Source organism: Erythrobacter oryzae (assembly GCF_030271515.1).
Taxonomy (GTDB): Bacteria; Pseudomonadota; Alphaproteobacteria; order Sphingomonadales; family Sphingomonadaceae; genus Erythrobacter; species Erythrobacter oryzae.
Genome location: NZ_JASCXI010000004.1, coordinates 274,797 through 669,175, shown reverse-complemented (window position 1 = coordinate 669,175; position 394,379 = coordinate 274,797). Strand labels below are relative to the sequence as shown.

Annotated in this window: 358 protein-coding genes, 7 tRNA genes, 3 rRNA genes, 1 other RNA gene and 1 pseudogene (1 of these 370 only partly in view); 190 read left to right on the top strand and 180 right to left on the bottom strand. The window is 67.8% G+C overall.

All coding sequences use genetic code 11. The features are described 5' to 3' along the window. Positions 1-134: pseudogene (locus PFX90_RS17145) on the top strand (single-stranded DNA-binding protein); the annotation flags it as partial. A gap of 24 nt (positions 135-158) precedes the next feature. On the opposite strand, the gene PFX90_RS15765 reads toward PFX90_RS17145, so the two are convergent. Genes PFX90_RS15765 through PFX90_RS15755 form a run of 3 tightly spaced genes read right to left on the bottom strand, consistent with a single transcriptional unit; the run spans position 159 to position 1,933 of the window. Beyond that, positions 159-839, bottom strand: coding sequence for a DUF2490 domain-containing protein (locus tag PFX90_RS15765; protein WP_285713588.1), 681 nt, complete (start codon positions 837-839; stop codon positions 159-161). Between the two features lie 36 nt (positions 840-875). Then, entirely contained in the window at positions 876-1,409 is a 534-nt protein-coding gene (locus PFX90_RS15760) for a YceD family protein (protein WP_285713587.1), read from the bottom strand. Continuing rightward, complete coding sequence (locus PFX90_RS15755) at positions 1,406-1,933, bottom strand: ubiquinol-cytochrome C chaperone family protein (protein WP_285713586.1); 528 nt, start codon at positions 1,931-1,933, stop codon at positions 1,406-1,408. Before PFX90_RS15755 ends, PFX90_RS15760 begins: the two co-directional genes overlap by 4 nt. A gap of 251 nt (positions 1,934-2,184) precedes the next feature. On the opposite strand from PFX90_RS15755, the gene PFX90_RS15750 reads away from it, so the two are divergent. The 6 genes from PFX90_RS15750 to PFX90_RS15725 all read left to right on the top strand — a co-directional run bounded on the left by PFX90_RS15750 (position 2,185) and on the right by PFX90_RS15725 (position 6,752). After that, positions 2,185-2,658, top strand: coding sequence for an outer membrane protein assembly factor BamE (locus tag PFX90_RS15750; RefSeq protein WP_285713584.1), 474 nt, complete (start codon positions 2,185-2,187; stop codon positions 2,656-2,658). A gap of 36 nt (positions 2,659-2,694) precedes the next feature. Next, a complete protein-coding gene (gene hslV, locus PFX90_RS15745) occupies positions 2,695-3,252 on the top strand; it encodes an ATP-dependent protease subunit HslV (RefSeq protein ID WP_285713583.1) in 558 nt (185 codons plus the stop codon). A gap of 83 nt (positions 3,253-3,335) precedes the next feature. Beyond that, a complete protein-coding gene (locus tag PFX90_RS15740; protein WP_285713582.1) occupies positions 3,336-4,400 on the top strand; it encodes an acyltransferase family protein in 1,065 nt (354 codons plus the stop codon). Further along, on the top strand, positions 4,397-5,716 hold the full coding sequence (gene hslU / locus PFX90_RS15735; RefSeq protein WP_285713580.1) for an ATP-dependent protease ATPase subunit HslU: 1,320 nt from the start codon (positions 4,397-4,399) through the stop codon (positions 5,714-5,716). Before PFX90_RS15740 ends, hslU begins: the two co-directional genes overlap by 4 nt. Beyond that, entirely contained in the window at positions 5,716-6,108 is a 393-nt protein-coding gene (locus PFX90_RS15730; protein ID WP_285713579.1) for an ACT domain-containing protein, read from the top strand. The genes hslU and PFX90_RS15730 overlap by 1 nt, the downstream gene beginning before the upstream one ends. A gap of 146 nt (positions 6,109-6,254) precedes the next feature. Further along, a complete protein-coding gene (locus PFX90_RS15725; RefSeq protein ID WP_285713577.1) occupies positions 6,255-6,752 on the top strand; it encodes a hypothetical protein in 498 nt (165 codons plus the stop codon). Positions 6,753-7,122: 370 nt separating this feature from the next. On the opposite strand, the gene PFX90_RS15720 is transcribed toward PFX90_RS15725, so the two are convergent. Then, positions 7,123-9,075 (bottom strand): S9 family peptidase, encoded by a 1,953-nt coding sequence (locus PFX90_RS15720; RefSeq protein ID WP_285713576.1) that lies wholly within the window; start codon positions 9,073-9,075, stop codon positions 7,123-7,125. 171 nt (positions 9,076-9,246) lie between these two features. Between PFX90_RS15720 and PFX90_RS15715 the strand changes: the two genes are divergently transcribed. Beyond that, positions 9,247-9,642: a GFA family protein gene (locus tag PFX90_RS15715; protein ID WP_285713575.1), complete on the top strand. Its 396-nt coding sequence runs from the start codon at positions 9,247-9,249 to the stop codon at positions 9,640-9,642. Between the two features lie 5 nt (positions 9,643-9,647). On the opposite strand, the gene PFX90_RS15710 is transcribed toward PFX90_RS15715, so the two are convergent. Both PFX90_RS15710 and PFX90_RS15705 read right to left on the bottom strand, forming a co-directional pair. Beyond that, complete coding sequence (locus tag PFX90_RS15710; RefSeq protein WP_285713574.1) at positions 9,648-11,495, bottom strand: ABCB family ABC transporter ATP-binding protein/permease; 1,848 nt, start codon at positions 11,493-11,495, stop codon at positions 9,648-9,650. Between the two features lie 45 nt (positions 11,496-11,540). After that, positions 11,541-12,533, bottom strand: a complete 993-nt coding sequence (locus PFX90_RS15705) for a retroviral-like aspartic protease family protein (protein ID WP_285713573.1) — start codon at positions 12,531-12,533, stop codon at positions 11,541-11,543. A gap of 729 nt (positions 12,534-13,262) precedes the next feature. Here PFX90_RS15705 and PFX90_RS15700 point away from each other — a divergent pair. From PFX90_RS15700 to PFX90_RS15670, 7 genes are all read left to right on the top strand, one after another. After that, positions 13,263-14,747: ribosomal RNA gene (locus PFX90_RS15700) — 16S ribosomal RNA — on the top strand. Between the two features lie 193 nt (positions 14,748-14,940). After that, positions 14,941-15,017, top strand: a tRNA-Ile gene (locus PFX90_RS15695). Between the two features lie 10 nt (positions 15,018-15,027). After that, positions 15,028-15,103, top strand: a tRNA-Ala gene (locus PFX90_RS15690). Between the two features lie 274 nt (positions 15,104-15,377). Next, a 23S ribosomal RNA gene (locus PFX90_RS15685) occupies positions 15,378-18,165 on the top strand. Between the two features lie 132 nt (positions 18,166-18,297). Then, positions 18,298-18,412 (top strand): 5S ribosomal RNA (rrf, locus tag PFX90_RS15680). Together the 16S, 23S and 5S rRNA genes with 3 tRNA genes alongside form the textbook arrangement of a ribosomal RNA operon. A 110-nt stretch (positions 18,413-18,522) precedes the next feature. After that, positions 18,523-18,599 (top strand) — tRNA-Met (locus PFX90_RS15675). A 582-nt stretch (positions 18,600-19,181) separates the two neighbouring features. Further along, positions 19,182-19,991, top strand: coding sequence for an alpha/beta fold hydrolase (locus PFX90_RS15670; RefSeq protein ID WP_285713572.1), 810 nt, complete (start codon positions 19,182-19,184; stop codon positions 19,989-19,991). Positions 19,992-20,047: 56 nt separating this feature from the next. Here the strand turns inward: PFX90_RS15670 and PFX90_RS15665 are convergent, their stop codons facing one another. The 9 genes from PFX90_RS15665 to PFX90_RS15625 all read right to left on the bottom strand — a co-directional run bounded on the left by PFX90_RS15665 (position 20,048) and on the right by PFX90_RS15625 (position 32,173). After that, positions 20,048-21,910, bottom strand: a complete 1,863-nt coding sequence (locus PFX90_RS15665; protein WP_285713571.1) for a methyl-accepting chemotaxis protein — start codon at positions 21,908-21,910, stop codon at positions 20,048-20,050. An 86-nt stretch (positions 21,911-21,996) separates the two neighbouring features. After that, on the bottom strand, positions 21,997-23,760 hold the full coding sequence (locus PFX90_RS15660; protein ID WP_285713569.1) for a methyl-accepting chemotaxis protein: 1,764 nt from the start codon (positions 23,758-23,760) through the stop codon (positions 21,997-21,999). Then, positions 23,757-25,277 (bottom strand): putative bifunctional diguanylate cyclase/phosphodiesterase, encoded by a 1,521-nt coding sequence (locus tag PFX90_RS15655; protein ID WP_285713567.1) that lies wholly within the window; start codon positions 25,275-25,277, stop codon positions 23,757-23,759. Before PFX90_RS15655 ends, PFX90_RS15660 begins: the two co-directional genes overlap by 4 nt. A 118-nt stretch (positions 25,278-25,395) precedes the next feature. After that, the gene (locus PFX90_RS15650; protein ID WP_285713566.1) at positions 25,396-26,250 is read right to left on the bottom strand and encodes a CheR family methyltransferase; all 855 of its coding nucleotides are present in this window, start codon (positions 26,248-26,250) and stop codon (positions 25,396-25,398) included. Between the two features lie 7 nt (positions 26,251-26,257). Further along, positions 26,258-27,346 (bottom strand): chemotaxis-specific protein-glutamate methyltransferase CheB, encoded by a 1,089-nt coding sequence (gene cheB / locus PFX90_RS15645; protein ID WP_285713565.1) that lies wholly within the window; start codon positions 27,344-27,346, stop codon positions 26,258-26,260. Between the two features lie 77 nt (positions 27,347-27,423). Then, positions 27,424-27,789 carry a response regulator gene (locus PFX90_RS15640; RefSeq protein ID WP_073973303.1) on the bottom strand — a complete coding sequence of 122 codons (366 nt, stop codon included), beginning with the start codon at positions 27,787-27,789 and terminating at the stop codon, positions 27,424-27,426. A 100-nt stretch (positions 27,790-27,889) separates the two neighbouring features. Then, positions 27,890-28,330 carry a chemotaxis protein CheW gene (locus tag PFX90_RS15635; RefSeq protein WP_285713564.1) on the bottom strand — a complete coding sequence of 147 codons (441 nt, stop codon included), beginning with the start codon at positions 28,328-28,330 and terminating at the stop codon, positions 27,890-27,892. After that, a complete protein-coding gene (locus PFX90_RS15630; RefSeq protein ID WP_285713562.1) occupies positions 28,327-30,735 on the bottom strand; it encodes a chemotaxis protein CheA in 2,409 nt (802 codons plus the stop codon). Before PFX90_RS15630 ends, PFX90_RS15635 begins: the two co-directional genes overlap by 4 nt. Positions 30,736-30,799: 64 nt before the next feature. Further along, entirely contained in the window at positions 30,800-32,173 is a 1,374-nt protein-coding gene (locus tag PFX90_RS15625; protein WP_285713561.1) for an MATE family efflux transporter, read from the bottom strand. Between the two features lie 97 nt (positions 32,174-32,270). On the opposite strand from PFX90_RS15625, the gene PFX90_RS15620 reads away from it, so the two are divergent. From PFX90_RS15620 to PFX90_RS15610, 3 genes are all read left to right on the top strand, one after another. After that, positions 32,271-33,035, top strand: a complete 765-nt coding sequence (locus PFX90_RS15620; protein WP_285713560.1) for a class II aldolase/adducin family protein — start codon at positions 32,271-32,273, stop codon at positions 33,033-33,035. 188 nt (positions 33,036-33,223) lie between these two features. Further along, positions 33,224-33,775, top strand: coding sequence for a (2Fe-2S)-binding protein (locus PFX90_RS15615; RefSeq protein ID WP_285713559.1), 552 nt, complete (start codon positions 33,224-33,226; stop codon positions 33,773-33,775). 10 nt (positions 33,776-33,785) lie between these two features. After that, on the top strand, positions 33,786-34,130 hold the full coding sequence (locus tag PFX90_RS15610) for an arsenate reductase family protein (protein WP_285713611.1): 345 nt from the start codon (positions 33,786-33,788) through the stop codon (positions 34,128-34,130). Here the strand turns inward: PFX90_RS15610 and PFX90_RS15605 are convergent. Next, positions 34,127-35,503 (bottom strand): MFS transporter, encoded by a 1,377-nt coding sequence (locus tag PFX90_RS15605; protein WP_285713558.1) that lies wholly within the window; start codon positions 35,501-35,503, stop codon positions 34,127-34,129. The genes PFX90_RS15610 and PFX90_RS15605 overlap by 4 nt on opposite strands. Before the next feature lie 19 nt (positions 35,504-35,522). Continuing rightward, entirely contained in the window at positions 35,523-36,368 is an 846-nt protein-coding gene (locus PFX90_RS15600) for a DUF7847 domain-containing protein (protein WP_285713557.1), read from the bottom strand. A gap of 72 nt (positions 36,369-36,440) precedes the next feature. Here PFX90_RS15600 and lipB point away from each other — a divergent pair, with 72 nt between their 5' ends. Beyond that, positions 36,441-37,130 (top strand): lipoyl(octanoyl) transferase LipB, encoded by a 690-nt coding sequence (lipB, locus tag PFX90_RS15595; protein ID WP_285713556.1) that lies wholly within the window; start codon positions 36,441-36,443, stop codon positions 37,128-37,130. After that, positions 37,127-37,432: a hypothetical protein gene (locus PFX90_RS15590; protein ID WP_285713555.1), complete on the top strand. Its 306-nt coding sequence runs from the start codon at positions 37,127-37,129 to the stop codon at positions 37,430-37,432. The genes lipB and PFX90_RS15590 overlap by 4 nt, the downstream gene beginning before the upstream one ends. 184 nt (positions 37,433-37,616) lie before the next feature. Here PFX90_RS15590 and PFX90_RS15585 read toward each other — a convergent pair whose 3' ends face one another. After that, complete coding sequence (locus PFX90_RS15585) at positions 37,617-38,729, bottom strand: alkene reductase (RefSeq protein WP_285713554.1); 1,113 nt, start codon at positions 38,727-38,729, stop codon at positions 37,617-37,619. A 70-nt stretch (positions 38,730-38,799) separates the two neighbouring features. On the opposite strand from PFX90_RS15585, the gene PFX90_RS15580 reads away from it, so the two are divergent. Beyond that, positions 38,800-39,699, top strand: coding sequence for a DMT family transporter (locus PFX90_RS15580; protein ID WP_285713552.1), 900 nt, complete (start codon positions 38,800-38,802; stop codon positions 39,697-39,699). On the opposite strand, the gene PFX90_RS15575 is transcribed toward PFX90_RS15580, so the two are convergent. The 5 genes from PFX90_RS15575 to PFX90_RS15555 form a co-directional block, all read right to left on the bottom strand. Then, the gene (locus tag PFX90_RS15575) at positions 39,696-40,049 is read right to left on the bottom strand and encodes a hypothetical protein (protein ID WP_285713551.1); all 354 of its coding nucleotides are present in this window, start codon (positions 40,047-40,049) and stop codon (positions 39,696-39,698) included. The genes PFX90_RS15580 and PFX90_RS15575 overlap by 4 nt on opposite strands. Positions 40,050-40,053: 4 nt before the next feature. Next, entirely contained in the window at positions 40,054-41,055 is a 1,002-nt protein-coding gene (gene nadA, locus PFX90_RS15570) for a quinolinate synthase NadA (protein ID WP_285713548.1), read from the bottom strand. A 70-nt stretch (positions 41,056-41,125) separates the two neighbouring features. Further along, the gene (locus PFX90_RS15565; protein WP_285713546.1) at positions 41,126-41,899 is read right to left on the bottom strand and encodes a hypothetical protein; all 774 of its coding nucleotides are present in this window, start codon (positions 41,897-41,899) and stop codon (positions 41,126-41,128) included. Between the two features lie 69 nt (positions 41,900-41,968). Next, a complete protein-coding gene (locus PFX90_RS15560; RefSeq protein WP_285713545.1) occupies positions 41,969-42,793 on the bottom strand; it encodes a hypothetical protein in 825 nt (274 codons plus the stop codon). After that, on the bottom strand, positions 42,793-43,680 hold the full coding sequence (locus tag PFX90_RS15555) for an MBL fold metallo-hydrolase (RefSeq protein ID WP_285713544.1): 888 nt from the start codon (positions 43,678-43,680) through the stop codon (positions 42,793-42,795). The genes PFX90_RS15560 and PFX90_RS15555 overlap by 1 nt, the downstream gene beginning before the upstream one ends. A gap of 185 nt (positions 43,681-43,865) precedes the next feature. Here PFX90_RS15555 and glpK point away from each other — a divergent pair, with 185 nt between their 5' ends. Next, positions 43,866-45,338: a glycerol kinase GlpK gene (gene glpK / locus PFX90_RS15550; protein ID WP_285713543.1), complete on the top strand. Its 1,473-nt coding sequence runs from the start codon at positions 43,866-43,868 to the stop codon at positions 45,336-45,338. A gap of 151 nt (positions 45,339-45,489) precedes the next feature. Here the strand turns inward: glpK and PFX90_RS15545 are convergent, their stop codons facing one another. Continuing rightward, positions 45,490-45,951, bottom strand: a complete 462-nt coding sequence (locus tag PFX90_RS15545; RefSeq protein ID WP_285713541.1) for a DUF1465 family protein — start codon at positions 45,949-45,951, stop codon at positions 45,490-45,492. A 271-nt stretch (positions 45,952-46,222) separates the two neighbouring features. After that, entirely contained in the window at positions 46,223-46,432 is a 210-nt protein-coding gene (locus PFX90_RS15540) for a DUF465 domain-containing protein (RefSeq protein WP_285713540.1), read from the bottom strand. Between the two features lie 254 nt (positions 46,433-46,686). On the opposite strand from PFX90_RS15540, the gene PFX90_RS15535 reads away from it, so the two are divergent. From PFX90_RS15535 to tilS, 5 genes are all read left to right on the top strand, one after another. Next, positions 46,687-46,854 carry a DUF465 domain-containing protein gene (locus PFX90_RS15535; RefSeq protein WP_285713538.1) on the top strand — a complete coding sequence of 56 codons (168 nt, stop codon included), beginning with the start codon at positions 46,687-46,689 and terminating at the stop codon, positions 46,852-46,854. Positions 46,855-46,927: 73 nt separating this feature from the next. Then, positions 46,928-49,198, top strand: a complete 2,271-nt coding sequence (ptsP, locus tag PFX90_RS15530; RefSeq protein WP_285713536.1) for a phosphoenolpyruvate--protein phosphotransferase — start codon at positions 46,928-46,930, stop codon at positions 49,196-49,198. A gap of 150 nt (positions 49,199-49,348) precedes the next feature. After that, positions 49,349-50,341 (top strand): helix-turn-helix domain-containing protein, encoded by a 993-nt coding sequence (locus PFX90_RS15525; RefSeq protein ID WP_285713534.1) that lies wholly within the window; start codon positions 49,349-49,351, stop codon positions 50,339-50,341. Positions 50,342-50,467: 126 nt separating this feature from the next. Further along, positions 50,468-51,505, top strand: coding sequence for a tetratricopeptide repeat protein (locus PFX90_RS15520; RefSeq protein ID WP_285713533.1), 1,038 nt, complete (start codon positions 50,468-50,470; stop codon positions 51,503-51,505). After that, the gene (gene tilS / locus PFX90_RS15515; protein ID WP_285713532.1) at positions 51,496-52,500 is read left to right on the top strand and encodes a tRNA lysidine(34) synthetase TilS; all 1,005 of its coding nucleotides are present in this window, start codon (positions 51,496-51,498) and stop codon (positions 52,498-52,500) included. The genes PFX90_RS15520 and tilS overlap by 10 nt, the downstream gene beginning before the upstream one ends. Positions 52,501-52,638: 138 nt before the next feature. Here the strand turns inward: tilS and PFX90_RS15510 are convergent, their stop codons facing one another. After that, positions 52,639-53,538, bottom strand: coding sequence for a L,D-transpeptidase family protein (locus PFX90_RS15510; RefSeq protein WP_285713529.1), 900 nt, complete (start codon positions 53,536-53,538; stop codon positions 52,639-52,641). Between the two features lie 302 nt (positions 53,539-53,840). Between PFX90_RS15510 and PFX90_RS15505 the strand changes: the two genes are divergently transcribed. After that, entirely contained in the window at positions 53,841-55,394 is a 1,554-nt protein-coding gene (locus PFX90_RS15505) for a tetratricopeptide repeat protein (RefSeq protein ID WP_285713527.1), read from the top strand. Positions 55,395-55,452: 58 nt separating this feature from the next. Here the strand turns inward: PFX90_RS15505 and rimO are convergent, their stop codons facing one another. Both rimO and PFX90_RS15495 read right to left on the bottom strand, forming a co-directional pair. Beyond that, positions 55,453-56,826 (bottom strand): 30S ribosomal protein S12 methylthiotransferase RimO, encoded by a 1,374-nt coding sequence (rimO, locus tag PFX90_RS15500; protein ID WP_285713526.1) that lies wholly within the window; start codon positions 56,824-56,826, stop codon positions 55,453-55,455. 48 nt (positions 56,827-56,874) lie between these two features. Next, the gene (locus tag PFX90_RS15495; protein WP_285713525.1) at positions 56,875-57,246 is read right to left on the bottom strand and encodes a hypothetical protein; all 372 of its coding nucleotides are present in this window, start codon (positions 57,244-57,246) and stop codon (positions 56,875-56,877) included. A gap of 126 nt (positions 57,247-57,372) precedes the next feature. Here PFX90_RS15495 and PFX90_RS15490 point away from each other — a divergent pair, with 126 nt between their 5' ends. From PFX90_RS15490 to PFX90_RS15480, 3 genes are read left to right on the top strand one after another with little or no spacing between them, the layout of a single operon-like run. Then, complete coding sequence (locus PFX90_RS15490; RefSeq protein WP_285713524.1) at positions 57,373-57,612, top strand: DUF6356 family protein; 240 nt, start codon at positions 57,373-57,375, stop codon at positions 57,610-57,612. 47 nt (positions 57,613-57,659) lie between these two features. Continuing rightward, the gene (locus tag PFX90_RS15485) at positions 57,660-58,181 is read left to right on the top strand and encodes a hypothetical protein (protein ID WP_285713523.1); all 522 of its coding nucleotides are present in this window, start codon (positions 57,660-57,662) and stop codon (positions 58,179-58,181) included. Beyond that, entirely contained in the window at positions 58,178-58,579 is a 402-nt protein-coding gene (locus PFX90_RS15480) for a DUF1761 domain-containing protein (RefSeq protein ID WP_285713522.1), read from the top strand. Before PFX90_RS15485 ends, PFX90_RS15480 begins: the two co-directional genes overlap by 4 nt. Here the strand turns inward: PFX90_RS15480 and PFX90_RS15475 are convergent. The 3 genes from PFX90_RS15475 to serS are packed head-to-tail and all read right to left on the bottom strand — an operon-like array spanning position 58,569 to position 61,698. Continuing rightward, complete coding sequence (locus PFX90_RS15475) at positions 58,569-59,651, bottom strand: potassium channel family protein (RefSeq protein WP_285713520.1); 1,083 nt, start codon at positions 59,649-59,651, stop codon at positions 58,569-58,571. The two genes, PFX90_RS15480 and PFX90_RS15475, sit on opposite strands and share 11 nt — an antisense overlap. Then, the gene (gene surE, locus PFX90_RS15470) at positions 59,651-60,415 is read right to left on the bottom strand and encodes a 5'/3'-nucleotidase SurE (RefSeq protein WP_285713519.1); all 765 of its coding nucleotides are present in this window, start codon (positions 60,413-60,415) and stop codon (positions 59,651-59,653) included. The genes PFX90_RS15475 and surE overlap by 1 nt, the downstream gene beginning before the upstream one ends. After that, complete coding sequence (gene serS, locus PFX90_RS15465; protein WP_285713518.1) at positions 60,415-61,698, bottom strand: serine--tRNA ligase; 1,284 nt, start codon at positions 61,696-61,698, stop codon at positions 60,415-60,417. Before serS ends, surE begins: the two co-directional genes overlap by 1 nt. Positions 61,699-61,824: 126 nt before the next feature. Here serS and PFX90_RS15460 point away from each other — a divergent pair, with 126 nt between their 5' ends. Next, positions 61,825-62,064, top strand: a complete 240-nt coding sequence (locus tag PFX90_RS15460; protein ID WP_285713517.1) for a hypothetical protein — start codon at positions 61,825-61,827, stop codon at positions 62,062-62,064. A gap of 61 nt (positions 62,065-62,125) precedes the next feature. On the opposite strand, the gene PFX90_RS15455 is transcribed toward PFX90_RS15460, so the two are convergent. After that, entirely contained in the window at positions 62,126-64,456 is a 2,331-nt protein-coding gene (locus PFX90_RS15455) for a TonB-dependent receptor (RefSeq protein WP_285713515.1), read from the bottom strand. A gap of 122 nt (positions 64,457-64,578) precedes the next feature. Between PFX90_RS15455 and PFX90_RS15450 the strand changes: the two genes are divergently transcribed. Beyond that, entirely contained in the window at positions 64,579-65,223 is a 645-nt protein-coding gene (locus PFX90_RS15450) for a TetR/AcrR family transcriptional regulator (protein WP_285713513.1), read from the top strand. 139 nt (positions 65,224-65,362) lie between these two features. Beyond that, on the top strand, positions 65,363-66,040 hold the full coding sequence (locus tag PFX90_RS15445; RefSeq protein WP_285713512.1) for a Fe2+-dependent dioxygenase: 678 nt from the start codon (positions 65,363-65,365) through the stop codon (positions 66,038-66,040). Here the strand turns inward: PFX90_RS15445 and PFX90_RS15440 are convergent. From PFX90_RS15440 to sppA, 4 genes are all read right to left on the bottom strand, one after another. Beyond that, the gene (locus tag PFX90_RS15440) at positions 66,014-66,748 is read right to left on the bottom strand and encodes a hypothetical protein (RefSeq protein WP_285713511.1); all 735 of its coding nucleotides are present in this window, start codon (positions 66,746-66,748) and stop codon (positions 66,014-66,016) included. The two genes, PFX90_RS15445 and PFX90_RS15440, sit on opposite strands and share 27 nt — an antisense overlap. A 44-nt stretch (positions 66,749-66,792) precedes the next feature. Next, the gene (locus PFX90_RS15435) at positions 66,793-69,417 is read right to left on the bottom strand and encodes a M14 family metallopeptidase (RefSeq protein ID WP_285713510.1); all 2,625 of its coding nucleotides are present in this window, start codon (positions 69,415-69,417) and stop codon (positions 66,793-66,795) included. Positions 69,418-69,567: 150 nt separating this feature from the next. Then, a tRNA-Val gene (locus PFX90_RS15430) sits at positions 69,568-69,642 on the bottom strand. Positions 69,643-69,730: 88 nt separating this feature from the next. Beyond that, positions 69,731-71,635: a signal peptide peptidase SppA gene (gene sppA, locus PFX90_RS15425; protein WP_285713509.1), complete on the bottom strand. Its 1,905-nt coding sequence runs from the start codon at positions 71,633-71,635 to the stop codon at positions 69,731-69,733. A gap of 118 nt (positions 71,636-71,753) precedes the next feature. On the opposite strand from sppA, the gene PFX90_RS15420 reads away from it, so the two are divergent. Together PFX90_RS15420 and PFX90_RS15415 are read left to right on the top strand one after the other, a co-directional pair. Next, a complete protein-coding gene (locus tag PFX90_RS15420; RefSeq protein ID WP_285713508.1) occupies positions 71,754-72,770 on the top strand; it encodes an aspartate carbamoyltransferase catalytic subunit in 1,017 nt (338 codons plus the stop codon). Then, positions 72,767-74,008, top strand: a complete 1,242-nt coding sequence (locus PFX90_RS15415) for a dihydroorotase (RefSeq protein ID WP_285713507.1) — start codon at positions 72,767-72,769, stop codon at positions 74,006-74,008. Before PFX90_RS15420 ends, PFX90_RS15415 begins: the two co-directional genes overlap by 4 nt. A 65-nt stretch (positions 74,009-74,073) precedes the next feature. Here PFX90_RS15415 and PFX90_RS15410 read toward each other — a convergent pair whose 3' ends face one another. Genes PFX90_RS15410 through PFX90_RS15400 form a run of 3 tightly spaced genes read right to left on the bottom strand, consistent with a single transcriptional unit; the run spans position 74,074 to position 77,000 of the window. Beyond that, on the bottom strand, positions 74,074-75,495 hold the full coding sequence (locus PFX90_RS15410; protein ID WP_285713506.1) for an SPOR domain-containing protein: 1,422 nt from the start codon (positions 75,493-75,495) through the stop codon (positions 74,074-74,076). Positions 75,496-75,554: 59 nt separating this feature from the next. Next, entirely contained in the window at positions 75,555-76,259 is a 705-nt protein-coding gene (locus tag PFX90_RS15405; protein ID WP_285713504.1) for a type II toxin-antitoxin system HicB family antitoxin, read from the bottom strand. An 18-nt stretch (positions 76,260-76,277) separates the two neighbouring features. Then, complete coding sequence (locus tag PFX90_RS15400; protein ID WP_285713503.1) at positions 76,278-77,000, bottom strand: ParA family protein; 723 nt, start codon at positions 76,998-77,000, stop codon at positions 76,278-76,280. Positions 77,001-77,274: 274 nt separating this feature from the next. Between PFX90_RS15400 and PFX90_RS15395 the strand changes: the two genes are divergently transcribed. Together PFX90_RS15395 and PFX90_RS15390 are read left to right on the top strand one after the other, a co-directional pair. Further along, entirely contained in the window at positions 77,275-78,333 is a 1,059-nt protein-coding gene (locus PFX90_RS15395) for an SPOR domain-containing protein (protein WP_285713502.1), read from the top strand. Positions 78,334-78,430: 97 nt separating this feature from the next. Further along, entirely contained in the window at positions 78,431-79,720 is a 1,290-nt protein-coding gene (locus PFX90_RS15390; protein WP_285713501.1) for a DUF418 domain-containing protein, read from the top strand. On the opposite strand, the gene PFX90_RS15385 is transcribed toward PFX90_RS15390, so the two are convergent. Continuing rightward, positions 79,690-80,460, bottom strand: a complete 771-nt coding sequence (locus tag PFX90_RS15385; protein WP_285713500.1) for a hypothetical protein — start codon at positions 80,458-80,460, stop codon at positions 79,690-79,692. The two genes, PFX90_RS15390 and PFX90_RS15385, sit on opposite strands and share 31 nt — an antisense overlap. A 135-nt stretch (positions 80,461-80,595) precedes the next feature. On the opposite strand from PFX90_RS15385, the gene PFX90_RS15380 reads away from it, so the two are divergent. Further along, the gene (locus PFX90_RS15380; protein ID WP_285713499.1) at positions 80,596-80,796 is read left to right on the top strand and encodes a (2Fe-2S)-binding protein; all 201 of its coding nucleotides are present in this window, start codon (positions 80,596-80,598) and stop codon (positions 80,794-80,796) included. Positions 80,797-80,935: 139 nt separating this feature from the next. Next, positions 80,936-81,418, top strand: coding sequence for a bacterioferritin (gene bfr, locus PFX90_RS15375; RefSeq protein ID WP_285713497.1), 483 nt, complete (start codon positions 80,936-80,938; stop codon positions 81,416-81,418). A gap of 67 nt (positions 81,419-81,485) precedes the next feature. On the opposite strand, the gene PFX90_RS15370 is transcribed toward bfr, so the two are convergent. From PFX90_RS15370 to PFX90_RS15360, 3 genes are read right to left on the bottom strand one after another with little or no spacing between them, the layout of a single operon-like run. Further along, positions 81,486-81,977: a DUF2721 domain-containing protein gene (locus PFX90_RS15370; protein ID WP_336426499.1), complete on the bottom strand. Its 492-nt coding sequence runs from the start codon at positions 81,975-81,977 to the stop codon at positions 81,486-81,488. A gap of 3 nt (positions 81,978-81,980) precedes the next feature. Beyond that, positions 81,981-83,393, bottom strand: a complete 1,413-nt coding sequence (gene der / locus PFX90_RS15365; RefSeq protein ID WP_285713496.1) for a ribosome biogenesis GTPase Der — start codon at positions 83,391-83,393, stop codon at positions 81,981-81,983. A gap of 51 nt (positions 83,394-83,444) precedes the next feature. After that, complete coding sequence (locus PFX90_RS15360; RefSeq protein WP_285713495.1) at positions 83,445-83,765, bottom strand: DUF3297 family protein; 321 nt, start codon at positions 83,763-83,765, stop codon at positions 83,445-83,447. Positions 83,766-83,896: 131 nt separating this feature from the next. Here PFX90_RS15360 and PFX90_RS15355 point away from each other — a divergent pair. Together PFX90_RS15355 and tig are read left to right on the top strand one after the other, a co-directional pair. After that, positions 83,897-83,981: transfer RNA gene (locus PFX90_RS15355), tRNA-Leu, on the top strand. Positions 83,982-84,043: 62 nt separating this feature from the next. Beyond that, a complete protein-coding gene (gene tig, locus PFX90_RS15350; protein ID WP_285713494.1) occupies positions 84,044-85,645 on the top strand; it encodes a trigger factor in 1,602 nt (533 codons plus the stop codon). Positions 85,646-85,890: 245 nt separating this feature from the next. On the opposite strand, the gene PFX90_RS15345 is transcribed toward tig, so the two are convergent. Next, positions 85,891-87,396, bottom strand: a complete 1,506-nt coding sequence (locus PFX90_RS15345; RefSeq protein ID WP_285713493.1) for an amidase — start codon at positions 87,394-87,396, stop codon at positions 85,891-85,893. Between the two features lie 149 nt (positions 87,397-87,545). Here PFX90_RS15345 and clpP point away from each other — a divergent pair, with 149 nt between their 5' ends. Together clpP and clpX are read left to right on the top strand one after the other, a co-directional pair. Then, the gene (gene clpP, locus PFX90_RS15340; RefSeq protein WP_285713491.1) at positions 87,546-88,250 is read left to right on the top strand and encodes an ATP-dependent Clp endopeptidase proteolytic subunit ClpP; all 705 of its coding nucleotides are present in this window, start codon (positions 87,546-87,548) and stop codon (positions 88,248-88,250) included. 197 nt (positions 88,251-88,447) lie between these two features. Further along, complete coding sequence (gene clpX / locus PFX90_RS15335; RefSeq protein ID WP_285713489.1) at positions 88,448-89,716, top strand: ATP-dependent Clp protease ATP-binding subunit ClpX; 1,269 nt, start codon at positions 88,448-88,450, stop codon at positions 89,714-89,716. Positions 89,717-89,795: 79 nt separating this feature from the next. Here clpX and PFX90_RS15330 read toward each other — a convergent pair whose 3' ends face one another. The 7 genes from PFX90_RS15330 to mtgA all read right to left on the bottom strand — a co-directional run bounded on the left by PFX90_RS15330 (position 89,796) and on the right by mtgA (position 95,005). After that, a complete protein-coding gene (locus PFX90_RS15330) occupies positions 89,796-90,200 on the bottom strand; it encodes an endonuclease domain-containing protein (RefSeq protein ID WP_285713488.1) in 405 nt (134 codons plus the stop codon). A gap of 228 nt (positions 90,201-90,428) precedes the next feature. Next, entirely contained in the window at positions 90,429-90,986 is a 558-nt protein-coding gene (locus tag PFX90_RS15325) for a fasciclin domain-containing protein (RefSeq protein WP_285713486.1), read from the bottom strand. A gap of 132 nt (positions 90,987-91,118) precedes the next feature. After that, positions 91,119-91,898 carry an anti-sigma factor gene (locus PFX90_RS15320; protein WP_285713485.1) on the bottom strand — a complete coding sequence of 260 codons (780 nt, stop codon included), beginning with the start codon at positions 91,896-91,898 and terminating at the stop codon, positions 91,119-91,121. Continuing rightward, entirely contained in the window at positions 91,895-92,482 is a 588-nt protein-coding gene (locus PFX90_RS15315; RefSeq protein WP_285713484.1) for a sigma-70 family RNA polymerase sigma factor, read from the bottom strand. Before PFX90_RS15315 ends, PFX90_RS15320 begins: the two co-directional genes overlap by 4 nt. Then, positions 92,482-93,444, bottom strand: a complete 963-nt coding sequence (locus tag PFX90_RS15310; protein WP_285713482.1) for a cation diffusion facilitator family transporter — start codon at positions 93,442-93,444, stop codon at positions 92,482-92,484. Before PFX90_RS15310 ends, PFX90_RS15315 begins: the two co-directional genes overlap by 1 nt. A gap of 57 nt (positions 93,445-93,501) precedes the next feature. Then, a complete protein-coding gene (locus PFX90_RS15305; protein WP_285713480.1) occupies positions 93,502-94,260 on the bottom strand; it encodes a hypothetical protein in 759 nt (252 codons plus the stop codon). A gap of 73 nt (positions 94,261-94,333) precedes the next feature. Beyond that, complete coding sequence (gene mtgA, locus PFX90_RS15300) at positions 94,334-95,005, bottom strand: monofunctional biosynthetic peptidoglycan transglycosylase (RefSeq protein ID WP_285713478.1); 672 nt, start codon at positions 95,003-95,005, stop codon at positions 94,334-94,336. 105 nt (positions 95,006-95,110) lie between these two features. On the opposite strand from mtgA, the gene PFX90_RS15295 reads away from it, so the two are divergent. Beyond that, the gene (locus PFX90_RS15295; RefSeq protein ID WP_285713477.1) at positions 95,111-96,442 is read left to right on the top strand and encodes an amidohydrolase; all 1,332 of its coding nucleotides are present in this window, start codon (positions 95,111-95,113) and stop codon (positions 96,440-96,442) included. A 73-nt stretch (positions 96,443-96,515) separates the two neighbouring features. On the opposite strand, the gene rpoH is transcribed toward PFX90_RS15295, so the two are convergent. Beyond that, positions 96,516-97,397, bottom strand: coding sequence for an RNA polymerase sigma factor RpoH (gene rpoH / locus PFX90_RS15290; RefSeq protein ID WP_285713609.1), 882 nt, complete (start codon positions 97,395-97,397; stop codon positions 96,516-96,518). 138 nt (positions 97,398-97,535) lie between these two features. Further along, complete coding sequence (locus PFX90_RS15285; RefSeq protein WP_285713474.1) at positions 97,536-98,489, bottom strand: RluA family pseudouridine synthase; 954 nt, start codon at positions 98,487-98,489, stop codon at positions 97,536-97,538. 28 nt (positions 98,490-98,517) lie between these two features. On the opposite strand from PFX90_RS15285, the gene PFX90_RS15280 reads away from it, so the two are divergent. The 5 genes from PFX90_RS15280 (at position 98,518) to PFX90_RS15260 (ending at position 102,639) form a co-directional block, all read left to right on the top strand. Then, positions 98,518-98,901, top strand: coding sequence for a M67 family metallopeptidase (locus tag PFX90_RS15280; RefSeq protein WP_419180109.1), 384 nt, complete (start codon positions 98,518-98,520; stop codon positions 98,899-98,901). Positions 98,902-98,911: 10 nt separating this feature from the next. After that, positions 98,912-99,565, top strand: coding sequence for a histidine phosphotransferase family protein (locus PFX90_RS15275; RefSeq protein ID WP_285713471.1), 654 nt, complete (start codon positions 98,912-98,914; stop codon positions 99,563-99,565). Positions 99,566-99,586: 21 nt separating this feature from the next. Beyond that, positions 99,587-100,300 (top strand): N-acetylmuramoyl-L-alanine amidase, encoded by a 714-nt coding sequence (locus PFX90_RS15270; RefSeq protein ID WP_285713470.1) that lies wholly within the window; start codon positions 99,587-99,589, stop codon positions 100,298-100,300. Between the two features lie 33 nt (positions 100,301-100,333). After that, positions 100,334-100,747: RNase P RNA component class A (gene rnpB, locus PFX90_RS15265), an RNA gene on the top strand. A gap of 341 nt (positions 100,748-101,088) precedes the next feature. Then, positions 101,089-102,639 (top strand): hypothetical protein, encoded by a 1,551-nt coding sequence (locus tag PFX90_RS15260; protein WP_285713469.1) that lies wholly within the window; start codon positions 101,089-101,091, stop codon positions 102,637-102,639. Between the two features lie 154 nt (positions 102,640-102,793). Here PFX90_RS15260 and PFX90_RS15255 read toward each other — a convergent pair whose 3' ends face one another. The 3 genes from PFX90_RS15255 to PFX90_RS15245 all read right to left on the bottom strand — a co-directional run bounded on the left by PFX90_RS15255 (position 102,794) and on the right by PFX90_RS15245 (position 105,889). Beyond that, positions 102,794-104,104, bottom strand: coding sequence for a UDP-glucose dehydrogenase family protein (locus tag PFX90_RS15255; RefSeq protein WP_285713468.1), 1,311 nt, complete (start codon positions 104,102-104,104; stop codon positions 102,794-102,796). Positions 104,105-104,167: 63 nt separating this feature from the next. After that, positions 104,168-104,974 carry a metallophosphoesterase family protein gene (locus PFX90_RS15250; protein ID WP_285713467.1) on the bottom strand — a complete coding sequence of 269 codons (807 nt, stop codon included), beginning with the start codon at positions 104,972-104,974 and terminating at the stop codon, positions 104,168-104,170. A 174-nt stretch (positions 104,975-105,148) separates the two neighbouring features. Then, positions 105,149-105,889 carry an SIMPL domain-containing protein gene (locus PFX90_RS15245; protein WP_419180108.1) on the bottom strand — a complete coding sequence of 247 codons (741 nt, stop codon included), beginning with the start codon at positions 105,887-105,889 and terminating at the stop codon, positions 105,149-105,151. A gap of 292 nt (positions 105,890-106,181) precedes the next feature. On the opposite strand from PFX90_RS15245, the gene PFX90_RS15240 reads away from it, so the two are divergent. The 6 genes from PFX90_RS15240 to PFX90_RS15215 all read left to right on the top strand — a co-directional run bounded on the left by PFX90_RS15240 (position 106,182) and on the right by PFX90_RS15215 (position 113,190). Next, a complete protein-coding gene (locus tag PFX90_RS15240) occupies positions 106,182-106,619 on the top strand; it encodes a VOC family protein (RefSeq protein WP_285713466.1) in 438 nt (145 codons plus the stop codon). A 123-nt stretch (positions 106,620-106,742) separates the two neighbouring features. Then, complete coding sequence (locus PFX90_RS15235; protein WP_285713465.1) at positions 106,743-108,176, top strand: glycosyl transferase family protein; 1,434 nt, start codon at positions 106,743-106,745, stop codon at positions 108,174-108,176. After that, entirely contained in the window at positions 108,173-109,411 is a 1,239-nt protein-coding gene (locus PFX90_RS15230; RefSeq protein WP_285713463.1) for a hypothetical protein, read from the top strand. The genes PFX90_RS15235 and PFX90_RS15230 overlap by 4 nt, the downstream gene beginning before the upstream one ends. A 282-nt stretch (positions 109,412-109,693) precedes the next feature. Then, positions 109,694-110,608 (top strand): sulfite exporter TauE/SafE family protein, encoded by a 915-nt coding sequence (locus PFX90_RS15225; RefSeq protein WP_285713461.1) that lies wholly within the window; start codon positions 109,694-109,696, stop codon positions 110,606-110,608. Further along, positions 110,605-111,396 carry a TIGR02186 family protein gene (locus PFX90_RS15220; RefSeq protein WP_419180107.1) on the top strand — a complete coding sequence of 264 codons (792 nt, stop codon included), beginning with the start codon at positions 110,605-110,607 and terminating at the stop codon, positions 111,394-111,396. The genes PFX90_RS15225 and PFX90_RS15220 overlap by 4 nt, the downstream gene beginning before the upstream one ends. A gap of 96 nt (positions 111,397-111,492) precedes the next feature. Next, positions 111,493-113,190, top strand: coding sequence for an ATP-binding protein (locus PFX90_RS15215; RefSeq protein WP_285713460.1), 1,698 nt, complete (start codon positions 111,493-111,495; stop codon positions 113,188-113,190). Between the two features lie 124 nt (positions 113,191-113,314). Here the strand turns inward: PFX90_RS15215 and PFX90_RS15210 are convergent, their stop codons facing one another. The 4 genes from PFX90_RS15210 to PFX90_RS15195 are packed head-to-tail and all read right to left on the bottom strand — an operon-like array spanning position 113,315 to position 118,417. Further along, positions 113,315-114,085, bottom strand: coding sequence for a hypothetical protein (locus tag PFX90_RS15210; RefSeq protein ID WP_285713457.1), 771 nt, complete (start codon positions 114,083-114,085; stop codon positions 113,315-113,317). 35 nt (positions 114,086-114,120) lie between these two features. Then, positions 114,121-114,855, bottom strand: a complete 735-nt coding sequence (locus tag PFX90_RS15205; RefSeq protein ID WP_285713456.1) for a 7-carboxy-7-deazaguanine synthase QueE — start codon at positions 114,853-114,855, stop codon at positions 114,121-114,123. Beyond that, positions 114,852-115,679 carry a hypothetical protein gene (locus PFX90_RS15200; protein WP_285713455.1) on the bottom strand — a complete coding sequence of 276 codons (828 nt, stop codon included), beginning with the start codon at positions 115,677-115,679 and terminating at the stop codon, positions 114,852-114,854. The genes PFX90_RS15205 and PFX90_RS15200 overlap by 4 nt, the downstream gene beginning before the upstream one ends. Before the next feature lie 5 nt (positions 115,680-115,684). After that, positions 115,685-118,417 carry a valine--tRNA ligase gene (locus tag PFX90_RS15195; RefSeq protein WP_285713454.1) on the bottom strand — a complete coding sequence of 911 codons (2,733 nt, stop codon included), beginning with the start codon at positions 118,415-118,417 and terminating at the stop codon, positions 115,685-115,687. A 124-nt stretch (positions 118,418-118,541) separates the two neighbouring features. Between PFX90_RS15195 and PFX90_RS15190 the strand changes: the two genes are divergently transcribed. The 4 genes from PFX90_RS15190 to PFX90_RS15175 are packed head-to-tail and all read left to right on the top strand — an operon-like array spanning position 118,542 to position 122,079. Then, a complete protein-coding gene (locus PFX90_RS15190) occupies positions 118,542-119,654 on the top strand; it encodes an ABC transporter permease (RefSeq protein WP_285713453.1) in 1,113 nt (370 codons plus the stop codon). Next, on the top strand, positions 119,654-120,463 hold the full coding sequence (locus tag PFX90_RS15185) for an ABC transporter ATP-binding protein (RefSeq protein ID WP_285713452.1): 810 nt from the start codon (positions 119,654-119,656) through the stop codon (positions 120,461-120,463). The genes PFX90_RS15190 and PFX90_RS15185 overlap by 1 nt, the downstream gene beginning before the upstream one ends. 50 nt (positions 120,464-120,513) lie before the next feature. Next, positions 120,514-121,464, top strand: coding sequence for an MlaD family protein (locus PFX90_RS15180; protein ID WP_285713451.1), 951 nt, complete (start codon positions 120,514-120,516; stop codon positions 121,462-121,464). A gap of 15 nt (positions 121,465-121,479) precedes the next feature. Further along, a complete protein-coding gene (locus PFX90_RS15175) occupies positions 121,480-122,079 on the top strand; it encodes an ABC-type transport auxiliary lipoprotein family protein (protein ID WP_285713450.1) in 600 nt (199 codons plus the stop codon). A gap of 344 nt (positions 122,080-122,423) precedes the next feature. Here the strand turns inward: PFX90_RS15175 and PFX90_RS15170 are convergent, their stop codons facing one another. From PFX90_RS15170 to crcB, 6 genes are read right to left on the bottom strand one after another with little or no spacing between them, the layout of a single operon-like run. After that, the gene (locus PFX90_RS15170) at positions 122,424-123,131 is read right to left on the bottom strand and encodes an ATP12 family chaperone protein (protein ID WP_285713449.1); all 708 of its coding nucleotides are present in this window, start codon (positions 123,129-123,131) and stop codon (positions 122,424-122,426) included. Further along, positions 123,128-123,367 carry a hypothetical protein gene (locus tag PFX90_RS15165; RefSeq protein WP_285713448.1) on the bottom strand — a complete coding sequence of 80 codons (240 nt, stop codon included), beginning with the start codon at positions 123,365-123,367 and terminating at the stop codon, positions 123,128-123,130. Before PFX90_RS15165 ends, PFX90_RS15170 begins: the two co-directional genes overlap by 4 nt. After that, complete coding sequence (locus PFX90_RS15160; RefSeq protein WP_285713446.1) at positions 123,364-124,026, bottom strand: HAD-IA family hydrolase; 663 nt, start codon at positions 124,024-124,026, stop codon at positions 123,364-123,366. The genes PFX90_RS15165 and PFX90_RS15160 overlap by 4 nt, the downstream gene beginning before the upstream one ends. Continuing rightward, complete coding sequence (locus PFX90_RS15155) at positions 124,023-124,622, bottom strand: FMN-binding negative transcriptional regulator (protein WP_285713444.1); 600 nt, start codon at positions 124,620-124,622, stop codon at positions 124,023-124,025. Before PFX90_RS15155 ends, PFX90_RS15160 begins: the two co-directional genes overlap by 4 nt. After that, the gene (locus tag PFX90_RS15150) at positions 124,622-125,827 is read right to left on the bottom strand and encodes an RluA family pseudouridine synthase (protein WP_285713443.1); all 1,206 of its coding nucleotides are present in this window, start codon (positions 125,825-125,827) and stop codon (positions 124,622-124,624) included. Before PFX90_RS15150 ends, PFX90_RS15155 begins: the two co-directional genes overlap by 1 nt. Further along, entirely contained in the window at positions 125,824-126,240 is a 417-nt protein-coding gene (gene crcB, locus PFX90_RS15145; RefSeq protein WP_285713442.1) for a fluoride efflux transporter CrcB, read from the bottom strand. The genes PFX90_RS15150 and crcB overlap by 4 nt, the downstream gene beginning before the upstream one ends. A gap of 219 nt (positions 126,241-126,459) precedes the next feature. Between crcB and rpsU the strand changes: the two genes are divergently transcribed. The 13 genes from rpsU to PFX90_RS15080 all read left to right on the top strand — a co-directional run bounded on the left by rpsU (position 126,460) and on the right by PFX90_RS15080 (position 136,220). Beyond that, a complete protein-coding gene (rpsU, locus tag PFX90_RS15140; RefSeq protein ID WP_017664771.1) occupies positions 126,460-126,666 on the top strand; it encodes a 30S ribosomal protein S21 in 207 nt (68 codons plus the stop codon). Positions 126,667-126,791: 125 nt separating this feature from the next. After that, complete coding sequence (locus PFX90_RS15135; protein WP_285713441.1) at positions 126,792-127,418, top strand: FKBP-type peptidyl-prolyl cis-trans isomerase; 627 nt, start codon at positions 126,792-126,794, stop codon at positions 127,416-127,418. A 14-nt stretch (positions 127,419-127,432) separates the two neighbouring features. Continuing rightward, a complete protein-coding gene (gene gatC / locus PFX90_RS15130; RefSeq protein ID WP_285713440.1) occupies positions 127,433-127,735 on the top strand; it encodes an Asp-tRNA(Asn)/Glu-tRNA(Gln) amidotransferase subunit GatC in 303 nt (100 codons plus the stop codon). Positions 127,736-127,886: 151 nt separating this feature from the next. Beyond that, complete coding sequence (gene gatA / locus PFX90_RS15125) at positions 127,887-129,368, top strand: Asp-tRNA(Asn)/Glu-tRNA(Gln) amidotransferase subunit GatA (RefSeq protein ID WP_285713439.1); 1,482 nt, start codon at positions 127,887-127,889, stop codon at positions 129,366-129,368. A 1-nt stretch (position 129,369) separates the two neighbouring features. Continuing rightward, complete coding sequence (locus PFX90_RS15120) at positions 129,370-129,897, top strand: DUF1877 family protein (protein ID WP_285713438.1); 528 nt, start codon at positions 129,370-129,372, stop codon at positions 129,895-129,897. Then, positions 129,897-130,058, top strand: a complete 162-nt coding sequence (locus PFX90_RS15115; protein WP_285713437.1) for a glutamyl-tRNA amidotransferase — start codon at positions 129,897-129,899, stop codon at positions 130,056-130,058. The genes PFX90_RS15120 and PFX90_RS15115 overlap by 1 nt, the downstream gene beginning before the upstream one ends. After that, complete coding sequence (gene gatB, locus PFX90_RS15110; RefSeq protein ID WP_285713436.1) at positions 130,055-131,551, top strand: Asp-tRNA(Asn)/Glu-tRNA(Gln) amidotransferase subunit GatB; 1,497 nt, start codon at positions 130,055-130,057, stop codon at positions 131,549-131,551. The genes PFX90_RS15115 and gatB overlap by 4 nt, the downstream gene beginning before the upstream one ends. A gap of 1 nt (position 131,552) precedes the next feature. Beyond that, positions 131,553-132,245 carry a hypothetical protein gene (locus tag PFX90_RS15105; RefSeq protein ID WP_285713435.1) on the top strand — a complete coding sequence of 231 codons (693 nt, stop codon included), beginning with the start codon at positions 131,553-131,555 and terminating at the stop codon, positions 132,243-132,245. A 4-nt stretch (positions 132,246-132,249) separates the two neighbouring features. Continuing rightward, positions 132,250-133,002, top strand: a complete 753-nt coding sequence (locus tag PFX90_RS15100) for an alpha/beta fold hydrolase (protein WP_285713434.1) — start codon at positions 132,250-132,252, stop codon at positions 133,000-133,002. Then, positions 132,999-133,454, top strand: coding sequence for a tRNA (cytidine(34)-2'-O)-methyltransferase (locus PFX90_RS15095; RefSeq protein ID WP_285713433.1), 456 nt, complete (start codon positions 132,999-133,001; stop codon positions 133,452-133,454). Before PFX90_RS15100 ends, PFX90_RS15095 begins: the two co-directional genes overlap by 4 nt. Before the next feature lie 119 nt (positions 133,455-133,573). Beyond that, a complete protein-coding gene (locus tag PFX90_RS15090) occupies positions 133,574-134,380 on the top strand; it encodes a hypothetical protein (protein ID WP_285713432.1) in 807 nt (268 codons plus the stop codon). Then, on the top strand, positions 134,377-135,624 hold the full coding sequence (locus tag PFX90_RS15085) for a M48 family metallopeptidase (RefSeq protein ID WP_285713431.1): 1,248 nt from the start codon (positions 134,377-134,379) through the stop codon (positions 135,622-135,624). Before PFX90_RS15090 ends, PFX90_RS15085 begins: the two co-directional genes overlap by 4 nt. Then, positions 135,624-136,220 (top strand): DcrB/PsbP domain-containing protein, encoded by a 597-nt coding sequence (locus tag PFX90_RS15080; protein WP_285713430.1) that lies wholly within the window; start codon positions 135,624-135,626, stop codon positions 136,218-136,220. Before PFX90_RS15085 ends, PFX90_RS15080 begins: the two co-directional genes overlap by 1 nt. Positions 136,221-136,239: 19 nt before the next feature. On the opposite strand, the gene PFX90_RS15075 is transcribed toward PFX90_RS15080, so the two are convergent. The 3 genes from PFX90_RS15075 to PFX90_RS15065 are packed head-to-tail and all read right to left on the bottom strand — an operon-like array spanning position 136,240 to position 140,464. After that, entirely contained in the window at positions 136,240-137,709 is a 1,470-nt protein-coding gene (locus tag PFX90_RS15075) for a TolC family protein (RefSeq protein WP_285713429.1), read from the bottom strand. 5 nt (positions 137,710-137,714) lie between these two features. Next, positions 137,715-138,746, bottom strand: coding sequence for an HlyD family secretion protein (locus PFX90_RS15070; protein WP_285713428.1), 1,032 nt, complete (start codon positions 138,744-138,746; stop codon positions 137,715-137,717). 2 nt (positions 138,747-138,748) lie between these two features. Then, on the bottom strand, positions 138,749-140,464 hold the full coding sequence (locus PFX90_RS15065) for an ABC transporter transmembrane domain-containing protein (RefSeq protein WP_285713427.1): 1,716 nt from the start codon (positions 140,462-140,464) through the stop codon (positions 138,749-138,751). 265 nt (positions 140,465-140,729) lie between these two features. Between PFX90_RS15065 and PFX90_RS15060 the strand changes: the two genes are divergently transcribed. The 4 genes from PFX90_RS15060 to PFX90_RS15045 are packed head-to-tail and all read left to right on the top strand — an operon-like array spanning position 140,730 to position 145,975. After that, on the top strand, positions 140,730-141,875 hold the full coding sequence (locus PFX90_RS15060; protein WP_285713426.1) for an FAD-dependent oxidoreductase: 1,146 nt from the start codon (positions 140,730-140,732) through the stop codon (positions 141,873-141,875). Between the two features lie 46 nt (positions 141,876-141,921). Further along, positions 141,922-144,063, top strand: a complete 2,142-nt coding sequence (locus tag PFX90_RS15055) for an FAD-dependent oxidoreductase (RefSeq protein WP_285713425.1) — start codon at positions 141,922-141,924, stop codon at positions 144,061-144,063. A gap of 6 nt (positions 144,064-144,069) precedes the next feature. Then, complete coding sequence (locus PFX90_RS15050) at positions 144,070-145,359, top strand: NupC/NupG family nucleoside CNT transporter (protein ID WP_285713424.1); 1,290 nt, start codon at positions 144,070-144,072, stop codon at positions 145,357-145,359. A gap of 10 nt (positions 145,360-145,369) precedes the next feature. Beyond that, complete coding sequence (locus tag PFX90_RS15045; RefSeq protein WP_285713423.1) at positions 145,370-145,975, top strand: CDP-alcohol phosphatidyltransferase family protein; 606 nt, start codon at positions 145,370-145,372, stop codon at positions 145,973-145,975. Here the strand turns inward: PFX90_RS15045 and PFX90_RS15040 are convergent. Beyond that, positions 145,972-146,808, bottom strand: coding sequence for a DUF1499 domain-containing protein (locus PFX90_RS15040; RefSeq protein ID WP_285713421.1), 837 nt, complete (start codon positions 146,806-146,808; stop codon positions 145,972-145,974). The genes PFX90_RS15045 and PFX90_RS15040 overlap by 4 nt on opposite strands. Before the next feature lie 217 nt (positions 146,809-147,025). On the opposite strand from PFX90_RS15040, the gene PFX90_RS15035 reads away from it, so the two are divergent. Continuing rightward, positions 147,026-147,532: a c-type cytochrome gene (locus tag PFX90_RS15035; RefSeq protein WP_285713420.1), complete on the top strand. Its 507-nt coding sequence runs from the start codon at positions 147,026-147,028 to the stop codon at positions 147,530-147,532. A gap of 178 nt (positions 147,533-147,710) precedes the next feature. Here PFX90_RS15035 and PFX90_RS15030 read toward each other — a convergent pair whose 3' ends face one another. Together PFX90_RS15030 and PFX90_RS15025 are read right to left on the bottom strand one after the other, a co-directional pair. Continuing rightward, a complete protein-coding gene (locus tag PFX90_RS15030; protein ID WP_285713419.1) occupies positions 147,711-149,234 on the bottom strand; it encodes a tryptophan halogenase family protein in 1,524 nt (507 codons plus the stop codon). 26 nt (positions 149,235-149,260) lie between these two features. Further along, positions 149,261-149,944, bottom strand: coding sequence for a DUF6445 family protein (locus PFX90_RS15025; RefSeq protein ID WP_285713606.1), 684 nt, complete (start codon positions 149,942-149,944; stop codon positions 149,261-149,263). 423 nt (positions 149,945-150,367) lie between these two features. Here PFX90_RS15025 and PFX90_RS15020 point away from each other — a divergent pair, with 423 nt between their 5' ends. Continuing rightward, complete coding sequence (locus PFX90_RS15020) at positions 150,368-153,175, top strand: TonB-dependent receptor (protein WP_285713418.1); 2,808 nt, start codon at positions 150,368-150,370, stop codon at positions 153,173-153,175. 263 nt (positions 153,176-153,438) lie between these two features. Here the strand turns inward: PFX90_RS15020 and PFX90_RS15015 are convergent, their stop codons facing one another. The 4 genes from PFX90_RS15015 to PFX90_RS15000 are packed head-to-tail and all read right to left on the bottom strand — an operon-like array spanning position 153,439 to position 159,496. Beyond that, on the bottom strand, positions 153,439-154,959 hold the full coding sequence (locus tag PFX90_RS15015; protein ID WP_285713417.1) for a tryptophan halogenase family protein: 1,521 nt from the start codon (positions 154,957-154,959) through the stop codon (positions 153,439-153,441). Next, entirely contained in the window at positions 154,956-155,981 is a 1,026-nt protein-coding gene (locus tag PFX90_RS15010) for a LacI family DNA-binding transcriptional regulator (RefSeq protein ID WP_285713416.1), read from the bottom strand. Before PFX90_RS15010 ends, PFX90_RS15015 begins: the two co-directional genes overlap by 4 nt. Before the next feature lie 9 nt (positions 155,982-155,990). Beyond that, positions 155,991-157,643, bottom strand: coding sequence for an alpha-amylase family glycosyl hydrolase (locus PFX90_RS15005; protein ID WP_285713415.1), 1,653 nt, complete (start codon positions 157,641-157,643; stop codon positions 155,991-155,993). Beyond that, positions 157,643-159,496, bottom strand: coding sequence for an alpha-amylase family glycosyl hydrolase (locus tag PFX90_RS15000; protein ID WP_285713414.1), 1,854 nt, complete (start codon positions 159,494-159,496; stop codon positions 157,643-157,645). The genes PFX90_RS15005 and PFX90_RS15000 overlap by 1 nt, the downstream gene beginning before the upstream one ends. Before the next feature lie 304 nt (positions 159,497-159,800). Between PFX90_RS15000 and PFX90_RS14995 the strand changes: the two genes are divergently transcribed. The 3 genes from PFX90_RS14995 to PFX90_RS14985 are packed head-to-tail and all read left to right on the top strand — an operon-like array spanning position 159,801 to position 164,873. Then, a complete protein-coding gene (locus tag PFX90_RS14995; RefSeq protein ID WP_285713412.1) occupies positions 159,801-161,393 on the top strand; it encodes an MFS transporter in 1,593 nt (530 codons plus the stop codon). Next, a complete protein-coding gene (locus tag PFX90_RS14990) occupies positions 161,393-162,760 on the top strand; it encodes an alpha-amylase family glycosyl hydrolase (RefSeq protein WP_285713410.1) in 1,368 nt (455 codons plus the stop codon). Before PFX90_RS14995 ends, PFX90_RS14990 begins: the two co-directional genes overlap by 1 nt. A 37-nt stretch (positions 162,761-162,797) precedes the next feature. Continuing rightward, positions 162,798-164,873, top strand: coding sequence for a glycoside hydrolase family 97 protein (locus PFX90_RS14985; protein ID WP_285713408.1), 2,076 nt, complete (start codon positions 162,798-162,800; stop codon positions 164,871-164,873). Between the two features lie 59 nt (positions 164,874-164,932). Here the strand turns inward: PFX90_RS14985 and PFX90_RS14980 are convergent, their stop codons facing one another. The 15 genes from PFX90_RS14980 to bchF form a co-directional block, all read right to left on the bottom strand. Beyond that, positions 164,933-166,594 carry a DUF885 family protein gene (locus PFX90_RS14980; RefSeq protein ID WP_285713406.1) on the bottom strand — a complete coding sequence of 554 codons (1,662 nt, stop codon included), beginning with the start codon at positions 166,592-166,594 and terminating at the stop codon, positions 164,933-164,935. A 203-nt stretch (positions 166,595-166,797) separates the two neighbouring features. Next, a complete protein-coding gene (gene hemA, locus PFX90_RS14975) occupies positions 166,798-168,018 on the bottom strand; it encodes a 5-aminolevulinate synthase (protein WP_285713605.1) in 1,221 nt (406 codons plus the stop codon). A gap of 31 nt (positions 168,019-168,049) precedes the next feature. Then, positions 168,050-168,844 (bottom strand): putative photosynthetic complex assembly protein PuhE, encoded by a 795-nt coding sequence (gene puhE, locus PFX90_RS14970; RefSeq protein ID WP_285713404.1) that lies wholly within the window; start codon positions 168,842-168,844, stop codon positions 168,050-168,052. Next, on the bottom strand, positions 168,838-169,899 hold the full coding sequence (gene acsF, locus PFX90_RS14965; protein ID WP_285713402.1) for a magnesium-protoporphyrin IX monomethyl ester (oxidative) cyclase: 1,062 nt from the start codon (positions 169,897-169,899) through the stop codon (positions 168,838-168,840). Before acsF ends, puhE begins: the two co-directional genes overlap by 7 nt. Continuing rightward, positions 169,896-170,198 (bottom strand): hypothetical protein, encoded by a 303-nt coding sequence (locus tag PFX90_RS14960; protein WP_285713400.1) that lies wholly within the window; start codon positions 170,196-170,198, stop codon positions 169,896-169,898. Before PFX90_RS14960 ends, acsF begins: the two co-directional genes overlap by 4 nt. Further along, the gene (gene puhC, locus PFX90_RS14955; RefSeq protein ID WP_285713397.1) at positions 170,198-170,686 is read right to left on the bottom strand and encodes a photosynthetic complex assembly protein PuhC; all 489 of its coding nucleotides are present in this window, start codon (positions 170,684-170,686) and stop codon (positions 170,198-170,200) included. The genes PFX90_RS14960 and puhC overlap by 1 nt, the downstream gene beginning before the upstream one ends. Continuing rightward, entirely contained in the window at positions 170,683-171,456 is a 774-nt protein-coding gene (puhB, locus tag PFX90_RS14950) for a photosynthetic complex putative assembly protein PuhB (protein WP_285713396.1), read from the bottom strand. Before puhB ends, puhC begins: the two co-directional genes overlap by 4 nt. Continuing rightward, complete coding sequence (gene puhA, locus PFX90_RS14945) at positions 171,447-172,256, bottom strand: photosynthetic reaction center subunit H (RefSeq protein WP_285713393.1); 810 nt, start codon at positions 172,254-172,256, stop codon at positions 171,447-171,449. Before puhA ends, puhB begins: the two co-directional genes overlap by 10 nt. Before the next feature lie 78 nt (positions 172,257-172,334). Beyond that, on the bottom strand, positions 172,335-173,780 hold the full coding sequence (locus PFX90_RS14940; RefSeq protein ID WP_285713392.1) for a BCD family MFS transporter: 1,446 nt from the start codon (positions 173,778-173,780) through the stop codon (positions 172,335-172,337). Then, positions 173,777-174,481: a magnesium protoporphyrin IX methyltransferase gene (gene bchM, locus PFX90_RS14935; RefSeq protein WP_285713389.1), complete on the bottom strand. Its 705-nt coding sequence runs from the start codon at positions 174,479-174,481 to the stop codon at positions 173,777-173,779. Before bchM ends, PFX90_RS14940 begins: the two co-directional genes overlap by 4 nt. Then, positions 174,481-175,377: a ferredoxin:protochlorophyllide reductase (ATP-dependent) iron-sulfur ATP-binding protein gene (gene bchL, locus PFX90_RS14930; RefSeq protein WP_285713387.1), complete on the bottom strand. Its 897-nt coding sequence runs from the start codon at positions 175,375-175,377 to the stop codon at positions 174,481-174,483. The genes bchM and bchL overlap by 1 nt, the downstream gene beginning before the upstream one ends. Positions 175,378-175,394: 17 nt before the next feature. Next, positions 175,395-179,036, bottom strand: a complete 3,642-nt coding sequence (locus PFX90_RS14925; RefSeq protein WP_285713385.1) for a magnesium chelatase subunit H — start codon at positions 179,034-179,036, stop codon at positions 175,395-175,397. Next, positions 179,026-180,600, bottom strand: a complete 1,575-nt coding sequence (gene bchB / locus PFX90_RS14920) for a ferredoxin:protochlorophyllide reductase (ATP-dependent) subunit B (RefSeq protein WP_285713382.1) — start codon at positions 180,598-180,600, stop codon at positions 179,026-179,028. The genes PFX90_RS14925 and bchB overlap by 11 nt, the downstream gene beginning before the upstream one ends. Positions 180,601-180,604: 4 nt before the next feature. Then, a complete protein-coding gene (locus PFX90_RS14915) occupies positions 180,605-181,909 on the bottom strand; it encodes a ferredoxin:protochlorophyllide reductase (ATP-dependent) subunit N (protein WP_285713380.1) in 1,305 nt (434 codons plus the stop codon). Then, positions 181,906-182,454 (bottom strand): 2-vinyl bacteriochlorophyllide hydratase, encoded by a 549-nt coding sequence (bchF, locus tag PFX90_RS14910; RefSeq protein ID WP_285713378.1) that lies wholly within the window; start codon positions 182,452-182,454, stop codon positions 181,906-181,908. Before bchF ends, PFX90_RS14915 begins: the two co-directional genes overlap by 4 nt. A gap of 242 nt (positions 182,455-182,696) precedes the next feature. Between bchF and PFX90_RS14905 the strand changes: the two genes are divergently transcribed. The 7 genes from PFX90_RS14905 to PFX90_RS14875 all read left to right on the top strand — a co-directional run bounded on the left by PFX90_RS14905 (position 182,697) and on the right by PFX90_RS14875 (position 189,559). Beyond that, complete coding sequence (locus tag PFX90_RS14905; RefSeq protein WP_285713376.1) at positions 182,697-183,581, top strand: cobalamin B12-binding domain-containing protein; 885 nt, start codon at positions 182,697-182,699, stop codon at positions 183,579-183,581. Between the two features lie 12 nt (positions 183,582-183,593). Beyond that, complete coding sequence (gene ppsR, locus PFX90_RS14900; RefSeq protein WP_285713374.1) at positions 183,594-185,015, top strand: transcriptional regulator PpsR; 1,422 nt, start codon at positions 183,594-183,596, stop codon at positions 185,013-185,015. Between the two features lie 235 nt (positions 185,016-185,250). Beyond that, on the top strand, positions 185,251-186,177 hold the full coding sequence (chlG, locus tag PFX90_RS14895) for a chlorophyll synthase ChlG (RefSeq protein ID WP_285713372.1): 927 nt from the start codon (positions 185,251-185,253) through the stop codon (positions 186,175-186,177). Continuing rightward, positions 186,177-187,535, top strand: coding sequence for a BCD family MFS transporter (locus tag PFX90_RS14890; protein ID WP_285713371.1), 1,359 nt, complete (start codon positions 186,177-186,179; stop codon positions 187,533-187,535). The genes chlG and PFX90_RS14890 overlap by 1 nt, the downstream gene beginning before the upstream one ends. Beyond that, positions 187,532-188,725, top strand: a complete 1,194-nt coding sequence (locus PFX90_RS14885) for a geranylgeranyl diphosphate reductase (RefSeq protein WP_285713370.1) — start codon at positions 187,532-187,534, stop codon at positions 188,723-188,725. The genes PFX90_RS14890 and PFX90_RS14885 overlap by 4 nt, the downstream gene beginning before the upstream one ends. 49 nt (positions 188,726-188,774) lie before the next feature. Further along, complete coding sequence (locus PFX90_RS14880; protein ID WP_285713369.1) at positions 188,775-189,278, top strand: TspO/MBR family protein; 504 nt, start codon at positions 188,775-188,777, stop codon at positions 189,276-189,278. 26 nt (positions 189,279-189,304) lie between these two features. Next, positions 189,305-189,559, top strand: coding sequence for a hypothetical protein (locus PFX90_RS14875; RefSeq protein ID WP_285713367.1), 255 nt, complete (start codon positions 189,305-189,307; stop codon positions 189,557-189,559). Positions 189,560-189,680: 121 nt separating this feature from the next. Here PFX90_RS14875 and pufM read toward each other — a convergent pair whose 3' ends face one another. From pufM to PFX90_RS14830, 9 genes are all read right to left on the bottom strand, one after another. Further along, on the bottom strand, positions 189,681-190,652 hold the full coding sequence (gene pufM / locus PFX90_RS14870; RefSeq protein WP_285713366.1) for a photosynthetic reaction center subunit M: 972 nt from the start codon (positions 190,650-190,652) through the stop codon (positions 189,681-189,683). Between the two features lie 14 nt (positions 190,653-190,666). Next, positions 190,667-191,491, bottom strand: a complete 825-nt coding sequence (gene pufL, locus PFX90_RS14865; protein ID WP_285713364.1) for a photosynthetic reaction center subunit L — start codon at positions 191,489-191,491, stop codon at positions 190,667-190,669. 96 nt (positions 191,492-191,587) lie between these two features. After that, positions 191,588-191,776, bottom strand: a complete 189-nt coding sequence (gene pufA / locus PFX90_RS14860) for a light-harvesting antenna LH1, alpha subunit (RefSeq protein ID WP_017664715.1) — start codon at positions 191,774-191,776, stop codon at positions 191,588-191,590. A 97-nt stretch (positions 191,777-191,873) separates the two neighbouring features. Then, a complete protein-coding gene (gene pufB / locus PFX90_RS14855) occupies positions 191,874-192,020 on the bottom strand; it encodes a light-harvesting antenna LH1, beta subunit (protein WP_285713363.1) in 147 nt (48 codons plus the stop codon). 177 nt (positions 192,021-192,197) lie between these two features. Continuing rightward, complete coding sequence (gene bchZ, locus PFX90_RS14850; RefSeq protein WP_285713362.1) at positions 192,198-193,643, bottom strand: chlorophyllide a reductase subunit Z; 1,446 nt, start codon at positions 193,641-193,643, stop codon at positions 192,198-192,200. After that, a complete protein-coding gene (gene bchY / locus PFX90_RS14845; protein ID WP_285713361.1) occupies positions 193,640-195,169 on the bottom strand; it encodes a chlorophyllide a reductase subunit Y in 1,530 nt (509 codons plus the stop codon). The genes bchZ and bchY overlap by 4 nt, the downstream gene beginning before the upstream one ends. Then, positions 195,166-196,161: a chlorophyllide a reductase iron protein subunit X gene (locus tag PFX90_RS14840; RefSeq protein WP_419180106.1), complete on the bottom strand. Its 996-nt coding sequence runs from the start codon at positions 196,159-196,161 to the stop codon at positions 195,166-195,168. Before PFX90_RS14840 ends, bchY begins: the two co-directional genes overlap by 4 nt. After that, positions 196,155-197,102 (bottom strand): chlorophyll synthesis pathway protein BchC, encoded by a 948-nt coding sequence (gene bchC / locus PFX90_RS14835; protein WP_285713357.1) that lies wholly within the window; start codon positions 197,100-197,102, stop codon positions 196,155-196,157. Before bchC ends, PFX90_RS14840 begins: the two co-directional genes overlap by 7 nt. 127 nt (positions 197,103-197,229) lie before the next feature. Beyond that, positions 197,230-198,354: a methyltransferase gene (locus PFX90_RS14830; RefSeq protein ID WP_285713355.1), complete on the bottom strand. Its 1,125-nt coding sequence runs from the start codon at positions 198,352-198,354 to the stop codon at positions 197,230-197,232. A gap of 96 nt (positions 198,355-198,450) precedes the next feature. On the opposite strand from PFX90_RS14830, the gene crtD reads away from it, so the two are divergent. Together crtD and PFX90_RS14820 are read left to right on the top strand one after the other, a co-directional pair. Beyond that, a complete protein-coding gene (crtD, locus tag PFX90_RS14825) occupies positions 198,451-200,016 on the top strand; it encodes a 1-hydroxycarotenoid 3,4-desaturase CrtD (protein ID WP_285713354.1) in 1,566 nt (521 codons plus the stop codon). A 119-nt stretch (positions 200,017-200,135) separates the two neighbouring features. After that, positions 200,136-200,855 carry a hydroxyneurosporene dehydrogenase gene (locus tag PFX90_RS14820; RefSeq protein ID WP_285713352.1) on the top strand — a complete coding sequence of 240 codons (720 nt, stop codon included), beginning with the start codon at positions 200,136-200,138 and terminating at the stop codon, positions 200,853-200,855. Between the two features lie 318 nt (positions 200,856-201,173). On the opposite strand, the gene PFX90_RS14815 is transcribed toward PFX90_RS14820, so the two are convergent. From PFX90_RS14815 to PFX90_RS14785, 7 genes are all read right to left on the bottom strand, one after another. Then, a complete protein-coding gene (locus PFX90_RS14815) occupies positions 201,174-202,007 on the bottom strand; it encodes a 23S rRNA (adenine(2030)-N(6))-methyltransferase RlmJ (RefSeq protein ID WP_285713351.1) in 834 nt (277 codons plus the stop codon). Beyond that, entirely contained in the window at positions 202,004-202,552 is a 549-nt protein-coding gene (locus PFX90_RS14810) for a pseudouridine synthase (RefSeq protein ID WP_285713350.1), read from the bottom strand. Before PFX90_RS14810 ends, PFX90_RS14815 begins: the two co-directional genes overlap by 4 nt. A 39-nt stretch (positions 202,553-202,591) precedes the next feature. Next, positions 202,592-202,747, bottom strand: a complete 156-nt coding sequence (locus PFX90_RS14805; RefSeq protein WP_285713349.1) for a hypothetical protein — start codon at positions 202,745-202,747, stop codon at positions 202,592-202,594. Further along, complete coding sequence (bchO, locus tag PFX90_RS14800; RefSeq protein WP_285713348.1) at positions 202,744-203,634, bottom strand: alpha/beta fold hydrolase BchO; 891 nt, start codon at positions 203,632-203,634, stop codon at positions 202,744-202,746. The genes PFX90_RS14805 and bchO overlap by 4 nt, the downstream gene beginning before the upstream one ends. Next, positions 203,631-205,331, bottom strand: a complete 1,701-nt coding sequence (locus PFX90_RS14795; protein ID WP_285713347.1) for a magnesium chelatase subunit D — start codon at positions 205,329-205,331, stop codon at positions 203,631-203,633. The genes bchO and PFX90_RS14795 overlap by 4 nt, the downstream gene beginning before the upstream one ends. After that, positions 205,328-206,329 (bottom strand): magnesium chelatase ATPase subunit I, encoded by a 1,002-nt coding sequence (bchI, locus tag PFX90_RS14790; protein WP_285713346.1) that lies wholly within the window; start codon positions 206,327-206,329, stop codon positions 205,328-205,330. Before bchI ends, PFX90_RS14795 begins: the two co-directional genes overlap by 4 nt. A gap of 69 nt (positions 206,330-206,398) precedes the next feature. Next, entirely contained in the window at positions 206,399-208,087 is a 1,689-nt protein-coding gene (locus PFX90_RS14785) for an ABC transporter permease (protein ID WP_285713345.1), read from the bottom strand. Between the two features lie 41 nt (positions 208,088-208,128). On the opposite strand from PFX90_RS14785, the gene PFX90_RS14780 reads away from it, so the two are divergent. The 7 genes from PFX90_RS14780 to PFX90_RS14750 all read left to right on the top strand — a co-directional run bounded on the left by PFX90_RS14780 (position 208,129) and on the right by PFX90_RS14750 (position 214,718). Continuing rightward, positions 208,129-209,109 carry an ABC transporter ATP-binding protein gene (locus PFX90_RS14780; protein WP_285713344.1) on the top strand — a complete coding sequence of 327 codons (981 nt, stop codon included), beginning with the start codon at positions 208,129-208,131 and terminating at the stop codon, positions 209,107-209,109. A 70-nt stretch (positions 209,110-209,179) separates the two neighbouring features. Then, positions 209,180-210,226 carry a Fe(3+) ABC transporter substrate-binding protein gene (locus PFX90_RS14775; RefSeq protein WP_285713343.1) on the top strand — a complete coding sequence of 349 codons (1,047 nt, stop codon included), beginning with the start codon at positions 209,180-209,182 and terminating at the stop codon, positions 210,224-210,226. A gap of 144 nt (positions 210,227-210,370) precedes the next feature. Beyond that, on the top strand, positions 210,371-211,186 hold the full coding sequence (locus PFX90_RS14770; RefSeq protein WP_285713341.1) for a ferredoxin--NADP reductase: 816 nt from the start codon (positions 210,371-210,373) through the stop codon (positions 211,184-211,186). A 39-nt stretch (positions 211,187-211,225) separates the two neighbouring features. Next, positions 211,226-211,960, top strand: a complete 735-nt coding sequence (locus PFX90_RS14765) for a hypothetical protein (RefSeq protein ID WP_285713339.1) — start codon at positions 211,226-211,228, stop codon at positions 211,958-211,960. Positions 211,961-212,051: 91 nt separating this feature from the next. Next, a complete protein-coding gene (locus PFX90_RS14760) occupies positions 212,052-213,194 on the top strand; it encodes an acyl-CoA dehydrogenase family protein (RefSeq protein ID WP_285713338.1) in 1,143 nt (380 codons plus the stop codon). A 1-nt stretch (position 213,195) separates the two neighbouring features. Then, complete coding sequence (locus PFX90_RS14755; protein ID WP_285713337.1) at positions 213,196-213,936, top strand: SDR family NAD(P)-dependent oxidoreductase; 741 nt, start codon at positions 213,196-213,198, stop codon at positions 213,934-213,936. 107 nt (positions 213,937-214,043) lie between these two features. After that, positions 214,044-214,718, top strand: a complete 675-nt coding sequence (locus PFX90_RS14750) for a response regulator transcription factor (RefSeq protein WP_285713336.1) — start codon at positions 214,044-214,046, stop codon at positions 214,716-214,718. Between the two features lie 139 nt (positions 214,719-214,857). Here PFX90_RS14750 and PFX90_RS14745 read toward each other — a convergent pair whose 3' ends face one another. Both PFX90_RS14745 and PFX90_RS14740 read right to left on the bottom strand, forming a co-directional pair. Next, complete coding sequence (locus PFX90_RS14745) at positions 214,858-217,596, bottom strand: TonB-dependent receptor domain-containing protein (protein WP_285713335.1); 2,739 nt, start codon at positions 217,594-217,596, stop codon at positions 214,858-214,860. Between the two features lie 132 nt (positions 217,597-217,728). Next, complete coding sequence (locus PFX90_RS14740) at positions 217,729-219,288, bottom strand: hypothetical protein (RefSeq protein ID WP_285713334.1); 1,560 nt, start codon at positions 219,286-219,288, stop codon at positions 217,729-217,731. Between the two features lie 310 nt (positions 219,289-219,598). Here PFX90_RS14740 and PFX90_RS14735 point away from each other — a divergent pair, with 310 nt between their 5' ends. From PFX90_RS14735 to PFX90_RS14685, 11 genes are all read left to right on the top strand, one after another. Then, positions 219,599-220,021: a tetratricopeptide repeat protein gene (locus tag PFX90_RS14735; RefSeq protein WP_285713333.1), complete on the top strand. Its 423-nt coding sequence runs from the start codon at positions 219,599-219,601 to the stop codon at positions 220,019-220,021. A 178-nt stretch (positions 220,022-220,199) separates the two neighbouring features. Then, positions 220,200-220,826: a lytic transglycosylase domain-containing protein gene (locus tag PFX90_RS14730; RefSeq protein ID WP_285713332.1), complete on the top strand. Its 627-nt coding sequence runs from the start codon at positions 220,200-220,202 to the stop codon at positions 220,824-220,826. 40 nt (positions 220,827-220,866) lie between these two features. Next, positions 220,867-221,178, top strand: coding sequence for a TrbC/VirB2 family type IV secretion system protein (locus PFX90_RS14725; RefSeq protein ID WP_285713329.1), 312 nt, complete (start codon positions 220,867-220,869; stop codon positions 221,176-221,178). Continuing rightward, the gene (locus PFX90_RS14720) at positions 221,178-221,489 is read left to right on the top strand and encodes a VirB3 family type IV secretion system protein (RefSeq protein WP_285713328.1); all 312 of its coding nucleotides are present in this window, start codon (positions 221,178-221,180) and stop codon (positions 221,487-221,489) included. The genes PFX90_RS14725 and PFX90_RS14720 overlap by 1 nt, the downstream gene beginning before the upstream one ends. Continuing rightward, positions 221,479-223,905: a VirB4 family type IV secretion/conjugal transfer ATPase gene (locus tag PFX90_RS14715; protein WP_285713327.1), complete on the top strand. Its 2,427-nt coding sequence runs from the start codon at positions 221,479-221,481 to the stop codon at positions 223,903-223,905. Before PFX90_RS14720 ends, PFX90_RS14715 begins: the two co-directional genes overlap by 11 nt. Further along, positions 223,902-225,104 (top strand): type IV secretion system protein, encoded by a 1,203-nt coding sequence (locus tag PFX90_RS14710; RefSeq protein ID WP_285713325.1) that lies wholly within the window; start codon positions 223,902-223,904, stop codon positions 225,102-225,104. The genes PFX90_RS14715 and PFX90_RS14710 overlap by 4 nt, the downstream gene beginning before the upstream one ends. Next, entirely contained in the window at positions 225,101-225,907 is an 807-nt protein-coding gene (locus PFX90_RS14705) for a TrbG/VirB9 family P-type conjugative transfer protein (protein WP_285713324.1), read from the top strand. Before PFX90_RS14710 ends, PFX90_RS14705 begins: the two co-directional genes overlap by 4 nt. A gap of 28 nt (positions 225,908-225,935) precedes the next feature. Next, positions 225,936-227,084, top strand: a complete 1,149-nt coding sequence (locus tag PFX90_RS14700) for a TrbI/VirB10 family protein (protein WP_285713323.1) — start codon at positions 225,936-225,938, stop codon at positions 227,082-227,084. 5 nt (positions 227,085-227,089) lie between these two features. After that, a complete protein-coding gene (virB11, locus tag PFX90_RS14695; protein ID WP_285713322.1) occupies positions 227,090-228,097 on the top strand; it encodes a P-type DNA transfer ATPase VirB11 in 1,008 nt (335 codons plus the stop codon). A gap of 233 nt (positions 228,098-228,330) precedes the next feature. Next, the gene (locus PFX90_RS14690) at positions 228,331-230,475 is read left to right on the top strand and encodes an RNA degradosome polyphosphate kinase (protein ID WP_285713604.1); all 2,145 of its coding nucleotides are present in this window, start codon (positions 228,331-228,333) and stop codon (positions 230,473-230,475) included. Then, positions 230,472-232,013, top strand: a complete 1,542-nt coding sequence (locus PFX90_RS14685; protein WP_285713321.1) for a Ppx/GppA family phosphatase — start codon at positions 230,472-230,474, stop codon at positions 232,011-232,013. The genes PFX90_RS14690 and PFX90_RS14685 overlap by 4 nt, the downstream gene beginning before the upstream one ends. Positions 232,014-232,151: 138 nt before the next feature. Here the strand turns inward: PFX90_RS14685 and PFX90_RS14680 are convergent, their stop codons facing one another. Further along, positions 232,152-233,042 carry a queuosine precursor transporter gene (locus PFX90_RS14680; protein WP_285713319.1) on the bottom strand — a complete coding sequence of 297 codons (891 nt, stop codon included), beginning with the start codon at positions 233,040-233,042 and terminating at the stop codon, positions 232,152-232,154. 61 nt (positions 233,043-233,103) lie between these two features. Here PFX90_RS14680 and PFX90_RS14675 point away from each other — a divergent pair. Together PFX90_RS14675 and PFX90_RS14670 are read left to right on the top strand one after the other, a co-directional pair. Next, positions 233,104-233,180 (top strand) — tRNA-Arg (locus PFX90_RS14675). Positions 233,181-233,199: 19 nt separating this feature from the next. Next, positions 233,200-233,988, top strand: a complete 789-nt coding sequence (locus PFX90_RS14670) for a bestrophin-like domain (protein ID WP_285713318.1) — start codon at positions 233,200-233,202, stop codon at positions 233,986-233,988. Here PFX90_RS14670 and PFX90_RS14665 read toward each other — a convergent pair. Both PFX90_RS14665 and PFX90_RS14660 read right to left on the bottom strand, forming a co-directional pair. Beyond that, complete coding sequence (locus PFX90_RS14665) at positions 233,985-235,181, bottom strand: Gfo/Idh/MocA family protein (RefSeq protein WP_285713317.1); 1,197 nt, start codon at positions 235,179-235,181, stop codon at positions 233,985-233,987. The two genes, PFX90_RS14670 and PFX90_RS14665, sit on opposite strands and share 4 nt — an antisense overlap. Positions 235,182-235,202: 21 nt before the next feature. Continuing rightward, positions 235,203-236,768, bottom strand: a complete 1,566-nt coding sequence (locus PFX90_RS14660; protein WP_285713603.1) for an aldehyde dehydrogenase (NADP(+)) — start codon at positions 236,766-236,768, stop codon at positions 235,203-235,205. Positions 236,769-236,919: 151 nt separating this feature from the next. On the opposite strand from PFX90_RS14660, the gene PFX90_RS14655 reads away from it, so the two are divergent. The 3 genes from PFX90_RS14655 to PFX90_RS14645 are packed head-to-tail and all read left to right on the top strand — an operon-like array spanning position 236,920 to position 241,314. After that, positions 236,920-238,293 (top strand): sugar porter family MFS transporter, encoded by a 1,374-nt coding sequence (locus PFX90_RS14655; RefSeq protein ID WP_285713316.1) that lies wholly within the window; start codon positions 236,920-236,922, stop codon positions 238,291-238,293. Positions 238,294-238,318: 25 nt separating this feature from the next. Then, positions 238,319-239,842: a tryptophan halogenase family protein gene (locus PFX90_RS14650; RefSeq protein ID WP_336426497.1), complete on the top strand. Its 1,524-nt coding sequence runs from the start codon at positions 238,319-238,321 to the stop codon at positions 239,840-239,842. Then, on the top strand, positions 239,839-241,314 hold the full coding sequence (locus PFX90_RS14645; RefSeq protein ID WP_285713314.1) for a tryptophan 7-halogenase: 1,476 nt from the start codon (positions 239,839-239,841) through the stop codon (positions 241,312-241,314). Before PFX90_RS14650 ends, PFX90_RS14645 begins: the two co-directional genes overlap by 4 nt. On the opposite strand, the gene PFX90_RS14640 is transcribed toward PFX90_RS14645, so the two are convergent. From PFX90_RS14640 to PFX90_RS14630, 3 genes are read right to left on the bottom strand one after another with little or no spacing between them, the layout of a single operon-like run. After that, on the bottom strand, positions 241,292-242,308 hold the full coding sequence (locus PFX90_RS14640; protein ID WP_285713313.1) for a cupin-like domain-containing protein: 1,017 nt from the start codon (positions 242,306-242,308) through the stop codon (positions 241,292-241,294). The genes PFX90_RS14645 and PFX90_RS14640 overlap by 23 nt on opposite strands. Then, on the bottom strand, positions 242,305-243,840 hold the full coding sequence (locus tag PFX90_RS14635; protein ID WP_285713312.1) for a tryptophan halogenase family protein: 1,536 nt from the start codon (positions 243,838-243,840) through the stop codon (positions 242,305-242,307). Before PFX90_RS14635 ends, PFX90_RS14640 begins: the two co-directional genes overlap by 4 nt. Then, complete coding sequence (locus tag PFX90_RS14630) at positions 243,837-245,396, bottom strand: tryptophan halogenase family protein (protein WP_285713311.1); 1,560 nt, start codon at positions 245,394-245,396, stop codon at positions 243,837-243,839. Before PFX90_RS14630 ends, PFX90_RS14635 begins: the two co-directional genes overlap by 4 nt. Positions 245,397-245,563: 167 nt before the next feature. Between PFX90_RS14630 and PFX90_RS14625 the strand changes: the two genes are divergently transcribed. Then, positions 245,564-248,950, top strand: a complete 3,387-nt coding sequence (locus tag PFX90_RS14625) for a TonB-dependent receptor (protein WP_285713310.1) — start codon at positions 245,564-245,566, stop codon at positions 248,948-248,950. Positions 248,951-249,113: 163 nt separating this feature from the next. Here PFX90_RS14625 and PFX90_RS14620 read toward each other — a convergent pair whose 3' ends face one another. Both PFX90_RS14620 and PFX90_RS14615 read right to left on the bottom strand, forming a co-directional pair. Further along, complete coding sequence (locus PFX90_RS14620; RefSeq protein ID WP_285713309.1) at positions 249,114-250,325, bottom strand: endo-1,4-beta-xylanase; 1,212 nt, start codon at positions 250,323-250,325, stop codon at positions 249,114-249,116. After that, positions 250,322-252,742 carry a glycoside hydrolase family 3 N-terminal domain-containing protein gene (locus PFX90_RS14615; protein ID WP_419180105.1) on the bottom strand — a complete coding sequence of 807 codons (2,421 nt, stop codon included), beginning with the start codon at positions 252,740-252,742 and terminating at the stop codon, positions 250,322-250,324. The genes PFX90_RS14620 and PFX90_RS14615 overlap by 4 nt, the downstream gene beginning before the upstream one ends. A 97-nt stretch (positions 252,743-252,839) precedes the next feature. On the opposite strand from PFX90_RS14615, the gene PFX90_RS14610 reads away from it, so the two are divergent. From PFX90_RS14610 to PFX90_RS14595, 4 genes are read left to right on the top strand one after another with little or no spacing between them, the layout of a single operon-like run. After that, on the top strand, positions 252,840-254,903 hold the full coding sequence (locus PFX90_RS14610; protein WP_285713308.1) for an alpha-glucuronidase family glycosyl hydrolase: 2,064 nt from the start codon (positions 252,840-252,842) through the stop codon (positions 254,901-254,903). Between the two features lie 55 nt (positions 254,904-254,958). Beyond that, positions 254,959-256,083, top strand: coding sequence for a LacI family DNA-binding transcriptional regulator (locus PFX90_RS14605; RefSeq protein ID WP_285713307.1), 1,125 nt, complete (start codon positions 254,959-254,961; stop codon positions 256,081-256,083). After that, positions 256,080-257,864: an IlvD/Edd family dehydratase gene (locus PFX90_RS14600; RefSeq protein ID WP_285713306.1), complete on the top strand. Its 1,785-nt coding sequence runs from the start codon at positions 256,080-256,082 to the stop codon at positions 257,862-257,864. Before PFX90_RS14605 ends, PFX90_RS14600 begins: the two co-directional genes overlap by 4 nt. Positions 257,865-257,875: 11 nt before the next feature. Beyond that, positions 257,876-258,853 carry a glycoside hydrolase family 43 protein gene (locus PFX90_RS14595; RefSeq protein WP_285713305.1) on the top strand — a complete coding sequence of 326 codons (978 nt, stop codon included), beginning with the start codon at positions 257,876-257,878 and terminating at the stop codon, positions 258,851-258,853. On the opposite strand, the gene PFX90_RS14590 is transcribed toward PFX90_RS14595, so the two are convergent. The 5 genes from PFX90_RS14590 to PFX90_RS14570 form a co-directional block, all read right to left on the bottom strand. Then, the gene (locus PFX90_RS14590) at positions 258,850-260,175 is read right to left on the bottom strand and encodes a glycoside hydrolase 5 family protein (protein WP_285713304.1); all 1,326 of its coding nucleotides are present in this window, start codon (positions 260,173-260,175) and stop codon (positions 258,850-258,852) included. The genes PFX90_RS14595 and PFX90_RS14590 overlap by 4 nt on opposite strands. Then, complete coding sequence (locus PFX90_RS14585; protein WP_285713303.1) at positions 260,172-262,088, bottom strand: sialate O-acetylesterase; 1,917 nt, start codon at positions 262,086-262,088, stop codon at positions 260,172-260,174. Before PFX90_RS14585 ends, PFX90_RS14590 begins: the two co-directional genes overlap by 4 nt. Continuing rightward, positions 262,085-262,969: an SMP-30/gluconolactonase/LRE family protein gene (locus tag PFX90_RS14580; RefSeq protein WP_285713302.1), complete on the bottom strand. Its 885-nt coding sequence runs from the start codon at positions 262,967-262,969 to the stop codon at positions 262,085-262,087. Before PFX90_RS14580 ends, PFX90_RS14585 begins: the two co-directional genes overlap by 4 nt. Then, complete coding sequence (xylB, locus tag PFX90_RS14575; RefSeq protein WP_285713599.1) at positions 262,960-263,718, bottom strand: D-xylose 1-dehydrogenase; 759 nt, start codon at positions 263,716-263,718, stop codon at positions 262,960-262,962. Before xylB ends, PFX90_RS14580 begins: the two co-directional genes overlap by 10 nt. A 96-nt stretch (positions 263,719-263,814) precedes the next feature. Then, a complete protein-coding gene (locus PFX90_RS14570; RefSeq protein WP_285713301.1) occupies positions 263,815-264,939 on the bottom strand; it encodes a fumarylacetoacetate hydrolase family protein in 1,125 nt (374 codons plus the stop codon). A gap of 95 nt (positions 264,940-265,034) precedes the next feature. On the opposite strand from PFX90_RS14570, the gene PFX90_RS14565 reads away from it, so the two are divergent. Continuing rightward, the gene (locus PFX90_RS14565; RefSeq protein ID WP_285713300.1) at positions 265,035-266,681 is read left to right on the top strand and encodes a glycoside hydrolase family 43 protein; all 1,647 of its coding nucleotides are present in this window, start codon (positions 265,035-265,037) and stop codon (positions 266,679-266,681) included. On the opposite strand, the gene PFX90_RS14560 is transcribed toward PFX90_RS14565, so the two are convergent. The 11 genes from PFX90_RS14560 to leuC all read right to left on the bottom strand — a co-directional run bounded on the left by PFX90_RS14560 (position 266,678) and on the right by leuC (position 278,189). Further along, on the bottom strand, positions 266,678-268,828 hold the full coding sequence (locus tag PFX90_RS14560; protein WP_285713299.1) for a glycoside hydrolase family 5 protein: 2,151 nt from the start codon (positions 268,826-268,828) through the stop codon (positions 266,678-266,680). The genes PFX90_RS14565 and PFX90_RS14560 overlap by 4 nt on opposite strands. Before the next feature lie 55 nt (positions 268,829-268,883). Beyond that, complete coding sequence (locus PFX90_RS14555) at positions 268,884-271,400, bottom strand: glycoside hydrolase family 3 protein (protein WP_285713298.1); 2,517 nt, start codon at positions 271,398-271,400, stop codon at positions 268,884-268,886. 252 nt (positions 271,401-271,652) lie between these two features. Further along, on the bottom strand, positions 271,653-272,435 hold the full coding sequence (locus PFX90_RS14550) for an NUDIX hydrolase (RefSeq protein ID WP_285713297.1): 783 nt from the start codon (positions 272,433-272,435) through the stop codon (positions 271,653-271,655). Between the two features lie 538 nt (positions 272,436-272,973). After that, the gene (gene grxD / locus PFX90_RS14545; RefSeq protein WP_285713296.1) at positions 272,974-273,300 is read right to left on the bottom strand and encodes a Grx4 family monothiol glutaredoxin; all 327 of its coding nucleotides are present in this window, start codon (positions 273,298-273,300) and stop codon (positions 272,974-272,976) included. Between the two features lie 38 nt (positions 273,301-273,338). Continuing rightward, positions 273,339-273,572 (bottom strand): BolA family transcriptional regulator, encoded by a 234-nt coding sequence (locus PFX90_RS14540; protein ID WP_285713295.1) that lies wholly within the window; start codon positions 273,570-273,572, stop codon positions 273,339-273,341. A 4-nt stretch (positions 273,573-273,576) separates the two neighbouring features. Then, on the bottom strand, positions 273,577-273,900 hold the full coding sequence (locus tag PFX90_RS14535; protein ID WP_285713294.1) for a DUF1476 domain-containing protein: 324 nt from the start codon (positions 273,898-273,900) through the stop codon (positions 273,577-273,579). An 89-nt stretch (positions 273,901-273,989) separates the two neighbouring features. Beyond that, entirely contained in the window at positions 273,990-274,988 is a 999-nt protein-coding gene (locus PFX90_RS14530) for an NADPH:quinone oxidoreductase family protein (RefSeq protein ID WP_285713293.1), read from the bottom strand. 25 nt (positions 274,989-275,013) lie between these two features. Beyond that, positions 275,014-275,616, bottom strand: coding sequence for a 3-isopropylmalate dehydratase small subunit (gene leuD, locus PFX90_RS14525; protein WP_285713292.1), 603 nt, complete (start codon positions 275,614-275,616; stop codon positions 275,014-275,016). 12 nt (positions 275,617-275,628) lie between these two features. Continuing rightward, positions 275,629-275,805: an LPXTG cell wall anchor domain-containing protein gene (locus PFX90_RS14520; RefSeq protein WP_285713291.1), complete on the bottom strand. Its 177-nt coding sequence runs from the start codon at positions 275,803-275,805 to the stop codon at positions 275,629-275,631. A gap of 99 nt (positions 275,806-275,904) precedes the next feature. Beyond that, positions 275,905-276,747, bottom strand: coding sequence for an N-acyl homoserine lactonase family protein (locus PFX90_RS14515; protein WP_285713290.1), 843 nt, complete (start codon positions 276,745-276,747; stop codon positions 275,905-275,907). Beyond that, positions 276,744-278,189, bottom strand: coding sequence for a 3-isopropylmalate dehydratase large subunit (leuC, locus tag PFX90_RS14510; protein WP_285713289.1), 1,446 nt, complete (start codon positions 278,187-278,189; stop codon positions 276,744-276,746). Before leuC ends, PFX90_RS14515 begins: the two co-directional genes overlap by 4 nt. Before the next feature lie 143 nt (positions 278,190-278,332). Between leuC and PFX90_RS14505 the strand changes: the two genes are divergently transcribed. Further along, positions 278,333-278,746 carry an acyl-CoA thioesterase gene (locus PFX90_RS14505; RefSeq protein ID WP_285713288.1) on the top strand — a complete coding sequence of 138 codons (414 nt, stop codon included), beginning with the start codon at positions 278,333-278,335 and terminating at the stop codon, positions 278,744-278,746. Positions 278,747-278,766: 20 nt separating this feature from the next. Here PFX90_RS14505 and PFX90_RS14500 read toward each other — a convergent pair whose 3' ends face one another. Next, on the bottom strand, positions 278,767-280,104 hold the full coding sequence (locus tag PFX90_RS14500) for a sigma-54-dependent transcriptional regulator (protein ID WP_285713287.1): 1,338 nt from the start codon (positions 280,102-280,104) through the stop codon (positions 278,767-278,769). Beyond that, positions 280,101-281,714, bottom strand: coding sequence for an ATP-binding protein (locus PFX90_RS14495; RefSeq protein WP_285713286.1), 1,614 nt, complete (start codon positions 281,712-281,714; stop codon positions 280,101-280,103). Before PFX90_RS14495 ends, PFX90_RS14500 begins: the two co-directional genes overlap by 4 nt. Before the next feature lie 300 nt (positions 281,715-282,014). Here PFX90_RS14495 and PFX90_RS14490 point away from each other — a divergent pair, with 300 nt between their 5' ends. The 6 genes from PFX90_RS14490 to PFX90_RS14465 all read left to right on the top strand — a co-directional run bounded on the left by PFX90_RS14490 (position 282,015) and on the right by PFX90_RS14465 (position 290,026). Then, positions 282,015-283,400 (top strand): dicarboxylate/amino acid:cation symporter, encoded by a 1,386-nt coding sequence (locus tag PFX90_RS14490; RefSeq protein WP_285713285.1) that lies wholly within the window; start codon positions 282,015-282,017, stop codon positions 283,398-283,400. Further along, positions 283,397-284,338 (top strand): alpha/beta hydrolase, encoded by a 942-nt coding sequence (locus PFX90_RS14485; protein WP_285713284.1) that lies wholly within the window; start codon positions 283,397-283,399, stop codon positions 284,336-284,338. Before PFX90_RS14490 ends, PFX90_RS14485 begins: the two co-directional genes overlap by 4 nt. Positions 284,339-284,340: 2 nt before the next feature. Beyond that, positions 284,341-287,391 carry a TonB-dependent receptor domain-containing protein gene (locus tag PFX90_RS14480; RefSeq protein ID WP_285713283.1) on the top strand — a complete coding sequence of 1,017 codons (3,051 nt, stop codon included), beginning with the start codon at positions 284,341-284,343 and terminating at the stop codon, positions 287,389-287,391. Between the two features lie 104 nt (positions 287,392-287,495). Then, entirely contained in the window at positions 287,496-288,602 is a 1,107-nt protein-coding gene (locus PFX90_RS14475; RefSeq protein ID WP_285713282.1) for a M14 family metallopeptidase, read from the top strand. A gap of 111 nt (positions 288,603-288,713) precedes the next feature. Further along, complete coding sequence (locus PFX90_RS14470) at positions 288,714-289,499, top strand: fatty acid desaturase (RefSeq protein ID WP_285713281.1); 786 nt, start codon at positions 288,714-288,716, stop codon at positions 289,497-289,499. Beyond that, positions 289,496-290,026 (top strand): sterol desaturase family protein, encoded by a 531-nt coding sequence (locus PFX90_RS14465; protein ID WP_285713280.1) that lies wholly within the window; start codon positions 289,496-289,498, stop codon positions 290,024-290,026. The genes PFX90_RS14470 and PFX90_RS14465 overlap by 4 nt, the downstream gene beginning before the upstream one ends. Here the strand turns inward: PFX90_RS14465 and PFX90_RS14460 are convergent. From PFX90_RS14460 to PFX90_RS14395, 14 genes are all read right to left on the bottom strand, one after another. Continuing rightward, a complete protein-coding gene (locus tag PFX90_RS14460) occupies positions 290,023-290,400 on the bottom strand; it encodes a VOC family protein (protein ID WP_285713279.1) in 378 nt (125 codons plus the stop codon). The two genes, PFX90_RS14465 and PFX90_RS14460, sit on opposite strands and share 4 nt — an antisense overlap. 84 nt (positions 290,401-290,484) lie before the next feature. Next, entirely contained in the window at positions 290,485-290,895 is a 411-nt protein-coding gene (locus PFX90_RS14455) for a SufE family protein (RefSeq protein ID WP_285713278.1), read from the bottom strand. A 44-nt stretch (positions 290,896-290,939) separates the two neighbouring features. Further along, positions 290,940-291,116: a hypothetical protein gene (locus PFX90_RS14450; protein WP_285713277.1), complete on the bottom strand. Its 177-nt coding sequence runs from the start codon at positions 291,114-291,116 to the stop codon at positions 290,940-290,942. Next, positions 291,113-291,364, bottom strand: coding sequence for a hypothetical protein (locus tag PFX90_RS14445; RefSeq protein WP_285713276.1), 252 nt, complete (start codon positions 291,362-291,364; stop codon positions 291,113-291,115). The genes PFX90_RS14450 and PFX90_RS14445 overlap by 4 nt, the downstream gene beginning before the upstream one ends. Beyond that, complete coding sequence (locus tag PFX90_RS14440; RefSeq protein WP_285713275.1) at positions 291,361-291,675, bottom strand: hypothetical protein; 315 nt, start codon at positions 291,673-291,675, stop codon at positions 291,361-291,363. The genes PFX90_RS14445 and PFX90_RS14440 overlap by 4 nt, the downstream gene beginning before the upstream one ends. Next, on the bottom strand, positions 291,675-291,974 hold the full coding sequence (locus PFX90_RS14435; protein WP_285713274.1) for a hypothetical protein: 300 nt from the start codon (positions 291,972-291,974) through the stop codon (positions 291,675-291,677). Before PFX90_RS14435 ends, PFX90_RS14440 begins: the two co-directional genes overlap by 1 nt. Beyond that, positions 291,974-292,246, bottom strand: a complete 273-nt coding sequence (locus PFX90_RS14430) for a hypothetical protein (RefSeq protein ID WP_285713273.1) — start codon at positions 292,244-292,246, stop codon at positions 291,974-291,976. The genes PFX90_RS14435 and PFX90_RS14430 overlap by 1 nt, the downstream gene beginning before the upstream one ends. Further along, on the bottom strand, positions 292,246-292,608 hold the full coding sequence (locus PFX90_RS14425) for a hypothetical protein (protein ID WP_285713272.1): 363 nt from the start codon (positions 292,606-292,608) through the stop codon (positions 292,246-292,248). The genes PFX90_RS14430 and PFX90_RS14425 overlap by 1 nt, the downstream gene beginning before the upstream one ends. Next, the gene (locus PFX90_RS14420) at positions 292,608-292,919 is read right to left on the bottom strand and encodes a hypothetical protein (RefSeq protein WP_285713271.1); all 312 of its coding nucleotides are present in this window, start codon (positions 292,917-292,919) and stop codon (positions 292,608-292,610) included. Before PFX90_RS14420 ends, PFX90_RS14425 begins: the two co-directional genes overlap by 1 nt. After that, entirely contained in the window at positions 292,919-293,233 is a 315-nt protein-coding gene (locus tag PFX90_RS14415; protein ID WP_285713270.1) for a hypothetical protein, read from the bottom strand. Before PFX90_RS14415 ends, PFX90_RS14420 begins: the two co-directional genes overlap by 1 nt. 30 nt (positions 293,234-293,263) lie before the next feature. After that, positions 293,264-293,638 (bottom strand): envelope stress response membrane protein PspC, encoded by a 375-nt coding sequence (gene pspC / locus PFX90_RS14410; RefSeq protein WP_285713269.1) that lies wholly within the window; start codon positions 293,636-293,638, stop codon positions 293,264-293,266. Then, positions 293,635-293,943, bottom strand: coding sequence for an envelope stress response membrane protein PspB (gene pspB, locus PFX90_RS14405; RefSeq protein ID WP_285713268.1), 309 nt, complete (start codon positions 293,941-293,943; stop codon positions 293,635-293,637). Before pspB ends, pspC begins: the two co-directional genes overlap by 4 nt. Before the next feature lie 3 nt (positions 293,944-293,946). Further along, on the bottom strand, positions 293,947-294,771 hold the full coding sequence (pspA, locus tag PFX90_RS14400; RefSeq protein WP_419180112.1) for a phage shock protein PspA: 825 nt from the start codon (positions 294,769-294,771) through the stop codon (positions 293,947-293,949). Positions 294,772-294,919: 148 nt separating this feature from the next. Then, positions 294,920-295,093, bottom strand: a complete 174-nt coding sequence (locus tag PFX90_RS14395; protein WP_285713267.1) for a hypothetical protein — start codon at positions 295,091-295,093, stop codon at positions 294,920-294,922. Between the two features lie 158 nt (positions 295,094-295,251). Here PFX90_RS14395 and pspF point away from each other — a divergent pair, with 158 nt between their 5' ends. From pspF to rbfA, 10 genes are all read left to right on the top strand, one after another. Next, a complete protein-coding gene (pspF, locus tag PFX90_RS14390; protein ID WP_285713266.1) occupies positions 295,252-296,301 on the top strand; it encodes a phage shock protein operon transcriptional activator in 1,050 nt (349 codons plus the stop codon). A 346-nt stretch (positions 296,302-296,647) separates the two neighbouring features. Then, entirely contained in the window at positions 296,648-297,055 is a 408-nt protein-coding gene (locus PFX90_RS14385) for a PilZ domain-containing protein (protein ID WP_285713265.1), read from the top strand. A gap of 86 nt (positions 297,056-297,141) precedes the next feature. Beyond that, positions 297,142-297,549, top strand: a complete 408-nt coding sequence (locus PFX90_RS14380; RefSeq protein WP_285713264.1) for a PilZ domain-containing protein — start codon at positions 297,142-297,144, stop codon at positions 297,547-297,549. 143 nt (positions 297,550-297,692) lie between these two features. After that, on the top strand, positions 297,693-298,256 hold the full coding sequence (gene rimP, locus PFX90_RS14375; RefSeq protein WP_285713263.1) for a ribosome maturation protein RimP: 564 nt from the start codon (positions 297,693-297,695) through the stop codon (positions 298,254-298,256). After that, entirely contained in the window at positions 298,253-299,884 is a 1,632-nt protein-coding gene (nusA, locus tag PFX90_RS14370; protein WP_285713597.1) for a transcription termination factor NusA, read from the top strand. Before rimP ends, nusA begins: the two co-directional genes overlap by 4 nt. After that, a complete protein-coding gene (locus PFX90_RS14365; protein WP_285713262.1) occupies positions 299,865-300,644 on the top strand; it encodes a DUF448 domain-containing protein in 780 nt (259 codons plus the stop codon). Before nusA ends, PFX90_RS14365 begins: the two co-directional genes overlap by 20 nt. A 9-nt stretch (positions 300,645-300,653) precedes the next feature. Continuing rightward, positions 300,654-303,206, top strand: a complete 2,553-nt coding sequence (gene infB, locus PFX90_RS14360; RefSeq protein WP_285713261.1) for a translation initiation factor IF-2 — start codon at positions 300,654-300,656, stop codon at positions 303,204-303,206. A gap of 21 nt (positions 303,207-303,227) precedes the next feature. Further along, positions 303,228-303,671, top strand: coding sequence for a PaaI family thioesterase (locus tag PFX90_RS14355; protein WP_285713260.1), 444 nt, complete (start codon positions 303,228-303,230; stop codon positions 303,669-303,671). Continuing rightward, entirely contained in the window at positions 303,671-304,228 is a 558-nt protein-coding gene (locus PFX90_RS14350) for a DUF1697 domain-containing protein (protein ID WP_285713259.1), read from the top strand. The genes PFX90_RS14355 and PFX90_RS14350 overlap by 1 nt, the downstream gene beginning before the upstream one ends. A gap of 4 nt (positions 304,229-304,232) precedes the next feature. Further along, on the top strand, positions 304,233-304,637 hold the full coding sequence (gene rbfA / locus PFX90_RS14345; protein ID WP_285713258.1) for a 30S ribosome-binding factor RbfA: 405 nt from the start codon (positions 304,233-304,235) through the stop codon (positions 304,635-304,637). On the opposite strand, the gene PFX90_RS14340 is transcribed toward rbfA, so the two are convergent. After that, positions 304,634-305,218 carry a YceI family protein gene (locus PFX90_RS14340; protein ID WP_285713257.1) on the bottom strand — a complete coding sequence of 195 codons (585 nt, stop codon included), beginning with the start codon at positions 305,216-305,218 and terminating at the stop codon, positions 304,634-304,636. The two genes, rbfA and PFX90_RS14340, sit on opposite strands and share 4 nt — an antisense overlap. Before the next feature lie 80 nt (positions 305,219-305,298). Here PFX90_RS14340 and PFX90_RS14335 point away from each other — a divergent pair, with 80 nt between their 5' ends. From PFX90_RS14335 to PFX90_RS14315, 5 genes are all read left to right on the top strand, one after another. After that, positions 305,299-305,874: a thymidine kinase gene (locus PFX90_RS14335; protein WP_285713256.1), complete on the top strand. Its 576-nt coding sequence runs from the start codon at positions 305,299-305,301 to the stop codon at positions 305,872-305,874. Next, a complete protein-coding gene (gene truB / locus PFX90_RS14330; protein ID WP_285713255.1) occupies positions 305,871-306,791 on the top strand; it encodes a tRNA pseudouridine(55) synthase TruB in 921 nt (306 codons plus the stop codon). Before PFX90_RS14335 ends, truB begins: the two co-directional genes overlap by 4 nt. Before the next feature lie 12 nt (positions 306,792-306,803). Continuing rightward, entirely contained in the window at positions 306,804-307,073 is a 270-nt protein-coding gene (rpsO, locus tag PFX90_RS14325) for a 30S ribosomal protein S15 (protein WP_017666453.1), read from the top strand. Between the two features lie 177 nt (positions 307,074-307,250). Next, positions 307,251-309,542, top strand: a complete 2,292-nt coding sequence (gene pnp, locus PFX90_RS14320) for a polyribonucleotide nucleotidyltransferase (RefSeq protein WP_285713254.1) — start codon at positions 307,251-307,253, stop codon at positions 309,540-309,542. A gap of 72 nt (positions 309,543-309,614) precedes the next feature. Continuing rightward, entirely contained in the window at positions 309,615-310,295 is a 681-nt protein-coding gene (locus PFX90_RS14315) for a spermidine synthase (protein ID WP_285713253.1), read from the top strand. On the opposite strand, the gene PFX90_RS14310 is transcribed toward PFX90_RS14315, so the two are convergent. Further along, positions 310,283-311,239, bottom strand: coding sequence for a DUF481 domain-containing protein (locus PFX90_RS14310; protein WP_285713252.1), 957 nt, complete (start codon positions 311,237-311,239; stop codon positions 310,283-310,285). The two genes, PFX90_RS14315 and PFX90_RS14310, sit on opposite strands and share 13 nt — an antisense overlap. 273 nt (positions 311,240-311,512) lie before the next feature. Then, positions 311,513-312,220: a GcrA family cell cycle regulator gene (locus PFX90_RS14305; protein ID WP_285713251.1), complete on the bottom strand. Its 708-nt coding sequence runs from the start codon at positions 312,218-312,220 to the stop codon at positions 311,513-311,515. A gap of 76 nt (positions 312,221-312,296) precedes the next feature. Between PFX90_RS14305 and PFX90_RS14300 the strand changes: the two genes are divergently transcribed. Next, the gene (locus tag PFX90_RS14300) at positions 312,297-313,199 is read left to right on the top strand and encodes an ABC transporter permease (protein WP_285713250.1); all 903 of its coding nucleotides are present in this window, start codon (positions 312,297-312,299) and stop codon (positions 313,197-313,199) included. Here the strand turns inward: PFX90_RS14300 and PFX90_RS14295 are convergent. Beyond that, complete coding sequence (locus PFX90_RS14295; RefSeq protein WP_285713249.1) at positions 313,189-313,812, bottom strand: hypothetical protein; 624 nt, start codon at positions 313,810-313,812, stop codon at positions 313,189-313,191. The two genes, PFX90_RS14300 and PFX90_RS14295, sit on opposite strands and share 11 nt — an antisense overlap. Before the next feature lie 27 nt (positions 313,813-313,839). After that, the gene (gene hspQ / locus PFX90_RS14290; RefSeq protein ID WP_285713248.1) at positions 313,840-314,220 is read right to left on the bottom strand and encodes a heat shock protein HspQ; all 381 of its coding nucleotides are present in this window, start codon (positions 314,218-314,220) and stop codon (positions 313,840-313,842) included. Between the two features lie 181 nt (positions 314,221-314,401). Between hspQ and PFX90_RS14285 the strand changes: the two genes are divergently transcribed. Further along, positions 314,402-314,491, top strand: a tRNA-Ser gene (locus tag PFX90_RS14285). Positions 314,492-314,665: 174 nt separating this feature from the next. On the opposite strand, the gene PFX90_RS14280 is transcribed toward PFX90_RS14285, so the two are convergent. Then, on the bottom strand, positions 314,666-315,856 hold the full coding sequence (locus PFX90_RS14280) for an OprO/OprP family phosphate-selective porin (RefSeq protein ID WP_285713247.1): 1,191 nt from the start codon (positions 315,854-315,856) through the stop codon (positions 314,666-314,668). Between the two features lie 176 nt (positions 315,857-316,032). On the opposite strand from PFX90_RS14280, the gene PFX90_RS14275 reads away from it, so the two are divergent. Genes PFX90_RS14275 through PFX90_RS14260 form a run of 4 tightly spaced genes read left to right on the top strand, consistent with a single transcriptional unit; the run spans position 316,033 to position 320,073 of the window. Continuing rightward, complete coding sequence (locus tag PFX90_RS14275; RefSeq protein WP_285713246.1) at positions 316,033-317,121, top strand: DUF1611 domain-containing protein; 1,089 nt, start codon at positions 316,033-316,035, stop codon at positions 317,119-317,121. After that, entirely contained in the window at positions 317,118-318,155 is a 1,038-nt protein-coding gene (locus PFX90_RS14270; protein WP_285713245.1) for a hypothetical protein, read from the top strand. The genes PFX90_RS14275 and PFX90_RS14270 overlap by 4 nt, the downstream gene beginning before the upstream one ends. Then, the gene (locus PFX90_RS14265) at positions 318,155-318,949 is read left to right on the top strand and encodes an alpha/beta hydrolase (RefSeq protein WP_285713244.1); all 795 of its coding nucleotides are present in this window, start codon (positions 318,155-318,157) and stop codon (positions 318,947-318,949) included. The genes PFX90_RS14270 and PFX90_RS14265 overlap by 1 nt, the downstream gene beginning before the upstream one ends. Before the next feature lie 53 nt (positions 318,950-319,002). Next, complete coding sequence (locus tag PFX90_RS14260; protein WP_285713243.1) at positions 319,003-320,073, top strand: porin; 1,071 nt, start codon at positions 319,003-319,005, stop codon at positions 320,071-320,073. A gap of 28 nt (positions 320,074-320,101) precedes the next feature. On the opposite strand, the gene PFX90_RS14255 is transcribed toward PFX90_RS14260, so the two are convergent. After that, complete coding sequence (locus PFX90_RS14255) at positions 320,102-320,896, bottom strand: anti-sigma factor (protein ID WP_285713242.1); 795 nt, start codon at positions 320,894-320,896, stop codon at positions 320,102-320,104. After that, positions 320,893-321,417 (bottom strand): RNA polymerase sigma factor, encoded by a 525-nt coding sequence (locus tag PFX90_RS14250; RefSeq protein WP_285713241.1) that lies wholly within the window; start codon positions 321,415-321,417, stop codon positions 320,893-320,895. The genes PFX90_RS14255 and PFX90_RS14250 overlap by 4 nt, the downstream gene beginning before the upstream one ends. A 152-nt stretch (positions 321,418-321,569) precedes the next feature. On the opposite strand from PFX90_RS14250, the gene PFX90_RS14245 reads away from it, so the two are divergent. Continuing rightward, a complete protein-coding gene (locus PFX90_RS14245; protein WP_285713240.1) occupies positions 321,570-323,261 on the top strand; it encodes a S8 family serine peptidase in 1,692 nt (563 codons plus the stop codon). Continuing rightward, positions 323,258-323,920, top strand: a complete 663-nt coding sequence (locus tag PFX90_RS14240) for a hypothetical protein (RefSeq protein WP_285713239.1) — start codon at positions 323,258-323,260, stop codon at positions 323,918-323,920. Before PFX90_RS14245 ends, PFX90_RS14240 begins: the two co-directional genes overlap by 4 nt. Here the strand turns inward: PFX90_RS14240 and PFX90_RS14235 are convergent. The 5 genes from PFX90_RS14235 to PFX90_RS14215 all read right to left on the bottom strand — a co-directional run bounded on the left by PFX90_RS14235 (position 323,865) and on the right by PFX90_RS14215 (position 328,810). Next, positions 323,865-324,470, bottom strand: a complete 606-nt coding sequence (locus PFX90_RS14235; RefSeq protein ID WP_285713238.1) for an aspartyl/asparaginyl beta-hydroxylase domain-containing protein — start codon at positions 324,468-324,470, stop codon at positions 323,865-323,867. The genes PFX90_RS14240 and PFX90_RS14235 overlap by 56 nt on opposite strands. Positions 324,471-324,605: 135 nt before the next feature. Beyond that, positions 324,606-325,577 carry an oxidoreductase gene (locus PFX90_RS14230; protein ID WP_285713237.1) on the bottom strand — a complete coding sequence of 324 codons (972 nt, stop codon included), beginning with the start codon at positions 325,575-325,577 and terminating at the stop codon, positions 324,606-324,608. Positions 325,578-325,652: 75 nt separating this feature from the next. After that, positions 325,653-326,573: an SDR family NAD(P)-dependent oxidoreductase gene (locus PFX90_RS14225; RefSeq protein ID WP_285713236.1), complete on the bottom strand. Its 921-nt coding sequence runs from the start codon at positions 326,571-326,573 to the stop codon at positions 325,653-325,655. A gap of 13 nt (positions 326,574-326,586) precedes the next feature. Continuing rightward, the gene (locus PFX90_RS14220) at positions 326,587-327,597 is read right to left on the bottom strand and encodes an NAD-dependent epimerase/dehydratase family protein (RefSeq protein ID WP_285713235.1); all 1,011 of its coding nucleotides are present in this window, start codon (positions 327,595-327,597) and stop codon (positions 326,587-326,589) included. 7 nt (positions 327,598-327,604) lie between these two features. Beyond that, on the bottom strand, positions 327,605-328,810 hold the full coding sequence (locus PFX90_RS14215) for an acetyl-CoA C-acyltransferase (RefSeq protein ID WP_285713234.1): 1,206 nt from the start codon (positions 328,808-328,810) through the stop codon (positions 327,605-327,607). Between the two features lie 106 nt (positions 328,811-328,916). On the opposite strand from PFX90_RS14215, the gene PFX90_RS14210 reads away from it, so the two are divergent. The 6 genes from PFX90_RS14210 (at position 328,917) to PFX90_RS14185 (ending at position 335,658) form a co-directional block, all read left to right on the top strand. Beyond that, entirely contained in the window at positions 328,917-329,558 is a 642-nt protein-coding gene (locus tag PFX90_RS14210) for a TetR/AcrR family transcriptional regulator (protein WP_285713233.1), read from the top strand. 82 nt (positions 329,559-329,640) lie between these two features. Beyond that, entirely contained in the window at positions 329,641-331,251 is a 1,611-nt protein-coding gene (locus PFX90_RS14205) for a class I adenylate-forming enzyme family protein (RefSeq protein WP_285713232.1), read from the top strand. Next, the gene (locus tag PFX90_RS14200) at positions 331,248-332,033 is read left to right on the top strand and encodes an enoyl-CoA hydratase/isomerase family protein (protein WP_285713231.1); all 786 of its coding nucleotides are present in this window, start codon (positions 331,248-331,250) and stop codon (positions 332,031-332,033) included. The genes PFX90_RS14205 and PFX90_RS14200 overlap by 4 nt, the downstream gene beginning before the upstream one ends. A 115-nt stretch (positions 332,034-332,148) precedes the next feature. Further along, on the top strand, positions 332,149-334,311 hold the full coding sequence (locus PFX90_RS14195) for a TonB-dependent receptor (RefSeq protein ID WP_285713230.1): 2,163 nt from the start codon (positions 332,149-332,151) through the stop codon (positions 334,309-334,311). Positions 334,312-334,408: 97 nt separating this feature from the next. Continuing rightward, positions 334,409-334,864 (top strand): MaoC family dehydratase, encoded by a 456-nt coding sequence (locus PFX90_RS14190; RefSeq protein ID WP_285713229.1) that lies wholly within the window; start codon positions 334,409-334,411, stop codon positions 334,862-334,864. Then, a complete protein-coding gene (locus PFX90_RS14185) occupies positions 334,864-335,658 on the top strand; it encodes an alpha/beta fold hydrolase (protein WP_285713228.1) in 795 nt (264 codons plus the stop codon). The genes PFX90_RS14190 and PFX90_RS14185 overlap by 1 nt, the downstream gene beginning before the upstream one ends. A 31-nt stretch (positions 335,659-335,689) precedes the next feature. Here PFX90_RS14185 and PFX90_RS14180 read toward each other — a convergent pair whose 3' ends face one another. From PFX90_RS14180 to PFX90_RS14160, 5 genes are all read right to left on the bottom strand, one after another. Then, positions 335,690-336,571: an alpha/beta fold hydrolase gene (locus PFX90_RS14180; RefSeq protein WP_285713227.1), complete on the bottom strand. Its 882-nt coding sequence runs from the start codon at positions 336,569-336,571 to the stop codon at positions 335,690-335,692. Next, positions 336,568-337,584, bottom strand: coding sequence for a zinc-binding dehydrogenase (locus PFX90_RS14175; RefSeq protein WP_285713226.1), 1,017 nt, complete (start codon positions 337,582-337,584; stop codon positions 336,568-336,570). Before PFX90_RS14175 ends, PFX90_RS14180 begins: the two co-directional genes overlap by 4 nt. Before the next feature lie 18 nt (positions 337,585-337,602). Beyond that, on the bottom strand, positions 337,603-338,148 hold the full coding sequence (locus PFX90_RS14170; protein WP_285713225.1) for a 2,4'-dihydroxyacetophenone dioxygenase family protein: 546 nt from the start codon (positions 338,146-338,148) through the stop codon (positions 337,603-337,605). A 16-nt stretch (positions 338,149-338,164) separates the two neighbouring features. Beyond that, the gene (locus tag PFX90_RS14165) at positions 338,165-338,989 is read right to left on the bottom strand and encodes a metal-dependent hydrolase (protein ID WP_285713224.1); all 825 of its coding nucleotides are present in this window, start codon (positions 338,987-338,989) and stop codon (positions 338,165-338,167) included. A 137-nt stretch (positions 338,990-339,126) separates the two neighbouring features. Then, on the bottom strand, positions 339,127-339,987 hold the full coding sequence (locus tag PFX90_RS14160) for a LytTR family DNA-binding domain-containing protein (RefSeq protein WP_285713222.1): 861 nt from the start codon (positions 339,985-339,987) through the stop codon (positions 339,127-339,129). Between the two features lie 116 nt (positions 339,988-340,103). Here PFX90_RS14160 and PFX90_RS14155 point away from each other — a divergent pair, with 116 nt between their 5' ends. Beyond that, on the top strand, positions 340,104-340,583 hold the full coding sequence (locus PFX90_RS14155; protein WP_285713221.1) for a DUF2141 domain-containing protein: 480 nt from the start codon (positions 340,104-340,106) through the stop codon (positions 340,581-340,583). Between the two features lie 13 nt (positions 340,584-340,596). Then, positions 340,597-342,021: a carotenoid oxygenase family protein gene (locus PFX90_RS14150; RefSeq protein WP_285713220.1), complete on the top strand. Its 1,425-nt coding sequence runs from the start codon at positions 340,597-340,599 to the stop codon at positions 342,019-342,021. A 28-nt stretch (positions 342,022-342,049) separates the two neighbouring features. On the opposite strand, the gene malQ is transcribed toward PFX90_RS14150, so the two are convergent. Beyond that, positions 342,050-344,035, bottom strand: coding sequence for a 4-alpha-glucanotransferase (gene malQ / locus PFX90_RS14145; RefSeq protein ID WP_285713219.1), 1,986 nt, complete (start codon positions 344,033-344,035; stop codon positions 342,050-342,052). A gap of 160 nt (positions 344,036-344,195) precedes the next feature. Between malQ and PFX90_RS14140 the strand changes: the two genes are divergently transcribed. From PFX90_RS14140 to PFX90_RS14110, 7 genes are all read left to right on the top strand, one after another. After that, positions 344,196-346,679 carry a glycogen/starch/alpha-glucan phosphorylase gene (locus tag PFX90_RS14140; protein ID WP_419180104.1) on the top strand — a complete coding sequence of 828 codons (2,484 nt, stop codon included), beginning with the start codon at positions 344,196-344,198 and terminating at the stop codon, positions 346,677-346,679. Then, on the top strand, positions 346,676-348,838 hold the full coding sequence (gene glgB, locus PFX90_RS14135; RefSeq protein WP_285713217.1) for a 1,4-alpha-glucan branching protein GlgB: 2,163 nt from the start codon (positions 346,676-346,678) through the stop codon (positions 348,836-348,838). Before PFX90_RS14140 ends, glgB begins: the two co-directional genes overlap by 4 nt. Before the next feature lie 35 nt (positions 348,839-348,873). Further along, positions 348,874-350,139: a glucose-1-phosphate adenylyltransferase gene (gene glgC, locus PFX90_RS14130; protein WP_285713215.1), complete on the top strand. Its 1,266-nt coding sequence runs from the start codon at positions 348,874-348,876 to the stop codon at positions 350,137-350,139. After that, positions 350,136-351,593 (top strand): glycogen synthase GlgA, encoded by a 1,458-nt coding sequence (glgA, locus tag PFX90_RS14125; protein WP_285713214.1) that lies wholly within the window; start codon positions 350,136-350,138, stop codon positions 351,591-351,593. Before glgC ends, glgA begins: the two co-directional genes overlap by 4 nt. After that, on the top strand, positions 351,590-353,221 hold the full coding sequence (locus tag PFX90_RS14120) for an alpha-D-glucose phosphate-specific phosphoglucomutase (RefSeq protein ID WP_285713212.1): 1,632 nt from the start codon (positions 351,590-351,592) through the stop codon (positions 353,219-353,221). The genes glgA and PFX90_RS14120 overlap by 4 nt, the downstream gene beginning before the upstream one ends. Next, positions 353,218-355,002 (top strand): glycogen debranching protein GlgX, encoded by a 1,785-nt coding sequence (gene glgX, locus PFX90_RS14115; RefSeq protein ID WP_285713211.1) that lies wholly within the window; start codon positions 353,218-353,220, stop codon positions 355,000-355,002. Before PFX90_RS14120 ends, glgX begins: the two co-directional genes overlap by 4 nt. A gap of 89 nt (positions 355,003-355,091) precedes the next feature. Beyond that, the gene (locus PFX90_RS14110; protein ID WP_285713210.1) at positions 355,092-357,290 is read left to right on the top strand and encodes a TonB-dependent receptor family protein; all 2,199 of its coding nucleotides are present in this window, start codon (positions 355,092-355,094) and stop codon (positions 357,288-357,290) included. 19 nt (positions 357,291-357,309) lie between these two features. Here PFX90_RS14110 and PFX90_RS14105 read toward each other — a convergent pair whose 3' ends face one another. From PFX90_RS14105 to PFX90_RS14070, 8 genes are all read right to left on the bottom strand, one after another. Continuing rightward, the gene (locus PFX90_RS14105; RefSeq protein WP_285713209.1) at positions 357,310-357,423 is read right to left on the bottom strand and encodes an enoyl-CoA hydratase; all 114 of its coding nucleotides are present in this window, start codon (positions 357,421-357,423) and stop codon (positions 357,310-357,312) included. 32 nt (positions 357,424-357,455) lie between these two features. Further along, positions 357,456-357,569, bottom strand: a complete 114-nt coding sequence (locus tag PFX90_RS14100) for an enoyl-CoA hydratase (RefSeq protein ID WP_285713208.1) — start codon at positions 357,567-357,569, stop codon at positions 357,456-357,458. A gap of 233 nt (positions 357,570-357,802) precedes the next feature. Beyond that, positions 357,803-358,438 carry an isochorismatase family protein gene (locus tag PFX90_RS14095; protein WP_285713207.1) on the bottom strand — a complete coding sequence of 212 codons (636 nt, stop codon included), beginning with the start codon at positions 358,436-358,438 and terminating at the stop codon, positions 357,803-357,805. Further along, positions 358,438-359,622, bottom strand: coding sequence for a CaiB/BaiF CoA transferase family protein (locus PFX90_RS14090; RefSeq protein ID WP_285713206.1), 1,185 nt, complete (start codon positions 359,620-359,622; stop codon positions 358,438-358,440). Before PFX90_RS14090 ends, PFX90_RS14095 begins: the two co-directional genes overlap by 1 nt. Then, positions 359,619-361,508, bottom strand: a complete 1,890-nt coding sequence (locus PFX90_RS14085; protein WP_285713205.1) for a hydantoinase B/oxoprolinase family protein — start codon at positions 361,506-361,508, stop codon at positions 359,619-359,621. The genes PFX90_RS14090 and PFX90_RS14085 overlap by 4 nt, the downstream gene beginning before the upstream one ends. Positions 361,509-361,512: 4 nt before the next feature. Further along, positions 361,513-363,570, bottom strand: a complete 2,058-nt coding sequence (locus PFX90_RS14080) for a hydantoinase/oxoprolinase family protein (RefSeq protein ID WP_285713204.1) — start codon at positions 363,568-363,570, stop codon at positions 361,513-361,515. Positions 363,571-363,582: 12 nt separating this feature from the next. Continuing rightward, complete coding sequence (locus PFX90_RS14075) at positions 363,583-364,491, bottom strand: hydroxymethylglutaryl-CoA lyase (RefSeq protein ID WP_285713202.1); 909 nt, start codon at positions 364,489-364,491, stop codon at positions 363,583-363,585. Between the two features lie 119 nt (positions 364,492-364,610). Further along, positions 364,611-365,294: a GntR family transcriptional regulator gene (locus PFX90_RS14070; protein WP_285713200.1), complete on the bottom strand. Its 684-nt coding sequence runs from the start codon at positions 365,292-365,294 to the stop codon at positions 364,611-364,613. Between the two features lie 198 nt (positions 365,295-365,492). Between PFX90_RS14070 and PFX90_RS14065 the strand changes: the two genes are divergently transcribed. Genes PFX90_RS14065 through PFX90_RS14050 form a run of 4 tightly spaced genes read left to right on the top strand, consistent with a single transcriptional unit; the run spans position 365,493 to position 369,655 of the window. Next, complete coding sequence (locus PFX90_RS14065; RefSeq protein ID WP_285713198.1) at positions 365,493-366,236, top strand: aspartate/glutamate racemase family protein; 744 nt, start codon at positions 365,493-365,495, stop codon at positions 366,234-366,236. Further along, positions 366,236-366,667 carry a nuclear transport factor 2 family protein gene (locus tag PFX90_RS14060; protein ID WP_285713197.1) on the top strand — a complete coding sequence of 144 codons (432 nt, stop codon included), beginning with the start codon at positions 366,236-366,238 and terminating at the stop codon, positions 366,665-366,667. The genes PFX90_RS14065 and PFX90_RS14060 overlap by 1 nt, the downstream gene beginning before the upstream one ends. Then, positions 366,667-367,077: a nuclear transport factor 2 family protein gene (locus PFX90_RS14055; protein ID WP_285713196.1), complete on the top strand. Its 411-nt coding sequence runs from the start codon at positions 366,667-366,669 to the stop codon at positions 367,075-367,077. The genes PFX90_RS14060 and PFX90_RS14055 overlap by 1 nt, the downstream gene beginning before the upstream one ends. Positions 367,078-367,120: 43 nt before the next feature. Next, on the top strand, positions 367,121-369,655 hold the full coding sequence (locus PFX90_RS14050; protein WP_285713195.1) for a TonB-dependent receptor: 2,535 nt from the start codon (positions 367,121-367,123) through the stop codon (positions 369,653-369,655). An 87-nt stretch (positions 369,656-369,742) separates the two neighbouring features. On the opposite strand, the gene PFX90_RS14045 is transcribed toward PFX90_RS14050, so the two are convergent. Then, complete coding sequence (locus tag PFX90_RS14045; RefSeq protein WP_285713194.1) at positions 369,743-370,708, bottom strand: Vgb family protein; 966 nt, start codon at positions 370,706-370,708, stop codon at positions 369,743-369,745. A 182-nt stretch (positions 370,709-370,890) separates the two neighbouring features. Between PFX90_RS14045 and PFX90_RS14040 the strand changes: the two genes are divergently transcribed. From PFX90_RS14040 to PFX90_RS13985, 12 genes are all read left to right on the top strand, one after another. Then, positions 370,891-371,979 (top strand): putative urea ABC transporter substrate-binding protein, encoded by a 1,089-nt coding sequence (locus PFX90_RS14040; RefSeq protein ID WP_285713193.1) that lies wholly within the window; start codon positions 370,891-370,893, stop codon positions 371,977-371,979. A 4-nt stretch (positions 371,980-371,983) separates the two neighbouring features. Next, a complete protein-coding gene (locus PFX90_RS14035; RefSeq protein ID WP_285713192.1) occupies positions 371,984-372,799 on the top strand; it encodes an ABC transporter permease in 816 nt (271 codons plus the stop codon). 3 nt (positions 372,800-372,802) lie between these two features. Next, on the top strand, positions 372,803-373,600 hold the full coding sequence (locus PFX90_RS14030; protein ID WP_285713191.1) for an ABC transporter ATP-binding protein: 798 nt from the start codon (positions 372,803-372,805) through the stop codon (positions 373,598-373,600). A gap of 12 nt (positions 373,601-373,612) precedes the next feature. Further along, positions 373,613-374,089, top strand: a complete 477-nt coding sequence (locus PFX90_RS14025) for a CopG family ribbon-helix-helix protein (RefSeq protein WP_285713190.1) — start codon at positions 373,613-373,615, stop codon at positions 374,087-374,089. Then, a complete protein-coding gene (locus PFX90_RS14020) occupies positions 374,086-374,907 on the top strand; it encodes an urea amidolyase associated protein UAAP1 (RefSeq protein ID WP_285713189.1) in 822 nt (273 codons plus the stop codon). Before PFX90_RS14025 ends, PFX90_RS14020 begins: the two co-directional genes overlap by 4 nt. Before the next feature lie 22 nt (positions 374,908-374,929). Beyond that, positions 374,930-375,568 carry an urea amidolyase associated protein UAAP2 gene (locus PFX90_RS14015; RefSeq protein WP_285713188.1) on the top strand — a complete coding sequence of 213 codons (639 nt, stop codon included), beginning with the start codon at positions 374,930-374,932 and terminating at the stop codon, positions 375,566-375,568. Beyond that, complete coding sequence (gene uca, locus PFX90_RS14010; RefSeq protein ID WP_285713187.1) at positions 375,565-379,107, top strand: urea carboxylase; 3,543 nt, start codon at positions 375,565-375,567, stop codon at positions 379,105-379,107. Before PFX90_RS14015 ends, uca begins: the two co-directional genes overlap by 4 nt. Next, the gene (gene atzF, locus PFX90_RS14005; RefSeq protein WP_285713186.1) at positions 379,104-380,873 is read left to right on the top strand and encodes an allophanate hydrolase; all 1,770 of its coding nucleotides are present in this window, start codon (positions 379,104-379,106) and stop codon (positions 380,871-380,873) included. The genes uca and atzF overlap by 4 nt, the downstream gene beginning before the upstream one ends. A gap of 4 nt (positions 380,874-380,877) precedes the next feature. Beyond that, positions 380,878-382,353, top strand: coding sequence for an ATP-binding response regulator (locus PFX90_RS14000; protein WP_285713185.1), 1,476 nt, complete (start codon positions 380,878-380,880; stop codon positions 382,351-382,353). Then, positions 382,343-383,254, top strand: a complete 912-nt coding sequence (locus PFX90_RS13995) for a response regulator (protein ID WP_285713183.1) — start codon at positions 382,343-382,345, stop codon at positions 383,252-383,254. The genes PFX90_RS14000 and PFX90_RS13995 overlap by 11 nt, the downstream gene beginning before the upstream one ends. 135 nt (positions 383,255-383,389) lie before the next feature. After that, positions 383,390-384,394: a sterol desaturase family protein gene (locus PFX90_RS13990; protein ID WP_285713182.1), complete on the top strand. Its 1,005-nt coding sequence runs from the start codon at positions 383,390-383,392 to the stop codon at positions 384,392-384,394. Positions 384,395-384,432: 38 nt separating this feature from the next. Beyond that, the gene (locus PFX90_RS13985) at positions 384,433-385,074 is read left to right on the top strand and encodes a hypothetical protein (RefSeq protein ID WP_285713180.1); all 642 of its coding nucleotides are present in this window, start codon (positions 384,433-384,435) and stop codon (positions 385,072-385,074) included. Here the strand turns inward: PFX90_RS13985 and PFX90_RS13980 are convergent. Then, the gene (locus PFX90_RS13980; RefSeq protein WP_285713179.1) at positions 385,071-385,421 is read right to left on the bottom strand and encodes an ArsR/SmtB family transcription factor; all 351 of its coding nucleotides are present in this window, start codon (positions 385,419-385,421) and stop codon (positions 385,071-385,073) included. The two genes, PFX90_RS13985 and PFX90_RS13980, sit on opposite strands and share 4 nt — an antisense overlap. Beyond that, positions 385,418-386,050 (bottom strand): peroxiredoxin, encoded by a 633-nt coding sequence (locus PFX90_RS13975; protein ID WP_285713178.1) that lies wholly within the window; start codon positions 386,048-386,050, stop codon positions 385,418-385,420. The genes PFX90_RS13980 and PFX90_RS13975 overlap by 4 nt, the downstream gene beginning before the upstream one ends. Before the next feature lie 75 nt (positions 386,051-386,125). On the opposite strand from PFX90_RS13975, the gene PFX90_RS13970 reads away from it, so the two are divergent. The 9 genes from PFX90_RS13970 to PFX90_RS13930 all read left to right on the top strand — a co-directional run bounded on the left by PFX90_RS13970 (position 386,126) and on the right by PFX90_RS13930 (position 393,009). Then, positions 386,126-387,058, top strand: coding sequence for an MBL fold metallo-hydrolase (locus PFX90_RS13970; RefSeq protein ID WP_285713176.1), 933 nt, complete (start codon positions 386,126-386,128; stop codon positions 387,056-387,058). Beyond that, positions 387,055-387,504, top strand: a complete 450-nt coding sequence (locus tag PFX90_RS13965; RefSeq protein WP_285713175.1) for a YeeE/YedE family protein — start codon at positions 387,055-387,057, stop codon at positions 387,502-387,504. The genes PFX90_RS13970 and PFX90_RS13965 overlap by 4 nt, the downstream gene beginning before the upstream one ends. Then, on the top strand, positions 387,501-387,923 hold the full coding sequence (locus PFX90_RS13960) for a DUF6691 family protein (protein ID WP_285713174.1): 423 nt from the start codon (positions 387,501-387,503) through the stop codon (positions 387,921-387,923). The genes PFX90_RS13965 and PFX90_RS13960 overlap by 4 nt, the downstream gene beginning before the upstream one ends. Further along, the gene (locus PFX90_RS13955) at positions 387,920-388,702 is read left to right on the top strand and encodes a sulfite exporter TauE/SafE family protein (RefSeq protein ID WP_285713173.1); all 783 of its coding nucleotides are present in this window, start codon (positions 387,920-387,922) and stop codon (positions 388,700-388,702) included. Before PFX90_RS13960 ends, PFX90_RS13955 begins: the two co-directional genes overlap by 4 nt. A 133-nt stretch (positions 388,703-388,835) precedes the next feature. Further along, complete coding sequence (locus tag PFX90_RS13950) at positions 388,836-390,299, top strand: cytochrome ubiquinol oxidase subunit I (protein WP_285713172.1); 1,464 nt, start codon at positions 388,836-388,838, stop codon at positions 390,297-390,299. Beyond that, positions 390,299-391,294: a cytochrome d ubiquinol oxidase subunit II gene (cydB, locus tag PFX90_RS13945; RefSeq protein WP_285713171.1), complete on the top strand. Its 996-nt coding sequence runs from the start codon at positions 390,299-390,301 to the stop codon at positions 391,292-391,294. Before PFX90_RS13950 ends, cydB begins: the two co-directional genes overlap by 1 nt. Continuing rightward, positions 391,294-391,428 carry a DUF2474 domain-containing protein gene (locus tag PFX90_RS13940; protein WP_285713169.1) on the top strand — a complete coding sequence of 45 codons (135 nt, stop codon included), beginning with the start codon at positions 391,294-391,296 and terminating at the stop codon, positions 391,426-391,428. The genes cydB and PFX90_RS13940 overlap by 1 nt, the downstream gene beginning before the upstream one ends. Beyond that, positions 391,425-391,772: a thiol-disulfide oxidoreductase DCC family protein gene (locus PFX90_RS13935; RefSeq protein ID WP_285713167.1), complete on the top strand. Its 348-nt coding sequence runs from the start codon at positions 391,425-391,427 to the stop codon at positions 391,770-391,772. The genes PFX90_RS13940 and PFX90_RS13935 overlap by 4 nt, the downstream gene beginning before the upstream one ends. 70 nt (positions 391,773-391,842) lie before the next feature. After that, entirely contained in the window at positions 391,843-393,009 is a 1,167-nt protein-coding gene (locus tag PFX90_RS13930) for an alpha-hydroxy-acid oxidizing protein (protein ID WP_285713166.1), read from the top strand. Positions 393,010-393,296: 287 nt separating this feature from the next. Here the strand turns inward: PFX90_RS13930 and PFX90_RS13925 are convergent, their stop codons facing one another. After that, a protein-coding gene (locus tag PFX90_RS13925; RefSeq protein ID WP_285713165.1) for an NAD-dependent succinate-semialdehyde dehydrogenase crosses the window boundary here: on the bottom strand, positions 393,297-394,379 show its 3' portion. Its footprint extends 369 nt past the window's final position; 1,083 of the gene's 1,452 nt are visible here — the last part of the coding sequence; its start codon lies beyond the right edge, outside the window; it ends in the stop codon at positions 393,297-393,299.

The window sequence follows — 394,379 nt, the reverse complement described above, 5'->3', positions numbered from 1 at the left end:
ACGGCGGCGGCGGTGGCGGCGGCTGGGATCAGGGCGGCGGCGGCGGCTCGTCGGGCGGCGGCGGCGGCTTCGGCGGCGGCGGGGCTCCGGCGGGCGGCGGCTACGACGATCTCGACGATGATATTCCGTTCTGAGGGCAGGCTTCGAGGCCCTGCGCCTCAGAAGGTCACGAACAGGTTCAGGTTCGCCGTGTGGTCGATCCGGTCCGGCCCGTCGCGCCACACGCGCTGGTTGAGGTAGCCCGGCACCACCTCGACCCCTTTCGCCAGCGGGAACGAGACCCCGACGAAATTGCGCCACACCGACAGCCCCCCGCGCTGCACCGGGCCTGCGTCCAGTTCGACGAAAGGCTCGGTATAGGCGACGATCCTGTTGTCCTTGCTCACCGGCACCCTCAGCTGCACGAATTGCCGCAACCGCCACGCCGTGCCCTCGCGCTCCTCGAAGGTGCGCTGTTCGAGCCGGGTGCGGCTGTCGAGCGTCGTCCCGCCGCTGGTGGCCAGCAGCCGGATGTTAAGCTCCTGATAGAAGCGGTGTTCGTTGAACTTCGCCGGGCCGACCGGATCGGTCAGCACATAGGCATAGCCCGCGCCGATATTGACCCCCTTGCTGATCCGGTAGCCGACCAGCGAGCGCAGCAGCAACTGCCCGAGCCGCTCGGCGTCATTGGTCAGGCGCTCCTGCGCCTCGAGCCGGACGTAAATGTCCTCGCTCGCGTTCACCGTCGCGAACTGGCCCAGCCAGACATTGCCGTCCTCCTCCGCCGCGTCGAGCGGGCTGGGGATCAGCACCAGGCTGAAGAGGGGCAGGAAGCGTAAGGCGGACATGGCAATAGTCATGCACCCCTCCGGCTTAACGGCGCGGCGGTGCGGCCCTCAGGACTTCTTCAGACCGGCGAGCAGATCGGCGAGCGGCCCCAATTGCTCACCCTCCTGCACGATCCCCGCCGCCTTGCGCGCGGCATCGGCATTCGGCCCTTCGGCATAGGGGTCGATGGCGAGGCCGAGGGTCTGCGCCACCGCCTCGCCGAGGTCGAACATCTCGCCCGAATATCCGATCTCGTCGCAATCATCGGCTTCGAGTTCGATCTCCTCCGCCTCGGTGGCAGGGCGCTGGCCCTCGTCGACGAAGCGCAGGTCGATGGGTTCATCGATGGCAACGGGAAAATCCTCGCCGCTGATCGCGCAGGGCTGCTGGATGGTGGCAGTCAAACGTCCAGTCGCACGGATCGCGCGCGGGCGCTGTTCGAGCGCGACCTCGGCCCGCAAGGCCTCGACCGCGCCGAGGCCGAAGCGTAGCGCCAGCGCGGCGCGTTCCTCGGCGCTCGCCTCGATCACCACCGGGCCGCCGGCCAGCGGACGGGTCTTGATCATCCGGCTGAGTTCGGAAAGGGGCGGTGCGCCGCTCACCAGATCGCGCTCGCTTTCAGCATTTCCGCGTCCGAGAAGCGCCCAAGCCGCTCGAAAAGCTTCATCAGTCGCTCGGCCACGGCGCGCGCGCTCGCGGCCTCGTCAGCGCCTTCGGCAAAGGTCACGTTGCGCGCGATTGCGGCGGTGAGCTTCTCCAGATCGCCCGCATTGAGCGCGCTGCGATAGGTCCCGAGCCGCCCGCCGAGCACGCTCATCAGCTTGCCGATGCGCTTGCCGACCACGACGTCGTTGACGCCGAATTCGCGCAATTGCCCGTCCATGTCCTCGACGAACAGCTCGGCGAGCAGCGCGCTTTCGGCACGCAGGTCCGAGGCCTCGATGCGCACCATCACCGCGCTGAGCACCGCGCAGATCATGTCGAAGCGCCCCGCGATGGAGTCCGCCACGCCGCAATCGGTGTAGTAGACCGAATCGCGCGCCAGCTCGATCACGCGGTGCCACAGCGGGCGCACGCCCTCGCGCGGGTCCGGGGCGGTGCCGAGCAGGCGGGAGAGGAAGGACATTTTTTCTGGCAGCCTTTCACGGGTGGCAGGGGTGGCGAGCAAGTCACGCCGACCCCAATCGCTTACGCTAACGCACGAGCGGCGGATGCGTTCAAGCCGCATTCAAGCGCGCCCGCCCACGGGTTTCCCATATGGTGCGTTGCATGCCGACGCCTAGCCCCTTAAAGCACCTCGCGCGAGGGAAAAGCCGCCCCGCGCGGCACGAGACGGAAACGGACGAGATTTTGGCGCAGACGATGAAAACAGGCGGCATGAACAAGGCCCGCACCGCGGCGGCGGTGTTGCTGGCGGCGGCGCTGCTGCCGGGCTGCACCTCGATCCGCGAATCGCGCGGCTATATCGAGGATCCGACGCTGACCTCGCTGATCCAGCCCAAGATCGACAACCGCCAGTCGGTCGAAGGCACGCTGGGCCGCCCGACCTTCACCAGCCAGTTCGGCACGCCGACGTGGTATTACGTCTCGAGCATCACCGGCCAGCGCCCCTTCAACCGCCCGCGCATCCGCGACCATTCGGTGCTGGCGGTGACCTTCGATGCCAATGGCCGGGTGAGCGAAGTGAAGCGCAGCGGGGTGGATCAGGTGGTCTATCTCGATCCCGAAGGCGACAAGACCCCGGTGCTGGGCCGCGAGCGCAGCTTCCTCGAGGATCTGTTCGGCAATATCGGCCAGGTCGGTTCGACCGGCCTGCCGGGCGGTGCGGGCGGCGGGCCCAACGGGCAGTAACTTGAACCCCTGCTCGCCTGCTCCATATTGGCAGGCATGAGCAACGATTCCAGCGCCCACGGCCTCGTGCAATGGCACGGCACCACCATCATCGGCGTCCGCCGCAATGGCACCACGGTCATCGCCGGTGACGGGCAGGTGTCGATGGGCAACACCGTGATGAAGCCCAACGCCAGAAAAGTGCGGCGCATCGGCGATGGTAGCGTGATCGCGGGCTTTGCCGGCGCGACCGCGGATGCCTTCACTTTGTTCGAGCGGCTCGAGAAGAAGCTCGAGCAGTATTCCGGCCAGCTGATGCGCGCGAGCGTGGAGCTCGCCAAGGACTGGCGCACCGACAAGTATCTGCGCAATCTCGAGGCGCTGATGATCGTCGCCGACAAGGACACGCTGCTGGTGCTGACCGGCAATGGCGACGTGCTCGAGCCCATCGGCGATATCGCCGCGATCGGATCGGGCGGCAACTTCGCGCTCGCCGCGGCGCGGGCGCTGGCGGACTACGAGGCGGACGCCGAGACGATTGCCCGCAAGGCGATGGCGGTCGCGGCCGAGATCTGCGTCTTCACCAACGGCAATTTGACGGTCGAGACGGTTTAGCCCTATCCGCCCCGGGTGCGCGAAGCGAGCAGGGGGGCGTAACCATCCTTGAGGCGAACACCGCTGCGGACGGCAAGATCGCCGTGATTCAGCTGCTGCGCGCGGCCGCCGCGCTGACGGTGGCGGCGGTGCATCTGGCCTTTGCCTTTGCCGATCATCTCGGCGCAGGCTTGCGGATAGGGTCGGCCTCGCGCGGCGAATTGCCCGGGCAGATCGCGGTGATGGTGTTCTTCGTCATCTCGGGCTTCGTGATGGTGGTCTCCTCGCGCGGCCTGTTCGCCCGGCCGTGGGCGCGCCGGGTGTTCTGGACGCGGCGGGTGGTGCGGATCATGCCGCCCTACTGGATCGCGACCGGGCTGCTCGCACTCCTGTTCCTGACGCTCTATCCCCGGCCGATCGACGGCTGGCGCTTCGCCCAATCGCTGCTGCTCATCCCCTATTGGCCGCCGGACGGGTCGATCCGGCCGCTGCCGTTCCTGTGGGTCGGCTGGACGCTGTTCTACGAGATGATGTTCTACGCGCTGTTCGGCCTCTTCGTCGCATGGCGGCGCGAGGCGGCGGTTGCGGGGACCCTTGCGGTGCTCGGCGCGCTGGCGCTGGCGGGTCTGCGGGTCCCGCCGGAGAACGCGGTGATCTATGCTGCAACCCGCCCGATCACCCTCGTCTTCGGTGCCGGGATGGTGCTGGCGCTGTGGCGCGAGAGCGGCGCGCGCGCGCCCGGCTGGCTGCGGTGGGCGGCGCTGGCGGGATTGGCGGCGGCGCTGTGGCTGGTGCCTGCGCCGGACGATGCGGCGACGATGAGCTTCGACTATCTCGCCTGGGCCGCGCTCCCGGCGCTGCTGATCGCCTTTGCCGCCCTGTCCGGCCCGCTCGCCCTGCCCGGCGCGGGGCTGATCAACCGCGCGGGCGATGCCAGCTACGCGGTCTATCTGCTCCACGTGCCCCTCGCGTGGTTCTGGCTGTGGTTCTGGGGCCGCCTGCCGTTCTTCGATGCCGGGCCCTGGGACTATTGGTTGAGCGCCACGGCCGCGACCTGCGGGCTCGGCTGGGTGTTCTTCCGCTGGATCGAGCGGCCCATGACGCTGGCCTTGAACCGCCGGTTCGCCGCGCCACATAACGGCGAGGCAATTCGCAGAAAGACCCCATGACCACCTCTTCCCCCGCGACCCAGTCCCTCACCCCCAAGGCGATCGTCGCCGCGCTCGACGAGCACATCATCGGCCAGGCCGAGGCCAAGCGCGCGGTTGCGGTGGCGCTGCGCAACCGCTGGCGGCGGCAGCGGCTCGGCGCGGATCTGCGCGACGAGGTCACGCCCAAGAACATCCTGATGATCGGGCCGACGGGCTGCGGCAAGACCGAGATCAGCCGCCGCCTCGCCAAGCTCGCCGAAGCCCCCTTCATCAAGGTCGAGGCGACCAAGTTCACCGAAGTCGGCTATGTCGGCCGCGATGTCGAACAGATCGCCCGTGACCTCGTCGAGGAGGCGATCCGGCTCGAGAAGGAACGCCGCCGCGAGAAGGTGCGCGAGGCGGCCTCTACCGCCGCGATGGACCGGCTGCTCAACGCGCTGGTGGGCGATAACGCCTCCGAGGCCACCCGCGAGAGCTTCCGCCAGCGCATCGTCCAGAATGCGATGAACGATGTCGAGGTCGAGATCGAGGTGAGGGACACCCCCGCCGCGCCCTTCGACATAGGCAACATGGGCGGGCAGATCGGGATGATCGACCTCTCGGACATGATGGGCAAGGCGCTGGGCCGCAAGAACACCCGCCGCCAGAAGCTGCGCGTGCCCGATGCCTGGGACAGGCTGGTCGACGAGGAGGCCGACAAGCGCCTCGACCAGGACGATGTCGCGCGCGCCGCGCTCCAGAATGCCGAGACCAACGGGATCGTGTTTCTCGACGAGATCGACAAGATCGCGGTCAGCGACGTGCGCGGCGGATCGGTGTCGCGCGAGGGCGTGCAGCGCGACCTGCTGCCTCTGATCGAGGGCACCACGGTCGCCACCAAGTATGGCCCGATGAAGACCGACCACGTGCTGTTCATCGCGAGCGGCGCCTTCCATGTCGCCAAGCCTTCGGACATGCTGCCCGAATTGCAGGGCCGCCTCCCCATCCGCGTCGAGCTGCGCGCGCTGACCGAGGCGGACTTCGTGCGCATCCTCTCCGAAACCCGCGCCAATCTCGTCGCGCAATACACCGCGCTGCTGGCGACCGAGCAGGTGACGCTCGACTTCGCCGAGGACGCGATCCCTGCCATCGCTGCCATCGCCGCGAAGGTGAACGCCACGGTCGAGAACATCGGCGCACGGCGCTTGCAGACGGTGATGGAGCGGCTGCTGGAAGAGATCAGCTTCGAGGCCGAGGATCACGTGGGCGAGACGATCACCATCGATGCGGCCTACGTGGAGGCGCGGCTCGCGGGGCTGGCGGGCAACACCGACCTTTCGAAGTATATCCTGTAATGACGGGCGGCCCGGTCGGCGACCTTGCGGGGATGCTGGCGGGGATGGCCCCGGCGCTCGACGCGCGGCGCTGGGCCTTTGCTCTGGTGGACGGCGCTGCTCCGGATGAGGCCTTCGCGATCGTCCGCGAGGACGAGGGCACGACCGCGATCCTGCCCGACCCCGCCGGGGACTTCGCGCGCATCACCCTGACGGTCCACTCCGCACTGGACGGCGTGGGGCTGACGGCGGCGGTCGCGGGCGTGCTCGCCGAGCGGGGGATTGCCTGCAATGTCGTCGCGGGCTTCCATCACGATCACCTCTTCGTGCCCTTTGAGCGGGCAGAGGAGGCCGTGCGAGCGCTTGCAGCGCTGAGCACGGGCGCGGCCGCTGGCGAGGGCCCCTCGGCCTGACGGCCCTCGGGGTCCGGGACGTGGCCGCTGGCGGGGGCTTGGGTTCAAGCAGGGATCGCGGAGCGTAATTGTCCCGCTTTCATATCGACTTAACCTCCTGCGGCTTAAGTCCCGCCAGAGGCAGATTTCGATAACGGCACAGAGACATGGCCCAGGCAAACCATCCCGGCGCGTCCGCACTCCTCGTGGTGCATTATTCGCGCCGGGCACTGGCATTACTGCTCACGTTCGGCGCGGCACTTGTGGCCTTGGGCTGCTTCCTGTTCTCCGTCGGGGAACTATCCGCTTTTGCGCTCGTCCTGGCGGGTCTGATCGTTTTGGCGCACGCGGTGCGATATCTCGTTGCGACGCGGCTGGTGACGATCCTGCCGACGGGCCTGATCTATCACGGTTTTGTGAAGTCGTTCCGCGCGGACTGGAGCCAGATATCCAAGGTCGGCGCGGGGCAGGGCGAGGAAGTCGCCGACAGCTTCACCTTCCACGCGACCGGCCCGTTCGGGGTGTTCGGCGAGTTCGCGATCAACGAGTTGCTGATCCGCGGGCCGAAAGGCGAGCTGGCGGCAATTGCCGAAGCGCTAGAGCGGGCGCAGCGCGGCGCGCACCCGACGTCGCAATTCGGCAAGCGGCGTCCGCTTTCGTTCTGATTGCTGACCTCCGGCTTTCTCACACAAAGCCACAAAGACACAAAGAGGGCGCGCCAGGCCGCAGGCCAAGCCCTTCTTCCTTGTGGCTTTGTGCCTTTGTGTGAACCTCCCCGCGGCTTTGCCGCGTAACCTTCTCCGCGGCCTCCTTTCCTCCGTGTTATCTGCGCGAACCCGAAAAGCAGGACCCCGGGGCAGGCGGGCGCGCATGTTGGACAAATACCGCTTTCCTACTCGCCCAGCGCCTGACAGCGTGCCTGCATGAGCCAGCAACCCGCCCGTAATGCGCCTTGTGCCGCCGCCAGCGGGGCGGGGTGTTTTTGGGTTCCGGACAGTGTCTCATGTGTCTCCAACACGAAGGCCGGAGACGCGGTCACTCGCCCAGGAGGTAGCGCTTCCAGAACACCAGCTGCGCAAGGAAGGCGTAGTCGGCATTGGCCTTCTTGCGGAAGCCGTGGCCTTCGTCGGCGGCGATCAGGTGCCATGCCTCGCCGCCGTTCTTGCGGATCGCGGCGACCATCTGGTCGGCCTCGGACTTGGGCACGCGCGGGTCGTTGGCGCCGGTGATGACGAACATCGGCTTGGTGATCTCGCCGACGCGGGTCAGCGGGCTGATCTCGGTCAGCTTGGCGCGCTGGGCAGGGATGCGTTCGTCGCCATACTCCACCCGGCGTAGGTCCTGGCGGTAGGGGTTGGTGTTCTCGAGGAAGGAGACGAAGTTGCTGATCGCGACGATGCAGGTGGTGGCGGTGAGCTTGTCCTTGAGCTGGACGGCGGCGGCATAGCACATGTAGCCGCCGTATGAGCCGCCGGTGAGGCCGATCTTGGCAGGGTCCACGGCGGGGTCGGCGCGCACGGCGTCGATCAGGGCGGCCATGTCCCTGACCGAGTCCTCGCGCTTGAAGGGGCCGTTGTCCAAGCTGACGAAGCGCTTGCCGTAGCCGGTCGAGCCGCGGACGTTGGGGAAGAAGATGCCGACGCCGAGCTCGTTGAGGTAATAGTTGTCAGAGCCCATGAAGCCCGCGGTGCTCTGGCCTTCCGGCCCGCCGTGGACGTCGACGATCAGCGGGCGCTTGCCCGGGAACTTGGCGGGGTCGGGGAGGTAGAGGAGGCCCGAGACTTCGAGCCCGTCGAAGCTCTTCGTCTTGACGATGCGGGGTTCGACATTGACCGAAGGGTCGAGCCCGCCGGTCTCGGACTGGGTCCAGCGGGTGAGCTGCATGGTCTTGGGGTCGAGGCTCCAGACGTCCGAGGCGCTCTTGGCGCTGGAGAAGGAGAAGCCGATCTCCCCCCAGGGTGCGAACCTGAGGCCGCCGATCTGGCCCGCGGGGAGCGCGTCGACGCGGGTAACCTTGCCGGTCGCCACATCGAGCAGCCGCATCCGGTCGGAGCCGGCCTCGTTGACCTCGTAGACGATGGTCTTGCCGTCGTCCGAGATGGCGAAGCCGTCGACGTCCCAGGCCTCGGTGGTGACGGGAGTGAAGGCGCCGGTGGCGGGGTCGAGCCGGCCGAGGCGCTGGAAGTCGGAATCGCGGTCGGTGGTGACCCACAAGGTGCCGTCGGGGGCGACGTCGAGGCCGGAATAGCTGACCTTGGCCTTGGAATCGCCGATCGGGGTCATGGTGCCGGTGGCAAGGTCGAGGCGGTAGATGTCGACGTCCTCGACCGAGCGGTAGTCGGCGACGTAGGCGGCGGCGTTGTCATTGGAGAAAGCCGCGATCGCCCAGCCGCCGCCCTTGCTCTCCCACACAATGCGGGAGGAGGCGGGGTCGCGGGGGTCCATGACGTAGAGGTCGGCGTCGATCCCGTTGCGGCGGGTGGAGCTGAAGCCGATCAGGCTGCCGTCATTGCTCCAGGCGTTGATCTCGTTGCGGCTCCTGCCGTCGGTCAGCAGGGTGAGGCGGCCGTCCTTGAGGGTGTGGAGCTGGAAGTACTCGTCGCCCCCGCGGTCCTTGGAGACGACGATGACGTCGCCCCGCACCGGAGCGTAGGAGCCGCGCACGGTCTCGGCCTCGAAACTGATCTGGGTGCGCGCGCCCATCGGCATGGCGACGCGGTGGAGCTGGCTGACGTTGGCGAAGCGGGTGGTGATGAGGACGGCGCGGGTCTTGGGGTCCCACCCGGCAAAGCCCGCGCCGCGCGCTTCGAGATAGGGGCGCACGTCGGCGGCCAATGCCTGCGGGATCGGCGGCATCTCCTCGGCGGTGAGCGCGGCGGGGAGGGGGACGGCGGGGGCCGGGGAGGGGGCGGGTGGGGCCGCCTCCTGCGCGGCGAGCGGCATGGCGGCGGCGGCGAGCAGCGCGCCCAAAGACAAAGAACGAAGCATCCGGTGGTCCCCTTGCGATGACGGTTCCCGCGCGGCCCCCGCGCAGGTGGCGAAAGCCCGGCGAGGGGCCATTGCCTGAAAGAAGCGGCGAGCCTAGCCTCCCCGATACGCCAAGCCAAGCGGGCCGGATGACCACCTTGGCGGTGCCGATGACAAGAAAGGAGCCAGCCCATGCCCACCGGTCGCTGCCATTGCGGGGCCTGCGCCTATTCCTTCGACGACGCGCCGACCCGCGCCTCGGTGTGCCACTGCGCGGACTGCCGCCGCTGCGCCGGTGCGCAAGGCGTGGCGTGGCTGGCGGTGCCGAGCGGGGCCTTCCGGCTGGCCCAAGGGGAGCCCGCGATCTACCGCTCCTCGCCCGGCACCGAGCGCCACTTCTGCGGTGCTTGCGGCTCGGGGCTCTTCTATATCAACGAGGAGGTGCTGCCCGGCATCGTCGACATCCAGATCGGCACGCTCGACGATCCCGATGCCTTCCCGCCCGCCGCCTTGATCCAGATGGCCGACGCGCCCGCGTGGGTGGAGACGCTCCACACGCTGCCGAAGTTCGACCGCTTCCCCGGCTGAGCGGGTTACTCCGCTGCCTCGGCCGTCAGATCGTCCTCGCGCCGCTCGCTCGCCTGGCGGTTCCACATCTCGGCATAGAGCCCGCCGTGCGCGATCAGGGCCGCGTGGTCGCCGCTCTCGACCAGCCGGCCGTGATCGAGGACGAGGATGCTGTCAGCGTCGGCAATGGTCGAGAGCCGGTGCGCGATGGCAATGGTGGTGCGGCCCTTGGCGATGCGCCTGAGGGTGCCAAGAATCTCCTGTTCGGTGCGCGTGTCCAAAGCGCTGGTCGCCTCGTCGAGCAGCAGGATCGGCGGGTTCTTGACCAGCGTGCGGGCGATGGCGACGCGCTGCTTCTCCCCGCCCGACAGCTTCAGGCCCCGCTCGCCCACCATCGTCTCGAACCGGTCGGGCAGGCGGTCGATCAGCGGGGTGAGCGCGGCATCACGTGCGGCCTGCTCGACCAGCGCCATGTCAGCGCCTTCGGCTCCATAGGCGATATTATAGGCGAGGTTCTCGTTGAATAGCACCGAATCCTGCGGAACGATGCCGATGGCGGCGCGCAGCGAGGTCTGCGTGACCTGCGTGATGTCCTCGCCGCCCACCAGCACCCGGCCCGAAAGCGGATCGTAGAAGCGGAACAAGAGCCGCCCGATGGTGCTCTTGCCCGCGCCCGAGGGGCCGACGATCGCGGTGGTGCTCCCGGCGGGCACTTCGAAGGATAGGCCATTGAGGATCGTGCGCCCCGGATCATAGCCGAAGGTCACGTTGTCGAACACCACCGTGGGGCGCTGGACGATCAGCGCGGGTGCGCCGGGCTTGTCCTTCACTTCGATATCGGTGTCGATCAGGCGGAACATCTCGGCCATGTCGATCAGGCCCTGACGGATGGTGCGATAGACCCACCCCAACACGTCCAAGGGACGGAACAGCTGGATCAGATAGGTATTGACCAGCACCAGATCGCCCACGGTCAGCTGGCCCCGGCTCCAGCCCCACACCGTATAGGCCATCGCGCCCGCCACCAGCGCATTGGTGATCGCGCCCTGCGCCATGTTGAGCAGGCCCACCGAGTTTTCCGACTTGATCGCCGCCTCGGCATAGGCGCGGGCGGCGTGGCTGTAGCGCGCCTCCTCGCGCGCTTCGGCGCCGAAATACTTCACCGTCTCATAATTCAGCAGCGAATCCACCGCGCGGTGCAGCGCCTTGCCGTCGAGATCGTTCATCTCGCGCCGCAGCTTGGTGCGCCATTCGGTGATCGCGCGCGTCACCCAGACATAGGCGACCACAGTGAGGGCCGTCGCCGCGACCAGCTCGATCCCGAAATTGAGGTAGAAGATCACCCCCACCGCGATCAGTTCGATGATGGTCGGCGCGATGTTGAACAACAGGAAATAGAGCATCTGGTCGATGCTCTTGGTCCCGCGCTCGATGATCTTGGTGACCTCGCCGGTGCGGCGGGCGAGGTGGAACCGGAGCGAGAGGCGGTGGAGGCGCTGGAACACATCCTCGGCCAGATGCAGCGTCGCGACCTGCCCGACCCGCTCGAAGGCGATGTTGCGGAAATTGTCGAAGGCGACCGAAGTGAAGCGCCCCAGCGCATAGGCCGCCACCAGCGCCAGCGCGACCGTCACGCCCTCGCGCGCCGTCCCGCTCATGGCATCGACCGCGCCCTTGTAGGCGAAGGGCAGCGCCAGCGTGACCGCCTTGGCGGCCAGCACCAGCGCCATCGCGATGACGATGCGGGTGCGCAGGCCCGGATTGTCCTTCGGCCAGAGATAGGGAAGGAAGCGCTTCAGCGTCGGCCAGCTCTCCGCATCGCGCGCGCGAGTCTTCTTATGGGGATCGGCGGCAGAGGCGGTTTCGGGTGGCATGGCCCCCAAGTGGGCGTCGCGGGGCGATCCCGCAAGGCGCGGCAGCTAGAACCGTGCGCGGTAGCTTTCGCCGCGCTGCGCTGCACGCAGGGCGCGCGCGATGTCGGCGGGGACATCGAAGGCGATCCGCTTGCGCCCGAAATCGATCGCCACGCGGTCGAACAGCGAGAGGTGCTGCATCCCGATCGAGAGCACCGGCTCCTCGTGGAAGCCGAGCGCCTCGAAGGCCGGGGCATCGGCGAAGGTCAGCGGCACATCGGTGAGCGAGAGACCCTCGATGGTGAGGCTGCGCACCACGGCAAGTTCGCCCATGATCTCTACCCCGTTGACGTCGGTGGTCACAACATCCTGCGCGCGGCGGGCGCGGATCTTCTCGCGCAGCGCGAGGTTGCCGAGGCTCGCCTGCGCGCCGGTATCGATGATGACCGTGGCGCGCACGCCCTCGACCAGCGCATCGGTGATCAGCAGCTGGCCGAGCCGGCTGCGCGCGCGCACGATGATCTCGAACCCGCCGCGGCCTTCCTTCTCGCGCGCGTCCTCGACGCTGATGGTGGCCTTGCGGAAATCGAGGAGCACGCGGAAGTCCTGGAGCGCGTCGAGGCCGATGATCCCGTCCGCCCCCACGTGCGCGCGCTCGAGCACCGGGGCGGCGAAGTTGGTGTAGCTGTTCGCGCCGAACTCGATGCGCCCGACATTGGCGAGCTCGACCTGGCGGCGGCTGGCCATGCCGACGAGGGTGGCGGTGCCGGCGGGGGAGAGCCCGGCGATGTCGCGGATCTCGCGGGTGATCGCGGTCGCCTGGCTGCCGGTGTCGATCATGAAGGCAAACGGCCCGGTGCCCTCGACCGTGACGGGGAGAGTGAGGCGGCGGTAGCGTTCCTCTTCCAGTGCGAGCGTCTCGGCGGCGGGATCGACGATACCGGCGGTGGCGCCGTTCGGGGCAGGCGCGGGGGGAGTTGGCGGCAACTCGGGGCTTGCCGCGGCGGGGGCAGCGAGGCTCGCCAGCGCGAGGGCGGCAAGGGTGCGTGGCGCTTTCATGGCTTCTCCCGTGCGGCAGGAAGATGGCGATCCTGTCCGCAGGCGCGATCCTACCATTCTTCGGGAACGGGCCCAAGGCGGCGTTGATTCGGGGAATCGCGAGATTCGAAAGGGGCCGGTCAGGGTGAATCGCGGAATGGCGGGTGGTCGGCGGGGTGAAAGGGGGGCGGAAGGGGTGATTCAGGCCCCGATTCACCCGGATTCGGCCGTCAGAAGGGGGCCATTTACCCCATCCGGAGGGCCGAAATGGGGGCGAATGTAGGCAAAAAATGGCGGAATTCTGCGGTTCTTGCGCCCCTGTGAAATAAAATTGCAAAAAGGCGTTGACCGAATCAGGAAGCGCTCATAGATGGGCTCCACCGACGCGGCGCTGACGGCTTCCACCGCCACCGCAACAACGCTTCGGTCGCCAACAAATTCGGATAGCCGGTCCCCCGGTGTAAATCGGGGAACCAAGCGCTGTCCGCTATTACTGTCTGGCGGCTCTTTGACATCGTTGGTTTTTGATGAAGGGACATGTGGGCGACGGCGCCCGGTCCGGGGACCTCAAGGCTCCGGTAACCGGTTAACTCAAGCCGATCGCCACATCCGATCGCGGGCTCCACGCCTGCCCGGATGGCAAGCATGTTCATTCGTATCCATTACGTTTGACAGTGCAGGTATCGGCTCCTTGCAGCTCATGCCAGTCTGGCGGATGGGGTTTTCCCCATGCCTGATTGGTGTGTGACACAACTTGAGAGTTTGATCCTGGCTCAGAACGAACGCTGGCGGCATGCCTAACACATGCAAGTCGAACGAGACCTTCGGGTCTAGTGGCGCACGGGTGCGTAACGCGTGGGAACCTGCCCTTAGGTTCGGAATAACTCAGAGAAATTTGAGCTAATACCGGATAATGTCTTCGGACCAAAGATTTATCGCCTTTGGATGGGCCCGCGTTGGATTAGCTAGTTGGTGGGGTAAAGGCCTACCAAGGCGACGATCCATAGCTGGTCTGAGAGGATGATCAGCCACACTGGGACTGAGACACGGCCCAGACTCCTACGGGAGGCAGCAGTGGGGAATATTGGACAATGGGCGAAAGCCTGATCCAGCAATGCCGCGTGAGTGATGAAGGCCTTAGGGTTGTAAAGCTCTTTTACCCGAGATGATAATGACAGTATCGGGAGAATAAGCTCCGGCTAACTCCGTGCCAGCAGCCGCGGTAATACGGAGGGAGCTAGCGTTGTTCGGAATTACTGGGCGTAAAGCGCACGTAGGCGGCTTTTTAAGTCAGGGGTGAAATCCCGGGGCTCAACCCCGGAACTGCCCTTGAAACTGGGAAGCTAGAATCTTGGAGAGGCGAGTGGAATTCCGAGTGTAGAGGTGAAATTCGTAGATATTCGGAAGAACACCAGTGGCGAAGGCGACTCGCTGGACAAGTATTGACGCTGAGGTGCGAAAGCGTGGGGAGCAAACAGGATTAGATACCCTGGTAGTCCACGCCGTAAACGATGATAACTAGCTGTCCGGGTTCATGGAACTTGGGTGGCGCAGCTAACGCATTAAGTTATCCGCCTGGGGAGTACGGTCGCAAGATTAAAACTCAAAGGAATTGACGGGGGCCTGCACAAGCGGTGGAGCATGTGGTTTAATTCGAAGCAACGCGCAGAACCTTACCAGCCTTTGACATCCTAGGACGACTTCTGGAGACAGATTTCTTCCCTTCGGGGACCTAGTGACAGGTGCTGCATGGCTGTCGTCAGCTCGTGTCGTGAGATGTTGGGTTAAGTCCCGCAACGAGCGCAACCCTCGTCCTTAGTTGCCATCATTAAGTTGGGCACTTTAAGGAAACTGCCGGTGATAAGCCGGAGGAAGGTGGGGATGACGTCAAGTCCTCATGGCCCTTACAGGCTGGGCTACACACGTGCTACAATGGCATCTACAGTGGGCAGCTATTCCGCAAGGATGCGCTAATCTCCAAAAGATGTCTCAGTTCGGATTGTCCTCTGCAACTCGAGGGCATGAAGGCGGAATCGCTAGTAATCGCGGATCAGCATGCCGCGGTGAATACGTTCCCAGGCCTTGTACACACCGCCCGTCACACCATGGGAGTTGGATTCACCCGAAGGCAGTGCGCTAACCGCAAGGAGGCAGCTGACCACGGTGGGTTCAGCGACTGGGGTGAAGTCGTAACAAGGTAGCCGTAGGGGAACCTGCGGCTGGATCACCTCCTTTCTAAGGATACTTGCGAAAGCGCCTGAGCTAGGCTCGGGAAGTGCTTCGCGGTCTTCCAAAGAACATTGCCGTCGTCCTCATGTCCTTTCATCAATCGGAATACAGCGCGCCACTGGTGCGTTGTGTGCCTTCGCCGGCTCACGCCCTCGCGGCAGCCTGTTCCTTCGGGGATGGCGGCCGGTCGCAGTGGAGTGGGCCTGTAGCTCAGTTGGTTAGAGCGCACCCCTGATAAGGGTGAGGTCAGAGGTTCAAATCCTCTCAGGCCCACCATTGTCTGCGCGGGGCCTTAGCTCAGCTGGGAGAGCGGTTGCTTTGCAAGCATCAGGTCATCGGTTCGATCCCGATAGGCTCCACCAGGCACTTCAAAATTCCGATGGATGAAACGAAACCAGATCCTGCTTCGGCAGGTCAGGCGATCGTGCTGATTAGTCAGCGTCGCCGTTCTTTGACATTGTGAATGGGTTTTTAAATCGATGCCGTGGCGCATGGATTGTAACGGACAGGGTTCGCCCTGTGCCGACGATCGTGCATCACAAATCAATCAAATTGATTATCTGGCTGAGATAATTCTCCCACCATCTTCAAGCGCTCGGGCTTTTATGCAGGCCTGACGTTGATGGTGTGGATTCTCAAGCGTGAGGTAAGAGCATTTGGTGGATGCCTTGGCATGTACAGGCGATGAAGGACGTGGCACGCTGCGATAAGCGTCGGGGAGTTGTGAGCAAACTTTGATCCGGCGATTTCCGAATGGGGAAACCCACCTTCACCATTTCTTCCAGTTGGCTTTCGGGCCAGCCGGGCGAGGTGGATAAGGTATCACCGAGCTGAATATATAGGCTTGGTGAAGCGAACCCGGGGAACTGAAACATCTCAGTACCCGGAGGAAAAGACATCAACAGAGATTCCCGTAGTAGTGGCGAGCGAACCGGGACCAGGCCAGTGCCTTCTTTTCAACTAGCAGAACACTCTGGAAAGTGTGACCATAGCGGGTGACAGTCCCGTATGCGAAAGTGATGAAGAAGGACTTGAGTAGGGCGGGACACGTGAAATCCTGTCTGAACATAGGGGGACCACCCTCTAAGCCTAAATACTCGTACATGACCGATAGCGAACACAGTACCGTGAGGGAAAGGTGAAAAGCACCCCGATTAGGGGAGTGAAACAGTACCTGAAACCGGATGCTTACAAGCAGTTGGAGCCCCATAGGGGGTGACAGCGTACCTCTTGCATAATGGGTCAGTGACTTAATCTAGCATGCGAGCTTAAGCCGTTAGGTGTAGGCGAAGCGAAAGCGAGTCTGAATAGGGCGACTGAGTATGTTGGATTAGACCCGAAACCCGGCGATCTAGGCATGAGCAGATTGAAGGTGCGGTAACACGCACTGGAGGATCGAACCGTTGCATGTTGAAAAATGCTCGGATGACTTGTGTTTAGGGGTGAAAGGCCAATCAAGCCGGGAAATAGCTGGTTCTCCGCGAAATCTATTGAGGTAGAGCGTCAGATGTATGCCGATGGGGGTAGAGCACTGGATGGGCTAGGGCTGCGCGAGCGGTACCAAACCTAACCAAACTCCGAATACCATCGAGTCTTGTCTGGCAGACAGACGGCGGGTGCTAAGGTCCGTCGTCAAAAGGGAAACAGCCCTAACCTACAGCTAAGGTCCCCAAGTCATATCTAAGTGGGAAAGCATGTGGGAATCCCAAAACAACCAGGAGGTTGGCTTAGAAGCAGCCATCCTTTAAAGAAAGCGTAACAGCTCACTGGTCTAAATAAGGGTTCCTGCGGCGAAGATGTAACGGGGCTAAAGATATGCACCGAAGCTTAGGGTTGCAGTTTACTGCAGCGGTAGCGGAGCGTTCCGTAAGCGAGTGAAGGAGAAGGGTAACCGACTCTGGACGTATCGGAAGTGCGAATGCTGACATGAGTAGCGACTAACAGGGTGAGATACCCTGTCGCCGAAAGACCAAGGGTTCCTACGCAATGCTAATCAGCGTAGGGTGAGCCGGCCCCTAAGACGAGCCCGAAGGGGGTAGTCGATGGGAACCACGTTAATATTCGTGGGCCTGGTGGTGTGTGACGGATCTCGTAAATTGTTCGACCTTATTGGATTGGTCGGGCGGTGAAGAGGTTCCAGGAAATAGCCCCACCGTATAGACCGTACCCGAAACCGACACAGGTGGTCAGGTAGAGTATACCAAGGCGCTTGAGAGAAGTATCCTGAAGGAACTCGGCAAATTGCCTCCGTACCTTCGGAAGAAGGAGGCCCCATCTTAAGGCAACTTTTGGTGGGGGGCACAGGCCAGGGGGTAGCGACTGTTTATCAAAAACACAGGACTCTGCTAAGTCGGCTTCAAGACGACGTATAGGGTCTGACGCCTGCCCGGTGCTCGAAGGTTAAGAGGAGGAGTGCAAGCTCCGAATTGAAGCCCGAGTAAACGGCGGCCGTAACTATAACGGTCCTAAGGTAGCGAAATTCCTTGTCGGGTAAGTTCCGACCTGCACGAATGGCGTAACGACTTCCCCACTGTCTCCAGGATATGCTCAGCGAAATTGAATTCTCCGTGAAGATGCGGAGTACCCGCGGTTAGACGGAAAGACCCCGTGCACCTTTACTGCAGCTTCAGAGTGGCATTAGGAAAGAGTTGTGTAGCATAGGTGGGAGGCTTTGAAGTGACGGCGCCAGCTGTCATGGAGCCATAGGTGAAATACCACCCTGCTGTTTTCTGATGTCTAACCACGCACCGTTATCCGGTGTTGGGACCCTCTGTGGCGGGTAGTTTGACTGGGGCGGTCGCCTCCTAAAGAGTAACGGAGGCGCGCGATGGTAGGCTCAGGACGGTTGGAAACCGTCTGTTAGAGTGCAATGGCATAAGCCTGCCTGACTGCGAGACTGACGAGTCGAGCAGAGACGAAAGTCGGTCATAGTGATCCGGTGGTCCCTCGTGGAAGGGCCATCGCTCAACGGATAAAAGGTACGCCGGGGATAACAGGCTGATGATTCCCAAGAGCTCATATCGACGGAATCGTTTGGCACCTCGATGTCGGCTCATCACATCCTGGGGCTGGAGCAGGTCCCAAGGGTTTGGCTGTTCGCCAATTAAAGTGGTACGTGAGCTGGGTTCAGAACGTCGCGAGACAGTTTGGTCCCTATCTGCCGTGGGCGTCGATACTTGAAAGGAGTTGCCCCTAGTACGAGAGGACCGGGGTGAACGTACCTCTGGTGTACCTGTCATTCTGCCAAGAGTGCCGCAGGGTAGCTATGTACGGACGGGATAACCGCTGAAAGCATCTAAGCGGGAAGCCTCCCTTGAGATTAGGTATCTTTGAACCGTGATAGACCATCACGTTGATAGGCCGGGTGTGGAAGTGCAGTAATGTATGGAGCTAACCGGTCCTAATAGTTCATATCGCGCTTGAGAGTCTGCACTATCAACGTCAGCCCTGCCTCGGCAGTGCGCGTTGGTGGAGAATGCTCCAGCCAGATACGCCCTTAATCACTCATACCCATGAGTGTGCATCGATTTAAAACCCGCATCCACTGGTCCCATTGCTTGGTGGCCATAGCGTCTGTGACCCACCCGATCCCATCTCGAACTCGGCCGTGAAACCAGACAGCGCCGATGGTACTAACGCTCAAGCGTTGGAAGAGTAGGTCGTCGCCAGGCATTGCGACCAGTGGGAGCGGGGTTGACCCATTCACAAGTCAACAGGGCTGACCCGCAAGGGCGGCCCTTTTGGCGTCTTTGAGGCCTTCGGCCTCTCGACGCTTCGGTATCGCGGGATGGAGCAGCCCGGTAGCTCGTCAGGCTCATAACCTGAAGGTCGTTGGTTCAAATCCAACTCCCGCAACCACCGTTTGAAACCCACCACAGATCAACGCAAACTACGCCCGCAGCCTCGCTGCCGGGCGCAATCGGCGTCTGGTTTGCCAGCGTGAGGGTCACGATGGAAGGCGCCGCCTCCCTCCCCATCAGCCGGATCAACAACGCTTTCCCCAATGCCTCACGCGTCGACCGTGAACGACCGCACATGAAGATCAGGCGTGCCCGCCTCTCATTGCTATAGGCTCGCGAGCGAACGCGTCGCCCGACGGACCATGGTCACCCGAGTCTGTGCCCGTCCCTGCTTGTCCCCGCCTGCATTTGCGCAATCCCCGCAAGAATGCGCAATCGTGGCCAACGACAGACATGGCGCCGGAAATGTATGCTTGCCCCATTCGGAAAAGTGACCGCAAGCGACATGACGCAAGCACAAGGCGACAGGACTTCGGGAGGGGGTCAGCAGCCCGCTGCAATCGGGAAACCGCGCCTCCCCTGGGCCTAGCGGATATGCCTGATCGGAGAGGCCAATGCTGAAACTCCAATTCCTCCCGATTGTCGCTCTCGCGCCGATCGCGATCGCAATTGCACCGTTTTTGCCAAGGAGATCCCGCAAATGGATGCTGCCATTACTGAGCCCCAGACCTTTTCCGCTGACCTCGATGGCCAGACGGTCGCTTATCTGAAGGCCGGTCACGGGCCCGCCCTGGTGATCATTCATGGGCTGGGCGGGCACAAGGAGGACTTCGGGCAGGTCGTCCAGCTGCTTGGCCCCCATTACACGGTTTACGCACCGGACATGCTTGGCTTCGGCGGTTCGTCGCGGGACGCGCCGTCGGTCGGTCCCAACGCGCAGGCCGCGATGGTGAGGGCCCTGCTCGATCACGAGGGCATTGCGCACGCTCACATCGCAGGCAATTCCGCCGGGGGCTGGGCTGCGGCGGTATTTGCCCAGAGTTACCCTGAGCGCATCGGCAAACTCGCGCTGATCGACGTCGCCGGTCTGAGTGTCACCTTGTCCGGCCCGCCGCCGGTCAATTTCGCTCCGGACACGGTCGAAGAGATGCATCAGCTGCTATCGGTGACGATCGCATCGCCCTTCGCGCAGACGCAGGACTTCGCGTCTCAGGCCCTTGCCGCCTTCAAGGCTAGCGGCGAGGCCGCTTCCCTCGGCAAACTGTTTGCCGGTTTCTCGGCGCCCGATAACGCCGACCCGGTGCTCGACGACGTCCTGCCCAACGTCCACGCGCCGACGCTGGTGGTATGGGGCGAGAAGGACGGTCTGTTTCCCGCCGCGCTCGCCGATATGGTCGTCAGCCAATTGCCGCCCGGCGCAACCAAGGTCATTATCCCCGAAGCGAGCCACTTCTCGCAGATCGACGACCCGGACGCTCTGGCGCGCGCACTCGCCGACTTCTTCGGCTGAGGATCACGGTCAGGGCCGTCCAGGCGCAGCGCGCGTCCGGGGCAAGCGCGGGTCGCCTACCCCGCCCGCACCGTCCGCAGGAAGCCGCGCACCTGATCGCCGAGATGGGCGGCCTGCGCTTCCAGTTCGTTGGCGCTCAGCAGCACCTGCGAGGCGGCAGCACCGGTCGAGAGCGACAGCTGGCGCACGTCCTCGATATGCGCCGAGACCTTCTCGGTGCCGCGTGCGGCAAGGTCGATGCTCTGGGCGAGATCGCGGCCCGCCACGGACTGCTGGTCGACCGCCGTGGCAATGGAAACCGCCGTCGACTCAAGATCGCGCACCTGCCCGGCAATCGCCCGCAGCGCCTTCACTGAAGCGCCGGTGGTCGATTGCATCGCGCGGATCTGTTCGGCGACCTTTTCGGTGGCGCGGCTGGTCTGCATCGCGAGTTCCTTGACCTCGCTGGCGACGACCGCGAAGCCGCGACCCGCCTCGCCGCCGCGGGCGGCTTCGATCGAGGCGTTGAGGGCCAGCAGGTTGGTGCGCTGGGCGATGGTCTGGATCAGCTCGACGATCTGGCCCACCTCGTCCGCCGAGGCCGCGAGCGCCGAGATCGTCTCGTCCGCCTCGCCGGTGGCGACGGTCGCCAGACGCGCCAACTCGCTTGAGGAGGCCGCCTGCCGGCTGATCTCGCTGATCGAGAGCGCGAATTCGTCGCTCGCCGCGGCGGCTGCGGTGGCGCCGGCATTGGCTTCCTCCATCGAGGACGCGACTTCGCCAGTGCGGCGGCTCGCTTCCTCGGCGCTCTGGGCCATGCGGGTGGCGGTGGTGTGGAGCTGGCTCGAGGCTGCGGCGACGCCGCTCACCACATCGCCCACGGTGCGCTCGAACTGGCGCGCGACATCATCGAGCAGCGCCGCGCGCTTGGCTTCGGCCTCGACCCGCTCGCGCTCGCGCTCCTGCTGCAATTGCAGTTCCTGCTCGGCCCGTTCGGCCTTTTCGCGGGCGCGGTCTTCCATCCACTTGTTGGCGCGCTTGAACAGGTCGAGCGCGCGGACCATCTGGCCGATCTCGTCCTGGCGCTCGGCGCCGGCGATGGTGAAGTGCCGGTCGCCCGAGGCCAGCTGGTTCATGCCCCTCGCGATCTCGACGATCTTGCGCGAGAAATCGCGGCTGAGATAGGCAAGCCCGAGCAGCAGCACGGTGCCGCCCAGCGCGGCGAGGCCGGCGATGATCAGGATCATGTTGAAGAAATAGGCGATGCCGGTCGCTTCCTGCGTCTCGCCGCGCGCGGCAATGTCGGTGGCGAGGGTGCCGGCGGCGGTCATCACCGCGCTCGCCTGCTCGGCGACGCCGGTCACCAGCGCATCGCGGTCGGCGCCGCCCCGCACCTTGTCTGCGGCGCTGTCATAGGCGCTCTCCATCTGCGCGATCTCCTCGCGCACGGCCTTGACGCGCGGAGTGAGTTCGGGGGCTTCCTGCGCGACCGCCGCTTCGATCGCGGTGATCTGGGTGGTCACGGCGGTCTCGGCCGCGCGCTGCGCCTCGCGGGTAGCCTGGGCCGGACTATAGAGCGCGCGCACCGAATGGTAGCGCAGCTCGCCCGCCGCCATCTGCAACTGCCCGGCCGCCACCAGTGTCTCCTGCAGGCGCGCCGAGGCATTGTAGCGGTTCCACAGCTCGCCGAGCCCGAGGCCCAGCACCAGCACCATCAGCAGCCCGGCGGCGAGGAAGGTGCCGAACACGGCGTTGATCTTCTTCGCGAGGCTGAGGTTGCGGAACCATGCGAGGCGTTCGAGCAGCGAGACGCCGTCGGTTGCGGCGGCAGGGACGGCGGCGCTGTCCGCCGCGTCCTCGGCAAAGTCGTTTCTGAGTTCGCGCACGTATGAGGGGACCGCCATTTCCTCGGCCCGATCCTGCCAGCTCATCATGTTCATGCCGCTCGTCCCCCGAAGGTCATATGGCGGCATTGATGAAGGAAAATACTTTATGAAGGGTTGATCGCGGAGGATCGCCTAGGGGTTCAACCCGCCCGCACCCGCGCCAGGAAGCCCTGCACCTGGGCGCGCAAGGTGGCGGCCTGGCTTTCGAGGCTGGTGGCGCTGGAAAGCACCTGCGCCGCCGCCGCCCCGGTCGAGAGCGAAAGCTCGCGCACGGTGTCGACATGGCCCGCGACCTTCTCGGTCCCGCGTGCGGCGAGGTCGATCGAGCGGGCGAGATCGTGCCCTGCGACCGATTGCTGGTCGACCGCGCTGGCGATCGAGACCGCGGTGGTCTCGAGGCTTTCGATCTGCGCGGCGATGTCGCGCAGCGCGCTGACGCTGGCGCCGGTGGTCGATTGCATCGCGCGGATCTGCTCGGCGACCTGTTCGGTCGCGCGGCTGGTCTGGTTGGCGAGTTCCTTGACCTCGCTGGCGACCACGGCGAAGCCGCGCCCGGCCTCGCCGCCGCGCGCGGCCTCGATGCTGGCGTTCAATGCCAGCAGGTTGGTGCGCTGGGCGATGGTCTGGATCAGCTCGACGATCTGGCCGACTTCCTGTGCGCTCGCCGCAAGCGCGCCGATAGTGCTGTCGGCCTTGCGCGCCGAGACGCTGGCCTCGCGCGCGAGTTCGGCGGAGGATGCCGCCTGACGGCTGATCTCGCCGATCGACATGGCGAATTCGTCGCTCGCCGCGGCGGCGGCCGAGGCGCCGAGATTGGCTTCCTGCATCGCCGCGGCCGCCTCGCCGGTGCGGCTGCTGGCGTGCTCGGCGGTGTTCGCCATCAGCGTGGCGGTCGATTGCAGCTGGCTCGAGGCGGAGACCACCCCGGTGACGACTTCGCCGACGGTGCGTTCGAACTGGTCGGCGATGCCGGCGATCATGCGCTCGCGCTCGCGCCGCGCCTCTTCGGCGATGAGCTGCTGGCGGGCGTGCTCGTCAAGCTCGGCCTTGGCGCGTTCGGCGCGTTCGCGGCTGAGCTTTTCGAGGCGGAGCCCAGCGCGGTGGAACACTTCGGTGGCGCGCGCCATCTCGCCGATCTCGTCGGCGCGGTCCTTGCCGCTGATCGCGACATCGCGCTGGCCGGCGGCGATCGCGGTCATCTGCTGCGCCATCGCGGTGAGGGTCGCGCCGACGCTGCGGTTGAAATAGCGCTGGGCGAACAGCGTGATGAGCGTGAGGATGGTGGCAAGGCCGATCCACATCATCAGCAGCCGCGCAATCAGCGCCGCGCCGAGATCGGCGGCGGCGTCGGCGCGGGTGCCGAGCGCTGCGGCGAGGGCCTTGGCGGTGCCGGTCAGCTTGTCGCTGGTCGCGGCAAGGGCTTCGGCATCGCGCGGACGGTCGATCTGCCGCGCAAGGTCGGCCATGCCGGCGCGGATGTCGGCGAGCTGCTGCGCGCTGGCGGGGTCGGGGATGCCCTGCGCGAGCGCGGCGACGGTGGCCTCGGCGCTGGCGAGCGCCCGGCTGGCGGCGCGGGCGCGGGCGGGGTCGCCGGTCGCGGCCAGCAGTTCGGCGTGGCGCTGGCTTTCGCCGAGCTGCACCAGCAGGCGCTCGGCCTGCAAGGCTTCGGCGTGGGTGACGCGCACCCTCTCGCCGCGCTGGCCAAGCTCTATATAGCCCGCCACCACGAACAGCCCCGCGGCGAGCGCGAAGCCGAGGTTGATGCTGAAGAACAGCGTGATCTTGCCGCCGATCGAGAGCTGCGCGAACCAGCGCTGCCAGCGGCCGAGCCGGGTGGCGGGGGCGGCTTCGGGCGCGGCGGCCTGCGCTTCCATGTCGAGGGCAATGTCCTGAAGCGCGCTCATGCGGCCTTCCCGTCCTTGGTGTCAGCGTTCTGGGCGGCGATCAGCCGGTCGATCTCGGCGGCGGGGACGGCGCGGTGGTAGAGCCAGCCCTGGATCTGGTCGGCCCCGGCAAGACGCACGAGTTCGGCCTGTTCCTCGGTCTCGACCCCTTCCGCGGTCACCCCCATGTCGAGCGCGCGGGCAAGCGCGATGGAAGAGAGCATCATCGCCCGGCTGCCGTCATCGACGCCCGCCAGTTCGACCAGCGAGCGATCCAGCTTCAGCTTCTCGAAGCGGAAGCGCCGCAGGAAGCCGATCGAGGCGTAGCCGGTGCCGAAATCGTCGAGCACGATGCGCACGCCGAAGCTGCGGATCACGTCCAGAGTGCGTTCGGCCACCACGGGGTCGAGCACGAGGCAGGTCTCGGTCACTTCGAGTTCGAGCCGATGCGGCGGGAAGCCGGTCTCTTCCAGCACCTCGCCCAGTTTGATCGGGAATTCGGCATTGCGCAGCTGGGCGGCGGAGATGTTGACCGAAAGGGTGATGTCGCCCCAGCGGCCCGCGTCGCACACCGCCTGGCGCAGCACCCACTGCCCAAGCGGATTGATGAGCCCCGAATCCTCGGCCACCGGGATGAAGAGATTGGGGGTCAGCGGATCGCGATCCGGCCCGCGGTTCCAGCGCAGCAGTGCCTCCACCGCGACGATGCGCTTGTCATTGGCATCGACCAGCGGCTGGTAGGCGAGGCTGAATTCGCCCGCCGCGATCCCGCTGCGGATCTCGTCCTCGATCTCGCGCACCCGCTCGCGGCGGCGGTCGAAGCTTTCGTTGAACCATGTGCAGCGCATCTTGCCGCCGCGCTTGGACATGTCCATCGCCACATCCGCGCGGCGCAGCATCTCGGAGGAGGGGATGCGCAGGTCCGCGGTCGAGCGCGCAAGGCCGATGCTTGCGCCGACCGCGATGTGGCGGCCGCCGAGGGTCAGCGGCGTGCCGAGCTTCTCGAGCAGCGCGCGGCAGATGCCTTCGAGGATCGTGCCCGCGACCTTGCCCCCCATCACCGCCGCAAACTCGTCGCCGCCGAGGCGGTAGCAGCGCGCTTCCTTGCCGCAGACCTCGCGCAGCACCTGCGCACACAGGTCGATCAGCTGGTCGCCGACCGCGTGGCCATAGTGGTCGTTGACCTGCTTGAAGCTGTCGAGATCGATCATCGCCAGCGCCACCTCGTCCTCGCCGTGGCTCAGGAACTGCACGTCCTCGTGCAGCGCATGGCGGTTGGGCAGGCCGGTGAGCGGATCGACATGGGCGCGCTGTTCGAGACCGCGAATCGTCGCGATCCCGCTGCGCCCGAGGAAGAACAGCGTGGCGGCATAGATCAGGATCGCGGTGATGATCAGCGGCGCATGCGCGATCACCGCCCAGCGCCCGGTCAGCCCGATGGCAAAGCCCAGCCCCCCCGTCACGGCGCTCGCCACCCCGATCGGGATGAGCACCAGCCCGACGGGCGAGAGGTGCAGGGGTTGCTTGGCCTTGAACAAGAACAGGGTTTCCCGACAGGCGCGCGTGGAGCTTTGCGCGGTTTCCCGAACGTCCTAAACAGGAGCGGCTAATGAAGGGTAAAGCCGCGGCCACGCAGCCTGCCAAAAGTGCGAGATTTCAGGCGATCCTGCGCGCCATCGCGGGGACGGGAGCGGGGGCGAGCTCGAAGAAGCTTGCACGGCGCTGGGTCGGCACGAAGCGGTCGGTCTGGCCGACCACGGTCTCGCCCGCGCCGAGCATCAGGAACCCGTCGGGCATGACCGCGCGCGACAGGCGCTCGAAGGCCTCGTGGCGCACCTGGCGGTCGAAATAGAGCAGCACGTTGCGGCACAGCACCAGATCGAAGGGCAGGCGCGAGGGATGAGGGGCGGTCAGCAGGTTGCCCTGCGCGAAGCGGACCATGTCCTGCACCTCGCCGCGCACCTGCCAGCCGCGCGGGGTCTCGTCGAAATGGCGCAGCATCTGGGTGACGCCGAGGCCGCGCTGCACTTCGAACTGGCTGTAGAGCCCGCCGCGCGCGGTCGCGATCGCCCGGTGCGAGACGTCGGTGCCGATGATGTCGATCGTCCAGCCCTGCCAGCGCTCGGCCTGTTCGGCGAAGAGCATGGCGAGCGAATAGACCTCCTGCCCCGTCGAGCAGCCCGCCGACCAGATCGACAGGCGCTTCACGTCGCGGCGGCGCTGGGCAAGCTCGGGCAGGATTTCGCCTGGCAGCTGGTCGAAGGTCGGCTTGTCGCGGAAGAAATAGGTCTCGTTGTTGAGCAGCGCCTCGACCACTTCCTGCGCCAGCGCGTCCGAGCCGGGGTCGGCGAGCAGGCACACCAGCTGGTCGACATTGGAGATGCCGTGCTGGCGGAAGATCCCCGCCAGCGCCGAGTTCACGCGCCAGCGGCGGCTTTCGGTCAGGTGCTGGCCGGTGCGCGCTTCGAGCAGATCGGCGATGATCTGGTGGGAGGCTTCGCTCGCTTCCATCGCCGCTCTACTTGTGCACGGCGGTGGCGGGGACGGCAGCGGGCGCACTCGCCAGCGTCATCACCGCCTCGCCGATCCGGTCGGGGGTGGCGATGAAGCTCGCCAGCCCCGCGCGCGACACGGCGCCGGGCATGCCCCACACCGCGCTGCTGTCGGCGTCCTGCGCAAAGATCGTGCCGCCCGCCTCGACCAGCGCACCGGCGCCGAGCACCCCGTCGCGGCCCATGCCCGACAGGATCACCCCCAGCGCGCGACCCTCGCAGGCCTCGGCGAGGCTCGCCAGCATCGGGTCGACCGAGGGCAGGCAGCCGCTCGGCTGGGGTTCGGTGCTGATGCGGGTGACAAGCCCGCCCGATGCCTTGCGCTTGATCACGACATGGCCGTGGCCGGGTGCGATCAGGATGCGGCCCGGGGTGAGTATCAGCCCCTCGGCCGCGATCTCGGCGGGGCGCCCGCAGGCGGCCTCGATCTGGCGGGCGAAGACCGGCATGAAATTGGCGGGCAGGTGCTGGGTGATGACCAGCGGAATGTCGAAATCGGGCGCCAGCCGCCGCAGCATCAGGCCGAGCGCGTGGATGCCGCCGGTCGAGGCACCGATCGCGATCACCTCGGGGCGGCGGGTGCGGCGGACGAGGCCGGTGCGCACGAAGGAGGGCGCGGGTGCGGGAGCCTCCTCGGGTGCGGGGGTATCGGTGTCAGGAGCGGTGGCCGCGGCGGCGCGCGATCCCAGCGCGCGGATCTTGCCGAGCAGCGCGGCACGGTAATCCTCGGTGAACCCGCCCGGACGCGGCTTCAGCAGCGTGTCGGCGGCCCCCATCTGGAGTGCAGAGAGGGTATGCTCGGCCCCGTCGACCGTCAGCGAGGAGACCACCAGCACCTGCGGGCGGCCGGGGGTGGCCAGGATCGCGGGCAGCGCGCCGAGGCCGCCGATGCCGGGCATCTCGAGATCGAGCAGCACCACATCGGCAGGGGTTTCGGCCAGCTGGGCGATGGCGCGCTCGGCGCTCGAGGCGGTGCCGGCGATCACCAGCGCGGGGTCGCTTTCGACCATGCGCTTGAAGATCGTGCGCACCGTCAGCGAATCGTCGACGATCATCACCCGGATCGCAGGTGCGGCTCCGGAGCGGGGCGCGGGGCGATCAGACTCCCGCGGCAGCAGAGGGGCGGGGCGGCTCACGCAAACCCGACGAGCTGCAACTTGATCTGCAGCGTCTCGTGATCGAAGGGCTTCATCACATATTCGTCCGCCCCGGCCTGGATTGCCTGGCGGATGTGCGCGACGTCGTTCTCGGTGGTGCAGAACACGACCTTGGGCTTGTCGCCACCCGGGCGCTGGCGCAGCGCGACGAGGAATTCGATCCCCGTCATCACCGGCATGTTCCAGTCGAGCAGCACCACATCGGGCATCGCCGCATCGCAGGCATCCAGCGCCATCTTGCCGTTCTCGGCTTCCTCGACGGCGAATCCGAGCGTTTCGAGGATATGCCGCGAAACCTTGCGGATGACGCGGGAATCATCGACGATGAGACAAGTTTTCATGGGCGTTCCTGCGGTTGGTGCCGCGAAACTAAGGGTGATTTGGTAAGGATTGGATTAAGGCGCGGGGCGTTCTGTCCCGATTGTCGCGCGGTTTGCGCCCTCAGGCGGCCGCCTCGATGTCCTCGGGCCCGGCGAGCAGCGCGGGCAGGTCGATCAGCAGCGCGGGGCCGGCCATGGTCTCGATCATGCCGAGCGCGATGCGCGACCATTCGGCACCGAAGCCGCCGGGGATCTGCCCCACCTCGCCTGCGGCGGTGGTGATGTCCTCGATCCCGTCGACCAGCAGGGCGTAGGAATGGCCGCCCTCGGTGATGACCGCGGCGCGGTGGTCGGTGGGCCAGTCGCCCGCTACGCCAATCGCGCGGCGGCAGTCGATCACGGTCAGCGCCTGGCTGCGCAGCGCGGTGATGCCGGCGATCCACGCAGGCGCGCGCGGGATCGGGGTGATCGCGCCGGTCTCGATCACCGAGCGCACGTCGAGGGCCGAGAGCGCGCAGCGGCGACCGGCGATCTGGAGGATGACGAGCAGCTTGTCGGTCATGCGGCCTCTCCCGTGGCGGCGGCACGCGCGGCGGCATCGGCGGCCGCGGCGGCGAGCGCGGCGAGCAGGCCCTCGCGGTCGTAGCGGTAGATGGTCTGCGCGCCCGCGGGCGCCTCGGGCTGGTCGCGCAGGCGGATGACGCGCGGCGGCAGCGGGCGGCCGAGGGTCTCGGCGACTTCGTAGACGTCCTCGAACAGGATGCCGATGGCGGTCTCCCCGGCCTCGGCGGGGTCGACGATGTCGTAGCCTGCGGCGGTGACCAGGGGCCCAAGGATCGCGCGCGCCCACTCGCCCTCGGGCAGGGTGCAACGCGGGCGTTCGGCGGCCTGCGGGGCCTCGCCGTGGCGGGCGAAGAGTTCGTGCGCGTCGATCAGGGTGACGGGCGTGCCGCCGATCAGCGTCATCGCCTCGGCCAGCGGGTCCTCGGGGACGGGAGCGAGAGGCTGGGTGAGCTCCACCGCATCCTCGACCTCGCGCACCGCGTAGAGCAGCTCGCAGGCGCCGTCCGACAGGCGCAGCAGGCGGACCTTGGGCTGGGTGAGCGGGGTGTCGGGCAGGCCGATCAGCGGCAGGATCAGCCCGTCGATGACGACGCGCGGGCGCGCGGCGGAACGGTCGATCGCGGTGACCGGCGCGGTCTCGATGCGCTGCACCAGCTCCAATCGCACCGCCGAGCGGCGTCCGGCAAAATCGGTGAACAGCATCGCGCGGCTCGCATTGTCGGCGGCGGCGTCCGCCTCCTCGGCGAGCGGGCCGAGCACGCGGGTGCGGGTGTCGGACACCAGCGCGTGCTGCGCGGCGATATTGGCGACGTCGAGCAGCAGCACCGGGGTGCCGTCGTCGAGCAGGGTCGAACCGGCGTAGAGCCCCGACCGCATCACCGCCGGCGCGAGCGGCTTGACCACCAGATCGCCGTGATTGTGGATGCCCTCGACCGCGAGCGCGAAAAGATCGCCGCTGGCAAGGCGCAGCATGACGAGCGTCGGCTCCTTCGCCGCTTCGCCGTCGGTCAGGCCCAGCACCTCGCCCAGCATCAGGCAGGGAACGCGCTGCCCGCGGAAGGTGACCAGCGCGGTCTCGCCCAGCCGGGTGAGATCGAGCGCGCGGGCCGAGCCCTGCACGATTTCCTCGACATAGCTCTGCGGGATCGCGAAGCGCTGCCCGCCCGCATCGACCGTCAGCCCGGCGATGATGCTGAGCGTGAGCGGGATCTGGAGCGTGAAGGTAGTGCCCTCGCCGGGGACGCTTGCGACCTTGATGCTGCCGCCGACCTTCTCGAGGTTCTGGCGCACCACATCGAGCCCCACGCCGCGGCCCGAGACGTTGCTGACGGTCTCGGCGGTGGAGAAGCCGGGCTCGAAGATGAGGTTGAGGATCTTGTCGCGCCCCATCGCGCCGCGCTCGGCGGCGGTGACGAGGCCGGTGGCGACCGCCTTGGCGGCGATGCGTTCCTCGTCCAGCCCGCGCCCGTCATCGGCGAGCACGATCGAGATGGTGTTGCCCGATTGCCGCGCGGCGATGGCGAGGAGGCCGATCTCGCGCTTGCCTTGGGCAAGGCGGGCCGAGGGCGTCTCGATCCCGTGGTCGATGGCGTTGCGAATGATGTGGGTGAGCGGATCGCGGATCGTCTCGATCATCTCGCGGTCCAATTCCACGTCGCCGCCGTCGAGATCGACCATCACCTGCTTGCCGAGTTCGGCGGAAAGGTCGCGGACGAGGCGGGGGAGGGCGCCGAACAGGGTCTCGATCCGCTGCATCCGCATCCGCGTGATCGCGTCGCGCACGTCGGAGAGGATGGTGGTGAGGCGCTCGAAGGGGCCGTCGATGGTCGGCTGGTTGCCCGCCTGCCTGAGCCGGTGCGCGAGATCGTTGCGCGCCAGCACCATGTCGGACACGCCGCTCATCACCCGGTCGAGCAGTTCGACGGGCAGGCGGATGGTGCGCTGGTCGGAGCGGCGGAAGGTCGCGGTCTGCTCCTCGCCAGCACCGAGCTGGGCGGCGGCGGGAGCGTGGAGCGGGGTGTCGGCAGGCGCTTCGGGCGCGCCGTCGAGTGCGGCGATCAGCGCGTCGTCACCGCCCTCGGGGAAGTCTTCACCGGCCTCGATGGCGTCGATCATCGCCGCAATCCGGTCGATGATCGCGAGCACGCCGGTGACCAGCGCGGCGTCCGCCTCGCGCCGCCCCGCGCGGCAATCGGCGAGCGCGTCCTCGGCGGCGTGGCTGAGGCTGGCGAGGCGCGGGAAGTCGAAGAAGCCGCAATTGCCCTTCACCGTGTGGACGAAGCGGAAGATCGCATCGAGCCGCGCGCGGTCGGCCGGATCGGCTTCCCAGGCGACGAGTTCGCCGCCGGTGGCCTCCAGCATCTCGCGGGTCTCGGCGATGAATTCCGCCAGCAGGTCGTCCATGGGTGTGCGCGCCCTCAATCGCGTGTGCGTGAGAGGCTATGCGGCAGAGTTGGTTAACAATGGCCTAGCGCGCGGCTCGCTGCGCGGCGGCGTGGCGCGCGAAGACGAAGCGCACCAGCAGCAGCGCCGAGACCGCTCCGAACAGGTTGGCGGCGAGCTCGGCGGTGTAGATCGCGGCGCTCCCCATGCGCGGCTGGAGCACCAGCGCCACCGGCAGCATCACCAGAAACACCCGCGCCACCGATTGCGCCAGCGCGAAGCTCGCCCGGTCGACCGCGTTCATGATCCCGTTGCCGACGATCAGCAGGCCGAAGCCGGCATAGCCCCAGGCGGCGATCTTCAGGTAGAGATCGAACTCACGCACCACCGCGGGATCGTCGGTGAACACCCGCCCGAAGGTCGCCCCCGCAGCCATCATCGCGCCCGCCACGATCAGGCCCCAGACGATGCAGAAGCCGAAGGCATAGCGCACTGCCTCGGCCGCGCGGTCGTCACGCCCCGCGCCCCAGTTCTGCCCGACGATCGCCCCGATCGCGCCCGACAGGCCGAGCAGCGGCACCAGCACGAGGCTCTGCAAGCGCCCCGCCGCGCCGAAGCCCGCCACTGCCGCCTCGCCCTCCAGGGCGATGCGCGAGGTCAGCACCGCCAGTCCCAGCGGGTTGATCGCGTTGGAGAAGGCCGCAGGCAGCCCGACCTTGATGATCGCCCGCGCGGGGTCGATCAGGTCGCAGTTCCGCAGCAGGCCAAGATTGAGCGGCAGCGGCGTCCCGCGCAGCAGCCACAGCGCCATCCCCACCCCCATCGCCCAGCCGATCCCGGTCGCATAGGCCGAGCCCGCGATGCCGAAGCCCTCGAAGCCGAAAGCGCCCGTAATCAAGATCGGATTGAGCACCCAGTTGGCCGAGGCGAAGGCGATCGAAACCGTGCTCGTCCGCCGCGCCTCGCCCTGTCCGCGCAGCACGCCGTTGAAGCCCATGATCGCAAGGCTCAGCGGGAAGGCCATCGCATAGGGGGTCATGTAGGCGTGGATCAGCGGCATGAGATGTGCGGGCGCGTTCATCGCGGCGAAGATCGCGTCGCTCGCGAGCCACAGCGCGAGGCCCATCGCGATCCCGCACAGGCAGGCAAATACGATGCCGAAATTCGCCCGGCGCGCGGCGGTCTCGAGGTTGCCTTCGCCGAGCGCCCGGGCGACCACCGAGTTGATCCCCACCATCACGCCCACGCCCAGCGAGGTGCAGGCGACCGAGACCGGAAAGATGAAGCTGATCGCGGCCAGGGGCTGCGGGCCGAGCTGGCCGACGAAATAGGCGTCGATGATCCCGACTGACATGATCGCCGCCACCCCGACGACGGCGGGCAGCGTCTGGCTGACCAGATGGCCCGGGATGCTGCCGGTGACCAGTTTGGCGGGGGCGGAAGGGGCAGGCGATGTCATGCTTGCGCACGGGCCTAGCGGGCGCTCGCGCGGCTTGCAAAGCATTCCCTCGCCATGCGATAGCAGGGCCAAAGGAACGACGGAGAGGAACCGCGCCATGGCAACCCAGCTCAAGCCCACAATCGAGTGCAGCCCCGAGGAATGGCAGGCGCGCCTCGATCTTGCCGCCTGCTACCGGATCTTCGATCACCTGGGCTGGTCGGAATCGATCTACAACCACATCTCGCTGAAGGTGCCCGGCGAGACCGACACTTTCCTGATCAACCCCTTCGGGCTGCTCTACAGCGAAGTCACGGCGAGCAACCTCGTCAAGATCGACGTCGAGGGCAATAATGTCGGCGGCTCGCCCTACATGGTGAACAAGGCGGGCTTCACCCAGCACGCCTATTTCCACAAGCACCTCGGCGGCCGTGCGGATGCGATCTGCCACGTCCACACGACTGCGACGATGGCGGTGGCGAGCCACAAGGACGGGCTGCTGCCGACCAATTTCTACGCCTGCAACTTCCAGGGCCAGATCGGCTATCACGATTTCGAGGGCGTCACCGTGCGGCCTGAGGAAGGTGAGCGGCTGGTGCAGAACCTCGGCAATCACACCATCCTGATGCTGCGCAACCATGGCCCGGTGGTGATGGACCGCACGATCCAGGGTATGTTCGTCAAGATGTGGGCCTTGCAGCGCGCCTGCGAGATCCAGGTGGCGACGCTGAGCATGGGCGATCCGGTGCTCGTCCCGCAGTCGGTGATCGACGTCCACCAGCGCGACCTGTCGGTGATGCAGGGGCAGGGCGGCGCGGGGCTGTTCGATTTCGAGGCGTGGAAGCGCCGGATCGACAAGATCGACGACAGCTGGCGCAGCTGACCCCGGCAAGGGGGAGGCGCTAGGAGCAACTGCCTGTTTCCTACACGCGGTGAAGCTGGCATGGACGAATCCATGACCCGTTTCGGCCTCTTTTTCCGTGACTTTGACGTGGCCCGTGCGGGGGGCGGTTTTCGCTCTCTGGACAGTGTCTCATGTGTCTCCAACAGCCGCGCTGAAGGGGCCCTGCGATGAGCCGCATGACCGTCAACGAGAGGCCGGTGCAGTTCGACCTCGATCCGCGGATGCCGCTGCTCTACGCGCTGCGCGAGGCGCTGAACCTCACCGGCACAAAGGCCTGCGGGGGCGGGACCGAGTGCTCGGGCGCGTGCATGGTGCTGGTCGACGGGGTGGCCTTGAGGTCATGCGCGATCACGCTCGCCGAAGCGGAAGGCCGGCTGATCACCACCATCGAGGGGCTGAGCCGCGACCGCTCGCACCCCGTGCAGCAGGCGATGGTGGCGCAGCAGGCGGTGCAATGCGGCTATTGCACGCCGGGCATGGTGATATCGCTCGCCGCGCTGCTCCAGCGGAATGCCGCGCCGACGGCGGCGGATATCGAGGCGGCGGTGCCCAACCTGTGCCGCTGCGGGGTCTATCCGCGGATCGTCAAGGTGATCGAACAGGCGGGCCGCATCGCGGCGCGGCAGGAGCGGGTGAGCGCCGCGCCCGCACCGGGCATCGCGCCCGAGGATGCGGCCAAGGCTGTGCCTGCGCTGCGGGTGCCGGGCGAGGGGGAATGAGATGGGCAAGATGAAGGCGACGATCTGGCACAACCCCGCGTGTGGGACGTCGAGGAAGACGCTGGCGATCCTCGAGAGCTTGAGCGGCGTGGAGCTGACGGTGGTCGAGTATCTCAAGGAGCCGCCCACCGCGCGCAAGCTCGCACAGCTCTACCGCGATGCGGGGCTGACGCCGCAGCAGGGGTTGAGGCTGCGCGGGACGGATGCGGCGGAGCGGGGGCTGCCCGAGGCGGATGACGCGACCGTGCTGGCGGCGATGGCGGAACAGCCGATCCTGATCGAGCGCCCGCTGGTGGAGACCGAGAAGGGGGTGCGCCTGTGCCGCCCTCAGGATCGGGTCTTGGAGATACTCTAGCGTCGTTCGGTGGTAAGATCCCGATCCGCCTGGAGCTTGAACCAACCATGCAACAGCACCACGGCGCACAGGGCAACGATCAGCCCGAAGCCGAGCCAGTCTGAGTGGCCATATAGCCACACGCCCAGCGCCGGGGCGTAGATGTAGGAGGCTCCGGCAAGGCTGGCGACGATGCCTGAGGCCTGCCCCTGCTCGGTGCGGGTCACGGCGAGCGAGGTGCCGGCGGTGGTCCCCGGGCGGAACAGGCCGAAGCCGAGCGAGGCGATGGCATAGCCGAGGGCGATCAGGTGGAGGTCGCCCGCCACGGCGAGGATGGCGGTGCCGATCGCGGCGGCGGTGATGCCCCACAGGGTCGCCGCCCGCGGGCCGAGGTCGAAGCGCGGGATCAGGCCCCACTGCGCGAGCAGGGTCGCTATCGCCCCGCTCATCAGGACGAGCCCGATGGGCCCGGCGCCCGCATCGGGGGTGTCGCGCAGGGCGAGGCGGTCGAGCACGAGGAAGCCGGCGATGCCCTGCACCATCGCCTGCGCATGGCCGCCGACGAGCCCGGCGAAGACCCATGGCCTGAGGCGCGGGTCGCGCCAGCTGAGGCGGGGCGGGTCGGTGTCGGCGGCCGCGGCGGCGTCCTCGGCCTCGCTGGTCTCGCCCGGATCGGCGGGCGCTCCCGAGGCGCTGGCGTAGGGGGCGGCCTGGCCTCGGGCGGCGAAGCGCGGCTCGTCATCGGGCAGGCGCAGCCGCAGCAGGACGAGCGCGACGACGCCGATGGCGGCGAAGGCGATAAAGGGTCCGGTCAGCCCCAGCCCGAGGAACGGCACCACCATCAGCGGTGCCAGCGCCGGGCCGATGACCGTGCCGAGCCCGAAGCTCGAGGCGATCAGCGAGAGCGCCTGGGTGCGGGTGGCTCTCGGGGTGCGCGAGGCGACGTAGGCCTGCACCGCCGGAGGTGCAGCGCTCCCGAAGCCGCCGTAGAGGCTCCGCGCGGCGGCGAACAGGATGAGTGTCCAGAAAGCGGTGAGCCAGCCCGACAGCCCCGCCCACAAGGCCGCGCCGCACAGCACGAAGGAGGTGATGAAGCCCGAGAGCCCCAGCGCCATCATCGCCTTCCTGCCCCGCTTGTCCGACCGCCTTGCCCAGAACGGGGCGCACACCACCCAAAGGAGCGCCGACCACGAATAGGCAAGGCTGATCCACACGTCCTCGACCTTCAGCGCGGTGCCGATCGAGGGCATCACCGACTGCATCGCGGTGTTGCCCGCCGCCGTCACCAGCATCACCATGAACAGCAGTGCCATGCGCGAGGGCGGGATCGCCCCGGCCTCGGGGGCGGAAGCGGGTGCAGCGGTGCGGGTCAGGTCGGGATCGGTCTCGGCCATCGCTCTTGCGCGCTGCTGCCTACTCGAACAGCGCGGCCTCGCGCTCGGGCGAGGGACCGGCAAGCTGCCGGTAGATCGCCACGGTCACGACGAGGAACAGTACGGTCAGCAGCGCATTGATCAGCGCGTCGATCACGCCGCCGCCGATCAGCGCCACCGCCTCCCCCATCGCCGACAGCACGAGGCTGAGCGTGCCCCCGACCAGCAGCGCGATGATCCCGAAGACCACCACCAGCAGCAGCACGAACAGCAGGATGCGCAGCGAGTTGCCCTTGGTCAGCTGCCACGAACGCCCCAGCGCGGCGAGCGGGTTCATCCGGCCCTCGATCGCGATCACCGGCCCCGTCAGCGACAGCTTGACGATGACGTAGAGGATCGCCACCAGCGCCACCAGCAACGCCAGCAGCCCCACCGCCACCCCGCCGAAGGCCGAGAGCACGCCGACCGGAATGCCGATCGCCAGCGACGCGCCGAGCACGGTGAGAAGCTGCGCGGCGAGATAACTCGGCAGGCTCCGCACGCCGGTGCGCAGCGCCTCGCCCACGGTCGGGTTGGCGCGGTCGGTGAGCAGTGCGAAGAGGCTCATCGAGCCGATCACCTGCACCGCCGTCAGCGCCAGCAGCAGCGGCCAGTTCTCGGCGTAGATGGTGGAGATCTGGTCGAGCATCGCCCGGAACGCGACCTCGGGATCGGCACCGGGCGCGGGCTGCGGCGGGTTGGCGAGGCCGGGCAGCAGCAGGCTGCTCGCCAGCGCGGGGAGGAAGAAGAACAGCCCGGCAATCGCGCTGATGGTGTCGCGATTGGCGCCCATCAGGCCGGTCGCCTGCGTCCAGGCGGTTCCCATGTCGAGCTTGCGGTGTTGCATCGCGGATCCCTTCGTGACGCGAGGCCCATTTCGCCTCTTGATCTCGCCGCTCAATGCCCCCACCGCTGCGCCATGGCAAGCACTGCTCCCGCCGCGCGCGGCACATTCCCGATCGAATGGCGGCGCGAGAGCGCACCGGTGGCCTATGCCACCGCGCTCGCAGAGATGGAGGCGCGCAATGCCGCCGTGTTCGCGGGCGAAGCGGCGGAGCTGGTATGGCTCCTCGAGCATCCCCCGGTCTACACCGCCGGCACCAGCGCGGACCCGGCCGAGCTGGTCGACCCGCGCTTCGAGGTGGTCGAGGCCGGGCGCGGCGGGCGCTACACCTATCACGGGCCGGGCCAGCGGGTGGGCTATCTGGTGCTGAACCTTGCGGAGCGCGGGAAAGACGTGCGCTGCTTCGTCCACGCGATCGAGGGCTGGGTGATCGCCACGCTCGCACGCTTCGGCGTGGAGAGCTGGCGCGCCGAGGGCCGCGTCGGCATCTGGACCCGCGACATTGACGGCTCCGAGGCCAAGATCGGCGCGATCGGCGTGCGGGTGCGGCGCTGGGTGACGATGCACGGTTTTTCGGTGAACCTCGACCCCGACCTCAGCCACTTCGGCGGGATCGTCCCCTGCGGCATCGCCGAATATGGCGTCACCAGCTTGGCGCGGCTGGGCCTGAACGTCTCTGCCGAGGAATGGGACGAGGCGCTGATCGCAACCTCGGCGGATTTCCTTGACGCGCTGGACGCCGCCGCCAAAAGGGCGTGCCGATGAAACGCCTAGCGCTCCTTGCCCTGCCCCTCGCACTCGCCGCCTGCGAGCAGCAGGCTGCCGACGCCCCTGCCGAGCAGGGCGGCGCGGCCTCGGGCGAGGTGCTTCCCGGATCGATCTCGGACGCGATGATCCCGCTCGAACAGCTCGATTCGCAAGCCCCGCTCGCCCCGCGTCAGGTCCGCACCACGGGCGAGGACATCGACGCCGAGCAGCCCGAAGTCACCCCGATGGAAGGCATCGAGGGCGCGCCTGCTCCGGCTGACGCTCCGGCCGCGCCTGCGGCACCGGCTCCGGCCGAGTAATCTGTCATGCCACTCCCGCCGTCACCCCGTGCTTGACACGGGGCTCGGCTTTTCTTCTTGCCCGGGAGTGAAACAAAGGAGCCAAGCCCCGTGTCAAGCACGGGGTGACGAGGTGGGGAACATCCGCAATGCGGTTAAAAGCCCCCCGGCAGCGCCCGATGCGAACGCTGCCGGGGAAGCAAAATCACTCCGCCGCTTCGGCCTGTTCTTCGGCGAGCGTCGGGTAGTCGGTGTAGCCCTGCGGGATCGGGAAGTACCAGCTTTTGGGCACGTCCTTGTTGGGGTTCCAATGCGCGCCCGCCGCGATGCGCTTGTCGAGATCGGGGTTCGAGATATAGGGGCGGCCGAAGCTCACCGCGTCGCACTTGCCGCTTTCGACGTCGGCGACCGCTTCCTCGGCGGTGTAGTCGCTGTTGAGGATCAGCTTGCCGGTGTAGATCTGGCGGATCAGCGGGCTCTGCTTGGGGACGTCGGTCTGGCCGAAGGTGCCATTGGGGCCCGGCTCGCGCAGTTCGACGAAGGCGAGGCCGAGTTCCTCGCACACCTTCGCCGCCGCGCCGAAGGTCGCGGGCGGGTTGCTGTCATCCGTCCCTTGCGAATCGCCATTGGGCGAGAGGCGGATGCCGACGCGGTCCGCGCCCCAGACGTCGACCAGCGCTTCCAGAACCTCGCGCATGAAGCGGGTGCGGTTCTCCGGCGAGCCGCCGTATTCGTCGGTGCGCAGGTTGGTCTTGTCGCGCAGGAACTGGTCGACGAGGTAGCCATTCGCGCCGTGGAGCTGCACCCCGTCGAAACCGGCCTTCTTGGCGTTCTCGGCGGCGCGGCGGTAGTCGGCGATGGTGCGCTTGATGTCCTCGTGGGTCATCTCGCGGGCGACGGCATAGGGCTGCTTGCCGGTCGGGGTGTGCGCTTCGCCGGGAGCCTGCGTGGCGCTCGCCGAGAAGGGCGGCTGGCCGTCGAGGAACACGGGGTGGACGATGCGCCCCATGTGCCACAGCTGCATGACGATGAGGCCGCCTTCCTCGTGCACGGCCTTGGTGGTGGCCTTCCACGCCTCGGTCTGCTCGTCCGACCAGATGCCCGGCGCGCTCGGCCAGCCGAGGCCCTCGCGGCTGATGCCGGTCGCTTCGGTGAGGATCATCCCTGCGCCTGCGCGCTGGCGGTAATAGGTCGCCATCAGTTCGTTGGGGACGAACATCGGCTCCGCGGCGCGCCCGCGGGTGAGCGGGGCCATGTGGATGCGGTTCTTGGCATGGAGCGCGCCCATCTGGAGCGGCTGGAACAGGACGTCGTGCATGTGTGGGTAATCCTTCCGGACCGGTTTCGATTGGCTATCCACTTGGGGGCAGCGGGGCTAGGGCGCAAGCATGGAAAATGAGGATGGGCCCCAAGAAGAAGTTGCCGTGCAGCCCGCGCGCCCGGCGGCGTGGCTGCTGCTGTTCGCGCTGTTCGGCGGCAATGTCGCGCTCGCGATCGGGCCGTGGTTCGTGCGGGTGGCCGACACCGGCCCGGTCGCGGCGGGGTTCTGGCGGCTGTTCCTGGCGCTGCCCTTCATGGTGGTGCTCGCGCGCGCGAACCGCCAGCGGCTGACGGGTATCCCGGCGGGGACGCTGGCGCTGGTGGCGCTGGGGGCGGTGACCTTCGCGCTCGATCTGGCGAGCTGGCACATCGGGATCGCCATGACGCGGATCGGCAATGCGACTCTGTTCGGCAATGCGGGCTCGATCGTGCTCCTGTTCTGGGGCTTCATCGTCCACCGCGTGGTTCCGGGGCGACTGGAGGCGCTGGCGATCGTCTTTGCGTTGGGCGGCGCGGCGATCCTGATGGGGCGCAGCCTCGAGATCAGCCACGAGACGCTGATCGGCGACCTGTTCAGCGTGGCCGCGGGGCTGCTCTATGCGGTCTACCTGCTGACGCTCCAGAACGCGCGCGGTGCCTTCGGGTCGTGGAGCCTGCTGGTGTGGGTGAGCGTCTTCGGCGCGCCGGTGCTGCTGGTGATCGCGCTGGCGCTGGGCGAGCCGGTGTGGCCGCAGGCGTGGGGGCCGATCATCGGGCTGTTCGTGCTGAGCCAGCTGGTGGGGCAGGGGTTGATGGTGTTCTCGCTGAAGTATTTCCCGCCGCTGGTGGTGGGCCTCGCCCTGCTGACCCAGCCGGTGGTGGCGTCGCTCTACGGCTGGCTGGTGTTCGGCGAGGTGCTGAGCGGGCTGGATATTGCCGGGATGGTGCTGGTGGGCGCGGCGCTGGCGGTGGCGCGGGCCAAGGCCTAGCGCGCGCAGGGCGGCAAGCTTGCGATCATCGGCCGCATTGCAGCCATGCGCTCCGCTTCGGAAAAACTGACCCGCGCGCCGATCGTGGCGACTAGGCCGTGCCATTGCCAGAAGCGCACATTGTCAGGGTAGCCCGCGATATGGGCCTGAACCGCGCGGATGAAGGCCCGGTCCGCGACACGATCAAGCCGCTTTGCATCGGGGCGGGACAGGCAGGACCAGACCGGCCGCGCCAGAGCGCCCTCGTCCACCGCGTCGCGCACCCGCAGGCTCGCCCACAGCGCGAAGAAGAAGGCGGCCAGCACTAGCCCGCCAGCGACCCATCCGGTCAGCCGCAGGAGGCGCGCCACGCGGTCAATCCCCGCTGAAATGCACCTTCCCCAGATCGCCCATCCCGACAGTCCCGCTCGCCATTTCGAGCATCCGGTCGAGGCTGCGCTTGGCCTTGAGGCGGATGCCTTCCTCGATCTCGATCTGCGGCTCCAAATCCCGCAGCGCCACGTAGAGCTTCTCCATCGTGTTCAGCGCCATGTAGGGGCAGATGTTGCACGAGCAGTTGCCGTCCGCGCCCGGCGCGCCGATGAAGGTCTTGTCGGGCAGGGCCTTCTGCATCTGGTGGATGATGTGCGGCTCGGTCGCGACGATCAGGGTGTCGCCGGGGAAGGTCTTGGCGAAGGAGAGGATACCGCTGGTCGAGCCGACATAGTCCGCGTGGTCGATGATTGTCGGCGGGCATTCGGGGTGTGCGGCGATGGGCGCGCCGGGGTATTGCTCCTTGAGCTTGAGGAGTTCGGTCTCGGAGAAGGCCTCGTGGACGATGCACACGCCGGGCCACAGCAGCATCTCGCGGTTGAATTTGCGGGAGAGATAGCCGCCGAGGTGCCGGTCGGGGCCGAAGATGATCTTCTGCTCCGGCGGGATTTGGGCAAGGATAGTCTCGGCGCTGGAGCTCGTCACGATGACATCGGAGAGCGCCTTCACCTCGGTCGAACAGTTGATGTAGGTCAGCGCGATGTGATCGGGGTGGGCCTCGCGGAAGGCGCGGAATTTCTCGGGCGGGCAGGAGTCCTCGAGGCTGCACCCGGCGTCCATGTCGGGCAGGATCACGGTCTTCTGCGGCGAGAGGATCTTCGCCGTGTCGGCCATGAACTTGACCCCGCAGAAGGCGATCACGTCGGCGTCCGTGGCCGCCGCCTTGCGCGACAATTCGAGGCTGTCGCCTACGAAGTCGGCGATGTCCTGGATGTCGGGCGTCTGGTAATAATGCGCCAGGATCACCGCGTTGCGCTCTTTCCGCAAGCGGTCGATCTCGGCGAGCAGGTCGGCGCCGGTGGGGTTGCGGGTCAGCAGGCTCATGGTCGGGTTCCCCGTAATCGCATCGAGCCGCCGATATAGGCGCTGGCCCGCGATTATCGAGCGAAAACCGTCAGCCGCCGAAGCCCGGCGGGAGGAAGGGCGCCATCGGCCGCTCGGCCCCCGGGGTGCCCGCCACCAGCCACTCGGTGATGGCGATGCCCAGCGCCGAATGCGCGATCAGCATCGATGCCGCGAACACCGCGATATACAGGCCGAAACCCCGCGCATAGGCCGGATGCACGCGGCCATCGCGCCGCCAGTCGGCAAACATCCCGATCAGCGGGAAGAGCCACGTCACAGCGATCGAAATCTGCCAGGCATAGGGGATCATCAGCGGTGCAGGCAGGATCCGCCCGAGGCCGGGCCCCGTCAGGATGCTCATCGCCACCAGCATCAGCCGCCGGTGCCAGCCCTGATGCCGCCGCACCCTCAGCGCCCAGAACGTCAGAATGCCGAAGGTGTAGAGCAGCATCGTGTTGCTGATCACGAATTCGTTCATGCCGAAGAAGAACGGCCCCCCGCGCGACTGCGCCGAGTGCACCATCACCGCCGTGCCCGCGACCATCATCACCGGAATGAAGCCATAGGCCGCCTTCCCCAGCTGCCGGTGCAGCGCGACATTGCCGCTCGCGATGCTGATCGCCTGCGCCGCATAGAGCCCCAGCCACGCCATGAAGACCATGCCGTGGGCGTGGACCGTCACCGGCTCGGCAAAGCTCGACCTGCCGAGCGCAAGATTGAGCGCAAAGCCCGAAACGGTCGCGGCGCACATGACCAGCGCCATGACCATGAAGAAGCGCGTGTCGCCGGAGCGCTCGGTGCGCGGTGCTGCTGCTGTCGCCATGCGATGATCCCCCATATCGCTATCTCGCGAGGTTTGATCATGAAACCGCGCGGGCCGCAAGCCGCCGTATCAGTAGCGGCACAGCCCTTCGCAGCCCGTGTCCGCCAGCGCGGTCTTGAGCAGCTGCGTGGTCTCCAGCACGCCGGCGTCCTGCGTCGGCGGCAGCGCCTCGAGCTTCGCCGCGAGATCGGCGCGCATCTGCGGCGTCAGCACCCCGGCGAGCGGCGCGGCGACCTCGGCGACATAGGCGATGACCCGCGCCCTGTTGGCGGGGGTGGTGGCCGGTTCGCGCAGCACGATCATGAAGCCCAAGAGCGCCTGCGTGCCGCCGCGCCGCATCCCGTCGGCCCCTTTCAGCCGGGCGGGCGTGAGCTCGGCCTCGGGCAGCTCGGCGAGGAAGGCGGTGATCGCGGGAAAGTGCTTGACCATGCAGCGCATCCCGCCGCCCGCCAGCACCGTGATCGCGTCGGGGTAGCGCGCGGCGTTGCGCGATTGCAGCGCCACCACCTTGGCCGTCAGCACCTGCAATTCGGCAGGCGTGGGCGGCGGGGAGCCGGGCGGGCGGGCCATCGCCGAAACCCCGTCGAGCCCGTGGCGCACCGACAGGCGGTTGACCGCCTCGCACACGCTTTCGAAGGTCGCGAAGCCATCGACCGGGAAGGCCGGGGTGCCCAGCACGTCGAGCGCGCGCTCGATCACTGCAAGGTCGGCGGCGTTGGCGGCCTGATCGGTGGTCGCGATCTCCGGCCCGGTCTCGATCGTACCGAGCCGCGCGCTTAGCGAGGCGACGGCGCGGGCGAAGTCTGCGGGGGTGGAGTCCTGCGCCATCGCGGGCGCCGCGGCGAAGGCGGCGAGCGCTGCGGCCAGCGCGGGTTTGAGAGTGCGAAGAAGCATCAGCCTTGAACTCCTGTCTGCCAGACACCCTCGGACAGCCGCGCAAGGCCGCGCTTCTCTAGGTCGATGAGGTGCGCGGTGACGCTCATCTCGGCCGCCCCGATCAGGCGCGGGTCGAGGCCCTTGTACATCTCGGGGATGAACCCGCTGACGGGCCGCGCCTGTTCGCCCAGCAGGCGCAGGATCTGGTTCTCGCGCTGGCGGCGGTGGCCGATCATGCCGCGCACCAGCTGCCTGGGCTTGTCGATCGCCGCGCCGTGGGCGGAGTGGTAGACCCGGTCCTCGCGCGCCATCAGCTTTTCCAGGCTCGCCATGTAGTCGCCCATGTCGCCATCGGGCGGGATGACGACGCTGGTCGACCAGCCCATGACGTGGTCGCCGGTGAAGAGGGCGCCGCTCTCTTCGAGCGCGAAGCACAGGTGGTTCGAGGTGTGCCCCGGCGTGGCGACGGCGGTGAGTGTCCAGCCGGTGCCGCGCATCCCCTCGCCGTCGACCAGAACGCGGTCGGGGGCATAGGTCGGGTCGAAGGCTTCGTCCGAGCGGGGGCCGGCGACTTGCAGCATCAAGGGCGCGCAGCCGACGATCGGCGCACCGGTCTGCGCCGCCAGAGGCGCTGCGGCGGGCGAGTGGTCGCGGTGGGTGTGGGTGCACATGATCGCGAGGATCTTGCGGCTGCCCACCGCGGCGAGGATCGCGGCGATGTGGTCGGCCTCGTCCGGCCCGGGGTCGATCACCGCGCAGTCGGGCCCGTCGGCCATCCCCACCACATAGGTCTGGGTGCCGGTGAAGGTATAGGGCGAGGGATTGGGCGCCAGCACGCGCTTGACCAGCGGCTCGACGTCCTCGGCAAGGCCGGTCGGCCAGGGCTGTGGGGGGATGGTGACCATGCGCCCCATTTGGGCCTGTCGCGGGCAGACAGCAAGTCACTTGCCCACCCCTAACCCCTCCCGCAAGCGGGAGGGGGACTTACCTCCCCTCCCGCTTGCGTGAGGGGCTGGGGGTGGGCCTGCACGACATCTCGACTTCCCGCGCGCGCTCCGGCTAGGAGACGGGAAAAGAGAGAGGGTTCCCCATGTCCGACTACATCCTCGTGCTCGACGAAGGCACGACCTCCACCCGCGCGATGCTGTTCGCCTCCGACGGCGTGCTGGTCGCCTCGGCGCAGGAGCCGCTGACGCAGCATTACCCGCAGAGCGGCTGGGTCGAGCATGACCCGCGCGAGATCTGGGACAAGACGCTCGCCTGTGCGCAGAACATCCTCCCCAAGGCGGGCGGGGCGGCGATGATCGCCTGCATCGGCATCACCAACCAGCGCGAGACTGTGGTGGCGTGGGACCGCGCGACCGGCGAGCCGCTCACCAATGCGATCGTCTGGCAGGACCGCCGCACCGAGCCCTTCTGCATGGCCCTGCGAGAGGCGGGCCACGAGGCGGGGGTGCAGGAGCGCACCGGACTGCTGCTCGACCCCTATTTCTCGGGCACCAAGATGCGCTGGATGCTCGACAATGTGCCGGAAGTGCGCGCGGCGGCGGAGAAGGGCACGCTTGCCTTCGGGACGGTCGAGAGCTGGCTGGTCTACAAGCTCACTGGCGGTGCGGCGCACATCACCGATGCGAGCAACGCCAGCCGCACGCTGCTGATGGGGCTCGAGGACGCGCAGTTCGACGAGGGGCTTTGCGACCTGTTCGGCGTCCCGCGCGCGGCGCTTCCCGGGGTGGTCGACACCTCGGGGCCGCTCGCGATGACCGACGCGTCGCTGTTCGGCCGCGCGATCCCGATCACCGGCCTTGCGGGCGACCAGCAGGCCGCGACCGTTGGGCAGGGGTGCCTCGCGCCCGGCCAGACCAAGGCGACCTATGGCACCGGCGCCTTCGTGCTGACCTGTCAGGGGAGCCGCATCCCGCGCTCGAAGAACCGGTTGCTCGGGACGGTGCTGACCCAGCTCGATGGCCAGCGCACCTATGCCATCGAGGGCTCGGTCTTCGTCGCGGGGAGCCTTGTGCAGTGGTTGCGGGATTCGCTCGGGATCGTCGAGGTCGCCTCCGAGACCGAGGCGCTGGCGCGCTCGATCCCCGACAGCGGCGGCGTGGTGATCGTGCCCGCGCTGGCGGGCCTCGGGGCGCCGCACTGGCGGGCCGAGGCAAGGGGCGTGATCGCGGGGCTCTCCTTCGCCAGCGGCAAGGCCGAGCTGGCGCGCGCGGCGCTCGAGGCGATGGCGCACCAGACCCACGACCTCGCCGAAGCCTTCGCGGCAGATGGCGCGCCGTGGCAGACGCTCAGGATCGACGGCGGGATGGCGGCCAACGACTGGATGGCGCAGGACTTGGCCGACGTGCTGGGGGTGACGGTCGAGCGCCCCGGCTTCGTCGAGACGACCGCGCTGGGCGCGGCGATGCTCGCGGCGGCGGGGGCGGGGCTCTATCCCGACCTTGCGAGCGCGTGCCAGACGATGCGCGGGCGGCTGGCGACCTTCGAACCGGCGATGGCGGATGAGGTCAGGGACGCGCGGCTGGCGGCGTGGAAGAAGGCGCTGGGGGCGAGTTGAGCCCCAGTCCCTCCCCGTTCCGCAGGAATGGGGAGGTGGCACCGCGAAGCGGTGACGGGGAGGTAAGGCCGCGACGGAGCTACCCCTCCGTCAGCCGCCTGCGGCGTCTGCCACCTCCCCATTCGCGGGGCGAACGGGGAGGGACTTGGGTCTAACCCAACCGCCCCAATTCCCGCCCGATGCGGTCCTGAAACGCCCGCGCCGGGGAGGCGATCTCGAAGTGTCCGCGCCATGCCTCGTCCAGCCGGGCGATGCGCTGGTGGAGCTTCTCGGTGTCGGCGATCAGTTCGCGGGTCTCGGGCTCGAGCAGCGCGAGCTGCGTCTCGTCCGAAGCACGGTCCGGCGGCAGCGCGCCGTGGAGGCGCACCTGGTTCTCGGTCAGCTCGCCCGAGAACAGCGCGCGCTGGTTGAGGAGCCATGCGAGGATATGCATCATCCGCGTGGTGGTCTTGAGCCCCTCGGTCGAGAGCGCGAGGCGCACGAAGGCATCCTCGCTCGCAATCGGCTCGCGCACGCCCGCGGCAAACACCGCACGCACCTCGTCGGCGAGGACCAGCGCTTCGGTGTAGAGCGCCTCGATGATCGGGCGCGAGAGATTGGTGGTGCGAGCCATGGCGCACGGGTTTACGCGCGGGCGGGGCGGGCCGCCATACGACTATGGTTACTTTCCAAGCAATTTTCGCATCCGTCCCTTCCGGGAACAGAATTGACGGTTGGGTAACCATAGGTGCGGGTGCAAGTCCCTCCCCGTCCAGCAGGGATGGGGAGGTGGCAGCCCGCAGGGCTGACGGAGGGGTCTAGTGCGGCCGGCGGGACATTACCCCTCCGTCACCGCTTCGCGGCGACACCTCCCCATTCGCTTGCGAACGGGGAGGGACTCACTATCACGCAATGATATCGGGCAGCAGCGTGTCCTCGATGATCGCGATCTGGTCCTTGAGGCGCAGCTTGCGCTTCTTCAGGCGCGCGATCTGGAGCATGTCGGCCGACATCGACCCGCGCGCCGCCTCGGTCAGGGCGGCGATCGCGGCGTCGAGGTCGCGGTGCTCGGTCTTGAGCAATTCGAGCTTTTTCCTGAGCTCCTGCTCGGTCATCTGTAGCCCCTGATCCTTCCTCGGCCCCAATGCAGCGTCCCGCTACGCGTTCCCGACGGATTTGGGTAGAGGCTTCGCGATTGCGCCGCGTCCCGCACGCGTCGCCGCATTCCGCCCCGTAGATGCGGCGTAAGGATTCATCAGGGCTTTGCATCCTAGCTTCCTTGTGGTTCTTTCGAACCTGCGGCCCGGCCGCACCGTCGGCCGAGTCGCCTGCCCGGGGGCATCCCCCCGCTTTGACAGGAGAACGCCATATGGCATCGACCGCAGTGTCCTCGCACCTCAACGCCCTCCAGACCAAGCACGCCGGCCTCGAAGCCCGTCTGCGCGACGAACTGGCCCGGCCCGTGCCCGACACCGCGACGATCCAGCTCCTCAAGAAGCAGAAGCTGCGATTGAAAGAGGAAATCGCCGGGGTCTGACCGGCCCGATCGGGGCGGGGCGGCGATAAGCGGCTTTTGCATTTGCCGGGCGGTTTGATACACCGCTCGGGACATGACCGCCGCAGCCGCCGCCCGCCAGATCCTGCTCCGCCTCACCGAGGTCATGGCCTCGCGCATGCACGCGCAGGCCAAGCTCGACCAGGTCGTCGAGATCATCGGCGAATGCCTGTCGAGCGAGGTCTGCTCGATCTACCTGCTGCGCGAGGGGATGCTCGAACTCTTCGCCACCCGCGGCCTCAACCAGAGCGCGGTGCACGTCACCCGCATGGCGATCGGCGAGGGGCTGACCGGCGCCATCGCGCAGAAGGTCGAGACGCTGAACCTCGCCGAGGCCAAGGCGCACCCCGACTTCCAGTACCGCCCCGAAACCGGCGAGGAAAAGTTCCACTCCTTCGCCGGCGTCCCCATCGTCTACCGCGAGCGCGCGGTGGGCGTGCTGTGCGTCCAGCACGTCGAGCCGCGCCGCTATGAAGAGGTCGAGATCGAGGCGCTCCAGACCACCGCGATGGTGCTCTCCGAACTGATCGCCAATGCCGAGCTGATCGACGAGGAACAGGCCCTCGGCCTCACCGCCGAACAGTCCGGGCCGCAGACGCTCACCGGCCTCACGCTGGTCAAGGGCCTGGGGGCGGGGATTGCCGTCTACCACCAGCCGCGGGTCGAGATCACCCAGGTCATGGCCGAGGACATCGAGGCCGAGCGTCAGCGCGTCTACCGCGCCTTCGACCGGATGCGCGAGCAGATCGACAGCCTTGCGAGCCAGGCCGAGTTCGGCGTCGGCGGCGAGCACGAGGAGGTGCTCGAGACCTACAAGATGTTCGCCTATGATGAAGGCTGGTCGCGGCGCATCAACGAGGCGATCGACTCAGGCCTCACCGCCGAGGCCGCGATCGAGCGCGTCCAGCAGCACACCCGGATGCGGATGCGCGAGATCGACGATCCGCTGCTCGCCGACCGGATGCACGATCTGGAGGACCTCGCGAACCGATTGCTGCGGATCGTCGCTGGGCGCTTCGGCACGGCGGCCTCGCAGGGGCTGCGCAAGGATTCGATCCTGATCGCGCGCAACCTCGGCCCGGCCGAACTGCTCGAATACGACAAGCGCCGGCTGAAGGGCGTGATTCTGGAAGAAGGCTCGCTCACCGCGCATGTGGTGATCGTGGCGCGGGCGATGAACGTCCCCGTCATCGGCCGCACGAAAGGCGTGCGCACCACGATCCGCGAGGGCGACGAGATCCTGCTCGATGCCACCGCAGGCAATGCCATCATCCGCCCCCTCCCGCAGGTCGCCGACGCCTTCCAGGCGCGCTTCGCCAAGAGCCGCGAGAAGCAGGCGCAATATGCGGCCCTCAAGGATGTCGAGCCCTTCACCCGCTGCGGCACGCGCATTCAGGTGATGATGAATGCGGGCCTGCGCGACGACATGAGCGCGCTCGGCCTCACCGGCGCGGACGGGGTGGGGCTGTTCCGCACCGAGTTCCAGTTCCTCGTCAGCGCCACCCTCCCGCAGCGCGAGCGCCAGACGCGGCTCTACCGCGACGTGCTCGATGCGGCGGGCGACAAGCCGGTGATCTTCCGCACGGTCGACATCGGCGGCGACAAGTCGGTGCCCTATCTCGCCAGCGAGATCGCCGCGCAGGACGAGAACCCGGCGATGGGCTGGCGCGCGCTGCGGCTGGCGCTGGAGCGCGAAGGCCTGATGAAGATCCAGGCGCGCTCGCTGCTCGAGGCGGCGGCGGGGCGCTCGCTTTATGTCATGTTCCCGATGGTCTCCGAACCGTGGGAGTTCGATGCCGCCAAGCAGGTGTTCGACGAACAGCTCGCCTTCCTGCGCGCGCAGAAGAAGCTGCTGCCCGAGCGCATCCACTTCGGCGCGATGCTGGAAGTGCCCGCGCTCGCCGAGGTGCTCGACATGCTGCTGCCGCGCCTCAGCTTCCTGTCGATCGGGACCAATGACCTCACGCAATTCCTGTTCGCCGCCGACCGGGCGAACCCCAAGCTGGCCGAGCGTTACGACTGGCTCAGCCCCTCGATCCTCAGGTTCCTGCGCCGGGTGATGCAGACGAGCGTCGGCAGCGGGGTCGATATCGGCGTGTGCGGCGAGATGGGCGGTCGCCGGCTCGAGGCGCTGGCGCTGCTCGGCATCGGCTATCGCCGCCTCTCGATCACGCCCGCGGCGGTGGGCCCGATCAAGGAACTGGTGCGCAAGGTCGACCTCGCCGAGCTGACCGCGGCGATGAACGGCTGGCTGCTCAGCCCGCAAGGCAGCTTGCGCGACGAGCTCGCCGCATGGGCCGCGGCGCGCGACATCGAGTATGATTGAGGCCGGCTTGCGGAGAAGCGTGGCCCCGGTGCGGCAGCGTGCTATGGGGATGCTTGACAGGACGCACCCGAGCGGGTGAGTCCCGCAGCGAGCCACACACACATCACTCTCACACGACGCCTCGGCAAGAAGGCGCGGGACCCGGGTCATATGGACAGCGAAGAATTGAGCAGCGCCCCCGATGCGCCCCGGTCGCCCGCAGGCCCCGGTGCGACCCTGCGTGCCGCACGCGAGGCGAAGCGGCTGGAGCTGTCGCATATCGCCGCCGAAACCCGCATCCCGCTGCGCCATCTCGAAGCGATCGAGGACGACAATTTCGAGAGCCTGCCGAGCCGCGCTTATGCGATCGGCTTTTCGCGCACCTATGCCAAGGCGGTGGGGCTCGACGATGTCGCGATCACCGATGCGGTGCGCGCCGAGCTCGCCGATGGGTCGATGCACCGCGCGGCGGTGCCGGGCGGGATGGAGCCCGGCGATCCGGCGCGCCTGCCCTCGGCGGGCCTCGCCTGGGCGGCGGCGGCAGCGGTGGTGATCCTCGCGCTCGGCATCTTCGCCTTTGCCGGCACATATTTCGGCGCGGGCACCGGCCCGGGCTCGCTGCTGGCTCCCGAGCCCGCGGCAACTGTGGCGGCCAAGCCCGCCGCCGCGCCGGCCGCAGCGCCTGCCCCCAGCGGCCCGGTGGTGCTCACCGCGCTCGAGGACGGGATCTGGGTGCGGCTCTATGAAGAGGGCGGCGAGCGGCTGACCGAGCGCACGCTGAAGCTCGGCGAGACGATCGAGGTGCCGGTGACGGCGAAGGACCCGCGCATCAACACCGGGCGGCCCGACGCGCTGTCGGTGACGATCGGCGGGCAGGCGGTGGCCAAGCTCTCCGACCAGCCCGTGACGATCTCGGGCGTGCCGGTTTCGGCTGCCGCATTGGCCGCGCGCGGGACCGCGACCCCGGCGGCTGAGGGGACCCCCGCAGCGACTGCCCCAGGAACCGGTGGCGCGGCACAGAGCGCGCCGCAGGCGGCGCGTCGGCCTGCGTCCCGGCCCTCTGCAGCCAGCACTGCGGCCGCACCGGCGGGCGAAGCGGCGGCGGCTCCGGCGGCCAGCGCGCCCGCTCCTGCCGCAGAACCCGCAGCTCCGGCAGGCCGTTAACCGATTTCCCGTTGATTAGGGGCGCGCGCGGGGTCGACTTGCACCGCGGCGCGCGGCTAGATTCGGTTAACGTTCATGTGCTGCCCGCCACTTGGGAGCAGAAATAGCCAGGGAACCTGACGCACCATGACCACCTCCGCCAAGAACCTCTCCCTGCGCCTTGCGGCTGCCGCGCTGATCGGCGGCACCGCGGCGAGCTTCGGGAGCATCGCGCTGCCCGTCGCCGCGCAGGAGACCCCGGCCGCCGCCGAGGCGCGCCTCAAGAAGATCGAGGCCGAGGTCCGCGCGTTGCAGCGCAAGGTCTTCCCGGGCGGTGACGGCAAGTTCTTCGAGCCGCAGATCACGCCCGGCACGCAAGGGGCCGCGCAGACCCCTGCGCCCACCACCGGCGGGGTGCCCGCCGCGACTGCGGTGACGGACATCCTCGTGCGGATCGATGCACTCGAAGCGCAGCTCCAGCGGCTGACCGCGCGCAGCGAGGAGCAGGCCAACGCGCTCGCCCAGCTCGAGCTGCGGCTGGCGGCGCTCGAGACCAAGGCCGATACGCCGCTGCCCGATGCCGGCACCGGCGCTGCCGCGCCCGCGATCCAGCCTGCCGCGACGCTGACCAGTGCCGGGACGGGAACGACGACCCAGTCGGGGGGCGCGCCTGCCACCACCACCCGTCCGCCCGTCCAGACCCCACCCCCCGCGGCCACCACCGCCGCGACCGTCGCCGCGCCGAGCCCCTCGCGCCTTGCCGCGGTGCAGGCGATCACCAAACCGCAGACGGCCGACGCGGGCGACGACGAATATTCCTACGGCTTCCGCCTGTGGAACGCGGGCTTCTTCCCCGAGGCGCGCCAGCAGCTCACGAAATATGTCGAGCAGTACCCGACCCACTCCAAGATCAGCTACGGGCGCAACCTCTTGGGCCGCGCCTTCCTCGACGACAAGATGCCCGAGGATGCGGCGCGCTGGTTCCTCAAGAACTACCAGGCCAACAAGGCCGGCGAGCGCGCGCCCGACAGCCTGCTCTATCTCGGCGCGTCGATGGTGGCGATGAAGGACACCAAGCGCGCCTGCATCGCGCTCGCCGAATTTGCCGAGACCTACCCGCTGGTCGCGGCAGGCCGCCTCGCGACCGAGTACCAGACCACCCGCGCGAAGGTGAAGTGCAGCTGAGCGACCACGCGGCGCGCTTCGCTGCCGATCTGGCGGCGCTGTGGCCCGAGGAGGAGCGCGAGGGGCGCGCGCTGGGCCTCGCGGTCTCGGGCGGGCCGGACAGCCTCGCGCTGCTGCTGCTCGCCAACGCGGCGCTGCCCGGGCGGATCGCGGTCGCGAGCGTCGATCATGGCCTGCGCCCCGAAGCTGCCGACGAGGTCGCGCTGGTCGGGCGGATCGCGGCGGAGCGGGGCATTCCTTTCACCGCGCTCAAGGTCGACCTCGCCCCCGGTAATGTCCTCGCCGAGGCGCGCTCGGCCCGCTACGCGGCCCTTGCGCGCTGGGCGGGGGAGGCGGGCCTCGGCGCCGTCGCCACCGCGCACCATGCCGACGATCAGGCCGAGACGCTGCTGATGCGGCTGAACCGCGGCAGCGGGCTCGCGGGCCTCGCCGGAGTGCGGCCGCACACGCGGATCGAGGCCACCGACGTTTCGCTGCTGCGCCCTCTCCTGGGCTGGCGCAAGGCGGAGTTGGCGGCGGTCGTCGCGGCGGCAGGCATCGTGGCTGTGCAAGACCCCTCCAACACCAACCCCGCCTTCGACCGCGCCCGCATCCGCGCAGGGCTAGCCGGGGCCGAGTGGCTCGACCCGGTGCAGATCGCCGCGAGCGCCGCGCATATCGCCGAAGGGTGGCAGGCGCTCGAATGGTATGCCGAACTCGACTGGCACGAGATGGTGCTGCGCGAGGAGAGCGACGGCGGCGCGCCCGGCTTCTCCTACTGCGCCAACGTGCCGCGCGTGATCGCGATCGAGACGATCCTGCGCATCATCCGCGAACTCGGCGGCCACGCCACCCGCACCGAGGCCGCCCGCGCGTGGGAGCGGCTGTGGGCGGGCGAGAACGCCTCGCTGGGCGGGGTGCTGGCAGTGCCGGGGGTGGAGAAGGTCGAGAAGGTCGGCGTCCCGATGCGCGTCTGGCGCTTCCGGCCGGAGCCTGCGCGGGGCTCGGTAAACTAAGTCCCTCCCCGTCCCGAAGGGATGGGGAGGTGGGCGCGCGTCAGCGCGGTCGGAGGGGTAAGCGGCGACGGATTGACCCCTCCGTCAGCCCTGCGGGCTGCCACCTCCCCATTCCGTTGGAACGGGGAGGGACTTTCACTAGAGAATCTTATCGCCCAGCCCGACCATCCGCCCCCGTGTGATGATCACCTTGTCGCCGCGCTTGGCGGCCGCGAACAGCTTGGCGGCGAAGTCGTCGGGCACGCCGATGCAGCCGTGGCTGGCATAGCCGTTCATCACCGGCGAGCCGTGGATCGCGATCCCGTCCCAGGTCAGCCGCAGCGTCCAGGGCATCGGCGCGTTGGCGTATTTCTCGGAGACGTTGTTGCGCTCCTTGGTGAGTATGGGGAAGGTGCCGAGCGGGGTCGGGTGCTCCTGCGTGCCGACCAGCACCACCGCGGTGCCGATCTCGTGGCCGTCGCGAAAGGCGCTGATGACGCGCGCTTCCAAGTCGACGGTGATGACCAGCGGGCCGGTCGCGGGCGCGGCGCTTTCGTCCCAGTACCAGTCGCCATAGCGGAAGGCGCCCTCGACCGGGAGGATCGACTTGATGACGAAGCCGCCGGAAGCCTTCGGCTTGGGGGCGGGGGCGAGCGCGGCGGGCTCGGCCGCCGGAGCGGGGGCCGGGGCCTGCTCGGGCAAGTCCTGCACCACCGGCATCGCAATCATCCGCACCGCCGGCCCGCGCGGGGCGTCGGCGTCGGCATCGGCCACGGCTTCCACTTCAGCGGCGATGGCGGGCGCGGGGGCGGGGACGTCGGCCGCAGCCGCAGCGGCAGCCTCGGCGGCGCGTTCGGGCGAGAGCGGCGGGAGGCCGGCATAGGTCGCTGCGGCATCGTCGGCGGCAGGCATCTGGCTGTCGGGATCGATCTCCTCGAAGGTCCCCGTTGCGCGCGCAGCGACCGCCTCGGCGGCATCGGCGGCGCGATCGGTTGATTGCGCAAAAGCGGCGACTTGCAGCGCGATGACCGCGAGGAGAAAGGCAATGATCCGGACCATGGCGCGGAATATGCCGCGCGGGGGCGTAAGTTTCCAGCGCTTAACCGCGCGGCGTCCCTTGCGGGGACGGGCGGGGGGGAGGGGTTAACGGGGGTGGCTCTCGTGCCCACCCCTAGCCCCTCCCGCAAGCGGGAGGGGGACTGTTGGCGCTGATACTCCCCTCCCGCCTGCCCCCGGGTCAAGCCCGGGGCGGGTATCGGGGCCGGGGGTGGGCCTGCGCTGCGCCAGAAGAACTCTCCCATCCCCTCTTCCCTTTCCGCCCGAAACACGGGAAAAGACCCGAGGAACAAGGGGATCGCACCATGACACAGCCTTTGCGCGCCGCACTCGCGCTTGCCGCAGCCGTTCTTGCCGCGCCGCTGGCGGCGAAGGACGCCAAGCCCGAGCCGCTCCCCGATCTCGCCGCCATGACCATCCCTGAATTGCAGGCGCTGTTCCGCAAGGATTCCGATCGCTGGTCGGACGAGCCCTGCACTTTCGGCGTCCCGGTCCTCGCCCAACTCGAAAGCCGCACGAAGCAGCCGCCCGTGCCGCTGCGCCGCCTGCGGCTCGTCGCCGAGGCGCTCTGCGCCGACAACGAGAAGCGTTACGAGGACGGGCTCAAGCTCTCGGCCGATATCGCCGCGCTGACGCCGGATGATCCGGCGACCGGCCTGTCGCTCTACTTCGCCGGAAGGCTCAAGAGTGTCGATGCCATGCTGGTGGTGCTGCGCGGGCTGAACGACACGGGTCTCGGGGAACTCGGCCCCGATTCTTACTGGAGCGTGTTCCGCACCGCCCGCGATCAGGGGCGGCTGGACGAGCTTGATGCGCTGGCGCTCGAATGGGCGAGCACCGGCAAGTTCGCCTTCCTCGACACCAAGCTGCACGAGGGGATCGCGATGGCCGCCCTGCGCGCGGCGGCCAAAACGGGGCGCGCCGATGTGGTCGATGGCCTGCTGGTCTCGATCACCGGCCCTGCGAGCTATATCGACCTCCTGACCTTCCGCACCTACGAGCCCTTCTGGCCGCAGATCGAGGCGCGCGCCGGGAAGAATCTGGCGGCGGTCGGCGAGGAGAATGTGCGCGTCGCCCGCGCGCAGCTGACCAATGCCCCCGAGGATCGCGACCGCTTTTCCGCCGCCGCCACCGCGCTGCATTACAACGGCCAGTTCGAGGAGGCGATCGCGCTCGCCCAGCGCTGGCGCGAGCGCAAGGCGAAGGGAGTGGCAATCGAGGAGGGCGATGCCTGGGCGCTCAATATCGAAGCCTATGCCTATGATTCGCTCGGGCAGTTCAAGAAGGCCGATGCGGTGTTCGACGAGCTGGCGAAGTATGAGGCAAAAGAGCACCCCTGGGTGGTCAACTTCGTCATCAACCGCGCCTCGCGGCTGACCGGGCAGGGACGCTGGCGCGAGGGGCTGAAGGCGACCGAGCTGGCGCGGCGGGTGGCCGAGGATTACGGCAGCACCTACGCCAAGCTGATCATCGCCAGCAACCGCGCCTGCGCCTTCGAACGGCTCGGCCGCGCCAGGGACGCCGCGCCCGAACTCGCCTTCCTGCGCGCAAACTGGAAGGACGGGATCGGGCTGACGGTGCAGGGGTTGATGTGCCACGGGCTCGGGGACGAGGCGGCGGCGCTGCTGCTCGGGGCGCTGCGCGACGAGGACGAGCGCGATGAGGCGCTGGGCGCGTTCCAGACCGACGAGCTCGACCTGTTCTACACCGCAACCACGCTGCCCGAGGCGCCCGATCTGCTGGAAAGCCATCCCGAACTTGGCGTGGAGCTTGCCAAGCATGTGCGCGCGATGCCGGAGGAATTCATTCCGCAGGCGGCTTTGCGGCGCGTGGCGCGCAAGGAGGGGGCGGTCAGGTAGCGGGCATTTTCTTGCAGGCGGGCCTGAGCGGCGCTGGACCCGTTGCGACTCGGGAGGCTTACGCGATCACCCCGAACAGGTCGTGCGCGTCGGCGTCCTCGATGGTCGCGGTGACGATGTCGCCCGGCTTGAGGGTCCCGGGCACGTTGCGCAGGTAGACCGCGCCGTCGATCTCGGGCGCGTCGGCCTCAGAGCGGCCGGTGGCGCCGATGTCGCCATCCTCGTCCGGCTCGCCGACCTCGTCGATGATGACGGGGAGGCTGCGGCCGACCTTGGCGGCAAGCTTGGCGGCGCTGATGCGCTCGGTCACTTCCATGATCCGGGCGTAGCGCTCCTCCTTGATGGCCTCCGGCACCTGGTCAGGCAGGGCGTTGGCGGCGGCACCCTCGACCGGCTCGAAGCGGAAGGCGCCGACGCGGTCGAGCTGGGCTTCCTCGAGCCAGTCGAGCAGGTAGCGGAAGTCCTCCTCGGTCTCGCCCGGGAAGCCGACCACGAAGCTGGAGCGGATTGCGATGTCGGGGCAGATCGCGCGCCACGACTTCAGGCGCTCGAGCACCTTGGCCTCGTTGGCGGGGCGGCGCATGAGCTTCAGCACCTTGGGGCTCGCGTGCTGGAACGGGATGTCGAGATAGGGGGTGAGCAGCCCCTCGGCCATCAGCGGGATGACCTGGTCGACGTGCGGGTAGGGGTAGACGTAGTGGAGGCGGACCCACGGCGTCCGGCCTTCGGGGGTGCGAAGCTGGCCAAGCTCGCGGGCAAGGTCGGTCATGTGGGCGCGGACGGGGTGGCCCTTCCAGTCGCGGCTCTCGTGGCGGATGTCGACCCCGTAGGCGCTGGTGTCCTGCGAGATGACGAGCAGCTCGCGGGTGCCCGCCGCGACCAGCTTCTCGGCCTCGCGCAGCACCGCGTCGATGCGCCGGCTGGCGAGCTTGCCGCGCAAGCTGGGGATGATGCAGAAGGCGCAGGAGTGGTTGCAACCCTCTGAAATCTTGAGGTAAGAATAGTGACGCGGGGTGAGCTTGATATCAGGCTGCGGGATGAGGTCCACGAACGGGCCCTGCGAGGGCGGGGCGTGGAGGTGCACCGCCTCGACCACCTGCTCGTACTGGTGCGCCCCGGTCACCGCGAGCACGCTGGGGTGCGCGGCGCGGATCGCATCGGCCTCCTCGCCCATGCAGCCCGTCACGATCACGCGGCCGTTCTCGGCGATCGCTTCGCCGATGGCGGCCAAGCTCTCCTCCTTGGCGCTGTCGAGGAAGCCGCAGGTGTTGACCAGCACCACGTCGGCCCCCGCATAGTCCTCGGCGAAGGCATAGCCATCGGCGCGCAGGCGGGTGAGGATGCGCTCGGAATCGACGAGCGCCTTGGGGCAGCCGAGGCTGACCATGCCGATCTTCTTCTGATCGGGGAGAGTGAGGGGAGCGGAGGTCATTGCGGCGCGCCCATAGTCCCGCGGGGGCCGCCTGTCACGCGGAACCCGTCAGGTCGGCATCGGGAAGGATGGCTGATGCCCGCGCCGCATGGCGTATTCGCGCGGGTCCATGATGTCCTCGAGCACCGCCTCGGTCAGGTCCTTGCCGCCCGACAGGTTCTGCCACAGCGACTGGACGGTGTAGATCGGCCCCCACGGAATGCCCCACCAGCCGAGCACGAAGGTGAGCAGCGTCCACGGCAGCCCGCGCACAATGCGGTTGCTCGAGCCGGGGACGAAAATGATGTCGGTGGGGTTGCGGAACGAGGCGACGATGATCGAGACCGACCACTGGTACATCACGAAGCGCCCCCCGGCGTCGACCGCCTCGACGATCTCGTCGACGCTCATGTTGTCGATGCCCTTGATCTTGATGCTCATTCCCGGTGCCCCCTGCGCGATTCGTCCGTGCCTCATGTGATGCAGGGCCTGATGCGCGAAGGAAAGGGGCCCTGTGGACAGCCGCCGGGCTTGACCGCCGGGGCCCCGGGAGGGCATCGGGGGGGCATGATCGCCAAGCTCTTCACCGACCACCCGCGCGCCATCGGCGAGACCTACACCCAGCACGCCCGCACCGCCTTCAGCTTCGGCTGGCGCATGACGGTGGGCGGGCTTGCCTGCATGGTCCATGCGGTGGTGCCCGGCGTCTTCGTCAAGACCGCGAGCCGCACCGTGGTCCAGCTCGATGCCGAGATGCGCGGGCGCAAAGCGACGCCTGCCGAAGAAGAGTTCGCTTACGTCATCTGAGCGGTGCGCTCTGTCCTGCGCCTGCGGCTTGGAGTATGGATCGCGGGATGCGGATCACGATCACCAAAGGGGCCAGCGCCGACCGGGTCGCGCTCGAGCGCGCCGACGGATCGCGCGCCGCCTTCGGCTTCCCGAAGAAAGGTCCCTATCCGCACGACGCCTACCATTTCTTCGTCGAGCGTGAGCTCGGCATGGCGGCGGGGTTCTGGGGGCTGGTTGCGGGCGGGATGGCGCCCGATGAGGTGCAGGCCATGGCGCTCGCGGGCGGCCATCCCAGCGCCAAGCGCGCAGGCGTGCCTGATGAAGGCCTCGTCCAGCTGATCCAAGCCGAACGCCTCGTCGAATGCTTCGAGGCGGCGAGCTGGGGCGGCGGCGCGGACGACGAAAGCATCATGGCGATGGCCGAGCCCGGCTGGGCCGCAGGCCACGTGCCGCCGCCCGAGGGCGTCCCCCACAAGCTGGCGGCGATCCGCGCCGACCTCGATCCCTTCCTTGAGGCATGGAGTGCGCTTCCCGAGGGCGAAGCGCTCACCCTCGACTGGCCCCCGCATCTGGAGACCCGCGCATGAACGACTTTGCCCTGTGGCCGGTGCTGGCCGGCGCGGCCGCCTTCTTCGCGGTGGGCGCGCTGTGGTATGGCGTCCTGTTCAGCAAGCCGTGGCAGCGCGCCGCGGGGCTCTCGAACACCCAGCTGCGCGAGGGCAACATGGCCGTGATCTTCGGCCTGACGCTCGCCTTCGAGATGCTGATCGCGATGGTGCTGTGGCACCTCCTCGCCCGCACCGACCCCAAGCCCTTCGTCGTGATGATGATGGCGGTGGGCTTTGCGGTCGGGGTGATGATCCCGGCGATCGGGATCAACTACCTCTACCTCAGAAAGCCGCTGGCGCTGTTCCTGATCGACGCCGGACACTTCCTGTTCGGGATGGCGGCGATGGGCGCGGTGTTCGTGTGGTTCAGGAGCTAGGGGCAGCGGCTTCGGTGGGGGCGGTCGGCACGATCTCGACCACCACGTCGCCGGGCTGGAGCATCTGGCACTCGTCTTCCCAGAAGCCGATCGGGCGCCCGTTCCGATAGACCCTGAGGCCCTTGCCGCCGCTCTTGAGTTCGCTGATCGAGCGTCCGCACTCCTCGGCGCTCACCACCCGCTCGACCAGCTGCACCCGGCCGCCGACGCTGGCGAGGTCGGCGAGGTAGTCGGCGATGTGCGCGCCCTTGACGCTGCCGGCCAGCAAGAGGCCGGTGAAGCGCACCGGGTTGATGACGTTGTTCGCGCCCGCCTGCCGCGCCAGCAGCTCGTTGTCGTCGGCGCGCACCACCACGCTGATCGGCACCCGGGGGGCGAGGTGGCGGACGGTCAGCACGATCAGGATTGAGGTGTCATCGCGCCCCGCACTCACCAGCACGCTCTGCGCCTCGGCGATGCGCACCGCCTTCAGCGTCTCGTCGCGGGTGGCATCGGCGGCCATGACGTTGACGCCGAGCTTCTCGGCTGCCGCGAGGCGCTCTTCCGAGGGATCGATTACCACGATGCAGCGCGGATCGATGCCGCGCTCGATCAGCTCGCCGACGCTCTGGCTGTTGGAGGTGCCGTAGCCGAGCACCACCACGTGGCCGGTCAGCTGTTCCTGGATGCGGGCCATGCGAAACTTCTCCCAGCTGCGCTTGATGACGAAATCGTAGGCCGCGCCCACGAAGATGAACAGGACGGCGATCCGGACGGGCGTGACGATCACCGCCTCGATCAGCCGCGCGCGGTCGGAGATCGGGGCGATGTCGCCGAAGCCGGTCGTCGTGATCGAGATCATCGTGAAATAGACGACGTCGAGGAAGCTGATGACGCCATCGTGCCCGTCCTTCAGCCCCTCGCGGTCGAACCAGTGGATCGCGATCACCAGCGCGATCAGCACGAAGGCCGCGCCCATGCGCAGGCCGAGGTCGCCCCAGACGGGGAGCTTGACCTGCCGCCGCAGCGGGCGGAACTGGTCGGCGAGCAGCGTGCGCCGTTTGAACGGATTGCGGCTCGGCGGAGCTGCCATCAGTCCGCGAACCGCTCGGCGAGGATGCCGATGGTCGAATAGTGGGTGAGGTCGAGCTGGAGCGGGGTGACCGCGACATAGCCTTCCTCGATCGCTTCGAGATCGGTGCCGTGGTCGAGGGTATGCTCGATCTGGTCGAGGCCGAACCAGAAATAGCGGTAGCCGCGTGGATCGCGGCCCTCGACGATGGTGCCGCGCGAATAGTCGTGGAAGCCCTGGCGGACGACCCGGATGCCCTTGACCTCGTCGGCAGGAATGGCCGGGAAGTTGACGTTGATGAGCGTGCGGTCGGCCATCGGCGCGTCGATCAGCGGGGCGAGGACCTTCGGCCCCCACTCCAGCGCCGCGCCGAAGGGCACCTCGTCGCCCATCCCCTCGCGGGCATAGACCTGGCTGAAGGCGATGGCGCGGATGCCTGCCAGCGCGCCCTCGATCGCGGCCGAGACCGTGCCCGAATAGGTGATGTCGTCGGCAAGGTTCGCGCCGCGGTTGACGCCCGAAAGGATGATGTCGGGCGCGTCGGGCATGACTTCGCGCAGGGCCATCATCACGCTGTCGGTGGGGGTGCCGCTGACCGCGAAACGCCGCTCGCCATGCTTGTGGAGCCTGACCGGTCGGGTCAGGGTGAGCGAGTGGCCCGCGCCCGATTGCTCCTCGGAGGGGGCGCAGATCCAGATGTCGTCGGAGAACTGGCGCGCGATTGCCTCGAGCACCTTGAGGCCGGGGGCGTTGATGCCGTCGTCATTGGTGAGGAGGATGCGCATCAGTTGGCGGGTTCCAGTCGGGTGACGCCGCCCATGTAGGGCAGCAGGGCCTCGGGCACAGTCACGCTGCCATCGGCATTTTGATAATTCTCGATCACCGCGACCAGCGTGCGCCCGACCGCGAGGCCGGAGCCGTTGAGGGTGTGGACGAACTCGGTCTTCTTCTGCTCGCCCGCGACGCGGTAGCGGGTGTTCATGCGGCGGGCCTGGAAGTCGCCGGTGTTCGAGCACGAGCTGATCTCGCGGAAGGCACCCTGGCCGGGGAGCCAGACTTCGAGGTCATAGGTCTTGCGCGCGCCGAACCCCATGTCGCCGGTGCACAGCAGCAGCTTGCGGTAGGGCAGGGCGAGGCGCTCGAGAATGGTCTCGGCGGCGCGGACCATGCGCTGGTGTTCGGCCTCGGAGTCTTCGGGGCGCACGATGGAGACGAGCTCGCACTTCTCGAACTGGTGCTGGCGGATGAACCCGCGAGTGTCGCGTCCCGCCGCCCCGGCCTCGGAGCGGAAGCACAGGGTGAGCGCGGTGAGACGCATCGGGAGCGCGGCCTCGTCGAGCAGCTCGCCCATGACGCTGGCGGTGAGGGAGACTTCGCTGGTGGGGATGAGCCAGCGGCCGTTGGTGGTGTTGAAGCTGTCCTCGGCGAACTTGGGCAGCTTGTCGGTGCCATACATGGCATCGTCGCCCACCAGTACGGGCGGGTTGCATTCGGCATAGCCGTGCTCGCCGGTCTGGACGTCGAGCATGAACTGGCCGAGCGCGCGGTGGAGCCTCGCCATCCCGCCGCGCAGGAAGGTGAAGCGCGCGCCGGATAGCCTTGCGCCAGTCTCGAAATCCATGCCGAGGGCGGGGGCGATGTCGGCGTGTTCGCGCGGCTCGAAGTCGAAGGCGCGCTTCTCGCCCCACTCGCTTTCGACCCGGTTGTCTTCCTCGCTTGCGCCGTCGGGCACATCGGCGCCGGGGAGGTTGGGGATGATTTCGAGCGCCGCCTTGAGCTGGCCCGCCAGCTCCTCGGCGCGGGCTTCCATCGCGGGCATCGCGTCCTTCAATGCGGCGACCTCGGCCTTGATCGCTTCGGCACCTTCGCGGTCGCCCTTGGCCATCGCCGCGCCGATCAGCTTCGATGCCTCGTTGCGGCGCGACTGTGCGACCTGCACTTCGGTCACCGCGGCGCGGCGTTCCTCGTCGAGGGCAATCAGCGATGCGGCCTGCGCGGGCAAGCCGCGGCGGGCGAGGCCGGCGTCGAAAGCTTCGGGATTTTCCCGGATAAGGCGAATGTCGTGCATGGCCCGCGCCTATGCCCGCTCGGGCTGCCCAAGGAAAGGGGGAAGGGCGGGCCGCCCACGCCCTGCGCCCTGGGATGGAACCTGCAAGCCTCTTCGCCGGTAAGCAAGGGCAAGGAGAACAAAGCCATGCTCAAGAAGATCATCGGCGCCGCGATCGGTGCCAAGCTTGCCAAGAACTCGCCCGCCGTGGGCGGCGCCACCGGCGCGGCGCTGGGGGCGGCGGTGCCCTTCGTGCTCTCGCGCATCAGCCTGCCGGCGATGGTGGCGCTGGGCGTCGGCGGCTATGTCGCCAAGCGCTGGCTCGACAAGGAAAAGGCGGAGCAGGCCCCGCGGCCCGCTCCGCCCTCTGCTCCCGTCCAGCAGTAAGAGGTGAGAGGGGCGGCGGTGGCTGAAGAGAGGCCGCCGCCCCCTCGGGGAGAGATGGGGCTCAGAAGTTGACCTGAGCCGTCACGAACACCCGGCGCGGATCGCCGTAGAAGCCGGTCAGCGTGCCCTCGCGCCCGAGCGTGGGCACGAAGGGCGCACCGCCCACGCCGCCCGCGACGAAGTTGTAACCGGCGACGATATACTCCTTGTCGAACAGGTTCTTGCCATGGACGCCGAGGCTGTAGCGCCCGTCGTCCGAGGTGTAGACGATGCTCGCATCGACCAGCACGAAGCCGTCCTGGTCGAGGAAGGGGTTGGGCACCTCGAACTGGCTCGCGTCGGAGCGCAGCGAGGCGATGCCGATGAAGTCGACGATCCCGCCCGCCATCGGCAGACCCATGTCGAAGCCCATGTGCGCGGTGACGTCGGGGGTGTTCTGGAAAACCCGCTGGTCGGCGACATCGCGGCCGAAGGCGTCGATGAAGGTGTTGAACTTGGCATCGATGATGCCGAGCGACCAGTTCACCGTGAAGCGGCTGCCCTCGCCCGCGAAGTCGCGGCCGACCAGCGCATTGCCTTCGAATTCGATCCCGTTGACGTCGGCGCTCGCGGCGTTGGAGGTGATGCCGATGAAGCTCTCGTTCACCCCGTCGCCATTGGCATCGAAGCCGACCGAGCCGGGGATCTGAACGTCCTTGTACTGCCCGAGGAAGCCCGCGATGCTGATGTTGACGCGGTTGTCGAGCAGCGAGGCCTTGTAGCCCACTTCGTAGCTGTCGACCGTTTCGGGGTCGAAGGCGAGGAAGTCGTACACCTGCTGGGCATTGCACGCGCCGCCGGTGGGGTTGCGGCACGCGGTGGTCTGGCCGCGCGGGTCGAAGCCGCCGCCCTTGAAGCCCTGCGAATAGGTGAAATAGAGGTTGTGGTCCGGCGTCGGCTGCCAGCTGATCGAGGCGCGCGGGTTGAAGTCCTCGAAGGTGGCGCTGCCGGTGAAGTTGCTGGTGGTGGCGATCACCGCTCCGGTGCCACCGAACAGGTTCGAGAACCCGCCGAGGAAGGTGCGGCGCAGCACCAGGCTGGTGCGCTTGTCGTTGGTGTAGCGCCCGCCGACCGAGACGCTGAGCGTGTCGGAGAGGTCGTAGGTGAAGTCGCCGAACACCGACCAGGTCTCGGTATCGACATCGCCCAGCGTCTGCGCGGTGAGGCCGGGGATGGTGGTGAACAGCGCCACGTCGAAGGCGGTGAAGGCGTTGGCGTCGAGATAGTAGAAGCCGAGCACGCCCGACAGCTTGTCGCCTTCGTAGAGCAGCTGGAGTTCCTGGCTGAACTGGTCGTTCTCGTAGATCGCCGGCACGTCGAGATCGACCGCGGGAAGGCTGTCGAAGTCGATCGGGGTGGTGGAGGCGTCCTCGCGGTAGCCGGTGATCGACTTGAAGGTCAGCGTGTCGGAGAGCTCGATCGCGATGTTCAATGCGCCGCCATAGGCCTCGACCTCCTGCTCGACGATGTTGAGCCCGGCGCGGGTGTCGAACACGTCATCGAGCACCGGCGCGCCGCTGAGGAGGCCGGGGATGAAGCGGTGGCCCTGGCGGGCTTCGGAGTTGTCCTTGACGTAGTCGCCCGAGAGCCGCGCCTTGACGATGCCGCTCTCGAATTCGATCGTGCCGCGCGCGGCCCAGACGTCCTTGTTGTAGTTCTCGGTGCCGAGCGTGAGGTTCTGGCCGAAGCCCCCGCGCGACAGCCGCGCGCCGCTCGCACCGATCTTGAGGCTGTCGCCGATCGGGGTCGAGGCGGTGACGATCAGGTCGGCCTGGTCGTAGGAGCCGTAGGTGCCGCGGACCTTGAGGCTGAGGTCGTCGGGCAGTTCGGCGGTGACATACTTGATCGCGCCGCCGATGGTGTTGCGCCCGTAGAGCGTGCCCTGCGGCCCGCGCAGCACTTCGATGCGCTCGACGTCGTAGACATCGAGCACCGCGGCCTGCGGGCGGTTCAGGTAGACGTCGTCGACATAGAGCCCGACGCCCGCCTCGAAGCCCGCGACCGGGTCCTGCTGGCCGACGCCGCGGATGAAGGCGGTGAGGGTGGTGTTGGTGCCGCGGCTCACTTCGAGCGTGATGTTGGGCACCTGCTGGGCGACCGCGACGATATCCTGCACGCCCTGCTTGGCGAGCGTCTCGCCCGAGATCGCGGTGACGGACAGCGGCACGTCGATCAGCTTTTCCTCGCGGCGGCGGGCGGTGACGTAGATCACGCCGTCTTCTTCGGCGGCGGCAGCGGCCATCTCGTCGGCGACTTCGGCGGCGGCATCCTGCGCCATCGCGGGCGCGGCATAGGCGGCAAGTCCTGCGGCGCCGGCAAGCAGCAGCGCGCGGGTGCAAAGCGTCTTTTTCATAGGGTAGTTTCCTCTCCTGGCCCTCTTATGAAGGGATACTTATTGAAAGTTGAACCACCTTTCAAGTTTAGACTTGTGCAGACCCCTTGCGCGGCCTACCGAAAGCGCCGAGGGAGAGGCAGATGGGCAACACTTCGCAAAGCGTGGCGACGCTCGCCGGGGATGCGGCGGTCGACGCCAAGACCCCGCGCACCGAGCGCGGGCGGCGGACCTTGCGCAAGCTGCTCGACGCAGCGGCCGAGGAATTCGGCGAGAAGGGCTTTCACGAGGCCTCGGTCAGCTCGATCACCCGCCGCGCCGGGATGGCGCTGGGCAGCTTCTACACCTATTTCGACAGCAAGGACGCGCTGTTCCGCGCGCTGGTCGCCGACATGAGCGAGAAGGTGCGCACCTCTGCGCGCTCGGCGCTCAGCGAAGGCATGGGCGCGCTCGAGATCGAACGCGCGGCGCTGGCGGCGTTCCTGCGCTTTGCGGCCGAGCACAAGGAAATCTACCGCATCATCGACGAGGCGGAGTTCGTCGATCCGGCGAGCTACCGCGCGCACTACGAGACCATCGCCGCGCGCATCGCCGACCGCTTGCGCGCAGGGGCAGCGGCGGGCGAATTCCGCGACGGGCTGGGCGAGCTCGAGGCCTGGGCGATGATGGGGATGAACGTGTTTGTCGGCCTGCGCTATGTCGTGTGGGCGGATAGCAAGGAGCTGTCGCCCGATGCGGTCGCGGCGGGGGTCAACCGGCTGCTGGCAGAAGGCCTGCTGCGGCGCTGACGTCAGCCGAGCGAGGCTTGCTAATGCGACGCAAACGCATCTCTGAAGGTTGGTTCATACCCGCTCGCCGAGCAGCCACTGCATGCACTATGTCAACTTGCTTGCCCTCGCAGGGTGCGCGGGGGTAGGCCTGCTGCCCATGATCCTCGCCGTCCACGCCATCCCCGAGGCCGATCGCCTCGCCGCCATCAATGACCGCATCGCGCTGCTCGAATGGCGCGACGGGCGCGAGACCGCAGGCTCGGTCGCGCGCGAGGTCAAGCGCAACGAGCAGGCGGTGCTGGATTCCACGGCGGGCCGCTCGCTGACGGACGAGATCTCGCGGATCCTGTGGGACAACCAGGTGATCCGCGCCGCCGCGCAGCCGCGCCGCCTGTCGCACTTGCTGATCAGCCGGACGGGTGTTGGCGGGGCCTACGGCCAGCATGTCGACAACGCGCTGATGGGCAAGGGCGAGCGGCGGGTGCGGACCGACCTCTCCTTCACGCTGTTCCTGACTCCGCCGGGGGACTATGACGGCGGCGAGCTGGAGATCCACACCGCCGGGATCACGCAGACGGTCAAGGGCGAGAGCGGGCTGCTGGTGCTCTACCCCTCGGGCTCGATCCACGAGGTGCGGCCCGTGACGCGCGGCACGCGGATCGTGTGCGTCGGCTGGATCGAGAGCATGATCGCGGACAACGCCCAGCGCGAGATGCTGTTCGACCTCGAAAACCTGCGCGCCACGCTGCGCCCGCAGCTGCCGAGTCAGTCGCCCGAGCTGCTAACGCTCGACAAGACCATCGCCAATCTATTGCGGATGTGGGCGCGGCCCTGAAGCCAGAGGCTTGGCGGACTTCTTGCCCTTGAGGGTGAAGTAGATGATCAGGCTCACCCCGATGACGCTCGGCCCGGCCCAGATCGCGGGGTTGAAGACGTGCTCGGGCACGAGGCGGATGAGGCCCACCGACAGGAAGGCGGTGTAGGCCGAAATGCCCATGCCGATGAGAGCGCGGAAATGTTCGCCGACGTGGGTGCCCCTCGGGAAGTCCTCGGCCCGCCAGATATAGCGCTGCTGGATCAGCATCGCCACGATGCCGATAAAGGCGACCAGCATCATCAGCGGATGGCCGACCAGAAAACCGAAATAGCCGCACCACGCCCCGCTCGCGATCACCGCCGCGATCACCGCCTGATAGCGGGCGCTGCGCAGGGCGCGGCGGTCGCGGCTATGCTTCACCACGCCGAGGCCATAGTCGACGAAGCCGATGGTCAGCACCCCGAGGTAGAGCATCATCCACCCGAACAGCCCGTCGAACAGCGTGCGGTCGGTGATTTCGGGGTGGCGGTATTCGCTCCCGTAGAGCGACAGCAGGGCCATGCAGATGGCAAGCGCGCCCGCTCCAAGAAAGCCGTAGCACGCGGCGCGCCCCCACTTCCGGTGATTGGCCGCGCCCTTCCGCGTAACGATCGGCCCCCAGAACGCCGTCAGCCCCACCGCGCCGGTGGCGACATGGAGCACGACAAGCGCGTGGAACAGCGTCATGCCCGCGAGCATGACACAATGCGTGTCAATCCGCTAGGACAGTATCACCGCACTCGCGAGGGCGCGAGCAGCACCGCGTTGGCGATCATCAGGTCGAGCCCTTCGAGGAACCCGCGGGTCGAGGGATCGTGGGCAAAGCCGATCACCAGCCCGCGGCCCGTGGGCTGCGCCATCAGGTAGGGCTTGTAGGCCATCTGCCGCCGGTTCTCGTCCCACACATAGCCGCTGGCGATGAGATTGCCGGGCGCGGCGAAGCGCACCGCGTTGACCCCCTTGTCGCGGCCCAGCGGGGTGAAGATCTGCGTCCCCGTCGCCAGCACCACCGCGCCGTCGTCGTATCCGGCCGAGAGGAAGTGGTCAGGCTCGCCCACCACGTTGAGCAGCGCTCCGGGCAGGGTGTCGGGGAGCGCCGCCGGGTCCTTGATCGCCTCGCGATATTCGGCGTCGCTGGTGATTGCGACCGCTTCGGCGAGATCGCCCTTGTCACCCCCGGCCTCGCCCGGATCGCGGCCCAGCGCCGCCTCGCGCTTGACGGCGAGGAGCGGATTGTCGCCGCCGCTGAAGGTCTCGAGGCTGTCGCCGATCGCCACCAGCACCCCGCCGCGCTGAACGAAGCTGCGCAAGTTCCGCTGCCCGCCATCGCCGATCTGGGCGGAAGGGTTGCCCTCGGGCACCAGCACCACGTCGTAATCGGAGAGGTCGGCGCGGGCCAGGCGGGAGGTGCGGATCGGGGTCACGGGCAGGCCGATGCGCTGTTCGAGCACGTAGCGCAGCGCGCCGGCCGAAAGCTGGTCGATCCCGTCGTCCCACGCCACCGCGACGCGCGGCAGGGTGAGGCGCACAAAATGCTCGCTGCCGAGGTTGGGCCCGCTATCGACCCACCCGCTCTCGAGCGCGACGGTCTCGGCGCCTACCAGTCTGGCCAGATCCGCGAGCGTGGCCATCTTCTCGGGCGTGTTGCTGCCTGCCGGGAAGACCACGGTGCCGCGCGGGAACTGGCGGCCCCCGGCGGCGAAGGCCTTGTCGGTGACGCGCCCCTCGATCCCCTCGCGCAGGGCGAGGGTGACAAGCCGCGCCTGCCCGCTGTCGGTCCACGGCACGGCGATGGCGAAGGCCCCGCTGCCCTCCACCTTGGGCGCAATCGGCGCGTCGGGCGCCATGGCGTCGCCGCCGACCACGCCATTGCACAGCGCCACATCGACCCCCGCCATCGGCCCCACCGCCCAGGCGGTCACGTCGTAAAGCTCGTGCGGCAGATCGACCGAGCGGCGGCGCTCCTGCTCGGCGAGAAAATCGGGCGGGAGCGGCGTGTCGCGGTCGAGCAGGCTGCGGATCAGCCGCGCGGCGGGCTGGGCCTGGGGCACGGCGAGGTAGCCTGCGGGATAGGACTTGCCGCAAGCGCTGGCGCTGCCCTCGCGGCGCAGCACGGTGATGCCCTGCGCGGCCAGACGCCGCCCGAGCCGCTCGGCATTCCAGCGCCGCTTGCCGAGGTCGATCACATAGGTGCCCTTGCCCGCCGCGCCGCTCGCATTGCCCGCGCGGTAGGCGGCGAAGTCTGACAGGAACTTCTGTGCATTGTCGGCTACTGCACTCGCCGTGGCGAGGCTCGCCGAGAAGTGGTTGGCGATCCCGTCGGCATAGGTCAGCTCGGTCCCGTCGCGCCGCTTGAAGACGAGGCCCCGCGCCGAGCCCTGTTCGTAAGTGCTGCCGACCGCGCCCTGATGCGCGTTCCAGGTATCGCCGTAGCCGGGGTAGAACAGGTCATAGACCTCGCGCGTGAAATAGGGCTCGCCGCGCGCGTCGAAGGCGGCGGCGTTGTAGCGGCCGATCAGCTCGTAGGCGCGGATCTGCGCCGGGGTGAGGTTGGGGCTGAAGGGCTGGGCGGCGGGCGAGAAGAAGTAGGTCTCGTCCCCGCCCATTTCGTGGAGGTCGACCACCACCACCGGGTTCCACTGCCGGATCGCGGAAACCTTGCCGCGGGTTTCGGGCTGGGAAAGCGTGAACCAGTCGCGGTTCAAATCGAACATGTAGTGGTTCACCCGGCCCGAGGGCCAGGGCTCGTCATGCTCGGCCGCCTGCCGGTCGGCGTCGGGGGCGATGCCGGTCGCGGCGAGGAAATTGTTCACGAAGCGCGCGCGCCCGTCGGGGTTCTGCATCGGGTCGATGACGACGATGGTGCTGCCCATGATCTTGTCCGCGCGCGCGTCACCCTTGGCGGCGAGCAGGTGATAGGCGGTCATCAGCGCGGCGTCGGTCGAGGAGATCTCGTTGCCGTGGACGCCATAGGCGAGCCACGTGACGGGCAGCGCGGTGCCGTTGCCCGCGCGCCCGGCGGCGATGTTCGCCATGTCGGCGCGAATCGCCTCGAGCCTCGCCATGTTGGCGGGCGCGGAGAGCACGAGGTAGTAGAGCGGCCGCCCCTCCCAGCTGGTCGCATATTGCACCAGCCGCGTCCGGTCGGGTGCGGCGGCGGCGAGGGCCTTGAGATAGGCATAGGCCTGGTCGGGCGAAGTGATCCGCGCGCCCGGCGCATGGCCGACTGTGGCGGTGAGCGTCGGGATCGCGGGATCGAACTGCCCCTCGGCATAGGACTGCGCGGCGGCGGGCGCGGCGAGGCCAAGCATCGCGAGGAGCATGAGGCAAAGGCCCCGGATTACGTCGCGCATCATCAGTCCCCGTTTGGCCGCAAAAAGCAAGATTGACGCGCTTGCCGCGAACACCGGCACGCGGTCAAGCGGGGAGGGGCGAATGACGAGGGATGATGCAAGGCCGCCCGCGGCGTGCCGCGCCATTCCTGCCGAAACCGGATTGTGCAGAAATGGTGGGCGCGACAGGGATTGAACCTGTGACCCCACCCGTGTGAAGGGTGTGCTCTACCGCTGAGCTACGCGCCCGCCCGTGTCGGCCAGTGGCCGGGGCAGGGGCGGGCCATTAATCGGGTCGGGGGCGCTTGGCAAGCGCCTGCGACGTGCTGATGGCGATTTAGCTTCCCGCCAGCCATGCGAGCAGCGCCAGCATCCCTTCCGGACGCTGCGTCGCTGCGGCGGGCTTGCCGCCCGCGGCGTCGAGCGGGGCGGGGCAGGTGAGGCAATAGGCCTGCACGCCGCGCGTGCCCAGCAGCCGCTCGGCATCGCGGGCGATGCGGGTGCCCAGCGCCTGCGAGCGCATCGCGGTGAGCGCAAAGATATCGCCCGCCACCGGGGTGCGCGCCTTGGCGCTCTCGCTGGTGACCAGCTGGCGGATCAGCGAATCGTAATTCGCCTCCTTCTCGCCGAGGTAGACCGCGTGCCACTCGCCCTTCTTCGCGCCCGCCTTGGCCGCCGCCCATTCGAGCGCCTCGGCGAGCCCGCCGAATTCGTCGACGAGGCCGATCTGGCGCGCCGTGCCGCCGTCCCATACCTGGCCTTGCGCGATCTGGTCGACGCGGCTGACCGGCAGCTTGCGCGCGCCCGAGACCAGCTTGAGGAAGTCCTGATAGGTCCCCCCGATCGAAGTCTGGAGCAGCGAGTCCATCGCCGGCGAGAACCCGCCGATGATGTCGGGCTGGCCCGAAAGCTCGGTGGTGCGATGGCCGTCCGCCGTCACCCCGAGGCGCGCGGCGGCGTTCTCGAAGGTCGGCACCACGGCATAGACCCCGATCGATCCGGTGATCGTCTCGGGCTCGGCGAAGATGCGCTCGCCCGGGGTGGAGACCCAGTAGCCGCCGCTCGCGGCAAGGTTGCCCATCGAGACGGCGACCGGGATCTTGCGGGCACGGAAGCGCTGGATCGCGCGGCGGATTTCCTCCGAGGCGGTGACCGAACCGCCCGGCGAATCGATCCGCACCACCAGCGCGGCGAGATCATCGTCCAATGCCTCGTCGAGCAGGTTCGCGATCCGCGTGCCGCCCGCCGTGCCCGGCCCGGCCTCGCCGTCGACGATCTCGCCCGCGATGGTGACGACGCCGATCGCCTTGCCCTTGCGGACATCGCCGAGGTCGGCGAGGTAGGCGGAAAGGTCGCTCGAGGCATAGGCGCCCGGCAGCTTGCTCCACGGGTCCTCGCCCGCCAGCTGCGCCACCCGCGCGCCGAACGCCGCCTTGTCGCCGAGCTTGTCGACCATCCCCGCATCGAGCGCGGCCTTGGCCATGTCGCCGCCGGAGCTCGCGATCCACGCGGCCGGATCGCCGGTGATCTTCGCCAGCTGGAGCTTGGGCCGCGCGCGGGAAACGTTGGCCTTGTATTCCTCCCACAGCGCGCCGTAGAGCCCGCCGATATTGGCGCGCGCCTCGTCCGACATGCTGGTGCGGGTATAGGGTTCGACCCCCGCCTTGAACGCGCCCACGCGGTAGACCCGCGCAGTGACGCTGAGCTTCTCGAGCAGCCCCGCATAATAGAGATTGCTGCCGCCCGGCCCGGCGATCACCGCCATGCCCTGCGGATCGAGCCACACCTCGCTGGCGTGCGCGGCGAGCAGCATCTGGTCGTCGGCATAGGCGAAGCCGAAGGTCAGCACCGGCTTCTTGGCCTTGCGCACCCGGTCCATCGCCTCGCCGATGTCCTTGAGGTGCACCTGCCCGCCGCCTATGAAGGTGGTCATGTCGAGCACCACTGCCTTGATGCGCGCGTCGGTCGCGGCGGCATCGAGGGCGCGGATCACGTCGCGCGCGCGGGTCTCCTCGACCGGGGCCTCGCGCGCGAGCAGGGCGGTGAGCGGATCGAGCGCGCTCTTCTCCTCGACGACGATGCCCGCAAGGTCGATCTGCAGCGCCCCGTCGCGCACCTGCCCGGGGTTGGGGCGGGCAGAGAGGATCGCGAACAGGCCGACGAAGAACAGCAGCATGAACAGCAGGACAAGCCCGTCCTTGATCCCGACGAGGATCTTCCAAACCTTGCCCACGAAGCTCATTGCATATCCCTTATGTTCGCCCCGACTGCGATGTAGGGTCTTTGGCAGCTTAGTTCTATCGGAAAGCTTACGGCGCGGGTTGAGTGACAGACGCGCTTCGACTAAGCGCATCGCTTTAATGGCCAGCACCGATCTTTCCGCCCCTCCGGGCCGCTTTCCGCCCGGAAGGCTCGCTTTCCCGCACCGCGATTTGACCGGCATCGGCAAGCTCGCGCGGCACGAGATCCTCTATCTGCTCGATCAGGCCGAGCAATGGGTCGCCTGGAACCGCCAGAGCGCCAAGCACACCGATCTGCTGGGCGGGCTCACCATCATCAACGCCTTCTTCGAGAATTCGACCCGCACGCTGCTGTCCTTCGAGATCGCGGGCAAGCGGCTGGGGGCGGACGTGGTCAACATGCATGCCGCGACCAGCAGCGTGAAGAAGGGCGAGACGCTGATCGACACCGCGATCACGCTGAATGCGATGCGGGCGGACGCGATCGTGATCCGGCACGGGTCTTCGGGGGCGACCGGGCTGATCGCGGACAAGGTCGATTGTCCGGTGCTCAACGCGGGCGACGGGCAGCATGAGCACCCGACGCAGGCGCTGCTCGATGCGCTGACCCTGCGCCATGCGCTGGCCGAACGGGGCGAGGGCGCGGAGGATTTCACCGGCCTCACCGTCACCATCTGCGGCGATATCCTGCACAGCCGGGTCGCGCGCTCGAACATCCTTTGCCTGACCGCGCTGGGCGCCCGCGTGCGCGTCTGCGCGCCGCCTGCGCTGATGCCGCAGGGCGTGGAGGCGATGGGGGTGGAGGTGTTCCACAACTTCGACGCTGCGCTCGACGGTGCCGAGGTGGTGATGATGCTGCGCCTGCAATCGGAGCGGATGAGCGGGCAGTTCATCCCGTCCCCGCGCGAATACCGCCACCTCTATGGCCTCACGACCCGGCGCCTCGCGCTCGCGCGGCCCGATGCGCTGGTGATGCACCCGGGCCCGATGAACCGGGGGGTGGAGATCGACAGCGAGGTCGCCGATCTGGCGGGCCGCTCGCTGATCACGCGGCAGGTCGAGATGGGGGTCGCGATCCGCATGGCCTGCCTCGACGTGCTGACCCGTGAAGCCCGCGGTGTGGAGGGCTGGGCATGAAACAGCAGCAGGCCCTCACCCTCACCAATGCGCAGCTGGTGACGCCCGCTGGGCTGGTCACCGGAGCGCTGCGCTGCGCGGACGGGATCATCACCGCGCTCGGGCCCGATGTGCAGGCCGAGGAGGGTGATGCGGTCGTCGACGCGCGCGGGAAGCTGCTCGCCCCCGGCCTCGTCGATCTCGGGGTCTTCGCGGTCGACAAGCCCGCCTTCCACTTCGGCGGGATCACCCGCGCCGCGCTGATGCCCGACCAGTCGCCCCCGCTCGATCTGCCGAGCCGCGTCGGCTTCATCGCCAAGAGCGGCAAGCCCGATCTGTGGGTGCACCCGCTCGCCGCCGCCACGCGCGGGCTCGAGGGGCGCGAACTCGCCGAGCTGGCGCTGATGCAGGATGCGGGCGCGAAGGGAATCGCCACCGGGCGGCGCTGGATCGCCGATAGCGGCGTGATGCTGCGGCTGCTGCAATATGCCGCGATGCTCGGCCTCGTGGTCGTCACCCATGCCGAGGATGGCGGCCTTGTCGGAGAGGCTGCCGCCACCGCGGGCGAGATCGCGACGCGGCTGGGCCTCCCCGCCGCGCCCGCCGAGGCCGAGGCGCTCGCCATCGCGCGCGACATTGCGCTCGCCGAACTGGCGGGTGCGCGGCTGCATATCCGGCAGGTGACGACTGCGCGCGGATTCGCGCTGGTGCGCGAGGCCAAGGCGCGGGGACTGCCGGTGACCTGCGGGATCACGCCCGCGCATTTCATGCTCTCCGACCTCGCGACGGTCGACTTCCGCACCTTTGCCCGCCTCTCGCCCCCCTTGCGCACCGAGGCCGACCGGCAGGCGGCGCTCGCGGCGATCGCCGATGGCACGGTGGACGTCATCGCCAGCGGCCACGATCCGCGCGGGCCCGAGGACAAGCGCCTGCCCTTTGCCGATGCCGCCCCGGGCATGGCGGGGGCCGAGACGCTGCTCGCCATGACGCTGGGGCTGGTGCGCGACGGTGTGATCGACACCCCCCGCGCCTTCGAACTGCTGGCGACCAATCCCGCCAAGCTCCTCGGGGTGCCCGCAGGGATGCTGGCCGAAGGGCTCGAAGCCGACCTCGCCCTCATCGATCCGGACGCGCCGTGGATCATCGACCGCCGCAAGATGGAAGCGACCGCGGACAACACCCCCTTCGACCGTCAGGGCGCGCAAGGCCGGGTGCTGGGCCTGTGGAAGGGCGGCGTCAGGCTGGGCGCGGGCGCATAAGAAAACTCCCGGACAGCGGCTGGCTGTCCGGGAGCAGGGTGCTCATTCCTGTTACGGAAATCCGATTACCGGCTGCGCGAGGCAACCTGCACGTCGCGCTTCACCGCGCCCGCGGGCGGGGTCGCAGCGGCGTAGGCGAAGCAGCCGCGACCGGCCGACTTGAGCGTGCCGCACATCGCGCGGGCGCTCTGCGAGGTGAAGCCGTCGGCGGCGACGCGCCAGAAGGTGCGGCCGTTCACCACCGCTTCGGTGATGACCGGCTTGCGGTCCTTCAGCTGCGGGAACTTGCCTTGCAGCGAATTCCATCCGCGCAGGGCTTCGGCCTTGCTGTCATAGGAGCCGAGCTGGACGAGGTGCGTGGCCGGGCCCTTCGGCGCCGGGGCCGCAGCGACCGAGGTCGCGGCCATGCGGCGCTGCGAGGCGGCCTGGGCGACGCGCGGAGCCGCCGGAGCGGCAGGCGCGCGCACCGCGGCGCGCGCGGCGGGCAGCTGCTGGACGACGGGGTTCGAGACGTACTGGATTCCCGCAGGCTCGGGCGCGGCGGCGGCGAGGACCACGGGCTGCGGTTCGGGAGCCGCTTCGGCCGCAGGCGCGGCGAAGGCGGCGGTGAAGGTCGCGGACGGGGCCGGATCGACGACGTCGATCGTCTCGGCCACCGGCTCGGCCGCGGCCAGCGCGACATCGGCCTCGGCACCGGCACCGGCATCGGCGTCAGCGGCGGCTTCTGCCACCATCACCGGCTGTTCGGGGAAATTGGCGAGCGCGAGGTGTGCGGGCTGGCCGGCATCGGCGCGCGGGAGCACGTCGAGCAGCGCGGCGACCCGCTGCGGCGCCATTTCGGGCGCGCTCATCTGGGCCCACTGGGCAAGGCGCGCTTCGAGCTGGTCGGCGGGCACGTCCTCGGCCGCCATCACGCGGGCCGCGCGCCAGTTGCCGGCCAGCGCATAGGCATAGGCAAGGTTCTGGCGCAGCTTGGGGGTGGCCTCCTCGGCGCTGCGGACGCCGTTCACCAGCACGCCGACGCCGCGTTCGGGCTGCCCGGCAAGCGCCAGGGCCAGACCGAGGTCGGCAGGGTCGAGCGCGGCCGAATAGCCATCGAGCATCCCGATCGCCGCCTGCGAATCGCCCAGCGCGATCTTGGCGAGCGCGAAGCTCAGCACCGTGCGCGGGTTGCTGTCACCCAGTTCGAGCGCGTCGCCGAAGGTGGTCGCAGCCGCCTCGAAGCGACCCGCCTCGAGATAGGCAGCGCCCAGCAGCGCGCGGTAGCCGGAATTGCGCCCGTCGGCCTGCACTGCTGCCTCGGCGTGCTTGATCGCCTTTTCGACCTTGCCCTTGGCGAGCGCGTCCTGCGCGTTCTCGAACGAGGTCTCGGCACGCGGCGCGGCGGAGGCCGGCGCGGCGGTGAAGGCCAGCCCCGCGATCGCGGTGGTCACAGCCAGCGCGAGCCGCGGCGAGGTCTTCAGTCCGGTGATGATGCTGCGGTCCATCTTGGTAGTCCCCCGTAGATCCTGTTGGTTCACGTCGTGGTGGTAGTGGTGGCGGGCGCTCAGTGGCGCTTCAGGTGATTGGCGATGACGTCGAGCTCGTCATATTCGGCGAGCAGGCGGTCCAATGCCTCGGTCACTAGCACCTGGGCGCTGACGCCCTGCATGGTCGCGGCGAGGCGAAGCTTGAGATGGCGGTCGGCGTCGAGCCGCAGGGTGAAGGCGGCGCGGCGACCCGATTGCGGCGCGGGCATGCGCGGCTTGGCGGCGCGGGGCGCAGCGACGGGTGCTGGCTCGGGCTCCGGCTCCGGGTCGGGCAGGGCGATGTGCGGCGCGAGCGGCGAGTAGAGCGCGGTGTCGGCTTCCTCGCCCTCTTCGTCTTCGTCGTAACCGGCGTCGAAGGCTTCGGCGTAGAGCGATTCGTCGTCCTCGCCTTCGTCCTCGTCATATTCGTCGGTCTCGGGGCCGGTCATCACCGCATCGGCGAGCACGCGCTCCTCGAGACGGCGTTGCTGACGGCGGACGATCGGGCCGGGGCCGGCAGTGTTGGGGCCAGCGGCGAGGTCGGCGCTGATCGGCACGATCTGCGCGCCGAAGCCTTCGCTGTCCGAATCGCCCATATCGTTCCAGCCGAGATCCTCGAGCGCCTCCTCGGGCACCACGGCCGCCTCCTCGGCGACCAGCGGCGCGACCTGCGGACGCATCGCGGGCTTGGCGCCGCCCTTGCGTGCCAGCAGCGAGGGACCGAGCGAGGCGAAATCGGACATGGCCGTCAGCGCCCGCGCTTACTGCGCCACCCGGCGGCCGAAGCCACCTGCGGGGCGCGGCACGCCGCCGAGCTGCTGCGCGTGCCCGCCGGGGGCAGGCGCGAAGACGGTGCGACGGAAATTCTTCTCGAGCCGGTCGGCGACATAGCGCCACAGCGCGGCGATCTCGGCGGCCGAGCGGCTTTCGGGATCGACTTCCATCACCGTGCGCCCGTCGATCATCGAGGCGGCGAAATCGGTGCGGTGGTGGAGCGTGATCGGGGCGACGGTGCCGTGCTGCGACAGCGCGACCGCGGCTTCCGAGGTGATCTTGGCCTTGGGGGTGGCCGCGTTGACGACGAACACCAAGGGCTTGCCGGCACGCTCGCACAGATCGACCGTGGCACCCACGGCGCGCAGATCGTGCGGGGACGGGCGGGTCGGCACGACGATCAGCTCGGCAACCGAGATCACCGATTGGATCGCCATGGTGATCGCCGGCGGCGTGTCGATCACGGCCAGCTTGAAGCCCTGCTGGCGCAGGACGGCAAGGTCATTGGCAAGGCGCGCGACGGTGGTCTGGGCGAAGGCGGGATATTCCGCCTCGCGCTCGTTCCACCAGTCCGCCAGGGAGCCCTGCGGGTCGATGTCGATCAGCACGACCGGCCCGGCGCCAGCGCGCTGGGCCTGGACGGCGAGATGTCCGGACAGGGTGGTCTTGCCCGATCCACCTTTCTGCGATGCCAAAGCGAGTACACGCAACGCCTGGGTCCCCCATGGATTGAACCGCTGCGTAGCTGCCCTATTGCAGCGCCTGACAACGGCTGGATGACCACGGGATCGCAGGATACCCCTAATTTAGAGTTAACATGCTGGCCGTCCTCGCAATCCCTGTTGCCTTCCGACGGGCAACCGGAGACGCGGCGCACCTCGCCTATGGGGCGGGCAACCATTTGCTAACCGTGATCGGCTAACAGGCGTGCAGTATCTTTTTGCGCACACCCTCTTCCCGGCAGCAACAGGCGAGACCCGATCGATGGCACGGTTCATGACGGCAGCATCCCACAAGGCGACTTTGGCAGGCACGGCTCTGGCGGCAGTGCTGCTGGCAGCGGCACCCGCCATCGCGGACGTGAAGGCCGGGGTCGATGCGTGGAGCGCGGGCGATTATGCGCGCGCGGTGGTCGAATGGCAGGGCCCGGCAGCGCAAGGCGATCCCGACGCGCTGTTCAACCTCGCGCAGGCCTACCGACTCGGCCGCGGGGTCGAGATCGACAATGCCCGCGCGCGCCAGCTCTACGAGCAGGCCGCTGCACTCGGCCATGTGAAGGCCGCCGACAATTACGGGCTGATGCTGTTCCAGGAAGGCGAGCAGCAGAAGGCCATGCCGCTGATCGTGGCCGCCGCCGACCGCGGCGATCCGCGCGCGCAATATGTGCTGGGGCTGTCGCACTTCAACGCCGATTATGCCCCGCGCGACTGGACGCGCGCCTATGCGCTGATGACGCTGGCGAACTCGGCCGGCCTGCCGCAGGCGCGCGAGGCGCTGGTGCAGATGGACAAGTATATTCCCCAGGCCCAGCGCGTGCAGGCCCAGACGCTCGCCCGCGATCTGGAATCGGGCGCCCGGTCGCAGCGCCAAGCCGAACTCGCCGCCGCCGAACTCGCCACCCGTCCGGCAGCTGCCCCGGTGCCTGCCGCCAAGCCGCCGGTCGTGACCGTCGCCGCCGCCGCGCCCAAGCCGGCGGGCCTGCCGCCCGCGCCCAAGCCGCTTGCTCAGGCCCCGGCGCAGGTTACGCTCGCCTCGGCCCCCAAGGGTTCGACCGTCACCCCGGTTCCGGCTGCGCTCGCCCCGCGCAAGCAGGGCAACTGGCGCGTGCAGCTCGGCGCCTTCGGCGTCGCGAGCAATGCCGACAAGCTGTGGCGCGAGGTCGGCAGCCACGCCGCGCTCGCCGGCACGCGCAAGGCGCTGGTGCCCTCGGGCGGCCTCACCCGCCTGCTCGCCACCGGCTTTTCGAGCGAGGCCGAAGCCGGCCGCGCCTGCGCCGCATTGAAGCGCGAGGGCAAGGTCTGCGTCGTCGCCGGGCAGGGCTGACCCGCCCGAGCGCCGTTCCGCATCGACGGGCGGCACTTTTCAAGCCGACGCGAATCGCTAAGTTCCCCGGGCACAACACCGGCTCGGGGGATCAGCCATGAACGAGACTTTCGCTGCCAGCGCAGCATCCGGCGGGGCGACCGCGGCCGATGTCGCGCCGGTCACCGCCGCACAGCGCATCGACACGCTCGATTTCATCCGCGGCATCGCCGTGATGGGCATCCTGTGGGCCAATATCGTCGCCTTCGGGCAGCCGATGCTGGCCTATTTCACCCCGGGCAAGTTCCTCGTCCCCAACGGCGATCCGCAGGGGTGGATGTGGATCGTCCAGTTCATCCTGATCGACGGCAAGATGCGCGGCCTGTTCACCGTGCTGTTCGGTGCGGGGATGGTGCTGTTCATGGAGAAGGCCTGGGCGCGCGGCGCGACGCGCTGGCTGCAGGCGTGGCGGCTGGTGCTGCTGCTCGGCTTCGGCCTCATCCATTTCTACTTCATCTGGTTCGGCGACATCCTCTCGGGCTACGCCATCCTCGGGCTGATCGCGCTGCTGTGCATGAAATGGCGTCCCAAGACGCAGCTCTTGGTCGGCCTGTTCGGCTATCTCATGGGCATCCTGTTCTACACCTTCACGATCTTCCCCTGGCTCGTGGTCAATACCGACATCGGCACCAGCTCGCCCGAGTTTGCCGAGATGCGCACCGGCATGCTGGCCGAAATGGAGAGCCAGATCGCTGCCGAAGCGCCGGTCAATGCCGCCATGGCCTCGGGCGACTATGCCGCGCTGGTCGCGCACCGGATCGGCGAGCAGGGGCTTGATCCCTTTACCAACGCCTTCCTGTTCGGGTTCGAGACCCTGCCGCTGATGCTGATCGGAATGGCGCTTTACGGCATGGGTTTCTTCTCGGGCGGCGTGGAGCGCGGCAAGCTGGTGCAGTGGGGCTGGATCGGCGTCATCGCTGGCGGCGCGGCGCATCTCGCGATCGGGCTGGTGATGCAGGCCGACGGGTTCAGCTTCTTCGGCACACAGGCCGCTTTCCTCGGGATGAGCGCCCTGCCGCGGCTGTGGATGGTGCTGGGGCTGGCCGCGCTGCTGGTCGCCTATGCGCCGTCGGCCACCGGCTGGCTGGGCGACCGCATCCGCGCCGCAGGGCGGGCGGCCTTCACCAATTACCTCGGCACCTCGATCGTGATGATGTTCCTCTTCCAAGGCTGGGCGCTGGGGCTGTTCGGGCAATTGAACCGGCCGCAGCTCTATGTCGTGGTGGTGCTGGCGTGGATCGTGATGCTGGCGTGGTCCAAGCCCTGGCTCGACCGCTTCAACTACGGCCCGCTCGAATGGCTGTGGCGCTGCCTGACCTACCGGCGGGTGTTCCCGCTGCGGCGCTGAGGCGCGGGGGATTGCTGGCTGACCTGGTAGGCCACCATCCGCGCGAGCGCATCGTCGGGCAGCTCGGCGATCGCCCGCTTGATTCCGAGCGCGAGTTCGCAGACCTCGGCCTTCTGCAAGGCGCGAATGGCGGCCGGACTGCCGAGCGCCTGCAACGTGTCCTGGTCGATGCCCTGAGCGAGCAGATTTGCCCCCGCCTTGTCGCGTTCCGCCTGGCTCGGTTCGGCATGCTGCACCGGGCTGTCGCGGCCTTCGGCGGACGCGGTGATCGTGGCCGCATTCAGTTTCACCATCGCCGCCTTGGCCTTGGCGAGTTCGGGCTCGTCCCCCAGCGTAATCCCGCCTTCGGTATCGTAGCGGGCGCACAGGTCGGGTGACACTTGCGCGAGGGTCTCGGTAAACCGGACGTCCGCCTTGACCATCTTCCGCAGCATCTCCGGCGATGCATGGGCAATGTCCGGAGCGGTCGAATCGAGCAGCTTGACCAGCCATGTGTCGATGACGCGCCGCATCGCGAGGGAATCAGACCGTTCGGCTGGGGCGAACGCGCGGATCTTTTCGACCAACTCGGCGAACTCGGCCGGATAATGGCGCTCGACCGCGCGCCATAATTGGCGGGTCTCGGGATGCGTGAGCAGTTCGCGCTTGATCGCCTCGCGCTCGCGTTCCGGGTTGGGCGCGCAGGCCGTGACGAGGCCGAGCGCGAGTGCCGCCGCGAGAAAGTGCAATCGTCCCTGCATGATGCGCCCCCGATTCACGCGCCTGTTCTAGAACGAGGCAGGCTGCCCGCGATAGGGGCAAATCCCCCTTGTTATTAAGAATAATTCGCATACATTGCCTTCTGCAAACGCTTCGCAGGAAAGATTCGCACGCTCATGTACATCTGCATCTGCAATGCCATCCGTGAGAATGATTTGCGCAAAGCCGCGCTCGCCTGCGACGGCGATGCCGAAGCGAGCTATGCCTGCCTCGGCAAGCGTCCCAATTGCGGCCAGTGCCTTGAAGAGGCGCAGGAAATCATCGACGCCGAGCGCGCTGCGGCAAAGTGCGATTTCCTCGCAGTAGAGGCAGCCTGACCCGCGATTGCGAAAGCCTCGCAAGACGCTGATTCATAACGAATTTTGAAACCCGCCCCCTTGCGGACAGGCCCCGGCAGCGTCTACAGTGACGCAGATGCCGCAACCCGGCTTTGACAATTCTCAAGGGACATCTGCCATGAAGGGCGACCAGAAGGTCATCGACTATCTCAACCAGGCGCTCACCAACGAGCTGACCGCGATCAACCAGTACTGGCTGCACTACCGCGTGCTCGACAACTGGGGCCTGAAGAAGCTCGCCGCCTATGAGCGGCACGAGAGTATCGAGGAGATGGAGCACGCCGACAAGCTGGCCGAGCGCATCCTGTTCCTCGAGGCGCTGCCCAATTTCCAGGCAATCCACAAACTGAAGGTCGGCGAGAATGTCGAGGAAGTGCTCAAGGCCGACCTCGCGCTCGAGCACGAGGCGATTCCCCTGCTGCGCGACGCGATCGAGCATTGCGAAAGCGTGCGCGACTATGTCAGCCGCGACCTCTTCGCCTATATCCTCAAGAACGAGGAGGAGCATGTCGACTTCCTCGAAACCCAGTTCGAGCTGATCGAGCGGATGGGGCTGCACAATTACTGCCAGCTCCAGAGCCAGGCCGCGGGCGAGAGCTAAGGGCGGCCCGCAAGGGCTGCACAAAAAGGGGGCAGGGCCGGATGCGGCTCTGCCCCCTTTTTTGCATCTAATCCTTGGGCGAAGTCGCCCCGATTGCCGCGAGCCGGGTCTCGAACAGGAAGAACCCGAGGCCGGTCACCAGCAGCAGCATCGTCAGCACCCACATCGCGGCGATCAGCGTGCCGATCTGGGCGAGGATATAGGCCGAGACGAACAGCAGCATGATCACCGCGCTGATCATCACTGCCGCCGCGGTCGAGAACATGATCGCGCCCTGCATCAGCTTTCTGCGCCGCATCAGCCAGCCGAGCTCGCGCGCCTGCTTGGCGGTGCGCTGGTTGTCCATCTTTTCCTCGATGTTCTCGATCCGCTGCGAGATCCAGATCATGCGGCTCATGATGACATTCATCACCGCCCCGATCCCCGACAGCAGGAACGCCGGGGCAAGGCTCAATTGCACCACTTGCTGCACGCGCGGGGTGGAGGCGGTGCGTTCGATGATCTCGAGCGCGAAGGGCGTGTGGGCCGCCGCGTTGGCGAGGGTGTCGAGCAGCGTCACCGCTTACTCCTTGGCGTAGGGGTTCTTGTTGGCCTTCAGCGTCACGCGCACCGGCACGGCGTCGAAGCCGAGTTTGGCGCGGATGCCGTTGACGAGGTAGCGCTCGTAGCTCTTGGGGAGCAGGTCGAGCCGCGTGCCGAAGATCACGAAGCGCGGCGGGCGGGTGCCGGCCTGGGTGATGTACCTGAGCTTGATCCGCTTGCCGCCCGGCGCCGGGGGCGGGTTGGCCTCCATCGCATCGTCGAACCAGCGGTTCAATGCCGAGGTGCTGACCCGCTTCGACCACGCCTCGCGGATTTCGAACGCCCCGGCGAGCATCTGGTCGAGGCCCTTGCCGGTCTTGGCGGAGACTGCGAACAGCGGCAGCCCGCGCACCTGCGCAAGGCCATCGTCGAGCGCCGCGCGGATGCCGTTGAACAGCTTGCTCGCGTCTTCGGCCACATCCCACTTGTTGATCGCGATCATCAGCGCGCGGCCTTCCTCGAGGACGAGGCTGGCGATCTTCAGATCCTGATGTTCGAGGCCCTGCGTCGCGTCGAGCAGCAGCACCACCACTTCGGCAAAATCCACCGCCCGGCGCGCATCGGCCACGGAGAGCTTCTCCAGCTTCTCGGTAACGTTCTTCTTCTTGCGCATCCCCGCGGTGTCGATCAGGCGGATCTCGCGGGTCTCGCCGGTCTTGGGATCGGTCCAGTTCCAGTCGATCGCGATCGAATCGCGAGTGATCCCGGCCTCGGGGCCGGTCAACAGGCGGTCTTCGCCGAGCAGGCGGTTGATCAGCGTGGACTTGCCCGCATTGGGCCGCCCGACGATGGCGAGCTTCAGCGGGCCGGAGGGGCGCTCATCCTCGTCCATTTCGCGCAAGGCCGCGCGTTCCGCGTCATTGGCCTCTTCCCATTCCTCGGCCTTGGCACCGATGATCGGCCACAGCCCGCCGAAGAGGTCGGCCACGCCCTCGCCATGTTCAGCCGAGACGCCCAGCGGTTCGCCGAGGCCCAGCGCATAGGCTTCCATGATGCCCGCTTCGGCCGCGTTGCCCTCGGCCTTGTTGGCGACCACCACCACGGGGACTTCCTGCTCGCGCAGGTAGCGGGCGATTTCCTCGTCTAATGGGGTGAGCCCCGCGCGCGCATCGACCACGAACAGCGCCGCGTCGGCGCCGGCCAGCGAGGCCTCGGTCTGCTTGCGCATCCGGCCGGGGAGCGAGAGCTCGTCCTCGTCCTCCCACCCGGCGGTATCGACGATGGTGAAGTGCAGCCCCGCAATCACCGCATCGCCCATCCGGCGGTCGCGCGTCACGCCGGGCTGATCGTCGACGAGGGCGAGTTTCTTGCCCACCAGCCGGTTGAACAGCGTGGACTTGCCGACATTGGGACGGCCGATGATGACGACTTCAGGCTTCTTGGGGAGGGACATAACCCGCGCCAAGTGGGCGCAAACGGCCCTTTTGGCAAGTTATGAGGCGCCTCAGCCCTTTTTGGCCACCGGCGGGTTCTCGCCGAGGTCCTCGTACCACGCCTCGACCGGGCCGGTCAGCTTGATCGTCAGCGGCTGGCCCTTGCGGTCCACCGCCTTGCCCGCCTGCACCCGCACCCAGCCTTCGGAGATCGAATATTCCTCGATATCCGTCCGTACCCGGTCCTTGAAACGGATGCCGACCCCGCGCTGGAGCTTCTCGGCATCGAAGAAGGGGCTGCGCGGATTGACCGACAGGTGATCGGGCGGCACGTCCCCGTTATTGGGGGCGCCGGAGCTGACGGGAGCGGTTTCGGGGGTTTCTTCGGTCATGGTGCGCGCCCTTATCGGGGGTTTGCGACAGCATCAAGCGTGTTGCGCTTGCCCTTTCGGGCCAAGGGGGATAAGGGCGGCGGCTGATACGCGCGGGGGGCCATGCTTCCCGCGCGGCTTCGTTCGGGCATGCGGGCGTGGCGAAATTGGTAGACGCACCAGATTTAGGTTCTGGCATCGCAAGATGTGGGGGTTCGAGTCCCTTCGCCCGCACCAGTTCGCCCTCCCGATGGCCCGATCCACGGAATTCTAGCTTAGAAGGCATCAGACCAGTTCCCATGCAGACCCAGCAGACCGTCAACGAAGGCCTCAAGCGCGCCTATCTGATCACCATCACGGCGGGCGAGATCGCTGCCAAGATCGATGCCGAGATCAAGAAGGTCGCGCCGCAGGTGCGCATGCCCGGCTTCCGTCCGGGCAAGGTGCCCGCCAATCTCGTCAAGAAAATGCACGGCGAGGCGCTGCACGGCCAGGTGGTGAACGACACGATCCGCGAATCGGTCGACACGCTGATCCGCAACGAGGCGCTGCGCCCGGCGATGCAGCCCGAAATCGGCCTCAACGAGGACTATGAAGAAGGCAAGGACGCCGCGATCACCGTCGCGCTCGAAGTCCTGCCCGCGATCGAGGCGCCGAGCATCGACGGCCTCAAGCTCGAAAAGCTGGTCGTGCCGGTGACGGACGCGCAGATCGACGAGGCGCTGGGCAACATCGCCTCGCAGAACAAGTCCTACAAGGACGCGCCCAAGACCAGGAAGGCGGCCGAGGGCGACCAGCTCATCATCGACTTCGTCGGCAAGCTCGATGGCGTCGAGTTCGATGGCGGCAAGGCCGAAGACGCCGCGCTGGTGATCGGCTCGAACACCTTCATTCCCGGCTTCGAAGACCAGTTGGTCGGCGTGAAGACGGGCCAGGAAAAGACCATCACCGTTACCTTCCCGGCCGAATATCAGGCCGAGCACCTCGCGGGCAAGGAAGCGACCTTCGACATCACCGTGAAGGCGGTGAAGGTCGAGACCGAGACCACGCTCGACGAGGATTTCGCCAAGAGCCTCGGGCTCGACAGCCTCGAGAAGCTGCGCGAGATCATGAAGGCGCAGCTCGAGCAGCAGACCGCCGGCCTCACCCGCACCCAGATGAAGCGCGCGCTGCTCGATCAGCTGGCCGCGGGCCACAGCTTCGAAGTGCCCGGCACCATGGTCGAAGCCGAATTCCAGCAGATCTGGGCCCAGCTCCAGCAGGAAGCCGCGCGCGACGAGAACCCCGCCGAAGCGCTCAAGCAGATCGAGGACGAGAAGGACGAATACCGCGCGATCGCCGAACGCCGCGTGCGTCTGGGCCTGCTGCTTTCGGAAATCGGCCAGGCCAACGGCGTGGAAGTGACGCAACAGGAAATGGGCATGCTGATCCAGCAGGCCGCGATGCAGTACCGCGCCGAGGACCGCGAGCGCTTCGTGCAGTACATCCAGTCCGAGCCGATGGCCGCCGCCCAGCTGCGCGCGCCGCTCTATGAGGACAAGGTCGTCGACTTCCTGTTCGACAAGGCCGAAGTCACCGAGCGTGAAGTGACCGTGGAAGAGCTCCAGGCCGCGATCGAGGCCGAAGAGGGCGCGGAAGCCGCTCCGGCGCTGAAGAAGGCCCCGGCGAAGAAGAAGGCTCCGGCCAAGAAGGCCGAAGCTGCTGCCGAGGAAGCCCCGGCTGCCGCGGAAGAAAAGCCCGCCAAGAAGGCCGCCCCGAAGAAGAAGGCCGAAGCTCCCGCCGAGGAAGCTGACGCCAAGCCCGCCAAGAAGGCTCCGGCGAAGAAGGCCGAAGCGGCTGCGGCTGAAGAGAAGCCCGCTGCCAAGAAGGCCCCGGCCAAGAAGGCGGCTGCCAAGAAGTAGGGCTCCGGCCAGATCACAAAACCAGTGACAGGCTCGACCTGTTGACCGACCCCCGGCCGCTGCAACGGCTGGGGGTCTTTCGTTTCAAGAAGCGCACGGCGTGTGGCTCGCGAACGCCCCTCCTTTCCGGGAGGGGTCAGGGGTGGGGCGAGGCCGCAGGCCTCGCTGCGTGGCCGCTGGCGTGGAGCCCCCACCCCCCAACCCCCTCCCCGAGGGGAGGGGGAGAAGAGCGCTCGCCGTCTCGCTCACTCCCCCGCCGGTTTCCACGGCGCGAAGGTCGGCACCGGCAGCTTGGCCGTCCGCGCCCTCTCGAAAACCGCGCCCGCCTTAAGCACCGCGTGGTCCTGCCACTGGCCGCCCATGATGCTGAGGCCGATGGGGAGCCCCTCGACCCCGCCCATCGGCACGGTGATATGCGGATAGCCCGCGATCGCTGCGAGATAGCCCGCGCCGATGCCGCCGGAGAAATGGTCGCCGTTGACGAGGTCGGTGGTCCACGCTGGGCCTTCGGTGGGTGCGACGAGGAAGGTGACCTTGTGCTGGCTGAGCAGCTTGTCGATACCCTCGGCCCGCGTCAGGCGCCTGAGGGTGGCGAGGTTCTTCGCGTAGGCCTCCGCGTCCGTGGTGGTGAGCGCCTGCTCGAACAGGTCCTGGTTGAACCAGCGCATCTCCTTGTCGGCGTTGGCGGTGTTGAAGGCCACGACCTCGGCAAGGCTCCTCGGGCCGCCGGTGCCGGGGCGGCCCGCAAGATACTTGTCCATCTCGACCCTGAGCTCGAACAAGAGCACCGGGAGCGAGGCCTCCCACAATTCGCCCGGAGCCTCGTATTCGACATCGACCAGCTCCGCGCCGGCGCGCTGCAAGTCGGCGAGCGCGGTTTCGAACAGCGCCTTCACGTCGGGCCGATCGCCCACCGCGCCGCGCAGCACGCCGATGCGCACGCCTTGCAGTGAGGCGGTGTTGAGGCCGGCAGTGTAGTCAGCGACGCGCTTCGCCTCCAGCGTCACCGGGTCGGCCTGATCCGGCCCGGCGATGGCGGTGAGCAGCAGGGCGGCGTCATAGACCGTCCGGGTCATTGGCCCGGCGGTGTCCTGCGTCGAGGAGATCGGCACCACATGGGTGCGGCTGACGATCCCGACCGACGGCTTGAATCCCACCAGACCATTTATGGACGCCGGGCAGGTGATCGATCCGTTGGTCTCCGTCCCGATCGCGCCCCAGGCGAACCCCGCCGCAATCGCAGCGCCGCTCCCGCTCGACGAGCCGCAGGAATTGCGGTCGGTGGCATAGGGGTTCTTCGTCAGCCCGCCGACGCCGCTCCACCCGCTGGTCGAATTGTTCGAGCGGATGTTGGCCCACTCGCTGAGGTTGGTCTTGCCCAGCACCACCCCGCCGCTCCGCCGCAGCAGCGCGATCATCGGCGCGTCGCGGCCCGTGGCGTTGTCCGCAAGGGCAAGGCTGCCGGCGGTGGTGGGCCACTCGGACGTCTCGACATTGTCCTTCACCAGCACGGTGCGCCCGGCGAGCCGCGTTCCGGCCTCTTCCGCCTCGTTGGCGTAATTCGCCGCCTCGGGCTCGTAGACGATCACGGCATTCAGCTTCGGCCCGGCATCGTCGAGCGTGCGGATGCGCTCGATCTGCGCTTCGGCGGCGGCGGCGGCATCGGGCACGGCCTCCTGCGCCAGCGCGGGCAGGGCAGTGGTGGCGAGCAGCAGGGCGAGGGCCGGACGGGCGAGACGATAGGTGGTCATGCGAATGGTGTGCCACGCTGCGGCCAAGGCTCAAGGGGTAAAACGCCCCCTCGCGCGGTGCAATTCACATGAACAAGGTAAACGCCCTTGAAATTGCCCCTGACACTCCGACATAGCCAATTCAGAACAAGCAAGGGCAAAGGCACCACATGATCGATCTGTTCGGCAACGCAGGCGAAACCTACGGCACGCAGGGGCAATTCACCCGCGATCCCCTGACCGGCGCACTGGTGCCCGTGGTGGTCGAGCAGACCAGCCGGGGCGAGCGCAGCTTCGACATCTTCAGCCGCCTGCTGCGCGAACGCATCGTCTTCGTCACCGGCCAGGTGGAAGACGGCATGGCCTCGCTGATCGTCGCCCAGCTGCTGTTCCTCGAGAGCGAGAATCCGTCGAAGCCGATCAGCATGTACATCAACTCGCCCGGCGGCGTGGTGACCGCGGGTCTCGCGATCTTCGACACCATGCAGTACATCAAGCCGCGCGTGTCGACCGTGTGCATCGGGCAGGCCGCCTCGATGGGTAGCTTCCTGCTCGCCGCGGGCGAGCCCGGCATGCGCATTGCGCTCCCCAATGCCCGCATCATGATCCACCAGCCCTCGGGCGGGGCGCGCGGGATGGCGTCGGACATCGAGATCCAGGCGCGTGAGATCCTGCGCATCCGCAGCCGCATGAACGACCTCTACGTCAAGTTCACTGGCCGCAGCCTCGAGGAAATCGAAAAGGCGATGGACCGCGACACCTTCCTCGAAGCCGAGGAAGCGCGCGCCTTCGGTCTCGTTGACAAGGTGTTCGAGACCCGGCCCGACAGCGAGGAAACCGGCGCCGAGGACGGTTCGGGCGGCGCGCCTGAATAAGGCCTCCGCCCCGATCTGCCCCCGCACGGGACAGGGCCGCGCAAAGCGTGCTTTTTCCGCGCCCGGGCGAGGGCAGGCTTTATGGTAACACCACGAAATCGCGCACCATGTGTTGATTCATGGGTGCCACGCGATACACTTGACGAATCCGCCCGGGGTGTTCCGGCACGGCCTTACGCGGATTCGAGGACACAGGAATGACCAAATTGAGCGGATCCGACAGCAAGAGCACCCTCTACTGCAGCTTCTGCGGGAAGTCGCAGCACGAGGTGCGCAAGCTCATCGCCGGCCCCACCGTGTTCATCTGCGATGAATGCGTCGAGCTGTGCAACGACATCATCCGCGAGGAAACCAAGGCAGGGATCGCCGGCAAGAAGGACGGCGAGATCCCCACGCCGATGGACATCTTCACCACCCTGAACGATTACGTGATCGGTCAGGACCGGGCGAAGCGCGTGCTCTCGGTCGCGGTGCACAACCACTACAAGCGGTTGAAGCACTCGGGCAAGGCGGGCGATGTCGAGCTGGCGAAGTCGAACATCCTGCTGGTCGGCCCCACCGGCTCGGGCAAGACCCTGCTCGCCCAGACGCTGGCACGCACCTTCGACGTGCCCTTCACCATGGCCGACGCGACCACGCTGACCGAAGCGGGCTATGTGGGTGAGGATGTCGAGAACATCATCCTCAAGCTGCTCCAGGCCTCCGACTACAATGTCGAGAAGGCCCAGCACGGGATCGTCTATATCGACGAGATCGACAAGATCACCCGCAAGGCCGAAAACCCCTCGATCACCCGTGACGTTTCGGGTGAGGGCGTGCAGCAGGCGCTCCTGAAGCTGATGGAAGGCACCACCGCGAGCGTTCCGCCGCAGGGCGGGCGCAAGCATCCGCAGCAGGAATTCCTGCAGGTTGACACGACCAACATCCTGTTCATCTGCGGGGGTGCTTTTGCGGGGCTCGACAAGATCATCGCCGACCGCCTGCAGAAGCGCTCGATCGGCTTCGGCGCGCATGTCGCCGATCCCGACAAGCGCCGCGTGGGCGAGCTGCTGGAAAAGTCCGAGCCCGAGGATCTCCTCAAGTTCGGCCTGATCCCCGAATTCGTCGGCCGTCTGCCGGTGATCGCCACGCTGCACGATCTCGACGTGCCCGCGCTGGTGACCATCCTGCAGGAGCCCAAGAACGCGCTGGTCAAGCAGTACAAGAAGCTGTTCGAGCTCGAGGATGTCGAACTGACCTTCACCGACGACGCCCTTCAGGCGATCGCCGAGCGCGCGATCAAGCGCAAGACCGGCGCGCGCGGCCTGCGCTCGATCGTCGAAGGCCTGCTGCTCGATACGATGTTCGATCTGCCTGACATGGAAGGCGTGACCGAAATCGTGCTCGACGCCGATGTGGTCGCGGGCAAGAAGGACCCGATCCGCGTTCACGGCGGCGAGGCGGCGAAGAAGGAAGAGGCGGCGTAGTCGCCCTTGAGTCCCTCCCCGTTGCGCAGCAATGGGGAGGTGGCAGCCCGCAGGGCTGACGGAGGGGTTCTGCGTTCTCTCAGACCTCTCCGTCGATAATCCCCCGGCACATTCGTACCACGGCTTCGGCAACGCCCGTCGGATCGGCCAAAACCTCGCGCGCGGGGATGCGGACCACCCGAATGCCCTGCCCGCCCAACCATGCATCCCTCGCTTCGTCGCGCTCAGGCCTTGTGCCCATGTCATGCGCGACGCCATCGATCTCGAACCCGCACTTGGCCGCCGCGCAGTAAAAATCGAGCACATATCTCCCGACGGGATGTTGGCGGCGGAATTTGGTGCCGCCCGCCTTGGCGCGGAGTTCTCGCCACAGGAGGCCTTCGGGGAGCGATGGCGTTTTGCGCTGGGCTCGGGCGAGAGGGTAATTGTGGTCGCTTTTGCGCAATGACCCCTCCGTCAGCCCTGCGGGCTGCCACCTCCCCATCCTTTCAGGACGGGGAGGGACTTAACATTCTGCGGATCAACCGAAAAGTCCCTCCCCGTTCCAACGGAATGGGGAGGTGGCACCGCGAAGCGGTGACGGAGGGGTAGCTTTCACAACCCCAAACCAAAACCCCGCCCGGCCCAAGAGGAAGGCCGGACGGGGTCGGGAGAAGCGCTGCCCCCCTTGGGGGGATGGGGGAAGTGGGGGGTAGCGCCAGCCGGGGAAGGCTTAGGCGGGCAGGAAAACCCCGTCGGTCACGTGGACCACACCGTTCGAGGTCACGACGTCGGCCTGCGTCACGGCGGTGGCGCGGCCCTTTTCGTCGGTGATGATGATCTTGTCGCCCGAGAGGCGCGCGGTCAGCTCGCCGCCCGCGAGGGTTTCGATCACCGCCTCGCCGTGGCCCTGCTTGATCAGCGCGACGAGGTCGCGGCTCGTCACCTTGCCGGCGACCGCGTGATAGGTGAGGATCTCGGTCAGCGCGCCCTTGTTGGCGGGCTTCACGAGGTTGGCGACGGTGCCGTCGGGGAGCTTCGCGAAGGCGGTGTCGGTCGGGGCGAAGACGGTGAAGGGGCCGGGGCCCGAGAGCGTGTCGACGAGGCCGGCGGCCTTCACGGCGGCGACGAGGGTGTTATGGACGCCGGTGCTCATCGCGACCTGGACGATGTTGGGCGCAGCAGCGGCCTCGGCCTTGTGCTGGTGCGCGGCGGCGGGGAGGGCGGCGAGGCCGGTGGTCGCAGCGAGGGCAGCCGCGGTCAGCGCCGCAAGAGTGGTCTTGGGGGTCATAGGGGGATCTCCGTTGGGGTTTACGTCACGAGTGCAAGCCCCTCCCGCTTGCAATAGACGTTACGGAATCCTTGGGCGAGCGGATGCAAATAAAATTCAGTAGCAGTAAAACGGGCCTGCAAGGGCGCGCATTCAGACGCGGCTGAAGGCGCCCTTGGCGACCACCGGGCCTGCATCCTTGCCCTTGGGCTTGCCGCCGATCGGCTCGCGGGTGAGGACGAGGCTCGCCCCGTCTCCGAGCTTGGCGACCGCCGCGGCGGGGAGGGTCATCGAGCGCACTTCGCCCGGCTTTACCACGCCCAGCGATTGTAGCGGGGTGCCGTCGGCGGGCACGAGCCACAGCTCGTGGTCGTGGACACCGTCGGGGGTGAGCCCGATGGCTGCCACCACCATCCGCTCGCTTTCGGGGATGTAGGTGACATCGAGCCGGAGGCCGGTCTCGCCGATGGGCACGGTCGCCACCATTGGCGCGACGGCGGCGATCTGTGCGGGCTGGGGCGCGACGGGGCTTTGCGAAGGGGTGAGTGCGACCCAAGCGAGCAGCGCCGCGGCGGCGATGGACGAGAGCCCCGCCACCCGCTGCCACAGCCGCACACGGGCCTCGAGCGCCACGACATTCGAACCTGCCACAGGCTCGCCCGCCGGGGTGCCTGCAACCGCTTGCGCGGCGGAAACGCGCGCGGCGATGCCGTCCCACACGTGATCGCCCGGTTCGGCGCCGGGGATCGCGTCGGAGAGCGGCGCGAACCAGTCGTCCCACCATTCCTTGCGCCAGGCGAAGGCCGGATCGGTCGCATACTTGCCGCGCGCGGCGAGCAGTTCCTCGCCCTCGAGCAGGCCCAAGGCCCACTCGGCGGCGATCATCGGATCGTCGCGGGTCACGTCAGGCCCGGTATCTTCGGGAGCGCTCATGCCGCCTCGCTCGCTTCGAGACAGGCGCGCAGGCGCTGGAGGCCGCGGCGGATCCAGCTCTTCATCGTGCCCAAGGGAACGTCGGCGGCTTCGGCGAGCTGCGCATAGGTGTAGCCCTCGAAAAAGGCGGCGCGGATATGGCCCTGCGTGCGGGCATCGAGAGCGCCGAGGCACTTGTGGATCTGCGCGGTCTGCTCGGCATCGACCAGCAGCATGTCGGCCAGCGGGCTCTCGTCGGGCAGCGGCGCGGCTTCCTCGACCGGCACCGCCCCGCCGCGCACCTTGCCCGTCCGCAGCCGGTCGATCGCGCGGTTGCGCGCGAACGCCGCCAGCCACGCGATTGGGCTCGCGCGGGTCGGGTCATAGCGGTCGGCCCGCTGCCAGAGATTGACATAGACGTCCTGCAAGGCGTCCTCGGCTTCCTTTCGATCCCCCAAGATACGCAGGCAGATGCCGAAGAGCTTCACCCGGGTGGCACGATAGATTTCCTCGAGCGCCGCCTGATCGCCCGCCGCCAGCCGCGCCATCGCGTCGCGCAGCGCCTCGCGCGCTTCGTCGGAGGAGGGGCGGGGGCGCGCGGCCATCAGCAATCGGCTCCGCAGGGGTGGGCGCAGGGGTCCTCGCCGGTCTCGATCTGGAGCGTCGCGTGGTGGACGCCGAAGCGCTCTTCAAGGCTCGCGGCGACCTCGCGCAGGAAGCTGTCGGAGGCGGGGCGGGCGGGCATGACGAGATGCGCGGTCAGCGCGACCTCGGTGGTCGACATCGGCCAGACATGGAGATCGTGGACCGCGGTGACGCCCTCGAACCCGGCGAGGTGCTGCCTGACCGCGCCAAGCTCGATTCCCGCAGGCGCGGCGAGCAGGCCCATCGCGACGGAATCGCGCGCGAGGCCCCAGGTGCCCCATGCGATCACGGCGAGAATCACGAGGCTCACCGCCGGATCGACCCACGCCCAGCCGGTGAAGACGATCGCGAGCCCCGCCACCACTACGCCCAGCGACACCAGCGCATCGGCGGCCATGTGGAGATAGGCGCCGCGGATGTTGAGATCGCCCTGGCCCTTCATGAACAGCCACGCGGTGAAGCCGTTGATCGCGATGCCGACCCCTGCCACCGCCGCCATGGCGAGGCCCTGCGGCTCAGCGGGGTTCGCCATCCGGTGCAGCGTCTCGAACAAAATCGCCCCGATCGCCACCGCCAGCAGCAGCGCATTGGCGAGCGCGGCGAGGATGGTCGAGGACTTGTAGCCGTAGGTGAAGCGCCCCGATGCGGGCTGCTTTGCGGCGATGCTGGCGATCCACGCGAGCGCCAGCGCCAGCACGTCGGACAGGTTGTGGCCTGCGTCCGCGATCAGCGCCATCGAACCGTAGATCAGCCCGGCAGCCGCCTCGAGCAGGACGAAGCCGGTGTTGAGGATGATGCCGATCAGGAAGGCGCGGCCGAAATCCGCGGGCGCATGAGAGTGGCCACCATGCCCGTGCCCGTGGCCATGCCCGTGGTGTCCATGGCCGTGATCGTGGTGGTTATGGGCGTGCGCGTGGGCCATCGTCAGGCGCTTGTAGCGGCAAGCTTGCCGCGCGTCACGCGCGACGATGGTGCGGCGCTATTTGCAGGAGAAGCCGCCGCTGCCGTTGAAGTCGATGTAATAGCCTGCGCGGAAGTTCATCAGGGCCTGCGCATATTCGGCCGGGCACTGTTTTGTATTGAGCTGGCCCCCGGCGTTGTCGATGGCGACGCAGCCGTTCTGGATGTCGTATTGCCCGGGCGGCGAACCGAAGGAGCCGGCGCGGATCCATACCTTGATCTCTCCTTGCGCCTGGCGGAATTCGCGGGTGGCCTCGGCCACGCCCTTGTCGACGATCGCGCGGCATTCGGCATCGAGGCGGGCGGCGGCGGCACGCGCTTCGGCTGCACGTTCCTCGGCAGTCGGCCCGCCATTGCGGGAACGGCGAAAGCTTGCGAGCGCGCTCTCGCCGATCAGTTCGGGAAACGGGAGAGTGAAGCGGGCCGGGCCGCCCGCTTCCAGCAAGGCCGGACGGCAGGCATCGGCCAGCACTGCCATCTGCGCGGGCGACAAGGCGGCTTGAAGCAACGCGCCGCGATCCTTGACGAGCTCGTCGGACTCGCTCTGGCCTCCGCCGGCAAAAGCAACCCATGTCGCCAGATAGCGGTCCTTGGCCTCGCCCGAGGTGGCATCGACCATCAGGTATTGGGCGATAAAGCACATCTTCATGTCGTGCTGGGTGAAGCGCTCGAAGTGCTTTACCGGCTCGCTGACCTGCGCCGCCGCCGCGCCCACCAGTCCCGCAAGCGCCGCTGCGAACGCGGCGGTGCCGAGTGTTCTGCCGGTCCGTCCTGTCATGCCCTGGCTTGCCCCCTGCAAGCGACCCCGCCGCGCGGATTAGACCGCCGCCGCCACGCCTGACAAGCCGTCTTTAGTTGTAGACGCAGGCGTCGAGCCCGTCGCGCCGGACGATCCCGATGCGCCGCTCGATCCGGTTGCCGTGGCGCGCGAGCCAGCCGCCGGGGCTCTTGACCGAGCGCTTCTTGGGGCTGGGGAGGGCGGCGGCCATGCGGCTTGCCTCGTCGCGGCTCATCCGCGCGGCGGAGTGGCCGAAATAGCGCTGCGATCCGGCCTCGGCGCCATAGGTGCCGATCCCGGTCTCGGCGACGTTCAGGTAGACCTCCATGATCCGCCGCTTGCCCCAGACGAGCTCGATCCAGAAGGTGAACCACGCCTCGAGCGCCTTTCGGAAATAGCCACCGCCCTGCCACAGGAAGACGTTCTTGGCGGTCTGCTGGCTGATCGACGAGCCGCCGCGGATCTTCCCGCCCTCGAGGTTCTCGCGCATCGCCTGCTCGATCGCCTCGGTGTCGAAGCCGCTGTGCGAGCAGAAGCGCTGGTCTTCCGAGGCGATCACCGCGCTCACCAGATTGCGGTCGATATTGTCGAGGCTCTCCCAATCCTTGGTGATGCCGTTGCCGTCCATGATCATGGTCGCGGTGACGGGGACGGGGAGCCACTTGAAGGCCACCACCAGCACCAGCGTCAGCGCGAAGAAGGCGGCGATCGCCTTGGCGGTGTAGCGAAAGATCAGGGAGACCATGTGCCCGGCTCTAGCGCAGCGCGGGGGACGTGTGAAGCATCCGCGCTTGCGTGCCCGCGCTGGCGGCGGCTAGCTTGCGGTCAAACTCAAGGGGAGACCACCGACATGCGCCTGTTCCACCTCGCCGCAAGCGCCCTCGCGCTGGCCGCCGCCGCCTCGCCCGCATGGGCCGAGGATGTCGCCACCAAAGAGGCGATCGAGGCGGAATACGACAGCTACCTCGCGCCGCTGTTCCTCGACTTCCACCAGAACCCCGAACTCGGCTTCCTCGAAAACCGCACCGCGGCCAAGATGGCGGCCGAGCTTAAGGCGGCCGGGCTCGAGGTGACGACGGGCGTGGGCGGCACCGGGGTGGTGGGCATCCTCAGGAACGGCAAGGGCCCGCTGATCCTGGTCCGTGCCGACATGGACGGGCTGCCGGTCGAGGAGAAGACCGGCCTCGCCTATGCCTCGAAGGCGAAGCAGGTGGGCGAGGACGGGAAGGAATATCCCACCATGCACGCCTGCGGGCACGATACCCACATCACCGCGATGATCGCCACCGCGCGGCGGCTCGCAGCCACCAAGGGCCAGTGGAGCGGCACGCTGATGTTCGTCGTCCAGCCCGCCGAGGAAGGCGTGCGCGGGGCCAAGCGGATGATGGAGGACGGGCTCTACCAGCGTTTCGGCAAGCCCGACTACGCGCTCGCCTTCCATGTCGCCGCAGAACTGCCGACGGGCGTGGTCTCGGCCGCCGAGGGCATCCAGTATTCGAGCTCCGACACGCTCGACGTGCGGGTGCCCGGGATCGGCACCCACGGCGCCTCGCCGCACCTGGGCAAGGACCCCGTCTACATCGCCTCGCAGATCGTCACCGCGTTGCAATCCATTGATTCACTAGAGATTTCTCCGCTCAAGCCGGTGGTGGTGACGGTCGGCGCCTTCCACGCCGGGTCGGCCTACAACATCATCTCTGACGAGGCGAACCTCAAGCTGACGGTACGCGCCAATGACGAGGAGACGCGCGCCAAGGTGATCGCGCTGGTCGAGCGGATCGCGGTCAATATCGGCAAGGCGCACGGGCTGCCCGACGACATGCCGGTGACGGTCAAGCACTTCTCGGGCACGCCGACGACCATCAACGACCCCGCGCTCGCGCGCCGCCTGAACGCGGCGATGAAGCGCGCGCTGGGCGAAGGCGCGGTGGTGCCCTTCGAGCAGCAGAACATGGGCGCGGAGGACTTCACCTATTTCGTCGCGCCGGGGCTGGGCGTGCCGGGCTACTACTTCGCGGTCGGCGGGACGACGCCAGAGCGCATCGCCGCGGCCAAGGCAGGCGGGCCGCCGATCGCCGGCCACCACTCCCCTCTGTTCCAGATCGCGCCGAGGGAGAGCATCACCGTAGGTGCGCGGGCGATGGTCGCTGCGGTGATGGATCTGGCGGGGAAGAAGAGGTAGCCCGTCAGCCCCGAATGCGAAAAGGGCGCCGCGATCTCTCGCGGCGCCCTTTCGTTTTCGTGACGGTGCGCTGTCAGGCCACGCCCGGCAGCAGCCTCTCGCCCGCGATCCGCTGCATCGCCTTCTGGAGCTTTTCGAAGGCGCGCACCTCGATCTGGCGGATGCGTTCGCGGCTGACGTCGTATTCCTGGCTGAGCTCTTCCAGCGTCTGGGGCTTCTCGGTCAGGCGGCGTTCGGTGAGGATGTGGCGTTCGCGCTCGTTGAGGCTGCCCATCGCTTCGGACAGCATCTCCATGCGCATCTGCGATTCCTGGCTTTCGGCGACGGTCTCGTCCTGCAAGGGGCGGTCATCCGCCAGCCAGTCCTGCCATTCGCCCGAGCCTTCTTCGGCCCCGCGCAAGGAGACGTTGAGCGAGGCATCGCCGCCCATCATCATCCGGCGGTTCATGTTGACCACTTCCTGCTCGGGCACGCCGAGGTCGGTCGCGATCTTGGCGAGATCGTCGGGGCGCAGGTCGCTGTCCTCGTAGGCGTCGAGGTTCTTCTTCATCCGGCGAAGGTTGAAGAACAGCTTCTTCTGCGCGGCGGTGGTGCCCATCTTCACGAGGCTCCACGAGCGCAGGATATACTCCTGAATGCTCGCCTTGATCCACCACATCGCGTAGGTCGCGAGGCGGAAGCCGCGATCGGGTTCGAACTTCTTGACGCCCTGCATAAGGCCCACGTTGCCTTCCGAAATGAGGTCGGCGACGGGCAGGCCATAGCCGCGATACCCCATCGCGATCTTCGCGACGAGCCGCAGGTGGCTGGAAACGAGCTGGGCGGCGGCCTCGGGGTCTTCGTGTTCCTGATAGCGCTTGGCGAGCATGTATTCCTGCTCGGCCGTCAGCACCGGGAACTTGCGGATTTCGGCGAGATAGCGGTTGAGCGACTGCTCACCCGAGAGCGCCGGCATCGAGGCGGCTTTAGTCTTGGTCACTGGTTACCTAACCTTTCTAGCGTCGACCGCTTGGCAAGGACCCCTGATGGGCATCCGTCGCGCTGGGCCACGGATTCAAGTTATACGCGAAAATCGATCTGATGTATGCGCGTTTCATCGATCACTACGGCTGAGTTCGTCGATCAGTTCCGCCATGTCTTGCGGCAGATTGCTCCGGAATTGCACCATTTCGCCCGTGAGCGGGTGCTGGAAGCCCAATTCTGCGGCATGGAGCGCCTGACGGGCGAAGCCGAGTCGCTCGAGAACGGGACGAAGCTGTTTCGGGGTGCGGCCATAGGCAGGGTCTCCCAATAAAGGGTGGCCGATTGACGCACAGTGAACGCGGACCTGGTGGGTGCGCCCCGTCTCCAGCCGGCATTCGATCACGGCAGCGTCTTCGAGCCGTCGGATCACCTTGTAATGGGTCACGGCCGATTTCCCGCGCGAGGAATTGTTGGGCAGCACCGTCATTTTCTTTCGGTCCGCGTCCGAGCGGCCGATGCGCGCGTCGATGGTGCCCTCGGCCGGGGAGGGGTGCCCGGCGCAGACCGCGATATAGCGGCGGTGGACGGTGTGCGCGGCAAATTGCGCGGCGAGGCCCTCGTGCGCGGCGTCGGACTTGGCGATGACCAGCAGCCCGGAGGTGTCCTTGTCGATCCGGTGCACGATCCCCGGCCGCGCGACCCCGTTGATGCCGCTGAGGTTGCCCCGGCAGTGGTGCAGCAGCGCATTGACCAGCGTGCCGGTGATGTTGCCCACCGCCGGGTGGACGACCATCCCCGCAGGCTTGTCGACCACGACGAGGTGCTGGTCCTCGTATGCGATGATAAGCGGAATGTCCTCGGGCTGGGCTGCGGCGGGCATGGCGGCGGCGAGGATGATGCGGAACGGAGTATCGGCGGCGACCTTGGCCGAAGCGCTGGTCGCGGTCTTGCCCGCGACATCGACGCGGCCTTCCTCGATCAGCCCCTGCACCCGCGCACGGCTGAGCCCCGTCGCCTCGGCCAGCGCCTTGTCGAGGCGGGCAGGGGCGGCGATGGTGCCGGTGATGATTTCGCTGTCGGCCATGCTATGGCCATGCGCGATGCGGATCGACGTGACAAGCGAAGCCCTGGCGGCCATGCGCGCCCATGCCGCCGCCGCGCATCCGCTCGAGGCCTGTGGCATCCTGCTGGGGGAGGGCGGGTGCATTACCGAATCCCGCCCTGCCGCCAACGTCCACCCCTCGCCGCAAACCCATTTCGAGGTCGACCCGCAAGCCCTGATCGACGCGCACCGCGCCGCGCGCGCCGCAGGACCAGCGGTGATCGGCTATTACCACTCGCACCCGCGGGGTCCCGCCGAGCCCTCGGCCACCGACCGCGCCTCGGCCAACGGCGACGGCGCAGTCTGGGCGATCATCGCTGGGGAAGACACAAGGTTCTGGCTGGACGGCAAACAAGGGTTTGTCGCACTTCCATTTACCATCATCGATGGCTAGGACAGCGGGCATGATTTCCCAGACCGATCTCGCCGCGATGCTGTGCTCGCGCCTGTGCCACGACATGCTCTCGCCGGTCGGCGCGCTCGCCAACGGGCTGGAGCTGCTCGCCGAGGAGAAAGACCCGCAGATGCGCGCGCAGGTGGTCGACCTGCTCGAGCAATCGGCGAAGATCAGCACCGACAAGCTGAAGTTCTTCCGCCTCGCCTTCGGCGCTGCCGGGGGCTTCGGCGAGGCGATCCCGGTGGACGAGGCCAAGGCGGTGATCGACGCGCTGGCTGGCGATGCCAAAAAGGTCGAGGTCAACTGGGCGATTGCCGAACCCAGCCTGCCCAAGCCTGCGGTCAAGGTGCTGCTCAACCTCGCGCAGATCGCGCTGGATGCACTGGTGCGCGGCGGCACGCTCGACATCGGGGCCGAGCGGCGCGACGGCGCGGTCGAGATCGTCGCCCGCGCGCGGGCCGAGCGCATCGCCTTCGACGAGACCATCGGCCGCGCGCTGCAGGGCGAACTCGCGCCGGGCGAAATCACCAGCCGCACCGCCGCTGCGCACATGATCTGCGTGCTCGCCGAGGAGATGGACGGCGGCCTCCAGTACAAGCTGGGTGACGGGGCGCTGGTGCTGGGCGCGGTGCTGCCCGAGCCCGAAGGCATGATCGGTTAAGGGCAAGGGGGGCTGACGCGAATGGAGGGGGAGGACGAGCTGGTTCACGAGGAGCGCCTCTCGCCCAATTTCGACGAACGCAGTCTGCCGATCACCATGGCGGTGATCCACTATACCGAGATGAAGCCGGTCGGCGCGGCGATCGAGCGGTTGACCGATCCCGAGGCCAAGGTCAGCGCGCATTACCTCATCACCGAGGAGGGCGGAGTGATCCGCCTCGTCCCCGAGGACAAGCGCGCATGGCATGCGGGTGCGAGCTACTGGCGCGGCATTCCCGACGTCAATTCGGCGAGCATCGGGATCGAGCTCGACCATCCCGGCCACGGCCTCGGCTATCGCGGCTTTGCCGAGGCGCAGATCGACGCGCTGATCCCGCTGCTGCACCGGATCGTGAAGCAATACGACATCCCGCGCGCCAACGTCGTCGGCCACTCCGATGTCGCGCCGATGCGCAAAGTGGATCCGGGCGAGCTGTTTCCGTGGGACCGGCTTGCGCAGCACAAGCTGTGCCTGCCCAAGCCCGAATGCCTTGCGGCGGGCAATCCGTTCCACAACTGGGGCAGCTTCTTCCTCGCGCTGGAACGCTTCGGTTACGACATCACCGATCAGGCGAAAGCGGTCGAGGCCTTCGAGCGCCGCTGGCGGCCCGAGCGGATCACCGGCGTGCCCGATGGCGAGGTGGCGGCGATCTTGTGGCAATTGCTGCTCGACCGCGACCAGGGGCGGACGCGCTAGCTTTCCCGGCGTAGCCGGCCTATAGGCAGCCGGTCAGGGGGCCTGAGGCAGCCGCGTGCTTTCGGGCGCGAGGAAAGTCCGGGCTCCACGAAACAAGGGTGGCGGGTAACGCCCGCCGGTCGCTCGCAATGGCGGCAAGGGAAAGTGCCACAGAGAGCAAACCGCCGATGGCCCTTCGGGGCACAGGCAAGGGTGAAAGGGTGCGGTAAAAGCGCACCGGGGGGCCGGCAACGGCAACCGCATGGCAAACCCCACCCGGAGCAAGGCCGAATAGGGGTCTCGCGCCCGCTTCACGGCGGGCAGGCGTGTTTCGCGCCGAGAGACCCGGGTTGGCTGCTAGAGCGTGGGAGCAATCCCCCGCCCAGATGAATGGCTGCCACCGCAGGCCCGTCCGCAAGGATACCGCCCGCGGAGACAGAACCCGGCTTATGATGGCCCCCTGATTTTTTGTTTGCGTGCCTGCCTCCGCGGGCACGTCCTCGCTAGACGTCCTTCGCTGCGCTACGGACCCGCTGCGGGCGGGCGTTCGCCCTTGCGGCCCGTCCGTTGGCGGGCCGGATCAGCGTTATATGGCCAGTCCCTCCCCGTTCCGCAGGAATGGGGAGGTGGCACCGCGAAGCGGTGACGGAGGGGTAAGGCTGCAAGCGGGCAGACCCCTCCGTCAGCCGCCTGCGGCACATGCCACCTCCCCATCCTTTCAGGACGGGGAGGGAATATCCCTCTTGTCGGCGGGATTTGTCTAGCGCCATGCCTTCGCGTAACCTCCAGATCGGGAGGAACCGCCGCCAATGTTCACGCTCGCCGCCGCGCTCGCTCTGGCCGCGCAGGAGCCGGAGGTTCCGCCCCCAGAACTGGCCGAAGACCCGCCCGTGACCGACCTGTGCGCCATGCCCGGCAAGGATGCCGCCGCCACCCGCTCCGGTTGGGCGATCATCGACGCGCGCGCGATGACCAACCCCGCCGCCCTCGCCGAAGCCCTCGCAGCAGCGCCTAACGGCAAGCGCCGCGTCGTGCTGGGCGGCAGCCTCAAGGGCGCGGACATGCGCCCCCTCGCGCCGCTGCTGGCAGGCGCCTGCCTCGCCGAGACCGAGCTCGAGGGCACCAATTGGGAAGGCACCGCCATCCCGAACCTGCGGCTGGTGCGCATCGCCTTCACCGGCGCCAAGGCCGCCCGAGTGCGCTGGCCGGGGCTCTCCACCCACGGCGTGAACCTCGCAGGCTCCGACTTCGCCGGCGCTGATTTGACCGGAATGCGCTTCGTCTCGGCGTGGCAGGGCGCGGATTTCGGTGACGTCAGCTTCCGGGCGGCCAACCTGACCGACGCGAGTTTCGCCTGCGGGATCACCATCGACCTATGGTGCATCAACGGCGCGCCCGACTTTGCCAGTGCCGACCTGACCCGTGCCGACATCAGCGGGTTGTGGCTGTGGGACGCCAAGGGGGTTGCAGGCGCGGTGCTCGACGGCACGATCATTGCCCCGGCCGCCTTTGCCTCTCTTGGTGATGCGCAGATTGCCGGACCGGTGCGAATGGCGAAGTCCTACACCTCGCCCTATCCCAGCGAGCCGGGGGAGGGGGCCAGTTTCCCCGCCATCGTTACCCTCACCGCCGAGGAAGCGCGGAAGCTGATGGAAGCGACTGGCGCGAAGGCCAGCACGCAAGACAGACCCTCCTTCGATTGCGCAAAGGCCACCGCGCCGATCGAGAAGACGCTCTGCGGCGAATACGAAAGCGAATTGCGCAGCCTCGACCGCGACCTCGCGGCGGCATGGGCAGCGGCGCGCGCCGCGGGGAAGGGCGACCTTGCCGCGCAGCGCCGCTGGCTCGCCTTGCGCGACAAGTGCGGGGGCGACCGGACGTGCCTTGCCGACCTCTATCAGGCGCGCATCGCGGTGCTGCGCGGCGTGCTCGGCCCCGGCATCACGCTGAAACCGGGCGAGAGCGTGACCTATCATCACGACAGCCTCCCGCTCCCAGACGCGACGCGTTCAGGCCCGCTCTATGAGCGCATCCTCCCCGTGCTGATCGACGCGAGCAACCAGCAAATCACCCTCACGGGCAATCCCGATGGCAGCATCGCTGCCGAAGGCTTTGCGCTGGGTGCCAATGCGCATATGTGCGACCTGGGCGTGGCGGCGGCACGGTTCGACCAGACGAGCGGTTGGTGGAGCGCGCGCAGCGAGGCGGGACTTAAGGTGCCGCTGTTCCGCGTTGACGGTCGGCGGATCGTCCTGCGCTACAGCGGCAATTCCGGCGATACCCCGGACGAGGCGATGGAATTCGTCACCTGCGGAATGCGCGCAAGCTTTCAGGAGGCGATTGATCTGACGCCGCGTTAGGACCCAGTCCCTCCCCATTGCTACGCAACGGGGAGGGACGGGCTCGGTCGCGCAGCGACCGCAAGCGCACGCGCGCGAGCCGCAGGTGCTCAAGTCCGCAGGACTTGAAACAGCACCAAGGACGAACGCGCGGAGGCGCGTTCGCAAAAGAAGGCTACGCCCGCCCGACGCTCGTATACTGGAACCCCGCCGCGCGCATGTCCTCGGGCTTGTAGACGTTGCGCAGGTCCACCATCACCGGGGCGTTCGCCAGTTCCTTCACGCGGCGAAGGTCGAGCGCGCGGAAGGCGTCCCATTCGGTCACGATCACCACCACGTCCGCGCCTTCGATGGCGGCATAGGCGTTTTCGCACATGGTGACATCGGGGAGCAGCGGCTTGGCCTGTTCCATCCCCTCGGGGTCATAGGCCGCGACCGCAACGCCCGCGTCGAGCAGCGTCTGGGCGACCGCGATCGCGGGGCTGTCGCGCATGTCGTCGGTGTTGGGCTTGAAGGTGAGGCCGAGCAGCGCCGCCTTCTTCCCGCGCGCTGCGTCCATGCCGCCCAGCGCATCGACTACCTTGCGGCCCATCGCGCGCTTGCGGCTGTCGTTGACCTTGACCACGGCCTCCACGATCCGGGTAGGGCTGTCATAGTCCTCGGCGGTCTTCAAGAGCGCGAGCGTGTCCTTGGGGAAGCAGCTCCCGCCATAGCCGGGGCCAGCGTGCAGGAATTTCGACCCGATGCGGCCATCCATCCCGATCCCGCGGCTCACATCCTGCACATTCGCGCCGACCTTCTCGCACAGGTCCGCCATCTCGTTGATGAAGGTGATCTTGGTCGCGAGGAAGGCGTTCGCCGCATATTTGATCAGCTCGCTGGTGCGGCGGCTGGTGAAGAGGATCGGCGATTCATTGAGGAACAGCGGGCGATAGACCTCGCGCATCACCTCGCGGCCGAAATCGTCCTCGGCGCCGATGACGATGCGGTCGGGGCGCTTGAAATCGCCGATCGCCGCGCCCTCGCGCAGGAATTCGGGATTGGAGACGACCGCCACCTTATGCGCCGTCCCGGTCTCGGCAATGATCCGCTCGACCTCGTCGCCGGTGCCCACGGGCACGGTCGACTTGGTCACGACCACGGCATCGTTCGCCAGCTTCTCGCCCACTTCGCGCGCGACTTCGTAGACGAAGGTGAGGTCGGCGTGGCCGTCACCGCGGCGGCTGGGCGTGCCGACCGCGATGAAGATCGCGTCCGCGCCCCGGATGCCCTCGCCCAGGTCGGTGGTGAAGCTGAGGCGGCCGGCCTTCACATTACTGTCGACCAGCGCGTCGAGGCCGGGCTCGTAGATCGGCATGATCCCGGCGTGGAGCCGGTCGATCTTGCCCTGGTCCTTGTCGATGCAGACCACATCATGCCCGAAATCGGCAAAGCAGGCCCCCGAAACGAGCCCCACATAGCCCGATCCCACCATTGCAATCTTCATGAAACCTTGACCCTCGGGAATGACATCGGCGCGGGTCGGGGCGCCGGATGCGTGTTGGCGAGCTTATTGCGCCCGGTCACCGTGGAACACCTGCGCCGTTCCGCCGTCAACGGTCCGGGCCTGCAGGATGCGCCGCTGGTCGCCCTCGAGCACGAGCGCTGTAAGCACACCCGAGCGGAAAGCGCCAGTGTCAATGCCGATCCGGTTGCCGCAATCCATCACGTGATCGAAGATGGTGTGGCCGTGCACCACGACCTTCTCGAGCGGGCCCTCGTGACTGAGAAAGCGCTCGCGGATCCACAAGAGGTCGCTGCGGGTCTGCTCGGCGAGCGTGCGCGAGGGATCGATGCCGGCATGGACGAAGACATAGTCGCCTGCGCGGATCATCGTCTCGAAGGAGGCGATGTAGTCGCGGGTGCTCTGCGGGATCACCTGCGGGAGCGCGGCGAAGATGTCCTCGAGCGGCATTTCGGACAGCTGGCGCCGGGTGAAGCCGTAGCTCAGCAGCGTCTCGTGCCCGCCGTGCTTCATGAAATGGCGCAGCGCCTCAGGCTTGGCGAAGGCGGCGAGGAACATCTCCTCGTGATTGCCCGCGAGCACGCGGACATTGCGCGCCTGCTGCCAGTGTTGGGTGAGTTCGACCACGCCCGCGCTGTCGGCACCGCGGTCGACGAGGTCGCCGAGCAGCACGATGCGGTGATCCACCCCGGGGGCGCGCGCGATCTCGTCTTCGATCGCGGCGATCAGCGCCTCGTAGAGATCGAGCCGGCCGTGGATGTCGCCGATCGCATAATAGCGCCGGCCGTCGGGCACCGCCGCCAGGCGGGGCGGGGGCGGGGGAGTGAAGAATTCGCGCAGACGCTGGAGCATGGGCCGTATGGTTTTCCGACTGGTGCGACCCGGCCAAAGCCTGGGGGTCGGGCAGATTGTGCCACGCCCCGTGTTGGGGGGCGCGATAACTTCCTCAACGTGGCGGCGCAACCGACCCTCTGCTGCGCGCGACGGAAAGTGCGAAATTGTCGGCAGGCGGTAGCAATGGCCGCCCTAATCGAGCGTGAAGCTCACCGTCGTCACCACCCGCACCTTCTTGTAGGGGCTGTCGGCCTGGCCCCAGCCGCCGCCGGAGTCCCCGTCGCGCGCCTCGATCTCGAAATAGCCTTGGGTGGCGTCGCGAATCTTGCCGACTCCGGAATTGGAATCCTTGGCGAATTGCTGCGCGGCGGCGCGCGCGTCGCGGGTTGCGGCGGCGACCATCTCGGGCTTGATGTCGTTCAGTTTGGTGAAGGTGTAGGCCATCCCCGACCCTTCCTCGAGGAACACGCCGCGCCCGACCAAGTCGAACTGGCGCGCGACCGCCTTCTGGGCGCGCTTGATGTCGGTGGTGCGCAGGGCGAGGCGCTGGCGCACGGTATAGGTGGTCACCCCCTCGTTGGTGAAGCTCGTCACATTGGCGCCGGTCGGCTGGAGCGCGTCGGCGGGAAAGCCCAGTTCCTTGAAGAAGGCCTCGATGCTCGCCGTGTCGCCGCGCACTTTCGCTTGCGCCTCGGCAAGACTGGTCGAGGAGGCCGAATAGCTGATCGTCCAGGTCGCAAGGTCGGCGGTGACATCGCGCTCGGCGAGGCCGCGCACGGTGACCGCGCGCTCGGCATCCTTGGCGCGCAGCAGCCCGTCGCCGAGCAGATATCCGCCCGCGATCATGCCGACCGCGAGGATCGCCGCGGTGCCGAACCAGCGCAGGGAAGCGGGCTCGCCGAGCACTCCGTACGTCGCAGGTGCCGGTTGCATGTCATCGCCGCTCATCGCATTGTCCCCCATAAGAGTTGGTGCGACGAGTTGTGCATCAGTGTCGATGAATGGAGTTTGAATGGAGTGAGAAGGATGCCGCCTTCGCAACCCCGTTCGCGCCGCCGTTTTTGTTTTCCGCGCGCCCTCCGGCGCGCGGTCCTCGCTAGACGCGCAGCAAGCTGCGCCCGCTGCGGGCGGGCGTTCTTGCTGCCCTATCGCTCCGCTACTTGAGGGCGTTCGCCCTTGCGGTCGCTGCGCGACCGATTATCTCGCCCCCTGAAAGGACGCTTTTATGGTCAAATATCTCCACTCGATGATCCGCGTTGCCGACCCGGAGGCGACCGTCGCCTTCTTCAAGCTGATCGGGCTCGAGGAAGTGCGCCGCTTCGACGGCGAGGCCGGGCGCTTCACGCTGATCTTCCTTGCCGCGCCCGGGCAGGCCGGGGTCGCCGAGGTCGAGCTGACCTATAACTGGCCGCCCGAAGACGGCAGCCCGGCCGAGGAATACACCGGCGGGCGCAATTTCGGGCACCTCGCCTACCGTGTCGCCAATGTCTACGAGACCTGCCAGCGGCTGCTCGACGCGGGTCACACCATCCACCGCCCCCCGCGCGACGGGCACATGGCCTTCGTCAAATCGCCCGACGGCATTTCGATCGAGCTGCTTCAGGAAGGCCATCTGGAACCGGCCGAACCCTGGGTCAGCATGCCCAACACGGGCAGCTGGTAAATCTGTCGAATTTATACAAGTCGCGGATTTTAAATCGAATTAAACCAACAAAATATCTCCGCACTGTTGCAATGGAGCCCCTGTCAAGGTAAGTTAACACCTTGATTGGGGAAGGGGGTCGCCTTGTCCATTGCACAGCCTGCCCTGTGGCAGGGCTTCGCCCTGTTGCAGCATGAATTGCTGCTTTTCGCCGGGGTATTCTTCCTCGTCGGCGCGCTTGACGATCTTGCGGTCGATGCAGCGTGGCTGTGGCTCAAGGCCAGCGGCCGGGCGATCACGCCGCGGCGCAGCCGTGCCAGCCTCCTCCAGCGCGAGCTTGCGGGGCCGGTCGCGGTGCTGATCCCCGCCTGGCGCGAGGCCGCCGTGATCGGCCAGACCATCCGCCACCTGCTGGGCACCTGGCCGCACGCGACCTTGCGGCTCTATATCGGCTGCTACCGCAACGATCCCGAGACCATCGGCGCCGCCATCGCCGCCGCGCGCGGCGATCCGCGGCTGCGCGTGGTGATCCACGGTCGCGACGGGCCGACCACCAAGGCCGATTGCCTCAACCGCCTGTTCGCCGCGCTCACCCTCGACGAGGAGCGTAGCCGCCAGCGCTTTGCCATGCTGGTGTTCCACGATGCCGAGGACATGGTCGATGCGGGCGCCCTCGGCCTGCTCGACGAGACCATCGCGGGCGGAGCGGATTTCGTGCAGCTGCCGGTCGAGCCGCTGGTGCCGCGCCACCGCGGCTGGCTCGCGCGGCACATCGGCGCGCATTACTGCGAGGAATTTGCCGAGGCCCACGGCAAGGCGCTGGTGGTGCGCGATGCGCTGGGGGCGGGGCTGCCGGGGGCGGGCGTGGGCTGCGCCGCCTCGCGCCGCGCACTCGACTGGCTGGTGACGCGCCACGGGGGCGAGACCGGCGCGGGTCTGCCGTTTGCGAGCGACTCGCTGACCGAGGATTACGAGCTCGGCCTCGCCATCGCCGCCGAGGGCGGGCATTGCCGCTTCGTGCGGGCGCGCGGCGAGGATGGCCGGCTGATCGCCACCCGCGCCTTCTTCCCCCACCGCTTCGGCAATGTGGTGCGCCAGAAGAGCCGCTGGGTGCTCGGCATCGCGCTGCTCGGCTGGGACCGGGTGGGCTGGTCCGGTGGCTTAAGCGAATACTGGATGCGGTTCCGCGACCGGCGCGGGCCGCTCACCGCGCTGGTGCTGCTGGTCGGCTATGTGCTGGTGCTGCTGACGGGGCTGATGGGCCTGATGATCGCTTTCGGCTTTGCCGAGCCGCCGCCGGTCACGCCGCTGCTGGCCGCGGTGCTCGCCGCCAATCTTGCGGCCTTCCTGTGGCGGATCGCGATGCGCTTTGCCTTCACCGCGCGCGAATATGGCCTCGCCGAGGGCGGCTGGGCGGTGCTGCGCCTGCCGCTCGCCAATGTCATCGCGATCATCGCCGGCCGGCGCGCGGTCTTCGCCTATGCCCGCACGCTGCGCGGCGGGGCGGCGGCGTGGGACAAGACCGAGCATGATGCCCATCCGGCCAGCACCGGCCAGTTCGGCACGGCCAGACCGTGACCGCCCCGGCCCGCCACGCCCCGACCGGCGTCCGGGCCGAGACCCGCAGCGCTCCCCGCGTGCCGCCGCGCGGCGGCCCGCTGGTGATGCTGGTGCTGCTGATCGCAGGCTGGTGCGGCGCGCGGGCGATGTGGTGGGAAGACCCGTTCGCGACCCCGCCTGCCGCCGCCGCGCGCGCCGCGTCCGCTCCTGTGCCTGCCGCCGCTCCGCTGCCGCCCTACCGCCTTGCGGCCGTCAGTTGGGGCGAGGCGCCGATCGATCTGGCGCGGGCGCGGGTGCTGCTGTTCATGGAGATGCAGATGCTCGCCGAGGCCGAGGCGGCCGCGCGGGCCTATGGGGGCTTGGCGGTCCTGCCGTTGCTCCCGCGCCAGCGCCCGCCCGTGCGCGTCAGCCCGCTCGCTCCCGCGCCGGGAGGCGATCCCGCGCGGCTGCCCGCGCTCGACGGCCGCCCGCAGTGGCGCATGGCCGCCGGGGAGGGGACGGGGGCCCCTGAGCGCGGCAAGGATCCCGCGCCCTCCGCGCCTTTCCTGCCGCCGGTGCTGCCGCTGCCGGTCGCCGCGCCGCCCGGGCGCTGGTCGCTCGATGGCTGGGCGTTCTGGCGGCAGGGCTCTTCCGCTGCGCCGGTCAGTCAGGGGCGCGTGCCGGTCTATGGCGCGAGCCAGGCGGGCGCGGTGCTGCAATACCGCCTCGCGCCTTCGAGCGGCCACGACCCGCGCCTCTACGCCCGCGCCTACCGCGCGCTGGTGACCCGCGGCGAGAACGAGATCGCCGCCGGCGCCTCGCTGCGCCCGCTGGCGCGCCTGCCGGTGCGGGTGGCGGGCGAGGTGCGCTACACCGACGCCGCCTTCTTCAGCGCCTTCCGCCCCGCCGCCTATGCCGTCACCGAGCTCCCCCCGCTGCGCCTGCCCTTCGGCGCCGAGGGCGAGCTCTATGCGCAAGGCGGCTGGGTCGGCGGCCCGGGCGCGACCCCCTTCGCCGACGCGCAGGCGAGCGTGACCCGCAGCCTGCCGGTGGTCGCCCGCCTCACCGACGAGCGCCTGCGCCTCAGCCTCGGCGCAGGCGCATGGGGCGGGGCGCAGAAGGACGCGCAGCGCGCCGACATCGGCCCGACGCTGCGGCTCGATACCCGCATCGGCAAGGTGCCTGCGCGCATCGCGGTCGACTGGCGGCTTCGCGTGGCGGGCGACGCCGCGCCGGGATCGGGCGTGGCGGTGACGGTGTCAGCGGGGTTTTGAAGGTTTTTGAGTTGCGTGGCGGGGGGTCTGCATCGCGCGCAAGCGCGATCATGGAACTCGTCCCTCCCCGTCCCGCAGGGATGGGGAGGTGGCGCGCGCCGCAGGCGCGTGACGGAGGGGTTCTTTCCCGCCGCCTGACCCCTCCGACCGAGGCCTGACGGCCTCGCCCACCTCCCCATTCGTTCCGAACGGGGAGGGACTAGGTTCGCCATCGCAAAAACACCGAGGATAGGCGCTCCCCACGCCTTCCAACCCCCCGCCGCCTCGGCTAGCCTGCCGCGCATGGACGTCTACCTGCCCATCGCGAATCTCTCGGTCAACGGGCTCTACATCGTCCTTCTCGGCGGGCTGACCGGGATCCTCTCGGGCCTGTTCGGGGTCGGCGGCGGGTTTCTGACGACGCCGCTGCTGATCTTCTACGGCATCCCGCCGACGGTCGCCGCCGCTTCGGCCGCCACGCAGGTGACCGGCGCGAGCGTTTCGGGCGTGCTCGCCCATTCGCGCCGCAAGGGCGTCGACTACCGGATGGGGGCGGTGCTGGTGATGGGCGGGATGATCGGCGCGCTGATCGGCGCCGTGCTGTTCAGCGCGCTGCAGTCGCTGGGCCAGATCGATGTGGTGATCTCGATCCTCTACGTCCTGCTGCTGGGCTCGATCGGCACGCTGATGATGCGCGAGGCGGTAAGCGCGCTGCGGCCCGGCATGTTCGGCAAGGGGCCGCAGGTGCGCAAGCGCCGCCACCACCCGCTGGTCGCCTCGCTGCCCTACCGCTGGCGGTTCTACGCTTCGGGCCTCTACATCTCCCCGCTCGCGCCGCTGATTCTGGGGATGCTGGTCGGCATCCTCACCATGCTGATGGGCGTGGGCGGCGGCTTTCTGCTGGTGCCGGCGATGCTCTACATTCTCGGGATGAGCGGCAACGTGGTGGTCGGCACCTCGCTGTTCCAGATCCTGTTCGTGACGATGGTCACCACCATGACCCACGCGCTCACCACCAAGGCGGTCGACCTCGTGCTGGCGGCGCTCTTGCTGCTGGGATCGGTGCTGGGCGCGCAGTTCGGGACACAGATCGCGCTGAAAGCCCGCCCCGAGCTGCTGCGCCTCGCGCTCGCGACGCTGGTGATCCTGATCGCTTTGCGGATGCTCTACGGCCTCGGCGTCCAGCCCGACGAGATCTACACGGTGGTGCCGCTGTGAGACTGGCGGGGCGGCTGCTGTTGCTGCTCGGTGCGTTCCTCGCCTTGGGGGGCGCGCTGACCGCCCCCCCTGCACTTGCACAGCGCGAGCCGGTGCTGGTGCCCGCAGTCAGCCAGTCGCTGATCGAGGTGCGGCAGGGCTTCACCGGCGCGCGGCTGCTGCTCTACGGCGCGGTGGTCGACCCCGACAGCGGCGGGCGCGCGGGCGATTACGACATCGTCGTCGTCCTCAAGGGCCCGACCGCCCCGGTGCGCATCCGCGAGAAGGAGCGCATCCTCGGCATCTGGGCCAATGCCGGCTCGTCCGATTTCCGCTCGGTCCCTTCGTTCTTCGCGGTCGCCTCCTCGCGCCCCATCGAAAAGATCGTCGATGAACGCACCGCCGCGATCTACGAGCTCGGCACCAACTTCATCCAGCTCTCCCCCTCGGGCCAGATCGATCCCGAGGAGCAGGCGCGCTTTGCCAGCGGGCTGGTCGAGCTGCGGCGGCGGCAGGGGCTTTATCAGGAGAACCCGGGCGGGGTGAGCATCGCCGAAAAGGTGCTCTACCAGGCGCGCATCGACCTGCCATCGACCGTCACCACCGGCTCTTACACCGCCGAGACCTTCGCCATCAGCCGCGGGCGAGTGGTGGCGAGTGCGACCGCACGGATCGAGGTGGTCAAGGCCGGGCTCGAAGGGCAGGTGGTGACCGCCGCCCAGCGCTGGTCCTTCCTCTACGGCCTCGGCGCGATTCTCCTGTCGCTGGGGATGGGCTGGCTCGCCGGACGGCTCTTCGCCCGCACCTGACGCGCCCCGGCGGGCGGCCCATTGTTGACGCGATCTTAACTTAGATGCCGCTAATTCTCTCGGGTATTTGCCCACCCGCGCGAGGAACAGGCGCCGATGACGGATCACGCCAATCAGGATTTCGAACGCTTCACCGGCCCCAACCCGACCGGTGCCGAGGAAGTCGCGGCGGCCTATGCGCGCGGCGGCCACGACAACGCGCGCCTGCCGATCGGCGTGGTGCTCGAGATCTCGGGCTCGGGCTCGCAGATCGCGCTCGATCTCCAGCGCATCAACGAGTGCATGGAGGACGCCGATCCTTCCGTGGCGCTCGCCGGGCAGGTCGGCAGCCAGATCAAGATCCGCGTCGGTGACAGCTGGCTGCTCGCCAGCGTGCGCGACCAGCGCAAGGACCGCCGCACCGAGGGCGGGATCATCGCCCATATCGACTTCCTCGGCGAAGGCGGCGAGGAGAAGCTGACCGGCCGCATCCACGGCTTCCGCCGGGGCGTCACGCGCTATCCGATCCCGGGCGCGATGATCTATCCCGCCACCACCTCCGATCTCGAGCAGATCTACGCCAGCGACGGGCGCGCCAGCATCACCATCGGCAAGGTGTTCCCGACCAAGGACATCCGCGCCGGCCTCTATATCGACGCGATGCTCGGCAAGCACTTCGCGCTGCTCGGCTCGACCGGCACCGGCAAGTCGACCAGCGCGGCGCTGATCCTCCACCGCATCTGCGAGATGGCGCCCAAGGGTCACATCGTGATGATCGACCCCCACGGCGAATATGCCGCCGCCTTCCGCACCACGGGGCAGATCCTCGACGTCTCGAACCTCCAGATGCCCTACTGGCTGATGAACTTCGAGGAGCACTGCGAGGTGCTGCTGAGTTCCAGCGGCAACGACCGCCAGACCGATCAGGACATTCTCGCCAAGGTGCTGCTCGCCGCGCGCACCAAGAACCGGCTGGCGCAGGTGATGGGCAAGATCACGGTGGATTCGCCGATCCCCTATCTGCTCAGCGATTTCAGCAACATCCTGCAGGACGAGATGGGCCGCCTCGACAAGGCGACCTCGAGCGCGCCTTACATGCGGATCAAGCAGAAGCTCGACGAGATCAAGGCCGATCCGCGCTACCAGTTCATGTTCTCCGGCATGCTGGTGGGCGACACGATGGTCGATTTCATCGGCAAGATCTTCCGCATGCCCGGTGGCGGCAAGCCGATCTCGATCATCGACGTCTCGGGCGTGCCCTCCGACATCACCTCGACCGTGGTCGCGGTGCTTTCGCGTCTGGTGTTCGACTTCGCGATCTGGGGCCGCGACGAGAAGACCCGCCCGGTGCTGCTGGTGTGCGAGGAAGCGCACCGCTACGTCCCCAACGAGAAGAACGCCGATGGCTCTTCGGTCGGCAAGATCCTGAGCCGCATCGCCAAGGAGGGCCGCAAATACGGCATTTCGCTGGGCCTCATCACTCAGCGCCCCTCCGACCTTGCCGAGGGCGTGCTGTCGCAGTGCGGCACGATCATCTCGATGCGCCTCAACAACGACCGCGACCAGGCCTTCGTCAAGGCCGCCATGCCCGAGGGCGCGCGCGGCTTCCTTGATTCGATCCCTGCGCTGCGCAACCGCGAATGCATCATCTGCGGCGAGGGCGTCGCGATCCCGATCCGCGTGACCTTCGACAGCCTCGAGGAACACAAGCGCCCGGCCTCGGAAGACCCGAGCTTTGTGGAGCTGTGGAACAAGGACGGCGGCGAGGAAGAGCTGGTCGAGCGCGTGGTGATGCGCTGGAGATCGCAGGGTTAAGTAGTCCCACCCCCGACCCCTCCCGCAAGCGGGAGGGGAGGAGCAGCGCCCTAAATCCCCCTCCCGCTTGCGGGGAACCGCAGGTGTGGCGCAGCCACAGCGGTTAGGGGTGGGCCTGCTCCTCCTAAACCCCGCCCAATTTCGCCCCGATCAGCAGCGCGCGGCGGCTGTCGGGCTGGGCGCGGATCGCTTCGTTGAGCGTCACCGCCGCCTCGCAGGCCAGCTCTCCGCTGATCGAGGACGGATCGGCCTCGCCCGACAGCACCTTCATCTGGTCCTCCATCAGACCGCGCGCCTTGAGGTCCTTCGCCAGCGCCTCGCGGTCCGTGGGGGTAATGGCAAAGCGCATCTGCTGGTCGGTCCGCCCTGCCTTGATCGCGGCGAACTTGCTCGCCACCAGCGCGCCCGCTTTCTCTTCAAGCTCCGCCGTCAGCGGCTTGTCGAGCGGCGTGCCGGTGACGACCGCGCCGCACACGATAGGGTCATAGGCCTGAAGGCCCGCAAGAAAGGTCTGCTCGGCCGCCAGCGTCGCGTCGAGCGCGGGGAGCGGCGCGGCGGCGAAATCGCGGGCGTGGGCGGCAAGGAAGGCGCCGAGCCACCGGTTCGCCACCGTCAGCACCTGCTTCTCGCCCCCGCCCGCGCGCGCCGCCTTGCCGACCTTTCCGACGAAGTCCTTGTACTCGTCGGGGAAGTCTGCCTCGAGCTGCGCGATCAGCACCCCGTTGCCGGGGAACTTGCCGAGCTGGGCTACCAGCTGCTTGTCGACCGCGCCTGCCGGATAGAAGTAATCGTCGAACCCGCCGGCCTCGACCACCCCGAAGCCGACCCGCGCGACCAGCCCCAGCACGACCAGACCGATCATGCCGCTGGCGTGCTTCGTGGTAAGAAAACTCATGCTGCGCCCCTGTTCAACCCCTTGAGGGCGCTACCTTAAGTGCCTCTTGTGTCGCCAAACAAGTGGATATGCATCCGGTCGCTCATCCGGAAGCCGTGTTCGAGGCACAGTGCCGAGAGCCACGCCTGCCGCGTGCGCAGCGTGGCGCTGTCGGTGCCCTCGGCCATCAGGAACACGCGATCGGGACGGAAGCGGTAGCGGCGGTGGAGGGCGAGCACTTCGTCCACGTCGGCAGGTGAGGCGACCACGAACTTGAGGAAGGCGCGCGGCTCGGTGGCCCATGCGTCGAGACGCTCGGGGAGCAATGCCAGATCGGCCGGGTTGCCCGAATGCGCCAACTTCGGGCTGACATTGTACTGGTCGACCCGCACATCGAGCCGCGGCGGCGGGGCGACGGTGCCGTTGGTCTCGATCTCCACCGCGATGTCGGGCAGGTGCGCGAGCATCTCGGCCAGCGCGCCCGCCTGCAACAGCGGCTCGCCCCCGGTGATGACGAGACGCTTCTGGCCCAGCATCGCGATCCGCTCCGCCGTTTCGGCAGGGGAGAGCGTCACCTGATTGGCCTTGCGGTCATAAGCCACCCCGTCGCGGTGGGGCCGGTTATCGCCCTCGAACCGCCACGTATAGGCCGTGTCGCACCACGTGCAGGCGAGGTTGCAGCGCGAGAGGCGCACGAAGGCGACCGGCATCCCCATGCTCGGTCCCTCGCCCTGAAGGCTCGCAAAAATCTCCGGCCCGCCGGTGTCGTCGGTGGCAAGGACGAGGTTCATGGAATGTTGGTCTCGATCGTGCCGTCGTTCCAGATGTTGAAGTCCATCACCGGAAAGTCATCGACCCCGTCCAGCAGGTAACGGAAGCCGATATCGCCATTGTCGAAGGCGGAGACCTCGACCAGCTTGAGCCGTTTGGTGAAATCGGCGCGGGTGAGGTAGGGCCCGCCCGGGCGGCGGTATTGCTCGAGCCACAGATCGTGGAAGCGCTGCAATTCCTTGCGCGCGCGCCGGTCGTGCCGCTGCCGCCCGTCCCACGCCTTGGCGAGCGCCGCCAGCGTCCGCGCGCGCGTGTCGGCGAGGCGCAGGTCGAGAAACAGCACGACCTCGACCGGCTGGCCGAGCCATTCGCGATCCTGCGAGAAGACGGAATGGGGCCGGATTGCGGGAAGGAAGGTGCCCAGCTCCGGGTCGGTGATGGGCGCCGGTTTCAGCACTGCGGCAGCGGCGGCCATCAGCGCGGGGTCCTCGGCAGCGGGCAGGACTTCCAGCAATGTCGCCTCGGGACGGTTCTTGTCGAAGGTGACATCGCCCACAACCGTGAAGCGCACCACCTGCCGTTCGGGCAGCTGTGCCCGCAGGGCCTTGACTGAATCCTCGGTGTCGGCGGTGAAACTGACCTCCATCTGCGTCGACTGCACCGGGCCATCGCCGCTGCGCCACGCGACCAGCTTGAACGCGGTGCTCCACGGCTCGGAGGGGTGGAACTGCCAGACGTTCTCGTGCTCGAGCACCACGCCGGTAATCGTCACCGGCGCGGGCTCCTCGGCGCGCAAGGGCACGGGCAGGGCCAGCAGCAGGAGCGCGAGGAGCGCGCGCAGCATCCGGCCTATCCCAGCCGCGCCAGCGCCGCCGTCAGCCGCTCGACCTCGCCCGTGTGGTGGGCGAGATCGGCGCGGGCCTTTTCGACCGCTTCGGGCTTGGCCTTCTCGGCGAAGGCGGGGTTGGAGAGGCGGCCCTCCAGCGATTTGGCTTCCTTCTGCGAGGTCGCCAGCGCCTTTTCGAGCCGCGCCTTCTCCGCCGCGATATCGACGATGCCTTCCAAGGGGATGACGAACACGTCCTCGCCCGCGGTCACCTGCATGGCGGGGCCAGCGGGTGCTTCGCCGATGGTCACCGGGGTGAGGCGCGCGAGGCGCTCGATGGCTGCTGACGAGCGCTCGATGGTGCGCGCCGCCACGTCGGAGGGCGAGGCGAGCCACGCGGCCAGCTTGGCCCCCGGCGCGATGCCGAGCTCGTTCTTCGCGCTGCGGGTGCTGGTGGTGAGGTCGATCACCCAGTCGATCGCGTCGGTCGCGTCTTTGCTGACTTCCGCTTCCGGCTTGGGCCACTGCGCCACGATCAGCTCGCAGTCGCGCGCGCCCAGCTTGTGCCACAGCTCTTCGGTGATGAAGGGCATGAAGGGGTGGAGCATGACGAGGATCTGGTCGAGCGCCCAGCCCGCGACCGCGCGGGTTTCCACGGCGGGCGGGCTGTCGGCATCCCCGGCGAAGACCGGCTTGATGAGCTCGAGATACCAGTCGCAGAACTTGCTCCACGTGAACTGGTAGATCGCATTGGCCGCCGCGTCGAAGCGCAGATCGGTCATCGCCTTTTCGATTTCCGAGACGCAGGCCTGCACCTCGCCGATGATCCACTGGTTGGCGGCGAGGCGGGCGGACGGGGCCTTGATGGTGTCGGAGGCACCGATCCCGTTCGACTGGCAGAACCGTGCCGCGTTCCACAGCTTCGTCGCGAAGTTGCGGTAACCCTCGACCCGCTTTTCATCCATCTTGATGTCGCGGCCCTGGCTCTCCATCGCCGCCATGAAGAAGCGCAGCGCATCGGCGCCATACTGGTCGATCAGGATCAGCGGATCGACGACATTGCCCTTGGTCTTGGACATCTTGGAGCCATCCGCCGCGCGCACGAGGCCGTGGAGATAGAGCGTGTCCCAGGGCTTCTGGCCCATGTTGTAGAAGCCCATCATCATCATCCGCGCATCCCAGAAGAACAGGATGTCGAAGCCGGAGATGAGCAGGCTGTTGGGGAAGTGCTTTTGCAGCAGCGGGGCGTCGCCCTCCGGCCAGCCGAGCGTGGCGAAGGGCCACAGGGCGCTGGAGAACCACGTGTCGAGGACGTCCTCGTCCTGGGTCAGGGCCACGCCATCACCGGCCATGGCCTGCGCGGCCTCGGCGGTTTCGGCAACGAAGCAGCGGCCATCATCGGCGAACCATGCCGGAATCCGGTGACCCCACCACAGCTGGCGCGAGACGCACCAGGGCTGGATGTTCTCCATCCAGTTGAAGAAGGTCTTCTCCCAGGTCTTGGGGACGATCTGGATGTCGCCCGAGCGCACCGCTGCGATCGGCTTCTTGGCGAGTTCCGCGGCGTTCACATACCACTGGTCGGTCAGCCACGGCTCGATCACCACGCCGCCGCGGTCGCCGAAGGGGGTGGCGATCTGGCGGGGCTCGGCGTCGTGTTCGACGTCGTTGCCTTCCTTGTCCTTGGTGATGTGCGGGATGAGCAGGCCCAGCGCCTTCATCCGCGCCACGACCAGCTCGCGCGCGCCGTCCTCACCGTCACGCTTGAAGCGGTGGAGGCCGAGGAATTCCTCCGGCACCAGCCCGTCGGCGGTCTGGCAGACGTTCGCTTCGGCATCGAGCATGTTGAGCATCTCGGCCGCGGCAAAGCCGGCGCGCTTGCCGACTTCGAAGTCGTTGAAGTCATGCCCCGGTGTGATCTTGACGCAGCCGCTTCCCAGCTCCGGATCGGCGTGCTCGTCGGCGATCACCGGGATGCGGCGGCCGGTCAGCGGCAGGATGACGTGCTTGCCGATCACGCTCTGGTAGCGCGGGTCGGCGGGGTTCACCGCCACCGCCATGTCGGCGAGCATCGTCTCGGGCCGGGTGGTGGCGACTTCGAGATAGTCGCGGCCATCGGGCAGAGTCGCGCCGTCGGCGAGCGGGTACTTGAAATGCCAGAAGCTCCCCGCAATCGTCTGCGTCTCGACTTCCAGATCGCTGATCGCGGTCTTCAGCTTGGGGTCCCAGTTCACCAGCCGCTTGTCGCGGTAGATAAGGCCGTCGTTGTAGAGATCGACGAAGGTCTTGATCACCGCAGCGGTAAAATGCGGGTCCATCGTGAACTGCTCGCGGCTCCAGTCCATCGAGCAGCCGAGGCGGCGCAGCTGGTTGGTGATGGTGCCGCCGCTTTCGGCCTTCCACTCCCACACCTTCTCCACGAAGGCCTCGCGCGAGTAGTTGGTGCGCTTGTCCTGCCGCGCCTCCATCTGGCGCTCGACCACCATCTGTGTGGCGATGCCCGCATGGTCGGTGCCGACCACCCACAAGGCGTCCTTGCCGCGCAGGCGTTCATAGCGGATGACCACGTCCTGCAGCGTGTTGTCGAGCGCGTGGCCGATGTGGAGGCTCCCCGTCACGTTGGGCGGGGGGTTGACGATGGTATAGGGCTCGGCCTCGGGACGCTCGGGCCGGAACAGGCCCTTCGTCTCCCAATGCTGGTACCAGCGCGCCTCGATGGCGGCGGGGTCGAAAGTGGTGGGCAAGGTGTCGCTCATGATAGGGCGCGCCATGCCAGCACCCATGTTGCGATGCAATGATGCAAAGGGCCGCAAGGAAGCCCAAACTTCCCGCCGCGAGAGCCTTGCGGGGCCGGAAAATTCCCCCCATACCCCGCTACCGATGCAAAGCGCCGCGCAACATTTGCTGGAGGATGCGGGCGACGGCGGTCCCCGGCTGGTGCTGTCGGGGCAGCTGACGCTCGCCGCGATCGCCCCGCTCGAGCGTGCCCTCAAGACCATCGACGGCCCCGTCGGCGCGGTCGATCTGGCCGAGGTCGACGAGATCGACACGGTCGGCGCATTCGTCGTGTGCCGCTTCGCGCGCGAGCACGAGAGCGACATTACCGGCGCCAGCCCCGAGGCCGAACGCCTGCTCGCCGCGATGCGCGATATCGACGCGAGCGGCGATACCCACCCCCACCGCCTGCCGGTGTGGGAGCGCGTGCCGCTCGCGGTGGGCGAGACGGTTTTCGGCGCGCGCGGCGGGATCTACGGCGTGGTCGGCTTCTTCGGGCAAATCCTGCTCGGCGCGGCGAGCCTCGCCCGCCACCCCAAGCGCTTCCCGTTCAAGGCGCTGGTCCACCAGATGGAGCTGGTCGGCGTCACCGCGCTGCCGATCATCGGCCTCATGAGCTTTCTCATCGGCATCGTCATCGCCCAGCAGGGATCGGTCCAGCTCCAGCAGTTCGGGGCCGAGGCGCTGACGGTCAACCTCGTCGGGCGCATCACCTTGCGCGAGCTGGGCGTGCTGATGACCGCGATCATGGTCGCGGGTCGATCGGGGAGTGCCTTCGCCGCGCAGCTCGGCACGATGAAACTCACCGAGGAGATCGACGCGATGCGCACCATCGGCATCTCGCCGGTCGAGGTGCTGGTGATCCCCCGCATCCTCGCGGCGACCTTCATGATGATCCTCCTCGGCTTCTTCGCCGCGCTCATGGCGATCATCGGCGGGGCGGTGGTGGGCCAGGTCGCGCTCGGCATCCCGTTCTTCACCTTCCTGCTGCGCATTCAGGAAGTGGTGCCGGTGCACGACCTGTGGGTCGGGCTGATCAAGGCCCCCGTTTTCGGCCTGATCGTCGCGCTGGCGGGCTGCTATCACGGGATGCAGGTGCACGGGAATTCCGAGGAAGTCGGCCGCCGCACCACCATGGCGGTGGTCTCGGCAATCTTCGCGGTGATCGTGCTCGACGCCTTCTTCGCGGTGTTCTTCACCGAGATCGGGTGGGGCTGATGCGCATCGCGAAACACCCCGAGGACGACGAGCCGGTCATCAGGATCGAGGGCCTCGTCAACTCCTTCGGCGATTTCAACGTCCACGACGGGCTCGACCTCACCGTCAGGCGCGGCGAGATTCTCGGCGTGGTCGGCGGGTCGGGGACGGGCAAGAGCGTGCTGATGCGCTCGATCATCGGGCTCCAGCGGCCCAGCGCCGGACGGATCGACGTGCTCGGGCGCTGCATCACCGAAAGCGATCTCGAACAGGGGATCGGCGTGCGGCGGCGCTGGGGCATTCTGTTCCAGGGCGGCGCGCTGTTCTCGACCCTGACGGTGGGCGAGAATGTCGAGGTGCCGCTCAAGAAATATTACCCCGATCTCGATCCCGAATTCCGCCACGAGATCGCGCGCTACAAGGTGATGCTGACGGGCCTTCCCGAAAGCGCGGTGCAGAAATACCCTTCCGAGCTGTCGGGCGGCATGAAGAAGCGCGCGGGGCTGGCGCGGGCGCTGGCGCTCGACCCCGAGCTGCTGTTCCTCGACGAGCCCACTGCGGGCCTCGACCCGATCGGCGCGGCCAAGTTCGACCGGCTGACGCGCGAGCTCAAGGAAACCATGGGTCTCACCGTGTTTCTCATAACCCATGATCTCGATACGCTTTACGAGATCTGCGACCGCGTGGCGGTGCTCGCCGACAAGAAAGTCATCGCGGTCGGGACCATCCCCGAACTGGTCGCCACCGGCCACCCGTGGATCGAGGAATATTTCAACGGCCCGCGCGGCCGCAGCGCCCATGCGACGCATCTCGAAGGAGAGCAGGCATGAGGGCGATAGCATTGGACAAGCCCGCCCGCCGGGCCGCATAGGGAAGACGCATGGAGACCAGAGCCAATCATCTGTGGGTCGGTGCGGTGACGCTGGTGCTGCTGGCGGCGCTGGCGGCCTTCATCGTCTGGATCGCGCGCCTCAATGAAGGGGCGAAGGACGAATACGACATCTTCTACAACCAGTCGGTCTCGGGCCTTGCCAATGGCAGCCAGGTGACCTTTGCCGGCGTGCCCGTGGGGCAGGTGACCGAGATCGCGCTCGCCAAGGACAATCCCGAATTCGTGCGCGTGCGGGTGAAGGTGAAGGACGACGTGCCGATCCTCGTCGGCACCCAGGCGACCATCCAGGCGAGCTTCACCGGGGTCTCGACGATCCTCCTGGACGGCGCGCGCAAGGACAATCCGCCGATCACCTGCGAGACCACCGCCTGCCCCGAAGGCCGCCCGGTGATCCCCCCGGGGCGCGGCGGCTTCGGCGAGATCGTGGCGAATGCGCCGCTGCTGCTGGAACGCCTCGCGACGCTGACCGAGCAGCTCAATCTGATCCTCGGGCCCGAAAACCAGAAGGAGCTGGCGGGCATCCTCAAGAACTCGAACCGTCTGACGGCGGGGCTTGCCGAGGCGACGCCCGAGCTGACGCAGAACCTGCGCGATTTCCAGGTCACGATGAAGGAATTCAACGAGACGCTGAACGCAGTCGAGCGGCTGGCCGACAACACCAACGGCCTCGTCGGCAAGGAGGGCGAGCCGCTGGCGGCCGAGCTGCGCGCGACGCTCAAGAGCGCCAATGCGACGCTCGCCAGCCTCACGGCGACGCTCGATGACACGCGGCCCGCCGTGCGCCAGCTGCGCACCAGCACGCTGCCCAATGCCGAGGCGACCTTGCAGGACCTGCGCGCCACCAGCCGCGCGCTGCGTTCGATCACCGAGAAGCTCGAAAGCGAAGGCGCGGGCGCGCTGGTGGGCGGCAAGTCGCTGCCTGACTACAAGCCCGAATAAAAAGGACTGACCGCCATGAACCTCCGTCTCCGGCCCGTCCTCTTCGCTCTCCCGCTCGCGCTGGCGCTGCCGGGCTGCATCAGCCTCGGCGGCGAACCGCCCGAGAGCCTGCTGACCCTGAGCCCCGCCGCGCGCGCGCCCGCCGGGCCGGGCGTGGCGGCCGATGCGACCCGCCCGGTGATCGCGGTCATGCCCTTCGACACCCCCGCCAAGCTCGACGTGCTGCGCGTGCCCGTGGCGGTGAGCGACACCGAGCTCGCCTATCTGCAAGAGGCCTTCTGGGTCGAAAAGCCCGCGCGCCTGTTCCGCCGGCTGGTGGGCGAGACGATCCGCGCGAAGGGGCAGGCGATGGTGGTCGACGGCGACGATGTCGCGACGCTCGCCACGGTGACGGTGCAGGGCACGCTGACCGAGATGGGCTTCGACGCGACGACCTCCGAGGCGGTGGTGCGCTTCGACGCGGTGCGCATCGCCAAGGACGGCGCGGTCGTCACCCGCCGCTTCGAAGCGCGCGAGGGCGGCGTGACCGCCGACGCGCGCTCGGTCGGCGCGGGGCTCAATGCGGCGGCGAACAAGGTCGCGGCGGACGTCGCGGAGTGGGTGTCGGCGGGCTGACGCCCGACCCCTCCGTCACCGCTTCGCGGTGCCACCTCCCCATTCGTTCCGAACGGGGAGGGACGTTTTTGTCGGCCTACCGCTTCGCTACTTGAGGCCAACGAGTTCCTCCCCGTTCGCAGCGCGAATGGGGAGGTGGCAGACGCCGCAGGCGGCTGACGGAGGGGTAGGAAAGCCCCACCCGCGCCCTCACGCAACTACCTGCTTTCCTACATGATTTGCGCATGACAAGATGCGCGAATGACTCGCGTCTCGCCGCTTTTGTCTTCGCAACTCGCAGGGCGGAGCAAGGGCAGGTTTTTCGGCCCAGGACAGTGTCTCATGTGTCTCCAACACGGAGACGGCTACGGCGTCCCGGCCAGCCGGGCGAAGGCGGCGGCGCGCAGGAAGTCGGCCTCGCGGCGCTGGCGGCGCTCCTCGGCCTCCCAGTCGCGGCCCCACAGCTCGGCCTGCCACTCCTCCTCGAGACACGCCGCTTGCCACAGGGCGAGCGGTTCGTCCTCGTGGGTCGCCTCGAGCGCCGAAAGGCCGATGGTGAGCGAGGCGGCGAGCTTGGTCATCGCCTCGAGCCCTGCCAGCTGGAAGGGGCTGAGGGTGAGGAGCCGGGCGTGCAAGGCGGCGAGGGTCGCGGGCGGCTGCGGGCGGTGGAGCACGCCGCTCACCCGCGTGAAGGTGACGCCGTGGGCGGCCTCGAAATGGCCAAGCAGCGGCTCCCACACCGCCTGCTGGCGCGTGTGGAGCGGCTCGTCGGGGTCGGCGCGGTAGCACAGCGTGTCGGTTTCGGCATAGCTGAGGAGGCCCTCGGCTGCGCCTTCGGGATGGGGGCTGAGGATGTCGATCGCGTAGTCGGCCATGTCCCGCAAGGGGAGGCTGGCGGGGTCGATCTGCTCGCCCTGGCCGCGCCACTCGGCGGCGAGGGCTTCGGCAAGCGGGCGGGTGGGGAGTAGCTGCGGCGCGCCGCCGACGGTCTTGACGCCGCGGGCATCGAGCATGACCTGCCAGCCCTCCGGCTGCTCGGCGAGGGAGACGGTGGTGTAGAAGCGGCTGATCATGGGCGGCGCTTGTCTCCAGCCTTCCAGCGCCGCACCAGCACCAGCGGCATGACGAAGACGTCGGCCACGCCCACCAGCACCAGCACCGCGCCGACCGTGCGGGGCAGGTCGATGACGCCGCCGATGATGGCGAAGCCGAGCATCACCAGCCCGACGCCGGCAAAGCGCATGGCGGTGATGACGATGAAGCGGGTGCGGGCCTGCGCCTCGGCGGCCTCGCGGGGGGTGGGGGTCATGGCAGGGTCTCCTCGAGTGCGACGGCGAGGTCTCGGGCGGTCTCCACCACCTGCGCGGCCCCGCTGGCGATGAGTTCGGGGGTGCCGTGGTAGCCCCAGCCGACCCCGATCGCGGCGACCCCGATCGAGCGGGCCATCAGCATGTCGAAGCTGGTGTCGCCGATCATCACCGCCTGCTCGGGAAGCGCCCCGGCCTCGAACAGCGCGGCCTCGAGCATCGCCGGGTGGGGCTTGGAGGGGTGGCGGTCGGCGGTCTGGAGCGAGGTGAAGAGATGGGCGATGCCGTGGGAGGCAAGGCAGGCGGCGAGCCCGCGGTCGGACTTGCCGGTGGCGACGGCGAGCTGCCAGCCGCCCGCGTGGAGGGTGTGGAGCAGCTCGGCGATGCCATCATACAGAGGCTCGTCGAGCAGGCCCTCTTCGCGGCGGGCGCGGTAGCTGGAGCGGTAGAACTCGGTGACCGCGCGGTTCTGCTCGTCGCTCAGCGCGGGCGCGAGCGACCGGACGGCGGCGGGCAGGCTGAGGCCGACGATGCGGCGGACGGCGTGGTTGTCGGGGGGCGTCAGGCCAGCACGGGTGAAGGCGCGCTCCATCGCCCAGCACACGTCGGCCTGCCCGTCGACGAGGGTGCCGTCGCAGTCGAATACCGCGAGCCGGGTCATGCGGGCAGGCTCCGGATCAGGTGGGCGAGGGCGGCGTGGCCTGCTGCCTCAAGCCCCTCGGCGATGCCTGCGCGTTCCTCGGGCGTCTTCTTCTGGGAGAGCTTGAGCGTGGGCCGCCAGGCCTGCACCTCGAGCTCGAAGCCCGCGATGCCGCGGAACAGGCCGGACCATGTTGTCTCGGAGGACTCCTCGGCCAGCCACGGCTCCCCGCCAAGCCGCCCCTCGTGCTTGAGGATCGCGGCATGAAGGAAGGCCTCGAGCCCCTCGTCGGCCATGCGGCGCACGCGGCCCTCGAGCTCGAGCGCGACGTAGTCCCAGGTCGGCACGGTGTCGCGGTTCGCATACCAGCGGGGGCTGACATAGGCGTCGGGGCCGTTGACCACGACCAGCGCGGTCGCGCCGTCCAGATGCCGGGTCAGGGCATTGCCGCGCGCCAAGTGGAACTGCACCGCCCCGTCGCCGGTCGAAAGCAGCGGGGTGTGCGCCACGCGTGGACCGTCGGGCGTCTGGGCGAAGACCATGCCGAAGCCGATCTCCTCGATCAGCGACTCCATCAGGCCGCGGTCGTCGGTGCGGAAGAGCGGGTTGGGGTGCATCAGCGGGTCGGCTTGCGGCCGGCTCCCTTGGGCTTGGGCTTGGCGGCGGTCTTGCCTTTCGGCTTCGAATGGGGCTTGGACGCCTTGTTGGCGGCACCGCGCGCACGACGCGGCGCGCGCTCTTCCTTGCGGGCCTGCTTGAAGTGGCGGCGGGCGGCCTGCTTCTTCTCTTCCGCCGTCTTCTCGGGCACCTCCTCCCGCAGCGGCGAGGCGTCGGACATGCCGGGGTCGAAGCCCAGCACCTCCATGCTCGCGGCGAAGTGCGGGGGGAGTTCGGCGGTCACATCCAGCTTGCCGCCGGTGCCTTCACCGGCCTTGGGCTCGGAGATGATCAACCGGCGCGCGTGCAGGTGCATCTTGCGGCTCACCGCGCCGGTGAGGAAGGCGTCGGGCCCGCCATATTTGCCGTCGCCCACGATCGGATGGCCGATCGCCGCCATGTGGACGCGCAGCTGATGGGTGCGGCCGGTCAGCGGCTCGAGCTCGACCCACGCGGCGCGCTGGCCCGCGCTGTCGACCACGCGGTAGCGGGTCTTGGCCGAAGCGCCGTTCTCCTCGTCGATGTGCATCTTCTCGCCGCCCGTGCCCGGCTGCTTGGCGAGCGGAGCGTCGATCACGCCCTCGGCGAGGTCGGGCTTGCCCACCACCAGCGCCCAATAGACTTTCCTCGCGCTGCGGCTCGCAAACCTTTTGGAGAAACTCGCCGCGCTCCCCGGGGTGCGGGCGATCAGCAGAACGCCCGAAGTGTCCTTGTCGAGCCGGTGGACGAGACGGGGGCGGGGTGCGTTGCCCTCGACGAAGGCGTCGAGCAGGCCATCGACGTGCTTCGTCGTCTTGCTCCCGCCCTGCGTGGCGAGGCCCGGCGGCTTGTTGAGGACGATAGCGGTGGGGGTCTCGCGGATCACCATGTCTTTCGCTTCGGCGATCTGTTCGGGGCTGAGCGGGCGGGCGCGGGGCTTGGCGGGCTCGCGCGGGGCCTCGTCGCCGCCCGGCGGCACGCGCAGCACCTGTCCTTCCGCAAGACGATCCTCGGGCTTGGCGCGTTTGCCGTCGACCCGGATCTGCCCGGTCCTCGCCCAGCGCGAGACGGTGGCGAAGCCCACCTGCGGCAGGTTGCGCTTGAACCAGCGGTCGAGCCGGATGCCGTCGTCATCCGCGCCGACGGTGAACTGGCGGACGTTGTCGGAAGGGGCCTCTACGCTCATCGCGGGCCTCCCTGCATGGCGACAAGGCCGATGATCACCGCCGCCATCCCGGCGATGAGAGAGGCCGCGGCATATCCGAAGGCGAGCCCCGCCTGCCCGCGGTGGAGCATGGTGACGAGCTCGGCGGAAAAGGCGCTGAAGGTGGTGAAGCCGCCCAAAAGGCCGACGCCCAGCAAGAGCCGCGCGGTCTCGGCCGCCGCCTCGCTCGGAGCGCCGCGCGCATACCAGCCGACCAGCGCGCCCATCAGCAGGCTCCCGGCGATATTGACCGCGAGCGTCCCCCACGGGAAGGCGTTCCCCTCGCCCGCCAGCGCCGCCACCCAGCGCCCCGCATGATAGCGCAGCACCGAGCCGACAGCGCCGCCCGCGGCGACATAAAGGCTTGCCTTGAAGGGAGAGATCACAGCGTCCATCGCGCGGCCATAGCGAGGCTCTCGCGCTGTGGCTAGGCGGGCTTCTTGCGCGCAAGCGCTCAGACGGGTTGCCATTTTGCCCGGGTTGGACTATCGGGGCCCCGTTTGAAGGGCGGCTCCCCTCGGGAATCGCCCGCGTTTCATTGGAAATTCACCGCGCACCCCCGCGCAGAATCACATGCGGGGCTCTGGCGTATGAACATGAGGTAGTCGTCGTTTATGCAAATCATGGTTCGCGATAACAATGTCGATCAGGCCCTGCGCGCGCTCAAGAAGAAGCTGCAGCGCGAAGGCGTTTATCGCGAAATGAAGCTGCGTCGCCACTACGAGAAGCCCTCCGAGAAGCGCGCCCGCGAAAAGGCCGCCGCCGTGCGCCGCGCCCGCAAGATGGAGCGCAAGCGGATGGAGCGCGACGGGAGCAAATAATCCCGTTGCCAAGCGCGCGTCCGGCACCGGAACCGCTTGAAACACCCTTTCCGATCAGCCATCAGGGCGCGGTTTCATTCCGCGCCCTTTTGCTGTCACGCCTCCGTGATGAACAGGACAAAATCATGACCGAGATTACCCGCGTTCCCATCCAGCCTGTCGCCAAGGGCTCGCTTACCAAGCTGTGGATCGGGGTGGTCCTCGCCATTCTGGTGGGTGCGGGCCTTGCCTGGGCGGCCGTGCCGCGCGGGCTCGATGTCGATGTGGTGCAGGCCGGGACCGGCCCGACGCCCAAGGAAGGCGAGGTGATCTTCGTCAAATATAAGGGCAAGCTCGCCGCCGACGGCACCGTGTTCGAGGACGCCCAGACCAGCCCCTTCCCGATGCAGGACCTGTTCCCCGAGGGTAACCCCTTCCTCTACGAGAAGGGCCAGATGATCCCGGGCTTCTACGAGGGCCTCAAGGACGTCCAGAAGGGCGGCAAGTACACGATCTTCATCCCCGCCGACATGGCCTATGGCGCGAGCCCGCCGCCGCAGTCGCCGATCCCGCCCAATGCCGATCTCGAGTTCGAGATCGAGGTGACCGGGATCATGAGCCGCGCGGCGGTGGAGCGCAATCTGCAGGTGCTGCGCGAGAAGATGCAGGCCGACATGGGCGCCCAAGGCGGGGCACCGGGCGGTGCGGCTCCGGGCGGCGCAGCGCCGCAGGGCGCTCCCCAGGGTGCACCTCAGGGCGCTCCGGGCCAGTAAGGGCGGACGCAAGCATGTCGGTCGACAAGGCAACCGTCGCCAAGATCGCCAGCCTCGCGCGCATTCGGATGGATGATGCCGCGCTCGAACAGATGGTGCCGGAACTGAACGGCATCCTCCAATGGGTCGAGCAGCTGGGCGAGGTCGATGTCACGGGGATCGAGCCGATGGCGGCGGTGATCCCCAACACCCTGCGTCTGCGCGACGATGTGGTCGACGCCGACCCGCTCACCGGCGGGGGCAAGCGCGAGGACGTGCTCGCCAATGCCCCGGCGGCCGAGCACGGGTTCTTCGGCGTGCCGAAGGTGATCGAGTGATTTTGCGCTTTGCCCGCCTGTCCCCCTCCCGCACGCGGGAGGGGGCGTTGAGAGTCACGTGCCTCTCAACGCGGGTGGGCACGAACAACAAGACCTCCGTCTGCGGTCAGGCCCACCCCCGGCCCCTCCCGCAGGCGGGAGGGGAGAACACATGACCGACCTTACCTCTCTGGGTGTCAAAGAAATCCGCGACGGTGTCGCCAGGGGCGATTTCACCGCGCGCGAAGTGGCGGAGGCCTTCAACGCCGCCGTCGCCGAGGCCGCCGCGCTCAACGCCTTCATCGTCACCACCCCCGACCACGCGCTCGCCGCTGCCGACAAGGTCGATGCCGCGCGCGCCGCGGGTGAGACGCTGGGCAAGATGGCGGGCGTGCCGATCGGGATGAAGGATCTGTTCGCCACCCACGGCGTCCAGACCACCGCCGCCAGCCACATCCTAGAAGGCTTCACGCCGCGCTACGAATCGACCGTCAGCCAGAAGCTGTGGGACGCGGGCGCGGGGATGCTGGGCAAGCTCAATCTCGACCAGTTCGCGATGGGGAGCTCCAACGAGACGAGCTATTTCGGCAATGTCGCCTCGCCGTGGAAGAAGGCGGGGAGCAATGCCGCGATGAGCCCGGGCGGCTCCTCGGGCGGTTCCTCGGCTGCGGTTGCCGCGCGCATCGCACCCGCCGCGACCGGCACCGACACCGGCGGCTCGATCCGCCAGCCTGCGGCCTTCACCGGCATCTGCGGGATCAAGCCGACCTATGGCCGCTGCTCGCGCTGGGGCATCGTCGCCTTCGCCTCTTCGCTCGATCAGGCCGGGCCGATGGCGCGCTCGGTCGAGGATTGCGCGATCATGCTCGGCGCGATGGCAGGGTTCGATCCCAAGGATTCGACTTCGCTCCAGATGGACGTGCCCGACTGGGAAGCCGCCTTGAACGCCGACCTGCGCGGCAAGAAGGTCGGCATCCCGCGCGAATACCGGATGGAGGGCACCGATCAGGCGATCCTCGATTCGTGGGAGCAGGGCAAGGCGTGGCTCAAGGACGCGGGCGCGGAAATCGTCGACGTCTCGCTGCCGCACACCAAATATGCGCTGCCAGCCTATTACATCGTCGCCCCCGCCGAGGCCTCGAGCAACCTCGCCCGCTATGACGGGGTGCGTTACGGCCTTCGCGACCTGCCCGAGGGCGTCGGCCTTCAGGACATGTACGCCGCCACCCGCGCCGCCGGGTTCGGAGACGAGGTCAAGCGCCGCATCCTGATCGGCACCTATGTGCTCTCGGCCGGCTTCTACGACGCCTATTACACCCAGGCACAGAAGGTGCGCGCGCTGGTCGCCCGCGACTTCGCCCGCGCCTTCGAGGAATGCGACGTGATCCTCGCGCCGACCACGCCGACCGCGTCCTTCCCGCTGGGCTCGATGAACGAAGACCCGCTGACGATGTATCTGAACGACGTCTTCGCCGTCCCCGCGTCGTTGGCTGGCCTGCCCGCGATGAGCGTGCCCGCGACGATCAACGCCGATGGCCTGCCGCTCGGCCTCCAGCTGGTCGGCAAGCCCTTCGATGAGCAGGGCGTGCTGAACGCCGGCCTCGCGATCCAGCAGCGCGCCGGATTCAGCGCCAAGCCGGAGAAGTGGTGGTAAAATGGGCCAGCTCGGGCTCCATCTGCGCGTCAACGATGCCGAACTGGCGGCGCTCGCCGCGCACGAAGGCTATGCGAGCGTGATGGAATACATCACCGAGGAACTGGAAGAGTCGAAATTCGGCAGCGGCGACGTGGCCGAGACGGACAAGAGCTGGGCCTATATCCACTCGGCCTTGCTGGGCATCGATCCTGACGGGCCGCTTTCGTGCGAGCCGCAGGATGCGTCGCTTGCCGAACCGGGAATGGCGCGGTTTGCGATCATGGGCACCGAGGTGCTTGAAGCGTCGGGCGATGACTATGTGGGGCTGACCCGCAAAGCGCAGGTTGGCGAAGTGGCGACCGAGCTCGCGGCGATCTCGCTCGACGACCTCTCGGCCCGGGTGACACGCGCGCACCAGCGTTTCGGCGCCACCGGTGACGCGGGCGAAGCTGCCGAGTATGCCGCGAGCTGGTTCGAAGGGCTGGTCGACTTCTACCGCGAGACCGCCGTGCGCGGCGATCACGTTATCTTCACGGTGTCCTTCTGATGGTCGCCGCCGACACACCGCTGTGGATCGCCGGGATCGGCATCATGCTCGCGGTGCCGCTGACTTTCATGGTCGCCAATTGGGTAAGGAAGAACGTCGATCACGGCGAGATGCGCTTCGGGCCGGATGGCAAGGTGATCGAGGACGAGGACAGGAAATGAGCAACTACCGCATCCAGGGCGCAACCGGGGAATGGGAGGTCGTGATCGGCCTTGAAGTCCATGCGCAGGTCACCTCCAACGCCAAGCTGTTCTCGGGCGCGGCGACCGCCTTCGGGGCCGAGCCCAACGCGCAGGTCAGCCTCGTCGATGCCGCGATGCCGGGAATGCTTCCCGTGCCCAACCGCGAGTGCATCCGTCAGGCGGTGCGCACCGGCATGGCGATCGAGGCGCAGATCAACGCCTGGAGCCGGTTCGATCGCAAGAACTACTTCTACGCCGACCTGCCGCAGGGCTACCAGATCAGCCAGCTCTACCACCCCATCGTGGGCGAAGGCTCGCTGCTGATCGAGGCGGACGAGAAGGCCGGGATTCCCGAAGACAAGGTGATCGGCATCGAGCGCATCCACGTCGAGCAGGATGCGGGCAAGCTGATGCACGATCAGCACCCGACCATGTCCTATGTCGACTTGAACCGCTCGGGCGTTGCGCTGATGGAGATCGTCTCCAAGCCCGACATGCGTTCGCCTGCCGAAGCAGGGGCTTACCTCAGGAAGCTGCGGGCGATCCTGCGCTATGTCGGCTCGTGCGATGGCAACATGGAAGAAGGCTCGATGCGCGCCGACGTGAACGTCAGCGTGCGCAAGGCCGGCGAGCCCTTCGGCACCCGCACCGAGACCAAGAATGTGAACTCCGTGCGCTTCGTCATGCAGGCGATCGAGCATGAGGCGATGCGCCAGGTCGATGTGCTCGAGAGCGGCGGGACTATCGTGCAGGAAACCCGCCTGTTCGACCCCGGCACCGGCACGACGCGCACGATGCGCAGCAAGGAAGACGCGCACGACTATCGCTACTTCCCCGATCCCGACCTGTTGCCGCTGGTGCTGGAAGACGATTTTCTGGCGGAATGCCGCGCCTCGCTCCCCGAACTGCCCGATGCCAAGCGCAAGCGTTATGTCGAGGTGCTCGGCCTCACCCCCTACAACGCGCGCGAGCTGACCGCCGAGGTGGAAACCTTCGCGCGGTTCGAGACCTTGCTTGCCGAGACCGCCAAGGCCACCGGCAAGGATGACACCGCGGTCGCGACGCAGGTCGCCAACTGGTCGCTCTCGGTCGCGCCTGGGGTGTTGAAGGCGCTGGGTGACGAGGCCGACCCCGCCAATGCCACCGCCACCGCGCAGGCCGCCATCCTCGCCATGGCCGACAAGGCCGAGATCAGCGGCGGGCAGGCCAAGGAGATTTTCGAGATCGTCCTCAGGACGGGGCGCGACCCGAACGAGATCGCCGAGACGGAAGGCCTCAAGCAGGTCAGCGACACCGGCGCGATCGAAGCCGCCGTCGACGCGATCATCGCCGCCAATGCCGACAAGGTCGAACAGTACCGCGCCGGCAAGGAAGCGCTGTTCGGCTTCTTCGTCGGCCAGACGATGAAGGCGATGCAGGGCAAGGCCAACCCGCAGCTGGTCAACCAGCTCCTGAAGGCCAAGCTGGGGTAATTTGACGCACGAGGCGATCCGGATCGAGCGGGAGGAGTTCACGCAAGTCACGCTCGATCTGCTCGGGCGCAGCTTCGGGGCCGGCTCGCTCGACGGGTTCGACGTCTTCTATACCGCCGAGGACCTGTTCGAGGAGGTGATGTACCGCCGCGCCGGGCACGAGCCGGCGGACAGGTGCGACACCGCGATGCTGTTCTTCCGCCTGCGCGGCCAGTTCGAGCGGCTGAAGCCGGGGGTGCGGATTGCGCCCTCGACACGGTTGAAAGACATCGCCCGCATGTCACCGACCCGGCTGAGCAAACGCCTCGCGCGCGAGACCGGGCTGGCCATGCCCATCGTGTCGTTCGGCTATGTCGGCTGCGCGGCATGGGCCATGGGGCTGATCGGCAGCCCGCTGGTGTGGTGGCTGATCGGTGTCGAGGCCTTTGCCGTGGTCGGTTTCGCCTGCTTCGTGATGATGATCGCCGACCGCGGGCGCTACTGGCTCGAATGGGAGACGGTGTGGTCGCTGGCCGATGCCATCGCCCGCAAGAACGTGCCGCGCAAGGACGCGGTCGCCGCGCGCGGCCGGACCGAAGACCTGTGGCAGCGCTATGCCGAGATCCTCGCGCTTTCCGCCATGCCCGAGCCCAACGGCGCGCGGCTGGTCGATGCGCACCGGATCGCGCGGGCCACGCGGATCGAGCTGGTGTGAGACGATGACCGGCAGCCCGCTCCGGACCGTCTATTTCCACGGCCTGCCCGGATCGGCGGCAGAACTGGCGGGCTTCGGGCCCGAGATCGCGGGCCGGACGGCCGGGTTCCATGTCGCGGCGCGGGGCGGAGATTTTCCGCGACTTGCCGCTGGCCTCGCGGCGCGCCTGCCAGAGGGGGCGCTGCGGCTGGTCGGTTTCTCGCTGGGCGCGCAGGCCGCTTTGCGGGTCGCGCCCTTGCTGGGCGAGCGGGTGACGCGGATCGACCTCGTCTCCCCCGCCGCGCCGCTGCAACTGGGCGTTTTCCTGAAGGGGATGGCGGGTGCTCCGGTGTTCCGCGCGGCCTTGGCAGGGCGCCGGGCCTTTGCGGCGCTGACGCTGGTGCAGGCGCAGGTCGCCCGCCACGCGCCCGAACGGATGGCCGCCGCGCTGATGGCAAAGGCCAGGGGCGAGGACCGCGCGCTCGCCGCCGATCCGCGCTTTATCGCCGCGCTCGCGCAGTCGCTGCGCCACAGCCTGCTCGATAGCCGCGAGGCCTACATGGCCGAGATCCGGGCCTATGTCGCCGACTGGCGCCCCGATCTGGCGCGGGTGCAGCAGCCGGTTAGCATCTGGCAGGGGAGCGAGGACGACTGGACCCCGCCCGCAATGGCCGAGGCCCTCGCCGCCGCTCTCCCGCACCGCCCGCAGGTGACGGTGCTGCCGGGCCTCTCGCACTTCTCGACCTTGCGCCACTATCTCGAAGCCGAAGCCGCATGACCGCAATCGTCCTCGTCCAGCCCGAAATCCCCGGCAACACCGGCGCGGTGGGGCGCACCTGCGTGGCGCTGGATATGGAGCTGATCCTGATCCACCCCTTGGGCTTCACCATCGACGACAAGCGGGTGAAGCGCTCGGGGCTGGACTACTGGCCGCATGTGCGCCTCACCGAATATGCCAGCTGGGAGGCCTTCCTCGAAGCCCGTACCCCGCGGCCCGACCAGCTGTTCCTGTTCGAGGAATTCGGCGCGCGGTCGTTCTATGAACCGGAATACCCCGAGGATGCCTTCCTCGTCTTCGGGCAGGAGACCAAGGGCCTGCCGCAGCCGATCATCGCCGCCCACGCCGACCGCCTGTTCAAGCTGCCGATGCGCTCGGAGGTGATCCGGTCATTGAACCTCGCCAACACCGTCGCGGCGGCTGCCTATCAGGCGCTCAGGGGGAAAATCTGAGCGGCCTGTGGCGCACCTGCCCCGTTCCGGCGAAAAATGCTTGTGCTTTCAAAAACCCGTTGCGGGCCGCAAATCGTCTGATATTTCCTGCCTCAGACATTTTTTCGGGGGCGCAATCAATGATTTTGAAGACTGTGCGTGCGGGCGTGATCGCTCTTGCCGGAGCCAGCATGCTTGCCTTTGCGGCACCGGCCATTGCCGGGGACACCACCCGCGAGGGCTTCGTCTTCCCGGCTGACGGCAGCATGAAGATCGTGGTCTTCCGCCCCGACGTCAGCGTCGGTTCGCAGAAGGCCGGCGGCATCGTCGAGCCCAATGCCGACTGGACCGAAACCGCGCGCACCAACATCAAGGCCAAGCTGATCGAGCGCGCCGCGGCCTTGAACGCCAGCCTCGAATTCGTCGACGAGCTCGAAGGCGAGAACGCCGAGGTGCTGACCGAATACCGCGCGCTGTTCGAAGCGGTGTCGGCCTCGATCTTCACCCACGTCACGGTCGGTGACAGCCTCGCGACCAAGCAGAAGCTGGTCTACGATCCCAAGCTCCCGGGCGCGCGCCCGAAGAAGGTCAACCAGCTCGACTGGACGCTCGGGCCGGGCACGGCCAAGCTGCGCGAGGCGACTGGGGCGGACTATGCGATGTTCGTCTTCACCAACGACGCCTATGGCGATGCGGGTCGCAAGGCGGCGCAGGCGGCCGGGATGCTCGGCTGCCTGATCGGGGTTTGCGTCATGGTGCCCTCGGGCATCCATGTCGGCTATGCCGGGCTCGTCGACCTCAAGACCGGCGATGTCGTGTGGTTCAACACCGACCTCGCGATGGGCGGCGACCCGCGCGAGGTGGAGGGTGCCGACAAGCGCGTGGGCCAGCTGCTCGAAGGCTTCCCGCTGCGCGACGGCTTCGGTCCGGCGGAAAAGGCCAAGTGAGCACGCCCCGCGCGGAGCGGCCCTGCGCCGCTCCGGGCGGCGTGACCGGGCGTCGCTTCCTGTCCTTGCGGCTTGCCCTTGCGGGCCTCTTCGCCGCGGCCTCGCCGGTTGCGGCGATGGCAGCGGCGCAGGACGCGCCTGCGCCTGCGCCCGCCAGCGAGGAATTCGAAGGCCCCTACCAGCCCTCCGACGATCTCGAGCGCGGCCTGTGGCACCAGATGGCCGAGGCCGAGCGCTCGCTGCGCACCTCCAAGCAGGTGATCCGCGATCCTGAATTGAACGCCTATCTGCGCGAGGTGCTGTGCCGCACCGTCGGGCCGGAATGCGCGAGCATCCGGCTCTATGTCCTGCGCTCGCCCTATTTCAACGCGACGATGGCGCCCAACGGGGTGATGACCGTGTGGTCCGGCCTGTTGCTGCGCGCCCAGAACGAGGCGCAGCTCGCCGCGGTGCTCGGCCACGAATTTGCCCATTTCAAGCGCCGCCACTCGCTCCAGCTGTTCCGCGAGGCCAAGGAGAAGAGCAACGCGGCGACCTTCCTCGCCTTCACCGGGATCGGCGCGCTGCTTTCGATCGGGCTGATGGAATCGCTCTTCGCCTTCTCGCGCGGGATGGAGGAGGAGGCTGACCGCGACGGCCTCGCGATGATCGCCAAGGCGGGTTACGATCCGGCGCAGGTGCCGCTGATCTGGGAGCAGATGCTCGACGAGCGCGATGCGACGCTGGTGGCGCGCGGGCGCGACAAGGACAAGCGCAAGGCCAAGGCCGGGATGTTCGCGACCCACCCGCCAAGTCAGGCGCGGGTCGATTACCTGCGCGCCGCGATCCCCCAGCTCGCCGCCGCACAAGGCGGCGAGACCGGGGTGGAGCGCTATCGCGCGCGGCTCGCGGCATGGTGGCCGCAGTTCCTCGACGACCAGCTGAAGCTCAATGACGACGGCGGCAGCCTGTTCCTGATCGACGCGATCGACAAGACCAACGGCTGGACCCCGTGGACAGGCTTTGCCCGCGCCGAATTCCATCGCCGCCGCGGCGCGCTGGGCGATGCCGAGGCGGCGGTCGGGTTCTACACCGATGCCATCGCCCGCGGCGGCGATCTGCCCGAGCTGTGGCGGGGCCGCGGCTATGCGCTGCGCAAGGCGGGCCGCGCCGAAGAGGCCCAAGCCGATTTTCGCGAATACCTCGGCCGCGTCCCCGACGCGCCCGATCGTGCCATGGTGAGCACCCTAGCAGGAGTTGAATGATGAAGAGGCTGTCCGTCCTTGCCCTTGCCGCGGCGCTGGTCGCTCTCCCCGCCGCGCCGGTGATTGCCGGGTGGAAGATCGTCGAGCCGAATGCGCCCGTCGCGGTCGGCAAGAGCGCGATGAAGGTCACCGCGTCGGAGAAGTGGAACCGCTGGAGCGTCCGACCGGTCAAGCAGGGCGAGGTCTGGACCCGCGACGGGACCAACTTGAACGAGCTCTATTTCGTCACCGGCTTGCCTGCGGGCATGACGCTCTACAAGGACACGCAGAAGAAGGAGCGCCCGCTCCCCAAGCTGTCGGCCAAGATGGAGCTGACCGAGATCCCCGAGTTCTACGAAAGCTCGACCCGGCTGGTGCTGAACACCTCGGTGTTCCAGATGACCTCGGTGGAGCCCGCCAAGATGGGCGGGCAGGATGCGGTCAAGTTCGCCTTCGAATATTCGGTCGAGGGCAGCCCGCTGAAGCGCCGCGGGATCGCGGTCGGGACGATGGTGAAGGGGCAGCTCTACCTCATCAGCTTCCTCGCGCCCGCCACCCACTTCTTCGAGCGCGACCAGGCCGAGGTCGAGAAGATCATGGCGAGCGTGACGTTCTGATTTTTGAGCGGCGCGGGGGCTATTCCAGCCCCAGCGCCTTCAAATTCATCGTCGCCGCGTTGTAGCTCGCTTCGGCAAGGCGCCCGGCGAGCTGCGCGCGGATCGCGCTGATGCGGGCGTTGGCGGCGGTTTCCTCGCGCGCGTTGACGAGGAAGAACTCGCCCGCGCCGAGGCGGAAACGGGTGCGTTCGGCCTGCACCATCGCGTTGGCCTGTTTGACCTCGGCATCGGCCAGATCGGCGAGTTTGATCGCCGCGCCGAGATTGGCGAGGATGTTGGCGACGTCGGTTGTGATCTGGTCGCTGATGCGGCGCTGGCGCAGCTCGGTCTCGCGCAGCTCGGCCTCGGCGCGCTGGACCGCGCCTTGCGCGGTGCGGCGCTGGAGCGGCACCGAGAAGGTGAGGCCGACCACGGTGTCGGTCGAATCGAAGCCCGGGCCGCCCGGGCCGATCTGGCCGAAATCGCGCGACAGCTCGACGCTCGCGTTCAGCGAGGGCTGGAGGTCGTTCCGCCGCAGCGCCACCCGGTTGTTGGCGCGTTCGAGCGCGATCTTGAAGGTCTGGAGCTCGGGCCGGTTCCGGATCACCTCGCTCACCGGCGTCGCGGCGAGCGCCTCGGGCTTGGCGACGGACTTCATGCGCGCCAGATCGGGCAGCATCTCGCGGGTGGGGATCACCATCTCGCCGTCGGCGCCGCGCAGGTAGAAGCCGAGGCTGTTCGAGGCGGTGAGAAAATCGCGCCGCGCCTGTTCCAGCAGCGTGCGGCGGCGCAGCAGGTTCTGCTCGTTCTCGGTCAGCGCGATGCGCGCACGCGCGCCTTCGTTCACCTCGCGGGTGAGGCCGACCTGCCGCGCTTCTGCGATCTCGAGCAGTTCCTCGAAGACCCGGATCTCCTCGCCCGCCGCGACCCAGCGCCAATAGGCGCGCAGGGCCTCGTGCTGGACGTTCAATTGCACCAGCATCACGTCGAGCTTGGCTTGGCTGGCGGCGAGGCGGGTGTCCTCGATCGCGAAGCGGCGGCTGTCGATGTCGCGGTTGCGCAGCAGCGAGAACAGCGCGCCGACCTTCACCTCGCCGAGATTGTTGGTGTAATTGTAGTTCTCGTAGATCGGGAAGTCGCCGCTGGAGACGCGGTAAGAGCCGAACACCTCCGCGCCGTAGAGCCGCAAGGGCTGGCGCGCCTCGACCTTGCCGAAGCCGCCCGAATAGTAGCCGGTCAGGCGATCGTAATATTCGCCCTTGAGCATCAGGTCGAAGGCGCCGTCCGCGCCGAGCTGGTCGGCGCGCGCGGCGGCCTCGCGCTCGAAGGCCTCGAGCACCTGCGGGAAGGTCAGCGCCGAGGAGCGCAGCACCTCGTCGGGCGTGAGCGGGCCGGACTTGAGCGCGGCCTCGATCGGCTCGGCATTGGGCTCAATGTCCTGCGCGAGGGCTGGCGCGGCGCAAAGCAGCGCCAGCGCCGCACCCGGCAGCATCAGGGCAGGCCTGCGCATGCGTTTCACTTCTTCGTTCCGGTGCTTTCGGCGGCGGGAAGCTGCGGCGGGAAGTTGTTGAGCTGACGCCAGATCTCGTAGCCCACCGGCACCGTCTCGAGCAGCACCCAGGCCTGCACCGCCGCGCCGAAGCGGACGTAGCGTTCTTCCGGCCAGCCGATGCCGTCGAGCTTTTCCTCGGCGATCAGCACCCGGAACTTGCCGTCGATCTGCGCCGAACGGTCGACCGTGATCACCCGGCCCCCGAAGGTGCCGACCGCGACCGAGGGCCAGCCGGAGAACTGCACCGCCGGCCAGCCTTCGAACTGGATGCGCGCCTGATCGCCCGGCCGAACCAGCGCGACATCGCGCCCGTCGATGAAGATTTCGATCACCCGCCCCGCACCGTCGGGAACGAAGGTCGCGAGCACGTCGCCCGCCTTGATGAAGGTGGCGGCATCGCCTGCGTTGAGGCTCTGGATGAAGCCGTCACGCGGCGCGCGCACGATCTGTTCGGACTGCCGGGCGAGGCCCACATCGGCGCGGTTGAGCGCGGCTGTCGCGGCGGCCACCTGTCCCTCGCGCTCGGCAATGCGGATCTGCGCCGCCTCGAAATCGCGCCGCGCGGCCAGCCCCGCCTCGAACAGCTCGCGGGTGCGGCGTTCGTCGATCCGGGCGGTGGCGAGCGCGCTCTTGGCAGCTTCGAGTTGCAGGGCCACCTGCGCGCGTTCGGCCTGGAGGCGCTCGATCAGCTGCGGGTCGATGTCGGCGATGCGGACGATCGGATCGCCCTTCTTCACCGATGAGCCGTCGCGGACGTACCACTCCTCGATCCGGCCCGGCACCAGCGCGTTGATGTCCTGCTTGCGCTCGTTGGGGCTGAGCGTCGTCACCACGCCCTGGCCCGAGGTGGTCTGCACCCAAGGGACATAGATGAGGAAAGCGACCGTGATGATGATCGCGGCGAGGATCATGTAGAACACCGCCCGCATCACCTTCGGCACCCGGATCGAGGCGAGGGTGGTGAAGTGCGCCATGTCTTCCTTGAGCGTGGCCATGGTCAGCCCTCCTTCGCTTGGCGTTGCGCGGCGGCGAATTCGTCGAAGCTGGCGAAGCTGCGCTGCTGGTGGGCCTCGAGATAGAGGAAGCGGTCAAAGCCCAGATCGATGCGGCGGCCCGAGAAGTAGATCACCGTGGTGTAGGCCTGCGCGCGCAGCTCGGCGACCGCGCGCTCGATCGGCTCGGGCTCGAGCAGGTCGAACAGGCGGCTGAGCACCAGAATGCGCGGGCGTTCGAGCAGCGCGTTGGCGAGCTTCAATTGCTGCAGCTCCACCGCAGAGAGCGGATAGCCGGTCGAGGCGAGCGGGGTGTCGAGACCCTTTTCCAGCGTGGCGATGGTGCCCGCCAGCCCCACGGTCTCGAGCGCACTCAGCATCCGCTGCGGCGCTGTGTCGGGGCAGGACAGGGCGAGGTATTCGCGGATCGTCATCTCGACGATGCTCGGCCGGTCGAGCACGTGGACGTTCTTGCGCAGGTGATGCGCCTCGATCGCCTTCATGTCGATGCCGCCCAGCGTGGCGATGCCGCCCTGCGGCAACACGTGCATCTTGAGCAGGTTGGTGAAGAGCCGCTGCACCCCGTGCTGGCTGGCGGCGGCCATGATGATCGAGCCCGAGGGAATCTTGAGATCGAACTGCGCGTCCTCGTGCCGCGCGCGGCCGCGCACGCCCTTCATTACGATGGTGTGGTCGGGCCCGTCAAAGGGATCGGCGCCCTTGGGCTGTTCCTGCTCGACATCGTAGAACTGGGAGATTTCCTCGACGGCCGCGAACAGGTCGTAGAAATAGTTGAGGTAGCTGCCGAGCTGCGAGACCCCAACGAAGGCGGCCGACAGCACCAGCTCGGCTGCGACCAGCTGGCCGAGGGTGAGCTCGTTCTGGATCACCAGATAGCCGCCCAGCCCCAGCAGCGCCGCGCTGGCGGCGGCATACATCAGCAGGAAGGCGAGGGTCTGCGAGAACAGGTGGCGGAAGTGCCGCCGCCGGTCGTTGATGTAGTTGCGGGTGTAATCGTCGGTCTTGTCGAGTGCGTAGTCGATCCGGCGCTGCGACTTGAAGAAGCCGTTCGAGTGGCCGATCGTGTCGAGCCAGGCGGCGGTGGCGTGCTTGGAGTGGCTCACGTCCACGCCCGTGCGCAGCGCGCGCGCGCCCCAGATCAGCCACACCACCCAGATAGCTGCGATCATCACCAGCGTGAAGCCGAGAAAATAGGGGTGGTAGAGGCTCACCAGCACGAAGCCGACAGCGATCTGCAGCAGCGTGGTGAAGCCGCCGATCATCAGGATCGGGATCGCGGTCTGGACATAGACCACGTCGAAATAGCGGTTGAACAGCGAGCCCTTCTTGGCGTCCGAGAAGAACGGGTTCTGGGCATAGACCGAAATCAGCGCGATCTCCGCCACCATCCGCGCGTGGAAGCGGCGGGCGAAGATCTCCATCAGGTGGACGCGCAAGGCATAGAGCAGCACCGAGAGGGTGAGCAGGCCGAACAGGGTGAGCGAGAGCACCACCAGCGGCGCGGTCAATGCGGTGTTGGCGATGGTGTTGATCAGCATCTGCACCGAGATCGGCGTCGCCAGCGAAAGCAGGCTGATGCCGATGCCGTAGACCGCCGCGAGCCAGTAGAAACTCGCCTCGGGCTTCAGGATGTCGAAGAAAATCCTGAAGAATTTCACCAGCGAAATTCTGGAGCCGTAACTTTGGCCTTCGCCTGCCATGTCAGCCTTTCCGTTGCGAAACCCGTGTGCCTGCGCTGCGATGCCCCGGAAGCGGGACGCCGCCGCAATAACTTGCCTCTATTGCAACTGTCACACGCCGCAAGCGAACAATGGTCCAGAGCCTTGCGGGTTCCGTGCATGACAATATGTGCAAATTCTTGAGGATACAGGGGTTGGCAATTAATGAGAGGTAATAAAGTATCGCGGGCCCCGATAGCGCGCAAAGCTTGCGGGCAGATGAACCGCGCGCGATGAAGCGTGGGTGATGGCCGTTTCCGAGACCTCCGACGCGCGGATTGGCGCCGACGTGCTGCTGGTCGGCGGGGGGCACGCGCATGTCGCGGTGCTGGCCGACTGGATCCGCCGGGGCGTGCCGCGGGGTCTGCGCGCGGTGCTGCTGACGCCCGAGCCGGCCTTGCGCTATTCGGGCATGGTGCCCGGCTGGCTCGTAGGGCAGCACGCGCAGAGCGACGGGCTGGTCGACCTCGCGGCGCTGGCCCGGCGCGCGGGGGTGGATCTGGTGCTCGGCCGCTGCGCCGCGCTCGATCCCGAGGCGCGGCTGGTGACGACCGCGGACGGGCGCGCAATCGCTTTCGGCCTCGCCAGCTTCGACACCGGCGGCGAGGGGCAGGGCGCTGCGCTGCTGGGCGATGATCCGCGCCTTGTGGAGGTGCGGCCCATCGGCGCGCTGGTGGAGCGCCTCGCAAGCTCACGCGCGTCTCGGCGGGGGCTGTCGCGCGTGGTGATCGCGGGCGGCGGGGCGGGGGGTGTGGAACTGGCTTTCGGGCTGCGCAACCTTGCTGGCGCCGATCCGCGCCCCGAGGTGACACTGGTGACGGGGGCGGGCGGCCTGCTCCCCGGATTTGCCGGGAGCGTGCGCGCTCGTGCCCTGCGGGCGCTCGTGCGGGCCGGGATTGGGGTGATCGCGGAGGATGCGCGGTTCGAGGGCGGGGTGCTGATGGCGGGCGGGCAGTCGCTCGAACCCGCCGACTGCGTCATCGCCGCCACCGGCAGCGCCGCGCCCGCATGGGTGCGCGCCTCGGGCATCGCCACCGATGCGGCCGGCTTTCTCAGCGTCGATGCGCACCACCGCTCGCTCTCGCACCCGCATATCTTCGCAGCAGGCGACGTCGCCGCGCGCATCGACCGGCCGCTCGCCCATGCCGGGGTGCACGCGGTCTTCGCCGGGCCGGTGCTCGCGGCAAACCTGCGCGAGGCGCTGGCGGGCAAGCGGCCGACAGCGACCTACCGCCCGCGCCGCCACAGCCTCTATCTGCTCAATACAGGCGACGGCTCTGCGATCCTCAGCTACGGCCCTTTCAGCGCCGAGGGGTGCTGGGTGCTTGCGCTCAAGCACCGGATCGACAAAGCTTGGATCGCGAAATACGCAAGGCTGGCAGGCAAGGCGTAACGGCACGGGGCCCGGGAGCGAACCGGGCCGCAAAGGGGATCGTCTCGTGAAGAAACTCGCCATCATCGCCGTGCTGGCCGCGCTGGTCGCTGCCTATTTCATCTTCGATCTGGGGCAGTATCTCACGCTCGCCGGGATCAAGGCGCTGTCGGCCGATATCGCCGCCTTCCAGCAGGACAATGCGCTCGCCGTGATCGCGGGCTTCTTCCTCGCCTATGTGGCGGTGACCGGCGCCTCGCTGCCGGGCGCGGCGATCATGACGCTGGCGGCGGGCGCGCTGTTCGGGGTGGTGCAGGGGACGGTGATCGTTTCCTTCGCCTCGACATTGGGGGCGACGCTTGCCTTCCTCTCCTCGCGCTATGTGCTGCGGGACACGATTGAGGCGCGCTTCGGCGAGCGGCTGAAGGCGATCAATGCCGGGCTTGAGCGCGACGGACCCTTCTATCTCTTCTCCCTGCGGATGATCCCCTACATCCCCTTCTTTGCGGTCAATCTGGTGATGGGTCTGACCCGGATCCGCACTTTCACTTTCATGTGGGTCAGCCAGATCGGGATGCTGCTTGGCACCGTGGTCTATGTGAATTTCGGGACCCAGCTTGCCGATATCAGCGACCCGCGCGATCTGCTCTCGCCGCTATTGCTGATTTCGTTTCTGTTGCTGGCGCTTGTCCCGTGGATCGCCAAGGGCATCATCGGCGCGCTGCAACGCCGCAAGGTCTATGCCGGGTTCACCCGCCCCAAAAAGTTCGACCGCAATCTGGTGGTGATCGGCGCGGGCTCGGCGGGGCTGGTGTCCTCGCTGATCGCGGCGACCGTGAAGGCGAAGGTGACGCTGGTCGAGGCGCACGAGATGGGCGGCGATTGCCTCAACACCGGCTGCGTGCCCTCCAAGGCGATCATCAAGAGCGCCAAGGTGGCGAGCCAGATGCGCCATGCCGACAAGTATGGCCTCGCCGCGCAGGAGCCGCAGGTGCCGTTCAAGGCGGTGATGGCCCGCGTGCTCGAGACCATCAAGACCATCGAGCCGCATGATTCTATCGAGCGTTACGAGGGGCTCGGCGTCGATGTGGTCAAGGGTTATGCGCGGATCATCGACCCGTGGACGGTCGAGATCGCCCGCAACGATGGCGGCACGCAGCGGCTCACCACCCGCAGCATCATCATCGCCAGCGGGGCCGAGCCGGTGGTGCCGGACATCCCGGGCATTGAGCAATCGGGCTACGTCACCAGCGAAACCCTGTGGACGACCTTCGCCGCGCTGGACGACGCCCCGCGCCGGATCGCGGTGCTGGGCGGCGGGCCGATCGGGTGCGAATTGTCGCAGGCCTTCGCGCGGCTGGGGAGCGAGGTCACCCAGATCGAGCGCGGCGCGCGGGTGCTCTCGCGCGAGGACGACGACGTCTGCGCACTTGCCCGCGCGTCGCTGGAGGAATCGGGGGTGCGGGTGCTCACCGGCCACAAGGCGGTGCGGATCGAAGGGCGCACGCTGATCGCCGAGAGCGGCGGGGCGGAGGTTGAAGTCCCCTTCGATGCGCTGATCGTCGCCATCGGGCGGAAAGCGCGCCTTACCGGCTTCGGGTTGGAGGACATCGGCGTGGACGTGGCGAAAACCGTCGTCACCGACGAATTCCTCGCCACCAAATTCCCCAACATCTTCGCCGCCGGGGACGTCGCGGGGCCCTACCAGTTCACCCACACCGCCAGCCATCAGGCGTGGTATGCGAGCGTGAACGCGCTGTTCGGCACCTTCCGCAAGTTCAAGGCCGATTACCGCGTGATCCCCGCGGTCACCTTCCTCGACCCCGAGGTCGCGCGCGTCGGCCTCAACGAGCGCGAGGCGGCCGAGCAGGGCATCGCGGTAGAGGTCACCCGCTACGACCTCGACGATCTCGACCGCGCGATTGCCGAGAGCGAGACGAAGGGCTTTGTGAAAGTGCTCACCCCCGCAGGCGGCAAGGACAAGGTGCTCGGCGCGACCATCGTGGGCGCAGGCGCGGGCGAGCTCCTCGCCGAATATGTGCTGGCGATGAAGCACGGAATCGGGCTCAACAAGATCCTCGGCACGATCCACGCCTACCCCACGATGGTGGAGGCCAACAAGTTCGCCGCGGGCAACTGGAAGAAGGCACACAAGCCTGAAGGCCTGCTCAAGTGGGTCGAGCGCTATCACGACTGGATGCGGGGCTAGAGCGGGGTGGAATTGTTCGACCAGTTGCGGGGCGTGTTCGGGATCGCGGTGCTGATGGGCCTCGCATGGGCCTTCAGCGAGAACCGCCGCGCCTTGCCCGGCTGGCGCTGGATCGCGGGCGCGCTGGTGATGCAGGGCCTGCTCGCGGTGCTGATCGTGCGCGTGCCCGCGGTGTGGGCCGCGGTCGGCCTCGTCAATAATGCGGTGAGCGCGGTCGAGGCGGCGACCTTGAAGGGCTCGGCATACATGTTCGGCTATCTCGGCGGGGCGGAGCTGCCCTTCGCGCTGAAGCCGGGCGCGCAGCCGCCGCTGGTGATCGCCTTCCAGATCCTGCCGCTGGTGATCGTCTTCTCGGCGCTCTCGGCGCTGCTGTGGCACTGGGGCGTGCTGCGTTGGCTGGTCAACGGGCTTTCCTTCCTGCTGCGCCGTTCGCTGGGGGTAAGCGGCCCGGTGGGCCTCGCGGGCGGGGCCGCGCTGTTCCTCGGCGTGGTCGAGACCCCGCTCGTCACCCGCGCCTATTTCGCCCGCGCGAGCCGCTCGGAGCTGTTCCAGCTGATGGTGCTGGCGATGGCGACCATCAGCGGCGCGCTGCTGGTGCTCTATGCCACCACCTTGCGCGCGGTGGTGCCCGACGCGGTCGGCCACATGATCGCCGCCTCGCTCGTCTCGATCCCCGCCGCGCTGCTGGCCGCGCGCATGATCGTGCCCGAAACCCCCGCTCCCGAAGCCGCAGGCGAGGGCCCCCTCAAGCCCGAAGAGGAAGGCGAGCCCGGCCTCGCCTATGACAGCAGCATCGATGCGATCATGCGCGGCACCGCCGATGGCTTGCAGCTGTTCCTCAGCGTCATCGCGGTCATCATCGTGGTGTTTGCGCTGGTGGCGCTCGCCGACCAGATCCTTGCGGCGCTGCCGTGGATCGAGGGCGCGCCGCTGACCTTGAAGCGCCTCATGGGCTGGGCCGCTGCGCCGCTCATGTGGCTGATCGGCGTGCCCTGGGGCGAGGCGCAGGCGGCGGGGGCATTGATGGGCACCAAGGCGGTGCTCAACGAATATGTCGCCTATCTCGAGCTTGCCGCGCTCGCCCCCGGCACGCTCGGGCCGAGGGCGACGCTGATCGTCACCTATGCGCTGTGCGGGGTGGCCAACCTTGCGAGCGTGGGCCTGCTGGTCTCGACCATCGGCACCCTGTGTCCCGAGCGCCGCGCCGAGGCGGCGGGGCTGGGGATGAAGAGCTGGGTCGCGGGCAACCTCGCCAGCGCCATGACCGGCGCATGGATCGGGCTGGTGACGTGGTGAGGGCGCGCCGGTGCTAGACGCCAAACTCCGCCCGCTGATCGACCCGCCCCTGAACGCCGTCGGTCGCGCGCTGGCCGATGCGGGCGTTACGGCCAACGCGATCACCTTCACCGGCCTCGCCCTCGGCCTTGCCGGGGCCGCCGCCATCGCCGTGGGCCACATCGGCTGGGGCCTCGCGCTGATCCTCGCCAACCGGCTGCTCGACGGGCTTGACGGGGCGGTGGCACGCGCCCGCGGGCCGTCCGACCTCGGCGGCTATTTCGATATCGTCGCGGACTTCGCCTTCTATGTGAGCGTGCCCCTCGCCTTCGGCTTCGGGGATCCCGCGCGCACCCTCCCCGCGCTGGTGCTCGTCGCGAGCTTCGTTCTCACCGGCGTCAGCTTCCTCGCCTTTGCCGTCATCGCCGCCAAGCGCGGTGCGAGCACCGAGGCGCACGGGAAGAAGAGCTTCTTCTACTCGACCGGCCTCGCCGAGGGCACCGAGACCATCGCGGTGTTCATCGCCATGTGCCTGTGGCCCGCGTGGTTCGGCGCAATCGCCTACGCCTATGCGACGCTATGCGTGCTGACTGTATTCCAAAGGAGCGCGATGGCCGCGCAGGGTTTTCGCGACTAACGCGCCGCCGTCCCCAGCAGCGCCTCGGTCCGGCTGCGCAGGTCGTTGATGCGCGCGGTGTTGGCGCCGAGGTCGCTCACCCCCACGCGGCTGACCGAACGGAAGTCGATCTGCGCATCGCCGACACGCGCGACGACATCGTCCTTGAAGCCGAACCAGAAGCTTGTCGCCACGCCCTCGACCGTGCCCGCAGCCTCGTCGGCGCGAATGTCGGTGAGGCCCATCGCGCTCATCGCCGCCTTGACCGCCGCGATACCCGCCGCCTTGTCCGCGCCGCCCAAGGGCAGCGGCGCCGGGCGGTCGGCCTTGGCGGTGATGATCTGCGCGAGGCTCTTGACCGCCAGCTCATCCGAAACGCGCCCCTGATAGGGCTTCAGCTGGCCGATCGGGGTCTGGTAGTCGTTGACCGGATTGAACTCCGCCCCCGCCCGCTCGGCCATCACGGCGGTGGAGAAGACCGGCGGATTGCCGGTGTCGGTGGCGATGTCGGAAACCGGGTTGGCGGCCGCCTTGCCGCCAAGGCTCGCGATCATGCCGAACACCCCGAGCACCGCCAGCAGCGCGACCGCCGCGACCGCCAGCGGCACCGTCCGCCGCGGCTTGGCGCGGATCGCCAGCACCAGCGACACCAGCGCGACGAGCCCGAGAATGCCGAGCAGGATCGGCCCGCCCGCGATCGTCAGGGTGAGGAGGCCGAACTGCCAGCTCCAGATCCCGAACTTGGTGCCCAGGGCGGCGATCACGAACCACAGGGGCACGATTGCCATCAGGGCCAGCGTCAGCTTGGTCGATTTGGGGGTAGGGTTCATCGGCGGGTTGAGCGGCATGTTCATGACGGCGAGCATAGCGCGCCTTCCCCTCATGGCAATGCCTGCGCGGCAGGGCGTTGCAGCAGGCATGGAACCTCTCCCGATCCTCGTGCGTTAGGGGTTGGCGGAGTTGGGGAAAGGGGCGCGTTCCATGCGTGAAGTCCCGCTTTTCTTGCCCGAGAAACTGGAGTAAGGCCCGCTGGGATGCGGGAGGAACAAGTTGTTCAGAGGACAAACGACCATGAAGCGTAATTTCCTGATGGGCGCAGCTGCGCTGGCAGCACTCGCCACCCTTTCGGCTTGCGGTGGCAAGAAGGAAGAAGAAGCTGCGGCTCCGGCTGCGGCGACCGAAGAAGCGGCCGCTCCGGCTGAAACCGCTGCCGCCACCCCGGCCGCTGCTGCCGCCGATGCCAGCGCCAAGCTCGAATATGCCAGCTTCACCGGCGATGCCGCTTCGGGCGAGAAGGTCTTCGCCGCGTGCCGCACCTGCCACGTCTTCGACGACGGCGTGAACCGCGTCGGCCCGTCGCTGCACAAGATCGTCGGCCGCAAGTCGGGCTCGGTGGCGGGCTTCGCCTATTCGGACGCCAACAAGAACAGCGGCATCACCTGGACGCCGCAGGTCCTGTTCGAATACCTCAAGGACCCGAAGGCCTATGTCCCGGGCACCAAGATGAACTTCCCGGGCGTCAAGGACGACCAGAAGCGCGCCGACCTCGTCGCCTATCTGGAAGCCCAGTCGAAGTAATTCGACCGGCGCCTCAGGGCACAAGAAAAACGGGCGGTGCAGCATGGCTGCGCCGCCCTTTTTCGTGGGTCTTGCGCGGGGGGCCTCGCCCGGGTCCAAGCGCGGGGAGGAGGCTGAGGGGGCTTGCGGGCGCGCGCGGCAAAGCCGCGCGCGCCCGCAAGCCCCCTCAGCCCCGCCCTCAGGCGGCCAGCAGCCTTTCGTCGACCGGGCAGTGGCGCGCGAGATAGTCCTCGTGGGTGGGCAGACTGCCAACCGCGCGCGCGGTGAGGGTCTTCACGTTGGTGAGGAACTCGGCGAGCTGGGCGTCGCTGATCTGGTCGGCCATCGGATCGTAATCCGCCGGCATCACCCCCTGGCCCAGCATCACCTGCACCCAGCTCGCATCGCGGAACAGATCGTCCACGTCGCGGCCCACGCGCCCGCCTTGCGCGAACAGCGCGATCTTGTGGGTGAGGCTCTCGGGCACCTCCATGTTCTTGCAATAGCGCCAGAACTCCGAATCCTCGCGCGCGGTCTGGTGGTAGTGGAGGATGAGGAAGTCGCGGATCTGCGCGAACTCGGCTTCGCAGCGCCGGTTGTATTCCTCGCGGATCGCGGCTGGGTCTCCGGCGCGCGGGAAGAGCTGGATCAAGCGGCTGACATGCGACTGAATCAGGTGGATCGAGGTCGATTCGAGCGGCTCGAGGAAGCCGCTGGAGAGGCCGATCGCGGCGCAGTTGTGCGCCCAGAAGGCCTCGCGCCGCCCGGTGGTGAAACGGATCGGGCGCGGATCGCCCAAGGGCTTGGTGTCGAGCCCCGCCATCAATGTCTCGGCCGCTGCCTCGTCACTGGTGAAGCCGCTGGAATAGACATGGCCGTTGCCGGTGCGGTGCTGGAGCGGGATGCGCCATTGCCAGCCAGCGTCCTTCGCGGTCGCGCGGGTATAGGGCACGAGCGTGGGCAGCCGCTCGGAGGGTACGGCCAGCGCGCGGTCGCAGGGGAGCCACTTCGACCAGTCCTGATAGCCGACCCCCAGCGTCTCGCCGAGCAGCAGCGCACGGAAGCCGGTGCAGTCGATGAAGAAATCGCCCGCGACCTCTTTGCCGCCCTTCAGCGTGATCGCGCGGATATCCCCGCTCTCGCCGTCGCGCTGGACGCTCTCGACGATGCCCTCGGTGCGGGTGACGCCCTTCTGTTCGGCATAGGCGCGGAGGAACAGGGCATAGCGGCTGGCGTCGAAGTGATAGGCATAAGCGAGGCCGGTCATGGAGGTGTTGCCGACCCGGTCGAGCTTGCCGAAACGCGCGCCGTCTGCCGCCATCTGGTGGAGCGAGTAATCCCACAGCCCCTTGGGATCGGGCGTCGCCCCGGCGCTGCGCCGCCAATAGTGGTGGAAGGGCACGTGGCCGAGGCTCATCCCGGTATCGCCGAAGGTGTGGAGGTAGCGGCTGCCCTTCGCGCCCCAGTCGACGAACTCGATCCCGAGTTTGAAGGTGCCCGAGGTGGCGCGCAGGAAGGCGTTCTCGTCGAGCCCGAGGATGGCGTTCAGGCGGATAATCTGCGGGATCGTCGCCTCGCCCACGCCGACCGTGCCGATTGCCTCGCTCTCGACCAGCTCGATGGTGAGGCGCTGGCCCAGGAGGCGCGCGAAGGCGGCCGCGGTGATCCACCCGGCAGTCCCCCCGCCGACGATCACGAGCTTGTTCACTTCAGGCCTTTGCATATGTCCTCGTCCCATGTGTCGCCGCTTCAGCCGGGGGCCGGGCGGAAGAAGGCATTGATCGTCAGCCGCCCCTCGCGGGGGTCGGCGCTCAAGGGGGCGTCGTTGTCGACCACCCCGCTGTGGAGCAGGTTGCCGCGGTAAAACACCGCGCGGTTGAAGGTCCCCTCGGCGACATGGACCCGCTCGAAATGCGGCGCGCCGTCGGTGGGGTAGGCGGCAGGCGGCAGGCCGGTGCGGCCATATTCGGCCTGCACCGCGGCGGCATAGCGCGGGTAGGTCTCGGCGGTGAGCGCCGCGAGCCCGGTCGAGCGGTGGCGGAAAAAGGCGGTGCCGCCGTGGCCGGTGTGATGGAGGTAGAGCATCATCGCGATCTGCTGCGGATCGGTGCCGTCGACATGCGGCAGGCGCTGCATCGGGGCGAGCGCCGCGGGCGGGCTCGTCACCAGCGAATACCACGCCTGCATGGCCCAGGGGCGGCCCGTCCCGCCGAACCACTGGTCGAGCAGCGGCGACAGCCGCGCTGCCCACGCGGCCTGCACCGCCGGATCGAGCGGGGCGCGCACCCCGGGATATTGCGGCGTGATTTTTGCAAAATTTTGCAAAACTGCTTGCGAAATGGCGTGCCCGGGATCGACGAGAAAATTGTCGAGGCTGACAAGCCGCTGTTCTGCATCGCAAAAATATTCCTCGCACCAATTGGCGAGGGCAATTCCCCAGCGCGCGGGGGCATCCTGTCGGGGCGAGGCGGGCTGGCTGGCCATGCGGGGGAGCCTAACAAACTCGCGGCGGGGCTCCAAGCTGGAAGCTTAAAACACTAGAAAAGCGTCGAAAAATGGCCGACAAGCGGACACGTATGAGGGTCATGGCGGGGCGCGGCGACGCAAGGCGCTCTGCTGCACTGCGCCGCAAGCCAAAACTGTGACAATCGCGCAACATTCGCATTGATGATAGCGCTATCAACAAGCGATTTGGGCGGGAAGTTCGCCTTCAAGACAATGAAAAAGCTATAGAACACAAGATTTTTGGGGTCTCCGCGAAAGCCCGCCATTTGGCGATTTACCTGCGGTTCAGGTTCGGCTATGAAAAAACCTGCAAAAGCGCTGCCGAACGGCGCTTGCGGGAGGGGACTTCTGATGAAAATGAACGGGATCAATGCAAGCGCGCGCCTGCTGTGCGGGGCCGCGACCTTTTTGGCGCTCGCTGTCACCGGCACGCCGGTGCTGGCGCAGGAGCAGTCTGACGAGGACAAGGCCGCCGCCGTCGAAGGCCAGGGCGAAGCCGAAGGCGAGGCGATCATCGTCACCGGGATCCGCGGCTCGATCCAGTCCTCGCTCGACGCCAAGCGCGAAGCGACCTCGATCGTCGAAGTGATTTCGTCCGAAGACCTCGGCCTGCTGCCCGACCTCTCGATCGCCGACTCGCTCGCCCGTCTGCCCGGCGTGACCGCCCAGCGCGTGCGCGGCCGTTCGCAGCAGGTCTCGATCCGCGGCCTCGGCCCGGACTTCTCCCTCGCGCTCCTCAACGGCCGCGAAGTCGTTTCGGCGGGCAACAACCGCGGGATCGAATTCGACCAGTTCCCCTCGGAACTGATCGGCCAGGGCATCGTCTACAAGACCGGTGACGCCCAACTCGCCGCGATCGGCATCGCCGGCGCGGTCGACCTGCGCACCGTCAAGCCGCTCGATTCCAAGAAGCGCCAGATCACCGTCTCGGGCACCTACACCTACAACGACAACGGCTCGCTCAACCCCGACTTCAGCTCGAGCGGCTACCGCTTCTTCGGCAGCTACATCGACCAGAACGAGGCGGGCACCGTGGGTTGGTCGATCGGTGCGACCGTGCAGTCGATCCCGACCCAGATCATCCAGCGCGAGCTCAAGACCAACAACGGCCAGATCGCCCGCACCCCGGCCGGCGTGATCTTCCCGCGCGACAACCCGCGTCAGGGCGTCCAGAGCCGCGAGTTCAAGCGCACCTCGGTCGCAGGCTCGCTCCAGTTCGAGCCGACCGACCGCTTCTCGCTCACCGTCGACGCCTTCTACACCGGCACCAAGGATGAGGGTATCTTCCGCGGCACCGAAACCCCGATCGCCTCGTGGAGCACCAATGGCGGGGCGCAGGTCGGCGCGGTCACCGGTTCGGGGCCCTTTGCCGACACCGCGACCTATTCGAACGTCTACCCGATCCTGCGCACCGACACCGAAGGCGCGGATTCGGACATCTTCGCCATCGGCGGCAACATGGAGTGGAAGGCGACCGACAACCTCGGCTTCGTCCTCGACTACGGCTATTCGACGCTCGACCGCAACGATGTCGACTACGAATCCTACGCCGGCACCGGCCGCGCCGGTTCGGGCCCGGCCGACACGCTGACCTTCACCTTCCCGAAGAACGGCGAATACTCGATCGACGGGCTGATCGACTACACCAATCCGGCCAACGTCCTGCTCACCGATCCGGGCGGGTGGGGCCAGGTCGGCTTCCTGCGCGAGCCGGAAATCAATGACGAGCTGCACCAGCTGCGCGCCGAGACCTATTGGGAGTTCGACGGCGGGCTGATCGACAAGATCACCGTGGGCTGGCTCTACACCGACCGCTCGAAGGACTTCGACAACAACGGCACCTTCCTGCGTCCCGGCACCGGCTTCGTGAACTCGTCGCTGGCGATCCCGGCCTCGACCATCGTCGGCGTGACCAATTCGAAGGGCATCGGGCAGGACATCATCGCCTATCAGCCGGCCGTCCTGCTGACCAACGGCGCCTACCGCCTCGAGCGTGCGACCGACGACACCGAATGGACCGTCGACGAGCAGATCAACAACTTCTACATCCAGGCCGATATCGACGGCGATCTCGGTTCGGTGCCGGTGCGCGGCAACTTCGGCCTGCGCTATATCGACACCAAGCAGGGTTCGACCGGAACGCTGGCGGGCGGCCGCATCAATGATGTGGAATACAGCTACTCCAACTGGCTGCCGAGCGCGAACCTCAGCTTCGAGGTGATGCCGGATACCTTCATCCGCCTCGCCTTCGCGCAGACCATCACCCGCGCGCGGCTCGACCAGCTGGCGGCCAACCAGAACCTCACCTTCCGCCCGCAAGTCTGCCCGGACGCCAATGGCGACCAGGTCCCCGACTCGGTGGTGGGCTTCAATCCCCCGGCGCAGGTCTGCTTCGACCTGAGCGGCGGCAACCCCTCGCTCGAGCCCTACAAGTCGACCTCCTACGACATCTCCTTCGAGAAGTATTTCTCGCCGGGCAGCGCGATCATCGTCGCGGCCTTCTACAAGGACCTGTCGGACTGGGTGGTCAGCCTCGGCGAGAGCGCAGATCTCACCCAGCAGATCCAGAACCGCGGCTTCGGTGCCTTCCTTGCGGCCAACCCGCAGGTTGCGCTCGGCCAGTTCAACGGGCCGGTCAACTTCTCGAACGGCAAGATCGCCGGGGTCGAAGGCACGGTGCGGGTCAACTTCGGCGACCTGTCGGAGAAGCTCGACGGGTTCGGCGGGTTCTACTCGCTGACCTATTCGGACGCCGAGATCACTCCTCCGGGCACCAACGCGATCCCGATCCCGGGCTATTCGGACCTCACCTGGTCGGGTGACGTGTTCTACGAAAAGAACGGCTTCCGCGCCAAGCTCGCCGCGCGTTACCGCGGCGGGTTCCTCTCGGAAGTGCCGAACTTCGCGGGCGGTCTCGAAGGCGCGGATGCGCAGAGCGAAACCATCCTCGACGCGCAGATCGGCTACACCTTCACCCGCGAAGGCAGCTTCCTCAACGGGGTGCAGGTGCTGGCGGAAGTGTTCAACCTGACCGACGAGCCCTTCGTGACGCAGAACGAGCTGTTCGGGTCGAACGGCACGTCGCTCGGCCAGTCCTTCCCGAGCCGTCACGAAATCTACGGCCGGACCTTCCAGTTCACGCTGCGCAAGAGCTTCTAAAGAGCCAACACCCTCGGGTCGCATTGAGGGTTGCAAGGGGGGCTCGCCGGAAACGGCGGGCCCCTTTCGCGTTGGAATTGCGGGGGCGTTGGCGCGGCGAAAGCACCGCTTTCCTACAGGGTGCGGGATGTGTCACGAAGGGGCATGCGCGCTGCCCTTTCCCTCGAGATTGCCTGCCCTTGGAAGGTCCTGCGCAAGGGTCGCTTTTCCGGCCCTGGACAGTGTCTCATGTGTCTCCAACAAGGGGCGGAGACAGGCCTTGCTCAGGCGGCGAGCGGCGGGGCGGCGCAGTGGCGGGCGATGAACTCGCCGTGGGACGGCATGGCGGCGACCGCCTCGTCCATCGCCCGGCGGATCTGGCCGAGCCGCTCGGCCACCGGCACTTGCGCACGCATCTGGGCGAGCGCCGGGGCGCGCTCGGGGGTGATGCCCTGGCCGAGGTACACCGCGATCCAGCTGGGGTTGGCGAACAGCTCGTGGGTCTCGGCGACGAGGGTGCCGTGGGCGCGGAAGTGGTCGATCTTGTACTGCAAGCTGTCGGGGATCGGCATGGCGGCGCAGTAGCGCCACAGCTCGGAGTCCTGCCTTTCGGTTGCCTTGTAGTGGAGGATCAGGAAGTCGCGGATCAGCTCGTACTCGCGGCTGGTCTGGGCGTTGTACTCGCGGACGAGCAGCGGCGGCATCGAGGCGTCGGGCAGCAGGGCGATGAGGCGCAGGATGCCGTACTGGATGAGGTGGAGCGAGGTCGATTCCAGCGGCTCCATGAAGCCCGCGGCAAGGCCGATGGCGACGCAGTTGCGCTTCCAGAACTCCCGGCGCTTGCCGGTGACGAAGCGCAAGGGGCGGGGATCGGCGAGCGCCTTGCCGTCGAGATTGGCGAGGAGGGTGGCAGCCGCCTCGTCCTCGGAGATGAACTGCGAGCAGTGGACATAGCCATTGCCGGTGCGGTGCTGGAGCGGGATGCGCCACTGCCACCCGGCCTCGCGCGCGGTGGAGCGGGTGTAGGGGGTGAACTCGCCGCGCTCGCAGGGCACGGCGACCGCGCGGTCGCAGGGGAGCCAGTGCTGCCAGTTGTCGTAGCCCGCTTCGAGGGCCTCCTCGATCAACAGGCCGCGGAAGCCCGAGCAGTCGACGAACAGCTCGCCCTCGATGCGGGTGCCGTTGTCGAGGGTGACGGCCTCGATGAAGCCGTCCTCGGCCCGGAGGGTGACGTCGACGACCTTGCCCTCGACGCGGCGCACGCCCCGCGCCTCGGCATAGCGGCGCAGGAAGGCGGCGTAGAGCCCGGCGTCGAAGTGGTAGGCGTAGTCGAAGGTCGACTGGATCAGGCGCGGGTCGGGCGAGGGGTGGGCGAAGCGGCCGGCCTTGGCCATCGCCCAGCACATCGAGAAGTCGTCGATCGGGCCGGGGGCGCGGCCGGCGAGGTGCTCGGCCATCCAGTGGTGGTAGAAGGGCACCGTGTCGAACTCGGCGCCGTACTGGCCGAAGGGGTGGAAGTAGCGGTGGTCCTTGCGGCCCCAGTCGACGAACTCGATGCCGAGCTTGAAGGAGCCCTGCGTCTCGCGAACGAAGGTCGCCTCGTCGATCCCGAGGCGCTGGTTGAAGTTGCGGATCGGCGGGATGGTGGCCTCGCCCACGCCGACGGTGCCGATCGCCTCGCTCTCGATGAGGGTGATGGTGCAGGCCCCGCCCACGGCCTGGGAGAGCGCGGCGGCGGTCATCCACCCGGCAGAGCCGCCGCCGACGATGGTGATGGACTTCAAGGGTGCAGGCGGAGCGGTCATCCCCCGCAACTCTCGCGGATCAGGAGGCTGGTTTCAAGCCGCTGCGAGATCGCCGGGCCATCCCCCTTGTCGATCAGCTTGGAGACCAGCATGCGCCCGGCAAGGTTGGCGTCCTGGTCGATGGTGGTGAGCTGCGGGGTGACGAGGCGGGCGGCGGGGATGTTGTCGTATCCCACCACCGAGACGTCCTCGGGCACGCGCATGCCCGAGCGGGTCAGCGCCCGGATCGCGCCGATGGCGATGAGGTCGGAGGCGGCGAAGATCGCGTCGAACCTGAGGCCGCGGGCGAGCGCGCTCCTGACGGCGGCCTCGGCGGAGTGGACCTCGAAGTGCGCGGGGACGACCAGATCGTCGTCGAAGCCGATGCCCGCCTGCTCGAGCGCCTGCTTGTATCCGCGCAGCCGCTGCTCGGCCTCGGGCGCCTCGCTGTCGCCGAGGAAGGCGATGCGGCGGCGGCCAAGGCGGGCGAGGTGCGATGTGGCGCGGCGGCCGCCGGCAAGGTTGTCCGATCCGATGACGCAGTATTGCGCGTCCGGAAACTCCGCGCCCCACACCACGAAGCGGTTGTCGCGCGCCGCCAAGGCATTGAACTCGTGATGCAGCGAGGACTGGCCGATGAAGATCACCCCGGTCGCGCGGCTGGTGCTCATCGCGTAGTCGAGATCGCCGGTGGCGCGCGGGGCGAGGTGGCTGATGATGAGATCGGCGTTGCGCTCGCGCGCGGCCTCGGCGATGCCGGCGAGCAACTCGAGGAAGAACGGGTCCGACACCCGCCCGTCGCGGCCCTGCGGGGCCGGGACGACCACGGCGAGCGTCGCGTCGGCCCCGATCGGGCCGCTCGGCATCGAGGCGCGGAACTCGTAGTCGTGCGCGCGGGCGATCTGCCAGATCTGCTGCTTGGTCCGCCGCTTGACCGAGGGGCTGTCGTTCAGTGCACGGCTGACGGTCGAGATCGAGACCCCCGCCTCGCGCGCGATATCCTCGAGCGTGGCGCTGCGCCGGGAGGAGGGGTTGTCGGCCATCCGAGTGCTTCAGCCGCCCGAGACGCGGGCCCAGTAGCCGGTGCCGGGGGGCAGCGCCTGCGGAACCTCGCCCGTGCCGACATGGCTCTCGGTCGCGATCAGGGTGAGGGTTCCGAGGCCCTCCGGCGCACTCCAATGGCCGGGTCCCTCGCCGAGGTTGAAGACGCACAGCACGGTGCCATCGGCGTCCGCGCGCAGGAAGGCGAGGATGTCCTCCGGGCTGTCGAGCAGCATGATCCCGCCCACCGCCAGCGCCGGAGCCTCGCGCCGCGCGGCCAGCAGCGCACGGGCATAGGCGAGCGTCGACGCGGGGTCGGCCGCCTGCCGGTCGACCGCAAAGCCGGTGTGGACCGGATCGAGCTTCAGCCACGTCCGGTTGGCGCTCGAGAAGCCGGCCTGCGGGGCACTTGCCTGCCACGGCATCGGGGTCCGCGCGCCGTCACGGCCCAGCGTATGCGGCCAGTTCACGATCGCCTCGGGGTCCTGCAGGTCCTCGAAAGCAACCTCGCCCTGCGGCAGGCCGAGCTCCTCGCCCTGATAGATGATCGGATTGCCGCGCAAGGCAAGCAGCACCAGCAGGTTGAGCCGCGCCATGCGGCCCATGTCGCCATCCAGCGTCCAGCGGGTGACGGCGCGCGGGGCATCGTGGTTGGAGAAGGCCCAGCTCGGCCAGCCTTCGCCCTCCTCGCCGCTCCACTGCGACAGGCTCGCGCGCACCAGCGGCGCGGTGAGGCGCGGGGCGTAGAGGAAATCGAAGTTGTAGGCGCTGTCGAGCCGCTTGCCGCCTGCGGTGAAGGCCTTCATCTCGGCGAGCGGCTCGGGCCCGCCGACTTCGGCGACGGTGAAGCGGCCCGGGAACTCGTCGAGCGTTGCGCGGATGCGTTCGAGGAAGGCGACGATGTCCGGGTGCGACTGGTTGTACTGCTTGATCTGCATGTCGAAGGGCCGGGTGACCAGCTCCATCGGTACGCCGCTCGGGGGGTTATCCCGCAGCTCGGGGTCATGCATCGAGAAGTTCAGCGCGTCCAGGCGGAAGCCATCCACCCCCCGCGCCAGCCAGAACCGCGCGACATCGAGCAGCGCGTTCTGCACGTCCGGGTTGTGGACGTTGAGATCGGGCTGCGAGGTCAGGAAGTTGTGCAGGTAATACTGCTTGCGGGGCCCATCCCACTGCCATGCCGAGCCGCCGAACACCGACTGCCAGTTCGACGGCGGCGAGCCGTCGGGTTTGGGATCGGCCCAGACATACCAGTCGGCCTTGGGATTGGTGCGATCCTGCCGGCTCTCCTGAAACCAAGCGTGCTCGTCGGAGGTGTGCGAATAAACCTGGTCGATGATGACCTTGAGGCCGAGGGCGTGCGCCTTCTCGATGATCCGGTCGAAATCGGCGAAGGTGCCGAAGCTCGGGTCGATGCCGCAGTAATCGGCGACGTCGTAGCCGAAGTCCTTCATCGGCGAGGTAAAGAAGGGGCTGATCCAGATCCCGTCGACCCCGAGGCCGGCGATATAGTCGAGCCCGTCGGCGATCCCGGCAAGATCGCCGATCCCGTCGCCGTTGGTGTCACGGAAGGAGCGCGGGTAGATCTGGTAGATGACCGCCCCGCGCCACCATGCGAGCGGGGCGTCGGTGGCAACGGCGGTGTCGGCAAGAGCGGTTGCCATTAGTCGTCGGACTCCAGAATGCAGGCGGCAAAGCCGAAGGCGGGCAGCGTGACCGTGACCGCGCCCGGTGCGGCGAGCGCGGCGGGGCAGGTTCCAATCAGGGGTGCGACGCCGCGCGCCGCGTAGCTGACCTCGATGGTTTGCGAAAGTGGGCTTTCGCCGGTGTTGAACAGCGCAAGGACGCGCTGTCCGGTTTCGGGATCGTGGCGCTCGACCGCGAGGAGGCCGGGGCCGGTCTCGGTGAAGGCGCGCACGGTGGTGAGCCCGCGGCGCAGCGCGGGCGAAGCGGTGCGGGCGGCGGAAAGCTCGGCGATCAGGCGGTAGAGCGGGTGGGCGGGGTTGAAATTGTCCTCAGCCGTGGTGGCATTGCTACCGATCAGATTGTTGTCGTTGTAGGCGGCGACCTTGCTGGGGAACATGTCCTCGCGCGCCAGCTGGTCGTTGCCGTCGGAGATGAAGCCCTGCTCGTCCCCGTAATAAACCGTCGGCACCCCGCGCAGCAGGAACATCATCGCATGGCCGAGCCTGACGCGGGCGAGGAGCTTCGCTTCGTCCTTCGAACCGCTCATGTCGCGCACGAACATGGAAAAGCGCCCGAAATCGTGGTTGCCGAGGAAGGTCGGGAGGCCGAGCGCGGTCTTCGGCCCGCCGGGGTAGATCGCGTCCTGTTCGAGGAATTCGGCCATCAACCGGGGGCCGGCCTTGCCGGATGCCACCAGCTGCGCGGCCTTGGCGAAGCCCATGTCGAGCGCATAGGGAAGACCGCTCTGCGCCATCACCTGCGCGGCGATGGTGGCGGTGGGTTCTTCATAAGCGATCTCGCCGAAGATGTGGAAGTGCTTGATTCCCTTGGCGTGCGCGCGCTTGAGGATCGCCGGAGTGAAGGCCTGCCAGAATTCGGGGTTCACGTGCTTGGCGGTGTCGATGCGGTAGCCGTCGATCCCGTAATCGTCGATCCACTGGCCGAAGATCTCGATCATGCCGGCAACGACGCGCGGGTTCTCGGTTGCGAGATCGTCGAGGCCCGAGAAGTCGCCGTAGAGGCTGCTCTCGCCCACCCAGTGCGAATTGCCGCGGTTGTGGTAGAGCGTGACGTCGTTGAGCCAAGCGGGGACCTTGATGTTCTTCTCCGCCTCGGGAACGACCGGGGTGTAGGCGAAGGTCGGGTCGGTGAGCTTGGCCCAATTGGCGGGATCGGGGTCGGCGTCGCCCGCGAAGCCCTCGTTGATCGCCTTGCCCTTCGGCCCGCCGCGGCGCGAGAAGGGATATTCGCCCTTGCTGCGGTAGCGGTAGCCGTTGGCTTCACCTTCGGCATAGCCGATCACGTCGGCGGTGTGATTGATGATGATGTCCATGTAGACCTTCATCCCGCGCGCATGGGCGGCATCGACGAAGGCCTTGAACTCGGCATTGGTGCCGAAATGCGGATCGACCTGGGTGAAGTCGGTCACCCAGTAGCCGTGATAGCCCGCGCTTTCCTGCCCGGGCATGCCCTGCACCGGCTTGTTCTTGAAGATCGGCGCGAACCAGATCGCGGTGACGCCCATGCCCTGGATGTAGTCGAGCTTGGCGGTCAGCCCCTTGAGGTCGCCGCCGTGGTAGAAGCCCTTGTGGGTCGGGTCGAAGCCGTGCTGGAAGGGGCCGCCCTTGAGGCCGCCCTTGTCGTTCGCCGGATCGCCATTGGCGAAGCGGTCGGGCAGGACGAAATAGATGATCTCGTCCTCGAGCGCGCGTTCGGCGAGGGGGGCGGCAGCGGGGACGGGCGCGGGGGGCGTTTCGGCCGCCAGGGGCACCCCCAAAAAGGCGGTGCCCGCACACAGCACAGCCGTAGCCTTCGCGAAGATTCGCTTCATCGTCCAACTCCCTCCGGCACGGGTTGTGACAGCTTGGGAAAGTTTTTGCAAATCTTTGTGACGACGCTCTGGCACACAGCGCGCCCTATGCAAGCTGTTTGATTTGCTTGCTAAACTGCCCGTCAACGCGACGAGTTGCCGATTTTTCCCGCTCCGAACCGCAAAGTTTCTTGCAAATTTTTGCAGGGCGTCCAGACTGCGGCCCGGCCACGACAAGCCGCCACGCCGGACGCAAGAACCGGAAGCATAGGCGGATGGCCATGCCGCGTCACGCCCCGGGATGGCGCGCGCGGCGGGGAGAGGGATGAAAGCGACCATGACGCACGTCGGCCACAAGCCTGCGCTGAGCGCGGGGCAGATCTGGAACATGAGTTTCGGGTTCCTCGGGATCCAAATCGGGTTCGAGCTCCAGAACGGCAATGTCAGCCGCATCTTCCAGACGCTGGGCGCCGATGTCGGCGAATTGGCGATTCTGTGGATCGCCGCGCCGATGACCGGGTTGATCGTGCAGCCGATCATCGGCCACCTGTCGGACAAGACCTGGAGCCCGCGTTTCGGTCGCCGCCGCCCGTTCTTCCTGATCGGCGCGCTGCTCGCGAGCCTCGCGCTGTTCGTCATGCCCAACGCGCCGGTGCTGTGGGTCGCGGCGGGGATGCTGTGGGTGATGGACGCTTCGCTCAACATCACGATGGAGCCGTTCCGCGCTTTCGTCGGCGATAATCTGCCCGATCGCCAGCGTACGATGGGCTACGCGATGCAGAGCTTCTTCATCGGCGCAGGTGCGGTGATGGCGGGGGCCTTGCCGTGGGTGATGACCAACTGGCTCGGCCTCAGCAACACCGCGCCCGAAGGGATGATCCCGCAGACAGTGCAGTGGTCGTTCTACATCGGCGGCGCGGCGCTGCTGGCGGCGGTGGCGTGGACGGTGTTCACGACCAATGAGTATTCGCCGGAAGAGCTCGCCCGCTTCGAAGCCGCCCGCGCCGACACCCCGCGCCAGACCGAAGGCGCCGCTCCGCGCAGCGCCGCTCAGTTCACCAGCGGCGGGACGCTGTGGGTGATCGCGGGTCTCGCCATCGCCGCCTTCGTTGCCTTCGCCCGCAGCGAGCCGCGCCCCGCTTTCCTCGGCACGATCGAGATCGCCAAGGACATCTACGTCCTCGCCGCGCTGGTCGCGGGCTTCGGGGTGGTGCAGCTGATCGCCGGGGCGCTCCGCAAGCAGGGCCGCGAGGAGAGCGGCTTCATGGAGGTCGTCACCGATCTCTTCGCCATGCCGCGCACCATGCGGCAACTGGCTGTGGTGCAGTTCTTCAGCTGGTTCGGGATGTTCGGGTTGTGGATCTACGGCACGCCCGGCGTGACCGAATACCACTTCGGCGCGAGCGACGCGGCCAGCGCCGCCTATCAGAACGGCGCGGACTGGTGGAGCCTGATGGGATCGGTGCGCAACGGCCTCGCCGCCGCCGCGGCACTCGGCTTCGTGATGATCGCCGCGAAGATCGACCGCTGCCGCCTCCACGCTGTCAACCTGATCGCGGGCGCGGCGGGCTTTGCCGCGGTGCTGCTGGTGCGCGATCCGGCGCTCCTGTGGATTCCGCAGATCGGCATCGGCATCGCCTGGGCCTCGATCGTCTCGATGCCCTATGCGATCCTCGCGGGCTGCGTTCCGCAGGAAAAAATGGGCATTTACATGGGGGTGTTCAACATTTTTATTGTTGTGCCGCAGCTTCTGGCCTCGACCCTGCTCGGCTTCCTCCTCACCAACCTGTTCGGCGGCCACCCGATCTGGGCGATGGCGATCTCGGCGGTGAGTATGGTTCTGGCCGCCGTCGCGACCTTCTTCGTCGCCGATGGTGAGGGCGCGCGCGCGCCGCAGCCGGTGGCGGGGCAGGCGTGATGCGGCTTGCTCTTGCGCTGCTGGCGGGCGCGCTCGCCGCCGCTCCCGCGCTGGCGGAAACGCCGGACTACGCCCCGCGCGATGTGGTCGAGTTGCAGAACGCCGAGTGGACCCGCGATGCGGTGCTCTACCAGCTCAACACCCGCCAGTTCACGCCCGAGGGCACCTTCGCCGCCGCGCAGACACAGCTGCCGCGCCTCGCGGCGATGGGGGTCGACATCATCTGGCTGATGCCGGTCCACCCGATCGGCGAGGTCAATCGCAAGGGTTCATTGGGCAGCCCCTACGCCGTGCGCGACTACCGCGCGGTCAACCCGGAGCTTGGCACCGAGGCCGACTTCCGCGCCTTTGTTGACGAGGCGCACCGGCTGGGGCTGAAGGTGATCCTCGACTGGGTCGCGAACCATTCGTCCTACGACAACCCGCTGACGCTCTCGCACCCCGAGTGGTACACCCGCACCCCCGAAGGCGCGATGATGTCGCCCGCGGGGACCGACTGGAGCGACGTCGCCGACTTCGACTACTCGCAAGCGGGCCTCAGGCAATACATGACCGAAAGTCTCGCTTTCTGGGTGCGCGAATATGGCATCGACGGCTTCCGCTGCGATGTTGCGGGCTGGGTGCCGACCGATTTCTGGGAAACGGCGCGGGCAGAGTTGAACGCCATCAAGCCGGTCTTCATGCTCGCCGAATGGGAGCAGCGCGATCTCCACACCCGCTCCTTCGATGCGACCTATGGGTGGAAGTGGAAGGAAGCCTTCCAGAAGCTCGCCAAGAGCGGCGAGGGTGCAGGGCCGATCCGCGGTTACTACAACGAACAGCAGGAAACCTGGCCGCGCGCGGCGATGCGGATGGTCTATACCGAGAATCACGACCAGAACTCGTGGGACGGGGTCGCCGCCGAGATCTACGGTCCGGCCTATGAGGCGGCGATCGCGCTCTCTTTCGTGGGCTCGGGCCTGCCGCTGATCTACAACGGGCAGGAAGCCGATAACGACCGCCAGCTGGAGTTCTTCGAGCGCGACCCGATCATGTGGAAGGAGGGCCGCTACGACGCCCTCTTCGCCAAGCTGATCGCCCTGAAGACCGCTCATCCGGCGCTGCACAACGGGCGCTACGGCGCGGCGATGGTCGAGGTGCCGACCAGCCAGAGCGCCGACGTCTATGCATTCACGCGGGGTGAGAAGGGCGCGCGGGTGTTCGCCGTCTTCAACCTCTCGCCCCGCCCCCACGCGGTGACCTTCAGCCTCGCGCGCCACCACGGCAGCTACACCGAAGCGATGACCGGCGCGCCCGCGTTGTTTGCAGGGGGCGAGAGCCTCGATCTGCCCGCATGGGGTTACCGCATCTACACCGAGACCAAGTGAGGCAGGCCGCCCCCGAAGGCCTGCGAGGAGAGGACGAATGACGAAGCACTGGAAGCCACTGGTCGCACTGGCCGCGATTGCGTGGGCCGCCGCGCCCGCCGCCGCCGAGACCCTCACGCTCGCCTCGCCGGACGGGAAGATCACCGTCACCGTCGCCGATGACGGCGGCCGCGCGACCTATGCCGTCAGCTACAATGGCGAGCAGGTGATCGCCCCCTCGCTGCTCGGCATGCTCTTCGCCGAACACCACGGCTTCGAGCGCGGCATGGCCATCGCCGGCTCCACCCGCGCCTCGCAGGACACCACTTGGGAACAGCCCTGGGGCGAGCGCCGGCTGGTGCGCGACCAGCACAACGAGCTCGCCGTCACCTTCCGCACCGCAACCGACGGCCCCGCGCGCGACATCACCGTCCGCTTCCGCGCCTTCGACACCGGCATCGGCTTCCGCTACGAGCTGAAGGAACAGCCCGCGCTGCAGGGCGACATCGCCATCGTCGAGGAGCTGACCCAGTTCGGCGTCGGGGAGAAGACCACGATGTGGTATACCCCCTCCGACGAGTTCAACCGCAACGAATATATCTACCGCATCGCGCCCGCCGGGCAGGTCGACGATGCGCACACCCCGTCGACCTTCCGTACCCCCGGCGGCATCTACATGGCAATCCACGAGGCGGCGCTGGTCGACTATTCCTCGATGTCGCTGGACCAGCTGCGCCCCGGCAATTTCCAGGCGAATTTGCGCAACTGGGCAGGCGGACCCAAGGTCAGGACCAAGGCCCCGTTCCACTCCCCCTGGCGCACCATCCAGATCGCCGACAAGGCGGTGGGCCTGATCAACTCCGACATCATCCTCAACTTGAACGAGCCGAACAAGATCGGCGACGTCTCCTGGGCCAAGCCCGGCAAGTACATCGGCATCTGGTGGGCGATGCACATCAATGACCGCACCTGGGCGAGCAACAAGTTCCACGGCGCCACCACCGCCGAGACCAAGCGCTACATCGACTTCGCCGCCAAGCACGGCTTCTCGGGCGTCCTCGTCGAAGGCTGGAACAAGGGCTGGGACGGCGAGTGGTTCAACAACGGCGACGTCTTCAGCTTCACCGAGGCCTACCCCGATTACGACATCGAGGCCTTGAGCAAATATGCCGCCAGCAAGGGCGTGCAGCTGATCGTCCACCACGAGACGTCGGCCAACCTCACCAATTACGAAAAGCAGCTCGAAGCCGGGCTCGATCTCGTCCGCAAGATCGGCTCGCACTACGTCAAGTCGGGCTATGTCTCGGACGCGGGCGATGCGGTGTGGGTCGATGACAAGGGCATCCGCCACTACGAATATTACGACAGCCAGCGGATGATCGATCACCACATGACCGTGATCAAGGCCGCCGCCGAGCGCCAGATCGCGATGGACACCCACGAGCCGGTCAAGGACACGGGGCTCCGGCGCACCTATCCCAACTGGATGAGCCGTGAGGGCGCGCGCGGGATGGAGTTCAACGCGTGGGGCACGCCGCCCAACCCGCCGAGCCACGAGGCGATGATCGCCTTCACCGTGCAGCTGGCCGGGCCCTTCGACTACACCCCCGGGATCTTCGACCTCAGGCCCAACGAGCGCCCGCCGGTCCGCCCCGACATGCCGCGCGGCGACCCCAAGAACCGCCCGCAGACGACGCTGGCCAAGCAGCTCGCGACCTATGTGACGATCTACTCGCCGCTTCAGATGGCCGCCGACCTGCCCGAGAACTACGAGAAGCGGATGGACGCCTTCCAGTTCATCAAGGACGTCGAAGCCGATTGGGAACAGTCGATCGCCCTCGACGGCGAAGTCGGCCAGTGGGTCGCGATGGCGCGGCAGGGGCGGAAGTCCAAGGAATGGTTCCTCGGCGCGCTGACCGACGAGAATCCGCGCGATGTGTCGCTGGCGCTCTCCTTCCTCGAACCGGGCAAGAAATACCGCGCCCAGATCTACCGCGACGGGCCGCACGCCCATTGGGACTACAACCCCTATGACATCGTCATCGAGGAGAAGGTCGTCACCGGCGGCGAAACCTTCGCCGTGCATCTCGCCGCGTCCGGGGGCGTGGCGGTGCGGTTCATTCCGGTGAAGTGAGGGGCCGAGGCGGACAAAGCGGACACCGTGCCCGCCTTGTCCGCGCCGCGCCCGCAAGATCAGTTTGCGGCGGGGATCGGCGGGGTCTTCCAGAACAGCGCGACCTCATCGTCCTCGCCGAGCATCTCGTAACGGATCAGCGCGATCGGCAAGCGGCCCGCGGCAAGGAACTGGTCGTGGAACTCGCGCAGCGAGAAGTCCTTTCCGAGCTGGCTCGCACGGTCTGCCAGCAGGGCGTCCATCTGCAACTTCCCGATCGTGTAGGCGACGCCATAACCGGGCGGGCGGCGCAGATAGATCTCGGCATCGACCCGCGCCACGTCCTCATCCAGCCATGGTGTCTTTGACCGCATGTAATCCACCGCCCGCTGGACGCTCCACAGGTTCTGCTGCATCCTGATATCGGCAGGCACGCGCGCCGCGCGGAAAATGCTGAACATCTCGATGAACTCGTCGGCCCGCGGTGAATGACGGGTCGCACCCGCCAGCATCAGCGCTTCCTCGAGATAGGTCGCCCAGCCTTCGGCGCGCCCGCCGTCGCTGTATTCCCCCCTGATCGGCCGGGTGTCGCGCTCCGCCAGCACCGCGTCGAAACGGTGGCCGGGAATGACGGCGTGAAGGTGGTCGGGGATCGGGTCGCGAAACTGGATCTGCTCCCAGAAATTGGGCCCCTTGGGGCGCTCGACATAGGGCGTGTTGCTGCCCAGTTCGCCGACGAAATCGGGGATCGTGACGATCTCTTCCTCGGTCAGGAACTTGCGAACGATGGCATCGGTGGCGGCGACCTTTTCCGCCTGCTCGCGCGCGCTGCGTGACAGCTGAAGCTCGGGCTCGTCGCGGTTGCGATGGCGCAGCAAGGTCAGCGCTGCGGTCGTGCGCTCGTGCTCGCGCTCAGACAGCGTGAGCATCTCGCTCGCCGAGAGCGGGATCATCCGCACATGCCGAATGTACCATTCGTAGCGATCGGCCCCCACGCCACCCGGTGCTGTCATGCTGGCGCGTTCGGATTTGAGCCAGTCGCGGAACGCGACCAGCGCGGTCCTCGCCGCCGCGATATCCTCGACCAGGTCGGGGCGCTGCGTCCGCGCCCTTGCGAGCAGATCCTCGTACCAGCCGATGATCCCCGCAGGCGGGACTGGGCGATAGGGGTGGTAGTGATTGACCCCGTCGCTGTTATCGAGGTTGAACAGCGCCAGATCCGCGAAATCGCCGGCCACTTCGGTGAGGTTCGCGCGCGCCGAGGCCAGCAGCGGCGGCACGCTTCTGAGCCGCGCCCGCAATTCCTCGACCTGCGCGCCGTCCTTCGACACATCGGTGAAGGCCACGCGCATCAGCGGATCGAGATAGAAGCCCGGGTCGCGCTTCCACGGCCGCAGCACTTCGAGATTGAAGCGGTATCCGTTGAGGATCGATTTGACCGCGAGGAAATCGACCTGCTGCGCGCGCGGCCAGCTCTCGACCGGCATGGCGGCAAGGTCCTGTTCGAACCGCGCAAGGCCCGCGAGCTTCTCCGCCATCAGGCTGTCGCCGTAGACCTCGCCGATGCGTGCGCCCGATTCCAGCACGACCCCGGCTGTGAAACCGGGAACCATGTAGTCGCGCAGCTCCCCGTGCAATTCGACGAGGTCGTCGTAATCGCCGGGCTCCTGCGGGCCGGCATGGGCGGTGCCGGTCCAGACCAGCGCCAGCGCCAGCGCAACGATCCCCATGATGGATTTCATATCTGCCTCCCTGCCACCCCAAGATGCGAGAACGACCGGTGGCTGTCCAGTCAGCTTCGCCTCCGGACGATGGGGCGATGACGTGCGGGCGCCCGGACGCACCGCCGCCGCCGCAACGCAAAGAGGGCGGCCGCCTTCCCCCAAAGGCGACCGCCCTCACTCCCGTCCAAGGGAGAGCCGGTATTCTCGTCAGTCAGTAGGGATCAGGCGGCCTTTTCCATCCGGGCGAGCTCGCAGTGCGACCAGATCTCGGACAGCGCCTTGATCAGCCGGTCGATGTCGCCATCGCTGTGCACCGGCGAGGGCGTGACCCGCAGCCGCTCGGTGCCGACGGGCACGGTCGGGTAGTTGATCGGCTGGACGTAGATGCCGTGGTTGTCCATCAGCCAGTCGCTGATCATCTTGCACTTCTTGGCGTCGCCCACCATCACCGGGATGATGTGGCTCGGGTTGTCGAGGTGCGGGATGCCCATGATGTCGAGCGCGCGGCGGACCTGCGCCACGCGCTTCTGCTGAAGCTCGCGCTCGGCGCTTGAGGTCTTGAGGTGCCGGATGCTCGCCGCCGCACCCGCCGCGATGGCAGGGGGGAGCGCGGTGGAGAAGATGAAGCCGCTGGCGAAGCTGCGCACGAAATCGACGAGGTTGGCCGAGGCCGCGATATAGCCGCCCATCACGCCATAGGCCTTGCCGAGCGTGCCTTCGATCACGGTGATGCGGTCCATCAGCCCTTCGCGTTCGGCCACCCCGCCGCCGCGCGGGCCGTAGAGGCCGACGGCGTGGACTTCGTCGATATAGCTCATCGCGCCGTGCTTTTCGCACACGTCGAGGATGTCGGCGATGGGGGCGATGTCGCCGTCCATCGAATAGACGCTCTCGAAGGCGACCAGCTTGGGCACTTCGGGGCCGTATAGCGAGAGGAGCTCGTCGAGGTGCTCCGCGTCATTGTGGCGGAACACCTTGTAGGGCGCGCGGGAGTGGCGGATGCCTTCGATCATGGAGGCATGGTTCAGCGCGTCCGAGAACACGACGCAGCCCGGGATCTTGCTCGCCAGCGTGCCGAGGCCCGCCCAATTCGAGACGTAGCCGGAGGTGAACAGCAGCGCGGCTTCCTTGCCGTGCAGGTCGGCAAGCTCGGCTTCCAGCTCCACATGATAGTGGTTGGTGCCCGAGATGTTGCGCGTGCCCCCCGCGCCCGCGCCGCATTCATCGAGACAGGAATGCATCGCCTCGAGCACGGCGGGGTGCTGGCCCATGCCGAGATAGTCGTTCGAGCACCACACGGTCACCGCCTGGGTCTCGTTCTCGACGAAGCGGGTGGCGTGGGGGAAGCGGCCGCGGTGGCGCTTGATGTCGGTGAACACCCGGTAGCGGCCATCGGCGCGCACCACGTCCAGTTCGCCGGCGAAAAAGGCTTCGAAGTCCATGCGGGTTCCCTCTGTCGTCATTATCTTGCTTTCAGTCTTGCTTGATCCGGGCCGCAGCCTTGCGCTGCGGATAGGCCCAGCCCCACAGCATCCCGTCACGGAAGGGGAGGGCCAGAAACAGGTGTTCGAGCACGCCGAGGAGGGCGAGCGTGGTGAGGAGGCTCGCGCCGACCATCGCGGCGCTGCCGACGGGCGCGGCGAGCGCGGCCTGCGCGAACCACGCCGTCACCCCGGCGATGGCCAGGATCGAGGCGGCCAGGAGCAGCGTCATCCGGCTCGGGCCGAAATAGGTCTTGAGGTAGGCGAGCTGGTCGGGGAGCATTTCGGAGGTCGAATTGGGCACCCCCACGAAGAGGTTGATCTTCGAGATCAGCCGCATCCCGAACATCAGCACGAACACGGTCGCGCCGATCTGGTTGGGGACGTTCCACGAAAGCGAGATCAGCAGCAGCGCGGTCACGGCCAGCGCGACCTCGTGGTGCATCACCGTGGCGGCCGCCTGGCGAAAGCGGGCTATGCCGGTCAGCGAAGGGTCGGCAAGGCCACGGCGCGGCCCGGCAGAGGCACCGGTGAGGAAAGACAGCTCGTGCCAACCCCACACCATCAGCGCGCCGATGAAGGAGAGGTAGACCGCCCAGACCTGCACCGAGAGCGAGGAGACGAGGATCACCAGCAGCCCGGCGATCCCCGCCACGCTGCCCACCAGCAGGCTGCGCGAAAAGGTGGCGCGCTCGCGGTTGTCCGCCCAGGCAATCAGCCCGGTCGCGACAAACCAGATCGCCACCGTCACGATGAACGGCACAACATGGCCGCTCCAGCTCACCACGCGGGTTGCAGCCGGATCGAGCGGGGGAGGGTGTTGGGCTTGGGCCGCTGGAGATACATGCGCGCAAAGGCAAGGCCCGCGCCCGCCGTGCCCGAGGCGCGGCTCAAAAGCCCGCCGATGCCGCCCTTTGCCTTGCCTTCCTCAATGCGTTCTGCGGCGAGGCGCAGCTTTTCCATCTGGCGGCGGAAGGAAGGGCTGTCGATGTCGAGCTCGACCGGGAAGACCTGCCGGGCGATTTGGTTGCAGATCGCGAAGACCTTGTAGTCATACTCGGTCGGATCAACGCCCAGCGCGGCGTGGAACACCGGCCGGTTGTGATCGCGCACATACATTGTCGCATAGACCGACAGCAGGAAGAAGCGCACCCACAGCTTGTTGGCGCCCTCGAGCAGCTTGGGGTCGGAACGCAGCAGCATGGCGAAGGCCTCGCCGTGGCGGAACTCGTCGTTGCACCATTCCTCGAACCAGTCGAAGATCGGGTGGAACTTGTGCTGCGGATTGCGCGCGAGGTGCCGGAAGATCGTGATGTAGCGCGCGTAGCCGATCTTCTCCGACAGATAGACCGCGTAGAAAATGAATTTCGGCTTGAAGTAGGTGTATTTCTTGGTCCGCGTCAGATAGCCGAGGTCGACGCCGATGCCGGCATCCTTGAGGCTTTCGTTGATGAAGCCGGCATGGCGGCTTTCATCGCGGGCGAGCAGGCGGAAGAGCTGCTTCACATCCGGGTTCTTGGTGCGCCGCGCGATTTCGGCATAGAGCACGCAGCCCGAGAACTCGCTGGTCATCGAGCTCACCATGAAGTCGGTGAATTCCCGCCGCAGCGCCGGCTCCAGCCCCTCGATCACGCCCTTGAAGCTGTCGTTGTGCTTGAAGTGGAGCTTGTTGGGATCGCCCACCATGTCGGCGATCAGCTGGTCCCACTCGGCGCGCACGGGGGTGACGTCGATCGCATCCAGCGCGTCGTAATCGGTGGTGTAGAAACGCGGGGTCAGCATCGTGTCCTGCGTCGCGATCGCCATCGCCTCTTCGCTGGTCATCGGCTTGTAGGCGTTCATTTGATCCTCCCGGCGTTGAAGCTGACTTCGTAGAGTTCGGCCAGATCGAAATAGGCGGCGGCCTTGGTCAGGGCGCGCTTGAGGGGGCTTGCGCGGGTGACGGTGGCGCGGCGTTCGAACACCTGGCGGGTGCCGAAGGGGATGGAGATCGGCGCGCCGTGGACGCGGACCTTGTCGCCCGGCTCCATGGCGATATCGCCGTCGAGTTCGACATGGGCGTGGAAATGCTCGGAGCTCTGCTCGACCGTGATCGTGCAGGGCGTGTCGAAGCTGGTCGCGGTGAGAAAGGCGAGCGCCATCAGCGGGTCGCTCCCTTGGCGGGAAGCAGGTTCTGGTAGACCGCGCGGTTGTCCGGCCCGAAGGAGCTGACCTCAACGCTGCGGCCCGTCGCCGGATCGGCGAGGGTGAGGTTGCCGTTCTGCCATTCGGTGAGGGTGAAGGCGGTCTCGGGCCCGATATTGCGGATGCGGCGCTGGTGGACGAGGCTGCGCACGGTCGCGCGGATGAAGCCGCCTTCGCCGACGCCATGCCGCGCGAGCACCTCGCCGGTCGCACCATCCTCGATCCGCACGGAGCCGTCGGCCTCGTCGAAGAACCTGAGGGTGCGCTCCTGCGCTGCCTTGATCCCGGCAGCCGCACGTGCCTCTGCAGGGACCGATTGCTTGGGCACGAAGCCCAGGGTCACCGAGGCGGTCAGCGCAATGGAAATGGCGATGATCCCGCTCATCAGCATCAGCGGCACGCGGTGGACGGTGATCTCGTCCTTCTCGTATTCGCGAACGATCATGCGGGGGCTCCCTCGAGACCGGGCTCGCCGCGGTGGATAGCCGGGGCGAGGCGGGGCGGCGTGCTTGCGGTTTGGCCGCTCGCAGCCGCGGCTTCCTTGATCTCGCTCAAATTGCGCTCGATCGCGCCGAACCGCGCGCGGGCTTCGGCGATGGTCTGCGCGAGCGCCGCCGCATCGGGGACGGAGCGCAGCATCGGCTCGGGGCGCGCATAGCGGAACGGACGGACATGGGGCCACAGCAGCAGCGTGCCGAGCAGGCGCTCGCCCGCGAGTTCGAAGGCGATATCGCCGTGGCCGTCCTTGGTCAGCACCGCGAGATGCGCGGCGGTGATCTGCTTCAGCGGAATGTTCACCCGCGTCTCGATCGCGATGCCGATGCGCATGATGAGGCGCTGATCGGTGAGGATGTAGAGCGTCGAGCGGGCGCTCGCCCAGGCAAGGATGTGCAGGATCGCGGCGAGCGCGATGCCGAGCAGCGCGGCGACGATCGCCGCATCGTTGCGGCCCGTCACCAGTGCGATCACCACCAGCGCGGCCATGTAGGCGCTCGCGCTGCGGCCGTGGAACGCGGTGCGCGCGAGCAGGCCGAACTGCGGCCGGCCCTTCCACAGCACGCGTTCGTCAGGCTGCGGCGTGCCCATGCGGTCGCCGAAGGCCTTGGGGCCGTCATTCTCGAGCGCGGCGTGATCGAAGCTGCCGGCCGGCAGCGGCGTTTCCGCCGCTGCCCCCGGTGCTGCTGCCATCACGTCCGCTTTGGACTTCAGATCCATGCTTCCGACCTTTCGGGAGTGGCATACATGTAGCCCCCGCCGAAGTAGGCCTGGATGCGGTCTTCCTCGTAGCGGGTGATGGTGCCGGGGGTCTCGAGCGCGGGAACGCCCTCGAACTGCGCGGCGGTGATCGCGTCGATCTCGACGTAGTCCTTCTCGTCGCTGGTGGTCGGCAGGATCGCCGCCAGCAGGCTGTTGCCGTGCACCACCGCGACCATCATCGGCGCCATGACCTTCTTGCCGCCGGTCAGCTCGATTTCGAGATAGCGCACCATGTGCTCGGCCTGGTCGACCCAGATGTCGCTCACCGTGCCGACGGTGACGCCGTCGGCGGCGACCACGGGGTAGCCGACGAGCTGCGGATCATTGGGCGCGATCACCAGCTCGTGGCTCTGCGCGATCGGCACGATGCGCGGCTTGCCGTCGAAGGTGAGGTCGGGATACTTCGCGCGGTTGGCGAAGGCGGCCGGGCCCATGCCGTCAGCCATTGCGTTGCCGGTCGGCACCCAGGGCGCGCCGCCGGCGCGGAAGGCCTGGACCGCGGGGACGTTCACGTCGTCGCGGGCGACGTCCTCGGGCACATAGGTGCCGCGGCCGTGGGGCAGCGGGAAGACCTTCTTGTCGCCGTCGAACAGGCTGCTGTCGTTCTCGACAACGCCGGTGACCTCGTCCTCGAGCGGGTAGCCTTCGCGGCGGCTTTCCTTGTTGAGGTAGAAGACCAGCGCGACGAAGAAGCCGAAGAACAGCAGGAAGGCGAGTTCGGCAACATCGAAGGTGCCGACGATATAGGCAGCGTTCATTTCATATTCCTCTCATGGAAGAACCCGGCTGAGGCGAAGCCGGGCAAAGGGACGGGATGGTCAGGCGGGCACGGGTATTCATGTCGGAAACTCCGCAAGTCCGAACGGCCGCGCGAGGGGATCCCCTTCCCCCGAGGCAGGTTGGCGCTGGTAGCCCACAAGGGGCCCGATGGCGGCAAGGCCCGCCAGGAGCAGCGCGATTTCGAGAATATAGACAGTGCCGTAGCCGGTGGCGCGCGTCGCCATGCTGGCGGCGACATGGTTGCTCTGGAGCAGCGCCGCGACCGCATCGCGCAGCAGCCCGCCGACCGCGATGCCGAGGCCCGCGCAGCTCGCCTGCACCGCGCCCCATGCGCCCAGCGCCAGGCCTGCCGTGTCGCTTTCGGCAAGGTTCATCGCTTCCATAAGCGTGCCGACCGAGAACAGTCCGAGGCCGACCCCGATCCCCATTGCGCCTGCATAGAGCATCAGCGGCGCCGCGAAGGGCCCGGCGAACAGCACCACGAGGAAGGCGTTGATGCCCACAACCAGCCCCGCGCCTGCAAGCCGCAGCGGGTCCCACCCGCGCGCGAGCGCCCGGCCCGAGAGCATGAAGCCGCACAGCGATCCGAACGCCCAGGCTCCGGTCAGCCCGGTGGTCGCCCCGACCGACAGGCCGAGGATCTCGCCGCCATAGGGCTCAAGCAGCGCGTCCTGCATCGCAAATCCTGCCGCGCCGATGCCGATCGCGGTGAGGAGGCGCGCATTGCGGCCGCTCTTCACGAAATCGTTCCACAGCTGCGAGAAGCTCGGCGCGCCCGGCTGCTTGCCCTTGGTGATCGCCGGGTTGCGCGCTTCCTGCTTCCAGATCGCGATCACGTTGATGATGATCGTCAGCACCGCGCAGCCCTGGATCACCTGCACCAGCTTGGTGTTCGTGAAATCGGCCAGCACGCCGCCGATCACGAAGGCGGAGAACATCATGCCGACCAGCAGCATCACGTAGTGCAGCGCCACGGCGCGGGCGCGCTTGTCCTCGGGCGCGAGGTCCGAGACCAGCGCGAGGCCGGCGGTCTGGGTGGTGTGGAAGCCCACGCCGGTCAGCAGGAACGAGGCCGCCGCAGCGACCATGCCGAGCGTGAAGTTTGCCTCGCCCTTCAGCAGCAGCAGCGCGAAGGGCATGATCGCCAGCCCGCCGAACTGCATCATCGAGCCGAACCAGATATAGGGCACCCGCCGCCAGCCGAGCACCGAGCGGTGGGTGTCGGACTTGTGCCCGATCAGCGCGCGGAACGGGGCGACCAGCAGCGGCACCGCGATCAGCATCGCCACCAGCCAGGTGGGCGTGCCGAGCTCGACCACCATCACGCGGTTGAGGGTGCCGTTCAGCAGCACCGTCGCCATGCCGACGCTGAACTGGAACAGCGACAGGCGAAGCAGGCGCGGCAGGGGCAGGTCGGTGCTCGCCGCGTCCGCAAACGGGAGCAGCCGAAACAGCAGTTCGGCAAAGCTCTGCGGAGCATCCTGGCGAGCGGGGCGGTTCATCCGTGCCGCACCAGTTCGAGCGCCTGCGAGGTGTAGAACCCGCTCGAGATGCGTTGGGTGCGGCCGATGCTCCAGCCCTGGAGCCGCGTGAGGCGTTCGCGCAGCTCGCCTTCGGCGACCGGCACGATCGCGGGCGAGCGGTCGGACTTGGGGAAGGCCTTGCCGACGGTGTGCATCGCCGCGAGCAGCGTGGTGCGCGGGGCGAAGGTGAAGAGGATCGAGCCGGTGGTGCGCTGCGCCAGTGCGCTGAGGGCGGCGACCAGATCCTCGGGCTCGTAATGGATCAGCGAGTCCATCGCCACCACGTGGGCGAAGGTGCCAAGCTCGGGGTCGAGCATGTCGCCCGAGCGCCAGTGGATGCGGCCGTGCCCGATGAAGGACGGCGTGCGCTCGCGCGCCACCTCGACCAGCCCTGCGGCCACGTCGATCCCGGTGACTTCCGCGCCCCGGCAGGCAGCCGCGACCGCGAGCGAGCCCGTGCCGCAGCCCGCATCGAGGAGCTTCGTGCGCCGAAGGTCGGTCGGCAGCCAGTCCAGCAGCGTGGCGCGCATCGCATCGCGCCCGGCGCGCACCGTGGCGCGGATGCCGGAGACCTTGGTGTCCGAAGTGAGGTCGATCCACGCCTGGCGCGCGGTGCTGTCGAAATAGGTCGCCAGCGCCTCGCGGCGGTCGTCATATTCGGAAGGGTTGCGGCTCGCCATCACTCGAACCCCAGGAAGTCGAAGATGTCGCGGTCCTTCATCGGCTGCGCGGTCGAGGGTTCGACCCCCGCCCACAGCATCGCGGCGAGGCGCAGATATTCGTCCTGCGCGGCGATCACTTCGGGATCATCGCCCATCTCGAACAGAGTGCACTTCTTGAGGCGCGAGCGGCGGATCGCATCGACATCCTTGAAGTGCGCGAGGCGCTGCATGCCGATGCGGTCGCAGAAGCGGTCGATCTCGTCGGTCTCGCGGCTGCGGTTGGCGACCACGCCGGCGAGGCGCACGTCGTAGTTCTTGGACTTCGCCGCGATCGCCGCGACGATGCGGTTCATCGCGAAGATGCTGTCGAAATCATTGGCCGCCACCACCAGCGCGCGCTCGGCATGCTGGAGCGGGGCGGCGAAACCGCCGCACACCACGTCGCCCAGCACGTCGAAGATCACGACGTCGGTTTCTTCCAGAAGATGGTGCTGTTTCAGCAGCTTGACCGTCTGCCCGACGACATAGCCGCCGCAGCCCGTCCCTGCCGGAGGCCCGCCCGCCTCGACGCACATGACGCCGTTATAGCCCTCGAACATGTAGTCTTCGGGCCGCAGCTCTTCCGAGTGGAACTCGACCGTCTCGAGCACGTCGATCACCGTCGGCATCAGCTTCTTGGTGAGCGTGAAGGTGCTGTCGTGCTTGGGATCGCAGCCGATCTGGAGCACGCGGTGGCCGAGCTTGGAAAAGGCGGCCGACAGGTTCGACGAGGTGGTCGACTTGCCGATCCCGCCCTTGCCGTAGACCGCGAAGACCTTGGCGCCCTTGATCTTGTCGGCCGGGTCGAGCGCGACCTGCACCGACCCCTCGCCATCGGGCGGGGTGAAGGTCGAACGCGGGTTGTGCAGGTTCATGGTTCAAGATCCCTTGGTCATTCGGCCGGGAACACGCCTTCGAGGCGGTCCTCCAGCTCGTCATTGGCTTCGCGCAGGGCGGCGAGCGTCGCTTCGTCGGGGGCCCAGAGGTTGCGGTCGCAGGCTTCCAGCAGCCGTCCTGCCACACGCCCGGCACTCTTGGGATTGAGCTCGGACAAACGCCGGCGCATTTCGGCATCGAGCACGAAGGTCTCGGAAATCTTCTGGTAGACCCAGGGCGCGACCTGCCCGGTGGTGGCCGACCAGCCCAGCGTGCTGGTCACGTGCCCTTCGATCTGGCGCACGCCTTCGTAGCCGTGCTCCAGCAGCCCCTCGAACCACTTGGGGTTCAGGGTGCGGGTGCGCGCCTCGAGGTCGATCTGCTCGGCGAGCGTGCGCACCTTGGTGCTGCCGCGGGTCGCATCGAGGATATAGACCGGGGTCTCCGCTCCCTTGGCGCGCGCCACCGAACGGGTCACGCCGCCAAGGCCATCGACATATTGGTCGACGTCATTGATCCCGAGCTCGATGCTCTCGAGGTTCTGGTAGGTAAAATCGACCGTGCCCAGCGCGCTTTGCAGAAGTTCCCGCTGCTGCACCGGCTTGCCGCTGACGCCGTAAGCGAAGCCCTTGTTGCTCTCGAAGGCGTTCGCCAGTTCGTCGGGATCCGCCCAGACGCCGCCTTCGATCATCTGGTTGACGTTGGCGCCATAGGCACCCTCGGCGTTCGAGAAGACGCGCAGCGCGGCGGTCTCGAGATCGCAGCCGTGCTTTTCCATCTGGGCAAGGGTGTGCTTGCGGATGAAATTCGCTTCCTCGGGCTCCAGCGCGCGGCTCGCCAGCAGGGCGGCCTCGGCGAGCATCCGGGTCTGCATCGGCAGGAGGTCGCGGAAGATGCCCGAGAGGGTCACCACCACGTCGATCCGCGGGCGGCCGAGCTGCTCGAGCGGAATGAGTTCCGCGCCAGCGAGGCGACCATAGGTGTCGCGGCGCGGGCGGGCGCCCATCAGCGTCATCGCCTGCGCGATCTGGACGCCTTCGGACTTCATGTTGTCGGTGCCCCACAGCACCATCGCGATGCTCTCGGGGAAGGGCTGGCCGCCGTTCACGTGGCGCGCGATCAATTGCTCGGCCTGCTCGCTGCCCATCCGGCAGGCGAAGGGCGACGGCAGGAGGAAGGGATCGAAGCCGTGGATGTTGCGGCCCGTGGGCAGCACATCGGGGTTCACCACAACATCGCCGCCCGGTGCGGGGGCGACATAGCCGCCGTCCAATGCGTGGATCAGCGAGCCCATCTCGTCGGACGAGTCCAGCAGCGCGGCAAGGCGGGCGCGGTCGGGCGTCGGCCCGTCATGGCTGCCCGCCTCCATCATCGCATCGAGCATATCCTCACGCTCGGCACCCGAAGGGTTGCGGCCGAAGATGTGGAGGCCGTGCGGGATCAGGGCCTCTTCCATTTCATAGAGCCGCTCGGGCAGTTCGCCGATGTCGCGATATTCGATGTCGAGCGCGTCGCACTGGTCGGCGATCAGCGCAGCGAGATCGGCGCGCTCGCCCGCGTGGTCGGCGTCGTCGATGGTCGCCCGCCAGCGCTCGACACTCGCCTTCAATTCGCTGAGGCCCTTGTAGAGCCCGGCCTGTGCCAGCGGCGGCGTGAGATAGCTGATCAGCGTCGCGCCCGAGCGGCGCTTGGCCAGCATCCCCTCAGAGGGGTTGTTGGCGGCGTAGAGGTAGAAATTGGGGATATCGCCGATCAGGCGGTCAGGCCAGCACTTGCCGCTCATCCCCGCCTGCTTGCCCGGCATGAATTCGAGCGCGCCGTGGGTGCCGAAATGCAGCACCGCATGCGCGCCGAAATCCTCGCGGATATAGCGGTAGAAGGCGCTGAAGGCATGGGTCGGGGCGAAGGTGCCCTCGAACAGCAGCCGCATCGGATCGCCCTCATAGCCGAAGCCGGGCTGGACGCCGACGAAGATGTTGCCGAAGCGCGCGCCCTGGACGAGGATGTTGCCGCCATCGGACAGCTGCTTTCCGGGGGCGGGGCCCCATGCGGCTTCGATCTCGGCGAGGTGCTTCTCGCGCCGGACATGTTCGTCGGCCGGGATGCGGTGGGCGACATTGGCGTCGGTGCCGAAGCGCTCGCGGTTGCCCTGCAAGAGCGCGTCGCGCATCGCATCGAGGCTTTCGGGGACGTCGACCTGATAGCCCTCGGTCGAGAGGCGCTGGAGCGTGGCGTAGAGGCTTTCGTGGACGCCCATGAAGGCCGCGGTGCCGGTCGCGCCCGCGTTCGGCGGGAAGTTGAAGACCACGATGGCGAGCTTGCGTGCGGCCCGTTCAGCGCGGCGCAGGCGAACCAGCTTCAAGGTCTTGGCCGCCAGCGCCTCGGCGCGTTCAGGGCAGGCCTGCATCGGGCGCGCCTTGTGCGATTGCGGGCGGGCGCAGCGGCGCTCGCATCCGCCGCAGCCTGCTCCCGACTGCCCCGCGCGTCCGCCAAACACGTGCGGGACAGTCGAGCCGTCAAGCTCTGGAAGCGCGACCATCATGGTGGATTCGAGCGGCAGCAGCCCCTGCGGGCGGTGGGCCCAATCCTCGATGGTCTGGAACTCGATGGCGTGGGCCGCAAGGTAAGGCAGGTCGAGCCCGCCCAGCATTTCGCGCGCGGCCTGCGCGTCGGAGTAAGCCGGGCCGCCGACAAGGCTGAAGCCGGTGAGGTTGACGATGGCATCGACCGTCGGGCGGCCATCGGGGCCGATGAAGAATTTCTCTATGGCCGGGCGCGCGTCGAGCCCGGCGGCGAAGACCGGCACCACCTTCAGCCCCGCCGCCTCGAAGGCGGCAATCGCGCCGTCGTAATGCGCGCAGTCGCGGCCGAGCAGGTAGGAGCGCAGCAGGATCAGCCCGACGGTGCCCTCGCGGCCCGCTGCGGTGGGCAGCAGGCGCAGGCTCTCGGAGATGCGCTGCTGGGTGGCGGGGTGATAGACCCCGGTCTCGGGATATTCGAGCGGTGCTTCGGCCTTGGTGATGCCGCGGCGATAGAGGCGCTCGCCCGCCGCATAGCGGTCGATCAGCGCGCGGACCATGGCGACGACGTTCTCGTCCGAGCCCGCCAGCCAGTATTGCAGCGTCAGAAAATAGGCGCGCACGTCCTGCGCGGTGCCGGGGATGAAGCGCAGGATCTTGGGCAGGCGGCGCAGCATCTTCATCTGCCCTGCGCCCGAATTGGGCTTGCCGTCCTTGCCCGACGAGCCGCGCAGTTTCTTGAGCAGCGCCAGCGGGCCCTTCGCGGGCGCGTCCATGCGGTAGCCGCCCATCTTGGTGAGCCGCACGACTTCGCCCGCGCTCATCAGGCAGACCATCGCGTCGCACTCCTCGCGCCGCGCTTCGAGCGCGGGGAGGATCATGCGGATGTGATCGTCGAGGAACAGCATCGTTGCGATGACGATGTCGGCGGAGGCGATGGCGGATTTGACCGCTTCAAGGTCTTTCGCGTTGCTGCCCCATTCGCTCGCGGCGTGGAGGCTGAGGTCGATGCCTTCCTTCGCCAGCGCCTCCTCGGCCCGGTCGACCGCGCCCTTGAGGTGATTGTCGAGCGTGACGATCACCACCCGGACGGGTGCGCGCGGGTCCACCGAGGCGGCCGAGGCGACACTACCGTGCATAATGCGCCTTGGCGTCGTAGAGGGTTTCGAGATCGATCTGGCGGCGCCCTTCGGCGGCGGCGAAGTTCTCGGTGTTGCGACGGGCCTTGCCGCGCACGAAGAAGGGGATTTTCTTCAGTTCGCGCTCGGCTTCGGCGGTCCACAGCGTGCCGCCTTCCTCCGCCATGGCGGGGGCGGGGATGTCCTCGACCGGGGCTTCCGACACGGGGTCGGGCGTTGCCGCCTTGCGCGGGGAATGCGCCGCATGATGCGATGCGCCCGCCTCGTCGGAGAACTCGAAATCCTCGCGGAACATGGTGAGGAGGTGTTCTTCGAGGCCCATCACCAGCGGGTGGACCCAGGTGTCGAAGATCACGTTCGCGCCCTCGAAGCCCATCTGGGGCGAATGGCGCGCGGGGAAATCCTGCACGTGGACGGGCGCGGAGATCACCGCGCAGGGGAGCCCCAAGCGCTTGGCGATGTGCCGCTCCATCTGCGTGCCGAGCACCAGCTCGGGGCAGGCCGCGGCGATGGCATCTTCCACCGCGAGATGATCGTCGGTGATCAGCGGCTCGACCCCGCAACGCGCGGCCTCGGCGCGGATTTCGCGGGCGAATTCGCGGTTGTAGCAGCCGAGGCCGCAGACCTCGAAGCCCAGCTCCTCGCGCGCGATCCGCGCGGCGGCGACCGCGTGGGTTGCATCGCCGAAGATGAAGACGCGCTTTCCGGTGAGGTAGGTCGAATCAACCGATCGGCTCCACCACGGGAGCCGGGAAGAGGTGTCGCCGAGGGCAGGCGTGGGATCTGCACCTGCCAGCTCGGCGACGTCGGCAATGAAAGAGCGAGTCGCTCCCACGCCGATAGGGATGGTCCGGACCGCGGGTTGCGCGAAAGTGCGCTCAAGCCAGCGGGCGGCCTCATCTGCGATTTCAGGGTAGAGGACGATGTTGAAGTCGGCATTGCCGATCGTCTTGATGTCCTCCGGGGTGGCGCCCAGCGGGGCGACGAGATTGATCTCGACATCCAGCGCGCTGAGGATTTTCTTGATCTCGACCAGATCGTCGCGGTGGCGGAAGCCGAGCGCGGTCGGGCCAAGGATGTTGGCGCGCGCCTTGCGGCCTTCGCGCGGCGCGCGGGTCACGGAAGTGTCCGCAAGGTGCCGCACGATCTGGTAGAAGGTCTCCGCCGCGCCCCAGTTTTCCTTGCGCTGGTAGCTCGGCAGTTCGAGCGGGATCGCGGGGATGGGCAGGCCCATCGCCTCGGCCAGCCCTGCCGGATCGTCCTGGATCAGCTCGGCGGTGCACGACGCGCCGACGATGATCGCCTGGGGGTTGAAGCGGGCCACCGCCTCGCGCGCGGCATCCTGGAAGATCTGCGCGGTATCCTTGCCGAGATCGCGCGCCTCGAAGGTGGTGTAGGTCACCGGCGGACGCTTGCCGCGCCGCTCGATCATCGTGAACAGCAGGTCGGCGTAAGTGTCGCCCTGCGGCGCGTGGAGCACGTAGTGGAGCTTCTCCATCGCCGTCGCCACGCGCATCGCGCCGACGTGGGGCGGGCCTTCATAAGTCCAGACGGCGAGCTGCATCGGCCTAGACCTCCAGCAGATCGCGCCGCCGCAGCGGGCGGGCAAAGAGTTCGGCGAGATCGGCGGCCTGGTCGAAGCCGTGGATCGGCGAGAAGACGAGTTCGATCGCCCACTTGGTGGTGAGCCCTTCGCCTTCCAGCGGGTTGGCAAGGCCGAGGCCGCAGACGGTGATGTCGGGCCGGTCGGCGCGCACGCGGTCAAGCTGGCGCTCGACATGCTGGCCTTCGGAGAGGCGCACGTTCGGGCCGAAGCTTTCCAGCTCGCGGGCGAGGTGCGCGCGGTGGAGATAGGGCGTGCCGACCTCGACCAGCTCCATGCCGAGCTCGTCCTGCAAGTAGCGGGCGAGGGGCACTTCGAGCTGCGAGTCGGGCAGGAAGCTGATGCGCTTGCCTTCGAGCTGCGGGCGCAGCTTGGAGAGCGCGATGCGTGCGCGCTCGCGGCCGGGCGCGAGGACCTGCTCGGTCAGCGCGGCGTCGACGCCGAATTCACGCGCGGCGGCGCGCACCCAGTCCGAGGTGCCTTCCACGCCGAACGGGAACAGCGCCTCGATCCGCTTCGCACCGCGCCCTTCGAGCGCCATCGCGGTGTCGCCGAGGAAGGGCTGGGCGAGGAGGTAGCGGGTGTTGGGGCCGACCGCCGGAAGCTCGCGGGCATTGCGCGCGGGCAGGCAGCCGACGCGGGTAATGCCGAGATCGGCGAAGAGGCGCAGGAACTGGTCCTCGACGATATCGGGCAGGCTGCCGACGATCAGCAGCTCGGCCGGAGCTTCGGCGGGCAGGGCGGGCATCACCGGCACCAGCGCGGCAAGGCATGCGTCTTCGCCTTGCGTGAAGGTCGTCTCGATCCCGCTGCCGGAGTAGTTGAGGATCCGCACCCGCGGCATGTGCACCGCACCGAGGCGCTGGGCAGCCTTGGCGAGATCCAGCTTGATCACTTCCGAAGGGCACGATCCGACAAGGAACAGCGTGCGGATGTCCGGGCGGCGTTCGAGCAGGCGGTTCACTACCCGGTCAAGCTCGTCCTGCGCATCGACCATGCCAGCAAGGTCGCGTTCTTCCATGATCGCGGTGGCAAAGCGCGGCTCGGCGAAGATCATCACGCCAGCGGCCGATTGCAGCAGGTGCGCGCAGGTGCGCGAGCCGACCACGAGGAAGAAGGCGTCCTGCATCTTGCGGTGCAGCCAGATGATCCCGGTGAGCCCGCAGAACACTTCCCGCTGCCCGCGTTCGCGCAGCACCGGGCGCTGGGCCTCGGCTTCGGGGCGGGCAAGCTCGGCAGCGCAGCCATCGAGGAGAGTGGCGGCGCTCATGCCGTCACCGCCTGAGGAGCCAATGCGCCCTCAAGCCGCGCCATGCGCAGCTTCCACAGGAACTGGCCGGCGTTGATGACATAGGCGGCGTAGCCCGCCAGCGCGACCAGCAGGCGCTGCTCGGTCGAACCGAACCCGCCGAAGAGCATCACGAGGTAGAGGCTGTGCAGCGCCAGCACGAGCATCGAGAAGACGTCTTCCCAGAAGAAGGCGGGGGCGAACAGCCATTTGCCGAACACCACCTTCTCCCAGATCGAGCCGGTGATCATGATGGTGTAGAGCACGCCCGTCTTGACGACGACTGAGGCGTCGGCGGCCCATGCGCCCTCGCCGGTCGATAGCGTCCGCAGCACCAGACCGAGGCTGACGAGGAAGACGAGAAACTGCACCGGCGCGAGGACACCCTGCACGATCGTCCAGACCGACTCGTCGCGCCGCTTCCGCTCGTCCGCGGTGTAGAGTGCGCCGGGTTTGCCCCTCTCGTGGCCCGCCCCCTTCACCTTGGTGTTGGGTTCGACCGGGGATGCAGGATCCTTCCGAGTCATTAGTCGCGTCAGCCTTTTCTCTCAGACTCGGAGGTTTACGCTTTCCAACATAAGTGTCAACTCAATTGGACGTTCAGTTCTGTTGACGACTGGCCTATCATGGGTAAGGTCGTTTGCGCCAAGAGCGAAAAAGGCGTAGATAGGAGTCGCTGGCTTTTCGGGATCAGAGCCAATGGCTGCCCTCGAGGCAGTCACTACCTCCTGCGGAAGGTTCGTCCGCACGACCTGGGAGGGTCTGACGAATGGGAGAGTCCAAGGCATCGGGGATGTTCGGCGCCGGCTTGCGCGGGGTCATCACGGCCCCGCTCGAAGCCGTCCGCCGCAGGGCATCGGGGCAGGCCGAACAGCACGATTCGGTCAACACCATCATCGAGAGCGAGATCATACCCCGCCTGCTGATGGCCCATTCCGCCACCGAGACCCGGACCCGATCCCGCCTGCTGCGCGCGATCAGCCCCGATGAGGCCGCAGACTTTGCCCTCCTGCCCTTGCGGCTGGAAGCGGCAGCTCTCCTCGAAGAGGTCGACGGCTTCATCGCCAAGGGCGCCTCGGTCGAGACCATCTGCCTCGATCTGCTCGCCCCCGCCGCCCGCAAACTGGGCGAGATGTGGGAGCGCGACGAGTGCGATTTCCTCGACGTTACAATGGGTTTGTGGCGACTTCAGGAAGTGATGCGCGAAGTCGCGGCGCGCTCGCCGGTCGACTTTGCCGGCCTCGCGCTGCCCTTCAGCGCGCTGTTCTCGCCGATGCCCGGCGACCACCACAATTTCGGCACGCTGATGCTCGAGGAGGTCTTCGCCCGCGGCGGCTGGCGCAGCGAGGCGCTGGTCAAGCCCGAGCGCCGCGAGCTGCTCGACCGGCTCGCCCGCCAGCCCTTCGATCTCCTCGGATTGACGCTGGCCCGCGATTGCCCTAGCGCGGCATTGAGCAACCTCATCAAGGCGGTGCGCAATGTCTCCGCCAATCCCCACATCATCGTGCTTGTCGGCGGGCGAATGATCAACGAGAATCCCGGAATGGCGATGGAAGTTGGGGCCGACGGCACAGGGGCAGACGCGCTTTCGGCGCTCGAACTCGCAAATGGCCTGGTGAAGGTTGCTGCTGACCGTGATCTGAACCTCCGGTAGGTTCGACAGCAGATGCTCACCCGCAAACACTCGATCGAAGGCAAGCACCCGTTCGGGAAGGCGGCTGAGCTGTTCAACACGCTCGATGCCGATGCGGCGATGAAGCTGGCGATGGTCGCGGGCGATGTCACGCTGGTGCTTGACGATACCGGCACGATCCTCGATGCGGCATTCGATCCGCGCGAGTTTCCGAGCTTCGCCAATCTCGTCGGCAACAACTGGATCGAGACGGTCACCGACGAATCCCGCCCGAAAATCATGGAGATGCTCGCCGCCGCCCGGCGCGGCGAGGTGCAGCACTGGCGGCAGGTCAACCATCCCTCGCGCGATGGCGACGTGCCGATCCGCTACGCCGTGCTGAGCGTCAACGGGGGCGAGCACCGCATCGCTTTCGGGCGCGATCTGCGCGAGGCGGGGAAGCTCCAGCAGCGCCTGCTGCAGGTCCAGCAATCGCTCGAGCGTGACTATCTCAGGATGCGCCAGCTCGAGGCGCGTTACCGGATGCTGTTCGAGCGTTCGACCGAACCGGTGATGATCGTCGAGGCTGGCACGCTGCGCATCCGCGAGGCGAATCCCTCGGCGCACGCGCTGGTCGGCGCGCGCCCTGGCGGCCTGCCGGGCAAGAAGCTCGCGACCTTCATCGACAAGAGCGCGCAGGAAGCGTTGCAATCGCTCGTGGGTGCGGCGCTGGTGTCCGACACGGTGAGCCCCGCGCGCATCCGCATCGCCCGCGGCCAGCGCGAGGTAATGGCGAGCATCGCCGGCTTCACCCAGGACCGCGGCCAGTTCCTGCTGGTGCGCCTTGTCCCCGCGACCGATCGTCCCGCGGGCGAGTTTTCCCCCGTTTTGGCGCTGGTCGACCAGATGCCCGATGCCTTCGTGGTGGCCGACAGCAATCTCGAGATCGTCACCGCCAATGCCGCCTTCGTCGAGATGCTCCAGGCCGCGAGCGTCGACCAGCTGCGCGGGCGGCACCTGTCGGAATCGATCGGCCGGCCGGGGATCGATCTCGATCTGATCGAAGGCCAGATCGACCAGCACGGCGCCGCGCGCAATGTCGCGACCGTCCTGAGAGTGGGTCACGATATCGAAGGCGAACCGGTTGAATTGTCGGCGGTTCGCACCTCGGGCGAGGATGGCTATTACGCCTTCGTGATCCGCCCCGTGGGCCGCCGCTTGCGCGATCTGCCGCCGGGCCAGCAGGATCTGCCGCGCTCGGTCGAGCAGCTCACCGAACTGGTGGGCCGCATGAGCCTCAAGGACATCGTGCGCGAGAGCACCGACCTGATCGAGCGGCTGTGTATCGAGGCGGCTTTGAGCTATACCTCGGACAACCGCGCCTCGGCGGCCGAGATCCTCGGCCTGTCGCGCCAGAGCCTCTATTCCAAGCTCCACCGCTACGGGCTCGGCAATCTGGCGGGCGACGGCGAGTAGCGCCGCCCGGCCGCTGCGCGCGGCTCGCATTTTTGCCGCCCGACGCCGGTTTTCCGCCATTCTGGCGCCGGGCATCGAGGCCCGCCCCCAAAAAATGAGTGTCAAGCGCGCTGTCATGTCCCGAAGTGACATGCTGCGCGCGCATTTACGATTTTGAACGCCGAAATCGGGGTTTGGCCGATTCGAGGTGTCAAAATAATTTGACGCTCTTGCTTGTCAGGCATAGCCTCGAAATATGGAGCACTCGGTACCTTCGACTCGCACCGTGCCCACCCCGGCAGCACGTTCCGGCCGCGGGCCGCAGCCACGCGATGTGCTCGAATTGCTCAAACCCATCACCTGGTTCCCGCCAATGTGGGCCTTCATGTGCGGTGCCGTGTCCTCGAGCGCAGGCCTGGAGGGGCGCTGGTGGTTCGTCGCGGGCGGCGTGATGCTGGCGGGGCCGCTGGTGTGCGGCACATCCCAAGCGGTCAACGACTGGTTCGACCGGCACGTCGATGCCATCAACGAGCCGCACCGCCCGATCCCCTCGGGGCGGATCCCGGGCCGCTGGGGGCTCTACATCGCGATTATCGCGAGCCTCGTCTCGGCGAGCGTCGCCTGGGCGCTGGGGCCGATCGTGTTTGTCGCAGGCCTCGTCGGGCTTGCGTTTGCTTGGGCCTATTCGGCTCCGCCGCTGCGCTTCAAGGCCAATGGCTGGCTCGGCCCGCTGGTTTGCGGGCTCACCTACGAGGGGCTCTCGTGGTTCACCGGCGCGACCGTGATGCTGGGCGCAATGCCCTCGGCCCACGTGCTTGCGGTGCTGGTGCTCTATTCGCTCGGCGCGCACGGGATCATGGTCTTGAACGACTTCAAGGCGGTGGAGGGTGACCGCCAGACCGGCCTCACCTCGCTTCCCGTCGTGCTCGGCGTGAGCCGCGCGGCGCGGCTCGCCTGCCTCACCATGGCGGGCGCGCAGGTGGTGGTCATCGCGCTGCTGGTCTTGTGGGGCTATGCGATCTCCGCCGTGGCGGTGACCGCCGTGCTCGCCGCGCAGATCGCCGCCATGCCACGGCTGCTGCGCGATCCGGCGAAATATGCGCCGTGGTATAACGGCGTGGGCGTAACGCTCTATGTGCTCGGGATGCTGGCGGCGGCGCTCGGGCTGGGGGGGCATATCTGATGCACGCCCCGCTCGCCTCCGCGCCCGTGCAGACCAAGGGCTTCGGCTGGCTCGCGATCATCCGCATCGGCATGGTGCAGGCCGCGATCGGCGCGCTGGTGATGCTGGCGACGACGGTGCTGAACCGCATCATGGTGGTGGAGTTGAAACTCCTTGCCGCGATCCCTGCCGGGCTGGTCGCCTGGCATTATGCGGTGCAACTGTGCCGCCCGTTGTGGGGCCATGCTTCCGACAAGGGCGGCAGCCGCACCTTGTGGATCATCGGCGGCCTCGTGGTGCTGGCGGGCGGGGGCCTGCTCGCGACGCAGGCGACGCTGATGATGGAGGGCAATTTCCCGCTCGCCGTCGCGCTCGCCGTGGTCGCCTATGCGCTGATCGGCGCGGGCGTGGGCGCGGGCGGGACCTCGGCGCTGGCCTTGCTCGCGAGCGGCGTCGCGCCCGAAAGGCGTGCGGCAGCCGCGGCGGTGACGTGGATCATGATGGTCGGCGGCATCGTCGCCTCGGCGATCACGGTCGGCACGCTGTTGAAGCCCTACAGCCCCGAGCGCCTGATCGAGGTCGCCACGGGCCTTGCCGCGGTGATGGTGGCGGTGACGGTGCTCGCGACCTTCCGGCTCGAGCGGCAGGCGGGCCATTTCCGCGACGCCGCCGACGATGCGCCCGCCCCCGATTTCCGCGCCGCGCTGGCCGAGATCTGGCACGAGCCTGCCGCGCGCCGCTTCACCATCTTCATCTTCGTCTCGATGATCGCCTTCTCGATGCAGGACCTGATCCTCGAGCCCTTTGCGGGGCTCATCTTCGGGATGGCGCCGGGGGATTCGACCAAGACCGTGGGCCAGTTCCACCAGGGCGGCATCCTGATCGGAATGATCGTCGCCGGGATCGGCGGGAGCGCCTTTGCCGCGCGCGCGGCGGGGAGCTTGCGGCCATGGGTGGTGGGCGGCTGCCTTGCCTCGGGCGCGGCGCTGGCGGCGCTGGGTGTTGCCGCAATCACCGGGCCGCCGTGGCCGCTGGAGGCGAACCTCTTCGTATTGGGCTTCGGCAACGGGGTCTTCGCGGTCGCAGCCATAGGCTCGATGATGGGGCTGGCGGGCGCGGGCGAGACCACGCGCGAGGGCGTGCGCATGGGTGTCTGGGGCGCCTCGCAGGCCATCGCCTTCGGGCTCGGCGGTTTGCTCGGCGCGGTCGGGCTCGATCTGGCGCGCGCCGCGCTGGGCGAGGTCGGCGCGGCGTTCCAGCTGGTGTTTGCAGTCGAGGCTGCGGCCTTCGTCTGGGCGGGTCTGCTCGCGGTCAAGGCGACCGGCGCGGCCGCAATCCGGGCGAGCGCGGGCGAGGGTAAGAGGGAGCAGTTCGCATGAACCACACTATCTATGATGCGGTCGTGATCGGCGGTGGGCCCTCGGGCGCGACCGCGGCGACGGACCTTGCGCTGGCGGGCCATTCGGTGCTGCTGATCGAGCGTGGCGGGCGGATCAAGCCCTGCGGCGGCGCTGTCCCGCCGCGGCTGCTCGCCGATTTCGACATTCCCCAATCGCTGCTGGTCGCCAAGGCGCGCTCGGCCCGGATGATCGCGCCTTCGGGCCGTGCGGTCGACATGCCCGTGGGCGAGATCGGCTATGTCGGCATGGTCGACCGCGAGGAGTTCGACGAATGGCTGCGCGAACGCGCGCGCCACTCGGGCGCCGAACGCCTTACCGCGACCTTCGAGAAGATCGAGCGTGACGATCAGAAGCACCCGCTCGTCACCTTCCGCCGCACCCGCGGAGGGCCGATCGAAAGCGTGCGCGCCCGCGTGGTGATCGGGGCGGACGGGGCACGCTCGGCCGTGGCCAAGCAGTGCCTGCCGGGCGCGGAGCGCATCCCCTGTGTCTTCGCCTATCACGAGATCATCAAGTCGCCGCCCAAGAACACCGACCAGTTCGATGCCTCGCGCTGCGACGTCTATTATCAGGGCCGCCTCTCGCCCGATTTCTACGCTTGGGTCTTCCCCCACGGCGAGACCGCGAGCATCGGGGTGGGCAGCGCCAACAAAGGCTTCAGCCTGCGCGGCGCGATCGCCACGATCCGCGACGACCTCGGGCTCGACCGCTGCGAGACCGTGCGCCGCGAAGGCGCGCCGATCCCGCTGAAGCCGCTGAAGCGCTGGGACAACGGCGCGGACGTCATTGTCGCCGGGGACGCCGCCGGGATCGTCGCGCCGGCCTCGGGCGAGGGGATCTACTATGCCATGGTGGGCGGCCGGATGGTCGCCGAGGCCAGCGCCGCCTTTCTCAAGACCGGCGAGGCCAAGCAGCTGCGCACCGCCCGCAAGCGCTTCATGAAGGAGCATGGGCGGGTGTTCTGGGTGCTCGGGGTGATGCAGTATTTCTGGTACTCGTCCGACAAGCGCCGCGAGCGCTTCGTCACCATGTGCGACGACAAGGACGTGCAGGAGCTGACCTGGCAGGCCTACATGCACAAGAAGCTGGTGCGCGCCAAACCGATGGCGCACGTCAAGATCTTCCTGAAGGACACCGCGCACCTGCTCGGCCTGAGCCCGGCGCACTGAGCGCGAGGGGGCAGAGTGCCGCGCGGGCGGCCATTGCCAGGAGGCGACGATGCAGCCTAGACTTGTGCTCATGAAGCCGACGATCGTCATCCCCGTCATCGTGGCGACCATCGCTGCGGCCTGTGTCGCCGCGCTGGGCGCGACCGTGACCGATCTGGGGCCGTGGTATCAGGGCCTTGCCAAGCCCGACTGGAACCCGCCCGACGCGCTGTTTCCGATGGGCTGGACGCTGATCTATGCGCTGATCACGCTGGCGGGCGTCGCGGCCTGGCGCGCCGCACGCACCTCGGCTGAGGCGGAGTGGGTGATCGGGCTGTTCGCGCTCAACGGCTTTCTCAACATTACCTGGTCGATCCTGTTCTTCCGCTTCCAGCGCCCCGACTGGGCCTTTGTCGAGGTGGTGGTGCTGTGGCTCTCGATCCTCGCGATGATCGTCTATTGCGGCCGCTTCTCGAAGGGTGCGGCGCTGCTGCTGGTGCCCTATCTCGGCTGGGTGAGCTTTGCGGGCGCGCTCAACTGGGCGGTGGTGCAGCTCAACGCGCCCTTCGGCTGAGGCCGGACGGGGCGGGGGATAAAGCGATGATCGCGGCCTTCTTCGCCAGCGGCCACGCGGCCGATCTGATCCTTGGCGTGTTGCTGGCGGAGGCCCTGTGGTTGCGCCTTAGGGCCGGGTGGCGCTGGGGCAGGGTGATCGGCCTCATCGGCCCGGCGGCGCTGATCGTGCTTGGGCTGAGGGCCGCGCTGACGGGGGCGGATTGGTGGTGGATCGCGCTCCCGCTCGCCGCCTCGCTGCCGCTCCACCTGATGGACCTGCGCACCCGCCTCGATCCCTGAGCCACCAGTTCTCCCGCCTGCACGCCGGGCATAGAAAAACCCGGCCAGGCTTGCCGCCCGGCCGGGTCTTTCATCTCTGGCGGAAGCCGGACCCTCGCAGGCCCGGCGCCCCCTCGGTGTGTCAGCCGCCCTGCGCGGCCTGCGCGGCGCCGCTCGGATCGTAGTTGATCGTGTCGGGCGCGTAGTAGTGCTCCTGGGCCCACAGGTACCAGTTGTCGACCACCGTGCCGGTCAAGAGGATGCCGATCCCGCCGGTAAGCGTGGTCAGCACCGCGAACCACCAGGCCCAGCGGTGGATCGACTCGAAGGTCGCATTGAAGCCCATCACCCAGCGCCAGAACAGCGCGCCGCGTTCGGCAGCCGTCCCGCGGTCGGTGATCTGCTCGATCTCGCGCTCCCCGCCGTAGCGGCCGAGAGCCAGGATCGTCGCCCCGTGCATCGCGAACAGCACCGCCGACCCGTAGAGGAAGACGATCGAGAGCGCGTGGAACGGGTTGTAGAACAGGTTCCCGTAAGTGAGCGAGAAGTTGTTCGTCCAGTTGAGGTGCTCGAAGATGCCGAAGGGCACCGCCTGCGACCAGTCACCCAGCAGCATCGGGCGGATGAAGCCCAGCACCAGGTAGAGCCAGATGGCCGAGGCGAAGGCCCAGGGAATGTGCATCCCCATGCCGAGAGCCTTGGCGCGGGTGTAGGTGCGCACCCACCACAGCAGGATCGAGACCGTCAGGCTGAAGCCGGCGAGGATCCACCAGCCACCCTTCTCCAGCGGGACGAAGGGGCTGAAGCCGTATTCCGGCCCCGGAGGCGCGAGGTAGAGCCAGAAGAACTCGCGCATGAAGCCTTGCGGGCTCCAGTTCACCTGCGCCCAGAAGTTGAGCCCGATGATCATGATCGCCAGCGTGCCGAAGGCAAGGCTGAGCATGCCCGACCAGCCGAGATAGACGGGCCCGAACTGGGCCTGCCCGATCTTGCCGAGCCAGTAGTTGTATCCCGTATAGGGAAGGCGGATATCTTCCTCGGGTGCCAGCGGGACACCCATTTCGGGTGGCCCCTTGACCTGCACCTGCGTGAAGATGTTCTGATAAGTCGCCATGGTTCAGGTGCTCCTTACGACCAGATCGGGATCTTCTTCCAGAAATCCCAGAATTCGATCCAGCTGCCGACATACAGAGTGCCGGAGATGACGATGCAGATGGCGCTCCAGAACCCGGCATTGAGTGCCAGGAACAGCCCCACCCGGTGAATGCCGAGCGTGCCGACCGAATAGCCGATGAAGTCACGGAAATAGGTGTCTTCGTATTCGGGCGTCTTGACGTCGGTGCCCCCGCTCGGATTGACCGCCGACAGCACCAGGCCGCCATGCATCGCGAGCGCGAGACAGTTCGTGAAGAAGAACGTGATCGCGAGCATGTGCACGGGGTTGTAGTGGAAGTTGCCGAAGGCGTAGCCGACGTTCGAGACCCACTCGAGGTGGGTCCAGATCCCGTAGGGGAAGCCGTTGCCCCACGCGCCCATCCACAAGGGACGGATGACGTTGAGCGAGACATAGGCGAAAACCGCGACGCTGAATGCGATCGGCACATGGTAACTCATGCCGAGCTTGCGCGAGATTTCCGCCTGCCGTCCGACCCACGATGTGAAGGCGATGACGGCGCAGCAGGTGATGATCTGCCAGTATCCGCCCTGCTCCATCGGAGCGAGGCTGAGGCCATATTCGATCGGCGGCGGGTTGATCGAAATGAGCCACGGGTTGAGGGTCGGCCCCTGGGTTGCAGCAGCAAAGATCAGCATGGTGCCCAGAAGGGCGCTGATTGCCGCAGTCACTCCAAAGAATCCGACATAAAACGGCCCGACCCAGAAGTCGAAAAGGTCGCCGCCGATCAATGTGCCACCGCGGACGCGGTATTTCCGCTCGAAACTAAGGAGCGCCATAGGTCCATCCTCCTCGCCACAAGGGCGGGTGCTATAGGTTGTCGACGAGTGTTAGGAGGCAGGCAGGCGAACCTGCCCCCTCACATTTCGTGGGTGCTATCCCGCCGCCGGAGCTTCCGACGAGGTGACAGCAGCCGCAGCCGGCGCAGCGCTGGCGTCTTCGAGCCAGTTGTAACGATCGGTGCTGAGCAGGATGAAGTGGATGGTGAACGCCAGGACGGCGAGACCAACGTGCAGCGCCACGAGGGTGCGGCGGATGTCAAAGTAGAACCAAAGTCTCCACATGGTGAATTCCTTCGAATGTTTCGCAAAGATAGTCGGGGTGTCAGCCGTGAAGGCGCGAGGGATTACCCCGGCCGTGCGGCAGCAAACCGGCTATCGATCAGATCGGCAGCCAGGGCTTGTCGGCCCAGACGAGCGCGTGAGCGACGAGGGCGATCACCACGTAGATGGTGAAGGTGCCCGTGAAGCCCTTGTGGATTTCCTGAGCCTCTTCAGGGGTCAGGTGAGTCCCGATGCGTTCATTCATTGGGTTGTCTCCGTTCAGTTGGGTGTGAGTGGAAGCCCGAAGGCCCCCGTCGGCATCCCCGCGTGATCCCCCACGTGGATTGGAGAGCCCCCTGTGGAAGGGGGGCATGGGCTTGTGCCGATGCGGGGATTGCCCGCAGCAGCGACAAAGGGTGGTGAAGGGCGGTTTGCATCATCGTCATGCTCCCGTTCCTTCGAGCAGTGCCTCGGCGAGGCAATCTGCCGTAACTGTGGTCTCGCCCCGCTGGCGCGCGGTCCGCTCGGCCGCGTCGCGCAAGCGCTTGGCGGCGGAGATGCGGATCAGCACCGGCTGCGCTTCGACAAGCTGGTCGAGCTTGGCCTTGGCGTCATTGTCCCAGGTCAATTGGGCCTCGTTGCGCGCCGGGGTCGGATCGACCTTGTCCATCTCGGTGCCGAGCGGGAGGATGTGGAACAGCGCATCGAACAGCGCATTGCACACTTCCTGCACCAGATAGGTCGCGCCCGAATAGCCCATGAAGGGCGTGCCGGTGTGGCGGCGGATCGCCGCGCCGGGGAAGCTTGCGGGGATATACATCCCGCGCGCGCCGCACTCGGCCATGTACATGCGCTCGTTATAGCTGCCGAACACCACCAGCGGCGGGTTGGCGCGAATCGCGGCGCGCACGTCCTCGTTCTTGGGCTTCACGCCGGCGCAGCGCGAGAAAGCGAAGGCGCAGGGCAGGCCCATGTCGTCTTCGAGGAAGTGGCGGATGCCACGCGCGTAAGTCTCGTTAGCGACGATGCCGAAGCTCGCGGTGCCGAAGAAGTCCTGCGTGACCGAACGCCACAGGTCCCACAGGGGCTTGATGGTGGTGTGCTTCTCGCGCTCGATGAAGGGCTCGGGGTCGAGCCCGAGCTCGGCGGCGAGCGCGCGCAGGAACTTGGTGGTCTGCGACAGGCCGACGGGGGCCTGGAAATAGGGCCGCTCGAGCGTCTCGCACAGATTGCGGCCGAACTCGCGGTAGAGGCAGACATTGGCGTCCGCGTTCGCCAGCTTGGCGATGTCGGCAAGGTGGGTGCCGAGCGGGAAGACCACGCCGACTTCCGCGCCGATGCCTTCGACCAGACGGCGGATCTCGGCGAGGTCGGAGGGCATGTTGAACATGCCGTAGCTCGGCCCGATGATGTTGACGACCGGCTTCTCGCCCTCGCGCCTCTCGCGGCGGGCGGGCATCTTCTTGGGGCCGAATTCGGTCCACAGCCAGGTCAGCGCGCGGTCAGCCGATTGCCACTGGTCCTCGTCGATGGTGCGCGGCAGGAAGCGCTTGATATTGGTGCCCTCGGGCGTGACGCCGCCGCCGATCATCTCGGCGATCGAGCCGGTGACGACCACGGCGGGCAGTTCGGGATCGAGGGTCTTCCACGCGCGCTTCATCGCGCCTTCGGTGCCGGTCTTGCCCAGCTCTTCCTCGCCCAAGCCGGTGACGACGATGGGGAGTTCGTGCGGGGGCAGGGCGTCGGTGTAGTGCAGGACGCTGGTGACGGGCAGGTTCTCGCAGCCGACCGGGCCGTCGATGATGACCTGCAAGCCCTTCACCGCAGTGAAGACGTAGGTGGCGCCCCAGTAACCGCCGGCGCGATCATGATCGAGGACGAGCGTCATGTGCCGATCGCCTCCGACGCCTTGCGCGCGGCCTCGTTCAAGGCGGCGTATTTCTTGCGGAACTTGGGCCGGTCGACCGGGAGGTCTTCCCACACGCCCGCGGCATGTTCAGTGCCGACGCCTTCGAAGAAATCGCGCATCGCATCGAAGCGCGCCTTGTTGCCCATCGCGGCGTTGATCACGGTCGCAAGGCTGCCAGCCCCCGCCGGGCCCATCAGCGGGCGCGCGGAGATCAGGTTGGTGAAATAGAGGGCGGGAATCGCCTTGGCCTTGGCGTGCTGCACGACGGGCGTGGTGCCAATCGCGAGATCGGGGCGGTATTCCTCGACCGCGGCGATGTCCTGTTCGAGGCTCGCGCGGAACTGCACCTGCACGCCGCGCGCCTCGAGCCATTCGCGGTCGGCGTCTGACCACTTGGTGCGCGGGCAGGCGGAGCCGACATAGCGCACATCCGCGCCGCTTTCGACCAGCAGGCGGGCGACCAGCAGCTCGGAGCCTTCATAGCCCGAGACGGTGATCCGCCCCTTGATCGGCATATTGGCGAGCGCGCCCTTGCAGGCGGCGATCATCGCGTTCTTGACGCCGTCGACCTTGGCCTGCGGCAGGCCCATGACATCGCCCAGCGATTGCAACCAGGCGGCGGTGCCGTCCGCGCCAACGGGGGCGGAGCCGATGACCGGGCGGCCGGCGGCTTCGAATTCGCGGATCGAAGCGGTGTAAAAGGGGTGGATCGCGGCGACGACCGCGCAATCCAATGCGGCATAAAGCTCGCGCCATTCGCGGGTCGGGACGACCGGCCCGGCAGCAAGGCCGAGAGGTGCCAACATCTGGCCGATCACCACCGGATCGGCCGGGAACATCTCGCCCAGCAGCGCCACCGAGGGCAGGTCGGAGCGTTCGCGCGGGGCCGCAACCGGCCCGCTCATCACTTCCTCGCGGGCATATTGCAGCATCGCGCCCGCCAGCACGTCCTTCGCCTCGGCGTGGGTCGGGATGCCGAAGCCGGGGACATCGATGCCGATGATCCGCACGCCGTTGATCGCCTTGCCGAGCAGCCGCAGCGGCACGCCGCTCGCGGTGGGGACACACAGGTTGGTGACCACGATGGCGTCATAGAGCTCGGGATCGGCGAGGCCTTCGACCGCTTCCTTGATGTCCTCGAACAGCTTGCCCGTCACCAGCGTTTCCGAGGAGAAGGGCACATAGCCCACCGTCCGCCGCGCGCCGTAGAAGTGCGAGGTGAAGGTCAGGCCATAGACGCAGCAGGCCGAGCCCGAGAGCACGGTCGCAGTGCGCCGCATTCTCAGGCCCACCCGGAGTGACCCGAACGCGGGGCACATGGATTGGGGTTGGTCATGCGGGCCGACGGGGTAGTCGGCCGCATACTGATCGAGGATCTCGCTCTTGCCGGCGGCGCGGGCGGCCTCGTTCATGGTGTCCTTGGACGCGCAGGCGCCCGCACCGGGATCGAGATCGATCCGGTCGGCAGAGCGCTGGGGCGCGTCAAAGGCGGAATGCTCGCTCATGCCTCGTCGTAGACCACTTCGAGGCTGGGCCTCGTCTCGAACACGCCGCCGCGCATGTCGGCCTGGGTCGCGGGGACGAGCTCGACATTGCCGCCCACCACATCGGCGCTGAACAGGCCGAGCAGCCCGTCCTGATCGAGCGGGTTGGGCCGCAGCGGCGGAGCGGTGGCGACATTCTCGGCCAGGGTTTCGAACAGGCTGCCCCACTCGCCGCCGGGGATGCCGATGATCTGGTAATTGGCGCTCTTGCGGCGGATGTCCTCGTTGGCGGGGATCGCGGTCAGCACCGGGATGCCCACGGCCTCGGCAAAGGCATGGGCCTCGCCCGTGCCGTCGTCCTTGTTGACGATCATGCCCGCGACGCCGACGTTCCCGCCCATCTTGCGGAAATACTCGACCGCCTGGCACACGTTGTTCGCGACATAGAGCGATTGCAGGTCGTTCGAGCCGACCACGATCACCTTCTGGCACATGTCCCGCGCGATCGGCAGGCCGAAGCCGCCGCACACCACGTCACCCAGAAAGTCGAGCAGGACGTAATCGAAGCCCCAATCGTGGAAGCCGAGCTTCTCGAGCGTCTCGAAGCCGTGGATGATCCCGCGCCCGCCGCAGCCGCGGCCGACTTCGGGGCCGCCGAGCTCCATCGCGAAGACGCCGTCGCGCTGGAAGCACACATCCTCGATGCGCACTTCCTCGCCTGCAAGCTTCTTGCGGCTGGAGGTCTCGATGATCGAGGGCGTCGCCTTGCCGCCGAACAGGAGGCTGGTGGTGTCGCTCTTCGGATCGCAGCCGATCAGCAACACGCGCTTGCCCTGCTGGGCCATCATGTAGCTCAAATTGGCGAGCGCGAAGCTCTTGCCGCTGCCGCCCTTGCCGTAGATCGCGATGATCTGGGTTTCGCTCTTCACCTCGCCGGTGTGGACCGGATCGGGCTCATGCGAAGCCTCGTCGCGAAGGTTGGCCGCCTGGGTATCAAGCACGGACATCAGCATTCGCTCCAATCGAGAACCATCTTCAGGCAATCGGGATCGCTGAAGGCTTGGGGGTAGGCGTCTAGCGCCTCGCCGGCAGGACGCCGGTTGGTGACGAGGCCCTTGAGGTCGAGCCTCCCGCATTCGATCAGCGCCCGCGTTTCGGCGAGGTCGCCCGGCTGCCATTCGGCGGCGACGCGGAAATGCGCCTCGCGCATGAAGGCGGCCGGAAAGGCGAAGCTGACGCGTTCGGAATAGAAGCCCGCGAGCACGATCTCGCCGCCCTTGGCGAGGCGCATGATGAGCTCGTCGATCAGGCCCGCGTCGCCGCTGGCATCATAGATCGCGTGGTAATCGCGGCGCTCGTCGGCGGCGGGGTCGATGACGTTGTAGCCAACAGCGCCCGAGCGGCGGGCGGGGTTGGTTTCCCACACGGTGGGAGCCGCGCCGCCCAGCGCCAGCGTCAGCCGGGCGAGCAGGCGGCCCAAGACGCCGTGGCCGATGATGAGATCGGGCAGCGCCTCACGCCGGGCAAAGCCGCCCTTGATCGCGTGTAGTGCCGTCGCCGCGAGGGCACAGAGCACCCCGGCCTCGCCGAGGTGTTCGGGGATCGGCAACGCCCGCGCCGACGGCACTATCACGCGGCGCGCTGTGCCCCCGAAGAGGCCGCGCGCATCGGTGTAGCAATTGGCTCCTGGAACGAAGACCCAGTCGCCGATCCGGGCGCGGGCTTCGGGCCCGGCATCGGTGATGCGGCCGACCGATTCGTAACCGGGCACCAGCGGATAGCCGAGCCCCGGGAAGGGCGGCATGCGGCCGGTGAAGAGGAGTTTCTCTGTGCCGGTGCTGATCCCGCTCCAGGCGATTTCGACGAGAACATCCGAGGCCTCCACGGGCTTCATCTCAAGCGCCCGGAGAGCGAGGCGCTCCGGTGCTTCGAGAATGACGGCCAACGTGTTCATTTCCTCGGTCTCCCTGAGGGGTGGATTCGAGGCGCGAACGCCGAGTCGAAAACCCCGCAGCTACGTTCTCCCAACTGTGTGCTACGCCTTACGTTCCTGACTGTCAAACCGATTGGACATTTTATCGTCAGGCGGTGGCGATAATCACGCTTGCGTTGACCGGTTGCGCGGTTGCGACGAAGCGCGCGCTGGCAAAGCCCGCGGCGCGGGTCATGGCGATGATTTCGGCCGGGCTGCGCGGGCGGCCCGAGCCCATCGCCCAGAGGTAGAGGCCGAAGAAGGCCTCACCCATCGCCTCGCTGCCGGGGATGCGCGCCATCGGCTCGGCGATGAGGAGGCGCGCGCCGGGGGCAAGGCTCTTGCGGATATTGGCGAGCAGCGCCTGCGCCGGGCCATCGTCGTGATCGTGCAGGATACGGATCAGCGACACCATGTCGTAGCCCTGTGGTATGGAATCGCTGAAGAAATTGCCCGGATGCGCGGTGACGCGGGTCTCGCCCAGCGCCGCGCCGAGCACGCCCGCGCCCGTCGTCGCGACTTCGGGCAGGTCGAACAGGCCAAGCTTCAGATGCGGCCATGCCGTGCCGATATGCCGCAGGAACGCCCCGTGCCCCCCGCCGACATCGAGCAGCTTGCGCACATCGCGGAAGGCCATGCTCGCCAGCACCTCGTCGGCGACGAAGTGCTGCGAGGCGGCCATGAGCTGGGAATATTCTGCCGTGTCCTCGCCCCTTTCGGCCACGCCCTGGAGCGCTCCGGCATAAGTCCAGAAGCGCGAGAGCGAGGTCGGCTCCTTGCGGTCGGTGCGCAGCAGGGCGAGTGGGTCGGCGAGGTCGGCATAGAGCAGGCGGTGGTGGCGCACCATCGCCTGCACGCCGGGATTGGATGCGAATACAGCGCCTTGCTCGCCAAGCATCCAGTGATCGGGCGCAGGCTCCTCCGACAGCATCAGCGGGCGCCCGGCGCGCAGCAGGGTGAGGGCGGCATCCTCGGTCAGGCCCATCCGCCCCGCGATCGCCCGCGCGCCGAGGGGGCCGTCCTTGAGGATGTCGAACAGCCCGCCTTCGACATAGGCGCGCAGGACCTGCGAATAGGCGAAGCCCGCGAGCAGGTCGAAGGCACCATTGGCGCGGCTCCTGGCGATCCACCTGATCACCGGCAGGCGGGCGGCCCAGTGCTGGAACTTTGGCGAGGCAAACACCCGGTTGCGGCGCGCCACATAGCCGAGCCTTAAGGCCGTCCAGCGGCTCACTTGCGGGATGCTTTACAGGCCATATGTCTAAATAGTTGGACAGATGGCGGCGTAAGGTCAATGATAATCGCGTAGGATCGACGGGAGCGAGGGCAAGTGAACGGGCGAGTCGTCGTCATCGGTGCAGGCATCGGCGGGCTGACCAGCGCCGCGCTGCTGGCCGCGCGCGGGTGCGACGTTACGGTGCTCGAGAAAGAGGCCTGGGTCGGGGGCAAGGCGCGCCGGGTCGAGGTGGATGGCGTGGAGATCGACGGCGGGCCGACGGTCTTCACCTATCGCGGGGTGTTCGACGCCATCTTCGCGGCTTGCGGCGCGCGGCTCGAGGATCATGTGACGGTCCGCAAGGCCGATGTGCTGGCGCGCCACTGGTGGGACGATGCAAGCGGGCATCTCGATCTCTTCGCCGACCATAACGCGAGCGTCGATGCGGTCGGCAAGTTTGCCGGGGCGGAGGCTGCGCGCGGCTATGCCGCCTTCGCAGCCGAGGCGGCGCGGATTTTCAGAGTGCTCGAGGACCCCTTCCTCCACGGCGACAAGGCGAGCACGCCGCTGCCGATGATGTGGCGCATGGGCCTCTCCAAGCTCCCCGAGATGCTGGCGATGCGGCCCTTCGACGGGATGTGGGCGGCGCTGGGCGAGCACTTCAGGGACCCGCGCTTGCAGCAGCTGTTCGGGCGCTACGCCACCTATTGCGGCTCCTCGCCCTTCAAGGCCCCTGCGACGCTGATGCTGATCGCGCATCTCGAGGCGCGCGGGGTGTGGCTGATCGAGGGGGGCATTCACGCGCTTGCCAGGGCGCTCGCCAGCCTTGCCGAGCGGCAGGGGGCAAGGGTGCGCACGGGTGCTGCCGTCGCCGAGGTGCTCGTCGCCAAGGGCCGCACCAGCGGGGTCAGGCTGGCGTCGGGCGAGGTCATCCCGGCCGACACCGTCATCTGCAACGGCGACCCTTCCGCGCTCGCCACCGGCCGCTTCGGCGCGGCGGCACAGCGTGCCGTGCCTGCGATCCCGAGGCCCAAACGCTCGCTCTCCGCGCTGGTCTGGTATGCCCATGCCGAGACGCGCGGGGCCGCGCTCACCCACCATAACGTCTTCTTCTCCCGCGATTACCGCGCCGAGTTCGCCGACATCGGCGCCGGCCGCACGCCCGCAGAGCCCACCGTCTACGTCTGCGCCATTGACCGCGGCGCCGACCACCACGCGCCCCCGCCGACTGGGCGCGAGCGCCTCCAGATCATCGTCAACGCCCCTGCCGACGGAGACGTCCACGCCTACACCCCCGAGGAGAGAGACCGATGCACACGCGCCATGATGGCAACGCTTCGGCGCTGCGGCCTGACACTGGACGAGCCCTTCCCGCATCGGCTCATGACGCCCGAGGATTGGGAGCACCTCTTCCCGGCCACGGGCGGCGCCCTCTATGGGCGAGCGTCGCACGGCTGGGCGGCCTCCTTCCAGCGGCAGGGTCCGAGGACCCGGCTGCCCGGTCTCTACTGCACGGGCGGGGCGACCCATCCGGCGGCCGGCGTCCCCATGGCAGCCTTGTCCGGGCAGCTGGCCACGCGGGTGATCGCGAAGGACCTCGCTTCGACGAGGCGATCCCGGCAGGCGGCTACACCTGGTGGTATGTCGATGCCATCTCCGACGACGGGCAGCACGGGCTGACCATCATCGCCTTCCTGGGCTCGGTCTTCTCGCCCTACTACAAGCGCTCCGGCCGCCACGACCCGCTCGACCATGCCTGCCTCAACGTCGCGCTCTACGGGCCCCAGCACCGCTGGGTGATGACCGAGCGCGGCCGCGCCGCCGTCCAGCGCGACGCCGCCACCCTCGCCATCGGCCCCAGCAATGTGCGCTGGGAGGGCGGGGCGCTCACCATCGACATCGTCGAGGGCGACACCCGCCTGTTCGTCCCCTGGCAGCGCAAGGTGACCGGCACCGTCAGGGTCTACCCCGAGATGCTCAACCGCGCCGCCTTCGCCCTCGACCCCGCCGAGAACCACATCTGGCACTGCCTTGCCCCCTGCGCCCGGATCGAGGTCGCCATGACCTCCCCCGATTGCAGCTGGAGCGGCAAGGCCTATCTCGACCACAACCGCGGGGCCGAGCCGCTCGAGAGCGGCTTCAACACCTGGCACTGGTCGCGCGCCCACCTCAAGTCGGGCGCGCTGGTGTGCTACGAGGGCGAGCGCGGGGACGGCTCGCTCTTCGCCAGTGCCCTCCGGTTCGACCGCCACGGCGTGCCCGAGCCGGTCGAGCTGCCCCCCATCGCCGCCCTGCCCGACAGCCGCTGGGGCATCACCCGCCGCACCCGCTCCGACATCGGCGTCGCCGAGGTGCGCCGGACGTGGGAGGACACCCCCTTCTACGCCCGCTCCGAACTCGCCTCGCGCTTCCTTGGCGAGGAGGTGGTCGCGGTGCAGGAGAGCTTGGACATGCGACGCTTCTCGAGCCGCCTCGTCCAGTTCATGCTCCCCTACCGCATGCCCCGCCGCCCGCGCTGAGGCCGGATAGCGAAGCCCCGGCGCGACTCGGGCGGAGGCCGCCGGACACCCCCGCGCGGATGCCGCGCCGGTTCAGCAAGCGCAGCCCTTTCCTGTAGTTGGAGACACGAGAGACACAGTATAGGGGCAAAATCCCTTCCTCTGGCGCGAGCCTCCCACACCCACACCTCGCCGCCGCTGCCATGGCGGGTGCAAGCTGTGGGAAAGGGGCGGCGGGGGTCATTCGGCAAGCCTGACAAATGCGGCGACTGTAGGAAAGTTGTTTTGCAGGGAGGGCCCGCCTTGCCGCCCTTGCGGCTTGCGCCATCGCGCCCCGCGTCACGCCGCCAGCCACTCCGCCTTGAGCGTCCCCCGGTGCCCCTCGGGCGCGAGGCTCGCGCGCAGGGCTTCGAGCAGCGGCGGCAGCTCTTGCGTGAAGGCATAGGGCGGATTGACGATGAACAGCCCCGCGCCGTTGTATATCCCCGGTTGGTCGGTGTCGTAGAGCCAGTGCTCGATGTTGAGGAACTTGGGGATGCCGAGCCGCCGCAGCTTGTCCTTCCAGACCGCGTGGGCGGGCCGTTCCTTCAGGGGATACCAGATCACAGTCACTCCGTGCGCCCATTTGCGGTGCGCGGCGGCGAGGGTGGCGGTGATGCGGGCGCGCTCGTCGGTGGCCTCGTAGGGCGGGTCGACCACCACCACGCCCCTGGGGGTGCGCGTCGGCAGCATGGCGAGCCACAGCTCGTAGGCATCGCGGGTGTGGATCGCGGCGGGGGTGCCCTTCATGGCCTCGCGCAGGGAGCGCGCGTCCTCGGGGTGCTTCTCGTTGAGGATCAGGTTGTCCTGCTCTCGCAGTAGCTGTGCGAGGAACCGGGGGCTGCCGGGGTAGAGGCGGGGCTCGGCGCCCGGGTCGTTCACGGCGCGCACGGCGGCGCGGTAGTCGTCGAGCAGCGGGTGGCTATCGGCAAAGGCGCGCAGCACGCCGCCCGCCGCCTCACCGGTGCGCCCCGCCTCGTCGCCCTTGAGGTCGTAGAGCCCGCAGCCCGCATGAGTGTCGATCAGCGTCAGCGCGGAGGGCTTGAGTTGCAGCGCGCGGATCAGCGCGATCAGCAGCGCGTGCTTGACGACATCGGCGCTGTTGCCGGCGTGGAAGGCGTGGCGGTAGTTCATGTGGAAATTTCCACAAAAGTGCCCGGCGCGATGCCGCCGAGGCTCCAGTCGCCCACCCGCCAGCGCACCAGCCGCAATGTGGGCAGGCCCACTGCTGCGGTCATGCGCCGCACCTGCCGGTTGCGCCCCTCGCGGATGGTGAGCGAGAGCCAGCAATCGGGGACGGACTTGCGCACCCGGATCGGTGGATCGCGCTCCCACAGGTCGGGCGGGGCGATGCGGGCGGCTTCGGCGGGGAGGGTCATCCCGTCGTTCAGCCGCACGCCCTTGCGCAAGGGTTCGAGCGCTGCGTCGTCGGGATCGCCCTCGACCTGCACGAGATAGGTCTTGGGCAGCTTGAAGCGCGGATCGGCGATGCGCGCCTGCAAGCGCCCGTCGTCGGTCAGCAGCAGCAGCCCCTCGCTGTCGCGGTCGAGCCGGCCGGCGGGGTACACGCCCTTCACAGCGATGAAGTCGCTGAGCGTCGCCCGGGTGGTGGGCGAGCCCTTGTCGGTGAATTGCGAGAGCACGCCGAAGGGTTTGTTGAACAGGAGCAGCCGGGCCATCGCGCGCTCATATCGGGCGATTGCGGCGCTGTCTCCCCGTCAGGCGTCCGGTGCGCTGTCGCGCTCGGCAGCTTCCCTCGCCTCCCGCTCGGCGCGGGTCTGCTTGAGCTTGCGGTCCATCGAAATGTACTGCCACAGCCCGAAGGCGACCGCGATGCCGTAGAACAGCCCGATCTCGATCCAGCCGAAGTTCATGCGCGTGCCGCTCCTGCATCTGCTGCCGCGAGGAACGCCGCCATGTGCGCGGCGATGTCTTGCGGGGCTTCCTCATGCGCCAAATGGCCGAGGCGGGGGAGAAGTTCCAGCCGCGCGTTGGGCAGCCATCCGGCGGCATCGCGCGCCCAGTCAGGCGGGATCGCGGGGTCGTTCGCGCCGTGGAGCAGCAGCACGCGGTTGCGCACCGTACCCATCTGTTCGCGCAACGCGGGCAGGTCCCAGTTCGCCATCATGGCGAGCGCCCCGCCAGCATGGCCGGGGTGCTTCAGGAGCTTGGCATAGCAAGCAAGGCCCTCGCGATCGATCCGCGAGTGGGTAGAGCGCCACAGGAACTTCTCCGCGCCCCCGACAAGGTCGATGCTGCCGGTAAAGATGCGGGGCACGAGCGGGTTGACGAACAGCGTCTTGGCGATGGCGGGGAAGATTTGTGCAAGGGCGCCGGGGAAGGGGCGCAGGGCGGCGCTGAGGCCGACGATCGGGCCCTTGTGGGCGTGGTCGAGCGCCAGTTGCAGCGCAATCGCCGCGCCCGCCGAGTGCCCGACGATGGCGGCGGGCGTCACCTCGAGAGCCTCCAGCAGCCGCGCCACCTCGCGCGCCATGGCGGGCAGGCTCATGGCGTAGGCGTCGTGCCCGGTGGTGAAGGCGTGGCGGGGCAAGTCCATCGCGATGACGTCATGACGCTGCGCGAGCAGCGGCATCAGCCCGCGCCACGAATGGACCGAGGCGCCGGTGCCGTGGAGCAGCAGGAGCGGCGTGCCGGACCCCATCCGCTGCACATGCCAGCGCGCGCTGCCGGTGCGGATGAACTGGCTTGTCTCCCGGTACGGCCAGATCAGGCCCTCGCGGTTCCAGTCGAGCGCGCTCATGCCGCGCGGGCCCCTTGTGATGGTGGAGCTTGCACCGCGTCGATCGCCTGCTTGAGCATCCGCGCATCGGCGCGGGGGAGGGCGAGGAAGCGGCCTCCCAAGGCGGCGGCGAGCGCGGCGCCCTCGGGGCCGGGGCGGGCGGAGATGTCGACCACGAGGCTGTCGATTTGTCGCGCGGCAATTGCGCGTGCTGCCGTCTCGGCATCCTTGGCCGCCTGCGGGCGGCCGGGCGAGCCGTCGGCGGCGATATTGGCGCGCCCGTCGGTGAGGATCACCAGCGCGGCGCTCCTCCCCTTGGCGATGACGGCCTCGGCCACCTCGCGCGCGGCGTTGAGCCCGAGCGCGAGCGGGGTGCCGCCGCCGCCGGGCAGTTCCGCGAGCGTGCGCCGCGCGCGGGTGAGCGAGCGGGTGGGGGGGAGCAGCAGCTCCGCGGAGGTGCCCCGGAAGGCGACTAGCGCGACCTCCGAGCGGGTGACATAGGCTTGCGCCAGCATCAGCTCGACCGCGCCCTTGGCCTCGGCCAGCCGCGCGGCGGCGGCGGAACCGGAGGCGTCGACCGCGAAGATCGTGACGCGCGCGGCGCGCTCCTCGAAGCGGCGGATGCGCAGGTCTTCCTTGCGCATGATGATGGGCGCATCGGCGTCCGCGCCGTTCTCGCGGCGGCGCACGGCCTGCCAGGGGACGGCGGCGCGCAATGAGTCGATCAGCGCGAGTTTGTGCCCCCCGCGCGGCATTCCCGGTCTTGCGCCCAAGGGCTTGCCGCGGGTCGCGGCCTTGCGCTTCTGCCCGGTGCCGCTGCTGGAGCTTCGCCGCGGGGCTTTCCCTTGCGCGAGTTGTTCGAGCAGCCCCGCCGGGATCGCGGCCTTGGCCGCCTCGACGAGGATTTCCGAAAGGTCGGGTTCCTGTTGCTGGCGGTCGCTGTCGGTCGGGTCGTCGCGCTCGCCTCCGGGCGGCGGCGGTTCCTCCGGAGGCGGCGCTTCCGCGTCCTGCGGCGGCAGACGGGTCGCGCGCGGGGCGAGCACCAGCCGCACCGCGCCCGCCAGATCGGCCTTCCCCGTCTCAAAGCGCCCCTCGAGCGCCGCTAGGCCGCGCGCAGCCTCTGCGGCGACAATCAGCGCGCGCAAGCTCTCGACCCCCAGCGCTTCGGCGGTCGCTGCGAGGGCGCGCAAATCCTCCTCGCCGAGCGGCCGCACGGCCGCGAGGCGCCCTCCCGCTTCCTCCAGCGCGACCCCCTGCCAGCGGCGCGAGGCCGAGAGATCGCACAGGAAGGCGAGCCTTTCGGTGAGGCTCGCAGGCGGGGCTTCCTCGGGCTCGGCGGCATCGTCGAGCAGCACCAGCGCTGTGCCGCCCTCATCGAGCGCCTGCGCCAGCCGCCCCGCGATGCTCGCATCCATCCTCTCGGCCATTCCGGCGATCAGAGCGCCCCCGCGCGCCTCTTCGATCAGCCCGGTCTGGCGGATGGGGCGCCCGGCGGAGAGGCTGGCGGCCAGATCGATCCCGCCCAGCAGCCGCTCGTCGTCGACATGGCCGGGCAGGCGGCGCAGCGGGAGCACTTCTCCCAGCGCCGCCACCAGCGCCTCGCGCGCAGGGCTGCTACCGCGCAGGGTCAGGCCCTTGAAGGTGCCGGGAGCCAGCAGAAACAGCCGCGCCGCCAGCACCGCGTCATCGAGCGGGTCGGCGACCTCCGGCGGTGTCATCCGAACAGCTCGGCAATCGCCCGGGTGATGCGCGTGGTGGAGCCGGTCTCGTCGAGCACATCGCGCCGCAATCGGTGCCGTAGCGCCGAGGGCGCAATGGCGATCAGGTGCTTGCGCGTGACCTTCTTGGCCCCCTCGAGCGCGGCCAGCGCGCGGGCGGCGCGCATCAGGGTCAGCTCGCCGCGCAGGCCGTCGGCGCCCACCGCCAAGCACAACTCGGCGGCATCGCGCAGCACATCCTCGCCCGGAACCAGCTTGGGCAGGCGCGCCTTGCCCTTGGCGACCTGCTTGAGGATCGCCTCATCCGCCTCGGCCCAGCGCGCGGCGAAGCCTTCGGGATCGGCCTCGTTCTCGGCGACCAGCTTCATGATGGCGATGCGGGTCTCGATGTCCTTGGGCGTGCGCACCTCGACCGACAGCCCGAAGCGGTCGAGCAGCTGCGGGCGCAACTCCCCCTCCTCGGGGTTGCCGCTGCCGATGAGGACGAACTTGGCCGGGTGGCGGACCGACAGCCCCTCGCGCTCGACCACGTTCTCGCCCGAGGCCGCGACATCGAGCAGCAGGTCGACGAGGTGATCCTCGAGGAGGTTGATCTCGTCGATATAGAGGAACCCGCGATGGGCCTTCGCGAGCAGGCCGGGCTCGAACGCCTTCTCGCCGCTGCGCAGCGCGCGTTCGAGGTCGAGGCTGCCGATCACCCGGTCCTCGGTCGCGCCCAAGGGCATGTCGACGAAGGGGACGGGGCGCTTCACCAGCTTGCCTTGTCCGCACACGTCCGGGTATCGCGCCTGATCTTCCTTCGAGGCGCCATAGGGGCAGCCGTCGGCGGCCATGATCGGCGGCAGCAGGCCCGCGAGCGCGCGCGCGGCGGTGCTCTTGCCGGTGCCGCGGTCGCCGAACACCATCACCCCGCCGATCGAAGGGTCCACCGCCGCGATCAGCAGCGCCTGTTTCATCTCGTCCTGACCGACGATTGCGGAGAAGGGGAAGCGTGCCATTGCTCGCGCTTGTGAACCTTCCGGGCGCTTTGGACAAGCGGAAGTGACAGGCTGGCCTGACAGTTTTGCCTAGCGCTTCCCCAAACGGTTCAACACCAGCACCGGCAGCAGCCCCGCCGCGAGCAGGATCAGCGCCGGGATCGCCGCCTCGACCAGCCGCTCGTCGCCCGCCAAGCGGTAGGTGCGGGTGGCGAGGGTCTCGAGATTGAAGGGGCGCAGGATCAGCGTGGCGGGAAGTTCGCGCAGGGTGTCGATGAAGACCAGCGCGGCGGCGCCTGCGAGGCTCGGGGCGAGCAGCGGGGCATAGATCCGGGCGAGCACCCGCGAGGGGCTCGCGCCGAGGCTCCGCGCGGCGGCGTCGAGGGCGGGGGGGATGCGCGCGAGGCCGCCGCTCACGGTGTTGTAGGCGACGGTCATGAAGCGCACGCCCAAAGCATAGACCAGCACCGCGCTGGTGCCGGTCAGCAGCAACCCGCCGCTCCAGCCGAGGCTGTCACGGGCGAAGCGGGTCAGCGCGATGTCGAAGGCTCCGAGCGGTGCCAGCAGGCCCACCGCCAGCAGCGCGCCGGGCAGGGCATAGCCCAAGGTCGCCAGCCGGATCGCCCCCGCGGTGAGTGGCGAGGCGGCGCGGGCGCGGGCGAAGGCGAGCAGCAGCGCGGCAAGGACGCACAGCGCCGCAGCGACCACGCCCAGCCACAGGCTCGCGCGCAGATAGGTCGCCAGCTGGCCCGCCGCGGCTTGTGCTGTCGGGGTGAGGGCGAGGCTGACGAGGTAGCCTGCGGGGATGACGAATCCGAGCAGCACCGGCGCGGCGCAGGCGGCGAAGGCGAGCGCTTTGCCCGCAGGCGAGAGGTGCACCAGCGGTTCGTCGATATCGCGCGCGGCGAGGCCGTCGCGGCTGTCGCTGCGCCCGCGCCGCGAGCGTGCCTCCCAGGCGACCAGCGCGATCACGAAGACCAGCATCACGCCTGCGAGTTTGAGGGCGGCGGGCTTGTCGCCCATCGCCAGCCACGAACGGAAGATGCCGGTCGAGAAGGTGGGGATGGCGAAATACTCCGCCACGCCGAAGTCGGCCAGCACCTCCATCAGCACCAGCGCTAGGCCGCCCGCGATGGCAGGGCGCGCCGCGGGGAGGGCGACCTTCCAGAAGGCGCGTGGCGGTGTCGCTCCGAGGCTTCTTGCGGCGCGGAACTGGGTGCGGCTCTGGGTGGCAAATGCGGTGCGCGCGAGGAGGTAGACGTAGGGGTAGAGCACAATTCCCAGCACGAAGGCCCCTCCGGGCAGCGAGCGGATGTCGGGGAACCAGTAGTCGCTTGGCCCCCATCCGGTGGCATCCCGCAGCGCGCTCTGCACCGGCCCGGCGAAATCGAGCAGTCCGGCGTAGATATAGGCCGCCAGATAGGCCGGGAGCGCCAGCGGTAGCACCAGCGCCCAGCCCAGCACCCGCCGCCCGGGAAAGCGCGTGGCGGCGACCAGCCATGCGCAGCCGGTCCCCGTGACCGCCGCGATCCCGCCTGCCAGCGCCATCAGGGCGGCTGTGTTGGCGATGTAGGTCGGCAGCACCGTGCCCGCGAGCGCGGCGATCGACCCGCCCCCGTCGCCCAGCGCCGAGGTGGCCACCGCGGCGATCGGCAGGCCGACCAGCGCCGCCAGCGCCAGCGCGCCCAGCGTCCAGCCGCTTCCGCGGGCCGCCCGGCTTGCAGCCCCGCCGGCAGTTCGCCTAAGGCGGCTCACCGATATCGTTGCGGACAGCGCCATTGAGCCTCGAATTTCGACATATTGCCCATGCTTACGGTGCGGTGCGGGCGCTGGAGGACGTGAGCTTCACCGCGCCCGCGGGGGAGATCACCTGCCTGCTTGGCGCGTCGGGTTGCGGGAAGTCAACGCTTTTGGGGCTCGCAGCGGGCTTGCTCCGCGTGCAGCAGGGCGAGATCGCGCTGGGCGATGAGCTGCTGGCGGGGCCTGCGCACAACCCCCCGCCCGAGGCGCGGCCCGTCGGCCTCGTGTTTCAGGACGGAGCGCTGTTCCCGCACATGACGCTGGCCGCCAATGTCGCCTTCGGCCTCCCGCGCGAGCGGCGTTCCGAGGCGGACGGCTGGCTCGCCAAGGTCGGCCTTGCCGGGATGGGCGCGCGCTATCCGCATGAGCTTTCGGGCGGCCAGCAACAGCGCGCCGCGCTCGCCCGGGCGATGGCACCGGGGCCGCAGGTGCTGCTGATGGACGAGCCCTTCGCCAGCGTCGACATCGTGCTGCGCCGGAGCTTGCGCCGCGAATGCCGCATCCTGCTGCGCGAGGCGGGCTCGACCGTGGTGCTGGTGACGCATGACCCGGCCGAGGCGCTCGACGTTGCGGATCGCATCGCGGTGATGGAGGCGGGCCGCATCGTCCAGTTCGGCACCCCGCTCGAGCTGCACGAAGCCCCCGCCACCGCCGCAGTCGGCGCGATCTTTTCGGGCGCGCAGGTGGTGCCGGGGATGGTTGCGGAAGGCGGGCTCGACACTGCCTTCGGCCTGTGGCCGTTCGAGAGCCTGATGGGCGAACTGCCCGATGGCGCGGTGCAGCTCGACCTTCTGGTGCAGGCCGACCGCCTCGTCCCGGTCTCCGACATGCGCGGCGGGCGGGTGCGTGACATCCATCCGCTGGGGCCGAGGAACCGCGTGCTGCTCGACGGCGCGGATGGGGCCGCGATCACGGTCGAGACCGCGCTGACGGTCGATCCCGGCAAGGCCTACAGCGTCATCCCCGATCCCGAGAGCGTGCGCGCCTTCGTTCGCGGTTAGGGCTTGCATGGCGGGCGATAATATTGCAAGTCATTCGCAAATACTGATCCCCGCGAAAGCCTCCCACCCGATGAAACACCTGTTCCTCGCCGCCCTCGTCAGCGTCAGTCTGGCTGCGCTTGCCGCTTGCGCCGGAGAGGGCGGGGGCGCGGCGAAGGCCTGCGCCGCGCCCGCTGGCGTCGTCAACGTCTACACCTCGCGCCACTACGACACCGACCTTGCGCTCTACGAGGACTTCACCTGCTCCACCGGCATCAAGGTCAACCGCCTCGAAGCCGATGCCGACGCGCTGATCGAGCGGATCGCGGCCGAGGGCGAATATAGCCAGGCCGATCTGTTCGTGACGGTCGATGCAGGCCGCCTGTGGCGGGCCGAGCAGGCAGGTTTCCTCGCGCCGGTCGACTCCAAGGTGCTGCAAGAGCGCATCCCCGCCAACCTGCGCGATCCCCAGAACCGCTGGTTCGCGCTCACCACCCGCGCGCGGATCATCGTCTACAACAAGGCCAAGGGCGCGCCGCAGGGCCTCGCCACTTACGAGGATCTGGCCAAGCCGGAATTCAAGGGCCGCATCTGCATGCGCTCCTCCTCCAGCGTCTACAACATCGCGCTGCTCTCGAGCATGATCGCGCATGACGGCGAGGCGAAGGCGGGCGCATGGGCCAAGGGCGTCGTCGCCAATTTCCAGCGCCCGCCCGAGGGCAATGACATGTCGAACATCGAGGCCGTGGCGGCGGGCGAGTGCGACATCTCGCTGGTCAACACCTACTACCTCGCGCGCTTCGACACGCCCGAGAAGCGCAAGGTGCTCGAGTCCATCGGCATCATCTTCCCCAATCAGGCCACCACCGGCACCCACGTCAACATGAGCGGCGCGGGGCTGGTCAAGACCGCGCCCAACCGCGAGAACGCGGTGAAGTTCCTCGAATATCTCGCGACCGACAAGGCGCAGCAGTTCCTCGCCAACGGCAACAACGAGTATCCGACGGCGACCGGCGTCGCGCCCACATCGGCGGTCGAGAAGCTCGGCACCTTCAAGGCCGACACGCTGGGCGCGGCCGAGATCGGCAAGAACGAGGCCCGCGCGGTCGAGCTCTACAACGCGGCCGGGTGGAACTGAGCCTTTGCTGGATTTGCGCGCGATCAAGGCGCGCTTTCACGGCCTATCGCTAAACTGTCTTGAAGCGCGCGCTTCGCTGGTTCATTGGCGCCGCCATCCTGACCGCCCCTCCCGGGCGGCGTGCACCCGTATCCGAGGCCCCTTGTGACCCAAACCGCTCTGACCCGCGACCAGTTCACCGAAAGCGCCGCGCTCTCGGTCGAGACCATCACCGATGTCCACCACTGGTGCGACGGGCTGTTCAGCCTCAAGATGACCCGCCCGGCGAGCTTCCGCTTCCGTTCGGGCGAGTTCGTGATGATCGGCCTGCCGGGCGACAACGGCAAGCCGCTGCTGCGCGCCTATTCCGTCGCCTCGCCCTCCTATGCCGAGGAGCTCGAGTTCCTGTCGATCAAGGTGCAGGACGGCCCCCTGACCTCGCGGCTGCAGCACATCCAGGTCGGCGATCCCATCTACCTCGGCAAGAAGCCGACCGGCACCCTCGTCACCGACGCGCTGCTGCCGGGCAAGCGCCTCTTCATGCTTTCGACCGGCACGGGGCTGGCGCCGTTCATGAGCCTCGTGCGCGATCCCGAGGTTTACGGGATGTTCGAGGAAGTGATCGTGGTGCACTCGGTTCGCAACGTGAACGAGTTGGCTTACCGCGAGCTGCTGGAATCGAAGCTCGAAGGCGACCCGCTGCTCGAGGACGAAGACCGCGCGCGGATGATCTACGTCCCCACCGTCACCCGCGAACCCTTCCGCACACAGGGCCGCATTCAGGCGCTGATCGACGATGGGCGGCTGTTCGAACAGTCCAAGGGCCCTCAGCGCTTCGTGCCGGACGAGGACCGCGTGATGCTTTGTGGGTCGATGGCCATGATCAAGGACCATGCGGCCGACCTGGAACGCCGCGGGTTCGAGGAAGGCGCGAACAACAAGCCGGGGCAGTTCGTGATCGAACGGGCGTTTGTGGGGTAACCCCGCCTGTGTTACCCCTCCCCCCCGGGGGGATGGGACATGGAAAAGCTGCGACCCTTGTGGATCTGGATGATCGCCGTGATGGCGATCATGCAACTCGGCATCGCCATGGATTACTGGGGTGATTTCACCAGCAACACCTGGGCGGTGCACATCCACTATTGGAACGCGACCGCCTGGTATGCTTTCCTGATCCTCCAGCCGCGGTTTGTCGCCAAGGGCAAGATCGCGGCGCACCGGACGTGGGGCCTGTTCGGGCTCTTGCTGGCAGGTGCGATGATCCTTCTGTCGGTCTCGCAGCTGTTCCGTGACATCGTCTTTGCCAACTCCGTGCGCGACAATCCGCAGGATTGGGGCCCGTTCGAGCCGTGGTTCTTCTTCTGGATCATGCAGAGCGAAATGCTGCTGATCACCGCCTTTGCGGTCGCGGTGGGCATGGCAATCGTGACGCGCAAATCGCCCGAGGATCACGGCTGGTGGATGGCGTCGACCGCCTTCATCCTGATCATGCCGGCGCTCGGCCGAGGGATGCAGAATGTCTGGATCATGGCCTATGGCTTCGTCCCGGAGAACAAGGCCGCGATGGATGTGCCGCTGTATCTCTGTCAGGCGATCATCATCGCGATGACGCTGCTGTTCGCGTGGCGGTTCGGCAAGCTGCGCCACCCGGCCACGGTGTTGGCGGTTGTTGCGAATGCGGGGATGATCCTGCTCAAGCCGGTGGCGCAATCTCTTGCGATGCAGGAATTCTGGCGCGGTTTCATCCCTCATTGACCGGGCAGCTTGCACTTTTGGCGCTTGACCCCCGCGCCCCCGCACGGTTCTATCGTGGCAAATCAAAACCCATCTGCCGGAGAGAACCCCCATGCTCGCGACCTCCTATCGCACCGCCTATAACGAAGACCACGAGGCCTTCCGCGACACCGTCCGCAAGGTCTTTGCCGAGCACCTGACCCCGCACATGGACGAGCACGAGGCGAATGGCATCGTGCCCCGTGACGTCTGGAAGAAGATGGGCGATGCCGGCATGCTGTGCATGACGGTGAAGGAGGAGAACGGCGGCCTCGGCCTCGATTTCGGGTTCAACTGCGTGCTGACCGAGGAGCTTTCCTACCTCGGCTCCTCGGCAGGCTTCACGCTCCAGAACGACATCACGGCGAACTATTTCGAGCGCCTCGGCAATCCCGAACAGCGCGCCAAGTATCTCCCCGGCATGGTCAGCGGCGACATCATCACCGCGATCGCCATGACCGAACCGGGCGCGGGGAGCGACCTTCAGGGCATCCGCACCACGGCGAAGAAGGACGGCAACCACCTCGTCATCAACGGCTCGAAGACCTACATCACCAACGGCCAGAACGCCGATTGCGTGATCGTGGTCGCCAAGACCGATCCCGAGAAGGGCGCGAAGGGCATCAGCCTCGTGCTGGTCGACGCCGACACCCCCGGTTTCGAGCGCGGGCGCAATCTCGACAAGATCGGCCAGCACGCCGCCGACACCTCCGAGCTGTTCTTCAACGATTGCCGCGTGCCGATGACCAACATCTTGGGCGCCGAAGGCATGGGCTTCGTGCACCTCATGGAAGAGCTGCCGCAGGAACGCCTCGGCATCGCGGTCGGCGCGCAGGCGGCCGCGCAGCGGGCGTTTGATGAAGCCGTAAAATTCACCAAGGACCGCAAGGCTTTCGGGAAGACGGTGTTCGAGTTCCAGAACACCAAGTTCACCCTCGCTGACCTCAAGGCCAAACTGCAGGTGGGCTGGGCGCACCTCGACTGGGCGATCCGCAAGCACTTGGCGGGCGAGCTCACCACCGACGAGGCGAGCGCCGCCAAGCTGTGGCACACTGACCTCCAGTGGGAATGCTGCGACACCGCGCTGCAACTCCACGGCGGGGCGGGCTACATGAACGAATACGCCATCGCCCGCCTGTGGCGCGACGCGCGCGTGACGCGGATCTTCGGCGGGACGAACGAGATCATGAAGGAAGTGATCTCGCGGAGTATCTGAAGTGGCGGGCGACCTCGACTTCACCGGCCAGCGCGTCCTCGTCATCGGCGGATCGTCGGGGATCGGCAACGGCATCGCGCACGGCTTCCGCCAGCGCGGTGCGCAGGTGACCGTCACCGGCACGCGGCCCGATTTCGGCGACTATCTCGAGGCCGAGGACTCCGACTTCACCGGCCTCGATTACCGCCAGCTTGACCTCACCGATCGCGACGCGGCAGGGCGGCTGGCGGAGGGCTTCGGGCCGCTCGACGTGCTGGTGCTGTGCCAGGGCACGGTGCGCTACGGGCGGCAGGAGTTCGCCCGCGAGGGGTGGGACGCTGTGGTCGACATCAACCTCAATTCGGTGATGGACGCCGCCCGCGCGTTCCACCCGGCGCTGGCGGAAGCGAAGGGCCGGATCATCATCGTCTCGTCGGTCGCCGCATTCAAATCGACCATCGGCACGCCAGCCTACGCCGCCTCCAAGGCGGGCGCGGCGAGTCTTACCAAGACGCTGGGCGAGGCCTGGGCGAGGGACGGCATCCGGGTCAACGGCATCGCCCCGGGGCTGGTGCCGACCAAGCTCACATCTGTCACCACCGACCACCCCGAACGCCTCGAAGCGAGTCTCAAGCGCATTCCCTTGCGCCGCATGGGCACGCCCGAGGATATGGCCGGTGCGGCGCTGTTCCTCGCCTCGCCTCTAAGCGCCTACATCACCGGCCAGACCCTCGTTGTGGACGGGGGGCTGACGCTCGCCTGACACCGCGGCCCGAACCTTTCGGGACATTGTTACACTCAACTGAAAAGCAGTCACAAACGCGTCACACGCCTGCGCCAATCCTCGCTGCGAAAGCGGGGCAAGCGCAGATGGATGTCGTCAATATCTTCCTGACGAGCGAACTGGGCGAGAGCCTGGAGGACTTCGTGCACGACCAGCGCCGCTTCACCTTCGACCGGCTCGGGCCCGAGGGCCCGCGGCGGCTGGTCGAGGGGCCGATGTGGGCCTTTGTCGACTGGGTGATGCCCGAGCTGGCGGGACTCGAGATGTGCCGCCGGTTGCGCGCCGATGCCCGCACGGTCGATGCCCATGTCACCATGGTGCTCGAGGAGGACGACCCCGAGGACCGCCGCCGCGCGCTGCGCGCCGGGGCGGACGACTACGTGATCGGCCCGCTCACCCGCACCGCGGTGCTCGACCGGGTGCTGGCGCTGCAATCGCGCGGGGTCGAGCGCCAGGCGACTCGGCGCTTCGAACTCGGCGCGCTGACGATCGACATGGCGGCCTTGCAGGCGCGCTGGAACGAGCAGCCAATCCTGCTGCGGCCCAACGAATTCCGCCTGCTGCGCTTCCTCGCCGAGAACCCCAACCGTGTGCTCACCCGCGAGGACCTCATCAACGGCCTCGGCAAGCGCGAACCTCCGATCGACGAGCGCACGGTGGACGTGTGGATCGGCCGCCTGCGCCGCGCGATCAAGGCAGCCGGCGGCGGCAACCCGCTGCGCACGGTGCGATCGCTGGGGTATGTGTTCGATCTTGGGTAAAGAAGCAGAACACTTCGTCACCCCGCGTCAAGCACGGGGTGACGGTGGGGTTGGCATGGCAGCATCCACCCGCTTGCCGCCAAACTGAAAAGGCCGCCCCCCGAAGGGAGCGGCCTTTCCGCTAGCTATCACACCCGGATCAGAATTCCGCCTTCACCCCGATCGAGAAGGTGGTGCCGACCTGGAAGGTGTTGATCTCGGCGCGGTTGCCGTTGATTTCCTGGAACTCGAAGTTGTCGCGCCCGAAGATGTTGCGCGCCTCGAGGCTCACTTCGAGCGGCAGGCCGCCGAGCTTCACCTCCGAGCGGACCACCACGTCGACGGTGAGGCCCGGGTCCTCGACCACGTCGGGCAGGGCTCCGCCGCGCAGGGTCACGCGCTCGCTCGCATAGTTCAGCAGCACGGTGAACTGCTGGACCTTGTCGTCATCCTCGATGCCGAGCGAGAGGTTGGCGACGTGGTCCGACTGGCCAACCAGCGGCGCGCCGTCGTCGAACAGCTGGCTGGCGAGCTGGCCGGTCGCACCGGGGATCGGGGCAAGGTCGGCCGCGCCCACCGCGATGTTCGATTGCGTGTAGGTGTAATTGGCGAGGATCAGGAACTGCTTGGTCTCGAAGAACCCGCCCCAGCTGGCCAGATCGATCCCATAGGCAAGATCGAGCTCGGCCCCGTAAAGCTCGGCGGAAGGGGCGTTGGCGTAGCTCGTCTCGATGATGCCGGGCGCGGTGATCAGGAAATTTTCGATCGGGTTGTCGATCTTCTTGAAGAAGCCGGCGAGGCTCACCCGGCGCGGGCCGCCGAAGTAATATTCGGCGCGCGCTTCCAGGTTCAGCAATTCGCTGTCGACGAGGAAGGGGTTGCCGCGGAAACGGCGGTTCGATTCCGGGTCGAAATAGGTCTGCTCCACCAGCTCGCGGAACTGTGGGCGGGCGATGGTCTGCGAGGCCGAGAGGCGCAGTTGCAGATCGTCGATCGCCTCCCAGGTGACGGTCGCCGAGGGGAGGAAGTAGTCGTTGGCGATCCGCGTCGGGTTGGCAAGGTTGCCGCCGCCGAAGGTGAGATCGGGCGCGGCGACCTGAAGTCCGTCCTCGTAGCGCACCCCGGCTTCGATGCTGAGGCGATCGGTCGGGCGGTAGCGGGCAAGGCCATAGCCCGCGTGGACGGTCAGCGCCGCGTCGAACACCGGGAAGGGGGTCGGATCGGAGACGGTGACGGTGAAGAAGCCGTTGCCGTTGGCATCGGTCGCCAGCGTCGCGCCGTTGATGATCTGCCCCGGCTGGCGCAGGCCCAGCGCGCGCAGCGCAGTGTTGAACTCCGCGGTCGAGGCGACCAGCGGGCGGATGATGAAGGACAGCGAGCGGCGGCTGGTGTCCGAATAGGCATAGCCCGCGGTCAGCGAGAGGGTGTCGGTGACCTCGAAGGTGACGTCCGCACCGCCGAACCACAGTTCCTCGGTGAGATCCTCGAAGCCGACCTGGATGCGGTCCGTGCCGCCGATGATCGCGCCGACATCGACCACATAGCGGCTGCCGAAGGGGTCGTTGGGGATGTTGGTGCGGATATAGGGGACGATCGCGTTGTAGGGCGCCTCGCGGTCGGTGCGGGCATAGCCGCCGCGCAGGTCGACCTTGATGCTGTCGAAATCGAGTTCGGCGACGATCTGCGAATCCATCAGCTGGCGTTCGAACCAGCCGGTCTGCTGGGTGATGAAGTCGAACGGGCGGGCGACATCGGTGAAGGCGTCGGTCCCGGTGGCGAGACGCGCGGTCTTCAGGGTGTCGCGGATGTAGAGGTTGGTCCAGCGGATGGTGTGTTCGCCGATGTCGAGCCCGAGGCCGACCAGCGCGTTCACCAGCACCTTGTTGTCGGTGATGAAATTGTTCGAATCGAACAGGATCTGGCCCGCCTGCGCATCGCCGAACTGCTGGCTGATGACCGAGCGGTTGCGCCAGGTGTTGGTGATCCCGGCGGTGGCGATGATGCCGAGATAGTTGCCGTCGCCCACTTCGAACGAGGTGCCGCCGGTGATGTTGGCACCGAAGTTGATCGGCAGGTGGTCGTTCTTCTGCAGCGTGACGAGGTTGATCGGGAGGATCTGTCCGGCGAGCTGGCGCTGCTGGGCGGCGCTCAGATCGTTGACCCGGGTGCCGGAACCGATCGCGTCCTGCAACACGCTGGGGAAATCGCGGTTGCCGTTGTCGAAGCCGAAGGTGTCCCAGCGGCTGCCGAAATAGGTGAGGCCGTTCTCGAAGGTCGTCTCGGTGTCGCCGCTGCCGGAGAAGCCGACGGTGAGGAAGCTCTCGGTCGGGATCGCCTTGGTGGTGAGGTTGATCACCCCGCCGCCGAATTCGCCCGGGAAGTTGGCCGAATAGGTCTTCTGCACGAGGCTCGACGCGATCACGCTGGTCGGGAAGATGTCGAGCGGGACGACGCGGCTCAGCGGTTCGGGGCTGGGCAGCGGCAGGCCGTTCAATAGCGCGAGCGAGTAGCGGTCACCCAGACCGCGCACGAAGACGCGGCCGTTGCCCACTAGCGAAAGGCCCGAGACACGCGCGAGCGCGCCGGCGATGTCGCCTTCGCCCGAGCGGGCGATGTCGGCTTCGGAGAGCACACTCAGCACCTGGCCCGAGGAGCGCTCGGGATTGCGCTGGCGGCGGCCGGTGACGATGATGTCGCCGCCCGGGACCGAGATGTCGGTCTCCTGCAGTTCCTCGGCCGGGGGCTCGCCCGCGACTTCGTCGGTGAGCGCATCCTGCGCAGGCTCGTCGACCTGGGTCTCGGCCTCGGTCTCCGGCGCTTCCTGCGCGTGAAGCATCGAAGGCAAGGTGAGCGACGTGGTGAGAAGCAGCAGCCCTGCCAGGCGCGTGCCGGTCGACATAGGTGAGGACCCCCTCATGAATTGGCCCGTATCAGTGGACAGGCTGCACTTGCAGCCCGGATTCAATCGAAACCGGGGGGGAGGCGCTGCACCATGCTGCGGCCTCGCCCCCCGGCATTTTCTTCGTGTCGCTTAGGCCGGGTAGACCGGCAGCGAGGTGCAGTTGCCGGTGGTGCTGCCGAAGGCCTGGATCGACGAGTTGCAGGTCCAGTTGCCGAAGATGCTGGTCAGCGCCGCCGCGTTCTGGATCGCCCCGATGTAGGTGCGGGTCGGAAAGAAGGTCGAACGGGTGTTGGCGTTGAATGCGGTGCGGCCGGTTTCGCCCGCGCCGTTGACCACGTTGCTGGTCAGCGTGATGGCAAAGGCGAAGTTGTTGTTGGTGCCGGCGTTGATCGCGGTGGCGACATCGGCGTTGGTGTTGCCGCCGCCGCCGCGGATCGGATCGACCGCGGGGCAGTCGCCGACCACCGAGTCCACACCGATCAGCGCCGCGAGTGTCGGGGCTTCGTCGATCTGGAAGCAGTGGTTGGTGCCGGCATTGATCACGCCGTTGGTGAGGCCGAGCGCCGCGCCGCCGCGGGCCTGGATCACCTGCGGCGCCCCGTCGCGCATCACGAAGGTGAAGTTGTTCACCTGGAAGCGGGTCTGCGGGAGCGCGTTCGAGGGCGTGCGGTCGGCGACGTTGGGCGAATCGAGTTCGATCGCGCGGTCACCGGTGCCTGAACGCTGCACCGCGATCACGGTGTCGAGGTTGACGAGCGCGCCGGTGTCGACGTCGAGCGAATCGTCCGAGGCGCCGATGATCGCGAAGTTGCGGGCGTTGAACCCGCCGCCGAAGAACTCGATGCCGTCATCCGAGCTGTTGAACGAGAGCAGGTTCTCGATCACCGTGCCCGAACCCGCGCCGCCGGTGGTGAGCGACTGGAGCTCGTTGTTGGGCGCCAGTTCGAAGCCCGAGAAGCGGATCTGGTTGAAGCGGAACGAGCCCGAGCTGTCGGCCGCGTTGGCGCCGCCGAACGGGGTCGCGACCGCCGCACCTTCGAGGCGGCCTTCGCAGGTCGCATTGGTGGTGGTGCCGTTGTTGAACACGCCGGTCGAGCAATCCGAGATCGGCGCGCGGCCGAGCAGCACGACGCCGCCCCACTGCTGCTGGCTGTTGTCGTTGGCGAGGCCGAGGATGTTGTCGCGGCTGGTCCACACGATCGGACGCTCGGCGGTGCCGTTCGACTGGATCGCGTTACCGCGGTTGACCACCAGGTAGGAGTCCTGCTGGCCGAACAGGATCACGCCCGGCTCGATCGTCAGGGTGACGGTGGTACCGGTGCTCGAAAAGCCGCGGTCGGCGCCGACTTCGACGCGGCCCGGGATCTGGTACACGAGGCCGCGGATGTAGGGCAGCAGGTCGGTCGAGGTGAAGCGGGCCGGGAGCTGGCACACGCGGTAGGCACCGGTCGGGCCCGAGATCGTGCCGGCATCGACGAGGCCGCCGGCGGTCGCGATGGTCGGGCAGCCCGCAGCCGCGGTCACCAGGGTCTGGGTGGGCGTGGGGGTCGGGGTGGGCGTCGGGGTCGGCGCCGGGTTGTTGATGATGATGTCGCCGCCGGTTCCGGGCGAGACGATCTCATCGGCGCCGCAACCCGCCAGAGCGACCAGGCTGCAACCCAGAATGAGAGTGCGTTGGATGTTCTTCACGAGCTTGGGTCCCCTCTTGAGCCGAGAATCGAGTTAGGCGCTTGGTTTGTTGCGCTGAGGGGTCGCTAGGTGTCGTTCGTGACAGAATTCTTGCAGCATTACAGTCGCATGGCATTTGCAGCATTATGACCAAAAAATGACAAATATGACAACGCGCGATCCGGCTTGAGAAGTCCGAATGTCACACAAAAGACAATTTAATTCAGGTGGTTGAAATTCTAGATTACAAGAAAAAGACAATGTTACAGTTATGTTGCATTGACGACCAACTGCATGCATCATGCGTGTCTGCTGAAGAGGAGCCACGCCGATGTCCCTTTCCTTCCTTGCTCTGGCGCTCGCCGCCGCAAGCCCGCTTCCCGTCGCCCCCTCTGCCGTTGATGCCGCGCGCGCTGCGCCCGAGGCCGCGCCCGAACTCGCCGCGCGCACGCTGGCCGCGGGCCGTGCCGAGCAGGCCGTCGCCACGCTCGAGCAGGCCAGCGCCGCCGATCCGCGCGATGCCGCGGTGCTGATCAATCTCGGGATCGCCTATGCCCAGACCGGTGACGAGGCGCGCGCGCGCGATGCTTTCCGCCAGGCGCTGGCGTGCGAGGAGGTGGTCGAACTCACCACCGCCGAGGGCACCGCGACCGATTCGCGGCGGCTGGCGCGCAAGGCGCTCAAGATGCTCGAGCGCGGCGAATTCCGCACGGCGACCGCTTCGTCGGGGCAGCTCACCTACCGCGACCGTTGATCCCCTGATGCGGAGCCCGGGGCCGATTTGCGCGATCTTGCGCAAGGAAATGCCCCGGTAACCGCGTGGTAAGCATGTCGGGGCTTTCCTCATACTGTCACCTGCCTGTCATTTAGGATAGACAAAGGGAGACACTCTGGAGGGCCGAGACATGATTCTCGCCGCGGCTTGCCGCGTCATGACAATTGCTGCGGGTGCCGGACTAGCCTTCGGCCAGGCGGCCGAGGCGCGCGCCGATGTGCTCGAACTCGATGCCGAGGGCGCGCGCTGGGTTTCCGGGCCGCGCGCCGGGCAGAGCGCGACGGGCGAGCCCGTGCCGCCTGTCACTCCGGCCGAGCAGGGTGAGGCACCCGACTACCCGATCCCCGCCTTCGCGATCGCCGACCCGGCGCAGTCCGCGCGCGGCATCCCGCTACGCTACGCCGCCAAGATCGCCGAGCTTTCCGCCCGCTTCGATCTCTCGCCCGCGCTGCTCGAGGCGGTGGTGTGGCAGGAGAGCCGCTGGAACGAGAACGCGGTCTCGCCGGTCGGGGCGCAGGGCCTTGCCCAGCTGATGCCGGGCACCGCGCGCTATCTCGGGGTCGATCCGCGCGATCCTTTCGCCAATCTCGAGGGCGGGGCGCGCTACCTGCGCGAACAGCTCGACCGCTTCGACGGCGACATCGAAAAGGCGCTCGCCGCCTATAATGCCGGGCCTGGGCGCGTCGCGCGCGCGGGCGGCATTCCCAATATCCGCGAGACACAGCAGTATGTTGCCGCCATCATGGGGCGGCTGTCCAACCATTCGCGCGCGCCGGGGCAATGACCGGCTGCGCTCTGAGCCCAAGTGAAAGTCTGACACCGAAATGATGCCTTCCTTCCGCCTTCCCGCCCGTCTCGCCGCCATCTTCGCGCTCGCGGGGGCGCACACCGCCGCCTTCGCGCAAACCGCCGATCCGGCCGGCTCGGGCCCGATCAACAATGCGCTACTATGGCTTCAGGGCACCTTGCTGGGCACTGTGGCGACCACTATCGCGGTGATGGCGGTCGCCGCGATCGGCTTCATGATGCTCACCGGCCGGATGAACTGGCGCTTCGGCGCGACCGTCATCATCGGCGTCTTCATCCTGTTCGGCGCGACCACCATCGTCGCCGGTATCCAGTCGGCCGCTGGCTGATGACCGACCTCGTCCGCAACCCCGTCCACCGCGCGCTCACCCGCCCGCAGATGTTCGCGGGCGTGACGATGAATTTCTTCATCATCAACATGATGGTGACGACGATCGCCTTCCTGATCCTGCGCAATCTGCTGATCCAGAACGGGCTGTTTCTGGTGGGCTTTCTGCTGGTGCCGGTGGTGATGCACGGGATCGGCTATTTCGCGTCGCTGCGCGAGCCGCGCATTTTCGACCTGTGGATCACGAAGGTTTCCAAGTGCCCGCGCGTTCCCAATTTCAAACGCTGGGGGTGCAATTCCTATGCCCCGTAAATGGATCGGTGCCGCCGCGTGGAGCGCGAGGGAAGCCAGGGTCGGCGACCGCCTGCCCTATGCGCGCCTGATCGACGAGAACACCGTGCTGCTGCGTGATGGCAGCGTGATGAGCGCGATCCAGGTGCCCGGCCTGCTGTTCGAGACCGAGGACAGCGATGCCCTCAACGCCCACGCCGCCACGCGCGAGGTGATGCTGCGCTCGACCCTCGATGCGCGTTTCGTGATGTATCACCACGTCATCCGCCGCCGGGTCGAGGTGGAGCTCGACGCCGAGTTCCCCGATCCCCTCTCGCGCCATATCGATGCGCGCTGGAAGCAGCGGTTGGCGGGGGGATCGCTGTTCATCAATGACCAGTTCGTGACCCTCATCCGCCGCCCCGCGCGCGGCAAGACGGGGTTGCCTGAGCGCCTCTCCAAGATGTTCTCCCGCGCCGGCGCGGACGAACTTGAGGCCGATCCCAAGGACCTGCGCAGCCTCAAGGCCGCGATCACCGGCCTTGTCGCCTCCTTGCAGAACTACGGCGCGGCGGTGCTGGGGGATTATCAGGCCCCGGGTAGCGCAGGCACCAATTCGGAAATGCTGGAGCTACTCTCCGCGCTCTACAACGGCGAGATGCGCCCGGTGCGGCGGCCTTCCGACGACACCGACATCGGCCATATGCTCCCCTATCGCCGCGCCAGCTTCGGGCTCGATGCGATGGAGCTGCGCGGGAGCGCCGCGCCCGATTTCGCCGCGATCCTCGGGCTGAAGGACTACCCCGAGGCGACTTCGCCCGGCCTGCTCGACAACCTGCTGCGCCTGCCGTTCGAGATGGTCGTCACTGAAAGCTATGCGCCCAACGAGCGCACCACGGCCAAGGAGCGGATCGACTTGGCGCTGCGCCGCTCGCGCTCGGTGGACGAAGAGGCCGCAGCCGAACGCGCCGACATGCTCGCCGCGCGCGACCTGCTCGGCAACGGGGCGGTGGGCTTCGGCGATCATCACCTGACCGTGCTGGTGCGCGAGAGCACTCTGCCGCGCCTCGACGACGCGATGGCCGCATGTGCCGCCGCGCTCGCCGATACCGGCGCGATCGCGGTGCGCGAGGACACCAATCTCGAACCCGCCTTCTGGGCGCAGTTTCCGGGGAACGAGGAATATATCGTGCGCCGCGCGCTGATCTCGTCGGCCAATATGGCGGGCTTCGGGAGCTTCCACGGCTTTGCCCTGGGGCAGGCGGGCGGCAACCACTGGGGCGATGCAGTCACCCTGCTGGAGACGACCAGCGCGACGCCGTTCTTCTTCAACTTCCACCACGGCGACCTCGGCAACTTCTCGGTCATCGGGCCGAGCGGGTCCGGGAAAACGGTCGTCATGAATTTTCTGGCGGCGCAGGCCCAAAAATTCAAACCGCGCACCATCCTGTTCGACAAGGATCGTGGGGCGGAGCTGTTCATTCGCGGGATCGGCGGGCGCTATGACCGCATCGCGCCGGGGCTGCCGACCGGGTTCAACCCGCTCGGCCTGCCCGACACCCCCGCCAACCGCGCCTTCTTGCGCGACTGGCTCGCCGTGCTGCTCAAGGCCGATGGGCCGGAGGAATTCGCGACGCTCTCGGCGGCGGTCGATGCGACCTACGCGAATGATCCCTCGCTGCGGCGCTTGCGCCACTTCAAGGAACTGCTCGCCGGGGCCCGCCGTCCCGAACCGGGCGATCTGGCGGATCGTCTGGGCGCGTGGATCGGGGAGGGCGAGCATAGCTGGCTGTTCGACAACGCGCGCGACCAGCTCGACCTCGAAACCCGCGTGCTCGGCTTCGACATGACCGCGCTGCTCGAAAACCCGCGCCTGCGCACGCCGACGATGATGTACCTGTTCCACCGCATCGACGAGCGGCTGGATGGGCAGCCGACGATGATCCTGATCGACGAGGGCTGGAAGGCGCTGGACGACGAGGTCTTCGCCGCGCGCATCCGCGATTGGCTGAAGACGCTGCGCAAGCGCAACGCGCTGGTCGGCTTCGCGACGCAATCCGCGCGCGACGCGCTCGACAGCCGCATCTCGACCGCGCTGGTCGAGCAGACCGCGACGATGGTGTTCATGCCCAATTCGCGCGCTCGGCCTGAGGATTATTGCGACGGCTTCGGCCTCACCGCCCACGAATTCGCGCTGATCCGCTCGCTCCCCGCGCACAGCCGCTGCTTCCTTGTGCGCCAGCCCGATGCAAGCGTCGTGGTGCGGCTCGACCTCTCCGGCGCGCCCGAGGTGCTGACGATCCTCTCGGGCCGCGAGAGCGCGGTGCGGCGGCTCGATCTGCTGCGCGAGGCGGTCGGCGATGCGCCCTCGGCATGGTATCCGCCGCTCACCGGCCGCGCCTGGCCTGATGGCCCCGGCGATCCCGAGGACGATTCCATGTGGCAGGCCGCCGAATGAGCGCGAACTGCGACACCGCCGCGCAGGCGATGGGCACCGGCGTCTCGGCCGCGCTGACCGCGGTCGACTGCATCGCGAGCAATGTCTCCGAACAGGCCTTCAACCGCCTGTTCGGCGACGACGGCCAGCTCGCCTTGGCGCTCACCATCGTGCTCGGGCTCTATGTCGGCTTCTTCGGCATCTCGCTGATGCTCGGCCGGTCGAACATATCGGTGCGCGCGCTGGTGCCGAAGATGATGACCCTGGGGCTGGTGCTGACCTTCGCGACCAGCTTCGTCGCCTTCTCGAGCGTGTTCTACAACATCTTCATCGGCGGGCCCGACCAGATCGCAGGCATCCTCACCGGCACCCGCGGCGAGAGCGCGACGATGGTCTTCGCGCAGAAGCTCGATGTGGTGTTTCAGGCGATCCAGCAGGCGAGCGGGGACACCAAGGATATCAGCGCCTTCTCGCCGCCGGGGATGATGTGGCTGGGGGCGATGCTGCTCCTGCTGGGCACGGTCGGTATTCTGGTGACCGCGCGGATCGCACTCGCGCTGCTTCTCGCGGTCGGGCCGATTTTCGTGGTGCTGGCGCTGTTCGACGGCACGCGCGGGCTGTTCACCGGCTGGCTCAAGGGGCTGACGATGATGGCGCTGACGCCGCTCTTCGCGGTGCTGGGCGGGTCGATCATGCTCGAGATGTCGGTGCCGGTGCTCGCCGCGCTGGTGGCGGTGCCGGGCCAGATCGACCAGCAGGCGGCGATGGCCTTCTTCCTGATCGGCGCGGTGCATGTCGCGCTGATGCTGCTCGCGCTCAAGGTCTCCTCGACGATGGTGGCGGGCTGGCAGGTGTTCGGCCTTGTGCCCTCGAAGGAGCGCGAGCGCCCCGCCGAGACTCCGCGCCCCGTGGCCGTCCCGCAACCCGCGGGCAGCGCGCCGCGCAATACCAATGTCGCCCCCGTCACCCCCGCCGCGACCGCGCGCCGCACCGATGTCGCGCCGCCACCGCAGGTGGTGGTCGCCAATGACACCGCCGCCGATGGGGCCGCCTCGCGCGACGTGCGCGTTATTGCGGCCGCGAGCGGCGGCGGGCAGGTCGTGCCCCTCGGCGCAGCGCCTGCGCGCACCCGCGGGATCGGGAACCGCTTCCGCCCCACTTCCCCGGCCCCGGCCGCGCCCGCCCCCAAGCCGACGACGCCTTCGGAGACCTATCAATGACCCGGTTCTCGCTCCTTGCGAGCCTCGCCCTGACCCTTGCCGCTCCTGTCGCCGCACAGGACAGCCGGCTTCAGACCCTCGTCTACGATGCCGACCGGGTCGTGCAGATCGACGGGCGGGTGAAGGTGCAGACCACCATCAAGTTCGCCCCCGATGAGATCATCGAGAACGTCGCGATCGGGGATTCGGCGGCGTGGCAGGTGCAGCCCAACAAGGCACAGACGATCCTCTTCGTGAAGCCTCTGGAGCCTGCCGCGCGCACCAACATGACCGTGGTGACCGACAAGCGCACCTACCTGTTCGACCTCGTGGCAAGCCCCAAGGCGGGGGCGCTCTATGTGCTGCAATTCCGCTATCCTGAGCTGGAAAAGGCCGCCGAGGAAGCGCGCCTCGCCGCCATCGCCGAGGCCGAGGCGCAGGCCGAGCTCGCCGCTGCCGCGCCCGATCCGGCGACGGGGGCCGTGCCGCAGGGCAGCGCTGCCGATCCGGCCAAGCTCAACTTCGCCTGGGCGAGCGCGGGCACGCCCGAACTGCTCCCCGCGCGCACCTATGACGATGGCGAGGCGGTGTTCATCACCTGGGCCCCGGGCGCGCCGATCCCGGCGATCCTCGTCACCAATGCCGAAGGGGAAGAAGGCCCGGTCAACTACACCACCCGCGGCGATACCGTGGTGGTCGACGGGGTCCCGGCGAAGATCATCCTGCGCTCGGGCCGCGACACCGCGACACTGACCAACACCGGGCCGATGCCGCCGTCCTCTCGGCAGGCGGGCCTCTCCGCCCCGCGCAAGGGCAAGAAATGAATTACCTGTCTGCCAAGGAGAGCATCTGATGCGTCTGGCCATGCGTTTGCCGCCCAAGAAGGGCTCCGGAGAAGCGGGTGAGGGCGCGATCGATCCGCGCACCCGCGAGAGCGCCGAGATTATCGACCTTGCGAGCCGCGCGGCCTTCCCTGCGGTCACCGACCGCAAGGCCAAGGGTGACGGCGTGGGCCTCGCCGCTGGCGTCGCCGTGGTCGGCCTGCTCGGTGCAGTGACCTTCTGGGCGATGAATGCCGCGCGCACGGCCGAGCCGCAGGGCATCGGCAATCCCGCCGTCACCCAGCCGCAGGCCGCTCCGGTCGTGGTGCAGCCCGTGCCGCCGGTCGATCCCGCGCAGGTGCAACCCGTCCCGCCCGTCGCGCTCCAGCCCGATCCGGCGCCTATGCCGATCTATTCCGGCAACCCCGGCGCAGCGAGCATTCCGGCCGCCAATCCCTACAACAGCCCGATCACGGTGTTCGACGGCAGCTCGGCGCGCGGCCTGCGCGTGGCCGAAGCGCCCTCTGCGCCCCCGCCGGGCGCGCCGCAGGGCGCTGCGGGCGGCACCGGCCCTGCCTCTGCTTTCGCCAGCAGCATCGGCGGGGTCGGCGGCGCGCCCGCGCAGGCACGCGCGATGAGCAACCCCTCGACCACAGTGACCGAGGGCACGCTGATCCCCGCGATCCTCGAGACCGCGATCAACACCGATGTCCCCGGCTATGTCCGCGCCGTGGTCAATCAGGACGTGCGCAGCTTTGATGGCAAGCGCGTGCTCGTCCCGCGTTCCACCCGCCTGATCGGCCAATACCGCGCCGGGGTGGAGCAGGGCCAGCGCCGCGCCTATGTGATCTGGACGCGGCTGATCCGGCCCGATGGCGTCTCGGTCAACCTCGCCTCGCCCGCGGTCGGCTTCGACGGGGCGACGGGGATCGAGGGCGACGTCAACAGCCACTTCTTCAAGCGCTTCGGATCGGGCCTGCTGCTCTCGGTGGTCGGCGGCCTCGGCGCGGTGGCGACCGGCGGGATCGGCGGCGCCTTGCTCGGCAGCAGCGCGCAGAACGCGGCCAATTCGGCGGTGCAGTCGCAGGGCCAGATCAGCCCCACCATCAAGGTGCGCGCGGGCGAGCCGATCCGCGTCTACACCGCGCGCGATCTCGATTTCACCGCGGTCGGCGGCTGAAACAGGTGAGCGCGGACGTGCACCGGATTGGCGAGGGCGAGGGGGCGACGCCGCTGCCGGCCGAGCGCTCGGTCTATCTCGACGCCTATCTCGCGCCCTTCCGCCGCTGGCTCGAACGCGACACCGTGACCGAGATCATGGTCAACCGCCCGGGCGAGGTGTGGATCGAGGATGCCGCCAGTCCGGGGATGCAGCGCATCGCAACGCCCGAGATCGACGACCGGCTGGTGCAGCGCCTCGCCGAACAGGTCGCGCGGGTCAGCCACCAGGGGATCAACCGCGAGCACCCCTTGCTCGGCGCGACGCTCCCCGATGGCGCGCGCGTGCAATTCTGCGGGCCGCCAGCGAGCCGCAAGCACTGGGTGATGGCGATCCGCCGCCACCGCCGGCTCGACCTGCCCTTGGACGCCTATGACACCGGCCTGCTGGTGGGCGAAATGCAGTTCGACCTGCCCGATCCGCAGGCCCAGCCGATCGCCTACCTGCGCGCCGCGATCCGCGCGCGGCGCACGATCCTGATCTCTGGCGGCACCAGCACCGGCAAGACCACCTTCCTCAACGCTATGCTCGGCGAGATTCCTGCGGAAGAGCGCGTGGTGCTGGTGGAGGACACCCCCGAACTGCGCTTCCCGGGCGAGAACGCGGTCGGCCTCGTCGCGGTCAAGGGCGAGCTTGGCGAAGCGAAAGTCACAGCCAACGAGCTGCTCCAGGCAGCGCTGCGCCTGCGTCCTGACCGCATCGTGCTGGGCGAATTGCGCGGCGCGGAGAGCGTGAGCTTCCTGCGCGCAATCAACACCGGGCACCCGGGCAGCTTCTCGACGATCCACGCCAACTCCCTGCGCGGCGCGCTCGAACAGCTGTCGCTGATGGTGATGCAGACCGGCATCGGCCTCACCCGCTCGGACACCATCGCCTATGCCGCGAGCGTCATCGACGTGATCGTGCAACTGGGCCGCGACGCCAATGGCAAGCGCGGGATCACGGCGATTGCGGATAGCAGATCGCTGGTGTGAACGGGTGGGGGACCGCGCCCCCCTACCACCCGACATGTTGACATTCATGTGACAGAGACCTCCTTCGCATTTACACGTAAGCCGCTTGCGAACACATGCGCGCCCGGCGCATCATGGCGCGCAAGACAAGACCTGCCCCGCAGCAGCGCGGCGGCAGGCGGGACAGGGAAGCGATGAGTACGTCACCGATCGGCACAGACCCCGCGCCAGCAGGCGCGGCGGGCACCACCCAGATGGCGGTTCTGGGGCCGGACGAATCCCCCTATTTCAACCGCGAGCTTTCGTGGCTCCAGTTCAACCAGCGCGTCCTCGCCGAGGCCTGCAACGAGGCCTATCCGCTGCTCGAGCGCCTGCGCTTCCTCTCGATCTCGGGCAGCAATCTCGACGAATTCATGATGATCCGCGTCGCCGGGCTGGTGGGCCAGGTGCAGCGCGGGTTCGAGGTGCCCTCGATCGACGGGCGCTCGCCCGCGCAGCAGCTCACCGCGATCCGCGAGAACCTCGCGATCCTCTCGCAGCGCCAGCAAGCGGTCTGGCGCCAGCTTCGCACCGGGCTCGCCCAAGCCGACATCCACGTCGCCGACGAGGAGCGGGTCAGCCCCGAGGTGCACAAGTGGCTCAAGGGCTACTTCCTCGACAATATCCTGCCGATCATCACCCCCCAGGCGCTCGATCCCGCGCACCCTTTCCCCTTCGTCCAGAACGAAGGCCTTGGCCTGCTCTTCACCCTGAAGCGTGAGGCGACAGGCGAGCAGCTGATCGAGATGGTGCTGATCCCCAGCGCCCTGCCGCGCTTCGTGCGCGTGCCCGACGCGGTCACCGGGGCGGGCGGGGCGCTCTACATCTCGATCGCGCGGCTGATCCAGCGATATGCCGAGGCGCTGTTCCCCGGCTTCACAATCGAGGGTGACGGCTTGTTCCGCGTGCTGCGCGACAGCGACATCGAGATCGCCGAAGAGGCCGAGGATCTGGTGCGCACCTTCCGCAGCGCGCTCCAGCGCCGCCGCCGGGGGCAGGTGATCCAGCTCGAGATCGAGGAGGACTTCGACCCCGCCGCCGAAGCCCTGCTGCTCGACCAGCTCGGCATCAACGAGGCCGCGCTGATCAAGACCGACGGCATGATCGGTATCGACGGCCTCGCCGAAATCGTCCGCGAGGACCGGCCCGACTTGAAGTTCGATGCCTATTCCCCGCGCCTGCCGGAGCGCATCCGCGAGCATGACGGGGACGTCTTCTCGGCGATCCGCGAGAAGGACATCGTCATCCACCACCCCTACGAAAGTTTCGAGGTGGTGGTCGATTTCCTGCGTCAGGCGGCCGCCGATCCCGATGTGGTGGCGATCAAGCAGACGCTCTACCGCGCCGGTTCGCAATCGGCGGTGATCGGCGCGCTGATCGAGGCGGCGGAAGCGGGCAAGTCGGTCACCGCGGTGGTGGAATTGAAGGCCCGCTTCGACGAAGAGCAGAACCTGCAATGGGCGAGCAAGCTCGAACGTGCAGGGGTGCAGGTGATCTACGGCTTCACCGACTGGAAGACCCACGCCAAGGTGGCGATGGTGGTGCGCCGCGAGGGTGACGGTTTTCGCACCTATTGCCACTTCGGCACCGGCAACTACCACCCCGTCACCGCCAAGATCTACACCGACCTCAGCTTCTTCACCGCCGATCCCAAGCTCGGGCGCGACGCGGCCAAGATGTTCAACTTCGTCACCGGCTATGTCGAGCCCCACGCCCTCGAGCGGCTGCACATCGCCCCGATAGACCTGCGCCAGGAGATCTACGACCGCATCGACGCCGAGATCGACAATGCCCAGAAGGGCAGGCCCGCCGCGATCTGGATGAAGTGCAACCAGCTCACCGACGAGGGCATGATCGACCGCCTCTATGCCGCCTCGGGTGCCGGGGTGCAGGTCGAACTGGTGGTGCGCGGGATCTGCTGCCTCAGGCCCGGCATCGCCGGCCTGTCCGAGAACATCCGCGTCAAATCGGTGATCGGCCGCTTCCTCGAACACAGCCGCATCTATGCCTTCGCCAATGGCCACCCGATGCCGAGCGCCCATGCCGCGGTCTACATCGCCTCGGCCGACATGATGAGCCGCAATCTCGACCGCCGGGTCGAGACGCTGATCCCGGTGCTCAACCGCACGGTGCACGATCAGGTATTGCAGCAGGTGCTGCTCGCCAACATGCTCGACAGCGAGCAGAGCTGGTGGCTGCATCCCGACGGCAGCTACACCCGCGTCAAGGCCGAAGAGGGCGTCAAGCCCTTCAACTGCCACCGCTATTTCATGACCAACCCCTCGCTCTCGGGCCGCGGCGGGGCGCTGGAGGCGGGCGCAGTGCCGAAGCTCTCGCTGCGAAGGGGCGCGGTGGCATGATCTGGGGCAAGCGGCGGGCGGACCGCAACAGCGCGATCGGCGGCGCGGGGAGCGAGCGCGCGATTATCGACATCGGATCGAACACGGTGCGCCTTGTCGTCTACGGCGGCACGATGCGCGCGCCGACGGTGATCCTCAACGAGAAGGTCACCGCCAAGCTCGGGCGCGAGATTGCCGCGACCGGCAGGCTGGCCGAGGAGGCGATGGCGCTGGCGCTGAGGGGGCTGCGGCGCTTCGCCCTGCTGCTCGCCGACATGGGCATCAAGGACATCGAGACCGTCGCCACCGCGGCGGTGCGCGATGCGGCCAATGGCCCCGAATTCGTGGAGCAGCTGCGCGCGATCGGCCTCAAGCCGCGCGTGATCTCGGGCGAGGAGGAAGCGCTCCTCAGCGCCCACGGCGTGATCGGGGCCTTCCCCGATGCGCACGGGATCGTCGCCGACCTCGGCGGCGGGAGCCTCGAACTGGTTCGCGTCGCGGGCGGGGCCTGCGAGGGGGCAAGCTCACTGCCGTTGGGCACGCTGCGCCTGCCCGAACACCGCGGCAAGAACCCCAAGACGGCCAGCGCCGATATGAGGAAGTCGCTCGACAAGGCGATCCGCAAGGGCGGGTGGGACCTCGCGGCCAATCCTCCGGCACAGAACGGCGCGCTCTATCTGGTGGGCGGCACGTGGCGGGCGATGGCGGTCTATGCGATGGCCGCGCGCGGCTGGCCGCTGAGCGATCCGCACGGCTTCGAGCTCGATGCCGTGGCGGCGCAGGAACTGGCGCAAGCGCTGTCGGCGAGCGAGAGCGACGCGCTCAAGACCCGAGATCGCATCTCGACGATGCGCGCCGAGAAGCTGCCCGACGCCGCGGTGCTGCTGTCGGCGCTGCTCGCCCGGTTGGCGCCGGAGCGCGTGGTGTTCTCCTCATGGGGCCTGCGCGAGGGGCTGCTCTACGACCGCCTGCCCGAGCACACCCGCACACAGGACCCGCTGCTCGCCGGGGTAGCGGTGTTCGCCACCCAGCGCGGCACCCAGCCTACGCTGGCGACGCGGATGGCGGCCTGGACATTGGACGCCGCCCCTGCGCGGGGTCACGGCTCGGAGCGGTTGCGCCTCGCCGCGACGATGCTCGCGCTGGCCTCGATGCAGATCGAGCCCAACATCCGCCTGCCGCAGGCGATCAACTGGGCGCTGCACAAGCGCTGGATCGGGATCGACGGCAAGGGCCGCGCGATGCTCGCCGCGGCGGTCTCGGCCAATGGCAACCAGCTCGCGATTCCCGCCGAAGTGCGCGCGCTCGCGAGCGAGGAGGCGCTCGAGGAAGCGGTGCGCTGGGGCCTCGCGCTGCGGCTGGCACGCAGGCTGGGTGCGCAGAGCGCCCGCTCGCTCGAGGTCAGCCGGCTCAGGGTGGCGGAGGGGATGCTGGTGCTCGAACTCGCCGCCAGCCACGCCGCGCTGTTCGGCCAGCCGACCGAGAAGGACATGAAGCTGCTGGCGGGCCGTCTGGGCCTCGGCTGGCGGGTCGATATCGTCGACGAGATCGTGATGTGAGCCTTTGTCGCGCTCACGCGCGATGCAGACCGCCCGCCCCGCCTCCCCACCCGGCCACCAAGAATACCATTACGGTATGGTGGCCGGGTGGGGAGGCGGGGCGGGCGGTCTGCGCCACCGAAGGTGGCCGAAACTAGGTCAATCCCGCTTCTCGCTCCCGAAGGGCGAGAAGTCGGTGTCGATGTCGTAGAGATCGATGCCTTCCGCCTTCTTCAGCCGGTTCACCACCACATAGGTCACCGGCGTCAGCACCGCTTCCCACACCACCTTCAGCGCCCAGTTGGTGATCATCACCGTGACCACCGCCTCGGTCGTCCAGATGCCGAGGAAGGCGACGGGGTAGAAGATCAGGCTGTCAACCGCCTGGCCGAAGAAGGTCGAGCCGATCGTGCGGCTCCACAGGGCGCGGCCCTTGGTCCAGACCTTCATCTTGGCGAGCACGAAGGAATTGACGAATTCGCCCGCCCAGAAGGCGGTGATCGAGGCGACGACGATGCGCCAGGTGCTGCCGAACACGCTTTCGTAGGTCATCTGGCAGATCGCCCCGCCGCTGATCGCGGGATTGGTCGAGGTGGTGGGCGGACGCTCGCCTCCGAAGCCGCTCGCCGCGCATTCCCACCCGCCGAACGGGGGAAGGGCGGTTACGACGTAGGACATGAAGGCGAGGAAGATCATCGCCGCGGTGCCTACCCAGATCACCCGGCGCGCTTTCGCAAAACCGTAGATCTCGGTCAGCACATCGCCGATGACGTAACCCAGCGGGAAGAACAGGATGCCCGCGCCGTAGATGAAGGTGCCTTGCGGAGCGGGCCACAGGCCCTCGGGCCAGAAGGGCACATCGACATAGGTGAGCTTCGCCGCGCCGATGATGTTCGACAGGAGCAGGATGGTGACGAACCCCGCCATCACCAGATCGTAATAGCGGAAGGTCACCGGCGCGCGGGCCCTTGCGACGATCCCGTCGGTCGGATCGCGGTCGAATGCGGCAGCAGGATCGGGGGCTTGGTCGGCTGAAGCGGTGTTTTCCATCGCCCGGACGGTTAGCGCGATTCCCTCGGGGCGAAAAGCGCGCTAATGCCCCACCCGGCGCGCGCCCGTAGCTCATCTGGATAGAGCGCGAGACTTCTAATCTTGAGGCAGCAGGTTCGAGTCCTGCCGGGCGCGCCACGATCCATTGGGGGACAGGATGGACGGTGTGTGGTCATGGTCGCTGGTGGTGATTGTGCCCATGCTGCTGGCAGCGATGATCGCTGCGCACGAGGCAGGCTTCAGGATCCACACCCGGCTGCGGCGCGTGTCCGGCACGGCCGGGGACGAGGCCGGCAATGACGAGAGCTTCATTCTCTCGGGCGTGCTCGGCCTGCTGGCGCTGCTGATGGGGTTCTCCTTCTCGATGGCGCTCGCCCGGCTCGAGGATCGCCGCGACCTGATGCTTCAGGAGACGAGCGCGGTCGGCTATCTGGCGATGCTGGCCGAGGGCCTGCCGCCCGAGCGCGCGGGGCCCTTGAAGGCCGACCTTGCCACCTATGCCACAGCGCGCCTCGCCGCGGCGGAGATGGCCGACGGGGCCGAGCGGCTGGCGGCCGAGCGCAAGGCCGCGGCCCTGCGCGCGCCGCTGGCAGACAAGATCCGGGCCGCGCTGCGCGAGCTGCCCTCCGGGCCGCTCACCGTGGCGCTGGCGGGCGCCTATGACACCGTCGAGGACAGCGCGGTGCGGCGGCAGGCGCTCGCTCAGGCGCACCTGCCCGCGCGGGTGCTCTGGCTGCTGGGGGTCTATGCGACAATCTCGGCGGCGATGCTCGGCTATTCGCAGGCCGGCGCACGTGCTCCCCGGAGGGCGGCCGCGACCACGCTCTACCTGCTGATCGCGCTCGCCTTCGGGGTGATTCTCGATCTCGATCGGCCGCGCGCGGGCGCGATCACGGTCGATCAGGCCCCGTTCGAGGAGGTGGTCGCGGGGCTTTCCGCCGGCTAGCCCCGCATCGTCCCGTCGGGGTTCAGCGCCACGCTCCGGCCACTGGCTGCCGAGGCATAGATCGCTTCCATCAGCCGCAGATCGCGCAGGCCCATTTCGCCTGGGGTGATGATCGGCGTGCCCTCGCGGATCGCGGCGGCGAGGTGATCGAGCATCGCGCCGAATTGCACCTCGCTATCGCCCGGCTCCAGCGTGCGCCGCTCGCGGCCGGTCTCCAGCACCAGCGTGTTGCCGAGATAGCCGGTCGCCGGGTGCATCCTGAGCGCGCCTTCGGTGCCGCGCGCCTCGACCATGTTGATCCCGGCCGAATCGTAGGAGGTGACGACCTGCGCCACCGCGCCGCTCGGGAAATGCATCTGCACCGCCACGTGCGCAAAAACCTCGGCAAAGCGCGGATCGCCCTCGGGCCGGAAGGCCGAAGCGCTGAGCCGTTCCGGCATCTCGCCCGAGAGGTAGAGCGCGGCCTGAAGGCCGTAGATGCCGTAATCCTCGAGCGGGCCGCCGCCGGTCTGGGCGCGGGCGATGCGCCAGTTGGTTGCGGGGGTGTCGGGGCCGAGGCGGTAGGAGTGCTCGGTGCGGATCAGCCGCAAGTCGCCGAGCTTGCCGCTTGCGGCGAGTTCCATGGCCGTGCGGTTGTAGGGCTCGAAATGGCAGCGGTAGCCGATCATCAGCTTGCGGTTCGCGCGCTCGCTGGCGGCTATCATCGCCGAGCATTCCGCGGCCGAGAGCGCCATCGGCTTCTCGCACATGACGTGCTTGCCCGCGGCAAAGGCGCGCTCGGCCCATTCGGCGTGCAGGCCGGTCGGCAGGATGATGTAGACGGCCTCGACGCCCTCGTTTGCGGCGATCTCGGCGAAGTTTTCGTAGGAGTAGCGCGCGCTCACAGGCACCCCGTAGGCCTCGCCCACCTGCGCCAGCTTCTGCGGATTGCCCGAGACCAGCGCGGCGATGTGGCAGCGCTGCGACTGGGCAAATCGCGGCATGATCTGCTTGAGCGCATAATCGCCCAGCCCGATGATCGCAAAACCGACGCTGCCCGGGCGCGGCGAGGGCGGGGGAGCGGAAGGCAGCGTCACGCCTTCGGGCATGGGCTGGCCCTTCTCGACCGGCGCGGGGCCCTGTGCCAGCGCGCCGCTCGCCACCATCGCCGCTGCCGCCGCGCTGCCCGCTTCGATCGCCTGCCTGCGCGTCATGCCTCGCCCTCCCATCTTCGCTTACGCCTCATACTGCCCGTCGACCCGCCTTAGCACCGGGCTCGGTCCGTCGAGCAGCGCCTTGGGGAGCAATGCGGCGGGCAGGTCCTGATAGCTGACGGGCCGCAGGAAGCGCGCGATCGCGAGCGTGCCGACCGAGGTGCTGCGACCGTCGGAGGTGGCGGGGAAGGGGCCGCCGTGGACCATCGCGTGGGTCACTTCCACGCCCGTCGGCCAGGCATTGGCGATGATCCGTCCGGCACGGTTCTCGAGGATCGGGAGGAGGCCGCGCGCCGCATCGTAATCGGCCGGGGCCATGTGCAGCGTGGCGGTGAGCTGGCCTTCCATCCCTTCGAGGATTGCGGCGACCTCGGCGAGATCGGCGCAGGTAACGATGATCGAGGAGGGGCCGAACACCTCGTGGCCCAGCGCCGGATTGGCGCGGAAATCGGCGCCGCTGACGGTGAAGACCTGCGCCCGCCCGCATGTCGAAGAGCCCTCCGCCCCCGCGCCGACCAGCGTCGCGCCGTGGGCTGCGATCGCTTCGATGCCCTTGGTGTAGGCACTCTGGATGCCCGCGGTGAGCATGGTCTGGGCGGGCACGGCGGGCAGCGCCTCGCCGACAGCGGCGATGAAGCGCCGGGTCGCAGCGCTTTCGACGGCCAGCAGGATGCCGGGATTGGTGCAGAATTGCCCCGCGCCCAGCGACAGCGATCCGACATAGGCGCTCGCCAGCGCCTCGGCGGCTTCCTCGAGCCGGGCGGGCATCAGCACCACCGGATTGACGCTGCTCATCTCGGCATAGACCGGGATCGGCACGGGGCGGGCGGCGGCGTGGCCCATCAGCGCGAGGCCCCCGGCGCGCGAGCCGGTGAAGCCGACCGCCGTGATGCGCGGGTCCTTGACCAACGCCTCGCCGAGCGCGTTGGCGGTGCCGTTCACGAGGCTGAACACGCCCTCCGGCAACCCCGCCTCGCGGATCGCCTCGAGGATCGCGCCTGCGACCAGTTCGGAGGTGCCGGGGTGGGCAGGATGACCTTTCACCACCACGCAGCACCCCGCCGCCAGCGCCGAGGCTGTGTCCCCGCCTGCGACCGAGAAGGCGAGCGGGAAGTTCGATGCGCCGAACACCGCCACGGGGCCGAGGGGGACGTTGCGCAACCGCAGGTCGGGCTTGGGCAGCGGCGCGCGGCCCGGCTGCGCGTGATCGATCCTGAGACCCTGCCAGCCGCCGTTCTCGACCTCCTCGGCGAAGAGGCGCAGCTGGCCCACCGTGCGCCCGCGCTCGCCATTGAGGCGCGCTTCGGGCAGGCCGCTTTCGAGCATGGCGCGCTGCGTGAGCGTGTCCCCCAGCGCGTCGATCTTCGCCGCCATCAGCCGCAGGAAAGCGGCGCGTTCGGCAAGGGGGAGAGCGGCGTAAGCGCCTTGCGCAGCCGCAGCCGCAGCGCAGGCAGCGGCAACGTCATTTGCCGAGCCTTCGGCAAAGACCGGCGCGAGCTGCGCGCCGCTGGCGGCATCGTGCGCGGTGAAGTGGCTCTCGCCCTCGCGCCATGCGCCCGCAATGAGGTTCCTGCCGGTCAGTGTCATCATTCTCTCCCGCGTCCTTGCGAATCTTGTGTGAAAACGCCGCTTGCCATAGCGCGTTTTTCGGTCAAAGGTAGCGCTACCATAAATGGTGCGGGTTGCAACAACGCAGCCGGGGAGAGGGATCTTGGAAACTACACGGGGCGGCGCCAACATGGCGCTGATTTCCGCGATCGTCGCGGTGGCGACCATCGGCGGGTTGTTGTTCGGCTATGACAGCGGAGCGGTGAACGGGACGCAGGCGGGCCTCAAGGAGGCCTTCGGGCTCGACGAGGACGGGCTGGGCTTCACGGTCGGCTCGCTGCTGATCGGCTGCGCGGCGGGCGCGTTCCTCGCGGGCCGCCTTGCCGACGCGCTGGGCCGCAAGCGGGTGATGGTGATCGCTGCGCTGCTGTTCCTCATCGGTGCGATCGTGCAGGGCGAGACCGACAGCCACACCCTGTTCGTGATCGCGCGCTTTGCCGGCGGCATGGCGGTGGGCGCTGCCTCGGTGCTCTCGCCGCTCTACATCTCCGAAGTCGCCCCGGCGAAGATCCGCGGGCGGCTGACCACGGTGCAGCAGGTGATGATCATCACCGGTCTGACCGCGGCCTTCCTCGTCAACTATTTCCTCGCGCAGGCGGCGGGCGATTCGCTCGGCGAGGTGGCGGGAATGCCCGCCTGGCGCTGGATGTATCTCGCGCAGGCCGCTCCCGCCGCGGTGTTCCTGGTGGCGCTGCTGTTCATCCCGGAGAGCCCCCGCTACCTCGTCAACCGCGGCCGCGAGGATGAGGCGCGCAAGGTGCTGACCAGCCTGTTCGGGCCTGAAGAGGCAGAGCGCAAGGTCGGCGAAATTCGCGAGTCCTTCGCGGGCGACCACCGTCCGCGCCTGTCCGATGTGCTGGCAAAGGGCACGATCTTCCGCCCGATCGTCTGGGCCGGCATCCTTCTCGCGACCTTCCAGCAATTCGTCGGCATCAACGTGATCTTCTACTACGGCGAAACGCTGTGGCGGCTGGCGGGCGTCTCGGAGGAAGTCGCGCTCGAGCGCAACATCATCTCCGGCCTCGCCTCGATCGCGGCGGTGTTTGCCGCGCTGGTGCTGATCGACCGCATCGGGCGAAAGCCGCTGCTGCTGATCGGCTCGGCCGGCATGGCGGCGACCTTGGGTGCGATGACCTGGGCCTTTGCGGGCGCGGGCACCGATGCGGCAGGGAATCTTTCGCTGAGCGAGAGCGCGGGCTGGATCGCGCTGGTCGCGGCCAACCTCTACGTCATCTTCTTCAACTTCAGCTGGGGCCCCGTGATGTGGGTGATGCTGGGCGAGATGTTCCCCAACCAGATGCGCGGGTCGGCCCTCGCGGTGGCGGGTCTGGCGCAGTGGGGCGCGAATTATGCCGTGGTGCAGACCTTCCCCCGCATGGCGAGCGGCCTCGGCCTTGCGCCGACTTACCTGTTCTACACGGTGAGCGCCGCGATCAGCTTCTTCCTCGTGTCGAAGTTCATCACCGAGACCAAGGGCAAGGAGCTTGAGGAGATGGTCGGCTGACCCTTGCGGTGATAGCGTGGAGGCCATGATGGAAGACCCAACCAAGCCTGTCCGCGTGGTCGTCCTCGGCGGCGGCACCGCCGGGTGGATGACCGCGGCGGGAATCGCCAAGCTGCTCCCCGGGATCGCCAGCGTGCAGCTGGTCGAGAGCGAGGAGATCGGCATCGTCGGGGTGGGGGAGGCAACGCTGCCCCACATCCGCGGCTTCGTCGAGAAGCTCGGGATCGACGAGGCGGCGTTCATGAAGGCGACCCACGCGACCTACAAGCTGGGGATCGATTTTCGCGACTTCGGGCGGATTGGGGAGAGCTATATCCACCCCTTCGGAAGCTTCGGCGAGGAAGTCGCGGGGGTGGGCTTCCACCACTGGTGGCTCGAACTGGCCCGCCACGGCATGGCGCGCGAGATCGGGGACTATTCGCTTGCCGTCGCAGCCGCCAAGGCCAACCGCTTCCGCCCGCCCGCACAGGATGACAGCCTCGCTTCGACCTATGGATATGCCTACCAGTTCGACGCGACGCTGTTCGGCCCCTTCATGCGCGATTTCGCGCGCGGGATCGGGGTGGAGCGGCACGAGGGCCGCGTCGTCAGCGTCGAGCGTGATGCCCAGAGCGGCGATGTGGTCGCGCTGGTGCTGGCGGATGGCCGCCGGATCATGGGAGACCTCTTCGTCGACTGCTCGGGCTTCCGCTCGATCCTTCTGGGGCAGGAACTGGGCGAGCGTTGTGAGGACTGGACCCACTGGCTCCCCTGCGACCGCGCGGCGGCGATGCCCTGCACCCATGCGACGCCAGACTTACGCCCCTACACCACCGCCACCGCCATGCCCGCAGGGTGGCGCTGGCAGATCCCGCTCCAGCACCGCATGGGCAACGGCTACGTCTTCTCCTCGGCGCATATCACCGAGGAGCAGGCCTGCGAGGCGATCATCGCCGCTGCCGAGGGCACGCCGCTGGCCGATCCGCGCATCCTGAAATTCCGCCCCGGCAGGCGTTCCAAGTCATGGAGCCACAATGTCATCGGCGTCGGGCTGGCGAGCGGGTTCCTCGAACCGCTTGAGAGCACTTCGATCTATCTCGCGCAAATGGCGATCACCTATCTGATCGAGCTGTTTCCCGTGGGCGGCGCGATCGACCCGCGCGACCGCGAGGAGTTCAACCGGCTGGTCGACATGGAATATGACCGGGTGCGGGACTTCCTGATCCTCCACTACCACGCCACCACGCGCGACGATTCCGAGTTCTGGAACCATGTGCGCACCATGCAGGTGCCCGACAGTCTCGCGGGCAAGCTCGAGCTGTGGCGGCGTGCGGGGCGGATCGAGAAATATTCCGACGGCCTGTTCTACGATGCCAGCTGGATTGCGGTCTATGTCGGGCAGGGGATGCTGCCCGAGGCCCATGACCCGCGCGCAGGCATGATCGCGCCCGACGCCCTCGCTCGCGCCACCGAGCGGCTGCGGATGGCGGTGACGGGCGAGGTCGCGGCCATGCCCGGCCACCGCGACTACCTGATGCGCGAGGCCGCGCGGCTCGCCGAGGCGGCGTGAGCGCGGCGCGCGAGCCCATGCGCCGGGTGCTGGTGGCTGGAGGCGGCCAGCTCGGCATCCTCGCCGCCATCGCCCTGCGCCGCGCGCTGCCCGCCTGCGAGGTGGTGGTCGTCGGCGGCGATCCCGGCCCCGCCTCCTTTGCCGATGCATCGCCCACCGCCATGCCCTTCACCAACAAGCTGCACGACCGGCTGGGGATCGAGGAGGCCGCGATCGTCACCCGTGCGGGCGGCTCCTACCGGCTGGTTACGCGGCTTTCCGGGTGGGATGCGGGCGGCGCGGGCGGAGTGGTCGCCTATGGCGAGGTGCTCGACCCGGCCCTGAAGACCGCCTTCGCGCGCGACTGGGGCAAGGTGCGGCTGCCGGGTGCCGGAGGCCCGCCCGCCGGGAGCCTTGCCGAAGTGCTCGCCGCCGCGGGCCGCTTTGCCCCCCCTCCGCCGGGCGAGCCGACGCCGATTTCCTCGGTCGACTACGCCCTGCGCTGGAACCCGGCTGCCTATCGCGATCTGCTGATCCAGGCGGCCGAAGCGCTGGGCATCGGCTATGTTGCGGGCGTGATCGACCGGATCGAGCCGGGCGAGGGCGACACCATCCGCGCCATCGGCATTGCCGGGCAGGGCGAGATCGAGGCCGATTTCTTCATCGATTGCACCGGGCCGCAGGCGGCGCTGCTTGCCAGCCATCCGGGCTTCGCCTTCACCGACTGGTCGGCCACGCTGCCGACGCGCCATGTCTATATCGGCGAGCCCACAGCGCCGCTGATCGCGCTCGAGGACCGGCTGACGCTCACCGGCGGCGGGTGGGTGAGCGAGGTCGCCGGGATCGACGGACGCCGCGCCATGCTCGGCACCCCCGGACCGATTGCCCGCGCCGAGGCCGAAGCGCTGCTCGGTGCGCGGGCGCTGGGAGCCGTTGCGCTCACCCCGGGGCGGGCCGCAGCGCCGTGGCTGGGCAATGTCGTGGCGCTGGGCGATGCGGCGGCGCGGTTCGAGCCCTTGGGGCCGCTCCAGCTCGACCTTGCCCACCGCCAGCTCGCGCTGCTGATCGAGATGCTCCCGGGCCGCGCGATCACCCCGCTGGAGCGCGAGGAGTACAACCGCCGTTCGGTGCTGATGATGGAGGGGGTGCACGAGGTGCTGGCGCTCCATTTCGCCACGCCCCACGCGCAGGCGGTGTTCGGCGCGCGCCCGCTCCCGGGGCGTCTCGCCGCCGTCATCGACCAGTTCGAGCGGCGCGGCCGCATACCGTTCCGCGAGGAGCTACCGCTGCTCGGCCAAGAGCAGTTCGCGCTGATGGTCGCGCTGGGATGGACGCCTGGGCTGCCACCCGCAGCGCTGGCCGCCGATGCCGCAGGCGAGGCGCACGCCCGCGCCGCCTTTCAAGCCGAAGCCGAGGCCGCGCTCGCCTTCGCGCCGCCCTACGACCAGTGGCTCGCACGCACCCTTCAGGCTAGTCGAGCGCCCGCCGGATAACCGCCTTCATCTGCGCAAACAGCGAGCGCGAGGGCGGCCCCAGCACGCCTCTCGCCGGGGGCGGCAGGTGAGCCGAGGAGCCCTCGCGGTCCCCGAAGGCGTAGTAATCGAGGTTGTGCTTCCACACCGCGCGCTGATCGTCGGGCAGGTGGCGGTAGGCGGCGATGGCGTGGATCAGCGCCTCGTAGGGGCTCACCACGCCATCGGGCTGGCCGGGGTTCCACCAGTAGTTGACGAGGATGCTCACCGGCGCGAGCGAATCCACCCCGTGCCACCAGCCATAGGGAATGTAGATCGCATCTCCCGGCTCGAGCGTCGCGGTCTCGGCATGGCGCGCGGCCTCGGCAAACAGGGGGAATTTATCGAGATCGGGCGCGGTCGGATCGACCATGCTGACCGGCACGCCCGCCGGGGTCAGCTCGAAGGGGCCGGGATAGAGACCCGCGATCTGGCCGGGCGGATAGGTCGTGAACCGCCGCTGCCCGGCAACGCAGCAGGCGACATTCTCCTTGGCGTCGTAATGCGTGCCGACGCGGATGCGGTTGCCGATCCAGATCCGCGCGATGACGTCGGGCAGCAGCGCCAGCCGGTTCTCGCGCGCGAAGGCGGGGAGCAGCGGCGCGATCTCCTCCGATTGCACGGCCATCGCCGGTGGCTCGGGCATGGCCGCAGCGCGCAGCAGATCGGCGAGGAAGTTCTCGAGCCGGCCTTGCCCGCGCACGAAGTTGAGGCGCATGACGTCGGGGGTGTAGAAGAACCGCCCCTTTACCGACGGCGCGGCGGCAATCGCCGAGACGGGCCGCGGGGTCGGCTCGCGGCACAGATAGCGCACGATGTCTTCATCGCCTTTGCGCGCTGCGGCGACCGCGGGCCAGTCCGCCACCTGTCCGCGCAGCACCACGGGCTTGCCCGCAGCGCGGATCGCGGCGAAGCCCGCGTCGTCGACGGGGCCGGTGACTTCGGTGAGCGGGGTGGGCGGGGGCAGGGCGCTCATGCGGTGAGGTAATCCTCGGCAGCAATCGCGCCGCCGTTCGCGCGCAGGAACTCGGCCTGGCTCGGCAGCTGCGCGACGGTCTGCGCGATCGCACCACGGATATGGGTGAGCCGCTGGCGGGTTTCGGCCGCATCCAGCATCCACGCCGCCGGATGGTAGCTCTGCGGCGTCACGCCTTGGCTGAGCATCACCGACAGCCAGCTGTCCTCGGTGAAAAGCTCGTTGTTCTCGCGGATGATCCGGCCTGAGGATGTGAACAATTCGAGCTTTTCCTTCAGGCTGTCAGGCGGTGGGAGATTGCGGCAATAGCGCCAGAACTCGCTGTCGTCGCGCTCGGACTGGCGGTAGTGGAGCACCAGAAAATCGCGGATGTTGCGATATTCGCGCTCCGTCTCGAGATTGAAGCGGTCGCGCTCGACGGCCGAGAAGCTCGTGTCGGGAAACAGCGCCATCAGCCGCGCGATGCCCGATTGCACCAAATGGATCGAGGTCGATTCGAGCGGTTCGAGAAAGCCTCCGGCGAGCCCCAGCGCCACCACGTTCTTGTCCCAGGCCCGCGCCCGGTGCCCGGCCCGGAAGGCGAGCTGGTTGGGCTGGGCCAGCGGCTTGCCGTCAAGGTTCGCCAGCAGCAGATCGGTCGCCGCCTGCCGGTCCAAATGCGCCGAGGAGAACACATGGCCATTGCCGATGCGGTGCTGGAGCGGGATGCGCCATTGCCACCCGGCGGGGCGCGCGGTCGAGCGGGTCAGCGGCTCGTTCGCCCCGCCCAGCTCGCAGGGGATCGCGACCGCGCTGTCGCAGGGGAGCCACTTGCTCCAGTCGGTGAAGGGCACGCCCAGCGTCTGCCCGAGCAGGAGCGAGCGGAAGCCCGAGCAGTCGATGAACAATTCGCCCGCCACCTCGCGCCCGTCTTCGAGAACGACGCCCGTGACGAAGCCGCTCTCGCCGTCCTGCCGCACCTCGGTGATCCGGCCCTCGATCCGCACCGCTCCGGCGGCTTCGGCATAGCCGCGCAGGAACTTCGCATAGCGGCCCGCGTCGAACTGGAAGGCGTAGGACAGCTTCGACATCGGCGAGCGCGGATTGTCGGGGCGCGGCCAGCCGAACCGCCCCGCCTTGGCCGCCACAGCCGCGATGGAATAGTCGTCGATCCGCGCCGCCTCGCCCTGTTGGGCGCCGCGCAGGAAGAAGTGCTGGAACTCGATCCCCAGCATGTCGAGCCCGAAGCTGCCGAAGGGGTGCACGTAGCTGTGCCCCGGCCGCAGCCAGTCGACGAATTCGATGCCGAGTTTGTATGTCGCGCGGGTCTCGCGCATGAAGGTCATCTCGTCGAGGCCGAGCAGGCGGTTGAAGCCGATGATCTGCGGGATCGTCGCTTCGCCGACGCCCACCGTGCCGATCGCCTCGCTTTCGACCAGCGTGACCGAGAGCCCCGGCATTGCCCCGAGCACCCGGACGATCGCGGCCGCCGTCATCCACCCCGCGGTGCCCCCGCCGACGATGACGATCTTGCTGACCGGCGGGGCGCTCATGCGACCGCGGCCTCGGGGGCCACGTGCCAGCTGCCCGATTGCCGCAGGAAATCTCCGTGAGCGGGCAGGCGCGCAGCGACATCGGCATAGGCGGCGCGCATCTGCGCCATCGCGGCGGCGACCTTGGCCTCGTCGAGCGTGTCGGCGATCGGGTCGTGGAGTTCGGGCCAGATGTTCTGCCCCAGCATCACCGCCACCCAGCTCGGCTGCGCGAAGAGCTCGGCATTCTCGCGGAACACCCGGCCGCGGCGACGCCACAGGTCGATCTTGCGTGCGAGGCTGTCGGGGATGCTCATTTGCTTCACGTAGCGCCAGAACTCGGAGTCCTCGCGCTGCGTCGCCTTGTAGTGGAGGATGATGAAATCGCGCACGTCCTCGTAAAGGTCGTGCATCCCGCGGTTGTATTCGTCGCGTTCGAGCGGGCTGATCGGCAGGTCGGGGAACAGCGCGAAGAGGCGCTGGAGGCCGTTCTGGATGAGGTGGATCGAGGTCGATTCCAATGGCTCGATAAAGCCCGACGAGAGCCCCAGCGCGATGACATTGTGGTTCCACGCCTTGCGCCGCATGCCGGTGAGGAATTTCAGGCCGCGCGGTTCGGCGAGCGGTTCGGTCTCGAGGTTGGCGAGCAGGATCGCGCGTGCCTCGTCCTCGCCCATGAAGGCGCTTGAGTAGACATGGCCGTTGCCGGTCCGGTGCTGGAGCGGGATGCGCCATTGCCAGCCGGCGCTGTGGGCAGTGGCGCGGGTGAAGGGATCGGGCGGGCCGGGCGAGCGGCTCGGCACGGCCAGCGCGCGGTCCATCGGGAGCCAGTGGCTCCAGTCCTCGTAGCCGGTGCCGAGCGCCTCCTCGATCAGCAGCCCGCGGAAGCCCGAGCAGTCGATGAACAGGTCGCCCGCAATGGTGGTGCCGTTCTCCAGTGTGACGCTGGCGACATCGCCAGTTTCACCGTCGCGCGTGACCTTGGTGATCTGCCCCTCGATCCGCGTCACGCCTTGCCGTTCGGAGAGGCGGCGCAGATAGGCGGCGTAGAGCCCGGCGTCGAAGTGATAGGCATAGGCGATCTCGCGCACCACCGACTGCGCACCGGCTGCGGGCCGCGCGAATCGCCCCATCCGCGCGGCCGCGGTGCACATCGAATAGTCGCCGATATCGCCAGCCCCGCCGACGCCCGAGCGGGCGTGCTCGCGCAGCCACAGCTGGTGGAAGGCGATACCGTGGAGGTCCTGGCCATAGGTGCCGAAGGGGTGGAAATAGCGATCGCCCTGCCGCCCCCAATTGACGAACTCGATCCCGAGCTTCGCCGTGCCGCGCGTCTCGCGCAGGAATTCGTCCTCCGGAATGTCGAGCATCGCGTTGAAGGATCGGATCGGCGGGATCGTCGCCTCGCCCACGCCGACCGTGCCGATGGCGTCGGATTCGATCAGTGTGACCGTTCTGCGACCATCGTTGAAAAAGCGCGAGAGTGCCGCGGCCGCCATCCATCCGGCGGTGCCGCCGCCCACGATCACGACCCGCGCGAGGCGGCCCGCGTTACCGATACCATTGCTCTCTCTCATCCCGTCCCGATCCTACCGCAGCGGGGCGTTGTTGGCAAATTGCCACACTTCCCCTGCAAAAATGCGAAGACCTATTGTCAAGCAGCCTCGGCCTCGATAATCCAAGGTCCCACAAGAGGGCAAGCTATCTGCGAATAAATGATAGCGCTAACATGGGGAGGGATCTAATGCGCACTTCGATGCAGCCGCATGGCGTGGGGGTCGGTGGCCGCCAGCCGTGGTACAAGAGCCTGCTGCGCGCCGGGGCTTCGGCTCTCGTGGTCGGCAGCGCGATCAGCGCCACCGCTGCTTTCGCGCAGGACCAGGCCGAGGCCGAACCCGAAACCCAGGACGCCGTCGCTGCCGATGAGCCCGTCTCAGAGATCATCGTCAGCGGCATCCGCGCTTCGCTCGCCAATGCCCAGAGCATCAAGCGCGATTCCGATACCATCGTCGACGCGATCACCGCGCAGGACATCGGCGCGCTGCCCGACCGCTCGGTCACCGAAGCGCTCCAGCGTGTGCCCGGTATCTCGATCAACCGCTTCGCCGGCTCGAACGATCCCGACCATTTCTCGGTCGAAGGTTCGGGCGTCGTGGTGCGCGGCCTCAACTTCGTGCGTTCGGAATTCAACGGCCGCTCGGCCTTCGCCGCGGGCGTGGGCGGGCAGGCGCTGAACTTCGCCGACGTGCCGGCCGAATTGCTCGGCTCGGTGATCGTCAGCAAGAACGCCACGGCCGAAACGATCGAGGGTGGCCTTGCGGGCACCGTCAACCTCATCACCCGCAAGCCGTTCGACAACAAGGGCTTCAGGGCGGCCTTCACCGCCGAGGCCAATTATGGCGACTTCCGCAAGGAATGGACGCCGACGGTCTCGGGCCTGCTCAGCAACACCTGGGACACCGACAAGGGGCGCTTCGGCCTGCTCGCCAGCGCCTCCTATTCGCGCATCAAGAGCCGCGCGGACGGGCTTCAGGTCGCCAACTACCAGACCCGTGACGGTCGGCTGGTCAATGCCTCCAACACCGATGGCGTGCTGGTGTGCCGCAACCCGCTGCCGGGCGCGACCGATACCTTCACGCTGCCGGGTGGCGGGGCGCAGTGCGGCAACTTCGGTGCCGCCGGGGCGGATGGCTTTGCCGACTACGCCGCCAGCCGCGTGGCCCCGGTGGGCGGCCAGTTCCGCACCCAGGAATTCGACCGCGAGCGCTTCGGGATCGCGGCGTCGGCGCAGTTCGAATCGATCGACGGCAAGACCCTGATCACCGCCGAGTTCATCCGCTCGGCCTCGAGCAACAAGTGGGGCGAATACACCTTCGAGACCGCGCCCGACCTTGCCGAATATTCGACCTACCCGCTCGGCTGCCAGCAGAACGATGCCGGCCCCAACCGCATCAACCCCGATGGCAGCCTCGGCGATCCGACCGCGCGCGCGCAGTGCCCGGTGGGCGGCTTCACCGACTACATCTACAACGAAAGCGGCCTGTTCCAGTCGGGCTACATCGTCAACGCCTCGAACGGCTGGCGCGGCAACCCGGGCACCTCGCCCTTCGTGCCGATCGGCGGCCTGCAGCAATCGCTCGCGCGCCGGCAGGTCGACGACCGGATCAAGAACGAGGACTACTCGATCAACCTGCGCACCGAGCTGACCGACCGTTTCACTGTCGAGCTCGACGCGCAATACGCCAGGTCGCACAAGGAAAACCTCGACTTCAGCCTGTTCGGATCGTCCTTTGCCGATCAGGAACTCGATATCTCCGGCAACCTGCCGGTGGTCATCCCGCGCAAGCCGCAGTTCCTCGGCTACACTTGGTCGACCCCCGGCGCCGATCTGGCGGGCGCGACCGAGGCGCAGTACTTCACCGATCCGCGCTTCCAGTTCTGGCGCGCGGCGATGGACCACATCGAGGATTCGCGCGGCACCCAGTATGCCTTCCAGGCCGACATGGCCTACGAATTCGATGACGACGCTTTCCTGCGCAAGGTGAAGTGGGGCGCTCGCTATCAGGACCGCGAGCAGGCGGTGCGCTACACCACCTACAACTGGGGGATGCTGAGCGAGACCTGGTCGGGCGACCGCCCGGTCAATTTCGCCGACACGCCCGCCGACAGCTCCGTGCGCTACGACTTCCCGAACTTCTTCCGTGGCAAGGTCCCCGGACCTCCGGGCGCGTTCTACTACGCGGGCGACCTGACGGGCGACTATCAGGGGACGGTCGACTTTATCCGGTCGGTGCAGGGTCAGGCCCGCGCGCTGGGCGGCTCGCCGACGTGGGTTCCGCTCGCCGCGCGCAATGCCGGGACGCCGCAGGCCGCCGATGCCGAAGGCTTCATCGACAATGACCGCCAGCCCATCACCCAGCGTGACTCGGCCGCCTATCTCCAACTCGAATTCGGCACCGACGATCTGTTCGGAGGCGTGCGTTTGTCGGGCAATGTCGGCCTGCGCTATGTCGATACCAGCATTATCTCGAGAGGGTCGATCGGGGTTCCGAGCCAGCAGGCGCTCAACATCCAGGAACCCTTTGCGGTGCGCTGCGCCGCGGTTGTTCCGCCGGGCGCACCTCCGGGTACGCTGCCGCAGACGCCGGGCGGGGTCTGCAACCTCGGCGCGGCGGGCTATGCCCAGCTCCAGCAGTTCGCCGGCGACGGCGTATCCTTCCGTGATGTCGCCAATGTCAGCTACGATTTCTGGCTGCCGAGCCTCAACCTGAAGTTCGGCCTGTCCGAGGACGTGATCCTGCGCTTTGCCGGATCGAAGGTGCTGACCCGTCCGGACAACTCCTATGTCCGCAACTTCCTCAATGTCGGTCTGGGAGGTAGCGGCGAACTTACGGCCGAAGCGGGCAACCCCTTCATCCGTCCGGCCACCGCCTGGCAGTTCGACGTCAGCCTCGAATGGTATTTCGACACCGTCGGCTCGCTGACGCTCAACGGCTTCTACAAGGACATCAAGGACTTCTTCTATCAGGAGATCAGCAGTCGCCAGATCACCAGCAACGGGATCACCCGCGACGTGCTGGTGCGCGGTCCGGCCAACTTCGACGAGAACGGCAAGATCAAGGGTTTCGAGGTGGCCTATCAGCAGACCTACGATTTCCTGCCCAAGCCGTTGGACGGCCTCGGGATCGCGGCCAACTACACCTATATCGAGAGCGAGGGCCTGCCCAACACTTTCCTCAACACGGGCGAGCCGGTCAATCCGTCGACCATCCCGCCGGGCAACCTGCCGCTCGAGCAGCTCTCGAAGCACAACATCAACGCGACCGTCTTCTACGAGAAGGGCCCGATCAGCCTGCGTGCCGCCTATAACTGGCGCTCGCGCTTCCTGCTGACCCCGGCGGACGTGATCTTCCCGTTCTACTCGATCTTCAACGAGTCGACCGGGCAGCTCGATGCGTCGATCTTCTTCAACATCGGCAAGAGCATCCGGGTCGGCGTGCAGGGGGTCAACCTGCTCGACGAAGTCACCAGGACGACGCAGGCCTATACCGGCGATCCCTCGGTGCTCGCCCCGCGCTCGTTCTTCATGAACGACCGACGCTTCTCCTTCATCGTGCGCGGCAACTTCTAAGGCGCCGCGCGGGGTCGCACGGCTCCCCAGGGAAAGGGCTCCCCGGCACATCGCCGGGGGGCCCTTTTCGTTTGTGCGCGCCGATCGTTCGCGCAGGCGGGCGCATAAAAAAGGGCCCGGGCATCGCTGCCCGGGCCACAGGGGGAAACCGTCGGCGAGAGGATCAGCCGGCGGCGGTCAAGACGTTGGCGAGCGCGCTGCGCAGCGGCTTGGCGCGGTAGGTGCTGTCATAGGGTGTGCCGCGCACCTCGAGCCCGTCGGCGCGCCTCGCGGGATCGAAGCCCTGGAGCCAGTTGAACCGGTCGACCATGCCCCAGGCGAGGATGTCGTCGAGGTGCGCTCCGTAATCGAGCATCACCTCGAAATAGCGCCGCGCGAAATCCGCGACCTTCTCGTCGCGCTGGGCGACATTGGCGGGAAGCGCCTTGTCCTTGACGTCGAATTCGGTGACCAGCAGGCGGTAGCCCATGCCGGTGACCTCGTCGAGGAAGCGCCGCCATTCGCGTTCGGCATAGGGGCCGACGCCGGTCGCGGGGTCGATCGAGAAGATCTCGATATGCGACTGGATCCCCAGCGCATCGACCGGCGTGCCGCGCTTCCTGAAGCCCTCGAGCAGGCGCAGCACGTCGGCGCAGTGGCGCTGGTGCTGCGGCTCCCAGCTCATGTAGTCGTTGTAGACCAGCTGTTCGGTCGGCAGCTCGGCCCGCGCGGTGTGGAAGGCGAGGTCGAGCACCGCCTCGGGGCTGCCCATCGCGCGGCTGAGGCTGGTCTCGATGGTGGCGTTGCGATCATGGTCGATCGCCTCGTTGACCACATCGTAGCTCTGGATCACGCCCTTGTAGCGGCGGGTCACGGTCTGGATGTGCTCGGTCAGCAGCCTCTCGGCCTCGCGTACCGGCGTCGCACCGAAGTCGTAGGTGTTGAGCCAGTTCGGGAACCACTGCGGTCGGTGCCACAGCAGGGTGTGGCCGCGCACCGCGAGCCCGTTGGTCTGTGCCCAGCGGACGATCTCGTCCATCCGGTCGAAATTGTAGACCGTGGGCGCGGGGCGCACGGCCTGCCACTTCATCTCGTTTTCGGGGACGACGATGCCGCATTCGCCCTTCACGATGGCCGTGTAGTCCGGGTTCTGGATCGAGCCGGCGTTGGTCGTTCCCGGAATCGAGGCGATCGCGCTCCCGAACTTGCGGCCCCCGCGCGCGGCGATGGCGTTGAGCCCCGGCGAGGGTGCGCCGGTCGGCGCGGGCGCGGGCGGGGGCGCGGTGCTGACGGGGGCGGGAGAGGCGCCGGTCGACCCGCCGCCACAGCCGACCAGCGGCAGCGCGGCCAGCGTGGTGCCGATCGCGCCCAGCGCGTCGCGGCGGGAAATCGTCACGGCCGCACCTCCAGCTTCACGGTCTGCAATTCGGCCGAGTTCGCGCCGGTCATGATCGCGAAGGTGCCCGGCTCGGTCACACGCTGCATCTCGGCGTTCCACATCGCGAAGGCGCGCGGCTCGATGGCAATCGCCACATCGCGGGTCTCGCCCGGCTGGAGCGTCACGCGCTTGAAGCCGACAAGCTCCTTCACCGGGCGGGTGACCGAGCTCACTTCGTCGCGCAGATAGACCTGCACCACCTCGTCGCCCGCGCGTGCCCCCGTGTTGGTGACGCGCACCGTCACCGTCACGCCTTCGCCCGGCTTGATGCTCGAAGCGGAAAGCTGCGGCGCGGCGAGGCTGAAGGTGGTGTAGCTGAGGCCCCAGCCGAACGGGAACAGCGGCGTCACCTCGTCGAACAGGTAGCCGCGCCGCGCGCTGGGCTTGTAGTTGTAGAAGTTCGGCAGCTGGCCGACATTGCGCGCGGTCGAGACCGGCATCTTGCCGCCCGGATTGACCTTGCCAATCAGCGCATCGGCAATCGCGGTGCCCTGCTGCTCGCCCGCATACCACGTCTCGAGGATCGCATCGGCCTCGGCGGCGATGGTGGGATAGCTCGGCGGGCGGCCGTTGATCAGCACCACGACGACCGGCTTGCCGAGCGCCTTCATCGACTTGAACAGCTCGTTCTGCTCGCCGACGAGGTCGAGACTGGTGCGGTCGCCCAAGTGATTGGCGGCCCAGCCTTCGCGGCTGGTCTTCTCGGTGTCGCCGATGAACAGGACAATGGTGTCGGCATTCTTCGCCACCTCGACCGCCTCGGCGATGCGCTGGCGGTTCTTCTCGGGGTCGGCGAGCACGACCTTGTCGTCCCACCAGTCGCTGTCGCCGTCGATGATCTCGACGCCGAGGGCGTGGACGACGTTGGCCTTGCCCGCCACGGCCTGCTTGATGCCCTGAAGCGGCGTGACGCTCGCGCGGGGCTCGCCGTAATAGCCGCCGAGGCGCGCGACATCGGCGTTGGGGCCGATCACCGCGATGGTCGGCTTCTTCGCAGTTGCGCTTTCCTGCAGGGCCAGCGGCAGCGCGCCGTTGTTCTTGAGCAGCACCAGCGAGCGCTCGGCGGCCAGCCTCGCCAGCGCCACGCCGGTGGGGCCGTTGGAGGTCTTCGCCTTGGCAAGGTCGGGCCAGGGGTTTTCGAACAGTCCGGCGTTGAACTTCATGGTGAGCAGCCGCCGCACCGCATCGTCGATGGCCTGCATCGGCACGCGGCCCGCGCGGACGCCCGCGGCAAGGTCCCTGAAGCCAGCGCCCTCGGGCAGGTCGACATCGACCCCGGCCTTCAAGGCGATTTCGCCCGCAGCGGCATTGTCGGGGGCGATGTGGTGGAGGCGGGCCATGTCCTCGATCGCGTAGTAGTCCGAGACCACCGCGCCCTCGTAGCCCCACTCGCCGCGCAGCACGTCCTGAAGGAGCCATTTGTTCGCGTGGGAGGGCACCCCGTCGATCTCGTTGTAGCTCGCCATCACCGCGTCGATGCGGGTGCGTTTCACCACCTGTTCGAAGGGCGGGAAGAACATCTCGCGCAGCGTGCGCTCGCTGATCTGGGCGGGGGCAACGTTGTTGCCGCTTTCGGGCTGGCCGTGGCCGGTCATGTGCTTCAATGTCGCCATCACCTTGCCCGGTGCGAGCTTTCGGGTCGTGCCCACGCCCATCAGCCCCTCGACCGAGGCGACGCCCATCTCGCCGACGAGGTAGGGGTCTTCGCCGAAGGTTTCCTCGATCCGGCCCCAGCGCGGGTCGCGGGCAACGTCGACCACGGGGGAGAGCACCAGATGCACGCCGCGCGCGCTGGTCTCGTCGGCGATCAGGGCGTTGATCTCGCGGATCAGGTCAGGGTCCCAGCTGCTCGCAAGGCCGATCGCCTGCGGGAAGGCGGTGGCATCCTTGGCGGCGAGGCCGTGGAGCGATTCCTCGTGGAACAGGATCGGAATGCCGAGCCGGGTCTTCTCCATCGCCCACTTCTGCGCGGCGATCACATAGGCGACCGATTCCTCGATGCTGCGCCGCCCGACCTGACGGGGGGAGGAGGGCCCGCTGCGGTCCGAGGGCCGCGCGATCTGGCCGATCCCGTCGGGGTAGACGGTCGCCGCCTTGGCCGGGTCGAACACGTCGCCCGGGCCCTGAACCTTGCCCTTGCTGTCCCACACGGTGATGATCTGGGCGATCTTCTCTTCGAGCGTCATGCGGGCGAGGAGGTCCTCGACGCGGCTCTCGACGGGGAGGGCGGGGTTCCAGTAGGGCGCGTCCTTCATAGCGCGCTCGACCTTGATGGCGGCAGTCCGCTCCTTGGCCAGAGTTGCGGGCGCGGCGACCATGCCGAAAGCCGCCAGACACACCCCTGCTGCCAGCGCAGCCCGCTTGATCCCGTTCATCGAAAGTCCCTCTCCCTGGGCACGGCAGCTTGACTGGCCCCGTGATTGTGGTAGCGCTACCATGATGAGAGGGAGAGGGCTTGTCAACGGCTTTGCGATGGTCGCTGCTGCGTTGCTTGCGGCAGGGCAAGCCTGTGCCGAGGACGGCTACGCCCTGTGGCTGCGCCATGCTCCGCTCGAGGGCGAGGCGCTCGCCGACCTGCGCGAAGCCGCTCCGATCGTACCCGTGATCGTCGGCAGACCCGGCAGTCCGACCCTCGCCATCGCCGAGGCCGAACTGCGCCGCGGGCTGGCCGGTTTGCAAGGCTATGACCGCCCGCGGCTGACCCGCGATTCGACCGAGATCGTGCTCTCCTGCGGCGAGGAAAAGGGCGATGGGGCGGCAGGCTTCGGCATTGCGCCCGAGATGATCGAGGGGCGGCAGGCGGTCGTCATTGCCGCCGAGGATCATGTCGGGTGCCTCTATGGCAGCTTCGCCCTGCTGCGCGCCCTTGGCGAGGGCAAGCCGCTGAGCGAAATCCGGCTGACCGAAGCGCCCACCATGCCTTTGCGGATGCTCGACCACTGGGACAACCCCGACGGCACCGTCGAGCGCGGCTATGCGGGCCGCTCGATCATCGACTGGTGGCACCTGCCCGAGAAACTCGATCCGCGCCTCGTCGACTATGCCCGCGCCAATGCCAGCATCGGGATCAACGCCATTGCGGTGAACAACGTCAACGCCAAGGCCTTCATGCTCGAACCGCGCTATATCGCCAAGCTCGCGCGGCTCGCCGATGCGTGGCGGCCCTATGGCATCCGGGTGTTCCTGTCGGCGCGCTTCTCTGCCCCGATGGAACTGGGCGGCCTCCCCACCGCCGACCCGCTCGATCCCGCCGTAAAGGCATGGTGGAAGGCCAAGGCCGACGAAATCTACGCGAGCATCCCCGATTTCGGCGGGTTTCTGGTCAAGGCGAACAGCGAAGGCCAGCCCGGCCCGCAGGACTATGGCCGCAGCCACGCCGAGGGCGCGAACATGCTCGCCGCCGCGCTTGGCGAGAGGGGCACGGTGATCTGGCGCGCCTTCGTCTACCGGGCCGAGGACAGCACCGACCGCACGATGCAGGCCTATGCCGAGTTCCAGCCGCTCGACGGGCAGTTCGCTGGCAACGTCATCCTCCAGATCAAGAACGGCCCGCTCGATTTCCAGCCGCGCGAGCCGTTCCATCCGCTGTTCGGGGCGATGCCGAGGACGCGCGTGATGCTCGAGGCGCAGATCACCCGCGAATATCTCGGGCAGGCGAGCGGGATCGCCTACCTTGCGCCCCTGTGGAAAGAGGTGCTGGACGCCGATACGGGGCGGGGCGGAACCGTGGCGCAGATCGTCGCGCCGACGGGCATGGCGGGCGTCGCCAATGTCGGCTCTGACCGCAACTGGACGGGCACCCACTTCGATCAGGCGAACTGGTACGCTTTCGGGCGGCTGGCGTGGAACCCGGCGCTTCCGAGCGAGGACATCGCCCGCGAATGGGCCGCGCAGACCTTCACGCGTAACCCGCAGCCGCTCGGCACCATCACGGCGATGATGCTCGCCAGCCGCGGGACGGTGGTCGATTACACCGGGCCGATGGGGCTCGCGCATCTGATGGGCACCGGCCACCACTACGGCCCCGCGCCGTGGGTGTGCGATCTCGAACGGCCCGACTGGAACCCGTGCTACTACCACCGGGCAGACAATGGCGGGGTCGGCTTCGACCGCACGGCCACGGGCTCCAATGCCCTTGCACAATATGCGCCGGCCGTTGCCGCGCAGTGGAGCGACCCAGCCACAATCGACCCGCGCTTCCTGCTGTGGTTCCACCACATGCCCTGGACGCATCGCTTGCCCTCGGGCCGCACGCTGTGGGAGGAACTGGCCACCCGCTACGATGCCGGTGTCGCGGGGGTCGATCGCATGGCCGCCGACTGGGCGAGCCTCGCCCCCGCGATCGACCCCGAACGTCACGCCGCCGTCGCCGGCGACCTTTCGATCCAGCGCAAGGAGGCGCGCTGGTGGCGCGATGCCTCGCTTGCCTACTGGCAATCGGTCAATGGCCTGCCGCTCCCCCCGGACACCGCGCCACCCGCCGAGCCGCTGGATGCCTACCGGCAGCGCAAGTTCCCGGAAGCGCCCGGGCAATGATAGCGCTTATCATGCCGCTTGCCGCCCATTGCCCCCGCGCAGTATGGCGGGCGCCATGAGCACCAAGGCCGACACTCTCGCCCCGTCCGCAACCCAGGGCCGCAAGCGCGCCGCCCGGCGATCCAATGCGGCGCCCACGATCACCGATGTCGCGCGCGAGGCGCAGTGTTCGCCGATGACGGTGAGCCGCGTCATCAACGGCGAGGAGAACGTGCGCGAGGACACCAAGCAGAAGGTTTTGGGCGCGATCGCCAAGCTCAACTACGTCCCCAACCGCGCGGCGCGATCGCTCGCGGCGGGATCGCAGCTGCGCATCGCGCTCTTGTTCGACAACCCCTCGGCCTCCTACCTGAGCGAGTTCCTGATGGGCGCGCTCGAAGAGGCGAGCCGCCGCGACATCTACCTCGTGGTGCAGGCCTGCGAAAATGTCGCCGAGGCGCAGAAGGTGATCAAGAAGCTGCTCGACGGCGGGATCGAGGGCTACATCCTCCCCCCGCCGCTGTGCGACGATCAGAGCGTGCTCGACCTGATCCGTTCCTCGGGCGGAATCGCGGTTGCGGTCGGCCCGGGCCGGGCCACCGGCAGCCACGGGGCGGTGCTGATCGACGAGTTCCAGGCCGCCTACGACATGACCCGGCACATCATCAGCTTGGGGCATGAGCGCATCGGCTTCATCATCGGCAACCCCGAACAGGTGGCGAGCGGCCAGCGCCTCGAAGGCTATCGCAAGGCGATGACCGATGCCGGGCTCGCGATCGACGAGAGCCTGATCGCGCAGGGCCAGTTCACCTACCGTTCGGGCATGGTCGCGGCCGAGAGGCTGCTCGGCGCGGCGCATCGCCCGACTGCGATCTTCGCCTCGAACGACGACATGGCCGCCGCCACGGTCGCGATGGCGCACCGCCGGCACCTCGATGTGCCCGGCGACATCACCGTTTGCGGCTTCGACGATACCGAGCTCGCCAGCTCGATCTGGCCCGAACTCACCACCATCCGCCAGCCGATCCGCGAGATGACCGCGGAGGCGGTCGCGATGATAGCGCGGGTGCACAAGAACAAGTCGCGTGCCGCCCGCACCAAGGCCGAGCAGCTGACGCTCGCCTACCAGCTGATCCGCCGCAATTCCGACGCGGGGCCGAGCCTCGCGGCATCCTTCAGCAAGCCCCCCGGGAGCCCATGACAGACCAAGCCTCACCCCGCCGCCTGCGTTCGCGCGACTGGTTCGACAACCGCGAACGCATGGACATGACGGCGCTCTATCTCGAACGCTTCATGAATTACGGGGTGACGCCCGAGGAGCTGCAAAGCGGCAAGCCGATCATCGGCATTGCGCAGAGCGGCAGCGACCTTTCCCCCTGCAACCGCATCCATGTCGACCTCGCCAAGCGCACCCGCGACGGGATCCGTGATGCGGGGGGCATTCCGATCGAATTCCCCGTCCACCCGATTTTCGAGAACTGCCGCCGGCCGACCGCGGCGCTGGATCGTAACCTGCTCTATCTCGGGCTGGTGGAGCTGCTGAACGGCTATCCTCTGGACGGGGTGGTGCTGACCACCGGCTGCGACAAGACCACGCCCTCGCAGATCATGGCGGCCTCGACGGTCGACATTCCCGCAATCGTCCTCTCCGGCGGCCCGATGCTCGACGGGTGGCACGAGGGCGAGCTGGTCGGCAGCGGAACCGTCATCTGGCGCAGCCGCCGCAAGCTCGCCGCGGGCGAGATCGACGAGGAAGAATTCCTGAACCGCGCCACCTCCAGCGCGCCCTCGGCCGGGCATTGCAATTCAATGGGCACGGCGAGCACCATGAACGCGGTCGCCGAGGCACTGGGCCTCTCGCTGACGGGATGCGCAGCGATCCCCGCGCCTTATCGCGAACGCGGGCAGATGGCCTATCGCACCGGCCGCCGGATCGTCGAGATGGTGCTGGAGGACCTGAAGCCCTCCGACATCCTCACCCGCGAGGCCTTCGAGAATGCGATTGCCTGCGTCAGCGTGATCGGCGGCTCGTCCAACGCCCAGCCGCACATCATGGCGATGGCCGCGCACGCGGGCGTGCCGCTCGAGACCGAGGTGTGGCAGGCGCACGGCTACGACCTGCCACTGCTCGTCAACATGCAGCCTGCGGGGAAGTATCTCGGCGAACGCTTCCACCGGGCGGGCGGAGTGCCTGCGGCGATGTGGGAGCTGCTGCAAGCGGGCCGCCTCAATGGCGACGTGCTGACCTGCACCGGCAGGACAATGGCCGAGAACCTCGCAGGCGCCGAAAGCCCCGACCGCGAGATGATCCGGCCCTTTGCCGATCCCCTGATCGACAAGGCCGGGTTCATGGTTCTGTCGGGCAACCTGTTCGACTTCGCGATCCTCAAGACCAGCGTGATCGGCCCCGCCTTCCACGCCCGCTACCTCTCGCGCCCCGGCAGCGAGGGCGTGTTCGAGGCGCGCGCGATCGTGTTCGACGGCTCGGACGATTACCACCACCGCATCAACGACCCTTCGCTGGCGATTGACGAGGACTGCATCCTCGTGATCCGCGGCTCGGGCGTGATCGGCTGGCCGGGCAGCGCGGAGGTCGTCAACATGCAGCCGCCCGACGCGATGATCCGCGCCGGCAAACCGTGGCTGCCAACCTTGGGTGACGGGCGGCAATCGGGCACGAGCGACAGCCCCTCGATCCTCAACGTCAGCCCCGAAAGCGCGGTCGGCGGGGGCCTCTCGTGGCTGCGCACCGGAGACATCATCCGCGTCGATCTCAATCAGCGGCGCTGCGATGCGCTGGTCGACGAGGCCGAAATTGCGCGGCGCCGCGCCGAGGAGACCATTCCTCCGGTCCCCGAAAGCCAGACGCCGTGGGAGGAACTCTACCGAGAGAAGACGGGCCAGCTGGCCGAGGGCGGGGTGATGGAATTCGCGCTCAAGTATCGCGGGACGGCGAAGAAGCTGCCGCGGCATAACCACTGAGAGGACCGCCCATGCGCCTGCTCCTGCCGCTCGCCGCGCTGCTGGCCGCTGGGCCCCTCGTGGCGGACGACGCGCCCGGATCGAACCCTCTGTTCCGCGACCGCTTCACCGCCGACCCGGCTCCACTGGTGGTGGGGGACACGCTGTGGCTCTACACCAGCCACGATGAGGCTGCGGACGGCGAAATGTTCAACATGAAGGACTGGCTCGTCTGGTCGACCACCGACATGCGCAATTGGACGGCGCATCCGCCGATCATGGATATCAAGGGCTTCGCTTGGGCCTCGCACGACGCCTGGGCCATTCAGGTCATCCAGAAGCACGGCCGCTTCTGGATGTATGCGCCGGTCGAACACGACCGGACCAAGCCGGGCAAAGCGATCGGCGTTGCCGTTTCCGACAGGCCGGAAGGCCCGTTTGTGGACGCGAAGGGCTCTGCCCTCATCAGCAACGACATGACGCCTAAGGGCACCCACAGCTGGGAGGATATCGACCCCACCGTCTTCACCGACGACGACGGCACCACCTGGATCGCGTGGGGCAACCGCCAGTGCTATATCGCCAAGCTTGGCGAGGACATGATCAGCATCGACGGGCCGATCACCGAGATCACGCCGCCGCATTTCGAGGAAGGGCCGTGGCTGCACAAGCGGGGCGACCTTTATTACCTGACCTACGCCTCGCTGGATCGCAGCGATCACGAGAACGAGCGCATCTCCTACGCCACCGCGCCCTCGATCAGGGGACCGTGGACCTATCGCGGCGAGCTGACCGGATCGGCCGAGGGCAGCTTCACTATCCACCCCGGCATCGCCGAATTCAAAGGCCAGTGGTATCTCTTCCTCCACAACGCCGCGCTGACGATTGGCGATCAGAAAGGCGCGCTGGGGCGGCGGGCGGTGACGGCAGAGTATCTCATCTATGACGAAAATGGGCTGATGCGCCCCGTGGCCCAGACCAAGGCAGGGGTGACGGCTCCCGCTCCCTAGGACGCGGCGCGGGCTACGTGCTTGCGGATCACCTCGAGCATGCCCGCATCGCTGTCGAACACCCCGTACCAGCCTTGGGGTTCGTGCGGGGGATCGCCCATGTAGGCGCGGTCGCCATCGCGGAAGCGGGCGTCGGGGTGGGGCGTGCGCGCCTCCCCGTTCCACGCCCAGAAATTGCTCCCGGCGATCACCCCGCCCGCCGCCCAGCTGGCCTCGACCGCGCCGTAGATCAGGCGGTAGTAGTCCTCGCGGAACTGCGTGCTGGCCGAGGGCGCATAGGCCTCGCCGTCGCGCGGGAAGCCGAATTCCTCGATCAGCAGCGGCTTGCCGAGTTGCTCGGCGATGGCGACGTGAGCAGCGATATAGGCTTCGACCTTGCGCCGTCCCTCGGGCCATGTCCCGGCAAGATCGTCGCCCTTCACCCAGCTCCAGTTCAGGGGCCAGATGTGCGCGGTGACATAGTCGATGTCGCGGTGGGCATCCGCGACCAGCGCGGCGCTGCCATTGGTCGCCTGCGTCCCCTCCTGCCCGAGGCTGACGAGATGATGCGGCGCGCCCGCGCGGATCAGCGCCGCGGTGTCGGCGATCCATGCGAGGTAGGCCTGGCGGTTCGCCGCAATCGCCGCATCGCTCCCACCCGGGCGGGGCTCGTTGGCGAGCTGCCATGCCATGATCGCCGGGTCCTCGGCATAGGCGATGCCGGTGATGGAATTGCGCCGCGCGAGCAGGCGGCGGACATGATCGCGGTAAAGCGCGATCGCTTGCGGGTTGGCGTAGACCTTGGCGGTGGCGTCGGCGAAGGCGGGCCATGGGTGCGCGGGATCGCCCATGTCGATATAGCTGCCAGTGGCGCGGTAGAGCAGGGTCTGGAGGCCCCCCGACCATTCCCAGAAGTTCGAGAGCACCACCACCGCGGTCATTCCGCGCTTGGCAATCTCGGCCATCACGAAGTCGAGGCCTTCAAGCAGCGCCGCATTGGGGCTGCCGTCGGCATGGGTGAAGCCGGGTTTGATCGAGTTCTTGAGCGGCCCTTCCTCGGCCGCCGCCATGATGCGCAAGTTGTTGATACCCAGCGCCTGCAGCCGGTCGAGCTCGCGCACCAGCCTTGCGCGGTCGCCGTAATCGGCATCCGCGCCAAGCCATGCGGCATACCACAGGTTCGCCCCGGTGATCCGGTATGGCTTGCCGCCGCGCAGCAGCCGGGTGCCTTCGCGCGTCACGAAACCGGGGGAGGGCGCGGCGCTGGCGGCGTGTCCCCGCGCCGCCAGCGCCAGCGCGCCCGCCGCCGAGGCTGAGAGGGTCTCGCGGCGGGTGAAGGTCATTGCGCGATCGCCAGTTCGAAGCCCGGCACCGGCATCCCCTCGCCGTCGACGAGGTTCACCACCGGCGCATCGGCCCAGGCATAGCGCACCCGTGTGGGCGTCAGGCCGTCGGGCACGGCGATCAGCAGGCGGCTGCCCTCGGCCCGCGCGATCACGAATTGGCAGGAGCCCGGCGCGGCGCCGCACAGCTCGACCCCGAGCGGGTAGGGCCCGCCCTGCACGACCAGCGCGCCGGCGATGCCGCTGAAGCTGACACTGACGCGGGCGCCCTCGCGCACCGCCCGCTCCGGCATGGGCATGGCGCGGCTGTTGAAGGCCACCGCCAGCCGCTTGCCGAGGTCGTTCTTGTTGGCCGGGTGAATGTCGGTCGGCTCGCCGATGTCGATTGCGGTAACGAGCGCGGCGTTGGCGTCGGCGGCGACGCCCTTGCGCTGCTCTTCGCGCAGCTGCGCCCAGCCGGATTCGGCCGGGGTCGAGCGGCGCTCGCCGTAGTCTGCCAGCTGCACCACCAGCATCCGCGCCTGCGAACCGAACTGGCGGCGCCAACCGGCGAAGAGTGCGGCGAGCTTCTTGTCGTAACCCGGCGGGCCCACGTCCGCCTCGCCCTGATACCACGCCACGCCCGCCAGCTTCATCTTGCCGAGCGGCGCGATCATCGCATTGTGCATCACGCCGAGGCCCGCATTGGCATCCCACGGTGCGCGGGGCGGGATGTCGGTGACGGCGGTCTGGGCATATTCCCAGTCCGCGCCGAGCATCACGCGGCTGCCATTGGCGGCGGTGAAGGCAAGGCGCTCGGGCCCGGCGAAGAAGCCGCCCGTGTCCCACATGTTGTTGGCGGCGATCAGGATTTCGTTGCGCCCTGCTTTCAGATGCGCGGCGGGCACGCGGTAGGTGCGCTCCACCCCCCAGCCGAAGGTGTAGCCGACCGGGTGACCATTGACGAAGGTCAGGTCCATGTCGTCGATCGCGCCGATCGCAAGGCTTCCCTCACCCTTGGCCTGTTCGGGCGTGAGCGTGATGACCTTCCGAAGCCACACATTGGCGCGCGGGGCGGTGTCGAGCCCGGTGCCCTTCCACTCGTTCCAGAACGAGAATTTGGGGATCGGCTTCCAGTCGAGCAGCGCGGAGTTCTTCCATGGCTCGCGCCCCCCGTCGGCCTTGCGCCACCAGTCGAACCACTGCGGTACGAAGGCCTGCGCGGCAGCGTAGGGATCACGAGCGTAGAGCGCGAGGAGGTCGATGTCGGCCTTGCCGTGCATCGCCGCCGCGCCCTCGGCATCGTACCATGCGCGCGCCGCGCTGCCGCCCCAGTTCGAATGGATCAGGCCGACGGGAACCGCAGGGTCCTTCTTGCGCAAGGCCTTGGCCATATAGAAGCAGGCGGCGGAGAAGGGCGCGACGGTCTCGCTGGTCGCCGCGTTCCATGCGACAGGTGACGGGAAAGCGGCCTGCGGCACCGGCGCGGTGGTCTTGGGGATCATCAGCAGGCGGATGCCGTCGTCAGGAGCGAGGCGCAGCTGGTTCCAGACATCGAGCGCCCGCTCGACCGACAGCTCCATGTTGGACTGCCCGCCGCACAGGAAGACATTGCCGAGGAGGATGTTGCGATAGGTTGCCGAGCCCGAGGCATCGCGGATGACGAGGCTGACGGGCGCGGTGCTCGCAGGCTGCGCGGGCAGAGTGGCGAGGAAGTTGCCGGACGCGTTGGAGCGGACGGTCGAGCTGGTTCCGCCAATCTCGACCGTCACGTCGGACGATGACTCGGCCCGCCCCGAAAGCGTCAGCGTCACCCCGCTTTGGAGCACCATGTTGTCGCCGAAGCCTGCATCGAGCCTCGGAGCGGCGAGCGCGGCAGCGGGCGACAGAACCGCGAGCGCGAGCGGCGCGGTCTTGAGGAAATGGCGTATCACGAAAGCCTCGCGCGGGTCTGGGCAAAGCCCGCGACAGGGGCGGGGAAGGCGAACAGGCTGCCGGCGAGCGGGCGCGCGGCCATGTCCTCGGCGCTCATGTTCTTGGTCGCCGTGGTGACATAGGCGGTGCGCATGTCCGGCCCGCCGAACGCCATCTTGGTGATGTCGCGCGCGGGAACGGCGACAGTGCAGTCGAGCTTGCCCTCCGGGGTGAAGCGCGCCACGCAGCCGCCGAAATACATGCCCGTCCAGACATGGTCGACGCTGTCCACCACCGGGCCATCGGGATAGGCCCCCGGGAACAGCGCACCGGTGTCGGCGAACAGGCGGATGTCGCCGAGGCCCGCTTCGTTGAGGTCGGCGACGAAGATCTTCTGCCCGCCCGTGTCGGTGAAGTAGATCCGGCTGCCGTCGGCGCTCACCGCCGGGCCGTTGGTAATCGTGATCCCGCTCGGGCCCGCGGGGCGGACCTCGCCGCGGTCGAAGACGTAGAACCGGCCGGTCGCCTCAGACTCGCCATCGTCCATCGAGCCGAACCACACCCGGCCCCAAGGGTCGGTGCAGGCATCGTTGAGACGGTTGCCGGAAGGCTCGCCCGGCACCTCGCACAGCTTGGTGAAGGCGTCGGTTTCCGGGTCAAAGGTGTAGACCCCGTCCTTCAAGCCGCACAGCAAGAGGCCGCCCTCGGCAGGGATCGCCCAGCCGATCGGCGCGGGCGCATCGGCGAAGCGGTTGCTGCCGGTGGCGGGGTCGAAATGCCACAGGCGGCGGCGCTTGATGTCGACGAACCACACGACGCTGCGCTCCGCGTCCCACAGCACGCCTTCACCCAGCAGGCAGTCGGCCGCGAGCACCTGCGTGACGGGGAGGGTCATCTCCATCCCGCGTCCACCCAGTAATTGTGCCCGGTGCAGTAGCGCGCATCGTCAGCGGCGAGGAACAGTGCCATCGCGGCGATGTCGGCGGGCTGGATGCGCCCGTCGAGGCACTGCGCAGCGACGATCTCGGCCTCGCCCTCGGGGGTGTACCAGCGCATCTGACGCGGGGTCTGGACGTTTCCGGGGACGATGGTGTTTACCCGAATGTTGTCGCGCCCCAATTCGCGCGCGAGGCTGCGCGTGAGACCCTCGATCGCGGCCTTGGCGGTCTGGTAGATAACCAGATCCTTGAGGCCGAGGTGCCAGCTGATCGAGCCCATGTTGACGATCACCCCGCCACCCGCAGCGCGCATGGCGGGCACCACCGCCTTGGCGGCGAAGAACTGGTGCTTGAGGTTCACCGCCATGCGCTCGTCCCAATAGGCGGGCGTCACGTCATCGACGGCGTGGCGATCATCGCTCGCGGCATTGTTGATAAGGACATCGCAACCGCCAATGCGGTCGATCAGGCCCTCGAGTGTGCGGGTGTAGGCGTCGCAATCGGTGATGTCGCAGCGCGCGAAATGCGGACGCGTGTCGGCGCCCGCCAGCCGCGCGATCAGCGCCTCGCTGGGGGCGTCCTGGATGTCGACGAAGGCGACCGCCGATCCCTGCCGGGCGAAGGCCTCCACCATGCCCTCGCCTATCCCTGAGCCGCCGCCGCTGACGATCACCCGCTTGCCCGTGAGGCTCGGGTAGATCGCGCTATGCACGCCTGCGCTGCTGGTTTGCGCGTCCAAGTCCTGTCTTCCCCATCCCGTTGCGGGCCCGCGGATCATCCCCATCCGGCGCGCCCCTTGTATAGTTTATCAAATCGCCTCGATCAGCCCCCGGCTGGCGAGGTTCCTCGCAAAGGCGGCAAATCCCATCGTCCAGGCCGGCGCATCGCGCGAGGTCGTCACGGTGTTACGAAGCGTGCCGAGCTTGTCCGAGCGGATCGTCACCACATCGCCCACCTTGTGGGTGAATCCCGCCCCCGGCGTGTCGCGGTCCTGCGTCGGCGCGAACAGCGTGCCGCAGAACAGCACGAAGCCGTCGGGGTAGTGATGCTCCGAGAGGCACTGGGCGACCAGATCGAGCGGGTCGCGGCTGATCTGGCTCATGTCGTTGCGGCCCTCGAGGCGGTAGCCTTCCGGCCCCTCGATCACCAGTTCGATGGCGGCCGAGCGCACGTCGTCGATGGTGAAGCTGTCGTCGAACAGGCGGATAAAGGGGCCGATGGCGCAGCTGGCGGTGTTGTCCTTGGCCTTGGAGAGCAGCAGCGCCGAGCGGCCCTCGAAATCGCGCAGGTTGACGTCATTGCCGAGGCATGCGCCGACCACTTCGCCATGCGCGCCGCAGGCGAGGACGACTTCGGGCTCGGGATTGTTCCAGTGCGAATCCGAGCGCACGCCGACCGGCGCGCCGGTGCCGACTGCCGAGAGCACGGGGGCCTTGGAGAAAATCTCCGCATCCGGCCCGATCGCGACCTCGAGATATTGCGACCACATGCCCTCTTCGATCAGCGCGGCCTTCAGCTGCGCGGCGGCGGGGCTGCCCGGCACGACCGAGCGGATGCCGCTGCCGACCTTGTCCTCGAGCTGCGCGCGGATCGCGGCGGCCGCGCTTGCATCGCCGCGCGCTCGCTCCTCGATCACCCGCTCGATGGCGGAGAGCGCGAAGGTTACACCGCTGGCCTTGATGCACTGAAGATCGGTGGGGGCGAGCAGCGACCAGCCTTCGGGCAGACCGTCCTCGACCTGGCCGATCATCGTGCCGCCGGTGAAGGTGCGCCGCGCGATCGCGCCCGCTACCGTGCTGGCCACGCCCGTCAGGTCATGGAGAATGCCGCCTTCGACAGTGATGACGCACGGCCCCTCGGGCGAGAGCGCCCGGCCGATAAAGTGCCCTTCGCGGAAATCCGCGGGCAGACTTTCCAGAATCCCTTCGGCCATTTCTGGCTCTTGCCTCCCTCAGTGATAGCGCTACCATAAGCACACAATCGCGGGGCGGCAAGCCCCCAAGCGACACGAACCGGAGGGGAAATGCGATGCGGCTGAAGGCGGGATTGCTGGCGGGTGCGCTGGTGCTGGCGGGGAGCGCGCAAGGCGCGGCGGCGCGCGATGTGGTTGCCAGTTTCGACTGGCTGGCCTACGAATCGGCAGACCCAAAGGCCCCCGAGGGGCGCTATGCCAATCCGGTGATCCCCGGCTTCCACCCCGATCCCTCGATCGTGCGCGTCGGCAAGGATTTCTACGCCGTCACGTCGACCTTCAGCTGGTATCCGGGCCTGCCGATCCTGCATTCGACCGATCTCGTCCATTGGCGGATCATCGGCAATGCGATCGACCGGCCGGGGATGCTCGACTTCAACGGCATCGGCACCAACCGCGGTCTGTTCGCGCCCGCGATCACCCGCCACGACGGGCGGTTCTGGATCGTCAACACCTGCATCGAATGCGGCGGCAACTTCGTCATCACCGCCGAGGATCCGGCGGGCCCGTGGAGCGACCCGGTGTGGCTCGATTTCGGCGGGATCGACCCCTCGCTCCATTTCGAGCCCGATGGCACCGCATGGATCGTCTACAACGACGCGCCTCCGGGACCCGAGGAATATGAAGGCCACCGCGCGCTGTGGCTCCAGCAGTTCGACCCGCAGGCGATGAAAATGCTGCCCAAGCGCGTGTTGCTGCGTGACAAGGGCGTCGACCCTTCCAAAAAGCCGATCTGGGCCGAGGGGCCCCATATCTACAAGGTGGGCGATTGGTATTTTCTCCTGACTGCGGAAGGGGGGACGGCGGACCAGCATTCGCAGACCATCTATCGCTCGCGCGCGCTTCAGGGGCCCTACGAACCGGGCCCGGACAATCCGATCCTCACCCAGCGCGATCTGCCCGCAGGCCGCCCCGACCGGATCGAGGCGACCGGCCATGCCGACATCGTCCAGCTCGAGGACGGCAGCTGGTGGGGGGTGTTCCTCGCCACCCGGCCCTTCGCCGGGCAATCGACGCTGCTGGGGCGCGAGACCTTTCTGCTTCCGGTGACGTGGAACGACGGCTGGCCGCGCTTCCTCGAGAAAGGCGCTCCGGTGCCGCTGACGCCGCCCGCGCCGAAGCTCCCTGCCTCGGCCGGAGCGGCGTGGGACAATTGGCACGAGGAGTTCGTCTCGCCGCTCTCGAACGAATGGCTCGCGCTGCGCACGCCCGGCGCGACGCCGCAATGGGAGGTGAGGGACGGCGCGCTCGACGTCATCGCCGGCCCCGCCGCGCCCGGCGGCATGGCGCGCCCAGCCTTCACCGGACGGCGGCTGCGGCATCACAAGGCGGCCTTCAGCACGAGGCTCGCTTTCACCCCCGAACGGCGCGGCGATTTCGCCGGACTGCTCGCCTTCATGGACGAGACCCACTTCCTCGCCGCTGGCAAGGAGCAGGGGCGGATCGTTGTGCGGCTGCGCACCGCCGCGAGCGATTGGGCGGGGGGCAAGGAGGTCGCCTCGGCACCGCTCGCTGCTGCCGGGCCGGTCGAGCTCAAACTGTCGCTCGACGGCGGGACGGCGACCGTGTTCTTCCGCGAAGAGGGCGCGACTTCGTGGCGGCAGGTGGGCGGCCCGATCGATGTCGAGCCGCTCGCCTCGGTCCATGCGGGGCTGTTCACCGGGCTGGTGGTCGGCCCCTACGCCTATTCTCCGGGGCCCTAGTTGGTCTTGAAGACATAAACCGGCCCCACCTCGATGGTCTGCGCCGCGGCGGCGAAGTGCAGCGTCACATTCGCATCGCCCGCGCCGAAGCCGCGGGTGGCGGTGAAGGGCAGGCGGATCATCTGCCACTTGTTGCCGAGCTTGAAGGCCTTGTCGCCGAAGCCCTCGTAAGGCGGGGTGCCGCTCTGGAGGCGGGCATAGACCAGCCCCATGCCGTCATCGGTCTGCGCGCTGATCGTGCGCGCGATGACGACCGCGACGAAGGTGTCGCCTTCCTTGACGTCCGGCACGATGGGAATGCCCGTAACGAGATCCCAGCGGTTCTCGCCCACCTTGGTGGTGGTGTAGCGGGTCGCCTTCTTGAGCCAGATCTCCGGCACCTCGAGCGGCAGCACGGTGCCCCCCGTGCCGCCATTGGCCCAGCCGCGGTTGGTGGGATCGTTGACCAGCTGGCCGAGGCTGCGGATCGCGTCGGGCATTTCGAGCGCGGCGGCATCCTGCAGGGTCGGTGCGGGGGCGCTCGCCTGCGTGGTCTGGATCGCGGCCGCGTTCTTGACCACGATCGCCTGCCCGATCTCCAGCACCTGCTTGGCGCCCGCCAGTTGCAGGGTCACCAGTGCATCGGACTTGCGGATGCGGCGGTCGGCCTTGGCGGTCACCTCGTACCATTGCCATTCGCTGCCGATCAGCACCGTGGTGTCGCCGAAGCCGTCATAGGGCGCGACGTTCTCCTGGAAGCGCAGGCTGACCACGCCCTTGCCGTCCGATCTTTCGGTGCTGACCGTGCGGGCATAGAAGCCGATCGTCACCTGCTCGCCGGAGGCGATGCCGTCGAGCAGCGGGATATTGGCGGCCGCGCGGTAGGGGAAGTCCGCCCGCTCGGCGACGGTGAACACCCGCGCGGCGCCACCGCCAGGAATGTCGGCCGCTTGCCGCCCGCCCGCGTTGAAAGCAGGGCCGTAGCTGTCCCAGTCGATGCGGGTGGGATCGTTGATGAGATCGCCCGGCACCTGGTCGTCGAAGGCGGCAAGCTCGGGCGGGAGCTTGGACTTGGAGGAGGAAGAGCGGGCAGGCGCGGGAGCGGGTGCGGCGGCGCGCGCCGGGGCGGGCGGGGCGGTGGTGTCGTCCTTCAGCCCGATCGCACCGCGCAGGCCCGGCAGCCATTCGCCCTTCTTGTGATCGAAGAAGGGGAAGGTGTTGGTATAGGCCCACATGCACATGCCGATGCCGGTCGGCTTGAAGGCTTCGTAGATCGTGCGGTGATACTTCACCCGGTCGGCCAGCGGGATGTGCGCGTCATAGGCCCCGACCTCGCCCATGAAGGGGGTCTTGCCGGTGCGCGCGACATAGGCCTGGATCGCGGCGACATCCTTGGCGAGCTGCGCCGTGTCCCCATCGGTGGGGAAGCTGCGGCCCACCGGCGGCATGTCGGGCTTGGTCCATTCGGCGCCCTGGTGGGTGTAGAGGAACGGATCGTAGTAGTGGAAGGTCGGGTGGATGTTCGGATCATCCGGCAGCGGCAGGGTCTCCAAGGACTTGATCCCGCTCCAGTTCTCGCCCCCGATGATCACCGCGCGGGTGGGGTGGAGCTTCCTCACCTCGGCGAGCGCCGGGGCGAGGGTCTGCAACAGATTGGTGTGGTTGAAGTTCTTGTGCGGCTCGTTCTCGAGCTCGAACCACAGGCTGTCCTCGGGATAGCCCTTGAAGGTTTCCGCGATCTGCTTCCACACCCCGCCGTGCCACGCGGCGACCTTCAGCGGATCATCGTGGATCGGGTCGAAATGGTGGCTGTTGAGAATGACGTTGAGCTTTTCGGCCAGCGCCCAGTCGACGATCTGCTTCACGCGCGCCATCCACTTGGGATCGACCGTGTAAGGCGACTTGTCGGAGGACTTGTTGTGCCAGCGCACCGGCAGGCGGATGGTCTTGAACCCGGCGGCGGCGATGCGCTTCAGGTCCTCCTGCCGCACCGGCACACCGCCCCATGCGCCTTCGGCTTCGGGCTCGAGCGTGTTGCCGAGGTTGATGCAGGTGCCCACCGGCAGCGGCGGGGTGACGGCGGGGGCTGCGGCGACCGGCGTTGCGGCCAGCGGCGCAAGGGTCAGCGCCGCGAGCGGCAGCAGCGAAGCGAATGCCTTGAGGTTCATCCCTGTTTCTCCATAGGTTCGGCTCTGGCGGCCTGTATTCAATCCCGCGCGCGTTTCAGCGGCACGGCAAAACCTGCTCGGCGTCCGAGCCGAGGCGCACTTCGGCGATGGCGTAATCGGCCTTGCCCGTGGTCTCGAGCACGAAGGGCCGGTCGAGCTTCGCCACATCCGCCCCCTTGCCGCGCAGGCACTTCAGCGGGATGCCGTAGCGGACATAGCCCGGGGTCTCGGGCAGGGTGACGGCGGTGAAGCCGTCGGTGCCGGGCCCGCGCACCCCGATGCGGGCGGCATCGGGCGCGTCCCATACCCTGAGGGTTACCAGCACCATGACATCGCCATTGGTCTCGCGCGCGAGATCGATCGTCTCGAACTTGCCGAGCTGGGCGCTGGCCGTGCCGCCCTGCACCGCGATGCGGCGCGCGCCTTCCTGCACGCGGTAACTCTCCGCCGTCACCCGCGCACGGCCACCCAGGGCCTCCGCGGGGAGGGTGGTGACGCGGGTCTCGACCTCGTCACCCGTGCCCGCCACCCACAGTGACCAGCGCGCTGCCGGGGTGCCGGCGTTGAACCACACCCGCGCGTCTGCGCCCGAGGCGTTGGCGTCAAGCTCGGGGAGCGCGGTGAAGGCCGGGGCGGGCGAGGCATAGTCGAGCCCGTAGCCGAGCGGGAACAGCGCCCCGTCGGCGATCTGCGCGGTGCGCGGCCATGCGGCGGGGAGCTTGCCGCTGAAGTTGAAGCGGGGCTTGCCCGCGCTGTCTCCCACCAGCACGTCGGCGATCCCGCCGCCCTCGCTGCCCGGCAACCACGCGACCACGAAGGCATCTGCGGCATTGAGCGCGGGGTTCACATAGAGCGGCCGCCCGGTGATCATCACCGCGACCACGGGAATGCCCTGCGCCTTCAATTTCTTCATTGTTGCGAAGGGCCCGGTGTGCTCGGGATCGAGCAGCAGCGCCGCCCTGTCGCCTTGAAACTCGGCATAGGGGGTCTCACCGAACACCACCACGGCGGCGTCCGGCTTCTCGGTGAAACTGCCATCGGGCGAAAGCACCGCGCTGCCGCCGCCCGCCTCGACCGCCTGCTTCAACCCGCCCCAGATCGAGGTCGCCCCGGGGAACTGCGCGTTGGAGAGGCCCGTGCCCTGCCAGCTGATCGTCCAGCCGCCCGCCTGCCGCGCGATATCGTCCGCGCCGTCGCCCGCGACCAGCAGACGTCCGCCGGGTGCCAGCGGGAGCACGCCCTCGTTCTTGAGCAGCACCAGCGATTTCCGCACCGCCTCGCGCGCGACAGCGCGGTGCTCGGGCGCGCCGAGGAGGTTCCATTGCCCGGAATAGGGCCGGTCGGAGGGCTTGCCCGCCTCGAACAGCCCGAGCCGCGCCTTCACGCGCAGGATCCGCGCCACGCCCTCGTCGATCCGGCTCATCGGGATCGCCCCTGATTTCGCGCGGGCGAGGAGGTCGTTGTAAATCGGCTTCCACGTGTCGGGCGCCATGTACATGTCGACCCCCGCCATCAGCGCCTGCGGGCAGGCCTCGTTGGTGCAGCCCGCGACCTGTCCGTGAGCGTTCCAGTCGGAGACGACGAAGCCGCCGAAATCCATCCGCTCCTTGAGCACCCCCGTCACCAGCGAGTGGTTGCCGGTCATCTTGACGCCCTGCCAGCTCGAGAAGCTGACCATCACCGTCGCCACGCCCTCGGCGATTGCCGGGCCGTAGGGCTTGCCGTGGATGTCGCGCAGCGCCGCCTCGCTGATCGAGCTGTCGCCCTGGTCGACGCCGCGGTCGGTGCCACCATCGGCAAGGAAGTGCTTGGTCGAGGCGATCACGTAGGGCCCGGCGAGCAGGTTGTCGCCCGTCGGCGGTCCCTGAAGTCCGCGCACCATCGCGCCCACATACGAGGCGACCAGATCGGGGTCGGAGGAATAGCCCTCGTAAGCGCGGCCCCAGCGGAAGTCCTGCGGCACGGCGACGGTGGGCGCGAAGGTCCATTCCTGGCCGGTGACGCGGATTTCCTTGGCGGTGACCGCGCCGATCTTCTCGATCAGCGCCGGATCGCGCATCGCGCCGAGGCCGATATTGTGCGGGAACAGCGTCGCGCCGATGATGTTCGAGTGGCCGTGCACCGCGTCGGTGCCCCAGATCATCGGGATCCCGACCCCGCCGTCCGAACGGTCGACCGAGGCGAGGTAGAAGTCGTCCGCCGCCTTCAGCCAGTCCTTCGCGGGCGAGAGGTCGTTGCCATTGGGGCCCGAATTGCCGCCCACCAGCAGCGAGCCGAGCTTGTACTTGCGGAAGTCCTCGGGCGTGACGCAGCACAGGTCGGCCTGCACCAGCTGACCGACCTTCTCCTCGATCGTCATGCGCGCGATGAGGTCGGCGATCATCTTCTCGTGATCGGGGTTGGTGGGGACCGGGTAGGTGTAGGCGGGCCACTGATCGGGATGCGCGGTGCCCGGCGGCGCGGCGGAGGGCGGGGCGGCCGGGGTCTCGGCGACCGCGACGGTTGCAAGGCTCGCGGCAGCGAGCAGGCCTGCCGCAAGGCAAGCGCGTGTGGAGGCCCTGTGGCCCATCATGTCCCTCTCCCGCGGCGATCCTGCCCGCCGTGCCAGGCGTTTTGCTAACGCTAACATGAATGTTGTAAAATCTGCGGGCGGAAGTCAATCCGATGGCGAGGCGGTGTGCGTGGCGCGTGCCCGAAAGATCGGCATTGCATTGAAAGTCAAGGGAATATTGCGCCAAAAATACGAATGCAGGGAAGCGCGAAAGCGTATGGTAGCGTTACCACAGCAAGCGAAACCTCGATTCGGCGGGCAAATTCAGCACGACTATCCCCGCGCTACGGTCTCCAGCAATTCCCCGGTCACCGGATAGCCCGCATCGGAAAGGATCGTCAGCCACGGCTTGCCGTCCTGCTCCACCACCTGCGGCATGATCGTGCGCACCGGGATCGCCTCGGCCTGGGCCTTGGCCTCGGCGAAGCTGGCGAACAGGGCGAGGCGCTCGAGATTGCGGCGGGTGGGGAAGATCAGTTTTATGTCCCCGCGCGCGGCCGCATCGAGCGCGCCCTGCGCCGTGGTCCAGAACAGATGGGTGTTCTCGGCATGGTCGATCGACACGTCGACCGCCCCGGTGCCGAGATTGGCGAGATAGAAGCGCGTGTCATAGACCCGCGCGATCGCCTCGTTCTTGGGAAACCAGCGGGCAAAGGGCGTGATCTGTGCAAGGTCGAGCTGCCAGCCGAAGGCCTCGAGCACCGGCGCGAGCGCGCCCCACTCGGCGAGCATCTTGCGGGCAGCGTCGGCGCTCGCCGCGTTGATCTCGCCCGACAGGCCGAGCGCGAGGCCGGTCTCCTCGAGCGTCTCGCGCACCGCGGCGATCTGGTGCGCGGCTTCATCGGGCGCGAGGCCGTGGGCGGCCGCGACTGCCTCGCCCAGTTCGAAGTCCGCCGGATCGACCCGCCCGCCGGGGAACACCGCCATGCCGCCCGCGAAGGTCATGTTCCGCGAGCGAACCGTCATCAGCACTTCCGGCGCTCCATCGTCAGGGGCGTTGCGGAAGATGATGATGGTGGCGGCAGGAATGCCTTCGGGCGCTGAATCGGTGGTCATCGCGGCAAAGGATGGCCGCACGGCGCGTCCTTGCCAAGACCCAAGGCGAATTGCTGCCGGGGCGCGCTCCCCTGGCCGGGCGAGGGGTGTCGGGACGCTTTACAACTCGCGGTTAAGGAGAAGCAAACGCGGTCGGAAAAATGCCGGAATTCCGTGCTTTTTCGAGTTTGGCACGGGGTTTGCATTGTGTGGTGCGGTCCCAATGGTCTTCGACGAGAGGCGCGACCCTTCCTGGTCTCCGGGTTGCGCCTCCCCGAAAATGAAAGAGCGCTCCGCACTGGTCCTGCGGAGCGCTTTTTTGTTTTCCGCACCCGCCTCCGCGGGTGCGTCCTCGGCGCTGTTCCTTCGCTTCGCTACGGGCGCCTGCGGGCGGCCGGTCGGCCTTGCGGCCCTGTGGGCCGGCTCAGCGAAACACTATCGGGATGCGCTGATATCGGTCGCGTAGTGACCGCAAGCGCGAATGCGCGCCCGCAGCGGGCGCAGCTTGCTGCGCATCCAGCGAGGGCGCACCCGCGGAGGCGGGTGCGCCCTATAAAAATCAAACCTTGGCGACCCCGCTCTCATCCAGCATTGCTTGCAATTCGCCCGCCTCGAACATCTCCATCATGATGTCGCTGCCGCCGACGAATTCGCCCTTCACGTAGAGCTGCGGGATCGTCGGCCAGTCGGAGAAGCTCTTGATGCCCTGGCGGATCTCCATGTCTTGCAGCACGTCGACGCTTTCATAGGCGACGCCGCAGTGGTCGAGGATGGCCACCGCGCGGCTCGAGAAGCCGCATTGCGGGAACAGCGGCGTGCCCTTCATGAACAGCACCACATCATTGCTGGTGACGAGATCGGAAATGCGCGCGTTGACGTCGGACATGGGGTTGCGGCCTTGGCAGGTGTTGCTTGGAATGAAGGTTACTTGGGAACCACAGTGGTGACTTGCAAGGCGTGCAGCACCCCGCCCATCCGCCCGCCGAGCGCGTTGTAGACCAGCTTGTGCTGCGCCACGCGGCTGAGGCCGGCGAATTGCGGGGCGGTGACGGTCGCCGCCCAGTGGTCGTCATCGCCCGCAAGGTCGCGCAGTTCGACCACCGCGCCGGGCAGGGCCGCAGTGATCGCCTCGGTGATCTCGCGTGCGGTCATCGGCATGGGTTCAGACCTCGCCGAGCAGCTGGCGGCGCGCCTCGATCGCCATTTCATTGAGCTTGGCGCGAATGTCGGCTTCAGTGATGTCGATCTGCGCGCCCGTGAGGTCGCCCAAGAGCTTCCTCACCACGTCCTCGTCGCCCGCTTCCTCGAACTCGGCCTGCACCACGGCTTTGCGATAGGCGTCGGTCTCTTCGGGGGTGAGGCTCATCAGCCCGGCGGCCCATTCGCCCAGCAGGCGGTTGCGGCGGGCGAGGATGCGGAAGGCGGTTTCGCCCTCGAGCGCGAAATGGGCCTCCTCGGCGCGTTCGCGATCCCTGAAGTCGGTCATATGTGTGTTGTCCCTTGGGTGACGATCCAAGCGGAGCGATAGAGCGGGCAGGCCGCGCCTTCAAGCGCCAACCGGCCCGCTCCGGATGATCAGTCGATCGTCACGACAAGCTTGCCGACCGCCTCGCGCGCTTCGAGCTTGGCGATGGCGTCGCCCGCGCGGGCGAGGGGGAAGGTTTCGCTGACCAGCGGGTCGATCTTGCCCGCCTTCATCAGGTCGAACAGCTCCATCACCTGCGCGTGGAAGCCCTTGGGGTCGCGCGCGGTGAAGGCGCCCCAGAACACGCCGCAGATGTCGCAGGACTTCAGCAGGGTGAGGTTCAAGGGCATCTTGGCGATCCCGGCGGGGAAGCCGACCACCAGGAAGCGGCCCTCCCAGGCGATGGCGCGCAGCGCGGGCTCCGAATATTGCCCGCCGACGATGTCGTAGACGATGTTGGCGCCTTCCGGCCCGCAGGCCTGCTTGAAGGCGTCTGCCAGGGCTTTCGAGGCATCCTTGTCCATCGCCTCGCGCGGGTAGATCACGACCTCGTCCGCCCCTGCCTTGCGCGCGACTTCGCCCTTGGCTTCGGAGGACACGGCCGCCACGACGCGTGCGCCAAAAGCCTTGGCGAGCTCGATCGCCGAGAGGCCCACGCCGCCCGCCGCGCCGAGGATCAACACGGTGTCGCCCGCCTTGATGTGCCCGCGGTCCTTGAGGCCGTGGATCGTGGTGCCGTAGGTCATCAGCAGGCTCGCGGCCTTCTCGAAGGGCACGCCATCGGGAACCTTGAACATGCGGCCTGCGGGCACGGCCACCTTCTCGGCCAGCCCGCCATTGCCGATCCCGGCGAGCACGCGGTCACCCACCGCAAAGCCCTCGACCCCCTCGCCCACTGCCTCGATCACGCCCGAAATCTCGCCGCCGGGGCTGAACGGCCGCTGCGGCTTGAACTGGTACATATCGCGGATGATCAGCCCGTCGGGATAGTTGATCGCGCAGGCCTTGACCGCGACGAGCACCTCGCCTTTGCCCGGGGTGGGGGTTTCGACCTCGTCAAGGGTCAGAGTCTCAGGCCCGCCGGTCTGGTGGGTGCGAATGGCTTTCATTGTGTCCTCTCCCGGTATGCTAATTCTATGCCGCCGCGGTGCCGCGCATCAGCCATGGCTGGGCGGCGGTCCGCTGCGCCTCGTAACCGCCGATCGCCTCGCCCCGCGCCATGGTGAGGCCAACCTCGTCGAGCCCGTTGAGGAGGCAGTGCTTGCGGAACGGATCGATCTCGAAGGTGAAGCGGTCCTGATAGGGGGTGGTGACGGTCTGCGCTTCGAGATCGACGCTGATCTCCAGCCCCTCGCGCGCGACTTCCAGCAGCCGGTCGACCGCTTCCTGCGGCAGCACCACCGGCAGGATGCCGTTCTTGACCGCATTGCCCGAATGGATGTCCGAAAAACTCGGCGCGATCACCACGCGGATGCCGAGGTCGAGCATCGCCCAGGCCGCGTGCTCGCGGCTGGAGCCGCAGCCGTAATTGTCGCCTGCGATCAGGATCGGCGCGCCCGCATAGGCGGGATCGTCGAACACATTGCCGGGCTCGGCACGCAGCGATTCAAACGCGCCCGCGCCGAGGCCTTCACGGCTGATCGTCTTGAGCCACTTGGCGGGGATGATGATGTCGGTGTCGACATTCTTGAGGCCGAGCGGAATGGCGCGGCCTTGGACGCTGGTGAGGGGCTGCATGGCGAGGTGTCCTTAGTCCGTCTGAGGCGGTTCGCCCGAGGGGATTGGGCCGGGCTGGGCGGGCTCGTCGGGCTTCTTCTTGCGCTTGCTGGCGTAGAGCAGGGCAGCGGCCACGGCGGCGGATCCGATGGCTCCCGCAGCGGCAATTGCGGCATTGCGGGCGGTGTTGTTCTTGGGCTTGTCGGTCATGGTGTTTCCATGCGCCTCGCGGGCAAGGGTTTCAAGGGGCTGGGGTCAGGTCATAGACGGGCAGGCGACGAATCGAGCCTTGCCGCCGCGTGCCGCACATCACTCCGCCCATTGCCCGAAGGGCGGCAGCTTGCCGATGTCGCGCGCGTCATGCTGGACGATCACCGCCGCCCCCTCGACGCCTGCGATCTTCTTGAACCGGTCGAGCGAGGCGAGCGTGTCGGCGCGGTCAGTGTTGAACCGCGGCACGCCGTCGCTGTCGTAGTTCTCGCGAAAATGCGCAAGGTCGCCGGTGAGCAGCAAGGTGCGGCCCCCACCCAGGCGGACCATCAGGCCGTGATGGCCGGGCGTGTGACCCGGCAGGTCGAGGATCATCACCCGTCCGTCGCCGAACACGTCCTTGTCGCCGCTGACCGTTTCGACCTTGCCTGGCCCGCTGACCCAGTGTTCGAGTGGCTTGGCGTTGGCGCCCGGTGCGCCTGCCTTCAAGGCGTCGAAATCGCCCTTGCCGATCAGCAGGATAGCCTGCGGGAAACTCGCCGCCTGTCCGCTGTGGTCGAAATGATAGTGGCTGATGCCCACCCGCGCGATCTGCTCGGGCTTGAGGCCGAGTTCGAAAAGCTGTTCGACCAGCGTCTTGTCGAGCGTGTAGTCGAACGCGGCGTTGCGATCGAGCGGCTTGCCTTTTGCGGCGGCAGCGAGACCGGTGTCCCACAGGAGATAATCCGCGCCGTGGCGGATCAGGTAGCAGCTGCCGGTCAGCGGCTTGCTTACGCCCTTCATCGATCCGGTGTCGGAAAAGTCGTCGAGATCATTGGCGACGAAGGTGCCGCAATCGAGCCGCATGATTGCGAGTGGTGCGGCAGGCGGGGGCGGGGCGCTCTGGGCGGTAAGCGTTGTCGCGGCGAGTGCCGCGAGAATGATCCGTGCGACCGGTTTCATATTGCGGTCTCCCTTGCCAGCTCGCGCACATCCGCCAGGCGCCCCGTGACCGCCGCGGCTGCGGCCATCGCGGGCGAGACGAGGTGGGTGCGCGCGCCCGGGCCCTGCCGCCCGACGAAGTTGCGGTTGCTGGTCGAGGCGCAGCGCTCGCCTGCGGGCACCTTGTCAGGGTTCATGCCGAGGCACGCCGAACAGCCCGGCTCGCGCCACTCGAAGCCCGCTTCGGTGAAGATTTTGTCGAGGCCCTCTTCCTCGGCCATGGTCTTGACGAGGCCCGAGCCCGGCACGACGATCGCCCAGCGCACGTTATCGGCCTTGCGGCGGCCCTTGAGCACCGCGGCGGCGGCGCGCAGGTCCTCGATGCGGCTGTTGGTGCAGCTGCCGATGAAGACGTTCTCGATGGCGACCTCGGTCATCGGCGTGCCGGGTGTGAGGCCCATGTAGTCGAGCGATTTCTGCGCGGCGACGCGCTTGCTCTCGTCGACGAAGTCCTCGGGGTGCGGCACGCGGCCACCGATGGGGACGACATCCTCGGGGGAGGTGCCCCAGGTAACGCTGGGTTCGACTTGCGCCGCGTCGATCACCACCGACTTGGCGAACACCGCGCCCTCGTCGGTGTGGAGCGAGCGCCAGTAGGCCACCGCCGCATCCCATTCCGCGCCCTTGGGGGCCATCGGGCGGCCCTTGAGATAGGCGAAGGTCGTCTCGTCGGGCGCGATCAGCCCGGCGCGCGCGCCCGCTTCGATGCTCATGTTGCAGACCGTCAGGCGCTCCTCGATGGTCATGCGCTCGAACACCTTGCCGCGGTATTCGATCACATAGCCAGAGCCGCCCGCCGCGCCGATCCGACCGATAATGTGGAGGATCAAGTCCTTGGCCGAGACACCCGGGCCGAGGTCGCCCTCCACCCGCACTTCCATCGGCTTCGACTGCTGGAGCAGCAGCGTCTGGGTCGCCAGCACGTGCTCGACCTCGCTCGTCCCGATGCCGAACGCGAGGGCCCCCATGCCCCCGTGGCAGGCGGTGTGCGAATCGCCGCAGACGATGGTGGTGCCGGGCAGCGAGAAGCCCTGCTCCGGCCCGACGACATGGACGATCCCCTGCTCCTTCGCGGTCGCGGGGATGTAGCGGATTCCGAAGGCCGGCGCATTGACCTCGAGCGCGGCGAGCTGCGCGGCGCTCTCGGGATCGGCGATGGGCACGGGCTTGCCGCTCGCATCCACCCGCGCGGTTGTCGGCAAATTGTGATCGGGCACGGCGAGCGTGAGCTCGGGCCGCCGCACCGGGCGGCCTGCCACCTTCAGCGCCTCAAAGGCCTGCGGGCTGGTGACCTCGTGCACCAGATGGCGGTCGATGTAGATCAGCGCCGTCCCGTCATCGCGCGTCTCGACGACATGCGCGTCCCAGATCTTTTCGTAGAGGGTGCGGGGGCGGCTGGCCATGGCAGGTTCCATCGGTTGGAGGGGGCAGGGTGCGACCCGAAACGAGACGCCCATAATCCTGTTCCGCGAGCCGTGGCAAGATTGCGGCAATTTACCGCCACGCAGTAATGGAATTTGTCATATTCTTGCGCTAGTTTACATTTATGTCAGCAAGCGAATCTCCCGCCCGCCCGTTTTTCCACCCGATCACTGTGGCAGCGGAGGACATCGACTTCATGGGCCACGTCAACAACGCGCGCTACCTCAACTGGGTGCAGGACGCGGTGCTGGCGCATTGGCGCGGGATCGCTCCGGCCGAGGACGTGGCGAGCAAGGCGTGGGTCGCGCTGAAGCACGAGATCACCTACCGCAAGCCCGCTTTCCTTGATGACGCGGTGATCGCGCAGACCGTGCTCGAACGCTTCAACGGCGCGCGCGCGTTCTACTCGACGCTGATCAAGCGCGGCGAGGAAGTGCTGGCCGAGGTGCAATCCTCCTGGTGCTGCATCGATGCCGAAACCCTGCGCCCGGCGCGCATCGGCGAGCATCTCCGGGAATTCTTCTTCCCCAAAGTCTAGCGGCCCCAAGCGGGGCAAGCTCAGCGATAGCGCGCCGGTTTCAGCCCGTGCTTCGCCAGCTTGTCGTAGAGGGTCTTGCGCGGGGTTTGCAGCATCTGCTGCACCGCGACCACATCGCCGCGACATTGGCGCAGCGCATCCTCGAGCACGGTGCGCTCGAACTCGGCGACGATCTGGTGGAGCGGGCGCCCACCACTGGTTGGGGCGGGAGCGGGGTCGACGGTGCCGGAGCCGGTCAGGCCGAGAACGAAGGCGCGGGCAAAGCCGCCCAGTTCATGCAGATTGCCGGGCCAGTCATGGGTCTGCACATGATGCCACTCGGCCGCGCCGATGGCGGGGGCGGGGAGGCCGTATTCGCGCGCGCGGGCGATGACGAAGAGGCGGAAGATTTCGGGCACGTCTTCGCGGCGTTCGGCGAGCGGCGGGAAGGCGATCTGCACCGCGCCCAGCCGGTGCCACACTGGATCGCGCGCCTCGGCCTCGCTGCCGTCGGTCTGGCGGGAGAGGATGATGCGCAGGTTCAATGGCCGCGCCTTGGCCGCGCCGATCGGCCACACCTCGCGCTTTTCCACCAGCGCGGCGAGCCGCGTGACCAGCACATCACTGGCGGCACTTATCCCATCGAGGAACAGCGTCCCGCCATTGGCGCGCTCGATCAGGCCGGTGCGCGACAGGCCCGCCGAAGGCTCGCGCCCGAACAGGAGCCACTCGGCATCGGCGTGGGCGAGCACGCCCGCATCGACTGTTACGAAGGGCCGGCTGCGGCGCGGGCTGAGGTCATGGATCAACCGCGCGCCGTAGCTCTTGCCGGTGCCAGCGGGGCCGGTCAGCACCACGTCGATCTCCGAGCGCGCGACGCCCTCGATCACCGATCGAAGGCGCTCGGCTGCCGCAGAGGTGCCGGGGATGGCATGGCCTAGCGATCGCCCCGTTTCCTCGCGCAACCGGCGGTTCTCGAGCGCCAGCGCGCGCCTTTCGCTGCTGGCCCGCACCGCGCGGATGAGATCGGCGGAAGGATAGGGCTTGGTGAGGAAATCGGCCGCACCGTTCTTCATCGCCGCCACCGCCATGGCAATGTCGCCGTGGCCGGTGGTGAGGATCACCGGGAGCTCGGGGTCGATGCGCCGCAATTCGGCGAAGAAGGCGATCCCGTCGATCCCCGGCATCCGCACGTCGCTCACCACCACGCCCGGAAAGTCGGGGGTGAGCCATTCGAGCGCCGCGCGCGCATCGGGAAAGGCGACCACCTCGGCGCCTTCGAGCGAGAGGGTCTGGTGCGTCGCATCGCGCAGCACCTCGTCATCCTCGACGAGGGCGACCAGCAGCGGCGGGGCGGGGGAGGCGGGCGCGGCGGTCATGCGGCGGGCATCACCATGGTGAAGCGCGCGCCGCTGTCGGTAGCCTCGTGGATCAGGTCGCCGCCAAGCTGGCGCATGATGTCGCGCGCGATCGCAAGGCCAAGGCCGATCCCGTCCTCGCGCGCGGTGACGAAGGGCTGGAACAGCGTGTCGACCAGCGCCGGGGGCACGCCCGGCCCGGTGTCGGTGACGCTCAGCCGCACGGTCCCGCCCGCGGTCGTGATCGCCAGCGTGATCCGCCCCTCGGGCGCGCAGGCCTGGATGGCGTTCTGGAGCAGGTTGACCAGCACCTGCTCGAGCTGGACGTGGCGCGCACGCACCGTGGTCGCGGCGGCCTCGGCAGCGGGCAGTTCGAGCGCGAGGCCGTGCTGGCGCAGCTGGTCGCGCAGCAGCAACAGCGAGCCGTCGATCACCTCCGCGAGCCGGATCTCGCGTGGTGCCTCGGCGGAGCGGCGGCTGAAGTGGAGCTGCTCGGCGGTGATCTCGCCGATCCGCCCGGCGAGCTGGGCGATCCGGTCGAAATTGGCCGCTGCCTCGGTGCGTCGGTCGGCCTCGAGCAGGCGCAACCCGTTCTCGGCATAGGCGCGCATCGCGGCGAGCGGCTGGCGGATCTCGTGGCCGAGCCCGGCGGTGATCTGGCCGAGGGTGGCGAGGCGGTTGGCCTGTTGCAACTGGTCGCGCAAGGTTGCGGTCTGTGCGGCAACCTCGGCTGCCGCGCGGGCGAGGCGCTGGCGCTGCCACAGCCACGCGCTCGCTCCTGCCAGCCACGCCAGCAGCAGCAGGACCACGCCCGCCAGCCGCGCATTGGCGCGCGCCACCGACAGGCGTGGGGCGGGATCGGCGAGGAGGTGCAGCTCCCAGCCGACGGGGGCGATCGGCTGGATCTTCTCGATCATGGTGACGGGCTGTGCCCCGCCTTGACGGGCGGGAAGCTCGATCGGGCGCGGCTCGGCGACGCCGAACTGCATCGCATCGCGCACGGGATCGCGCGGGCGCGCGGAGCCCGCCGCCGCGCGGAACCGCCATGCCGGGTCGCTCGCCAGCAGCACGATCCCGCCCGCATCGGTCACGAAGACCCCGTCCTCGGCGCGGCGCCACTTGGCCTCGAGGCTGTCGAATTCGACCTTGACCGCGACCACGCCGCGCGGAGCGCCCGCAGGGCCGACCCGCTCGGACAGATAGAGCCCAGGGCGGCGGCTGACCGTGCCGAGCGCAAATTCATTCGCCGTCCCGTTCGCGAGCGCGCCGCGGAAATAGTCGCGGAAGCGGTAATTGGCGCCGATGAAGCTGTCCGGCCGGTCCCAGTTGCTCGCCGCCAGCGTGGTCCCGCGCCCGTCCATCAGGTAGATCGCGGCCGCATTGGTTTGCCGCGCCAGTGCCGCCAGCCGCCGGTTGAGCAGGTCGCGCCCGCCCGCCGCGCCGCCAAGCAGCGCGGCGACCTCGGGATCGACGGCGAGCACGCGCGGCACGAGGCTGAACTTGTTGAGCTCGCTTTCGAGACCTGCGGCAAGGATCGCGGCCTGACTGGTCGCCGCGGCGCGGGTCTCCTCGAGCGCGGAGACCCGCGCCGCGCGTTCGAGCCCGAGCATTGCCAGCGCCGCAAGCAGCACCGCCGCGACTCCCGCGAGCGAGATCAGATAGCGGCGCCCAAGACGGCCGGACGCGGGTCGGGAAAGGCTGTCCGTGCTGCGCAAACCCTTGGCCTTCCCCTGTGCTGCCCCTCGCGGCTTGTGCGCCTTTCCGCACGCGGCGCAAGAATTTTGTGCGGATTTCCGCACAAATCGCCGGACGGATTCGCTCAAGCGACTGAATTTACATGCATTGCCACCCGCGCATGAAGCGCTTGCAGCCGCACCAGCGCGGCCCGATCCTCTACGACGAGAGGTTTTAGCCGGGGGACACAAGCGCCAATGGGTGCGCAGTCGATCAACATCGGGGACGCGGCCGCGCCGGTGCGCAAGCCGTTCTACCGCCTGCTCTATGTGCAGGTGCTGACCGCGATCGCGCTCGGCGCGCTGGTCGGCCACTTCGCGCCCGAATTCGGTGCCAGCCTCAAGCCGCTGGGCGATGGCTTCATCAAGCTGGTCAAGATGATCATCGCGCCGGTGATCTTCGTCACGGTCGCCACCGGGATCGCCGGGATGAGCGATCTGAAGGCGGTCGGCAGCGTCGCGGGCAAGGCCTTCGCCTATTTCCTCACCTTCTCGACCCTCGCGCTGGTGATCGGCCTGGTGGTCGCCAATGTGGTGCGCCCGGGCGAGGGGCTGAACATCGATCCCGCCACCCTCGATACCGCCGCGGTCGCCGACTATGCCGACAAGGCAGAGGCGACCACCATCACCGGCTTCCTTCTCGGCATCATTCCCGACACCCTGTTCAGCGCGGTCACCGACGGGCAGATCCTCCAGGTGCTGCTGGTCGCGATCCTCGCCGGTGTCGCGATCGCCGCGACGCGTCCCGCGAGCGACCTCGTGACCGACGTGCTCGCCTCCTTCGGGGCGGTGGTGTTCAAGCTGGTGGGCATGCTGATGAAGCTCGCGCCCATCGGCGCCTTCGGGGCGATGGCCTTCACCATCGGCGAGTTCGGCATCGGCAGCCTTGCGAGCCTCGCCGCGCTGGTCGCGACTTTCTATCTCACCTCGCTGTTCTTCGTGGTAGTGGTGCTGGGGCTGTGCGGCTGGGCGGGAGGCTTTTCGATCTTCGCGCTGATCCGCTATCTGCGCGAGGAACTGCTGCTGGTGCTCGGCACCTCCTCCTCCGAGGCCGCGCTGCCGAGCCTGATGGAGAAGATGGAAGCCGCCGGATGCCGCAAGGCGGTGGTCGGGCTGGTGGTGCCCACCGGCTATTCCTTCAATCTCGACGGCACCAACATCTACATGACGCTCGCCGCGCTGTTCATCGCGCAGGCGGTGGGGGTGGAGCTGAGCCTCGCCGAGCAGCTGACGCTGGTGCTGGTCGCCATGATCAGTTCGAAAGGGGCGGCGGGGGTGACCGGATCGGGCTTCGTGATCCTCGCCGCGACGCTGTCGGTGGTGCCGGGGGTGCCGGTCGCGGGGATGGCGCTGATCCTCGGGATCGACCGCTTCATGTCCGAATGCCGGGCACTCACCAACTTCATCGGCAATGCCGTGGCGACGATCATCGTCGCCAAGTGGGAAGGCGCGCTCGACCGCGAGCGGCTCGCCGCGGCGCTGGCGGGCACGCCGCTGCCGCTGCCGGTGGAGGATATCGAGCGGCACGAGCGCAGCGGGCCGGTGAGCGAAGAGATTGCCCGGGTGCTGGAGAAGACGCCGTGATCCGCTTTCTGATCGCGCTTCTGGTGGCGCTCGCACCTGCGGCGCTCGCGGCCGAGGGTGCGGCTCCGCAGCGCGAGGAAATCGCGCTGTGGCCGGCCACCCCGCCGGGCAATGGCAAGGTCGAGGGGCCGGAGAAGATCGGCAGCGAGGGCTCGGGGCTGGGCGCGGTCTCCAATGTCGCGGTGCCGCGGATGCGGGTCTATCGTCCCGCCGTGCCCAATGGCGCGGCGGTGCTGGTGGCAGGCGGGGGCGGCTATTTCCGCATCCAGCTCAAGAAGGAAAGCACCCCTGCGGCCGAGTGGCTCGCCGCGCAGGGCTTCACCGTGTTCGAGCTGATCTACCGCCTCCCCAATGACGGATGGGACGCGAGCGCCCCCTTCATGGATGCGCAGCGAGCGATGAAGATCATCCGCACCCGCGCGGGCGAATTCGGCGTGCGGCCCGACCGCATCGGGATCATGGGCTTTTCGGCAGGCGGGCATCTCGCGGGCTTCACCGCCTACCAGCCCGGCCGCGCGCTCTACGAGGGCAAGGACCGCTTCGAGCACGTCTCGGCCCGGCCCGACTTCGCGGTGCTGCTGTTCCCGGTCGTCACTCTGCGCAAGCCCTACGACACCACCCGCACCCGCCGCGAGATCGTGGGCGACAAGGAAACGCCCGCCGCAGAGGCCGCGTGGTCACTCGACACCTACGCGACCAAGGACGCACCGCCGACGATCATCTTCGCGGCTGCCGACGATCCGACCACGCCGCCGGGGCACGGCATCCTCCTGTTCCAGACCCTGGTGGCCGCCGGGGCGAGCGCGGAGCTGCACCTGTTCCGCGACGGTGGCCACGGCTGGGGGCTGGGCGAGCCCGAGCAGGTCATCAGCCAGTGGCCCGGGCTCTTCACCCATTGGGCGCAATCATTGCAGATAATTGAAAAACGGGGAGAATAACCATGTCCACCACGTTCTTGAGCAGGCTTGTCCTGATGTGCGGCGGCAGCCTGATCGCCGCCACTGCCGTGCACGCGCAGGAAGCGGCCCCGCCGCCGCCTGCGCCCGAGGAGGACGTCAGCCGCGAGATCATCGTCACCGGCACCCAGATCCAGGGTGCCAAGATCAACGACGTGCTGCCCGTCACCGTGGTCGACGAAGTCGACATCGCCAATGTCGCTGCGACATCGGGCGACGAGCTGTTCCGCGCGATCCCGCAGTCGGGCGGGGTGGCCTTCAACGAGCAGAACGATGTCTCGTCGAACAACGCCCGCGGCGATGCGGCCTCGATCAACCTGCGCGATCTCGGCACCGGCAACACGCTGCTGCTGATCAACGGCCGCCGCATGGTGCTCAACCCCGGCTTCCAGACCGAGCTGCTGGTCCCCGTCGTCAGCCCCGACACCAACGAGATCGCGCCCGGCTCCGTGCGCCGGCTCGAGGTGCTGCGCGACGGCGCTTCGGCGATCTACGGCGCGGATGCGGTGGCAGGCGTGGTCAACACCGTGCTGCGCGGCAACCGCCGGGGCGGCTTCATCGAGGGCGAATACCGCAATTCGGACGGCACCGGGCTCTACAGCGCCCAGATCAACGGCGGCTACGGCTTCGATTTCGCCGGTGGGCGGGCCAACCTGACCGTCTATGGCGGCTATTTCTACGAAAACGGGATCGACGCCTCCGAGCGCGCCTATTCGGCCGATGACGACAAGACCCCGCTGCTGGTCGGCACCGCGTTCGAAGGCGATACGCAGTTCAACAACCGCAACACCTTCGGCCCCTTCGGCCAGTTCGACATCCAGATCACCAACAACAACCAGACCCCGATCCGCGACGACGACTTCTATCTCCAGCCCTCGAGCCAGACCGGCTGCCGGCTCGACTTCGGCAACGGCCTGTGCGCGCGCAACGGCGACAACCCCGTGGCCGCGGTGCGTTACAACCGCGCCTTCGGCACCACGCTGATCAGCGAGAAGACCCGCTACAACGCCGCCATGCTGCTGAACTACGAATTCAGCGACAATGTCGAAGGCTATTTCGAGGGCACCTATTACCGCTCGGAAAGCAGCCGCAACATCACCCCGGCCGCGATCCTCAGCGCCGTGCCCGTGGGGATTTCGCGCAATGCCTACTGGAACCCCTTCGGCCCCGTCACCTTCCCGGGCGGCGCGGCGAACCCCAACCGCCTTCCCGGCCTCACCGTCCCCGCAAGCGGCGCCAATGTCATCATGGAGCGCTACCGCTTCGTCGATGCCGGCAACCGCACGGTCGATGTCGACAAGGATTCCTACCGCCTCGTCGCCGGCCTCAAGGGCAATTTCGGCGACTGGGATTTCGACACCGGCTTCGTCTATTCCGAGGCCCGCAGCACCGATCTCGAAGGCAACCGCGTCTCGCTTACCCTGCTCCAGCAGGCGATCAACCGTTCGACGCCCGATGCCTACAACCCGTTCAACGGCGGCTGCGTGACGGGCGACCCGGGCAATGGCGACTGCACCCCCAATCCGGCCAGCAGCGTCGATCCCTTCCGCATCAGCGTGTTCCGCAAGGGCGGCACGAGCCTCGCGCTGGCCGACTTCAAGGTCAGCAATTCCAGTCTCCTGACCCTGCCCGGCGGTGATGTCGGGGTCGCGGGCGGCATCGAATGGCGGCGCGAGACCTTCTTCGACGACCGCGATCCGCGCATCGACGGCACCATCACCTGGACCGATAGCGTCACCGGCGTGTTCGACGGCAGCGATGTCGCGGGCACCAGCGCCTCGCCCGACACCAGCGGTTCGCGCGAGGTGTGGTCGGCCTTCCTCGAAACCTTCGTGCCGCTGGTCAGCGAGGACATGGACATCCCGCTCGTCCACGCCCTGAACCTCCAGTTGGCGGGCCGACTGGAGCACTTCCGCGACATCGACGAGACCGCGATCGTCCCGCGTGCGGCGGCATCCTGGACCGTGGTGCCGGGCCTGATGCTGCGCGGTGCATGGTCGCAGGGCTTCCGTGCGCCCAACCTCGTGCAGGTCAACGACGAAGGCACCACCCGCTCCAACACCCGCGACGATTTCGTGCGCTGCCAGGCGCAGGTCATCAAGGGCCAGCTTGCCAACCTCGGCCTGTGTCCGGGCGAGGGCGTGATCAGCTTCCGGTCGGGCACCGACCAGCTGCGGCCCGAGGACAGCGAGAGCATCAACCTCGGCATCGTGCTCGAACCGGAATTCATCCCCGGCCTGACGCTGACGGCGGATTACTGGCGCGTGAAGCAGACCGGCCTCGTCGGCACCTTCGGCGATGACAATGCGATCGCGCTCGATCTGCTGCTGCGCCAGACCGGCAGCTTCAACCCGGCGGTGATCCGCGCCGCGCCGACGCAGGAGCAGATCGATCTCTACGCCGGCACGGGGCTGGCAGCGGCGGGCGACATCATCCGGGTGCTCGATCCCTATCTCAACCTCGACAGCCGCATCTCGAAGGGCTGGGACTTCGGTCTTGCCTATAATGTCCCGGATTTCGGCGCGGGCGATGTGCGCCTGCGCTTCAATGCGGCGCGGCTCAACGGCTTTGTCCAGTCGGCCGGGGCAGACGGGCAGGCGCTGCTCGATGCGGTCGCATCGGGCGATCTGCCGCCGGAGGTGCGGATCGAGGGGCTCGGCGAGCTGCTCGAGCTCGACGGCCGTCCCAAGTGGCGCTTCAGCGGCTCGGTCAACTGGGGTCTCGGCCTGGTCGATGTGGGCGTGTTCGCGCAATATGTCGGGCAGGTCTGGAACACCAGCGTCACGCGCGACCTGCCGTTCACCTCGGACGATCCCAACATCAACTTCTACCGCGTCGATGACATGCTGACCTTCAACCTCAGCGTCGGCTATTCCTTCGAGGATGGCGCACTGGAAGGCACCCGCATCCGGCTGGGGGTCAACAACGTGTTCGACACCGATCCGCCGCTGGCCGACGAGACCTATGGATTCTTCAGCGCGCTGCATTCGCCCCGCGGGCGGGTGTTCCGGGTCGAACTGCGCAAGACGCTCTGATAGGCCGCGCGCCCATGGGCATCGCAACGCGATACGTATGGGCCGGCCTCTCCCTGCTGGCGGCGGCATGTGCGGGGGCGCCGCCGCCGCCAGCGGGGATTGGGGTGTTATCCGAAGCGAGGGTCAGCCTCGCGGCGTGCCGCAGCGCCTCGGTCAGCCTCCATTTCGATTTCGACGGCGCCGCGCCCAGCGCCTGTGCGATCACGGGCGAGCGCGCCTTCGAACTGCTCGTCACCCCCGAGCACGCGCCTCCCATCAACCCCAGCCCGTGGTACGCCTTCCGCTACGAGGCCGAGGGCGATGCGCCGGTCAGCGTCACCCTGCGCTACCTTGGCGCGAAGCATCGCTACGACCCCAAGTGGTCGGGCGGGGGCGAGAGCCGCGATCTGGCGGTGGAGGTGCGCGAGGATGGCGCTGCGGCGCAGATGACGCTGCCGCCCGGCGGCGGCATCGTCTCAGCACGGGAAGTGATCGCGCCCGCCGACGCCCGCGCCGACCTCGACCGCTGGAGCGCGGCGAGCGGCGCGACGGTCTTCACGCTCGGAACCTCGCATGATGGCCGCCCGATCGAGGCGATCCGGCTGGGCCGCAAGGACGCTCCGCGACTGGTGGTGCTGCTCGGCCGCCAGCATCCCCCCGAGGTGACCGGCGCCATCGCGATGCGCGCCTTCGTCGATGCGCTGGTCGAGGCGCGCAGCCTTCCGGCCGATGTCCAGATTCTGATCGTGCCGATGCTCAACCCCGACGGCACCGCGCGCGGGCATTGGCGCGCGAACCGCGGCGCGACCGACTTGAACCGCGACTGGGGGCCCTTCACCCAGCCCGAAACCCGCGCTGTGAAGGCTTGGCTCGACGCCCTGCCGCAAGGCGTGCGGCCGGTGCTGATGGTCGATTTCCACTCGACCCGCAGCAACCTTTTCTACGTCCAGAGCGATGACGAGATGGACGGGGGCCAGCGCCGCTTCCTCGCCGCATGGCTCGCAGGGCAGGAAGCAGCGCTCGCCGACTATCCCTTCACGATCGAGCGGCGCAACGCCAATCCCGGCAGCGGTACGGCGAAGAACTGGTTCCACGCCGTCTATGCCATCCCCGCCTATACCTACGAGGTCGCCGACACCGCAGACCGCGCCGCGATCCGCACCGCGGCGCGGGCGCTGGCGGGGCGGCTGGCCCCGGCGCTCGAGGCAGTCGCTCCGGGCGGCGGGGAATAGGCACGCGGGGTTTCCGCGCGGCGCATGAGCCGCGCAAGCAAACGCAATTGCCGTTTGGCGAGCGCGCTCTATACGCATCTCCATGCAAGCCCCGTGCGTATCCTTCGGCTGATGAACCCGCATTTCGCCTTGCCCCCCCACGGCTTCCAGCGCGCCATCGGCCTTGCGCTGGCGCTGGCGATTGCCGGGAGCTGGCTGGCGATCCACGCCTATGCGATGTTCGTGTTCGAGCTCAGCTGGACCAACTGGCCGCTGGCGCTGGCGATGGCGGCGGTGCAGTGCTGGCTTTCGGTCGGCGTGTTCATTGTCTGCCACGATGCGATGCACGGGACGCTGGTGCCCGGTCACCGGCGGGTCAACGCCGCGATCGGGACGGTGCTGCTGGCACTCTATGCCGGCTTTGGGTGGAAGCACCTGCGGGACGCGCACCTCACCCACCACAAGCTGGCAGGCCACGCGGGCGACCCCGATTTCGACGAGCACAATCCGGCCGATTTCAAGCGCTGGTATGCGACCTTTTTCCGGCGCTATTTCGGCTGGCGCTCGATCCTTTTCGTGCATACCGTGGTCGGGATCTACTGGCTGGTGCTGGACATTCCGATGGTGCAGATCGTGCTGCTCTACGGGCTGCCGGCCTTGGCATCCTCGCTCCAGCTGTTCTACTTCGGCACCTTCCGCACCCATCGCCACATCGCGGGCGAGCCGGCCAACGGCTTTGCCGATCACCACAACGCCCGTTCGGAAGACTTCGGCACGCTCGCCAGCCTCGCCACTTGCTTCCATTTCGGCTATCATCTCGAACACCACCGCCGTCCCGACGTGCCGTGGTGGGCGCTCCCGGACGCGCGCCGGGCCGGGGTGGGCCGTATCGAGATTGCTGAGAAGGTGCCCGCATGAGCTGGCTCGAGATATTCCTGACCGTCATGTCCTCGCTGATCGGGATGGAGCTGTTCGCGTGGTATGCGCACAAGTACATCATGCACGGCTGGGGCTGGGGCTGGCACCGCGACCATCACGAGCCGCATGACAACGTGCTCGAGAAGAATGACCTCTTCGCGGTGGTCTTCGGCACGATCAACGCCGCGATGTATATCTACGGCTCGCTTTATTGGGACTGGCTGTGGTGGTTTGCGGTGGGGATCACGCTCTACGGGGTGATCTACACGCTGGTCCACGACGGGCTGGTGCACCAGCGCTACTGGAAGTGGGTGCCGAGGAAGGGCTACGCCAAGCGGCTGGTGCAGGCGCACAAACTGCACCATGCAACGATCGGCAAGGAAGGCGGGGTGAGCTTCGGCTTCGTCTTCGCGCGCGATCCGGCGAAACTGAAGGCGGAACTCAAGGCGCAGAAGGACGCGGGTATTGCCGTGGTGCGCGACAGTGCGGGGGCCGATGGCTACGAAACGGTCGGGCGCAACCTCTAGGGCGCTTGCGTCAGGCTGAGATTGTTGCCCTCGGGATCGAGGAACCACGCGACCTTCGCTCCCGATGCGGGGTGCGTCCACACGCCGCGCGCGTCCTGCCCGTAGCCCTCGTAAATCGCAAAGGTCACGCCCTTGGCGGTCAGCGCATCGATCGCCGCCTCGATGTCCGCGACCTGCCAGCCGAGCACCGTATGCTGGCCGGGCTGGTGGTTTTCGATCTTTGTCAGCCGAAGCGTGGTGCCCGCCAGATCATAGCTGACCGCGAAAGGGTCTTCGCCGGTTTCGGTGAGGCCCAGAGTTTGAGTGTAGAAGCCGCGCGCCTTGGCCAGATCGGCAGTGAGCACGAAGCAAACGGGCTTGGCATCGGTGAGCATTGCGCCCCTCCCAATTGGGGCGACTCGCCCAGCGCTTGTCCCCCGGGGCCGAGATTACGCTATCTGCTCCTTCGCGCCAAAGGGTCAGCCAGCCGCCAGCCGCGCGGCGTGCTCCTTCACCAGCGCGATCATGTTCGGCACGCCTTGGGTGCGGTTGCTCGAGAGCTGGTTCCTGAGGTCGAACGGGGCGAGCGCGCCCATCACGTCCATGCTTGCCACCTCGGCGGCAGGCTTGTCCTGCACCGCGGCGATCACCAGCGCGACGATGCCCTTGGTGATCGCTGCGTTGCTATCGGCGAGAAAGTGCAGCTTCTGACCGTCAGTCCCCGCCGGATAGACCCATACGGCGGCCGAACAGCCGCGCACCAGCGTCGCATCGGTCTTCAGCGCCTCGGGCATGGGCTCGAGACTGCGGCCGAGCTCGATCAGCAGGCCGTAACGCTCGTCGCCTTCGAGGAATTCGTACTCTTCGAGAATGTCGGAAAGGGTGCGCATGGCCCGCCCTTAGACAGGGGCGGGCCGCAAGGCAAAGGGGGCGTTTACCCGCCGATCCCGCCGGGGCGGGTCAGCGCGTAGTAGATCACGTAGAACCAGCCGAAGAAGCCGTGGATCGCGGCCCAGATGATCGACTGGTGGAGGCTCCAGCTGATCGCGACCGCGATCGCACTGCCGAGGCCGATGCCCGCCTTGGTAGCGGTGTCGCGGGCCGCGCTCACAGTTCCACCCCGCTGGCGATCGCTTCGAGCTTGCGGATGCGTTCCTTGAGGTCGGCGAGTTCGATGCGCGCGGTGCCGAGCCCCGAGCCTTCCTCGCCGGCGGGACGCACGGCCAGCTGGCCGAGCTCCTGGCGCTTGAGGTCGAGCCAGCCCTGCCAGGCGCGCAGGGCCGCGCCCGCGAGGACGATGACAGCCACGAGCAGCCCTGCGGTGAGCACCACAGTGGGATCGAGAAGAACGCTCGTCATTGGTCCGGTTCCTCTTTCTTGGCTGCGGGAATCTTGCGCAGCGCTTCGATTTCGGCAGCGATCCGCGCCTGTTCGCGCGCTTCGCCGGTGTTGGCATCGGTGGCGATGCGTTCGAGCACCTTCACCCGTTCCCTCAGTTCCCCCAGCTCGCGCCGGGCCGCATCCAGCTCGGCGGAGTTGCCCTGCTCCTGGCGCGGGGCGATCTTCTGGTTGCCGTCCTCGTCGGTGATGATCCCGGCGCGGGCGCGGGCGGTCTCGACGATCCCCCAGATCACGATCGCGACCAGAGCGACGATGGCCCAGCTGCTCATTACTGCATCCGGTCCTTGTCGGTGCGGATGTCCGCGCCGATCCGCAGGTCCTCGATCTCCATCGCCAGCTGCTGGCCGCGGTCGGTGGCGATCCGTTCGAGCACCTGCATCCGCGATTCCAGCTTCTCGACCTTGGCGGCATATTTCGCCGCCTTCTGCGCCGAGCGGTCGGCCATCAGCTCGAGCTCCTTCTCGCGGTAGGCGAGCCAGCGCTTGAAGATGTCGCTGCCCACGCCCAGCACGACCGGCACGATCACCACCATGAAGATCAGGGCAAGAAACAAGAGCTCGTCGTCCATCACACGGTCTCCTTAGCGATCCTGAGCGCCTCGATCTCGTCGGCGAGCAGGCTGCCACGGTCGGTGGCGATGCGTTCGAGCACGCGCAGGCGATCCTCGATCATCTGCTGGCGCTCGGCGATCTCGCGCACCTCGGGGCCGGGCTGCACGCCCCGCGCCTCGATGCGCTGGCGTTTTGTGGACATGACCTTGTCGACGATGCCGTTGAGACTGATCCCGGCGATCAGCACGACCGCGACGATGGTCATGGAAATGATCACCATCTCGCCCATCACGCCGCGCCCTTGTCCTTGAGGCCTTCGAGCGCACGGTCGCGCAGGGCGTCGATCTCGTTGGTGAGATGATAGCCGCCGTCGGTCACGATCCGCTCGACATTGGCGAGGCGGTCCTTGACCGAGCCCAGTTCGGCGCGCAGCTGCGCGTTTTCCTGGGTCAGCAGCACGATCCGCTCGGCCGATTGCTTGTCGGAACCGGGCTTCAGCGACTGGCCCCACATGCCTTCGAGCGGGTAGCCGTTCTTGATCTTGAGCCTGGTCGAATGGACCGAGGCCATGATCCCGGCGACCGAGACAACCACGGTGCCGCCGATCAGCCAGCCGATATAGGGCAGGATCGCTGCAAAGGTCGGGTCCATCACACGCGCTCCTTGCCCAGGGCCGGCGCATCGCGCAGGGCTTCGATCTCGGCGCTGAGCGAATAGCCGCGGTCGGTCACGATCTTCTCGAGCACGATCATGCGGTCCTGCATGGCGTCGAGCTTGTCGTGCAGCGCCTTGTTCTCGGCCTTGAGACGCAGGGTCTCGCCATTGTCAGGCTTGACGGTCTTGCCGCCCCACTCGTCCTCGAGCGGATAGCCGTGCTTGGCGCGGATCCAGTTGTTGATCAGCCAGCCTGCGGTGCAGACGATGACGATCATGATGACAAAGGGCGGGGCTCCGAATTCCATTACACGCGCTCCTTCTTGTCGAGGCCGAGCGGCACGCCCGCGCCTTGTTCATCCACCCGGCGCGTGTCGCGCAGCGCCTCGATTTGTGTCGCGATGTCGTAACCGCGGTCGGTGACGATGCGTTCGAGCACCTGCACGCGGTCTTCGAGCCGCTGGATCTGGCCGACATATTGCGCGGCCTTCTCGGCGGTCTGCTCGGCGGTGGCGCCGACCTGCATTTCGGCCATCTTCTGCTGGTGCCTGGTCCAGAGGGCGACAATCGGGATCATCAGGGCGATGATGGGGATCATCACGCCAAGGGTTCCTGCGTCCATGATACTTGTCCCTGTTGCTGGTGTGGGGCCTTAGCGCAGCCGCTCGATCTCGGCGGTCAGGCGCGGGTTGCTGCTGACATAGTGCGCTTCCACTGCGGCCAGCCGGCGGTCGATGTCGCGAAAGCTCGCCTTGATCTCGCGCGCGGTGCGACGCGGGCTCTGGCGCACGCCCTGCCAATACTTCTGCTCGCTTTCGTCGCGGTAGAGGTAGGGCGGCTTCTTGTTCAGGATGAAGCCGGCGATGAAGTAGGCGAAGATCGGCCAGCCCATGCTGAAGGCGAGGGCGAGAGCCACCAGGCGGACCCAGAAGACATTCACCCCGGTGTAGTCGGCCACCCCGGCGCAGACGCCCATGACCTTGCCATTGTGCTTGTCGCGGTAAAGCGTGGTGCGGGGGCTGTTCACGAGCGGGTTCCTTTCTTTTCGAGCATCAGCTTTTCGAGTTCGCGCAGCTGCTCGTTGTCTTTTTCATGATCGGCGATGAGGCGACGGGCGGGGGTGAAGCCCGGGTCGTCGGAAGCGACGAGGCGCTCCACTGTGTCCATCCGCTCGTCGAGCCGCTTGGCGAGGTTGTAGAGTTCCTCCAGCAGCACCTCGTCATCGGCGGTGATGGTGGGGGCGGTCTTCCACTTGGTCATGTAGTGAAGGACCATCCAGGGGAGGCCGATAAACAGCATCCCGACGACCATGATCGGCACCAGTTCATCCATGACTTATTCCCCCTTGTCTTCGGTTTTGCCGAGCGCCTTCTTCATGGCGGCGAGTTCATCATCAATCGCGTCCGACCCACCGAGTGCGGCAATCTGGTCGGCGAGCGACGGCGGGCCGTCCTCGGCGATGCGCAGCGCGTCAGCCCGGCCTTCGGCATAATCGACGCGGCGTTCGAGCTGGTCGAAGCGCGCCAGCGCCTCGTCGGTGCGCTCGGTGCTCATCAGCGTGCGCAGCTTGACGCGGTTCTCGGCAGATTCGAGGCGTGCGGCGATCGCGGTCTGGCGGCTGCGGGCTTCGCGCAGGCGGTGCTGGAGCTTGGCGATGTCGGCCTCGTAGGCGCGCAGTGCGTCGTCGAGCACGGCGATTTCCGCCTTCAGCTGGTCGGCCATGTCGCCGGCCTTCTTCTTCTCGACCAGAGCCGCGCGGGCGAGATCCTCGCGGTCCTTGCTGAGCGCAAGCTGCGCCTTCTCGGCCCAGTCGGCCTGGAGCCGGTCGAGCTTCACGCAGTGCCGGTGCATCTCCTTCTGGTCGGCAATGGTGCGCGCGGCGCTCGCGCGGACTTCGACCAGGGTTTCCTCCATCTCGAGGATGATCATGCGGATCATCTTCGACGGGTCGTCCGCCTTGTCGAGCATGTCGTTGAAGTTGGCGGCAATGATGTCACGGGTGCGGCTGAAAATGCCCATGAAGGCTACTCCATCGAGAAACGAATTGACCCGGTCGAGGGGAGCGACTCGCTCCTCTTGCGACGCGGTGCTGGCTCCGCGAGATTGGCCCTTGCCGGGGTTCCGGCGCAAGGCTTCGATTTCCTCGTCGAGGCGCGACAGGGGATTGCCGGCCGACAGCAGGCGCGAGGGTTGGGCCGGAGCTTCGCCGAGATCGACATTGCGGGTGGGCACCGCGATGCGATCGGCGTCGGCAGGGGGGACAGCCTGCGAGGGGCGCTCCGGCCCGAGGGGGTCATGGTCGCCCATCTTAGGCGATCTCGATCACGGCGTGCGCCGGGGCGAGCGGCGCGGCGTTGGCGGCGCTCGGCTGAAGCTGCGAGGACAGCGCGATCATCATCACCATGGCGGCGATGCTGGCCATCGCGGCGTGGCCGAGTTTGGTGTTCCAGAAGCTGGCCTGGCTGGCTTTGCGGTCGATCATTGTGGGCCTCCCCATTGGTGTCCGTGGTCTTGCCCGGTATTTTGCACGGGGCGTGCCAAACTGCGCGAATGGCGGAAATCCGCGGTTTTTCGCGTTCGGGGCGGACGGAGCGTTGGTCTCTATTGCCAAGCATTGGGGAATTTCACTATAGTTTGGACATGAAGCTCGAGAGCCAGTTCATCGGCCAATCCGGGGCCTTCCTCGACGCGGTCGAACGCGCCTCCCGCGCCGCGGCCATGAACCGCCCCGTGCTTGTGATCGGCGAACGCGGCACGGGTAAAGAACTGATCGCCGAACGCCTTCACCGCCTGTCGAGCCGCTGGGACGAGCCGCTGGTGACGATGAATTGCGCCGCGCTCCCCGAAACCCTGATCGAGGCCGAGCTGTTCGGTCACGAGGCCGGAGCCTTCACCGGCGCCACCAAGTCGCGCGCCGGCCGCTTCGAGGAGGCCGACCGCGGCACGCTGTTCCTCGACGAGCTGGGCACGCTCAGCATGGGCGCTCAGGAACGCCTGCTGCGCGCGGTCGAATATGGCGAGGTCACCCGCCTCGGCGCCTCGCGGCCGATCCGGGTCGACGTGCGCATCGTCGCGGCCACCAACGACGATCTTCCGGCGCTCGCGGCCTCGGGCGAATTCCGCGCCGACCTGCTCGACCGCCTCAGCTTCGAGGTCATCACCCTGCCGCCGCTGCGCGTGCGCGAGGGCGACATCGGCGTGCTCGCCGAATATTTCGGCCGCCGCATGGCCGCCGAGCTCGACTGGGAGCGCTGGCCGGGCTTCGCGCCGCACGTGATGGAAGCGCTCGAGGATCACCCCTGGCCCGGCAATGTCCGCGAGCTGCGCAACGTGGTCGAACGCGCGGTCTATCGCTGGGCGGCGGACGACATGCCGATCGCGCATGTCCAGTTCGACCCCTTCGACAGCCCCTGGCGCCCGCGTCCGCCCGAGCACCGCCGTTCAGGGGCGCCCTCGGCTTCGCCTTCGGGCGGGGCGAACGGGGTGGCCGCGCCTTCTCCTGCTGCCGCCAATTTCGACACCATCGAGGACCTGCGCGCCGCGGTCGACGCGCACGAGCGCGCGATCCTCGCCCATGCGCTGGGCAAGCACCGCTGGAACCAGCGCCAGACGGCGCGCGCGCTCGGCCTCACCTACGACCAGCTGCGCCACTGCATCCGCAAGCACGCGCTGATGGAAGGGCAGGACTGACGGGCCGCCGCCGGAGCGGCTTTCTAACGGATTTGAAAGTCTTTTCGATTATTGCTCCAAGTCCACTTGGGGCAGATCGACAAAGTGCTGAGGCTATCCGAATATTTCCCGAGAAATTTCGGCGCTCTGCGTTACGGCGCGGGCGAACCGCGCCTGTCGTGCGCCCCCATGCGACGGAGCGCGCGTTGACATGCGCCCCGAGATTTCCGCCATGCCCCCCGTCTCTTTGTCACCGACGCCCGCTTCGGGTAAGCTAACGTCGGTCGCACCGGTTTCCGGCGCCCAATCGCTTGCCCCCGATACGGGCGGCCGCGCGTCGCCGGATTACCTGCGCGGGGAGCAAGGGATGGCGGATCCGAAGCCTCAGCCGACCGATGGACCGGCATTGCAAGTCGGCCGGCGCTCGGCTCCGCGCCTCAGGCTCAGCCTGCCCGCCCAGCTGATCGCGGTCGAGAAGGTGCATACCTGCATCCTGCTCAACCTATCGCGCACCGGCGCGCAGGTCGCGATCCTCGAGGCGATGCGCGAGGGCGAGGGCGCGATCCTGCGTTGCGGCATGATCAACCATTTCGCGATCGTCACCCGCACCGAATTCGGCCTCAATGCGCTCCAGTTCGACGAGCCGCTGACCGACGCAATCGTGCTCGAGACCCGGCGCTACCACGAGAACTTCGAGGAGCGCGAGAAGCGCGCGCTGATCGAGACCGCGCGCAAATGGGTGAGCGGCGAAACCGGAGACGAGCGGCCGAAGTGACCGGGCGGGCGGCGCCCGTCTAGGTATTGCCCCCGGGCCCCGCCCGACCGGACGTTCACCACCCTTCCGCTAGCCTCGCGCCCGTCATGGTAACCGGGCATGAAACCTCCCTGACGCAGGACGCGGCGGCGGCGACAGTCGGCCGCCGCGCCGCCGCACGCCTGCGTCTGGCGATCCCGGCGCGCTTCGTCTCGGTCACCGCCACGCAGGGCTGCATCCTGCTCGACATCTCGCGCAGCGGCGCGCGGATCGCCCTTGAAAGCCCCGCACCGACGCGGAAGTCGGGCTATATCGAGATCGGTCGGCTCGAATTGTTCGGCATGGTGGTGCGCAGCGAGCGTCTCGGAGATGGCGGGATCAACGCGGTCGCCTTCGACGACCCGATCAGCGAGGCCGAGGTGCTCGCGATCCGCCGCTTTGCGGAGGCCTTCGAGCAGCGCGAACGCCAGACCCTGCGCGATCAGGTGCGGCGCTGGGTTTCGGGCGAACCCTAGAACGCGAAGGGCTTGCCAAAGCGGGCAAAGGCGACTAGGTGCAGCGCCAATCCCGACATTGTCACAACAAGGTTTGGATGCTGGCGCCTCGCGGGGCCGGCCCGAAACCGCGTTGCTGCAATGATCCGCTAACGAAAGAATGCATGGCCGATATTGCCCGCCTGACCCAGCTGATCGAGCCCGAAGCGACCGCTTTGGGCTTCGAACTGGTGCGCGTGGCGATGGTGCCGTCCGAAGCCGGTGACGGCGGCATGGCGCTCCAGATCATGGCCGAGGACCCGGCCACCGGCCAGCTGGTGCTCGACCAGTGCGCCGCCCTGTCGCGCCGCATTTCCGACGCGATCGACGCGGCGGAAGAGGCGGGGGAGGAACTAGTCGAAGGGGCCTATCATCTCGAAGTCAGCTCGCCGGGCATCGACCGCCCGCTGACGCGCGAGAAGGACTTTGCCAACTGGGCCGGCCACGAAGTGCGCATCGTCATGGACAAGGGCCATGACGGCCAGCGCGTCAACAAGGGCGTGCTCGGGGGCCTCGAGGATGGTATGGTCCTCGTCAAGGAAGTGAAGGCGGGCGATGTCCGCCTGCCGCTCGCCGCAATCCATTCCGCGAAGCTCGTCCTCACCGACGCGCTGATCGCCGCCACCCGCCCGCTGGACACCAGCGGGGCCGACGAACTCATCGAAGATACAGAGAAGGCAGACGACTGATGAGTGCCATTTCCGCCAACAAGGCCGAACTCCTCGCGATCGCCAACGCGGTCGCCTCGGAAAAGATGATCGACAAGTCGATCGTCATCGAGGCGATGGAAGAGGCGATCCAGAAATCGGCGCGCAACCGCTACGGCGCGGAAAACGACATCCGCGCCAAGCTCGATCCGCTGACCGGCGATCTGACGCTGTGGCGCGTGGTCGAGGTGGTCGACGTGGTCGAGGACTACTTCAAGCAGGTCGATCTGAAGCAGGCCGAAAAGCTCCAGCCGGGCGCCAAGGTCGGTGACTTCATCGTCGACCCGCTGCCCCCGGTCGACCTCGGCCGCATCGACGCGCAATCGGCCAAGCAGGTGATCTTCCAGAAGGTCCGCGATGCCGAGCGCGAGCGCCAGTTCGAGGAATTCAAGGATCGTCAGGGCGAAGTCATCACCGGCGTGATCAAGTCGGTCGAATTCGGCCACGTGATCGTCAACCTCGGCCGCGCCGAGGGCGTGATCCGCCGCGACCAGCAGATCCCGCGCGAAGCTGCCCGCGTCGGCGAGCGTGTCCGCGCGCTGATCACCAAGGTCGAGCGCAACAACCGCGGGCCCCAGATCTTCCTTTCCCGCGCGCACCCCGACTTCATGAAGAAGCTGTTCGCGCAGGAAGTGCCCGAAATCTACGACAACATCATCGAGATCAAGGCCGCCGCCCGCGATCCGGGCAGCCGCGCCAAGATCGGCGTGATCAGCCGCGATTCGTCCATCGACCCGGTCGGCGCCTGCGTCGGCATGAAGGGCAGCCGCGTGCAGGCCGTCGTGCAGGAACTCCAGGGCGAGAAGATCGACATCATCCCGTGGAGCGAAGACACCGCGACCTTCGTGGTCAACGCGCTCCAGCCCGCCACGGTCAGCCGCGTGGTGCTCGACGAGGATGATGGCCGCATCGAAGTGGTGGTGCCTGACGATCAGCTCAGCCTCGCGATCGGTCGCCGTGGCCAGAACGTGCGTCTGGCGAGCCAGCTCACCGGCCACCAGATCGACATCATGACCGAGGAAGAGGCTTCCGAGAAGCGCTCCAAGGAATTCGCCGAGCGTTCGAAGATGTTCGAAGAAGAGCTCGACGTTGACGAAACCCTCTCGCAGCTGCTGGTGGCCGAAGGCTTCGCCGAGCTGGAGGAAGTGGCTTACGTCGACCTCGCCGAACTCGCGAGCATCGAAGGCTTCGACGAGGAACTCGCCGAGGAACTCCAGAGCCGTGCTCTCGAAGCGCTCGAGCGTCAGGAAGCCGCGCACCGCGAAGTGCGCCGGGGTCTGGGCGTCGAGGATGCCCTCGCCGAAATCCCGCACCTCACCGAAGCGATGCTGGTCACGCTCGGCAAGGCGGGGATCAAGACCCTCGACGATCTCGCCGACCTTGCCACCGACGAGCTGATCGCCAAGAAGCGCGAAGCCCCGCGTCGCCGCAACAACGATGCCAGCGGCCCGCCGCAGCGTCGTCCGCAGCGCGAGACCGACAAGGGCGGCGTGCTCGGCGAATACGGCCTCTCGGAAGAGCAGGGCAACGAGATCATCATGGCTGCGCGCGCGCACTGGTTCGAAGACGAACCCGTTGAGGAGGCCGCCCATGCGGACTCCACCCAATGAGCGCCTGACGTCCGACATCGCTAGGCCGTCGCCCTCCGCCAAGGCGGAGAGCGAGCGGCGTTGCATCCTCACCGGGGAGACCTCGGCGCGGGATGGCCTTGTGCGTCTGGCGATATCGCCCGACGGGCTGGTGCTGCCCGATGCTGCGGCCAAGGCCCCCGGGCGGGGTGCGTGGATCGGGGTGACGCGCGCGGAGCTTGAAGAAGCGCTCGCCGATGGCCACCTCAGGAAAGCGCTGATGCGCGCCTTCAAGGGTGCGCCTCTCACCATTCCCGACGATCTCCCCGCACGGGTCGAGGCGGCGCTGGCGCGCCATCTCGGCGACCGGCTGGGGCTTGAACTGCGCAGCGGCAATATCGTGATGGGCTCGGCCCGGATCGAGGAGCAGGCCCGCAGCGGCCGGATTGCCGTGCTGCTCCACGCCAGCGACTCCAGCGAGGACGGTCGGCGCAAGCTCGATCAGGCCTGGCGCGTCGGCAACGACGCCGAAGGATCGGGTGAGCGCGGGCAAGTCTTGCCCCTAGACCGCACCGCGCTGTCTGTGGCATTGGGCCGCGACAACGTGGTCCACCTCGGGGTCGCCGGCCATCCCGGCGATATGCGCGCCGCAGAGCGCGTGCTCCAGGCGGTCTCCCGGCTGGTGCATTATGCCGGGAACGACGGGACGAAGGCGACGAACAGGACAGGCCGGGATGCATCCGGCGACGCCGATCTGCTGGAGGGCGGGGCGGCGCATATTGACGAATACGTGAAGGACTGACGAGCGATAATGAGCGACGACAACGACACCCAGCGCACCCGCAAACCCCTCGGCCTCAAGCGGTCGGTGGATGCGGGCGAGGTCAAGCAGACCTTCAGCCACGGCCGCACCAACAAGGTGGTGGTCGAGGTCAAGCGCCGCCGCGTGCTCGGCAAGCCCGGCGAGGTCGCGCCTGCCGCGCCGACGCCCGCTCCAGAACCTGTGGTGGCAGCGCCCCCCCCGCCGCCCCCGCCGCCCCCTCCGGCCCCCGCGCGTCCTGCCCCTGCGGGCGAGACCCCGCAGGAGCGTGTGAAGCGCCTCCAGCTGGAAGCCGAAGAGGAACGCCTGCGTCTCGCCGAGGAAGCCCGCAAACGCGAGGAAGCCGAAGCCCGCGAGCGCGAGGAAGAAGAGCGTCGCCGCGCCGAGGATCGCGCCCGCGCCGAGGAAGAGGCCGCGCGCGCCCGCGCCGAAGCCCCTGCCGCACCCGAATCCGAGGCCGCGCCGGCGGACGAGGCTCGCTCGGCACCCGCAGATGATGCCGCCGCCGCCCCGGCGCCGAGTGCTGCCGTCCCCGCCGCGCGCCGCTTCACGCCCGTCGAGCGTCCCGAGCCCAAGCGGCCCGCCGCTGTCGAAGCCAAACCCAAGAAGAAGGACGACAAGCGCGCCGCCCCTGCCGACGAGGGCAAGGACAACCGCCGCTCGGGCAAGCTCACCGTCACCCGTGCCTTGAACGAGGACGAAGGCCGCCGTGCGCGCAGCCTCGCCGCGCTCAAGCGTGCCCGCGAGAAGGAGCGCCGCGGGCAGGGTGGCCCGTCGAAGCCGCGCGAGAAGCAGGTGCGCGATGTGGTCGTCCCCGAGGCGATCACCGTCAGCGAACTCGCCAACCGCATGGCCGAGAAGGGCGCCGACCTCGTGAAGGCGCTGTTCAACATGGGCATGATGGTCACGGTCAACCAGACCATCGACCAGGACACCGCCGAGCTGCTGGTCGAGGAGTTCGGCCACAACATCACTCGCGTCTCCGCGAGCGATGTCGATATCGACAGCAGCGCGGATGAAGATCCGATCGAGACGCAGAAGCCGCGTCCGCCGGTGGTGACGATCATGGGCCATGTCGACCACGGCAAGACCAGCCTGCTCGATGCCCTGCGCGGCACCGACGTCGTGAAGGGCGAAGCCGGCGGCATCACCCAGCACATCGGTGCCTACCAGATCACCACCAAGGACAAGTCGAAGATCACCTTCCTCGACACCCCGGGCCACGCGGCCTTCACCGAGATGCGGATGCGCGGGGCGAACGTCACCGACATCGTGATCTTGGTGGTCGCGGGTGACGACGGGCTGATGCCGCAGACGATCGAGGCGATCAATCACACCAAGGCGGCCGGCGTGCCGATGATCGTCGCGATCACCAAGTCGGACAAGCCCGAGTTCAACCCGCAGAAGATCCGCGAACGCTTGCTCGAGCACGAGATCGTCGTCGAGGCGATGTCGGGCGACGTGCAGGACGTGGAAGTCTCGGCCAAGACCGGCGCGGGGCTCGACAAGCTGATCGACGCGATCAACTTGCAGGCCGAACTGCTCGAACTCAAGGCCCGTCCCGACCGCGATGCCGAGGCGACCGTGATCGAGGCCCAACTCGACAAGGGCCGCGGGCCGGTTGCGACCGTGCTCGTCACCCGCGGGACGCTCAAGCGCGGCGACACCTTCGTGGTCGGCACGCAGAGCGGCAAGGTTCGCGCGATCGTCGACGACAAGGGCCAGCAGCTCAAGGAAGCCGGCCCCTCGATGCCGGTCGAAGTGCTCGGGCTTGGCGGGGTGCCCTCGGCGGGCGACAACCTCACCGTGGTCGAAAACGAACAGCGCGCCCGCGAGGTCGCCAAGTATCGTCAGGAACTCGCGACCGAAAAGCGCACCGCACTCGCGCCGACCAATTTCGACACGATGTTTGCAGGCCTCACCTCGAACGTCATCGAATTCCCGGTGGTGGTGAAGGCCGACGTGCAGGGTTCGGTCGAAGCGATCGTCAACGCGCTCCACAACCTCTCGAACGACGAGATCAAGGTGCGCGTGCTGAATGCGGGCGTGGGCGCGATCACCGAAAGCGACGTGCTGCTGGCGGGGGCATCGAAGGCGCCGATCATCGGCTTCAACGTGCGTCCCAACGCCAAGGCGCGCGAATTGCTCAAGCGCGATAACGTGCGGATGATGTATTACGACGTCATCTACCACCTCACCGACGCGGTCGCCAAGGAGATGGCGGGCGAGCTCGGGCCGGAGCGGATCGAAACCGTTGTGGGCCGTGCCGAGGTCAAGCAGGTCTTCCCGGCGGGCAAGAAGGACAAGGCAGCGGGTCTGCTGGTTCTGGAAGGCGCGATCCGCAAGGGTCTGTTCGCGCGTCTCACCCGTCAGGACGTCATTGTCTCGGCCACCAAGATCGCCTCGCTGCGGCGCTTCAAGGACGACGTGGACGAAGTGCGCGCCGGTCTCGAATGCGGCGTGGTGCTCGAGGATACCAACGACATCAAGCCGGGCGACAACCTCGAAGTCTTCTCGGTCGAGGAGCGTGAGCGGACGCTGTGAGCCGCTTAGAGGAGGTCTTGCATGGGAGAGTATGAACCGGGAGAGGGCTCGTGGGTCCAATCCCCCCATACCGCGCTGCTGGGCTCCGAGTTCGTCAGCTTCGACGAGGCGACCCAGACCGCGACCATGCGCTTCACCGTCAAGCGCGAGGTCTGCACCTGGCGCGGCGGCGTGCAGGGCGGACTGGTAGCTGGCTATCTCGATGACGTGATGGGCTATGCCTACGTCGCGGCCACCGGCGGCGTCATGGCGCCGCTCAACCTCGAGATTTCGATGAGCCTCATCCGCCTGATCCCCGAGGGCGCGACGATCATCGGCACCGGCCGGGTGGTGAAAGCCGGGCAGCGGGTGGTGTTCCTCGAAGGCGAGCTACGCGGGGAGGATGGCACGATCCACGCCCGCGCCACCTCGACCGCGATTCCCACGGCAAAGCCGACGCCGACCGAGTCAGGAATGAAGCGATAATGCCCGAGGGGGACCGGCGCTATCTGGCGCTGCTGGGCAGCATCAATGTGGGCGGCAACCGGATCGCAATGGCCGATCTCAAGCTTGCGCTGGAGGAGGCCGGGTTTCGCGACGTCGTGACGGTTGCAGCCAGCGGCAATGTCGTTCTGAGCGACAATCGCGATCCGGCCGGCATCGAAGCCGCGCTCGAAAGCGTGATTGCCGCGCGCTACGGGTTCAAATCCTGCGCCATGGTCCGCACTCGCGAAGAGGTCCGCGCCGCGATTGACGAAAACCCGTTCCACGGCACCGGTCCGCAGCATGGATCGGACAAGATGGTCCACTCGATCTTCCTGAGCCGGCAACCGGACCGCGCGGATTTCGATCAGCTTGTGGCGGACCACCGCGCCCGGGGCGGCGAGCGGTTGGCGATGGGTGACCGCGTGCTGTTTCTCGACTATGTCCACGGGGTGGGCGTGTCGGACCTGTCGAACAAGACGCTGGAGCGCAGGCTCCGCTGCAAGGGCACGGCGCGCAACATGAACTCGCTCAAGAACCTCCTGTCGAAGATGACCTGACGCCATGGCCGCCAAACAACCCTTCACCGCCGAACAGCAATCGGTCCGCGTCCTCAAGGTGGGCGAGCGGGTGCGGCATATCCTCTCGGAACTGCTCGCGCGCGGCGAGGTGCATGACGATGTGGTGAGCGCTTCGCACATCTCGGTCACCGAGGTGCGCATGACCCCCGACCTGCGCCACGCGACGGCCTATGTGAAGCCCTTGCTGGGGGCCGGCGACGAGGAAGTCGTCCATGCCCTCAGGCAGAACACCGCCTTCCTCCAGCGCGAGGTCGCTCAGCGCTTGGGCCTCAAATTCGCCCCCAAGCTGCGCTTCCGCAAGGACGAGAGCTTCGCCGAGGCCGACCGCATCGAGGCGCTGCTGCGCGACCCCAAGGTGGCGCGCGATCTCGCGGACGAGGACGACTAACGCGGCACCATCCGCGCCTTCAGCGTGATGTCGACCTTGTTGCCGACGATCAGCTGGTAGCTCGTCATCCCGAACTGCCGCCGGTCGATGGTCGTCGTTCCGGTGAAGCTGATGGGCTTGCCGACATTGCGCACCGGATCGGCATCGAAGGTCACGGCGAGCGTCGCCGGCTTCGTCACGCCGCGCGCGGTCAGATCGCCTGACACCGTGCCCTTGGTCGCGCTCGCGAGCTTGAGCGAGCGGCCCGTGAAGCGGATCGTGGGGTATTTCTCGACCCAGAAGAACTTGTCACCGCGCAGCCGCGCCAGCGTGACGCTGTCGGGCGCCTGGATCGCGGTCGCATCGAAGGTCACGTCGATCATCGCTTTCTCGGGCGCGCCGGGGACGATCGTCACCGCACCCTCCATCCGCGGGAACTTGGCGGTCTTGCTGGCGAGTCCGAAGAAGGGAACCTTGGCCGAGACATTGCTGGCCGAAGCATCGAGCGTGTATCGCTGCGGGGCGCTCGCCGTGTTGGCGAGCGCGAAGGCGGCCAGCAGCGGCAGCGGCAGAAGGCGGGTGAGGGGACGGGCGCGGTTCATACAATCTCCGATACGCATGACTTGCGCAAAAGGTTCACATCGCGCTCGCCCGTAGCGCAGCAAAGCGATAGGCAGCCGCGATGGCCAAGCTCTACTTCTACTACGCCAGCATGAATGCAGGCAAATCCTCGCACCTGTTGCAGGCCGATTTCAATTACCGCGAACGCGGGATGCGCACCATGCTGTGGACCGCCGCGCTCGACAGCCGGTCGCAGGGCATGGTGAGGAGCCGCATCGGGCTCGAGAGCGAGGCGCACAAGTTCACGCCCGAAACCGATCTGTGGGCGGTCGTCAGCGCCGCGCACAAGGTGGAGCCGCTCGATTGCGTGCTGGTCGACGAGGCGCAGTTCCTGACGGCGGAGCAGGTGTGGCAGCTCGCACGGCTGGCGGACGAGGGCGGGATACCAGTGCTGTGCTATGGCCTCAGGACCGATTTTCAGGGGGCGCTGTTCCCCGGCTCGGCGGTCCTGCTGGGGATCGCGGACGCGCTGGTGGAGCTCAAGGCCGTGTGCCACTGCGGCCGCAAGGCGACGATGAACCTCAGGGTCGATGAAAGCGGCGCGGCGGTCAGGCAGGGGCAGCAGACCGAGATCGGCGGCAACGACCGCTATGTCGCGCTGTGCCGCAAGCATTTTTCGGAAGCCCTGAACGGATGAGCGCGCCGCTGTCAGGCTGGCTGATCCTCAACAAGCCGAAGGGGATGGGCAGCACGCAAGGCGTGAGCGCGGTCAAGCGCGTGCTGCGGCAGAACGGCTATGCGAAAACCAAGGTCGGGCATGGGGGCACGCTCGATCCGCTGGCCGAAGGCGTGCTGCCGATCGCGCTGGGCGAGGCGACCAAGCTCGCCGGGCGGATGCTGGACAGCGACAAGATCTACGCCTTCACGATCCGGTTCGGCGAGGAGACCGACACGCTCGATACCGAGGGGCCCGTGATTGCGACCAGCGATGTGCGGCCGACGCTGGCGGAGGTAGAGGCGGTCCTCCCCCGCTTCACCGGGCCGATCGAGCAGGTGCCGCCCGCCTATTCCGCGCTCAAAGTCGACGGCCAGCGCGCCTATGATCTGGCGCGGGCAGGGGAGGCGGTTGAGCTGAAGTCGCGTGCCGTCACGATCCATTCGCTCACCGTCACCCGTGTCGAAGGGCAGGGCACGCTGGACGATGCAACTCTCGTCGCCCACGTCTCCAAGGGCACCTACATCCGCAGCCTCGCACGCGACATCGCCCATGCCCTTGGCACCTGCGGCCATGTCACCTATCTGCGCCGCATCAAGGCCGGGCCCTTCCGCGAGGAACAGGCGATTTCGCTGGACTTCATGGAGGAAAGCGCTAAGGGGCGGGGCCTTGAACACCTCCTCCTGCCGCTGGAGGCGGGGCTGGACGACATCCCGGCCCTAAGCCTCGACCAGACAAGCGCGCAGGCGGTCCGACAGGGCCGGGTGCTGTCTGGCATGCCCCATTCATCCGGGCTCTACCTCGCCAAGCTGGGCTCCGTCCCGGTGGCGCTGATGGAAATTTCGGATGGCACAGCCACGGTCGTGCGCGGGTTCAACCTTCCCGATGTCGCTGAGTAGAAAGAGAATATCATGTCGGTGACCGCCGAAAAGAAGCAGGAAATTATCACCTCGAACGCCCGTGATCCCAAGGACACCGGCAGCCCGGAAGTCCAGGTCGCGATCCTCACCGAGCGCATCCGCAACCTCACCGAGCACTTCAAGGATCACCACAAGGACAACCACTCGCGTCGTGGCCTGCTGATGATGGTCAACAAGCGTCGCACGCTGCTCGCCTACCTCAAGAAGAAGGATGTCGAGCGCTACAACGCCCTGATCCAGAAGCTGGGTCTGCGTAAGTAAGAGTTTTGCGAGGGGGCGGCTCAAAGGGCCGCCCTTTCTGCATATGGGGCTTGGTAGGCATCCGGTCTGCATCGCCCCGGGGCCAGACCAGTGCCCCGCACCGGACCGGGACGGTTGTTTCCCCGGCACATGAGGCCCCGCCCGGCAATATGGCCGCGCGGGTCAGAAGGAAAACCAATGTTCGACACGAAAACCGTATCGCTGGAGTGGGGCGGAAAGACCCTCACTCTGGAAACCGGGCGTATTGCCCGTCAGGCCGATGGCGCCGTTCTGGCCACCTATGGCGAAACCGTGGTGCTGTGCGCCGTGACCGCCGCCAAGAGCGTCAAGGAAGGGCAGGACTTCTTCCCGCTCACCGTCCACTATCAGGAAAAGTTCTCGGCTGCTGGGCGCATCCCCGGCGGCTTCTTCAAGCGTGAACGCGGCGCGACCGAGAAGGAAACGCTCACCAGCCGCCTGATCGACCGTCCGATCCGTCCGCTGTTCCCCGAAGGCTTCTACAACGAGATCAACGTGATCGCGCAGGTCCTGTCGTTCGACGGCGAGACCGAGGCTGACATCGTCGCGATGATCGCGGCTTCGGCTGCGCTCACCATCTCGGGCGTGCCCTTCATGGGCCCGATCGGCGCCGCGCGCGTCGGCTACATCGATGGCGAATATGTCCTCAACCCGAAGCAGGACAAGGCGCTCGCCGAAGGCCGTCTCGACCTCGTGGTCGCCGCGACCCACAACGCGGTGATGATGGTCGAATCCGAAGCCAAGGAACTGACCGAGGACGAAATGCTCGGCGCCGTCATGTTTGCGCATGACGAGATCCGCAAGGTCATCGGCGCGATCGTCGACCTCGCCGAGAAGGCCGCCAAGGATCCGTGGGACGTCGACACCAGCGACAACACCGCCGACATGAAGGCCAAGCTCAAGGAGCTGATCGGTGCCGACATCGCGGCGGCCTACAAGGTCACCGACAAGTCGCAGCGTTCGAACCTGCTGAACGAAGCCCGGGCCAAGGCCAAGGCGGCGTTCGCGGACGAAGGCGGCCAGACCCAGATGGTCGCGGGCAAGCTGATGAAGAAGCTCGAAGCCGAAATCGTGCGCACCGCGATCCTCAAGGATGGCCAGCGCATCGACGGCCGCAAGCTCGATCAGGTCCGCCCGATCGAAGCCATCGTCGGCTTCCTCCCGCGCACCCACGGCTCCTCGCTCTTCACCCGCGGCGAGACCCAGGCGATCTGCACCACCACCTTGGGCACCAAGGACAGCGAGCAGATGATCGACGGTCTGGAAGGCCTCAGCTATTCCAGCTTCATGCTGCACTACAACTTCCCGCCCTATTCGGTCGGTGAAGTGGGCCGCTTCGGCGCGCCGGGTCGCCGCGAAGTCGGTCACGGCAAGCTCGCCTGGCGCGCGCTCAACCCCGTGCTGCCGAGCAAGGAAGACTTCCCCTACACCATCCGCGTTCTCAGCGACATCACCGAGTCGAATGGCTCGTCCTCGATGGCGACCGTCTGCGGCGGCTGTCTGTCGATGATGGACGCGGGCGTTCCGGTGAAGGCTCCGGTTTCGGGCATCGCGATGGGCCTGATCCTCGAAGGTGACGAATTCGCTGTCCTCTCGGACATTCTGGGCGATGAAGACCACCTCGGCGACATGGACTTCAAGGTCGCCGGGACCGCCGAAGGCATCACCACGATGCAGATGGACATCAAGGTCGCCGGCATCACGCAGGAGATCATGGCCAAGGCGCTGGAGCAGGCCAAGGCCGGCCGCCAGCACATCCTGGGCGAAATGGCCAAGGCCCTGACCGGTGCCCGCACCGAAGTCAGCAAGCACGCGCCGCGCATCGAGACGATCCAGATCGACAAGTCGAAGATCCGCGACGTCATCGGCACCGGCGGCAAGGTGATCCGCGAGATCGTCGCCGAAACCGGCGCCAAGGTCGACATCGACGATGAAGGCGTGATCAAGATCTCGTCCTCGAACCTCGACGAGATCGAAGCGGCGAAGAAGTGGATCCTCGGCATCGTCGAGGAAGCCGAAGTCGGCAAGATCTACAACGGCAAGGTCGTCAACATCGTCGATTTCGGCGCCTTCGTGAACTTCATGGGCGGCAAGGACGGTCTCGTCCACGTCTCGGAGATGCGCAACGAGCGGGTCGAAAAGCCCACCGATGTCGTCTCCGAAGGCATGGAAGTGAAGGTCAAGGTCCTCGAGATCGACCAGCGCGGCAAGGTCCGCCTGTCGATGCGCGTGGTCGACCAGGAAACCGGCGAAGAGCTGGAAGACACCCGTCCGCCCCGCGAACCGCGTGAACCGCGCGGCGACCGTGGTGATCGCGGCGACCGTCGCGGGCCCCGCGGCGGCGGCGACCGTGGCCGTGGCGGCGACCGTGGTGGTCGCGGCGGCGGTGACCGCGGCGGGCGCGAGCGTGACAGCGGCCCTGCCGGCCTGCCCGACTTCCTGAAGGACTAATCGCCTCTCCTGAGGTATGAACAAGAGGCCGCCCGGAGCGATCCGGGCGGCCTTGCTTTTGGATTTGCACCGATGCTCCAGCGCGAACTTCTAGACACCACCCAGATCGAGGACGGCGTCACCCTCGAACTCTACACCCATGCCGGTCACTTCATGATCGTGATGGGCCGCAACGAGCTGATGAGCACGCGGATGCGGTTCTCGGAAGAGCAGCTGGCCGATCTCACCATCGACCGGCTGGGCAAGGCCAACGCCCGCATCCTGATCGGCGGCTACGGCATGGGCTTCACCTACCGCGCCGCCGCCGCCAAGCTCGGCCCCAAGGCGCAGATCGTCGTGGCCGAGATTTCCGAGGTGATCATCGACTGGGCCAAGGGGCCGATGGTGGCGCTGACGGGGGAGGGCCTGTCGGACCCGCGGCTCGACCTGAAGATCTGCGATGTCGCCGCGCTGATCGATGACGCGAACGACGGCACCTGCGACAAGTTCGATGCGATCCTGCTCGATGTCGATAACGGCCCCGACGGGATCGTGCGCGATGCCAACAACCGGATCTATTCGCGCACCGGCCTCGCCAAGGCGCGCGATGCCTTGAAGCCCGGCGGCATTCTCGCGGTGTGGTCAGCGGGGCCCGATCCGGCCTTCCGCAAGCGCCTCTACGATACCGGGCTCCAAGTGACCGAATGGAACGTCCGCTCGCGCCCCAACAACAAGGGCGCGCATCACATCATCTGGTTCGCTCAGAAATCGTAGATCAGCGTCACGCGGCTCAGCGTGTCGGTCTGCACCGCGCCCGGCGCCGGGTTGCTGTCATATTCGACTGCATAGGAGAACCGCGCCTTCAGTTTCCTCGCGATCGCCGCGTCGAGCCCGGTCACGAGATCGATCGAAGTGTTGCGCGAATCGATGATCGCTACCGCCGAACCCCCGGTCTCGGCCACCGCATTGGTGTCCTGCGTCAGCTTTAGCCGGTCGGTGATCTGCCAGTCGAAATCGAGCGCGAGCAGCCCGGCGATGCGGCTTTCGCTGCGTCCGTCGGTGAACTCGGTGACGCGGTAGGCCGGGCCTGCCTTCAGGGATAGCTGGACGTCTTTGGCCTTGATCGCCTGATAGCCCATCCCGCCCGAGATCGCGTAGCGCGCATCGAAGCCCTGAAAGCGGTCGGCCTCGTATTGGGCGAGGGCGTAGACGTAGAAATTGTCCGAGACATTCACGTTGGGCTCGTAGCGCGCGAGATACTGCTCGCGCGTCGTGACCCCGCCCGCGCGCTGGTAGTCGGCGCGGCCCGTCAACCGGTGGCGCCACTTGATCCCCTGCCGGTCGAGCGAGAGCGCGGCGGTGAGGCCGGTGTTCGAGGTGTTGCCGGTCGAGCGGAAGCCCCCGAGCTCGCCCCGGCCGCTCCAGTTGTCGAACAGGTCGGCCTCGCGCAACGCGGCGAGCTTGGCCTCCTCCTCGGCCTTCTTGCGCGCGGCGAGGGCGGTGTTGAAGTTGGCGACGATGGCATCGATCTCGGCGGTATCGGCCGGGTTGGTCTGCTTGGCGATGTCCGCGACGGTGCGCACCTTGCCCTCGTCCCCGGTGGCAATCGCGGCGTCGATCATGGCGCGCACGGGCTCGGGAAGCTCGGCGAGGGCAGGCTGGGCAACCCCGGCGAGGGCAGCGGCGATGGTGAAGCTGACGATCCGTCCCGCACTCACGGTAGCGCTCCCTTCGGTTCGACCCTCACTAGCGTTCAGTGGAGGGCGAGGGCAAGCCTTGCCGCGCGCGGGCGCAGAAAACACTTTCCTACAGCACCTTGCTTGTCGCAGCCTGTGTTCATGCCGATCAGCCGCCCTTTCTCCCCCGCATCACTCCCGTGGAAGGGAGCGTATGCGGAGGGGGAAAATTTGGCATTATACAGTGTCTCATGTGTCTCCTACGGCAGCCTCGCAGGTGCGAAGCTGAACGGAGCCACCGGCGACTCGGAGGCGTTACCGAACTCTCGGTCCGCCGAAGGGCAGCGGCGGGGGCGGGCGGCGCACGCCGCGCGGCAGCTGCGCCTGATAGGCGCGGCCGCAATGCTCGACGCAATAGGGGAAGCCCGGGTTCACCTGCTCGCCGCAGAAGTGGAAGTCGGGCTCGCCCGGGTGGCCCATCGGCCAGCGGCAGACTTTGTCCGACAGGTCGAGCAGGCTGGTCTTGCCGGCGATCTCGGGGCTCGGCTTGGCCGGCACGAGGCGGCGCGGCGGGGCGGGCGGGATCGGGGCCTGCTGGTCGCCCGGGCCCTGCCGCAGGAAGCCGCCGGGGCCGACCGAGACGATCTTGGGGAGGTTCTCCGCCGGAGCAGCGGGCGCGGCGGCGTCGGCAGCCGGAGCCTCGGCGCGCGGGGCGGGGGCGGGGCTGCGGGGCGCGGGACGCTCGGCCGCCTCGACCGGAGCGGCGCGCTCTGCCGGTTCGGGCGCCCGGGGCGCAGCGGCGGGAGCGGGTGCAGCCGGCTTCTTGGCCGCGGGCGCGGCGGCGGGCTTCTTCTTCTCGTTCGCCTTCACGGGGGAGGGACGCGCCTTCAATCCGAGGCGATGCGCCTTGCCGATCACCGCATTGCGGCTGACCCCGCCCAGTTCGGTGGCGATCTCGCTGGCAGTCGCGCCGCCTTCCCACATCTTGCGGAGCGTTGCGATGCGCTCGTCTGTCCAGCTCATAGTGTTCTACCTGTTCCTGTGCCCGGCGGGTGCGGGTGCTTGTCAGCGGCGAGGGTGCAGCCTAGGCACCGTGCCCATGGCTGACAACGCAACTGCAAACCCCTCCGGCAATGCCGCTCCCGTGACGGATGTGACGGCGGATGACAAGACCGGTGGGAGCTTCCGGTTCACCCCGCGCGGTGTTCCCGTGATCACGGGCGTCAATCGCGTGGGGCTCTCGGCGCTCTATATGAAGGAGGTGCGCCGGTTTCTCAAGGTGCAGACGCAAACGATCTGGGCTCCGGCCTTCACGACGCTACTGTTTCTGGTGATTTTCAGCGTCGCATTGGGCCGTGAGGGGCGCGAGGTGCTGGGCGTGTCCTTCGCCAGCTTCGTAGCGCCGGGGCTGATCGTGATGGCGATGATGCAGAACGCCTTCGCCAATTCGAGCTTCTCGCTGCTGGGCGGCAAGATGCAGGGGACGATCATCGACTACCTGATGCCGCCGCTGTCTTCGGGCGAGCTGATGGCGGGGATCCTTGGCGCGGCCGTCACGCGGGCGGTGCTGGTGGGTTGCGCGGTGGCGCTGGCGATGGCGCTGTGGCCGGGCGTGTCGCTGGGCGCGGCGCATCTGTGGGCGGTGGTGTGGTTCGGCCTGATGGGGGCGTGGCTGCTGGCGACGGTGGGCCTCGCAACCTCGATCTGGGCCGAGAAGTTCGATCACAACGCGGCGGTCACCAATTTCATCATCGCGCCGCTCTCGCTGCTGTCGGGCACGTTCTACACGATCGACAACCTCCACGGGGTGTTCCAGACGGTGAGCCGGTGCAATCCGTTCTTCTACGTGATCTCGGGCTTCCGCTATGGCTTCCTCGGCCAGAGTGACATGGGGGACGGCGCGCATGTGGCGGCCGCGGGGCTCGGGCTGCTCGTGCTGAACGGCGTGCTGGCGGCCGGGGTTTACGCGCTGCTGCGCTCGGGCTGGAAGCTCAAGAGCTGAGCGCGGACGCGCTGCCTGCGCCGGACGGGGCGGCCCGCGCGATCCGCGCAATCGCCGCGTTGGCAGCCGCAACATCGTTGATGGGGCCAATATCGAAGTATTCGATCTCGCGGTCCCCCTCCCTGTCGCGCCCGATCCGGACGGGCAAGCGGAGCCAGCCCGATCCGTCGCTCTGCTCGCGGCGCTGGGCGGGGCCGATGCGGTCAGCGGGGAGGGTATCGACCGAAAGCTCGCGCCCGATGACGAGCTTCATGACCCGCCGGTCGGTCACGACATGCAGCACGCGGCCCCTCTCCCACAGGGGCACGAAGGGGCGCGAGAGCATCCATGCGCCGACCGCGACGAAGGGCACGCCGAAGAGCGGGAAGGCCCAGGCGACAAACCCCACATCCTCGGCCCCGCCACTGGCGACGGCGGCGGTGGCGATGCCCGTCCAGGCCAGCGAGAACGCTGTCCACGGCACCGAGAAGACGTAGGAAAGGAACTGCTTGGGATCGACCCGCGCCTGTTGCCAGCCGTGCCATTCGACCGTCTCGCCGGGGCCGAGCTCGCGCTCGAGCGCCTGCCGCAGTCGGGCCATCGCGGTGTTGTCGGGGGTGCCTGCCTCGCTCATTGCCCCGCTTCTAGCAGGGCAAGGTTGTCAATGTGTGAGCGAGCGCCGCATCCGGTAGCGGCCGTCCTTGAAGCTGTCGAACAGCTGGCGGACCGTGGGATGGTCGACCGGGCCGCCCTCGGCGTCGGCGACGAGATTGCCCTGGCTCACATAGGCGACGTAGGAGGAATCCTCGTTCTCGGCGAGCAGGTGGTAGAAGGGCTGGTCCCGGCGCGGGCGGATGTCCTCGGGGATCGACTGGTACCACTCTTCGGAATTGGCGAAGACCGGATCGATGTCGAAGACGACGCCGCGGAAGGCGAACAGGCGGTGGCGGACCACATCGCCGATCCCGAAGCGGGCGCGGGTCTGGCGCGGCGCGATGATGGTGCGTCCGGCCTGGCTCGAGAAGAACTCAGCACGTTCCATGAGGAGCAATATGGACCTTTGCCGACGCAAAACAAGCGCGCGCGGGCCGGGTGTGCCAGATATGCCCGCATTTTGTGCGCCGCCCCCCCTTGGCAAGGGCGAAACCTTGGGCTAACGGGCGCGCTTCCTGTCGCCAGCCGCCTCCGACCGCGCGGCCCGCGATACGCGCGACAGGCCTCGCGGAGAGGTGGCAGAGTGGTCGAATGCGCCGCACTCGAAATGCGGTTTACCGGCAACGGTAACGTGGGTTCGAATCCCACCCTCTCCGCCAGCTGCCCGTCGATTTGAGCAATCTCGAACCATTGCGGACGCCCGTTCGGGCCAGAACTCAACCCGGTGCACCGATAAGCCCGCGGCAATAGCCGCCTCTCCGCTTTCGGATGCCTCGACGTGGCATGCCGGCATCCGGAGCAGATCGCGACCCTGATGCGATGCGCAACCGCGGCTAGAATGCCAGCTGGAAGCGCACCAAGCCGAGATTGCCGCTGGCATCGGGCACCAGCGCACTGCCGGCCGTGCGGGTGTGCGCGTAGTTGGCGAGAACCCGGATGTTACGGGTGATGTACCAGGTCGCCCCCGCGGTCAGGATCGTGGCGGTTCCGCGGTCCAATGCCGGATCGTCGAGATCGGCACGGCTGTAGCGCGCGTTGAGTTCGACCGCGCCGCCCTTCTTGCCGATCCGCGCCCCGCTCGGCACGCCGCTGGCGCGCGAATAGCCGTAGCGCTCGCCGGTGACGAGCCAGCCCGCCCCGACATACCAGCCATTGAAATCGAGGCCGGGTGCCGCGACGCGATCGATGGTGGCGGCGATGTACTGCGCCTGCACCTGCAAGCCCCCGCGGGAATAGGCGAATTCGGCATTATAGGCGTCGAGAGTGCGCGCGCCTGCAAGCGCGCCGGTCGATGCAAGATTGGGGGCAAGGCTCGAGGCGGAGATCGCGGTGAAGCGCGGCGGTTCGGCGGCGTTGAACGAACGGTGTTCATAGGCCGCGCCCAGATGCAGGAAGCTGTCGCGCTCGCGGACGGGGGCGAAGGTCGCGCGCAGGACATAGCCATCGCCGCGCACCCGCGACTGCCCGACCTCGTCGTCGAGCGCATCGGTGAAGTAGCCGCCGGCGATGGTGAAGCTTTCGCCCGCATATTTGACGCTGCCGCCGAGGCCGAAGCCGGGCGAGAAGGAATTGGCCAGCGATCGTTCGGCCAGCGGCATCGTGTTCGAGCTCTGCATGTCCTCCATGCTGAAGGGGACGATCATGTTGCCGCCCTTGATCTCCAGCCCCTCGACCGGCTCGACCGCCAGCCACAGGTTGCGCCAGCCATCGGCCTGCGCGAATTCGCGGTCGACCCGCACCGTCACCACATCCCCGAACTTGGCCGAGAACTCGAGCCGCGCGCGGCGCACGTCGGCGTCGCTGCCGTCGGTGAGGCCGTGCTCGAACACCGAAGCATCGAGATGGAGCCTGCCGCCGAGGTTGAATTCGATATCGCCGGTCTTGAGCGTCAGGCCGTCCTCGTCGGCGCTGGCATCGGCGACCTCTTCGGCGCAGGCCGCGCTCCCGGCACCAAGGGCGGCAAGGCCTGCGGCAAGCGCGATGGCGCGCAGCGATGCGGCGGGGCGGAACGGGTGCTTGGTCATGTCTCGGTGTCCTGTTGCTGCAAGGCCGACCCGAACACGGGCCGTCCCGCTGCCAACGGGACAGCCCCGTCACTTATTCCCGCCGACCCCGACAAAGTTTTTTCCGCGCGCTGCGGAATAAGCGGCGCCCCCCCTCCGTTAGCATCGGGCAAGCCCAGCCATGAGGAGACAAGCCAATGACCATCCATGACTTCCAGTCGCTCGACGGGGTGGCCTATGGCGAGCGGCTCGAGCGGCGGCTCGCGGCAGCCAAGCGCGCTTTCACCACGCGCAATGTCGATCTGGCGGCGGCATCGCGGCTGGTGCGATCGGGCCGCCGACCGCAGCCGGGCGACCTCATCCTCGCGCGGGTCACCGGCCTCGGCCAGCACCGCCGGCTCGAGAATGTCCACGGCCGCCGCGGCGATCTCTACGAGGGGGACGAGATCATCGTCGCCTACGGCAACCGCTACGCACCCGACCAGTTCGAGGCCTATGTCCCCGACAACCTTGGGCCATGCCATCTGGTCGCAGGCGGCGGGGTGGCAGCGCTGGTCTCCTCGCGTCACGCGGGCATCAAGCCCGCCACGAAGATCGAGGTGATCGGCGCGCTGATGCGGGCCGATGGGCAGGCGGTCAATCTTGCCGATTTCGCCCTCGCGCCGCCGCCGTCCGCGCGCCCGGCCCGGGTGATCGCGGTGGTCGGCAGCTCGATGAACGCGGGCAAGACCACGACCGTCAGCGGGCTGATCCACGGCTTGAGCCGCGCAGGCTTCAATGTCGGCGTGGCCAAGCTCACCGGCACCGGGTCGGGCGGGGACCTGTGGTCGATGCGCGATGCCGGGGCGGCGCTGGCGCTCGATTTCACCGATGCAGGCCATGCCTCGACCTTCGGGGTGTCCGACGAGGATCTGGGCGATGTCGCGCAGCTGCTGCTCGCCCGTCTCGGCGCGGCGGGGATGGATATCGCGGTGGTCGAGATCGCCGACGGGCTGCTCCAGCGGGAGACCGCCGCGCTGGCCCTGACCGGTCATGCCCGCGGCTGGTTCGACGGCTTCCTGTTCGCCGCCGCCGACGCGATGGGCGCGGCTTTCGGCTGCGAGTGGCTGACCCGGCGCGGAATCGAGCCCCTGGCGATTTCCGGGCTGGTCACGGCCTCTCCGCTCGCCGCGCGCGAGGCGGCGATGGCGACGGGGATCGAACTCGCCGATCTTGCCAGCTTGCGCGATCCGGTGGCGGCCGCGCGCATCGCCTTCAGCGCGCCCGGATTGCGGGTCGCCGCGTGACCTCTGCCCCGAGGCTTCTGGCAGGGCGACGTCGCGGTCTTGCCGCGGCGCTGGTTACGCTGGCGATCGGCGAGGCGCTGCTGGTGGTGCTGTTTGCAGCCGAGCTCGACCAGTTGCTCTCCAGCCCCGTCCCTGCGCCCTCGGCGCTGGCGGCAGGTGCGGGCATCGCGGGTGCGGCTGCCACCGCGCTGCTGCTCCAGCGCTGGGTCGGCGAGAGCTTCGCGCAAGGCTATGTCGCCGATTGCCGCGCCGCGCTCTACGCTGCGGTGGTGCGCTGGCGCGGCGCAAATGCGGGCGAGGGCGGCGCGCGCTGGCTCACCGGTCTTATCAACGACATGGCGTCGCTGCGAAATTACGCCTTGCGCGGATCGGTGCGGCTGTGGACCAGCGCAACGGCAGCCGGAGCGGCGGGCCTGTGGGTCGCCCTCACCATGCCGCAACTACGCATCGGCCTGTTTCCTCTGCTGATCGGCACGGCGGTCATCCTGCTGCTGACCTTGCCGCTGTCCCGCGCGATTCTGGTGCAGCGTCGCGAGCGCGGGCGGCTCAACCGCTTCATGGTGCGCAAGGTGCGCGCCGATCTCGAGAGCGCGCCGCCGCGCAAGGGCAATGGCACCCGCAAACTCGCCTCGCTCTCTGCCACGCTGGCGCATGCTTCGGTGACGCGCGCGGCCGCGATCGGCGCGATGGAGGCTGTCGCAACGCTCGCCGGACTGGCAGCCGCGCTCGTGCTGGTGTGGCAAGCCGGGGGGCGCGGCGGCCATGCCGGGATCGCCGGACATCTGACCGTGATCGGCTTCATCGCCGCCCGGCTGCTGGAGAGCGTGCGCGCGCTCCACGCGCGGATCGGCGGGCGGATCGCGCTCGACCGGCTCGCCGGCCTGATCGCCAGCGCCCCGCCCCGCAAGCGCTCGCGCCGCTCGGGGACGGCGCGCAGCCGCGCGGCGCGGGCGCGCGAGCTCGAATCCTCCGCCGCGCCGCGCGCCGCGCTTGCGCCGCCATCAACTCCTTTGACGCAGGAGCGAGTGTCGTGATGCCCTTCCTGAAGCCCGACCTGGTCGCGCCCGCCTCCCAGCCGCGCTTCCGCCCTGCCAGCCACGGGGCGATGCCCGATTGCTACATCGCCAATGTCAGGCCCGGTCAGCCGGTGCTGGTCGCGGTGCACGGCATCAGCCGCAACGCTGCCGAGATCGCGATGCGATTTGCGCTCGACCCCGCCTTTGCCGGGACGACGATCATCGCCCCGCTGTTCACCCGCGAGGCGTTCGGCCAGTATCAGCAATTGGTGGCGCGCAAGAGCGGACAGGTGCTCGCCGACCACGCGCTTATCGCGCTGCTCGACGACCTTGCTGCCGAATACGGCATCACGGCCGATCGTTTCGCGCTGTTCGGCTTTTCGGGCGGCGCGCAGATGGCGCACCGCTTTGCCCTGTTCCATCCCCGCCGGGTGCGGCGCCTGTGCGTGGTTTCGGCTGGGTGGTATTGCATGCCGCACACCGACATCGCCTACCCCCACGGCATCGGCGACGGGAAGGGCGGGGCGATTGTCGGGCCGGAGTTCCTCGACATCCCGACCACGGTGATCGTCGGCAACCGCGACACGCGGGTCGACGCCTCGGTCCGGCAGGACGAGATCATCAACCTGCGCCAGGGCCGCAACCGCCTGCGCCGCGCGCGGTGCTACACCCGCGCGCTGCGCAGCTATGCCGAGGCACAGGGCAAGGACAGCACCCCCACGCTGCTGACACTGCCGGGCATGAGCCATGATTTTCATCAATGCGTGACCGAGGGCGGGCTGCTGAAGATCGCCGCGCAGGCGTTGCTGTAGCAATCGTTTTCAATTAGCCATGCCCCGAGGGGCCATAAAGAAAAGAGCGGGATATGCCGAATTTGGGGGGTTTGCGCAGGCTGGGCTGCGGCGTGCTGGCGGGATTGACGCTGGCGGGGGCATCGAGCGCGCGGGCCGATGAGGGGCTCGGACCGCTTGAGGTGCAGTGGCAGGGCTTCGACATCCGCCTGACTGCCGGCGCAGCGGCGCAGGGCGCGGTGTTCGAGGACCGGGATCCCGCCACCGACTCACCCGATGCCAAGATCGATCTCTTCGCACGGCTCAATGCCGAATGGACCTCGCCCGGCGGGGTTCTGATCGGCTTCAATGTCGAACAGAACAGCCGCCGCCGCGCCTCCGAAGTGCTCGAGGCGGGGGAGATCTACGCCTTTGCCGCAACCGACTATGGCCGGATCGAGGTCGGCCTGCAGGATGGCCCGGCCGACACGCTCGCCTTTGCCGCGCCGCTGGTGGCGCTGGGGCAGGTGCGCGGCGAGTTCTCGCGCTATGCGGGGAGTCAGGCGCTGCTGCGCGCGCTCGATACGCAGGACGCCTTCAAGGTGATCTACCTCTCGCCGCCGGTCGGGGGTCTGCGCGGCGGTGTGTCATGGTCGCCCAAGGTGCGCCGCAATTCGGCCGCCGTGGACTCGCGCGAACGGATCGCGCTCGACAATGCCTTCGAATTCGGGCTGCAATATCAGCAGCCGGTGGGCGACTGGATCCTGGGGGCGAGCGCAGGCTATGCCACAGGCGAGGCCGATCCGCTGACCACCCGCGCCGACCTCGACAGCTGGAGCCTCGGGGCCGAAGCGCGCCGGGGGCCGTTCCGGATCGGCGGCGCCTATGTCGACCGCGGCGATTCCAACCGGCTCGATCGCGGGTTCGATCAGTGGGAAGTGAACGGCGGCGTGGGCTGGGTGACCCCCGAATGGGGTGTCGCGGCGAGCGCGGCCTACACCAAGGCCTCGGACCGCAGCAACCGGCTGATCGGGGCGGGCGGGTTCTACCAGCTCCACCCCAACGTCCAGCTGCGCGCTGATGTGGTGCGGTTCCGCGAGGAGCAGTTGCTCGCCGGTGTGAACAAGGGCGTGGCCGCGGTGATGGAGATCGCCTTCATCATCTGACGGCAGGGCCGGGGATCCCCCGGCCCGCCTATTTCCGCTTGAGCTCGGCCAGCTCCTCGGGCCCGATCAGCGGATCGCCCGCGATCTGTTCGTCGACCGCAGCCACCACGCCCACCGCCGCATCGCCGCCCGCGAGCTTCATCTCGCCCACCGGAGCCGCACGGCGGCCATAAGCCTCGACCTGCCAGTCCCCGCCCTTGGCCGCGCAGGCCAGCGCGTCGCTGGTGGCAGCCCCACCGGGCGCGGTGATGGTGAACTGGCGGCACAAGGCGCCCGCGCTGTTGCGGAAGGTCAGCACCACCTCTCCCTGTCCGAGCGCGGCAAGATCCTGCGCCTGCCCGCTGGGGGCGGCATCGAGCATCGCCGAGACCTCGGCATTGGCGAGCAGCAGCGCGCCCGGATCGCCCCCAGATGCGCCCTCGCGTCCGCCCAGCAGCGGCCCGCCGATCATCACGCCAAGCGCGAGGCTGGCGGCGAGGCCTGCGAACTGCGGCCAGCGCCAGCCGCTGCCGGTGTCGTTGGCAGGCTGAGGCAGCGCGCGGGTCTGTTCGCGCCGGTCGGCGAGATTGACGACCTCGGCACCACCCGGCGCGGCGAGCGCCTCGGTCAGGCGGGCCGGGACCGGCGCGTCGAGCACCGGCGCAAAGGCATCGCGCACCGTCTGCGCGGCGGCATCATCACCGCCCTCGGCGAGCGCGATCGCCCGTTCGGCGAGCGCAGGATCGGCGTTGATCGCCGCCTCGATCGCTTGGGCGAGCCCATCGTCCTCCAGCGTTCCGTCAAGGAAGGCGGCGAGCTGGGTATCGGTGAAGGCGGCGGTCATTGCACCATCCCCTCGGGCATGGCGAGTACCTTGGCCAGCGCCGCCTTGGCGCGCGACAGGCGGCTCATCACCGTGCCGATCGGCAGATCGAGCGCCTCGGCCGCGTCGCGGTAACTGAACTCCTCGAGCATCACCAGCGCGACCACATCGCGCTGATCGGGCGGCAGGCGGTCGACCGCGGCGCGCACCTTGCGCGCGGCATCGCTTGCCTCGACCAGCGCCACGCCGTCATCGCCGGCTATGTCCATCAGGGCGTCGATGTCGTCATGCCCGGCGCGGTTGTGCGCGCGGCGGCGGTCGTCGATCCAGGTGTTGCGGGCGATCCGGAACATCCAGCTGTCGAGCCGGGTGCCGGGTTGCCACTGATCCCAATTCAGCATCGCTTTCTCCAGGCTCGTCTGCACGACATCGTCGGCATCGGCCAGATTACCCGTGAGCACCCGTGCAAACCGGCGCAGACGCGGCAGTAGCGCAACCAGCGCTTGTCTTGTCTGCTCGTCGGCATTCATCGGGTGGCTCATGGCGAAAACGGTTCGGCGGTCGGGATTATTCCCGAGCCATAAAAAGTCGCGGGAATAAAGTCACTCTGTGAACCGTATCCTCATCAATGGTCAATCCGGCGGCTGCGTGATATTCTGCGACCCGCGCGTGGGGAGAGGCGATGCGTTCGAGAATGCCCTTGTTTGCTGTGCTTGTGCTGCTGGCCGTGCATGGCCTCCAAACCGGCGCGCCGCTGTCCGCGCCGCTGTTTGCGCAGGGGCCGGGCAGCGACGACGACGACGGCGGCGATGACGATGCTGTCGATCCGGGTGCGGACAATGATGTCACCGACCCGGACGATGCCGATCCCGGCTCCGACCCCGGGGCGGACGGGGATGCCGATGCGGGCGATCCGGACACAGGCGACCCGGATGCGGGCGGTCCCGACGACGTCGATTCCGGGGGCTCCGACGATGGCGATGGCGGCTCGGGCGATGGCGGTTCCGATGACAGCGGCAGCGGCTCGGGCGACGACGGCGGCAACTCCGGCCACGGCGGCGACGACGATGACAGCGACAGCTCCGGCAAGGGGGGTAGCGGCAGCGACGACGACGCCTCTGACGACGACAACTCCGGATCCGGCAAGTCGGACGACGATGATGATGCCGACAAGGTCGACAATTCCGGCAAGGGCAATGCCGAAGACCGCGGCGACGACGATGACGATGATGACAGCGACGACGACCAGGCCGACGACAAGGGCGATGACAGCGACGACAACCTCGGTTCGTGGGATCTGCCCGGCGCGGAAAGCGCTGCCACGCGCGCCGAACTCGACCTGCGCGACCGGATCGACACCGACGACGAGGGCTTCCGCTACCGCCGCGGGGAATTCGTCGCGCTGGATCTGAGCGAGGATGACCTCGCCTTGCTCGAGGGGCAGGGCTTCGAGGTCGTCGCCCGCGAGCAGCTGGCCTCGGTCGATGGCACGCTGCTGCTGCTGCGCGGCCCGCCGCAGATCACCGGAGAGGCTGCCCGCGATGCGCTGGACGCGCTCGGCGATCCCGACAGCATCGGCCTCAACCACCTGTTCGACAGCGCCGCCACCCGCACCCGCAAGGCGCGCGGGAAGGCCGCGCCGCCGCGTGTGGCCTGCGGCTGCGAAATCGGACTGATCGACACCGGCGTCGCCGGCGATCTCGCCCAGTTCAAGCATGTGCAGCTAACCCAGCAGGCCTTCAACGGCAAGCAGACCGAAGCCCGGCTGCACGGCACAGCGGTCGCCTATCTGGTTTCGGGAACAAAGGGCAACCCGGACCGCGCCACCCGGATCTACGTCGCCGACATCTTCAGCGGCCCGCGCGAGACAGCCGGATCGAGCTTCGCGCTGATCAAGGCGCTCGATTGGCTCGCGGCGCGCAAGGTGCCGGTGATCAACATCAGCCTGTCCGGCCCGCGCAACCCTGCCGTTGCCAAGGCGATCGCGCGGATCGCGGGACAGGGCCACATCATCGTCGCGGCGGCCGGCAATGACGGCCCCGCGGCCCCTCCGGTGTTCCCCGGTGCCTACGAGGGCGTGGTCGGCGTGACGGCGGTCGATGCCCAGGATCGGGTCTACCGCTATGCCAATCGCGGCGGCTATGTAGATTTCGCCGCGCACGGCGTCGCGGTCGCGGCGATCGACGACAAGGGCGCGCTGCGCGATGCGACCGGCACCTCCTTTGCCTCCCCGATCGTCGCTGCAAGGCTCGCTGCCCGGCTGCGCACACCCGACACGGCCGCCTCGCGCCGCGCGGTGCAGGCGCTCGAGGGCGAGGCCCGCGATCTGGGCCCGCGCGGACGCGATCCGATCTACGGCGTGGGCCTGATCGGGGAGCGGCCATGACCCTGAGCCTGGTCGCCGCAGCAGCGGCCGCCGCCACGGCGTTACCCTCCCCCATTGCTCTCCCGCAATACGAGGGCGGCGATGCCTTCGTCTTTTCCGACGGGCGGGTCGAACGCGTGGTCGAGAGCCGCGGGGACACGGTCATCTGGGCCGGCCTATCCGGTCCGAGCTACACCCGCAGCCGCAACTTCATCGTGCCGGTGCTGGCATGGCGCAGCGGCAGGGGCACCGGCAGGCGCGAGGTGCACGGCAATCCCGACGCGATCTGGCCGATGGCCCGCCCGCGCTCGGTCCGCTTTCGCGTGGTGAGCGAGACGCGCACCAGCCCCGAGGCGGCGCTCAGGCGGTCGGTCGCCCTGTGGGTGTGCAAGTCCGGCAAGCTGCGCGGCTTCACCGTCAAGGCCGGCTCCTTCGAAGCGGTTCCGGTGGTGTGCGACCGCTATTCATCGACCACGATGCGCCTGATCGAGCGGCGCGAATGGGACTACGCGCCCGAGCTCGGCCATTACATCCGCCGGGTCAGCATCAACTACCTGCGCGGCAGCAAGCGCGAGGTCGAGCTGGTCGCCGCCCTGTCGGGACCCGCCGCCAGCCCGGCCCGGCTCAGTGCGCTCGCGCGTCAGGCATCGGCAGATCGCGACCTGCCGCGCCGGCCGTGACCAGCGCCGCACCATCGCGCGGGCGCAGATCGAAGATCAGGTGGATCCGGTCGTCATCCCCGTCATTGCGGGCCTCGTGCAGCTGGTCGTTGTCGAACCACCACAATTCTCCGTTGCGCATCCGCACCTCCTCGTCGCCCGCACGCATCCACGAGCCCGATGACTTGAGCACGAGGTGATAGCGGTCGCGCAGGCGGTAATATTCGCCCCGGTCGATGTGCGGATAGACGCGGTGACCCGGCGGCAGGCAGACGATCTTCGCGCGTGACAGCTCGCCATCGAGATCGCGCGCGATTGACTTCAGAAAAGCGCGGGCGAGCGGATATTGCGGCGAACCGCTGGTCCACCGGGTTTCATGGACATCGCGCCGCTGGCGTTCGCCGATGGCCGATGCCCGCACGCCGCGCAGGGGTATCGCAAGCGCCTCGCGCTGCACCGTGACCTTCTCCTGCCGCCCGCGATGCGCCTCGAAGGCGCCTGTGTTTGCGGCGATTTCGGCAAGCAGGGGGGCGGTGTCGATCCGCTCCCGAACCAGCCTGAAATATTTCATGAGGCGACCTCCCGTCCTGCGATTATCGCGATCAGGGCAAGAACGGATTGTCGTGAGGAGTTATTCCCGGATGCCGCAGCCGATCACGCAAAGCCGGTCAGGCAGTTGTCCGCCCGCTTGCAGTCATCAGCGGGCTCAATGCTCGCTCCCGAAAGCAGCACCGGTCATCGCTTCGGACCTCGCCCACAGGCCTGCGGCAAGGTCTGCATCGCGAATATGCGGCCACACGCCGCTCGCACGCGGTGGCGGGTCTCCGGCCATCGCGCCGATATTGCAATCCTCGCAGTAAACCCCGCCCATGCCCTCGAGCAGCGGCGAGGTGGCGCACCAGACCGATGTCGCAGCGCCTTCGGCCGGGGTCTTGAACATGGCGTTCAGGGTGCCGGCCTCGTCGTACCAGCCCATCGCCTTTTGCTCGTCCATCGTAAGGTGGCGCTGGAGCGGGGTGGCGATGCCGCCGGGATGCACCGCGAAGGCGCGCACGCCGTGGGCCTGGCCCAGTGTGTCGAGATGAAGTGCGAACAGCGCATTTGCCGACTTGGCCTGCCCATAGGCGAGCCACTTGTCATAGGGGCGATGTTCGAAGTGGAGGTCTTCCAGCACCAGTCCATGGAGCCGGTGGCCGATCGAGGAGACCGACACCACGCGCGCACCCCCGGCAGCCTTGAGCAGCGGCCAGAGCCGCGCGGTGAACTGGAAGTGCCCGAGGTGGTTGACCGCGAACTGGCTTTCGAACCCGCGCGCATCGCGGGCCAGCGGGCAGGCCATGATCGCGGCGTTGTTGATGAGGATGTGCAGGGGTCCGGTGCGCTCCGTCACTTGCGCGGCGCACGCGTCGATCGAGGCCGGATCGGCAAGATCGAGCGCGAGGATCTCGACCTCCCCCGCCACATCGGCGAGGTCTTCGGCCGCCTTGTCCGGCCGCCGCGCCCCCACCAGCACGCGCGCGCCTGCTGCGGCCAGCGCGCGGACCACTTCGGTGCCAAGGCCCGAATAGCCCCCCGTGACGAACGCGGTCTTGCCCGAAAGATCGATCCCCCTGGTCACCTCAAGCGCGGTCGAGCGGTATCCGAAAGGCGATGCGATCGGTTCCTGCGGTGTGGTCATGGGCCCTCTCCCCTTTATTCCAGAGCCCGAAGCTTTGCACGGCGCGCATCCGGCGTAAAGCCGCGCCGCCTGCGCTCACCCGAGGCTGACGCCCAGCGCGGTCGCGGCTTTGGTGATGAACTTCGTTACCTGCTGTCCGCCCTGTTCGTAGGCCTCGGCCCCGCTCACGTCGCTGATCGCGGCGAACTGCGCCGCGACGTTCTCAGGCGTGCAGTCTTCGGGCGGGAGGTAGATGCCAGAGGTTTCCATGATGACCGTGCGGGCAAAGCCGCCGGCGGTCGCATCGAGGATCACGCGCGAGGGCGCGTCCTCGCTGACGAGGTAGAGCAGCCCCGGCGTCACCGCCTCGGGCTCCATCAGCGCGACGATGGCGGGCGGCAGCAGGTCGCGGGTCATCTGCGTCGCCGCGCCCGGAGCGAGCGTGTTGACGCGGATGTTGTTCTTCGCGCCTTCGATGTGGAGCACGTTCATCAGGCCGACGACCGCCATCTTGGCCGCGCCGTAATTCGACTGGCCGAAATTGCCGTAGATGCCCGAGGACGAGCTGGTCATCACGATCCGGCCATAGTTGGCCGCCTTCATGTGCGGCCAGCAGGCCATGGTGCAGATCGCCGAGCCGGTGAGGTGGACGCGGATCACCGCCTCCCAATCGGCCAGCGTCATCTTGGCGAAGCTGGTGTCGCGCAGGATCCCGGCATTGTTGACGAGGATGTCGGCGCTCCCCCAGTCGCGGACCGCCCTGGCGACCATGTCGGCGACCTGTTCGGGATTGGCGACGTCGGCGCCGTGGGCCATCGCGGTGCCGCCAGCGGCGCGGATCAGGGCGACGGTCTCTTCCGCCCCCGCAGAGGTTCCGCCATCGGGGCCGGAGCCGCCGCCGTAGTCATTGACCACCACCTTCGCCCCGCGCGCGGCCAGCCCCAGCGCATGGCTGCGTCCGAGGCCTGCGCCTGCGCCAGTGACGATGGCGACGCGGTTGTCGAATCTGATGGTCATTGCTGCTCTCCGGTCAAAGTTCTGAGGGGGTGAGGGGTGTCCGCGCCGCCCATTCGCGGGCGATGGCGGCCATTGCGTCGGGGTAAGTCACCTGCGGGGCCCAGCCGAGCTCGCGGCGGATCGCGCCCGCGTCGATGCGATTGGAGAAGCCCACGAGGTTGAGCCCCTCCATTGAAGGCAGGGCGGGATCGCGCGGTTCGACGAGGTTCGCCGGTTCCTCATTCGCCGCCACCACCGCCAGCGCCGCATCGAGCGGGATCATCGGGGGCGGGGGCTTGCCGACCACGGCCGCCATGTCGTCCATGAAGCGCCGCCAGGTGACGCCGTTTGCGTCACAGACATTGAAGGTGCGCCCTGATGCTTCGGGCCGGGTTCCGGCGAGGAAGAGCGCGTCGGCGAGGTTCTCGACATGGACAAGGCCAGCGTCGTTGGCTTCCGCATCCCCGAACACCGCCCCGCCGCTTGCCGCGATGGCTTCGAGCAGCCGGTCACCCCAAGCGCTCGCCCCGCCAAGGCCGTAGACATTGGCCGGACGGATCAGCGTCAGCGGCATCCCGGTGCGCTCTGCGACTTCGCTGGCGACGATCTCCTGCCCCTGCTTGGCGCGGCCATAGGCGCCCGCCCACGGCCCGTGGCCGTCCTCCTCGCGGCAGACCTGCGTCTGGATCAGCGTGCCGTAGACCGCGATCGAGGAGGCGACGACCGCGCGCCCCCCCTCGGCCGCAATGGCCTCGCAGACATTGCGGGTGCCCTCGGCGATGACGTCCCATTGCCACTGGTAGCGGCCCGCGACCCCGACGGGAGCGGCGAGGTGGATCACGAGGTCGCACCCTTGCGCTGCGTCTTCGACCGCCGCCCGGTCGGCAAGGTCGCCATAGGCCATGCGCACGCGCGTGCCCCACGCAGAAGGCGGCGCCTCTCCGGGGAGCGAGAAGCTGGTGACATCCCACCCGGCCGCAAGGAACCGCGCGACAACCCGCCGCCCGATGAACCCCGGCCCTCCCGTGACGAGCACGCGCGCCATGATGGCCTCAGGCGATCTCGAGCAGGCCCGCCGCGCCCATCCCCGCGCCCACGCACATCGTCACCACCGCATAGCGCGCCCCGCGCCGCTTGCCCTCGATCAGCGCGTGGCCGACACAGCGCGCGCCGGTCATGCCATAGGGGTGGCCGACGCTGATCGACCCGCCGTTGACGTTGTAGAGCGCCGGATCGATCCCGAGCGTGTCGCGGCAATAGAGCGCCTGGCTGGCGAAGGCCTCGTTCAGCTCCCACAGGCCGATGTCTGAAACCTTGAGGCCGTGCCGTTCGAGCAACCGCGGGACGGCGTAGATCGGGCCGATGCCCATCTCGTCAGGCTCGCAGCCCGCGGTGGCAAAGCCGCGGAAGAAGCCGAGCGGCTCGATGTTTCGCCGCGCGGCTTCGGCGCCCGACATCATCACCACCGCGCTCGCCCCGTCCGATTGCTGGCTGGCATTGCCGGCGGTGACGGTCTTGCCCTCGGCCATGGTCATGCCGTTCCTGAGCACCGGCTTAAGTCCGGCGAGTGAGTCGAGCGTCGTCTCCGGCCGGTTGCACTCGTCGCGAGAGACAGTGACCTCGACATCGGTGGTCTCGCCCGTCGCCTTGTCGAGCGATTTCCAGGTGGTGGTGAGCGGCACAATCTCGTCATCGAACTTGCCCGAGGCCTGCGCGGCGGCGGTGCGCTGTTGGCTTTCGAGCGCGTATTGATCCTGCGCCTCGCGGGTCACGCCATAGCGTTCGGCGACGATCTCGGCGGTTTCGATCATGCTCATCCACAGCGCCGGGTGGCTGGCGAACAGCCCCGGCTCGACCGCGCCGTGCATGTTCATGTGACCCGAGAGCTGCACCATCGAGATCGACTCGACACCGCCCGCCGCGATCACCGGCACGCCTTCGGCAAGGATGCGGTTGGCGGCGAAGGCGATCGCCTGAAGCCCCGAAGAACAGTAGCGGTTGACCGTCACCCCGCTGGTCGAGACCGGGCAGCCCGCCTTGATCGCGGCGTTTCTCGGGATGTTGAAGCCCGTCGCCCCCTCGGGCATCCCCACGCCGAGGATCACATCCTCGACCTCGGCCGGATCGACGCCCGCGCGCGTCATCGCGTGGCTCAGCGCATGGCCCGCGAGCACGATCGGATGGGTGGCATTGAAGCTCCCCCGCACCGACTTGGCGAGCGCGGTGCGGGCGGTGGAAACGATGGCGATGTCGGTCATGCGGCTCTCCCTTTGCGGAGGTAGCTATACAAATGTTCAGCATAGTGCAAGCTGTGGCCCGATTCTGTTCAGCGTGCTAGGGCGGTGCGGGCTTGGAGGGACAGTGATGGCGAAACGCGCAGCAAAATCGGCGAAACCCGCCGAACAGGCGAACGGCAAGCTGCGGCTAATCAAGGTCGCGATGCGGATGTTCGCCGACAAGGGCTATGACGGGATCACCGTACGCGACATATCGGCGGCGGCGGATGTCTCGGTCGGGCTCATCAACCACCATTTCGGCTCCAAGGAGGGCCTGCGCGAGGCGGTCGACCGCTATTTCATCGAACAGTTCGAGGAAGTGCTGTTCGAACAGCGCCCCGCACCCGCCAACGCGGACGAAGGCATCGCGCAATCGGTTGAATTCACGGAGAACTGGATCAATCGCCACATCGACGACTGGGATCTCACCAAGGCCTATATGCGCCGCGCGCTGCTCGAGGGATCGGACTGGGGGGCAGGGTTGTTCGACCGCTTCTACAACGTCGCGCGCACGGCGGTGGACCGCTCGGACGCCGACGGCAATATCCGCCCGGATGTCGACCGGCTGTGGCTGCCGCTCTTGGTGATGTATCTCGAACTCGGCACCTTGCTGCTCGAGCCCTATGTCGAGCGGGTGCTCGGTAAATCGGGCTTCGACCGCGAGCTGTGGCGGCGGCGGCACAAGGCCTATATCGACCTGATCTACCGCGGCGTGCGGCCAGACAAGTAGGCCTCCATAAACTAAACAATTGCTCAGTCTCTGCACTTTCGCTTATGATGCACCGCGAGGGGTTCCAAGCGAAGGACGGGCCATGCAGCCGATCGAGCACATCTGGGCAGCCAACCAGACCAAATACGCACGCCAGCTGGCCTGCACCCGCATCCACGACCTGCTGGCGAGCCATGCGGCGGCGATCCCGGGTCAGACAGCGGCGGTCGATGGCGACACGCGCCTCACCTATGCCGACCTTGCCGCGCAGGTCGATGCCATCGCGCGCGGGCTGATCGCCGCAGGCATCCGCCCCGGCGACCGTGTCGCGACGATGGTGCCGCCGAGTCTCGAATTCTGGCTGACCTATCTCGCCAGCGTTTCGGTGGGCGCAGTGTGGATGGGCCTCAACCCGCGCTACCAGCTGCCCGAATATGCCTATCTGCTCGCCGATGCGGCCCCGCGGCTGGTGTTCACGGTGAGCGAATATGAAGGCCGCCCCTATGGCGCCGAATTGCAGGAGGTCGGCCCCGCGGTCGAACGCTTCGTCAGCTTCGGGGCGCCCACTGGCAGGGCCGAGAGCTTCGCCGCCTTCCTCGCGGGTGGCGAGAGCGTGGCCGACGTCGATCTAGCCGCCCGGCGCGCCGCGGTCGATCCCGAGGACATCGCCGTGATCGTCTATACTTCAGGTACCACCGGCAAGCCCAAGGGCGCGATGCTCTCGCACCGGGCGATCATGGCGGCGGCGCTTTGCAACCTGTGCTGGATGGATGACGGGCTGGAGAGCACGATCAGCGTCGCCCCGATCAACCATGTGGGCGCGCTCAACAACGTGTGCATGAACGTCTTCGCCTATGGCGGAAAGATCGTGTTCCACCACCGGGTCGATCTTCCCGCCATCGCCGAAATCACCGCGCGCGAGGCGCTCACCTACCTCGTCGCCAGCCCCACCAGTTTCGCGATGCTCGCCGCTCAGGGCGACGCGGGCGCGGTGCGGCTCGGGTCGTACCGGCTGATCGTGTTCGGCGGCGGCGCGACCGCCGAGGCGCTGCTCAAGCCCGTCCATGCAACCGGCGTCAAGATGTACAACGTCTATGGCCAGACCGAGACCTGCGGAATCGTCACTTCGACCGATGACGGCGCGTCCCCGAAGATCATGGCCGAGACCTTCGGCCGCGCCTTGCCCGGAGCCACGATCCGGATCGGCGATGCCGACGGCAAGGCCCTGCCTCCGGGCACTGCGGGGGAAATCCAGGTCTCCGGACCCTATTGTATGAGCGGCTATTTCAACCGCCCCGAAGCCACCGCCGAGGCCTTCACCGCCGACGGTTACCTGCGCACCGGCGACATCGGGGTCGAGCAGCCCGACGGCAACATCTCCTTCGTCGGACGGCTGAAGGAGATGTTCAAGTCGGGCGGCTACAACATCTATCCCGTCGAGATCGAACTGGCATTGAACGAGCATCCCGCGGTCACGCTGGCAGCCGTGCTGCCGGTCGCCCATCCGGTGTTCCAGGAGGTCGGCCACGCCTTCATCGAGACCAGCGATCCGGCGCTCGATGCCGAGGCGCTCAAGGACTTTCTCAAGGCCCGGCTCGCCAACTACAAGATCCCCAAGAGCTTCAGCTTCGAGCCCGAACTGCCCAAGCTTCCCAACAGCAAGATCGACAAGCAGGCGCTCAAGCGCCGCCTCGAGGAAAAGGCCGCAGCATGAGCGAAGAGCACATCCGTATCGAGCGCGCAGGCGCGATTGCCACGATCGTCCTTGCCCGGCCCGACAAGCGCAATGCTCTCACCCCGGCGATGCTGCTGCGGCTGCGCGCCATCGCTGAGGGCTTGCGCGACGAGCCCGACATCCGCGCGGTGGTGATCCGGGGCGAAGGGGCGCATTTCTCGGTGGGCGCGGATATCAGCCAGATGGGCGGCGAGGCGCCTCCCACCGTCCACCTGCGCCGCACCGCCGAAGCGGGCGCGCTGCTGATGCGGGCAATCCGCGAGATCCATCAGCCGGTCATCTGCGCGATGCAGGGGATCGCCACAGGCGGGGCGACCTGCATCGCCACGGCTTGCGACTTCCGCCTCGGCACACCGGGCGCGCGGATCGGGTATGGCGAGGTCAAGCTCGGCATCAACCTGATGTGGCATGCCCTGCCGCTGGCGATCCAGACCGTCGGTCTCTCGCGCGCCAAGACCATGGTGATGACCGGCGACCTGTTCGATGCCGAGACCATGCGCGATTGGGGCTTCTTCGACCGGTTGGTGCCCGAGACCGAGCTCGCCGCCGAGGCCGAGGCGCTGGCGCACAAATACGCGGCGCTCCCCCCGATCGCGGTGCAGATGATCAAGCGCAGCGCCAATGCCTATGCCGGCGCACTCGATCAGGCGGTGATGCACGCCGATGCCGACCAGTGGTTGCTCGCCACCCGAACGGCCGACTTCCGCGAGGGCGTGGCCTCGTTCTTCGAAAAGCGCCCGCCGGACTTCACCGGGGAATGACAGAACATATGTTCAGTTTGATCTTGCGTCGGACTGAACATATGTTTAGCGATAGCGCATTGCGGACGACCGGTCGCACGAACCGGCGCCGCGCATCTCGAGGGGAGGATCACCGATGGCTCGCTTGAACAATTCACGTCCGTTGCAGGGCAGTGCCGGCATGGCCGCGCTCGCGGTGGCGCTGTGCGCCGCGCCGGCCCTTGCGCAAGACAATGCCGGTGCCGACGAAAGCGAGCCCGGCGAAATCATCGTCACCGCGCAGAAGCGCGAACAGGCGCTGACCGATGTGCCGCTCGCGATCCAGGCAATCTCGGGCGAGCAGCTCGAGGAACAGGGCACCAAGGAACTCAACGACCTGATCGAAGCGATCCCGGGCGCCTCCAGCGTCTCGCGCACCGCGCCGGGTTTCGAGACGATCCAGATCCGCGGCATCGCCAGCGGCACCACGGGGGATGCGACCGTCGGCTACTATGTCGACGACGTGCCCTTCAGCGTGCCCAACCTCCAGCTCGCGCCTCCTGCGCGGCTGTTCGATCTCCAGCGGGTCGAAGTGCTGCGTGGCCCGCAGGGCACGCTCTACGGGCAGGGCGCGATGGGCGGGACGATCCGCATGATCACCGCCGCGCCGGATTACGACGACGTGCTCGGCCGCGCGCAGATCGAAGGCTCGACCACCGCCGGGGGCGAGGGCAGCTACGCCGTCGACGGCGTGGTCAACGTGCCGATTGCCGAGGGCAAGATCGCGCTGCGGGTGAGCGGCGGTTACGAATCCGTCGGCGGCTTTGCCGATCTGGCGCGCTCGGACGGCGCGGGCGGGTTCAATGTCACCCGCCGCAATGTCAACGATCAGGAATCGTGGAACATCCGCGGCAAGCTCGGCATCCGGGTGAGCGATGCGGTCGAGGTCGAGCTGGGCGCATGGCGGGTCGAGAACACGCTCGATTTCCGCAACGCGATGGACGATGTCGATCCGCCGCGCTTCAACGACACCACCGGGCCGGACAACCGCCCGAACTACATCAAGACCAACCTCACGCTGCTGTCGGGTGTCATCAACGCCGATCTGGGCGGCGCGAAGCTGACCAGCTCGACATCCTACATCGACTCCGTGCTCGATTTCGACGCCTCGTTCCTCGCGGGCGGCATCCTGCGCAACGATTCCCGCTTCGACACCACCGCTTTCACGCAGGAAATCCGTCTCGCCTCCAATGGCGACGGGCCCTTCACCTGGCTCGTCGGCGGCTATTACAGCAACGGCCAGATCGAGAGCGACATCTGCCTCGGCCTGATCGTGCCCTGCGCTGCCCCTTTCCCGCCGTTCAACATCAATTCGACCGGCAAGATCGAAACCGAAGCCTTCGCCATCTTCGGCGAGCTGTCCTATGCCCTGTTCGACGAGCGTCTGGTGGCAACCGTGGGCGGCCGCTATTTCGAGGACAAGCGAACCACTTCGGGTCGTGATCGCTACACCAACACCGCCGCCCCGGCTGACGGTGCGACCTTCGACACCTTCAATCCGCGCTTCAACCTGTCGTTCAAGGTGACCGACGATGTGCTGGTCTACGGCAACATCGCCAAGGGCTTCCGCAGCGGATCGTTCCAGACCCCGGCGCAGGCCGCCTCGGCAAGCGCGGCGCTGGGTGTGACGGTGCCGACCGATATTCAGCCGGACGTGGTGTGGAGCTACGAAATCGGAACCAAGGGGCGTATTGCCGATGGGCTCATCACCTTCGATATTGCCGCTTACACGATCGACTGGACCAACATCCAGCTCCAGACCACCATCACCGGGGTTGCGACCCTCTCCAACGGCGGCGACGCGCGCAGCCGGGGGATCGATCTGGGCCTGACGCTCGAGCCGGTGCGCGGGTTCCAGCTCCAGGCGGTGGGCAACATCAACGACAGCGAGTTCACCTCGGTGCTGCCCGCGATCGTCGCCTTCAACCCGCTGGCCGCGCCCGGATCGCCGATCCCCGGCGTGCCCGACAGCAGCCTCAACCTCAGCGCCAGCTATCGCTGGGACATCGCCGCGTGGGACGCGAAGGCGAGCCTTTCGGCGGGCTATGTCTACCGCGCCGAACAGCTCGATTCGAGCGGCCTTGCCTCGGATCAGCTCGATGAGCTGAACCTGCGCGCGGGGCTGGAGAAGGGCGGCTGGAAGCTGTTCGTCTTCGCCGAGAACCTCACCAACAACCGTGTGGCGGTGGTCAACGGGCCGCTGGGCGTGCAGCCCAATTTCCCGCGCCGGATCGGTGCGCGCTTCGCCATCGACTTCTGATCGGTTCGCCTTCCCATGAACCGGACTGGGGCAGCGTCGGACCAGCAGTCTGACGCTGCCTTTTTGCCTGCCTGTCACGCATATCGAGGAGTCCCCCATGCAATTGCTTGACCCTGAAGCCGCCGCCGCGCTGGTGGGCACCGATCTGGGCGCCTCGGACTGGAAGCGCGTCGACCAGGCGCGGATCGACGCCTTTGCCGAGGTGACGGAAGATCACCAGTTCATCCACGTCGATCCGGTCGCGGCGGCCGCCACGCCTTTCGGCGGCACGATTGCCCACGGCTTTCTCACCCTGTCGCTGCTTGCATCGATGCAGCCCGAGGGCGCCATCGTGCTGAAGGGGATCAAGATGGGGGTGAACTACGGCTTCGAGAAAGTGCGCTTCCTCCAGCCCGTCCCCTCGGGCAGCCGCATCCGCGCGCGGCACCGGCTGAAGGCGTTCGAGGAAAAGGGCGGCGGGCGCTATCTCGTCACCACCGAAGTGACGGTCGAGATCGAGGGGCAGGACAAGCCCGCGCTGATCGCCGACTGGCTGGGGATGCAATTCTGCTGATGGCGCAAGGGGCGGCCCCGGCGCGGCTGTTCGAGACTTTCGGCCCGCCCGATGCGCCGGCGGTGGTGCTGTGCCACGGCCTTGGGCTCGATGCTGCCAATATGCTGGAGCTTGCCCATGCGCTGGCCCGGCAGCGCCGCGTGCTTGTGTGGAACATGCCCGGCCATGGCGGAACGCCGCCAGCCGAGGACTATGCGCCCGCCGCCATGGCGCAGCGCTGCCTTGCAGCGATGGATGCCGCCGGGATCGAAGCGGCCGACCTCGTCGGCTTTTCTTTTGGCGGTCTGGTTGCCCAGTGGCTTGCCGCGAGCGCGCCGGAGCGGGTGCTCTCGCTGGTCGCCTACGGGTGTTTTGCGCCATTCCATCAGCCTGCGCCGGTCGGTCCGGTGCAGCGCGCCGCGTTGCTGGCCGCATGGCGTCTGCTGCCTTGGCAGCGCCTCTGCCGCCAGTTCGCGCAAGCCTGCGCGGCGACACCGCAAGGCCAGGCAGAGGTGCTGCGCGCGCTGGGCGGCACGACCAAGCCTGTGTTCCTCGCCATCAGCGACGCGCTGTTCCAGAGCTTTGTGCCGCGTCCGGAGCAGCGCTTTGCCATGCCGCTGATGCTGCTGCGGGGGGACAAGGATGCCAACGCGCCGGGCCTCGATGCCGGGTGGGCAGGGCTTATGAGGCAGCACCCGCACGCCATCCGGCAGATCATTGCCGGAGCCGGCCATTGTGCGCACAATGATCAGCCCGATGCAACGGCCACAGCACTCCGTGCCTTCCTCGACGCAGTCTCGCCCGGGTCGAATTGAGACGATAGCGCGCGCTCAACGCGGCGACGCGTCAAGCCGGGTGGCGCGCGAACCAGTCCAGCAGCGCCGCGTTCACCGCTTCGGGCGCCTCGGCGTGGCAGAAGTGCCCTGCGCCGGGGATGGAGCGGGTTTCGAGCCCGCCGGGAAAATCGCTCTCGCGCATCGCGCCGAGGAACACGTCCTGCGTGATGCACTGGTCCTCCGCCCCGCAGATGCCGAGGGTCGGGACGGTGATCGGGCGGGTGAGCAGCGCGGCGGTTTCCTGCGCGGCGGGCGAGACGGCATCGAAGGCCTGCCGGTAGTATTCGAGCGCCGCGCGCGCGACGCCGGGCTGGCGGAACGTCGCCTTCATCGCCGCGAGCAGCTGCGCAGGAATGTCCCACCCGGGCGACCACGCACGCCACAGGGCTTCAAGATAGGCGCAGTCATCGGCGATGATCTGCTCCTCGAACCCCGGCGTCTGGAAGGCGAGGATATAGGCCGAGCGCGCCTGCTGTTCGGCATTGGCGGCAAAAGCCTCGCCGAAGCGGACGGGGTGGGGCACCGCGATGGTGGTCAGCGAGGCGAAGCGTTCTGGCGCAAGGCTGGCGGCGGCATAGGCAATGTTCGCGCCCCAATCATGGCCGACCAGATGCACCGGCCCATCCGAGAGCGCGGCGGCGAAGGCCGTCACATCCTCGGCCATGCGCACAGCGTGATAATCGCCGTCCTCGGGCTGTGACGATGGCTCGTAGCCCCGCATCGTCACCGCAACAGGGCGATATCCCGCTTCGGCCAGCGCGCCCAGCTGGTGGGCGAAGGTGGCGGGCGTATCGGGGAAGCCGTGGAGCATCAGCACCACCGGCCCCGCGCCTGCCGCATGGGCCGTGAAGGCGAGACCCGCATGGGTGAGGGTCAGCGTCTCCGGTGTCACAGCCGCGCGTCGCTCCAGGGGTCGATCATGATCTTGGCGTGCCTTTCGGGGTCTTCGAGCGCGGTGAAGGCCTCGGCGATTCCCTCGAGCCCGACCGTGCCGGTCACCAGCGGTTGCCAGTCGATCTCGCCCTCGGCCACTGCCACCAGCGCCTCGGCGAATTCGGCGGGGGTGTAGTAGAGCACGAATTGCAGGTTCAGCTCCTTGGCGATGGCGACCATCGGGTTGAAGCTGTCCTCGCCCTGCGGGATACCGGCGACCACGATCTGCGAGCCGACCGGCGCGGTGTTGATCGTCTGCGAGAGCACCCCGCGCACGCCGGTGCAGTCGAACACGATGGCGGGCGCGGCGAGGCCCAGCGCCTCGAACACGGGACGTTCGGCAGGGTGGACGACCTCGCTCGCCCCCATCTGCCTGGCGAGTTCGCGCCGCTTGGGCGAGAAGTCCGAGGCGACGATGTTGGTGACGCCGCGCATCTTGAGTACCGCGATAATCGCAAGCCCGATGGGCCCGCAGCCGAGCACCGCGCAAGGCATGTCGCTCTCGCCCAGCACCGACTTGGCGACCGCGTGGACAGCGATTCCGAGCGGCTCGACCAGCGCGGCGGCGGCATCGGGGACACCTTCGGGGATCCTGAGCAGCAGTGCCTCGGTGCCGAGGAAGTATTCGGCATAGGCCCCGTCGACCTCGACATTGGCGCCGATCGGCACCGGCGCGCCGTCGCGCAGCAGGAAGGGAACCGAGACCACCCGGTCACCCACCGCCAACGCCTGCGCCGTATCAGGCCCGAAGGCGACCACCTCGCCGACATATTCGTGGCCCAGCACCATGCCCTTGTCGAGATCCTGCCCCGGTGCCCCCAGCGCACGGGCGGTCGCGTCGATCTCGCGGGCGTGCTTGAACTGGTGGAGGTCCGAACCGCAGATCCCGCAAAGCCGGGTGCGCAGCAGCACCTCGCCCGGGCCGGGGACGGGCATGGGCCGGTCCTCGATGGTGAAGGCCCGGTCTCGCATCACAGCCGCGCGCATCGCTCAGGCCCCCGTGACGATCAGCTTGGAGGTATCGAGGCCCAGCGCTTCGCAATAGCCGGTGTAGAGTTCCAGCGCTGCACGCGCGTCGATGATCGAGGTGATCTTGTGTTCGCCGTCGACATTGATGTTCGCGCCGTAGATCGCGAACCAGGCGATGGTGTCGCCATCCTGATCCTCGGGCGTGCACAGGGTGTGGAGCGATCCGGCGGGCTCGAACAGGTAGGAACCGGGCGAATTCACCGCCTCGGGGGTCTCGGCATAGAACCAGCGCCCCTGCAGCGTCACCGCAAAGACGAGGCCGGTGTGGTAGTGGGTCGGCACGCGGTAGCCCGGCGGGATGCGCGACTTGGAGACCCACAGGTTCTGGTTGAGATCGACGTGGAGCAGCTGGAGCGCGCTGCCGTCGCCCGCCTCCATCCACGGCAGCTCGTCCGCACCGACATGCATGGTCTGCTGGTCGGAATGGGTCGGCACGATCGGCCGCGCCATCACGCGGGCGAGGAATTCCTGCAGGGCGGCCGGAATGGCAATCGGAGTCTGTTCCATGGGTGTGTCCGTCGTCTCAGGCGGTGGTGAGGGCGGTGCGCGAATAGTGCTCGCGCGCGGTCTGGAATTGCTCGGGCAGGTCGACCTTGGCGGGGTTGTACCAGGGCATATAGGTCGCCAGCACGCGGGGGATGCCGCGCTTCAGGTAATGGCTGTTGAAGGCCTTGCGGCGCGCGGCGATCTCGGGGGTGTTGTAGGCCGCGAACAGCTCGCCCTGCGGCGCGACCAGCACCGCCTGAAAGCGCTTCACCCAGCCCATGTAGTGCTTCTGCGACCACAGGCTCTGCTTCATGCGGTAGAACCAGCTGCCGACGATATGTTCGTAGACGTCGAAGGCAACCGTGCGGTGCTCGAGCTCCTCCATCACGTGCCACTTGGCAAGGTCTGCCAGCGGGCTGTCGGTGCGGTCATAGAGCCCCACTTCGAACTGCGCGCGCGACATGGCGCTGGTCATGCTCTCGAAGCCTTCGGCGTAGGCGAGTTTGAACTTCAGCGGCTTGTCGCGGGTGAAGGCCTTGAGTTCGGCATCAAGCTCCTTCTCCAGCGGTAGCAGCGCTTCGTAGGAAGGGTGCAGCGCGCGGATGAGTTCATTGGCGCGGGCGTGCTGCTTGTAGTGCTCGCCCTCCTGCGCGCAGAAGCGCTTGAGGTCTTCCTTGATCTGCGGATCGCGGATCAGCGGCAGCGCGTCGCGCATGGTGCGGATCAGGAACGGCTCGAGATAGGGGAGCATCATCCACGCGCCGAGGAACATGAAGGACATCTCGGGATCGTCCTTGACGAACACCAGATCCATGTCGGGGCGGAAGGCAAACTCCATCCGCCGGATCGTCATTTCTTCCATCAGGGCTCTCCGACGCGTGATTCTTTGGCGTCAAACTAAACATATGTTCAGTGATTGGCAACGCAATTTGCGGGTGCGTGGCGTCCGAATGATGAAACGCATCGCCGGGGCCAGGGGGACAATGTCGCCGGGCGGGGCTAGCCCCAGCCCTGGTCGCGAAGGCTGGCCAGCATGGCGCGGCTGACGGGGACGGTGAGCCCGCCTTGCAGCGTCAGTTCGGCCTTGCCCTCGCGCCGCGCCAGCGTCTCGACCGCGGCCCGCGCTGCCCACCAGCTGCGGTGGACCCGCACGCCCGCCGCCTCGTGCAGTAGCGCACAGGCGTCGGTCATGCGCATCAGCACGAGGTCGCTTCCGGCATCGGTGTGGATGCGCAAATAGTGGTCCTCGGCCTCGATCGCGATCAGCCGCGCCTGCCTGAGGCGCACGGGGAGCTTCTCGGCGATGAGTTCGGGCAGCTCTGGCAGCACGGGGAGGGATGGCGCCGCATCGGCTGCGGGGTGCTCCGGCACAGCCGCATTGACCGGAGCGGCGGCGGGCACCGCGGGAGGGGAGGGATAGGCCGGCTCTGCCGCGGGCGGCACGGCAAGGTGGTTGATCGTGGTCAGCACCAGCGCCACCATCAGCACCGTCAGGCCGAAGAACACCACCACCCCCGGCGTGATCGCGTCGAGCCCGAAGAACAGCGCGGTCGCGACGATCACCATGAAGGTGTGCGGCACCGATACCAGCAGCGCGACCACCGCGATCTCGGTCCAGCGCCGCCCGTTCAAGGCTCCCCACGCGCTCACCGCGGTCTGCACGGCGATCCCTAGCAGCGAGCCGGGCAGGATCACGCTCGCCCAGTAGAGCAGCCGGTAGCCGAAGGGCGCCTGCCCCGTGTTCATCGCCCCCAGCACCGCCAGCACCACCGCTGCGGCCAGCCCGATTCCCAGACCGCGCAGCGCGCGGGCGCGCAGCGGATGTGCATTTGGCGAAGCGTGAAATGCAGGCGGGTTCATCTCGCGTATCCGGCGGCGCAGCTTGCGAAAGTGGCCGCGACGCCGTGCCTTAGCGAGGGCATCGGGGGTCTCGCAAGGCCCGCTTCGCAAGGGCCGGGATCAAGGAGAACCGACCAATGACTTTCCGCCTCGTCACCCCGCTGCTGATCGCCGCCGCCGCGCCGCCGCTGGGCGGGTGCGCGATCTCGATCAATGACCCGGGTGCTCCCTCGCCGTCGGTCGCGCGGGCTGCGGCCGCAAGCCTGGCGATCCGCTTCGAAGGAATCGAGACCCCCAAGGGCCAGATCATGCTGAGCGTCTTCGACAATGCCGCGGCGCACGACCAGAACGGCGCTCCGGTGCGCGTCGCCGCGGTCCCGGTCGATGGCACGACGGCCGTCGCCAGCTTCGAGGGCCTCGCGCCGGGCGATTATGCGGTGAAGGCGTTCCACGACATCGACAGCGACGGCAAGATGGGCACCAACCCCTTCGGCATGCCGCTCGAGCCCTATGCCTTCTCGAACAACGCCAAGGTGCAGGGCGGCCCGCCGCGCTGGGAGGCCGCGCGTTTCCCGGTCGTCGCCGGGGCGAACACCATCCGCATCACCATCAAGTAAAGGGGCAAGAAAGATGCTCGACCGCCGTGAACTGCTCCGCCGCGGGATGCTTGCTGCCGGGGCCGCCGCCATGCCCTCCATGCTCGCTGCGCAGGTCAAGCCCGCTGCGGACTGGACGCTGGGCCTCACCGACGTGATGGGCGACATCGCCCCGCAGCCGCTCACCCGGCTCCACGGCAAGGCGCCCGCTCCGGCCGGAACGCTCTACCGCAACGGCCCCGCGCGCTTCCGGCGCGGGGCGAGCGCAGTCACGCACTGGTTCGATGGCGATGGGCTGGTGCGTGCATGGCGTATCAAGGGCGACAGCGCGAGCCTCGCCGCGCGCTTCGTCGACACGCCCAAGCGGCGGCTCGAGGAGCGGCTGGGCGCGATCGTCCAGCCCGGCTTCGGCACGCCGCCGCGCCCCGGCAACGAGCTCGGCGGGCCGGATGATGCCAACGCAGCCAACACCCATGTCATTGCCGCGGGCGGCCAGCTGCTGGCGCTGTGGGAGGCCGGATCGCCCTTCGCACTCGACCCCGAGACGCTGGCGACGCGCGGGCCGGTGACCTTCCGGCCGGACCTCGCGCAGATGCCCTTCCTCGCCCACCCCCGCATCGAGCCTTCGGGCCGCATCTGGAACATCGGATCGGGCGGCGATCATGCCTTCATCTGGCGGCTTTCCGCGAATGGCCAGTTCGAGGCGGGCCAGACCATCCGCCTGCCGATGGCAAGCTACATGCACGATTTCACCGCCACGGCGCGCCACCTCGTGATCCTGTGCCAGCCCTGGGTGCAGACCTCGCCCAATGTGCCCTACCTGCGCAGCCTAGAATGGCAGCCCGAGCGCGGGAGCCGCGTGCTGGTGATCGACAAGGACGACCTTACCAAGCGCCGCGAATACGAACTGCCGCCGCTGTTTTTCTTCCACTTGGGCGATGCGTGGGAGGATGCGGACGGCACGATCCGCTTCGACGGGTGCTTCCACAAGGACCCGGCCTTTCCGGTGCTCGGCGCCGCAGCGCTGGTCGAGGGGCGGCGCGAGCACAGCGAGATGCCCGCGCTGACCCTCGTCACCCTGCGTCCCGACGGTCGCGCTGACCTCTCTGCGGCCGGGGTCACCGCCGAATTCCCCCGCGCCGCCCCCGAGATCGCGGGCCTTCAGCGCAGCAAGACGGTGTTCGTCGGCGACTACAGCAACGAGCGGCCCTTCGCCCGCGCGGTCGGGATCTGGGACTGGGAGAGGGGGACCGCCGACCGCTTCGACTTCGGGGCGCAGCAGCTGGTCGAGGAGTTCGTCCCCGCGGGCGATCACCTGATCGGCACGACGCTCAACCTTGCGGCAGGCGCAAGCGAACTCCACGTCTTCGACGCCCGCCGCGTGGCCGATGGCCCCGTTGTTTCATGGCGCAGCGAGGTGGCCTTGCCGCTGTCCTTCCATGGCAGCTGGGTGGGGTGAGCCGAATGCGCTGCCTTGCAAAGCCGGGTTAGGCTTCCGGGCCGCCGGGCGCCCTCGTCTCCGTCAGGATCGCGCAGCGGCGTGCGACCTCCGGGTCTTCGTGCAGCTCCCCGGCGGCGATGGCGATACGGCGGCGCCAGTTGGGGTGGGTCTCGACGGTGCCGGGCAGGTTGGGCTGTTCCTCGAGCCCCAGCATGTCCTCGAGCGACACCAGCGCGAGCGCCGAGGGCGTGCGCGCGATGTGGGCAATCGCTGCATCGACCACCGGTGCGGGGTCGTCGGGAGCGGGGCGCGGTGCGGTGTGATTTAGGGTCGACCACAAGAGGCCCCGGTCCCATTCGCGGATCGCTTCGGCCTCGGCGCGGGTGAGCCCTTCGGGCAGGCGGCCGAGTGTCTCCGCCCAGTCGAGATCGCGCCCGCGCCACCAGCCCGCGACGGTGACGGTGTCGTGCGTCCCGCTCATCGCGGCGCTGAGCGGCTCGTAGTCGCCTGCGCCGATGAAGCCGTGATCGGCGGCACGCTCGAACCACAGCACCCGCATCCCCAGCATCGCCCGCGAAGTGACCGCGCCAGTGAAACCGTAAGGGGCGGTGCCCAAGTCCTCGGCGATGATGAAGGCCCCCGCACGGTGCGCCTCCAAGGTGGCGAGGCGGATGAGGTCTTCGAAGGGGTAGGCAAGGTAGACCCCGTCCTGCGTCGCGCCGCCCTCGGGGATCACCCAGAGCCGGGCGAGGCCGAAGGCGTGGTCGATCCTCAGGCCCCCGCCGCTCGCGAGGCCTGCGCGGATCATGGCGATCCACGGTTCGTAAGCGCTCGCGCGCAGGCCATCGGGCGAGAAGCCGGTGATCGACCAGTTCTGCCCCAGCGGCCCGAGCGGATCGGGCGGCGCGCCGATGGTGAGGCCGTCCAGCATCGCGTGGCGCATCGACCAGGCGTCGCTCCCCGAGGGATCGACACCGACGGCGAGGTCTCCGATCAGCCCGATGGCCATGCCAGCGCCCGTGGCGGCGGCCTGTGCGGCATCGAGCCCTGCCCGCGTCAGGGACTGGACGAAGAGGTGGAAGGCGATCTCGTCCGCGTGCGCGGCAGCAAAGCCGAGCGCGGCCTCGCCCGCAGGGTCGTGATAGGCGGCGGGCCAGTCGCGCCAGCCATGCGCGCCGGTGGCCGCGCGGAAATGGCAGTCGAGCGCGTCGAACAGCGCGTGGCGGCGCAGCATCGGTTCGTCGGTCGCGGTGAAGGCGGCGCGGCGGGCGGGGTCGAGTGCGGCGAACACGCCGTGCAACTGGGCGAGGCGGCGCGGCAAGGCCTCGGCCCAGTCGATCAGCGGCGGGGAGTCTTCGTCGGCGGGCAGGGGCGGGAGGTCCGCCAGTACCGGGTCGGCGAGCGCGCCGTTCAGGAACAGGCGGCTCGAGGGCGAATAGGGGCTGTAACCCTTGCCATGCCCGGGAAACAGCGCGTGGACGGGATTGATCGCCAGCGCATCCGCGCCGCCCGCAGCGAAGGCGCGCGCAGCCTCGGCGAGTTCGCCGAAGGTGCCAAAGGGGGAAGGGCGCGCACCGCGCAGCGCTGGGATCTGCACCGACACCCCCCACGGCCGCGCGCCCCCGGGCTGCGGCGGCAGCGGGCAGCGCGCCGGGGCCACCGCAAGCCGCGTCGTGCGCCCGCCAACCGCCAGGTCGTAATAGCCCGGCGCCTGCGGAGCCATCAGCCGGTCGCCCTCCACCGCCAGCGCGCGGGTGCCGCCGTCTTCCCCGGTGGCTTCGGCGTGCGTGACGGGGAAGGGCAGGGTGATCGCCCCGCCGCAATCGGCGACCAGCATGGCAGCGAGCCCCCGGCGCTGCTCGTCGATCACGGCGAGGCTGCGCACCATCTGCCGCTCGCTCGCCGCCTCGTGCCCGAGCGCCGTCAGCACTGCCGCCAGCGCGTCGTCGGTCACGACCTGATGCCGGCCCTCGACATCGGTCCACTCGCGGGCCACCCCCGCCGCCTCAGCCAGCGCGTGCAATCGGTCCATCGCCGCCTCCTGGCCCCACGCATCGGGCGCTTGGCCCCGTCTGGCAAGCCTTGGCGGCCGCGCATTTGCCAATTCGGCGCATGAATAGGAATGTCAGGCCACATCTTCGATTGCTGCAATGCGGCGCACCTGATTAGTGTGCAATCCATTGCCGGGGGGTATGGGTGGCGGCGAAGGATCCGTCGGGCACGCTCCTCCCCCGCTGGTTCAACCAAGGAGTGTGGCCCGCGTGACCAACCGCCCCGAAGGCAAGTCCCAGGATCTCGATGCGCGCATCATGGGCGCGCTGCGGCACCGCGTCGGCAAGACCGAGAAGGCCGCCAAGCCGCATGACTGGTACGAAGCGAGCGTGCTCGCGCTGCGCGACGACATCATCGACCGCTGGTTCGCCTCGACTTCGGCGGCGCACGAGACGGGGGCAAAGCGGGTCTATTACCTCAGCCTCGAATTCCTGATTGGCCGCTTGCTGCGCGACGCGCTGTCGAACCTCGGCGTCACGCGCGAGATGGAGCAGGCGCTGCGGGAACACGGCATGGATCTGGCGCGGCTCGAGGAGCTCGAGCCCGACGCCGCGCTCGGCAATGGCGGGCTGGGGCGGCTCGCGGCGTGCTTCATGGAGAGCCTCGCCAGCCTCGACATCCCCGCCTTCGGCTACGGCATCCGCTACATCAACGGCATGTTCCGCCAGCGCATTGACGATGGCTGGCAGGTCGAGCTGCCCGAGACCTGGCTCGCCCACGGCAACCCGTGGGAGTTCGAGCGGCGCGAGAGCTCCTATCTCGTCGGCTTCGGCGGGGAGGTGACGAGCGAACAGGGCGCGATCCGCTGGTCTCCGGCCGAGAAGATCGAGGCGACTGCGGTCGATACGCCGGTGGTCGGCTGGCAGGGCAAGCGGGTGAACACTCTGCGGCTGTGGACCGCCAACGCGCTCGACCCGATCCAGCTCGCCGCCTTCAACGCGGGCGACCACGCGGGCGCGCTCGCCGCGCAGGTGCGGGCCGATACGCTGGTGCGGGTGCTCTATCCGGCGGATTCCACCCCCGCCGGGCAGGAGCTGCGGCTGCGGCAGGAGTTCTTCTTCTCGAGCGCCAGCATCCAGGACATCGTGCGCCGCCACGTCCAGTATTGCGGCGACGTGCGCACGCTGCCCGACAAGGCCGCAATCCAGCTCAATGACACCCACCCCTCGGTCGCGGTGGCCGAGCTGATGCGCCTGCTGATGGACGAGCATCACCTCACCTTCGACGAGGCATGGGACGTGACCCGCGCGACGATCGCCTACACCAACCATACGCTGCTGCCCGAGGCGCTCGAAAGCTGGCCGCTGCCGCTGTTCGAACGTCTGCTGCCGCGTCACATGCAGATCGTCTACGCGATCAACGCCAAGGTGCTGCGCGAGGCGCGGCGCGCGGGGATGGACGATGCCGCGATCGCCGCGATCTCGCTGATCGACGAGCATGGCGAGCGCCGCGTGCGCATGGCGAACCTCGCCTTCGTCGGCGCGCATTCGATCAACGGGGTGGCGGCGCTGCACACGGGGCTGATGAAGGAGACGGTCTTCGCCGATCTCCACAAGCTCTATCCGGAGCGGATCAACAACAAGACCAACGGCGTCACCCCGCGCCGCTGGCTGCATCAGTCGAACCCGCGCCTCACCAGTCTGGTGCGCGAGGCCATTGGCAGCGAGTTCATCGCCGATGCGGAGAAGCTCTCCGAACTTGCCGCGATGGCAGGCGATGCGGCGCTGGGCGAGCGGGTCGACGAGGTGAAGCGCGCCAACAAGGTCGACCTCTCCAACCACCTGCGCGAGATGACGGGCTTGCGGCTCGATCCCGACGCGCTGTTCGACGTCCAGATCAAGCGTATCCACGAATACAAGCGCCAGCTGCTCAATCTGATCGAGACAGTCGCGCTCTACGACCAGATCCGCAGCCATCCCGAGCGTGACTGGGTGCCGCGGGTCAAGATATTCGGCGGCAAGGCCGCGCCGACCTATCACAACGCCAAGCTCATCATCAAACTCGCCAATGATATCGCGCGGCGGATCAATTCCGATCCTTCCGTGGGCGAGATGCTGAAAGTGGTGTTCGTTCCCAACTACAACGTCAGCCTGGCCGAGCGGATCATTCCGGCGGCCGACCTCAGCGAGCAGATTTCGACCGCAGGGATGGAAGCCTCGGGCACGGGGAACATGAAGTTCGCTTTCAACGGCGCGCTCACCATCGGCACTCTGGACGGCGCGAATATCGAGATCATGGAGCATGTCGGGCCCGAGAACATCGTGATCTTCGGCCTCACCGCCGAAGAAGTCGCCGCCAAGCGCGCCGGGGGCTACAACCCGCGCGAGGTGATCGAGGGCAGCCGCGAATTGTGCCAGGCGGTCAACGCCATCTCCAGCGGGGTGTTCAGCCCCGACGATCCGGCGCGCTATGCCGGGCTGATGGACGCGCTCTATAATTCCGATTGGTTCATGGTCGCGGCAGATTTCGATGCCTATGCCGCCGCCCAGCGCGACGTCGATGCGCGGTGGGAGGACCGCGCAGGCTGGCGCAAGTCGGCGATCATGAACATCGCCAATGTCGGCTGGTTCTCGTCCGACCGCACCATCGGCGAATATGCGCGTGAGATTTGGGGCGTGAAGTGAAGCCGCCGCCAGAGGCCCTCGCTGCGCTGCTGGACGGCTCGCACGCCGATCCCTTCTCGCTGCTCGGGCCGCATGATGGCCCCGAAGGCACCTTTGCCCGCGCGATCCTGCACGGGGCCGAGGAGGCCGAGGCGTTCTCGCTTAAGGGCGGGCGGCTCGGCAAGATGACGCGGGTCGATGGTCCGCTGTTCGAGGGCAAGCTCAGGGGCAAGCCCAAGCCGGTTCGCTACCGCTGTCGGGGAAACGGCGCGGAGTGGTGGGTGACCGACCCCTATTCCTTCGGCCCGGTGCTCGGCCCGATGGACGATTTCCTGATCGCCGAGGGCACGCATTTCCGCCTGTTCGACAAGCTCGGCGCGCATGTGATCGAGCATGAGGGCGCGAGCGGCGTCCACTTCGCGGTGTGGGCGCCCAATGCGCGCAGCGTGACCCTCGTCGGTGACTTCAACGGCTGGAATCTTGCCGCACACATGATGCGCCGCCGCGTCGATATAGGGGTGTGGGAGATCTTCATCCCCGACATCGGCGAGGGCGCGGCCTACAAATACCGCATCACCGGCCCCGACGGCACAGTGCAACCCCTGAAGGCCGATCCCTTCGCCTTCGCCAGCGAGCTGCGCCCCAAGACCGCCTCGATCGTCGCCAAGCCCGGCAAGCGCGAATGGGGCGACGATGCCCACCGCCAGCACTGGGCCAGCGTCGATCCCCGGCGCGAGGCCATATCGATCTACGAAGTCCACCCCGGCTCGTGGCAGCGCGATGATAACGGCTGGTTCCTCACCTGGGACGAAATGGCCGCGCGCCTGATCCCCTATGCTGCCGACATGGGCTTCACCCATATCGAGTTCCTGCCGGTCTCCGAGCACCCCTATGACCCCAGCTGGGGTTACCAGACCACCGGGCTCTACGCCCCGTCGGCCCGGTTCGGCGATGTCGAGGGTTTCGCGCGCTTCGTCGACGGCGCGCACCGCGCCGGGATCGGCGTGCTGATCGACTGGGTGCCCGCGCACTTCCCCGTCGACGAGCACGGCCTCGCCCGCTTCGACGGCACCGCGCTCTACGAGCACGAAGACCCGCGCCTCGGGTTCCACCCCGACTGGAACACCGCGATCTACAATTTCGGGCGCAAGGAAGTGCGCAGCTTCCTCGTCAACAACGCGCTGTTCTGGGCCGAGCAATACCATGTCGACGGGCTGCGCGTGGATGCGGTCGCCTCGATGCTCTACCGCGACTATTCCCGCAAGGACGGCGAGTGGATCCCCAATGCCGAGGGCGGCCGCGAGAACTGGGAGGCGGTCGAGTTCATGCGCGCCACCAACAAGGCGCTCTACGGGACGCACTCAGGCGTGATGACCATCGCCGAGGAATCCACCTCATGGCCCGGAGTCTCGCAGCCCGCTTTCGACGAAGGCCCGCGCACGGCGCTCGGCTTCGGGTTCAAGTGGAACATGGGCTTCATGCACGATACGCTGCAATACATGGCGCGTGATCCGATCCACCGGAAATACCACCACGCCGAGATCACCTTCGGCCTTGTCTATGCCTTCTCCGAGAATTTCGTCCTGCCGCTGAGCCATGACGAGGTGGTGCACGGCAAGGGCACGATCCTCGGCAAGATGAGCGGGGACGACTGGCAGCAGTTTGCGAACCTGCGCGCCTACTACGCGATGATGTGGGGTTACCCTGGCAAGAAGCTCCTGTTCATGGGGCAGGAGTTCGCCCAGCGCCGCGAATGGAGCGAGGAGCGCAGCCTCGACTGGGAGCTGATGGACGCGCCCGCCCACCGCGGCGTCGCCGACCTCGTGCGCGACTTGAACCGCCTCTATCGCGCGACGCCCGCGCTCCACGCGCGCGATTGCGAGGGCGAGGGCTTCGAATGGCTGATCGCCGACGATGCAGACAACTCGGTCTTCGCCTGGCTGCGCAAGGCCCCCGGCGAGGCGCCGGTGGCGGTGATCGCCAACATGACACCCGCGCTCCACAGCCACTACCGCGTGCCGCTGCCGCATGACGGGGTGTGGGCCGAGGTGCTCAATTCCGACGCCGCGATCTACGGCGGCAGCGGGCAGGGCAACATGGGGCAGGTCACTGCATCGGGCGGCGGAGCCAACATCGTGCTCCCGCCGCTTGCCACGATAATGCTGCAATTCACCGGATAACACACAACAACAACCAACTCTGGGGAGAGAATGGGATGATCGAGAGAACGTCTGGGAGGCCGCTGGCGCGTGACGCGATGGCCTATGTGCTCGCCGGAGGGCGCGGCAGCCGACTGATGGAACTGACCGACCGGCGCGCCAAGCCTGCGGTCTATTTCGGCGGCAAATCGCGCATCATCGACTTCGCGCTGTCGAACGCGATCAACTCCGGTATCCGCCGCATCGGGGTGGCAACGCAGTACAAGGCCCACTCGCTCATCCGCCACATGCAGCGCGCCTGGACCTTCCTGCGGCCCGAGCGCAACGAGAGCTTCGACATCCTGCCCGCGAGCCAGCGCGTGTCGGAAAACCAGTGGTACGAAGGCACCGCCGACGCGGTGTTCCAGAACATCGACATCATCGCCAGCCTCGCGCCCAAGTACATGGTGATCCTCGCGGGCGACCACATCTACAAGATGGACTACGAATTGATGCTGCAGCAGCACGTCAATTCGGGCGCGGACGTGACCGTGGGCTGTCTGGTCGTGCCGCGGATGGAAGCGACCGGGTTCGGCGTCATGCAGGTCGACGACAAGGACACCATCACCGCCTTCGTCGAGAAGCCCAAGGATCCCCCCGGCATTCCGGGCAATGAGGGCATGGCGCTGGCCTCGATGGGGATCTACGTCTTCAACACCGATTTCCTGTTCGAACAGCTGCGCCGCGATGCCGACGATCCGAACTCCAAGCGCGATTTCGGCGGGGACATCATTCCCTATATCGTCAAGCACGGCAAAGCGGTCGCGCACCGCTTCACCAATTCCTGCATCCGCGCCGCCGAGGAAATCGAGGAATACTGGCGCGATGTCGGGACGCTGGACGCCTATTTCGAGGCGAACCTCGACCTCACCGATACGGTACCCAAGCTCAACCTCTACGATCGCGACTGGCCGATCTGGACCGACGCGGTGGTCGCCGCGCCTGCCAAGTTTGTCCATGACGAGGACGGGCGGCGCGGCTTTGCCGTGTCCTCGCTGGTGTCGGGGGACTGCATCATCTCAGGCTCCGAAGTGCGCCGCAGCCTCCTGTTCACCGGCGTCAAGATCGGCAGCTATTCCAACGTCAAGGAGGCGGTGATCCTGCCCTATTGCAACATCGGGCGCGGTGCGCGGCTCAGCCGGGTCATCATCGACAGCGGGGTGCGCATTCCCGAGGGCCTCGTGATCGGCGAGGATCCCGAACTCGACGCGCGCCGCTTCCGCGTGTCGGAAAAGGGCGTGGTGCTGGTTACCCGCGACATGATGGCGCGCCTCAAGCTGTGAGCCTGAAGGTTCTCTCGGTCGCCTCGGAGGCAGCTCCGCTGGTCAAGACCGGCGGGCTGGCCGACGTGGCGGGGGCGCTGCCTGCCGCACTCGCCGCGCAGGGGGTGGAGGTGACGACCTTGCTCCCGGGCTATCCGGCGGTGCTGGCGAAGCTCGGCAAGACGCGCGCGGTGCACAAGTGGGACGCGCTGCTCGGCACCCCGGCGCGGCTGCTGGCGGGCAAGCTCGGCGAGCATCCGTTGCTGGTGCTCGATGCGCCTGCGCTGTTCGGACGCGAGGGCGGGCCTTACGGCGACGCGAGCGGGCGCGACTGGGACGACAACTGGCGCCGCTTTGCCGCCTGCGCGCGCGCGGCGGCGGATATCGGCGGCGGCGCGGTCAAGGGCCGCAGCTTCGATCTCGTCCACGCACACGACTGGCAGGCGGGCATGGTCCCGGCCTACCTGCGCCTCGCGCCGCTAGCGGGCGGGAAGGCGGTGCCGAGTGTCATCACGATCCACAACATGGCCTTCCAGGGCTATTTCCCCGGCGAGGTGTTCCGAGAGCTCGGCCTGCCGCCCTCGGCATGGACCGTCGACGGGGTCGAGAGCTATGGCGGGGTCGGCTTCCTCAAGGCGGGGATGCAGCTGGCCGATGCGATCACCACGGTCAGCCCGACCTATGCGGGCGAGATCCGCTCGGTCGAATTCGGGATGGGGCTGGAGGGGTTGATCCTCGCCCGCTCGAACCGGGTCCACGGCATCCTCAACGGGATCGACACCGCGGAGTGGAACCCCGCCACCGACCCGCACCTCGCCGCGCGCTACACCGCCGGAAAGCTGGCCGGGCGGGCGAAGAACAAGCGCGCGGTCGAACAGGAGTTCGGGCTGACCCGCGACGATGGCCCCCTGTTCGTCGTCGTCAGCCGGCTGACGTGGCAGAAGGGCATGGACGTGCTCGCCGAGGTGCTCGATCACCTCGTCGGGATCGGCGCGCGGCTGGCGTTGCTGGGGTCGGGCGATGCGGAGATCGAACAGCGCTTCCACGCCGCCGCCGCGCGCCATCCGGGCCGGGTGGGGGTGCGGATCGGCTATGACGAGGCGCTCTCGCACGCGCTTCAGGGCGGGGGCGATGCGATCCTGATCCCGAGCCGGTTCGAGCCTTGCGGCCTTACCCAGCTCTATGGCCTCGCCTATGGCTGCGTGCCGGTGGTTTCGCGCACCGGAGGGCTCGCCGACACGGTGATCGACGCCAACCCCGCCGCGCTCGCCGCCGGGGTCGCGACCGGCGTCCAGATCAATGCCGTCAACCCGGCCGCGCTGGCGGGTGGCATCAGCCGCGCGGTCGCGCTTTACCACCAACCCGGCGCATGGAAGCGGCTCCAGACCAACGGGATGAAGGCGGATTTCTCATGGGATGCGAGCGGCGCTGCCTATGCCGCACTCTACCGCCAATTGATCGAGGAACAGGGATGATCACCACCGTCGCCACCACGCCCTTCGAGGGCCAGAAGCCCGGCACCTCGGGCCTGCGCAAGAAGGTGCGGGTGTTCCAGCAGCCGGGCTACGCCGAGAACTTCATCCAGAGCGTCTTCGACGTGGCCGAGCGCCCTGCCGCATCGACGCTGGTGATCGGCGGCGACGGGCGGTTCCACAACCGCACCGTGATCGCCCGCGCGATCCGCATGGCGGCGGCGAACGGCTATGCCCGGGTGCTGGTGGGGCAGGGCGGTATCCTCTCGACACCCGCCGCCAGCCACGTGATCCGCAAATATGGCGCGAGCGGGGGCTTGATCCTCTCGGCCAGCCACAACCCCGGCGGGCCGGACGAGGATTTCGGCATCAAGTACAACATCGCCAATGGCGGCCCCGCGCCCGAAGCCGTGACCGAGGCGATCTACGCCCGCACGCAGGTGATCGACCGCTGGCTGATGGTGGATAGCGGTGATGATGTCGATCTCGATACCATCGGCACCTCACAGGTCGGCAACATGGTGGTCGAAGTGATCGATTCCGTCGCCGATTATGCCGACCTGATGGAAGAGCTGTTCGATTTCCCCGCGATCCGGGCGGCGGCGGGGCAGGGGCTGTCGATGGCCTTCGACGCGATGCACGCGGTGACCGGGCCCTATGCGCACGAGATCCTCGAGCGCCGCCTCGGCTTTCCGGCGGGCACGGTGCACAATGGCACCCCGCTCGAGGATTTCGGCGGGCACCACCCCGACCCCAATCTCGTCCACGCCCGCGTGCTCTACGATCTGATGATGTCGCCCGAGGCGCCTGCGCTGGGCGCGGCCTCTGACGGGGACGGGGACCGCAACCTCATCATCGGCAAGGGGGTCTTCATCACGCCCTCGGATTCGCTCGCGATGCTGGCGGCCAATGCGCACCTTGCGCCCGCCTATGCCGGGGGCCTCAAGGGCATCGCCCGCTCGATGCCCACCAGCGCGGCGGCGGATCGGGTGGCCGAAGCGCTCGGCATTCCCTTGTGGGAGACACCGACGGGATGGAAGTTTTTCGGCACGCTGCTCGATGCCGGAAAGGCCACGATCTGCGGCGAGGAAAGCGCCGGCACCGGCAGCGACCATGTGCGCGAGAAGGACGGGCTGTGGGCGGTGCTGCTGTGGCTCAATATCCTTGCGGTGACCGGCAAGCCGGTGGCGCAGATCGCCACCGAGCACTGGGCGCGCTTCGGGCGCAACTACTACGCGCGCCACGATTACGAGGCGATCGCGACCGACAAGGCGGGCGCGCTGATGGCGGCGCTCGAGGCTTCGCTGGCGGGTCTGCCGGGCAAGGCCTTCGGGCCGCTGACGGTGAGCGCCGCCGACCAGTTCGGCTACACCGATCCGGTCGATGGCTCGCAAAGCCGCAATCAGGGCGTGCGGGTGATCTTCGCCTGCGGCTCGCGGATCGTGTTCCGCCTCTCGGGCACGGGCACCGAGGGCGCGACCTTGCGGGTCTATCTCGAGCGCTACGAGGGGCCCGACGGGCGGCTCGCCGAAGAAACGCCCGCGATGCTCGCCGACCTGATCGCCGCTGCCGAGGCCGTGGCGGGCATCGCCACGCACACGGGCCGCACCGCGCCCGATGTGGTGACGTGACACCACAGCTCGGCGCGCGGGTCGAGGGCGGCTTCACCCGCTTTGCAGTGCGCGCGCCGCTGGCCGGGGCGGTGGACCTGTGCCTGTTCGACGGCGAAGCCGAGACCCGCTTTCCGATGATCCGCGCTGGCGAGGTTTGGGCGCTGGAACTTCCCGGCGACCTCACCGGCACCCGCTACGGCTACCGCGCCCACGGCACCTATGCGCCGGAGCACAACCTGTGGTTCGACCCGGCCAAGCTGCTGGTCGACCCTTACGCGCTCGAACTCGACCGCCGCTTCATCCAGCACCCGCGCCTCGCGCACTTTGGCGAGGACACCGCCGGTCTCGTCCCGCGCGTCATTGTGCCGGGGGCGCTGCCGGAGGTCACGCATCAACCTGCGTTGTTCCAGCGCGGCGGGCTGATCTACGAGATCAACGTGCGTAGCTTCACCCTGCTGCACCCCGATGTTCCGCACGCCCAGCGCGGCACCATCGCCGCGCTCGCGCATCCGGCGGTTATCGCGCACCTGCAAAAACTCCACGTCAGCGCCGTCGAGCTGATGCCGATCGTCGCCTGGATCGACGAGCGCCACCTGCCGCCCTTGGGCCTCGCCAACCACTGGGGGTACAATCCGGTGGCGATGATGGCGCTCGATCCCGGCCTCGCCCCCGGCGGCGTGGCCGAACTGCGCGAGAGCGTGGCGGCGCTGCACAATGCGGGGATCGGCGTAATCCTCGACCTCGTCTTCAACCATTCGGGCGAGAGTGACGTCCACGGCGGCACGCTCTCCCTGCGCGGTCTCGACCCCGCCGCCTATGCCCGCGCCCCCGATGGCAGCCTCATCAACGACACCGGCTGCGGCAACACCCTCGATTTCAGCCAGCCCGCCATGCGCCGGCTGATGATCGACACGCTCACCCATTTCGTGCGCCACGCCGGGATCGACGGCTTCCGCTTCGACCTCGCCCCGGTGATCGCGCGCGGGCCGGGGTTCGACCCGCAAGCGCCGATCTTCGTCGAACTCGCCGCCGAACCTTGCCTCGCCGACCGCATCATGATCGCCGAGCCTTGGGACATTGGCCCCGGCGGCTACCAGCTGGGCCGCTTCCCGCCGAACTGGCTCGAATGGAACGACCGCTACCGCGACGATGTGCGCCGCTTCTGGAAGGGCGAGGCGACCATCGGCACGCTCGCCACCCGCATTGCAGGCTCCTCCGACCTGTTCGGCGCGGACTGTCGCAGCGTCAATTTCCTCGCTGCGCATGATGGCTTCACCCTCGCCGACACGGTCGCCTACGAACACCGCTGCAACCACGCCAACGGCGAGGACAATCGCGACGGGCACGGCGAGAACCATTCGTGGAATTGCGGCATCGAAGGTCCGACCGACGATCCCGCCATCCTCGCCCGCCGCGCCGCTGACCTGCGCGCGCTGCTCGGCACGCTGTTCGCCTCGACCGGCACGATCATGCTGACCGCAGGCGACGAATTCGGCCTCAGCCAGCAGGGCAACAACAATGCCTATTGCCAGGACATGCCCATCGACTGGGCCGCGCGCGATCTCGCGCTGGAAGCTGACGTTGCCGCGCTCGCCCGCCAGCGTGCCCAACGGTTGGGCGATTTTCTCCGCTTCCCGGAAGATGGCCAGTGGCTCTCGCTGGCGGGCGAGCCAATGGCCGACTGGCAATGGCAGGACATGGGCAGCGACGGCTTCCTCCATCGCTCTCCGTCCGAGGCGGGCAAGGGGGAATTGCGCATCAGCCGCAGCGAGCGGACGGTGTCTTGGCGGCGCGGATGAGGGCGCTATTTCAGCCGAAATAAAGATTGACAATCATTCGCAATAGCAAGAAATGCGGGCCTCCCCTTCCGACCCGATCCGGAGTCCCGATGTCCCCTCGCCTGCCTTCCGCCCCCTCGCTTGCTGCGCTTCTGCTCGCCACCACCGCCGCGCCCGCGCTGGCGAACGGCGAGGCCCCGGAAGGCGGTGCGGAATCGGGCGGCCCCGGTCAGGCCACCTCGATCATCGTCACCGCCGACCGTGATGGCGACCGCTTGCCCGACCAGTCGGGGACGCTGATCTTCGCGGGCAAGCTCGGCGACATCGCGGTGCTGGGCGACATCCCGCCGGTGCCCACCCGCAACCTGCGCGTCGCGCTCGCCGACATTCCGGGGTTGCTGGTCTCGGAGGTCTCGAACGGCTCTTGGGCCTCACTTTCCTATCGTGGCCTCGGCGAGCCGCACGAGAGCTGGAACGTCCTCACCCTGCAAGACGCCGTGCCCGCCGTGCCCGACATGTATTCCTACCCTGCGGGCTACTTCACCCCGCCGCTGGAGACGGTCGAGCGCATCGAATTCATCCGCGGCGCCTCGGGCCTGCTCTACGGCCCGCAGCCGGGCGGTGCGATCAACTACGTGCTCAAGGGCCCGCGCCGCGAGGCCGGCGTCGGCGCCGAGGCGCGGCTGACCGCAGGCAGCTGGGACGCGCGGCAGGGCTACGCCAGCCTTGCCGCCTCGGACGGCACGCTCGCCGCCGACGGTTTCATCCACTACGCCGAAGGCGACGGCCCGCGCCGCGTCAATTCCGATCACGAACAGACCACCGCACGCCTGCGCGGCCATTACTTGGGGCAGGATGTCACCGCGACCCTCAGCCTCGATTACTACACCGGCCGCTTCGGCGAGCCCGGCGGCCTCACCCGCGCCCGCCTCGAGGCCGACCGCCGCGACGGCTCGCTCTCGCGCGACCGCGTGCGGATCGAGCGCTTTGCACCGAGCCTCGCGGTCGAATGGCAGGCGGGCGAGAACACCCTCGTCACCGCGCGCGCCTTCTACAGCCGCTTCGAGCGCGAAAGCTGGCGTCAGGCGGGTGGCAGCTTCGGCCAGGTGACACCCGACGCCAACGTGCTGATCCGCCAGTTGCAGGTATTCGACACTGCGGGCATCGACCTGCGCGCGCGGCGCGATTTCGGCGGGCAGGGCCAGCACTCGCTGACCATCGGCGTGCTCGGCCACACTTCGGATGCGCCGGTCTTCGTCGACAAGGGCGCGAGCAATACCGATTTCGTCGGCACCGCAGGCGCGCTCGCGCGGGCGCAGCGCAGCGGCGATACGGCAGCGGTGTTCGGCGAGGTCAAATTGGGCTTCGGCGATGTGCAGATCGTCCCGGGCTTCCGTCTGGAGCGCCTGCGTCAGCGGGTGGTCGAAACGCTCGACCTCGGCGTCGGCAGCGCCACCGGCGGCGGGCCGGGCGCGGCCAACGGCACGCTCGGCAACCGCGAGGACACACAGACCGTCCCGCTCTACGGGATCGGGGTGACGTGGGACGCGTCGCCCACCTTGCGCTTCGTCGCCAATGCCAGCCGCGCCTTCAAGCCGCTGCTCTACAATGACGGCGTGACCTTCCAGGCCGGGATCGACGCGGCGGGGACCTTCGAGGCCTCCTATGCCTTCACCATCGAGGGCGGGGTGCAGGCCGAGCCCATTCCGGCAGTGCGGATCGATGCGGGGCTGTTCCGCGTGGAGTTCGAGGATCAGGTCGGTTTTCTCGCCGGGCCGCTCCCGGCCTCGCCGCCCTTCGGCACGGTCGGCGCGGGCGGAGCGCGGCGGCAGAATGTCGGGAACATGCGCAACCAGGGGATCGACCTGGCGGTGCGGCTCGATCTCGTCGGGCCGGACGGTTTCGCGAAGAGCGACAACACCGTGCGCCTCTCGACCAATCTGCAACTGCTCGATGCCGAGTTCACCGATGGCGTGGCGGCGGGCTTCACCCCGCAATATGCGCCGGGGCATCTGCTGCGCTCGGTGCTGGCTTGGATCGGCAAGGACGGGTCGCGCGCGGCGCTGACCTTCACCTCGGTCGGCGATCAGCAGGGGTCGGACAACAACGTCGCGGACTTCTTCCTGCCCGGTTACGAGGTGTTCGATGCCTCGGTCGAATGGCCCGTCGCGGGCGGCTTCACGATCGGGGCGGGGGTGAACAATCTGTTCGATGCGGACTATGCGAGCCGGGTCCGCCCCGGCGGCGGCGGCGGGTTCGATCCCGGCGCGCCGCGTAATTTCTTTGTCTCGATCGGGTGGAAGGGTTGATTGAACCCTCCCGACCCGATCAGGCCATCAGCGTCGGGCTCGCCGGGACGATCGCATAGGCGAGGCTGGCAACCGTCAGGACAACGGCGAAGGCAGCGGAAGCGAGGCGGGCGGCGGTGTCGGAAGCGTACATGGTCGTGGTCCTTTGGTCTGGTTGCAGGTCGATCAGGCGACGAGCGAGGGGCTGGCGGGGATGATCGCGTAAGCGAAGAAGGCTGCCGAGATCACGACCGAGAAAGCGGCGGCGAAGAAGCGGTTGGCGGTTTCGTTGGCGTACATGTGAAGTCTCCTGTTGGCGTTTTCGGTGTTTCCCGGGACCGTCCCGGGGATGCCAGATACCTTGCATCGACCGTGCCAAACTCGAAAAATGCCGGAATTCTGCGGTTCCGCAGCTTGCGCGCAGCCAACGCGGCGTTAAGCCGAACGAAAGCTTGGGAGAATTTCCCAAGTGTTGGCGAAGCGGATTTTTGCGGATGTGCGAGGGTCTGTCCGAGACCCCGTCGCAGCAAAATTCAGGCCGTGTGCCCGCCCAGATAGGCCAGCGCTTCGGCCTCGGAGATGACCTCGGCATATTTGGCCTGAAGGTCGAACAGGTTCGCCTCGTGCGGGGCCGGATGGCGGTCGGCACAGGCCTCGCGCACCACCAGCGGCACGAAGCCGTATTGCATCGCATCGAGCGCCGAGGCGCGCACGCAGCCGGAGGTCGAATAGCCGGTGATCAGCAGGGTATCGATCCCCTCGGCACGAAGCCCTTCTGCCAGCCGGGTGCCGAAGAAGGCGCTGGGATATTGCTTGGTGAACACGGCCTCGCCGGGTTGGGGGGTGAGCTCGGGCGGGAAGGCGCCCAGCGGCGAGCCCTCGATGAAGGCCGCGAGCGCAGGAACCTTGCGGTAGAACACCCCGCCGTCCGACCCGTCCGGTTTGTAGCTGACATTGGTGAACACCACCGGCACGCCCGCCGCCCGCGCGGCCACCGCGAGCCGGACATTGCTGTCACGCGCCGCGACAGCGGTCTCCATGAAAAGCGCCGAGCCCTCGGTCAGGTAGGCCATCACGACATCGACGATAAGCAGGGCAGGGCGGCTGCCGGGCTGGAGCCGCCCCTCATAGACCCCTGCGTAATTGTCCGATGCCGAAGGGCCTCCCATCAGATGATCCCGGCCTCAGCCAGCCGCGCAAGCTCCTCGGCACCCATCCCGAGCCTTTCGGCAAAGACCTCGGCATTGTCCTGCCCGGGCGCTGCGGGAGCAGGGCGGCGGATGGTGCTCGGGGTCTTCGAGAGCTTGGGGAAGGCGTTCTGCATCTTGATCTTGCCGCGCTTCTGGGTCTCGACCTCGATGATCGCCTCGCGCGCCTGAAAGTGCGGATCGGCGAGCATTTCGGGCGCGCGGTAGACGCGGCCTGCGGGGATCGAGTATTCGGTCATCAGCGCATCGACCTCGTCGACCGTCAGCGTGCTCGTCCATGCGTTGACCAGCGCGTCCAATTCGTCCTGATGGATCCCGCGCGCGATGTGGGTCGAATAGCGCTCGTCCTGCGCCAGTTCCGGGCGGCCCATCGCCTGGCAGAGCCGCGCGAAGATCGCGTCGCCATTGCCGCCGATCATGTAGCTGCCGTCCTTGCAGGTATAGACGTTCGACGGCGCGATGCCCTTCAGCACCGAGCCCGAGCGTTCGCGGATCACGCCGTTGCGGTCATATTCGGGCACGAGGCCTTCCATCACCTGCAACACCGCCTCGTAAAGCGCGGAATCGACCACCTGACCCTCGCCGGTCTTCGACCTGTGGTGGAGCGCGGCAAGCACGCCCATGCAGCCATAGGTCGCGCACAGGGTATCGCCGATCGAGATGCCCATGCGGCTCGGCGGCCGGTCGGGCTCGCCGACGATATAGCGCCATCCGCCCATCGCCTCGCCGATCCCGCCGAAGCCCGCGCGGTCGGAGTAAGGCCCGTCCTGCCCATAGCCCGACATGCGGGCGATGATGAGGCCGGGGTTGACCGCGTGGAGTTCCGCCGGAGAAAGGCCCCAGCGTTCCAGCGTGCCGGGCTTGAAGTTCTCGATCAGCACATCGGCCTCGGCGATCAGCCGCTTCGCCAGCGCCTGACCCTCGGGCACGCGCAGGTTGCAGGTGACCGAACGCTTGTTGCGCGCGATCACTTCCCATTGGACCTTCTCGTCGCCCTGGCCCCAATTGCGCATCGGATCGCCCGCACCCGGCGGCTCGATCTTGACGACATCGGCGCCCATGTCGCCGAGCAGCTGGCCGCAGAAGGGGCCGGCGAGCAGCTGGCCCATTTCGACGACCTTGATCCCTTCCAGAGCGCCGCTCATTCCGCTGCCTCCCGCAAGGTGCTCCACACTGGTTGGACGGGGGCAGGGAGGCCCGTTTCGGCCTCGCAATTCGCCCGCAGCGCAGCGATGCCGGGGCCGTAGTCGAACAGCGGCAGTTCGCCGCGCGCCGCTTCGATTTCGGCGCGCAGGGCTTCGGTGGCGGCGGAGTCGATCACACCTTCGCCATCCGCGACCACGCCATAGGCGCGCGCGCCTTCAGGCGTCACAAGTCCCTGCCGGATTTCGAGGCCGACCAGTTCCGGGTCGCGCGCCAGCGGATCGCCCCAGCCGCCGCCGCCCCAAGTGATGAAGTGGAGGAGGTCGCCCGCCTTCACCGCCACGCTCTCGACCTTGTTGCCGACGATTTCCTGCGAGCCGTCCGCGCGTTCCAGCACCTTCCTCGCCCGCGCCCCCGGATGCCCGCCATTGACGCCCCAAGGCGGCACGAACCAGCGGTCATCGTGGATCGCGATCTCGCCATCGGCGAGGAAACGGTAGGTCATGTGGATGCCGTTGCCGCCGCGATGCAGGCCCGCCCCGCCGCTGTCGGGAGCGGTGGAATAGCGCTCGATCCGCAGGGGGAAGTAGCGTTCGAGGAACTCGTTGGGGACATTGGTGAAGCCCGGCCACAGCGAGTGCCCGTCCGGCCCGTCGCCCAGCGGCCGCCCGGGGATGCCGCCGAAGCCGATCTGGAACAGCTGGAACCAGTCGCGGCTGCCATCCTCGCGCGCGTCCCAGCCCGAATAGAACAGGTGCGGCGAGGAGGAGAACCCGGCAGCGTTGAGGAATTCCGGCGTCTTCTGCCCGAGCAGCCCGCCGAGGATATCGAAGATCCGGCCCAGCGCGTGGGTGCGGCCCGAAAGCGCGGCGGGGAAGTGCGGCTTCAGGAGCGAGCCGGAAGGAATGCGCACCTCGATCAGATCGTAGAACCCGTCATTGAACAGGATCTGCGGATCGAAGACCATGATCATGTAGATGCCGAAGAACATCTTGAACATGTTTTCATTGAGGAAAAAGTTGATCGAGGCGGCCGATTGCGGATCGGTGCCCTCGAAATCGAGGATCACCTTGTCCCCATCACGCCACATGGTGCAGCGGATCTTGTAGGGGCCGTAGCCCTTGCCGTCGTCGCAGATGTAATCCTCGAAACTCACCGGCTCCTCGGCCACGGCCATCGCCAGCAGCGCCTTCATCGCGCGGTGGTTGCGGGCGAGCAGTTCCTGCGTGGCGGAGACGTAAACGTCATCACCGAAGCGGTCGGCCATCTCGATCACGCGGCGCGCGGCGACACGGCACGAGGCGATCAGCGCGTTGAGGTCGGCCTGACACCAGTCGGGCTTGCGGGTTTGGTGCATCACCAGCTTCATGAGGTCTTCGTTGTATTCGCCCTTCTTCCAGATCTTCACCGGCGGGATGCGCACGCCTTCCTCGAAGATCGAGGACGCGCCGATGGGCATCGAGCCGGGGACGCTTCCGCCGATGTCGCTCTGGTGTCCGAACATCGCGGTATAGGCGAGCAGCCGCCCGTCCTTGAACACGGGGAGCAGCACCAGCCAGTCGTTCGAGTGGCTGACCGCCCCGCCGCAGGAATAGGGATCGGAGAGGAAGATCATGTCTCCCTCCTCGATCGTGCCGTCATACTGCTTCAGAAAGCCGTCGATGAAGCTGCCGAACTGGCCGACGATCATCTTGCCCGCGGGGTCGGAGATCAGCGGGAAGGCGTCGCCCTGTTCGCGGATGCCGGGGCTCATGGCGGTGCGCACGAGGGTCGCGTCCATCTCGATGCGGGCGTTCCTGAGCGCGTTCTCGATGATGTCGAGCGTCACCGGGTCGATGGCGACCTTGGCAAAGGGGGTGGTGTTGGGTTCGATGATGCGTGCGGGCATGGGTTTAGCCCTCCGTCTTCAAGGTGATGAGGATGTTGCCGACCGCGTCAACGGCGGCGCGGCAATCGTGTTCGACCAGCGTGGTCGAATCCATTTCGGTGATGATCGCCGGGCCTTCGATCACGTCGCCTTGCCGCAGCTTCGCGCGGTCATAGATCACCGCAGGCCGCTCCTCGCCGCCGATCCACATCACGTGGTCGCGAATCTTGGCGGCTTGCGGATCGCCGTCGCCCTTGGGCAGTTCGGCGGCGGGGAGGGCGGGGGCCTGCCCCTGCGCGACCGCGCGCAGGTTCACGATCTCGTGGGGGGTGTCCATATTGAAGGTGAAGAGCCGCAGATGCTCCTCGTCGAAGCGGGCGAGGATGCCTTCGATCCCGTCCTTTTCGAGAATGTCCTGCGTGATCGTCAGCGGCACTTCAAAGGCCTGTCCCGCATAGCGCACGTCGATTTCGAACAGCGAGGTGATCTGCTCTTCGGGGATGCCGTCGGCGACCAGCTCGCCGCGGGTCTGCTCGGCCATGTTGTCGAGCACCTCGACCAGCTCGGCGATGGAGGTGTCGCGCGCCAGCTTGGAGAAGCTGCGCGCGGTCTCGGTGCGCATGCGAGTGGTCGCGTCGCCCAATGCGCAGAGCACGCCGGGGGAGACAGGCGAGATCGCGGGCCAGCTGCCCATCAGGCGCGCCACGGCATTCACGTGGAGCGGCCCGGCCCCGCCAAAGCCCATCAGCGCGAATTCGCGCGGGTCATAGCCCTGCTGGACGCTGATCATGCGCAGCGCGCCGAACATGTTCTCGTTGACGATGTCGATGATCCCGCGCGCCGCCTCCATCAGCGTCACGCCGAGCGCATCGGCGATGGTCTGCACCGCCGCCTTGGCGCCCTCGCGGTCAAGCTTGAAGCTGCCGCCGAGGAGGTCTTCGGGGAGGTAGCCGAGCACCACATTGGCGTCGGTCACGGTCGGGAGCGTGCCGCCCTTGTTGTAGGCGACCGGGCCGGGCACCGCGCCCGCGCTCTCCGGTCCGACGCGCAGCGCGCCGGTCAGCTGCGGCACGTGCGCGATCGAGCCGCCCCCTGCGCCCACGGTCTTAACGTCGAGCGCCGAAGCGCGGACCGAGAGGTGGCCGACTTCGGTGGTGCGCTGGCGGCGCGGTTCGAGGCCCTGGATCAGCGCGACGTCGGTCGAAGTGCCGCCGACATCCAGCGTCAGGATGTTCTCGAAGCCCGCGTTCTTCGCCACCCACAGCGCGCCGGTCACCCCGCCGGCGGGGCCGGACATGAGGATGTTGACGGGATGCTCCTCAGCCTTCTGGCTCGACATGAGGCCCCCGTCCGAACGCAGCAGCGAGAGGCGACCCTTCAGCCCCTCGGCCTCCAGCTTGGTGCGCAGGTTGGAGACATATTTCGACACCACCGGGCGCACTGCCGCGTTGGCGACGGTCGAAAGCGTGCGCTCGTATTCCTGCATCTCGGGCAGGACTTCGTGGGAGAGCGAGACGGGGATGCCCGGCAGTTCCTCCGCCGCGATTTCCCCGATCCGCGCCTCGTGCGCCCCGTTCAGATAGGCGTTCATGAGGCTGACGGTCAGCGCCTCGATCCCGTCACCCTTGAGCTTGCGCAGCGCCGCGCGCACCGCGTCTTCATCGAGCGGGGCGACCTCGCGGCCCTGGGCGTCCATGCGCCCCGGCACTTCCACGATGTGTTCGAGCCGGGCGAGGGGCTGCGGCTTGGGCCACACGATCCACGCGGCAAGCCCGCCGGGCACGAAGCTGCGCGCGATCTGCATGATGTCGCGATAACCCTGCGTGGTGACGAGGCCGACCTTCGCGCCCTTGCCCTCGAGCACGGCATTGGTCGCCACGGTCGTGCCGTGGAGGAAATAGCTGATTTCCGCCGCCGTGATCCCGGCGGTGGCCATGATCGCCTTCACCCCGTTGAGGATGCCTTCCGAGCTGTCGTGCGGGGTCGAGGGGGTCTTGTGCCGCCAGAAGGCGCCGCTCGCCTCGTCGAACAGCAGGAGGTCGGTGAAAGTCCCGCCCACATCGACGCCCAACCTGTAAGTCATGCCCTGTCCTTCTTATGCTGCACGCGCGACCGCCGAGGGGAGTTCCCGCCCCAGCACTTGCGCAAACCACTTGTTGGCGGCGATTGCCGCGTCGAGATCGATGCCGCTGTCCACCCCGGAACGCGCCATCATGTAGATGAGGTCCTCGGTCGCGATGTTGCCCGTTGCGCGCGGCGCGAAGGGGCAACCACCCAATCCGCCGAGCGACGCGTCGAACACCCGCACGCCCGCCTTGTAGGCTTCCCACGCATTGGCGATGCCTGTGCCCCGGGTGTTGTGGAAATGCGCGCGCATCGGGATCTTGCCGCCAAGCAATTCGCCCAGCTTGCCGAACAATTCCCCCGCTTCCCACGGCGTGCCGACGCCGATGGTATCGGCCAGCGCGATCTCTTCCGGGTTCTCTTCGGCAATGGCTTCGGCGATCTTGAGCACGGTATCGTGCTTCACCTCGCCTTCGAACGGGCAGCCGAAAGCGGCGCTGATGGTGACCTGGGCGCGGATGCCCTCGGCGTGCGCGAAGCGGAGCATTTCGCGGGTCTCGGCGATGCCCTGCTCGATGGTCTGGCCCTGATTTTTCTGCCCGAAGGTGTCGCTGGCGACGACCACGCAGCCGACCTGATCGACACCGCGCGCGCCGCCCTCGCGCGTCGCGAGCGCGCGCAGCACGCCGCGCTTGTTGAGGACGAGGCCCACGTAAGTGCAGTCGGCGCGGTCCGGCAGGCCCACGATCACCGCCTCGGCGTCGGCCATCTGCGGCACGCGGGCGGGGTGGACGAAGCTCGCCACCTCCAGCCGGCGCGCGCCATAGCCGATCATGCGGGTGATGAGGTCGAGCTTCACCTCGGTCGAAATGATGTCGGGCTCGTTCTGCAAACCGTCGCGCGGGCCCACTTCGACCAGTTCGATTGTGCCGGATGACATCGTGAATCGCCTGTAGCTGCTGCGGGGGCTTCGCGGTCTGAATTACCCGCTTTGTATACAATTGCAATCATGCATGGGCCGCATGAGATTGCAGGAACCGCAATGGCGCGGCGGCGTTGTTACGGCTCCGCGCCATCCCGATCATTGGCCGCGCCCTCGGTTTTGGGGCCGACCGCGCGGGCGAAGGTGTGGAAGGCGCGGCGCAGGTGGCTGCCCATCACCGCGCGCGCCCAGTCGGCATCGCGCGCGGCGAAGGCGGCGACCAGCTCGTCATGATCGCGCGCGGACTGGCGCAGGTCATCCTGCGAATAGGTGCGCGCCGTGCGCAGCACCACGGGCGCCTCAACCAGCCGCGCGAGCAGCTGCCGCAGCCGCGGCGAGTGCGCCGCATCGATGATCGCCTCGTGGAAGGCGCGGTTGGCCTCGAGGAAGCGCGCGACATCGGGCGGGGACTGCTCGACCGCGGCGGTGAGTTCGCGGTTCAGGGCCTCGAGCGCGGCGATCTGCTCGCGCGAGAGGCGCTTGGCCGCGCGCTCGGCGGCGTGGCACTCGAGCATCTGGCGCAGCACGAACATCTCCTCGATGTCGTCTCTGCTCCAGTCGGCGACAAACAGCCGGTTGGTGTCCGAGCGCACCAGCAGCAATTCGTCCTCGAGCCGCCGCACCGCCTCGCGCACAGGGGTACGGCTGACCCCGGTGATCTGCGCGAGCTGGTCTTCGGTGAGCTGATCGCCGGCCGCCACCGACCCGCCCAGCACATGCGCGCGGATCGCCGCATAGGCGCGTTCCGAGGCGCGGCTCATGGCTGTCCGGACTGAATGGGCGGGAGGAAAGTGCGCGCTGTCATAGGCTTTCCTTGTGCGGCCTGCCGGCGGGTGCGGCAAGCCTGTGCGGTGACAAAAACACACCTCGGCGGTGATCTCGTCACAATTTCGCAAAATGCTTGACGAGCGCGTTTTGTATACAATACCCACACGGCGAGTGGCAACTGGGGAGTGCCCGTGAAGCGCATCAAGGTCATCGTGCCGATTGCAATGGACGAAGCGGGCGTCGCCAACCGCGCGCAGCAGCTTCCGGCCGATTTCGTGCGTCCGGGCTTCGCGCCCACCTTCGAGGCAGTGCGCTGGGGCGCCGCGCTGGGCGATTCCTACCACGACACCTTGCTGATGGACTGGACGGTCTTCCAGGCGGGCGTGACCGCGGAGGAAGAGGGCTTTGCGGGCGTGCTGATCGATACCGTCAGCGACTCCGGCCTGCGCCCCTTGCGCTCGGCGCTCTCCATCCCCGTCGTCGGCCCGGGCGAGGCGAGCTTTGCGGCAGCGCAGATGCTGGGCAAGAAGTTCACGGTTCTCACCATGTGGCCGCAGTGGTTCCCGCTCTACGAGAAGGTGCTGACCGATCATGGCTGGCACCACCGCTGCGCCAGCGTGCGCTCGATCGACACCCGGCCCGACGTCACCGAACTGCTCGAGGGCAAGGAGGAGGTCGTCTTCGCCAAGCTGAAGGCTGAGGCGATGAAGGCGATCGAACAGGACGGGGCTGACGTGATCGTGCTCGGCTCGACCACCATGCACCAGTCGGCCGCCTATCTCCAATCCGAGTTGCCGGTGCCGGTGCTGAATCCCGGGCAGGTCGCCTACAAGCAGTTGGAAACGCTGATCGAACTGGGCCTCACCCACTCGAAGAAAGCCTTCCCCGCACCCGAAGTGCCCAAGCACGCCGATATCCGAAAGGGCTGGTACTGATGAGCGAGTGGACTGAAGGCGGGCCCGGCCAGAGCCCGCTGCCCTATCCCTTCTATATCGATATCGTCACCAAGCGTTACTTCGACGGGGTCGACAACAAGGTGATGGATCAGGTCCTCGACTGCTTCACGCCCGATGCGGTGCTGACCGAAGTCACCAGCAACACCGTCCACCAGGGCCGCGAGGCGATCCGGGCGATGTTCGTCAAGCTCTTCGCCGATTTCGAGAGCATCTGGCACGGCAACTTCGTCCACACCGCCGATCCGGAAACCAACGCGGTCTGCTCGCAGTTCACCGTGCTGATCACGCCCAACGGGGGCGAGGAGCTGCGGTATGAAAACTGCAACCGCTTCTACCTCAAGGACCGGTTGTTCCACCGGGTCTATGTCTACATGTCGGGTGACAACCTGCTGAAGGAAGGGGACGCCTGATGCAGTACGAACCCACCCTGAGTCGCGCCGACCTCATCGATTTCGCGCTCAACAAGTATTTCGCCCGCGTCGACGCCAAGGACCTCGAGGCGACGCTCGATTGCTTCCACGATACCGCGCTGTTCTGCGTCCAGACCGCCTTCACGCGCCATTCGGGCAAGGCCGAAATCCGCCGCATGTTCGAGGATTTCTTCGCCGCCTACAAAACCATCATCCACCGCGATTTCACTTGCACCGTGGACGAGGCGAACGGGCGCATCACCGCCTGCTTCACCGCCGAGCTCCACGATCACGAGGGCGGCGTGACGCTGCTCTACAACACCAATTTCTGGCGTTTCCGCCCCGGAGCGGACGGCCCGAAGTTCCAGGAAGTCTACGTCTACATGAGCGGGGCCAATCCGCTCGTCTGATCCCTGCCTCTTTCCTCTCGATCCCTCTCAGGAGAGCCGCCTTATGAATATTCGTCTCGTTCTTGCCTCCGGCGCGGCTCTTGGCGCCATTGCCCTGTCCGCGCCCGCCATCGCGCAAGAGGCCCCCGACGCCGCGCCTGCGGCCGAAGAGGAGGGCGCGATCATCGTCACCGCGCGCCGCCAGTCGGAAACGCTCGCCGACGTGCCCGCATCGGTCACCGTGCTCACCGCCGAGACGCTTGCCAAATCGGGCGTGCAGCGCGCGGATGACTTCGTCCAGCTGACCCCGGGTGTCACCATCGTCACCGGCACGGCCGAAGCGGGCGATACCCAGATCAACATCCGCGGCATCAACGGCGCGCGCGACGCGGAAAGCTCGGTCGCGCTGGTGGTCGACGGGATCCTCAAGACCAACACCGCGCAGCTGAACCAGAACCAGGGCACGCTGCGGCAGGTCGAAATCCTGAAAGGCCCGCAGGGCGCGCTCTATGGCCGCAACGCGGCCGCGGGCGCGATCGTGCTCCAGACGCTGAAGCCCGGCGACACGCTGGAGGGCGGGGTGCTGGTGCGCGCGGCGCAGGACAACACCTATCTCGCCAACGGCTTTATCTCGACCCCGGTGGGTGACAGCGCAGGGCTGGTGCTGTCGGCCAACTACTCCACCACCGACGGCTTCTTCCGCAACCGCTTCCTCGGCAATTCGAAGACCATCGACGACCAGACTGTGTGGGGCGTCGACGGGCGCTTCGTCGCCCAAGTCGGCCCCGATACCGAGATCGACGTGAAGGCGCGCTATGCCGACCTCACCGGCGCCTCGATCAACTTCAACGCGGCCTTCCACCTGCCCAACTTCGCGGGCGTCGATCCGGCCTTCTTCGAGGATGTGAACCAGCATCCCTTCGGCTTCTATTCGAACATCCGTCCGACCAACGACCAGACCACCGTCGAGATCTCGGGCAAGGTCGAGCACAAGTTCGAGAGCGCAACGCTGACCGCATGGGTGCTCTACAGCGATGTCGAGCAGTCGCTCACCGCCGACGGCACCTCGGCCGACTTCGCGCGCTTCACCTTCCCGGGCGCGACCCCGGCCTCGGTCGCGGCGGCCAATGCCTGCGCGGCTTCGACCACCGCGCTCGCCGGCTTCCCGCTCAACGCGCCGACCTTCATCGGCACCAGCCCGGTCCCCTTCATCTTCAACCCCGCCAGCGGATCGACCTTCGGGCCCTATAGCCCGACGACCTGCGACGGCACCCAGTTCCAGATCCGCAACCAGAAGGACATCAGCGGTGAAATCCGCCTCGCCTCCAACGGCGACGGGCCGTGGGGCTGGCAGGTGGGCGCCTATTACCTCCACATCGACCGCGAGGTGGGGGTGAGCCTCGGCGCGGATCTCGGGCAGGGGGTCATCCGCCGGCTCTACAATGCGCCGGGCACCAGCAACCCGACGACGCAGCTCTACAATGATGCCTTCAAGACCGATGTCTACGCAGCCTTCGCCTCGGTCGAAGGGGATATCACCGATCGCCTCAACGTGACCGTCGCCGGACGCTACGATATCGAGGATCGCCGGGTCGCGAGCCTCGTGCCGGCGGTGCGCGATCCCTTCACCGGCGGGCCGATCAACCCGGGCCAGGCGGTGGTGGGTGGCGTCGTCCAGCCGATCGGGCCGCAGTCGGAAACGTTCCGCCAGTTCCAGCCCAAGATCTCGCTGCGCTACGAACTGACGCCCGATATCAACCTCTACGGCAACTGGGGCATCGGCTTCAAATCGGGCGGCTTCAACAACCAGGGTGCCGCCGCGATCGTCGACCAGGCGTTCAACCAGTTCATCGGCACCAACGTCCAGATCGACGACCAGTACCGCAAGGAAAAGTCGAGCGCTTTCGAGGCGGGGATCAAGGGCAGTGCGCTGGACGGCGTGGTCACCTTCGACCTTGCGGGCTACTACACCACGATCGACGACATGCAGTTCTTCGAGTTCTTCGTCGGCGGCTTCGGCCTCCTGCGCGTGGTCTCGAACATCGACGAGGTCGAGGTCTACGGGGCCGAGCTCAACCTGACGGTCGAGCCGATCAAGGGCTGGACGATCTACGGTTCGGGCAACGTCACCGAGAGCGAGATCAAGGCCAATGCCTCGCGTCCGGTGACCGTGGGCAACAAGTCGCCCTACACCGCCGATTACACGATCAACCTCGGCACGCAGGTCGATCTGCCGGTGACGGACAGCATCGATTTCGTCACCCGTGCCGATTACCGCATCACCGGGCCGACCTGGTTCCACACTCTGCAGGACGACACCAACCCGACGCTGTTCAGCGGGCTGCTGCCCGGCTCGGCGCTGGGCCTGCCGGCCTTCGTGGGCGATGCCGACTACTCGGTCTCGCAGCGTGATACCTTCGGGGTGATGGACCTGCGTATCGGGGTCGAGGGGCAGAACTGGTCGGTCACCGCCTATGCCGAGAACCTGTTCAACGAGAAGTATCTGAACGAGGTCATCACCGCGGTCGAATTCGGCGGCTCGTTCATCTCGCTGGGTGGACGCCAGCGCTTCGGGGTGGAGCTGGGTTACAAGTTCTGATCTTCGGGCCCTTCGGGTCAACGACACGAAGACAGAAGACGGGAAAGCGCGCGGGGTTCTGCGACCCGCCCCGCGCGCTTTCTTATATCATTCGGCCGCAGGCGGGCTCCACCACGAGAGCGTCTGGTTGTCATGCGCCGAGGTCCACACGCCCTTCGGCGTCCAGCGCAGCGCGCCGCTGCCGACGCTCGGCCCCATGCGGGCGCGGATCTTGAGCGTCTCGGCGTCGATCACCACCATCGTCTGATCCTCGGTGGTGCGCAGCCACACCGCGCCTGCGCCGGTGTCGATATCGCCCCACTTGAGCTTTGGCGCGATCTTGGTGCGGCCAAGCACTTCGAGTTTCGCCGGATCGACCTTGGCGACCGTGCCGTCGCCCTGCTCCTGTACCCACACCGCGCCTTCGCCTGCCGCGAGGAAGCCCGGGGTGTTGCCCATCGTGACCTTGCCGGTGACGGTGTTGGTGGCCGGATCGATCCGCTCGAGCGAAGACCCCTCGCTGCTGACCGCCCACACCGCGTCGAAGCCGAAGGCGAGATACCAGGTCTCCGCCGTCACCGGGATCGTCGCGATCACTTTGTTGGTCGCCGGGTCGATCCGCGCGACCTTGCCCGCGGGGTCCGAAGGCACCCACACCGATCCCGCGCCCGACACGACATTGGTCTCGCCCTTGGGATTGCCGAGGCCAGTCGCGATCTTCGCCTCGACCTGCGCGGTGGCGAGGTTGATGCGGTAGACATCGCCGTCCTTGCAATTGGCGACCCACAGCGATCCCGCCGCCGTGGTCATCGCACCGCAGGGGCGCGGCACGGGGGTGGAGGCGGCGAGGCCCGCAGGCGTCCACTTCTCGACCCGCCCGTCATTGGTGACCCACACCGCATCCCCGTCGATCGCCATGAAGTCGGCAAACCCGGGCACCTTCATCGCGTTCTCGGCGAGATCCGGCACGGGCCCGACCGCATCGTTGGGCGGCGGGCCGTCGTCGGCGCAGGCTGCGGTGGCAAGGCTCGCGGCGAGCAGGGCGGCGAGCGGGCGGGCGGCGTCTTTTGTCATGACTGATCGGCCTCCATGCGAGGGCAGGGGAGGGAGAGGAGCGCGCCCGTCAGGAGGGCACAATTCCTGCCATCGTGGAACCAATCTCACCCATATTACGTTTCCAATCAATCGTAATAATTCATGGTGGACAAACGCCCCAAACGCGCGGATGTTCGCAGGCGCAACATAGGGGACGAATCATGCTCCACCACCTCTCCCGGGCAGCCCGCTTCCTCCTCCTCGGCCTCGCCGCGCTGCTGGTGACAGCATGTTCCGGCGGGGAGGAAGAGGCCGCCGCGCCCAAGACCGAATTCAACATCGGCTGGTCGATCTACGCCGGATGGATGCCCTGGCCCTATGCCGAACAGGCCGGGATCGTGAAGAAGTGGGGCGACAAGTACGGCATCACGATCAAGTTCGTGCAGGTGAACGACTATATCGAGAGCGTGAACCAGTACACCGCCGGCAAACTCGACGGGGTGACGGTCGCCAACATGGACGCGCTCACCATTCCGGCCGCGGGCGGCAAGGATACCAGCGCGATCATCCTCGGCGACTACTCCAACGGCAATGATGCGGTGCTCCTGAAGGGCGCGGACAATGTCGCGGGCATCAAGGGCCGGCAGGTCTACCTCGCCGAGCTGTCGGTCTCGCACTACCTGCTCGCCCGCGCGCTCGAGACAAGCGGCATGAAGCTGACCGACGTGAAGACGGTCAACACCTCCGACGCCGACATTGCCGCCGCCTTTGCCTCGCCCGAGGTCAACGCGGCCGTGGCGTGGAACCCGCAGGTCACCACCATGAAGGGCGTCGCGGGCACCAAGGCGGTGTTCACCTCGGCCGATATTCCGGGCGAGATCCTCGACCTGATGGTGGTCGATACCGCCACGCTCAAGGCCAACCCCAACCTCGGCAAGGCGCTGGCGGGGATCTGGTTCGAGACCATGGCGCTGATGGCAAAGCAGGACGCCGAAGGCGCCGCCGCGCGCGCCGCGATGGCGAAGCTCGCGGGCACCACTCCGGAAGCCTTCGAGGGCCAGCTTTCGACCACCTTCCTCTATACCGATCCCAAGGCGGCGCTCGCGGCGATGCAATCGGGTGACCTCCTCACCACCATGACCCGCGTGCGCGATTTCAGCTTCGCGCAAGGGCTGTTCGGGCAGGGCGCGGCCTCGGCCGACGCGGTCGGGATGGAATTCCCGGGCGGCAAGACCTTGGGCGACACATCGCGGATCACCTTGCGGTTCGATCCGACCTATATGCAGATGGCCGCGGACGGAAAGCTCTAGCCCCATGCGCTGGGTAACGGCACAGCCGACCCGCCGGGGCGCGCTGCTGCTCGGTGCCGCGCCGCTGCTGGTGCTGGCGCTGGGCTATGTTGTCGCCGCCGCCGCGCGCCATGCCGACAACCCCGCCGACAAGATCCTGCCGCTGCCCGGCGCGATGGCGGCGGCGATGGCGGGGCTGCTGTTCGAGCCCGACCAGCTCTCGGGCCAATACCTGTTCTGGGCCGATACCGTCGCGAGCCTGTGGCGGCTAGGCGCAGGGCTGGGGATCGCGACTCTCTCCGCGCTGCTGGTCGGCCTTGCCCTCGGCGCTCTGCCGCCGGTCCGCAGCACGCTCGGCCCGTTGGTTACCGGCATCGCGGTGATCCCGCCGATCGCGCTCCTCCCCATCCTCTTCATCGTCTTCGGCCTCGGGGAGACCGCCAAGGTGGCGCTGATCGTCATCGGCGTCGCGCCCTTCATGATGCGCGATGTGGCCGGGCATATCGGCGCTTTGCCGCGCGAGCAGGTGGTCAAGGCGCTCACGCTCGGCGCCAATTCCTGGGGCGTGATCCTGCGCGTCGCGCTGCCTCAGGCGCTGCCCCGCCTGTTCGAGGCTCTGCGCCTCTCACTCGGCCCGGCATGGGTGTTCCTGATCTCGGCCGAGGCGATCGCCGCCGATGTCGGCCTCGGCTACCGCATCTTCCTCGTGCGCCGCTATCTCGCGATGGACGTGATCATCCCCTATGTCGCATGGATCGCATTGCTCGCGGTGCTGATGGACCTCGCGCTCACCTTCGGCAGCCGCCGCCTGTTCGGCTGGGCCTATCTGGGGGCGCGCTGAACCATGCTGAGCCTGAAAAACCTCTGGGTCGAGTATGGCGAGAAGGTGGTGCTCGAACGCATCTCGCTCGAGATTGCCGAGAAGAGCTTCGTCTCGATCATCGGGCCATCGGGGGCGGGCAAGAGCAGCCTCTTGCGCGTGATCCTCGGGCAGGAAAAGCCGACGCGCGGGAGCATCTCCTTGGACGGCGCGCCACTTCCCACCGAATGTGGGCCGGACCGCGGAGTGGTGTTCCAGCGCTACTCGGTGTTCCCGCATCTGACGGTGCTGGGCAATGTGTTGCTGGGCGTGGAATTCGCCGCCTCGCCCTTCACCGCGCGCCTGTTCGGCAGCGCGCGCCGGGCGGCGGTGGCCGAGGCCGAGGCGATGCTCGAGCAGGTGGGCCTTGCCGACAGCCGCCATCTCTACCCCGCGCAGATGTCGGGCGGGATGCAGCAGCGCCTCGCCATCGCGCAGGCCCTCATCAAGCGGCCCCGCATCCTGCTCTTGGACGAGCCCTTCGGCGCGCTCGATCCCGGTATCCGGGGCGACATGCACGGGCTCATCACCCGGCTGTGGCGCGAGCACGGGCTCACCATCATCATGGTCACCCATGACATCAAGGAGGCCTTCGGGCTGGGCACGCGGGTGCTCACCCTGGACAAGCGCCGCCACGATCCGCACGCGCCGCAGCGCTACGGGGCGGGGGTGGTCTACGACCTCGAACTGACCCGCAAAGTTCAGCAAGTACATGCGGAGCCGGGGATGGCGGAGATTGAACAAACCTCCGGTATTACGATTGACACGATAGGTAATAATTGAGATGCCGGTCACATGAGCTCCCCCGAACCCACTGGTCTTGCCCGCCTCTCCATGAGCCTGCCGGCGAACCTGTTCCGCCAGCTCGACATGATGGTGGAAGAGCGCGGGCTCCCGTCTCGCTCGCAGCTGATCGCCGAACTGATCCGCCACGCGCTCGCCGAGCACGAGGCGCTGACGCGGCCGGACGAGACGCTCGCGGGCACGGTGACTATCGTCTACCAGGGCGGGGGCGGGCGGGTGCGCCAGCAACTGGCGGAAACGCAGACCGCCTACCTCAAGGAAGTGATCTCCTCGCAGCATGTCTTCCTCGAGGAAGACCAGTCGCTCGAGGTGCTGCTGGTGCAGGGCCCGGCGGTGCGGCTGAAGCAGCTGTGCGATGCGCTGCGGGCGATCCGGGGCGTCCAGCAATTGCAGCTGGTGACCACCACCGCGCTGCTCCCGCCGCTGCACGAACAGGACGCGCTTCCCACGAAGGAGGCCGCCGAATGAGCGGAACCGCCGATCCCAAGGCCGCTCGCGAACACGCCCGCGCGCAAGGCGGCACGCGGGTCGAGACCATGCCGATCCTCCCCCCGGTCGCCAGCGACTTGCCTGACGGCATCGCCGCCGCCGACCTCGTGTGGGAAGAGACCGTCGCCCCCGGCGGCTATACTTCGCGCAGGCTCGCGCGCGGCACGCGGCTGCGGCTGATCGACAAAGCGGGAGATGCCTGCGCGTCGCTCAACATCTTCAACGCCGAAATGCCGACCGAGCGGCTGAACGTCGCCGACACAGTCAAGGTCCAGTGGAACGCCTATCTGGGCGAGGGCAAGCTGCTGCTGTCGGACATGGGCCGGGTGCTGATGAGCATCCTCGCGGACGGCGCGGGGACGCATGACACCTTTTGCGGCGTCTCAAATGCGGGTGGTAACCTTCGGAAATACGGGGAAGGCCGTAATTCGGGCGCCTATCCCAACGGGCGTGACCGGCTGATCCTCGGCGCGGCGAAGCACGGCCTCACCCGCCGCGATGTCCACCCGGCGGTGAACCTGTTCAAGGGCACGCGGATCGAGGCTGACGGCGGCATCACGCCGCTGGTCGGGCCCTTCGAGCCGGGCCGCGAAGTGCTGCTGCGCGCCGAAATGGACGTGATCGTGGTGATCGCCAACTGCCCCCACGTCCTCGACCCGCGCCCCGAATATGCCTCGACCCCGCTACGCCTCACCGCGTGGCGCGGGCCCATCGCCACAGACGAAGACCCCGTGCGCAATGCCACGCCAGAAGGGCAGCGCGCCTTCCTCAACACCGAGGACTACTACCGCCGCTAACCTCCACTGGATGCACATAAAAATGACCGCAGACCCGGCCCTCTCCGGCCTCACCGGCTCCATCATCCACGACGAGATCGTGCCCGCGCGCGCGCCATGGCTGCACCCTGTGCGCGCCGGCGAGGTGCTGCGGATCGTCGATCTCGAGGGCAACCAGGCGGTCGATTTCCTGATCTATGCCGCCGCCGACGATGCCGAGCGTTACTCGGCGCAGGATACGGTCGCGGCGCAAGGCAACCTGTTCCTGCGTACCGGCACGGTGCTGTTCTCGAACGAGGGCAATCCGCTCATGACGATCGTCGACTCCGCGGTCGAGTATCACGATACCATCGGCGGAGCCTGTTCGTGTGAAAGCAACACCTTGCGCTACGGACATCACACAAGACATCAACATGCCTGCGTCGATAACTTCCTCGAGGCCAACCTCACCCAAGGCCGCGGCAAGCGCGACATTGTCAGCAATATCAACTTCTTCATGAACGTTCCTGTCGAGGATGACGGGACGCTCGGCATCGTCGACGGCATCTCGGCGCCGGGCCTGACGGTCGACCTCAGGGCCGAGATGGACGTGATCGTCGTCGTCTCGAACTGCCCGCAGATCAACAACCCCTGCAACGGCTTCAACCCGACGCCGGTGCGCATGATCGTGGCAGCGGCGTGAGCTTCGACACCGTCCTCATCGCCAACCGGGGCGCGATCGCGACGCGGATCATCCGCACGGCGAAGCGCATGGGGCTGCGGACGGTGGCGGTCTATTCGGACGCCGACGCAGGCTCGCTCCACGTCAGCGCGGCGGACGCGGCGGTGTGCATCGGGCCGGGCCCGGCGGCGCTGTCCTATCTCAATGTCGAGGCGATCCTCGCGGCGGCGAAGGCCACCGGGGCAGGCGCGATCCACCCCGGCTACGGCTTCCTCGCCGAGAACGCCGAGTTCGCGGAAAGCTGCGCTGCCGCCGGAATCGCCTTCATAGGGCCGACCCCGGACAACATCCGCACCTTCGGATTGAAACACTCCGCCCGCGCGCTGGCCGAGGCGCACGGCCTCCCGCTCGCGCCGGGCACTGGCTTGCTGACCGGCGCAGACGAAGCCGCCGTGGCCGCGAACCGGATCGGCTATCCCGTTATCCTCAAGGCCACCGCAGGCGGCGGCGGCATCGGCATGCGCATCTGCGAGAGCGAGGCGCAGGTGCGCGAGGGCTTCGTCGCCGTCGTCCGTCAGGGCGAGGCAAGCTTCGGCGACGCAGGCGTCTTCCTCGAACGCTACGTCCCCCGCGCGCGCCACCTCGAGGTCCAGATCTTCGGCGACGGCAAGGGCCGCGTCATGGCGCTGGGCGAGCGCGACTGCTCGCTTCAGCGGCGCAACCAGAAGGTGGTGGAAGAGGCCCCCGCGCCCTGCCTTTCCGACACCAAGCGCGCCGAGCTGATCGCCGCCGCCGTCCGGCTGGGCGAGGCGGCGGGGTATCTCTCCGCAGGGACGGTCGAGTTCCTCTACGACGCGCAGCGCGAGGACTTCTTCTTCCTCGAAATGAACACCCGCCTCCAAGTCGAACACGGCGTTACCGAGGAGGTGACCGGGATCGACCTCGTCGAGTGGATGATCCGCGGCGCGGCGGGCGATTTCGCGATGCTCGACGCGCCCGCGCCCGAGACGCGCGGCCATAGCGTGCAGGTCAGGCTCTATGCCGAAGACCCGGCGATGGACTACCGCCCGACGGTCGGCACGCTCACCAACGTCGCCTTCCCGGACGATATCCGCGCCGAAACCTGGGTGATGGCGGGGAGCGAGGTCAGCGCCTTCTACGATCCGATGCTGGCGAAGCTCATCACGCGGGGGGCGACCCGCGAGGAAGCCATCGCGAAGATGCAGACCGCGCTCGATGCCTCGCGGGTCGACGGAATCGAGACCAACCTCAGGTGGCTGCGCGAGGTCGTGCGGCACGAGGGTTTCACCTCCGGCAATGTCTCCACGAAGCTGCTCGAAGGCGTCGCCTACCAGCGCCGCGCGATCCGCGTGATCGGCGGGGGGACGGCGACCTCGGTGCAGGACTGGCCCGGACGGCTCGGCCTGTGGAACGTCGGCGTGCCCCCCAGCGGGCCGATGGACGACAAGAGCTTCCGCCTCGGCAACCTGATCCTCGGCAATCCCGAGGGCACGCCAGGCCTCGAAATCACCGCCAGCGGCCCGACGCTGCTGTTCGAGGCTGAGGCTACCATTTGCCTCACCGGCGCCGATTTCAGCGCGACCATCGACGGCGCCCCCGCGCCGCGCGGCGAGGCGATCACCATTGCCGCAGGCCAGACCCTCGCCATGGGGCGCGCCAGCGGCGGAGGGATGCGCGGCTATATCCTCGTTGCGGGCGGGCTCGACGTGGTGGCGTATCTGGGCAGCGCGAGCACCTTCACCCTCGGCCAGTTCGGCGGCTCCGCCGCGCGCGCGCTGGTGGCGGGCGATGTGCTGCATCTGGGCGATGCGCCAACGGGAGAGCCGCTCCCCGCCACGCTCCCGCCGCTGACCCGCGAGTGGCGCATCCGCGTCCTCTACGGCCCCCACGGCGCGCCCGATTTCTTCACCGATGCCGACATTGCCGCCTTCCTCGAGGCCGAGTGGCAGGTGCATTACAACTCCAACCGCACCGGCGTGCGCCTTGTCGGCCCCAAGCCCGAATGGGCGCGGCGCGACGGGGGGGAGGCGGGGCTCCACCCGTCGAACATCCACGACAACCCCTATGCCATCGGCGCGGTCGACTTCACCGGGGACATGCCGATCATCCTCGGGCCCGACGGGCCCTCATTGGGCGGCTTCGTGTGCCCCTTCACCGTGATCGCGGCGGATCGCTGGAAGATCGGGCAGCTGAGCCCCGATGACCGCGTGCGCTTCGTGCCCGTCAGCATCGCCGACACCGCGACGCCGCAGCCGATCGCCGACCTCTCGCCGATCCTCGCCAAGCTGCCCGCCAGTGCCACCCGCCCGCGCACGACCTACCGCCAGCAGGGCGACCGCAACATCCTCGTCGAATATGGCGAGATCGTGCTCGATATCGAGCTGCGCATCCGCATCCATGCGCTGATGCAGGCACTGGAGGCGATGCAGCTGCCCGGCGTGATCGACATCACCCCCGGCATCCGCTCGCTGCAATTGCACTTCGACGGGGAGCGGCTCGATCAGGCGGGGGCCCTGAAGGCACTGATGGCGGCCGAGGAGGCGATGGGCGACCTTGCCGACTTCGAGGCCCCCTCGCGCATCGTCCACCTGCCGCTGAGCTGGCGCGATCCGGCGACGCAGGAGACCATCGACAAATACATCGCCGCCGTGCGCGACGATGCGCCGTGGTGCCCCGACAACATCGAGTTCATTCGCCGCATCAACGGGCTGCCGGACGCCAAGGCGGTCGAAGACCTGATCTTCGATGCGAGCTATCTCGTCCTCGGGCTGGGCGACGTCTATCTCGGCGCTCCCGTGGCGACCCCGGTCGATCCACGCCACCGGCTCGTCACCACCAAATACAACCCCGCGCGCACCTGGACCCCGCCCAATGTGGTCGGCATCGGCGGGGCCTATATGTGCATCTACGGGATGGAAGGGCCGGGCGGCTACCAGCTGTTCGGGCGCACCATTCAGGTGTGGAACACCCACCGGCAGACCGATGCTTTCACTGAAGGGAAGCCGTGGCTGCTGCGGTTCTTCGATCAGATCCGCTTCTTCCCCGTCAGCGCGGCGGAGCTCGCCGAGTGGCGGCGCGACTTCCCGCATGGGCGGCGCGCGATCGCCATCGAGGAAACCACCTTCCGCCTCGCCGATTACCGCAAGTTCCTTGAGCAAAACGCCGCCAGCATCGCCGCCTTCGAAACCACCCGTCAGGCCGCCTTCGATGCCGAGCGTGCGGCGTGGGAAGCGAGCGGCGAGTTCGACCGGGTCAGCGCGCTGCTCGGCGCGGAGGGCGGCGCGGGCGATGCGGCGGCGATCGAGGTGCCCGAAGGCGCGGACCTCATCGAAGCGCCCTTTGGCGGGAGCGTGTGGAAACTGCTCGTCAGCCCCGGCGACACGGTGGCCGAGGGCGAGGTGATTGCGGTGATCGAGGCGATGAAGATGGAATGCCCCTTCGAGGCTCCGGCCAGCGGCACGGTGGAGGCGGTCTATATCGCCGAGAGCCAGTCGGTGCACCCCGGCGCGCCGATGCTGGCGCTGCGGAGGGCGTCATGAGCGCCTTCACCCGCCTGAGTGTCGGCACAATCGCGCAGGCCGTCAACAACGGTGCGACCACGGCGCTCGCCATCATGGAAGAGACGCTCGCGCGCCTCGCCGCCTATGACGCGCACCAGCCGCAGCTGTGGATTGCCCGCGCCGACCCGGCCGCCCTGCGCGCCGCCGCCCGCGCCGTCGACGCGCGCGTGGCGGCCGGCGAGCGCCTGCCGCTGGCTGGCGTGCCCTATGCGGCCAAGGACAATATCGACGTTCACGGGCTCGAGACCACCGCCGCCTGCCCGGCCTTCGCCTATAGCCCCGCGCGTTCGGCCACGGTGATCGAGCGGCTGGAAGCGGCAGGCGCGATCTGCGTCGGCAAGACCAATCTCGACCAGTTCGCGACCGGCCTTGTCGGCACGCGCAGCCCCTATGGCATCCCGCGCAACGCCTATAACCGTGACTATGTGAGCGGGGGCTCGTCCTCGGGCTCGGCGGTGGCGACGGCGACGGGGCTGGTGGCCTTCGCGCTCGGCACGGATACGGCCGGATCGGGGCGCGTGCCGGCGGCATTCAATCACCTTGTCGGCTTCAAGCCCAGCAAGGGCCGCTGGAGCACGCGCGGGCTGGTGCCGGCCTGCCGCAGCCTCGATTGCATCACGGTGTTCACCGATGCGCTCGAGGATGCCGCGCTGGTCGATTCCGTGCTGGCGGGGTTCGACGCGGAAGACCCGTGGTCGCGCCCGCTCGCCGATGTGCCGCTGGCAGGCACGCGCCGCATCGGTGTGCCGCGCAAGGGCCAGCGCCAGTTCTTCGGCGATGTGCAGGCGGAATATCTCTACGACCGCGCGCTGGCGGCCCTCGCGCAAGAGGCCGAACTGGTCGAGATCGACATCGAACCGCTGCTCGAGGCTGCGCGGCTGCTCTACGGCGGCCCGTGGGTGGCCGAGCGCGCGGCGGCGGTGGCGGGGCTGCTGGAGAGCAATCCGCTCGCGATCGATCCGGTGGTGCGCGAGGTGATCGCGCCGGGCTCGGCGATGCTGGCGACCGAGCTGTGGAACGGGATCTACCGCCTGGCCGAACTCGCCCGCGGGGCCGAGGCGCTGTGGGGCAAGGTCGATGCGCTCGCCTTCCCGACCACCGGCACGACCTACCGCGTGGCCGAGCTGCTCGAGGCGCCGGTGGCATTGAACAGCAACCTCGGGTTCTACACCAATTTCGTGAACCTGTTGGATATGGCCGCGATCGCCGTGCCCGCAGGGGCGCGATCCAACAATACCGGCTTCGGCATCACCCTGATCGGCCCGGCCCATAGCGACAAGGCCCTGATCGCCCTCGCGCAGGCCTATCTGTCCGTTGCCGCCTTGCCGCCCCCGCCACAACTCGACCTTGGAGAGCACATGGACACCGTCAAACTCGCCGTCGTCGGCGCCCACCTCGAAGGCATGCCGCTGCACTGGCAGCTGACCAGCCGGGGCGCGACCTTCGTGGGGGCGACCACCACCGCGCCCAATTACCGGCTCTATGCGATGGCCGATAGCGTGCCGCCGAAGCCGGCGCTGGTGCACTCCAAGGACGGCGCAAGCATAGCTCTCGAGGTCTACGAGCTCGACATGGCCAGCTTCGGCAGCTTCACCGCCGAAGTGCCCCCGCCGCTTGCCATCGGCACGGTCACGCTGGCGGACGGCAGCAGCGTCAAGGGCTTCGTCGCCGAGCCGCGCGCGCTCACCGGCGCCGAGGACATCACCCATCTGGGCGGCTGGCGCGCCTACATCGCGTCGCGGTGAGCGGATGGCGGGGCGGATCCTCGATTGGCTGAAGCGAGAGGGGGGCGAGCCCGCGTCCCCCGAGGCGGAGGCGCTTGCGCGCCTTGCCGCTGCGCGTGACGCCGCCGAGGCCGCCAACGAAGCCAAGACCCGCTTCCTCGCCAGCGTCGCCCACGAGATCCGCTCGCCCTTGAACGCGATCTACGGCTACGCCCAGCTGATCGAGCGCGGTGAGGGCAAGGACGCGCTCTCCGCCGCCCGTGTGATCCGCCGCAGCGCCGAGCACTTGGCGCACCTCGTCGAAGGCCTGCTCGATATCGCGCAGGTCGAAGGCGGGGCGATGACGCTGTCGCGCGAGGCGATCCGCTTCCCCGAATTCCTCGACCAGCTGATCGCGATGCTCGACTTGCAGGCGCAGGCCAAGGGCCTCGCGCTGGTGCTCGAGCGGCCGGAGCGCCTGCCCGAATTCGTCCACGCCGATCCCAAGCGTTTGCGGCAGGTGCTCATCAACCTCATCGCCAACGCCATCAAGTTCACCGATCACGGCAGCGTCACTCTCAAGGTCGACTACCGCAACGAGCTTGCGACCTTTACCGTGATCGACACCGGCATTGGCATCGCGCCCGAGGATGCCGAGCGCATCTTCGCGCCCTTCGAGCGGGTCGGCAGTGCTGCCGCGGAGCGTCCCGGCGTCGGGCTCGGCCTCGCCATCACGCAGGCGCTGGTGCACATCATGGGCGGCGAGATCCGGCTCGACAGCAGGCCCGGCGAGGGATCGCGCTTCACCGTGCGGCTGATGCTCTCGCAGCCGCTCACCCCGCCGTCCGAACCCGCGCCCGAGGCTGGCGCGGTGACGGGCTATATCGGGCGCGAGCGCTGGGTGCTGCTGATTGACGACGACGCGGCGCATCTCGCGGTGGTGCGCGGGCTGCTCGAGCCGCTGGGCTTTCAGGTGCGCACCGCCAGCGACGGCGAGAGCGCGCTCGCGGCGGCCGCGCAGTTCCAGCCCGATCTGGTGCTGTGTGACGTCGCGCTCGGGGCCGACAACGGCTGGGAGATCGCCGCCCAGCTGCGCCGCCGCCACGGCGCGGCGCTCAGAATCGTGATGCTCTCGGGCGAGGTCCACCTGGTCGAGGGCGATGCGCACGACACCCTCATCCTGAAGCCCTTCGCCTTCGACGACCTGCTCGATTGTGTCGCCGACCAGCTCGGCGTCGAATGGGTGCGCGCCGCGGGCGAACCGCGTGCGGCCGCGCCCGAAGCGCCGGCTGCGCCGTCGCTCCCGCTGGTGATCGCCCCTGTCGCCGCAGCCCATTGTGCCGAGATCGAGCGGCTGGTGCGGATCGGCCATGTCCGCGCGATCGAGGCCGAGATCGACGCGCTCGCCGCGCTCGCCCCCGAAGCCGTGCCGTTCGCCGAAAGGATGCGCGCCGCGCTCGACAGCTTCGACTTGAAGGCGCTCGCGGGCCTCGCCAAGATGGTGCAAGCCGATGCCGCATAGGGACACCATCCTCGTTGTCGACGACAACCCGGACTCGCTCCGGTTCCTGGTCGACACCCTCGATGCCGAGGGCATGACCGTGCTGATCGCGCGCAGTGGCGAGGCGACGCTGGAACTGCTCGGCGAGGTGCAGCCCGATCTCATCCTGATGGATGCGGTGATGCCCGGGATCAGCGGGATCGAGACCACGCAGGCGATCAAGCGCACGCCCAAGACCGCGCATATCCCGGTGATTTTCCTCACCGGCCTCAACGATCCCGAACACGTCGTCGCCGCGCTCGGCACGGGCGGGGTCGATTATGTGAGGAAGCCGATCGTGGTCGAGGAGTTGCTGGCGCGCATCCGCGTCCACCTCGCCAATGCGCGCGGCGCGCACCGCTCGCGCCTCGCGCTGGGCTTTGCGGGGCGCAGCCTTGCGGCGCTGGGGGAGGGCGGCGCGCTCGCCTGGTCAACCCCGCAGGCCGACAGCCTGTTCCTCGCGATCGACCCTGCGTGGACGCCCGAGAGCGCGCGGCTTCCCGAGGCCCTTGCCGATGCGGTAGCGCAGCTCACCGCGGGCGAGAGCGTGCAGCCCGCCGCCACGATCCGCGCCAGCGTGCGCGGTATGGAGATCGACCTCGTCCTGCTCGAAAGCGACCGTCCGGGCGAGGTGCTGGTGAAGCTCACCGAGGTGCGCGAGGACGGCAAGATCGCCGCGCTCCAGAAGCAGGCCGGCCTCACCCGCCGCGAGGCCGAAGTGCTCTTGTGGGTGAGCTATGGCAAAACCAACAAGACGATCAGCGAGATCCTTGGTATAAGCCCGCGCACGGTCAACAAGCACCTCGAACAGGTGTTCCGCAAACTGGGGGTCGAAACCCGCGCGGCAGCGACCGCGATTGCCGTCAGACTGATGTCTGACTGACCGGCTAAGACGTTCCAAATCAGTTACTTGTTTCGGGTTCGCAGAGTTCTACGTCATTTGCCCACTTCCTCGCGCGCGCGAGGTTGCCATGGCTGGTGGCCTAGGAATTGAACCTTTCTCAAGCAGGGGTGCGTCATGGCCGGAGTTCAGGTTGGCAAGCGGATCATCGGAGCCGATGCGCCCGTGACCGTCGGCTGGGAGAATATCGGCAAGGTCGAAGGCGGGCCGATCAAGCAGTTCGTCTTCACCTACTTCCAGCCCTTCATGCTCTTCGCCGCGATCGCCTTCTGGTACTACGCGCCCAACTGGCTCGCCGTCGCCTCGACCGCGATCGCGATCCGGCTCGGCTGGACGGTGCTGCTGCTGGTGCTCGAATGGGTCAACCCGCGCTACCGCAGCTGGCAGCTGACGTGGAAGGAATTCGCGACCGACGTGTTCTACGTCGCGCTCGGCATGACCTTCCTGCGCATGGTCGATGCCTATATCGGCGACGGCGCGATGGTAGAAGCGGTGCAAGGCGCCTTCGACTGGAAGAAGTTCGACTGGTTCACCGGCCTGCCGCTGCTGGTGCAGGCGGTGATCATCTCGATGCTGTTCGACTTCGGCCAGTACTGGATGCACCGCGCGATGCACAACTGGTACCCGCTGTGGCTGACCCATGCGCCGCACCACTACATCACCCAGCTCAATGTCCAGAAGGGCGCGGTCGGCAATCCGGTCGAGCTGTTCCTGATCGGCCTCGGCATCGGCGGCTTCTTCGACTTCCTGCCGCGCGCCTTCCTGCTGGCGGGCGCGATCGGGATGACGGTGAGCGTCTACCAGCACATCAACGTGCGCTTCAACACGCCTGCCTGGTGGCGCTTCATCTTCAACACGGTCGAGCACCACTCGGTCCACCACTCGCAGGACTACGAGGCGACCCGCAGCAACTACTCGGGCACCTGGATCATCTGGGACCGCATGTTCGGCACCTGCGTCGACGGCGAGGCCGAAGTGCTCGGCATGGAAGGCGGGCGGCGGATGGACATCGGCGAGACGATGATCTTCCCCTTCCGTGAAGGCTGGCGTTCGACCAAGGCGTGGTTCGCCAGGCGCTTTGGCGGCGGGGCGATGCAGCCCGCGCTGGAACCGGCCGAGTGAGCGGGGCCGCCGGAACGTTCGAAACACCGCGCCGTGCCATGCCCGGGCTGAGCCTCCCGCTGATCGACAATATCTGGCGCGTGCGCGGCGCGGTGCCGATCGATCCGGGCATGTCTGCGGCCGAGGCCTTCGCGCGGATCGATCCGCTGCTGCGCACCCCCGGCACCGACATGACCGAAGAGGGCGGGGTGCTGACCTACGCCAAGCATAACCCCGCCGCGCAGGACAAGCTCGCGACCTTCACCCGCGGGCGGATGTGGATCGAGCAGGCGGGCGCGGGCGCGGTGCTGCGCTTCGACCTGTTCAGCCACGCGCTGCTGCTGTGCTTCCTCGCCCCGCTGCTGTTCCTCGGCTTCGCCCAGCTCGCCGTCACCATCAACGCATGGGAGGCGTCGGGAACCGAGGCCAGCGAAAAGGCGGAGAAGAAGGACGAGAAGAAGCCCCCGGTGGCGAAGAAGCTCCACCCCGTCGACGAATTCCTCGGCGCGCCCGCGCCCGAAGACCCGAGCAAGAAGAAGAAGGACGAGAAGAAGAAGGACGAGGGCCGCCATTCGCCGACCGAGGGCTATGTGCTCGCGGGCATCTTCGCGGCGATCTATCTGGTCGGCCGCTGGCTCGAGCCCTTCCTTGTCCGCCGACGCCTGCGCGCGGCGCTCGCCGGCCCGCCGCCCGCCGCCTAGGACAGCCGCGCGAAATTGGCCACGCCGGGGGCGCTGGTGCGCTGCGGCGACGGGGCGGGTGCGCGGGCGGGCTGCCCCGGCGCAAGGCCTGACAGGGCTTGCCTGACCGCGGCGAGCGCCTCGGCTTCGAGCGAATAGAACACCAGCTTGGCATCCTTGCGGGTCACCACCAGCCCCGCCTTGCGCAGCACGCCCAATTGCTGCGAGAGCGCGGGCTGGCCGATGCCGGTCGCCTGCTCGATCTCGCCGACATTGCGCTCAGCCCCTGCCAGCGCGGCGAGGATCCGCCAGCGCAGGGGGTGGGCGAGCGCCTTCAATGCCTCGACGAGGGGCCCCTCTGCGATCATGCGGCGGGCCCCGTCTCGCGCAGGAACCACGCGGTCGCCTCCTCGGCATCGAACACCGCGTCGAGATCGTGGCCGGGCTGTTCGAGCAGCGGATCGCCCGGGTGCCAGTTGGCAGGGGCGAGGGCGCCTTTCGCGTCGACCGCCTGCAAGCCGTCGAGGATGCGCAGCATCTCGGGGATCGAGCGGCCGAGGTTCGCCGGATAGCAGGTCATCGCCCGGATCACCCCGTGGGGGTCGATGAAGAAGGTCGAGCGCACCGCGCCGCTGTCGCGGTCGGCGGCGCAGACCATGCCGAAGGCGCGGGCGATCACCAGCGTCGGGTCCTCGATGATGGGAAAGCGCACCTCCACGCCGAAGCGGTCGCGGATCATGCGCAGCCACGCGAAGTGGGCGAAGAGGCTGTCGACTGAGAGCGCCATCAGGTCGCAGCCGCGCCGGGCAAACGCGTCAGCCTCGCGGGCGAGGGCGACGAATTCGGTGGTGCACACGGGGGTGAAATCCGCCGGATGCGAGAACAGCACGAGCCAGCGGCCGCGGTGGGCGGAGAGCCGGACGGGGCCGACGGTGCTGCGCGCCTCGAAGTCCGGGGCGAGGTCGCCGATGCGCGGGGGAGCGGCGGGTTGATCCATGCGGATAGCATAGACCTTGACCGAAGGCATTGCAATACATATACACGATTTATGAAAGTGATTGGAGATATCGCCATGAGCAGCCCCGATCGTGTGCTGGACCAAGCCATCGCGCAAGCCACCAACGCCGCCGCCGACCCCGCCTTGCGCCCCGAAATCGCGAGCTTTTTCGATCCCGCCACCTTCACCGTGACCTACGTCGTCCACGATCCCGCGACCCGCGAGGCGGCGATCATCGACTCGGTGCTCGATTTCGATCCGGCCTCGGGCCGCACCGCGACCACCTCCGCCGACGCGGTCATCGCCCATGTCACTTCGCAAAATCTGAAAGTGACATGGCTGCTCGAGACCCATGCTCACGCCGATCACTTCTCGGCCGCGCCCTATCTTCAGGAGCAGCTCGGCGGGAAAATCGCCATCGGCGCCGAGATCACGCGGGTGCAGGCTGTGTTCGGCAAGCTGTTCAACGCCGGCACCGAATTTGCGCGCGACGGATCGCAGTTCGACGTGCTGTTCCGCGACGGCGACAGCTTCACCATCGGCGCGCTGCCGGTCACGGTGATGCACGTCCCCGGCCACACGCCCGCCTGCATCGCCTATCTTGTGGGCGATGCGGTGTTCGTGGGGGACACCATGTTCATGCCCGACTACGGGACGGCGCGCGCCGACTTCCCGGGCGGCGACGCGCGAGCCTTGTTTCGCTCGCTGCGCCGCATCCTCGCGCTCCCGCCCGCGACGCGGCTGTTCATGTGCCACGACTACCTGCCCGAGGGTCGCAGCGACTATGTGTGGGAGACCACCGTCGCGGCGCAGCGTGCGGGCAATGTCCACGCGCATGACGGCATCGCCGAGGACGATTTCGTGGCGATGCGCGTGGGCCGCGACGCGACCCTCGCCATGCCGCGCCTGATCCTGCCGAGCGTGCAGGTCAACATGCGCGCAGGGCACCTGCCCCCGCCGGAAGAGAACGGCGTCACCTACCTCAAGCTGCCGGTGAACGCGGTATGACCTTGCCCGGATTTCCCGATGCCGCGCCGGTTGCCGGCCTGATCGGCGGCGGGCTGATCGGGCTTGCCGCCGCGCTGATGCTGCTGGGCGCAGGGCGGATCGCGGGCGTCTCCGGCATCGCGGCGCGCGCTTTTGGCCTGGCCGAGAGCTCGCTCCCCCGCGGGCAGGCCTTCGCGTTCCTCTTGGGTCTGCCGCTCGGCGCCGCGATCGTGATGCACCTGACCGGAGCCGCCGTGCCCGCCTTTGCCGGCCCGGTGACGCTGATCGTCGCCGGGCTCATAGTCGGCGTCGGCACCCGCCTCGGCAGCGGCTGCACCAGCGGGCACGGGGTGTGCGGGATGAGCCGCCTCTCGCAGCGCTCGCTGGTGGCGGTTGCGACCTTCATGGCGACCGGCTTTGCGACCGTGGCGGCGATGAACGCCTTCGGCCTCGCTGTGCTGCCATGATCCGCGCATTTGTCCTCCCGCTCGTCTCGGGCGCGATCTTCGGCGCGGGGCTGACCATTGGCGGCATGACCGATCCGGCGCGGGTGCGGGGGTTCCTCGATCTCTTCGGAGCCTGGGACCCGACGCTCGCCTTCGTGATGGGCGGAGCGGTGGCGGTGATGGCGTTCGCCTGGGCGATCCAGCGCCGGATGCAGCGCCCGGCCTTTGCCGAGGGGTTCTCGCTGCCCGACCGCTCCGACATCACCGCGCGGCTTGTGGGCGGCTCGGCGCTGTTCGGGATCGGCTGGGGCATCGCAGGGCTTTGCCCCGGCCCGGGCTTCGCCGCGCTCGCGATCGCGCCGGTGCCGGCCGCGATCTTCGTTGCCGCGATGCTTGTCGGCATGGGGATCGCGCGTCTGTGGGAAGCCAGAGGCGCATGATCGACACCCTGCACCTGATGCTCGGCGCGCTGTCGGGCGTGCTGGTCGGCTTCACGCTGGGCTTGGTCGGTGGGGGCGGGTCGATCCTCGCGGTGCCGCTGATGGTCTATCTGGTTGGCGTCACGAACCCCCACGTCGCGATCGGCACCAGCGCGCTCGCGGTCGCCGCGAATGCCGCAATCGGCCTCGCCCAGCACGCGCGGGCGGGCGACGTGCGCTGGCCCTGTGGGACGGTCTACGCGGCCTTCGGCGTGATCGGCGCGCTCGCCGGTTCGACCCTCGGCAAGAGCGTGGACGGCGAGAAACTGCTCGTCCTCTTCGCGCTGCTGATGCTGGTGGTGGGCGCGCTGATGCTGCGCAGCCGCAAGGCGCAAGGCGACCCTGGCGTCAGGCTCGGCCGCGACAATGCCCCCAAGCTCATCGCCTATGGCCTCGGCACCGGCGCGTTCAGCGGGTTCTTCGGCATTGGCGGCGGGTTCCTGATCGTGCCGGGCCTGATCGCTTCGACCGACATGATGATGGTGAACGCCGTCGGCACCAGCCTTGTCGCGGTCACCGCCTTCGGGCTGGCGACGGCGGTCAATTACGCCGCCTCGGGTCTGGTCGACTGGAGCCTTGCCGGTGTGTTCATCGCCGGGGGAGCGGCAGGCGGCCTTATCGGTACCCGCGCCTCGCACCGCCTTGCCGCAGGGGGGCAGCTCAAGACGATCTTCGCGCTGCTGATTGTCGCGGTGGCTTTCTACATGCTCTTCAAGAGTGGACAGGCGCTGTGGGGTTAGTCCCCAAGCGCCTGACCCTGCACCGCCGGGCTCCCCCCAATTCGCCCGGCGGTGCAACCCTTTCGCCGGCAAACCGTATATCGTGTGCAGCGATTGCAATTGATCGCGAGCCCTGAGGGATTAGCTGCCAGTCATGTTCGACCAACTCGACGCCCTGCTGCTCGCGCGGATCCAGTTCGCCTTCACGGTGAGCTTCCACTTCTTCTTCCCCGCCTTCTCGATCGGCCTCGCGAGCTATCTGATGGTGCTCGAGGGGCTGTGGCTGAAGACCGGCAAGAGCGTCTATCTCGACCTGTTCAAATACTGGCTGAAAATCTTCGCGATCGCCTTTGCGATGGGCGTCGTCTCGGGGATCGTGATGTCCTACCAGTTCGGCACCAACTGGTCGGTGTTCTCCGACAAGGCGGGGCCCGTCATCGGCCCGCTGATGGCCTACGAGGTGCTGACCGCCTTCTTCCTCGAGGCGGGCTTCCTCGGCGTGATGCTGTTCGGGATGAACAAGGTCGGCAAGAAGCTGCACTTCTTCGCGACCTTCATGGTGGCGCTGGGCACCTTCGTCTCGGCCTTCTGGATCCTCAGCGTCAACAGCTGGATGCAGACGCCGACCGGCTACCTGATCGGCGAGAACGGCCAGTATCTGCCCGGCGAGAGTTGGGCGGCGATCATCTTCAACCCCTCCTTCCCCTATCGTCTCGTCCACACCGTCATGGCGGCCTACCTCACCACCGCCTTCGTGGTCGGCGCGGTCGGCGCGTGGCACCTCCTTAAGGACCGCGCCAACCCGCATGCGCGAAAAATGTTCTCGATGGCGATGTGGATGGCGGCAATTGTCACCCCGGCGCAGATCTTTGCGGGCGACATGCATGGTTTGAACACGCTCGAGCACCAGCCCGCCAAGGTGATGGCGATGGAGGGGCATTACCAGAGCCACCCCGATGGCGCGCCGCTGATCCTGTTCGGCATCCCCGACAGCGAAGCCAAGACCGTGCGCTACGCCATCGAAATTCCCAAGATGTCGTCGCTGATCCTGAAGCACGATCTCGATGCGCCGCTCGCGGGGCTCGACACCATCCCCGATGACCGCGAGCCGCCGGTCGGCGTGGTGTTCTGGAGTTTTCGCATCATGGTCGGCATCGGATTTGCGATGCTCGGGATCGGGCTGTGGAGCTTGTGGGGACGCGCGCGCAGGCGGCTTTACGACATGCCGTGGCTCCACCGCGCTGCCGTACTGATGGGGCCGAGCGGTTTCGCCGCCGTGCTCGCCGGATGGATCACCACTGAAGTGGGCCGCCAGCCTTTCGTGATCTACGGCCTGCTGCGCACGGCTGACGCGGCGAGCCCGCTCGATGCGCCTGCCGTGGCGGCCTCGCTGCTCGCTTTCATCGTGGTCTACTTCACCGTCTTCAGCATCGGCGTGTGGTATATCCTGAAGCTCATGGGCAAGGCGCCGCAGCCGGGCGAATACGGGGTCAAGCGCGGCGATGTCGGCCCGATCCGCACTGCCGGGATCACCCCGGGGCCGACACAGAACCCGGGCGGCGAGGAAACCCTGCCGACCGATCCCCAACCCGGTTCGACCGACAAGGAGCCCGCCTGATGGACCTCACCGTCGTCTGGGCCTTCATCATCGCCTTCGCCGTCTTCGCCTATGTGGTGATGGACGGCTTCGACCTCGGCATCGGCATCCTCTTCCCGACCTTCAAGCCGGGGCGCGAGCGTGACCGCGCGATGAACTCGATCGCGCCGGTGTGGGACGGGAACGAGACCTGGCTGGTGCTGGGGGGAGGGGGCCTGTTCGCCGCCTTCCCGCTGGCCTATGCAGTGATCCTGCCTGCGACCTATCCGCTGATCATCGCCATGCTGCTCGGCCTCGTGTTCCGGGGCGTGGCGTTCGAATACCGCTGGCGCGACCCGGCGCACCAGAAGTTCTGGGATGTCGCTTTCTCGGGCGGCAGCTTCGTCGCCGCGCTGGCGCAGGGGATGACGCTGGGCGCGCTGCTGCAAGGCATCGACGTTGTGGATCGCGCCTATGCGGGCAGCTGGTGGGACTGGCTCACCCCCTACACCCTGCTGACCGGCTTCGGCACGGTGGCAGGCTATGCTTTGCTCGGCGCCGCGTGGCTGATCTGGAAGCTCGACGGTGAGGAGCAGGCCCACGCCCGCAAGCTCGCGATCCGCTGGGGCGCGGCGACGGTCGTGCTGATGGGGGCGGTGAGCCTCTACAACATTGCCTTGAATGCCGAGTACGCCGCCCGCTGGCTCTCCGCGCCCGAGATCTACTACGTCGCGCCGGTGCCGATCCTGACCGCGATCGTTGCGCTGTCGATGCTGCGGGCGATCCTGAAGGAGCGCAATTCGAAACCCTTCTGGCTGGGGATCGCGCTGTTTTTCCTCGGCATGAGCGGGCTGGGCGTGACGATCTGGCCCTATGCCGTGCCCGAGAGCGTCACCATCTGGGAGGCCGCCGCGCCTTACCGAAGCCAAGCCTTCATGCTGGTCGGCGTGGCGCTGACCCTGCCGCTGATCATCGCCTACACCGCCTGGGCCTATTGGGTGTTCCGCGGCAAGGTGGCTGACGAGGGGTATCACTGATGCTTGCCCCGCCGGAGATGGAGCCCGAAAAGCCGCTCTGGCAGCGCCTCCTGTGGATGGTCGGCATCTGGGCGGCGAGCGTCGCGGTGCTCGGCGCGGTCGCCTGGATCATCCGCCTGTGGATCGCGCCATGAGCCGCCTGAAGGTCTGGTACGACGGCGCCTGCCCGCTGTGCCTGCGCGAGATCGCGGTGATGCGGCGGCTCGACCGGCGCGGGCGGATCACCTTCATCGATGTCGCCGAGGGCAGCGACCCGTCCTGCCCCGTCGACCGCGCCCAGCTCCTCGCGCGCTTCCATGCCGAGGAGGACGGGGTGATCCACGACGGCGCGGCGGCCTTCGCCGCGATGTGGCGCGCGATCCCGCTGCTGCGCCCGCTGGGGCTGGCGGCAAGGAACCCCCGCGTGCTGCGCTTGCTCGAGGCGCTCTACATCCGCTTCCTGCGGCTGCGCCCGCGGCTGCAACGCCTGTTCGCCTGAGAATAGCGCTTGCCCTTGGGCGGCGCTTGGGGCTTTCTCCCTTCCAAACACAAGGGAGAGAACCGCCGCCATGACCTATTTCGGCGCGATGCAGAACGAGATCTACAACGCCGGCCTCAAGGGCATCCTGCCCACCTACCCGGTCGATTTCGCCACGTTGGAAAAGCGCGCGCACGAGGCGTTGGGGCCGATGCTCACCAACTATGTCGCGGGCGGCTGCGGGGACGAGCACACGCAGGACCAGAACGCGGCGGCCTTCCACCACTGGGGCATGGTGCCGCGCATGATGGTCGATTGCTCGACCCGCGACCTCTCCATCGAGCTGTTCGGCCACCGCTACCCGACGCCCTTGTTCATGGCCCCCATCGGGTTGAACGGAGAAGCCTCGCAGGACCGCCACGGCGACATGGCCGCCGCGCGCGCCTCGGCGCTGACGGGGGTGCCGTTCTGCGCCTCGACCCTCGCGAATGATCCGCTGGAGGAGGTGAAGGCCGCCTGCGGGGACACGCCCGCGTGGTTCCAGCTCTACACCCCCAAGAACAAGGAACTCGCCACCAGCCTGATCCGCCGCGCGGAGGAGGCGGGTTACAAGGCGCTGGTGGTGACGCTCGACACCTGGGTGACAGGCTGGCGGCCGCGCGATCTCAATGCGTCGAACTTCCCGCAGCTGCGCGGCAAGGTCTTGCAGAACTACTTCACCGATCCCGTGTTCCGCTCGCTGCTGGCCCGGCCGCCCGAGGAAGACCCGGCCGCGGCGATCTTCACCTGGGCCGCGACCTTCGGGCAGGTGCTGACATGGGAGGACATGGCGTGGTTCAAGTCTGTGACCAAGCTCCCCATCGTCCTCAAGGGCATCTGCCATCCCGACGACGCGCGCCGCGCGGTCGATAGCGGAGCCGACGCGGTCTATTGTTCGAACCACGGCGGGCGGCAGGCCAATGGCGGGATCGCGGCGATCGATTGCCTTGCCGATGTGGTCGCGGCGGCGGGGGACACCCCCGTGCTGTTCGACAGCGGCGTGCGTTCGGGGACCGATGCGGTCAAGGCGCTGGCGATGGGCGCGCGCGCGGTCGGCGTCGGGCGGCCCTATACCTATGGCCTCGCATTGGGCGGGGCCGAGGGAGCCGCATGGGTGCTGCGCTCGATCCTTGCCGAGACCGATCTGCTGATGGCGGTCAATGGCTATCCGACGCTCGCCGACGTGCGCGCGGCCGGAGTGCGGCGCACCGACCGTTAGCCTGCGCCGCCCCGGGGCTTTGGCTGTTGACCTGTTGGTAACGGTTTTTGCGCAATACGGCGTTAGGACTCGTTTTATCCACAGGTTTGGTGTTAACTATCGCAAGATAACAAAGCCGCCGATTCGGGGACGCAACAATGGAAAAGCCGACTATCTGGTCCAGCGGACCGGATCCCATGCGCCGCACTGTTTGCCTGTCGAATGAACACTCGCGCCGCGCGCGCTATGGCCGCCTTCAGCCGATGGAAAAGCCCAAGTCGCTGCTGCTGCGGTTCTTCGGGTAATCCTCACCCGCCCGATTTGGCGAGCATCACCAGCTTGGTGTCGGTGAAGGCGAGGTAGCCTTCCTCGCCCCCTTCCGATCCGAACCCGCTGTCGCCGACCCCGCCGAAGGGGGTCTCGGGCGAGGACACGATCAGCTGGTTGATCCCGACCATCCCGGCCCGCAGCGCCTTGCCGAGGTAATGTGCCTCGTCGAGATTGCCCGAGAAGGCATAGGCGGCAAGGCCGTAGCGCAAGCTGTTGGCGATCCCGACCGCGTCCTCGATGGTATCGAAGGGAACGATCCCCGCGATCGGGCCAAAGGGCTCCTCGGTCATGAAGCGGCTGTCGGGCGCGGGATTGGCGATGACGGTGGGCTGGAAGAAGAACCCGCTGCCCGGGATCGCCGCGCCGCCGGTCACCACCTCGCCGCGATTGCCGCCCGTATCGGCGACCACCTGCTCCATCGCGGCAATGCGCCGCGCGTGGGCAAGGGGGCCCATGTCGACGCTCTCGTCCGCGCCCGGATCGCCGACCTTGAGCTTGCTCGCCGCCGCCGCGAAATCGGCTACGAAGCTGTCGTAGATCTCGCGCGCGACCAGGAACCGCGTCGGCGAGACGCAGACCTGGCCTGCGTTGCGGAACTTGGTCCCCGCGCACATCGCCGCCGCGCGCGCGACATCGGCGTGCTTGCTGACAATCACCGGCGCATGGCCGCCGAGCTCGGGCGCAAAGCGCTTCATGTGGGTTGCGGCGAGCGCGCCCAGCTGCTTGCCGACAGCGGTCGATCCGGTGAAGCTGACCTTGCGGGTGACGGGCGAGGCGACGAGGCGCTCGGCAATCGGGCCGGGGTCGCCGTGGACGAGGCCCAGCACGCCCGCAGGCACGCCCGCATCGACGAAGCATTCGACCAGCAGCTGCGCGCTTCCCGGCGTGTTCTCGGCGGGCTTGAGGATCGCGGTGCACCCCGCCGCGAGCGCGCCCGCGATCTTCTTGGCGGGGAGGTTCACCGGGAAGTTCCACGGGGTCAGCAGCACCGCCGGGCCGATGGGTTCGTGGGTCACCATCTGCGCGATCAGTTGGCTGCCGCGGGTCGGGATCAGCCGCCC

What these genes read in the sequence shown, in the direction of transcription:
- PFX90_RS13965 (WP_285713175.1), top strand. Translation starts at nt 387,055, where the DNA reads ATGACCTTGCCCGGATTTCCCGATGCCGCGCCGGTTGCCGGCCTGATC.
- PFX90_RS15520 (WP_285713533.1), top strand. Translation starts at nt 50,468, where the DNA reads ATGACCACCTCCGCCAAGAACCTCTCCCTGCGCCTTGCGGCTGCCGCG.
- PFX90_RS14605 (WP_285713307.1), top strand. Translation starts at nt 254,959, where the DNA reads ATGAGCACCAAGGCCGACACTCTCGCCCCGTCCGCAACCCAGGGCCGC.
- PFX90_RS14420 (WP_285713271.1), bottom strand. Translation starts at nt 292,919, where the DNA reads ATGGAATTCGGAGCCCCGCCCTTTGTCATCATGATCGTCATCGTCTGC.
- PFX90_RS15210 (WP_285713457.1), bottom strand. Translation starts at nt 114,085, where the DNA reads ATGAGTTTTCTTACCACGAAGCACGCCAGCGGCATGATCGGTCTGGTC.
- pufB (WP_285713363.1), bottom strand. Translation starts at nt 192,020, where the DNA reads ATGAATGAACGCATCGGGACTCACCTGACCCCTGAAGAGGCTCAGGAA.
- PFX90_RS14785 (WP_285713345.1), bottom strand. Translation starts at nt 208,087, where the DNA reads ATGGCGCTGTCCGCAACGATATCGGTGAGCCGCCTTAGGCGAACTGCC.
- PFX90_RS14565 (WP_285713300.1), top strand. Translation starts at nt 265,035, where the DNA reads ATGCGGCTGAAGGCGGGATTGCTGGCGGGTGCGCTGGTGCTGGCGGGG.
- PFX90_RS14810 (WP_285713350.1), bottom strand. Translation starts at nt 202,552, where the DNA reads ATGGCCCGGCTGCTCCTGTTCAACAAACCCTTCGGCGTGCTCTCGCAA.
- PFX90_RS14535 (WP_285713294.1), bottom strand. Translation starts at nt 273,900, where the DNA reads ATGACCGACTTCAGGGATCGCGAACGCGCCGAGGAGGCCCATTTCGCG.
- PFX90_RS14455 (WP_285713278.1), bottom strand. Translation starts at nt 290,895, where the DNA reads ATGCGCACCCTTTCCGACATTCTCGAAGAGTACGAATTCCTCGAAGGC.
- leuD (WP_285713292.1), bottom strand. Translation starts at nt 275,616, where the DNA reads ATGCAGCCCCTCACCAGCGTCCAAGGCCGCGCCATTCCGCTCGGCCTC.
- bchZ (WP_285713362.1), bottom strand. Translation starts at nt 193,643, where the DNA reads ATGACGCTCGTCCTCGATCATGATCGCGCCGGCGGTTACTGGGGCGCC.
- PFX90_RS15360 (WP_285713495.1), bottom strand. Translation starts at nt 83,765, where the DNA reads ATGACCGAAGAAACCCCCGAAACCGCTCCCGTCAGCTCCGGCGCCCCC.
- PFX90_RS15150 (WP_285713443.1), bottom strand. Translation starts at nt 125,827, where the DNA reads ATGAGCGTAGAGGCCCCTTCCGACAACGTCCGCCAGTTCACCGTCGGC.
- PFX90_RS14805 (WP_285713349.1), bottom strand. Translation starts at nt 202,747, where the DNA reads ATGAACTTCGGCTGGATCGAGATCGGGCTGTTCTACGGCATCGCGGTC.
- PFX90_RS14735 (WP_285713333.1), top strand. Translation starts at nt 219,599, where the DNA reads ATGTCCCTTTCCTTCCTTGCTCTGGCGCTCGCCGCCGCAAGCCCGCTT.
- PFX90_RS14590 (WP_285713304.1), bottom strand. Translation starts at nt 260,175, where the DNA reads ATGACCTTCACCCGCCGCGAGACCCTCTCAGCCTCGGCGGCGGGCGCG.
- PFX90_RS14160 (WP_285713222.1), bottom strand. Translation starts at nt 339,987, where the DNA reads ATGAACCCGCCTGCATTTCACGCTTCGCCAAATGCACATCCGCTGCGC.
- PFX90_RS14245 (WP_285713240.1), top strand. Translation starts at nt 321,570, where the DNA reads ATGCCCTTGTTTGCTGTGCTTGTGCTGCTGGCCGTGCATGGCCTCCAA.
- PFX90_RS15635 (WP_285713564.1), bottom strand. Translation starts at nt 28,330, where the DNA reads ATGACCGACAAGCTGCTCGTCATCCTCCAGATCGCCGGTCGCCGCTGC.
- PFX90_RS14635 (WP_285713312.1), bottom strand. Translation starts at nt 243,840, where the DNA reads ATGAGCGCCCCGCCGGTCAGCAAGATCGTCATCGTCGGCGGGGGCACC.
- bchI (WP_285713346.1), bottom strand. Translation starts at nt 206,329, where the DNA reads ATGGCACGCTTCCCCTTCTCCGCAATCGTCGGTCAGGACGAGATGAAA.
- PFX90_RS14190 (WP_285713229.1), top strand. Translation starts at nt 334,409, where the DNA reads ATGCAATTGCTTGACCCTGAAGCCGCCGCCGCGCTGGTGGGCACCGAT.
- PFX90_RS14880 (WP_285713369.1), top strand. Translation starts at nt 188,775, where the DNA reads ATGCAGCCTAGACTTGTGCTCATGAAGCCGACGATCGTCATCCCCGTC.
- PFX90_RS14210 (WP_285713233.1), top strand. Translation starts at nt 328,917, where the DNA reads ATGGCGAAACGCGCAGCAAAATCGGCGAAACCCGCCGAACAGGCGAAC.
- PFX90_RS14670 (WP_285713318.1), top strand. Translation starts at nt 233,200, where the DNA reads ATGGACGGTGTGTGGTCATGGTCGCTGGTGGTGATTGTGCCCATGCTG.
- PFX90_RS15135 (WP_285713441.1), top strand. Translation starts at nt 126,792, where the DNA reads ATGACCGAGATTACCCGCGTTCCCATCCAGCCTGTCGCCAAGGGCTCG.
- PFX90_RS14440 (WP_285713275.1), bottom strand. Translation starts at nt 291,675, where the DNA reads ATGAGCAGCTGGGCCATCGTCGCTCTGGTCGCGATCGTGATCTGGGGG.
- PFX90_RS15590 (WP_285713555.1), top strand. Translation starts at nt 37,127, where the DNA reads ATGAAACGCCTAGCGCTCCTTGCCCTGCCCCTCGCACTCGCCGCCTGC.
- PFX90_RS14380 (WP_285713264.1), top strand. Translation starts at nt 297,142, where the DNA reads ATGGTAACCGGGCATGAAACCTCCCTGACGCAGGACGCGGCGGCGGCG.
- PFX90_RS14230 (WP_285713237.1), bottom strand. Translation starts at nt 325,577, where the DNA reads ATGACCACACCGCAGGAACCGATCGCATCGCCTTTCGGATACCGCTCG.
- PFX90_RS14045 (WP_285713194.1), bottom strand. Translation starts at nt 370,708, where the DNA reads ATGACAAAAGACGCCGCCCGCCCGCTCGCCGCCCTGCTCGCCGCGAGC.
- pspF (WP_285713266.1), top strand. Translation starts at nt 295,252, where the DNA reads ATGAAGCTCGAGAGCCAGTTCATCGGCCAATCCGGGGCCTTCCTCGAC.
- PFX90_RS14765 (WP_285713339.1), top strand. Translation starts at nt 211,226, where the DNA reads ATGGAAAAGCTGCGACCCTTGTGGATCTGGATGATCGCCGTGATGGCG.
- PFX90_RS14550 (WP_285713297.1), bottom strand. Translation starts at nt 272,435, where the DNA reads ATGACCACCGATTCAGCGCCCGAAGGCATTCCTGCCGCCACCATCATC.
- PFX90_RS14100 (WP_285713208.1), bottom strand. Translation starts at nt 357,569, where the DNA reads ATGTACGCCAACGAAACCGCCAACCGCTTCTTCGCCGCCGCTTTCTCG.
- PFX90_RS15035 (WP_285713420.1), top strand. Translation starts at nt 147,026, where the DNA reads ATGAAGCGTAATTTCCTGATGGGCGCAGCTGCGCTGGCAGCACTCGCC.
- PFX90_RS14205 (WP_285713232.1), top strand. Translation starts at nt 329,641, where the DNA reads ATGCAGCCGATCGAGCACATCTGGGCAGCCAACCAGACCAAATACGCA.
- PFX90_RS14150 (WP_285713220.1), top strand. Translation starts at nt 340,597, where the DNA reads ATGCTCGACCGCCGTGAACTGCTCCGCCGCGGGATGCTTGCTGCCGGG.
- PFX90_RS15440 (WP_285713511.1), bottom strand. Translation starts at nt 66,748, where the DNA reads ATGACGCTGTTCCACGCGCTTGTCGTGCTCCATGTCGCCACCGGCGCG.
- PFX90_RS14090 (WP_285713206.1), bottom strand. Translation starts at nt 359,622, where the DNA reads ATGAGCGGCGCTCTGGAAGGGATCAAGGTCGTCGAAATGGGCCAGCTG.
- PFX90_RS15495 (WP_285713525.1), bottom strand. Translation starts at nt 57,246, where the DNA reads ATGAGCATCAAGATCAAGGGCATCGACAACATGAGCGTCGACGAGATC.
- PFX90_RS15275 (WP_285713471.1), top strand. Translation starts at nt 98,912, where the DNA reads ATGATTTCCCAGACCGATCTCGCCGCGATGCTGTGCTCGCGCCTGTGC.
- PFX90_RS14720 (WP_285713328.1), top strand. Translation starts at nt 221,178, where the DNA reads ATGACCGACCTCGTCCGCAACCCCGTCCACCGCGCGCTCACCCGCCCG.
- PFX90_RS14990 (WP_285713410.1), top strand. Translation starts at nt 161,393, where the DNA reads ATGCGGCTTGCTCTTGCGCTGCTGGCGGGCGCGCTCGCCGCCGCTCCC.
- PFX90_RS15565 (WP_285713546.1), bottom strand. Translation starts at nt 41,899, where the DNA reads ATGGCGACAGCAGCAGCACCGCGCACCGAGCGCTCCGGCGACACGCGC.
- clpP (WP_285713491.1), top strand. Translation starts at nt 87,546, where the DNA reads ATGATCGATCTGTTCGGCAACGCAGGCGAAACCTACGGCACGCAGGGG.
- gatC (WP_285713440.1), top strand. Translation starts at nt 127,433, where the DNA reads ATGTCGGTCGACAAGGCAACCGTCGCCAAGATCGCCAGCCTCGCGCGC.
- hspQ (WP_285713248.1), bottom strand. Translation starts at nt 314,220, where the DNA reads ATGGAACGTGCTGAGTTCTTCTCGAGCCAGGCCGGACGCACCATCATC.
- PFX90_RS14665 (WP_285713317.1), bottom strand. Translation starts at nt 235,181, where the DNA reads ATGACGCGCAGGCAGGCGATCGAAGCGGGCAGCGCGGCGGCAGCGGCG.
- PFX90_RS14055 (WP_285713196.1), top strand. Translation starts at nt 366,667, where the DNA reads ATGCAGTACGAACCCACCCTGAGTCGCGCCGACCTCATCGATTTCGCG.
- lipB (WP_285713556.1), top strand. Translation starts at nt 36,441, where the DNA reads ATGGCAAGCACTGCTCCCGCCGCGCGCGGCACATTCCCGATCGAATGG.
- gatA (WP_285713439.1), top strand. Translation starts at nt 127,887, where the DNA reads ATGACCGACCTTACCTCTCTGGGTGTCAAAGAAATCCGCGACGGTGTC.
- PFX90_RS14015 (WP_285713188.1), top strand. Translation starts at nt 374,930, where the DNA reads ATGACCGCAGACCCGGCCCTCTCCGGCCTCACCGGCTCCATCATCCAC.
- PFX90_RS14050 (WP_285713195.1), top strand. Translation starts at nt 367,121, where the DNA reads ATGAATATTCGTCTCGTTCTTGCCTCCGGCGCGGCTCTTGGCGCCATT.
- PFX90_RS14280 (WP_285713247.1), bottom strand. Translation starts at nt 315,856, where the DNA reads ATGACCAAGCACCCGTTCCGCCCCGCCGCATCGCTGCGCGCCATCGCG.
- hemA (WP_285713605.1), bottom strand. Translation starts at nt 168,018, where the DNA reads ATGGACTTCGAAGCCTTTTTCGCCGGCGAACTGGACGTGGTGCGCGCC.
- PFX90_RS13955 (WP_285713173.1), top strand. Translation starts at nt 387,920, where the DNA reads ATGATCGACACCCTGCACCTGATGCTCGGCGCGCTGTCGGGCGTGCTG.
- PFX90_RS14340 (WP_285713257.1), bottom strand. Translation starts at nt 305,218, where the DNA reads ATGAACCGCGCCCGTCCCCTCACCCGCCTTCTGCCGCTGCCGCTGCTG.
- PFX90_RS14795 (WP_285713347.1), bottom strand. Translation starts at nt 205,331, where the DNA reads ATGACACCGCCGGAGGTCGCCGACCCGCTCGATGACGCGGTGCTGGCG.
- PFX90_RS15405 (WP_285713504.1), bottom strand. Translation starts at nt 76,259, where the DNA reads ATGTCCGATTTCGCCTCGCTCGGTCCCTCGCTGCTGGCACGCAAGGGC.
- PFX90_RS14435 (WP_285713274.1), bottom strand. Translation starts at nt 291,974, where the DNA reads ATGGACGACGAGCTCTTGTTTCTTGCCCTGATCTTCATGGTGGTGATC.
- PFX90_RS14540 (WP_285713295.1), bottom strand. Translation starts at nt 273,572, where the DNA reads ATGCCGATGACCGCACGCGAGATCACCGAGGCGATCACTGCGGCCCTG.
- PFX90_RS14530 (WP_285713293.1), bottom strand. Translation starts at nt 274,988, where the DNA reads ATGAAAGCCATTCGCACCCACCAGACCGGCGGGCCTGAGACTCTGACC.
- PFX90_RS14570 (WP_285713301.1), bottom strand. Translation starts at nt 264,939, where the DNA reads ATGGCCGAAGGGATTCTGGAAAGTCTGCCCGCGGATTTCCGCGAAGGG.
- PFX90_RS15560 (WP_285713545.1), bottom strand. Translation starts at nt 42,793, where the DNA reads ATGCTTCTTCGCACTCTCAAACCCGCGCTGGCCGCAGCGCTCGCCGCC.
- PFX90_RS15620 (WP_285713560.1), top strand. Translation starts at nt 32,271, where the DNA reads ATGGCAACCCAGCTCAAGCCCACAATCGAGTGCAGCCCCGAGGAATGG.
- PFX90_RS15100 (WP_285713434.1), top strand. Translation starts at nt 132,250, where the DNA reads ATGACCGGCAGCCCGCTCCGGACCGTCTATTTCCACGGCCTGCCCGGA.
- PFX90_RS15215 (WP_285713460.1), top strand. Translation starts at nt 111,493, where the DNA reads ATGACGGATCACGCCAATCAGGATTTCGAACGCTTCACCGGCCCCAAC.
- PFX90_RS14020 (WP_285713189.1), top strand. Translation starts at nt 374,086, where the DNA reads ATGAGCGGAACCGCCGATCCCAAGGCCGCTCGCGAACACGCCCGCGCG.
- PFX90_RS15270 (WP_285713470.1), top strand. Translation starts at nt 99,587, where the DNA reads ATGGAGGGGGAGGACGAGCTGGTTCACGAGGAGCGCCTCTCGCCCAAT.
- PFX90_RS13985 (WP_285713180.1), top strand. Translation starts at nt 384,433, where the DNA reads ATGCCCGGGCTGAGCCTCCCGCTGATCGACAATATCTGGCGCGTGCGC.
- glgC (WP_285713215.1), top strand. Translation starts at nt 348,874, where the DNA reads ATGATCGAGAGAACGTCTGGGAGGCCGCTGGCGCGTGACGCGATGGCC.
- PFX90_RS14470 (WP_285713281.1), top strand. Translation starts at nt 288,714, where the DNA reads ATGAACCCGCATTTCGCCTTGCCCCCCCACGGCTTCCAGCGCGCCATC.
- PFX90_RS15090 (WP_285713432.1), top strand. Translation starts at nt 133,574, where the DNA reads ATGATTTTGAAGACTGTGCGTGCGGGCGTGATCGCTCTTGCCGGAGCC.
- PFX90_RS14730 (WP_285713332.1), top strand. Translation starts at nt 220,200, where the DNA reads ATGACAATTGCTGCGGGTGCCGGACTAGCCTTCGGCCAGGCGGCCGAG.
- PFX90_RS14490 (WP_285713285.1), top strand. Translation starts at nt 282,015, where the DNA reads ATGGGTGCGCAGTCGATCAACATCGGGGACGCGGCCGCGCCGGTGCGC.
- clpX (WP_285713489.1), top strand. Translation starts at nt 88,448, where the DNA reads ATGACCAAATTGAGCGGATCCGACAGCAAGAGCACCCTCTACTGCAGC.
- PFX90_RS15395 (WP_285713502.1), top strand. Translation starts at nt 77,275, where the DNA reads ATGGCACGGTTCATGACGGCAGCATCCCACAAGGCGACTTTGGCAGGC.
- PFX90_RS15670 (WP_285713572.1), top strand. Translation starts at nt 19,182, where the DNA reads ATGGATGCTGCCATTACTGAGCCCCAGACCTTTTCCGCTGACCTCGAT.
- PFX90_RS15485 (WP_285713523.1), top strand. Translation starts at nt 57,660, where the DNA reads ATGCGGATCACGATCACCAAAGGGGCCAGCGCCGACCGGGTCGCGCTC.
- PFX90_RS14235 (WP_285713238.1), bottom strand. Translation starts at nt 324,470, where the DNA reads ATGAAATATTTCAGGCTGGTTCGGGAGCGGATCGACACCGCCCCCCTG.
- PFX90_RS14185 (WP_285713228.1), top strand. Translation starts at nt 334,864, where the DNA reads ATGGCGCAAGGGGCGGCCCCGGCGCGGCTGTTCGAGACTTTCGGCCCG.
- pufM (WP_285713366.1), bottom strand. Translation starts at nt 190,652, where the DNA reads ATGGCGACTTATCAGAACATCTTCACGCAGGTGCAGGTCAAGGGGCCA.
- PFX90_RS14170 (WP_285713225.1), bottom strand. Translation starts at nt 338,148, where the DNA reads ATGGAACAGACTCCGATTGCCATTCCGGCCGCCCTGCAGGAATTCCTC.
- PFX90_RS14840 (WP_419180106.1), bottom strand. Translation starts at nt 196,161, where the DNA reads ATGCTGATGTCCGTGCTTGATACCCAGGCGGCCAACCTTCGCGACGAG.
- PFX90_RS14580 (WP_285713302.1), bottom strand. Translation starts at nt 262,969, where the DNA reads ATGGAGATGACCCTCCCCGTCACGCAGGTGCTCGCGGCCGACTGCCTG.
- PFX90_RS15315 (WP_285713484.1), bottom strand. Translation starts at nt 92,482, where the DNA reads ATGGCCGCGCGCCCCCGCCCCTCCTCCGACGAAGCGCGCGAGGCGCTG.
- PFX90_RS14705 (WP_285713324.1), top strand. Translation starts at nt 225,101, where the DNA reads ATGACCCGGTTCTCGCTCCTTGCGAGCCTCGCCCTGACCCTTGCCGCT.
- tig (WP_285713494.1), top strand. Translation starts at nt 84,044, where the DNA reads ATGCAGACCCAGCAGACCGTCAACGAAGGCCTCAAGCGCGCCTATCTG.
- PFX90_RS14760 (WP_285713338.1), top strand. Translation starts at nt 212,052, where the DNA reads ATGCTCGCGACCTCCTATCGCACCGCCTATAACGAAGACCACGAGGCC.
- pnp (WP_285713254.1), top strand. Translation starts at nt 307,251, where the DNA reads ATGTTCGACACGAAAACCGTATCGCTGGAGTGGGGCGGAAAGACCCTC.
- PFX90_RS15505 (WP_285713527.1), top strand. Translation starts at nt 53,841, where the DNA reads ATGACACAGCCTTTGCGCGCCGCACTCGCGCTTGCCGCAGCCGTTCTT.
- PFX90_RS15330 (WP_285713488.1), bottom strand. Translation starts at nt 90,200, where the DNA reads ATGGGGAGGTGGCAGCCCGCAGGGCTGACGGAGGGGTCATTGCGCAAA.
- PFX90_RS15115 (WP_285713437.1), top strand. Translation starts at nt 129,897, where the DNA reads ATGGTCGCCGCCGACACACCGCTGTGGATCGCCGGGATCGGCATCATG.
- PFX90_RS15155 (WP_285713444.1), bottom strand. Translation starts at nt 124,622, where the DNA reads ATGCACCCCAACCCGCTCTTCCGCACCGACGACCGCGGCCTGATGGAG.
- truB (WP_285713255.1), top strand. Translation starts at nt 305,871, where the DNA reads ATGAGCGCGCCGCTGTCAGGCTGGCTGATCCTCAACAAGCCGAAGGGG.
- PFX90_RS14480 (WP_285713283.1), top strand. Translation starts at nt 284,341, where the DNA reads ATGTCCACCACGTTCTTGAGCAGGCTTGTCCTGATGTGCGGCGGCAGC.
- PFX90_RS14775 (WP_285713343.1), top strand. Translation starts at nt 209,180, where the DNA reads ATGAAACACCTGTTCCTCGCCGCCCTCGTCAGCGTCAGTCTGGCTGCG.
- PFX90_RS14660 (WP_285713603.1), bottom strand. Translation starts at nt 236,768, where the DNA reads ATGACACTGACCGGCAGGAACCTCATTGCGGGCGCATGGCGCGAGGGC.
- PFX90_RS14595 (WP_285713305.1), top strand. Translation starts at nt 257,876, where the DNA reads ATGCGCCTGCTCCTGCCGCTCGCCGCGCTGCTGGCCGCTGGGCCCCTC.
- pufL (WP_285713364.1), bottom strand. Translation starts at nt 191,491, where the DNA reads ATGGCGCTCCTTAGTTTCGAGCGGAAATACCGCGTCCGCGGTGGCACA.
- PFX90_RS15715 (WP_285713575.1), top strand. Translation starts at nt 9,247, where the DNA reads ATGCCCACCGGTCGCTGCCATTGCGGGGCCTGCGCCTATTCCTTCGAC.
- PFX90_RS15410 (WP_285713506.1), bottom strand. Translation starts at nt 75,495, where the DNA reads ATGGACCGCAGCATCATCACCGGACTGAAGACCTCGCCGCGGCTCGCG.
- PFX90_RS14350 (WP_285713259.1), top strand. Translation starts at nt 303,671, where the DNA reads ATGCCCGAGGGGGACCGGCGCTATCTGGCGCTGCTGGGCAGCATCAAT.
- PFX90_RS14650 (WP_336426497.1), top strand. Translation starts at nt 238,319, where the DNA reads ATGATGGAAGACCCAACCAAGCCTGTCCGCGTGGTCGTCCTCGGCGGC.
- PFX90_RS15605 (WP_285713558.1), bottom strand. Translation starts at nt 35,503, where the DNA reads ATGGCCGAGACCGATCCCGACCTGACCCGCACCGCTGCACCCGCTTCC.
- PFX90_RS14315 (WP_285713253.1), top strand. Translation starts at nt 309,615, where the DNA reads ATGCTCCAGCGCGAACTTCTAGACACCACCCAGATCGAGGACGGCGTC.
- PFX90_RS14275 (WP_285713246.1), top strand. Translation starts at nt 316,033, where the DNA reads ATGACCATCCATGACTTCCAGTCGCTCGACGGGGTGGCCTATGGCGAG.
- bchF (WP_285713378.1), bottom strand. Translation starts at nt 182,454, where the DNA reads ATGACTCGGAAGGATCCTGCATCCCCGGTCGAACCCAACACCAAGGTG.
- PFX90_RS14355 (WP_285713260.1), top strand. Translation starts at nt 303,228, where the DNA reads ATGGGAGAGTATGAACCGGGAGAGGGCTCGTGGGTCCAATCCCCCCAT.
- crcB (WP_285713442.1), bottom strand. Translation starts at nt 126,240, where the DNA reads ATGGACGCTGTGATCTCTCCCTTCAAGGCAAGCCTTTATGTCGCCGCG.
- PFX90_RS15320 (WP_285713485.1), bottom strand. Translation starts at nt 91,898, where the DNA reads ATGAGCGCTCCCGAAGATACCGGGCCTGACGTGACCCGCGACGATCCG.
- PFX90_RS14215 (WP_285713234.1), bottom strand. Translation starts at nt 328,810, where the DNA reads ATGACCGACATCGCCATCGTTTCCACCGCCCGCACCGCGCTCGCCAAG.
- gatB (WP_285713436.1), top strand. Translation starts at nt 130,055, where the DNA reads ATGAGCAACTACCGCATCCAGGGCGCAACCGGGGAATGGGAGGTCGTG.
- PFX90_RS15065 (WP_285713427.1), bottom strand. Translation starts at nt 140,464, where the DNA reads ATGGCAGGCGAAGGCCAAAGTTACGGCTCCAGAATTTCGCTGGTGAAA.
- PFX90_RS14395 (WP_285713267.1), bottom strand. Translation starts at nt 295,093, where the DNA reads ATGATCGACCGCAAAGCCAGCCAGGCCAGCTTCTGGAACACCAAACTC.
- PFX90_RS15390 (WP_285713501.1), top strand. Translation starts at nt 78,431, where the DNA reads ATGAACGAGACTTTCGCTGCCAGCGCAGCATCCGGCGGGGCGACCGCG.
- PFX90_RS14460 (WP_285713279.1), bottom strand. Translation starts at nt 290,400, where the DNA reads ATGCTCACCGATGCCAAGCCCGTTTGCTTCGTGCTCACTGCCGATCTG.
- PFX90_RS15075 (WP_285713429.1), bottom strand. Translation starts at nt 137,709, where the DNA reads ATGCGCAGGCCTGCCCTGATGCTGCCGGGTGCGGCGCTGGCGCTGCTT.
- PFX90_RS13950 (WP_285713172.1), top strand. Translation starts at nt 388,836, where the DNA reads ATGTTCGACCAACTCGACGCCCTGCTGCTCGCGCGGATCCAGTTCGCC.
- PFX90_RS14025 (WP_285713190.1), top strand. Translation starts at nt 373,613, where the DNA reads ATGAGCTCCCCCGAACCCACTGGTCTTGCCCGCCTCTCCATGAGCCTG.
- PFX90_RS14000 (WP_285713185.1), top strand. Translation starts at nt 380,878, where the DNA reads ATGGCGGGGCGGATCCTCGATTGGCTGAAGCGAGAGGGGGGCGAGCCC.
- PFX90_RS14415 (WP_285713270.1), bottom strand. Translation starts at nt 293,233, where the DNA reads ATGGACGCAGGAACCCTTGGCGTGATGATCCCCATCATCGCCCTGATG.
- PFX90_RS14265 (WP_285713244.1), top strand. Translation starts at nt 318,155, where the DNA reads ATGCCCTTCCTGAAGCCCGACCTGGTCGCGCCCGCCTCCCAGCCGCGC.
- PFX90_RS14465 (WP_285713280.1), top strand. Translation starts at nt 289,496, where the DNA reads ATGAGCTGGCTCGAGATATTCCTGACCGTCATGTCCTCGCTGATCGGG.
- grxD (WP_285713296.1), bottom strand. Translation starts at nt 273,300, where the DNA reads ATGTCCGACGTCAACGCGCGCATTTCCGATCTCGTCACCAGCAATGAT.
- serS (WP_285713518.1), bottom strand. Translation starts at nt 61,698, where the DNA reads ATGCACGACATTCGCCTTATCCGGGAAAATCCCGAAGCTTTCGACGCC.
- PFX90_RS15650 (WP_285713566.1), bottom strand. Translation starts at nt 26,250, where the DNA reads ATGGAAGCGAGCGAAGCCTCCCACCAGATCATCGCCGATCTGCTCGAA.
- PFX90_RS13995 (WP_285713183.1), top strand. Translation starts at nt 382,343, where the DNA reads ATGCCGCATAGGGACACCATCCTCGTTGTCGACGACAACCCGGACTCG.
- PFX90_RS15705 (WP_285713573.1), bottom strand. Translation starts at nt 12,533, where the DNA reads ATGAAAGCGCCACGCACCCTTGCCGCCCTCGCGCTGGCGAGCCTCGCT.
- PFX90_RS13975 (WP_285713178.1), bottom strand. Translation starts at nt 386,050, where the DNA reads ATGGATCAACCCGCCGCTCCCCCGCGCATCGGCGACCTCGCCCCGGAC.
- rbfA (WP_285713258.1), top strand. Translation starts at nt 304,233, where the DNA reads ATGGCCGCCAAACAACCCTTCACCGCCGAACAGCAATCGGTCCGCGTC.
- bfr (WP_285713497.1), top strand. Translation starts at nt 80,936, where the DNA reads ATGAAGGGCGACCAGAAGGTCATCGACTATCTCAACCAGGCGCTCACC.
- PFX90_RS14305 (WP_285713251.1), bottom strand. Translation starts at nt 312,220, where the DNA reads ATGAGCTGGACAGACGAGCGCATCGCAACGCTCCGCAAGATGTGGGAA.
- PFX90_RS14155 (WP_285713221.1), top strand. Translation starts at nt 340,104, where the DNA reads ATGACTTTCCGCCTCGTCACCCCGCTGCTGATCGCCGCCGCCGCGCCG.
- sppA (WP_285713509.1), bottom strand. Translation starts at nt 71,635, where the DNA reads ATGAGCTTCGTGGGCAAGGTTTGGAAGATCCTCGTCGGGATCAAGGAC.
- PFX90_RS14630 (WP_285713311.1), bottom strand. Translation starts at nt 245,396, where the DNA reads ATGAGAGAGAGCAATGGTATCGGTAACGCGGGCCGCCTCGCGCGGGTC.
- PFX90_RS14095 (WP_285713207.1), bottom strand. Translation starts at nt 358,438, where the DNA reads ATGGGAGGCCCTTCGGCATCGGACAATTACGCAGGGGTCTATGAGGGG.
- PFX90_RS14120 (WP_285713212.1), top strand. Translation starts at nt 351,590, where the DNA reads ATGATCACCACCGTCGCCACCACGCCCTTCGAGGGCCAGAAGCCCGGC.
- chlG (WP_285713372.1), top strand. Translation starts at nt 185,251, where the DNA reads ATGGAGCACTCGGTACCTTCGACTCGCACCGTGCCCACCCCGGCAGCA.
- PFX90_RS15180 (WP_285713451.1), top strand. Translation starts at nt 120,514, where the DNA reads ATGGAGACCAGAGCCAATCATCTGTGGGTCGGTGCGGTGACGCTGGTG.
- PFX90_RS15120 (WP_285713438.1), top strand. Translation starts at nt 129,370, where the DNA reads ATGGGCCAGCTCGGGCTCCATCTGCGCGTCAACGATGCCGAACTGGCG.
- PFX90_RS14165 (WP_285713224.1), bottom strand. Translation starts at nt 338,989, where the DNA reads ATGGAAGAAATGACGATCCGGCGGATGGAGTTTGCCTTCCGCCCCGAC.
- PFX90_RS14080 (WP_285713204.1), bottom strand. Translation starts at nt 363,570, where the DNA reads ATGACTTACAGGTTGGGCGTCGATGTGGGCGGGACTTTCACCGACCTC.
- PFX90_RS15095 (WP_285713433.1), top strand. Translation starts at nt 132,999, where the DNA reads ATGACCGCAATCGTCCTCGTCCAGCCCGAAATCCCCGGCAACACCGGC.
- PFX90_RS15200 (WP_285713455.1), bottom strand. Translation starts at nt 115,679, where the DNA reads ATGCTGCGCGCGCTCCTCGCGCTCCTGCTGCTGGCCCTGCCCGTGCCC.
- PFX90_RS14710 (WP_285713325.1), top strand. Translation starts at nt 223,902, where the DNA reads ATGAGCGCGAACTGCGACACCGCCGCGCAGGCGATGGGCACCGGCGTC.
- PFX90_RS14960 (WP_285713400.1), bottom strand. Translation starts at nt 170,198, where the DNA reads ATGGCGCTCGCCTTTCTCACCGCGACCAGCTTCGACACGCCCTGCACG.
- PFX90_RS15665 (WP_285713571.1), bottom strand. Translation starts at nt 21,910, where the DNA reads ATGAACATGATGAGCTGGCAGGATCGGGCCGAGGAAATGGCGGTCCCC.
- PFX90_RS15730 (WP_285713579.1), top strand. Translation starts at nt 5,716, where the DNA reads ATGACGGGCGGCCCGGTCGGCGACCTTGCGGGGATGCTGGCGGGGATG.
- PFX90_RS14365 (WP_285713262.1), top strand. Translation starts at nt 299,865, where the DNA reads ATGCGGACTCCACCCAATGAGCGCCTGACGTCCGACATCGCTAGGCCG.
- puhC (WP_285713397.1), bottom strand. Translation starts at nt 170,686, where the DNA reads ATGATCGTTCGCGAATACGAGAAGGACGAGATCACCGTCCACCGCGTG.
- PFX90_RS14925 (WP_285713385.1), bottom strand. Translation starts at nt 179,036, where the DNA reads ATGCACGGTAGTGTCGCCTCGGCCGCCTCGGTGGACCCGCGCGCACCC.
- puhA (WP_285713393.1), bottom strand. Translation starts at nt 172,256, where the DNA reads ATGAACGCTGCCTATATCGTCGGCACCTTCGATGTTGCCGAACTCGCC.
- PFX90_RS15535 (WP_285713538.1), top strand. Translation starts at nt 46,687, where the DNA reads ATGGCATCGACCGCAGTGTCCTCGCACCTCAACGCCCTCCAGACCAAG.
- PFX90_RS15190 (WP_285713453.1), top strand. Translation starts at nt 118,542, where the DNA reads ATGCAAAGCGCCGCGCAACATTTGCTGGAGGATGCGGGCGACGGCGGT.
- PFX90_RS15540 (WP_285713540.1), bottom strand. Translation starts at nt 46,432, where the DNA reads ATGACCGAGCAGGAGCTCAGGAAAAAGCTCGAATTGCTCAAGACCGAG.
- PFX90_RS14640 (WP_285713313.1), bottom strand. Translation starts at nt 242,308, where the DNA reads ATGAGCGCCCTGCCCCCGCCCACCCCGCTCACCGAAGTCACCGGCCCC.
- malQ (WP_285713219.1), bottom strand. Translation starts at nt 344,035, where the DNA reads ATGGACCGATTGCACGCGCTGGCTGAGGCGGCGGGGGTGGCCCGCGAG.
- PFX90_RS15585 (WP_285713554.1), bottom strand. Translation starts at nt 38,729, where the DNA reads ATGCACGACGTCCTGTTCCAGCCGCTCCAGATGGGCGCGCTCCATGCC.
- PFX90_RS14745 (WP_285713335.1), bottom strand. Translation starts at nt 217,596, where the DNA reads ATGTCGACCGGCACGCGCCTGGCAGGGCTGCTGCTTCTCACCACGTCG.
- PFX90_RS14980 (WP_285713406.1), bottom strand. Translation starts at nt 166,594, where the DNA reads ATGAAATCCATCATGGGGATCGTTGCGCTGGCGCTGGCGCTGGTCTGG.
- PFX90_RS13935 (WP_285713167.1), top strand. Translation starts at nt 391,425, where the DNA reads ATGAGCCGCCTGAAGGTCTGGTACGACGGCGCCTGCCCGCTGTGCCTG.
- PFX90_RS15000 (WP_285713414.1), bottom strand. Translation starts at nt 159,496, where the DNA reads ATGAAGCGAATCTTCGCGAAGGCTACGGCTGTGCTGTGTGCGGGCACC.
- PFX90_RS13940 (WP_285713169.1), top strand. Translation starts at nt 391,294, where the DNA reads ATGCTTGCCCCGCCGGAGATGGAGCCCGAAAAGCCGCTCTGGCAGCGC.
- PFX90_RS15005 (WP_285713415.1), bottom strand. Translation starts at nt 157,643, where the DNA reads ATGGCAACCGCTCTTGCCGACACCGCCGTTGCCACCGACGCCCCGCTC.
- PFX90_RS14995 (WP_285713412.1), top strand. Translation starts at nt 159,801, where the DNA reads ATGAAAGCGACCATGACGCACGTCGGCCACAAGCCTGCGCTGAGCGCG.
- PFX90_RS15455 (WP_285713515.1), bottom strand. Translation starts at nt 64,456, where the DNA reads ATGAAAAAGACGCTTTGCACCCGCGCGCTGCTGCTTGCCGGCGCCGCA.
- PFX90_RS15600 (WP_285713557.1), bottom strand. Translation starts at nt 36,368, where the DNA reads ATGCAACACCGCAAGCTCGACATGGGAACCGCCTGGACGCAGGCGACC.
- PFX90_RS14175 (WP_285713226.1), bottom strand. Translation starts at nt 337,584, where the DNA reads ATGCGAGACCGGGCCTTCACCATCGAGGACCGGCCCATGCCCGTCCCC.
- rpoH (WP_285713609.1), bottom strand. Translation starts at nt 97,397, where the DNA reads ATGCCGGCGCTCTCGGGTGAGCAGTCGCTCAACCGCTATCTCGCCGAA.
- PFX90_RS14430 (WP_285713273.1), bottom strand. Translation starts at nt 292,246, where the DNA reads ATGGGCGAGATGGTGATCATTTCCATGACCATCGTCGCGGTCGTGCTG.
- PFX90_RS14915 (WP_285713380.1), bottom strand. Translation starts at nt 181,909, where the DNA reads ATGAGCGCCGCCACTCTCCTCGATGGCTGCGCTGCCGAGCTTGCCCGC.
- PFX90_RS15615 (WP_285713559.1), top strand. Translation starts at nt 33,224, where the DNA reads ATGAGCCGCATGACCGTCAACGAGAGGCCGGTGCAGTTCGACCTCGAT.
- pufA (WP_017664715.1), bottom strand. Translation starts at nt 191,776, where the DNA reads ATGTGGAGACTTTGGTTCTACTTTGACATCCGCCGCACCCTCGTGGCG.
- surE (WP_285713519.1), bottom strand. Translation starts at nt 60,415, where the DNA reads ATGCGCATCCTCCTCACCAATGACGACGGCATCAACGCCCCCGGCCTC.
- PFX90_RS15255 (WP_285713468.1), bottom strand. Translation starts at nt 104,104, where the DNA reads ATGAAGATTGCAATGGTGGGATCGGGCTATGTGGGGCTCGTTTCGGGG.
- PFX90_RS15610 (WP_285713611.1), top strand. Translation starts at nt 33,786, where the DNA reads ATGAAGGCGACGATCTGGCACAACCCCGCGTGTGGGACGTCGAGGAAG.
- rimP (WP_285713263.1), top strand. Translation starts at nt 297,693, where the DNA reads ATGGCCGATATTGCCCGCCTGACCCAGCTGATCGAGCCCGAAGCGACC.
- PFX90_RS14140 (WP_419180104.1), top strand. Translation starts at nt 344,196, where the DNA reads ATGGGTGGCGGCGAAGGATCCGTCGGGCACGCTCCTCCCCCGCTGGTT.
- PFX90_RS15385 (WP_285713500.1), bottom strand. Translation starts at nt 80,460, where the DNA reads ATGCAGGGACGATTGCACTTTCTCGCGGCGGCACTCGCGCTCGGCCTC.
- PFX90_RS14600 (WP_285713306.1), top strand. Translation starts at nt 256,080, where the DNA reads ATGACAGACCAAGCCTCACCCCGCCGCCTGCGTTCGCGCGACTGGTTC.
- PFX90_RS15525 (WP_285713534.1), top strand. Translation starts at nt 49,349, where the DNA reads ATGGACAGCGAAGAATTGAGCAGCGCCCCCGATGCGCCCCGGTCGCCC.
- PFX90_RS14520 (WP_285713291.1), bottom strand. Translation starts at nt 275,805, where the DNA reads ATGACCGACAAGCCCAAGAACAACACCGCCCGCAATGCCGCAATTGCC.
- PFX90_RS15380 (WP_285713499.1), top strand. Translation starts at nt 80,596, where the DNA reads ATGTACATCTGCATCTGCAATGCCATCCGTGAGAATGATTTGCGCAAA.
- der (WP_285713496.1), bottom strand. Translation starts at nt 83,393, where the DNA reads ATGTCCCTCCCCAAGAAGCCTGAAGTCGTCATCATCGGCCGTCCCAAT.
- PFX90_RS15710 (WP_285713574.1), bottom strand. Translation starts at nt 11,495, where the DNA reads ATGCCACCCGAAACCGCCTCTGCCGCCGATCCCCATAAGAAGACTCGC.
- PFX90_RS15640 (WP_073973303.1), bottom strand. Translation starts at nt 27,789, where the DNA reads ATGAAAACTTGTCTCATCGTCGATGATTCCCGCGTCATCCGCAAGGTT.
- PFX90_RS14615 (WP_419180105.1), bottom strand. Translation starts at nt 252,742, where the DNA reads ATGAACGGGATCAAGCGGGCTGCGCTGGCAGCAGGGGTGTGTCTGGCG.
- PFX90_RS14820 (WP_285713352.1), top strand. Translation starts at nt 200,136, where the DNA reads ATGACCGAGCGCGGCCGCGCCGCCGTCCAGCGCGACGCCGCCACCCTC.
- PFX90_RS14070 (WP_285713200.1), bottom strand. Translation starts at nt 365,294, where the DNA reads ATGAGCCGCGCCTCGGAACGCGCCTATGCGGCGATCCGCGCGCATGTG.
- PFX90_RS14445 (WP_285713276.1), bottom strand. Translation starts at nt 291,364, where the DNA reads ATGACGAGCGTTCTTCTCGATCCCACTGTGGTGCTCACCGCAGGGCTG.
- PFX90_RS14075 (WP_285713202.1), bottom strand. Translation starts at nt 364,491, where the DNA reads ATGTCATCCGGCACAATCGAACTGGTCGAAGTGGGCCCGCGCGACGGT.
- PFX90_RS15240 (WP_285713466.1), top strand. Translation starts at nt 106,182, where the DNA reads ATGGTCAAATATCTCCACTCGATGATCCGCGTTGCCGACCCGGAGGCG.
- PFX90_RS14555 (WP_285713298.1), bottom strand. Translation starts at nt 271,400, where the DNA reads ATGATGGGCCACAGGGCCTCCACACGCGCTTGCCTTGCGGCAGGCCTG.
- PFX90_RS14690 (WP_285713604.1), top strand. Translation starts at nt 228,331, where the DNA reads ATGGCGGTTCTGGGGCCGGACGAATCCCCCTATTTCAACCGCGAGCTT.
- PFX90_RS15070 (WP_285713428.1), bottom strand. Translation starts at nt 138,746, where the DNA reads ATGGCCACGCTCAAGGAAGACATGGCGCACTTCACCACCCTCGCCTCG.
- PFX90_RS13980 (WP_285713179.1), bottom strand. Translation starts at nt 385,421, where the DNA reads ATGATCGCAGAGGGGCCCCTCGTCGAGGCATTGAAGGCGCTCGCCCAC.
- PFX90_RS14220 (WP_285713235.1), bottom strand. Translation starts at nt 327,597, where the DNA reads ATGGCGCGCGTGCTCGTCACGGGAGGGCCGGGGTTCATCGGGCGGCGG.
- bchO (WP_285713348.1), bottom strand. Translation starts at nt 203,634, where the DNA reads ATGAGCGCGCTCGACTGGAACCGCGAGGGCCTGATCTGGCCGTACCGG.
- PFX90_RS15285 (WP_285713474.1), bottom strand. Translation starts at nt 98,489, where the DNA reads ATGGCCGACAGCGAAATCATCACCGGCACCATCGCCGCCCCTGCCCGC.
- PFX90_RS14295 (WP_285713249.1), bottom strand. Translation starts at nt 313,812, where the DNA reads ATGAGCGAGGCAGGCACCCCCGACAACACCGCGATGGCCCGACTGCGG.
- PFX90_RS14425 (WP_285713272.1), bottom strand. Translation starts at nt 292,608, where the DNA reads ATGGACCCGACCTTTGCAGCGATCCTGCCCTATATCGGCTGGCTGATC.
- PFX90_RS15490 (WP_285713524.1), top strand. Translation starts at nt 57,373, where the DNA reads ATGATCGCCAAGCTCTTCACCGACCACCCGCGCGCCATCGGCGAGACC.
- PFX90_RS14875 (WP_285713367.1), top strand. Translation starts at nt 189,305, where the DNA reads ATGATCGCGGCCTTCTTCGCCAGCGGCCACGCGGCCGATCTGATCCTT.
- PFX90_RS14260 (WP_285713243.1), top strand. Translation starts at nt 319,003, where the DNA reads ATGCCGAATTTGGGGGGTTTGCGCAGGCTGGGCTGCGGCGTGCTGGCG.
- PFX90_RS15165 (WP_285713448.1), bottom strand. Translation starts at nt 123,367, where the DNA reads ATGACCCCCACCCCCCGCGAGGCCGCCGAGGCGCAGGCCCGCACCCGC.
- PFX90_RS15175 (WP_285713450.1), top strand. Translation starts at nt 121,480, where the DNA reads ATGAACCTCCGTCTCCGGCCCGTCCTCTTCGCTCTCCCGCTCGCGCTG.
- PFX90_RS14680 (WP_285713319.1), bottom strand. Translation starts at nt 233,042, where the DNA reads ATGGAAAACACCGCTTCAGCCGACCAAGCCCCCGATCCTGCTGCCGCA.
- PFX90_RS14225 (WP_285713236.1), bottom strand. Translation starts at nt 326,573, where the DNA reads ATGACCATCAGATTCGACAACCGCGTCGCCATCGTCACTGGCGCAGGC.
- leuC (WP_285713289.1), bottom strand. Translation starts at nt 278,189, where the DNA reads ATGGCCAGCCGCCCCCGCACCCTCTACGAAAAGATCTGGGACGCGCAT.
- PFX90_RS14505 (WP_285713288.1), top strand. Translation starts at nt 278,333, where the DNA reads ATGTCAGCAAGCGAATCTCCCGCCCGCCCGTTTTTCCACCCGATCACT.
- PFX90_RS15510 (WP_285713529.1), bottom strand. Translation starts at nt 53,538, where the DNA reads ATGGTCCGGATCATTGCCTTTCTCCTCGCGGTCATCGCGCTGCAAGTC.
- PFX90_RS15060 (WP_285713426.1), top strand. Translation starts at nt 140,730, where the DNA reads ATGGCCGTTTCCGAGACCTCCGACGCGCGGATTGGCGCCGACGTGCTG.
- hslV (WP_285713583.1), top strand. Translation starts at nt 2,695, where the DNA reads ATGAGCAACGATTCCAGCGCCCACGGCCTCGTGCAATGGCACGGCACC.
- glpK (WP_285713543.1), top strand. Translation starts at nt 43,866, where the DNA reads ATGTCCGACTACATCCTCGTGCTCGACGAAGGCACGACCTCCACCCGC.
- PFX90_RS14610 (WP_285713308.1), top strand. Translation starts at nt 252,840, where the DNA reads ATGGTCGCTGCTGCGTTGCTTGCGGCAGGGCAAGCCTGTGCCGAGGAC.
- PFX90_RS15720 (WP_285713576.1), bottom strand. Translation starts at nt 9,075, where the DNA reads ATGCTTCGTTCTTTGTCTTTGGGCGCGCTGCTCGCCGCCGCCGCCATG.
- PFX90_RS14700 (WP_285713323.1), top strand. Translation starts at nt 225,936, where the DNA reads ATGCGTCTGGCCATGCGTTTGCCGCCCAAGAAGGGCTCCGGAGAAGCG.
- PFX90_RS15325 (WP_285713486.1), bottom strand. Translation starts at nt 90,986, where the DNA reads ATGACCCCCAAGACCACTCTTGCGGCGCTGACCGCGGCTGCCCTCGCT.
- PFX90_RS14500 (WP_285713287.1), bottom strand. Translation starts at nt 280,104, where the DNA reads ATGACCGCCGCGCCCGCCTCCCCCGCCCCGCCGCTGCTGGTCGCCCTC.
- PFX90_RS15480 (WP_285713522.1), top strand. Translation starts at nt 58,178, where the DNA reads ATGAACGACTTTGCCCTGTGGCCGGTGCTGGCCGGCGCGGCCGCCTTC.
- PFX90_RS15460 (WP_285713517.1), top strand. Translation starts at nt 61,825, where the DNA reads ATGCTCAAGAAGATCATCGGCGCCGCGATCGGTGCCAAGCTTGCCAAG.
- rpsO (WP_017666453.1), top strand. Translation starts at nt 306,804, where the DNA reads ATGTCGGTGACCGCCGAAAAGAAGCAGGAAATTATCACCTCGAACGCC.
- cydB (WP_285713171.1), top strand. Translation starts at nt 390,299, where the DNA reads ATGGACCTCACCGTCGTCTGGGCCTTCATCATCGCCTTCGCCGTCTTC.
- ptsP (WP_285713536.1), top strand. Translation starts at nt 46,928, where the DNA reads ATGACCGCCGCAGCCGCCGCCCGCCAGATCCTGCTCCGCCTCACCGAG.
- PFX90_RS13930 (WP_285713166.1), top strand. Translation starts at nt 391,843, where the DNA reads ATGACCTATTTCGGCGCGATGCAGAACGAGATCTACAACGCCGGCCTC.
- bchM (WP_285713389.1), bottom strand. Translation starts at nt 174,481, where the DNA reads ATGGCGAGCCGCAACCCTTCCGAATATGACGACCGCCGCGAGGCGCTG.
- PFX90_RS14940 (WP_285713392.1), bottom strand. Translation starts at nt 173,780, where the DNA reads ATGAACCGCCCCGCTCGCCAGGATGCTCCGCAGAGCTTTGCCGAACTG.
- PFX90_RS15415 (WP_285713507.1), top strand. Translation starts at nt 72,767, where the DNA reads ATGAAACAGCAGCAGGCCCTCACCCTCACCAATGCGCAGCTGGTGACG.
- PFX90_RS13970 (WP_285713176.1), top strand. Translation starts at nt 386,126, where the DNA reads ATGAGCAGCCCCGATCGTGTGCTGGACCAAGCCATCGCGCAAGCCACC.
- PFX90_RS14030 (WP_285713191.1), top strand. Translation starts at nt 372,803, where the DNA reads ATGCTGAGCCTGAAAAACCTCTGGGTCGAGTATGGCGAGAAGGTGGTG.
- PFX90_RS15260 (WP_285713469.1), top strand. Translation starts at nt 101,089, where the DNA reads ATGTTCACGCTCGCCGCCGCGCTCGCTCTGGCCGCGCAGGAGCCGGAG.
- PFX90_RS14035 (WP_285713192.1), top strand. Translation starts at nt 371,984, where the DNA reads ATGCGCTGGGTAACGGCACAGCCGACCCGCCGGGGCGCGCTGCTGCTC.
- PFX90_RS14105 (WP_285713209.1), bottom strand. Translation starts at nt 357,423, where the DNA reads ATGTACGCTTCCGACACCGCCGCCCGCCTCGCTTCCGCTGCCTTCGCC.
- PFX90_RS14250 (WP_285713241.1), bottom strand. Translation starts at nt 321,417, where the DNA reads ATGAGCCACCCGATGAATGCCGACGAGCAGACAAGACAAGCGCTGGTT.
- PFX90_RS14255 (WP_285713242.1), bottom strand. Translation starts at nt 320,896, where the DNA reads ATGACCGCCGCCTTCACCGATACCCAGCTCGCCGCCTTCCTTGACGGA.
- PFX90_RS14715 (WP_285713327.1), top strand. Translation starts at nt 221,479, where the DNA reads ATGCCCCGTAAATGGATCGGTGCCGCCGCGTGGAGCGCGAGGGAAGCC.
- PFX90_RS15725 (WP_285713577.1), top strand. Translation starts at nt 6,255, where the DNA reads ATGGCCCAGGCAAACCATCCCGGCGCGTCCGCACTCCTCGTGGTGCAT.
- bchC (WP_285713357.1), bottom strand. Translation starts at nt 197,102, where the DNA reads ATGAACACGTTGGCCGTCATTCTCGAAGCACCGGAGCGCCTCGCTCTC.
- PFX90_RS15445 (WP_285713512.1), top strand. Translation starts at nt 65,363, where the DNA reads ATGATCCTCGCCGTCCACGCCATCCCCGAGGCCGATCGCCTCGCCGCC.
- PFX90_RS14560 (WP_285713299.1), bottom strand. Translation starts at nt 268,828, where the DNA reads ATGAACCTCAAGGCATTCGCTTCGCTGCTGCCGCTCGCGGCGCTGACC.
- PFX90_RS14040 (WP_285713193.1), top strand. Translation starts at nt 370,891, where the DNA reads ATGCTCCACCACCTCTCCCGGGCAGCCCGCTTCCTCCTCCTCGGCCTC.
- hslU (WP_285713580.1), top strand. Translation starts at nt 4,397, where the DNA reads ATGACCACCTCTTCCCCCGCGACCCAGTCCCTCACCCCCAAGGCGATC.
- mtgA (WP_285713478.1), bottom strand. Translation starts at nt 95,005, where the DNA reads ATGGTCTCCCTGATCTTTCGCTACACCGCCAAGGCGATCGCCGCCTTC.
- PFX90_RS15160 (WP_285713446.1), bottom strand. Translation starts at nt 124,026, where the DNA reads ATGACCCGGCTCGCGGTATTCGACTGCGACGGCACCCTCGTCGACGGG.
- PFX90_RS15170 (WP_285713449.1), bottom strand. Translation starts at nt 123,131, where the DNA reads ATGATCAGCCGCTTCTACACCACCGTCTCCCTCGCCGAGCAGCCGGAG.
- PFX90_RS15205 (WP_285713456.1), bottom strand. Translation starts at nt 114,855, where the DNA reads ATGAACCTCGTCCTTGCCACCGACGACACCGGCGGGCCGGAGATTTTT.
- PFX90_RS15630 (WP_285713562.1), bottom strand. Translation starts at nt 30,735, where the DNA reads ATGGACGACCTGCTGGCGGAATTCATCGCCGAGACCCGCGAGATGCTG.
- PFX90_RS14195 (WP_285713230.1), top strand. Translation starts at nt 332,149, where the DNA reads ATGGCTCGCTTGAACAATTCACGTCCGTTGCAGGGCAGTGCCGGCATG.
- PFX90_RS15245 (WP_419180108.1), bottom strand. Translation starts at nt 105,889, where the DNA reads ATGCAACCGGCACCTGCGACGTACGGAGTGCTCGGCGAGCCCGCTTCC.
- bchB (WP_285713382.1), bottom strand. Translation starts at nt 180,600, where the DNA reads ATGCAGCTCGCCGTCTGGACTTATGAAGGCCCGCCCCACGTCGGCGCG.
- PFX90_RS14110 (WP_285713210.1), top strand. Translation starts at nt 355,092, where the DNA reads ATGTCCCCTCGCCTGCCTTCCGCCCCCTCGCTTGCTGCGCTTCTGCTC.
- rimO (WP_285713526.1), bottom strand. Translation starts at nt 56,826, where the DNA reads ATGACCTCCGCTCCCCTCACTCTCCCCGATCAGAAGAAGATCGGCATG.
- PFX90_RS15420 (WP_285713508.1), top strand. Translation starts at nt 71,754, where the DNA reads ATGGCCAGCACCGATCTTTCCGCCCCTCCGGGCCGCTTTCCGCCCGGA.
- PFX90_RS14685 (WP_285713321.1), top strand. Translation starts at nt 230,472, where the DNA reads ATGATCTGGGGCAAGCGGCGGGCGGACCGCAACAGCGCGATCGGCGGC.
- PFX90_RS15225 (WP_285713461.1), top strand. Translation starts at nt 109,694, where the DNA reads ATGGACGTCTACCTGCCCATCGCGAATCTCTCGGTCAACGGGCTCTAC.
- PFX90_RS14905 (WP_285713376.1), top strand. Translation starts at nt 182,697, where the DNA reads ATGGGAGAGTCCAAGGCATCGGGGATGTTCGGCGCCGGCTTGCGCGGG.
- PFX90_RS15660 (WP_285713569.1), bottom strand. Translation starts at nt 23,760, where the DNA reads ATGAGCGCGCTTCAGGACATTGCCCTCGACATGGAAGCGCAGGCCGCC.
- PFX90_RS14085 (WP_285713205.1), bottom strand. Translation starts at nt 361,508, where the DNA reads ATGCCCGCACGCATCATCGAACCCAACACCACCCCCTTTGCCAAGGTC.
- PFX90_RS15195 (WP_285713454.1), bottom strand. Translation starts at nt 118,417, where the DNA reads ATGAGCGACACCTTGCCCACCACTTTCGACCCCGCCGCCATCGAGGCG.
- PFX90_RS14515 (WP_285713290.1), bottom strand. Translation starts at nt 276,747, where the DNA reads ATGAAACCGGTCGCACGGATCATTCTCGCGGCACTCGCCGCGACAACG.
- PFX90_RS15250 (WP_285713467.1), bottom strand. Translation starts at nt 104,974, where the DNA reads ATGCTCCAGCGTCTGCGCGAATTCTTCACTCCCCCGCCCCCGCCCCGC.
- pspB (WP_285713268.1), bottom strand. Translation starts at nt 293,943, where the DNA reads ATGGATGAACTGGTGCCGATCATGGTCGTCGGGATGCTGTTTATCGGC.
- PFX90_RS14985 (WP_285713408.1), top strand. Translation starts at nt 162,798, where the DNA reads ATGACGAAGCACTGGAAGCCACTGGTCGCACTGGCCGCGATTGCGTGG.
- PFX90_RS15625 (WP_285713561.1), bottom strand. Translation starts at nt 32,173, where the DNA reads ATGACATCGCCTGCCCCTTCCGCCCCCGCCAAACTGGTCACCGGCAGC.
- PFX90_RS15555 (WP_285713544.1), bottom strand. Translation starts at nt 43,680, where the DNA reads ATGGTCACCATCCCCCCACAGCCCTGGCCGACCGGCCTTGCCGAGGAC.
- rpsU (WP_017664771.1), top strand. Translation starts at nt 126,460, where the DNA reads ATGCAAATCATGGTTCGCGATAACAATGTCGATCAGGCCCTGCGCGCG.
- PFX90_RS14750 (WP_285713336.1), top strand. Translation starts at nt 214,044, where the DNA reads ATGGATGTCGTCAATATCTTCCTGACGAGCGAACTGGGCGAGAGCCTG.
- nadA (WP_285713548.1), bottom strand. Translation starts at nt 41,055, where the DNA reads ATGAGCCTGCTGACCCGCAACCCCACCGGCGCCGACCTGCTCGCCGAG.
- atzF (WP_285713186.1), top strand. Translation starts at nt 379,104, where the DNA reads ATGAGCGCCTTCACCCGCCTGAGTGTCGGCACAATCGCGCAGGCCGTC.
- PFX90_RS15010 (WP_285713416.1), bottom strand. Translation starts at nt 155,981, where the DNA reads ATGGCCGACAACCCCTCCTCCCGGCGCAGCGCCACGCTCGAGGATATC.
- PFX90_RS14725 (WP_285713329.1), top strand. Translation starts at nt 220,867, where the DNA reads ATGATGCCTTCCTTCCGCCTTCCCGCCCGTCTCGCCGCCATCTTCGCG.
- puhB (WP_285713396.1), bottom strand. Translation starts at nt 171,456, where the DNA reads ATGGATCTGAAGTCCAAAGCGGACGTGATGGCAGCAGCACCGGGGGCA.
- PFX90_RS13960 (WP_285713174.1), top strand. Translation starts at nt 387,501, where the DNA reads ATGATCCGCGCATTTGTCCTCCCGCTCGTCTCGGGCGCGATCTTCGGC.
- PFX90_RS15305 (WP_285713480.1), bottom strand. Translation starts at nt 94,260, where the DNA reads ATGACAGGACGGACCGGCAGAACACTCGGCACCGCCGCGTTCGCAGCG.
- PFX90_RS15030 (WP_285713419.1), bottom strand. Translation starts at nt 149,234, where the DNA reads ATGCAAAGGCCTGAAGTGAACAAGCTCGTGATCGTCGGCGGGGGGACT.
- PFX90_RS14300 (WP_285713250.1), top strand. Translation starts at nt 312,297, where the DNA reads ATGGCTGACAACGCAACTGCAAACCCCTCCGGCAATGCCGCTCCCGTG.
- PFX90_RS14060 (WP_285713197.1), top strand. Translation starts at nt 366,236, where the DNA reads ATGAGCGAGTGGACTGAAGGCGGGCCCGGCCAGAGCCCGCTGCCCTAT.
- PFX90_RS15015 (WP_285713417.1), bottom strand. Translation starts at nt 154,959, where the DNA reads ATGACCGCTCCGCCTGCACCCTTGAAGTCCATCACCATCGTCGGCGGC.
- PFX90_RS15295 (WP_285713477.1), top strand. Translation starts at nt 95,111, where the DNA reads ATGCGCCTGTTCCACCTCGCCGCAAGCGCCCTCGCGCTGGCCGCCGCC.
- ppsR (WP_285713374.1), top strand. Translation starts at nt 183,594, where the DNA reads ATGCTCACCCGCAAACACTCGATCGAAGGCAAGCACCCGTTCGGGAAG.
- PFX90_RS14625 (WP_285713310.1), top strand. Translation starts at nt 245,564, where the DNA reads ATGCGCACTTCGATGCAGCCGCATGGCGTGGGGGTCGGTGGCCGCCAG.
- PFX90_RS15080 (WP_285713430.1), top strand. Translation starts at nt 135,624, where the DNA reads ATGAAGAGGCTGTCCGTCCTTGCCCTTGCCGCGGCGCTGGTCGCTCTC.
- cheB (WP_285713565.1), bottom strand. Translation starts at nt 27,346, where the DNA reads ATGATCGTCGACGATTCGCTGACGGTGCGCACGATCTTCAAGCGCATG.
- PFX90_RS15345 (WP_285713493.1), bottom strand. Translation starts at nt 87,396, where the DNA reads ATGACCACCTATCGTCTCGCCCGTCCGGCCCTCGCCCTGCTGCTCGCC.
- PFX90_RS15185 (WP_285713452.1), top strand. Translation starts at nt 119,654, where the DNA reads ATGCGCATCGCGAAACACCCCGAGGACGACGAGCCGGTCATCAGGATC.
- PFX90_RS15310 (WP_285713482.1), bottom strand. Translation starts at nt 93,444, where the DNA reads ATGGCCCACGCGCACGCCCATAACCACCACGATCACGGCCATGGACAC.
- PFX90_RS15545 (WP_285713541.1), bottom strand. Translation starts at nt 45,951, where the DNA reads ATGGCTCGCACCACCAATCTCTCGCGCCCGATCATCGAGGCGCTCTAC.
- PFX90_RS14240 (WP_285713239.1), top strand. Translation starts at nt 323,258, where the DNA reads ATGACCCTGAGCCTGGTCGCCGCAGCAGCGGCCGCCGCCACGGCGTTA.
- PFX90_RS14655 (WP_285713316.1), top strand. Translation starts at nt 236,920, where the DNA reads ATGGCGCTGATTTCCGCGATCGTCGCGGTGGCGACCATCGGCGGGTTG.
- acsF (WP_285713402.1), bottom strand. Translation starts at nt 169,899, where the DNA reads ATGAACGCCTACAAGCCGATGACCAGCGAAGAGGCGATGGCGATCGCG.
- PFX90_RS15435 (WP_285713510.1), bottom strand. Translation starts at nt 69,417, where the DNA reads ATGATGCGCGACGTAATCCGGGGCCTTTGCCTCATGCTCCTCGCGATG.
- PFX90_RS15580 (WP_285713552.1), top strand. Translation starts at nt 38,800, where the DNA reads ATGGAAAATGAGGATGGGCCCCAAGAAGAAGTTGCCGTGCAGCCCGCG.
- PFX90_RS14335 (WP_285713256.1), top strand. Translation starts at nt 305,299, where the DNA reads ATGGCCAAGCTCTACTTCTACTACGCCAGCATGAATGCAGGCAAATCC.
- PFX90_RS13990 (WP_285713182.1), top strand. Translation starts at nt 383,390, where the DNA reads ATGGCCGGAGTTCAGGTTGGCAAGCGGATCATCGGAGCCGATGCGCCC.
- PFX90_RS15765 (WP_285713588.1), bottom strand. Translation starts at nt 839, where the DNA reads ATGACTATTGCCATGTCCGCCTTACGCTTCCTGCCCCTCTTCAGCCTG.
- PFX90_RS14885 (WP_285713370.1), top strand. Translation starts at nt 187,532, where the DNA reads ATGAACCACACTATCTATGATGCGGTCGTGATCGGCGGTGGGCCCTCG.
- PFX90_RS14200 (WP_285713231.1), top strand. Translation starts at nt 331,248, where the DNA reads ATGAGCGAAGAGCACATCCGTATCGAGCGCGCAGGCGCGATTGCCACG.
- PFX90_RS15450 (WP_285713513.1), top strand. Translation starts at nt 64,579, where the DNA reads ATGGGCAACACTTCGCAAAGCGTGGCGACGCTCGCCGGGGATGCGGCG.
- PFX90_RS14385 (WP_285713265.1), top strand. Translation starts at nt 296,648, where the DNA reads ATGGCGGATCCGAAGCCTCAGCCGACCGATGGACCGGCATTGCAAGTC.
- PFX90_RS15750 (WP_285713584.1), top strand. Translation starts at nt 2,185, where the DNA reads ATGAACAAGGCCCGCACCGCGGCGGCGGTGTTGCTGGCGGCGGCGCTG.
- PFX90_RS14815 (WP_285713351.1), bottom strand. Translation starts at nt 202,007, where the DNA reads ATGAACTACCGCCACGCCTTCCACGCCGGCAACAGCGCCGATGTCGTC.
- PFX90_RS14890 (WP_285713371.1), top strand. Translation starts at nt 186,177, where the DNA reads ATGCACGCCCCGCTCGCCTCCGCGCCCGTGCAGACCAAGGGCTTCGGC.
- PFX90_RS15020 (WP_285713418.1), top strand. Translation starts at nt 150,368, where the DNA reads ATGAAAATGAACGGGATCAATGCAAGCGCGCGCCTGCTGTGCGGGGCC.
- PFX90_RS15755 (WP_285713586.1), bottom strand. Translation starts at nt 1,933, where the DNA reads ATGTCCTTCCTCTCCCGCCTGCTCGGCACCGCCCCGGACCCGCGCGAG.
- infB (WP_285713261.1), top strand. Translation starts at nt 300,654, where the DNA reads ATGAGCGACGACAACGACACCCAGCGCACCCGCAAACCCCTCGGCCTC.
- PFX90_RS15040 (WP_285713421.1), bottom strand. Translation starts at nt 146,808, where the DNA reads ATGAACATGCCGCTCAACCCGCCGATGAACCCTACCCCCAAATCGACC.
- bchL (WP_285713387.1), bottom strand. Translation starts at nt 175,377, where the DNA reads ATGAACCTGCACAACCCGCGTTCGACCTTCACCCCGCCCGATGGCGAG.
- PFX90_RS15475 (WP_285713520.1), bottom strand. Translation starts at nt 59,651, where the DNA reads ATGGCAGCTCCGCCGAGCCGCAATCCGTTCAAACGGCGCACGCTGCTC.
- bchY (WP_285713361.1), bottom strand. Translation starts at nt 195,169, where the DNA reads ATGAGCGAGCATTCCGCCTTTGACGCGCCCCAGCGCTCTGCCGACCGG.